The organism is Salmonella sp. SA15303 (assembly GCF_029962125.1).
Lineage (GTDB): Bacteria > Pseudomonadota > Gammaproteobacteria > Enterobacterales > Enterobacteriaceae > Salmonella > Salmonella enterica.
Genome location: NZ_CP123924.1, coordinates 1,441,787 through 1,903,159, shown reverse-complemented (window position 1 = coordinate 1,903,159; position 461,373 = coordinate 1,441,787). Strand labels below are relative to the sequence as shown.

Sequence of the window (461,373 nt, the reverse complement as noted above, 5' to 3'; positions counted from 1 at the left end):
AAGACGTTATGCGCATTGCGCTACCGGCCACGGAAGGGCTTTGTGTACCAGCCTGAGAGGGTTATACGACGCATTGCGGCAAGTCATGGTAATAACGCTTTTACCATGACACTATGCGCGCACACTATTCGTACCTGAAAGGTGATAATGTGGCTGTTGCGCAATGCCCCGCCTCATGCGGGGAACTTATCCAGGGATGGATTCTGGGCAGTGAGAAACTGGTCTCCTGCCCCGTTGACTGGTACAGCACCGTAGCAGTCACGGCTGCGCCGCCGTTGATAAACGAGCGCCCATTGTCGCGGGCGATGGTGGAGCGCGTTCTGGCGCACTGGCAGTATCCTGCGCACTGGAGTAACGAGATTCGCGTCGATGTGCGTTCGTCAATTCCCGTTGCCAAAGGCATGGCCAGCAGCACCGCAGATATTGCCGCTACGGCGGTGGCAACGGCGCATCATCTTGGCCATTCGCTGGATGAAACCACCCTTGCACAGCTTTGCGTCTCAATCGAACCCACTGATAGCACCGTTTTTCATCAGTTAACGCTGTTTGATCATAATAATGCGGCCACGCAAATCGCCTGCGAGCCACCGCCGCCAATCGATTTGCTGGTACTGGAAAGCCCGGTCACACTGCGCACGCAAGATTACCACCGTCTCCCTCGCCAGCAGAAATTAATAGCAAGTTCAGCAACCTTGCAACAGGCCTGGAATCTGGTGCAGGAAGCCTGTATAACGCAAAATCCGCTCCGGCTGGGTGAGGCGGCTACGCTTAGCGCTATCGCCAGCCAGACGCTGTTACCTAAGCCGGGCTTTACCGCCCTGCTGTCGCTGGTCGAAGAGTGTGATTTATACGGATTGAACGTGGCGCATAGCGGTAGCGTGGTGGGTCTGATGCTGGACCGGAAACGTCATGATATTGCGCGTCTGAAAGGTAAGCTGGCAGAGAAAAAACTTACCCGACACTGGCCAAAACAACATTTACTCAAGATGGTCACTGGCGGGGTCAAACTGCAGTGAGAGCCTGATATACGCTCCCACTGCCGTAGCGCATTATTCGGCTTTTACATCGGCGTGTTTCATTTCGCCCATCGCTTTCAGCTTTTTGGAAATGTCGCGACGCTCTTTGGAGATTTCGGCATTTTTAATGATGTAGTCATCAACGCGATCTTCATAGTCGCTTTTCATACTGGCGATGATACCCTGAATCGCCTCAACGCTCATACCTGGCTTGATGTAGTCGCTCAGGTTGTCCAGCAGCAGCACACGCTTCTGGTTGTCACGGATCTTCTTCTCAATGTCCTGAATTTCACGCTGCAGTTTATTTTTGCGACGGAACAGACGAACAAACTCCAGCACGTCCTGGAAAGAAGGCTTGGTTGTTTCCATTTTTACACCCCTGATAATGTGAGATTCGGATTCGTTAAGCAACTGCTAGTGGATAAACATTACGTTTATCCCCGTCATACTTCAAGCCGCCAGAGGAAACACCGTTACGTCGCCGTCTGGGGAAACCTGAAGGTTCGGGGATAAAATCGTTGCCAGTAGCACTCATTTTATCCTTATATTAGTATCATACTCTTAATCTTTGCTGAATCGAAGCAGCAACAAATTCATTCGCCCCATCTGCTTTTTATTTGCGCAAAGCCCGGCAGATCAAATGTGAAAGCAGTTCCAACTGTCGGGCAGTTTCCATACTTAGCCAAACATAGCCGTGGATGGGGGTTTCAGCCACCGCGTCGCCCTGCTGCTCGTTCATTAGCTGCCGCAACTCGGCAGCAATATCATTCAGTTTACCGGTGTTTGCCAGTACCGGCTGCGGGTTGCCTTCAAACAACGCGTGGGCGATCGTTAGCAAGGTTTGCTGCGTCATCTGCTGGGTTTCACGCAATGTGTGCGCGTTAAGCATCACAAAATGGCTGGCGCGCGTCGCCCAGTGGGCATTGATTTGTAATTCAAGCATACAAACCAGGTTGCGGTTGATGGTCTGAATGGCCTCGAAAATAGATTTTTGTATCCGGGTTTCTTTACTGGCAGGCGTTATCAGCCCGCGCATTTTGACGACATCGTTCAGCAACCGTTGCAAATGTTTATCCAACCGGGGGCGCTCCAGCAAATTCGGCGACAGCGCTGCCTGATACACCCGATTATACGCCGTGACGCAATGCGCCAGTTGGATGCGCCAGTGCAAAAAGGCGCGCTGGGGCCAGATGCCGGTAAACAACATTGCCAGTAGCGACCCCAAAATCACATCCCCGCCACGCCATAATGCCGTATCCATATCACCAGCGGGAGCGCCGACAACAACGGCAAGCGTTATGCCTATCAGTAGCGCCTGATACGGTTTTTTCCCTAAGGCCAGCCAGCCGCACAAAAACATCGCTATCGCACACCACACCAGCATCAGCGGTAAGGAAAAGAGCTCCAGGCGTAGCGCCACCAGCCCTAACGCCGCGCCCAGAATCGTACCGCCTATGCGCTCAAAAGCACGAGGCACTACATTTCCCCAGAATGAGATGGGCCCCATAATCACCACTAACGTGATTAGCGGCCATGTGCCCTCGGGAATAGAAAACAGACGAACCAGCAGAAAGGTAAGAATGAACGCCAGGGCGATACGTATGCCATGCACGATGCGATAATGACGGTACAACCGTATTTCAAAAGGGCTTAATGACTTATCGGCACGCACGCTTGCGCTCCTTACGGGAATGGCAAAAAATGCATTGTACCTGCTTTATAGCAAAAATAGCGCACTGGCGGACGGAACACATTATCCGTCCGCTCTTTTCAGCCAGGAAACCAGTCGTTCACTTCCGCTGTACCGGAATATACATTTCAATATCCCAGTATCCATCTTCCATGCCGTTATTCAGATAGGTTTCAAAACAGGGCGCAGAGGCTATCTGATAAGCGCTATCCTGCTCCAGGACATCAAAAAACCGTTCCCACGGCTTCGCAAAGTCACGGTCTTCCACTCGCGCGACAGCAGTGGCATATTCGCCGCCTTCAATGGCGGTCACGATTACGCCTTCGCTATTGTCCGGCAGGATGAAATTCTCTGCCACGGACACCACGGTATCGCAGCGGAGTTTTTCTGCAGGTACGACATCTGGATTGTCGTAATAGACGGCAATCCATTCAACTGGCACGATCCGCTGTCGATCCACCCACGTCATCAGTTGTTCAAAACCCTGCTTCACGGTGTGTTCCCATGGACCGACCATGTGGAAACCGGCTATCTTGCGTTTTTGTTCCTGCCTGATTTCGTAATCCATGCTGCCTCCGTCACTTTACTATACTGTATGAATGTACAGTATAATTACAGCCTTTTACGGTCACAAGGACAGCGTGATCATTTTGTGAGCAACCTCGCAATCCCGCCCTTTTGACACCTCAGATGACGGTGAACGGTGTGTGACAACGGCTTACGCTTTATGCTGAAAATAGTCGCTCAGACGAGAGAACATACCGCCTTTACCCACCGACTCCAGAGTGACCAGCGGCCACTGAGCGATCAGTTTATCCCGATCGTATAGCTCTATTTCACCTACCCGTTGATGAGCGGCGATTGGCGCCTCCAGCTCTTTTCTATCCAGCACATATTTTGCTTTGATATGCGGAATTTCCGCTTTAGGCAGCGCCATCCAGAAATCCTGTTCCGTACCCAGCGCAATCTTTTCTTTATCTCCATACCAGATTCGCTCGCTGCCCACTTTTTTACCGCTGTGCAAAATCTGCACCGTCGCAAAGTTTTGCTGGCCCCACTGCAACAGTTTTCGCGCCTGTTCCTCACGGCCTTTCGAACTTTTCGCCCCCATCACGACGGCGATAAGTCGACGCTGCCCGTCCACCGCCGATGCGATAAGATTAAATCCCGCCCCCGATGTGTGTCCGGTTTTAAGCCCATCGATATGCATGGTCTTATCCCACAACAAGCCGTTGCGGTTCTGCTGCGTGATGCCGTTCCAGGTCAGGCTTTTCTCGCTGTACATGTGATAAAATTCAGGTTCGCCGTGAATAATCGCCCGGGAGAGTACGGCCAGATCATACGCGGAGCTATGTTGTCCCGGCGCATCCAGACCGTGGACGGTTTCAAAATGGGTATCCTGCAAATTGAGTTTTTTCACATAGCTGTTCATCATCGCCACAAACTGCGGCTGCCCGCCCGCGATATAATCCGCCAGCGCCACACAGGCATCGTTACCGGAATCCACAATTAAGCCACGGCTTAAATCGCGTACCGACACGCGATCCCCTTCTTTTAAAAACATCAACGAGGAGCCGACAAACACCGGATTATCCTTCGCCCAGGCGTCGCGCCCAACTGTGACGATATCGTCAGGGCTGATACGATGACTATCGATGGCGCGATCGACGACGTAGCCCGTCATTAGCTTGGTAAGGCTGGCGGGATTACGTTGCTGGTGTTCATTACCGGCGGTAAGAACCTGTCCCGTAGTGTAATCCATCAACACCCAGGCGCCTGCATCAATGGCTGGCGGTTGGGGAGCAAAACTTACGGCATCGGCCGCAAGCGCAGGAGAAAGGTGCATCGCGAATAAAGAAGCGGCAATAAACAAACGGCGTTTCAACAGCATGTCCTCAGGATGGTCTCTATTTGCCGTTCTTTTTACGGAAGTTCAGTTAAACAAACATGGATAAATTGCAAGAAAATGTGACACAAGGCACATTTTCTTGCTGACATTATTTTATGGATACGCTCAGACGGCGGACTTATCCCCGCGCGGCGCGGTACGATGACGATGATAGCCGTCAACCATGCTACGGAAAATTTGTCCCGGCGTGTCGCCAAGAGTACACAGATAGAGATGCGCGCAAATAAACAGTAAGCCGATGATAGCAAGCGCCATATGCAGCACCAGCATCACAGGGCCCAGACCCGCAACCTGCGGATAGAGACACAGCAAACCGGTGATGATTAACAGCGGTACCAGCGCGTACATAATCGCCAGATATGCCAGTTGTTGCAGTGGATTGAACTTATTCTGCTCTGTTGCCGCGAACGGATGCGCTTCCCCTTTCATAATGCCAAAAAGGTAAAAACGCGTCTGGCGTATGCAGCGCGTTACCAGTCCGGAAAAATTTACCCGATAGTGACGCCCGTTACCTGTGGTGAGGTTGATCAGCACAAACCCGACCCAGAAAGCCAGTAAGGCAAAACCACACCAGGTATGCACTTGTACCATTAGCGCTACAGGGCCGAGAGAAAAATGACCAAATAAACCGCTTAACAGTAATAAAACAAACAGTAACGCATTTCCCCAATGCCAACGGCGAATCGCCAGCGAGTAGAGATAGTCACGATGCTCTTCGCCGCCCGCCGTTTTTGGCGCCAGCATCCGGCGCAATAACGCATGGATAACCAGCCCAACAAGCATGAGCAGCACCACGACGCCTGCGTAAATTAACCACAGCGGCCAATAATCTGGCGCATAGTGTAGTTCCGCTCCCCAGATAGTATTCATGCTTTACCCTCCTGATGGACTTCTTTACGACGGTACAGACTGACCGCGCCGCTACGCGCTTCCTGCTGGCGATAGACCTCTTTCTGACCGACCCAGCGCTGGATCTCGCTCTCATCCAGTCTGCCGAATTTCAGCGCGTCCGTTGGGCAAACGGATACGCACGCCGGAGACTGGCCAGCCGCCAACCGCGTGTCGGCACAGAAGTTACACTTGTCGGCGACGCCGGTTTGCGGATTCAAATAGCGCACATGGAAAGGACACGCGGCAACACAATAATCGCAGCCAATACAGCGCGATTTATCCACCTGCACGATCCCGTTTTCATCACGATATGACGCTCCGGTAGGACAAACGCTGACACATGGCGCATTTTCACAGTGCTGACAGGAGACGCGGACAAATTGAAAATGGGTTAGTGCGTTGGATGCCTGTTCAGGGGCGCGAATTTGTACCTGTACGCGGCTAAATCCCTCCGGTACGTCATTAAGCACTTTGCAGGCAACGGTACACGCCTGGCAGCCGATACAACGTTTTTCATCATGCAGCATGACGTACTGATTCGTTAAATGATTCATGGTTCCCTCCTCCCTCATGCCCGGCTCAGCGTCACGCCTGCGGTATGCACTACCGTACCGGATACCGGACTCGTCACGTGCGGCAGTAAATTTCCGCAGTGGATACCGTGTGTCGTCGCCGCCGTTTTGGCCCCAGCTTTAGCGCCAAATCCCATATAGACAAAAAGCGTGTCCGGGCGGATACCGGGCGTCACCAGCGCCTTACCTTTCTCTTTACCCGTGGCATTTTCCAGCCAGATCTCATCGCCGGTCTTAATGCCTTTTTCTTGCGCCGTTTGCGGATGAACCCAGACCGCGTTATCCCACATTAGCTCGCTGAGTAAAGGTACGTACTGCGTCGCGCCATTGGTATGCACGGCCACCTTGCCCTGAATGAAGTAAAGCTCATTCTCTTTTTTCAGCGCAAAGTCACGAACGCGCGGAACGCCGTAGCCAGGGAGCAATTCCTCCAGGGTTGCGGAATAAAGTTCGATTTTGCCGGAGGGCGATTTGAAGCGAAGCTGTTCGCCATAGGTGTTGTCACTGTCCGTCGCGATAGCGCCGGGGTAACGCGCCGTAAACTGACGAACGGATTCTGGTTCGCGTAATAGCAGCGGAACGCCCCATTCGAGATACCCTTTCTGTCGCAGTTCCTTCGCTAAGGCATGGTCGCCGTTCAACTGATAGAGTTGGCGCGTCTGCATATCCTGCCACGGATAGTACTGCCCTAATCCCAACTGCTCGCCAAGTTCTTTCCAGATTTGCCAACTCGGACGCGCCTCGCCAATCGGCTCTACGACCTGTTGGCGCAGAGCGTAAGCCGGGTGCAGTCCCGACATATCGGATACCTCTTCGTCCCGTTCGAGATAGGTGCATTCCGGCAGCAGATAGTCGGCATATGCCGCGCTCTCGCTCAAATAGACATCGCAGCTGACCACCAGATCCAGTTGCTCAACGGTTTTTACCAGGTCCGAACGACAGGTGACGGTCTGGAAAGGATTATGCCGCGACATAATCCACGCCTTTATCGGGTAAGGCTTCTGGGTTAACGCCGAGTCAATAATGCTTTGCACCACGCCGCCGCCAGCGGCGATATATTTAAACTGCGGTGCGACCAAATCGATGCGTTGCGCCGTCGGTTTCGGCATATTTTTAATGTTGAGTTTCGCCAGCGTTGGCGCGACCTTTTCTCCGGCCAGTTTATTGTAAACAGACGCGTTTTTTTTCTGATATAGCCCGCCTTCGCGCTCAATATTACCGAGCAGCACATTAAGCGTAAAAATCATACGCCGCATATCGATCTCTTCCTGCGAGAACGTCGCGCGATGACCAGGACTGACAATAGCGTGAGGCGCGCAGGCAGCCAGTTCGCGTGTCACCCGGACAATAACGTCGGCTGGGACATCGGCCTGCGCGGCGGCCCATTCCGGCGTCGTCTCTTTTACCGCCTGTGCTAACTGTTCAAATCCGCTGGTATAACGCTCAACAAAAGACGCATCGTAGAGCTGTTCATCAATCATGACATGGCACATCGCCAGCAGAACCGCTAAATCCCCCCCGGGACGAATAGCGTGCCACTCATCCGCCTTGCTGGAAAATATCGACAAACGCGGATCGAAGCTCACCATTTTGGCCCCCTTCTCCTGCGCGGTCATTAACTCATGGGTATCGGCAACTTCAATCCCTTCATACAAATTGTGGCCAAACGAAACCAGATAGCGCGTGTTAGCGATATCCATCGCCAGATCGCCGCCCATCATCACTTTTGCCGCAATGGCTTTCCCGGCAGGGCATGTTGAGGCGTGAGTAAAGGTATTAGGCGAACCAAAGGCCGTAGCCAGATGGAAAAGATGGCTGGAGAGCGAGCCCGATTTGGAAGAGAAAGCCACGCTCTCGGGGCCATGCTGCGCTTTGATGGCATTCATTTTCGCCGCGATTTCCTGGTAAGCCTGTTGCCAGCTAATCACCTGCCATTCACCGTCGCCGCGTGGCCCGGTGCGTTTCATAGGTTTTACAATCCGTTGCGGGTCATTGACCAGGCTGACGCCGCTCCCGCCCCTGGCGCATATGCGCGTCCCCTGCTGCGGCGCAGAAGGATTGCCCTGGATAAAAACGGTCTTGTTATTGACTACCTGCGCCTGAATAGGGCAACGAAAGGAACACATTTCGCACAAACTTGGCGTTAGCGTGGTTTTACCGTTAATGCCGGCAATCGGGTTGCGCGCCAGCGCCCCGGGCGGAAAAGCGCCCAGCGCGCAGGCAGAGCAGCCTATGCCTACCCCCTGCAAAAAAGAACGACGACTAATGCTCATATAACCTCCTGTTATTAGATATAGCTGAAGATTATATTTAATTTGTATTATGAAATGTCGGCTTCAATCACAATTTGAAATAGTTGTTAAAATGAGCATGCCAACACGATAAAACCTTTTATTTTATAAATATTTTACATTTCCTGAACACGCACATGGACTGTCATCGAATAATCAGCAGAATTACCAAACAACCCGCTGTTAATTATAAAAATGATACAATTCCAATAACACGTAATAATATTTAAAAGAAAACGATTATTTCCTGAAAAGCGATTTCACGCGCTTTACGCAGTTCTTTTTCATACGCGCCGGAACGTCCGCCGACGATATCCCAAATGCCGGCGAAAAACGCTGGTTGAGCATCGAAGCGGGTTTACTTTTGCGTGCATACGGGCTCCGTTACCCGACCCGCTCTCTTATGCCTGGATTTTTCCGCAGATACGCCAGCGTCCCACAATACGGTGACATGATGACAGGATGGACACTTTCTGAAAGAAACCTGCCAGATAGCATGGTGAATTGTGATCTCCATCGCCATACCGACATATGAAGCTTACTTTTAAGGCGTTAAAAATCCAGACCGTTTTTCCATAATGATGTTGATAAGGAATTCTAATGAAGATATCATCAGGCGCAATTAATTTTTCTACTATTCCTAACCAGGTTAAAAAATTAATTACCTCTATTCGTGAACATACGAAAAACGGGCTCACCTCAAAAATAACCAGTGTTAAAAACACGCATACATCTTTAAATGAAAAATTTAAAACAGGAAAGGACTCACCGATTGAGTTCGCGTTACCACAAAAAATAAAAGACTTCTTTCAGCCGAAAGATAAAAACACCTTAAACAAAACATTGATTACTGTTAAAAATATTAAAGATACAAATAATGCAGGCAAGAAAAATATTTCAGCAGAAGATGTCTCAAAAATGAATGCAGCATTCATGCGTAAGCATATTGCAAATCAAACATGTGATTATAATTACAGAATGACAGGTGCGGCCCCGCTCCCCGGTGGAGTCTCTGTATCAGCCAATAACAGGCCTACGGTTTCTGAAGGTAGAACACCACCAGTATCCCCCTCCCTCTCACTTCAGGCTACGTCTTCCCCGTCATCACCTGCCGACTGGGCTAAGAAACTCACGGATGCAGTTTTACGGCAGAAAGCCGGAGAAACCCTTACGGCCGCAGATCGCGATTTTTCAAACGCAGATTTCCGTAATATTACATTCAGCAAAATATTGCCCCCCAGCTTCATGGAGCGAGACGGCGATATTATTAAGGGGTTCAACTTTTCAAATTCAAAATTTACTTATTCTGATATATCTCATTTACATTTTGACGAATGCCGATTCACTTATTCGACACTGAGTGATGTAGTCTGCAGTAATACAAAATTTAGTAATTCAGACATGAATGAAGTGTTTCTACAGTATTCAATTACTACACAACAACAGCCCTCTTTTATTGATACAACATTAAAAAATACGCTTATACGTCACAAAGCCAACCTCTCTGGCGTTATTTTAAATGAACCGGATAATTCATCACCTCCGTCAGTATCAAGGGGCGGAAATTTTATTCGTCTAGGTGATATCTGGCTGCAAATGCCACTCCTTTGGACTGAGAACGCTGCGGATGGATTTTTAAATCATGAGCACAATAATGGTAAAAGTATTCTGATGACCATTGACAGTCTGCCCGATAAATACAGTCAGGAAAAAGTCCGGGCAATGGAAGACCTGGTTAAGTCATTGCGGGATGGCCGCTTAACAGAGGCAGGTATCCGGCCAGTTGAAAGTTCGCTGGTAAGCGTACTGGCCCACCCCCCCTATACGCAAAGTGCGCTTATCAGCGAGTGGCTCGGGCCTGTTCAGGAACGTTTTTTTGCCCACCAGTGCCAGACCTATAATGACGTTCCCCTGCCGGCTCCTGACACATATTATCAGCAGCGCATACTGCCTGTGTTGCTGGATTCGTTTGACAGGAACAGCGCCGCCATGACCACTCACAGCGGACTCTTTAATCAGGTGATTTTACACTGTATGACAGGCGTGGACTGCACTGATGGCATCCGCCAGAAAGCTGCAGCGCTTTATGAACAGTATCTTGCTCACCCGGCGGTGTCTCCCCACATCCATAATGGGCTCTTCGGCAATTATGACGGCAGCCCGGACTGGACAACCCGCGCTGCAGATAATTTCCTGCTGCTTTCCTCCCAGGATTCAGACACGGCGATGATGCTCTCCACTGACACGCTGTTAACAATGCTAAACCCTACTCCTGACACTGCATGGGACAACTTTTACCTGCTGCGAGCCGGAGAGAACGTTTCCACCGCGCAAATCTCTCCGGTAGAGTTATTCCGTCATGACTTTCCGGTGTTTCTCGCCGCATTTAATCAGCAGGCCACGCAGCGACGCTTTGGGGAGCTGATTGATATCATCCTCAGCACTGAAGAGCACGGGGAGCTGAACCAGCAGTTTATTGCCGCCACGAACCAGAAACATTCCACCGTGAAGTTGATTGATGATGCCTCAGTGTCGCGTCTGGCCACCATTTTTGACCCCTTGCTTCCTGAAGGCAAACTCAGCCCGGCACACTACCAGCACATCCTCAGTGCTTATCACCTGACGGACGCCACCCCACAGAAGCAGGCGGAAACCCTGTTCTGTCTCAGTACCGCATTCGCACGCTATTCCTCCAGCGCCATTTTCGGCACTGAGCATGACTCTCCGCCGGCCCTGAGAGGCTATGCGGAGGCGCTGATGCAGAAAGCCTGGGAGCTGTCTCCGGCGATCTTCCCGTCCAGCGAACAGTTTACCGACTGGTCCGACCGTTTTCACGGCCTCCATGGCGCCTTTACCTGTACCAGCGTTGTGGCGGATAGTATGCAACGTCATGCCAGAAAATATTTCCCGAGTGTTCTGTCATCCATCCTGCCACTGGCCTGGGCCTAGTCCAGCCTCAACCCGCATGAAATTAAGGGACACAGCGTTGTGTCCCTCTGTACATAGACCCGTTTTAGTCCATGCATTTTTTGAGATCCCGGCCAGATTGCCCCTGGCCTAAATTCCATACAGTACTAAATCAGAATCAGTAATTTCAGATGGACCGGAATATGGTTTACCATAGAGGGAGCGTAGCTTAGTGTCGCTGATGATCATTTTAGTATTTTGTACTCACCATCGCATGTACGAACATTAGCAACAATATCAATTGGTGTACAAATACAATCAATCAACGACAAAATAAAAGAATAAAATATTTCATATACATATAACATCAGGCGTGTACATCAAGTGACAGTTAAAAACGACAGCATACAGAGCACATTCCTCTTCCACGATTACGAAAACAAAATCACAACCCACTGAATTAAATAGAATTAAACAAAAGTAACATATAAAAATGTACTTAATTATGTACTCACACCCCTAAATTTGCCATTTGACTGATAGCCTAAATTTGAATAATACTGTACAAAAAACCAGTACGGGAGCACCACATGAAAAACACTGAATCTAACGTAAGCAGCTTACCCGAACTCACCAGTTTTGAAGTAGGCTATTCCCTTCGAACTAATGAAGTTTACCTGTCCGCTTCATTCACAGATAACATGGCCTGTATACCAAACTGGCCAATTAAAGAGTTTCCTGACCAGTTTATGTGTATCTCTCGTACTCGGGCGGTTGCACTCATAGAAGAGCTTCAAAAGGCTATCGACTACATGAACGCGGGGATAGAACGTCGCTCAGAAAATTTAATCCAGTAAATAGGAAGGTTTACGCTATTCCATTACATCTTTTGCAACAGCATAGATTCTGGACAGATACGCATCATCACTCTGATCCGAGTGCGCTTGCAGCATCAGGTTTATGCTGTTTTTGGTAACTGGCTGATTAGTTTCTTTTAGCATGACTACTGCGCGTCCAATAACCCTGCATATATCGTCAAAAACAGCTTGTTTTTCCTCATCCATAACTGTTTCTCGCTCTGTTATCGCTGAACCAACATCATTGTAATATAGGCCATAGTGCACCATTTATGTCTATATATTTCTATGGTTATAAACATATTGATATGTATTTTATTTAACCTTTTTACAATCAAATACATCAATACTACCCGCAAATTCGAGTGCCGAAGTGTGTGTTACCACCGCCCCGTTAAATTGGCTTACAGGCAAAGTATTAAATATTTGAATTTCGTAAGCATGACCATCATAACTAGCCGATACGGTTATGGAGCCATCAGCCGCCCGTCCATATCGCTCACCTGAGTCAGAATCAACAACTTCTAATTTTGGTGAGATAATCTGCTTATCGTCAGGAAAAAGGAAACCAACGGAATCAACGTTGTCCTTTACACGTACTCTCATGCGACTAGTATCAACTGGCCCACCAGATTGATTTAACGTCATTCGACAATAAAAAAGGTCTCCTTTTTTTACTGATGTTTGTTTATTTTTATTGGCTATTTTTTGCCGTTTCTTCTCTATTTTTTCGTTCTCAGAATAATACATACTAACAGTGCAATACCTATCCGAAGATTCAAAGCATTTATCAACCAATCGGTGGAGAAATTCACTTGTCTCCCCACCATTATCAACTAGTTTAGTTCGTAACACAGTAACGCTTAGAGGAGGCTGATGTACCAATGACTGAGGAACTAAAAAACTTGGCACGTACTGCGGACCATACTCCAATAGGTAATCCCGCTTTTGCTCGATTGTTTTTGCTTTACCTTTATCCCAAGCACTACAACCGATCATAAAAAATGACAACAAAACTACTATACCAATTTTATTCATTTTTCATCCCTAAACATATGTACCGATAAGCGCAGTGTACACCATCATCACTGCGCCTCAAATCAACCTATAAGGTACGCGGTTGTTCAGGTTTCTTAGGCCAGTCGATTTTTGTCGCGGTCGATGTATCCACCCGGTTTACCAGCACCCTGTATTTTTTCCATTCGTCGAGCTGCGCTTTCTCATCATCTGTTGCAACGTTCTTTCCCATACATCCCCCTGCCAAACCACCTGACCGCCAGATGCATCACTATCCGTTTCCACTTCGGCACGCCAAGTACGGTCATTCTGTCCAGGAGTATCAAATCGGCTTCTTTTTTCGTGCGCAGCGCGTTGTCGTAAATCCAGTTGTGAATTATTGCGGTTTTGGAATATTTGCCATCTGGCGGCATGAACGTCCAGAATATGCGTGGTATCGTGGCAAAGTCGGTAATGAATCCAGCTGGTACACTGATTATATCGCTGATGTCGTCACTGAGGTAAAATTCAAAAGGCTCGTATACGCGCCATAAGAAATGGTCCAGCATTTCAAGAATTGCGGGAGTTGTGAAACAGCCCATGGTAATTATTGTTCTACCTGTGCGATAATGAGTTCTTTTTGAGGGGATGTTATGCGCACAAAGTTACACTCTCTGCAAGCACTGCGTGGTATTGCTGCGTTACTGGTTGTGTTGTTCCATTATAGAGGCTTTCTGAATGATGGAGCTAAAGGAAACCCTACAATATGGGATAAAGTATTTAGCCCTGGAATTATCGGTGTTGATATTTTCTTCATTATTAGCGGTTTTATAATGGTTTATACTACCTGGAGTTATATGCGAGGGAAAGCATCTCTGGTTCGGTTCTTGCTTAACAGGGTAATACGTATCATTCCGTTATACTATCTTTGTCTTGTCATAGCCTTTCTTCTTGAAGGCGCTATGAGCACTTTTCATTATCCAGACAAAGTGCAAAACATTTTAAGTGCGTTGACATTCACATTATACAAAACCTCTACACCGCCACTCTACATTGACGATGGTGGTACGTATAATATTCGATGGACACTCAACTACGAAATTTATTTCTACCTTGTATTCGCTTTATGTCTGCTGGTTAAACACCGAGTTCTGGCGCTCGTCACTTGGGGCGTTCTGGTAACCAGCATCATACCTGTGATAGCAGGATACCAACCAACAATAAATGTACAAGGTTATCCTTTTTCATCTCCATACTTCGGTTTTCTGACAAACCCTCTTCTACTGGAGTTTATTATTGGAGTTATAGTTGGCTGGCTGTACATCAAAATAAAACAAAACTTTCCTTCAAGAAAAATAGAATTATTATCAGGTATTAGTGCTATCGTACTACTAATATATATTATTTGGGGAATATATACTGGAAACATCCATGCGTTGGACAGGAAAAGTTCCCTTGTTTTGGGGTTCTTTGTTCTTGCCCTCACGCTTGGGGAATCTTTATTGCTGGCATTTATCCCCCGTTTTTTGACTTATGTGGGAAACATCTCATTTTCGTTATATCTGCTCCATAGCGCAGTTGGTCTTGCTGTGGTAAAAAGAGTTGGAGCTGTCGGATATTCGGATTTTAAGATGATCCCATCCGTGTTGCTGGCTATCGGGATATCTATCCTGGCAGCTCACTTTACACATAAATACATAGAGATTAATCTGACTCAGAGGATAAAAAATAAGTTAAAACAGAAAAATCTATTAAAGAATCCTCTTCCATACGGCAGTCTGCAATAAAAATAATTTATATACGCCCGGTAGTCCGGGCGTTGCTTTATTTAATTACCGTTATTATCATTCCAGTATCCTTTTTCATTTGCAGTTGGCGCCCATGGATTTTAAATCCCTGAAGACCATTGCCTGCATCATACCTGCCCAGTTATCTGTCTGTTGCCCCAAACCGTGAATCCACGGATGCGCCGGAACGACGGAACAATCCAGCGCAGCCAGGGAATCCGTAAAAGCCAGACGCGCTTCACGCCACATCCGGCACCTCCGGCCAGTCAGGGGAAGCTGTATCCACACGGTTAACCATTACGCTGTAGAGTTCCCATGCTTCAAGCCGTTTAATCTCTTCATCTGTGGCAATTTTTAGTTTTACTGCCCGCGCCAGTGGTGCGATGGCTGATTCAGCTTCAGAAAGGCGACGAATTTTTTCAGCCTCAGCCTTTTTACGCAGCTCTTCCGGAGAATAACCCCGCTGAACGACTTTACCGTCCTGATATAACCACGTACCATCACCACGGCAATCATCAGGACAGTCAGCAGCGTCTATTTCCGCAACAGACATATTAACCGGCCACAACATTGATACAGCATATGTGTTTCCACGTTGCGGGACTGGCTTATTAACAACACCCCAGACCACCCCCTCAGGGTCGTACATTATTTTTGCAGTATCATCAGAAAATAATGACTGACACTCATACCAGTCCTGCCCGTCTTCTGACTCCAGAAAATATGCACCTATATTTATTTCGGCCTGAGTTTTACCCCTGTTTACAGGCGCGTCAATCAGTCTGAAATTTTTAATATCCTGATATTTTTTCATTATACCGTTCCCCCTTGTACGGTATACCACTGATTCCCGACTCGTTTTTGCAAAGGCGCATAATTAATACCATCAATATTTTCGCCTTGATTATCTTTCCAGACGGAGGTAACTACATACCCGGGAGTGTTAGGCCATGAACCTGCATTGTTCCAGGTAGTCACTGATGTGCCAGCCCCTAACTGAACATCTGTGACGAAATTATTATTAATCCAAAGACTCAGCCAGCTATTCCCCCAGACAGAACCAAAGATGTCGCCGTTATTCTGATAGATGGCCCCGCCTGCACGAAGCGTGTTAGCGGTGATATCGCCATTGACCGTAAAGACAATCGAACCATCAGGATTTCGCTGGCTGTACAGATGCCATCCCTGATCGTCGTCCAGTTCAATAACAGTAGGCCTGTTTGCGTCGCCCCATAAATTAAACGTGGCTGTCATTGTCGAATTATTATTACTCGTCAGTGACAGCCTTTTCCCGTCACCTGCTCGTATGCCACCATTAGTGAGAACATCTACTGACAGGTGTAACCCGGAATTGTCGATATAACCGACCCGGGCATTATTGGCGTAAATACCCAGAATGCCGTCGCCATCCTGTTTAAACCCTGTATCGTTATCACCGAGCACAATCGAATTACCGCCCAGTGCATTGTCAGTACCAATACCCAGCGGGCCGTTAAGCTGCCCCCCTGTAATCGGCAATGCACCCACATCTTCGTAAGTGGGTTTCATCAGACTATTAAACAGTGTATATGTCTGACCGCTGGTTGAGTTTCCCGGCTGTACTGATGAATATTCAGGCGTGCTGTACAGCGTGACATTTGCATTGCCGGTGTAATCATATTGCGCAATTAACCAGTGCGCATGCTGGCCGATATTAATATAAATATCGTAAGTGTCGCCTGATGTATTAACCCATGCGACCTCGTTAGCAGAAGTCGGCGAGCGTCTCCACAGCGTGGCGGTTATTCCAACAGGTGAACCATTACCGGCACGCAGCACTAATTCACTGATTGCCGCCTGCTCAAATAAGCCAACGTTAAACCCAGCCCCTCCATATAATTTAATCACCGCAGTTGATGTAGCCTGCGGCATTACAACCGTGGCGATTTTGTACCATCCAGAAGCATTATTAAATGTGATGTTGGTAGAGGTCACAGCACCGATAGTTCTCGCAAATTGTTTTTTGTCCGGAATATCGCCGCCGTTCTGCGATTTTTGCAGGGCGCCAGTGATGCGGCTGTCGTCACCTGCGGCTACCGTTCCCTGAGTGGTGCCAACGTTGCGGGTCGCGCTGTCGCCGAGTTGTAGGGACTGACGGGCCTGCGCTTTATCGTTGACATCGGCCAGATTCTGGTCTTTCTGCAAATACCGTGATCCCAAATAAATCTCCAGGGGATTAAGCACAGAAAAATAGGTTTTTGTATTATCCAGAACGCATAGGACAGGAGCATCTTTAATAATATCATTGGCCGATAACTCTGCTTTATTCCCCTTGTATAGTGGGAATTTGCCAAGCACACGCCCCCCCATCGTCAGTTGCAGAGTGCTGGCTCCGGTATTGTTTAGCGCCGGAATAACCACAAGTGGAGTGCGCAATGTCCAGTCAACTCCACCATTGACGAAATAAGTTGCTGGTAACTCCAGCGTCAGATTATTCTCTGTACCTCCGGCCACACCAGCGACATAATGCCCACTCTGGAGCTCTTCAATTTGTACAAACTGATTTTCAGATCCTCGCGTCGCAAAATTCGCTATAACGTCATTCAGTGACCATCCCTTCGCTGTTGTACCTTCCTGACCGCGAATAACCGTCAGCATGTCATTATTAACTGCTGTCAGATGGCATACCTCAAAAACTGTTTCTTTTGCGTCTGTCAGTGTAATTTTGGCGTAAGTTTTAAGAGGGTTTGAGCTGTTCGCATAATCGCTGGTAAGCAAATTAGCAAACATCGCTCCCGCACCAGGCATCACCTGAATGGTCGTCTGGCTGGCGGTAATATCAGCCGCCAGTGAGGAGACGACATTATTTCCGAATCCAATAATCATTGCTCAACCACCGTTACCGAATAGGTATAAATAAATGGGAGTTTCACCAGCGACTGGTCAATTGCATCTTTAAGAAAGTGCCCGACACCATCGCCATAGTCAGGAATGGAGACAAAAAAAATGCCCTTATCGGGCATTACACTAATATCAAAAGTGGACTGTACAGGTGGGTCTATTCCGTTAGCTCCATGTATAAAGCGTGCAAGCCGTCGTTTGAACCAGTTGATGCAGAAGTGCGAACCATCGCCTTTATAAAAATTCCATGTCAGTATCCGTTTAAAATAGTCGTCCGGAACATATGACGCTGAGCCGGGAACATAATTTCTCAGTTTTGCATACGCGACATTATTGTACTCAATAGTGTTATACGCTCCACGTGCAATGGCATCCTCGGAGATCTGAAGCAGGGGGCGTGATTCCCCATAAATACCCGCCGCAATCCAGTCCAGCAACTCACCGGTAATCGCCGGGGAGGTCCAGCAAGGTAAATTCAGGTTGTTAAAGTAATCAAGATACCCCTGTGCCAGTTTGTTATAAGCATCAAAAAAGGCAACTATATCCGGATCGTCATTATATTGCGTATAGGGGTAGGCCGGAATAATGCTTTCAAGAAGAGCTGCCATATTGCTTAACCTGAATTTGTGAAGATGAAGTGGAAAAATAGGCGTAAGTATCACCATAAACCAGGCTGGAGTCGGTTGCAGGTGGGACAATTTTTCCGTTTATTCCAACCTGAATATCAATCATTGATACAAGGTTTGAAGATACAAGCCCCTTAACCTGATTAAGAAAAATATCCCGAATCAGGAAAATGTTTATTGGTTCACCCGTTGCAATTCCGTTAATGTAATCAGCAATGCTTTGCTGCACTGCTTTTTCAATCCCGGTTGGATCGATATAGCTGGTTGAGGCTGTATTCCAGGTGATTAAAAGCGTAACGTTTTGTGATGATGGCACTACAAACGGCACGTGATACGTATCCGGATACACAATGATCGGTATCGTTTTTTTATCCACCGCAGCGCCTGATGGATTCACTACATCATTCGTCAGTACGGAGATATCTGGCACGGCTTTATAGATAGCGTAAGCCACTTCATAAGGATCGCCGCCACCAGCTATCGCTACCCATGCCCCGAGCGATGCCTGTCGGTATGAGATCAGATTCTCCTGTACACCATAAACATTTTTCAGTTCAATCCGGTAACAGTCAGGCGTTCCCTGTACACCGTACATACCCGCCTGGAATACCTGGGCACGGTATGAAGAAAAAGTCTGTTCCTGCGCGCCGGGTAATCCAGCGGTAAGGTTGGTGCAGGTCAGGTTATATGTATTCGGTACTGAGGTTTTTATCTGATTTACAGTCCCCGCAGGTACTGCCCAGGAGCCCCCGGTTGTTGCCAGGCAATAGACAGGCTCCGTTTGTCCACTTTCCGGGAGCATCGTGTCACGCTGAACGGTATAGGTGTAGGTTCCATCCCCGACCATAAAACCTTTCGGTATAGCAAACCCGGGCGGGCCACTGAACACCACATAAACCGATGTATTGGTACCCTGCCCTTTCTGAACGCCGTACATATCACCCAGTTGCGCCAGCAGGTGTACATTTGCCGCATACGGGCTGCATGAGTTAATCAGGTCAACCCGCGCCTGATCACATACCACAAGCGCACCGACGCTCGTACTGACCATATCTTCAATCAGCGATCCTGGCAGATTTGTGGTTATCCCCGGGGACAGCGCTGTTGCAGTATCAATAACCAGTTGCCGGAGTTCATCCGTCGTTTTAGGAACAGGGCCGGCAATATCATAACTAATGGGTAAATCACTCATACATACACCTGAGCCACTATTTTAGAGCCTGAGTTAGTAATCGACGAAATGTTGTAAACAGGGGGATCAACATCCGCCAGCGCAATCTGTAGAGAGGAAAAATATTTGCTGAACTGCTGCTGGAGCCGGTTAACATAAAAAGTCGGCAGTATCTGCTGAATAACTGAGCCGTTAGCCGGTATACCGTGATTAGCAAAAAACGGGGACTCCTGCGGGGACAGCTTCAGATTCTGCACCAGCGTTGTGAGATACACAGAATCGTTAAACCCGTTTTCGTCAGTCGTGACCGTTACCCACTTCCCGTCTTTATCTCGTCCGTATGTCCTCATTCGGTAATACTCCCGTTGAATTGTGACGTTGGCCCTCCGGTATCCTGTCCGTCATTACCATTGCTGTGCCTGTGGCTGTTAACCCACTGAACCAGCTTTTCCCAGCCCTCCAGCATGATTTTCGGGCTGGTGCTGGCCGCACTGTCAGTCAGTGTTCCACTCTGCCCTGTCAGCGACCAGGTACCAGCGGTGAGCGTCAGAACTGTACTGCCCACCGTCACTTCGAATTTTTCAGGTGTGGCAATCGTGATACTTTCCGGTGTGAGCAGAAACGTAGTGTTGCTTTTCGCATCACGAATGGTTACCCCCTCCGGCCCGTACAGCGTCAGTACCTGACCATCGACGTTCTCCCACTCCGTGTTACTGATGGGTAAAAACACCAGCGCACTGAGATTTGCGGGGGGTGTCAGATCAGCCGTTCCCCCTCCGAGGCCGCTGGCGCCGCCCAGGTAGGTATCCGCCGGGATGACTATCCCCTTATCTCCTTTTTGCATCGGGTATCTGATGTACTGAGGGCCGAATAGCGGAATGGTCAACTGAGGTAACGTGTAGGGAATGTCCCGCAGCAAAAAGGTAACAGTGACCATTTTCCCGGACTGACTGACGACCTCTGCGGGTAAAATCTTTCCGGCCATCTGCATAGCGGCGGCTATTTTCTGGTCGGCGAAATTATTCATATTGCCGCCAAAATTGAGTTTTTTATTTATACTCATGTTGCAGCAATCCCCCCTGTTGGATGCGCCTCGATAACAGTTACCCAACTGTTTGCGTCCGGTTGCCTGCTGTTACCCACCAGACGGACCGAAGACACCAGAAAATCCCCCGTAAAAGCCGAGTCATCACGAAACTGTGAGTATGACGATGCCTGGATCATCGGCCTTAATTTCTTCGGCATCCGGATATAATCGCCCACCTGAATATCGCTGCGCATAACGCAGGGAATGGATACCGTACCAAACTGGATCCATGTCGGTTGACCAACAAGATCGGTAAATTCAATTTGCACGGGATTTTTACTTCTGTAAGAGGCGCTTTTTTTTGAATCTTTATCCTGGTGGTTAGCAAAATCGTTATCGAATACGCGGATCTCCCTGCCGTTCACCATCGCTATTTCAACACCAGAATAATTACTGTCCTTAATGATGCTTTTACTCAGCGAGTTAAGTCTGGTCGCAAGCTCCTGGAGACTACCGCAAAACATATTGCTGTCATAATTATTCACCAGGCGATCGCTGATACTGACTGAGAACCGGTAGTCACCCCCCAGCGTCTGAAAGCATTGCGTCAGCGCGACAGAAAGCTTAACCCCTTTGTTCCACGGCACCGTTAAATTTACGGGTGCCAGCGGTAGTGGGTTAACGTCAGACACAGGGCCGGCGGTCACAATAAGATCCAGCCGTAACTCGGTCCCCTGCCAGTTTCCCAGCACCTGCCAGATGGTCCCTTCCAGCACCAGTCCACGCTGTTCCGGTTTCGCCAGCGGCAACCCTTTTGACATTCCCACCCACATTTTTATGGTCATGCCAAACATATCCTGTCTGGCCTGTTGCATTTCCTGCGGACTGATGCCCCAGACAGTGATGCAGCTCTGCCCTTTGGGAGTGGATTCACCAAAACGGAGAAGGTCGAATTCAACCATCAGGCACCCCGGGTTAAATACCCCGTTTTTCATGCTACTGTACTGTCTGTACAGCGTACCGGGGTTGCCCTTAGCATCCGAAGCATTAAAAATCTGAATGTCGTAGAAACGCATCAGTTAAATACCTCAATCTGACCGTCAGAAACACGCCATACCATTCTGGTTTTGCTGAATGCCCCCACCAGTAAATTAATATCGTAATTCTTTGGGGAACCAATAACCGGTATTGTCAGTTGCCGACGGCCTGAGTTATCCGTGATATTGAGGTACCAGCGCTGGGCGGCAATATTCCATTTCGTCTGGCAGTTATAAACTTCACCATCGAGAACGGGAGTAAAGACCATGCTTTTCTGTTCGTTACCGGAGAAGGGATAATACGCCATGCTCATAAATTAAATGCCCCGCTCAGTTTTCCGATTAAGCCAATAACCGCACCCGATACACTACTGCCGAGTGAGGTATTACCAATCGCCGAGATGGTACTGGTCCAGGCGCTTTCTGTTGCCTTGTCCCCGTTATCAATCTTGCCCAGATAACTGTTTATCGCCTGTTCAGCCCCGGTTTCAGAAAGCAGTGGTTGCTCAAAATCCCATAACCATTGCCGCTGCGGTAAGGCATCATTCGATCCGGTAACATCACGCACCGTTCTCAGTATGCAGTTGCTGTAAATAATACCTGGCGTTGCCACAATAAACGTTCCGCCAAGACTGGCGTGTGCCTGCAATACGGCCTGCAACGAACTCAGCGTGACCAGCTTTGTCATGGCGCCAGTGTTTTCATTTACCGGCGCATCCATCAGCATTGGAATGCGCAGCGGCTGCGAGAGAAGCGCATTGGCTGCCACCGCCTGATTTGCAAACGGATAACGACCAATGTCGTAATCAACCATTGTCCCACCGGGCGCCGCTCGCCAGTGGCAGAAATACTTATCCAGATCCGTCAGTTCAATAGCGCCCCCCATCAGACCTGAAACGTAGCTGGCGCTCTGGGTCAGGGCGACTATCGGCAACATGCCGCCGGGTATACTCTGCGCCACACCATCGCAGAGAATAACCGGGGAGATTTCAAAACCGAGCTTGTAGAGCTCGCGGGTAAATGACATTAACCGAACCCTCCAAGTTGCGTACTGGATACAACTGCATTACCGCCGGTATTGTTATAAACAACAAGTCCCTGAGCATGACCACGCTTCTGGTTATCCAGAATTTGTTGCAGTATCTGGTCAGTTTTCCCCGAACCCTGTTGTACTGGTTGTACGACAGGGTTATTTGTGCTGGTACCTGGCAATTCAGAACCATACTGGGCAAGATATTGTCTCCGCACGCTGTCGGATGGATTTATATCCTGCAAAGATTTTTTCTGCGATTCCTGAAAATGACCTCCGGCATTATTGATAATCTGTATAACCTTCCCTTCACTTAACCGGGAGCCGGCACCTTCTTTTACTGACATGGCAGTAATTAATTTCGCGAGCGTCCGGGTATCATTTAAATTCAGCTTTTCGAATTCGCTGCGGCCAGTCGCATTCACAACATGCCCGATATATGCTTTCGTATTGTTCTCGTTAGATGGAGCCCATTTACTGATAATATCGTGGATATTGTTGATGCCCTTTGTGCCGTATATTTGCAGTTGTTTTGCAGCAGCGAGAACGCCTTCATCCAGGCTGGGGAACACAGCAAATTTCCCGCTTCTGGTATTGGCGGTTTCATAACCTGCGGCATAACGTAAATTCGCAGGATTATTGAACCTGTCAGCAATGGTTCGCCCCTTAGCATGAACATCAGCCTGTTTCCCGTCGACCGGCTTAACATCTCCTGATGCAAAGAATTTTTTTACCCCTTTCAGCCACGACCACACTCGCGGATCATCATCCCCACCCGGGGTGTAAGTCTCACTGGTAACGGGATCGGTGCGCTTCTCGTCGCTGAGTATCGATGACCGGGATTTAATGTCATCCGTCGTGATGTCGGATTTACCACTTATCCAGTCAATGACTTTGCCGATAACCCGACCAAGCCGCTCCACACCGGATATGAAAGCTTCAACATCTTTCTGGAATTCGGGGGAAGCCAGATAATTACCAAACCGGCGTATACCATCTGAAAGGCCATCAATCCATTTCCCCAGTTCCGGCGATTTGAGGACCGTTTCAATCGCGCCGGAAAAGGCATCCGAAAGTTTTCCCAGCTCCGGCGCCAGCGGTGCCAGTCCCCGGATAAACGTATTCCCGATACTGACCTTACTGCGGTCGAGCTGAATGTTGAAATCCTGCCACTGGCGAAGCTGCTGGTCCGTCAACTGAAGGCGGCGAGTGTCCTGCTGCGCCTGTTTCGCCATCGCATCGATTTCTTCATCGCTCATTTTTTTGAAGCGGTTCAGATCGTCAAGGGTGAAATAGTTCGTCAGCCCGTAGGCTTCAGCCCCCTGCTGCGTACTGCCGTTACGCACAAAAATATCACGCGCCGCTTTTATCATTTCAGGTAAAAGCTCAGCAGGATCCCTGTCCGGGTTATCGACTCCCATTGCCCGGAACTGCCAGCGTTTACTCAAATCAAGCTGCGCATCACGTATGGCGCCCAGAGTTCCGACAGGATTACCCAGCGCTTTCTGAAAATCGACAGCAGTCGAATTAAGTCCACCTGCCGTCGTCCCCAGCCCCATCGCAGTAAACCGTTGTGCGGAGGCATTGCCGGCCAGGTGGTTAAGCCCCCACAGACCGCCCGCACCAGCCAGCCCGGAAAAAAGCCCCAGAACGGTTCCCCATGAAAGCAGGCTGGTTGTGGCATCTTTAATATGACCTGCCAGCGATTTCGCATCCTTGCTGGCTTTATTCAGGAAATTGCGCGCACCGCCGGACTTCTTGTTAAACTCCGTCTGGGTTTTTGTGGCCTTCTCCAGATTACCGTTGAGTCGATCGAGGCCGTCATTAACAGATGCTAACGCCGCAACGCCATCAGCGAACGCTTTTGTAATCCCCTCCGTACCATCCCGGACACGTTCTGTCTCCTTTGCGGCCTCGCCGAGTCCGTGAACCGCCCCCCGCCATTGTTCAGGTAATTCGCCGAGTGCTTTCTGGTATTCATTGAATTTTTCCAGGAACGACTGAAATTTCTCGTCCTGAACATCAATTTCGACAATGGATTTAGCCGCCATTGAAATACCCCTTGCGTCTTATTTCCTCCAGAATGAACCGCTGCCGGAAATGGAGCGGGCTTTTATATTCACCGCAGCCCAGTTCACGACAGAGGTGACTGAAGCCTTCGCATGAGGCCCATGTCAGGAGGGTATGTGTGAGGGTTCCGGCAGGGCTTCCGGGGTCGGGGTATCGGTAGCCGTTTTCGACGTCGGTAAAGAATCGCGATACGCCATAGCGCTCAATGACACAAGTTGCCCACTGTACATATCGAGCGCTTTCCCCACCGTCGGTGCGATCAGGTTCGCTTTCTGAATGGCAGAGCTCACCATAAAAAAAACGACCTCGCCCTCAACTTCCCGGTACTCATCATCGGTGATAATTTCCTGCCTGAATGCAGCCTCCAGCGAAGACGTTTTCCAGGTTCCGTTATCGTTCCAGATGACCGTTGTCAAACGCTGTATCTCATCGACAATATTCGGCGTTCCTGGCTGAAGATCTCCTGCCTCCTGCCGCGCTTTGATGATTTTTCGCAGCATCATCGCCGCCACGCGGGGCGCACCTACCGAACCCACCAGGGAGAAAAAATTATTGAACAGATTCCCCAGCAGTACGCAATTTTCCTCAACGACTTCATACGGAAACGGCACAATGTGCAGATACACCAGTGATCCGTCATCGCGGGTGATGGTGCTGACAAAATTCAGTTTTCGGTCAATTTTCACGGCCATTAGCCCCACATTTTATCGTTGGTGATCAGATAACCGGAAATCGTCACGACATATCCGGCATCCATACCGTTGATGGTCAGTTCATTAAAATTCACCAGATATGCATTCAGGACCGTGTAGTTTCCGAAGGTGCTGGCATCCGGCGTGATAACGACCTCTCCCAGCGACGTATCAGAAGCGAAACGGTTCTGATAGCTCGCCGCCAGCCCCTGCGTTCGCAGTAAATGCATCGTGATCGTTACCTGCTGATAAGGTACCTGGCTCCCCACGGTTCCGGTCAGTGTGGGGATAATGTCCGTTGCAGCCGAATCCGGCCGCATACTGATCGCATCCTTACCCAGAAATGACGCGGTGACATTCAGCGCCGGAATATCCGTGACAGTCACCGCACCCCTGACACGGTTAAGAAAGCCCTGTGGTACTAATGGATTTGGCATTTATTACGCCCCCACAAAATTGGTCACGTTGAGATTAAAAGTGATGGACTCAAAACCACGACGCGGGGTGACAACCGCACTCAGGCCGTTATATTTTCCATCGGCGTAATCGGACTGATTCAGGCTGGTATAGTCAGCGAACGGTACTGCGTTGATGACCGCGTTCCCGGCATAAGAGCCTTTTTCATATTCCGCGTTGAACGATTCCTGCGTGAGTTGCGTATCAATCACCTGACCGAGGATTAGCCCGTAACTGATACCGGAACGGAGAGTTTTCAAAGCGCGTCGTTGCAGGCGACCAATTCCCTGCTGATCGTAATAAAGCGGGTTAACAGTAGTGTTAGAACCGTTAATCACTTCATTCGCCAGATCCAGCTCAAGGTTGATTGCACACCATGCCACCGAGTACCAGTAGTTAAACGGCATACCGTCAAGCATGTGACCGGCCACCAGCATTTTATTGCTCAGGCCACCTTCTGCCGCCGTGCCGATATAGTTGATATGGTTATCCTGCAGGGTTTTCAGCAACGTACCATTACCTGCCGGCGGATACTCCGTTACGCCATACATAAAGCGGTACGCCATCGGCGGGACCATGTTTGATGATCCCGGATCGTTTGCCAGTGAGGACTGGAACGGTGCCGCCATCGAGAACTCAGTTGCGCCAATTGACGGCGCCTCAACCCCGGCAAAGACATTCGGATATTTGCCGGATACCCATTCCTGGTACGTCGCAATCGTGGTAGTGACGAAAAATTTCACCAGCGCGCCGGGCGAAGTGTAATTGTTCGCCAGCGTTTTAAAGGTCGGTTCGGCGTCCCATTCCCTCGGCACAAGGTAAGAGAAAAATTTCTGGTATGTGTTTCCCAGAGAAGTATCTTCATCAATGAACGTACCAAGGGCCGCAACCGCAGATTTTACATTCATCTCACCCAGCTCAAGGACATAAACCGCCCGGCTGGTCCCCTGTGCCCAGTACGTGGTGTTCATCTGCTGGAGTTCTCCGGCGGCAACAGACGTTACGGTACCTGTAACCGTTGCTGTACCGGGATCACTGTTCAGGGGATAAGTAAACGTTTTTTCGCCTGTCACAGACGCTGTATATGCCCCGTTATAAGCAGCAGGCGCAGCACCAGAAATCACAACAGGGATCGTTTCATCAATGGACCAGCCATGATTTTCTGAAAGAGTCACCGTGACGGTATTCCCGGCCCACGCAAGCGAAGAAATAGCTTTTGCTGGCGCAACGATATTTTTTAGATCGTCTTTGGACGTCAGCAACTGATAACTCCCCGCCGCCAGCGTGGTTCCCCCCGTTGATACCAGAGCGCCTGACTTTAACAACTGGGAGGGTTTCGGCGGACTGGTCACCGACACATTGATATTTACTATTGCCATTTGGATTATTTCTCCACATAAATGGACGGAATTGCAGACGTGATCAGCCTGCGGGCGACGTTCCTCATCCGCTGCTGGTAGTAATTAACTTTGAATTTGACCTTTTTCCGCATGGCGATAATGTTGAGCTCGTTCTGCGTGACGCGCTCATCCTGTATCACAGGAATATTCATTACGCCCATTTCTGCATCATCGCGCAGGGTGTACTGCTGAACATATCGCAGAAAGTCCTCAACCACGGCATTCCTGAGGCCTGTAATCGAAATCGTCACATCCTCGGAAACCAGCTGGTACTGGTTGTCGCGTTCATCGATATAAAACGCCCCGGCGATCGGAGAGACATTGCTGCACCGTATTGTCGCGAAGGGAGGCGACAGGTTCTGCGTGGAAAGCATCGCCGGAAACATTGGCATAAACTGACTCAGCCCAAGCCATACAGGCAACGAACTGGAAACCACAACGTCACTCAGGTCGATATCATCCGCAGAGTTGATAATCTGCGACCGCATATGCGGATAGATCGCCTCCCCTGTGTAGTGATAAAGATTGGCCGGTTCGTTCAGCCCGGTTCGACGGGAGAAAGAAAACTGAATGCCAAAGAACTCGCCGATGTACAGGACGTCCGACCCAATATCGTTGAATGGGTCTATATCGGCCTGCGCAGTAAACGTAACGACGTTGCGGTCGTAGAGTTGTTCATCGTCCTGGATGGTTTCTGTCGTCAGATGAAGGTAGCCTTTGACGTTTACCGTGTCGGGTTCGTTGCCCGGGTTATCAGACAGGACTGAGGCTTTAACCCAGAACACGAATCCATCAAGCGGAAGAACCTTCCGGATATACTTCGTAAACGTAACCACCTGAAAGCGACTGAGGTCGTCAAGCCCCTGCGTCAGAGCCGCGTTAAGCTCTGTTTTTGCATTCTGCTGTAGTTCACTCAGGGAAGGCATTTAATACCCCGCTTACCCAGGCGCGCATTGCCGCCTGATAGTTTCCTGTATCGATAAAGGATGCCCGCGGATCGCCCTTCTTATTTTTGAAGCGTTTAGATATACCCAGCAGCGCGCGTCGGGTTGGCACACCTGACATGCCGTTCATCTCTTCGTTATCCAGAAAGGCCACGAACAGGTCGTGAACGCGTGACATGGATTCCGCAAGCGGATCCCTTAACGGCGGCGCGCCAGCCAGCATATTTTCAAGATTTGCGGCGAGGTCTTTACTCATCAGGTCGGCGATGTCGTTTCCGTACCTGTCAAAAAAGGTCTGCATAATCTGGTATTTTTCTTCCAGGTACTCAGCAACATCCCCGGTCGTGGTGTTTTCATCCTCGTAGGGAATGTCGATAACGCCAAGATGAAAGGTGATCATGACAGCCCCCACAGGCTACCGAACTGCTGGGCAATCATCAGATAGCGGCGTCCCCAAGGGTCCTGCAACATCTGCAGATCGGCCAGAGACAAATCTTTGAAGAAGTCAGGCACAAGACGCTGCGCGCTGGTTGAGTTATCCCCGGCCCCCGTTATCACGCCAGCCTTGAAATCATTCAGCCCATACTCTTTCCTGAATTCAGCAAATACCGACTCAGTACCGTAGTTGACCAGAAACGATGCGCCAAGATTGTAAACGGCAACCTCATACAGGCTGGGCATAACCAGTTCAATATCCCGGTTCACCCATTCCACGGCCGCGTTATACGCAACAACAAAGGACGGAGAGTCATAAGGAACCTGGCTGGCGGTTACGCCCATATCTGTGCGAACGAATATGATGAATGCAGCCAGATTTACGCTCATTTTTTCTTATTCCCGGCTTTCGGAGTAACAATCGTCTCGTTAACGACCTGAGTTTCGTCGCTTTCATCACGGCCTCTGGCCTGCTCAACGCTGAATTCCATATCACCGTCGTAACCCGTACCACTGTTTCGCAGCGTACTGTCGTGAGCAATAATTGATGCCTGCCGGAGGTTGTGAGCGTTACGTGTCAAATGAACATCGTTGTCGCGAATAGTTTTCTCGATTACCGATGCCGAAACAGGCTTGTTAATGCTGTAGCAAAGACCGACAAAATCTTTACTCTGATCAATTTTTGTCGAATCAACCAGACCATAAACACGATGGTGCTGAATAACCGCGTCAACCTCTTCGGTGGAGCCATCAAGAACCATCATTTGTGCGCCGTGCTCAATAGGGATCTGAACAAGTCTCCCTGTCTCCAGCTTGCGATAGGTGAAGATATGACGCTGTTTAGTGGTGTTGGCGATATACAGTTTCATTAGTTACCCTCGTAAAAAAGCCCCCGCAGAGATATCCCTGTGGGGGCTAGTTCATTTCAAATAATGGATCAGGCGCTGTACGCCATAGACAGGATGGTGATGGCTTCCGGACGAACTGCCCAGCCTGCGGTTGAACGCATTTCGGACAGAACATCAATGGCGCCACCAGCGATCGGTGTCGGAATTTCACGCGGTGCAGCCATATCACAGAACATCAGCGCATTCGCGGCAAGAGACGGGGTCAGCTTGGCGAATTCGTTGGTGTTCACGGTGGAATTGACCATCGGCACTTCAACTTCAGGGATGGTAATGACCACCGCGTCTGTTCCGCCCGCGCCTTTTCCGATCAGCGTGTCGTCATAAACCCAGTCCACCTGAACATTTGCCCCTTTCAGAACCTCCTTCACGGTGTTGCCAACGGTATCGGTACCGCCACCAGGACGCTGATATGAGGTCAGCTGGACAATCTGCTGGATCTCCATTGCACCCAGAACGCGCTGAGGACCGAGAATAACGACGCGCAACTGGCGACCTAACTGCATGGTGCGGGTCATTGCCGCCTGGACGTGACCGAGCAGGTAAACGGCCATTTGACCATGATCGTAGGTCAGCACAGTGGTATTTCCGGCGCTGTCTGCTGGCAGTGTTTCGGTTGTTGCGCCAGCAGTATTCAACAATCCTTCACCACCAGCCGGATTCATGCCGTACAACAGTGCAGAACGAAGTTGCTGGAAAATACCCTGTCGCATGCCGAGACGTTGAGCTTCCGGCAGAGCAAAATTCCAGTTACCGGCTGCCGCCATGTCGTGGTGATCGTAGATACCACGGCAGCGGAACAGGTAAGTTGGGGTGGAAATCATCCGGGCATCAAGTGCCAAGCTCGGCAACTGGTTGGCGTTACCCGACTGGCTGGAGGTTACCTGGGTGCGAATATCCAGGCGGCGCATGTAGGCGTACTGGTCGCCAACGCCAATTCGGACCTGAGGATTACCGCTGGCGATAGTTTCAAACGCACCTGACGCCTGCTGGTAACCAAGGATCATTTCCGGCGCGATATACGACGGATTGACGATAGTGTAGCTGGGGGTAATTGCAGCCATTTAATTCAGCTCCTGATTAAAGTAAGACCAGCGCGCAGCTGTCGTTGTTATTCCAGGTCAGGAAACCAGTTGAGCTGTCATAGGTGACAGTTTTGGAGTTACCTGTTTCGACGGCGAGCACTTTCACTGGCAGTGTGATGTCGGAAAGCGTTACCGCACCGATGGTGCCCTGCGTGGTCGCTGCACCGCCTGGTGCTGTCGCCGGGGTGTAAGTAAAGGTGGTTGCACTCGGTACAGACAACACAACAACGGTGCCGTTGTACGCCGATGGAGCAACGCCGCTGATTTTTACGTACTGGCCAGCCGTCAGGCCATGCGCTGAAGCAGTGGTTGCTGTAGCCACGCCAGAGGCATAGGACACATCAGTTGTCGCGATATCGGAACCGGCGAAGCCAGCTGCCGCCGCAGTGGTGATCTGGTTGTTCACGAAATCCCAAGCCAGCGGTGTTTTCACTGAAGCACCAGCGGTACCCAGCGCAACAACCTGCGCAGATGCTTTCAGCGGAATGCGCATGCTAGAGCCCAGGCGATAGTAGGAAACGCTCATGCCGGATGCGTACAGCGGAACCGGAGACTGCGGAGTGGTCAGGCCGTTGTGCGCCTGATTGAAGACGGTAAAGCCTTCCAGTTCGGCAACAGACACCGCGCGGCGGATAAACGAACCGCGAGGGCTTGAGCTGGTACCTGGAAGAAGCTCGGCGACGGGCAGCCCACCCCACAGAGGTTTGGTTTCGGTTGGTGCCACTGTGCCAGCAGCCAGATTAAAGCGGTTCGCCGGGTCATCCAGCGCAACGCCCTGAATATAACCGTCGGACTGCACACCGAAAGAACCCAGCGCGTTCGTGGTTGCCATCGGGTTAAGAGATAAGTTAGCCATGCTTGAGAGCTCCCGTTAAGCCTGGTTGTTGAAACTGGTGACCTGACGCTTGCCAGACTGGAACGGAGCCCAGGTGACAGCAGGATCGCCTTCGAAGGTGCTGATCTGGCGACCAGTTGCATCAGCGCGTTTAATTTCACGCAGCATGCCAGGCCCAACAGACAGGATTGCCGATTTCTGCGCGTCGGCGTAGATCGTCTTCTCGGCCACACTCAGCAGGGCTGAGTCAGCGATGGAGGACAGGTCGACGGTTTTGAAGTCAGGCGAATGTTCCTGAAGCTGGATCATCAGGCGGCGGCGATATGCCAGCGGCTTTTCACCGGACAGCGGAACCGGCGCGCGCTTACCGAAGCAGGAGAACACGCTATCGGCCTTCACCTGTGCGTCGGCGACTTCGTTACGCTCTTCATCGCTTAACTCGGTTGGAATGCGCGACTTAAGCTCTGCGATTTCGCGACGGACATCGGCGTCAGCCTTTTCTTTCGCCATACGCTCAGCCTCTTCGGTATCGGCCTTCTCTTTGGCTTCAGCGTCTGCTTTTTCCTTCGCGGCTTTCTCTTCCGCGTCAGCTTTGGCTTTCGCCTCTTCGGCCTCTTTCTCCTCAGCATCAGCCTTTTCTTTCTTGGCTGCTTCTTCGGCATCGGCCTTGGCTTTCAGGTCTGCTGCTTCTGAGTCAGCCTTAGCCATGCGTGCGTCAATCGCCTTATTGATTAGCGCTACGATTTTTTCCTCGTCCATCTTTTCAGCCTCGTTTGGAATGGAATCAGATTTAACACCAGTAGGGGCAAGGAGTTTGTCCCATACGCCCTGTTCACAAATTGCAACGTGGTCGAGCAACTCAGGGGATGGCTCCACCAGTAGAGGCTGACCGTCGATCTCAATGATTGAATCGGGAACCTCAACAAACTTGACTGTTGGTGAGGTGCTTAACTGCCTGGTTGCCATGATTTCGGCAGCCTCGGCGTCATATACGCGTGCAATTGCCCACACCTCACCATTGTCAGCAACCCAACTATTTGTCAGGGTGCCGATAACGCGCTTGGCGAATTCATTGCTATCAAGCGTATTTTTCTCCGGGTGCAGCCATATGAGCGGTAGCCCGGCAACCCGCTGGAGAAACTCTGGGGTGAGATAGTCGTCCGGGTTACGGAAGGCCATCTGTTGATCTGCAGAGCGCCAGGTTACTCCCGTTCCGGTCACCCGGATGGCGAACATCCACATATTGATAAAGAATTGCGGGCTGCTTAAGGTCCCGTCAGCGATGAGTGCGGCCACTTCCGTTTCATTGAGCGCCTGCCGTGCCAGCATCTCAGCGAATGGCTGATGTAGCGGTTTAGGCAGATCGTCAATGTGGAACCATCCGGCGGCCAACGATTCGTCGTTAAGCTTCGCTTCGAATCTCTCCGGCACTTCGGCGCGAAACGTCAGATAATCACCGTGAACACTGTGCGGGATCAGCGGGCCATCGTACTGATAACCCACCTCTTCCAGCACCTCGCGGCGCGCGGCATCAATAGCCAGTTCTCCCTGCTCTACCGTGCCGCCGGGCTGACACCAAGTGCCATCATCCGAGCGCTGGATCAGGAAGACGAACTTACCCTGACGGAACATTATCCCGCTGCCAAAAATAGCCACGTTTTAATGCTCCTATGCTGCTTTCTTCATCGACTCCATGAACTTCTGCCCCTTCTGGGTCAGCATGTATTCTGGAATGCTTCGAATGTTGTAGATGTAGGTCACGTAGCACTGACAAAAAACCTCTTCGCCAGGCTGAGTGATTTCGTCGAGGTAACCGGCAGGCCCGGCTTTCACGTACCCGTTTTTTTGCGCCCAGTTCCCGCGAATCAGGTAATACAGCTGATCGCGTTCCTTGTGGTCCTCGCGGAAGTCATAGCCAGGACGCCGCCAGTGGCTGTGCCATATCGCTGCAATCGCGTTGTTGCTGGTTGCGATCACGTTGTCGATGTTGGCTATCAGCTTATGGTTCTGGTCGATCATCACCCGGCGCGCTTCATAGTCCACCTTCTCGGCGGCCTTCTGAATGTGCCCTGCCGTCTCCCGCATTGTTCCCTGAATGCCAGTCAGCGCAATACTGTCGGCAGAGGGAATGCTGCTGGCCCAGCCGCTAAACCGCGATAACGTGGTGTCGATGGCTTTTTTGCGGTTGAGCTTGATAAGGTCGGCGCTGGCGAGGATCCTCCTGTCGAGCTCTGTCCTCAGCTGTGGCTCAAGGTAGTTGAGTGTAAACCGGGATATGCCCTGGTGGCGCTTCAGCGCGCCAGCACGCCCCACCTGCAGGTCGTATGCTTTCGTCAGATTGCGGGTGACCATCGCCATGTAGTCATCGGCGGTTTCGCTTTCGGCGGCCTGGCGGATAATTGCCTGCCAGCGTTCCAGCTCTTCCCGGGACGAATAGCCGTTGCGGAGAAAGAACTTCACCGCATCTCTCACTGTTCGGGTGAAAGTGTTCATAGCATCATCCCGCCGCCCGGCTCTTCAGCTTTTGGCGGCTCCGGCGGTGGGTTGTCTTTCAGCGAGTCGTAATCGAGGTTAAGCCGCTGCGGGAAGAGGTTCTCGTTGGCGTTGGCGTTTTCGCACGCCCACTCGATAAGTGTCGCGCGGTTCTCCGGGTCCGCTGTGAGCTGCGGCAGCACCGCTTCCAGCATGCTTACTATCGCCTTGAATCGCGTCTCATCGACCTTCACCTTCTCGCTTTCCGGCTCTTTCAGAGAGGATGGCCAGCGGTACTCGAAGTTGTTTATCCAGCTCGCGAAATACACGCTGTAGGTGTTTTTCAGCTCCGGGAAGTCGGCGCGTAACGACTGGAAAAACTCTATGCTCCAGGCACGGTACTGGCACACGCGGATGAAGAACGCGTAAAGCGAGTCCAGCCACTCGCGGATGTTGTCGATGTACACTGCCACGGCGCGGGCATCTTCAGTGCCTTCACCGAAGCCCTGGGCGAACGTCTCAGAGTTGAGGATGATCGCCGGCATGTCGGCGGCGGCGGCCACGTTCTCCAGGATGTGCTTACGCGCAGAGTCGAGAGGTTTTTCCAGATTGCTCAGGTCGATTGACTCGATGTTGTCGCTCTCGCCGATCTGCAGGACCTCTCCCGTCTTCCCGCGCTTAAGCATCATGCGCTTAATGCCGCTGAGCTTCTGCATCATGTTGTTGACGACGGAGCTTGGCCCCTTAATTTTCGTCACCAGCAAGCCACCTTTCACCGCAACCATGTCGTCGGTGCGCATGGTCTGGATGAAGGATTTCAATGGATAGAGCGCTCGCTGGTATACGCTGCGGCCGGTGAAGCCGAACGCCGCAGGGTTGTATGCTAGGTAAATCGGATCCTCGTTCTGCACGACAACGCAGCGCGATTTGTGATACGGCTTGCCCGCCACCCGGATACCGTCGACTTTCTGGAAGTCCTGGGCATTTGGGTCCTGATTCAGCACGATGCTGCCCGCGGTGTTCAGCGGGTCGAGAATGTTAAAGCTGACGTTGTGCTTGTACAGCGTGCGGTAATCCAGCGATTCATTCGGCTCCTGGTTATCCACCAGCATTGCAATCGCAGATACGCCGTAAATTCGGGCGATCCGCGCGGCGTTGGCGATGTGCTGGTTAGCACCCATCGCTTTCCATTCTCGCTCGAACGCGTCACGCAGGCGCTGCTCAAGGCCATAGGACTGGGCAACATGGACGGTGCGCGGCTCATTCATCGCCATTTTAATCGGGCGATCCACCATCTTTCCGCCCAGCGGGTGGTAGAGGTAAACCGTTTTGCAGGTCTGATAGCCAGCCGTTGACCCTGGCTGGATGTCGTCGCTGTCCAGCAATGCCATCAACTCTGAGTGAGAGCAGCTGCCGATTTCGAAATCGTCTTCGTTCATTGGTCCTCTCGTCAGATTGCGTCGCTGCTGCCGAAGGCGATGATCAGCCCGTAGGTATAATCATCGAGCAAGTCATCGGCGCGTTTATGCGCGTTCTTGTCGGCAAGGTGGAATCGGGAAACCTGCTTGTGCAGATGGTTTGCTGTCTCGCCCTTGAAGACGGCTGTCTTCTCGAAGGCGTATCGGGATATTTTCGCCAGCCCGCGGTAGTGATAACCGGAGGCCATAATGGCGCGCTCGTCCTTTCCTTTGCTGGTCAGGGCGGACTCAATTTTGTTGACTGGCCATCCCAGGCTTTCGCCTTTCTGCAGGAGGATGCTGCCCATACTGGCGTCTTCGATAAAAACGCCGAGGCTGCCGTTGATGGCAACGCACTGGCCGGAAAGCTCGTTGAGCCGGTCGAATACCGACGGCATCCACGTTTCCAGCAGTGCGCCGTCAATCTGCACCACATCCCAGTCCAGAATGGTGAGGCGCTGAATGCCGGGCCGGGTGTCGACGGCGTAATACACCACCGCCGTGCCGTCATGCTCAGAACCACCTTTAACGGCAGTATCCATGACAGCAAAGACGGCCTGGCACATTTCAGGGTAATCGACAGGCTGATCCTGATTCTCACCCTCAAACCATTTCCGGATGTCGAACAGCGAAGCGGCTGACCAGTCGACGAACTCGGCCAGAAACTCCTGGCGGAACACTCGTGGGTCGTTGTTCGCCTCTTCCTTTTCCAGTTCTTCAGGTGGAACGAACGGATTGGAAGACGTCGGCGCGTGGTGCTCTATAAAGCCAAGGTTCTTGTCGTGGCAGATGGCATAAAAGAAGTTCTCTTCGTCCACACCGTCCGGTGTTGAAAATACGTAGGCCCGGCCTTTCGTCGTCAGCAGTGTTGGCTTAATCGACTTGGGCCATATCTCCCTCAGCATCTCAGGCGACTTGGTAAACGCCGCCTCGTCTATCAGGATGATTTCGTATTCACGACCACGGCCAGCCAGTTTGTTGTCGTTGGTGACCCAGAAGTCGATCTTCCCGCCGTTCTTCAGCAGCAGTCGCTTCTCCTGGCGGCTGAAGCTTTTTTTCAGAGGCAGCAGGATTTCTTCGAGCTTGTCGTAGATCTCCTGATACTGACGATATTCAGCAGTAAAAATCCCCACCCTGCCGCCGAGTTCAATATCCATACCCGGACGCTTAAACGGAGCAGTAGCGTAGGTCACCGCGGCGCTGGAAAGCATGAAGGTTTTGCCCCAGCGACGACCACACCGGACCGCATGCAACTGACCTTCCCAGGAATCAGACCAGACCTTTAATTGCCCGTCATGCAGCGTAGGAAGGTAAATATCGGCCATATCATCTTCCCGGTATTGGCAGCGAGTTATGAACGACAATCGCGTTGTCTTTATCACCGTCTTTCATCACATCGATTTCCAGTTCAACTTTTTCAGTGGCTGCTTCCCGGTACGCGGCATCAACTTGAAGTTTCGCTATTGATCCTTTGGTGTATTCCAGCGACTCAATACGCGCAGTATTGCGGTGCATAGCTTTCTCCGCGGAGGAAATAAGTTCATGAAGGTCTTTTGCTGTCTCGTCATTAGCGAGTTCTAACTCTGCCTGCCAGCGGCCGATGTTCTCCGCCGCAGTCAAGTTCGCAGCACGTAGCCAGAAAAGCTCATCATCCAGCGTGAGCGCTTGTGCATCCTCTGTAATGGCGTCAGATAGAAGCATGCGGCGCCCATATCCCCCATGTTTAAGGGCTTGCTGGTTTCCGGGTTTGAATGGGTTTGTTGGCGGTGACCGCCTGGATCCGCGTATCAGTTTCGTTTCTGGAGAATTTGTGGAATTTTCGCTTTTATTCGCAGTTTTATCTTTTCCCTTGCAAGCCTTCTCCTGAGTGGAGTTACGCATTTTTCCTTTCTGCGAATTCGCAGTTTGATTCGCAGTTTTTTTTTGCGAATTCGCAGCACTATTCGCAATCTTGATATAACGCTTTGCGCTGGCGTAATTCAGTCCCTGCGCTTCACACCAGTCTTTGGGGGAAATACCGGATTTAGCATGCTCGGCGAGGAACTGGTGTTGCAGTGCTCCCCAGTCCGGTTTTGCCATTTTAACCCTCAGTTTCTTGAAATATTTATGATCGCATGTATCTTTTCTAATGCTGTAACAATGGTCTATCAATTCAAGGAATTTAGAATGAAATACTCACAGCAAGAAAAACTGCAGATCCAAATGCTCTGTGATATTCACCGCGCACTGAAAATTAAAAACTCTTTTGATCCTGACTTCATCGATGAGGCAGTTAGCACTGATAGCTACTGGGCCTTGAGATGGAAGTACCCGAGTCTAGATGATGGTGAAGAGGATCCAGAGGAAGTACAACTGTTTGTTGATACGTTTGATATGTATGAAATACTTCAATATACCTACAACCACTTCAGCGATGAGGATAAGGCAGATGTTGCAGAATCAATTCCTCATTTCAATGGTGAGGCATCCTTAGCTTTCCCTGGCTTTGATGGTAATAACGAAACAAATTATTTGACTATCGGTGGCATGCTTAAGCGTATGGGGCGCTTCTCAGGCAAGGAAGAGTTAACGAAGAATTCCCACATGCCTTCAGTTGAAATTTATCGCCGTATGCTTGAGGTTTTCTTACCTGCTCGTGCAAAAAACTGGATACACGATGTAGGTATCACAAAACAAGATTTTATCGATACACTCAACGCGAGAGTGCATCCAGAAAATCGTTAAAAGTTAATGCCCGCAAAATGCGGGCATTATTCATCATGGAGCCTTATTACTTTGTCGTAGGTGCGCTCGCAGGTACTTCCGGCGACATAACGCTCATCAGCCTCTTTTGCGAACTTTCCCGCCAGATCGTCAGCTTCGCCAAGCAACTGGGCGAGCAGTATTCCGGTCTCGGATTTTGCCTGGCTTGCTGCGGCAATAGCGGAAAGCCTGCCGGTTTCACTTCCTGCGAGCTGCCGTTGTACTGCTGCGAGCTGCTGTTGCAGCCCACCGCGAGCACGCTCAGCAGCATCAGCATCGGCCTGTATTTTTGCCAGTTCTTCATCAGCTCTTTTCCGTTCTTCATCTGCGGCGTGCTGGCGACGCTGCTCTTTCGCTCTTTCGGTTACTTCACGCTGCAATGCAGCGGTCGCATCGGTAAGGTCTCGTTGCGCCCACTGGTATTTCCAGGATGTATCCGCTTTCTGATAACCTCGTGAATAACACCAGTACGCACCAGCACATAACAAAAAAGCCACCAGCAGTATTTCTGCTAATGGCTTCCAGAATTTTTTAAGCAATACAGGTAACAGATTCATACCAGCACCGATTTTGCTTTTTCAAAGCGCTCTCGCCGCTCTCCGATGCCGTTCTGCCCTCCGTTGATTATCTGTGTAACGCGTACCATGTCGCCGGAATATTTCAGACACCCTTTAGTCGCGAAGAACCACGCTGCACTACGGGCAGCATACGTATCCTGTGCCAGTAGATCCGGATGGGCAACGAGCTCAGTTTTGATCCCGTTACCGCAATCACGGTAGTTGTTCAGACCTGTGATCTGGATAAGTCCACGCCCGCGGTAGTTCCAGCCGTCGCCAGGCCCGTTGTTACCCATTCGCTTGCTGTATACCAGATTAGCTATTGCACGCTGTCGCTCGAGCGGAAGCGCCTTCTCACAGGATTTTCGTCCAAGAGTACTGGCCTGATCTGGAGTGATTCTCCCGGCGCGGATGAATCCGGTCAGCCCGGCGATACTGTAGTTGAAGCTCTCCACCAGCCTTGTAAAACCAGCGCTTTCATGTCCCGCCTGAGCAATGAACATGGCCTGATCCAGTGGCGCAGTAATACCGAATTCGCTCATTGCCGCCGTAATATGTGGATACCAGCGCGCGGCCAGTTCGGCGCTGATACCAGCCGCCTGCTGAAATTGAGACTCGTTCATGATTAAACCTTGTTATTATCCCCACCGATACGACCACTGATAAACTTCATTGCAAAGCCGCGGATCGCATCCACGCCGATAAGGCCGACGCCGCCACCTATCGCAACAGACAGGGACTTGGGCCAGCCGAAATATTCCAGCGCAGATGAGAAGGTCAACGTCAGGGCGCCGCAAAGTAGAATTTCGAGTGTTTTTTTCTTCCAGCCACCGTTACCGCCAAAATAGGCAATGCGCAGACCAGCCATAAATAACGACATCAGAACAGCGCCCAGCGGGGTATCTCCTCGCCACCAGCTCTGGAACAGCTCCAGCCAGCCCTGCCAGGAATGGGGATCGTTGTGCATTTTCATAAGCCTCACCTCCGATAGCTCGGATGGCGCAGTGTGAAGTAGGAAGGCCGCCCGGTGGATTAACGACAAAACTCAGAGGGATTATTCCGGACGGCACAAACAGAAAAGCCCCGCACGATGGCGAGGCTTGAATTTGTTTGGTCGACGATTGAAGCTATGGCGACGATATCAGATTTACTCAAAATGTATGCTATTTAATTGACTTTTGCAATACCCTGCTGCGAAAAGGTCGCTTTTTGTTGTGATCTTGTTTTCACCAGACAAAGCAGAGATTCGGTATCAAGCCTCTTAAAGATGTTACTCATCGCGCGCCAGTAGTCCGCATAGTTGTGGCTCCAGTTGTCAGGCTTAACCCCGCACAGGCTGGCAAGCTCCTGTTGCTGGTAGACGTATCGTCCGGCCAGCCCCTCTCTGACATCCTGCGCCGCCAGCCAGATAAGTTTCTTCAGCCGCTCCACTGTCTTGCCAGCCATCTTCCTCCCTGCAAGCTGCTGTCTGAACTCGCACCACGCCCAACTTGTTATTTCGACCTGGTGTTCCCAGCAGGTATTCTCACTATAATTCCACAACAACCACGCCTTGTAGTGTTCATCGAGTGAAAGAACCGCCCGGCGCCATGAGGCAGTGGAATATTCCACAGGCTTCACCAGCGGGATAGCGCTTCCTTTCGCCAGCGACTGCTTGCCGGGAATTGGTGGGTTATTTAACGTTATCCAGCTTTCTGTTTCCTCGTCCCAGATACGCTGTTTTTTTCGGGGATAGTTTTTCGTGTCGAATTGCGCGTTCTCCAGCCAGGCCAAAAGCTGCCCTTTAGTCTCCCCGCTTAAATCGGCTGTCGCTACCATTAGCTGCTCACGTACATACTGGAGGTATTGAGTGTTCATTGAGTAAATCCTGTGAACTGATAAATACGAACAAAATTGCGCAGGATGCGGTAGTCAACCAGCACCGAACCCGGACGGCGGTAAATACGGAGGCGCTGCCAGCGCATGCGGAGTATCTCGATCAGTTCTGGTTTCATGCGGCCTCCAGCTTTTTTAGCGCACGCAGATCCGACAGTGCCGCGAGCCTGATTTCCTTCAGCTCCTCGACCGTCCAGCGGTGCGGGGTGTTATTGTTCTCGAGTGCCAGCACCGCCGCCTCCCCGTAACGCTCAACCAGCGCGGCACGATATGCTTCGATGTTCCCTGATTTGTAGACGTTGCAGACATCACACTGAAGATGGATGTTGAAGCGAGTGAAGCGCAGATGCCCGGCGGCGGCCGTACTTCTGTAATGGCCTGCATGCCATGCGAACGCCGTCTTCGTTCCACAGGAGATGCAACCGAGTCCTTCTGCCAGTTCGGTTTCGCGGCAAATGTCATTTACGGCGCGCTGCGTCAAGTCAATCCAGTGTTTCAGCGGCTTAACCGCGGCTTTCCGCTGGCGCCAGGCGGCGCGTTCTTTTTTCTCAGCGGCGCGCTGAAGGGATTGCGCCTTACGTTGCGCGGCTTCGCGAGCTTTTCTGGTCTGTTCTTTGCCGACGGCGCTGGCGCACTGGTACGAGCAGACGATCTGCCCCTCGCGTATCGGGTGAAACCACTGGCGGCATTCTTTGTTTGCGCACTTACGGCGCGGTAATTTAGCCATGTTCACCCCCAGACCTTTTGGCATAAGGATTTTGGCGTCCGCACCCGGTGCGCATATTCAGGTAATTTCGCGCTGACAGTCCAGGTAATGAAGTCAGGGTTCAGGCTCTTTTCTGTCCTTACGCCCCGCTTCTGATAATCCGATATCAGCGTGTCGGCCTGCTCGGTTGTGCAGTCATGATGATGGAACCAGGAGTATTTCATCGCCATCACCCCGCAAAGCTCATGAGCTGGGCGGCGGCGTTCTCGGCCTCGCGCTGGGTACGGAATGTCCGTGATAAAATCCATCGCCAGAGAACATCAAGCGCAGATTTATACAACTGCTGAAATTCGACCTCATCCATACTGGAAAAAGCGATGCTGCGGGGATGTTTGCGAAGGGTGCCGTCCGGTAACTGGATGGCGTCATAGTGACCAGCCTCAACCGTCACCCATGCGCGGTAGGCATCGAATGATTTACACAGGCTAATCCCGTTTGTTACCCGGCGGTTTGCAATCTGTTCCAGATACTGTTCAGCCGCATCCAGTAATGCGCTTTCATTCCCGCCATATGCAGCGAGAAACTTTGCATAACCGTTTACCAGTTTGCGCTCATTGGCAGAAATGGCGCCGCCGGTGGGTTCCCAGTATTCAAACCCAAGATTAAGCAACGCGAAAAAGCGGCGATGGAATGCAGGATTCCTCACCTGACGGAACTCAGCCACCAGCACGGCGCCGAGTTTGATTTTTGATTGCAGAATATCACTGGTCTCCGGCGTTGCGGGGATCAGAATTCCAGATGACTGCTTGATGAGTTGTAATTCGTGCGCCATGGTGTTCTCCGTGGCGCAGCAGGTGCAGGTTGTTCAGGCCTACATTTGAAGTGTATCAAAGCAACGGGTAATTCGATAGCCTGCCTTTTCTAACATTTGCGTAAATAATGTTGGAGTTCCAACTATGTCATCAGGGTGAAGGGGAACAAAAGATATCTCGTCACCACGACGATACATCAGGGCGCGTCCGCTATCCGGAATACTGCCGAACCTTGCCACTACACAATGATCGTAACAACGTATAACCGCATACCCTGATTCTGGTAAGTCTTCTAACATGTAACCCCCCGTCACACTGACTTTATTTCTGGAAACGTCTGCGACTCCACGATGCTTAATATGCATAAAACCAGTCGTCAGCGCTTTCCCACGTTTCCTGCAGAATGCTCTGTATACGTTTTTTATCGCCATCAGCAGCACCGACGATACTCAGACCATCCTGACTGCCTCGACGGATGGTTAAGTTGCAGTTTTCATACTGATTCTGGAGACGGGTAATTAATTCTTTTTCAAGCGCAGGAACGGCACCTTCCGGAAGCTGTTTTGTCCGGCTGATAACAAGTTCAATTCTCATAATTCCCTCTACATTTAACTACTGTATATAAACACAGTATACCTGTTAGAAAGAATATTCAAGAGGTGAATAGCACTTTTTGCAAAAGCTAGCCTGTTGTTTCATATCAGATTTCAGGCGGAAAAACCCGCCGCAGCGGGTTATGACGCAACACTTCATGCCGGAGTTTTCCGATCCGTCTTGTTGTGAACCTCCCAGAGACTAATGCCGCAACTGAACACAAACTCAGCCAGATAATTTAAACCGGACCATTCCCGGATGCCGCCGCGCGCCGCTTCCACAAATACAGCGATATCCTGATCACGCCACACTCCAAACAGGCGCCAGCCACCACTGTCAGTCTTAACGGCTGCTATACGCGTCAGAACACCAGTCTGGTACAGGTCAGTGAACGCAGGTTTCTTCCTGGTTATTATTCGCATATCTACAAACCTAAGAAATGTTGATTACAAATCACTGATTCGTATTTTTTGATTTTTCACTAATGCCGATCACAGGACCGGCATGTAGATACGGGACATTAGCTCTGATCTGGTTCTGGTGCTGCTGGCAGCGGCATCCAGTGGCTTACACCGATAACTTCCATACCCTCCCAATAGTCAAAGAACCCATCATCGTCGTATGTAGCAACGAACATCCCCTGACCCAGACATTTTCCGGTAAAAATTGCGATGGGTTTAGATTCATCATTATCTGGCATTCGCTCACTACAGTTTATCCAACCACCCGGACTTACCGGAGAGTTGCCATTCACATCGAAATTTGGCTTTGCGTCCTGAACCAGAAGGATGTAACCGTTCTTAGCTGAATCAAGTTCTGATACCTCGTTGACAGTACCGAAATAGCGATTCCCGGCATCAGCATCACAAGTGCTGACATCAATGGACACCTCCATGCCTTCGATTAATTCTGGCAAGTTGTAAGTTTGGCTTACAGGTTGGTTTAGTTTTTCTAAGTCATGATGCAGGGCGGCGCGAACTGTACGCGCAATTCGTTCACGTAACTGTTGTGTGCCGTGATACTCAATAGCAATATCGCGCAGCTCGTTAACCAGTTCTCGGATTTGATTCTCTTTCACGATTTACCTCCGTTGAGCATGGCAGCTCGGCAGGCGCTCCACATGTCAGCAGCAATTGTGCACGCATATTCATCTGGGTTAGCCGTTGGTAAAATGCTCTTAATCACTTCGTAATCAGGTTCAATGGCAGGAGGAACTACCGGCGCTGGCTGTTCTTTGATATGTAGCCGCGGCTCGCCGTCTTTCGGCTCCGGCCACTGGCGGGACTTGTTTATCTCCAACTTTTCTATCATCGCCCTCGTAATGAATTCGTCGGAAATTCCCATGCGCCGCTGGGCATCCCACAATAAAAACTGCATATCAGCCCATTCAAGCGGGTCTGATGGGTCGGCAGCGGCTTCCAGCGCTTCTTTCGAAAGATGTTTAAGCGGGCCGACTGGACCAACATCGCCGAACGTCTTATCTGACCACTCGGCGTGCTTGCGGCGAATACGTTCGCGTTCTGGCGCTTGCTGCTCTTTACTAACCAAACGCGTTATTTCTGATTCCAGGAGTGAACCTAAAACTGTGTTCGTGCAGTGTTCAGCCCATTCGTTTTTTTCCAGCAGGCCGATGATATTGAGCATATCCTTGTAAACGCCTGTTTCCTGCACTGGCGGGGCGGTTCTGAATCCAGCATCAATCAGCGCCATCGTTACGGCGTGGATGTCATCCATAACCAATTTTTCTCCTGCCAGATTCCCTCCCATCTTCCTGACGATAATGTCCTTCATCATGTCACGCTGTACCTGGTTATACGCCACAGGTTCAGCGGTAAGCGCTGCCAACGCTATTTCAGCTAATTTTAAATTCGCCGCAGCTTCTACTGACTCCGGGGCATCCTTTAAATCTCGCCCCCTTTCAGCTACAGCTACTACAGCCCAATCAATCAGGCGCTCTTTAGTGAATTTACTGGTAATAGTGGTCATCTCAATACATCCTCCACACTTATTAATCCTTTATGGCTCAGATAGTCCATTGCTGCGCCGTATAACTTGCTGTTCGGCTTGGCGTTTCTGAGTGAATGGGCCAGGCGTTTAACCCACATCGTTAATTCTTCCACTTGCTTTTCTGCCCGCTCTGCTCGCTCACCCTCTGATTCTGATAATCCGTGGTAATGCCACTTTTCAGCCTCGTATGCACTGGCGTAGCCGTTTGCACTGTCCAATTCATCCAGCAGCGCCAGCGCGACTTTCGGGTTAAATGCAGCAATAAATTCAGCGTTGGCCTCAGCATTCGGCTGACAATCAAACCCACCCCACTTAATAACGTTTTCACAGCGCTTATCTCGCGGGGTGTGGATAGAAAAAGTTTTAGTATCGATATCAGAAAATAACATCCAGGGGCCTTTTGTCGCTTTCTCCGCCACTTCACGCAGCGCCTGTTTGTCGATGTTCATGCTGCACCGCCTTCAACACGTTTAAATTCAATCACCCACACCCACGGGTTAGCCTGCCAACTGTCGTCGCCGTAGATGGATTTCCACAGATATCGGAAACCATCAACGAGCAAAACACCAAACCCTGTATCAGTTACTCCCTCTGCTTCGGCGTCGGATTCAGTAATTGAGTTAAGGCGCTCAACGCGCACATCGGTGATTTCCAGCGTGATACGGCTGGACCAGCGCGGCATATGAATAGACGGCGTCCACTTCTCTGGTGTGGCCGGTTTATTGCAAACCGCAACTGGAACGCGATGAGTTTGCTCAGTCCAGGAGTTTCGGACACTGGCCCGGTAGACCAGCGTGGCGACATCCGTTGCCCGGCTATGCACACGGAACGTTTCGCGCACCCAGATGCGATCGCCGACCTCGCCAAATGGACACGTAAACCAGATATCACCGCCGCGTTCACAATCCTCCGCCCACGGCCACAGCGAACCATCATCACGTTCGGCAATTTCAGTGAACCGCGTCTGTTTCCATTTGATAGGACGCCGCGTCTGCGTCTTGCGACCGGATAAAATCGCGTTCACCATCTCGGCATTAAAAATCATTCCGCGCTCTTTCACTGGGCTGCCTCCTGGCGAAACATCATGATTGTCAGATCGCCTTTAGTCGCCAGGCGAACCGTCGTTCCGGGTTCTATGCTGGACAGGTCAAACGCATCGTAAAATTCGTTTACTGCTTTTTGCCGACGAGATTGCTTTCTGCGCCTATCCCATTGCTTTAGCGCAACGGAGATAAACCACTGACCCGCTCTGAACATGATGAACAGCCACCCCATTAAGGCGAGACCGACATCTAGAATGGTGAGAATGCTCATTTGGTTGCTCCTGTTAAATCAGACCGGCGTCTTTGCGTTGTTTGTATTTCGCCATTAACATCTCGGCTGGCGTTGGACCGCGATCCCGCGACGGCGCGGCTAAAGCGCGACGAACAGGCGGTATGGGTTTACCTGCAAGAACTCGCTTTTCCCACTCATGCAGAATGTCGCCAGCGGCCCGGTGCAGTTCTTTTTCGCTAAGCTGCCCTTCCGTTCCCCGGCGGCGCAGCTCCAGGCAGACGTGGTAATACAGCGGGTTTTTATCCCTCCAGGGGAATTGCTCACTGGTCGGATAACGGAAAACAAGCTTCCGCCAACGCCAGTATTCGCCCATGATGTCGTCAACACTGACCCCGAGTACTCCACTCCCCTCACGGCACCACGAAATAAACTGACCTGGCGACGGCCAGAACGGAGACTGGCTGGAACGGGCTTTCTGCATTCCGGCGGATAGCTGCTTGCGGGTGCGGATGCCATTTTCTGAAAATGCCGCTATCCATTGCTGCTTAGCTACTCGCTCGTCAGCATCGGAGCGGAGATTGGTTTGCGTCGCGGCCGGGAAAATCTGCTTCAGTTGCATGAACAGCGCGTCAACAAGGCGCTCAGCGTCTGAATTCACAACCCGGCCATGCTCAGGGTTGCCCCCGGCTATGCTTGCCATCGCTGCGCCATCCCGATTGTTTATTGCGCGGTAGAGTTCAGGTTTCATAGGAAATCCCTCCATGCATCCGGGCTGTTCCAGTGGATACTTTCCTGATCGATATCTCTGCTGCGCTTCGCCTGTCCGTCAGGTTCGAACAGACCCTGCCAGCCATTCGCAATACTGCGGTTAATAATTTCTTCAGGTGTGTATCCGTTCAGCCTGCAGCGGTCGAGCAGGTTGATAGCCTGCGTCACGGTCTGCTGAGACTTAATCGGCTTTTTCAGGTCACGGCGGTATTCAACCCATGAAGACCAGGTGATCGAAGACAGCCAGTCAGGCAACTGAACACTTGACGCATCGAACGAAACCGCCCGGGGGGATTTAGGGGGGTTATTACTATTGTCTTTACTGTCTTTTGTAATAGTGTCTTTTGTGTTTACCTGATTTGGGTAATAGCCGTTACCTGATTCGGGTAAACTTTTCTTACCTGATTCAGGTAAATTTACCTTTTTCAGGTAAGTTTTTTTTTCTGTACCTTTTTCAGGTAAAGATGACCATTCGCTGACCGTTTTATTAATCCCGATAACACGACCGGTTTGAGTTAATATCCCCCGCTTAACCAGGACGCTTTTTGCAGCTGAGCACTTATGAGGGAGAATGCCGGTCAGCTCCGAGATCTGCTCGTTACTGACCCAGTCAGATTTCTTATTGAAGCCGTATGTTTTGCGCATGACAGCCATGAACACCAAAAGCTGATGCTGCGACAAACCTGCATGCATTACAGCCTCAAGGATCTCATTGGCGATGCGCGTAAACCCATCATCGAGATCTGCCACGCGCGGCTCCTTATGTGCCACGTCAGGCACAGGAAAATTGATTACTTCGGCAGTATTTGCCATAATTACTCCTGTGAATTGATCCAGTTAATTCCACCAGAAAGCCGTTGGTGACCCCTCACCGCGGCTTTCGCCTTTTTGGTTGCTGCCATTTTCAGTCCCACCCCAGCGCATCCGGCCTGGCTCGTTCAGCCTTTAGCCCGGCATCAGCGAGAATCTCTACGGCTGTGAGATAGTTTCTGGATACCAGTACCGCCTCCGGTGGCGCGGCCTGAATCCCAAGAAAAGCCAGCTCTTTCGCCATGTTGCAGAAATATCCCTCAGCTTTACGCCTGCTGACTGTCGACTCGCTGATGCCCATATGCTCGGCGTATGATTTCTGCCCTACTGATGCAAGCCGGTTGAGCAGGACACTCTCTATCTCAACCGGGTTGATTTCTGGTGGGTCTAACTTTCGTGCAATTGCGTTCTCCATGGGTAAATATCCTCTATGGTTATTTGGCTGATGCCTCTTGGCTTGGTAATCCATCTGTTGGGTTTGGGTAGAGATCAGGACGCAGTTCGTGTGGGGTGACTTTCCAGTCAATAGCTCTTGCCACTCGAACTACAAGTTCGCCGGGAACTTTGTTTTTAAACCAGCCGTTAACGGTCTGAGCACGGCGACCAAGTCGGCGTCCCAACTCAGCCTGGCTACACACGGAAAGGATCTTGCGTTGAACAGTTACTTTCATTGGTCGGTCTCATTGAGTGAAGATACAACCAATTATTCAAATTTAATCGATACTGTCAAATTATTTCGATAGCCATACCTACAGAAAAAATCTGTATAATGAAACCATGTAATTGTGCGAGAACGAAAAATGAACTTTGGAGAGCGTTTACAAAGAGTGCTTAATGAGACTGGGATCACCCAATCTGAGTTAGGTCGTAGAGTCGGCGCTACCTCTCAATCAGTTAATGGTTGGTGTCAGTCCGGCATTCTTCCCCGAAAAGATATCTTAGAGTTGTTACCTAAGGCCACGGGTAAGCCGTTGTATTGGTTCTTCATGGAGGATGATGATGAATCGGATGTGCCTGAACGTCTAACACAAGGTGGTCCAACAGATCTCAATGACCGACAAAAGCGGCTCTTAGAAATATTTGATCAGCTACCGACTGTTGAACAAGACCGTTTTATTGAGCTGGCAGGCACCAGACTTCAAGAACTAGACGATTTCATGGCTGAATACCAAAGACGCAGAAAAATCGAGCCTCCTTCTCGCTAAACCAGCTTTAAAACTACTAACCGCCTTAACTGGCGGTTTTTTTATGTCATTAATTCACCCACATCTCGCTTTCTTAATCTTCCCTGTAAAATTAATCATCAAATTTAATTGACATGTATCGATTGAATCGATAATACTTAACCTATCAAACGCAGCAACGAGTCATCAAGGCAGGACGCCAACGAAGTAGCCGCCCGGGGCATACGAAGACCGGGATGAGATGGCAAGGTTAACGCGCAGCAGGTTTAAAACGTTCCGCTGGCCGGCGATAAGGCAAACGAGGGTGAGATGGAAAAAGCATACGAAGAATACTTTGAAGGTCTCGCCGATGGTGAGGAAGCACTCAGCTTCACAGAATTCGTGGAGGCACTGTCATGAAAATCGATTTAGATCTCAAGGCCCAGGGTGTTGACGTTTCAACCAGTGGTTATCGCAACTTTGTGAACGCCGAAGTTCGTGGCGTTGAACTTGAAGATGTACTGGAAGATATCAAAAGCGATGTGCTGTTCTCCGCTATCGACCTGTCTGATTACATCGACTGGGCTGACAACAACAGTAAGTTACCGGAGATTCTGGACCGTCTTTCGCCTGATGAAGTTATCAGTTGGCTCCACGAAAACGGGCATCTGGAGGATAACGATGATTGATCACTACAAACTTCAGGTCGCCCAGAGTGAACTGGCTATCGCAGCCTGTCTCGGTGATGGCGAACTCTGGGAACGGGCAATGAAAAAACTGAGCATTGCCATCGGCCTTCCCTGGTATCGCAGGAATACCGTCACACACTGACAAGCGTTTAAACATCACTGATTTTATGGGCAGACAACATGTTGCCGGGATTTCTACAAACCAAATTCAGGAGTTCAGCCATGAACGCATATCTCACTTACGACCGGATCGAGGCTCAGAACTGGACCCGGCATTACCAGCAAATCGCCAGAGAAGAGAAAGAGTCCGAGCTGGCTGACGACCTGGAGAAAGGACTGTCGCTTCACATGCTGGAGTCGCTGTGTATGGACGAGCTACCGCGTCACGGCGCCAACAAAAAAGCGATCAGTCGGGCATTTGATGACGATGTCGAATTCCAGGAGCGCGCGTCGGAGTTTGTGCGGTACATGGTTGAGGTGTTTTCCCTGCATCAAATTGATATTGAATCAGAGGAATAAGACAAATGAGCACAGCACTCGCAACACTGGCAGGAAAACTGGCTGAACGTGTAGGAATGGATTCTGTAGATCCGCAGGAACTGATCACCACATTGCGCCAGACAGCGTTTAAAGGTGATGCCAGTGATGCGCAGTTTATTGCGCTACTGATAGTCGCCAACCAGTACGGTCTTAATCCGTGGACGAAAGAAATTTACGCCTTTCCTGATAAGCAGAACGGGATCGTCCCTGTGGTGGGTGTTGATGGCTGGTCCCGTATTATCAACGAAAACCAGCAGTTTGACGGCATGGATTTTGAGCAGGATAACGAATCATGTACATGCAGGATTTACCGTAAGGACCGCAACCATCCGATCTGCGTTACCGAATGGATGGATGAATGTCGCCGGGAACCATTCAAAACCCGTGATGGTCGTGAGATTACTGGACCGTGGCAGTCACATCCCAAACGGATGTTGCGACACAAAGCAATGATCCAGTGCGCCCGTCTTGCCTTCGGTTTCGCAGGCATCTACGACAAGGATGAGGCCGAACGCATTGTCGAAAATACCACGTATACCACAGATCGCCAGACGGAACGCGACATCACTCCGGTTAGCGATGAAACCATGCGGGAAATTAATGATCTGCTGATCACCCTGAATAAAACATGGGATGACGATCTGCTGCCGCTCTGCTCCCAAATCTTCCGCCGCGATATTGGTGCATCGTCAGATCTTACGCAAATCGAAGCAGTGAAAGCCCTCGGATTCCTGAAGCAGAAAGCAGCAGAACAGAAGGTGGAAGCATGACACCAGAAATTATCCTGGCTCGTACAGGTATTGACGTTAGCAACATCGAGCAAGGTGATGAAGCATGGCACCGTCTACGCCTCGGTGTCATCACTGCTTCCGAAGTTCACAACGTCATTTCCAGGCCAAAGTCGGGCAAGAAGTGGACTGATATGAAGATGTCCTACTTTCTCACCCTTCTTGCTGAAGTTTGCACCGGCGTGGCGCCGGAAGTTAACGCCAGGGCGCTGGCCTGGGGGAAACAGTATGAGGACGATGCTCGCACCCTGTTTGAGTTCACCACTGACGTGAAGGTCACCGGATCGCCGATCCTTTTCCGTGACGAGGGCATGCGTACCGCCTGTTCTCCTGACGGCCTGTGCAGTGATGGCCGCGGTCTTGAGTTGAAGTGCCCTTTCACCTCTCGCGACTTTATGAAATTCAGGCTTGGCGGCTTCGAGGCTATCAAATCCGCCTATATGGCCCAGGTGCAATTCAGCATGTGGGTAACCGGGAGAGATGCCTGGTATTTCGCGAATTATGACCCGCGCATGAAGCGAGAAGGCATTCACCACGTGGTTGTTGAGCGCGACGACAAATACACGTCCCTCTTCAATGAAATGGTACCGGAATTTATCGAAAAGATGGACGAAGCGCTAAAGGAGATTGGCTTCACGTTCGGGGAGCAGTGGCGATGACGCACGCAACAACGGCAGTACTACCAGTTGAAAAAAGTGTTCCGCGCACCTGGCGCCGCCCGTTCCTGAAATGGGCAGGCGGTAAATATTCGCTGCTGCCGGAACTGGATCGTCTTATCCCGGCAGGTAAACGACTGATAGAACCATTTGTGGGCGGCGGTTCGGTGTTTCTCAACTCAGACAAGCACGAACGTTTCCTTCTGGCTGACGTCAACGCCGACCTGATTAACCTGTACCAGATGCTGGCCGTAGTGCCTGATTCGGTAATCGCAGAGGCAATAAAAGCTTTCAGACATCTGAATGATGCCGAAAACTACACAGTAATTCGTGAAGCATTCAACGCCAAGAAACTGAATGCGACAGAACGAGCAGCCGCATTCCTTTATCTCAACAGGCACTGCTTTAACGGTCTGATGCGTTACAACCTTGACGGTTTTTTCAATGTTGGATGGGGAAAGTATAAAGCCCCATATTTCCCGGAAGAAGAGATCAGGGCATTCAGGAAGAAGTCTCGCGCGTGCGTATTTATGACTGCGGGTTTCGAACGTACTCTCAGGCTGGCGGGTGATGGTGATGTCGTTTACTGCGATCCGCCATACGAGCCAATACCCGGCACCACTGGCTTCACTAGCTACGCCTCCGGTGGGTTCTCATGGGATAGCCAGGTAGCGCTTGCTGAAAGCTGCGTTGCAGCCCATCAGCGCGGCGCAAAGGTGTTTATCAGTAATTCTACCGCACCACGCGTTATTGAACTTTACGAGCGGCACGGCTTCACTTTGCACCGGGTCAATGCCCGCAGATCAATATCGAGTAAAGGCAGTACCCGAGAAACAGCGAACGATATCGTCGCCTCACTGGGGATTTAGTGATGATGAAACTTATTAACAGAAGCAAGCAATCACCAGTCGGTCGTCGCGCATGTGATATTGCACTGGCTGCGCATCATGAGAAGTTCGGCGATTACGGCAGACAAAAGCACGTTACCAATTACACCGTTGTAGTGGATGGCGTAAAGGTTCCTGTCGAAGTAGTTAACCGGGCCACCAGCTACGTAGCCACCGCAATGATCGGCGTCCGGAAACTTAGAAATCTGCCGGCACAGGCAAACTGAATATTAGCGATGGCCCGCTGCAGGGCCACTGGAGAAAACGATGAGCAACAAAATCGAGAACCCTGTCGTGATTGGCGGTATGCAGTGTGGGAACATTCGACGCCTAACTGCCAGCACTCTTTATTCTACTGCGATGGTCGCTGGTGCTGTCTATGTAGCCAGTCTGTGAGGTGGATATGAACGATATTGCACAGAACAATGTTGGTATGATTGACGAAAAAGAAGCTATGAGAATGATCAAAGTATCTTCACGGATGACCATTTCGAAATATACCAAGCTATATAATTTTCCAAAACCAATCCGAACTCACCCCAAACAATACCTTCAGTCTGAGGTGGTACAGTGGATCTTAAACGGGGGGATCAACCAGAAATCTTCCTGATATGCCAGAATATTTTTTCAGCGTACAGCTCATAGGCGGCTTTCTGTTCAGCAATCCAGTCATGTTTGTTATAAACAGAAAGTACGCCGCCCAGCTCATGCCCCAACATTTTCTCAATAACATGCGGAGCTATACCTTCTTCTGAAAGTCTGGTTGCCAGTGTACGCCGAAAATCATGAGCGGAAAATTCGCCAATACCCAGGGATGATTCTATCCTTCCAAGAAATCTGTTTGCACCAGCAATAGTCATGGACTTTTTCAGATCCGGACCAGGGAAAAGAATATTCCCGTATGTCATTTCTGCTTTTTTAAGCAACTGATCGGCCGCGTCAAAAATTGGTCGTCTGATAATTCTGTTCGTTTTACTTTTTTCGGCGGGTACGGTCCATATCCCCTCCTCACGATCGAATTCCTCCTTAACAGCCAGGCGAAGTTCGCTATTCCTTGCGCCATACAGCATCAGTAGTTGATGGAGCAATCGGTTAGACGTTGACCCTCTGCTACGCTCTATCGCCAGCCAGATTTTAGCAAGCTGATTATAACTGAGTGTCACCTCACCCACGGTTGGTTTTGTCCCCACATCTTTTGGCTGTAACAGCATTAAATCAGCCGTGCTGATAAATTGTCTGCGTGTACACCAGCCAATAGCTGCCCGAAGTTGTACCAGTAACTGACGAGCCCTGCGTGGGTTTAATCGCTCTTCGTCAGTAAATCGTTCAACCCACAGGCGAACAGGAATTTCTTCAATCGGAACACCGGCGAACGCATCACTCATGTGCTTTATGACCGTCGACCTGTAAAGTGCCTTAGTCTTTTCCCTCAAAGCCACGTTAACATAGTTTGCCTCCCAGTAATCCAGGCAGTCTTTTACCGTTGGTTTTTTCTTTGACTTGTTGTTTCCGGCAAGCTCACGAGGATCAATGCCTTTATCGACGGACTCTCTTAAATCTGCGACTATGTTACGGGCGTCACGCAGAGTGAGAGCAGGATAGCGACCAAGTCCCATGCGGTGCTGTTTCCCATCCCAGCGAAAACGGAACTGGAAGCTAATGATTCCCTTTGGAGTAATACGGATACCCAACCCATCAGAATCAGTAATTTCAGATGGGCCGGAATATGGTTTACCATAGACAGAGCGAAGCTTAGTGTCACTGATTGCCATTTTAGTTTTCTGTACTCAATGATTTTATGGTTTATGTACTTATTTTGTACTCAATATCGCATGTACCAACATAAACCACAATATCCAGACATGTACAAATAAAAGCAATCAATATCAAAAACGGCACTAAAAACATTTTATTTCATGGACATACAACATCAGGCGTGTACATCAGGTGACAGTTAAAAACGACAGCATACAGAGCACATTCCTCTTCCACGATTACGAAACCTTCGGTACGCATCCAGCCCTCGACAGACCTGCGCAATTCGCCGCGCTCCGTACGGATAACGACTTCAACGTTATTGGCGAGCCGGAGGTGTTTTATTGCAAACCCGCCGATGATTATCTACCGCAGCCCGGCGCGGTGCTGATTACCGGCATCACGCCGCAGGAAGCGCGTGAGAAAGGAGAAAACGAAGCCGCTTTCGCCAGACGCATTCATGCGCTGTTTACCGTTCCTAAAACCTGCGTTGTGGGCTACAACAATGTGCGCTTTGATGATGAAGTCACGCGCAATATTTTTTATCGCAACTTTTACGATCCCTACGCCTGGAGCTGGCAGCATGATAATTCACGTTGGGATCTATTGGATGTCATGCGCGCCTGTTATGCGCTGCGCCCGGAGGGAATTAACTGGCCGGAAAACGACGACGGCCTGCCCAGCTTTCGTCTGGAACATTTAACCCGGGCGAACGGGATCGAACACAGCAACGCGCATGATGCGATGGCGGATGTCTACGCCACTATTGCGATGGCGCAACTGGTGAAAACACGCCAGCCGCGGCTGTTTGATTATCTTTATAGCCACCGCAGTAAACATAAACTGGCGGCGCTGATTGACGTTCCGCAAATGAAGCCGCTGGTGCATGTCTCCGGCATGTTTGGCGCGTGGCGCGGTAATACAAGCTGGGTCGCGCCGCTGGCGTGGCATCCTGAAAACCGTAACGCGGTGATCATGGTCGATTTAGCAGGCGATATTTCTCCTCTTCTTGAGCTGGACAGCGATACCCTTCGCGAGCGGCTTTATACGGCCAAAGCCGATCTTGGCGATCACGCCGCAGTGCCGGTAAAGCTGGTGCATATCAATAAATGTCCGGTACTGGCGCAGGCGAATACCTTGCGCCCGGAGGATGCCGACCGGCTGGGAATTAACCGCCAGCACTGCCTGGATAACCTGAAAGTGCTGCGTGAAAACCCGCAGGTCCGCGACAAAGTGGTGGCGATTTTCGCCGAAGCCGAACCTTTTGCCGCCTCGGATAACGTTGATGCCCAGCTCTATGATGGTTTTTTCAGCGATGCCGATCGCGCAGCCATGAAAATCGTACTCGAAACCGAGCCGCGTAACCTGCCCGCGCTGGACATTACCTTTGTCGATAAGCGCATTGAGAAGCTGCTGTTTAATTACCGCGCACGCAATTTTCCCGGTACGCTGGATGACGCAGAGCAGCAGCGCTGGCTGGAGCATCGACGTCAGGTGCTGACGCCGGAGTTTTTACAACAATATGCCAATGAATTGCAGATGCTTTCTCAGCAGTATGCGGAAGATAAAACGAAGCTGGGGTTGCTGAAATCACTGTGGCAGTACGCAACCGAGATTGTGTAATTGACCAATGCCTGACGGGCATTGTTAATCCAGAGCGGATAAATAGTGACATCGCCATCCGGCAAACGTGCTGGATGACAGACAAAAAACCGGAGGCACTGCCTCCGGTTTTACTATTGCCGATAATACGCGCGATTACGCGACGTCTTCGTACTGTGGAACCGGGTTGCGGAAGCTTTTAGTTACGCACGCCAGATAAATCAGCCCGATACCCGCCCAGATCAGGCCCAGTACCATTGAGCTCTCTTCCAGGTTAACCCACAACGCGCCAACCGTGAGCGCGCCGCACATCGGCAGGAACAGATACTGGAAGTGATCTTTCAACGTTTTATTACGCTTCTCACGGATCCAGAACTGCGAAATCACCGACAGGTTAACAAAGGTAAACGCGACCAGCGCGCCAAAGTTAATCAGCGCCGTCGCCATCACCAGGTCAAAATTAATCGCCAGCAGCGCGATCGCCCCGACCAGGATGATGTTCATCGCTGGCGTACGCCATTTCGGATGAACGTAACCGAAGAAGCTTTTCGGGAATACGCCGTCGCGCCCCATTACGTACATCAGGCGCGCTACGCCTGCATGCGCAGCCATACCGGAAGCCAGCACGGTGATAGTAGAGAAGATCAGCGCGCCCACCTGGAAGGTTTTACCCGCCACGTACAGCATGATTTCCGGCTGAGACGCATCCGGATCTTTAAAGCGAGAGATATCCGGGAAGTACAATTGCAGGAAATAGGTTGCAAAGATGAAGATCAGGCCGCCAATCAGCGCGGTCAGGAAAATCGCACGCGGGATCACGCGCTCAGCATCTTTGGTCTCTTCCGACAGGTTACTGATGCCGTCAAAGCCGGTAAAGGAGAAGCACAGGATCGTCGCTCCCGTAATCATCGGGATAACGTGCGCATCGCCGGACCAGAACGGACGGGTGCTCGCCAGCGTACCGGCGCCTTCGCCTTCAAATACGCCATAAACCACCATGCCCAGAATGACCGCAATCAGCACCACCTGTAGCACTACAATCACGGTGTTGAAGTTAGCGACCGATTTGAGGCTGCGCAGGTTAAAGGCCGTCATAAAGGCCACCAGCGCCACGACAAACACCCATGACGGAATGGAGGGCACCAGCGCTTCAAAATAAATTTTCGCCAACAGAATGTTGATCATCGGCGCGAACAGATAATCGAGCAGAGAAGACCAACCCACCATAAAGCCAACGGTCGGGCTGATGGATTTCTGGGCATAGGTATACGCCGAACCCGCGGAAGGGTAGCGACGCACCAGTTTCCCGTAGCTCAACGCCGTAAACAGAATCGCGATTAACGCGAATGCATACGCCGTCGGTACGTGACCGTCAGTGAGGCCTGAAACGATACCAAATGTATCGAACAGCGTCATCGGCTGCATATAGGCAAGACCCATCATTACAACCGGAACTAACGTAAGCGTTTTACGTAATTCCACGCGAGAGGTGTTTGGAGTAACGTTATGCGACATGGTCATTCTCCTTTACGGCGAATGCCGTCGCGTAAGCAAAAAATTGCCCCATTTTCTGGATTCCTCAGCGACAACAACTGTCGATTTTTAAGTAAGTATCTATCCGGTACGAAGCCCGGCCTCTTGGTATTGAATGATGTGTTTGAAGCAAAAAAATAACCGACGCGTATTAAAACGTCGGTTAGTGTCATTTTTTGCAAGCGGCGTATTCTGCCCTAAATTGAAGTGAAATGACAAGAGAATGCGAGCGCGTTCAAAAAATTATTTTTCATAAGCGATTGATTTTTAAACCGGCGATTTTGCATACACCCCAGCAATAGCATTATTTGCTAAAATTTCATCCCGCCACCAGCCACTGGCCAGCCCGGCGGTCTGTTCATTCCAGCCAACCCACACCGGTTCATAGACGATTTGCGCCACAACTTTCTTCTCTATAAGCGCGCCGCTTTCCAAAAATCGCTGCGCCAGATAACGCGGTAAATAGCCGCATCCCAGGCCGCTAATTTGCAGCTCCAGCTTGGTTTTAAAATCAAACACGGTAATCGCTTCCTGAGCGTCGAGCAGTTCAGACCCTATTGATCGCGAGGAATGGACGCTATCGCCAACCACAATCGCGCGAAAACGTTTGATCGTCTGGCGGCTAAGCGGTTCCTCTTCATGAACCAGCGGATGATGAGGGGCGACGGCAAACACCAGTTCAAGGTCGCCCAGTCTTGCAAAGCCAAAGCCGGTGTCAGGCGGCGGCGCGCGCATGGCGCCAACAATAATATCCGCCCTTCCCTGCGTCAGCGTCTCCCATGAACCGCCGAGAACGCCATTAACAAATTTAAGGCGCGTTACGCTGTGGCGTTGATAAAAAGCGTCGATAAGCGGGGCCAGAAGAGAAAAGGGAAAGGTATCATCCACACCGATGACCAGTTCGTTCTCCCAGCCTTCATGCAGTTTAATCGCCTGCTTTTCCAGCTCGCGAACGGTGTGCAGCACTTCACGGCCTTTTTCCAGTAGCATCTTACCGGTTCGCGTAAATCGCGCGCGATGCCCGCTACGGTCGAGCAGTTGGATATTAAGATCGTTTTCCAGCTTATGAACGGTATAACTGAGGGCGGACGGCGTTTTAAATAATTTTGCCGACGCCGCCGCGAAGCTGCCTTCTTTTTCTAACGCATCAAGAATAATCAGAACGTCCAGCAGTGGTTTCATACTCGTCCCCTTGCGCTATATGGCGACCACCTGCTGGACAGCGACTCACTCCATCGGCATCACCAACGGATCGGGATATTGATATTCAAATCCCAGCTCATTACAAATCCGGCTACCGTCGATAATCTTCCCTTTGCCGTTGTCCGGTGCGTCACGAAAATGCGGCGGCGCCATTCCCAGCAAGCGCGTCATTTGCGGATAAAACACGTTGCGGGCTGGATGCGCCGGCGCACATATATTATAGATGTGCCCTCCTTTCGGCGCCTGTAGCAAGAGGGTAATTGCGCCAACCACGTCTTCAAGATGCACCAGATTGACCCCGTGTTGACCATCCGGCGCGGTTTTTCCGGCAAAGAAACGTCCGGGATGGCGCCCAGGCCCGACCAACCCCGCCAGCCGCAGAATATCCACTGACGTGCCCGGCAGATTATGCAGCCAATCTTCCAGTTCCTTCAGGGTACGCCCGCTGGCCGTGACCGGATTACGCGGCGTATTCTCTTTCACCACGCCTTGCGCATCGCCGTAAACAGACGTCGAACTGGTAAAAATAATACGCGGGATACGATAAGCCAGCGCGCTGTCGACCAGCTCCTGCATCGCCTGCAGATAAAAATCCTCTCCCGGACCGCTACGGCGCGCGGGCAGTGTTATCACCAGCGCATCGACATCCAGCAGAGCGTCAAGATCGTCCGCCTCACAGACCAACTCCGGCTCCAGACGCAGCGGATAGCTTTCAATTCCACTCATACGGGCCGCTTCCACCCCGTCAAGGGTGGTTTTGCTGCCGGTAACCTGCCAGCCTCTCGCTGCCAGCGACATTGCCAGCGGCATGCCTAACCAACCTAAACCGACAATTGCGACCTTTTTCATCCATTTTCTCCTGACTTTAACGCCTTATACATAAGGCTACGCCAGCCCGCCGTGACTGACAATTCATACTATAAATGCGAAATGAAAAAAGCGCTTGCTTTAAGGCGTAAAAGTGGTTTAGGTTAAAAGGTATCAAATGAATAAGCATTCATCGGAATTTTTATGACACGCGTTCAATTTAAACACCACCATCATCACCATCATCCTGACTAGTCTTTCAGGCGATGTGTGCTGGAAGACATTCAGATCTTCCAGTGGTGCATGAACGCATGAGAAAGCCCCCGGAAGATCATCTTCCGGGGGCTTTTTTTTTGGCGCGCGATACAGACCGGTTCAGACAGGATAAAGAGGAACGCAGAATGTTAGACAACACCCGCTTACGCATAGCTATTCAGAAATCAGGCCGTTTAAGCGATGATTCACGAGAATTGCTGGCCCGCTGCGGCATAAAAATTAATTTACACACTCAGCGCCTGATTGCGATGGCGGAAAACATGCCGATTGATATCCTGCGCGTGCGTGATGATGACATTCCGGGTCTGGTAATGGATGGCGTGGTCGATCTCGGTATTATCGGCGAAAACGTGCTGGAAGAAGAGCTACTCAACCGCCGCGCACAGGGCGAAGATCCACGCTATTTAACCCTGCGCCGTCTTGACTTCGGCGGCTGCCGTTTATCGCTGGCAACACCGGTTGACGAAGCCTGGGACGGCCCGGCCGCGCTGGACGGTAAACGTATCGCTACCTCATATCCGCACCTCCTCAAACGCTACCTCGACCAGAAAGGCGTCTCTTTTAAATCGTGTCTGTTAAATGGTTCTGTCGAAGTCGCGCCGCGCGCGGGGCTGGCCGACGCTATCTGCGATTTGGTCTCTACCGGCGCGACGCTTGAAGCTAACGGCCTGCGTGAAGTCGAAGTTATCTACCGCTCTAAAGCCTGTCTGATTCAGCGCGACGGTGAGATGGCACAGAGCAAGCAAGAGCTGATCGATAAATTGCTGACCCGTATTCAGGGCGTGATTCAGGCGCGCGAATCGAAATACATCATGATGCACGCGCCAAGTGAACGCCTGGAAGAGGTTATCGCCCTGCTGCCAGGCGCCGAAAGGCCGACAATTCTGCCGCTGGCAGGCGAGCAACAGCGCGTGGCGATGCACATGGTCAGCAGCGAAACGTTGTTCTGGGAAACCATGGAGAAACTGAAAGCGCTTGGCGCCAGCTCGATTCTGGTACTGCCGATCGAGAAGATGATGGAGTGATCTGACGCCTGATGGCGCTGCGCTTATCAGGCCTACGTAATGCGTTGATATTTTGGGTTCTGTAGGCCGGATAAGGCGGAACCCTGTGATGGAGTAAAGACCATGAGCTTCAATACCCTGATTGACTGGAACAGCTGTAGCCCTGAACAGCAGCGTGCGCTGCTGACGCGTCCGGCGATTTCCGCCTCTGACAGTATTACCCGGACGGTCAGCGATATTCTGGATAATGTAAAAACGCGCGGTGACGATGCCCTGCGTGAATACAGCGCTAAATTTGATAAAACAGAAGTGACAGCGCTACGCGTCACCCCTGAAGAGATCGCCGCCGCCGGCGCGCGTCTGAGCGACGAATTAAAACAGGCGATGACCGCTGCCGTCAAAAATATTGAAACGTTCCATTCCGCGCAGACGCTACCGCCTGTAGATGTGGAAACCCAGCCAGGCGTGCGTTGCCAGCAGGTTACGCGTCCCGTCTCGTCTGTCGGTCTGTATATTCCCGGCGGCTCGGCTCCGCTCTTCTCAACGGTGCTGATGCTGGCGACGCCGGCGCGCATTGCGGGATGCCAGAAGGTGGTTCTGTGCTCGCCGCCGCCCATCGCTGATGAAATCCTCTATGCGGCGCAACTGTGTGGCGTGCAGGAAATCTTTAACGTCGGCGGCGCGCAGGCGATTGCCGCTCTGGCCTTCGGCAGCGAGTCCGTACCGAAAGTGGATAAAATTTTTGGCCCCGGCAACGCCTTTGTAACCGAAGCCAAACGTCAGGTCAGCCAGCGTCTCGACGGCGCGGCTATCGATATGCCAGCCGGGCCGTCTGAAGTACTGGTGATCGCAGACAGCGGCGCAACACCGGATTTCGTCGCTTCTGACCTGCTCTCCCAGGCTGAGCACGGCCCGGATTCCCAGGTGATCCTGCTGACGCCTGATGCTGACATTGCCCGCAAGGTGGCGGAGGCGGTAGAACGTCAACTGGCGGAACTGCCGCGCGCGGACACCGCCCGGCAGGCCCTGAGCGCCAGTCGTCTGATTGTGACCAAAGATTTAGCGCAGTGCGTCGCCATCTCTAATCAGTATGGGCCGGAACACTTAATCATCCAGACGCGCAATGCGCGCGATTTGGTGGATGCGATTACCAGCGCAGGCTCGGTATTTCTCGGCGACTGGTCGCCGGAATCCGCCGGTGATTACGCTTCCGGAACCAACCATGTTTTACCGACCTATGGCTATACTGCTACCTGTTCCAGCCTTGGGTTAGCGGATTTCCAGAAACGGATGACCGTTCAGGAACTGTCGAAAGCGGGCTTTTCCGCTCTGGCATCAACCATTGAAACATTGGCGGCGGCAGAACGTCTGACCGCCCATAAAAATGCCGTGACCCTGCGCGTAAACGCCCTCAAGGAGCAAGCATGAGCACTGAAAACACTCTCAGCGTCGCTGACTTAGCCCGTGAAAATGTCCGCAACCTGGTACCGTATCAGTCTGCCCGCCGTCTGGGCGGTAACGGCGATGTCTGGCTGAACGCGAATGAATTCCCGACAGCGGTGGAGTTTCAGCTCACCCAACAAACGCTTAACCGCTACCCGGAATGCCAGCCAAAGGCCGTGATTGAAAACTACGCGCAATATGCTGGCGTAAAGCCGGAGCAGGTGCTGGTCAGCCGCGGCGCGGATGAAGGGATCGAGCTGGTGATCCGCGCCTTCTGTGAACCGGGGAAAGACGCCATTCTCTACTGTCCGCCCACTTACGGTATGTACAGCGTCAGCGCCGAAACCATTGGCGTAGAGCGCCGGACGGTTCCCGCGCTTGAAAACTGGCAGCTGGATCTACAGGGGATTTCCGACAACCTTGACGGCACAAAAGTGGTGTTCGTTTGTAGCCCCAATAATCCTACCGGACAACTTATCAACCCGCAGGATCTGCGCACGCTGCTGGAGTTGACACGCGGTAAAGCGATAGTCGTCGCCGACGAAGCTTATATTGAGTTTTGCCCGCAGGCCACGCTGACAGGCTGGCTGGTTGAATATCCTCATCTGGTTATCCTGCGCACATTGTCGAAAGCTTTTGCGCTGGCGGGTCTGCGCTGCGGCTTTACACTGGCTAATGAAGAGGTGATCAACCTGCTGTTAAAAGTGATCGCCCCTTATCCGCTTTCTACGCCAGTGGCGGATATCGCCGCCCAGGCGCTGTGCCCGCAGGGAATAAACGCAATGCGCGATCGCGTGGCGCAGACAGTGCAGGAACGTCAGTATCTGGTGAATGCCCTGCAACAGACCGCCTGCGTAGAACACGTCTTTGACTCTGAAACCAACTATATTCTGGCGCGGTTTACCGCCTCCAGCAGCGTGTTTAAATCCTTATGGGATCAGGGCATTATCTTACGCGATCAGAATAAACAACCTTCTTTAAGCGGCTGCCTGCGGATTACGGTCGGCACCCGCCAGGAAAACCAGCGCGTCATTGACGCCTTACGTGCGGAGCCAGTATGAGTCAGAAGTATCTTTTCATCGACCGGGACGGAACCTTAATTTCCGAACCGCCGAGCGATTTTCAGGTAGACCGCTTTGATAAACTGGCCTTTGAGCCAGAGGTGATTCCCGTATTGCTGAAGCTGCAAAAAGCCGGTTTTAAGCTGGTGATGATCACTAACCAGGATGGACTTGGCACGCAAAGCTTCCCGCAGGCGGACTTCGACGGACCGCACAACCTGATGATGCAGATTTTCACCTCTCAGGGCGTATGCTTTGATGAGGTGCTGATCTGCCCTCACCTGCCCGCAGACGACTGCGACTGCCGCAAGCCCAAAGTGAAGCTGGTGGAGCGTTATCTTGCGGAACAAGCGATGGATAGCGCCAACAGCTATGTGATTGGCGATCGTGCGACCGATATCCAGCTCGCTGATAACATGGGCATTACTGGTTTACGCTATCACCGTGAAACGCTGAACTGGACGATGATTGGCGAACAGCTAACGAAACGCGATCGTTATGCGCATGTGGTCCGCAACACCAAAGAAACACAGATTGATGTCAGCGTCTGGCTGGATCGCGAAGGCAACAGCAAGATTAATACCGGCGTCGGCTTCTTTGACCATATGCTCGATCAAATCGCCACCCACGGCGGCTTTCGCATGGAGATTACCGTTAAGGGCGATCTCTATATCGACGATCACCACACGGTAGAAGATACCGGACTGGCGCTCGGTGAGGCATTAAAACTGGCACTCGGCGACAAGCGCGGTATCTGCCGTTTTGGCTTTGTACTACCGATGGATGAATGTCTGGCGCGCTGCGCGCTGGATATTTCCGGTCGTCCGCATCTGGAATATAAAGCTGAATTTACCTACCAGCGTGTGGGCGATTTGAGCACAGAGATGATTGAACACTTTTTCCGCTCACTCTCTTACACGATGGGCGTCACTCTGCATCTCAAGACTAAAGGTAAGAACGATCACCACCGTGTCGAAAGTTTGTTTAAAGCCTTTGGTCGGACGCTACGCCAGGCTATTCGCGTGGAGGGCGATACATTACCGTCCTCGAAAGGAGTGCTGTGATGAACGTCGTCATCCTTGACACCGGCTGCGCCAATTTAAGCTCGGTAAAATCCGCCGTGGCGCGCCACGGTTACACCCCGGTGGTCAGCCGCGAAGCGGAAATCGTATTACGCGCTGACAAACTCTTTCTGCCCGGCGTCGGCACGGCGCAGGCCGCTATGGATCAACTGCGCGAACGTGAACTGATCGACTTAATTAAAGCGTGTACTCAGCCGGTACTGGGTATCTGCTTAGGGATGCAACTGCTGGGTCGTCGCAGCGAAGAGACGCGCGGCGTGGATCTGCTGAACATTATCGAACAAGACGTGCCGAAAATGACCGACTTTGGTCTGCCGCTGCCGCACATGGGCTGGAATCGCGTGTATCCGCAGGCGGGCAACCGGCTGTTTCAGGGCATTGAAGATGGCGCCTATTTTTACTTTGTTCACAGCTACGCGATGCCGGTCAACCCGTGGACTATCGCCCAGTGCAATTACGGCGAGCCGTTTACCGCGGCGGTACAGAAAGATAATTTCTTCGGCGTACAGTTCCACCCGGAACGTTCGGGCGCGGCGGGCGCACAGTTGCTGAAAAACTTCCTGGAGATGTAATGATTATTCCGGCATTAGATTTAATTGACGGCACCGTGGTGCGTCTCCACCAGGGTGACTACGCCCGGCAGCGGGATTACGGTAACGATCCCCTGCCCCGTTTGCAGGATTACGCCGCCCAGGGCGCCGGGGTGCTGCATCTGGTAGATCTGACCGGCGCTAAAGATCCGGCTAAGCGACAGATACCGCTGATTAAAACCCTGGTCGCGGGCGTGAACGTGCCTGTTCAGGTCGGCGGCGGCGTGCGTACCGAAGAAGACGTTGCGGCATTACTGAAAGCTGGCGTTGCCCGTGTGGTCATCGGTTCAACGGCGGTGAAATCCCCTGACGTGGTGAAAGGCTGGTTTGAACGTTTTGGCGCGCAGGCGCTGGTACTGGCGCTAGACGTTCGCATAGACGAACACGGCACCAAGCAGGTGGCGGTTAGCGGCTGGCAGGAAAATTCCGGTGTCTCGCTGGAACAACTGGTGGAGACCTATCTCCCCGTCGGCCTGAAACATGTACTGTGTACCGATATTTCTCGCGACGGCACGCTGGCGGGCTCTAACGTTTCGCTGTACGAAGAGGTATGCGCCAGATATCCGCAGATCGCCTTTCAATCCTCCGGCGGTATTGGCGATATCGATGATATTGCCGCCCTGCGCGGCACCGGCGTGCGCGGCGTGATTGTCGGACGCGCGCTGTTGGAAGGGAAATTTACCGTTAAGGAGGCCATCCAATGCTGGCAAAACGTATAATTCCGTGTCTGGATGTTCGTGATGGTCAGGTGGTGAAAGGCGTACAGTTTCGCAACCATGAGATCATTGGCGATATCGTTCCGCTGGCCAAACGCTATGCCGACGAAGGCGCGGACGAACTGGTGTTCTATGACATTACCGCCTCCAGCGATGGTCGCGTAGTCGATAAAAGCTGGGTGGCGCGCGTTGCCGAGGTGATCGACATTCCGTTTTGTGTAGCGGGCGGCATCCGGTCAATTGACGACGCCGCCAAAATTCTTTCTTTCGGGGCGGATAAGATCTCTATCAACTCCCCGGCGCTGGCTGACCCAACGCTGATTACCCGTCTGGCTGACCGTTTTGGCGTACAGTGTATTGTCGTCGGGATTGATACCTGGTTTGACGACGCCACGGGGAAATACCATGTTAACCAGTATACCGGCGATGAAAACCGTACCCGCGTGACGCAGTGGGAGACGCTGGACTGGGTGCAAGAGGTACAACAGCGCGGCGCGGGGGAAATCGTCCTGAATATGATGAACCAGGACGGCGTGCGTAACGGTTACGATCTGACGCAGTTGAAAAAAGTCCGTGACGTTTGCCGCGTGCCGCTGATCGCCTCCGGCGGCGCGGGCACGATGGAACACTTTCTTGAGGCATTCCGTGATGCCGATGTCGACGGCGCGCTTGCCGCCTCCGTTTTTCACAAGCAAATCATCAATATTGGCGAATTAAAAGCGTACCTGGCAGGCCAGGGCGTGGAGATCAGGATATGTTAACAGAGCAACAACGCCGCGAGCTGGACTGGGAAAAAACCGATGGCCTGATGCCAGCCATCGTGCAACATGCGGTATCCGGCGAAGTATTGATGCTGGGCTATATGAACCCACAAGCGCTGGACAAAACCATTGAATCCGGCCATGTCACGTTCTTCTCACGCACGAAACAGCGTTTATGGACCAAAGGCGAAACCTCAGGCCATGTGCTGAATGTCGTCAGCATTGCGCCAGATTGCGACAACGATACACTGCTGGTGCTGGCAAACCCTGTCGGGCCGACCTGCCACAAAGGTACCAGCAGCTGCTTTGGCGACGCCAGCCATCAGTGGTTATTCCTGTATCAACTGGAGCAGCTACTGGCAGAGCGCAAAACCGCCGATCCGACCAGCTCTTACACGGCGAAACTGTACGCCAGCGGTACCAAACGTATTGCGCAAAAAGTTGGCGAAGAAGGTGTGGAAACCGCGCTGGCGGCCACCGTCAATGATCGTTTTGAATTAACCAATGAAGCGTCTGATTTGATGTACCACCTGCTGGTGCTGTTGCAGGATCAGGATCTCAACCTCACCACCGTGATCGACAATCTTCGTAAGCGTCATCAATAAGCGTAAAAAAACCGGGCAATGCCCGGTTTTTTAATGAGAAATTTTACCTGTCGTAGCCGACCACCATCCGGCAAAGAAGCTTACAAGGCTTTTGGCTTATAGCTACGTAGCGCATTGCGTCCCAGCACAATCCCGGCACCGATCATCCCACCCAGCAATACAGCCAGCACGAGGGTAATGGCTGTTTTCGGGCTATCGCGACGGACCGGCAGCGTCGGCTTCATCACATAACGATAGACGTGCACCGTATCGGCAGTCACTTTCAGATTTTTAATGTCCAGCAGTGTCTGCTTCGTCTGGTAATAGGCCGGAGAAAAGACCAGTGGACGCGTCGCTTCGTTCTGTATCATCGATTTTAGCGCATCGCTCCCCAACAGGAACATCGTGTCCTGGGTAACATCCTGGGTTTGCTGAATCTGCGGCTGCGTGATTTTGGCCTCATCCGCATAGCGCAACGCTTCTTCGATTTGCTTAATACGCAGATCTTTTTGCTCCTGCGCCACAACTTCCTGCGTCTCAAGGGACTCCTGCAACGTTTTGGTTTGCAGCGTGATGTTATCTTTCAGGTCAACTTCCAGTTCCTTAGCGACCTCTTCATCCACCTGTTGGATATATTCCGCCAGCCGACGCTGCGCCCCTTCAGCGGTAGTACTCACATAAGAAACCGAGAGTGGCAGCGCCTGCCCTTTTACCGACTGTTCAATGGTAAGCTTTTCCCGCTCTTTCTGATTATCCAGCACTTCCGATAATGCGGAAAACGCAGAGCTAAAGCGGCTTATAAAATTCGCCTGCACTTCAGAGATTTTGGGGGCATTCCCACCATACAAGACGTTGAGCGCGTTGGTATAGGTGGCAACCTGCGCGGCATCAGGTTGGGTAATAATCGCCGTGGATGTCCATTTTTCTTTGGCTATCATCAGGTAGCCTACAGCCAGCAAAATGGCGATAATAACGGCTACAATAATGGTCATCTTCCCACGCCATAACTGTAGCAATAACTCAATCAAATCAATCTGTTCCGGATCGTTCCCACGCCCGGAAGACGTATTACTATCCACTGTCATAGATACCCTAACTAAAAAAAGGATGAAGCTGGAGACAGTGTAGCCATAAAGCAAATATATGCCATAGGATTAATGATAAAAATCAGACATTATTTCCATTTGGTCAATAAATCATCGGGACTCATCAGCCCCGATTGCCTTATTAATCACTACCGAAAAGATCGCGGGTATACACTTTTTCAGCGACATCCAAAAGCTCTGCCGCCATCCTGTTGGAAATAATGACATCCGCCTGCTGTTTAAAGCAGTGCAAATCACGTTCAAGACGTGAGTTAAAGAAAGTATCTTCTTCCATTACCGGCTCATAGATGATGACCTCTACGCCTTTCGCTTTAATGCGCTTCATAATCCCCTGAATCGATGAGGCGCGGAAGTTATCGGAGCCACTCTTCATAATCAGGCGATAAATGCCCACCACTTTAGGCTTTCTGGCGAGGATAGCGTCGGCAATAAAATCTTTACGCGTACGGTTTGCTTCAACGATAGCGGAGATAATATTATTAGGCACCGACTGATAATTGGCCAGCAACTGTTTGGTATCTTTTGGCAAACAATATCCGCCATAACCAAAAGAGGGATTATTATAATGATTGCCAATACGCGGGTCGAGGCACACCCCTTCAATAATTTGTCGGGTATTTAATCCTAACGTTTCAGCATAGCTGTCTAATTCATTAAAATAAGCGACTCGCATAGCGAGATAAGTATTGGCGAAAAGTTTAATGGCTTCCGCCTCAGTGGAGTCCGTAAACAGCGTTGGAATCTCCTGTTTAATAGCGCCTTCCTGGAGTAATGCGGCAAATTCTCTGGCGCGCTCAGACTGTTCCCCAATCACGATACGGGAGGGATAAAGGTTATCGTAAAGGGCTTTACCTTCACGTAAAAACTCCGGAGAGAAAATGATATTTTCTGTCGCAAACTTCTGACGCATTGCCGCCGTGAAGCCAACCGGCACCGTAGACTTAATAATCATCACTGCTGCGGGGTTGATGCTGATCACATCCTGCATGACCGATTCCACACTGGACGTATTAAAATAGTTAGTTTTGGGATCGTAATCCGTAGGCGTAGCAATGATGACGTAATCTGCATTCTGGTACGCATCAAACTTATCCAGCGTTGCCCTGAATCTGATGTTATCTTCCTTTAAAAATTGCTGAATTTCTTTATCAACAATCGGAGATATCCGATCATTTAACAGTTCAACACGGGAAGGAACAATGTCTAACGCCACCACATCATGATGTTGTGCAATAAGCAAACCATTAGACAAGCCAACATAACCCGTCCCGGATATCGTGATTTTCATTATTCGCTCTCAGAATTAACTTAATTATGAATCATGATGTATTTCGCATCCTGATAAGATATTAAAGTTTTAACGCCTGAGTATATAAAGTGCAACGCAGACGAAAACAATTCAGATTATCTTCATTACGATAAACACAGATTATTAAGTTAATATTAAGCAAAAGCGATAAATCAATAAGAATAGAGATAAAAAAAAGCCCGGTATTAAACCGGGCTTAAACATTTTTGCAGAAATTATTCCAACCATTCGGTATGGAAAATGCCTTCTTTATCAGTACGTTTATAGGTGTGCGCACCAAAGTAGTCACGCTGCGCCTGAATTAAGTTAGCTGGCAGTACTGCGGCGCGATAGCTGTCATAGTAGGCCACTGCCGCAGAGAATGTCGGCACCGGAATGCCGTTCTGCACCGCGTAAGCCACGACATCGCGCAGCGCCTGCTGGTACTCATCAGCAATTTTCTTGAAGTAAGGCGCTAACAGCAAGTTAGCGATATCGGCGTTTTCTGCGTAAGCATCGGTGATCTTCTGCAGGAACTGAGCGCGAATGATACAGCCCGCCCGGAAAATCTTAGCAATCTCGCCGTAGTTGAGATCCCAGTGATATTCATCAGACGCGGCGCGTAGCTGCGAGAAGCCCTGCGCATAGGAGACGATCTTGCCAAGATACAGCGCGCGACGCACTTTCTCGATAAATTCAGCTTTGTCGCCTGCCGGCTGCGCTTTCGGCCCGGAGAGCACTTTAGATGCGGCAACACGTTGCGCTTTCAACGAAGAGATGTAACGCGCAAAGACGGATTCGGTAATCAGCGACAGCGGTTCACCCAGATCCAGCGCGCTCTGGCTGGTCCATTTACCGGTCCCTTTGTTGGCGGCTTCATCAAGAATGACATCCACCAGGTAGTTTCCGTCTTCATCTTTTTTAGTGAAGATGTCTTTAGTGATGTCGATCAGATAGCTGCTCAGCTCGCCGTTATTCCACTCAGTAAAAGTGTTCGCCAACTCTTCATTGCTGAGATTCAGGCCGCCTTTCAGCAGGGAGTAAGCTTCAGCGATAAGCTGCATATCGCCATATTCAATACCATTGTGGACCATCTTGACGTAGTGACCAGCACCATCGGCGCCGATATAGGTCACGCACGGTTCGCCATCTTCTGCCACAGCAGCAATCTTCGTCAGGATCGGCGCCACCAGTTCATAGGCATCTTTCTGACCGCCAGGCATGATAGATGGCCCTTTCAGCGCGCCCTCTTCACCACCGGAAACACCGGTACCGATAAAGTTAAAACCTTCCGCAGACAGCTCGCGATTGCGACGGATTGTGTCCTGGAAGAAGGTGTTACCGCCATCAATAATGATATCGCCTTTTTCCAGATACGGTTTCAGCGAATCGATAGCTGCATCAGTACCTGCGCCCGCTTTCACCATTAACAGGATACGACGAGGCGTTTCGAGGGATTCAACAAACTCTTTCACCGTGTAATAAGGCACCAGCTTTTTGCCGGGATTCTCGGCAATCACTTCTTCGGTCTTTTCACGGGAGCGGTTGAAAACGGAGACGGTATAACCACGGCTTTCGATGTTGAGCGCGAGGTTGCGCCCCATCACTGCCATACCGACGACGCCGATCTGTTGCTTGGACATTACATACTCCTGTCAGGTGTGGAAACCCTGCCACAAACGGTCATGGCAGGTTAAAGGTGAATAGTATGTTAACTCAAAGGTATGATATTAAGGTAGCGATTGATGCGTTCAGATTTTACGCAGGCTAATTTATACAATTATTATTCAGTACTTCTCGGTAAGCTTAATACGCACCATCTCGCCGCAAAACAACTTTCGCTGTTTTAAACAGAATGGCAATATCATTCCAAAGCGTCCAGTTTTTAACATACCAGGAATCAAAATAAACACGAGTGTCATAATCAACATCATTACGCCCACTCACTTGCCATAGACCTGTCATGCCCGGCTTTGCCATCAAATAATAATCAACATCATCACAATAACGCTCCAGTTCATCCGAAACGATAGGTCGTGGTCCAACCAGGCTCATATCACCTTTTAGTACATTAAAAAGTTGTGGCAACTCATCAAGGCTAGTTTTACGTATAAATCGACCTACAGCTGTGATTCGAGGATCATTTTTCAGTTTAAAATCTTTCTCCCATTCAGCCCTGGCAATAGGATCGTTAGCCAAAAGTTCTTTTAGTACCTCTTGAGAATTCATAACCATAGAACGAAATTTGTAGCATGGAAAAAGTTTTCCATGCCGACCTACTCGCTGGTGACCATAAATAGCCGGACCACCATCTCGAGTAACTTTATACCACAGATAAATCATAAGTGGTGATGCAATTATAAGAATCATTATTGAACAAACAATATCAAATGTCCGTTTGAGAAAACGGGACGACCTTTTAGCCAAGTTATTTTGTATCCTTAATAACATAACTTCATGGCTAAAGATAAAAGACATATCAGTATTATATAATGGCAATCCTCTAAACGAGGGGACTACAGTAACAGAACGACAATGATGTTTTGAAAGTTCACGTAGCCAAAAATGTGTTTTCTCCAACTCGGTGTATTCATAAGCAAGGATATAATGGACATCACCTGTACGATTTAAATCCCAAATAATCTCAGTATCCTTTATCACCGGCAACATATTTATTTCAGCATCTGACGCATCCGTATCAAAAAAAGCGATAACATCAAACCCCATCATCTCCTCACTTTGCAGCGCAGAATATGCACCACGAGCATTCTGTCCGCTCCCCAGGATGATAGTTTTTTTCTTCCAGATACCTAGCTTGTTCAATAAATGCTTTGTAAGTGCGCGAAAAAAAGGCACCAGGATTAGGGCAAAAGTCCAACAAAACACCCAGACATAGCGTGAAAACTGCCATTTTGTAAACGCTATCAGAGCCAAATCAAATATAGCAAAAATAACGATCGTACGAAAAATTTCTTTTAACTCATACCAAAATGGCTTGCGGTATGTATAATGTCGCAAACGAATCCAAAACCAACCGACACATACTACTGACAAAATAAAATGCGTAATAACTCTTGTATCTAATTGGTCTTGAGGAATAAATCGCTGTACTTGATCAAAAATAAAATAGACACATCCTAATGAAAACCATAAGGCTAAATTAAAAAAAATCAAATCCGATATAGCCAAAAAAATTTTACATAGCTGTGGATTATACTTATTATCAATATTATCCATTTAATCCTCACCCTCTGACCGTGCATAATGTAAATAAAATAGGCATATTAAGTAAATAACATTCAATTTTTTTACAGCAAGCATCGTTTTTTAATATTAGCAAGCGTTGTATTTACAAGATCCTGAGCCCTATTTAATAAATTAGCTTCTGCATAGCAGCGTAACTCAGGTGCATTACCAGAAGCGCGCAAATGCACAATACATCCATCACGTAAAGTAATTCGCATACCATCTGTCATATCTGTAGAAATTGCACCTTCATTCTCCAAACCAATATAGCTTAAGAGGTTGCTCAGATTTTCTCTGCCCATACTAATTAAGGATTGACTTTTATCAGTTGTAATCCCCTGTAATCTGTCAGAATGGGTGTAACGAGTTGGGAGTTCATTGACTAAAGCGCTAATGCTGGTATTCCTACTTTTGTAAAGCAGCATTATTGCTGGTAATACAGCATCACGAGTTGGTAAGGCATGAAGATTCTGCTCGTTAATACAGATGTCGCTTCCTAATAAAAAACCGCCATTGGCTTCAAAACCGACAATACGACTATAACTCCGCGATAATTCATTAAAAGCTTCGATAACATAAGGCGAGCCAATTTTTGTAAGCTTAACATGTTTAAAAAAGCGGCCAGAAGAAATTATGCTGTTACAACTAACAGGAATAGCGACGGCTTCTGCATCCAATGCAAGTGAACATAATAGACCTAGTATATCGCCTCTTAGCCACTCACCGGCCTCATCAGCAATAAGAGGGCGATCACCATCCCCATCTGTCGAGAATATGGCATCTAAATCGAACTCTTTAGCCCATGAGCGAGCTTTTTCCCGATCCTCTTTGCTTACAGCCTCTGTATCTATAGGTACAAAATTATCGCTTCTACCCAAGCTAACGACTTCAGCCCCCAATGCAATAAATAAAGGCTTATAAAGATCACGCCCAGCGCTTGAATGTTCGTAAATACCAATACGCTTATTTTTCAGGAATGGAGTAGAAAATAAAGATGTATAACGAGATATATAATTAACAGCAGCCATTTCTGAAACTATGAGTTCTTTAAGCTCTAAATGGCTGCACGTATCTTCAACACTAAGGATCGCAGCCTCATCATGTTTCGTGATTTCACCATCAGGACGATAAAACTTGAGGCCGTTCCGCTCGAATGGAATATGACTTCCCGTAACCATTATCGCAGGCATATTGTCAGACATAGACTGAAAGGCCAAAGCTGGGGTTGGTACCACTCCATAAAAAATACAGTTAACGCCTTTATCCGCCAATGCAGCAGCACACGCCTGAGCCATCCCATAACTACTTGGACGATTATCTATTGCCAATGCTACGGTATCAAAGGAAAAATGTTCCTGCATAACGGCAACAAATGAAACCGTAAAAGCAGCACATACCTGAGGTGTAAAATCTTTTACAAGACCGCGAGCCCCACTCGTTCCAAACACAATACCTGATGAATAAATAACATCACGGCTATTATTAACTACGTTCATTAGTCCACTCCTTCGAAAATCCAGAACGTTGTTCTAAACGAATAATATCATCCTCACCAAGATAGGTACCTGATTGAATCTCAATTAACTTCAGGGGGGTCATTCCAGGATTTTCCAGCGCGTGAATAGTATTCGGAGGAATAAATGTTGATTCATTTTCAGAAACCATATAAGTCTGCTCTCCCTTTGTAACACGAGCAGTCCCGGATAATACTATCCAATGCTCAGCCCGGTGGTGATGCATCTGCGCCACAAATTTCTCACCCGGCTTAACAGTGATACATCGAACGAGGTAATTTTTGCCGCTATCAATCACATTATATTTTCCCCAGGGGCGGAAAACTTCTTGATGTTGTTTATATTCGTTCCTATCATTCCGTTTTAAATAATCGACAATTTTTTTAACATCTTGTACTGTATCTTTATTAGCCACCAGTAAAGCGTCTGTTGTTTGAACAATGACAAGATTGCTTACACCAATCGCACTTATAAACATATCTTCGGAATAAATGTAATTATCATTACAAGCATGTGCGAAAATATCTCCTTTTAAAACATTTCTCTGATGATCTTTATTCGATATATCCCAAAGTGAGGACCAGGAACCCACATCCGACCAGCCAGCGCTCATTGGTATCACCACCGCATGCTGTGTGTGCTCCATAACTGCATAATCGATAGAATCACTCGGGCATGACATAAACTCTTCTTTATCAATACGAATAAAATCAAGATCGGGATTTATATGTCCTACCGCCTTTTCACAAGCTTTATAAATTTCAGGTGATAAATACTTTAATTCGTTTAAATAAGAGCTTGCACGAAATAAAAACATACCGCTATTCCAGTAATATTTCCCTGATTTGAAATAGTCACCGGCGGTATCGATATCCGGTTTCTCCACAAATTCAGCCACTGCATAAGCGTCATTTCCTATCAACTCACCACGACGAATATATCCATAACCCGTTTCAGCATGCGTTGGAACAATACCAAAAGTTACAAGCTTACCATTTGCAGCGTATTCTTCAGCATGTCTGACAGCTTTCGTAAAAGCTATTTCATCCTGAATCACATGATCTGCAGCAAGAACCAACAAAAGAGGATCAGCATTATCAGCATTCTGGAGCGCACAAAACGCGGCAAGAGCGATCGCTGGTGCAGTATTACGGCCTACCGGTTCGAGAATAATATTATTTGCTAACTTGTCAATTTCACGGAGTTGTTCAGCGACTAAGAAACGGTGTCTGTCATTGCAAATGACAACGGGTTCTTCTGTAGAAAGTGAAGCTAATCGCTTTATAGTATTTTGCAGCATTGATAGTTTACCTTCAACGCTTAGAAACTGCTTCGGATGATATTCGCGTGAAAGCGGCCATAAACGGCTACCTGTGCCGCCAGCCATAATTACGGGAAGAAAAGACATTTATTTTATCTCTTTTGACGAAGAATATTGGATATTATTCCAATAACTCTTGTACATGCTAAAATAGCGACATGTAGACAACGGTAAAGATTGCCAATGCTTGCCTAATTTGTAACCCAAGAATTTAGCAAAGGTTGTTAATAAAGCTCTTGGAATCCAGAACGGTGCATTTTTAAGCAGGAATTGAATCTCTGATTTTACGAAGCGGAAACCCTCACCACCGGCTCCGCCAAAGTCACGCTGAATCCACGGAGAACAAGCATGAAATACACCAGTATCAAAATATCGTTGAAACTCTTCTCGCGGGGTATAATTATGGGAGTGTCTTACCACCGCTTCAGCGCAGTAGGCGACCTTATAACCCGCCTGAATCATCTTAGCCGCCATAAACATATCCTCGGCAAGAATTGTATGTTCAGGAAACCCACTTAACTCTTCAAAAACGGAACGGCGATAGGCAGCAAAAGAATTGGACATAAATACAGTTTTAATACCCAATTTTTCTATATCTGCCTTACTTTTAACAATAGATTTTGAACTATAATTAAAATTTCTGGCATGCACTGCAAGGGGATTAGCATCTTTATGAGGAAGTTGTCTACCACAAACCGCTGCTATCAATGGATCTGAAAAATAATAAACCAAATTTTTAATTGCATCCGAATCCGCGAGAATTGCATCTTGCGTTAGAAAAATTATAACATCAGCGTCCAGAGTTTTTGCAACTGCTAAATTTCTGGTTCCTCCATGATTAAAATCTTTAGAGTCAATATTAAATATTGATATATTTTTCAGGTCTGAGGCTAACGGAACCGTTTCATCTTTAGAACCTGAGTCTATAACAATCAATTTATCCGGATATATAGTTTGCTGCTTAATCGCATCCAGAACATTAGGCCAAAGCGACCCTGCATTATATGTGGGAATAATTAATGTTATTTTCATTTATTTTGATTCCGCCAACCAATTGCCAACCATCTGCTTCATATTATCAAAGTCATACCGTGCGACATAGTTGTTAAATCGGGAAATTGCATCAGGCAACTGCTCTATATTTTTAATTGCACTCTGCCAGCTTTTTTCATCATCCGGATTCACATATAATGCACCATTGGTTAACACTTCATGAAATACTGGTATATCGGACACTATAACTGGAGTATTTGATGCCATCGCTTCAATAGGAGGTATACCAAAACCCTCATCAATAGATGGATAAACAAGCGCGTAGGCTTTAGAATATAAAATTTTTAATTCATTAAATGAGACTTCATGTAAAAAAGTCACTTTATCTTTTAGTTCCAGATCAACGACCATTTGTTGGAGAGACATTGCATAGTCAGTACGACCACATACAATAATTAAATTATAAGAGTCAGACCAAACTTTTTTATTTTTTATGAATGAATGAATATTTTTATGTGGCCAACTTGCACCAACAGCTAAAAAGTAATTCTCTTTTTCTTTTTTTTGTATAAAATCAGATTTATTAACACTATTATAAATTACTGATATTTTCTCACTATCTACATTATAAGTTTTAGCAATGCTATCTTTAACGGTATAAGATACCGTTAAAACATGCTTACATCGCTTAACGGACATTTTTAATAAAAAGCGAAAATACACTTTCTGAATAAAACTATCTGGATAATAAAAAGGTCTTATATCATGTACGGTTATCGTTTGGTTTCTCAGTAAGGGGATAGTGTGATGTGTAGTACACACCAATTTTTTATTACCAAACTTAATTAAAACCCTCAGCGCAAGCCAGTAACTATATACATACCATACTAATGGTCTAAGTCGCGATGTTTTTGATGTGTTGCTAACAATATTCGGAACAGTAACTACTGCATAACCGAGCTTTTCAAAATAATCAGCGTGTACCTTGCTACAGATTATTGCGTCAACATCAGCTATTTCTCGCAGTGCCGTTAAAAATTTAATCGAGTATTGCCACATTCCCGTACCACTTTTACCTAAACGTGATAGGTTTACGATCATTGAATAGCTCTCCGTTTTTCCATACGCATCTTTAAAGCAATAATCATAAGGATAAATAATATTACGAAGCTTACACTAGGTGTAATTCTTAATAATAGAGTTAATGTAATACCGGCAGTAAAACACTACAAAAACAATCATAAAGAAATATATTATTATACTAACATTCCCAGAAAAAAACATCTAAGTAGTTAAGCTATCCAAATTTATTTATATATATCAAATATGATTTTTCATTAAAAAGAAAAGTCAGTAACGTAAATCTAGCTGAATCCAGAAAGGTTAAATCTACATTTAATCTCAATATAATAACTTACTACTACTTAATTATCCGTTTAGTAAAACTCTTAAGCACGGTAATATTTTTCACTGCATATGCTAGTTTCCCAAATCGAAGTACAGTGTTGATCATATTTTTATTACAACCTAGCTTTGCATAAAATTCAGATAAATCTCTTTTTTCATCACTATTGCCATAACATGCCATAGCCAAAGTTGTATATAACCATGGTCTCTCTTTTAGCAAAACATTTTCAAATGCTCGTTTTAAAGATATATTTTTACTGTAAAAATCATTAGCTAATTTTAAATATGCAATAAAATCAATTAAAATTCGTCTGGCCTTTCCTTTCTTCTCGAAACTATCATTATCTCCTCGGCATATTACGAGTGGTTTTGATATATAATGCAAAAGGCACCCTGGCGTATTAAATACGCTCATCATGATAAATACATGAGGATAGGAAGTGCCAATATAGGACGCATCAAAATCAATGGCATCCCATCGTTCTTTTTTTACTATTAAAGAACTTAGATAGCTAAATACACCACCAATAGATAAGCATCTACTGAGATAGATTTCCCTATCTAAATTATTATTAAACACATAAAGTTCATCATCTGTTCTGAGCCAAGAACGATGAGGGTTTCTAATCTCAACTAAATCACACCCGGTCTCTTTTCTGTCACATAAATATATATCTGCTTGAGAATCGAGATAAGTTTGTAATATCGCTAACGAGTCTTTCGCAAGAGCATCATCACTGCCAAATATCCAACAATAATCCCCATTCGCAAGGGATACTGAAGCAAGAAAATTCCTATCTGGCCCAAGGTTAACGCTATTACGCCGATATATTATTGGGAAATTATAATTGTTCCTCCAAACATCAATCATTTCCTCTGTACCATCAGTAGAGGCATTATCTGATATACATATCTCAATATCTAAATTAAATTTTTCCTGATTATTTATACTATTCAACAACTCTTCAAGATATTCTTTTCTATTATAAGTTGGAATACAAAATGATATAAGCATATGATTATCCCTTATTTGCCTTAATTAAGTAAGTTAGTGGAAGCCCCCAAAAAACAGTTAAAGCAAAAGATATAATCAAGCCAAGCAGCACTCCACTGATTCCAAGCGTACTAGAAAAATACCATTGTGCTATTCCACCAATTATTGCTTGTAGTGGTACTAATATCCAAAGTATTTTTAAATAATTCATACTTTGCAATAACATTGCATAAGTGTCACACCAAACGCGAATACAGAAATATATGCCAATTAACATAAAAGATAAAATAGAAACTTGATAATTAATATCTTTGGCTATTACTGAAAATATCTGTTCTTTAAATAAATAAATAAATATTGTACATCCAACAACATATAGTGAGCCAAGCAAAATATTGACACCTATCATTTTGTTAAGTTTTTTCCATTGCTGTTTGACTCTCAATTCAGCACATATAGGCCATAATGCTTGCAAAATAGCAGTATAAATAAAAAAGACTAAACCAAAAATTTTCATCGTTACTGTATATTGAACAATATCAGCAGGAGTTAGCCTTTGAGAAATGACCATATAATCTGTTTGAAGCACCACTATCGATAATAAAGTAAAAAGAAAAAACCCTGAAGATCTACGTAAAATTGCTATATAATGAGATTTTGTTGTTTTAACATGATAAAGCTTTATGTATCTATATACAATATAGCACAATGAAATCATACCCACTGGAAGATACAGGACTATTAGTGATAATTTTATGTCAACTGAGATCCCCCTATAGTATATATATAGCAAGCCGAGCATACCTATCATATAAGATAATGCGTTTAATAGATTAGCTTTCCACCCGACCAATTCGGCAAAAAGTATTTTATAAGCAATAGCTCCGATTCCAATAGAACTGAAAACCAGACATGAGGTAAAAAAGAGCATTCTGGTTTTGTCCTGTAATACCTCATGAAAAGAAGAAAGATATTTAGCGGAAATTACCCCAGAAAAAATATAAAATAAAGTAATAAAAAAAATAATAGCTATAAAGCTTAGATGTAATGCTGATTTAATATATGCATCATAACTTTTGTTTTTGGCTCTGCATTCTGATATATAATTTTGCAGTCCTGTACCTATGCCAAAATCAACAGCGCTACACCATACTAATAAACCAGTTAACAAACTAAAGATTGCATATTTCTCTTCACCTAGTATAGAAATAAGATATGAAATACTTGCTAACTGCACCCCGGCAATTATTATTTTGGATAACCATGATGAACCTGCAACAATTAAATGACTCGGAATTTTTAACAATTGAACTTTCACTATGCAATTAAACGACTTAGTTTTTACAACATAACGCGACTAATTTGTTAACGATTTATTTATTAAAAGATCATGAAAATCTCATAACCGTTTCAGTAGTTCTTCAATTCCTTTTTTATAATCGAAATTTGGTTTCCAGCCCATTGCTTTTAAATTTTTATTATTTGCTACAGAGAACATTATTTCATTATCTCTTTGCTCTATCGCACCAAATTCAAATATACTCGATGAACCTGGCATCATAGTATTTTGCAAATAAACCAGAAAATCTTTCAAACTTACCCCAGCACCAGTTCCAACTTGATACTCAGTATATGAAGGTACTTCTTTTCTATTTTCTAATATAGTTAAATAAGCATTTACCACATCATCTACAAAAATAAAGTCTCTTATCTGTTCGCCTGTTGTACATTTCACGCAACTCTGTTTTTTATTTAAGCAGTCGATAATGTATGGAATAAATTTATTTTCACCATCCCCAGGCCCATATACATGCTCTAATCGCATGTTTACAAATGAAATGTCATGCATATTAGCATAATAATGCCCAATTTCATCAAAGTGTCTTTTAGTAATTATATAAGGCCGCATATGTTGATAATTAAAATCTTTCTTGGCAAAAAAACTATCTGTATTTAAAAAGATATCCGCCCGATATTTTATTGCCAAATCAAGAAGCTTTAATGGTTTTATAACATTTGCATCTTCAATATTTATGAGAGATGATGTTTTATGCCCATATTCTGTTGCCAAATGAATGATACCAATTAATGCAGAATCAATTGATAACTCCTCGACTAATAATTCGATATTATCCCAACTGCACCATCTAACATTAGCTAATGCATTACTATTATTTTTTATTACATCTCGAGTGATTGCGACAACTGAAATCCCCGATTTTTTTAGCGCTTCGAGTAAATGCTTACCAATAAAGCCGGAAGCCCCACTGACAATTACATATTCTTTCAAAAAGGTCATCGCAATCACCAGATAGAATAAATTGAATTAGAAATTCAAACCAAAGAACTCTTCAAACTTGCTAACTACATAATCTAAATGCTCTGTAGTCAAGCCTGGATAAATACCAATCCAGAACGTTTGATTCATTATACGGTCGGTATTTGTCAACTCACCCACTACACGATATTTCACATTAGCAAAATACGGTTGGCGAATCAGATTTCCAGCAAACAGTAAACGTGTACCGATTTTTGCTTCATCAAGGAATTTCACCAGTTCGACACGGTTAACACCGCTAGTTTCTTTCAGGGTGATAGGGAAGCCAAACCAGGATGGATCTGATTTCTCTGTTGCTTCTGGTAATTCGAGGAATTCAGTGCAAGATTGCAAGCCCTGTTTCAGATAGGAAAAGTTAGCTTTACGCTGCTCTACAAACTCTTCTACGCGCTCCAACTGAGCCAGACCACATGCTGCCTGCATGTCCGTGATTTTGAGATTATATCCGAGGTGGGAATAAGTATATTTGTGATCATAGCCTTGAGGAAGTGATCCCAATTGCTGACCAAAACGTTTACCGCAGGTGTTATCGCATCCTGGCGCACAATAACAATCCCGGCCCCAGTCACGGAACGACTCAATAATTTTCTTCAGTTCACCTGACTTGGTGAATACAGCACCGCCTTCACCCATTGTGATATGGTGAGCCGGATAAAAACTAACGGTTCCGATGTCACCAAAGGTACCTACCATCTGGCCTTCATAAGTCGTCCCAAGGGCATCACAGCAGTCTTCAATCAACCATAAGTTATATTTATCGGCAATCCGACGAACTTCACTCAGGTTAAATGCATTACCGAGTGTATGAGCGATCATTATCGCTTTTGATTTCTCAGTAACTGCAGCTTCAATGAGAGAGGCATCGATATTATATGTCGGGATATCAACATCCACGAATACCGGTATTAAACCATTCTGGATCGCCGGGTTAACTGTAGTCGGGAAGCCAGCAGCGACAGTAATAACCTCATCACCAGGTTTGAGAGCTCGCTCGCCTAATTTTGGGGAAGTCAGCGCAGTCAGTGCCAGCAAGTTTGCCGAAGAGCCAGATGTTGTCGTTAAAACATGAGGAACCCCAATAAATTCCCCAAGTTTTTTTTCAAAGGCATCATTGAAACGACCAGTAGTTAGCCATCCATCAAGAGACGCCTCAACCATCAATTGTAACTCTTTGGCACCAATAACCTTCCCGGAAGGAGGCACAACGCTTGTACCTGCAACAAAAGGTTTCGGGCTCAATGCCTCATTCGCATACTGAGCGACAAGCTGAGAGATTTGCTCACGCAGGTTATTTGCTGTCATTACTTTGATTCCTTAAACTTATTTTCTTAACGAGTAGTTGCAGACATATAGTCGCTGATTTCACGCTTTGAACAAATCAACATATCTTCGCCGCGAATCCATGCTTTATGCCATTTTACGATGCGACCAAGTGTTTCAGTCAATCCCCAACGCGGATGCCATCCTAATTGCATATTTGCTTTAGAGCAATCCAGTTTCAGGTAATGTGCCTCATGAGGATGATTCTCACCATCCAGTAACCAGCTTGCATCATCACCCCAAAGCGTGACCATCTTGTCAACAATAAATTCGACCGTCTTCGCATCTTCATCACGCGGGCCGAAATTCCATCCTTCAGAAAACTTAGCACCTTCTGTATATAAGCGTTGCGCCACCACAATGTAACCAGAAAGAGGCTCCAGTACATGCTGCCAGGGACGGATAGAATATGGGTTTCGAATAATAACCTGCTGGTTATTTTCAAATGAGCGCAGAATATCGGGAATTAAACGGTCTTTAGCCCAATCGCCTCCGCCTATGACATTACCAGCCCTCACAGACGCCAAACCAACGCCATGTTGCTCATAATTTGCAGGATTGAAGAATGAGTTCCGGAATGCAGACGCGACTAATTCTGCACAACCTTTACTATTAGAGTATGGATCGTACCCTCCCATGGGTTCGTTCTCACGATAGCCCCACACCCACTCACGATTGTCGTAGCACTTATCACTGGTGATATTTACGACTGCCTTTATGTTACCTACTTGCTTAACTGTTTCAAGCAAATGGACAGTACCCATAACATTTGTTGAGTATGTTTCGATTGGCTGTTCATAAGATAGGCGCACTAAAGGCTGGGCTGCCATATGGAAAACAATTTCTGGCTTAAATTCTGCAATAGAATTGCGCAGCTTTTCAAAATCACGAATGTCGCCAATATGAGATTCCATAAGATCATTAAGACGCACTATCTCAAATAAACTTGGAACAGTTGGCGCATCAAGTGCATAGCCTTTTACAATTGCACCCATTTCAGTCAGCCATAGCGAAAGCCAGCTTCCTTTAAAGCCAGTATGGCCGGTAACGAATACACGTTTACCTTGCCAAAAATTTTTATCAATCATCTAGTTACTCCCAGGTTTTCCACGGAGCTTTACCTTTTTCCCACAGCCCTTCGAGGTAAACTTTATCACGTAGGGTATCCATCGGCTGCCAGAAACCTGGGTGTTCAAAAGCCATTAACTCCCCCTGTTGTGCCAATGTCATTAATGGCTCTTGTTCCCAGGTTGTTGCATCGTTATCGATGAGATCGATAACCGATGGATTCAACACAAAGAAACCACCATTGATCATTGCCCCATCGCCTTTCGGTTTTTCCTGGAATGACCGGACCTGACCAGCTCGGATATCTAATGCGCCAAAGCGTCCTGGTGGAAAAGTAGCTGTTAAAGTCGCTTTCTTACCGTGAGCCTTATGGAAATCGATAGTCGCTTTGATATCAAGGTCGGCAACGCCATCACCATAAGTAAACAGGAAAGCCTCGTCATCTTTTACGTATTCAGCAACACGTTTCAGACGACCACCAGTCATTGAAGAATCACCCGTATCAACCAATGTGACATTCCATGGTTCAACACGTTTATGGTGAACTTCCATACGGTTTTCAGCCATATGGAATGTTACATCTGACATGTGAAGGAAGTAGTTCGCAAAATATTCTTTAATCACATATCCTTTATAACCACAGCAGATAATAAAATCCTTGATACCATGCACAGAATACATTTTCATAATGTGCCAAAGAATAGGCTTGCCACCAATTTCTACCATCGGTTTTGGTTTTACAATTGTTTCTTCACTTAGTCTGGTACCAAGTCCACCAGCCAGGATGACCGCTTTCATAAATTATCCTCAATATTATTAGATGCGGTAAATGCATCAGAATAGAAATGTTCTACAGAGAGATTTTTCATCATAAAGTCCTTTTTACTGGCATCGATCATCACAGGTGAACCACATGCATATATATCGAAGAACTCTAGAGAATCAAAATCATCCATCACGGCATGATGGACAAATCCCTTTCTTCCCCCCCATTCGGCGTCATCACCAGAAACAACAGGGATATAATGAACGTTGTCGTGCTGTTCACTCCACTGCTGCGGTAATGCAGAGTAAAAATCTTTACTATATTGCATTCCCCAGTAAATGTAGATCTCACGACGACATTTTCCCTGAATGAGATGCTCAACCATTGATTTAACTGGAGCGAATCCAGTACCGCCTGCAAGGAAGATTATAGGTCTGTCACTTTCACGAATAAAAAATGTTCCGCAAGGCCCTTCAATGCGCATAAGAGTATTTTCTTGTAACTCCCCAAAAATGAGCGAACTCATCTGACCATTGGGAACATTCCTTACATGCAACTCAATACCATTCGACTCATCACTATTAGCGATAGAATAACTGCGAGTTACACCTTTATAATGTAAATTGATATACTGCCCTGGAAGGAAGCCAATTTTTGCTGTTGGTGGTGTGCGTAACTTCAAAGTCATAACATCGCCTGAAACCAGTACAGCACTATTTACCTTGCATGGGACAATTTTTTTTGTCTGTCCAGCTAGTTCAGGAAAAAAATGCGCATTTAGCTCAAGGGCGGTTTTAGGTTTACAGCAGCAGGTTAGTATTTTATCACCCTGTCCAAAAATATTACCTTTGGAGTCAACAACTTCTCCCGCCAACAAATCGGACTCACAGATACCACAATCACCCGCTTTGCAGCTATGTTCAAGATGGATACCAGCCGATAGCGCAGCATCGAGGATTGATTCATCCTCTCTACCGGAAAATTCAATATTTGATGGAAAAATCTTAATAATATGAGACACGATGCTTACTCTGTTAACAAGGCTTGATCCAGTAAAGGTGCTGCAGCATCTTTTGCTGAAAGCTCAGGCAGCTGAGAAAAAGGCCATTCAATACCTATTGCCTCATCATTCCATAGAATGCTACCTTCCGATGAAGGTGAGTAATAATTAGTTGCTTTGTACAGAAACTCTGCATACTCACTAAGAGTAACAAAACCATGAGCAAAACCTTCTGGAATCCAAAGCTGTCGCTTATTCTCAGCAGACAGATTTACACCAACCCATTGACCAAAAGTAGGCGATTCTTTTCGGATATCGACCGCAACATCAAAAACCTCACCGACAGCACAACGAACTAACTTCCCCTGTGCATTTTCTCCTCTCTGAAAATGTAGCCCTCTGAGTACGTTCTTTTTGGATTTTGAATGATTATCTTGAACAAATGTAACTTTACGTCCAATCAACTCTTCAAAGGTCTGCTGGTTATAACTTTCAAAAAAGAATCCCCTCTCATCGCCAAAAACTTTAGGCTCTAAGATCAAGACATCTGGTATTGCTGTTTTAATCACAATCATCACTTATAAACCTTTCACCATCTTCAGCAAATATTTGCCATAATCATTTTTTGATAATGGCCCGGCCAGTTCTATAACCTGTTGTGCATTTATAAAATTTTTACGAAATGCGATCTCTTCCGGGCAGGACACTTTTAGCCCCTGGCGTTCTTCGATGGTTGCAATAAAATTACTGGCCTCTATCAAACTCTGATGCGTCCCTGTATCCAGCCAGGCATAACCGCGCCCCATCATAGCGACAGACAATCTTCCCTGCTCCATATAGATACGGTTAATATCCGTGATTTCTAACTCACCGCGAGCGGAAGGCTTAAGATTTTTCGCCATCTCCACCACGCTATTATCATAAAAATACAGCCCCGTTACCGCGTAATTACTCTTCGGTTGTAATGGTTTTTCTTCCAGACTAACGGCTGTGCCCTTTTGGTCAAACTCAACCACACCGTAGCGCTCCGGATCGTTTACATGATAAGCGAAGACGGTAGCACCACTTTCTTTATTAACGGCAGCTTCCATTAACTTTGGTAAATCATGACCATAGAAGATATTGTCACCCAGCACTAATGCACAATCATCATGACCAATGAACTCTTCACCAATAATAAACGCCTGTGCTAAGCCATCCGGGCTTGGCTGTACTTTATATTGAAGATTCAGCCCCCACTGGCTGCCGTCTCCCAGCAGTTGTTGAAAACGCGGCGTGTCCTGTGGCGTACTGATGATCAGGATATCCCGAATGCCTGCCAGCATAAGCGTGGAAAGGGGATAGTAAATCATCGGTTTATCATAAATTGGTAGCAATTGCTTACTTACCGCCATGGTCACCGGATAAAGACGGGTGCCGGAGCCCCCCGCTAAAATAATGCCCTTACGCGTTTTCATTTCCATTTCTCATTCATAGAAAATGCCCTGATGGGCATTTAAATTTATTAGATGGTTGTCGTCGTAAACATTTCAGTCAGCATACGCTTAACTCCTAATTCCCATTGAGGCAGAATAAGGTCAAAATTACGCTGAAACTTTTCAGTATTGAGACGCGAATTGCCTGGTCTGCTCGCCGGCGTCGGGTAGGCGCTGGTCGGCACAGCATTAAGCTCAGTCAGCGCAAGCGTTATCCCTGCTTTGCGCGCCTCGTCAAAGACTAAGGCCGCGTAGTCATGCCAGGTTGTGGTTCCCCCGGCAACCAGATGGTAAAGACCTGCGACTTCTGGTTTATTTAACGCCACACGGATCGCATGCGCCGTACAGTCAGCCAGTAATTCCGCACCGGTTGGCGCACCGTACTGATCGTTAATGACTGAAAGTGTCTGACGCTCTTTCGCCAGACGAAGCATTGTCTTTGCGAAATTATTGCCCTTACCTGCATAAACCCAACTGGTGCGGAAGATAAGGTGTTTAGGGCAGTTATCCTGCAGGGCCTTTTCTCCCGCCAGTTTGGTTTTGCCATAGACATTCAGCGGCGACGTAGCGTCCGTTTCCTGCCATGGGATATCGCCGGTACCAGGAAATACATAATCGGTTGAATAATGCACTACCCATGCGCCAGTTTCGTTGGCTGCTTTAGCGATGGCTTCCACACTGGTGGCGTTAAGTAACTGCGCCAGTTCTGGTTCAGACTCTGCTTTATCTACTGCAGTATGGGCTGCTGCGTTAACAATCACATCGGGACGAAGCTTACGAACGGTTTCGGCAACGCCTTTCGGATTACTAAAATCACCGCAAAACTCTTTTGAATGGACATCCAGGGCAATCAGATTCCCTACCGGTGCCAGAGAACGTTGCAACTCCCAGCCTACTTGCCCTGTCTTACCAAAAAGTAAGATATTCATTACTGGCGTCCTTCATAGTTCTGTTCTATCCAACTCTGATACGCCCCACTTTTAACATTGTTTACCCATTGAGTATTTGCAAGGTACCATTCCACTGTTTTACGAATACCGCTTTCAAAGGTCTCCAGCGGTTTCCAGCCTAATTCGCGGCTAATTTTACCTGCATCAATGGCATAACGACGATCATGGCCCGGACGATCCGCGACATAAGTGATTTGTTCACGATAAGAAGTCGCTTTGGGTACAATCTCATCCAGCAGATCACAGATGGTAAATACCACATCGAGATTTTTCTTCTCATTGTGTCCACCAATGTTATAAGTCTCCCCTGCCTTGCCTTCAGTCACTACCATATGAAGCGCGCGAGCATGATCTTCTACATATAGCCAATCGCGAATCTGATCCCCTTTGCCATAAATTGGCAAAGGCTTTCCTTCCAGTGCGTTCAAAATGACCAACGGAATCAGTTTTTCAGGGAAGTGATAAGGGCCATAGTTATTAGAACAATTGGTAACGATCGTTGGTAGACCATAGGTACGCCGCCAGGCACGGACTAAATGATCGCTGGATGCTTTTGACGCAGAATAGGGGCTACTTGGCGCATATGCCGTCGTTTCAGTAAATAACGGCAGCGTAACGCTGTTTTCAACTTCATCAGGATGCGGTAAATCGCCGTAAACTTCATCAGTGGAAATATGATGAAAACGAAAATTATTTTTTTTATCTTCGCCAAGGGCAGACCAGTATTTACGCGCAACTTCAAGAAGTGCATAGGTGCCGACGATATTGGTTTCAATAAATGCTGCTGGCCCGGTAATCGAACGGTCCACATGACTTTCCGCAGCCAAATGCATCACCGCGTCCGGCTGGTACTGCTCAAAAATACGCGTTATTTCAGCGGAATCACAAATATCCGCGTGTTCAAAATTGTAGCGATTACTTTCAGAAATATCAGAAAGGGATTCAAGATTACCGGCGTAGGTTAATTTATCAATATTAACTACAGTGTCCTGTGTATTCTTAATAATATGGCGGACAACAGCTGATCCAATAAAACCTGCCCCGCCAGTAATAAGTATCTTCACTTTTCTATTCCATAAGGCGTATTTAATGTGGTATTTAATTTGCCAATAAAAATTAATTGCTCAAGTCGTTACACACGCTACCGCCCCTGGCTCATCAGCTACCAGTGCACTGCGTACATATCGACTTGTTACAAACCTCGCCCAGCAGGGCAAAGCTCACTAAAACTTAAACGCTAATTGTCTTATTAATTGCATCCGGAAACAAGGATTAATCTTATAAAATCAGCATTAAAATGCTCCAGATAACCCCTTGTTACTTAAGCCCTTTATACAAAACTAAAACGGCAGTCAACATTCGTTTCAGCCAACTTGCCGCTTCGAATGTTCACTGCCGTTATTATGTTTATCACCAACCATTTATCACGGTTGTTAATACTTATTCATGCAAAAGCTGCTCTATGCTCTTACGGAACTTGGCTCCTTCTTTCAGGTTGCGCAGCCCGTACTTCACAAATGCCTGCATGTAGCCCATTTTTTTACCGCAGTCATAGCTGTCACCCGTCATTAGCATCGCGTCAACCGACTGTTTTTTCGCCAGTTCTGCAATGGCATCGGTGAGCTGGATACGGCCCCAGGCGCCCGGTTCGGTTCTTTCCAGTTCCGCCCAGATGTCGACTGAAAGCACATAACGGCCTACCGCCATCAAATCGGAATCCAGCGTCTGCGGCTGATCCGGTTTTTCGATAAACTCCACAATCCGGCTGACTTTGCCTTCATTATCCAGAGGTTCTTTCGTCTGGATAACGGAATACTCCGATAAATCACCTTTCATGCGCTTCGCCAGCACCTGGCTGCGACCCGTTTCATTGAAACGCGCCACCATCGCCGCAAGGTTATAGCGCAGCGGATCGGCGGTAGCATCATCAATAATAATATCCGGGAGTACCACAATGAAAGGGTTATCGCCCACGACCGGACGCGCGCACAGAATAGAGTGCCCCAGCCCTAACGGCTGCGCCTGGCGAACGTTCATAATCGTCACGCCCGGTGGGCAGATAGATTGCACTTCCGCCAAAAGCTGGCGCTTAACGCGCTGCTCAAGAAGTGATTCAAGTTCATAAGAGGTGTCGAAGTGGTTCTCAACGGCGTTTTTAGACGCGTGAGTCACCAGCACGATTTCTTTGATCCCTGCAGCCACAATCTCATCGACAATGTACTGAATCATTGGCTTGTCGACGATCGGTAGCATCTCTTTTGGGATTGCCTTGGTGGCAGGCAACATATGCATACCCAAACCCGCTACCGGTATAACTGCTTTCAAATTCATCATTGTTTCTTCCACCTGTAAAATGGTTGCTGAATTATAGCTCTTTAGCTTGTTTTCGCCAGCATGAATTACTCTGCTGCCAGGGATAATGATGGCACGCTCTACATTACGTCTTAGTCGGCACCATGACATTAAGTATGAACAACTTTTTCCCAGGAATTTTCGTAAAAATAGCGGTACTTACCCTCCCCGCTTCGGCAGCGAAAAATTCACTGCTTCGACATTCACGGTTTGGTGATTAATCCTGTCGATATCCACGGAACTCTGCCCGTTTTCATTGATGGCATGAACATTAGCGAGGGAAAGCAGCGTGTCCTGGCGGGCCATAAATTGACCACGGACATCTTTACGCAAATCGAAATGCATTTTTAACGCCGGGCCAATCGCTGAAGTTTGCATCACGTTGATATTACGCAAAAAGAGGTGCTGCGGTTGATTATGCAGTTCCAGCGTAGCACGCGTCATCCGTACATTGGTGATGGCAACAAATGAGGGGGCGTTACCGGATGAAATTTGAATGCCGCGTAATTTATAAGCAACCTGGCGATTATCCAACCGAATAGCGTTTAATTTAAAGTTTTGCGGAATTGACAGGTATTTTCCTTTAACGACGCCATAGCCGATGAGCATCCCGGCACTATTCGTCATATCAATATTATCAATGACGAAATTATCACAGCCATAAATTGCGATCGTTGCGTTATCAATACCCGCATTTTTACTGAAATCGGGCGTGATGTTTTTGGCTTTGACATTGCGAATGACGAAATGTTTGCCATTTTCTACGTGCACAAGCTGTCGGCAATCAGATCCGGTAATATTGGCCACCACAAAGTTTTTTACTGCCTGGTCTTCAGGATAACTGTTGTCATAGGTGCTACCCGCCAGCCCGATGCCGATCCCCCAGTTGATTTTGCCATTGGTACAATTAATGCGTTCGATGACATGATCGGAAATCAGGATGTCGCGGTCGTGAATCGCGACATTCCACTCAATGGCGTCCCCCTGTAAATCGCTAAAGCGGCTATGCGTAATCCGCGCGCCATCCATTTGGTTATGAAATCCCTGGCGGAGAATGGCGTAGTTGGCGTGGGTAACGGTGATGTCATCGATAATGAGATTACGCATCACCTGCGGTTCCTTACCACCGATGAAAATTTGCGCGACGGGGCCAAAGCCGCTCATCGCCACGCCTTTAATCACACAGTCCGACCCGCGAACATCCAGCGTCACATTGTGCAGACTGCCGCCCTGCTCCCCCACCACCTGACACCCGTCCTGCAAAATAAACCGTCCCCGGCCATTCCCACGCACCGCGCCCTGTACCCGCAGCGTTTTTCCCGCCGGAATCGTTATCGCCGCATTGATATTTTCACACACCCATCCTGGCGGTACGACCACGGTCTGTCCGTCGGCGAAGGCCTGTTTGAACGAGGCGATACCGTCATCCGCCGGATAATCCTTAATATCGACGGTCTCGCGAGGTTCACGCGCCTGTACCGGCAAGGCGCGCAGAAAAGGAAGAACAGCAAGCGCAGAACCTGCCGTCAGGAGGGTACGTCGGGAGAATTTAGTCGCGGGCATACCACCTCGTTTATATCGTTTGTAGCAGGCTGGCTAACTGGCGATTAATCGCCTGCTGATTAAAATCTTGCGCCACTTTTTCACGGGCGCGCGTGATCACCGACTCCAGCGTGTCGTGGTCAATCCGGCTGAACTCAGCGAGTCGGGCCGCCAGCGCCTGCGCATCGTTTTCCGGCACCAGCCAGCCGGATTTGCCGGCCTCCACCAGTTCCGGAATACCGCTATGCACGGTAGATACCACGGGAATCCCTACCGCCATCGCCTCCATCAGCGCTACCGGAATACCTTCCATATCGCCATCCGTACCGGTAATCGACGGCAGCAAAAAAACATCGACGTCATCCAGCATCGCCTTCACTTCATGGCTCGGTTTAAACCCCGGCATCTCAATGACATCCTCTAGCTGATACTGCTCGATGAGCGTGCGCAGCCGACGTTCCCACGGGCCAATCCCCAGAATGCGGTAGCGAAACGCCACGCCCTGTGCTTTCAGTTGCCGACAGGCTTCAATCGCCACATGCAGGCCTTTTTTTTCTGTCAGGCGCGCGACGGAAATCATCTCCAGCGGCATCCCTGGCGCTTTCACCGAACGATGGGTAAAACGCGTCATGTCGACGCCCATGCGCGAAACGGCAATCTTTTCCGGCGGACAGCCCATACTTTTCAGGCGACCGGCCCACAGATCGCTGATGGGCAGCATCAGATCGCCACGACGAAACAACTGCTGATACTCCGGCGTGTAATGACTGAGCACCTCACGACTAGAGATATCAATCCCGTGGAAAATAGTCGCGATTTTGCCGCGAAGCACGCCCAGTTCGCGTAGTTTGGCCGCCGTCACGCCCGCCGGACCAAAGTGTGCGATGAACACATCCGCCACAAAAGGCTGGCTCACCTGCGCGCAAATCGCGGAAAGGATCAAATTGCGTGATTCATCGCCATAGCGGGTAAAATTGAGCGCTTTCCAGGTCGCCGCCCGATGCAGCCCCGGCAGCGTTTTACATGCCCGGTAGCGCAGTTTCGCCAGCCGTCCCTGGGGCTCATCCTGTAACCAGCGGGTTTTCGCCGCCAGGCCATACTTCTCCCAGGCGGCGTGAGTATGTTGGGTATCGCCTTTTTGTAACGCGACAATCTCCACCTCATGGCCCATATCAATAAACGCAGTAATCTGATTCAGCACAAAGGTTTCCGATGAGAGTGGAAATTTCAGCAGAAAAAAGCTGACTTTCATTGCGCCTCCCGAATTCTGTCGAGAACAGATTTGATCATCGTGAACCCTTTCGCCCGCTCCTCGGTGACGGCGTTAGCCACTTTTGCCTTTAGCGCAGGCAATTGATTGAGCGTATCGGCCACCACGCTTTGTAATGAACCGTTCAGCAAGTGACGGATATCGATGGCCAATTCCGCCAGGCCTAGCTGCTGCATAATCCCGGCGGATTTATGTTCATAATTAATGGCGATGGCGGGTGTGCCAAAATTCATGGAGATAATGGCGGAATGCAGGCGCGTCCCGATGGTCAGTACGCAGGAGGCGAGGATCTTTCCGATTTCCACGTCATTGAGTTCGTCCATCGCGATATGGAAATTCTCTGAGTCGTTTACATACTTCGCCATCCGTAACGCAACCATCCGGTCATCGCGGTTATAGCGATCGATACTGGTGCAGGTTGACAGCGCCAGTACCTGATAACCGTCCGCAATCAGGCGATTCACGACCTGGGCAAATGCCTGCTCATAGGCCTGCTGAGTGGTGCCCAGGCGTTTATCAAACGGCTCCAGATCGCGCAACGTAATCGCGACGGTTTTGCGGCGCGCGGTGACGTCCAGCCAGTGCTGCACAGCATAACTGGCAACAAACTCGTCGTGACGGCGTTCGACTAACCAGGCGGTATCCACCCCCTGCTCCACTTTCCGGGTATCGATCTGCGCGGCGGTCATTAGATCGCGGCTGACGGTTTCACGCAGGATCAGCGCACTGGTGCGGCCAAAAACATAATTGGCGAGCTGGTTAAAGTCAGGGTTCTGGAAAGGGCCGACGCTATGTCCCACCATATAAATTGGTTTGTTCGCCATAAACGCGCACAGCGGATATTCAAAGTGAGTCAAACCATATAAGTCGACATAGTTTGAACCACCCACCTGAATGACGGCGTCATACTGCGCAATAAATTGCGCGAATTCGGCAAATTCCGGCGCGATAGCAAAATTACGCAGCGATCCTTCCTGGGCGACTTTAGACAATAAAATTTTATGCTGAAAACGACGGCGTAATACTTTTTTCACCCGACCGTTAAGCCCTGCCGCCGCCTGCTGTTTCTGGCTTAACTGATACAGCGGGTCGGCAATAATCGGGCGCCCCTGCAACCAGGCTGAACTCACCGGGAAACGGCTCATCACATCCATCTCCGCCTCTGGCGCCTGTTGACGGATGGCATCAAGCAAACCGCGCATAATGGCGCTATCACCACGGTTGCCGCATGTGTGGTTGCCTAAAATTAATAATTTCATAAATAGCCTCTTATATCCCCGTCATCCGACACGTAATAACTTTTTCAGTTTTGCACTGCCAACAAGCTGATTTTTTATTTCCATCACCAGCGCATTGCGTGAAAAAATAATCATTAAAATAAAACTCAAAATACCGACCATAACCTGTAGTGCGAATACCCCCGACAACGGTAGATAACCGTCGACCAGCTTTCCTGCGCCGTAGCTGGTAATAAATGTTGGCAATGAGAGATAAAACGGTAGCCACAGGCTGAGAATATACTGACGATAGCTGGAGCCGAGTACCGGCTTAATCATCACGAAATAGCTCAGAATGGTGTTGATGATTTGCACCACCAGGAACCCCAGCGTCACGCCAATCGCCCCCGCCAGATGGCCGCCAATGAGAATTGCCGGGATAAACAGAAACGTTTTAAAGACGTTGAACTTAAAGCTGATATCCACGCGCGCTTTCGCCATCAGCAGCGAACCAATCGGGTTGCCGACCGAGCGCAACAGCCCCACCACGCACAGCAATTGCAGGATCGGGATAATGCTGTTCCACTTCTCGCCAAACACTAACGGCACAAAATTGTTCGCCACTACCATCAGGCCCAACAGCGCGGGAAAATTGATAATTCCCACCACGGAAAGCAACTTATAGAAGTTGACGCGCAGCTTCTCGGTATCGTCCTGGATTTTGGCGAATGCCGGAAATAGCACGCGAGTAATGATGGGATTAAGCTTCGCCGGCGGCACAACCGCCACGTTGTACGCGAGGTTATATCCCCCGGCGACGCTTGCGCCGAGAATTCTCGCCAGTACCAGCGTCGATAAATTCGTGTTGATGTAATTGACGATACTGTCCGCCGTCAACCACGCGCCAAAACGCAGGTTCGTGGACACCGATGCCAGCGAAAAATGCAGCCCCGGACGGTAAATCTTGCGGCCAAAGTAACCAAACAGCAGCGTTCGCACCGCACTGTTCACCAGATAGCCGAGAATCGCGGTTAACGCCAGCGGCCAGTAATGGGCGCTAATCACCGTAAAGGTGAACCCCGCCAGCACGGAGGTCGTTTCGATCATGCCGATCTTATTGAACTCCAGCTCTTTTTGCATCAGCGCACGGAACTGCTGCCCGTGAGGGATCACGATGAACGCCAGCGACAACGTTTTGATTAACGGCGCGAGATCCGGGTTATGCAAAACATGGGCAATCGCATCGCTCAGCCAAAAGACCACCGCAAATACCACAATCCCAAGCCCAACGTTTAGCCAGTAGAGCGTGGTCAGCTCCAGATGCCCAATCGTTTTACGCTGGATAATCGAGTTCGCGATGCCAAAGTCCGAGATCGTGTCGGCCAGCGCGATAATCACCAGCGAGACGGTCAACAGGCCAAACTGGTGGTTGTCGATGATCCGCGCCAGCACCGTCATCTGAATTAACCCCAGACCGATAATCACTATCGTGGCGATAGCCGACCATTTAGCGCCGCTGATCGTTTTTTGTCGTAAACTCATTCTTTTCTCCAGAACCTGTTCACAAGGCATCATTGGCGCAGCCAGATTGAACAGGGGCAGCGCGGAAAAACCGGAGCGTACACGCTGCCCTGGTGCAATATGGCAAGTAAAATAGCCTTGTGGGTCAGGTTCTTAATACGCCGCTTTATTAACAAACCCTTTAAAAATCGTCAGAAAAACGATTTTGATATCGAACCAAATACTCCATTCGCGGATGTATTCCAGGTCGAATTCCACGCGTTTTTCCATTTTCTCCAGCGTATCGGTCTCACCGCGCCAGCCATTAATTTGCGCCCAGCCGGTGATGCCCGGCTTCATCTTGTGGCGTAGCATGTAACCTTCAATCAACTGACGATACTGTTCGTTGTGCGCCACCGCGTGAGGACGAGGACCGACGATGGACATCCCGCCAGTTAATACGTTGATAAACTGCGGCAATTCATCCAGCGAGGTACGACGCAAAAAGTTACCTACCCGGGTGACGCGCGGATCGTTTTGCGTCGCCTGGGTAACGACCTTATCGTTCTCCATCACCTTCATTGAGCGGAACTTCCAGACCTTGATCGGCTTGCCGTCCATCCCGTAGCGCGTCTGACGGAAAATCACCGGCCCGGGCGAGCTCAATTTGACCGCCAGCGCAATGCAGCACAGTACCGGTGAGATGAGCAGCAGAATCAGCGACGCCAGCACGATATCTTCTGCCCGTTTAAGCAGACGGTTAATCCCTGATAGCGGCGTGTCATACAGCGGAACGACCGGAACGCCGCTCATCTCCTCCACGCGCGAGTGGAGAATATTAAAGGTGAACACATCGGGAATAAGGATCACCGAGCAGGTGGTGTCGGCCAGCTCGCGCACCAGTTTTTTCACCATGGCGCCGTCGCTCATTGACATGGCGATATAAACATTGTGAATTCGCGAGGCTTTCGCATCGTCAATTAACTGCTCGAAGTTCCCGGCCCAGTCAGCAGAGACGCCGCCCGGTTTAGGATCGTGATAGACGCCCACCACCTCAAAACCCAGCCACGGCTCATTACGGAAGCTATCCAGCAACGCCTGACCCGCAGGCAAATCTCCGGCGACGGCGACCCGGCGAGTGTTATAACCACGATTGCGTAGCCAGCCCGCGCCGAAACGAATAAATGAACGGCATAACACTAAGCCCAGGCTGGACAGCGCATACCAGGCCAGCCAGGTGGCGAGGCGGTTGTCAAAGTCATCATTAAACGCCACCAGACCGGCGCTGAAGATCAGGCTCAGCGTCCAGTTTTGCAGTAACAGCGTTAACTCTGTCGACATTTTGACGCCGCGCCAGGAGCGATAAAAATCGGTCATCCCGCCCAGCATTTGAAAAACAACCAGCGTAATCAGCGCCACCAACAGGTGCATGTACAGGAATGGCAGTCCACTGACTTCACAGATGAACCACAGCCCGCCAAACATGATGGTGATATCTGAAAAGCGTTGCACCATAGAGATTAACGATGCATTGGTTTTGGCTCGTTCGCGCTTTTTTAGATTTGTCATCGTTGTTCCTGTGATTGGCCCCTTACCCGCAGGCGGTAAGGGGAGATCTGACGTTACTGATTCAGCAGCGCCAGCAGAGTGCGTGTTCGCGCTTCCATCAGCGGAATATCGCCGCGTGATTCCACATTCAGGCGCACCACCGGTTCGGTGTTTGACGAGCGCAGGTTGAAACGCCAGTTGGCGAACGACATGCTGAGACCGTCCGTGCGGTCCACTGCCTGCGCCTCTTCCGCGAAGTGCGCTTCCACCCGCGCCATGGCCGCCGCCGGCTCCGCCAGCCTGCTGTTGATTTCCCCGCTCGCCGGGAACGCCGCCATCCGGTCGCGGACCAGTTCACCCAGCGACTGCCCCTTCAGGCACACCAGCTCCGCCACCAGCAGCCACGGGATCATCCCGCTGTCGCAGTAGGCAAAATCACGAAAATAGTGATGCGCGCTCATTTCCCCGCCATAAATGGCATCCTCTGTACGCATCCGCTCCTTGATAAAGGCGTGCCCGGTTTTTGACATCACCGGCGTCCCGCCCGCCGCCGTCACCACTGCCTCCGTGTTCCAGGTCAGGCGCGGGTCGTGGATAATCTTCGCCCCCGGGTGTTTTTCCAGAAACGCTTCCGCCAGCAGCCCGACGATGTAGTACCCCTCGATAAACTGCCCTTTCTCATCGAACAGGAAGCAGCGGTCGAAGTCGCCGTCAAAGGCGATGCCCATGTCCGCCCCGTGTTCAATAACGGCCTTGCGGGTGTCGTCGCGACACTCCGGCAGCAACGGGTTGGGAATGCCGTTCGGGAAGGTGCCGTCCGGGGTGTTGTGGATTTTGATGAACTCCACCGGCGCGCCCAGCGCCTCCAGACGCGCTTCGATGGCGTCAATGACCGGCCCCGCCGCGCCGTTGCCGGCGTTAAACACCAGCTTCAGCGGGGTGAGATTGTTAACACTGATATAGCCGAGCAGGTGGTCGATGTAGGCGTTGCGCAGGCTGATTTGTCTGTAGCTGCCGCGCGCGGCCTCGTTCACCGGCGGGAAGTCGCCCGCTTCTGCCAGACGCTGAACGTCGCGCAGACCGGTGTCGCCGCTTATCGGGCGGGCGCCCTCGCGCACCAGCTTCATACCGTTGTAGTCCATCGGATTATGGCTGGCGGTCACTTCAATACCGCCGTCCACGCCGAGGTGGAAGGTGGCGAAGTAAATCTCTTCGGTGCCGGACATACCGATATCCAGCACGTCGACGCCCGCGTCCTGTAACCCTTTCGCCAGCGCCAGCTTCAGCGCCTCGCTGGTCAGGCGCACGTCGCCGCCCAGCACGATGGTTTTCGGTTTTAAATATTCGCCGTAGGCGCGGCCAATCCGCCACGCGATATCTTCATTGAGCTCTTCGCCCAGCCTGCCGCGAATGTCGTAGGCCTTGAAACAGGTTAATTTTGTCATGTGCTTACCCTTCTTCAGGCAACAGTTAGCCCTGACCGTAAATGGCCAGCATCGTTATTGTTATTCATTGCCGGATGGCGCGTTGCGCTTACCGGGCATAATTGCAGGCGTCAGACCCGCCCGTAACGGTCCTCGAACCGCACCACGTCGTCCTCTTCGAGATACGAGCCGGAACGCACTTCAATTAAATCGAGCGGTATTTTTCCCGGATTTTCCAGGCAGTGAGTCGCCCCCAGCGGAATATAGATGGACTCGTTTTCACCGAGCAGCTTAACCTCGCCGTTGATGGTGACTCTGGCGGTCCCCGCCACCACCACCCAGTGCTCGGCGCGGTGATGGTGCATCTGCACCGACAGTCCTTCCCCCGGCTTGACGGTAATGCGCTTCACCTGATAGCGCTCGCCCGCGTCGATGGAGTCGTATTTGCCCCACGGACGGTAAACCTCGCGGTGCATGTGGTGCTCATGGCGTCCGTCGGCCTTGATCTTCTCCACCACCTTTTTCACGTCCTGCACCGCGTGGCGATCGGCAATCAGCACGGCGTCTTTGGTCTGCACCACCACCAGATCCTTCACACCGACGGTGGTCACCAGGCCGGATTCGGCGTAAACGTAGCTGTTTTCCGTTTTATGGCTGATGACGTCGCCGTGGTGGACGTTTCCCTCCGGGGTGTGGGCGCTGATTTCCCACAGCGAGGACCACGAGCCGACATCGCTCCAGCCCGCGTCCATTGGCATCACCACCGCGTCCGCCGTTCGCTCCATCACCGCGTAGTCAATGGACTCTTCCGGACAGGCGAGGAAGGCCTCTTCATCCACGCGAATGAAGTCAAGATCCGGATCGACGCCGCGCATCGCCTGTTCACAGGCGGCCAGAATATCGGGGCGGAACTTTTTCAGCTCTTCCAGATAGCGTCCGGCGCGGAACAGAAACATGCCGCTGTTCCAGTAGTAATCGCCGCTGGCGACGTAGGCCTGAGCGGTTTCCAGCCCCGGCTTCTCAACGAACTGCGCCACCTCAAAAGCCACCGCATCCGTCACGCCCGGCACGACATCACCGCGCCGGATATAGCCATAGCCGGTTTCCGGCAGATCCGGCACGATACCGAAGGTCACCAGTTTGCCCGCGTCGGCATAGGGCATGGCGCCGCGCACCGCGTCGCGGAAGGCCTCTTCATTGGCGATCGCATGATCCGCCGCCAGTACCAGCATCAGCGGATCGCAGTCCGTATGCTGGCGCGTCGCCGCCAGCGCCGCCAGCGCAATCGCCGGAGCGGTATTGCGCCCGGCGGGCTCAAGAATAATGTTCTCCGTCAGCTTATTGAGCTGGCGGAGCTGTTCGGCAACGATAAAACGGTGCTGTTCGTTGCAGATCACCACCGGGCTTTCGCACTCCACGCCGTTCAGACGGCAAATGGTGGTTTGCAGCATGGTGAGATCGCCTTTCAGGCACAGAAACTGTTTTGGATAAAGCACGCGAGAAAGCGGCCACAATCGGCTACCGGAGCCACCGGCCATCACAACCGGGTAAAGTTTTGTCTGACGCATTATCATCCCCGAATATCTGCAATAAATTGGCGTAGCACGTTCTCTTTATTGAGCGTGCGTTCGGCGTATTCACGTGCCGTCGTGTTGTTTTTCGGCATGGCGAGCGCCTGGCTAATCCCGTTGACCAGCGCGTCGGTCGACTCCGGTTCCACGCAAACGGCGATGCCCGGATAGCGCGCGCAAAGTTGTCCTAATTCGGTGTGCGGCTCAGCGGTAATCACCGCATTACCGCCGACCGCCAGAATGTTAGTCAGCTTGGAGGGCAGCACCGCATCCGCCGCGCCGCGCTTTTGCACCACCAGATGGCAGTCGCCCATTTTCAGCAGCGCGGGTAAAGCGTCGTAAGGCTGCAGCGGGAGGAATTTAATATTTGCCAGGCCGCGTTCGCGGGCCATGTTCTCCAGCCGCGCCTTGCCGCCCCCCTGGCCGACAATCGCGAAAATCAACGGTCGATCGCGTAATCGTTCCGCGGCGTCAATTACCTTTTCCAGCCCTTGTTTTTCGCCGATATTGCCGGAATAAAGCACAATTTTTTTGCCCTCTGGCAAGCCAAGCTGCTGACGCAAAGCCGTCACGTCAGCGTCATTAACGTCCTGAAAGCGCGCCACTTCCGACCAGTTCGGAAAAAAGAGGATTTTTTCCGCCGCGACGCCCTTTTCCCGCGCTTTATTCATCATGGAGCGAGAGATGGTCGAAACATTATCAACGTTACGCAGCGCGCTGCGTTCAAAGGCCGTCGCTAACCGCGCTACGCTGCCGCGCTTGCCTTTTCCCGCCATTCCTAAGCCGAGCATGGCGTCCACTTCGTAATCCTGAATATGCAGTACGGTACGCGCGCCAGAGAGTGTCGCCAGCAGGCGCATTCCCGGCGTACAAAAGAGCGTCGGTACAACGCCGATAATCCGATCCGGCTTCCAGCGACGCTGCGCCATCAGTGGGAAAAAACTGCTCAATGCAAAGCTCCCCAGATGAAGCAGTCGTTTTAAGGTGGAGGGCTGTTTCGGCACATACAGCGGGCAGCGCCAGACGGTAGCCTCGCCCTCTTCCCGGCGATAGCGCCAGGCGGAATAGCGCTCACCGACCTTCCACTGCGGGTAGTACGGCGGCGCAGTAATGACCCGCACCTCATGGCCTTCCTGCGCCATCCACGCCACCATTTCGCCGGTATATTTGCCGATACCGGTCAGTTCCGGCGAATAGTTAATGCCATAGACCAGGATCTTCATAGGCCCACCGCCGGCGCGTCAGGAAGGAAGTAGGCCCGACTGTTCTCATGAACATTGTCGCTTGCCAGAAGCTGTTCCGGCGTCAGCCAGCGGTAACTGCCATGCTGGGCATCAGGCAGGCGTAAATCGCTCTCCGTCACGCGCAGACGAAAGCCGAGCACGATGTAGTGAGTTGAAAAATCCTCACCGGAAAAGTTGTCGTCATAGAAGTGCTGCCAGACGCCATAAAACGTCCCTGCCGCCAGCGGCAGACGCACGCCCAGTTCCGCCTGCGTCAGGCGTGCAAAGGCGGCCTCCAGCGTTTCGTCTTTGCACACCCGCCCCCCCGGCACAAACCAGTAGCCCTGCGCCGGACGGTTGAGACGCTGGCCCAGTAAAATTTCCCCCTGGCCGTTTTCCACGATGAAATCGAGGGAGATGAGGGGCGTGGTCCGCACCACGGCGGCGAAATCTTCCTGACGTAAAAACATTGTCACCCCCGGAACCGGTGCTGATTCTCAAGGAACCACTGGTAAGTACCGGCAAGCCCTGCCTCCAGTGAAATTTCGTGATACCAGCCAAGCTGATGCAGGCGCGTGACGTCGAGCAATTTACGCGGCGTGCCGTCCGGCTTCGTGGCGTCGAACACCACCCGGCCCTGGTAACCCACCACCTTTGCGATAGTCTGCGCCAGCTCGCGGATGGTGCAGTCCACGCCAGTGCCGACGTTAATGTGCGACAGCATCGGAGCGGTGTTCTCCTGCCACACTTCGCGCGCCAGCTCCATCACGTGAATGCTGGCCGCCGCCATATCGTCAACGTGCAGAAATTCGCGCATCGGCGTGCCGCTGCCCCACACCACCACCTCCGGCGCGTGGCTCTGCGCGGCCTCATGAAAGCGGCGCAGCAGCGCCGGGATCACATGTGAATTGTCCGGATGGAAATTGTCATGCGGGCCGTACAGGTTGGTTGGCATCACCGAACGGTAGTCGCGACCGTACTGCCGGTTGTAGGACTCGCACAATTTAATCCCGGCGATCTTGGCGATGGCATACGGCTCGTTGGTCGGCTCCAGCGTCCCCTGCAGCAGCTCGCTTTCCGCCATCGGCTGCCTTGCCAGTTTCGGATAGATACAGGACGAACCGAGAAACAGCAGTTTGTTCACGTTGTGCAGGTGCGCGGCGTGAATAATGTTGCTCTCTATCATCATGTTTTCATAGATAAAATCCGCCGGATATGTGTTGTTGGCGACAATGCCGCCCACTTTCGCCGCCGCCAGATAAACCTGGTCGATACCCGCCCCGGCAAAGAACGCCTGTACCGCGCGCCCGTCGAGCAGATCCAGCTCATCGCGGGTGCGCAGCACCAGTTCCACGTCGCCGCGCGGCGCAAGCTGCCGTACAATGGCGGAGCCCACCATCCCGCGATGGCCCGCCACAAAAATTCGTTGCTTATTCATTCTCAGGACTCCAGCGCGATGGCCACCTCATAACCGTGAGATTTCAACAGTGAGTGTTTTTTCGCGGCCTCCAGATCGTTCGCCACCATCTCGGAGACCATCTCCGACAGGGTGATTTCCGGTTTCCAGCCCAGTTTCTCATGCGCTTTGGACGGGTCGCCCAGCAGGGTTTCCACTTCCGCCGGACGGAAATAACGCGGATCAACGGCCACAATCACATCCCCCGGTTTCACGCCCGGCGCATCGTGTCCGGTAACGGATACCACGATCCCTTTCTCATTAATGCCTTCGCCTTCAAAGCGCAGTTTTATCCCCAGTTGCGCCGCTGCCAGCTCCACAAACTGGCGTACGGAATACTGCACGCCGGTGGCAATCACGAAATCTTCCGGCTGCTCCTGCTGTAACATCATCCACTGCATCCGTACGTAATCTTTCGCATGGCCCCAGTCGCGCAGCGAGTCCATGTTGCCGAGATACAGGCAGGACTCCAGCCCCTGGGCGATATTGGCGATGGCGCGGGTGATCTTACGGGTGACGAAGGTTTCGCCGCGACGCGGGGACTCATGGTTAAACAGAATGCCGTTACAGGCGTAAATACCGTAGGATTCACGGTAGTTGACGGTGATCCAGTAGGCGTACAGTTTCGCCACCGCATAGGGGGAACGCGGGTAGAACGGCGTGGTCTCTTTCTGCGGAATTTCCTGCACCAGCCCGTACAGTTCAGAGGTGGAGGCCTGGTAGAACCGCGTTTTCTTTTCAAGACCGAGGAAGCGGATCGCCTCCAGCAGGCGCAGCGTGCCCATCGCATCCACATCGGCGGTATATTCCGGCGACTCAAACGACACCGCCACATGGCTCATTGCGCCCAGGTTGTAGACCTCGTCCGGCTGCACTTCCTGTAAAATGCGGGTCAGGTTGGAGGCGTCGGTCAGGTCACCATAATGCAGATGAAATTTCGGGTTGCAGCTGTGCGGGTCCTGATAAATATGGTCCACGCGCTCGGTATTAAACGATGACGCGCGGCGCTTGATACCATGCACCTCATACCCTTTTTCCAGCAGAAATTCTGCCAGGTAAGACCCATCCTGTCCGGTTACGCCAGTAATGAGAGCGACTTTTGACATTTTCATTTCCTCAAATAGTCCCGTTAGGGAGTAACTTTCTGAACGCGCTGGCGCGTTACCACTGCGGGATTGCCCCGACAAATCGCATTTGCCGGTAATGATTTAAATACGCTGCTGCGCGCGCCGACGACGGTGCCATGACCTATCATCACGCCGGGCGCGACAAAAACATCGGTTGCCAGCCAACATTTTTCGCCAATAACAATCGGCGCGGCGTTAATATCGAAATGGGCGCTGGTATAATCATGGCTACCGGTACACAAATACCCTTTTTGTGAAATGACCGCATGTGCGCCAATATTAATTTCACCCAACGTATATAACACAGCGTCGTCGCCTACCCAGGCATAATCGCCGACGGTTAATTTCCACGGATAGGTAATTTTTACTGACGGTCGAATAACCACATTCTTTCCAATTTTGGCGCCAAACAGACGCAGCAAAAAGGCTCGCCAGCGATACAATATTTGCGGCGACCCGGCGAATAATGTCGCCTGTACCGCCCACCATAATTGTACTTTTAGCGCATTAGCGCCGCGGAACCCTTTCGGCACCGTAAAGCCGCTAAGATCCTGCATAATAGCTCCCGGTGATTAGACTTTGTTATACCGCGCTTTTGTTTTACCCGTCGTTTTCAGACGTAATAAATAGGATAATTGCGCCCAAAACCCTGGCACACGTAATATTTTTCGCTGTACGTTTTTTGCATCCTGGCATAATTTCAGATTATTCGAGGTTGACACGCCGCCCATCGAAAATTCAGATACCAGTCCGTTAATTCGCCGAAAAGGATAGCCTGCTTTATAGAGACGGGCCGCCAGCGCATAATCTGAAGAGACATGATATTGCAGATCATAAGGATATTTTTTTAACGCTGCCGTCGGGAAAAATATCGCCTGATGGCTGGCTGGCAAACTATGGTAGATATAATACCCGGGTTTAGCCTTCCGGCGTATTTTATGCCCGCCGCCAAAATCCAGCAGCGCGTCGCCAATATACATCGCCTCGCCCTTTTGCCGCGCCAGTTGGCGGACAAACAGCGCGGCATCATCATGGAACGCATCACCGGAATTAAGAAACAGGGTATAGCGCCCCTGCGCCAGCGCAATGCCTTTGTTCATGGCATCATAAATACCGCGATCCTTTTCACTGATAAAACGTAGGTTAAACTCACCGTGACGTTTTTGCAGAAATTCGCGCGTGCCGTCCTCCGAACCGCCATCCACTACGATCCATTCAAATGACAGACCCGGATCGCGCGCCAGATTGCGCAGCGAGCGCCAGGTTTTTACCACCCCTTCGTAATTGCGAAAGGCGACGGTAACGACGCTTAAAAACATGCAACCACCCCGTTATGAAATTTTTAACGCCTTGCGCAAAATGAACGGACAGACGATTAAAAAAGCATATTCCGGGCTAAATATTGAACCGGTAAAAAACAGCGACACCGGCGTAAAAAGATAGAGCTGCACCCGAAAATTACGATTATCGCCAAACGCATTTAGCGCCATTTTTAAAACTTTCCCCATATACCACAGCGTCATTAGCACTGCGAACCAGGAAAAATAAATAATCAGCAGATACAATCCATTGTCTATGGTTTTCCCGACATCCGCACCGTTAAAGATTCCGAATGATGCAACATATTCATAAAGTGAGCCAAATCTGACTACACCATCAATATGGGTCAAGGAATATCCGACCATGACTAACGGGCCCACAATACGATAATAAGAAGATGAGCCTTCCGTCCCTAAATCGCCAAGTCGTGTCGCGATATAAGGAAATGCAATAATTACCCCAACCAAAAACAGGGTTAATGAGACCAGCGCCAGTGGAAGTTTTTTCTTTATCGCATCCTTATTCAAATATTGGAACGCCCACTCCAGAAGGTAAAACAGGATAAAGGTCATTACCCCTGAAAATGATCCTGATAATATTATCCCTGCCAGAATCATAGCATCGCTTTTCGGTGTTTTGATACCAAACTGTTTGATGCTCAGCCAAATTGAGATTAGTGCCAAAGCGAAAAATGCCGGTTCAAAATAAAGCGCAGTGGTACGCTTACCGCCAAATTTTATGAAGTTCAGTACATAGCTATTACTGTAAATGAGATATTTCGAAATTCCTTCCATAATACTGCTGCCGCCGGTAAGGATAATTTGCGCCATCTCAACCGCGGCGAGCGCGACCACCATACCCACCACCAGATAAAAAAAACGCAAAATCTTTCGGTGGTTATGCGCGGAAATGGTTTTGAATCGGATACTCCAGACCATCCCGATAATGACCACAATATAGACAAACAGCATCGTGGACGTGACATATTTACCGGCATTCAGCGACTGGCCGAACAGGAAGTTAAATGCCGTAAGCCCCGCGCCGATGCCTAAGGCGATCATCAATTTTTTTACGCTAATGCGTTCCACAAATAACAGCAGCAACAGCGGTAAAAAAGTGACGATGGTAATGGGAAAGCTTTCCCCCAGTTGGGCAATCTTGACATTGACCAGTAGGTAGATCAGCGGCAGCAGCAGATAGCTACAGATTCTGATAGAACGAGACATACTCCTCCAGCATCTGTTGACCGCTGTACGCGACGCGGCTACGCATACGAAAGGCGTCCAGCGTTGCGCCAAATACCGCCTGAGCAATCTCTGGCTTACGCCGCTGCGCCAGGCGCAGTACATCTGTAGCGGCAAAGGTCTGGCCGCCGGATTTCGCCAGCACCTCCTGCGCCGCCTCGCTGTGGGTAGCGAGCACCGGTACGCCGATCGAGAGCGCTTCACACAAGATCAGCGGATAGTTATCGACCCGCGAGCTAAAGACCAGCGCATCCATCTCATTGAGCGCGCTCATTAATTTGCGCTTATCGGTTTCAAAACCGTGATTAACAACGTTTTGGCCAGTAAAAGGCGAAAATTTACCGAAGGTATGCAGTTCAATTTTTTCGCCCAGCGCCATCATGTCGTGTACCAGACGCTGGTCAGTTTTGCCGTCATAACGCAAGTCATGCGCCACAATGGCGATCCGCGGTTTTCCCGGATTCAGCGGCACAGGTGATAGCTGCGCGAGAATCGCCTCGGTCGCCAGATCGATACCGTTGTTAATAATCTGGCAGCGCCCCGCGCCATAAACGCTGTTAAAGGCCTCGGCCACGTGCTGGCTCGGCGAAATAAACCGGCAGCCCAGCCGCAGCATGTCCCGAAAGCGCTGACGTTTGCCGCCAATAAGCTGGTGCGCCCGATCCACCCTGACCGGCGGATAATTGCTTAGGGTCGGGCATTTTTGGCAGCCGCTTTTCCAGCCCTCGCAACCGTCGGTGAAGGCGCAACGCCCGGTAACGCTCCAGTGATCGTGCAGCGTCCAGACCAGCGTGACGTCTGGTTTTTGCGCTTTGACTTTTTCGCAAAACGTCACGATGTCCGCCAGGTTTAGCCAGTAACTGTGGAGAACATGAAAATGCAGCACCAGCGGGCCGGATGTCTGGATAACCGTGCGGTAAAGATTGTCGAGATTGCCAAACAGATCGCGATTCAGGAAACGAAACAGCGCGATATTAGCGATTGCCGTGCCGCGCGGCGTCTGTTTTATCACCTGCGGATAACGGTGGTGGCTGACGCTTTTTTTTCCGCCTTTGCCATAACCATAAACAAAATGCGACGTCAGCCCTTTTTGCAGCGCCCGCAGATGGAGATCCAACGCCACTCCCGCCGCGCCGCCTTCCGCCAGCCGTACATTAAATTGCAGAATATTCATGTGCTGACCTTCACCCGTGCTTTTTCTCCCACCACCAGCGCATGATCCGGAATACTGTCAAGCACCACGCTACCCGCGCCAATCGTGACGTGATTACCGATAGTAATATCGCCAAGCAGGATGACATTCGCCCCCAGCTCAACGCCGTTACCAATCACCGGACAAGCCAGGCTGTCCGCGCCGCGATTGCCAATGGTGACGCCGTGGCGAATGGTAAAATCGTCGCCGGCGACGACATGTTTGTTGATCACTACCGCGTAACCATGATGGATAGTGAACCGCCGACCAATGGTCGCGGCGGCCTGGATTTCATACCCGAACAGGCATTCCGTGATTACGCGATACAGCACCAGCACCGGCGCAGCCCACAGATTATTCAGCACATTCTTTTTGCGCCAGACGGAACAAAAATGAGCGATACGGTAGGCCAGCACCATGCAACAGGGGCGTAAGCTCCAGCTATTCGCGCGTAAGTCTTCCAACATCGTTATCGCCCCCGCAGCCCGGCCGCCAGGCGTTTGCTGTTACGCACGGAGAGCAACGTCAGCAACGTGCGCCAGGTCATTCGCTTATTGCGAATTTGGTACAGGGTAAAAAGCTGGTATTTTTTGCTGGCGCGATCGAATTTATCTTTGTGCTTACGATAAAAATGGAAATAGCCGGAGAACTTTTTCGGCGAAGAGGTAATCTGCATCTCGCCGTGGTTGATATGTAAAATTTGCGTCGCCTCTTCGACTTTCCACGGTTCGCCATACTCCACCACCATGCGCAGAAAAATGTCGTAGTCCTGCGCCGCCTTGAGTTCGGTATCGAACAAACACGCTTTAAAACGCCAGGCCCAGGTAAAAACCTGATTGCCAATAATATTGCGCTTGTAGAATAAGCGGCGCGAATAAGGGGATTTCGGATACAGCGGCAGGCTGGCAGGCTGAGAGTAGACCTCGCCCTCGCACACATAGTCGTTGGCATACAAAAAGGCGTGTGTAGTTAACTGGTGTTTATGGGCCAGAAACACGCTCAGACGGTTGGGCGTCCATTCATCGTCATCATCAATACCGGTAATATAGTGTCCTTGCGCCTGCATAATGGCCTGATTGCGTACCGCGCAGGCGCCAGTATTCATGGCGTTATGAGTATAACGAACGCGCGGGTCGTTCAGCTCCTCAACAAATTGTTGTAGCTGCTGATAAGACGAGGAGCAATCATCCACGATGATCATCTCCCAGTGACGGTAGTCCTGACGTAGTACTGATTTAATCGCCCGGATAGCCAACTGCTGCCTGTTCCAGGTTGGCATATAAATTGAGATCAGCGGATTGTCTGTTGTCATGCTTATTCCCCAGATAGTTTTGCCGCATGGCGCTACGCTTGTCCGGCCTACAGTCACAGGCCGCGCCATCCGGCACGCCTTATTTTTTATTTGGAATCTGACTGGTATTCATACTCGTAATAACCATAATCCTGGTAGCCCGTCGCCCGGCGGAAAATGGAGTTGAGAATGACGCCTTTGACCTGAATGCCATTCTGGTCAAAACGGCTCAGACTGGTTTCCACCTCTTTTAAGGTGTTGACGGCATAACGCGCCACCATCAGCGTCGTCCCGGCGTGGCGACCCACAATCGCGGCGTCCGTCACGGCCAGAATCGGCGGCGTGTCGATTAATACCAGGTCGTAGCGGCTGCTTGCCCAGGCGATCAGCTCGCCGAAGCGCTCGCTCATCAGCAGTTCCGATGGATTAGGCGGCACCTGACCGCGCGGAATAAGATCAAAATTAGCAATCGCCGTGGGTTTCGCGCAGGAGGCTATCTCACCTTTGCCCGCCAGAATGTCAGATAAGCCGTCCACGTTATTGGTGCCGAGCAGTTCATGGGTGTAGCCCTTGCGCATATCGCAGTCGATCAGTAATACCCGTTTATGCGTCTGGCTGATGACGGCCGCCAGGTTGGCGCAAACAAAGGTTTTGCCGATAGAGGGGCTGACGCCTGTGAGCATGAGTACATTATTTTGCGCCTGCATCATGGCGAAATGCAGGCTGGTGCGCAGGCTGCGAATCGCCTCAATCGCCAGATCGGTCGGATTGCCCACCGCCAGCAGTTGGCTCTGCTTGTAACGCTTAATTCCTTTAATGGTTTTGACGCTATCGCGCGCTTTTTGCCATTCCGACAGCGGAATACTGGCATAGACGCTGATCCCGTGCTCCTCCAGCGCCTGCGGGCTTTCAATACCGCGATTAAACAGCGAGCGCAGCAGCACGCCGACAATCGATAACATTAATCCCAGAATAATGCTGCCGAGAATAATCAACGCCTTTTTCGGCTTCAGCACGCCCGGCTGGGTAATCGCCGGGTCAACGATGCGCACGTCGCCAACGGTGCTGGCTTCGGTGATTTTCAGCTCCTGCTGTTTATTAAGCAGTTGCATATAGACCTGCTGGCCGGACTCCACATCGCGGGTCAAACGCACAATCTCCTGCTGGGTTTTCGGCATTGCCGTCACCCGCCCGTTCAGTTTGGCTTTTTCATCTTCCAGCGCTTTACGTTTTTCCAGCAGGGTGCGGTAAGCCGGATGCGCTTTGGTAAAGAGCTTGGAAATTTCCGCCTCTTTAAACGTCAACTCATTCAACTGGGCGTCGATATTAACCATCGAATCGAGCACCGCCTTCGCCTCCAGCGGTAAATCCACCGAGTCTTTATCCTGGCGGAAAGCGTTTAGCTTGTTTTCCGCCACATCCAGACGGCTGCGGACTTCCGGCAGTTGTTTTGCCAGAAACGCCAGGCTCTTCCCCGCCTCTTCAGATTTCCGCGCAATATCCTGTTGCAGATAGTTACGGGTAATACTGTTGAGAATTTCGCGGATCTGGTCGCGATCCTCTCCCGTGAACGTCAGGCTCAGAACGCCGGTATCTTTGCCGGTTTCCGTTACGGTGAGGTTATTTTGCAGGTTATTAATCATGCCAAGCGTTGAGAATTTACTCACCGTAAATTCTGTATCAGGACGGGCGTCAATCGCCTCTACCCGCATCGTCACGCCGTCTTTATTGAGTGGCTGGCCCACAACGCCCTGCGCGCTAAATCCGCCGTCGCTAACCAACTGATAACGTTTGTCGCCCAGCACTTTGAGGGTGAAGATCTGTCCGCTCATCGTCTCTGGTCGGGTGAATGTCGTGACTTTCACCATTTCATTGTGACGTCCCATCAGCCGTTCCCACCCGGCGCCAAAGAGCGGAAAGGTGTTTTTGGTGACGGCAATATCCAGATCCAGATCGTCAACGGTCTTCCCCAGCACCAGGCGCGATCGAATGAGCTGAATTTCCGCATCGGAAGCCGGCGGCTTATTCGCTAATGCGCTATTGATATCCTGTACCAGCGAATTACCGGCGTTTTGTTCAATCTGTACCAGCGCATCGGCGCTATAGATGGGCGTGGCGAAGAACGTATAAATTACCGCGCACAGCGCAAATATGGCCGTCGTCCCCAACACCCACCAACGCGCTTCAATCACCGTTCCGACCAGGCGCCCGATATCGATTTCATCGCTACCCGTAACCGCCGCAGATTGTTTTACTTTTTCTGTCATGGTTTTCCCTGCTCTGCATTCAGTGCCTGCGCCCACTGGCGGGCAGACCTTTCCAGTAATGTGTACACCGCCTCAAACGCATCGCGGCTTTTGCGATACGGGTCCGGTATTTCACGCTCGCTGTCCCAGTGACCAAACAGCATTACCTTGCCGCGCATTTCCGGCGCAATGTCGCACAGGGCGGCGATGTGACGTTTCTCCATCGTCAGAATCAGGTCATATTCCCGGCACAGACGCGCGGAAATTTGCCTTGCGCAGTGATTTTCCAAAGACAGATTGTGGGCGCTCGCCACGCTCGCCGCCGCAGGATCGGCGCCTTTGCCGACCAGCGCGCCTAATCCTGCGGACGCAACCGTCAGCGAGGGATGAAAGCGTTTTAGCAAACGTTCCGCCGTCGGGGAACGGCAAACATTCCCCACACAGACCACTAAGATTTTGTTAAACATAACGATTACCAGGAATGAATGTCGCTGGCCGTATCCGTCATATAACGGACACCGCTAATGGTTGGCAGCAACTGATTGATCAGACGGTTCCAGCGAGCAACCGGCGCGGTCGTGACGTACACCACATCGTAAGGCTGAAGTCGGAATTCCGTCGCCATCACCAATGACGTGGCGTCAGACATATCAAGCTGGTAGATATTGGCGATCTTGCCGCCGCGTTCCCCCTCGCCTTTCAACGGACGAATCACAAAAATGCCGCTGGCGTTGGAGGTGGTCAGATCGATGCCTTCCGCATTGCCCAATGCTTCGGTGAGCGTCATGCCGCTGAAATCCATTTTGAGGGTGCTCTGTTTTTTCACTTCGCCCATGACAAAGACTTTCAGATCGTCATTGCGCGGCACATACAGAATGTCGCCAGGGTAGAGCAAGCGGTTCTGACTAAGATCGCCATTTTGCATCAGCGCCTGTAGCGAAATGCGCTGTTCTTTGCCGTTGTGCGTCAACACGACGTTGCGCCAGTCCGCCATATCGGTCAGGCCGCCCGCGGCGTTAATCGCATCCAGGACGGTTAGCGGTACGTTAGTAATGGCCTGCTGACCGGATTTATTCACCTGGCCGGAGATATACGCTTTTTGCGAGCGGAAAGCGGCGATATTGACATCCACCTGCGGGTCCGCGATGTACTTCGCTAAACGCCCGGTAATATCGCTGCGAATCTCTGACAAAGTTTTACCGACGACGCTAACCTTGCCAATGTAGGGATAAAACATGGTGCCGTCCGGCTGTACCCAGTTGCCGGTATCGCTTGAGCTACGGTACTGGCCCGCTGGCGTGGTCAATTCCGGGTGATCCCAGACGGTGACATTCAGCACATCGCCAGGCCCGACGCGATACTGATAGCTGGCGATCTCCTGGTCCAGCGACATATTCGGTTGCGCGACATTGGGCCGCGGGCGTAATTGCTCAACCAGCCGTGGCGTCAGCGGATACACATTGACCATCCGGTCGAGATCAAAGTCAGCGTCTTGCTGTTTGATCACATCTTTCCCCATCGTAGACATATTGCTGCCCGGAAGTACTGTGCAACCACTTATCAAGCTGAGCGACGCCAATAATGGCATCAATTTCATTTTGGATTTCATCATTGATTATTTATCACTTTGGCAGAGTCATTATCCTGTGCAATTTAAATAGCGGCTTCGTCCGTGCACATTTACCTTGCAGTTAATGGCAGAGAAAATTAACTGGCATCATTCTGAAAAAAAATCAATTCATCCGCAGGCTATTGACAGAATAATAAAGGCTTATATTCAGGCTTTCAGGCACGCTACCGCCCCTGGCTTCTTAGCTACCAATACACTGATTATTCTAAATTTTCGCATTCCCCTCCGATTTTATCCTCGTTCAGATAAAAATCTTCAGCGAAATAAAGGTTACGTATTAATAGTTTTCTCGATGTCGTGACAGGATATTTAAGAGCGCTATCTTAATCCTGCAAGAATTGTTGCAGCTAACCTAATGACAGGCAAGGTAACAAACCCGCCATTCTATATTTTTAAGATTAATATTAAATGAATTAACAGATGATTTTAGGATTTTATTGATGTTGACAATATTTATTTACTCCACTCCACCTGCGATATTTCCTAAATATATTCTTGACATTATTTAGTTTCTGACAGAAACATTACGGCTATTTTAAAGTTATTTTATAGCCGAGTAACAAAGATAAATTGCGCTGCGGCATTGCATTTTTCCGCCGTATTATCCATGATCGAATTGTGACAATTGTCATATTACAGAAGGTATTGCTCTTACTATGGAATGGATTGCCGATCCGTCAATCTGGGCCGGACTGGTAACGTTAATCGTTATCGAACTTGTTCTCGGCATTGATAACCTGGTCTTTATTGCCATCCTCGCTGAAAAACTACCGCCGGGGCAGCGCGACCGCGCGCGCATTACCGGCCTGATACTGGCGATGATCATGCGCCTGCTGCTGCTGGCGTCAATCTCGTGGCTGGTCACCTTGACTAAGCCGCTTTTTAGCGTACAGGCGTTAAGCTTTAGCGCCCGCGATCTGATTATGCTGTTCGGCGGCTTCTTCCTGCTCTTTAAAGCCACCATGGAGCTCAACGAACGGCTGGAAGGGAAAGATAGCGCCAACCCTACCCAGCGTAAGGGGGCGAAATTCTGGGCGGTGGTCGCGCAAATCGTGGTGCTGGACGCTATCTTTTCTCTCGACTCCGTGATTACCGCCGTGGGGATGGTCGATCACCTGGCGGTCATGATGGCGGCCGTGATAATCGCCATTAGCCTGATGCTGCTCGCCAGCAAGTCACTGACCCGATTTGTGAACAACCATCCCACCATTGTCATTTTGTGTCTTAGCTTCCTGCTAATGATCGGCTTTAGCCTGGTGGCGGAAGGGTTTGGTTTCCACATTCCGAAAGGGTATCTGTACGCGGCTATCGGCTTCTCGGTGATGATCGAGGCGCTCAACCAACTGGCTATTTTTAACCGCCGCCGTTTTCTTTCCGCTAACCATACGCTGCGCCAGCGCACAACGGAGGCCGTGATGCGGCTGATTAGCGGTAAAAAAGAGGATGCCGAACTGGATGCGGAAACCGCCGCGATGCTGGCAGACCATGACGACAGCCAGATTTTTAATCCGCAGGAGCGCAGGATGATTGAGCGGGTGCTGAATCTCAACCAGCGCACCGTAAGTAGCATCATGACGTCGCGTCACGATATCGAGCATATCGATCTCAACGCGCCGGAAGCGGAAATCCGCGCTCTGCTGGAAAAGAACCAGCATACGCGTCTGGTCGTGACGGGTGAGAATGAACAGGAAGATTTACTCGGCGTCGTCCACGTCATCGATCTGTTGCAACAATCGCTGCGCGGCGAACCGCTCAACCTGCGGGCGCTGATTCGCCAACCGCTGGTTTTCCCGGAAACATTGCCGCTGCTGCCTGCGCTGGAGCAGTTCCGTAACGCCAGAACCCATTTTGCCTTTGTCGTAGATGAGTTTGGCTCGGTTGAAGGCATTGTGACATTAAGCGATGTCATGGAGACTATTGCCGGTAATCTGCCGAATGAAGTCGAGGAAATTGACGCCCGCCACGATATTCAGAAGAACCCGGACGGTTCCTGGACAACAAACGGCCATATGCCGCTGGAGGATTTGGTGCAGTATGTGCCGCTACCGCTGGATGAAAAACGGGAATACCATACGATTGCCGGATTATTGATGGAATATTTGCAGCGCATACCGCAAACCGGTGAAGAGGTTCAGGTGGGCGATTATTTGCTGAAAACATTGCAGGTAGAAAGCCATCGAGTGCAGAAAGTGCAGTTAATTCCGCTGCATAACGGCGAGCCAGACCAGGAGATGTAACGCCTGTTCACCTGCCCCGGCCTGCTTACCAGGCAGGCCGGAGGCGCGTTAGCCTTGCCATCCGGCTCTGCCCTTTGGCCAAAAACTACAGCTTATCCAGCAGTTTCTTCACATCTTTACCATTGCGGGTATCTTTATTGCGCTCCGCCCAGTCGTTGAGCCGACGCTTCGCCTCATCCTGTAAATGCTTACGCAATAACTGATCCACTTGCAGGGTATAGTTCAGCTCCTGCCACTTGCCATAGACGCGCAGCGGCACCGGCGTCTCTTTCAGGAAGGTGATCAGGTTGCTATCGCCGTTCCAGCCGCCCAGCACACGCAGATTAAATTGCGTATCACAGCTCTGCTTAACCAGGTCCAGCGTTCCGCTGCCGGTTAACGCCAGCATAGAAGATTGCCCGACCATGTCGTCGAGCGTCAGCGTGCCCTTATTTAGCGTCAGATCGGTCGTGAAGCGATCCAGTCGGGTCGCGTTGTCCATATTTTCCTGCGACTGCTGCGCGTCGCCGCCGCTTCGCTCTACGGCCTGCTGCACCAGTTGCTGGAAATTCATTCCTTCGAGGCGCGTATTGCTCATGTCAACATGCGCTTTTCCTTTCCAGCTGTGGCGAAATGCCTCCGCGTCAATATCCGCCCCGGAGAAATCGCCAACCAGCGACATCTTACCGGTCAGGCTAATCGGATAATTGAAGGCTTTCAGGATAGTCCCAATCTCAACATGGTTGAGGCGAGGGTGGAACTCGATGCGTGGACTGGCGGTGCGGGCGTCAAGCGTGCCGGGCAGCGACATCTCTCCGTCGGCCAGTTTCCCCTGCAACTCGGTAATATCCAGCAATCCGGCCTGATTAGACATCTTCGTCGAAACCTGGGTAAAGTCCATTCCCCGCCAGCGAACTGAATCCGCCTGTAAAGCAATCTCCGCCGTAAAGCTTTGCAGCCCCTGATAAGGCGGCGCACCAACACGCGACGCGATAACTGGCCTGGTCAGGGGGAGCGTATTTTGCCCCTGCGACACCGCGCCGCCTGTCTGCGCCACGGCGCTATGATGCGGCAACAGGTTGTCCAGATTAAGCTTGCTGGACTGGAGGTCAATTTGCCATTCCGGCTGCTCCGCCAGCGTTACCTGAACGTGTCCGGTCAGAGAACTGTCATTCGCCGTTAAATTTAAGTGGTTAAATGAAAGACGTTTTTGCGCTTCCTGCCACTGAGCCTGCAGTTGTCCCTGCCCCTCAATCCCCTGCGCCGGTAAATCCGCGCCCTGCAATTGCCAGCGCAGTTGCTCAATACCCGCGGTTAAATTATGCGGATAATCGGAAGCATCCACCGTTCCGCTGAACGATAAAGCAAGATCCCGCTGATCGCGGTTCACGCGTCCCGAAAAATCAAACGTGCCGCGATGCTCGGCATCTTGTTCCATATTCAGACGAATATCGCGCACCGTGACCTGATCATCATTTTCATGTTGGAAAACCAGCACGCTGTCGGCAACGCGCAGGCTACGAATATCAAACGACCAGCCGCGATCTTCCGCTACGTCCGGCAAGGTATTATCTTTCGGCGCGACCGGCGCATCATCACTGCGTACCGCTTCCGTTTGCGGCGTCAGTTGAATCACCCCGCCTTTCAGCATCACCTGCTTAACATGAAGCTGATGACTCAACAGCGGCCATAAAGCGACATCCAGGCGCATATTGTCAGCCCGCACCAGCGGTTCGCTGGCGCCTCGCGCCGTTAGCGTCATTCGCCCGGAAAGGATGCTGAGTTGCGGCCATACGTGCCAGCGCAGCGGCCCGTCCAGTTGCAACTGGTATTCACTACGCGCGGCAACCTGCTGCACCATATAGGCGCGGAAATCATTCGGATTGACCAACAATACCAACGCAGAGAATCCGGCCACCAGCACGACCAGGAGAATCATCAGCGTCGTCAGAAATCGTCTCATGCTACCCTCAATGGACCGGCAGTATTGCGCCGAATGGCTCAGTCTTTATCAATCCGGCTGGCGACAGCGCCCTGCTGATCGCGATATTTGGCATCCTGACGGCGGTTATAAGGCCGCGCCGCCGGGCCGGACAGCGGCTCAAAGCTCAGCGCGCCGATGAGCATACCCGGACGCAACGCCAGCGGCAGCTTCCCGGAGTTGTAAAACTCAAGCACAATGCAGCCCGACCAGCCGGGATCAATACGGTGCGCCGTCACATGCACCATCAGCCCCAGACGCGCCAGCGAGGAACGACCATCCAGCCAGCCCACTAAATCCGGCGGCAGGGTAACGGATTCAAAGGTGACAGCCAGCGCCAACTCGCCCGGATGCAGATAAAATGCCTCGCCGTCCGGCAAAACGATTTCATCGCTCATCACGCGATCCAGCGCCGCGCTGACCTCATCTTTCGGCCCGCTCAGATCGATAAACGCCGCCGTATGGCCACGGAAGGTTCGAAATTTATTGCCAAGACGTACATCGACCGTCGCGCCATTAATGCGCTCTACGGGAGGTCGCGGGGTGATAGACAAACGGCCTTCATCCAGCCAGGCTTCAATATCTCGGTCGCATAAACGCATGGCACTTTCTCCTTTCGCGCATCAAGCCCTTAAATCAAGCACATCAAGGGCTAACCAGGTTATCACTGAACGGTACACAATTCGCCAGATTTATTCAAAGAACTGGCTGATTTTCGCTTTCAGAATATCAATAGCGATGCGGTTTTTACCGCCGCGCGGCACGATAATATCCGCATATTGTTTGGAAGGCTCAATAAATTGCAGGAACATCGGACGCACCGTTTTCTGATATTGCGCCATCACCGAATCCATTGAGCGACCACGCTCGTTCACATCGCGTTTGATACGGCGCATCAAACAGATATCCAGCGGCGTATCGACAAAAATAGAGAAGTTCATCTCTTCACGCAAACGCGCGTCGGTCAGTAACAGAATACCTTCAAGAATAATCACCTTCTTCGGTTCTACGCGAACCGTTTCCTGCATACGGGTATGCTCAACATAACTGTATACCGGTAATTCAATCGCCGAACCGCGCTTGAGCGCCTGAAGATGCTGAAATAGCAGGCTGTGATCCATCGCATTCGGATGGTCATAGTTGGTTTTTACGCGTTCTTCCATCGACAGATGGCTTTGATCTTTGTAATAACTGTCTTCGGGAATAACGCCAATATGTTCGTCACCCACTTGTTCACGCAATTCGCGGTAAAGGGTACTGGCAATAAGACTCTTGCCGGAAGCCGATGCGCCAGCGATACCGATAATGACGCACTGATGAGACTGATCAGTCATAAATTTAGCGACCTGATTAACCTGGATGTAAGGAAGGGGGGCGCCGAAACGCCAAACGCGGCAATTATAGGGATTTCAGCAGCGCGATACCAGTCCGGCGCTATGCCACGGTGAATTTGTTGGCGGCGCATTCGACGTCGCGACGTAAAAGCGTTCAGTTTTAACGCGGGCAGCGGTTTTATCGACCCGTCTGGAGGAGGAATACGCCGGGAGCCACAATTTATATTCAGCCAGCGTATAAATCATTACGCGTTTATACTAGCATAATCACAGAGTAAACTGACGCGTCCGGTATTCCGCGACGTTACCGGCGATTCGGATAGAGTGGTAATGAGTAAACCATCCCAACATGTTTTCGTTACCGTCCCCCACCCGCTATTGCGTCTGGTCAGTTTAGGCCTGGTCGCGTTTGTTTTTACGCTCTTTTCGCTCGTATTATCGCGTGTCGGCACCCAACTCGCGCCGCTGTGGTTCCCCACCTCCATTATGATGGTCGCGTTTTACCGCCATGCGGGCCGTCTGTGGCCAGGGATCGCGGTCGCCTGCTCACTCGGCAGCATCGGCGCCTCACTGACTTTATTTCCTGCCGCCTCGCTTAACTTTAGCTGGACGGCAATAAATATTATCGAGGCGGCCACTGGCGCGATACTGCTGCGAAAACTGCTCCCCAGCTACAACCCCTTACAAAATTTGAATGACTGGTTTCGTCTGGCTATCGGCAGCGCCGTGATTCCGCCGCTACTCGGCGGCCTGTTATTTTGGCTAATAGCGCCGGAAGCGGTCGCCTCGAAAGCGTTTCTGATTTGGGTATTATCGGAAGCCATCGGCGCGCTGACGCTGGTGCCGTTAGGTTTACTGTTTAAACCACACTATCTGTTGCGTCATCGCGACCCGCATCTGTTGCTGGAAACGCTATTGACGCTGGTCATTACGCTGGCGCTAAGCTGGCTCGCTATGCGCTATATTCCGTGGCCGTTTACGTGCGTTATCGTCCTGTTGATGTGGAGTGCGGTGCGCCTGCCGCGAATGGAGGCGTTTTTAATTTTTTTAGCTACCGTTATCGTGGTCTCGCTCATGCTGGCCAATGACCCCACGCTGCTCGCCACGCCGAAAACCGACGTGATGGTCAATATGCCGTGGCTGCCTTTTTTAATGATCCTGCTGCCTGCCAATATGATGACGATGGTGATGTACGCGTTTCGCACGGAACGCAAACATATCACCGAGAGCGAATCCCGCTTTCGCAACGCGATGGAGTATTCCGCCATTGGTATGGCGCTGGTCGGTACGGAGGGTCAGTGGCTACAGGTCAATAAATCTCTGAGCCATTTTCTTGGCTATAGCCAGGATGAATTACGCACGATGACATTTCAGCAATTGACCTGGCCGGAAGACCTGAATAATGACCTTGAACAGCTAAACATGCTGGTGCGCGGCGACATCAACAGCTATTCCATGGAAAAACGCTACTACACCCGCAACGGCGATGTCGTCTGGGCGCTGCTGGCCGTCTCACTGGTTCGTCATAAAGACAATAAACCTCTCTATTTTATTGCTCAGATTGAAGACATTAACGATCTCAAGCAAAGCGAGCAGGAAAACCAGCGGTTGATGGAGCGTATTACACAGGCGAACGACGCGCTGTTTCAGGAAAAAGAACGGTTGCACATCACGCTTGACTCTATCGGAGAAGCGGTGGTGTGTATTGATGTCGCGATGAATATCACCTTTATGAACCCGATCGCCGAGAAGATGAGCGGCTGGCGGCAAGAGGATGCTTTAGGCGCGCCATTATTAACGGTTCTGCGCATTACGTCAGGTAATAAGGGGCCGCTGCTGGAGGATATTTATCGCGCCGACAGGTCGCGATCGGACATGGAACAGGAGATAGTGCTCCATTGTCATAACGGCGGCAGCTACGATATTCATTACAGTATCACGCCGCTCAGTACGCTTGACGGCGATAAGATTGGTTCGGTTCTGGTTATCCAGGACGTTACCGAATCACGAAAAATGTTACGCCAGCTCAGCTACAGCGCAACGCATGACGCCCTCACCCAACTTGCCAACCGCGCCAGTTTTGAAAAACAGCTGCAACAGCGCCTGCAAACAATACAGGAATCGCCTCAACATCATGCGCTGGTGTTTATCGATCTGGACCGTTTTAAAGCGGTTAACGACAGCGCGGGGCATGCCGCCGGCGACGCCTTACTGCGCGAGCTCGCGTCACTGATGCTCAGTATGCTTCGATCCGGCGATCTCCTGGCCCGTCTGGGTGGCGATGAGTTTGGCCTGTTGCTACCGGATTGTAATAGTGACAGCGCGCGCTTTATCGCGACGCGGCTTATCAACGCCATTAATGAATATCACTTTATGTGGGAAGGACGCCTGCATCGGATCGGCGCCAGCGCCGGGATCACAATGATAAATGAACATAACTGCCAGCTCACAGAGGTCGTGTCTCAGGCCGATATTGCCTGCTACGCCGCGAAAAATAGCGGTCGAGGCCGTCTGACCGTGTACGAACCGCAGCACGCATTAACCTCCTCAAAGGGAATGATGCCGCTGGAAGAACAGTGGCATATGATTAAAAATAACCACCTGCTGATGCTTGCCAGAAACGTCGCGCCGCCGCGTACGCCGGAGGCCACCAGCTTTTGGCTGGTCTCACTCAGGCTGTGGACCAGCGAAGGGGAAGTGTTGGAAGAGCGCGCGTTCCGGGCAGGGTTAGCCGACCCCGCGCTGCATCACGCGCTTGACCGACGGGTATTCCATGAGTTTTTCCACCATGCGGCGACCGCCGTCGCCAGCAAGGGATTAAGCGTTGCGCTGCCGCTGTCCGCCGCAGGATTATACAGCGCGACCCTTATTGATGAGCTGCTGGAACAACTGGAGCATAGCCCACTACCGCCACGGTTATTACACCTGATTATCCCGGCTGACGTTATCGTTAAGCAGGCGCAGACCGCCGCTGCGACTCTGCGAAAACTGCGGCAACGCGGCTGCCAGGTTATTCTCAGCCATGTCGGGCGCGATTTACAGCTGTTTAATTTACTGCCCCCGCATATCGTCGATTATTTACTGCTGGATAGCGACCTTATCGCCAACGTTCATGAGAGTTTAATGGATGAAATGCTGACCTCGATCATCCAGGGACACGCCCAGCATCTGGGCATCAAAACGCTCGCCGGGCCGGTACAAAATCCACAGGTGCTGGATACGCTCTCCCGTATTGGCGTGGATCTGATTTATGGCGACACTATCGCCGAAGCGCAACCGCTGGATTTGTTACTGAATACCAGCTATTTCGCTATCCATTGACGGTTGCCAGCCGTGGGTATACCAGATATGCAGTAGCGCGTAGGAACGCCACGGTTTCCAGCGCTCCGCGTAGCGACGGATCTGCGCGGCCGTCATCCCGGCAAAGCGCTGCTTAATTAAGTAATCATCGGGCAAAAAGATATCTTTTGCCTGCCAACCGCGCAGGGCGAAATAGTTCGCCGTCCAGCGGCCAATTCCCGGAAACGTTTGTAAATTTTTAACGCTCTGCTCAATATCCGGCGGCGCGGCGAGCGCCAGTTTTCCCGCCAGCGTCACCTGCGCCAGATGAATCAGCGCTTCGGCGCGCCGCAGAGGCATCCCCAGAGCTTTAAGCGCCAGCGGATCGGCCAACGCCAGCGTTTCCGGACCGGGAAAACAGACATAATCGGGCGCATCCGGCAACGCCTCGCCATAGCGGCGCGCCACTTTCGCCGTCAACCTGGCCGCCATCGCGACACTCACCAGTTGCCCCAGTATCGCCCGCACGCCTTGTTCAAACGTATCAACCGATCCCGGTAAACGCAGCCCCGGTCTGTCCTCGCCCAGTGGCCCCAGCACGGCGGCAACCTGCGCGGGCTGGCAGTCAAGATCAAACAGACGCGAAACCTTCGCCAGACACGCCGGCGCGACGGGAAGTAATCCGGCGCTCACGCTAACCTGCACAGTGTGGGTGGGCAGATGGGGCCTCACGCTGACCAGTCCGCGATGCTCGCCCACCACCAGGCTGCGCGCATAAAAGCCCTCGCCTACTGTTTCCACGCCGTCCACCGCACGCGCGGCAAGAAAGCCCAACATCCACGACCAGTCGTAAGGCGGCTGCCAGCTCAGGGTAAACATACTTTTCTCCTTTATTTGACCTTTCAGCATAAACGCTAATCGCACGTAACGCCTTGCTTTCATATTCCAGTTGTCGCCGCGACGACATTTCGCTAAAGTCACGCCCCTTCTTCACTGGCATGGGGATTTTAAGGTGTTTATCGGATTTGATTACGGTACGGCAAACTGCTCGGTCGCCATTATGCGCGACGGGCATCCACAGTTGCTGACAATGGAGAATAACAGCGCATTACTGCCGTCTATGCTGTGCGCGCCGACGCGCGAAGCGGTGAGCGAGTGGCTGTATCGCCATCATGATGTGCCGGCAACGGACGAAGAAACCCAGGCGCTGCTACGCCGCGCGATACGCTACAACCGCGAGGAAGATATTGAGGTTGGCGCGCAAAGCGTACAGTTTGGTCTGGCGTCGCTGGCGCACTATATTGACGATCCCCAGGAGGTCTGGTTTGTCAAATCGCCGAAATCCTTTTTAGGCGCCAGCGGCCTGAAACCGCAGCAGGTCGCGCTGTTTGAAGATTTAGTCTGCGCCATGATGGTACATATTCGTCATACGGCGCACAGCCAATTGCCGGAGGCCATTACCCAGGCAGTGATCGGTCGCCCGATCAACTTTCAGGGACTGGGCGGCGATGACGCGAACCGCCAGGCGCAGGGTATTCTGGAGCGGGCGGCAAAACGCGCCGGTTTTCAGGAGGTGGTATTCCAGTACGAACCGGTTGCGGCGGGCCTGGACTACGAGGCTACGCTGCGGGAAGAGAAGCGTGTGCTGGTCGTGGATATTGGCGGCGGCACCACCGACTGCTCCATGCTGCTGATGGGGCCGCAGTGGCGTCAGCGCGCCGATCGTGAAAACAGCCTGTTGGGGCACAGCGGTTGCCGCGTGGGCGGAAACGATCTGGATATCGCGCTGGCCTTTAAAAATCTGATGCCTTTGCTGGGCATGGGCGGCGAAACCGAAAAAGGTATCGCCCTGCCGGTGCTGCCGTGGTGGAACGCCGTCGCGATTAACGACGTCCCGGCGCAAAGCGATTTTTACAGTAGCGCGAATGGTCGTCTGTTGAACGATTTGGTTCGCAACGCGCGTGAAGCAGACAAGGTCGCGTTGCTGCTCAAGGTCTGGCGTCAGCGGCTTAGCTACCGCCTGGTACGCTGCGCGGAAGAGAGCAAAATCGCCCTTTCCGGCCAGGCGGATGTTACGGCGAGGCTGCCATTTATCAGCGACGACCTGGCGGTCGCTATCAGCCAGCAAGGACTGGAAGCGGCGCTGGATCAACCGCTGACGCGCATTCTGGAACAGGTGCAACTGGCGCTGGACAGCGCGCAGGAAAAACCGGATGTCATCTATCTGACCGGCGGCAGCGCCCGTTCGCCATTGATTAAAAAAGCGCTTTCCGAACAGTTACCGGGCATACCCGTCGCTGGCGGCGATGATTTCGGCTCCGTCACCGCAGGACTGGCGCGCTGGGCGGAGGTCGTTTTCCGCTAAGCGCCTCGCAAGCCCAGCGCTGATGGATTGACATTATTCTTGATGTGGCTTAACGTCAGGAGTGAGGGTAAGGGAGGATTCCTCCTCCCCCTGGTGTCTTAGTAAGCTGGTAGGCTAATCACTAAGAGTATCACCAGTATGATGACTACCTTCATCATAACCCTTTCCTTATTTTGGCCCCTTCCTCGGGAGGGGCTTTCCCGTTTCAGCGTCCTGCTGAAATCGGTGGCTTACCTTCATTGCCGTGCCGCCACTTTACCGCACTCCGGCGCGTTAACGATTTTCACCGATGAGAGTTGCGTAGCGCCTCGCAAAGCGGGTCGCCATTCAGAATAATCCCGACCGTGTTCCATAATTCCTCCATTTTTCTCCCTTCCCTGCTGACTACAATAGAGGGAGCAACATTCCGCAAAACGTTTCAGGATGAGAAACTTATACCGATGAAAGGCAGTAATACTTTCCGCTGGGCAATAGCGATTGGGGTTGTAGTAGCCGCCGCCGCATTCTGGTTCTGGCATAGCCGTAGCGAAAGCCCGACCGCCGCGCCGGGCGTCGCCGCGCAAGCGCCGCATACCGCCGCCGCAGGTCGCCGCGGTATGCGCGACGGCCCTCTGGCGCCGGTACAGGCCGCGACCGCGACCACGCAGGCCGTACCGCGCTATCTGAGCGGGCTGGGTACCGTGACCGCCGCGAATACCGTTACGGTGCGTAGCCGCGTGGATGGTCAACTCATCGCCCTGCACTTTCAGGAAGGTCAGCAGGTCAACGCAGGCGATCTGCTGGCGCAAATCGATCCCAGCCAGTTTAAGGTCGCCCTGGCGCAGGCTCAGGGACAGTTGGCGAAAGATAACGCTACGCTGGCGAATGCGCGTCGTGATCTGGCGCGCTATCAGCAACTGGCAAAAACCAATCTGGTTTCCCGTCAGGAACTGGATGCGCAACAGGCGCTGGTCAACGAAACCCAGGGAACCATTAAAGCGGATGAAGCTAATGTCGCCAGCGCGCAGTTACAGCTCGACTGGAGTCGTATCACGGCCCCGGTCTCGGGACGCGTGGGTCTGAAACAGGTGGATGTCGGCAACCAGATTTCCAGCAGCGATACCGCAGGTATTGTCGTCATTACGCAAACGCACCCGATTGATCTCATTTTTACTCTGCCGGAAAGCGATATCGCGACCGTAGTTCAGGCACAGAAAGCGGGGAAAGCGCTGGTCGTAGAAGCCTGGGATCGGACTAACTCGCACAAATTGAGCGAAGGTGTGTTGCTCAGTCTGGACAACCAGATTGATCCCACGACGGGAACGATCAAAATTAAAGCGCGCTTTACCAATCAGGACGATACGCTGTTCCCCAATCAATTTGTGAACGCCCGGATGCTGGTCGATACCGAACAAAATGCCGTTGTGGTGCCTGCCGCGGCGGTGCAAATGGGCAATGAGGGCCACTTTGTGTGGGTGCTGAACGACGAAAATAACGTCAGCAAGAAGCGGGTAAAAATCGGTATTCAGGATAACCGAAACGTGGTGATCAGCGCAGGCTTATCGGCAGGCGATCGCGTCGTTACCGATGGTATTGATCGGCTGACGGAAGGCGCAAAAGTCGAGGTCGTTGAGCCGCAAACCACCGTGGCGGATGAAAAATCCCCTTCCCGCCATGAAGGTCAAAAAGGAGCGCGCGCCTGATGCAGGTATTACCTCCGGGCAGCACGGGCGGCCCTTCGCGTCTGTTTATTCTGCGCCCCGTGGCCACCACTCTGCTGATGGCGGCGATTTTACTCGCCGGGATTATCGGCTATCGCTTCCTGCCCGTCGCCGCTTTGCCGGAGGTCGACTACCCCACTATTCAGGTTGTTACGCTCTACCCTGGCGCCAGCCCGGATGTCATGACCTCCGCCGTCACCGCGCCGCTTGAGCGCCAGTTCGGCCAGATGTCAGGACTGAAGCAGATGTCGTCGCAAAGCTCCGGCGGCGCGTCAGTGGTAACGCTACAGTTTCAGTTGACGCTGCCGCTGGACGTTGCCGAGCAGGAAGTACAGGCGGCGATTAACGCAGCCACCAATTTATTGCCTTCCGACCTGCCGAATCCGCCGATTTACAGCAAAGTCAATCCGGCGGACCCGCCGATTATGACGCTTGCCGTCACCTCAAACGCGATGCCGATGACCCAGGTAGAGGACATGGTAGAAACCCGCGTGGCGCAGAAGATCTCACAGGTCTCCGGCGTCGGGCTGGTGACGCTTGCCGGCGGGCAGCGCCCTGCGGTACGCGTAAAACTGAATGCTCAGGCTGTCGCCGCGCTCGGTCTGACCAGCGAAACGGTCCGTACCGCAATTACCGGCGCCAACGTCAACTCGGCGAAAGGCAGTCTGGATGGCCCCGAACGGGCGGTGACGCTTTCTGCTAACGATCAGATGCAGTCTGCCGACGAATACCGCAGGCTTATCATCGCGTATCAAAACGGCGCGCCGGTACGGCTGGGCGATGTCGCCACCGTCGAACAGGGGGCGGAAAATAGCTGGCTCGGCGCATGGGCGAATCAAGCGCCGGCTATCGTGATGAACGTTCAACGCCAGCCTGGCGCCAATATCATTGCGACAGCGGACAGCATTCGCCAGATGCTGCCCCAGCTTACCGAAAGCCTGCCGAAATCGGTGAAGGTCACGGTCCTGTCCGATCGCACCACCAATATTCGCGCTTCCGTGCGCGATACCCAGTTTGAACTGATGCTGGCGATCGCGCTGGTCGTCATGATTATCTATCTGTTTTTACGTAATATTCCCGCCACAATTATTCCCGGCGTCGCCGTACCGCTGTCGCTTATCGGCACCTTTGCGGTGATGGTATTTTTGGATTTTTCCATTAATAACCTGACGCTGATGGCGCTCACTATCGCCACGGGTTTCGTGGTGGACGATGCGATTGTGGTGATTGAGAACATCTCGCGCTACATCGAAAAAGGAGAAAAACCGCTGGCGGCGGCGCTCAAAGGCGCGGGCGAAATCGGCTTTACCATTATTTCCCTCACCTTTTCACTGATTGCGGTGCTGATCCCGTTGCTCTTTATGGGCGATATTGTTGGTCGACTGTTCCGCGAATTTGCGGTGACGTTGGCGGTAGCGATTTTAATCTCCGCCGTCGTCTCTTTGACGCTCACGCCCATGATGTGCGCACGTATGCTCAGCCAGCAGTCTCTGCGTAAACAAAACCGCTTTTCCCGCGCCTGCGAGCGGATGTTTGACCGCGTGATCGCCAGCTACGGACGCGGATTAGCGAAAGTGCTCAACCATCCGTGGCTTACATTGAGCGTGGCATTCGCCACGCTCCTGCTCAGCGTTATGCTGTGGATAGTCATCCCGAAAGGGTTCTTTCCGGTACAGGATAACGGCATTATCCAGGGGACGCTGCAGGCGCCGCAATCGTCATCGTATGCCAGTATGGCGCAACGTCAGCGCCAGGTGGCGGAGCGGATATTACAGGACCCGGCGGTGCAAAGCCTGACGACTTTTGTTGGCGTAGACGGCGCTAACCCCACGCTCAATAGCGCGCGCCTGCAAATTAACCTCAAGCCGCTGGATGCGCGTGATGACCGCGTGCAGCAGGTGATCTCCCGGCTGCAAACCGCCGTGGCGACGATTCCCGGCGTGGCGCTGTATCTCCAGCCGACGCAGGATTTAACCATCGACACGCAGGTCAGCCGCACGCAGTATCAGTTTACCCTGCAGGCCACGACGCTCGATGCGCTCAGCCACTGGGTGCCAAAACTGCAGAACGCGCTACAGTCGTTGCCACAGCTCTCTGAGGTAAGCAGCGACTGGCAAGATCGGGGATTAGCGGCCTGGGTGAATGTCGACCGCGACAGCGCCAGCCGTCTGGGTATCAGCATGGCGGATGTGGATAACGCGCTCTACAATGCGTTCGGACAACGCCTGATTTCAACGATTTATACCCAGGCGAACCAGTACCGCGTCGTGCTGGAACATAATACCGCCAGCACGCCGGGCCTGGCGGCGCTGGAGACGATTCGCCTGACGAGCCGCGACGGCGGCACCGTACCGCTCAGCGCGATTGCCCGCATTGAGCAGCGCTTCGCCCCGCTCTCCATCAATCATTTAGATCAGTTCCCGGTTACGACATTTTCGTTTAACGTGCCGGAGGGCTATTCGCTCGGCGATGCGGTGCAGGCGATTCTCGATACGGAAAAAACGCTCGCCCTGCCAGCGGATATTACAACGCAGTTTCAGGGCAGTACGCTCGCCTTCCAGGCGGCGCTGGGCAGCACCGTCTGGCTTATTGTCGCCGCCGTGGTGGCGATGTATATCGTGCTTGGCGTGCTGTATGAGAGTTTTATCCATCCGATTACGATTCTCTCAACGCTGCCTACGGCGGGCGTCGGCGCGCTGCTGGCGCTGATCATCGCTGGTAGCGAGCTCGATATTATCGCCATTATCGGCATTATTTTGCTGATCGGCATCGTGAAGAAAAACGCCATCATGATGATTGACTTCGCCCTCGCCGCTGAACGCGAACAGGGGATGAGTCCGCGCGACGCTATCTTCCAGGCCTGTCTGCTGCGTTTTCGACCGATTCTGATGACCACGCTGGCGGCGTTGCTCGGGGCATTGCCATTAATGTTGAGTACCGGCGTTGGCGCGGAATTACGTCGCCCGTTGGGGATCGCGATGGTGGGCGGCCTACTGGTCAGCCAGGTATTAACTCTGTTTACCACTCCGGTGATTTATCTCCTGTTTGACCGCCTGTCGCTGTACGTGAAAAGTCGCTTTCCGCGCCATAAAGAGGAGGCGTAGATGCGCTTTTTCGCCCTTTTCATCTACCGCCCGGTCGCCACCATTTTGATTGCCGCCGCCATTACGCTGTGCGGCATTCTGGGCTTTCGTCTGCTGCCGGTCGCCCCGCTGCCGCAGGTCGATTTCCCGGTGATTATGGTTAGCGCCTCACTGCCGGGCGCCTCGCCGGAAACCATGGCTTCGTCGGTGGCGACGCCGTTGGAACGTTCTTTGGGACGCATTGCAGGCGTCAATGAAATGACCTCCAGCAGCTCGCTCGGTAGTACGCGCATTATTCTCGAATTTAATTTCGATCGTGATATTAACGGCGCGGCGCGCGACGTGCAGGCCGCCATTAATGCCGCGCAAAGCTTGTTGCCAGGCGGAATGCCCAGCCGCCCGACTTATCGCAAGGCCAACCCGTCCGACGCGCCGATTATGATTTTAACGCTCACCTCGGAGAGCTGGTCACAGGGCAAACTGTATGATTTCGCCTCTACCCAACTGGCGCAAACCATCGCGCAAATTGACGGCGTCGGCGATGTTGACGTCGGCGGCAGCTCCCTGCCCGCGGTACGTGTAGGCTTAAACCCGCAGGCGCTCTTTAACCAGGGCGTCTCGCTGGATGAGGTCCGCGAAGCGATCGACAGCGCCAACGTACGCCGACCACAAGGCGCAATTGAAGATAGCGTCCACCGCTGGCAAATCCAGACCAACGACGAACTGAAAACCGCCGCCGAATATCAGCCGCTGATTATTCACTATAACAACGGCGCGGCGGTACGCCTGGGTGACGTCGCCAGCGTCACTGACTCGGTGCAGGATGTCCGTAACGCCGGGATGACGAACGCTAAACCCGCTATTTTGTTGATGATCCGCAAGCTGCCGGAGGCCAACATTATTCAGACGGTCGACGGCATCCGGGCAAAACTGCCGGAACTGCGGGCAATGATCCCCGCCGCTATCGATTTACAAATCGCCCAGGATCGTTCGCCGACGATTCGCGCGTCGCTGCAAGAGGTCGAAGAGACGCTGGCTATCTCTGTTGCGCTGGTGATCCTGGTGGTGTTTTTATTCCTGCGTTCCGGGCGCGCCACGCTAATCCCCGCCGTCGCCGTTCCCGTTTCGCTCATCGGCACCTTCGCCGCCATGTATCTGTGCGGCTTCAGCCTCAACAATCTGTCGCTGATGGCGCTGACTATCGCGACCGGATTTGTCGTTGATGATGCCATTGTGGTGCTGGAAAATATCGCCCGCCATCTGGAGGCGGAAATGAAACCTTTGCAGGCGGCATTACAGGGTACGCGGGAAGTCGGGTTTACGGTCATCTCCATGAGTCTGTCGCTGGTGGCGGTATTTCTGCCGCTGCTGTTAATGGGCGGCCTGCCAGGACGATTATTACGGGAATTCGCCGTTACCCTCTCGGTGGCGATTGGCATTTCGCTGGTGGTCTCGCTCACACTGACGCCGATGATGTGCGGCTGGATGCTTAAATCAAGCAAACCGCGCACCCAACCGCGTAAACTTGGCGTTGGCCGTTTGCTGGTCGCCTTGCAACAGGGTTACGGCACGTCGTTAAAATGGGTGCTTAACCATACGCGTCTTGTCGGGGTGGTTTTTCTTGGCACCGTTGCGCTGAACATCTGGCTTTATATCGCCATCCCTAAAACATTCTTTCCGGAGCAGGACACCGGCGTGTTGATGGGCGGTATTCAGGCTGACCAGAGCATCTCTTTCCAGGCCATGCGCGGCAAGCTGCAGGATTTTATGAAAATTATTCGCGACGATCCGGCGGTGAATAATGTCACTGGTTTTACCGGCGGATCGAAGGTGAATAGCGGCATGATGTTTATTACGCTGAAGCCGCGCGGCGAACGCAAAGAGACGGCGCAGCAAATCATTGATCGACTGCGGGTCAAACTGGCAAAAGAACCTGGCGCCAGGCTGTTTCTGATGGCGGTACAGGATATTCGCGTCGGCGGGCGGCAGGCTAACGCCAGTTACCAATATACGTTGCTGTCTGACTCTCTGGCGGCGCTGCGCGAATGGGAGCCGAAAATACGCAAAGCGCTCTCGGCCCTGCCGCAGCTGGCGGACGTAAACTCCGACCAGCAGGATAACGGCGCGGAGATGAACCTTATCTACGACCGCGACACCATGTCACGGCTGGGTATTGATGTTCAGGCCGCAAACAGTCTGTTAAATAATGCTTTCGGCCAGCGGCAAATTTCCACCATTTATCAGCCGATGAACCAGTATAAAGTGGTGATGGAAGTCGATCCGCGCTATAGCCAGGATATCAGCGCGCTGGAGAAAATGTTCGTTATCAACCGTGACGGAAAAGCGATTCCCCTCTCTTATTTCGCCCAATGGCGGCCCGCCAATGCGCCGCTGTCGGTGAACCATCAGGGACTTTCCGCGGCGTCCACGATTGCCTTTAACCTGCCGACCGGCACATCGTTATCGCAGGCGACAGAGGCCATTAATCGCACCATGACGCAGCTTGGCGTCCCCTCGACGGTACGCGGCAGTTTTTCCGGAACGGCGCAAGTCTTCCAGCAGACCATGAATTCACAGCTTATTTTGATAGTGGCGGCGATCGCTACCGTCTACATTGTGCTGGGGATACTGTACGAAAGCTACGTCCATCCACTGACCATTCTCTCTACTCTACCATCGGCGGGCGTTGGGGCGCTTCTGGCGCTGGAACTCTTCAATGCCCCTTTCAGCCTAATCGCCCTGATAGGGATCATGCTATTAATTGGCATTGTGAAGAAAAACGCCATTATGATGGTCGATTTTGCGCTTGAAGCGCAACGAAGCGGTGGCCTGACGCCGGAACAAGCCATTTTCCAGGCCTGCTTGTTACGCTTCCGTCCAATAATGATGACCACGCTGGCGGCGCTGTTCGGCGCACTGCCATTGGTGTTATCTGGCGGAGACGGTTCGGAATTACGGCAGCCGCTGGGGATAACCATTGTCGGCGGTTTGGTCATGAGCCAGCTCCTGACGCTCTATACCACGCCGGTGGTGTACCTCTTTTTCGACCGTCTGCGGCTGCGTTTTTCGCGTAAAAATAGCAAACCGGTAGTAGAGATATGACAGAACTTCCTGACAACACCCGCTGGCAACTCTGGATTGTGGCATTCGGCTTTTTTATGCAGTCGCTGGATACCACCATCGTCAACACTGCGCTGCCCTCCATGGCGAAAAGCCTGGGGGAAAGCCCGCTGCATATGCACATGGTAGTGGTGTCATATGTTCTTACCGTCGCCGTGATGCTCCCCGCCAGCGGCTGGCTGGCAGACAAAATCGGCGTGCGTAATATTTTCTTTGCCGCCATCGTGCTGTTCACGCTGGGTTCGCTGTTTTGCGCCCTCTCCGGTACGCTTAATCAACTGGTATTAGCGCGAGTTTTACAAGGCGTAGGCGGCGCGATGATGGTGCCGGTCGGACGCCTGACGGTCATGAAAATCGTGCCGCGCGCGCAATATATGGCGGCGATGACCTTCGTCACCCTACCGGGACAGATCGGGCCGTTACTCGGCCCCGCGCTGGGCGGGGTGCTGGTGGAATATGCTTCATGGCACTGGATCTTTCTGATCAATATCCCGGTGGGAATCGTCGGCGCTATGGCAACCTTTATGCTGATGCCAAACTACACCATAGAGACCCGGCGCTTTGATCTGCCGGGGTTCCTGCTGTTAGCTATCGGCATGGCGGTACTCACCCTGGCGCTGGACGGTAGTAAAAGCATGGGGATCTCGCCCTGGACATTAGCCGGACTTGCTGCGAGCGGCGCGGCAGCCATTCTGCTCTATCTCCTCCATGCCAAAAAAAACTCAGGCGCGTTATTCAGCCTGCGATTGTTCCGCACGCCCACGTTTTCACTGGGGTTGCTGGGCAGTTTTGCCGGGCGTATCGGCAGCGGTATGCTGCCGTTTATGACGCCGGTCTTTTTGCAAATTGGTCTTGGTTTTTCACCGTTTCATGCCGGTTTGATGATGATCCCCATGGTGCTGGGCAGCATGGGAATGAAGCGGATTGTGGTGCAGATAGTTAACCGTTTTGGCTATCGTCGGGTTCTGGTGGCGACTACGCTCGGACTGGCATTGGTTAGCCTGTTGTTTATGTCGGTCGCGCTGCTCGGCTGGTATTATCTCCTGCCGCTGGTACTGCTTTTGCAGGGAATGGTGAACTCGGCGCGCTTTTCTTCCATGAATACCTTAACGCTAAAAGACCTTCCCGATACGCTGGCCAGCAGCGGCAATAGCTTATTATCGATGATTATGCAGCTCTCGATGAGTATCGGCGTCACTATTGCCGGAATGCTGCTGGGTATGTTTGGCCAACAGCATATCGGGATAGACAGTAGCGCCACACATCACGTCTTTATGTACACCTGGTTATGTATGGCGGTTATTATCGCGCTACCGGCGATAATTTTTGCCCGCGTGCCGAACGATACACAGCAAAACATGGTCATTTCACGGCGTAAAAGGAGCCTGTAATGAAAGTCTGGCGGCCCGGAATCACCGGCAAGCTGTTTCTGGCGATTTTCGCCACCTGCATCGTGCTGCTGATCAGTATGCATTGGGCCGTGCGCGTCAGTTTTGAACGCGGATTTATTGACTATATCAAACACGGCAACGAGCAGCGGCTACAAATGCTGGGCGATGCGCTGGGCGACCAGTACCAGCAACACGGCAACTGGCGTTTTTTACGCAACAACGATCGCTTCGTTTTCCAGATTTTGCGTTCATTTGAGCATGACAACGACCGGGATAAACCCGGCCCCGGTATGCCGCCGCACGGTTGGCGCACCCAATTCTGGGTCGTCGATCAAAATGGCCGGGTGCTGGTCGGCCCACGCGGTCCGGTGCCGCATGACGGTACTCGCCGCCCCATTCTGGTCAATGGCGCCGAAGTCGGCGCGATTATCGCCTCTCCTGTCGAGCGGCTGACGCGCAATACGGATATTAATTTTGATATGCAGCAGCGGCGCGCCAGTTGGATGATCGTGGCGTTATCAACGTTGCTGGCCGCGCTGGCGACGTTTTTGCTGGCGCGTGGCCTGCTCGCCCCGGTCAAACGGTTGGTCGAGGGTACGCACAGACTGGCGGCGGGGGATTTTACCACGCGCGTGACCCCAACCAGCGCCGATGAGCTGGGGAAACTGGCGCAGGACTTTAACCAGCTTGCCAGTACGCTGGAAAAAAACCAGCAGATGCGCCGCGACTTTATGGCGGATATTTCCCACGAACTGCGCACGCCGCTGGCGGTATTGCGCGGCGAACTGGAAGCCATTCAGGATGGCGTTCGCCAGTTCACGCCAGAATCGGTTACCTCGCTACAGGCGGAAGTCGGTACGCTTACCAAACTGGTTGACGACCTGCATCAGCTGTCGTTGTCTGACGAGGGCGCGCTGGCTTACCAAAAAACGACCGTCGATCTTGTTCCCCTGTTGGAAGTCGCTGGCGGCGCGTTCAGAGAGCGCTTTACCAGCCGGGGGCTAACGCTACATTACGCGTTGCCGGATAGTATGACCGTCTTCGGCGACCCGGATCGCCTGATGCAACTGTTTAATAATCTACTGGAAAACAGTCTGCGCTACACCGACAGCGGCGGCGGCCTGCATATTTCCGCCGAACAACGCGACAAATCATTATTCCTGACCTTTGCCGATTCTGCACCGGGCGTCAGCGATGAACAGTTACAAAAGCTTTTTGACCGTTTTTACCGCACGGAAGTGTCCCGTAACCGCGCCAGCGGCGGTTCTGGACTGGGGCTGGCAATATGCGTCAATATTGTACACGCGCATAACGGTCATCTTCACGCCGCTCATTCGCCTTTTGGCGGGGTTAGCATTACAGTAGAGTTACCGCTGGATCGCGATTTACAGAGAGAAGTATGACTGAATTACCCATTGATGAAAACACGCCGCGCATTTTGATTGTTGAAGATGAACCCAAGCTGGGTCAGCTGCTTATTGACTACTTACGCGCGGCGAGTTACGCCCCCACGCTCATCAATCACGGCGACAAGGTACTGCCGTATGTGCGTCAAACGCCGCCGGATCTGATTCTGCTGGATCTGATGCTGCCGGGTACCGATGGTCTGACGCTATGCCGGGAGATTCGCCGTTTTTCCGACATCCCCATTGTGATGGTCACAGCCAAAATTGAAGAGATCGACCGGCTGCTGGGGCTGGAAATCGGCGCCGATGATTATATCTGTAAGCCTTACAGCCCGCGCGAAGTCGTGGCCCGCGTGAAAACCATTTTGCGCCGCTGTAAACCGCAGCGCGAACTCCAGCAGCAGGATGCCGAAAGCCCGTTAATGATTGATGAAAGCCGCTTTCAGGCCTCCTGGTGTGGTAAAGCGCTGGATTTAACCCCCGCTGAATTCCGCCTGCTAAAAACCTTATCGCTTGAACCGGGTAAAGTTTTTTCCCGCGAGCAGTTGTTAAACCACCTCTACGACGACTACCGTGTGGTGACCGATCGTACTATCGACAGCCACATTAAAAACTTGCGCCGTAAACTGGAATCGCTGGATGCCGAACAGTCATTTATACGCGCGGTCTACGGGGTGGGATATCGCTGGGAAGCGGATGCGTGTCGCCTGGTATAATGATTATTGGCATAACAATAACAAGGTCGTAAGACGATATTTTCCGCCAACGCTATTCTGGCGGAATTAACACACAGTCCTCTTTCCTTTGGCCGAGCGGTATCCCGAAAACCACGACGAACGCGATCGGGGACAATAAATTATTTGGCCGCTCTTTTTAGTTTACCGATATACTATGAGTAGTTTTTTAAACTTATTGCGCATTAATTCATTAAGTGAATCTAAAAATACATAAACATAATACCAGCTTAATTATACATGGATTTTTATGACAGAAACGTCATCTCACCGCTATAAACCACGCAATATAATAAATGCGCCAAATGTAAAATCGTCTATTTTTTCCCGGAGCCAACAACGCGGCGACAGCGAAAATATCCAGCGCTGGTTAAGCAACCATTTTTATCGTTGGATCATCGGTGACTTTCCTCATGTTTATCCTGTGCGTTCCGTCGCCGATTATGCCGTTTATTTTAGCGCTGATGCAGAAATCCCCGCCTGGCTGGCGCCAAAGCTGGGTGGCGATGAGCGCTTTTACTACCTTAACGTTCAGCACCCGCAACTTGTGGCAATGGAAAGAGATTTAGTGGAATTTCTTTCGCGTCAGGAAGGAACGCGGCTGGAAACTAAACTGCAGCGCATCAACTGCTTTACCGTGCTGGCAATGCGCGAAGCGGAGCATCAAAAAATGCAGCGCCTGCGTGAACAAGGTTGGTATCCCTCCAACAGCGAGGCGCTAAAACCGGTGATGACGGTGAATAACGGTGTGCTGGTTGAACTTGATGCAACAAATCCCGGCCTGCGCAGTGAGATGGCGTATGAATCCTGGCATATGCAACACTGCGTCGGAGATTTTGATAATAAAGGCGCGCTTTCCGGCGGCTACGGCGATTACTACGCCCGGCAAATGGAACAACAAAAACTTCGCCTGTTCAGCCTGCGCGACGGCAATAATATTCCCCACGTCACAATAAGCCTGGTGGTTGGTAATAACGGCCTGAGCATTGATCAGATTAAAGGTAAGCAAAATCGCCATCCTATTAAGAAATATGCTAACGATGTTTTATCTCTGTTACGCCATCTGCAACCACTTCCTGAGCGCCACGCTGATTGCGAAGGGATGGGAATAGTTTATGAATCGACGCCGGAATATTCAGGTTGGAAATTTATTACTCATATTCATGACCTCAATTTTCTGCTCAATGTGCTGCATGACAATTTTCATTTAATGGAGCACTTCCCTACGCCTCCGGTGGCTTTACAGTGGCTGCTGCTGCACAGCGCCCCGGAGGCACTGCGCTACCTTCAGGTTGTTGATCCTAACGTGGCGACGGCTGCGGAAATGCTGTTTCCGCAGCATGAATGGCATCCTACGCTTGCCGGGAAAAACACCAGTAGCGAACCTTTCGAAATTGAAAGCCTGACGCTACAAACCACGCGTTACCTCCCTGTCATCAAGGAGGTGCAATAATGTTCTGGATTGTTCTTATTATTGCCGCCCTATTTTTTAGCTGGCGCAACTACAAAAAAAACAAACCGCTGATTGCGGCCCGTATCGCCGAGGAGAAAGAAAAAGATCGCCTGAAAGACCTGCGTCGCGATACCCGACGGCGGCAATGGGCGCTGGCGCTAGCTGATATCCTCGCCCGGCGCAACGGGCTACCGATCAAAGGCGTTGAGCTGGTATTTAAACTTGACGATGACAAACGCCGCTATCTGGCGCAGCAGGTAAAAAAAGAGCTGGGCTTGAGCGAAAACCTCGACGGCGCGGCGTTACGCCACAAGGTTGAGGATATCTTACGCCGCTGGCCTGCGGGCATCGGCAGCTCGCCGCGCACGTTTTATCATCATCTGGCGGCCCAGGGCCAGGTCCGCGACGCGCTGGCCTTCGACTGTATGCGCACCGCCTTTCTGACCCGCTGTATCGCCGGGCTCGGCTGGTGTAACGAAAACGAGGCCTGGCTGGTGCTATTGCTCAACGCCCAGCGCGCTCAGGACTGTTTTGATTCCTGGGAGGATTACGCCACCGCCTACGTTCGTGCCCGCCGGGTATGGCTCACGCTACGTGACACGCCAACAGCGCTTGCCGGACGGGATTTACAGGAAGCCACCCATTATCTGCAAGACCCTGTCAGCCGCTGGCGACAACTGCCGTGGAATGAATTCAAAATTTTCGAGCCGATTTAAAGGACGCTTTATGGAACAGGATGATCGTCTGCTCAACGCTATGTTTGAGATGTGCAACCACAAAAATCCCCTCAATGACGGGCAACGCGAATGGCATATCGCCGATATTCCCGGCCTGCTGCGCGAAGAACGCTATGACGAACTGGACGAACGCTACAACCAGGCGCTGACGGAGAGCTTTACCAGCCGCGAAGCGGAAAAGCGCTATTTCTTCGCCTGGAATCAAATGGACAACCCTTTTTACGATATGGACACGCTGGTTGAGGCTGGGCCGCAAGGATTAGCGCTGATCAAAAACTGGCAGCGCGCTCGTCCCCGCTCCACTCACGCCTGGCTTGCCGAGGCGCAATACTGGAATCACCGTGCGTGGCTGTATCGCAGCTATGGCTGGGCGAGAGAAACCACCCGAGCGATGTGGATCTGCGCCGCCGCCTGCAACGAACGGATGGTCATCGCCGTGCTCAATGCTATCGACTGTGAACCGCGCCAGTGGATGGCGGCGGCCCTGACCAGCACCAACTCCAAAGTCTTCGGCCAGCCCGACTGGCTGGTTGAGTTCCTCGAGGGCGCGGATGTTGCCGGGCAGCCATTAATGGAAGATCTGGCTGAATATCATCGCCATTCACCGCAGGAGGTGGACGCGCTGATGGCCCATTCCGGGCTGTCGTTTGCCGACGCGGTTTGCCCAAATTTGCCGCGCCCGTCCGTGCTGCCGGAGTGCAATGACTATGCCGGGCAAAAATACTGGCTCGCCGTCTGCCTGGCTATTTTCCCGACGGCATTTTACGTGCTGGATGAATATATCCCGTTTTGTATGCCACGCTGGAGAGGGTCTCACGAGGAAATCCGCGAATTTCTGGAATCAAGCGTATGCGATCACCTTTCTGCCGCAGAACGTGAACATCTGGAGCTATTGATCTGGTGGGACGATCACCGCGATCTGCGCATCAAAGAGGTTGACTCCCCGGCAGAACAGGAACGCATTATCGCCAAAGCCGAAGAGATTAGCCTGCGAGCGCATATCCAGGAATCTCGCCACAACGCGCTGAAGTGGCTGCGGGTCTGCTATAGCGATCTGGACGATAATGACGCGCTCTGGCGAACCCTTCAGCGTTCGATCGTGGAAAAAGTTAAGTTCAACAATTACTTCTTTGATGACACGATAAAGTTCGCCCTGCGCGATTTTCCTGACACCTGGTGGATGTATAATTTTCTCTGTCAGAATGCGCAGCAAACGGAATTCGCAGTGCCGAAAATCCGTCGTGGCTACTTTCAGTACGCCGGGTTATTGGGTTTCGAAAAGGATGAGGCGCAAGGCCTCGCCTGGCTCGATAGCGTCGCCGACATTCAATATAACCATAACTGGCGGGCGGCGATTAAAAATTTCAACTGGTTCGGGCTCCCGGAACATTTCGTGCCGCTGGCAGAGCTGGGCGCACAAAGAAATATACCCGCCGCGCTAAACCTGCTGGGCCTTGAACACAATAATAAAGAGAACAACGGCCTACTACCTTACGATCCTGCCATCGCGTTAGGGTATTTTCAGCGCGCGGCGGAGATTTTGCACCGGCAGTTAGCGCTGCGCGAGAGCACCCCGTACAAATTAATAGATAACGGAGGCTATACCGACTATGAAAATGACCTGCAAAATATTCATTTCAGCATCGGCGTCTGCAACCAGCGTCTGAGTAAACAAGAACCTGATACCGAAAAACGTTCCGCTTATGAAAAAGAACTGCTCGATAATCTCTGGCTGGCGCATCAGTTCGGGCATAAAGAGGCCTGGGGCTTGTTCCTGCTGAATATTTTTGAAGTGAAGGATATTACGCTGGCGCATAAGCATTTGGAACTGGTGCAACAAGAGGCCAACAAAGGCACGCTACATGCTATGGTGACCCTATCGCGCCTGCACGGTAATAAACACGATCGAACGCTGTTTAATATGAGGCTAAGCGCACGCTGGGCGCATTTTGCCTTCACGCTTTACCCGGATAATGAAATCGTTATGGACTGCCTGGACCACCTGCATTTCGATTCTTTCTGGAAACGCTTTCGTTTCGCCTGGTATACCATCCGTATCCCGAATTCAGAGCTGCCGGGACAGGTCAACTCAATGGTGTAAGGTGGTTTACTCCCCTCTCCCACGGCGCTACAATGCCCGCCCTTAAAGTGAGGACTCTCCTCAAGCCGCCTCATCAGGTGAGGCGGATCTGACCTGTCATCAGAACGAGAAAATGATGTTTAAACCAGAACTTCTTTCGCCGGCGGGAACGCTGAAAAATATGCGTTACGCTTTCGCTTACGGTGCCGATGCCGTCTATGCGGGCCAACCACGCTACTCTTTACGCGTGCGTAATAACGAATTCAATCACGAAAATTTGCAGCTTGGCATCAACGAAGCCCACGCGCTCGGAAAAAAATTCTACGTGGTGGTGAACATCGCCCCGCATAACGCCAAGCTCAAAACCTTTATCCGTGACCTGAAACCCGTCGTCGAGATGGGCCCGGATGCGCTGATCATGTCCGATCCAGGGTTGATTATGCTGGTACGCGAGCACTTCCCGGCAATGCCGATTCACCTGTCGGTACAGGCTAATGCCGTAAACTGGGCGACGGTAAAATTCTGGCAGCAGATGGGGCTGACCCGTGTGATTCTCTCCCGCGAGCTGTCACTGGAAGAGATTGAGGAAATTCGCCAGCAGGTGCCGGATATGGAAATAGAAATTTTCGTCCACGGCGCGCTATGCATGGCCTATTCCGGCCGCTGCCTGCTTTCCGGCTACATCAATAAACGCGATCCGAACCAGGGCACCTGCACCAATGCCTGCCGTTGGGAATATAACGTGCAGGAAGGAAAAGAAGACGTTGTCGGCAACATCGTGCATAAGCACGAACCGATTCCGGTACAGAACGTTGAGCCGACGCTCGGTATCGGCGCGCCGACGGATAAAGTGTTTATGATAGAAGAGGCCCAAAGACCGGGCGAATACATGACCGCGTTCGAAGACGAGCATGGCACCTATATCATGAACTCAAAAGATTTGCGCGCTATCGCCCACGTGGAGCGCCTGACGAAAATGGGCGTCCACTCGCTGAAAATCGAAGGCCGCACCAAATCCTTTTATTACTGCGCCCGTACCGCGCAGGTCTACCGTAAGGCCATCGACGACGCCGCCGCGGGTAAACCCTTCGACCCTACGCTGCTGGAAACGTTGGAAGGTCTGGCTCATCGCGGCTATACCGAAGGTTTCCTGCGTCGCCATACGCACGACGATTACCAGAATTACGAGTACGGGTACTCCGTTTCCGAACGCCAGCAATTTGTCGGCGAGTTCACCGGCGAGCGTAAAGGCCAACTGGCGGCCGTGGCGGTGAAAAATAAATTCTCCGTTGGCGATAGTCTGGAGCTGATGACACCGCAGGGAAATATCAATTTCACCCTGGAACAGATGGAGAACGCCAAAGGCGACGCTATGCCGGTGGCACCTGGCGATGGCTATACCGTCTGGATGCCCGTCCCGCAGGACGTTACGCTGGATTACGCACTATTGATGCGTAATTTCTCAGGCGAATCAACGCGTAACCCCCATGCTAAGTAGTTAATTGCGGTTATTTTTTCATGGCGGGAAGATTCTTAGAAATTGATCACATACCGCTTCGCTCCATGCGGGTATTATTCAACGCGCTGAAAAACATAACCCATAAATGCTAGCTGTACCAGGAACCACCTCCTTGGCCTGCGTAATCTCCCTTACGCAGGCTTATTTTTTGCGTATAATCCATAAAAAAGTGGTACTTCCCGCCATATCCAAAATTGACCACACTAACCAAAGCGCAAATGGGCGCTTAGGTTTAGAGACCTCCCCTATCCATTGCCAGCCAGCAAGTCACAATCCTCCCCGCATCCGGTCGGACTCAGGACTTAGCATTGTGACGTTAACGTTTAAAATCAGTGAATTAAATCAATAACTACTTTGTGAGCACTTACACAAAAAGTTTCCAGGTTATTAAATTAAGGTTAAAAACTGATAATTTAAGCGTGTAAAAATATGGCACGTTTTAATGCCGCTTTTACAAGGATTAAAATAATGTTTTCCCGGATTAGAGGTTTGATTTCATGTCAAAGTAATACTCAAACCATCGCACCTACGCTCAGTCCACCTTCATCAGGCCATGTAAGTTTTGCTGGGATTGATTATCCTCTATTGCCACTAGATCACCAAACGCCGCTCGTTTTTCAGTGGTTTGAACGCAATCCAGATAGATTTGGTCAAAACGAAATTCCCATTATCAATACGCAGAAAAACCCTTATCTTAATAATATTATCAATGCTGCTATAATAGAAAAAGAAAGAATTATCGGTATTTTCGTTGATGGCGATTTTAGCAAGGGACAAAGAAAAGCATTGGGAAAATTGGAACAAAATTATAGAAACATAAAGGTTATTTACAATTCTGACCTTAATTATAGCATGTATGATAAAAAGTTAACGACGATTTATTTAGAAAACATCACCAAACTGGAAGCTCAGTCAGCAAGTGAACGAGATGAGGTCTTGCTTAACGGGGTAAAAAAAAGCCTGGAAGATGTCTTGAAAAACAATCCGGAGGAAACGCTTATTTCATCTCATAATAAAGACAAAGGTCACTTATGGTTTGACTTCTACAGAAATCTTTTCCTGCTAAAAGGAAGCGATGTTTTTCTGGAAGCTGGTAAACCTGGTTGTCATCATCTGCAACCAGGCGGCGGTTGCATATATCTTGATGCAGATATGTTACTTACTGATAAACTCGGCACGTTGTATTTACCTGATGGTATCGCTATCCATGTAAGTCGTAAAGATAATCATGTTAGCCTTGAAAATGGAATTATTGCTGTTAACCGCAGCGAGCATCCAGCATTAATAAAAGGACTCGAAATTATGCACAGTAAACCTTATGGCGATCCCTATAATGACTGGCTCAGTAAAGGGTTGAGGCATTATTTTGACGGTTCTCATATACAAGATTATGACGCATTTTGCGATTTCATTGAATTTAAACACGAAAATATCATTATGAACACAAGCAGTTTAACTGCCAGTTCTTGGAGGTAATCATGATAGCCTTGTTTTACTCACCCTTCCCACCGTCACGTATAATCGGTATCCAGAGTTACTCCTTTATCCTGTAAAATGTGATACAGATTCTCCATTGATCTAATAACTACCTCAATTTCACATTCAAGTTTCTCTACAGAACTTTCATTGAGTGAGAAGTTGAGAGCCAGTAATAATGATTGTGAGTTATTATCATAACACAACTGTGGTCCATTATTCTCTGCAAACCATAAATTAGCATTGAGAAATTCAAAAGCAAGATTATTATTATCCGGAGGTTTTCCGCAAAAACCGTATATCATTATATACTCACTGTTAGTGCTTGTTAGTAAGATACGGTGACGGTTATCTATAATAAATGAGCATAATCTGTTTTCGTCAAAGGCAATTGAATCGGCATTTAATTTCAGTGAAAACTGTCTTAATAAGCGATCGGCTCTTGAATACATAACACCCCATACTCTATCTAAAGCGTTTCTATATAAGTCATAAGCCTCTGCTCTGGACGCTTAACACCCCGTGCCATCTCCGGAATTCATCTTTTCCCTATGACTTGCTGTGTTTGCTCATTTATGGCCAGGCTGGCCGGGTTCTGACGCCATTTGCGCTAAGGTATAGTCCGGCGCATATTCCCATCATACCAATTCCCCCCATGCCAAACGATGCGCCTAAAACCGTCAGAGCGGTAGTATATGCCGCACCACTACTGACACTGGCGACAGCCCCTGAGCATACCCCACTGAAAACACTTGTAAACAATGCCGTGGTTCCCACGCATATTAAACATCTGGGTTTATTGCCGTAAGCGTTAAACTCAACGATTTCAGCTACCGGTTTTTCGTCATTACCCCGTTCAGAAGGAGGGAGCAATGGCGTTTGCGCATTCACGCCTGAAGTGACATTCATATAAACCTCTTCATGCACATGCCTGTTTATGTTTATGAGAAAAGCGATACATCAGGCAACGGTACGACTATAGGACACCGCGCTAAGCCATCATCTAAATAGGTTTTATTTGATATATAGTAGCGTGCTTCTAATTGTGCGCCGTGTTTCTGCTAAAGAGTCTAAAGAACATTTCGATTTTATGCTATTAAAAAGTATGTTTGGTAATAAATATCAGGTTTTTATCTGATATTATGGTGTTTGAAATTAATACTGATAACTGACGTATGTTCGTCTTGTTAATTCTCCGTTTCGTTATCAAAGGCGCTATATCGGAAAGCGTCTGACTACCCCTTGTGATTTCCTTGCACTCTCACAAGCGCTACTCAATGCGCATACCGGCATCTCTCTTGTCGCCATTTGCCTTAAACCATGCTTCGCTTACCGCTGCGTACAGCAGGAAGAAAAACGGTAAAGCAATAAGTGCGCAACATTTCAATTTTCATCCTGTTCTGACCTCGCTTTTTCATTTCTGCTATACACTTTCTGGAGATTGTTGTTCAACCTATTAAGGCATAACGGATGGCTAACTTTCCCGCCAGCTTACTGATCCTCAATGGCAAAAGCGCTGATAACCAGCCGCTACGTGAGGCCATTACTCTACTTCGCGACGAAGGTATACAGATTCACGTTCGGGTAACCTGGGAAAAAGGCGACGCGCAGCGTTACGTTGATGAAGCCCGTAGACTGGGCGTTGAAACGGTGATTGCCGGCGGCGGAGACGGTACCATTAATGAAGTGTCGACCGCGCTCATCCAGATCCGCGACGGCGTAGCCCCTGCACTGGGCCTTTTGCCGCTCGGCACTGCCAACGATTTTGCCACCAGCGCCGGTATTCCTGAAGCGCTGGACAAAGCGCTGAAACTGGCGATTGCCGGAAACGCGATGGAAATTGATATGGCCATGGTCAATGATAAAACCTGTTTTATCAATATGGCGACGGGCGGTTTTGGCACCCGCATTACCACCGAAACGCCGGAAAAACTTAAAGCCGCATTGGGCGGCGTCTCCTATCTTATCCACGGTCTGATGAGAATGGATACGCTGACCCCTGACCGCTGCGAAATACGTGGCGAAAACTTTCACTGGCAGGGAGATGCGCTGGTGATCGGCATCGGCAACGGTCGTCAGGCCGGCGGCGGGCAGCAATTATGTCCCACCGCGCTGATTAACGACGGACTGTTACAGCTACGGATTTTTACCGGCGAAGAGCTGTTGCCGGCGCTGTTTTCCACGCTCACGCAGTCAGATGACAATCCGAATATTATTGACGGCGCCTCAGCGTGGTTTGATATTCATGCGCCGCATGAAATCACGTTCAATCTGGATGGCGAACCACTCAGCGGACAAGAATTTCATATTGAGGTGCTGCCTGGCGCATTACGCTGTCGGCTGCCGCCGGACTGCCCGTTGCTACGTTAATAACACCTGTCGCTGGCCGGATACGTTCACATCCGGCTTTTCTTCGTTGAACTCAGGCGATGGTGACTTTGCTATCCAGATAGACATCCTGTACGGCGTTAATCAACTTCACGCCATCAGCCATCGATTTCTTAAAGGCTTTACGTCCCAGAATTAGCCCCATTCCACCGGCTCGTTTGTTGATCACCGCGGTACGAACCGCGTCGCCGAGGTCAGTGTCGCCGCCGTCCGCGCCGCCGGAGTTGATAAGCCCGGCGCGTCCCATATAGCAGTTCGCCAACTGGTAACGTACCAAATCAATCGGGTTATCGCTGGTCAGTTTGCTGTACACGCGATCGTCGGTATAGCCGAAGTTGACCGCTTTATAACCGCCATTATTCTCGGCCATTTTCTGTTTCACAATATCCGCGCCAATCGTAGCGGCCAGATGGTTGGCTTGCCCCGTCAGGTCAGCGGATACATGGTAATCAACGCCGTCTTTTTTAAAGGAAGAATTACGCAGGTAAGCCCACAATACGGTCACCATACCCAGCTCATGCGCACGCTCAAAAGCGGCGGAGATCTCTTCAATCTGGCGACGAGACTGTTCCGAACCGAAATAGATCGTCGCGCCTATCGCCACAGCGCCCATGTTGAACGCCTGCTCAACGCTGGCGTACAGGGTCTGATCGTACTCTGTCGGATAGCTCAATGTTTCGTTGTGATTCAGTTTGACCAAAAACGGAATACGGTGCGCATAGCGCCGTGAAACCGAGGCCAGTACGCCGTAGGTAGAGGCCACGCAGTTACAGCCGGCCTCAATCGCCAATTCAACAATGTTTTTTGGGTCAAAGTAGCGCGGGTTGGCCGCAAAAGAGGCGCCGGCGGAGTGCTCCACTCCCTGATCGACGGGCAGTATCGAAAGGTATCCTGTTCCCGCCAGGCGTCCAGTATTATAGAGCGTCTGCATATTACGCAGAACGGCTGGTGGACGATTATTGTCAATCATCACCCGGTCAACGTAATCCTTGCCGGGTAGATAAAGCTGATCGGAAGGAATGGTCATACAACGATGCTGTAAAAGGCTGTCGGCGTCTTTGCCAAGCAACTGCGCAATATCAGTCATAGCTATGCTCCCGTAAGTTCCGATAGGGTATCGGAAGGTGAATAGTCCTGCCCCGCAGATTGCGGGTCGCAATAAGCCTGGTACTGACCGACCATTTTTGCCAACTTTAGCGCATTTTTTCGGCGCTATCTGCTGACTCGATTCACGTCCGAAAAAGTGTTAGTTCGGTCAAAATTAACGCTCAATGGTATTTAAAAGGTATTATTAAATGGTATTGTCATGGCGTACCTTACCTGTCATGAAGGATTCAAAAATGAAAACGACCTTTAAACTGTCGTTCATGATGTTCGTGGAGTGGTTTATCTGGGGCGCCTGGTTCGTCCCCCTGTGGCTATGGCTAAATAAAAGCGGGTTTTCCGCCGGTGAAATAGGCTGGTCTTATGCCTGTACCGCCATTGCGGCGATCCTGTCGCCGATTCTGGTCGGCTCCGTTACCGACCGTTTTTTCTCGGCGCAAAAAGTCCTGGCGGTACTGATGTTTGCGGGTGCCGTACTGATGTATTTCGCGGCACAGCAAACCACCTTTGCCGGATTCTTTCCGCTGCTCCTGGCCTATTCATTGACCTATATGCCGACCATCGCGCTGACAAACAGCATTGCCTTCGCTAACGTACCGGACGTTGAACGCGATTTTCCACGCATTCGCGTTATGGGAACCATTGGGTGGATTGCCTCCGGCCTCGCCTGTGGATTCTTGCCGCAAATGTTAGGCTATAACGATATTTCCCCCACCAACATTCCACTGCTCATAACCGCCGCAAGTTCAGCGTTGCTGGGCGTATTTGCGTTCTGTCTGCCAGACACGCCGCCAAAAAGCACCGGCAAGATGGATATTAAAGTGATGCTGGGGCTGGATGCGCTGGTTCTGCTGCGCGATAAAAACTTTCTCGTTTTCTTCTTCTGTTCCTTCCTGTTTGCGATGCCGCTGGCCTTCTACTACATCTTCGCTAACGGCTATCTGACAGAAGTGGGAATGAAAAACGCCACCGGCTGGATGACGCTCGGCCAGTTCTCTGAAATCTTCTTTATGCTGGCGCTACCCTTTTTCACTAAGCGCTTTGGTATTAAAAAGGTATTATTACTTGGTCTTATTACCGCCGCGATCCGCTACGGCTTTTTTGTCTATGGCGGCGCGGAGACGTACTTCACTTACGCCCTGCTGTTCCTCGGTATTTTGCTGCACGGCGTAAGTTACGATTTCTACTACGTCACCGCCTACATTTATGTCGATAAAAAAGCGCCGGTTCATATGCGTACCGCTGCGCAAGGGCTTATCACCCTCTGCTGTCAGGGATTCGGCAGCCTGCTGGGGTATCGCCTCGGCGGCGTGATGATGGAAAAAATGTTTGCTTATCCGCAACCGGTTAACGGTCTGACATTCAACTGGGCGGGCATGTGGACGTTTGGCGCAGTGATGATTGCCGTCATCGCGCTACTGTTTATGATTTTCTTTCGCGAATCGGACAAAGAGATCACTGCTATTGACGATCGCGATATTGCGTTGACACAAGGGGAAGTAAAATGAAAGCAGAACGTATTCTCGGTGCTCTTTACGGGCAAGCGTTAGGGGATGCGATGGGAATGCCCTCTGAGCTGTGGCCGAGAACGCGCGTCAAAGCGCATTTCGGCTGGATTGACCGCTTTCTGCCCGGGCCAAAAGAGAATAATGCCGCCTGCTATTTTAACCGCGCGGAGTTTACGGATGATACCGCAATGGCGCTCTGCCTGGCCGACGCGCTACTCGAATGCGAAGGCAACATTGATCCCGAGATTATTGGGCGTAACATCCTCGCCTGGGCGGAACGCTTTGATGCGTTCAATAAAAATGTACTCGGCCCGACGTCAAAAATTGCGCTGAATGCGATTCGCGACGGCAAACCCATCGCGGCGCTGGAAAATAACGGCGTGACTAACGGCGCGGCCATGCGCGTTTCGCCGTTGGGCTGCCTGTTGCCGCCAACTAACCTGACAGCCTTTATAGCAGAAGTAGCGTTAGCCTCCAGCCCGACGCATAAATCCGATCTGGCGGTGGCTGGCGCCGTGGTTGTCGCCTGGGCCGTCTCGCGAGCGGTTAACGGCGACACGTGGCAAAGTATTGCCGACTCGCTCCCCGCCGTCGCCCATCAGGCGCAGACAGCGCGTATTACCACGTTTAGCGCCTCGCTATCGGCACGTCTGGAACTGGCGCTAAACATTGTCCGCCACGCCGACGGCGTCGAATCTGCCAGCGAACAGCTCTATCAGATCATCGGCGCGGGAACCAGCACCATTGAATCGGTTCCCTGCGCTATCGCCATGGTGGAACTGGCGAATACCGATCCTAACCGCTGTGCCGTGCTGTGCGCTAACCTCGGCGGCGATACCGACACTATCGGCGCGATGGCTACCGCCATTTGCGGCGCGTTGCACGGGGTAAGCGCCATTAACCCCCAGTTAAAGCAAACGCTGGACGAGGTTAATCAGCTGGATTTTGCGCGCTATGCCGTTGCGCTGGCGAGTTATCGTCAACGGCGGGAGGCACTATGAACGGCGCACGGTTGCTGACATTATTACCGACCCTGCATACCCGGCGTCCGCTCACCGTTATCGGCGCGGCAGTGATCGATATCATTGCCGACGCCTGGACGTTGCCGCGTCGCGGAGGCGATATTGAACTGCAACAACAGAGCGTCAATGTCGGCGGCTGTGCGCTGAATATTGCCGTGGCGTTGAAACGACTGGGGATTGACGCCAGCAATGCGCTGCCGCTGGGCCAGGGCGTGTGGGCGGAGAGGATTCGCCGCCGTCTGGCAAAAGAGGGATTATCCAGCGTGATTGACGCGGTTGAAGGGGATAACGGCTGGTGTCTGGCGTTAGTCGAACCGGATGGCGAACGCACGTTTATGTCTTTTAGCGGCGTGGAAAACCAGTGGAATGCGGACTGGCTGTCGCAGCTCAGGACACCGCGGGGCAGTCTTGTCTACCTGTCCGGTTATCAACTGGCCTCGTCCTGTGGCGAACCACTGATCCAGTGGCTGGAAACCGTCGACGATGTAACGCCTTTTATCGATTTTGGCCCGCGAATCGGTGATATTACAGACGATGCAATGGCGCGCATTATGGCCTGCCGGCCCATCGTCTCCCTCAACCGCCAGGAAGCCATCATCGCTGCGGAACGCGCCGGGCTTGCGACCGATACGCGCACTTTCGGCGAAGCATGGGTAAAACGCTTTTCCGCGCCGCTGGTGGTGCGCCATGATAAAGACGGAGCGTGGTATTTTAGCGCGCAATCTTCCGGCGTTGTGCCAGCGTTTCCGGCAACCGTGGTGGATACCATCGGCGCGGGCGACAGCCATGCTGGCGGCGTGCTGGCAGGACTGGCGTCAGGCTGGCCGCTCGCGGATGCCGTACTGCTGGGAAATGCGGTGGCAAGCTGGGTGGTCGGGCATCGCGGCGGCGACTGCGCGCCCACGCGCGAGGCGCTACTCCTCGCACACAAAAACGTATAGGTCGCTACGACAATAACTGATGCTGTATTCAATAGGCCGCTGCTGCTGATCGAGCGCCACCTGCTTAATCACCAGCACCGGCACTTTACCATCCATTTGAATATGCGACTGAAACTCATCATCCGGCATCCGGGCGCTGACGCGGGATCGGGTACGCTGAGGGTAAATGTGCTGGCGACGAAAATAGTCATACAACGAAATGCCAATCGCGTCGACATCATGAATCAGATGCGCAGGCACCCAGGACTCTTCAATCGATACCGCGTCCTCATCAACATAACGAATGCGTTTGAGTAAAAAGACGTCGCTGCCTGCGGGGATCGCCAGATGCTGCGCGACCTCATCCGGACAACTTACCACGCGTTTGTTAACCCATAGCGTATCCGGTTTTTTGCCGCGCAAGACAACCTGCTGAGAAAATCCCCGCGCCTCTTTCAGGGAATATTCAAAGATATTATTGATTTGCGTACCGTAGCCGCGGGCGCGCGTGACAACACCCTCTTCTTCCAGCGCCTGCATCGCTTTTCGTACCGTGATGCGCGAGACGCCGGTAAGCTGGCTGAGATCGCGTTCGCCAGGCAAAATATTACCGTGCTCAAGAATACCGCTGCGCACGGCATCCTTTACCGTCTGGGCGAATTTCATGTATAGCGGCGTATTATCCGCCGCTGAAATTCGTTCATTCAGTTGCGCGATGAGCCGGGTATGCGCTTGTTCCATTTATCTTTCCTGACGACGGGTCTGTAGGCAGTATACTACCACCACGCGTGGAAATGATGTACCGGACCAATGCCCTTCCCCACTTCCAGCGTGTCCGCCTGCGCCAGCGCCGCCGAAAGCCATGCCTTCGCCTCGTTTACCGTCTCTCCCCAACTGCGATGCCGGGGCCGTAACGCCGCCAGCGCCGCCGACAGCGTACAGCCCGTCCCATGCGTATTTTTGGTGTTCACACGCGGCGCGCTAAAACGCTGCTCGCCCTCGCGGGTAAAGAGCCAGTCCGGGCTTTGCGCATCCTCTAAATGCCCGCCTTTCATCAATACCGCTTCACACCCCATCGCCAGTAACGCCCGCCCCTGCGCCAGCATCTCCTGTTCCGTACGCGCATGGGGCGCATCCAGCAACGCTGCGGCTTCCGGCAAATTAGGCGTAATCAGCGATACCTGCGGCAACAGCCGGACGCGTAATGTTTCTATCGCAGAGGGCGAGAGCAGCGGATCGCCGCTTTTCGCCAGCATCACCGTATCCAGCACCACATTACGTACATGATGACGCTGTAGTCGCTCCGCCACGGCCTCGACAATATCGGTTTCCGCCAGCATCCCGATTTTTGTGGTATCAATGCGCACATCGCTGAACACGGAATCAAGTTGAGCGGCGACAAAGTCCGGCTCTATCCGGTACACCGACTGTACGCCACAGGTATTTTGCGCCACCAGCGCGGTGATGACCGAACAGCCATATGCGCCCAGCGCGGAAAAGGTCTTGAGATCCGCCTGGATACCGGCCCCGCCGCTGGGATCGGTGCCGGCAATCGTCAGCGCGTTAATTCGTTGCATTGGCCGCCTCCATATCCAGATGATAGAGCGCATCAAGAAAAGCCGGGATGAAGCTGCCCGGTCCTTCGCTACGCTCTGCCGCGACCTGTCCAGCCAGTTTCATCCAGCAGCAGGCCGACGCGACATTGTCCAGCGCGGCGCCCGGTAACGCGCAACTGGCGGCGACAACCGCCGACAACGCGCAGCCGGTGCCTACAATGCGAGTCATTAACGGATCGCCGCCGGGAATGCTCAGCGTGCGCTGACCATTAGTGACGTAATCTACCTCTCCGGTAACCACAACGATGCAGTCTATCTGACGCGCCAGCGCCTGCGCCGCAGGCAGTGCGGCCAACGCCGCCTCGGTGGTATCTACGCCGCGTCCGCCCAGCGCCATGCCGGATAACGCCAGGATTTCCGAGGCGTTGCCGCGTATTGCCGCCGGGCGCAGGGACAAGAGATCCAGGCAAAATCGCCGACGAAATTCCAGCGCGCCCACCGCGACAGGATCAAGGGTCCACGGCGTTTTGGCATCATAAGCGCTTTCTACCGCCGCACGCATCGCGTCAGCGCGTGAGGCGGTTAAGGTTCCGACATTAACCAGCAAGGCGTTGGCGATGGCGGCAAACGGTCTGGCCTCGACAGGATCAATCACCATGGCGGGTGAAGCGCCCAGCGCCAGCAGCGTATTGGCGGTAAATGTTTGTACGACGTCATTCGTCATACAGTGCGTAAGCGGGGAGTGCGCGCGAAAGTGTTTTAACGTATGCGCCGCAAGCGTGCGGCAGTGCAGGTCAGGCTGCATGGTTCAGCTCCTGCCCGCGTGAAGAAGGGACACGAGCAGTGTCAGACTTCCCTACGCTGGCATTATCCAGATCAGGTGGTACGGGTATTTCTCAGCCTTCACAAAGAAGGGCACCCCGAGTCGTCAAGCCCCGCCGTGTTAAGCGGGGTTTCGCTATTAAGCATACTGTCTGCGCCAGACAATGTAAATTTACAGTCAGCGGCGGACGATAATTTCAGCGTTATCAGATAGTTCTCAAAACCTATTCGGTTCTGGCAAACTTGCTGGCGGATATGTTGCTGCACGACGCTTTCGTTTACACTTTTTACGAAAAGGGGCGTGAGATAACAAAATAGCGCTTGTCAGATACGCCACCAGCAGAAATGATACACACGATGTTAACTGACCCGCATATGTGGAGGGTAAAAGTATGAAAAGTAAGTTGCTGCCTTGCGCGCTGTTGCTTGCAACCAGTTTTGCATGGGCCGCCCCCGCGACAACGGGCATTGATCAATATGAGTTAAAAAGCTTTATCGCCGACTTCACCCACTTCAAGCCCGGCGATACCGTTCCGCAAATGTACCGCACCGATGAGTATAATATTAAACAGTGGAAATTACGTAATCTGCCCGCGCCAGATGCCGGTACTCACTGGACCTATATGGGCGGCGCGTATGTACTGATTAACGATACCGATGGAAAAATCATCAAAGCCTATGATGGCGAGATTTTTTATCATCGATAAAAAAAGCCCCCTCATCCAGAGGGGGAAATACAGCCCCATGTTACTTTTTTATTAGCCCTTAATCACTCTATCCCCTTCAAACTGCCTTTTTTGTTGACTGCCTTCACTACCCGATTCGCTCTGGATCTCGCCCTTTTGAAACTACCGCATACCACATTAAAATTTATTGCAGAAAGATTGTCATCCCGGTCACTTATTATTGTAAGTGACCGGAAGTTCATTCACCTATCGCGCCATATATCTTAAATGTTTTTCATATATATTAATCGTATTTCACATAGATCAGCGCAGTCGCTTTTAGATCGCCTGGCTTTATATTGTCTCGGTCATAAACATAATAACTGGCGATAATAGGGATTGTTATCATATCACTGTTGAGCGGCGTGCCTACTTGATCCACTTTCCATAACGTTGAAGCATTACCCTGCTCTGCTGTATTTGAAATATTCACCGTTTTTCCACCGCTCTCCAGTATAAATCCGACGCCATTATTCACAGCACCACGCAACACAGAATAGCTATCTGGTATTAAATCACTGCTGGAGAGATAAACCGTCATTTTACGCGATGTTTGTTTAGCATTACCAAAAAGATTATCACACTGGAGTCGAATATTATCCGCGGCATTTTTGTTGCTGACCTTGCCTGTGTTATATAATTCAGAAAGCGCAATATTCGGTAGCGTGATCGTCAGATCTTCAGGTTTGCAGGTTGTCTGCTTGCGATCGTAGGACACAAACAGATCAAATGAATATAACCCTGCACCTCTAAGATAACTATTATAATCTGCGGCACAGGCATTCCAACCTCTTCCTGCTAGCAGGCACCCTAAAAACCGCAAACCGGCCGTAAACTGAGTTGCAGAAGAAGCGCTTGTTATTGATACCACCCCGTTGATTAGGACACTGTTCCCACTACCGGCAGAAATATTTACATTCGCCCCAGAGGAAGCGGGTTCAACCGTTACCGTATAGCCCGTTGTAAACGGCATTGTGAGAGTATTATTATCTGCCCAGGCGATTTTTAACTTCAGTTTTACTGTATCATTGTATAATCCCACGATGATATCGGAAGGATCCATACGCGTTATCTTATAAGTCCCTGAACAAGTTGTATCGTTAAAATTATGGCTATAAGTTGCGGACTGATTAGGGTTAATCGTAAAATCCTCACGAATAATTAAATTATCCTGATAAGTAATTTCTCCCGTACAGGCTGCGTATGTTTCAGGTAAAATCAATAACATCACGATAAAAAGAAAGAGTTTCATTTCACCACCTCACCACTACCGACAAATATAAACTTTACTTTCATCAACCGTTTTACCAAAGGTGATTGAACATGAAAGCCCCTGCTCTTTATCTACTGGTACACTGACTTCGGGCGGAATATCATTCGTTCGAATAAATAGCTGACTACCTTGTCCAACAATGCCCACATTATGACCATGATGATCTACTACATCATAACCAAAAATAAGAGGCGAGCCATCAGGACGCTGCGCTTTAATAAACCATGGTTTACGCTGGTCGGTATCAAAATTCACTAGCACGACGGCCCCTCGGTACGGGGCGGCAACTTTACGGTTACCGCGTAATTCCGTTTCACTGCTACTTTGCGACACATCAAGCATAAGATGGTTTTCGCGATATGGCGTAAGGTTGTCATAAACCACCGTTCCTTTTTTATTGGTGGTCCGATATTTTTGGCCGTTAACGTAGGCTCCTTCAAGTCCCGGAGCCTGCATAATCGCAAAGGTATCTGAAAGCCGGCTGGATAAATTCAACCCGCCACTCCAGGCTACAACCCCACCGGAAATACTTCCGCCGGTCTGAGTATAATTGGACGACTGGCTGTAACTACCATTAAGCGTTGCAACGGGCGTATTCCAGGTTAAATTCGTCCCCGCTGTGGTCTCACTATCCTGTCGCTGATGACTAACATTCACGCCGTAATTAAATTGATCGCGACTGCCTGCCGTACCGGTTAAACCAATATTGTTTGAGGTAAATCCATCATCATCAAAGGTCGTCGAGTTCGACACATTCAGATGACGCCGCGGGGTAGTAATACCGTCCCCCCAGTCAAAGGGAATTGAAATAAACAGGTTAAAACGTTTATCTTCATTATGATCCTCGTCGTAAGTCTGACTGGCGGATAACGTATAATTAATTTTCTGGAACGTATTGGAATAGCTTATTTGATAATCTTTACTGGTGCCGCTACGTCCCCAGTAATCACGCCATAATGCACTCAGTGATACTGCGCCCCATCCTTCTGGCAAGGATTGGCTCACATTAGCTGAAAACGTATTTTTACGCCCAAAATCGTTTTGATAATAATCAGCAATATCGTATACATCATTCTTATCGCGACGATAGTTATTTTTATTATTGGCCCAGACATGATCGTTAAATGTGCGGTAATCCTGTGATGAATACCGATACGCAGCCAGACCAAACCGAGTTAATGTTTGGGTCAGGTATTTATTATAAGCAATCTGATAACTCTGACCATCAAATACATCGCCATTATCCTGTTTACTGTGCGCTCGCGTAGCGTCAAGCGAAATGGCGCCAATCCGGGTATTCCACCCCGTGCCGAGGGTAAACGCATTATAATGGTTCGATAGCATCGTACCGCCATAAAGCGTCAACAGGTTATTAAGGCCATACTGATAACTGATTTGTGTAAAATCGGCCTGATTATCGGCGCCTTCAATATGACTACGGCCGGCGGAAAAATCATACTTAGAGACGCCAGGCTGCAACATGTTCGGTACGGAAGCGTAAGGCACCAGCCAGGTATTTATCGAACCATCCGCCTCACGCACGGTGACATCAAGATCCGCGCCACCGCCCGCGAGTTGCAGATCCGCAATGGAAAAGGGGCCAGGAGGAACCTCTTTCTGATAAACAACGAATCCGTTCTGTTCGATGGTTACCAAAGCGTTAGTCTGTGCAATCCCCTGCACCAACGGCGTAAAATTCTGTTTCGAGTTTGGCAACATTTGCATATCGCGAAACAGGCGAACGCCGGTAAATCTCACAGAATCAAAAATCTCTGACGAGGTATACTGATCCCCGGCGCGTAATGTGCCGAGGAGCTCAGCGATACCGCGCTCCAGATACAATGTGTTGCTTTTCCACTCACCGCTGCTGCCATCGGTTTTATTAAATGTGGTATCCGCATGCGCTTGCCAGCCCAACAGATTGAAACCGCTATTGAACCGAACGTAAGTACTTTCACTACTGCCAGAATTCTTATAGTCACTGTAATACTGGCTGGCATAGTAAGAAGTATAAAATGCATTGATGCCGCGATCCCAGTTTTCAGGCAATACATAACCCGCCTCGACCTCATTTACATAGGCCTGGGGAACGCTCAAATCCAGCCGAAAAACGCCAATATTAAAAGTATAGCCACCGCTTCTCACGACATCTTTTAACGCAATACAATCCGTTGCTCCCTGCGGTTGCAGACCATCGCTTATCACACCAATATTTTTCAACAACTCAGTTGAAATACACGTGCTACCGGGATCATCGGCAACAATGATATCGTATTTACCTCGCCATTGATTGTTGACATAAATATCCAATTCGTACTGTCCCGGAATTGGCTTATTCTCATCCAGATGGAAATTTGTTATTTTTTGATCTCTCATTCCCCCCACCATAAAATGGGTATCAAACGTTTCCGTCGCGATAGCCTGCGTTTGCCAGGTAAACAGAGTCAATAAAACAAGCGAAGCGATGGGCGTCATCCTTAGCATGATGAACTCCTGTTTATTTTACATTCATTTTGCTACTAATATAGTTACCATTATCATCAATAATCGTTACTTCATACTGGCTTGTTGACGCATATTTCATGTTAATATTTTGCGTCGATAGCGGTGGCAGCATGATAGTTTGATCATTAATCTTAGTATTTCCTGCTTTTACATCCGTCACGGTAATCCAGTTTGCAGTATCATTTTTCATGATAACAGCTTTATTACTGCGAAATAAACCAATCCTCTGAAAACTGTCTTTGGTTACGGCGGCAATTCGACTGGGGCGCCATATTAATTTTATTCGATTCTGCATTGCGAATTTAAGCACATTTTTACCGGCGTTTTCCTGGCTGTTTGGTGGAATATCAAGCACATTCAGATAAAACAGACTTTCTTTGTTGTCCGGTAAGCTATTAGGCATTTTCTTGATTTTGATCTGCTGACCAGACTCAGCGGCAACGCGCGCCACTGGCGGCGTCAGCATAAATGGCACCTGAATTTTTTCTGGCGGTAATGAAGTGTTACCGTCATCAATCCAGGACTGTACCAGCGAAGCTTGCTCGCCCTGATTCACCAATTGTACAACGACTTCTTTCTTCTCTGCCGGGTAAATCACACGCGTACCATAAATAACAATACCAGCATGCGCAGGCAAAATTATGGCAGATAATAATACTGCAGATAATATTTTCATATTTACACGGCCTTGCTTATAAAAAACCGGCGACGAACGCCGCCGGTTGAATAAATTAGTCAGTAACAACCGTTAAAGTCAGTGTTGAGCTAACATCACCAGAAGCAACATCACCGTCTAAACGCGCATAGCGTGCTAAAAAAGTCAGGTCGTATTCACCGCTGCTATTTGGATCTAGTGTCACCCCCGTCTCTGGATCAATCTGATTATCCGTACTTCCGTAGTAAACCGCAAAACCGACACCTTTGGCAGACCCGTTATTAAATGTGATATCGTGGCTGTCAAATTGCGTTGAAGAGAAGGTAATACGCGGCGCTACACCCTGTTGACATTTTATTTTCAACGGCATCTGAGTTTGATTAGTTACTGCGTCATAAATCTGACCCGGGGTTAAATTAATTATTTTATCCGCACCAATTTCATTCAGTCTAATTTCAGCGGTGTTCGTACCCAAAAATTGACAGGTAGTACCAACCACCTTTCCGTTAATATTCAGAACGCCTGAATCATACTCATCAACAGCAAAAGCCCCAGCGCTCATAAATACAGCAGACAATACAGAAGCAGCAATAAGTGAACGTTTCATAATCTCTTCCTTAATGAAGTAATTTCTATTTGTTAAGAGTTATTAACCCTTGCAACGAAAATTCTCATAGACAGGAAGTTATCGCAATGTAAACACGATGTTTTGTTGATTTAAAACAATTTACAGATTGCAATATAATTGCAACAAATAATCATTGCTTATCATTATTTTGTAAACTTATTAATTTCCGAAATTTACTGCCCTTAAATATAAACACAACAAATAAAAAAGCCCATATCATTGATATCAATGATATGGGCCTGCGGAATTAATAAGAATTAGTCGTAATGATTAACAACAATCTGTCGGGTGCTATCACCAGGCACCGTGTATAGCTGCGTTGTCACACCTCTCATCGGCGTAGCGGCGGGTGTTTGCAGAGTTGAAACGTGGATAGTGTTGCCGCAACGCTGCTGCAACTGTGCGTTTACCACTTCTGTACTGCACGTTGGCGCGGTCACTTTTCCACTGATGGTTAATGTTGCGGTGTCGGAGGCAAAAACAGGTACGCTTATCCCATAAGCCGAAACTATAATTCCCATCAGCAAATATTTTTTCATAGTGAGTAATTGTTCCTCTGGTGAACGTCAAACAGTATGCAGGCCGTCCTGATGAGCAGTATGAACGTATCGATACCTTAAAACCAATTGAAAAAATAAATCAGTAGGATAGGTATGATCAATTCAAATAATGTTTTTGCCGATTATTTCAGATAAACACCTGTCTGTTTAAGCAGGAATTAACAATGCGGGGGCTATTATTTTATTAATACATTCACTGCATCAATATATATTAATGCAGTGAATGTCATATTCTCTTTGGAATACGTCAGGAGGATTACACCGCGCGGAAGGCGATTTCTCCCGGAATCACTTCACCCTGCCAGTAAAGCTGTGCCGCAACGCGATCGGCCAGTTCGCGATAGATCGCGGTAAATTCGCTCTCCGGACGGCTAACCACCGTCGGCGTACCGCGATCAAGATCTTCGCGCAGACTAATATGCAGCGGCATCTGACCCAGAAGCTGAGTATGGTATTTTTCCGCCAGCTTCTGCGCGCCGCCCGTGCCGAAGATCGGTTCGTGATGGCCGCAGTTGCTACAAATATGCATACTCATATTTTCCACAATGCCGAGCACCGGCACTTCCACCTTCTCGAACATCACGATACCTTTTTTGGCGTCGATTAGCGCGATATCCTGCGGCGTAGTCACCACCACCGCGCCGGTAACAGGAATGTTCTGCGCCAGCGTTAGCTGAATATCCCCGGTTCCCGGCGGCATATCCAGTACCAGATAATCCAGATCCGGCCACAGCGTCTCCTGCAACATCTGCATCAGCGCCTTACTGGCCATTGGGCCGCGCCATACCATCGCGTTATCGTCAGTCACCAGATAGCCGATCGAGTTGGTCGCCAGGCCGTGAGACATAATCGGCGCCATATGCGTACCGTCTGGCGATGTTGGGCGCTGATCTTCTGCGCCAAGCATGGTTGGGATCGACGGACCGTAAATATCGGCATCGAGAACCCCGACCTTTGCGCCTTCAGCCGCTAACGCCAGCGCCAGGTTTACCGCCGTGGACGATTTCCCCACCCCGCCTTTACCGGAGCTCACGGCAATGATGTTTTTCACGCCATTAATGCCAGGCTGATTTTTGACGCGTTTCAGCGTCGCAATGTTGTACGACAGTTTCCAGTCGATCGCTTTTGCGCCCGTAATACGTAACAGATCGGCGCTGCATTGCTCTTTTAATACCTCAAACGCGCTGTTCCAGACGAACGGCATGACCAGCTCAACGTGCAGCGTATCATCCATCCAGGCGACGTGGTGCAACGCCTTAAGCGTGGTGAGGTTATGCTTCAGGGTTGGGTGCTGAAAATTCGCCAGCGTCCCGGCGACCATCGCTCGCAGGGTATCTGGTGATTTGGCCTGGGATTGTTCGTTCATCCCGACTCCTTTTGTAGTTCTGAAAAGTACGATTGTAACTTTGTAGTTTACTCCAGCGGTAACAATTATTCATTTACGGATAAATGCCCTTATCGATTGGCGCAGTAATTACCATTTTGGTACTATCAAAGCCCTTTTTTACAACAGAAGAAGTAATACCCACTATGACTCAAGTCGCGAAGAAAATTCTGGTAACGTGCGCGCTGCCGTACGCCAACGGCTCTATCCACCTCGGCCATATGCTGGAGCACATCCAGGCTGATGTCTGGGTCCGTTACCAGCGAATGCGCGGCCATGAGGTTAACTTCATCTGTGCCGATGACGCTCATGGCACGCCGATCATGCTGAAAGCGCAGCAGCTTGGTATTACGCCGGAGCAAATGATCGGTGAAATGAGCCAGGAGCACCAGACCGATTTCGCCGGTTTTAATATTAGCTACGACAACTACCACTCAACGCACAGCGACGAGAATCGCGAGCTGTCCGAGCTGATTTATACGCGCCTGAAAGAGAACGGTTTTATTAAGAACCGCACCATCTCTCAACTCTACGATCCGGAAAAAGGCATGTTCCTGCCGGACCGATTTGTGAAAGGCACCTGCCCGAAATGTAAATCCGCAGACCAGTACGGCGATAACTGTGAAGTGTGCGGCGCGACCTACAGCCCGACCGAACTTATCGAACCGAAATCCGTGGTGTCCGGCGCGACGCCGGTAATGCGTGACTCCGAGCACTTTTTCTTTGACCTGCCGTCATTCAGCGAAATGTTGCAGGCGTGGACCCGCAGCGGCGCGCTGCAGGAGCAGGTGGCGAACAAAATGCAGGAGTGGTTTGAATCCGGCCTGCAACAGTGGGACATTTCCCGCGACGCGCCGTATTTTGGTTTCGAAATCCCGAACGCGCCGGGCAAATATTTCTACGTCTGGCTGGACGCGCCGATTGGCTATATGGGCTCCTTCAAAAATCTGTGCGATAAGCGCGGTGACACGACCAGTTTTGATGAGTACTGGAAAAAAGACTCCGATGCCGAGCTGTACCACTTTATCGGCAAAGACATCGTCTATTTCCACAGCCTGTTCTGGCCTGCCATGCTGGAAGGCAGCCACTTCCGTAAGCCGACCAACCTGTTCGTTCACGGTTACGTGACGGTGAACGGCGCGAAGATGTCTAAGTCTCGCGGCACCTTTATTAAGGCCAGCACCTGGCTGAAACACTTTGACGCCGACAGCCTGCGCTACTACTACACCGCGAAGCTTTCTTCACGCATTGATGACATCGACCTGAACCTGGAAGACTTTGTCCAGCGCGTCAATGCCGATATCGTCAATAAAGTAGTCAACCTGGCCTCGCGTAACGCCGGTTTTATCAATAAGCGTTTCGACGGCGTGCTGGCGGCTGAACTGGCCGATCCGCAATTGTATAAAACCTTTACTGACGCCGCTGCGGTGATTGGCGAAGCATGGGAAAGCCGTGAATTCGGTAAAGCTATCCGTGAGATTATGGCGCTGGCCGACATCGCTAACCGTTATGTTGACGAGCAAGCGCCGTGGGTGGTGGCTAAACAAGAAGGCCGCGACGCGGACCTGCAGGCCATTTGCTCAATGGGCATCAACCTGTTCCGCGTGCTGATGACGTATCTGAAACCGGTACTGCCGACGCTTTCTGAACGCGTTGAAGCCTTCCTGAACAGTGAGTTGAACTGGGATGCCATCGAACAGCCGCTGCTCGGTCACAAGGTCAACACCTTTAAGGCGCTCTACAATCGCATCGACATGAAGCAAGTTGAAGCGCTGGTTGAATCGTCTAAAGAAGAGGTGAAAGCCGCAGCCGCGCCGGTTACCGGCCCGTTAGCCGACTTCCCGATTCAGGAAACCATCACCTTTGACGATTTCGCCAAAATTGACCTGCGCGTAGCATTGATTGAAAATGCTGAGTTCGTAGATGGTTCTGACAAATTGCTGCGTCTGACGCTGGATCTGGGCGGCGAGAAGCGTAACGTCTTCTCCGGCATTCGTTCCGCCTACCCGGACCCGCAGGCGCTGATTGGCCGCCAGACGGTAATGGTCGCCAACCTCGCGCCGCGCAAAATGCGCTTTGGCGTCTCCGAGGGAATGGTGATGGCCGCAGGACCTGGCGGGAAAGATATCTTCCTGTTAAGCCCTGATGACGGCGCGAAGCCTGGCCAACAGGTGAAATAAGCAACAAGCCGGAGCATGCTCCGGCTTTTTTAACCGCTTAATCCTGACTGGCATATCACCCCATCCGCGTGTTTTAACTTTTTCCTTAATAAGCAATAGCGTTAAGACTCCATATCCGGACTGCTAAATAACGGCTAAAAGTCATATTCTATCTCTCCCTGATACATTGCTATTACTGGGTTAAATTAATTCATTGAAATTATTTTAAAAACCCAATCATTATATAAAATGGAGTTTTAGATGAAAATTTCTGGCAAGTTATTGTCCGCGGCTTTGGCTTCCGTACTGGTGTTCTCTCTTGCTGGCTGTGGCGATAAAGAAGAATCAAAGACCTTTAACGCAAACCTGGCGGGGACAGAAATTTCAATTACTTACACCTATAAAGGTGACAAAATCATTAAGCAGACGTCTGAAAGTAAAATCAGCTATGCCACTGTAGGCGCTAAAACGAAAGAAGATGCCGCCAAAATTCTCGATCCGCTGAGCGCGAAATATAAAAATATCGCCGGAGTGGAAGAAAAATTAACCTATGAAGATACCTATGCCCAGGAAAACGTCTCTGTGGATATGGAAAAAGTGGACTTTAAAGCGTTACAGCAAATCTCAGGGACGATGGTGTCCGGCGATACCAGCAAAGGTATCAGCATGAAACAAACCCAGACGCTGCTGGAAGCTGCTGGTTTTAAAGAAGCGAAATAACTGGCAGGCATAATGTATTGCATCGACTGGTAAAGTCGCTCAGGGCGCTGCTTCGGCAGCGTCTTTTCTTTATGAATTCCGAAAAAAGACAGCCTCGCTGTAAGTCCCCTCGCCAAAGCCTATAATCCCTGAATTCCTGGCCACACCAATACTTAACGACAAGGAATTGTTATGCAGGTTCTACGTCTTATGGCACTGCCACTATTCGCGCTCTCTCTATCGGTTAGCATAACTGGCTGCGATCAGAAAAACGATACTCTCCAGGGAAAGCAAAATAACATGACAGCGTTTATCAAGAAGATAGCCGCTAGCAAAGAGTCAGAGGAAACACAACGCTATGTAGGTAATCTCAACGGTATTGAAATCAAGTTAACCTATTACTACAAAGGGGATATCGTTTTACGTCAAATATCTGAACATAAACTACTTTATAAGACCCTGAAAGCCAATAATAAAGAAGAAGCACAAAAAATGCTGAGTCAAGTCGGCGAAGCTTATCAGGGTATGCCGGGTTTGACTGAACGAATCGACTATTATGATAGCTATGCTACGGAATATGTGGATATTAATTTTACCCAGGCAAAAATAAGCGACCTCTGTAAATTGCCAGGATCATCAATTGACAACTGTTCCGCGTACTATCTGTCAATGATTCGCTCGCAGAAACTGCTGGAAGAGAGCGGATATCATAGAATCAATTAGTATAATAATGCGTTTTCCCGGTCAGACAGGACGCTGCCGGGAACAATACCGCAGAATTACTTCGCCGCGTGTTCACGGGCTGCCAGACCGCGCAGAAAATAACGCATAAACTGATCGCCGCATTCGCGGAAGTTCTTATGGTCCGGCGCGCGCATCATCGCGGTGATCTCTGGCATTGAGACACGAAACAACTGACCGGTAAGTATCGCCAGGATATCATCTGTTTTTAGCGAAAAGGCGATACGCAGCTTTTTCAGCACAATATTGTTGTTGATACGACGTTCCGCCGTCAATGCAGGCGCCGCCTCATCTTTGCCGCGTTTTTCATAAATGAGGCCATTGAGAAATGAGGACAACACGATATCCGGGCAACGCTGAAACCCCTCTTCCTCTTCTTTGCGCAACCAGATTGCAATCTGCTCCGGCGTAGCATCAACGTTACCCAGCGCCAGGATACGCGCCAGATCGGTATTATTAGCTTTTAAAATGTAGCGCACGCTACGCAGAATATCGTTACTCAGCATGAGGCCTTCGGTCGTTTCTATGGCAAAACGATATTCTAACAGTCTTTTACAGGCCAATCGCCTCTTTTAAACTTTTCAGATAGCGACGGCTTACCGGCACCGTCAGGCCGTTGCGTAAAATCAGCTCTGCCTGCCCATTATCCTCCAGCCGTATTTCCTGCAAATGGGCCATATTCACCAGAAACTGACGATGACAACGCAGTAGCGGCGTCCGGCTTTCCAGCGTGCGCAGCGTCAGCTCGGTAAACCCCTCTTTCCCTTCACTGCTGGTCACATAAACGCCGCTCATACGGCTACTGACAAAGGCGACATCATCCATTTGCAACAAATAGATCCGGCTGTGTCCGGTACAGGGAATGAATTTAAGCGCCTGCTGGTTTTCCGGCAACAACGAAACATCCTGTTTACTGCGCTCCTGACGCAGACGATGTAACGTTTTTTCCAGCCGTTTCTCCTCTATCGGCTTGAGCAGATAATCAAAAGCGTGTTCTTCAAAGGCTTTGATGGCGTATTCGTCAAACGCGGTTAAAAAAACGATATACGGGCGGTGTTCCGGATCAAGCATTCCTACCATCTCCAGTCCACTGATACGCGGCATCTGAATATCCAGAAACAGCACATCAGGTCGCAACTTATGTACCGCGCCAATCGCTTCTACCGCGTTCGCGCACTCTCCCACAATCTCAATGTCATCCTGCCCCTGGAGCAAAATCCGCAGATTTTCCCGCGCTAACGGCTCATCATCCACAATCAGCACTTTAATCATGCGTCCTCCTCCAGTGGAAGTCGTAATGTAATTCGGGTAAAACAGTCCGGCTCGCAGGCCACGCTAATACCATAATCATCGCCAAAGTGTTCGCGCAGACGTTTATCAACCAGACTCATCCCCAGCCCGCTACTGCCGGCGGAAGGCTGATACAGTCCCGCATTATCCTCAATATCTAACATCAAATGCTGCCCTTCGCGCCGGGCGCGAATAGCGACGTTGCCGGTATCAAGCAGTTGCGACGTGCCATGTTTAATGGCGTTCTCAACAATCGGCTGTAATGTAAACGCAGGCAATTTCTGACGTGAAAGCGTCGATGGAACATCAAGCTGTACCTGCAGACGCGACTGAAAACGCGCTTTTTCAATTTGCAGATAAGCGTTTACGTGTTCAATTTCATCCGCCAGCGTGACGATTTCCGACGGGCGTTTTAAATTTTTGCGAAAAAAGGTCGACAAGTACTGCACCAGTTGGCTGGCCTGTTCGCTGTCGCGGCGAATCACCGCTTTAATGGTATTGAGCGCGTTAAACAGAAAATGCGGGTTCACCTGCGCGTGCAACAGCTTGATCTCTGACTGCGTCAGCAACGCCTTCTGCCGTTCATACTGCCCGGCCAGGATCTGCGCGGATAAAAGCTGCGCAATACCCTCTCCCAGGGTGCGGTTAATTGAGCTGAACAGTCGGTTTTTCGCTTCGTACAATTTAATGGTGCCCATGACTCGCTGATTTTCGCCACGCAGCGGGATCACCAGCGTCGAACCGAGTTTACACTGCGGGTGTAGCGAACAGCGATACGGCACTTCGTTGCCATCGGCATAAACCACCTCTCCGGTTTCAATTGCTTTCAGCGTATAACCTGATGAAATGGGTTTGCCCGGTAGATGGTGATCGTCGCCAATACCAGTAAAAGCCAGCAGTTTTTCGCGATCGGTGATGGCGACGGCGCCAATATCCAGCTCCTGATATAACACCTGCGCCACCTTCATACTGTTCACTTCGTTAAATCCCTGACGCAGAATCCCCTCCGTTGACGCGGCGACCTTCAGCGCGGTAGCAGAAAATGCCGAAGTATATTTTTCGAACATGGCGCGCTTATCGAGCAAAATACGCATGAACAGCGCGGCGCCAACGGTATTCGTCACCATCATCGGCGCGGCAATATTACTGACCAGATGCAAGGCATCGTCAAACGGCCTGGCTATCAGTAAAATGATCAGCATCTGCACCAGTTCGGCAATACACGTAATTGCTCCCGCCGTCAGCGGGCTAAACACTTTGTCCGGGCGTCCGCGACGTATGAGAACGCTGTGTACCAACCCGCCCAACAGCCCTTCGACGATGGTGGAAATCATACAGCTCAGCGCCGTCATGCCGCCCATAGAATACCGATGTAACCCACCGGTCAGACCGACCAGCCCGCCGACGACCGGCCCGCCGAGTAGGCCGCCCATCACCGCGCCAATTGCGCGGGTATTGGCAATCGAATCTTCGATATGCAGCCCAAAATAAGTGCCCATGATGCAGAAGATAGAAAACGTGACGTAACACAGAAGCTTGTGCGGCAGACGAACCGTGACCTGCATAAGCGGGATGAACAGACGCGTTTTACTCATTAGCCACGCAATGACCAGAAACACGCACATCTGCTGAAGCAGCAGCAACACCAGATTAAACTCGTACATACCCGCAAACCACACTTCAATTAAAAGCGCGTAACATACATTGAGTACGATTAACTTTCTTTGAACTGTTGCATAAAAATATGAATTCGTGAATACGATCACTTAAACACCCCGCCGCAACCCGCTACTTCGCGTTTTAATGCATAAAAAACAGGCAAAACTTCCTGGTTCGTAAAAGAGCGTCTAAAGTTAAACCGGGACCTCGCGAGCAAGGGTGAAACGATGGCGCTTTACACAATTGGTGAAGTGGCTTTGCTTTGTGATATCAATCCTGTCACGTTGCGCGCGTGGCAGAGACGTTATGGACTTTTAAAACCACAGCGAACGGATGGCGGTCATCGTCTGTTTAACGATGCCGATATCGACAGAATCCGCGAAATCAAGCGCTGGATAGATAACGGCGTTCAGGTCAGCAAAGTCAAAGTGCTGCTCAGTAGCGACAGTAGCGAACAACCTAACGGCTGGCGCGAACAGCAGGAGATCCTGCTGCACTACCTGCAAAGCAGTAATCTGCACAGTTTACGGCTATGGGTCAAAGAACGCGGTCAGGATTATCCAGCCCAAACATTGACCACTAACCTGTTCGTCCCACTGCGGCGACGATTACAGTGCCAACAACCCGCCCTTCAGGCGCTGCTCGGCATTCTTGACGGTATCCTGATCAACTATATTGCGCTCTGCCTGGCGTCTGCGCGTAAGAAACAGGGAAAAGATGCGTTGGTGATCGGCTGGAATATCCATGATACCACCCGCCTGTGGCTGGAAGGTTGGGTCGCCAGCCAACAGGGATGGCGAATCGACGTGCTGGCGCATTCGCTTAGCCAGTTCCGCCCGGAACTGTTTGACGGCAAGACGTTACTGGTATGGTGCGGAGAAAACCAGACGCTGGCGCAGCAGCAGCAACTCCTGGCATGGCGCGCCCAGGGACGCGACATTCATCCCCTTGGCGTTTAAACAGAAGCTAACAAATTCGCTTTAATGTATACTCCTTTTATTAACATAAGGAGTACATAATGCGCGTAGCGAAAATCGGGGTGATCGCCCTTTTCCTGCTGATGGCTATTGGCGGTATCGGCGGCGTGATGCTGGCAGGTTACAGTTTTATTTTGCGTGCCGGGTAAGCGCGCGCGTCAGCCTTTCAAACAGGCGGTCGATAATGATCGCCGCCAGCGCCACCAGCAGCGCCCCCTGGATAACATAGGCCGTATTAAAGCCGCTAAGCCCGATAATGATCGGCGTGCCTAACGTACTGGCCCCCACCGTTGAAGCGATGGTCGCCGTACCAATATTGATAATCACCGAGGTTCGGATGCCCGCCAGAATCACCGGCGCGGCCAGCGGCAGCTCAACCTGATACAACTGTTGGCGACGGCTCATTCCCATACCGCTGGCAACGCTCATCACGCTGGCAGGCACCGCGCCCAGCCCGGCCAGGGTCGCCTGCAGGATGGGCAACACTCCATACAGGATCAAGGCGATAATGGCTGGTTGCTGACCAAAACCCATGACGGGTACCGCGATCGCCAGTACCGCCACCGGGGGAAAGGTCTGCCCGACGGCGGCGATAGTCTCCACCAGGGGACGAAACTCTTTCCCACTTTCTCGCGTGACCGCAATCCCTGCGCCGACGCCCACCACGACGGCAAACAGACTTGAGATGCCCACCAACCAGAAATGGGCGAGCGCGAGGGCGGCAAAACTCTCCTGTTGGTAGACCGGGCGCGGCAAATCGGGAAACAGCGCCGCGAAGAACGGCTGGCTATAAGGCAATCCAAACAGCAGAAGCAAGAACAGAACAATAAGCCAGAGAAGCGGATCACACAGTCGTTTCACGGGGGGACGTCTCCGAAAGCAGATCGCGGAAATGGAGCGTACCGCAGGGCTCGCCCTGCTGATTCGCCACCGGCAGGACGTCGCACCGGCGGGCGACAAACATCGATAGCGCATCGCGTAGCGTCATCTCTTCCACCAGCGCGTCGCCGCTGAGCTGTTCATGCCGGCGTACATAATCGCCTACGCTACGTAACGAAAGCAGCCTTACGCCCAGCTCGCTGCGGCCAAAAAACGCCTGCACGAAATCATTTTCCGGCGAGGTCAGCATAGAAAGCGGCGATCCCTGTTGGATAACGTGGCCCCCGTCCATCAGCACCAGATGGTCGGCGAGGCGTAGCGCCTCGTCGATGTCGTGCGTCACCAGTACGATGGTGCGCCCCAGCAGCTGATGAATGCGGGTCATCTCCTGCTGCAATGCGCCGCGCGTTACCGGATCAAGCGCGCCGAAAGGCTCGTCCATCAGCAATACCTGCGGATCGGCAGCCAGCGCCCGCGCAACGCCGACCCGCTGCTGTTGCCCGCCGGAAAGCTGATGCGGATAACGATCGCGCAGCGCGCTTTCCAGACCCAATAATGCCATCAGTTCATCAATACGATCGTTAATCCGCGCACGCGACCACTTTTGTAGTTGCGGTACGGTGGCGATATTTTGCGCCACCGTCCAGTGGGGAAAAAGACCGATAGACTGAATGGCATAGCCCATGCGACGGCGCAGTTCAAGCACCGGCAGGCTGCGGATCTCTTCCCCGGCAAAACGGATCGTTCCGCTATCATGCTCTACCAGCCGGTTAATCATCTTCAGAGTGGTCGATTTTCCCGAGCCGGAGGTGCCAATTAACACCGAAAAGCTGCCTTCGCTAAAGTGCAAATTGAGGTCGCTAACAGCCTGTTGATCGCCGAAGGTTTTACTGACATGGTTAAATTCAATCATCGGTTGCTCCCTTCAAAAACGCGATCCATAAATCAAACAGCGCGTCGATCACTACCGCCAGCGCAATCACCGGAATGACGCCCAACAGGACTAAATCAATGGCGCTGCTCAATAGCCCCTGAAACACCAGCGCGCCGAAACCTCCCGCGCCAATCAGCGCGGCGACGACGGCCATTCCCACTGTCTGAACCATTACTACCCGCAGGCTACGTAAAAAGACCGGCAGCGCCAGCGGCAGTTGCACATGCCTGAAGCGCTGGCCGCTACTCATTCCCATTGCTCTTGCGCTCTCCAGCACATCGCGCGGCACCTGATTGAGCCCGGCGACCACGCCGCGCACCAGCGGCAATAACGCATAGAGCACCAGCGCTATCAGCGCAGGCGTCATGCCGGTTCCCGCGACGCCGAATTCGGCAAGCCACGGAAACTGTTTCACCAGCCCGGCCAACGGCGCAATCAGCAGGCCAAACAGCGCGACGGAAGGGATAGTCTGGATCACATTCAGCACGGTAAACACCGGCCCCTGGCGTGAGGCGGAAAAATAACACCAGACGCCCAACGGTAGTCCGATCGCCAGCGCCGGCAGCACCGTGCCCGCCAGTAACATCAAATGTTGCACCAGCGCGGCATCGAAAACATCCTGGCGGTTGGTATACTCTTTCAGAAGCGAGAGGTTGTCGAACGTGCCTGAAAACAGCAGCACCAGCGGGACAATGACAATTTGCGCGTGCAGCAACCAGCGCCACAGCGGCCCAGTGGTAATACGGCGGATCGCATCGCTACAGGCCAGCAACATCAGACCGAGGCCCAGCCACAATCCACTTCCCAGACTGGTACGCGCCAGCGGGCTGCCCTCCTGCGCCAACTGGGTCGCCGCCCTGCCGACTCCCCACAGCATGACAATAAAAAGCGTCTGCGCCATCATCAGCGTCAGTACGCTACCGCGTTTACCGGGTACAAAGCACAACGTAAACAGCGCGCATCCCGCGCCAGTCAGCATCCAGATGGTCGCCGGCCAGATCTCCCATAACTGGCGCCCCTCGCCGCTCACCAGACGATTCGGGGCGTAATTAATGAAAGGTAGCGCGACAGCAAGCAGGGTCAGAACAACCAACAGCAACAGCACACGATTAACCGTAATTTTTTTGGCAGCATCACTCACAGATTACTTCACCCACCCTTTTTGTCGGAGGTAATCTGCGGCGACTTTTTTCGCATCCAGCCCTTCTACGGCGATTCTGGCGTTCAACTGTTGCAGCGTTTTCTCATCAAGGCTGGCGAAAACGGGCTGCAGCCAGTCGGCTATCTGCGGATAGGCCTGTAACACCGATTCACGCACTACCGGCGCGGGGGCATAGATAGGCTGGACGCCTTTCGGGTCGCTCAGGGTTTGCAGACCCAGCGCGGCGACCGGGCCGTCGGTGCCATACGCCATCGCGGCGTTAACGCCGGATGTTTGTTGCGCGGCGGCTTTGATCGTGACCGCCGTATCGCCGCCCGCCAGCGACAAGAGCTGGTTCTGATTCAAGGTAAAATCATAGGCTTTTTCAAATGCCGGCAGCGCATCCGCCCGTTCGATAAATTCCGCAGACGCCGCCAGTTTAAAAGTGCCGCCCTCTTTCAGATAACGGCTGAGATCGGCAAGCGAGGAGAGTTTATTTTTTTCCGCGATGTCCTGACGTATCGCGATGGTCCAGGTGTTGTTGGCCGGCGCAGGCGTCAACCAGACCAGCTTATTCTGCTCCGCATCCAGTTTTTTGACTTTCTCAAAGCCTTGCTTTGCATTTTTCCATGCCGGATCGTTTTCATCTTTAAAAAAGAACGCCCCGTTACCGGTGTATTCCGGATAGATATCCAGCTCTCCGGCGGTAATCGCGCCACGAACGACTGGCGTCGTCCCGAGCTGAATTTTATTGACCGTTTTAACGCCGTGGCTTTCCAGTACCTGCAAAATCATGTTGCCGAGCAGTGCGCCTTCGGTATCAATCTTTGACCCGACCGTCACGGGCGATGCCGCCTGTAGAGGTAAACTCACCGTCGCCAGCAACGCCAGCGAACTTACCCATAGCTTTGAGATCGTCATGATGCTTTCCTCATCCTTTTACGGCCTTTTTCAGAGACTTGAGAAAAAAGCATAGTTGAAAAGTCTGCGTTTAACCTGGGATTTTCCGGCAGTTTAAGTGACGTGGCAGGCAATAAAAGGGGGGCCAGGAAAAGTCATTGCCAGACAGGGCGCTGCTATCGCGCCCTGTTGACGGCAGGCTTACAGTAGTTCGAACGATCCTTGTTTAACGCGAGCGGAATCCACGCCGATAAAGACGTTGAACTTGCCGGGTTCCGCGTCATATTTCATCTGCTGATTCCAGAACTTCAACGCCTCGATATCAATCGGGAAACTCACGGTTTTACGTTCGCCGGGCTTGAGGGTGATTTTTTCAAAGCCTTTTAATTGCTTCACCGGGCGGCTCATTGATGCCGTGACATCCTGTAAGTACATCTGGATGACCGTGGCCCCTTCGCGTTTACCGGTGTTCGTGACCTCTACGCTGGCCGTGACTTTGCCGTCGCGTTGCATTGTCGGTGAGGAGAGCGTGACGTCAGACACCGTAAATGTGGTGTAGCTCAGACCGTAACCAAACGGATAGAGCGGGCCATTCGCTTCGTCAAAATAACGTGAGGTGTATTTGTTTGGCTTTTCAGGATTATACGGGCGTCCCGTATTGAGATGGCTGTAATAGACCGGAATTTGTCCCACCGAACGCGGGAAGGAGATCGGCAGTTTGCCTGACGGGTTGTAATCGCCAAACAGCACATCGGCAATGGCGTTGCCGCCTTCCGTCCCGGCAAACCAGGTCTCCAGAATCGCATCGGCCTGTTGATCTTCTTTTACCAGCGCCAGCGGTCTGCCGTTCATTAATACCAGTACCAGCGGCTTACCGGTGGCTTTCAGAGCGGTGATTAAGTCGCGCTGACTCTGCGGAATGGTGATATTGGTACGGCTGGAGGCTTCATGCGCCATCCCCTGCGACTCGCCTACCACTGCGACCACCACATCGGCCTGTTTCGCCGCCTGTACGGCCTCATCAATCATCGCCTGCGGTGAGCGCGGATCGATTTTAACTGCCTCTTCATACAGGTTTAAGAAATCGACGATGTCTTTATCGTTAGTGATATTCGCCCCTTTGGCATAGAGGATCTTCGCCCCGTCGCCGACGGCATTTTGAATACCCGCCAGCACCGTCACCGACTGATTCGCGACCCCAGCAGCAGACCAGCTCCCCATGACATCACGTTGACTGTCGGCCAGCGGCCCAACAACGGCAATGGTGCCCGATTTTTTCAGCGGCAGCGTTTCCAGCCGGTTTTTCAGCAGTACCACACTTTCCCGCGCCACTTCCCGCGCCTCTTTACGATGCAGGCGGCTTTCGGCATTGGTGTCCGCCGGGTCGCTCTCTTTCGGCCCCAGATGGCTATAGGGGTCGTTAAACAATCCCATGTCATATTTTACGTTGAGCACATGGCGCGTCGCGTCGTCCAGTTCCGCCATCGTCACTTTGCCCGACTTAATCAGGCCCGGCAGATATTTGCTGTAATACTCATCCGCCATGCTCATATCCACCCCTGCCTTTAGCGCCACGCGCACCGCATCTTCCGGGTCGGCCGCGGTGCCGTGTTTAATCAGTTCTTTAATAGCGCCGTGGTCGGAAACGGTAATTCCCTTAAAGCCCCACTCATCGCGCAGGACATCTTTCAATAGCCAGGAATCTGACGTCGCAGGCGTGCCGTTCAGCGAGTTCAGCGCCACCATCACCGCGCCGCTCCCCGCATCCAGCCCCGCTTTGTAAGGCGGCATATAGTCATTAAACAGACGCTGGGAACTCATATCCACGGTGTTGTATTCTTTACCGCCTTCAACGGCGCCATAGGCGGCAAAATGTTTCACGCTGGTCATCACCGAATAGCGATCCGCCGGACTTTTGCCCTGCATCGCTTTCACCATGGTTTCGCCCATGATGGAGGTTAAATATGTATCTTCGCCAAAGCCTTCGGAGGCTCGTCCCCAACGCGGATCGCGGGAGACATCCACCATCGGCGCCCAGGTCATATTCAGACCGTCGTCCGCCGCTTCATACGCCGATACGCGTCCTACGGTTCTTACCGCATCCAGATTAAAAGAAGAAGCCAGACCGAGGCTTATTGGGAAGACGGTTCGCTGGCCGTGTACCACGTCATAGGCAAAAAAGAGAGGAATTTTCAGGCGGCTCAACGCCATCACCTGATCCTGCATTTGACGGATATCCTGGCGGGTGACGGTATTGAAAATCGCCCCTACCTGCCCGTCTTTGATCATCTCGCGAATCGCTTCTTTCGGGTTATCAGGGCCGACGCTAATCAGACGTAACTGACCAATTTTTTCATCGACAGTCATTTTCTTGAGTAAATCCGTGACGAACGCGTCGCGCGCTTCGGGCGTCAGCGGGTGATTGCCAAACAGGTTTTCCGCCAATGCTGGCTGCATCGCCAGACTCACAGCAACACCTACTGAACATAACCATTTCATGTTGAGTCTCTCTTTATCTTTATCCCGACGAGGCGGTAAAAACAGAATAAAAACCGCAGTTTGCCATAAGCCTAAACGCGAGAGGAGAAGAAAGCGAAGGTTATTCTCCTAATTTTCCGCACAGTCGAATACACAACCGCCAGCAAATGGTATCAAGGCGGCAAATGAATACCACCAACACAGAAACAATTTGAATGAGAAAGCGTATTGTCATACAAAGCGCTATGCTTAACGCTGATATTTTGTCCCACCACAAGGAGTGGAGAATGTCTTCCATAACAATGACTGATAATAAAACGTTCCTGAATGAGCTGGCCCGCCTGGTAGGCCATTCTCACCTGCTGACAGACCCCGCCAAAACCGCCCGCTATCGCAAGGGTTTCCGTTCCGGTCAGGGCGACGCGCTGGCCGTTGTTTTCCCGGGTTCATTACTGGAACTGTGGCGTGTGCTCAACGCCTGCGTTAACGCTGACAAAATTATTCTGATGCAGGCCGCCAACACCGGTCTGACGGAAGGCTCCACGCCGAACGGCAACGACTACGATCGCGATATTGTGATTATCAGCACCCAGCGGCTGGATAAGCTGCACTTACTGGATAACGGCCAACAGGTTCTGGCCTGGCCCGGTACGACGCTCTATGCGCTGGAAAAAGCGCTTAAACCGCTGGGCCGTGAACCGCACTCGGTGATTGGTTCGTCGTGCATCGGCGCGTCGGTCATCGGCGGTATCTGTAATAACTCCGGCGGCTCGCTGGTGCAGCGCGGCCCGGCCTATACCGAGATGTCGCTCTTTGCCCGTATTGACGACCAAGGCAAACTGCAACTGGTCAATCATCTGGGTATCGATCTTGGGCATACCCCGGAGCAGATCCTGAGCAAGCTGGATGATGAACGGATTAAAGATGAGGATGTGCGCCACGATGGTCGTCATGCGCACGATCACGACTACGTGACGCGGGTACGAGATATCAACGCCGATACGCCCGCCCGCTATAACGCCGACCCGGACCGTTTGTTTGAATCTTCCGGCTGCGCCGGAAAACTGGCGGTTTTTGCCGTTCGCCTTGATACCTTTGCAGCGGAAAAAAATCAGCAGGTTTTTTATATCGGCACCAATCAGCCCGCGGTACTGACTGAAATCCGTCGGCATATTCTGGCGAACTTCGACAATCTGCCAGTGGCGGGAGAATATATGCATCGCGATATCTACGATATTGCGGAGCAGTACGGTAAAGATACCTTTCTGATGATCGATAAACTCGGCACCGACAAGATGCCATTCTTTTTCACGCTAAAAGGCCGAACCGATGCGATGCTGGAAAAAGTAAAATTTTTCCGTCCGCATTTCACCGACCGCGCGATGCAGAAATTCGGCCATCTGTTTCCCAGCCATCTGCCGCCGCGAATGAAAAACTGGCGCGATAAATATGAGCATCATCTGCTGTTAAAAATGGCGGGAGACGGCGTCGCAGAAGCGCAACGCTGGCTGAATGAATTTTTTAAATCCGCTGAGGGCGGTTTCTTCACCTGTACGCCGGAAGAAGGCAGCAAAGCCTTCCTGCACCGCTTCGCCGCTGCTGGCGCAGCGATTCGTTATCAGGCCGTACACGCTGATGAAGTGGAAGATATCCTGGCGCTGGATATCGCTCTGCGCCGCAACGATACCGACTGGTTCGAGCATCTGCCGCCGGAAATCGACAGCCAACTGGTACATAAACTCTATTACGGTCACTTTATGTGCCACGTTTTTCATCAGGACTATATCGTGAAGAAAGGCGTCGACGTCCATGCGCTGAAAGCGCAAATGCTGGAGCTGTTGCAGGCGCGCGGGGCACAATACCCGGCGGAGCACAACGTTGGACATCTGTATAAAGCGCCGGAAACACTGACGCGTTTTTATCGGCAAAATGACCCGACCAACAGTATGAACCCCGGTATCGGCAAAACGAGTAAGCGGAAATTCTGGCAGGAAAATACGCCCGACGAAACGCATTAACACCGTGCGGTTTACCGTGAAGCCCGGCGGCGCGATGCCTGCCGGGCCTGCGGCGACTTAATCGTTCTGTGCGGTTTGCGCTCCGGCACTGGCGCTGGCTGCCGCCATTTGCGCGGCTTTTTGCTTTTTATAGCTCAGCGCGGCAGCCGGAACGGGCATGACTTTACCGGTTTCAATCCATGTACGCAGGCGACTGGCGTCCGCAAAGTGGGTATATTTGCCGAACGCGTCCATGACCACCAGCGCGACCGGTTTGTTATTGATCACGGTACGCATCACCAGGCAATGCCCCGCCGCATTGGTAAATCCGGTTTTCGTTAACTGGATATTCCAGTTATCACGGTAGACCAAATGGTTGGTATTGCGAAACGGCAGCGTATACGCCGGATGCGAGAATGTCGCCATGTCTTCGCGCGTGGTGCTTAGCTGGCCAATCAGCGGGTATTGCTTCGTGGCAATCAGCAATTTTGTTAAATCCCGCGCGGTCGAGACGTTATGAATCGACAGCCCCGTCGGCTCAACGAAGCGGGTATGCGTCATGCCCAGCGCTTTCGCCTTCGCATTCATCGCTTTAATAAATGCGTTATAACCGCCAGGATAATAGTGCGCCAGGCTTGCCGCCGCACGGTTTTCGGATGACATCAACGCCAGCAACAACATATTTTTGCGGCTAATTTCGCTGTTCAGGCGCACGCGGGAGTAAACCCCTTTCATTTCCGGCGTCTGGCTGATATCGACCTTCAGTATTTCATCCAGCGGCAATCGCGCGTCGAGCACGACCATCGCTGTCATTAATTTGGTTATCGAGGCAATCGGACGCACCAGATCCGGGTGGTTCGAATAGATCACTTTATTGGTGTTGAGATCAACAATCATTGCGCTACCGGAGGCAATCTCAGGTTGAGACGCCGCGGTTGTCGCTGCCGTTTTCGCCACGGCCTGCGGGGCAAAAGGAACGGCCAACATCAGAGCAAGGCTCAGGAATGAAGCTCGGAATTTCAGCATGATGAGATTTCTGATAATGATTCACGCGCGTCGTAACGCACACCGCCTGAGCTAAGATTATACTCAAGCTAGCAGTGGCATCATAGCGGCACGCCAGCGTTGCCGCTACAGAAGAATCGTCAGCAAATGCTGCATTGCTGGCTTTTGCGCCAGCCCTTTTTCGCATCAGAACAGGCGGTAGCCGTATCCCCACAGGATCACGGTGATCGCCAGTAGCACCTCCAGGACCAGTACGCCGATAGCGAGCGTCGAACTGGAGAAGCTTAATCCTTCCTCTCTATTAATGTTAAGGAAAGTCGGAATACCCAAATACAGCAAATAGCCGGTGTAAAAGAGCGCGACAGCGCCGACCAGTGCGCATAGCCATACCAGGGGATAGAGCGCCACCAGACCACTTAAAAACAGCGGCGTCGCGACATAGCCGGCAAAAACCATACAGCGCGCAAGCGATGGCCGTTGCGGATAGTTTCGCGCCATCCACCAGATGACGCGTCCCATCACCGCGACGCCCGCCAGCATCACGCCGTAGAACAAGACCGCCAGCGCAAAAGCGGTAAACAGCGAGAGTTGTAACACATTGCCGTCGCCAAAATTCCAGCCGATTTGCGTCGTGCCGATAAAGGCGCAGACGACGGGAATCGCCGCCATCAGCAAAACATGGTGCGTATAGTGATGCGAAACAGTTTCGTTTTCGCTTTTGATCACCTGCATTTCCCGATCGGGATGGGAAAAAAGCCCCCATACATGGTTCATACTGCCCCCTTCTGCTGCCTCAGATGCCAGTATGTTCAAGTATAATTCAGTTTCTGGTTATTTTATGAACAATGGCAAAATAGTCTCCGGCAAAACGTCGGCTTTGCCGCGCACGCCTCTTGCCAGGGTGTATGCTTAATGCCGGAGGTGGTTTACGCATGGATATCAACACGCTTATTACGCATTATGGCTATGCGGCGCTGGTTATCGGCAGTATGGCCGAAGGTGAAACCGTTACCCTGTTGGGGGGCGTCGCGGCGCATCAGGGATTGCTCAAGTTTCCGCTGGTGGCGGCGGCTGTCGCGCTGGGAGGGATGATGGGCGATCAGCTACTTTATCTGTTAGGACGATGCTATGGCGGGAAGATCCTGCGTCGTTTCCCCCGTTATCATACGAAGATTCGTCGCGCGCAGAAAATGATCCAACGCCATCCGTATCTGTTTGTGATCGGCACGCGTTTTATGTACGGCTTCCGGGTGGTTGGCCCGCTGCTGATTGGCGCCAGCCGCCTGCCGCCTAAAATTTTTCTGCCGCTGAATATTGTAGGCGCGCTGATCTGGGCGCTGCTGTTTACCACGCTGGGATATCTTGGCGGCGAGGTGATCGCGCCATGGCTGCACGACCTCGATCAGCATCTCAGGCACGGAGTCTGGCTGATTCTGGCCATCGTCCTGGTGGTGGGCGTGCGCTGGTGGCTGAAAAGACGCGGCAAAGCGGAGGCCCGTTAAACCCGATGGTATCCGGATGGCATAACGCCGCCACCCGGCCCCGGCGTTTATTTTGCGTTGAATTGCGGATTCGCCAGCATAAACCCGCCGTCGACAATCAGCGACTGACCGGTGGTATAGCTTGCGCCTTCCGAACACAGCCAGGCGACGAGGCTGGCTATTTCATGCGTAGAACCCGGTCGGGCGATAGGGATCGAGGGTTCCGATCCCGGCTCAATGTCGCTGTCATCCATATCATTCATCGGCGTGGCGATAGCGCCTGGCGCGACGGCGTTGACCAAAATATGATGCTCAATCAGTTCCAGCGCCATGGATTTAGTCAATCCCCCCAACGCATGTTTCGCCGCGGTATAGGCGCTGGCTTGCGGAAGCGGCGTATGCTCATGGACGGAGGTGATGTTGATAATGCGCCCTCCCTCTCCTTGTTTAATCATATGCCGGGCGGCGATCTGCGCGCAGAGAAACGCGCCATCGACGTCCACGGTAAAAATTTGCCGCCACTGCGTAAACGGCATATCAATAAACGCGGATTTGGTCATCGCCCCGGCATTATTGACCAGCACGTCAACGCGCCCCAGGCGCTGGATAAGATGTTCAATGGCCTGCGCGCCCTCGGGTAACTGGCTCAGGTCAAGATGAATGGTCTCTGCCCGCACACCAAACTGCGCCGCTTTTTTCGCCGTCTCCTGCGCGCCGCGTTCATCGGAATGCCAGGTGATACCAATATCAAAACCGTTTTGTGCTAATAACAATGCACACGCTTTGCCAATTCCCGAATCTGATGCCGTTACAATTGCGACTTTGGTCATATTCCTCTCCGGATGATTCATACACAGCCTAAGTATAGGAACCCTGTCTGAATCATCCGGAAAAATCAGGAATGATAACCGCCGCCCAGCGCGCTGGTAAGCTGAATAGAGGCATCCAGCCACTGGCCCTGCAACAGCAAGCCGTTACACTGCTCGCGCAGTGCCGGGATTTTGGCCTCGCTCACGCGGGAACCCGCAATAATGCCGGCATTAAAGCGCGCTTGCGCCAGACCGACCACACGCTGCGCGTCATGCTCAATCTGCTGCTGATGCTGATTTTTCTGCGCCAGCGTCTCTACCTGACTGGCGGCGCGCGCCACATCATTAACCGCATCTACCACCGCTTTGTTGTAGTTGGCGATAGAAAGGTTGCTTTGCGCTTTGGCGATATCGAGGTTGGCATTCAGCCTGCCGCTGTCGAAAATCGGCAGCGTCAGCCCGCCGGTAATGCCATATTGCTGTGCGGAATGGCGGAACAGATCGCTCAGATGTAACGCATCCTGCTGTAAAAAAGCCATCAGATTGATATCGGGATAAAACGCGGCCTTCGCGGCGTCAATGCTGCTCAACGAGGATTCAATGTACCAGTGCGCGGCCTGTAGATCCGCCCGGCGCGCCAGCAACGAATAGCCCAGTTGCGACGGTAACTGGCTTTCAACGGCGGGGAGACTCACCTGACGCAGCTTGAGCGCCGCCGATTGCGTATTGGTTAACGCGCTGAGCCGCGCTTCAATAACCTTCATTTTACCGTTAACGTCATTCAACTGCTGCTGGGTTTTGCTGGCGTCGATATCGGTCTCGACCCCTTCAACAGAAGAAGTAATGCCGTGTTGATACAGCTCCCGGTTTACCGTCACCACGTTTTGCTGCTCATGCTCGATTTGCATCAGCACATTTTTCAGCGCCGCCTGCGTCTGCCACTCCCAGTAGAGTCGCGCCACGCCGCTTGCCAGCAGTTGTCGGGTCTGCTCCTGCTCCGCTTCGCGCGCTTTGACCGCCCCGATCCGCGCGGTAACTTCAGCGCGGTTTTTCCCCCATAAATCCAGATCCCAGCCCGCCGTCAGGCCGAATGTACCGTTGGTATACCACGGCCCGGTCGTTCCCGCCGCGGGGTCGGTAATCGCGAATGGCCCCATCAGCCCTTCCGCGGACATTCGCTGGCGCTCAATGTCGGCAGAAAAGTCGAGCTGCGGGCCGTCCTGCGCCTCAACCGCTTTCGCCTGCGCTTCCGCCAGTTGAATACGCTGTTCAGCCACCTGCATATCCGGCGAATGCTGTATGGCATTATCGATCAGCGCGTCAAGCTGCGCATCGTGATACGCCTTCCACCACTGGCTATCCGGCCAACCGTTTTTCAATGCCGCCGGCAGGCTGGAATCAACATGAGAAGAGGGCGTCTGCTGGGTCAGCGACTGGCGGGTATCGTGCATAGGGGCGCAGCCCGCCAGCAAAATAAAAAGCGGTAAGCTCGCTGTCGCGGCAAGGAAAGAATTACGATTCATGGAGGTGTTCTGATAAAAAAAGGTGCGCAGAGAGTACGTCTTACGGCGATCTATTTTTTAGTTACGCGTGGCAATACATCATCAGACAACAAAAGACATATTTTGAAATTTATATGATTAGCAAATAATTTCATCTGATACATTTTTTGATGTAATACTTCAATGAAAAGTCCCACTAACCCGTTCATAAATGAACGATTTTGCTGCAATACGCGCCAGCAGCCTTCATGAGTTAAACGTCGCCGCGCCCAACAAGGCAGCAGATGGCTTAATACTTTCCTATACTTTGTTTGTATTTACCAATAAAGGGACAAACAATGAAAATTCTTCTATGGGCAATCTTAATTATTTTTCTGATTGGGCTGTTGGTGGTAACGGGCGTGTTTAAGATGATTTTCTGATTCCTGCGCCGGGCAGTGATAGTATCTGCCCGGCACACGTTCTGGACGCTGTAGAGATTAGATTTTAATAGCCTGAATCGCCCGCGCAATCTCGGACGAACGGTTTAACGCCCGAATCGACTGAAAGAGTTCCGTCGCCTCAATATATTCCTTACGTAAATATCCCAACCACTGTTTAATACGCGCGACATGGTATAAACCGGTATCGCCCTGCTTTTCCAGCCGGGTATATTTTTGTAATAACGTCACTACTTCCGGCCACGACATACGCGGCTCGTTATACTTCACCACCCGACTCAGGTTAGGAATATTTAACGCCCCACGGCCGATCATCACCGCATCGCAGCCGCTGGTCGCCATACATGCCTGCGCGCTCTGCCAGTCCCAGATTTCGCCATTAGCGATAACCGGAATAGTCAGACGCTGGCGTATTTCGCCGATCGCCTGCCAGTCGATATGCTCGGCGCGGTAGCCCTGCGCTTTGGTACGACCATGCACCACCAGTTCACTGGCGCCGGCCTGCTGCACCGCATCGGCGATTTCAAATTTTCTATCGCCGCTATCCCAGCCGAGACGCACTTTTACCGTCACCGGCAGATGCGACGGTACCGCGGCCCGCATCGCTTTCGCGCCCTGATAGATGAGTTCGGGATCTTTGAGCAATGTCGCGCCGCCGCCGCTGCCGTTCACCACTTTTGACGGACAGCCGCAGTTCAGGTCCACGCCATACGATCCCAACGCCGTCGCCCGCGCGGCGTTTTCCGCCAGCCACTGCGGATGCTGACCCAGAAGCTGAATACGCACCGGCGTGCCGGACGGCGTGCGGCTGGCGTGATGCAACTCCGGGCAGATGCGATGAAACACTTTTACCGGCAGCAGCTGATCCACCACGCGCACAAATTCGGTGATGCAGAGATCGTAATCATTCACTTCGGTCAGCAGCTCGCGCACTAACGCGTCGAGCACGCCTTCCATCGGCGCCAGTAAAACACGCATATCGGTATCCACAGCAAAAAAAGAGGCGCTATCATAACGCCTCTCTGCGATGAGCAAAACTTTTTGCCGGGTGGCGGCGCAAACGCCACCCTACGTCACGTAAAGTGCTCAACGCGGCTCAAGACAGTTATCTTCTTTCCAGCCGTACAGCCATTCGATACCGCGATAAAACGCCTCCTGCGATTTCCCTTTCCACAACAGATTACGCACCTGACGCTCCACCCCGGCGGCGTGATAGAGACGCCCCATCTCGCGGGTAGACCAGACGATACGCGCCGTGCGGGGAATACGCACCGACTCATACAGCGCAAATGCCTGCTGCGCGTCGCCGTCGCAGCGTTCCAGCGCTTTGCCTAGCGTGACGGCGTCTTCCAGCGCCATACAGGCGCCCTGGGCCATATATTGCGCCACCGGATGCGCGGCGTCGCCCACCAGAGTGATACGCTCGGTTCCCCATTTTGCGACCGGCTCGCGATCGGCGGTCGACCAGCGGCGCCAGGAGGTCGGCTTATCCAGCATCTGGCGCGGGCGGGGATGAATGCCGGCAAAATAAGAGAGCACCTCTTCTTTACTGCCGTCTTTCACGCCCCACTCTTCTTGCTGGCGGCTGTGGAATGTCACCACCAGATTGTACTGTTGGCCTCCGCGCAGCGGATAATGAACCAGGTGACAATGCGGGCCTGCCCACAGCACCGGTGCGTTAATACGTAAATCGTCCGGCATATCGTCGCAATCAATCACCGCCCGATAGACTACATGCCCCGTTACGCGCGGCGCGTCGCCGAGTAAACTTTGCCGCACGACCGATTTAACGCCGTCGCAGCCCACGAGAATATCCGCCGTCCAGCTATTTCCCTGCTCATCAAACACCGTAACGTCATCCGGCGTCTGGCGGATATCGACAATATGGGTCGAGGTACGATACTCCACGCCAGGGTGCGTCAGCACCGCTTCCCATACCGTTGCATGAATATCTACCCGGTGAATTACCGCATACGGCCCGCCAAAATGGTCGCGGAACGCCTGCCCGGTTTCAATGCGTACCACTTCTTCGGCATTCACGGCATCCATCATGGTAATGTGATCGGTAAACACCGCACGCTGGCGGGCAACATCGCCCACACCGAGACTATCCAGCGCCGAAAAAGCGTTCGGCCCAAGCTGAATACCCGCGCCAATCTCGCCAATTTCGTGCGCTTTTTCCAGCAGCATGACTTTTATTCCCTGGCGCGCCAGCGACAGCGCGGTCGCCGCGCCGCCGATTCCGCCACCTACAATAATTGCGCTTGTCACGTGAGTCATGGTCATTCTCCTTTTCAGGCCGGGATTTTATCTTGTTGATTTTCCGGCGCGGCGGCAATAAACGCCGGTAGCTGTACGCAGGCGTCATAAACGGCTTTACAGCGCGGATAGCCTGATAAATCGCAGCCCATCCTGAGCGCATTCGCCCACTGAGGAATCAGGCAGCAGTCCGCAAGGCCTGGCGCGTCGCCCACGCAGAATCGTCCGGACTGACTTTTACGCAATAGCTGCTCTACCGCGCTTAACCCTTGCTGTATCCAGTGGGCGTACCAGCGTTTTTTATCCTCTTCGCTAACCTTCAGCTCATCGGTCAGGTAGCGCAACACGCGCATGTTATTGATCGGGTGTATATCGCAGGCGATAGCGTAGACAATTTCCAGCGCCTGGCTGCGCGCCGGGTCGCTCGTCGGCAGCAGCGGCGTTTGCGGAAAATGTCGGTCCAGCCAGTCGACGATGGCCAGCGATTGCCCCAACGATTCGCCGTCATCAGTGACTAGCGTCGGCACCAGGCCTACCGGATTCATCCGTCGGTAGGCCAGCGCATTCTGCTGGCCGATACGAATATTGACGCCCACTGTCTGGTAATCAATCCCCTTTAACGCCAGCGCAATACGTACACGATAAGACGCCGAACTATTAAAGAAACTGTACAGCTTCATCGTTCACCTCAGACAATTTTCACAGCAATCGGCGTCAGACCTTCTACGTTCCCGGTGATGACATCCCCTTTCACCACTGCGCCCACCCCCTCTGGCGTACCGGTGAAAATCAAATCGCCTGGCTGCAATTCAAAAAAGCCGGACAAATAGCTGATGGTTTCATTCACCGACCAAATCAGGTGACGAATATCGCTGCGCTGATGGTCTTCGCCGTTAACCTGTAGCCAAATAGGGGCGTTATCCACATTATGCGTTTCAGCGGCTTTGTGTAATGGCGCAATGGGCGCGGAGAGATCGAACGCTTTGCCGATTTCCCACGGGCGTCCCATCTGACGCATTTCCATCTGACGATCGCGACGCGTCATGTCCAGACCGGTGGCGTATCCCCAGACATATTCATGGGCTTTTTCCAGCGGAATATCGCTCCCTTTTTTACCAATCGCCACCACCAGCTCAATTTCATAATGGTAGTTATCAGTCTGCGCCGGATACGGCAGTTCCAGGGTATCCCCCGCCGCTACCGGGACGACAGCGTCCGCTGGTTTACAAAAGAAGAACGGCGGTTCGCGGTCGGGATCAAAGCCCATTTCACGGGCATGGGCGGCATAGTTGCGACCCACGCAGTAAACGCGACGTACCGGAAACTGCTCATCACTGCCCGCCACGGGTACTGTTACCGGAGCCTGCGGCTGGAATACATATTTGGTCATGTTCTCTCTCCCTAATTAATAACGTGCTTCGCGGAACAGCCCCAGGGCTTCCTGAACCGGCTTGTCCGAAAAACTGAATAACACCGTGTCTTCGCTGCTGCGAAACGACACCTCATGCCAGGTCGGCGCCACAAAAATGTCTTTTGCGGAAAAATGAAAAGTTTCGTTGCCGATAGTGACCTGCCCTGCCCCTTCAACGACGTGGTAGATAGTGCTGTCGGTGCTCCGCGCCACACGCGAGGCAAAGCCTTTTGGCAGCAGTTGCAGGAACGCGCCCATCGACGGCATCGGATAACCGCCGGTGACGGGATTAACGTAACGCAGCTTGTAACCTTCCCACTCATCCGGATCGCCCATACGGGTCAGATCGTGCAGCGCCTCGCGACTGCGGTCGTAACGGTAGTTGAAAATCGGCGACGAGTTCCCGCGCTGGTGGCGCAGCGGCAGCATATTCGCTGCATAGCGCGGCAGATAATCGCCCTCTTTTCGCGTCACCGGCTGCTGATCTTCGGGATAGTCTTCCGCAAACCCACAGCCCAGGAGGTTGACTAACGGCAGATCCAGACCATCCAGCCATACCACTGGCTCTGACCCCGGATTACCATGATCGTGCCAGCGCCACTGCGGCGTCAGGATAAAATCGCCGGTATGCATTGGCGTGCGCTCGCCGTCCACCGCGGTAAATGCGCCTTTACCTTCGACGATAAAACGCAGCGCCGACTGGTTATGGCGATGACTCGGCGCGACTTCGCCGGGCAGGATCAGCTGTAAACCAGCGTATAAGGTCGCCGTGATCGACGACTGACCGCGCAATGCCGGATTTTCCAGCACCAGCACCCGGCGGATCGCCTCTTTCGCGCCAATGACATTGCCGCTTTCCATCAGTAGCGGACGAATTTCCTGATAATTCCAGTAGGCCGGCGCGCAGTTGGCGTTTGGCGTCTGCGGTACCAGGTGATGTAACGATTCCCACAGCGGCGTCAGATTCTGCCCGGAAATATGCTGGTAATACTGCTGACGGCTATCTTTTACGTTCTGATTTATTTCAGACATGGAGATTCTCCTTATTCGTTTACGACGCTGGCACGCGGCAGGTCGTCAGGTACAGAAATCGAAAGGCGGACAACCACCGTCAGCAGGGTAAGCATTACCGCGCTGATAGCCGCCGGAATAGCAATGACAAAAAACAACGTATCGAAAGAGAAATTGAGGGCCATCATCATGCCGCCGGAGAGCGAACCGACAATCGCCCCGCAGCGTCCAATGGCGTTCGACCAGCTCACGCCCGTCGCCCGGCTTTGGGTGGGGTACAGCGTCGCCGTCAGAGCATTAAGCCCTACCTGGGAACCGCTAATACCGATGCCGGTACCAAAAATCGCCAGCGCCATCAGCCAAAGGCCGTTTTCGCTCAGACCTATCATGACAATGCAAACCGCGCCCAGCGCATAGCTCACCGCCAGTACCCGGAACGGGTTAAGCCGGTCCATCAACACGCCGAGTAACAGCGCGCCAAGCGTACCGCCGACCTGGAATGCGGCAGTCACCCATGATGCCTGTTGCAGATCAATACCGCGATGGTTAAGTAACGTCGGCATCCAGCTGGAAAGCAGATAGATAATGAGCAGGCTCATAAAGAACACCACCCATAACATCAGGGTAATGACAAGCTGTCGCCCGGCAAAAAGCTGGCGAATACTGCCTTTGGCGATGGCTGCCGTCTCATGCAGAAAGAATTGCGTATCGTGATAGCGCTCGCCGGTAATGGCGCTGACCGTCCGGGCGACAACGGCTTGCGGTAGTTGGCGGCGTACCTGCCAGCGGGGAGATTCCGGCAGCGCGAACAGCAGGCCGAAAAACAGCATCAAAGGCAAGATGCCGCCTAGCGCCAGAATTCCGTGCCAGCCAATCAGCGGCACCAGTTGCGCGCTCACAATCCCGCCCATCGCCGACCCCAGGGTAAAACCGCAGAACATCAGCGTGACCAGCGCTCCGCGTCGACGAGCGGGAAGGTATTCCGACGTCATGGTGATGGTATTCGGCATCGCTCCGCCCAGTCCCAGACCGGTTAAGAAGCGCAGCAACACCAGGGTTTCTATATCCGGCGAGAAAGCGGAAAGCAGGCTCAATGCGCCGAATAGCGCCACGCAAAGCTCAATGACCCGCTTGCGGCCAAAGCGATCCGCCAGCGGCCCGCATAGCAGCGCGCCGGCCGTAAGCCCCAGCAGCCCTGCGCCAAACAGCGGCGCAAGTTCGCTGGCGCTTAGCTGCCAGTGAGTACGAATATCCGGGGCGATGAAGCCAATCGCGGCGGTGTCGAAACCGTCGAGCATAACCACCAGAAAACAGCAGATGATAACGCGCCACTGCATTTTGCCGACGGGCGCGGCATCAATAAGGGCTTGTAGATCACGTCGTTGAGTCATAGCTAATGCCTCAGTGCAGGGAGATAGATGTTGTTTTTATGTTTGCTATGTTACGAGTTTGTAGAGTGAGCGATAAAATGTACAATGGCTTTTCAGGCAGAGACATAACCTGGAGGTTATAGCGAATGGCGAACTGGGCGCAGAAATTGAAATTACATCACCTACAAACGCTGGTTGCGCTGGGCGAACAGGGCAACCTGACGCACGTCGCCCGGATGATGAATATCTCCCAGCCGGCGCTATCGAAGTGGTTATCTCAACTCGAAGATGAGATAGGCATCACGCTTTTTGAGCGCCACAGTAAAGGGCTACGGCCCTCGGAAGGCGGTAAATTACTGCTCCAGCACGCCCAGCGCCTAATTAACGATCTGGAGCGTTCACAGTATGAAATCGCCCGTTTCAAGCAGGGCGGCCTGGTTGGCAGCCTGAAGATCGGCTGTTCGCCCGTGGCGACTGACTGCGTATCACAGGCGATTCTGAGCCTGCTTAACGAAATGCCGACGCTGCATCTGAATATTGAAGAGAAGGTAATGACGCCGCTGCTGCACGATTTGCTTGCCGGTCAGGTGGATGTGGTGGTAGGGCGTGTCGGCGGACGCGCCCTGCAACTGCCGCTTAATTATCAGGTACTTTATACCGAGCCGGTCTGCTTTGTGGCGCGTCCGCACCATCCGCTGGCCGCGCGAGCGCAGATCGCCTGGAGCGATCTGGCGCACTGGCGGTGGATAGTCTGGCCAACCGGCACCCCTATTCGCATCAGTATTGATAACGCCCTCGTCGATAATGGCGTCATGCTCCCGGAAAACACCATTGAATCGGCGTCAATGAACGTCAGCACCAATTTGCTGCAAAGCAGCGATATGATCTCTATTCTTTCTTTACGGCTGGCGCAACGCTATGCCAGCCAGGGGCAACTGGCGATTTTAAACTTGCCAAAAATTGAGCAAAAAGGCAGCGTAGGGATGTTCTGGCGTAAGAATGAGACGCCGTCTTTGGCCCTGAGTCGCTTTTTGTATTTTTTAGCCCAAGTTTAACGCCGCCGACCAGGGGCATTGCCCGATGTTCCTGCTGTCTATACCCACTATGCTAAGAATTCATGATGTGATCGGTAGCACGTTTTAACGTTTAATTGTATGATGAATCCATCTCATCAAGGGCTTTAAACATGAGTAAGTCACTGAATATTATCTGGCAATATATACGCGCTTTTGTATTGATTTATGCCTGTTTGTACGCAGGCATTTTTCTTGCATCACTCCTTCCTATCACTATTCCCGGCAGCATTATCGGGATGTTAATTCTGTTTGTATTGCTGGCGCTGCAAATTCTGCCGGCAAAGTGGGTTAACCCCGGCTGTTATGTGCTGATTCGTTATATGGCGTTGCTGTTTGTGCCAATTGGCGTTGGGGTCATGCAATATTTTGACTTACTGCGCGCGCAATTCGGCCCGGTGGTGGTCTCTTGCGCTATCAGTACGCTGGTCGTTTTTGTGGTCGTAAGCTGGAGTTCACATCTGATACACGGTGAGCGTAAAGTGGTTGGGCAGAAGGGAACGAAAAAATGATGACATATATCTGGTGGTCGTTACCGCTGACGCTGGCGGTATTTTTCGCCGCCCGCAGACTGGCGGCGCATTTTAAAATGCCGTTGCTGAATCCGCTGCTGGTGGCAATGGTAGTCATTATTCCTTTTCTGTTGCTGACCGGTATTCCCTACGAGCACTACTTCAAAGGCAGCGAAGTACTTAACGATCTGCTGCAACCGGCGGTGGTGGCGCTGGCCTATCCCCTTTATGAACAGTTGCACCAGATTCGCGCGCGTTGGAAATCCATTATTAGCATCTGTTTTGTCGGCAGTCTGGTAGCGATGATTACCGGGACATCCGTTGCCTTGCTGATGGGCGCAACGCCTGAAATCGCGGCATCGGTACTGCCTAAATCCGTGACTACGCCTATCGCGATGGCGGTGGGCGGCAGCATCGGCGGCATCCCTGCGATCAGCGCGGTATGCGTAATTTTTGTCGGTATTCTGGGCGCGGTGTTTGGCCACACGCTGTTAAACGCGATGCACATCCGTACTAAGGCCGCACGCGGGCTGGCAATGGGGACCGCCTCACATGCGCTCGGTACTGCGCGCTGTGCCGAGCTGGATTACCAGGAAGGCGCGTTTAGCTCCCTGGCGCTGGTGATCTGCGGCATTATTACCTCGCTGGTAGCGCCCTTTTTGTTTCCGCTCATTCTGGCGGTAATGCGCTAACGACGGGACAAAAGACCGGGTTAAAATTTGCGATACGTCGCGCATTTTTTATTTAAGTTTCACAAGTTGCATAAGCAATGAGATTTAGATCACATATTAAGACATAGCAGGCCCGTAAACTACGGTTCCATTACATTGTTATGAGGCAACGCCATGCATCCACGTTTTCAAACTGCTTTTGCCCAGCTTGCGGATAATTTGCAATCAGCGCTGGCCCCTATCCTGGCGGACCACCATTTTCCCGCCATGCTGACCGCAGAGCAGGTCTCGACGCTTAAAAATACGGCGGGACTGGACGAAGACGCGCTGGCTTTCGCACTGTTACCTCTGGCGGCGGCCTGCGCCCGTACCGATTTGTCCCATTTTAACGTCGGCGCGATTGCGCGCGGCGTTAGCGGCAACTGGTATTTCGGCGCGAATATGGAGTTCCTGGGCGCCACCATGCAACAAACTGTGCATGCTGAACAAAGCGCGATTAGCCACGCCTGGCTACGCGGCGAAAAAGGGCTCGCCGCCGTCACCGTTAACTACACGCCTTGCGGCCACTGTCGCCAGTTTATGAACGAGCTGAACAGCGGTCTGGATCTGCGTATTCATCTGCCGGGCCGCGCGCCGCATACGTTACGCGATTATCTGCCTGACGCTTTCGGGCCAAAAGATCTGGAGATCAAAACGCTGCTGATGGACGAGCAGGATCATGGCTTTACGTTAACGGGCGATACGCTAACGCAAGCGGCGATTACGGCAGCCAATAAGAGCCATATGCCTTATAGCCACTCACCGAGCGGCGTGGCGCTGGAATGTAAAGATGGCCGTATTTTCACCGGCAGCTATGCGGAAAACGCCGCCTTTAACCCTACGCTTCCCCCGCTGCAAGGCGCGCTAAACCTGCTGAGTCTCAATGGCTATGACTATGCGGATATTCAGCGCGCGATTCTGGCGGAAAAAGGCGATGCAGCATTAATTCAATGGGATGCCACCGCCGCAACGCTGAAAGCGTTAGGTTGCCATAATATTGACCGCGTGCTTCTCGGCTAAGCAAATGTGCCGGATAGCGACGCACTGGCGTCTTATCCGGCCTGACTCTCCTCTCCCGCGACCCGATACAAGGGAAATCATGCTGAAAACCTCCGCAATCAGACGGCGGTTTCTTGCGCTACGTCTTCGGGTACAGTAGCCTGATCGTACTTTCATCCTGGTATCGAGTTTCCTGCATGTTAAAGCGCGTGTTTTACAGCCTGTTGGTCCTGGTAGGCTTGCTGCTGTTGACGGTGCTTGGCCTCGATCGGTGGATGAGCTGGAAAACAGCGCCCTATATCTATGACGAGCTACAGGATCTCCCCTACCGCCAGGTTGGCGTCGTGTTAGGGACAGCCAAATACTATCGCAAGGGTGTCATTAATCAGTACTATCGTTACCGTATTCAGGGCGCGTTAAACGCTTACAATAGCGGTAAAGTCAATTACCTGCTGCTCAGCGGCGACAATGCCCTGCAAAGCTATAACGAACCGATGACCATGCGCAAAGACCTCATCGCGGCGGGCGTCGATCCTGCGGACATTGTGCTTGATTACGCTGGCTTCCGTACGCTTGACTCCATTGTGCGTACCCGCAAAGTGTTTGATACCAACGACTTTATTATCATCACTCAGCGCTTCCACTGCGAACGCGCCTTGTTTATTGCGCTGCATATGGGCATTCAGGCGCAGTGTTACGCGGTACCTTCGCCCAAAAATATGCTGACAGTGCGCCTGCGCGAATTTGGCGCCCGCTTTAGCGCGCTGGCGGATCTCTATATTTTTAAACGCGAACCGCGTTTTTTAGGCCCGCTGGTACCTATTCCCACGCAGCATCAGGTGCCGAATGACGCCCAGGGGTATCCGGCCGTTACGCCGGAACAATTGCTTGAACTGGAAAAGAAAAAAGGGAAATGATCATGGATGTACAGACGATATTTGTCATATTAGCCTTTCTGCTACTCCCGCTTTTTTGCTTCCGTGAGGCCTGGAAAGGCTGGCGAACCGGCGCGGTAGATAAAGTTGTCAAAAATGCGCGAAAACCGGTTTATGTCTATCGCCATGCCGATCCCGTACAATATTGGTCTTATCTTTTTCTTTATACCGGTTGCGGTTTTTTATTTACTGGAATGATTATTTATCTTCTTTTTTATCGTTAATCTATTTATTATCCCTTTAAAATTGAGAATAGTTATTATTATGATATAAGGAACAAATGCTGTTTTGCATTCTGGTTTCATTTTTTTGTGAATTCTTTCACAGAATACCCTTCTTTCAATGCTTAGGCTGGCGGTAGATTTTGGATCATTAAAACGCGTTATTTGCGTTTCGCCTTAATTTATTCAAGCATTAAGGAAGATTATATGCCGCAACAAAATTATCTGGATGAACTCACGCCTGGTTTTACGCCATTACTGGCAATAAAAGAGGCTTCACGTTGTTTATTATGTCACGATGCGCCCTGTAGTCAGGCTTGCCCGGCGCAAACCGATCCGGGGAAATTTATTCGTTCTATTTACTTTCGCAATTTTAAAGGCGCAGCGGAAACTATCCGGGAAAATAATGCGCTTGGCGCCGTCTGCGCCAGAGTCTGTCCGACGGAAAAATTATGCCAGCGCGGATGTACACGTTCCGGAATAGATAAACCTATTGATATTGCACGCCTGCAACGTTTTATTACCGATTTTGAACAGCAGACCGCCATGCAGATTTATCAGCCCGGGAGTAAAACACACGGGAAAGTCGCGATTATTGGCGCGGGTCCGGCAGGTTTGCAGGCAAGCGTGACGCTCACGCATTTAGGCTATGACGTCACCATTTACGAAAAACAGCCGCAGCCCGGCGGATGGCTGCGTCACGGCATCCCGGCATTTCGTCTGCCGCAAAGCGTACTCGATCAGGAAATTGCCCGCATTGTAGAAATGGGCGTCAATATTAAATGTAATTGTGACGTGGGCGGGTCGCTATCGCTTGCGCAACTCAAAGCCGAATATCGCGCCGTGCTGATGACCGTCGGGATGTCCTGTGGCTCTGATTTACCGTTATTTGAGCAAGCCAGTCACGTAGAGATTGCCGTTGATTTTTTACAGCGCGCCCGTCAGGCCGACGGCGATATTAGCGTTCCGCGTAGCGCATTAATTATTGGCGGCGGCGACGTAGCGATGGATGTCGCCAGTACGTTAAAAATTCTCGGCTGTCCTTCCGTCACCTGCGTGGCGCGGGAAGAATTAGCCCAATTCCCCGCCAGCGAAAAAGAATTTACCAGCACGCAGGCATTAGGCGTATCGATTATTGATGGTTTTACGCCTGTCGCCGTCAGCGGAAATAAAGTGACCTTCCACCATGTACGCCACTCAGGAGAACTGACGCTGGAAGCGGAAAATATTATTTTGGCCGTGGGGCAGCACGCGCGACTGGATACCTTTGCGGAGATAAAAGCGCAGCATAATATTATCGACACGCATAATTATCAAACCGACGACCCGGCGATCTTTGCCGCTGGCGATATTGTTAAAGGTGATAAGACCGTCGTTTATGCGGTAAAAACCGGAAAAGAAGCCGCTCAGGCTATTCATCATTATTTAGAGGAGGCCTGCTCATGTTAACAAAAGATTTGTCTGTTACCTTTTGCGGCGTTAAGTTTCCCAATCCGTTTTGTCTTTCTTCTTCTCCGGTAGGCAATTGTTATGAGATGTGCGCCAAAGCCTATGATACCGGCTGGGGCGGGATCGTTTTTAAAACCATTGGTTTTTTTATTGCCAACGAAGTCTCTCCACGTTTTGACCACCTGACGAAAGAAGATACCGGTTTTATTGGTTTCAAAAACATGGAGCAAATTGCTGAGCATCCGCTGGAAGAGAATCTGGCCGCCATTCGACGGCTAAAACAGGATTATCCGGATAAGGTGCTGATTGCTTCCATCATGGGAGAAAATGAACAGCAGTGGCAGGAACTGGCGCGTCTGGTTGAAGAAGCCGGCGCGGATATGATTGAGTGTAACTTCTCTTGCCCGCAGATGACCTCGCACGCCATGGGAAGCGATGTAGGGCAAAGCCCGGAACTGGTTGAAAAATACTGCCGCGCCGTAAAACGCGGTTCATCTTTGCCAATGCTGGCGAAAATGACACCGAATATTGGCGATATGTGCGAAGTCGCGCTGGCCGCCAAACGCGGCGGAGCCGACGGTATCGCCACCATCAACACCGTGAAATCCATCACTAACATCGACCTGAACCGCAAAATCGGGATGCCGGTGGTTAACGGTAAATCCAGTATCTCCGGTTATTCAGGAAAAGCGGTGAAACCCATTGCGCTGCGTTTTATCCAGCAGTTGCGAATGCACCCTGAACTGCGCGATTTCCCGATTAGCGGTATCGGCGGCATTGAAACCTGGGAAGACGCTGCCGAATTTCTGCTGCTGGGCGCGGCGACCCTACAGGTGACGACAGGCATTATGCAATACGGTTACCGCATTGTAGAAGATATGGCGAGCGGCCTCAGCCACTATCTGGCCGATCAGGGATTTGCCTCATTACAGGAGATGATCGGGCTGGCGAATGGCAATATTATCCCGGCGGAAGAGCTGGATCGCAGCTATATCGTCTATCCGCGGATTAATCAGGAGAAATGCGTCGGCTGCGGACGTTGCTATATCTCCTGCTATGACGGCGGTCATCAGGCGATGGAGTGGGATGAACACAGCCGCACGCCGCATTGCAATACGGAAAAATGCGTCGGTTGTCTGCTGTGCGGTCATGTCTGCCCGGTCGCCTGTATTGATTTAGGCGAGGTCAAATTTAAAAAAGGCGAAAAAGAGCACGCGTTAACACTGTAGCTCGCGGTATGAAGCCCGGCGCGCAGTTTCGCTGCGCCGGGTTATCTGATAAGCAAAGTAATAGGTCTGGATAACTACTTCTTACGCGCGTATTTCAGCGAGTCCAGCGCCACGGCGAAAATGATAATGCCGCCTTTGATAATGTACTGCCAGTACGGGTTTACCCCGATATAGGTCAGGCCATAGTTGATGACGGTAAAGATAATGACGCCGGTCACCACGCCGAAGACCGTCCCCACTCCGCCGCTAAACGATACGCCCCCGACCACGCACGCGGCAATCGCATCCAGTTCATACATAAAGCCGAGGTTGTTGGTGGCAGAACCAATACGCCCTGCTTCCAGTAAGCCGCCGAAGGCATAAAACACGCCGGAGAGCGCATAAATCATCAGCAGGTTCAGCGCCACGTTTACGCCAGAAACTTTCGCCGCCTCCGGGTTGCCGCCAATAGCAAAAATGTTTTTACCAAAACGGGTCTTATTCCACAGCACCCAGACAAACGCTACCGCAATCAGAGCGTAAAAGGTGATGTATGAGAGCCGGAAACTGCCCATCGCCACAAAGCCCTGTGCAAAGGTGGAAAAGCCGCTGTCAAAGCCGGAAATGGGCGAAGCGCCGACAAAGTCATAGTAAAGGGAGTTGATCCCATAAACGATAATCATCGTGCCAAGCGTGGTAATAAACGGCGTCACGTTCAGGTAAGCAATGATGATGCCGTTCACCAGGCCAATCACCGCGCCAATCGCGCAGACAATCAGGATGACCAGCGCAATCGGCATGGTCGCCATTTCCGGAAACACTTTATTGGCGTTTTCCATTGATTGCAGTAATGTTGCCGCCACGACCGCCGCCAGCCCTACCTGACGCCCCGCCGACAGGTCTGTCCCCTGGGTGACGATGAGTCCCGCCACGCCCAGCGCGATAATAATACGTACCGAAGATTGCGTCAGAATATTACTTAAATTCAGCAAACTTAAAAAAGTCGGGTCCTGGAAAATAATAATCGCCAGCAGCACTAAAAGAACGACGTAAATTCCGCCCTCTTTCAGCCAGGTCAAAAAGCTTTTCTTGTTTAACGCACTCATAAGGAGCCCCTGATCTTAAAGGTGCAAAGAAGCAAGACGCAAAATTTCGTTTTGCGTTGTTGTTTTAGTATCGACAATGCCGGAAACGAGACCGTTACTCATCACCAGGATACGATCGGTAATCCCTAACAGCTCCGGCATTTCAGAAGAGATAATGATGATCCCCTTGCCTTTTTTCGCCAGTTCCGCAATAAGCTGATAAATTTCAAACTTTGCGCCGACATCAATACCGCGGGTCGGTTCGTCCAGCATTAATATTTCCGGCTGCGTTAATAGCCAGCGACCAATGATCACCTTTTGCTGATTGCCGCCGGAAAGTGAGCCAATTTGCGTGCGATGCCCCGGCGTTTTTACCCGCATGGAATCAATAACCCATTGGGTGTCGCTTTTCATCCGGGAATTATCCAGTAGCCCCACTTTATTTTTATAATTACGGATATTCGAAATTAATGAGTTAAATCCGATATCCAGATAGGCATAAATTCCGGTGGAACGACGCTCTTCCGTCACCAGCGCAAAACCGTGGTTAATCGCTTCGTTCGCAGTGTGATTATTAATTTTCTTGCCATGTAAAGTGATTGTCCCGGACGACTTCTCACGAATGCCAAACAGCGTTTCGACGATATCGGTACGCTTTGCCCCAACCAGACCGGCAATGCCCAGAATTTCGCCCTTGTGCAAATCAAAGGAGACATCGCGAATGGAAGGCTGGCGCAGTGAGGTCAGGTGACGAACCTCCAGAATCACGTCGCCCGGCTTATTTTCTTTATCCGGAAAGCGCTGGTTCAGGGAACGCCCGACCATCATCGCAATGATCTTATCCATATCCAGCCCTTCCAGCGGCTGGGTGGCAATCCACTGACCGTCGCGCAAGATAGTAATTTCATCGCACAATTGAAAAATTTCTTCCATTTTATGCGAGATATAAACAATTCCGCAGCCACGTTCTTTCAGCTTGCGAATAATGGTGAACAGATGATTAACCTCTTTCTCAGTTAACGATGAGGTCGGCTCATCCATAATAACGATCTTAGCGTTATAGGAAAACGCCTTCGCAATTTCGATCATCTGCATTTGCGAAACGGATAACGTTCCCACGCGCGCGCGCGGGTCAATATCGATATCCAGATCATCAAATATCGCTTTGGTATCCTGGTACATTTTATCCTGGTCGACAAACATACCTTTGGTGGGATAACGTCCCAACCACATGTTATCCATGACCGAACGTTGCAATACCAGATTTAACTCCTGGTGTACCATCGAAATCCCATTCTCCAGCGCTTCTTTCGCCGAATGGAAGTTCACTTCTTTTCCCTGAAATACAATGCTGCCGGAGTCTTTTTGATAAATACCGAAAAGACATTTTAATAATGTTGATTTGCCTGCGCCGTTTTCGCCCATTAATGCATGAATAGAGTGCGGACGAACGTTTAAGTTGACATTATCAAGCGCTTTCACGCCGGGAAATGATTTGTTAATGCCACGCATTTCCAACAAATATTCACCCGACGACGGAGAGATCGTGCTGCCCATAATGATACCCTGTCGGCCTTTTTAATTATGACTATCCGCGCCGGATGGCAAAAGAAATACGTTATCCGGTCTGCGGCGCGTCACCCTTCCACGGTTTCAGGGCGCAACAAAATTGCGCCCACAGACGGAAAAGTTATTTTTGGGTAAATTCGCTCAGATTGTCTTTGTCCACGCCGACATAAGGCACGCGCACGATTTTGTTCTCAATCTTCCAGTTGGTGCCGTCAGCCGCGCCCTTGCCTTCGGCGAGGTTTTTCGCCAGATCGAATGTCGCTTTCGCCTGATTGTTGGCGTCATTCAGTACCGTACCGGCCATCGCGCCCGATTTCACCAGCGCCAAAGCTTCCGGTAACGCATCGACGCCAAAGACCGGAATCGACGATTTATTATGCGCTTTCAGCGCCTCTACCGCGCCCATCGCCATCGCATCGTTATTCGCGATAACCACTTCAATCTTGTTAGCGTTCGGGCCAGATAGCCAGGCATCCATCTTATCTTTTGCCTGCGCGGTATCCCACATGGCGGTGTCTAACGCCAGTTGCTCGGTCTGAATACCTTTATCATTTAACTCTTTCACCACATACGTCGTACGAGCTTCAGCATCCGGGTGCCCCGGCTCGCCTTTCAGCAGAACATACTGAATTTTACCGTCTTTATTCAGATCCCAACCCTGATTCGCCTGCCAGTGTTTGGCAATCAAGTCGCCCTGAATCACACCGGATTCTTTAGAGTCAGTCCCGACATAATACGCCTTGTCATAGCTGTCCAGCGCTTTGCGGGAAGGCTCTTTGTTAAAGAACACCACCGGCACATTTTGCCCGCGCGCTTTCTCAATCACCGTACCGGCGGCTGCCGGGTCGACCAGGTTAATCGCCAGAGCTTTAACCCCTTTCGCCAATAAAACGTCAATTTGATCATTCTGTTTAGATTGATCGTTTTGCGAGTCATTCATCAGTAGCTGAACATCCGGCGCGGATTTGCCATCTTTTTCAATAGCCTTACGCACCACGGACATAAAGTTATCGTCATATTTATAAATCGTCACGCCAATACGAGTATCAGCCGCCTGCGCGTGCGCGCCGAATAACAGACTTGCCATCACGGCAGAAAGGGTCAGTACCTTCTTATTCATGGTAGCTCCGGTTTTATTATGTAGGGTATAGCGTAAAAAAATGCCCGGCTGTTCAGCACGTTAACGCGTGTTACTGAACGCCGAAGCGTATTTAGAGCCTATCCCACCAGGCGTTATTGGCGCAGCCAGTTTGGACACGGACAGCGCGCAAAAACCGGAGCGTACACGTAGTACGTGAGGTTTGACTCGCTACGCTCGCCCTTCGGGCCGCCGCTAGCGGCGTTCAAAACGCTAACGCGTTTTGGCGAGCACTGCCCAGGTCCAAAATGGCAAGTAAAATAGCCCTAATGGGATAAGCTCTTATTCAACTCTTTATTTTTGTCCGGTAGTCGCGGGATATTGTGATAACGGTTTTTATAAGCGAAATACCCCAGCAAAACTGACAACTAACTGTTACACGTTAGTTACAGTGCGACAAACGTTGTCATCATAGCTATCACAATGTTAATAAACTGTGAATTTACTCACAGATTGAAAACGGTTACATGCGGTGCGTAATCAGTTAGTGATCAGTACCGCATTCTGTCGCCATGCCACCGAATGGCGCCGTACCAGGGTCGGCATGAAGCAGTGCGTCGCCGTGATATCCAGCGTGCCTGCAGCCCCCTGTAACGCCAGCTCGGTCGCGATTTTCGCCATAGAAGCAATAGGATAGCGCACGGTAGTCAACTGAGGATCGGTATAACGAGCAATAGGGATATCATCGAAACCGATGACAGACAGATGCAAGGGAATGGCGATGCCGTTATCTTTTAACGCCGTCAGCGCGCCCGCCGCCATGTTATCGTTATAGGCAAATACCGCCGTCAGTTGCAGATTGCGTCCCAGCAACTCAACCATTGCCGACTCGCCGCCCTGCATGTCCGGCGTGCCGGTGCCTATCCAGCTCTCCGACGCAGCAATCCCCTGCTCTTGCAGCGCGTGTAACCACCCTTCTCTGCGCATCGCGTCATCTTCAATACGGTGGCTGGAGGCCAGGTAGCCGATGCGTTGATGTCCATTATTCAGCAACATTCGGGTCGCCATTCTGGCGCCGCTCACATTGTCGAGACAAACACAACGATGCGCATAACCCGGCACGATACGGTTAATCAGCACCATACCGGGGATCTGATCCATAAAGTCGCTCAGCTCGCGATCGGTTAAGGCTTTTGAGTGAACAATCAATGCGTTACAACGCTGACGGATCAAGACTTCAATCGCATGGCGCTCTTTTTCCGCCTCATGATAACTGTTGCCAATGAGAACATATTTCTGGTGCTGCTGCGCGACCAGATCTACGGCTTTCACCAGAGCGCCGAAAAAGGCATCGGAAACATCCATGACCACGACGCCGATGGTGTCGCTCACCTGGGTGGCCAGCGCTTGCGCATTCGCATTTGGCCGATATCCCAGCAGGGTGACGGCCTGCATAACGGCGTCACGGGTGTCGGGACTGACTAACGCGCTGTTATTCAGTACGCGGGAAACGGTCGCTACAGACACGCCAGCCTGGCGCGCTACATCACGAATGGTGATCATATTCACTGCCCTGTTTGAGTTCAAAAATGCTCACAAATGCCCCGTTAGCAGGCGGCTATTTTGTCAGCACCCTGCCCAGGGCTGCGTGAGAAACATCACAGGGATGGAAACGGTTACAGCCATTTTGTTAATGAATGTGATCCAGATCGTTATCTGAGCGATCCTGACGCGCGCAACGTGAGTTGACGCCATAACCACTCGACCGGTCCCTGTCGCCAGAAACGTAGCCAGATGACGGAAAAGAGAAGGTTTATTGCCCATACCGGAACGACAAAGAACAAGAGTTCCAGTCGATTGAATTTCATAAATAAGCCAAACTGATAAAACAGCGTGGTACAGATGATCGTCTGCAGCAGATAATTGGTCAGCGCCATTCGCCCTACGCAGGCAATGGCAAGTGTCAGTCTGCATCGGCTAAGCTGCGGCCAGAAGCCAAACATCAGCGCGGCATAGCCCAGCGTTTGCAACGGCGCGCTCAGTTCGCGCGGCGCCTGCAATAAGAAGGCGCACCAGCGGTACGCCCAGTCCAGCCGCCATTGTAAAATGACCGCAGGCAGGTTGATCATTAGCCCTAACGCCACCAGCAGAGCCCCGGTACGGCGATAGTGCCGCAGACTGTACTGACCTTTCAGCCAGCCGCTACGCATTAGCGCAGCGCCCAGCAGCATCATACCCGCCAGTTGCCAGCCATACTGCGCGCCGAGCGCCAGTAAACTATTCGACAGCATCTCTGCCCGGTTGCTGATAGCCTCCATGCCGCCATTCAGCTTCCAGTATTTTTCATACAATATTGCCGACGCATCCGGCGTCCAGGCGCGGCTGGTTTCGCTACTCGATACCACGCCCAGCAGCAGTAGCACGCCAATCCCGACCAGATAAAGGAGTATGCCAGTATTGAACAGGCTTTTTACCGAAGGCGCGTCGCGTACCAGTCGCCAGCAAATTAACCCGACCAGACCGTAGGCCAGCAGAATGTCGCCGTCCCAAAAGAATAACGCATGGATAAAACCTAACAGTACCAATAGCGTTAAGCGCGACTGAATCCACTGTTTACCACGCGGAAGCAGCATTTGTAGCCCCGCGCCAAACAACAACGCGAACAGAGTAAGAAACTTAGCCTGCGCCACAATATCGAGAATCGCCCAGGACCAGGCGTCTTCGGGAACGATCGCGCCGTACCAGGCGGGATTGAGATAAGCCGCCTTCGGCAATCCAAAGGCGCTAATGTTAAGAAGCAGGATACCGAGGATAGCGACGCCACGTACAAAATCCAGCGTGACATTACGCTCCATCGTCTCCGCCTTAATCATGGATGATGGCGAACGGCACGCAGAAACTCCTGGCGCGTATTCTGGCTGGACTTAAACAATCCGCCCAGCGACGTCGTCGTCGTGGCGCTGGTTGCGTCACGAATACCGCGCGCTTTCACGCAGTAATGCACCGCATCAATCGATACCGCTACATTATTGGTGCCGAGCAAGGTTTGCAGCGCCGTCAGAATTTGTTGGGTCAAACGTTCCTGAACCTGCGGACGCTGGGCGAAGAATTGCACGATGCGGTTAATTTTCGACAGGCCGATCACGGAATCTTTGGGGATATACGCGACGGTCGCTTTGCCATCAATGGTCACAAAGTGATGTTCACAGGTGCTGGTCAGCGTGATATCGCGGACGGTGACCATTTCATCCACCTTCATTTTATTTTCAATGAGGGTAATTTTCGGGAAATTGGCATAGTCGAGGCCGGCGAAAATCTCGTCAACGTACATCTTAGCGATACGATGCGGCGTTTCCATCAGACTGTCATCGCTCAAATCGAGATTCAGCAACTGCATAATCTCAGTCATATGCCCTGCGATAAGGCTTTTTCGCGTTTCATTATCCAGTTCATCCATAGGCGGGCGCAGCGGCGTTTCCAGCCCCCGGGCAACCAGCGCGTCATGAACCAGGGCCGATTCTTTACTGAGTGATGGCATTAATCGTGTTCTCCTGCAGGTGTGGCGCCTCTGCCCTGCATGGGGCAAAGTTTGTCAATATTGTGACAGTGTGATTATTGTGCGTGAGGTAGCGCACATAATCCAGTATTCACGCCCATAATTGTTGAAATTGTCGCTGCCTTTCATGACATCTTTTCCGGTGCGGGAATGATGGCAGGACAAAGGGCATATTTGTTAACGCAACGTTATTTAAATGATGAAGCATGTTTATGTATTACGGAAGTGAAAGTTACTCACAACGCGGTGAATAATCTGTATTATGAAGAATTTGCATACCTTATCAGGTTCACTATAAAAGGAGCCCCCGCATGGAAATGCTCGAAGAGCACCGATGTTTTGGCGGCTGGCAGCAGCGCTGGCGTCATCATGCCGCCACGCTAAACTGCGCCATGACATTCAGCATTTTTCTTCCGCCGACTCAGGATAATGAACCGCCTCCGGTACTGTACTGGTTGTCCGGGTTGACCTGCAATGATGAGAACTTTACCACCAAAGCAGGCGCGCAGCGTATCGCAGCAGAACTGGGCATTGTATTGGTGATGCCGGATACCAGTCCACGCGGTGAACAGGTCGCCGACGATAGCGGATACGATTTAGGCCACGGCGCCGGGTTTTATCTCAATGCTACACAGCCGCCCTGGGCCAGCCATTATCGCATGTACGATTACCTGCGCGATGAGCTTCCGGCGCTTATCCAGACACAGTTTAACGTCAGCGACCGTTGCGCCATCAGCGGGCACTCGATGGGCGGCCACGGCGCATTAATCATGGCGCTGAAAAATCCGGGCAAATACACCAGCGTCTCTGCTTTTGCGCCTATCGTCAACCCCAGCCGCGTGCCGTGGGGAATCAAAGCGCTTACCGCTTATCTCGGCGAAGATGAATCAGCCTGGACTGAGTGGGATAGCTGCGAATTAATGCTGGCCAGCCAGCCGCAGGACGCCATTCCTGTGCTCATCGATCAGGGCGACAGCGATCAATTCCTCGCCGATCAGCTTCAGCCCGCCGTACTGGCGGAAGCCGCGCGGCAAACCGCCTGGCCGATGACGCTACGAATCCAGCCTGGTTACGATCATAGCTATTATTTTATTGCGTCCTTCATCGAGGACCATCTGCGCTTTCATGCCAGGTATTTACGGGACGAGCGTGAGACGTCACCAACATAATGAATTTTCCAGCGCCGCGCTGTAATTCACCTCCTCCGACTGCGGCGCGGAAGATTTATTATTTAAATCCGCGGCCTGCTGGCGTACCTGAAGGCGGCCGCTGCCCTCTCCGCCTTCATAACTTTCGTGAAAATTACGCAGCTCGGATTCAAACAGCACCGCATCAAGATTATGCAACTTATCCAGCGCCCGCAGGAGAGAAATTAACGTATCAAGATTGAGCCCTCCTCCCTTCTCGATACGCTTGATGGTGGCAATGCCAACGTGCGCGCGATCGGCAAGCTGCTGCTGGGTCATCGAAAGAGACAGACGCGTCTCCTTTAAGCGGGCGCACAACGACAGGATAATCTCGTCGTTATTCATCGTATTGTATTTCACGCTGTTACCCTCTCTTGCGCGGCTGAATTTTCCCCAGCGAACCATGATACGTTTCACGGTATTTAGCGCTCATGTCTTTACCGGTCTCGTACATCGCAGCAATGATCTCATCGAGCGAAATACAGGGTTCGCTTACGCGACTCATCGCCATCGTCGCCGCGTTTATCGCTTTCACGGCAGAGATAGCATTTCTCTCTATGCAGGGAATTTGTACCTGCCCGCCCAGCGGATCGCAGGTCAATCCCAGATGATGTTCCATGGCAATTTCAGCGGCGCTCAGCGTTTGCTCCACGGATGCGCCCATCAGTTCAGCCAGGCCCGCCGCCGCCATTGAGCACGCCACGCCGATTTCCCCCTGACAGCCAACTTCAGATCCCAGAATAGAGGCGTTTTGTTTAAACAATATCGCGATAGCGGCGGCGGTCAGGAAGAAACGGGTCAGAGCACCGGGCTCCAGCGGCGTGACAAATTTATCATACCAGCAGAGCGCTGCCGGAATGATGCCGCACGCGCCATTGGTTGGCGCGGTAACAATCTGTCCGCCGCTGGCATTTTCTTCGCTTACCGCAATCGCGAAGGCATTGACCCAGTTCAGCGCGGTTAAAAAATCGCTGGCGGAGCGGTTAGCCTGTAACGTCTTATGTAACGCACAGGCGCGCCGCGGTACCTGATAGGGACCGGGTAATACCCCCTCAGTATGCAGGCCGCGATAAACCGCCTGCTGCATCACGTCCCATATTTGCGCCAGATAATTCTGCAACATCTGTGGCGAGTGGCGGCACAGCTCATTTTTCATCATCAGCGCCGCCACGGACAGGCCGTTACGCCGACACAGCGCCAGCAACTGCGCGGCATGACTAAATTCAAAGGGCGACACTGTACGCAAAGGAAGCGATGGCGTCAGCGGCTCGCCATGTTTGCGAACCTGTCCGGCGCCGGTCGAAAACCAGGTCTCTTCATACACCGTGAAATAATCATCTCTGGCGCGAAACGTCATGGCATAAGGATGGCCTGGATGCGCCTGGTGATTGGCGATAATCTTGACTTTTATCGTGATTCCGCCCGCGTCGGAGAGCGGGAGTTCGATTTTGTTTTCATTTTCCGCACGCTTAATCACCGCCATATGCGAACGGAGATCGACATTCTCCGGCTGGCAACCCAGCAGCCCAAGATAAAGGGCGGTATCCACATTGTGGCACTTGCGGCTTAACGATAACGCGCCATACAGCTCGATTTCAATTTCCCGAATTAGCGGTAACGTCTCTTGTTCTCTGAGCAATGAAATAAAGTGACAGGCGGCGCGCATCGGCCCTACGGTACGTGAGCTGGATGGACCTATTACTATTTTGAATATATCAAGGCAACTCTCCATCGTTATATCAATCCTTTCAGTGTCATTCGCGTTCAGTAATAAATAACATCCTCGCACAGTTGGCATATCAAAAGTGATACCTTTTGTGTCTGAACTTTACCTGGTATCAAAAACAACGCTTTTTTAGCCCTTTTCTGGCTGTGATATCTGTGATAGCACGAGATTCCACGCCGCAAAAGAGCCATTATAATACCCGTAAATTAAGGGAGTTATCATATGAGCATTATTTATTTTATTACTACACAGGATATCGATACGTTTCAGAAAAAATTACATGAAACGTTATTTAATGCCGTCACCATGCCGTTTCCGCTATTATTTGATAAACGTTATGCCGCGCTTATCAATACTGCTTATTTAAAGCTTACGCTGCCAGCGGAATGTCTGACGCCTGAATTTTATCGCTATTTACGCGAACTCTCATTGCAATGGCAGTTTGATTTTTTTATTAAGCCGCAGCCACTGCCTGCTAACGGTATTATCGCGTTTGATATGGACTCGACATTTATTGCGGAAGAAGGCGTGGATGAAATTGCCCGCGAGCTTGGCATGTCGACGCAAATCACCGCCATTACCCAACAGGCGATGGAGGGCAAGCTTGATTTTAACGCCAGTTTTACCCGACGTATCGGAATGTTGAAAGGCACACCGAAAGCAGTGCTGAACGCCGTATGCGATCGCATGACCCTTTCGCCAGGCCTGTTAACTATTCTGCCAGTCATCAAGGCCAAAGGATTTAAAACCGCGATTATCTCCGGGGGACTGGATATATTCACCCAGCGTCTAAAAGCGCGGTATCAACTGGATTATGCCTTTTCGAATACGGTTGAAATACGCGATAACGTTCTGACGGATAACATTACCTTGCCGATTATGAATGCCGCAAACAAAAAACAGACTCTGGTTGACCTGGCTGCCCGGTTAAATATTGCCACGGAGAATATTATTGCCTGCGGTGATGGCGCCAACGATCTGCCGATGTTAGAACATGCTGGCACCGGTATTGCCTGGAAAGCGAAGCCGGTTGTACGGGAAAAAATCCACCATCAGATTAATTATCACGGTTTCGAATTGCTTCTTTTTCTTATTGAAGATGAATTATAACGCGACTCACCTCGCCGGAAGGGAATTTTAAAATGAGTATAAAAACATTTATTTTCAGCCAGCCCGATAAGCCGATCGTAAAAGAGAAAAAAGAGATAGACCAGACCTATAAAAAATTTCGTTTTGAGATTATCGCCTCGGTCTTTATCTCTTATGCCGTCTTTTATCTTACCCGTAAAAACTTCTCCGCTGCGATGCCGGCCATGCTGACGGAAACGTCGCTGACCGCAGAAGACTTCGCCATTATGTCTTCCATTTTTTACATTCTTTATGGCGCAATGAAGTTTGTCGGCGGGATGCTGGTCGATAAAATTAACCCGAAAGCTATGACCGGCCCGGTGCTGATTGGCGTGGGGATTGTAAATATTCTGTTCGGCTTTTCCGATAGCGTGGCGGCATTCTACGTACTGTACAGCCTCAACGCGATCTTACAGGGCACCAGCTTTCCGCCGATGGCGAAAATTATGGCCTCGTGGTTTTCGAAAAACGAACGGGGACGCTGGTGGGCTATCGTTGAAGCGGCGCACAATATCGGCGGCAGCCTCGCGCCGCTGCTGACCAGTTTTGCTATCGCCTTTAGCGGTAGCTGGAAAATGGGGTTTTATGTTCCCGGCGCCATTTCGCTGCTGATGGGGATAGTGGCGCTATTTACCATTAAAGATCGTCCCGGTACGTTAGGTTTGCCCAACGTGGGGCAGTGGCGTAACGACCCGACGGAACTGGCCCAGGTCAAGGCCAGCCCGGTCAACCTGAGCTTCTGGCAGATTTTTGTGAAATATATCCTGACCAATCCACTGGTATGGATCATTATTATCGGCGATATGTCAGTTTATATTGCGCGCACTATTCTTAACGACTGGCCGCAGATTTACTATTCGCAGGTTCACGGCTGGAGTCTGATAAAAGCGAACTCGATTATTTCCTGGTTTGAGGCGGGCGGACTGGCAGGTGGGTTGCTGGCAGGCTACTTGTCTGACTTTATGTTCAAAAGTAACCGCTGGATGACCGGATTAATCTTCGCGTTAGCGCTGTGCATATGCATCGTGCTGGTGCCGCTGGTTCAGGATACCTCTTACACCCTCACCGCGATTCTGTTCACCATCATGGGCTTCGCCTTATACGGACCGCATATGCTTTTTGCCGTCGGCTGTCTGGATGTGACCCATAAGGATGCGGCGGGATCGATTACCGGCTTTCGGGGATTGTTCAGCTATGTCGGCGCGGCAATGGCCGGTGTGCCGGTAATTATGGTGAAAAATAGCTGGGCGTGGTCGGGCGTTTATATCTATGCGTTAATCGCCATTCTGCTAACGACTCTGTCGCTGGCGCTGCTCTCCAGGCTGCATCGGTTATAATATTCTGGCGACAGCGGCAAAACGCGGCTGTCGCCAGTCTCTGTCAGAAACGGTAATCCACCGCCATAAAGTAACGACGTCCGTCTTCGGTATAACCGTAGTCGTCGCGTTTGAGATCTTTATCGCCTACGTTCAGAACGCCCGCACGCAGTTTAACGTTTTTCGTCGCCTGCCATGCCGCGCCGGTATCCCAGACCACGTACCCGCCCGGCGTTTTCGCTGTTGCGCTGTCGGCCCGCTTACGCCCGGTATAATTCCCTGATACGTAGAATGACCAGTCTTCGAGCTGCACCGGTTTCCAGTCCAGCGTACCGTTCGCGGTGTGGAACGGCAGATCGGAAAGCGGCTTGTTCCCGCCATTACTGACGTCGCGTCCGTCGTTATAGGTGTAATTCAACGACAGTTTCCACGCCTCGTTAAACGGAACTTTCAACTCGGTTTCCACGCCCTGAATACGCGCTTTATTCACGTTGTAATAACGGAAGACCGGAACGCGCTGTCCCCGACTGTTGGTTTCGAAACCGACAAAGTTGGAATAGCCGGGCGCGGCGTTAACGTCAGGGGTACGGCTAATGCTGATGCGATTGTCCACATCGTTACGGAACGTGGTAACGCTCGCTTCCACGCCCTCCAGTATGCCTTCTTCGCCCCGGTAATAAAGGCCGAGCTCCCAGCTTTCACTGGTTTCAGGTTTCAGATCTGGGCTACCGATAATGCGGCATCCGCCACGGCAGGAGTTGGTCGCCCAGTCCGGACTTAATTGCAATAGCGACGGCGCTTTAAAGGCCGTGGCCCACCCACCTTTCACCGTCAGGGTATCCGTTGCGTTATAGACCAGATAAGCACGCGGGCTCCAGTGATCGCCATAGGTTTCATGGTCATCCATACGAATACCGGTGGTCAGCGCCAGCGGTTCGAAGATGCGCCACTCATCTTCAAGGAACAGAGCGTACTGGCTGGCGGAGGTTTTAGTACTGGAACCGCCGGTCAGGTTCACCGCATCGCTCAGTTTATCGTGACGCCATTCGCCGCCGAAGGTGAGGAACTGGTTGACAGACGCTAACGGCAGAACGTATTTCCCGTCAATCGAATTGCTTTCTGACGTGATAGGGCTACTGTTGCCGGGGTTTTTGTTTTCCACCTTTTCGCCGTAGAACTTGAGCTCGCTATTGCCGAGATCCCAACGTCCGTTATGGCTCAACGCGTAGTTTTGCCGTTCCAGACGATTTTTATCCAGCGAGTCGGAGTCCCGGTCCTGGCGATCAAAACCGTAGCCTGCGGTAACGTCATGATTTTCGTTTGGTGTCCAGGCAAACTCGACGTTTCCATCGCGGCTGGTAAATCCTTCAATGCGCGGCGTTTCACCCGTAGCGGTGGTGGCGGAGCTCTGCTGCTCGTCTTTTTCGCGTTTCGCCAGACTACCGTAGGCTTTCATTCCCAGCACGCCGTCGATCAGCGGACCGCTGGTAAAGAACTGACCGTTATAGGTATCGCCACGGTCGCGATGTTCCTGAATAGTGGAGTCAACCGTGACGCTGCCGTGCCATTTCTGACCAATTTTTTTGGTGATAATGTTGACCACGCCGCCCAGCGCATCGGAGCCATACAGCGAGGACATGGGGCCACGCACCACTTCAATGCGTTCGATAGCGTCAACCGGTATCCAGTTCAGATCAAAATCATTATGGCGGAAGACCGCGTTACGGGAGTTAACGCGCTTACCGTCGATCAGGATCAGCGTATAACTGCTGTCCAGACCACGAATACTCACGCCTTTACGGTTATCCCCTTCGTTAGTGAGCTGTACGCCCGGCACCTCTTTCAGGACATCTTTCAGGTTTTGCACGGGCCTGCGCTGTAAATCTTGCTGGGTAATGACGCTGATACTTGCTGGCGCATCTTTCAGATTTTGTTCGATGGCGGACGCGGTAACGACCATAGTTTCACCATCATCCGTTGCCGCGGCAACCGGCCAGGCCAACGTAACTGCGGACATACAAAGCCCTACCCGAACGAAAGGGTTAAACCTAAACATTCCATTTCTCCATGAGGTAAATACGACAAAAAAATTGGTTATCGCTCACAACGCATTACGTTTCGCCTGCGATAACGGTTATCACGGCGAACTCTTTTTATGCAGGCGAGTCGGGCTCATGAGTGACGGTCGCGCCCGAATCTTCATCCTTTCTGATTTCGAGCGTAACGATAAAGCAAACGATAATAATTATCAATTTAATTGTTAATAATTATGTCATTTGAACCAATCATGAAGAAAAAACAAAAAACCCTCTCGAATGAGAGGGTTAGAAGAGTCAGGTTCAGGCAGTCAGTGCCGGATAGCGGCATAAAGCCTATCCGGCCTATGACGAGAATACCGCGTTACTTTTTAACGCGTTCCGGGAAGTGCATTTCGCTATAGCGCACGAAATGCGTACCTTTTATCAGCTTGTAGCCGAACCAGATAAGCAGGAACAGCGGAATACCGATATAGGTCGCCGCGACGCCGCCCCAGTCGATGGTATCTTTCAGGAACGCTTCATAGTTCTGCCCCAACGTAATAATCAGGCACAGTACAAAGGCGAAAATCGGCCCCAGCGGGAAGAACCCGGAACGGTACGGCAAATCATTCACATCATACCCTTGTAACACGTAACCGCGACGGAAGCGATAATGGCTAATGGCAATCCCCAGCCAGGCGATGAAGCCCGTCATACCGGAGGTGTTCAACAGCCACAGATAGACCGTCTGGTTGCCAAACATTGAGGTCAAAAAGCAAAGACCGGCAATCACGGTGGTGGCATAAAGCGCATTGCGCGGTACGCCGCCGCGGGACAATTTCGCAAAAATACGCGGGGCCTTACCGTCACAGGCCAGGGTGTAGAGCATACGGGTCGAGGCATACATCCCGGAGTTACCCGCAGACAGTACCGCCGTCAGGATAACCGCATTCATTATCGCCGCCGCAGACAACAAGCCCGCATGCTGGAACACTAAGGTAAACGGACTGACGCTAATGTCTTTGACGTCGTTACGCAGCAGGTTTGGATCGGTATAAGGAATGATCAGGCTGATAATCAAAATCGCGAAAACATAAAACAGCAGAATACGCCAGAATACCTGACGCACCGCGCGCGGAATATTCTTCTCCGGGTTTTCAGATTCCCCGGCGGCAATACCAATCAGCTCGGTTCCCTGGAAAGAGAAGCCCACGATCATCGCGACGCCAATCATTGCCGCAAAACCGCCAGCAAAAGGCGCATCGCCCGTCGTCCAGTTGCTCCAGCCGACCGGCTCAACACCTTTAAAGATACCGATAATCATCGCTACGCCAACGATGATGAAGATAATAACGGTCGCGACTTTAATTAACGAGAACCAGTACTCCGCTTCGCCAAAACCGCGCACGGAAATGTAGTTCAGCAAGAAAATGACGCAGAGGAATAGCGCGCTCCAGATCCAGCCCGGCGTGTCCGGGAACCACCAGCCCATCACCAATTGCGCGGCAACCAGGTCAACAGCGATAGTCACCGCCCAGTTGTACCAGTAGTTCCAGCCCAGCGCGAAACCAAAGCCTTCTTCCACATAGTTCTGACCATATGTCGCAAACGAGCCAGATACTGGCATATAGGCCGCCAGCTCGCCAAGACTGGTCATCAGGAAGTAGACCATCAAACCAATCAGAATATAAGAAAACAGCGCGCCGCCTGGCCCCGCCTGAGAAATTGTCGCACCAGATGCAACGAAAAGACCTGTCCCGATGGAGCCGCCAATGGCAATCATCGTCAGGTGACGCGCCTTTAATTCGCGACGTAGCGCGGGCGCTTCTGTGGTTTTAGTTTTGGAACCCATGTGAAAATGCTATCCATCCAAAAAATGAGGCGCGATTGTAACAGACGAAATACTATCCTTCCGACACAAATGCGCGGTTATAAGAGACCTTCATGACCGGCCACGGATTATAAGTAAAGCAGAGAATAACGTATACGTAAGCGGATACTAAAAATGGCGATGCCGCCGGGGCAGCCCTCCTCTTCACCTTTATTCACAGTAACTCAAAAAACGCTGCAACGCGTTAGAAAGATGTTTCTGCCGATGATGAACACGCCACAACGTGCGCACCAGGCGCGGTAACGGCACCGCGACTTCGCCCAGGCTTCCCGCCTGGAGTTGTTCAGCAATCACCCGGCGCGATAAACAGCTTATCCCCAGTCCATGACGCACCGCATGTTTGATCGCTTCTGAATTCCCCAACTCCATCGCCATATGAAAGCGCGGCAAATGCGACAACAGCAAATAATCGACAATTTCCCGCGTACCGGAACCGCGCTCGCGTAAAATCCATGGGGATGCCGCAAGCTGTTCCAGCGTCACCGGCCCCTGCGTCAGCGGCGAGGACGGCGCGGCAAAGACCACCAGCTCATCTTCCAGCCACGGCTCAGAAATAATCTCTGTACTGTGACATGGTCCTTCAATCAGGCCGATATCAACCCGAAAATCCAGCACCGCGTTAATCACGTCCTGGCTGTTTCCCACGCTGAGTTCCAGCGGCAAGGCCGGATAATGCTGGCGATAGCGGGCAATCATGGCGGGTAAAATGTAATTGCCGATGGTGCTACTGGCATAAACCCGTATCGCGCCGTTATCTTCACGAAATAGCTGCTCAATTTCTACCGCTTGCTCCAGCAATGCCAGCGCGCGCGGATATAACAAGCGCCCATGTTCGTTGACCACCAGCCGTTTCCCCACCCGATCAAACAACTGTACGCCGAGCTGACCTTCCAGATCGGTGAGCGCGGCGCTAACGGCGGACTGCGATAATGACAGCATGACCGACGCCTGGGTTGTTGAACCGCTTTTCAGTACTTCAGCAAACACTTCAAGTTGTCGTAGCGTAATATGCATAGTCGTATCCCACCGATAGCGTTTCACTTACCACTTATAAAGATTAATTATAAATATATAATCAATTTTATTTTTAAACCAGATCACCGTAACCTTATTGTCCATATACAGGAGAAGGTTATGACAGAACTCACCTTGCAGAATCATCGTCGTACAATGTGGCATTTTATACCGGGGCTCGCTCTGAGCGCCGTCATTACAGGAGTCGCCCTGTGGGGCGGCGCTATCCCTGCCGTTGCAGGCGCGGGGTTCAGCGCCCTGACCCTGGCTATCCTGCTGGGTATGGTTATCGGGAATACCGTCTATCCACAAATATGGAAACAATGCGACGGCGGCGTGCTGTTTGCAAAACAACATCTGCTGCGTTTAGGGATTATCCTTTACGGCTTCCGCCTTACCTTTTCACAAATCGCCGACGTGGGCATTAGCGGCATTGTGATTGACGTATTAACGCTTTCCAGCACGTTCATGCTGGCCTGCTTCTTAGGCCAAAAAGTCTTTGGTCTGGACAGGCACACCAGCTGGCTGATTGGCGCCGGTAGCAGTATCTGCGGCGCGGCGGCGGTACTGGCGACAGAACCGGTGGTAAAAGCGGAAGCCAGTAAGGTTACTGTAGCCGTCGCGACTGTCGTTATTTTCGGCACCATCGCTATTTTCCTTTACCCGGCAATGTATCCGCTGCTGGCGCACTGGTTCAGCCCGGAAACTTACGGCATCTATATCGGCTCAACCATGCATGAAGTCGCGCAAGTGGTCGCAGCGGGTCATGCCGTTAGCCCGGATGCGGAAAATGCGGCAGTTATCGCTAAGATGCTGCGTGTCATGATGCTGGCGCCGTTCCTGATCATTCTGGCGGCACGCGTTAAACAGCTTTCACCGGCGACCGGCGCGGAAAAAAGCAAAATTACCATTCCGTGGTTTGCTATTTTCTTCATCGTAGTGGCGATCTTCAACTCTTTCCACCTGCTGCCGAAAGCCGTGGTGGATATGCTGGTGACGCTGGACACAGTGCTGCTGGCGATGGCGATGGCGGCGTTGGGTCTGACCACTCACGTTAGCGCATTGAAAAAAGCGGGGGCGAAACCGCTGCTGATGGCGCTGGCACTATTCGCCTGGCTGATTATTGGCGGTGGCGCCATTAACGTCCTAATCCATAGCCTTATCGCATAAATTATTACGTTTCACGCCTGTTAACCCGTTATCATAGCGTTCGTAATGAACCGTTAGCGGGTTTAACAGGAGTCTTTTATGAAATACATCGGAGCGCACGTCAGCGCTGCTGGCGGTCTGGCTAACGCCCCTGCCCGCGCGGCTGAAATTGGCGCAACGGCCTTTGCGCTTTTCACAAAAAACCAGCGTCAGTGGCGTGCCGCCCCCCTTACTCCCCAGGTCATTGATGACTTTAAAATCGCCTGTGAAAAGTATCATTTCTCGGCGGCGCAAATTCTTCCCCACGATAGTTACCTGATTAATCTGGGCCATCCGGTCAGTGAAGCGCTGGAAAAATCACGCGATGCCTTTCTCGATGAAATGCAGCGCTGTGAACAACTCGGCTTAACCTTGCTTAATTTTCATCCCGGTAGCCATCTGATGCAGATTGCACAGGAGGATTGCCTGGCGCGGATCGCGGAATCCATCAATATTGCCCTCGCGCAGACCGAGGGCGTTACGGCGGTTATCGAAAATACAGCCGGTCAGGGCAGTAATCTGGGGTTTGAGTTTGAACAGTTAGCCGCCATCATCGACGGCGTGGAAGATAAGTCGCGCGTTGGCGTCTGTATCGATACCTGCCATGCCTTTGCCGCCGGATACGATCTGCGTACGCCAGAGGCGTGCGAAAAAACATTCGCCGAATTCGGGAAAATTGTCGGATTTCAGTATTTGCGCGGAATGCACCTTAACGACGCCAAAAGCGCCTTCAGTAGCCGCGTTGACCGCCATCACAGTCTGGGTGAAGGCAATATCGGCCACGATGCGTTTCGTTGGATTATGCAGGATGCGCGTTTTGACGGTATTCCGCTGATACTGGAGACCATCAATCCTGATATCTGGGCGGAAGAGATTGCGTGGTTAAAAGCCCAGCAAATTGCCGAAGCGGTGGCCTGACGCTCAATGTTCTTCAGGCAATAAAAAAGGCAGAGCGCGCTCTGCCTTTTTTAGCGTGTTTCTCTTACGCCGCTTTTGCCGCGACTTCCGTCTCCGGACGTTTCAGGACGGCATAAGCCAGCCCTGCCACCAGCGTACCGGCCACAATTGCCAGCAGGTATCCCAATACCGGCGTAATTGCGCCTGGGATAAGCAGAACAAACAGACCGCCATGCGGCGCCATCAATTTTGCGCCTACCGCCATAGAAATAGCCCCGGTCAACGCGCCGCCAACGATACAGCACGGCAGTACACGCATCGGGTCGCGTGCCGCAAACGGAATAGCGCCTTCAGTGATAAAGCACAGCCCCAGCACCAACGCCGCTTTACCACCTTCCTGCTGCGCTTTGTCGAACTTACGACGCGCCACCATCGTCGCCAGACCCAGCGCTAACGGCGGTACCATACCTGCGGCCATGATCGCCGCCATCGGCGCGTAAGTTTGCGTACTCAGCAGACCAACGCCAAACGCATACGCCGCTTTGTTCACCGGGCCGCCCATGTCGGTACACATCATCCCGCCGAGAATCGCGCCCAACAGCACTGCGTTTGCGGTTCCCATGGTTTGCAGCCAGTGAGTGAGCCCTTCCAGAATCCCGGCAACCGGTTTACCGATCAGGTAAATCATTGCCAGCCCCACCACCAGACTGGAAATTAACGGGATGATCAGGATTGGCTTCAGCGCTTCCATACTTTGCGGAAGTTTCAGTTTGGTACTGATAAGCTTCGCCATATACCCGGCAAGGAAGCCGGCAATGATCCCGCCGATAAAACCGGAACCGGTGCTAACCGCCAGCATACCGCCAATCAGACCTGGCGTAAGGCCTGGGCGATCCGCGATGGAGAAAGCGATATAACCCGCCAGTACCGGCACCATCAGCGCAAACGCCGAACCGCCGCCAATCTGCATCAGCGCCGCCGCCAGCGTGTCCGGCACCTTAAAGGCTTCAATACCAAAGGCGAAGGAAAGTGCAATACACAGTCCCCCGGCAACCACCATAGGCAGCATGTAAGAAACGCCCGTCAACAGATGCCGGTATGCGCCAGCGCTCTCTTTCTTCCCTTCGGTCGCCGCTTGCGATGCCTTACCCGCCGGTTGATACGGCGTTGCTTCCGCTACGGCTTTATCCAGCTCCTGCGCCGTCTTTTTCAGCGCCAGGCCGGTCGACGTGCGGTACATCGGGAGACCGGCAAACTTCGCCAGATCCACTTCGATATCCGCCGCCACAATGACTAAATCCGCTTCCGCCACCTCTTCCGGGGTGATGGCATTGCCGGCCCCCACGGAGCCGCGCGTTTCGACTTTTACCCACCAGCCGCGTTTTTTCGCTTCTGTTTCAATGGCTTCAGCCGCCATAAAAGTATGGGCGACGCCGGTCGGGCAGGCCGTTACCGCGACCACGCGTTTCGGACCGCCGCTCGCCGCAGGAGCAACCGCAGCAGGAGCGCTGTAAGGGGTCGCATGGCTTTTGGCTTCACTCAGAAACAGTTCCGGATGCGCGACGGCGCGACCAATATCCCCCAGCCAAACCTTTTTGCCGTTCAGAGCATTGTCGTTCGGCAGAGATTCGCCCAGCACGATCGCGAGCTCAGCATCATTCGGATTGTCGATAATTTCCAGATTTGCTTTATGCGCCGCCGCTCCAAGCAGGGTTTTCGCCATGTAAGCGCGAGCCTGGCCGAGATTAGCGTCAATTATCAGCAGCGTTTTCATTATGCCTCTCCTGCTGTCAGTTAAACGGTTGTAAGTCGACACGCGCCATCATTGCGGCCAACTGAGGACGATCGGTAATACCCACATTGCTCTGGCTGACCGCCAGCGCGGCAACCGCCGTCGCCAGACGCAGCGTATGTTCGCTGGACTCGCGCATCAGCAGGCCGTAAATCAATCCGCCAACCATGGAATCGCCTGCGCCGACGGTACTTACCACGTCAACTGCCGGTGGTTTAGCGATCCATTCTCCTGAGGCGTTAACCCACAGCGCGCCTTCCGCCCCCAGCGAAATCACCACATGGGCGATACCCTGTTCGCGTAACGCGTGCGCCGCATCAATCACATCTTTCATTTCCGGGAGCTTACGACCCGCCCAAATTTCCAGTTCGCGGCGATTCGGTTTCACCAGCCACGGCGCAGCTTTAAGACCGGCGACTAACGCTTCACGGCTACTATCAAAGATAATGCATGGACACTGGCTGCGCAGACGCGTCATCCAGTCGGTGAACGCTTCCGGGCTCACGCCAGCCGGTAAGCTACCGCTGACGCAGACCATATCGAACTGACCCAGCCAGCTCAGGGAGTCGTTAACAAAGCGTTCCCAGTCTGCGGGGGTCACGTCAAAGCCGGAAAAGTTGAAGTCGGTCACTTCGCCATCTTTTTCCGTCAGCTTCACGTTGATGCGGGTCCGGCCCTGAACCACCTGAAAGCGGTTAGCGATACCCAGTTCGCTGAACAATTGCTGAAAACCGTCCTGGTTATCTTTACCGAGAAAACCGCCGACGGTGACGTCGATGCCTAAGTCTTTCAGCACTTTGGCAACGTTAATGCCTTTGCCCGCCGCGTGCAGACCCGTGGTTTTCACCAGGTTCACTTCGCCGCGTTCGATTTCAGGGCAAAACCCAACCAGATCGTAAGCCGGATTAAGGGTAATGGTGGCAACACGCCTGCTCATTATGCGCCCTCCCCGAGACCGGCGGCGATCGCATCGCCAATCGCTTTCAGCGCCTGTTCAGCATCTTCACCCTGCGCGGTAAAGCGCAGACGATGGCCTTTCTTCACGCCTAACGCCACCACTTTCATCAGACTACGTCCGTTTGCCGGTTTGCCGGTTCCATCAAGGTTTGTCACGGTAATTTCACTGTTAAATTGTTTAATCGTATTCACCAGCATGGTGCCCGGACGGGCATGGAGACCATGCTCATTACGCACTACAAATTCCGCGCTCAGTACGTCATCCGTCAGCGCATCATCACTGGTCAGCAACGCCAGCAGCGTCGCGGCGTCGGCGCTCAGCAGACGATCGGCTTTATTGTTCAGCAACAGGTCGCCGAGGCGTTTTAGCACGGCAATCGGCTGCTCGTCGTTCATCGCGACAGTGACTAATAAGGCTGCTTTTTCACCCTCTACGTCAAACGCCTGGGTCGCACGGCTTACCGCAACAGCGCTGCGCAAATTGCCTTCCGCGCTGTCGTTCAGCCAGATGCCTTGTCCCAGATTCATCGGACTATCGTTAATCGTTTTTGCGACGAACGCCGCATCAACCGCTCCCGCCTCTTTCAGACGCGCCGCATTTAGCGCCTGCAATGTGACCAGCGAGCTGGCGATGACATCCAGCGTCATCGTCTCGTTATCAAGTTTTAATTGTTCACTTTGCTTCTCGCCCATCAGCAATGCGCGCAGCTCTTCCGCCGTTGTCGCGGATTTCAGCTGTTCAGCCACGGAGTCATCGCTTAGCACATGCGTCAGCTGACGCAGCAGGCCGAGGTGTTCGTCCGAACTGGCGGCAATACCAATCGCCACGTAGGCGACCTGGCCTTCTCCCCAGGTAACGCCCTGCGGGAATTGAAAGACCTGGACGCCGGTTTTCAGCACCTGATCGCGCGTGTCTGTTGTGCCATGGGGAATCGCAATACCATTGCCAAGAAAGGTCGAGGTTTGCTGTTCGCGCGCCAGCATACCGTCAACATAGCCGCCCGCCACATTCCCCGCCTGCGCTAACGCGGCGGCGATTTGCCGAATGGCCTCTTCTTTATTTCCGGCCTGCTCGCCCGGATGAATGTCCTGAACCGATAACTGGAACATGTGTCTCCTCTCCTGCTGAATTGAAACGATTCAGCCACTATGAGAAAAAAAGCGCCAATCTGAGTTATCAAAAAAACCAGATCGCGCTGAAACGTTTCAAGAAGTCTGGATCTTTCTGCTTCAGCACGCAAGAAAAGTTACCGGTTTTGTAGCAATTTTTTGAGGTGAAGCACATTTTTTCTCCAACAGACCCTCAATAGCTGACGCATAAAAGGCTTCAGCTTTTTTCTTTCAGCTTGCGTCAGCACGCCCTGGTAACAAACTGGAATGCTATTTTGATTTTTCGTGTCGATTTTGATTCAGACGCCTGTTTATTTTCTGACGGGCAGCGTAAACTCCGCCTCTCTTCACACCACTGATATAGAAACATGCACAACAGTCCCGCCGCCGCTGCGCCTAAATCGTTTGACCTGACGTCTACCGCCTTTTTGATCGTCGCTTTTCTCACCGGTATTGCCGGTGCGTTACAGACGCCGACGCTCAGTATTTTTCTGACGGATGAGGTTCACGCCCGCCCCGGCATGGTGGGATTCTTTTTTACCGGCAGCGCGGTTATCGGCATTATCGTGAGCCAGTTTCTGGCGGGTCGCTCAGATAAAAAAGGCGATCGCAAAAAACTGATCGTTTTCTGTTGCGTGCTGGGCATGTTGGCCTGCGTGTTGTTTGCCTGGAACCGCAACTACTTTATTTTGCTGTTCATCGGCGTCTTTCTCAGTAGCTTCGGCTCTACCGCCAACCCGCAGATGTTTGCGCTGGCCCGAGAACATGCCGATCGTACAGGTCGTGAAGCGGTGATGTTCAGCTCAATCCTCCGCGCCCAGGTCTCGTTGGCCTGGGTCATTGGGCCGCCGCTGGCCTATGCGCTGGCGATGGGTTTTAGCTTTACGGTGATGTATTTGAGCGCGGCGGTAGCTTTTATCGTCTGCGGCGTCATGGTGTGGTTCTTTTTACCGTCAATGCGCAAAGATGCGCCGCTGGCGACCGGCACGCTGGAAGCACCGCGTCGTAATCGCCGCGATACGCTGTTGCTGTTTGTCATCTGTACGTTAATGTGGGGAACTAACAGCCTGTATATCATTAATATGCCGCTGTTTATCATCAATGAGCTGCATCTTCCGGAAAAACTTGCAGGCGTGATGATGGGCACCGCCGCCGGGCTGGAGATTCCCACAATGCTGATTGCAGGTTACTTCGCCAAACGGTTGGGAAAACGCCTGTTAATGTGCATCGCCGTTGTCGCCGGACTGTGCTTTTATGTGGGTATGTTGCTGGCGCACGCACCGGCGACGTTGCTCGGCTTGCAGTTGCTGAACGCGATTTACATCGGCATTCTTGGCGGGATTGGCATGCTCTATTTTCAGGATCTCATGCCAGGCCAGGCGGGTTCAGCCACCACGCTGTATACCAATACCATTCGCGTCGGCTGGATCATTGCCGGTTCGCTGGCGGGAATCGCCGCAGAAATCTGGAATTACCATGCGGTCTTCTGGTTTGCGTTAGTCATGATTGTCGCCACCATATTCTGCCTGGCGCGTATTAAAGATGTTTAACTTGCAAGCCTGATACTTTTACTCTTCGACACATTTCAGCGCAGAGTTTATCTCTGCGCGATGTTCATGCGCGGTCATTCATTGTCTTTTTCTCAATACGATATTCTGTTAGCGCCCTCTTACATAAGAGACCGGTTATTGAGAAAATTACGCCCATCAGTCCGCAAAGAACCAACACCAGCCGCATCTTATATTTTGGTGTGACAGCAACATCTATCACTTCAATGTTAGCATTATTTTTAACCGCCTCCGACAACAAGGATAGCTTTGTATATGTTTCCGTTTGTAACATGTTTTTATGCACGCTATAACGTTTAATGTCACCATCATCGATATACCATGCTGCCATTTTATCGACGCTATTTTTCAGGGTGGAAATAATATTATTGACGCTTTCTTCCCTCCCCTGCGCCTTAAAAAGGACAAGCTGATTTTTCGCGTCAAAACTTATTTTATTTTTATAGTTCGCAGGCAAGAAACGGCTAAACTGGTTAAGGATAACCGTTGTTTTACATTGAATATCATTAGCATAGCCACATAACGCATAGGTAGCAGGCGTATCCAGATTAGGTTTGATCGTAATACTTACAACCTTTGTATCATGCTGCACGCTCACAAAAACATAGCCAATGGCGACAAAAATAAAGGTAGCGATCACGATACTTAGCCATTTTCTTATAAGGAATAAGGAAACGTCGACTAAATCAATTTCACTATTTTCTCCCCGCATTTCACATCCCTTTTAAAACGCTAATAGTCAACCCGAATACTAAAATAACAAAAAGCAACACCAGCGTAAAAATAAACGCCCTGGCTGCGAACGTATATTTCTTCATAAGATAAAACCCACACATAAGAATTCGAGTATTTTAAAGGAAAATAACAACACATTCACACTGGTTATATCGATCGGTAAATACATCAATGATAGATATAAACTATCAAATTCATGATATCGATCGTTATAAATAATTAAAATCGATCAAAATTCCTCTTTTTAATAGATAAAAACTATCATATAAATAAAATTGATCGTTTTTGTTTTATGTGACGGTTTGTTCGGTACACGTTCAGGTACCAACGGGGTTGAGCGGCGACATCTACCGCTTCAGAAGCCACGAAATAAGGGAAGCATGTATTACGCTATTTAATGGTAAAAGGAGGTAATTTGATGCGCAGCTTTTGTAGACTATTTCGGGATATAACGTAAGCCCCTGCACGTTTATCAAAAACAGCTGACTTAGAGCCTATCCCATTAGGCTATTAGCTCATGGTAAGGTTTTCTGTTCGAGTTCCAGCAAATAAATAATGGCCTCTTCCCGGGTCGTTAAACACATGTCCCCTGTCGGTTGCAAACCAGAGCACACTTTTGGGCGTAAAGGCGAGCCAAAGATAAGGCACAAGTTATCTTCCGAAAGCTGCACGCATCTGGTATTCATCGGCTTGCCATTCGGCATTCCGGGTATCGGCGACGAAATTGAAGGCGCAATACAGCAAGCGCCACAACCGCTACGACAGTCCATGCTCAGCCCTCTATTTATAACCAAATGAAAGATAACAGAATTTGTCCAAAGAAAAATCCAGATTTAAAATGTGGACGTCATCATGATCAGACCTGCCCTCAGACATTCCGAAGACAAGGCTGGAAACAGAAGGGACAACACAGCACACTTCCCCCCTCCGGGCGACATGCCATCGCCTATTCTCGTTGAACGCGGAGCGGAAAGCGGGCGAACAGTATCACCTTTTTTGCACCAGCAAAAGTGACAATTCCACTTGCCTGGACGGCCCGGCGCGAGTAGTTTTACGCGATATTTTAGATAATCTCTACAACAGGATCTCCTCGATGCCAAGAGCGAACGAAATCAAAAAAGGTATGGTACTGAACTACAACGGCAAATTGCTGATTGTGAAAGATATCGACATTCAGTCACCTACCGCCCGTGGCGCCGCCACACTGTATAAAATGCGTTTTTCCGATGTCCGCACCGGTCTGAAAGTGGAAGAACGTTTCAAAGGCGACGATATCGTTGATACCGTCACCCTGAGCCGTCGCGGCGTTGACTTTTCTTATGTCGATGGCAACGAATATGTGTTCATGGATAAAGAAGACTATACGCCGTATACCTTCACCAAAGATCAGATTGAAGAAGAGTTGCTGTTTATGCCTGAAGGCGGAATGCCGGATATGCAGGTTCTGACCTGGGACGGCCAACTGCTGGCGCTAGAGCTTCCGCAGACCGTGGATCTGGAAATCGTCGAAACCGCGCCGGGTATTAAAGGAGCGTCCGCCAGCGCACGTAACAAACCCGCGACATTAAGCACCGGTCTGGTGATTCAGGTTCCCGAATACCTGAGCGCAGGTGAGAAAATCCGCATTCATATCGAAGAGCGCCGTTATATGGGGCGCGCGGATTAAGTTTCGCATTTTTCGGCTGCGCCCCAGGGCGCAGTCTGACCCTTTTCTTTATTGACTGTTCTGCACCAGGAAAGAGAAACGTTAAAAATTTAACATTTTCTGCTCTTAAGATGGCAGAAGCACGACTTCGTCAACTCAGCACTTCTCTTTTTCACGTTTATTCGCCAGGATTATTAAAAGTTGTTATGTTGTATCAATATTCTGGAGCTGACGTGACCAAAACCAATCTTATTACTGGATTTCTCGGTAGCGGAAAAACCACCTCTATCCTTCATTTATTAGCTCATAAAGATCCGGCTGAAAAGTGGGCCGTCCTGGTTAATGAATTTGGTGAAGTGGGTATTGACGGCGCGCTGCTTGCCGACAGCGGCGCACTGCTAAAAGAGATCCCCGGCGGCTGCATGTGCTGCGTCAATGGATTGCCTATGCAGGTGGGGCTCAACACGCTGCTGCGCCAGGGCAAACCTGACCGGTTGCTGATTGAACCAACCGGACTGGGGCACCCAAAACAGATTCTGGATTTATTAACTGCGCCGGTTTATGAGCCGTGGATTGATTTACGCGCTACGCTCTGCATCCTTGACCCTCGCCTGCTACTGGACCAACAGAGCGTCGCCAATGAAAATTTCCGCGATCAGCTCGCCTCAGCCGATATTATCATCGCCAATAAGACCGATCGCGCCACGGCGCAGAGCGATGCCGCCCTGCAACAGTGGTGGCGACAGTACGGCGGCGATCGTCAACTGATTCATGCCGAACATGGACAGATAGACGATAAGCTTCTGGATTTACCGCGACAAAATCTGGCGGAACTGCCGGCCAGCGCCGCGCATTCTCACACTCATGCCAGTAAAAAAGGACTCGCCGCGCTAAATCTGCCCGCACAGCAGCGCTGGCGACGCAGCCTCAATAGCGGACAGGGTCATCAGGCCTGCGGCTGGATTTTCGATGCCGATACCGTGTTTGACACCATTGGCCTCCTCGAATGGGCGCGTCTGGCGCCGGTGGGCCGGGTGAAAGGCGTTATGCGCATACAAGAGGGGCTGGTACGCATCAATCGCCAGGGCGATGACCTGCACATCGAAACACAGAGTGTCGCGCCGCCGGATAGCCGGGTTGAACTTATCTCAAACACAGAAACCGACTGGAATACGTTACAGACGGCCTTGTTGAAGCTTCGTTTAGCGACGCACGCGTAAGGTTGCCACCGTTTAAAAACTATGGCGAAATGACGATGAAAACCCGCTATTCCTTGATAATTCTGCTTAATGCCGCCGGTCTGGCGCTGTTTTTGTCATGGTATCTTCCCGTCAATCACGGTTTCTGGTTCACCATTGATTCCGGCATATTCCACTTCTTTAACCAGAAACTGGTGGAAAGCCACGCGTTCCTCTGGTGGGTCGCTATTACCAATAATCGGGCGTTTGACGGCTGTTCGCTGCTGGCGATGGGCGGACTGATGCTCAGTTTCTGGCTAAAAGAAAACGCATCGGGCCGGCGGCGCATTGTGATAATCGGATTGGTCATGCTGCTAACAGCGGTGGTGCTTAACCAACTCGGTCAGGCGCTGATCCCCGTCAAGCGCGCCAGCCCAACGCTCTCTTTTGAGCATATTTATCGCGTCAGCGAGTTGCTGCACATCCCGACAAAAGACGCGTCAAAAGACAGTTTCCCAGGCGATCACGGTATGATGCTGCTGATATTTTCCGCCTTTATGCTGCGTTATTTCGGCAAAACGGCGGGGATTATCGCCCTTATTATATTTGTGGTTTTCGCGTTTCCGCGCGTTATGATTGGCGCTCACTGGTTCACCGATATTGTGGTCGGGTCACTCACGGTTATTTTGATTGGCCTCCCCTGGTGGCTGATGACCCCGCTCAGCGACCGGGCGATAGCGCTTTTTGAGAATTATCTCCCGGGCGGAAATAAACAAATTTTAAACAAATAACCTATGTAATTAACATTACCTTCAGCGATAGTTTTACATCGTTGAAGGTAATTTATGATGATATTCCCCCAGCCCATCATTTTTCGGTCATATTATTCCTCTGCAAAATGAACAGTTTGCCCGATTTTTAAACGATTTGCGCTTAATTTGACCCGTGCTGATAGTTCACTTTTCGTATCATAAATTCTTATAAAAAATCACGCGAAATCGCTCGCAATGACAGCAACAATCGGGTAATCTCAAACTCGTTTTGCCTCGCCAGATAATTATTCTCATTGCGAATAAATTTGTGCGTTCCGCCACAGATTTGTGCACAAAGAATTGTCTCAAGCTGTGCAGGTAATTAGTCTCATCACGTTTGGCATTTTTATAACGATATTTATCGTTAAGGACTTCAAGGGAAAACAAACAACATGGTCAAATCTCAACCGATTTTGAGATATATTTTGCGCGGGATTCCTGCGATTGCAGTTGCGGTTCTGCTTTCTGCTTGTAGCACAACCACCAATACCGCAAAGAATATGCATTCTGAGACGCATGCTGTGGGCAATAGCGATAGCTCTTCACTGCAAGCCTCTCAGGATGAATTTGAAAATATGGTGCGTAACCTCGACGTTAAGTCGCGGATTATGGATCAGTATGCTGACTGGAAAGGCGTGCGTTACCGCCTGGGCGGCAGCACTAAGAAAGGCGTCGACTGTTCCAGCTTTGTACAGCGCACCTTCCGTGAACAGTTTGGTTTAGAGCTTCCGCGTTCAACCTATGAACAGCAGGAAATGGGCAAAGCGGTTTCACGCAATAACCTGCGTACGGGCGATCTGGTTCTGTTCCGCGCCGGCTCCACTGGTCGTCATGTCGGTATTTATATCGGCAATAACCAGTTTGTCCATGCGTCTACCAGTAGCGGCGTCATTATCTCCAGTATGAACGAACCGTACTGGAAAAAACGCTACAATGAAGCGCGTCGAGTTCTGAGCCGCAGTTAATCTTCATCAGGCAGCACCTCCCTTGGCTTACCTGATGAGACGACATAAAAAGCACTGCTTCGGCAGTGCTTTTGCTTATTATCCCTTCTGAACCCGTTTTGCCGAATGGCGACGTGTGGCGTCTTATCCAGCCTACAACACACGAACGTAGGCCTGATAAACATAGCGCCATCAGGCATTCAGGTCGTTTCCGCCAACGGCTACTGCGACAATACGCTTTCCTGCGCATCACAGAAAAGCATGACTATCCGGAGTAATCCAGGCTATAGTCTTATAAATCAACCAGTTTAACCGGCATCCGCCTTTTCAGGCCACACCAGGAATTATGCTAACACGCGACTCCTCTTCCGGTCGGAAAATCCTGCTTACCTGTATCATTACGGGGATAGCGGCAGCATTACTTATTGGTAGCCTGCAATTTTTCCTGTCGTGGCATAAACGGGATGTTAAATACAATACGCTCCTTTCTGATGTACAACATTACCTGGCCAGCTATTTCGCCGACCTGAAAGCCACCACCGATATTCTTCAACCGTTGACGATCAACACCTGTCAGCAGGTTGGCGCAGAACTCACCTCAAGAGCCGCTTTTAGCCTTAATGTCCGCGCCTTCTTATTGATTAAAGATAAAAAAGTGTTCTGCTCTTCCGCCACTGGCGCCATGAATATGCCGCTTCAGCAACTGGTACCGGATATAGATATCCGCAAAGACGTTGCTATGGCGATTCTGCCCGGCACGCCAATGATGCCCAACAAACCGACAATGGTGATTTGGTATCGAAACCCATTATTAAATGACAGCGGCGTATTCACATCGCTGAATATTAACCTGACGCCCTACTTACTCTATACCACGCGCCAGGATGATTTTAACGGCATCGCGCTGATTGTCGGCAATACCGCTCTGTCGACCTTTTCTTCGCGTCTACTGACCGTCGCGGAGCTGCCGGGCACGCCATCACGACAGGCAACTATCAACGGCCTGCCGCTTAAAATACGGCTTTATGCCGATAGCTGGACCTACAATGACTTGTGGTATGCGTTGATGCTGGGCTGCATTAGCGGCATCGTAGCAGGGTTTATCTGTTACTTTATCTATGCCCTCCGGACGCGACCGGGCAAAGAGATTTTAACGGCGATCAAACACGAGCAGTTTTATGTGGTTTATCAGCCCGTCGTCGATACTCGTACGCTGAGCGTCACCGGGCTTGAAGTCTTACTGCGCTGGCGTCACCCTACGGCAGGAGAGATTCCGCCGGATGCCTTTATCCACTATGCCGAAGCGCAGCAACTTATCGTACCGTTAACGCAGCATCTGTTCGAGCTGATCGCCCGCGACGCGCCCACGTTACAGAAGGTGATGCCCGTCGGTGCCAAATTTGGCATTAACATCGCGCCGGAACATCTGCACAGCGACAGTTTTAAAGAGGATATGCACCGGCTCAGGGACGCCCTGCCCGCGCACCATTTTCATATCGTGCTGGAAATCACTGAACGCGATATGCTCCAGCAGTATGAAGCGGCCAAACTGTTCGAATGGCTGCATTCCGCCGGGTTTGAAATCGCTATAGATGATTTCGGTACAGGCCATAGCGCCCTGATTTATCTGGAGCGATTTACTTTAGATTATCTGAAAATCGATCGCGGCTTTATCCAGGCGATCGGCACGGAAACCGTCACGTCGCCGGTTCTGGATACCGTGCTGACGCTCTCCAGACGCCTGAATATGCTGACGGTGGCCGAGGGCGTTGAAACGCCGGAGCAGGCCCGTTGGCTACGCGATCACGGTGTTAATTACTTGCAGGGGTACTGGATTAGCCGTCCTTTACCCCTTAAAGATTTCGTGCTGTGGATGTCGGCGCCTTCCGTGCCTGAATGGTAGTCCCCTTACGGTTTTAACGGATTCACATCAGACGCAACGTCACTTATTATTCAGCGAAACGCCTGCCGGTTTGCAGCGGGCAATACGATAAGGAAACCGCCTTCAGATGATTGCGCGCGTAATGCTTCTGCTTGTCGCACTGGTTAGCGCTGGCGCCCAGGCCCAGGAAATCAAAGAAAGCTACGCTTTCGCCGTACTCGGCGAACCTAAGTATGCTTTTAACTTTGATCACTTTGATTATGTAAATCCTGCTGCGCCGAAAGGCGGTCAGATGACGCTTTCCGCCATTGGTACGTTCGATAATTTCAATCGCTATTCGCTGCGCGGCAATCCCGGCGTACGTACCGAAGCCCTTTACGATACGCTTTTTACCACTTCGGATGATGAACCCGGAAGCTATTATCCGCTGATTGCCGACCATGCCCGCTATGCAGCCGACTATTCCTGGGTGGAAATCTCGATTAATCCCCGCGCTCGTTTTCACGATGGCACGCCCATTACCGCCCGCGATGTGGCCTTTACCTTTCATAAGTTTATGACCGAAGGCGTACCGCAGTTCCGTCTGGTCTATAAAGGTACTACCGTGAAGGCGATTGCGCCTTTAACCGTGCGAATTGAGCTGGCGAAGCCTGGTAAAGAAGACATGCTTAGTCTGTTTTCATTACCGATCATGCCCGAAAAATTCTGGAAAAATCACAAACTTAGCGATCCGCTTTCAACGCCGCCCTTAGCCAGCGGGCCATACCGGATTACTCAGTGGAAAATGGGCCAGTACATTGTCTATTCACGCGTCAAAAACTACTGGGCGGCTAATCTGCCGGTCAATCGTGGACGTTTTAACCTCGACACTATCCGCTACGATTACTACCTTGATGACAATGTCGCTTTCGAGGCGTTTAAAGCGGGCGCATTTGATCTACGGCTGGAAAACGACGCTAAAAACTGGGCAACGCGCTATATCGGTAAAAATTTCGATAATCATTACATCATTAAAGAAGAGCAGAAAAACGAGTCGGCGCAGGACACACGCTGGCTGGCCTTTAATATTCAGCGCCCGGTATTTAAAGACCGGCGGGTACGTGAAGCTGTCACCCTGGCCTTCGATTTTGAGTGGATGAATAAAGCGCTGTTCTATAATGCCTGGAGCCGAACCAACAGTTACTTCCAGAATACCGAGTACGCCGCCAGAAATTATCCTGACGCCGATGAGCTGGTATTACTCGCGCCGATGAAAAAAGATCTTCCTCCTGAAGTCTTCACTCAGATCTATCAGCCGCCGGTCTCTAACGGCGACGGCTACGATCGCGAAAATCTTCTTAAAGCTGACGCCTTGTTGACGCAGGCCGGATGGGTGATCAACGGACAGCAACGGGTCAATAGCGTCACCGGTAAGCCCCTGACGTTTGAACTTCTCCTTCCTGCCAGCAGTAATAGCCAGTGGGTTCTGCCCTTCCAGCATAATCTTCAGCGTCTGGGCATTACGATGACTATCCGTCAGGTTGATAATTCTCAACTCACCAACCGGATGCGTAGCCGCGACTATGACATGATGCCGAGGCTATGGCGGGCGATGCCCTGGCCCAGCTCCGATCTACAAATCTCATGGGCGTCGGAATACATTGACTCCAGTTATAACGCTCCCGGCGTACAAAGCCCGGTGGTGGATAAACTGATCGCGCAAATTATCGCAGCGCAGGGTGATAAAGCGAAACTGGTGCCGCTGGGACGGGCGCTGGATCGCGTGCTGACCTGGAACTATTACATGCTGCCGATGTGGTATATGGCGCAAGACAGGCTCGCCTGGTGGGATAAATTCTCCCATCCGGCGATTCGCCCGGTATATACCATCGGGTTAGATACCTGGTGGTATGATGTCAACAAAGCCGCCAAACTACCGGCAGCCAGGAGGTAGTAAGAATCAATGGGCGCCTATCTTATCCGCCGTCTGTTACTGGTGATCCCCACGCTATGGGCCATTATTACCATTAACTTTTTTATCGTGCAGATCGCTCCCGGCGGCCCTGTCGATCAGGCGATTGCCGCGATTGAATTTGGCCAGGGCGGCGCGTTGCCCGGCGCCAGCGGCGAAGGCGTTCGCGCCAGTCATGCGCAAACCGGCGTCGGCAATATCAGCGACAGCCATTATCGCGGCGGCCGGGGACTCGATCCGGAGGTGATCGCGGAGATCACCCATCGCTACGGCTTCGACAAACCGCTGCATGAGCGTTATTTCAAGATGCTACGGGACTATCTCTCTTTTGACTTCGGCGACAGTCTGTTTCGCAGCGCATCCGTACTAACGCTGATCAAAGATAGCCTTCCCGTCTCCATTACCCTGGGATTATGGAGCACGCTGATTATTTATCTGGTGTCTATCCCGCTGGGGATTCGCAAAGCCGTCCATAACGGCAGTCGCTTTGATGTGTGGAGCAGCGCGTTTATCATTATTGGTTATGCGATCCCCGCCTTTCTGTTTGCTATTTTATTAATCGTCTTTTTTGCCGGCGGCAGCTACTACGATATTTTTCCGCTACGTGGCCTGGTCTCCGCCAACTTTGACACATTACCGTGGTACCAGAAAATCACCGATTATTTGTGGCATATTACGCTGCCGGTGTTGGCGACCGTCATCGGCGGTTTTGCCGCCCTGACGATGCTGACGAAAAATTCGTTTCTCGACGAGGTGCGTAAACAGTATGTCGTTACCGCTCGCGCTAAAGGCGTGAGTGAAAAAAACATTCTCTGGAAACATGTTTTTCGTAACGCCATGCTGCTGGTGATCGCCGGGTTTCCCGCCACTTTTATCAGTATGTTTTTCACCGGCTCGCTGCTAATTGAAGTCATGTTTTCACTCAACGGCCTGGGGCTGCTGGGTTATGAAGCAACCGTTTCGCGCGACTATCCGGTGATGTTCGGCACGCTTTATATCTTTACCCTGATTGGCTTATTACTGAATATCCTGAGCGATATCAGCTATACGCTGGTCGATCCACGCATTGATTTTGAGGGACGATAATGCCGCGATTAAGCCCGGTCAATCAGGCCCGCTGGGCGCGTTTCCGCCATAATCGCCGGGGCTACTGGTCACTATGGATTTTCCTGATCATGTTCAGCCTGAGCTTATGCGCGGAACTGATTGCTAACGATAAGCCATTGCTGGTGCGCTATGAAGGCCAGTGGTATTTTCCGCTGGTAAAAAATTACAGCGAGCGCGATTTCGGCGGCCCGCTGGCGACAACGGCGGATTATCAGGACCCCTGGCTACAACGGCAGCTTGAGAATCGGGGCTGGGTGTTGTGGGCCCCCGTACGCTTTGGTGCCAATACCATTAATTTTGCCACCACGCAGCCTTTCCCCTCCCCGCCTTCGGCGAAAAACTGGCTGGGCACCGATGCGAATGGCGGCGACGTTTTCGCCCGCATCCTGTACGGCACCCGCATTTCTATTTTATTCGGCCTGATGTTAACGATTTGCTCCAGCGTCATGGGCGTACTGGCGGGCGCGCTACAGGGCTATTATGGCGGCAAAGTCGATTTATGGGGGCAACGTCTCATCGAAGTCTGGTCGGGGATGCCGACCCTGTTTCTGATTATTTTACTTTCCAGCGTAGTGCAGCCTAACTTCTGGTGGCTGCTGGCCATAACCGTACTGTTTGGCTGGATGAGTCTGGTGGGCGTGGTGCGCGCCGAGTTTTTACGGACCCGCAATTTTGACTATATCCGCGCCGCGCAGGCGCTTGGCGTCAGCGATCGGGACATTATCCTGCGCCATATGTTGCCTAATGCGATGGTCGCTACCCTGACATTTTTACCGTTCATTTTATGTAGCTCCATCACCACCCTGACGTCGCTGGATTTTCTGGGATTCGGTCTGCCGCTTGGCTCCCCTTCTCTCGGCGAACTTCTTTTACAGGGGAAAAACAACTTACAGGCTCCCTGGCTGGGGATCGCCGCCTTTCTGTCTGTCGCCATTCTGCTATCGCTGCTGATTTTTATCGGCGAAGCGGTACGCGACGCCTTTGATCCTGCTAAGGCGGTATAAGATGACATATCCATTGCTTGCGATTGAAAATTTATCGGTAGGTTTCCGTCAGCAACAGCACGTGCGTCCTGTCGTTAACGCCATTTCGTTACAGGTGAACGCCGGGGAAACGCTGGCGCTGGTCGGCGAGTCCGGGTCAGGAAAAAGCGTGACGGCGCTTTCCATTCTGCGTCTTTTGCCTACCCCTCCCGCCGTCTACCTCTCCGGCGATATTCGCTTTCACGGCGAATCATTGCTTCATGCCAGCGAGCAGACGCTACGCGGCGTACGCGGCAATAAAATCGCCATGATTTTTCAGGAACCGATGGTTTCACTTAACCCGCTGCATACGCTGGAAAAACAGCTCTATGAAGTGCTGTCGCTCCATCGGGGAATGCGTCGGGAGGCGGCAAGAGCGGAGATGATCGGTTGTCTGGATCGGGTCGGTATCCGCCAGGCGAGCCAGCGTCTGCGCGATTACCCTCATCAGCTTTCCGGCGGCGAACGCCAGCGCGTCATGATAGCCATGGCGCTGTTAACACGGCCGGAATTACTGATCGCCGATGAGCCGACCACCGCCCTCGACGTCTCCGTACAGGCGCAGATTTTATCTCTACTACGGGAACTCCAGCGCGAGCTTAATATGGGATTACTGTTTATCACCCATAACCTCAGCATTGTAAAAAAACTGGCGGATTCAGTAGCGGTAATGCAACACGGCAAGTGCGTAGAGAACCAACGCGCCGACACGCTGCTCTCCGCGCCGACCCATCCGTACACGCAAAAACTACTCAACAGCGAACCCACAGGCGATCCGGTTCCGCTCCCCGCCGGGCAGACGCCGTTGCTGGAGGTGGACAGGCTGCGCGTCGCCTTCCCGATCCGCAAAGGCATTCTGAAGCGCGTCGTGGATCATAATGTGGTGGTTAACAATATCAGTTTCACCCTGCATCCAGGCGAAACGCTGGGTCTGGTCGGCGAGTCAGGATCGGGAAAAAGCACCACCGGTCTGGCGCTGTTACGGCTTATCCGCTCCGAAGGCCGCATCGTGTTTGACGGTCAATCGCTGGATACGTTAAACCGCCACCAGCTTTTACCTGTTCGCCACCGTATCCAGGTCGTATTCCAGGACCCGAACTCATCGCTAAACCCGCGTTTAAACGTATTGCAAATTATCGAAGAAGGCCTGCGCGTCCACCAGCCTACGCTTTCAGGCGCGCAGCGCGAACAGCAGGTGAAAGCGGTCATGATGGAAGTCGGCCTGGACCCGGAAACGCGGCATCGTTACCCCGCTGAGTTTTCCGGCGGCCAGCGTCAACGTATCGCCGTCGCCAGGGCACTGATTTTAAAACCGTCGCTTATTATTCTGGATGAACCGACCTCATCGCTGGATAAAACCGTTCAGGCGCAGATTCTTGCCCTCCTGAAATCGCTCCAGCAAAAGCACCGTCTGGCCTATATCTTCATTAGCCACGATCTGCATGTAGTACGCGCGCTGTGCCATCAGGTTATTGTGCTGCGGCAGGGGGAGGTGGTTGAACAGGGGCAATGCGAGCGCGTGTTTACCGCACCGCAACAGGCCTATACGCGTCAGCTACTCGCGTTAAGCTGACGCCTAAAAAGGATTATTGTTAGAAAAAGGTTCCGCTATCGCCACACCGAAATTTTTCAGCCGACAGGTGGCGGCAAACTCATCCTGACGATTAACGAACAGGCACGGTTCCCCTTCGCACTCCAGCACGGAGCAAGGAACTTCAATATCGCTTAGCGCCTGGCTGAGCTTATGCATCACTGACCACGCGCTATCGCCTGCCGGACTCAACAGTTTAAGCGCCACCAGACTATTCTCGGTGCTCTGCCCGTTTTGCGGAATCGGTTCAACCTTTGACCCCGCAAAACCCGCCGACCAGCGATAGTTTTGCGGCAGACGGTGAACAATTGAGAGCTGTAATGTATTCACTTTCTTTCCCCGGAAGCACAATTACTTCACAATTTACTTACATTTATATTAACACATCATTGACAACCCGTCCTTAAACAGATTGCTAACGCCCTTCTCTCCGTCAGTGGCTCTACAGCAAGCGGGAGTTAAAATAGTTTTACCGACACGGAGATAGCGGCGGGCTATATGTACCCGTTTCTGCGATCTAACTCAACCTTTTTAACTACAATGATGTGACTTTTTACATAAATGGATTTTACATAAAATAAACATAAAGGAGGAAAATGATGAATTGGTAATTGATATACATCAACTATGAAAGCCGTTTGGCTTTGCCATCGTGTAGCGGATAGCATCCCCCAACGCCGCCTGCGCATTCTTCGGCGCCATTGAGGGACAGCGCGCCCGTCACCGTTTTTTGGGACGGCTGGCGTAGAGATAAAACAGAATGGAACAGGCGGCGCAAAGCGCAATCGACCAGATCATCGGCCACGCACTGTTAAAGGTAGCCAGCGACAGCAACGCGCCGACGATAGCGCCAATACCAAAGCGGAAAGTGCCCGCCAACGAAGACGCCGTTCCGGCCATATGCGGAAACTCATCCAAAATGACCGCCATCGCATTGGACGAAACCATCGACACACAGCCGACAAACGCCGCAACGCCAACCACCAGCGCCCAGAATCCAATGCCCATCAGCGCGCTGAAAACCATCCACACCGCCATCGCAAACTGAATCCATAGCCCGGCCCGAAACATGTTTAGCGCCCCTACCCGTCTGACAAAACGGCTGTTGATAATCGTCATCACAAACAGAAATACGATGTTCAACGCGAAGTAGTAGCCGAAATCCTGCGGCGGAACATGATTAATTTCGATATAAACAAACGGCCCCGCGCTCAAAAAAGAGAACATACCGGCAAAACTAAACCCGCTCGCCAGCATATAGCTCAGTACGCGTTTGTGGCGAAACAACGCGGCAAAGTTACCTATTGTGGTACGAATATGAAAAGGCTGACGCCGCTCAACGGGCAGCGTCTCTTTAATCAAAGCAAAGATCATGACTGACGCCAGAATCGCCGCAATGGCCAGTATCCAGAAGATATAGTGCCAGCTTAACCATACCAACACCCAGCCCCCGACAATGGGCGCCATTAACGGCGCTATCGTAGTGACCAGCATGACAAATGACATCATGCGCGAAAACTCTTCCTTTGGATAAATATCCCGCATCAGCGCATTGATGACGACGCTTGCCGCCGCGGCCGCCAAACCGTGAAAGAAACGCATCACGATCAGTTGATCGATAGTCTGCGCCAACGCACAGGCGACCGCCGCAGCGGCAAATACCAGCGTCCCGCCCAGGATGACCGGCTTACGCCCGAGGCTATCCGCCATCGGTCCATAGATAAGCTGACCCAGCGCAAACCCCAGAATATAGGTGCTGAGCGTCATCTGCGCGCTACCGGCAGGCACGCCGAATTGCGCAGAAATCACCGGCAGCGCTGGAAGATACATATCAATCGACAGCGGCATTAACATGGCCAACAGGCCAAGGATAAAGACAATGGCAAAGGAAGAGTGCTGCCGGGTGGTCACATCGAACTCCTGAATTTAACGAGATAGTTAGCCGACGCTGGCGATTTCTTCTTCAGTCAACGGGCGGTACTCGCCGGGAGCCAGATTCTCATCCAGCGTAATGGCGCCAATCCGTTCGCGGTGCAGTTCCACAACGCGATTGCCTACTGCGGCAAACATCCGCTTCACCTGATGATAACGGCCTTCGCTGATGGTCAGACGGACCTGCACAGGTGTTATCACCTCCAGCGTAGCGGGTTTAGTGAGATATTTTTCATTATGCAACTGCACGCCTTTCGCAAATTGCGCTGCCGTATCGTCGGCCACCGGCGACTCCAGGGTCACCAGATAGGTTTTTTCACAGTGATGGCGCGGCGACGTAATGCGGTGCGACCACTGACCGTCATCTGTCATTAACACCAGACCGGTAGTATCGATATCCAGACGTCCTGCGGCATGCAGCTTATACGCCACCGGCTCATCCAGGAAATACAGTACCGTTGGATGATCGGGATCATCGGTTGAACAAACGTATCCCTGCGGCTTGTTAAGCATAAAATAGCGTGGCCCGTGTTGCTGCGCTAAGGGATTGCCGTCATACGCAACCGCATGTTCCGGGAGCAGTTTGAAGGCCGCATTTTTAATGATGTCGCCATCGACGGTAACGCGGTTACCACGAATTTCACGCCCGGCAATAGCGCGGCTGACGCCAAGCTGCTGAGCGATAAATTTATCAAGTCGCATGTGTGTGATTTAGCCTGTAATAATACGGAAATCGGGCATTCTACCCGAAAAAAGGGAATTGCTATCCGCTCAGTATAGCGGGCTAACTATATCCCTCAAGGGAAATGATTCATGGCATACTATTCCCGGAACCGTTTAACGTAGTGAGACCATGATTTTTACACTCCGCCCCTACCAGCAAGAAGCCGTAGACGCCACGCTCAGCCACTTTCGCCGCCACCGTACGCCCGCCGTGATTGTTCTGCCGACCGGCGCAGGTAAAAGCCTGGTGATCGCCGAACTGGCGCGCGTCGCCCGCGGACGGGTACTGGTGCTGGCGCATGTGAAAGAGCTGGTCGCGCAGAACCACGCCAAATATTGCGCGCTGGGGCTGGAAGCAGATATTTTCGCCGCCGGACTCAAACGTAAAGAGAGTCAGGGCAAAGTCGTGTTCGGCAGCGTACAGTCGGTGGCGCGTAATCTTGACGCCTTCCAGGAGGAGTTTTCGCTGTTGATTGTCGATGAATGCCACCGCATCGGTGACGATGAAGACAGTCAGTATCAGCAAATCCTCACTCACCTGAGTAAAGTTAATCCTCACTTACGTCTGCTTGGACTCACCGCCACGCCTTTTCGCCTCGGAAAAGGCTGGATTTATCAATTTCATTATCACGGTATGGTGCGCGGCAACGACAACGCGCTGTTTCGCGACTGTATTTATGAACTGCCGCTGCGCTATATGATTAAACACGGCTATCTGACGCCGCCTGAGCGGCTTGATATGCCAGTGGTCCAATACGATTTCAGCCGCCTGCAGGCCCAAAGCAATGGGCTGTTCAGCGAAGCCGACCTGAACCGCGAGCTGAAAAAGCAGCAGCGGATTACGCCGCACATCATCAGCCAGATTGTGGAATTTGCGCAAACGCGCAAAGGCGTGATGATTTTCGCCGCCACGGTCGAACATGCGAAAGAGATTGTCGGTCTGCTTCCGGCGGACGACGCGGCGCTGATTACCGGCGATACGCCAGGGCCCGAGCGCGACGCGCTGATTGATAATTTCAAGGCGCAGCGTTTTCGCTATCTGGTTAACGTCTCGGTGCTGACCACCGGCTTTGACGCCCCACACGTTGATCTCATCGCGATTCTACGTCCCACGGAGTCAGTTAGTCTTTACCAACAAATTGTCGGGCGTGGTCTGCGCCTTGCGCCGGGAAAGACCGATTGCCTGATTCTTGATTACGCAGGCAACCCGCACGACCTGTATGCCCCGGAGGTCGGTAGCCCGAAGGGAAAAAGCGATAACGTCCCTGTCCAGGTATTTTGCCCGGCCTGCGGCTTTGCCAACACCTTCTGGGGGAAAACCACTGCCGACGGCACGCTGATTGAACACTTTGGCCGTCGCTGCCAGGGCTGGTTTGACGATGACGACGGCCATCGCGAGCAGTGCGATTTTCGCTTTCGCTTCAAAAACTGCCCGCAGTGTAATGCCGAAAACGATATTGCCGCCCGACGCTGCCGGGAATGTGACGCCATTCTGGTCGACCCGGACGATATGTTAAAAGCGGCGCTCAGGCTCAAGGATGCGTTAGTCCTGCGCTGTAGCGGAATGACGATGCAGCATGGGCAGGATGAGAAAGGCGAATGGCTGAAAATCACTTACTATGACGAGGACGGCGCGGATGTCAGTGAGCGCTTCCGCTTGCACACGCCCGCCCAGCGTACCGCTTTCGAACAGCTATTTATTCGCCCGCATACCCGCACGCCCGGCGTTCCTTTACGCTGGATCACGGCGGCGGATATTGTCGCGCAGCAGGCGCTGTTGCGGCATCCCGATTTTGTGGTCGCGCGGATGAAAGGCCAGTACTGGCAGGTGCGTGAAAAAGTGTTCGACTATGAAGGCCGCTTCCGCCGGGCGCACGAATTACGTGGTTAATTGTACTTTTCATTGATGTAACGGCGATTTGAGTATAGAATCCCGCCCGCCTTTGCATACGCAAAGCAGATCACTTACCTGTTGCTGGGTCGCCTGTAGCAGGAATTATTAAAGAGAGATTTAAATGTTTACTATCAACGCAGAAGTACGTAAAGAGCAGGGTAAGGGTGCGAGCCGCCGCCTGCGCGCCGCTAACAAGTTCCCGGCAATCATCTACGGCGGTTCTGAAGCCCCGATTGCTATCGAACTGGACCACGACCAGGTGATGAACATGCAAGCTAAAGCTGAATTCTACAGCGAAGTTCTGACCCTCGTTGTTGACGGTAAAGAAGTAAAAGTTAAAGCTCAGGCTGTACAGCGTCACGCTTACAAACCGAAGCTGACTCACATCGACTTCGTTCGCGCGTAATCGCCTGGAAGTTGAAGAAAAACCCCGCCCCGGCGGGGTTTTTTTATGCGTTTAATTGAATTTGACGACATGCAGAGCAACGAGAACCCACTTTGCTTTTCTGCTTTCTTACACCTCGCCACATTCAATTAGCGCCTCCCCTAATCGAGGATCTGTAGTTTCCGACGCGGTATTCATACCTTTAAGCCGATTGAATAATGCCCGTTGACGAACGCTGGCACTTTCCGGTTTCCATGGCAGAATTCGTATTGGTATCGTTTGCCCGTCATTCAACGCATCAAATACCTTTTCATTGGTCAGTAAGTCGCCGCAGCTCCATGTCTTGCTATCAAACTGAAAATCAAATAAGACATGGAGTTCCAGTTCATCTACACGTACTTGACGCTTTGCATTATCGATGCGTATTTCCACCTTCTCTTTATGCGTCAAAGTTGCATCAAGATTGAGTCCATACCGTTTCAACTGCCCCTTGTCGTAATAGTAACGTATGCTGGACCAGGTTGATTTAAAAGCAAATCCAGTAATGAATAAACCACTTAACAAGAACAGCGGGCATATGAACAAGCTCAGTAACCAGTTGGCACCATAAGTATAAAACAGTACCAACGATAGAACGGTGAACACCATGCCGAGCACCAACATCATCAAAAATGCGACAATGTGCGCATACAAAACCTGCCGAAATAAACTGAAATTAACAGGCGGTCTCTGACGTATTCCTTTACTCACTACGGCGTCCTTTTATGTCGTATGCCTTTATTTCCCGCCCGACGTGCGTCGCTGCAACTGATCGCGCAAATTCGGCGGCGTCCCTTTGATAGTCAGGGTATCGGTCGCCGGGTCCCAGAAAATCCGCTCGCCCAGTAGCATCGCATCAAAGTTAATCGTTAACCCGCCGCCGCTGCCGGCATATTTGGTTAACTGGCGTAGCGTACTGCGATCTGCCGGGAAGCTCTCTTCCAGCTCATAGCCTTTTTCGGCGGTAAATTCGCTGAAGCTGACTTCACTGACGCCGGAAAGCTCTTTAGACAGCGATTCCAGTTCAATCTCTTCCCCGGCTTGTAATTGCTCATTGCAGTAGCTGTACACCTGCTGGCGCACGTTCTGACGTTCTGCTTTATCCAACTGCGCTTCTGCGGTGAAATCATCCACTGCCTGCAACAGGCCGCGATTCTGCGCTTTGGCGTTCAACCCTTCGCTGGCGCCGAGGAAATCCATAAAGAAGTCAGCGACCTTGCGCCCTACCCGACCTTTCAGGAACGTCAGGTAGCGGGTCGATTGCGGATTAGTTTCCCACTCGGTAAGATCGATACGCGCCACGATATCCGCATGGTTAATATCAAGATAATGCGTCGGGTTAATGTCCAGATTTTCATTGACCCGCATACTGCTCAGGTTGTTCAGTACCGTAACCAGCAGATACTCCACCGCCAGGTAACGATAATGGCAGAACAATACAATGCCGCCGTCCGCAAAGGGATATTTCGCCAGTTCGTCACGCAGGCGTCCGGTCGCCGCCCGGCTAAAGGCAAGAAAATCTTCTTCCCCCTGACGTTGCAACCGCAGCGCTTGCGCCAGTTCACTCTCTTCATTAAACAGGCCATACGCCTTATTCTTGGCGCTATAGACCCGATGCAGTTCAGCCACCATCTCGACAACGGTGGTTGTCGGCTCCAGCAATGAATCGCGCAAGACCAGCTCAAGATTTTGCTCATCGCGCTTGATAAGCTGGTGCAGGGCAATCTGGTTGATATCCAGACTCATGATAAACTCTCCTTTAAGACCGGGCGGTATTCAACCACCGCCTGCCGGAAGACGCAAGCAATCGCCCTGTCATTTCAGGCGTTATCCGTAACGCGAATGATTTAGGGGATAAAAATGCAGAAAAAAAACTGTTGCTACGGTAATATGTTGCCCTTTCATGAACAAACAGATTTTGATTTATGCCACAACTCTCCCGCTATAGTGATGAACATGTTGAACAACTGCTGAGCGAACTGCTCAGTGTACTGGAAAAACATAAGGCGCCGACCGATCTTTCCCTGATGGTGCTGGGAAATATGGTCACCAACCTTATCAACACCAGCGTTGCGCCGGCTCAACGCCAGGCGATTGCGAACTCTTTTGCCCGCGCCTTGCAGTCTTCGATTAGCGAAGACAACGCGCACTAAAAAGCCGACTCCGGAGAAACAAGCGACAGGTATGGTAACTCATCGTCAGCGCTACCGTGAAAAAGTCTCCCAGATGGTTAGCTGGGGGCACTGGTTCGCTCTGTTCAATATACTGTTGGCTACGTTGCTCGGCAGCCGTTACCTGTTTGTCGCCGACTGGCCGACAACGCTTGCGGGTCGCATATACTCCTACCTGAGCATTGTCGGGCACTTTAGCTTTCTGGTGTTCGCCACCTATTTGCTTATTCTTTTTCCGCTCACGTTTATCGTGATGTCCCAGCGGCTGATGCGGTTTTTATCAGCCATTCTGGCGACCGCGGGTATGACGTTGTTGCTTATCGACAGCGAAGTCTTTACCCGTTTCCACCTGCATCTTAATCCCATTGTCTGGGAGCTGGTCATCAACCCTGACCAGAACGAAATGGCGCGCGACTGGCAGCTTATGTTTATTAGCGTGCCGGTTATCTTATTGATTGAGATGCTATTTGCGACATGGAGTTGGCAAAAGCTGCGCAGTCTCACGCGCCGCCGCCATTTCGCAAGGCCGCTTGCGGCATTCTTTTTCGTCTCCTTTATCGCATCGCATCTTATCTACATCTGGGCAGACGCTAATTTTTACCGGCCGATTACCATGCAGCGGGCAAACCTGCCGCTCTCTTATCCGATGACGGCGCGACGTTTTCTTGAAAAACACGGTCTGCTGGATGCGCAGGAATATCAGCGCCGTCTGGTAGAGCAAGGCAATCCGGAAGCGGTCTCCGTTCAGTACCCGCTCAGCAATTTGCACTATCGCGATATGGGCACCGGTCAGAATGTGCTGCTCATTACCGTAGACGGCCTGAACTATTCTCGCTTTGAGAAGCAGATGCCGGAGCTGGCTACATTTGCCGAGCAAAACATCGACTTCACCCGTCATATGAGTTCAGGGAATACCACTGATAACGGTATTTTCGGCCTGTTCTATGGCATATCGCCAGGCTATATGGATGGCGTGTTATCCACCAGAACGCCTGCGGCGCTCATTACCGCGTTGAATCAGCAAGGCTACCAACTGGGACTGTTTTCTTCGGATGGCTTCGCCAGCCCGCTTTATCGTCAGGCATTACTGTCCGATTTCTCGATGCCGGCAGCGCAAACGCAGTCTGATGCGCAAACGGCCAGCCAGTGGATAGACTGGCTTGGGCGCTACGCACAGGAAGATAACCGCTGGTTCTCATGGATATCGTTTAACGGTACTAATATTGATGACAGTAACCAGAAAAATTTTGTTAAGCGTTACGCCAGTGCCGCCAGCGACGTGGATGCGCAAATCAATCGGGTTCTGAACGCGCTGCGAGAGGCCGGTAAATTCGACAATACTGTCGTGATCATTACCGCAGGACGCGGCATACCGTTGACGCCGGAAGAAAATCGCTTCGACTGGTCGCAAGGTCATCTGCAAGTACCGCTGGTGATCCACTGGCCGGGGACGCCTGCGCAGCGTATTAATGTGCTTACCGATCATACCGATGTGATGACCACGTTGATGCAACGCCTGTTACATGTCAGCACGCCAGCGAACGAATATTCACAGGGCCAGGACATCTTTACCGTTCCACGTCGTCATAACTGGGTAACGGCGGCAGACGGCAGTACGCTGGCAATCACGACGCCGCAAATGACCCTGGTGCTCAATAATAACGGTCATTATCAGACCTATGACTTACACGGCGAGAAGATCAAAGATCAGAAGCCGCAGCTCAGTCTGCTGCTGCAAGTGCTAACAGAAGAGAAACGTTTTATCGCTAACTGATTAATTATAAATCAGTTAGCACCGTTTCCCCTTGCATTCGCGTTGGAAAGAGGTAGTATTAGCACCCACAAGTCGGCACGTAGCGCAGCCTGGTAGCGCACCGTCATGGGGTGTCGGGGGTCGGAGGTTCAAATCCTCTCGTGCCGACCAAAATTCCTCGAAGAACCAGCCTGTTACGGCTGGTTTTTTTATGCCTGTTTTCTGAACGGGGAAGCAACGGGGAATAATCGGGGAAAAACCCCGACACAAAACATCGACTTTACCGTAAAGTTTCAACTATTCACATCACCGGGCAGTCATCAAACTCCGCGTTCCTGGCATCATTAATGATGTACGTGATAACTCCAAATATTGCGTGTGAAGAATTGTAGCCATCACCATCTTCTGGCAGCGCTTCCTTTCTCCCGTTCTCCAGATTTATCAGGTGGGGCTGAGGGTGAGTTCGGTATCGCTTGATCCTGAATTCCCCATCTATCGCGCATATCAGCAGCGAGCCATCACAGGTTGAAAGCGACGCGTCCACAACAAGTAGCGCCCCCTGGATTATCCCTTCCCTGAAATGTGAACGCGATGCCCGCATGAAATAAGTCGCTGCGGGCTGGCTGATTAGCTGCTGATCGAGGGAGATCCTTGTTTCAACGTAATCACTGGCAGGTGAAGGGAAGCCCATGGCTATAGTCCTCCGTTTGGATTGAACAGCTGAAAGGTACGTCTCCCCTTCCTGCGTTGATACATCGCGGAATGTTGTCACATACCACTCGATCCATTCGTTAGCCTGCTTCATCGTCCAGTTCCAGTTAACCTTGCTCAGTTGCTGGACAAACCGCTGTGTGGTGACGGTCTTCCGGCCATTAGGTTCCTGCTGTATCGAAGCATACCAGGCTATTTCAATATTGATGGTTTGCCCGGAGCAAAAGATATCATTCTGGGAGAATTGACTAAGAGGGTTCACCGGATCTTCCCCGATGCTGATGTTCGGGTTAAACCGATGATGACACTACCGGCGATCAATACTGACGCCAGCAAGCATGAGAAGGAACAGATAAGCCGTACTGTTCAGGAAATGTTTGAAGAGGCTGAATTCTGGTTAGTGAGCGAGTAAAGTTTTTCAATATCCGCCATAGTTACGTTTTGATCGCGCTGTGGCGGATTTTCATTTTCGTAAACGTTCCCTTTTCCCATTCTCAAAATTTACAGGGTGCGATTGCGAATGTGTCCGGTACCGCTTAATCCTGAACTCCTCTCCATCTATGCAAACCAGCAATGAGTCGTCGCGTGGCGAAACGGACGTATCAATAACCAGCAAGATGCGCTGGTCAGTGACCTTCTTTGATGTAGTTGATGTAGTTGATGTAACAGGTCAATTTTAGGTGACGACTTTTATAAAAAAGTCTATCATCCATTATCTTAATTTCGTCTTGTGTGGCACCTTGGAATTATAGGTAAAAAATGATCTACAAGAAATTCAGACTCGATATAAATGGGCTAAGAGCTTTTGCATTGATAAGTGTTGTGCTGTATCACTTCGGTGTACCTTATGTGTCAGGTGGCTTTATAGGTGTAGATGTTTTCTTTGTAATTTCTGGTTTTCTTATGACTGGAATTGTCCTTGAACGCGTAGACCACAAAGGAGTACTTGATTTTTATATTGCAAGATTCCTAAGAATTGTACCAGCTCTGGTATTTGCAATTCTCTTGTTGATGATTTTCGGTTTATTTACACTAAGTACAAATGAATACGAAGCACTTAGCAAGAACGCAATATCGTCTTTACTTTTTTATTCAAATAATTATTACGCAATTCACTCTAGTTATTTCGACTCATCATCAGAGTTCAACTTTTTGCTTCACACCTGGTCACTATCAGTTGAGTGGCAATTTTATATTTTATATCCTTTATTAGTCATTATAGTTAAAAAATTACGGTTTCCTGTTGGACTCTCATTATCTGTAATTTTAGCCATGTCACTTGCAATTACACTTATGCGAGTGACTGGAACCAAAGAAGATATTTTCTATCTTATCCCTACCAGGGCATGGGAAATGCTGGCTGGCGGCCTTGTATACATAGCATCTGTACGTTACAAAATGCCAGAATGGATAAAGCATTGTGAGGTTTATGGGATAGTCCTCATTGTTGTTGCTGTTGTTATACTGCACAGTAATGGTTACTGGCCAAGCTATTCAGCACTCGCTCCCGTGCTGGGTGCTTCGATGGTTATTCTGGCTAACAAACAGAACTCTTTATTCACATCAAACAGAATTGCACAGTGGGTGGGTAAGATTTCTTACTCAGTTTATTTATGGCACTGGCCTGTAATTGTAGCGATGAAACATTATGATATTGAGTTCAGCGCTATAAATATTTTCTTTGGTGTAATTGTGTCTTTTGCGCTTGGGGATATTTCATACAGAACAATTGAAAACACGCTCAGGAAACGAGTTAAGCTACAATTTAATATTGTATTATTTTCCTCTACTCTGGCTCTATGCTTGTTTGTCATGTTCACAAAAGGTGTTAGTTTTAGATTTTCAGACACCCTAAAGCAAGTCGTTGAGTATCGTATGGACAACTCTCCCTGGAGGCCTGATATTTGCTTCCTCAATCCAGATCAAGATTATTCAGCATTCTCAAAATGTCAGGATAAAATGACTGAAAAGTCTTTTGTTGTATGGGGTGACTCGCATGCCGCACATCTTATGCCAGGGCTGAAATCGGTATTTGGAAATTCACTTAACATTACGCAGAGAACTGCAAGCTTGTGCCCACCAATCATTGGGCTTCAAAAAGATGACAGGCCGTATTGCAAAGACATCAATGATATGGTAGCCAAGGAAATTTCAGACAACAAGCCTACTACGGTATTAATGTCCGCGTTGTGGCCTGTCTATCCTATGCGTGATTATCTGCCTGAGACTATTAAATTCCTGAAGGATAACAAAGTAAAAAACATCATCATTGTTGGCCCGTTCCCGGTTTGGAAGAAAACGATGATTGATACTATTGAGGATATGGGGATTAATTCCGGAAGGACCGTTCCATGGAGCATGACGGATGAAACCCGTAATCTGAGAGATAATGACAAATATCTTAGAGAGCTGGCGAAAGAGCATTCCCTTACTTATATTTCACCACTTGAGACTATGTGTACAGAAAGTTATTGCAAAGCAATAATAGGGAATAGAATTGCTTACCCTATACAATATGACAATGCGCACCTAACACCAGAAGGCTCAGGGTGGTTTATTGAGGAAGTGAAAAAGCAGATTTCAAAATAAACAGAGGGGCTTGCCCCTCTTTTTATTTTATAAAACTACAACAATAATGCAAATTATTTTATGTGTATAGCTTTTCTGATGGGGCATGCTATATTTTGTGCAACCGATGTATCAACCGCTTTCAGCGCATCGAGATAATCCAGCCACAGATTGTACTGCGCCAGTTCGTCGCCCGTCAGGCGCCCGAGCGCCGCTTTGCCCGGCCACCGCCTGCTGTTCATGTGCTCGTTGGCCTGATCGATTCTCTTCTTCTTTTCCTGATTTGCGGCAGAAATTAAATCATCTTGCGTTGGAGGTGGAATACAAACCCAGGCAATACGTCCATTTGATGAACCGAGATACATTCCCTTTGGTGGAGTTTTCATATAATACTTATCAACTTCTTCATCGGTCAGAGCATAAAAATCATTCGACCACAACCCACTGGCCTTATAAGCTGGAATGTTCTCCTCTGAAAAATATGTGTTTGATGTCGAGGAAAAACATATTATGCTCATGTCAATACCCCATGTAAATTACAGATATGGAATTATCGCCACCGGATGGATTAAATATACGAATAGCACCGTTGTTCTCAATCAAATATGTTGGGGATATCGTAATATCACCTTGTGCATCCTGAGGGGTAAGCGTGGCAGCCTTGAATACATAAGGAAATGTTGTTGGTAATGGAAAAACATACCCTGAAGGGCTATTCCCGGGAACAAAGCAATTTAAAGCCTGAAAGATTGCGCCACCGGGCAGAGAGGTATAGATCCCGGCAGGGTTGTCCCTGAGAACAAATGAAGAAATGTCCGGGTTCTGATTCGCGCCGTTGCCCACGTCCCGTTGTGCGGCCGATTTCAATTGAACGTTTCGAGCACATGATTTTTATCTATTTATTCAGATATTCCGGCCAGTTAATATCAGGTGCAACATCTAGCGCCAGTCGGCGCAGCTTTGTTCGGTATTCACGTAGCGCAGTGAGTTCGGACAATTCAGCAGCCGTTATATCGCCATCGTCCTGAGCTTCTACAAGCTGATTGATTTTTGCTGTGACCGACGTCATACGCCTGTCGCGCTCTGCCGTAGCTAAAGCAACATAATCAATCTGAACAGGGGCAATAACGCCGTTGCTGTAGGTAAAATTCCCAGGCTGAAAACCATCGGGAATATCAGTATCAGCGAATTCCACAACAGAGCAATTCAGCGGAAATAGCTTAGTCGCATCTTTATCCGCAGCAATAATCAGCCCTGTTTTGTCATACTGGATTTTCAGCGTATCGGGCTGGAATAACTTCTGTAACACATACCAGTCAACACCTGATTCATCCTGGATAAACTGAATACTGCAATTCTCTGATAATTTCTGCTGAACAAGGGTTAATTCCGTTGTTTTAGTGAAATTTTTAAAATGCCTCATTTTTATGCTCCCACCGTATACCACTGGCCATTCACTTTAAGCTGTAACAGGCGTCGTTGGATCCTGTCTGGTGTATCGTTCGAGTCTCCATTCTCAACACCTGTAATGACGTAACCTAACTGGTCTGCAAATCCGGGCGAACGATATAAGTTTCCATGCTCAACGGCACCGAATCGAATTGACTGAACATACCCACTCAGCATGTCAGTTGTAGCAAGGAATACACCAGACCCATCATCATGAAGCATAAATGGCTTTGTTTTGTCGTTCTGGTACACACCAACCATGGTGATGTACTGACGCGCTGGCTTAGAAGCCACAAACGCGCTCAGCCAGCCCGGTCCGCTACCACCGCCCCATATATCACCGTATACATCGCCATTTTTGTTGAATATCGCACTTCCAGCCTGCAAGTTTTCAGCAGCTGCGATAACACCGAGTCGGGTGCTGATATATGCCCGGATAGCCAGGTCTTCTGAGTTCTGAAATCCGATACCATTCCATGACTTAATGTTCAGATTGTTACCATTAAAACCTGCACCATCAACGTCACCTTTAGCCATCCCACCAGTGCCATCCCCAACCGTAACCAGGGTATCGCCACGCATATTTGGTGCAGAAATACCCCCCGTAAAGGCGCCCCCCTCCAGCATCGCCACTTGACGCCATGAGGTAATACCCGTTCCTGTTCCGTGACCAAACAATACGTTATTGCCACTGACTGCAAGAACATCCACAACAGTGGTCGGACTTACCACCTCGCTAAGGGTAATAATTTGCCAGAAACTTACCTGGTCTGGCGCGTCGGGGGCCTGATGCGCACGCATAAACTGACAGCCTGTAGCCGCACGCGCGCCGATTGATGTTCGGTCAATTGCGTCACTGACAAACGTTCCCGCGAGGAATCGCCCGTCACCTTTAAAAAGAACGTCTACTAAACCAACGTTCTGGAGAAACAGCGGCTTATTCGGGATGTCCGCGCCATTCTGATTTTTTTCAAGACGGGTTTTAACCTGTTCATAGATCAACCTGCCAATGGCGGCGTGAAGCTGCGTATGTTCGCCTTTACTGAGTGGTATGCCGGCGGCTTCAATAACAGTACAGACCTCTTCCTGGACTGCATCCCACATATCACTGTTGAGATCCGTTGCGCGGCGGCCCGTGGCGGGATCACCATTCGTAAATCCGTTTTTCCCCTGACCAAATTTATCTTTTTGCGCAGTGGGCGTATCAATTCTGTGCATTCTCTTTTCCTTCCGGATAAGCAAAAACAACAACCGTATGTGACGGACAAAGCTTATCAATCACACATTCAGCAACAGTATCGCCCCACGTTCTGATCGCAGAATCGCAGGTGCTTGTACAGGTCTGCCATCCAGCAGACGGGAAAAACGGGTAATCTCACGAATCACCACACCATCCTCGTCCTGGTACCATTCCTCTCCGTCGCGGGCGACGCGAAATGCAAAAGAGGACTGGTTGATATCCCCGCGCTGCATTGGTGCCAACACCAGATCACGGATTGTCTGAGTTTCTGGCGCGGTGATGTCATAACGCAGCCCCCGCTCATCAACCGTCAGTGCCAGCGTGCCCGCACTTCTGCGACCCAGGATAAAATTGGGGTCATGGTTGAACAACGCCCGTACATCGTCATTCAGCACTTCATCAAACGCACCGGGCCGGATGATTTCGCGAAACGAACCGAAAATCAGTTCAGAACGACTGTCAAAGACCGAACCATACCCGATGATCCGGCTGGGCTCGCTGTCGTGCGTTTCTGCGCGCACCTCGCCGCTGTAACAGCGAATTTCACGTTCACTCATCTTGAGTGTTCTCCTAGATTGTGGTTTTGGCTGGCCGGGAGGCGTTGACGCTGACCAGCATTTCATCAAGGCCGTCTTTCGGATTCATGTCCTCAAACGCGCGTGCTTCGTTGCGGCTCATCCATCCGACATACTCAAGAGCAGATGCAAAGGTCAGTGTCAGAGCGCCACAGAGCAAAATCTCGAGCATTTTTCGCTTCCAGCCGCCACCACTGCCAAAATAGGCGATGCGCAAACCAGCCATAACAATCGACATAATGACTGCGCCCAGCGGTGTGTCTCCACGCCACCAGCTCTGTAACAATTCAAGTAAATCAGGCCAGGTATTTGGGTTATGAGGCATTTGTAGTTATCTCTCACCTCGCTGATACAGCAGGTGCAAATTGAGGGAATACCACGTACCGCAAATCAGAAGCGGAAACGTAAAAGAAGCCGAGCCAATCGATAACTGCGGGATAGGCCAGGCCCAACGAATCCCAGGCCCAGAAACGACAAAACCCGCTCGACGGCGGGTTTAAGCTGCGTGGCAAAGTAACCACTCTTAGCAGATTACAAGAATTTTTGCGGACCGCGTTAATGATTTTTAATCCCAAAGTCGTATTATGCGTTTTTTACTGTAGGAGTTAACAGGCTTATATTATGTTAGAAACACTATCATTCACTGAACGTGACGAGTTCCAACGAAGAAACATCGCTGAAAATATCATCAAATTGCTAAAACCAGAGGCAGACATTTCACCACTGGTAATAGACGGTGCATGGGGGACAGGGAAATCAGAATTTAGTATCAAACTGAAGAATCTCATTATCGAGCAAGAAACTGAGTCTAAAGTTGTCTATGTTGATGCCTTTAAAGGGGATCATGCAGAATCTCCATTACTTCTAATAACATCAGCTATTGCGAGCATTTTGCCGGAGGAGGAAAAACAAAACTTCATTAAGAGATCTCTTCCTGCAATTCGATTTGGTTTAAAAACTGTACTAAAAGCTGGTGCAGGTTGGTTTTTACGACAGGAGGCTAGTGAAGTTGCCGAAGAATTCCAAGATGCGATGAAGAAAGCAAGCAATGCAGCAATAGATGGGACTATTGAAAATATACTTGAAGACCACATGGAATCAGAGAAAAACATAAACTCTCTAAAATCTTGCATTGAAGATATATCAAACAAGCAAAAGATAGTGATAATTATTGATGAATTAGACCGATGTAAGCCAAGTTTTTCAACAAATATCATTGAAACAATAAAACACATCTTTGATATCAATAACGTATTTTTTATTTTAGTTACAAACACTGAACAACTAAAAGCATCTATAAATCATATTTATGGTTATAGCATTAACTCACAAAAGTATCTTGACAAGTTTATAAAATATACCATTACTCTTCCAGACACATGCTTAATAAATGGGCATAACGTATGTAAAACCTCGGTTATATATTGGGATCACCTTGTAGGTGAAACTACATTACTAAATAAAATCAACAGCTTAGTTGGTAGCTTTATTTGTGATTTAATTCAACGAACCAACTTATCCTTACGTGAAACACAAACCTTTTCACGCAATCTTAACATTTTCCGACTGTTAAACGACAATGAGTGCAAAAGCAATGATCCTTTTATAAATATGATCGTTGTCGTAGCTGTCTTCATACATTGTTTTGGTGACAAGGAAAAACTAAAACAAGAAATTACCGCTGAATCTATATCTTATTTAGCAGACCTGCTTAACATAAAAGAAATACCTTATTCTTATGAGAGAAGATCGCAAATCCCTGAAATATCAATTATATTCTTCGGAATAATTAAAGACAGCATTACTCTTAATGAGCGATTTGCCCCTAAAAGTGATGAGGAACTTAAAAAGTTCACAAATGTTTATACTGATTATGAACACCTAAAATTTTGGAGCACTACTCCCAGAGAGTTAATGATAAAATATATTAATCAAATGTCATTCATCCAGTAAATAATACGCCCCTGCATGGGGCGTATTATTAAACGTCCATATCTAATGTTAGATCCAGCATTGAAAGGCAGCCATCAATAAATCCTTCGGCTAACTGTATTTCTATACGTACCAATTTCTCATCCTTCCCACGCACCTTTGCAATCTTACGCTTGGATATTCTGTATAAATAATGTGCCACAAGAAGCGAATGCTCATCAGGCCTTTTTTGCTTTAAACGAGCAAGACACCCCTCAACAATTAATGCGTCATTATCAGAACAAGCCACACGTGTCTTGCAGGTATAGGGAAGAAGCCCTTTAAACCCAGCAGCTATAGGCGAATAGTCCACTCCTGAGCTATCACTCGCCGCCCATGCCCCCCAACGCTCAAGAACCATCTGAATATCACGCATCAACTTTCTCCACCAAATCAGGCCAGCACGCCAATTGCCAGCGCGCGATCGATAAAACGAAATATCAACTCCAGTTGAGAGCCGTATTTCTCTTCGAATGCCACGGTGTCCGCATGTAACTCATTGTGATGCGTTCTGCACAACGGCAGCACAAAGAGGTCATGCGCCTTTGTTCCCATCCCTCCCTGACCGTAGCCTATCAGGTGGTGCGGATCATCCGCCTGCTTCCCGCAGCAGGTGCACGGCTGGGATTTAACCCAGCGGGTATATCTCTCATTGACCCATCGACGGCGTTTCGGACGTAACATGAAGCTTTCCGGCGATTCCGGATCAACCCTGAGCGCCAGTACCTTTTTCGCCTTATCCTGTACAATGCTGGTGGCCAGCACCGAGGGAACAATTTCACTTTCACGGGTAGCTGACTGGACAATTGCCTTCGGCATCCTTAATGCTTTTCTCGCAGCGCTCTCCGGTAAGACTTCTGCCAGGTTATTGCGTACCATCCACCAGCACAGTTCCGGGAGAGTAACTGCGTGCATATCGTCAAAACCCAGATCACGACAAACAACCGATAAAACCCATTTTGTCGTGTTCTCCACAGCTATTGATTTCAGCCGTTCCGTAAACTGTTCGCGCAGCAGGTTATCGCAGTGCCAGCACAGTCGGATTGCCCCCGGAGCGTGGCGCATGGTTGTCATCTGTTCGCTGTGCCAGTCTGAATGCGGCCACTGACAGCCATTCCCCCGGAGTAGCCAGCTTTCCAGACTATCCAGACCACCAGCACGATAGATAACCGACTCATTACAGAACACATCACGAACAGCAGGATCATCCGCCAGCGGCTGTGATACCGCCGGGACCGCGCCGCTGGCGAAAGATGAAAATTGCTCCGGCTCTGGTTCAAGCAGAACACGCCCCTGCATAAACAGGGGCATCAGTTCCGATCCCGGCCTGAACAATACAACGCCCATACGAGGAGCAATTTCAGGGGTCAGTAACGCTCTCACGATCACCTCAATGAACGGTATCGAGCAGCTTCAGCAGCTCAGGGAATTTGGACTCGAAGAAATGCGGCTGCGTCTCGCGAGGGTTTGCCGGGCTGGTGATGTTTTTGCCGAACATGCAGCCTTTTGCCGTCAGCGACCAGAATTTTTTAATGCCGTTAATCGCGGAGCGACTGTAACGCTCACGATGTTCAACAACACCCAGCTTTGCTAACTGCTGATACGCCTGATTAGCCGTCATCCGGATATTTCACCTGTACATCATCCGTACTGTCTGATGTTGTTCGTCCGGGAATATCTTTGTCGCACCGCACCTCATTCACCTGGTGCATCAGTTACGACGCCACTGAGCGTTCAGATAGCTCCCCAGCATCTCCTCCACAAGAGGTCGCAGGCCATCCAAAAATGTCTTTTTCGCGCTCTCCATCGCTCTTGCTCCGATAGTGCGCTCTGCATCGGTATTACCGACCAGCCCAGACGGTCTCAGCTCTGTGTCAGACAGCATCCGGTACGTTTCCTCATAATCCGATATTTGCTTTTCACGAAGCGCGTTAACGCGTTCCGGCGCTTTGCGCTCCAGCACTCTGTGTAACGGCCCCCACTGCAGTATCCACTCCCTGAACTCGCTTTTTTCAGCGGCTTTCACCTGAAGCTCCGCGTCCTGAAGGTCTGTAACCGTCACGCCGGATACGTCAAAGAAACGCATTTCTGACGTCACGCTGGTCAGCCCGAGTGATTTCTTCAGCTTATTCTGATACGCCAGCCAGACCTCAATTTCATCAACGAGAGCCAGCGTTCTGACCTTTTCCCGGGCAATCTGTTCCAGTTTTCCCAGACGGAACATCTCACGCCCCGTGGCAACCAGCGCCGCGAGATCGTTATCGTATTGCCCTTTTTCTGCATTATGTACCAGCTGTACGTTCTTCATCTGGTGCAAAAAAAATGTGACCCGGTCCTCGCAGCTTGAGGTTGCCTCTGTTGCCATAGCAAAGGTGTTTGCTCTTAACGCCTCATCTTCAGCCAGTTGTGCCAGCCAGGACGATATCTGTGCCTTAAACCCCGCGTCCTTTATGAAGTTTTCCGTCTCACTCAGTCTGTCCAGGAAGAGGCTGAATGCGTCGGCGTTATCTTCCTGTCCGAACATATGCCATCTGTCTGCAGGAGCCGGTTCCCCCTCCCGGGCAGGCACCAGCCAGTCAGCGGCCGCCAGGTGCAGTGCCCGAGTTTCCCGGGGGGCGGAGGCTCCCGCCATATCGAATCGTATTATGGGGCCTGAATAGCCAGGCGCGCTGGTGATCTCCCGCAGCGCCTGCAAAGTACGTTCAGACAGTGGGTTCCCTTCCAGATTTACGGTTGTCTCTGAAGACAGATGAATGAGACTTTCCGGCAGGCGGGTCAGCTGGTTACGATAGACCGACAGCGACAGTAGTCCTGACGGCAGCATCGGCAGGCTGGTCAGCCGGTTACCAGATACCATCAGCTCCTTCAGTTCTGACGGCAGCACCGGCAGACTGGTCAGCCGGTTACCAGATACAATCAGCTCCTTCAGTCCTGACGGCAACGCCGGCAGGCTGGTCAGCCGATTATTATAGGCCCACAGCTTATATAATTCTGACGGCAGCGTCGGCAGGCTGGCCAGTTGGTTATCAGATACCGACAGCTCCTGTAGCCCTGACGGCAACATCGGCAGGCTGGTCAGCTGGTTATTATAGGCCCACAGCTTACATAATTCTGACGGCAGCGCCGGCAGGCTGGCCAGTTGGTTATCAGATACCGACAGCTCCTGTAGCCCTGGCGGCAACACCGGCAGGCTGGTCAGTTGATTACCAAAGATCCACAGCTTACATAGTCCTGACGGCAGCGCCGGCAGGTGGGTCAGCGGGTTACTAAAGATCGACAGTTCCAGTAGTCCTGGCGGCAGCACCGGCAGGCTAGTCAGCTGGTTACCAGAGACCTCCAGCGTCCGCAGTTCTGGCGGCAGCGCCGGCAGGCTGGTCAGATTATTATCAGGAATAACCAGTGTGGTAATATGCGCGGGTAAACAGTCTGGCAAGGTGGTAAGACCTGATTCTCCCACGTTAAGCACTGCATTGCCATTATTCAGGCAGGCACGCATTTTCTGTACCACTGCTGCACGGCCGCGTGACTCTTCTGCGGGTGCAGCCCTTCTCCACGCTGACCAGACAGCATCATACTCTGCTGGCGTCTGTGGAGCCGTTGTGGCAGGGAGGAAGGATGTCCTGAATGTCCCGGATGCCCCTTCCGCGTGTCCTGTGCCCTCCTCACCCTGTGCTGTGTCCAGGGTGAGGCGATGTGTTTCACTGTACCCCTGGCAATTTACGGTATAGTTCCCGGCATCATCAAGGGTGACTGACAATATCTCCTGACTGTCTTCATCCAGAATACAGAAGTAATTTTCCCCGTGCTGGCCGGAATGAATGCTTTCCTCCCATCCGGCATACGCGAGCGTCCTGAGCAGTTCAAATCTGTTGATCACATCCTCCCGCGTCGTTCCGGCCGGCGGGTGACAAATCGTCCAGATGCACTCCAGCGCTTCAGTCTGGTGCGTTGAGCAAAAAAATTCCTTCATTTTTTCCCAGGAACTCATTTCAGGGGGGGTATCAGACCAGGCAATACGATAAATGCGGCGATTACTGATGGTGGCGGGAAGACATCCGCTTCCAATATGAAAGGGCATAACAAAAAACCTTTATAAATTTACATATAGTATCTGTCCGGCAGACATCATCTCTTCCTGGTCTTAATTTCACAATAAGGTTATCGGCGGATTCATGGTCGTCCTGACATGGCGGGCTTCAGAAGGTGCAGAAGAAAAATCCGTTATGATGACCGGATGGCGGGACTGTCATTTTACAGCTAAAGTGTCGATTTTTTCAGGGTCGCTTTCCACGATGACCAGATCATCCGGTATCAACGCCCGGGCGTTCAATTTTCGATTCTGCCTGCCTGCGCAGCTCTTCCGGCGAATAAACCCTTTGAACGACTTTACCGTCTTTAAACTGCCAGCAGCATGAATATCAGCGCGACGGTTTTCATCCGTATCAGGCAACTCTGCAACGCTCTGGCCAGCAGGCCACAGCCCGGAAACATCACGCGTAATACACGTAATAACATCGTTATCGTCGTAGGTAATTTTCAGCGTGTCTGCTGAAAATAATTGCTGGCACCCATACCAGTCCTGACCATCCTCTGATTTAAGATACGCCGCATCGGCGAATAATGTGTCATCTGGTTCCGGTGCATACGGAATGAAATTTTTAATATTTAAAAACTGTTTGTTCTTTTTATTTTTTTTCCGCTGTCATAATTATTCCTTCTTATACACTTGGGGCTGTCACCCACGTATCACCAACCAGATACTGAATGGGACGTTGTCACCCGAATAGTCATCGCGCCACGCACTCCCATTACCTCAATCACTGCGCCAGCGAGACAGATATTACCGCAGCCAGTATCCGTGATGATTTTGTTATAAGCGTAAGACCAAGAGCCACGACACATCCAGTAAGGGTGATTGAATGCGCCCTGAGACTCCAGCCAGACGATAAACTCCGCCGTCGTCCACGGATTATCATCACAGCCGATAATAACTGCGCCATCAAACGCTCGCGCGGCACCGATACGACGCACAAACAAATCCTTGTCCGGAATATCGCCGCCATTCTGTGATTTTTGTAATGCATCGGCGGCACGACTTATGGTTTCTCGCAAACCAACGTATTCGATAAGACCGTCAACACTTTTTCCTGACAGCGCCGTCAGGGTTTCGTCCAGCGGCTGCTTGCCCGCCAGTTTATTCAGTACCGTGGTGGCAAAGTTCGGATCATTTCCCAACGCGTCAGCCAGTTCCTGCAGGGTGTCCAGTGGCTCCAGTACGGAACCAACCAGCGCGGCAATCAGTTTGCGGACAAACTCCGCGTTTGTTGTCTGAAGCCCTTTAGCATCGCCTGGCGGCGTCGGTGTGGTCGGCGTTCCAGTGAATGCCGGGCTGTCCAGCGGCGCTTTGGTCCGTACCTCACCCATAACGGTTTTTACCGCCTTTGGTGTGGCCGCCAGCGCTTCGCTGTCACTGTCCGTGGCACTGCTTAATTTAACGATACCTTTTTTCGTCAGGCTTGCATCTTCCAGGGAAATCACGTCTGCGATATCCTCGGCCCGTTTCGCGGCCTCTTCGGCTCAGGTTGCCAATTCTCCGGCTGCAGCTCTGCTTTGCGCTGCCAGTGATGCGCTGGTATCAGATGCGGCGGCGTGGGTGGATGCCTCCGATGCTGATGACTAGGCGGCTGCCGCCGTTCTGGCTGTGTCAGCCGACGCCGCGCTGGCTGATGCCTCCCCGGCTTTTGTGGTCGCCGTACCTGCGCTGCTCTCCGCAGATGCTGCGGATGAAGCTGCCGACCAAAATTCCCCTTGAAAACCAGCCTGTCAGGGCTGGTTTTTTTATGCCTACAATTAAAAAGTTAGCTGATGCCAGAGACGTTATTTTGCATGAACTGATTTTGCATGAACTGATTGGACATCTTTCCTGTGCAGTGGTCACAGTAAAGTCAATGCAGGCAACTAACGTAAACCATGTTTGTACTAAAACAGAAAAAGCGCATCTACACCCTATACTGGAAAAAATGTTTGCAGTGGCAGGTAAATGAGTAAGCAATCTGTCGCAGCAATAATAAAACGTTCTGGTAAGGTAAACGGCCTACCACGCCTTTGTCGCTAACAATTAGCCTCCCTGTCGCCATAGGGTCGATAACGATCGGCTATTCACAACACGTTTTGTAGACAACGTACGGTGATTAATTACTCCTTCAGCCAGCAACTCGCTAATTGTTATTCAACTTCAGAAATTATAACTAATTGAAGCACCTACAAAATTATGCCCTGAATTTTTATCCGTAAGTGATCCATTCGAGAAATGCCGGATATAAGCTTCTGTAGAAAAAGCCCCAAAGTTCCAGCCAAGAAACGCTTTTTCTCCAAAGGTAAATGCAGAATTGACACGCATATCATCTCGCGACTTAGATTTTATATAAGCCCCCAGACCAATACCGGTATAGATACCAGCGAAATGAACCAGCGCCACATCCTTCGAGATACCCAATACGCCCTGGTTATATTTATTACAGGGAACGCTGCCAGAATGTTTACTGCAATCATCGCTACCCTTAGCCTTAAATCCTCCTAACTCCAGATTATTTCTTGCCTGTAAAAAGAAAAAATCGCTGGGTTCACTGTATGTCAGAAAAGCCGTATATAAGTGCTCAACCCCTCCTCTTCTTATACTTTCTCCCGCAGCAAAAGAGATCTGATGCTTGTTGCCCTTGCCAAAAAAAACATTATCATTAGCAGAACATGCGAATGCACAAGGTAATAATAGATATATAAATATTCTCTTCATATACACTCCACCACCATTTCAATGTCAATAGTTATTTTTAACCGGCTAACATATTTAAAATTTTCTACGCCACGCTTACGCTCACAGAAACGGCTGATATAGCATCCACACTACGTTCTCCCCTTGAGTCGCCCCAACGGGTGCTCAAAACGCCGCGAGTGTTGTTCAGGCACATCCAGGATAAGTTATAAGTGAATGACACTCATTTCTGACCACATTTTCATTTATGATAAGAATATCGTCAGAATCTCTTTATCGCATAAAAATACCTCTGCTATTGACTTAATATTTAATTTAACAGATGTCGCGGTTTATTCGTTCTGCTCAGATGTATTTCATTGACATTAATAAAACCATAAATAAATTCAGTTAAAATAATTTGTTAATAATGACAAGCTTTAGACGCTATGACTTTTAATAAGAAATTTCCTGCCAGTAAAGATAGTCTGGACTTACGGGTGCAAGGGCGCAGCAACATATGCCACACTTCTGTTATGTCACATTGTCCGAAAAAAGCGTCCAGACCAGTATTCAACTTCAGGGAGTATTCTGTTTTCTCTCACAACGGGTTGTTTTATCCTTTCTATCGTTCAGCTAATTACTCGCCTGTCACAGGTTTTACTACTTACCCATGCACTAATTAGGGTAAAATTTACGCGCTTGACAATGTGGCAAATCTGGACGATTTCCGCGCTGAAAACAATAATCATTCTAATAAAACTCAGGAGATACAGCATGCCTGAAGTAACACCTTTTCAGGTGCTTATTGTGGACGACCATCCACTTATGCGGCGAGGTATTCGTCAATTACTGGAACTGGACCCGGCTTTTCATGTCGTTGCCGAAGCGGGTGACGGGGCGAGTGCGATCGATCTGGCGAATCGCATTGAGCCCGATCTGATCCTGCTGGATCTGAATATGAAAGGTCTGAGCGGGTTAGATACCCTGAACGCGCTACGCCGGGATGGTGTGACGGCGCAAATTATTATTCTTACCGTCTCGGATTCCGCCAGCGACATCTACGCGCTGATCGACGCCGGCGCCGACGGTTATCTGCTCAAAGATAGCGATCCGGAAGTGCTGCTGGAGGCCATTCGCAAAGGCGCTAACGGCGGTAAAGTCTTTAGCGATCGGGTCAATGAATATCTGCGTGAGCGCGAACGGTTTGGCGCGCAGGAAGATCCCTTTAGTATCCTGACCGAACGAGAGTTAGATGTCTTGCATGAGCTGGCGCAGGGGCTTTCTAACAAACAAATTGCGTCAGTACTGAATATTTCTGAGCAGACGGTTAAGGTGCACATTCGTAATCTACTTCGCAAGCTAAACGTGCGCTCGCGCGTCGCGGCGACCATTCTATTTTTACAAACACGCGGAATGCAGTAACAAGCCAGGCCCGGTGGCGCCGCGCCACCGGGCCGTCAGGGTCTTATTTCTCCTGCGCCAGCCGGATACTGCGCTCTATCACCGCCCGCCGGGCGTCACCCGCCGGCAGTAACTTCAGCATCATCTCCCAGGCCGCCACCGCCTCGCCAAAGCGCTGCTGCTCAAAGGCGCTGAACGCATACAGGCTTAACACCCGGATATCCGTGTGGTCGCGGCTCACCAGCTGACGCAGCAGCTCCCCGCCGCGGCGGTTATCCTCCGGGTCGGACGAGCGCGTCAGCGCCTCCGCGTAGCCCAGCGCCGCATCGCGGTTTTTCGGGTCCAGACGGTAAGCGTTTGCATAGGCCCCGGTGGCGGTACCGGCATTACCCAGTACCATACCGGTGCGCCCCAGCATGAGCCAGCCCTCAACATTGCCGGCATCATTCTGCAGGCGGGTGCGCAGCCCCAGCGCCAGCCGCGCCATCTCCTCCTCATTCAGCGGCTGCGCCTGCGGGTCCAGCGCCCGCGCCAGCAGTCCCGGCGTCTGCGCCGTTGCCTGCTGCCAGGCCCTCACCTGCGGATAGCTGCCGGTCTGTGAGTAACTGATGGCGGCCACGACCAGCGCCATAACCACGCCCGGCACGTAAGCACCCCACCCGGCGCGCGGTCCCGCCGCAGGAATGGCGTCGGCCAGGACGTCCTGTCTGATACGCACCCGCCGGCGCGTGCGGGCGACGATTATCCACCCGCCCGCCACGATGGTGGCCAGCGGCAGCACCCACAGCAGCACCGTCAGCGGGGTCAGCGGCGGGTCGTAGGTGACAAAGTTGCCGTAGCGCGCCACCATGTAATCGATGATTTCCTGGCGGCTCTTCCCCTCCTGCATCAGGTCATACACCCTGCGGCGCATGTCGGTGGCTATCATCGCGTTCGAGTCCGCAATGCTGTTGTTCTGGCATTTCGGGCAGCGCAGCTGCTCCGTGAGCTGGCGGAACTGCTGCTCCTGCGCTTCATCTTTAAACGGCATCACGTCGGTGGTCGCCCGCGCTGACCCGGCGATAACCAGCACCAGCATCAGCATCACCATGCCCGGTAACAGTCTCATTGCGCCGCCTCCCGGCTGTATCTGTCCCACAGCGGTTTCAGTTCACTTTCCCATACCCGGGCATTCAAATCGCCCGCATGGCGGTAGCGGATAATCCCCCTGCCGTCGATGAGGAAGGTTTCCGGCGCGCCGTACACGCCCAGGTCCAGCCCCAGCATCCCGTCGCTGTCCGATAAACTCAGCGCATACGGGTTGCCCAGTTCCTTTAACCAGGCCACCGCCTTCGCCCGGTCGTCCTTATAGTTCAGCCCCACCACCCGGATACCCTGCGCAGAAAGCTGGTTCAGGTACTGATGCTCGGCGCGGCAGGTCGGGCACCAGGTGGCCCAGACGTTAAGCAGCACCGGTTTCCCCTGCGTCAGCACCTCCGCCTGATAGTACTGACCCGGCGTCTCCAGTGATTCCAGGCGGAACGCCGGCACCGGCTTTCCGGTCAGCGCCGATTCGAGATTCGTCGGGTCATCGCCCTGCGCGTTGCGCGCCAGCTGCCACAGCAGCGCCGCGGCAATCAGCAGAAAAATCAGCAGCGGTAATAACAGTACGTTGCGTTTCATCCGGCCTCCGGCAATGGTTTACGGCGGCGGTAGCGCGGGTCCGCCAGGCACAGCAGCCCGCCCAGCGCCATCAGCAGTCCCCCGGCCCATATCCAGCGGACAAACGGTTTGTAGTACAGGCGCACGGCCCACGCGCCGTTGTCCAGCTCCTCCCCGAGCGCGGCGTACAGGTCGCGGGTCAGCCCGCCGTCAATCGCCGCCTCGGTCATCACCATCCGGCTGGTGTTGTAGAGCCGTTTCTCCGCGTGCAGCACCGCCTCCGGCTCGCCGTGGCGCGTCACCCCGATGAGGGCCACCCCGCCGCGGTAGTTGGGCCCGGTGATGTCCCGCACCTCCCGGAAGGTGAAGCGGTAGTCGTGAATGGTCACGCTGTCGCCCGCCCGCATCCGCACGTCACGCTCCACGCTGTAATTCTGGCTGAAGGCGATGCCGGTAATCGTCACCGCCAGCCCGAGGTGCGCCGCCACCATTCCCCAGTAGCTGAGAGAGGTTTTCGTGCCGCGGGACACGCGCTGTACGGCTTCGGCCACCGCCAGCACCGCAATCCAGCAGGCCATCGCCATCCCCACCGCCGTCATGGCGATGATTTTATCTTCCAGCAGCCATGGCAAAAGTACCGACAGCACCAGGGTGGAGACCAGGGCGGTGAGCAGCAGCGTCCTGATGTTACGCGGCCGGTCCCGGCCCCAGCGCACCAGCGGCCCCACCCCCAGCAGCAGGGCAAAGGGGACCATCAGCCAGGTGAACATGGTGTTAAAGAACGGCTCCCCCACCGAAATGCTGCCCAGCCCCAGCTGTTTGTGCACCAGCGGCAGCAGGGTGCCCAGCAGCACCACCAGCATGGCGGCCATCAGCAGGACGTTGTTGCCGAGCAGCAGCGACTCGCGCGACCACAGCGCGTTGTTCACCCGCGAACGCACCCTGTGCCCGCGCACGGCGAACAGCAGCAGCGAGCCGCCGGTGACCAGCACCATAAAGGCGAGGATAAACATTCCGCGCGCCGGGTCGGAGGCGAAGGCGTGCACCGACACCAGCACCCCGGAGCGCACCAGGAAGGTGCCCAGCAGGCACAGCGAGAAGGCGCAGATGGACAGCAGCAGCGTCCACGCCTTAAAGCCGGCGCGCTGTTCGGTGACCGCCAGCGAGTGCAGCAGGGCGGTGCCCGCCAGCCACGGCATAAAGGAGGCGTTCTCCACCGGGTCCCAGAACCACCAGCCGCCCCAGCCCAGCTCGTAGTAGGCCCACGCCGAGCCGAGCACGATGCCCAGCGTCAGGAACACCCACGCCGCCAGCGTCCACGGACGGGCAAAACGGGTGAACGCGCTGTCCAGACGCCCGCTCAGCAGCGCGGCGATGGCGAAGGCGAAGGCCACCGAGAAGCCGACATAGCCCATGTACAGCAGCGGCGGGTGGAAAATCAGCCCCGGGTCCTGCAGCAGCGGGTTCAGGTCGCGCCCCTCCACCGGAAAGGCCGGCAGCGTGCGGGCGAACGGGCCGGAGGTGAACAGGATGAACGCCAGAAAACCGGCGCAGACCATCCCCATCACCGCCAGCACCCGGGCGACGATATCCGCCGGCACCTGCCGGCTGAACACCGCCACCGCCAGGGTCCAGCCGCTCATCAGCAGCACCCACAGCAGCAGCGAGCCCTCGTGCGCCCCCCAGGTGGCGGCCACCCGGTACCACACCGGCAGCTGCGTGTTCGAGTTGCCGGCGACATAGGCCACGGTGAAGTCGTTAACCACAAAGGCGTGCACCAGCACGAAAAACGCGCCCGCCACGCAGATAAACAGCAGCCAGGCGAACACCCCGGCCGACGCCATCATCCGCGCGTCACCGCGCGCCACGCCCCACAGCGGGTAAACGGACAGCAGCAGCGCCACGCCGAGCGCCAGGCACAGCAGCGCGTGGCCGTATTCAGGCATCATGATGAGGTGTCCTTATCAGCGCGTTGCGGGCGGCGGTGGTTTTCCTGCATCGCCTTTTCCACTTCCGGCGGGGTGTAGTTCTCGTCATGTTTGGCCAGCACCTCGTGCGCCAGGACGTGGTTGCCCTTCTCCAGGGTGCCCTGCACCACCACCCCCTGCCCCTCGCGGAACAGGTCCGGCAGTATCCCCTCATAGCTCACCGTCACCGACCCTTCGGCGTCGTAGAGACTGAAGTTCACCTTCAGCGAGTCCGGGTCGCGCCTGACACTGCCGGGCATCACCATCCCGCCGACGCGCAGGCGCTGGCCCGCCGCCGGCAGCTGCTGCGTCTCGCGCTTGCCGTAGAGGATTTCGCCGGGGGTATAGAACAGGTCGATATTCGCGCGCAGCGCGTACAGGACCAGGGCGGTGGTCAGCGCCAGGCCCGCCAGCACCGCGCAGACCACCCATAGCCGGTTTTTACGTCGCAGGTTCACGCGGCCTCCTGTTGCGCCTGTGCGGCACGCATCCGCGCCTCGCGCGCCCGCTGCTGCGCCACGCCGCGCAGAATGGCCCGGCGCTGCAGCACCGTGTGCAGCGCCAGCAGCGCCAGCGGCGCCACGGTCATCGCCACCGCCAGCCAGACAAAAAAGGCGTACCCGCCCATGGCGAAAAAATCGCTCCACGATGAAAATGCCGGACTCACCGGTGCCCCCTTTTCAGTATCAGTTCGCTCACCCACGGGCGGCGTTTTTCCATCAGTAAAATCAGGTTGCGCATCCGCATCAGCGAAAGCGTCATAAAGAGCAGCAGGTAGCCGGCGATGGCCCAGCGCAGCGGCGAGCGCATCGCCGGGTCGATGCTCTGCTGCATCCGCGTCGAGCCCTGGTGCAGGGTGTTCCACCACTCGACGGAATAGTGGATAACCGGCAGGTTCACCACGCCGACCAGCACCAGAATGCCCGCCGCGCGCCCGGCCATTTTACGGTCGTCAAAGGCGTGCCACAGGGCGATGACCCCGGCGTAGAGAAACAGCAGCACCAGCTCCGAGGTCAGGCGCGCGTCCCACACCCACCAGGTGCCCCACATCGGTTTGCCCCACGCCGCGCCGGTGACCAGCGCGATGAAGGTGTACACCGCCCCCACCGGCGCCATCGCCGCGACGGCAAGGCTGGCCATTTTCATCTGCCAGACCAGCCCGGTGAACGCCGCCACCGCCATCGCCGCATAGATACCCATTGACCAGATGGCCGCCGGGACATGCAGGTACATAATGCGGTAGCCCTCCCCCTGCTGGTAGTCCGCCGGGGCGAAACCAAAGCCCCGGACCCAGCCGGTGGCCAGCGCGATGATGCCGGCCGCCGCCAGCCACGGCACGAGCCTGCCGCAAATCTGATACAGCCGGGGCGGCGCCGCCAGCTGATGAAGGGTTTTCCACATAGTCGTCACCTGACCTCCTGAAACCAGTAAAATGTCCGTCGTGCCGGGGCGCTACTGCGTACTGATGCGCAGCGCCGCCGCGGTGGCGAACGGGCTTAACGTCGCGCTGCCCGCCAGCAGCGCCCCCAGCACCGCCAGATAGCCGTCAACGGGTAAATGCATCGATGCCGCGTCCATCGCCGCGGTGGCGAAAATCAGCACCGGGACACTCAGCGGCAGCACCAGAATGCCCAGCAGGACGCCGCCGCGCCGCAGCCCGGCCGTCAGCGCAACGCCCGGCGCGGCGAGAAACCCCAGCGCCGGCGTGCCGAGCAGCAGCGTCAGCGCCATGATTTTCCAGCCGTACACGTCCATCCCCAGCAGCAGCGCCACCAGCGGGGAGAGCATCATCAGCGGCAGGCCGGTCACCGCCCAGTGGGCCAGCACCTTCGCCAGTACCACCGCCGGCAGCGGCACCGGCAGCAGCATCAGCTGCTCCAGGCTGCCGTCCTGCAGGTCGTCGCGAAACAGCCGCTCCAGCGCCAGCAGCGAGGCCAGCAGCGCCGCCACCTGGATGATGCCCGGCGCGATACGCGCCAGCAGCTGCGGCTGCGGCCCGACGCTTAACGGAAACAGGGTGATGACCATCAGGAAGAACCACAGCGGGCCGGCGATGTCCGCGCCGTGGCGGAACGCCACGCGCAGCTCGAGACAGAAGACACGCCACATCACAGCCCCGTCCCCCCGCCGGTCAGCGCCAGGCGGCGGACGGTGTCCGCAGCCCCCGGCAGCGGCTGGTGGGTGGTGAGAATGACCATCCCGCCCTGCGCCGTGTGCGCCGCCATCCGCCGGGTGAGGCGCGCCACGCCGTTAACGTCAATGGCGGTGAACGGTTCGTCGAGCACCCACAGCGCGGCGCGGGTCAGCCACAGGCGGGCCAGCGCCACCCGGCGCTGCTGCCCGGCCGAGAGCTGAGCGACCGGCACATCCTCAAATCCCGCCAGCCCGGCCTGCGCCAGCGCCTCCGGGAGGCGCGCGCCGTCGCCGGGGTGGAAGAAGTGCAGGTTCTCCCGCGCCGTCAGGCGGGTTTTTATCCCCGGCTGGTGCCCTATCCACAGCAGGCTGCGATGGAAACTGTCGCGCACGCGACGCAGGGGCTCGCCCTGCCAGTACACCTCCCCGCCGTCCGGGCGCGCCAGCCCGGTCAGCAGGCGCAGCAGGGTGGTTTTTCCCGCGCCGTTGCCGCCGGTGACCTGCACCCACTCCCCGGCCTCCACGGTGAACGACAGCCCGCGAAACAGCGTCCTCTCGTCCCGCTCGCAGTACAGATCTCTGGCTTCAAGCATTCCCACTCATCAACGTCCTGTCAGAAACCTGGTTTAACATCACGCATATCCGGCAGTTTATGCGCGATCCCTTTGTGGCAATCGATACAGGTCTGTCCATCTTTTACCGCCTGATCGTGCATTTTCGCCGCGACGCCTTTTTGCGCGGTCAGATCCATAAAGTCGAAATTGTGGCAGTTACGGCATTCCTGCGAGTTGTTGTCTTTCATGCGCCGCCACTCATTTTGTGCCATTGTCAGGCGATGAGCTTCAAATTTCTGCGGTGTATCTATCAGCCCAAATACCTTCGCATACAGCTCTTTACTGGCTTTGATCTTACGGATCATCTTCGGCCCCCACTCATGCGGCACATGGCAGTCAGGACAGGTGGCACGAACGCCGCTACGGTTGTTGTAGTGGACGGTTTCCATATACTCCTCATACACCGTGTTGCGCATTTCATGGCAGCTAATACAAAACTCTTCGGTGTTAGCCTTTTCCATTCCGGTATTGAAGCCGCCCCAGAAGATGATGCCGCCGATAAAACCGATTAACAGCAGCGTCCCCAACGCCAGGCGGCTGGGGCTGCGCCACCATCGCCAGACGCGCTTTATCCAGCCGGGTTTACGGTTAGAATTTTCCATAATGACCTCTTATTTCCCGTAACCTTGCGAGGGGGTAAAGGTATTGTCGATAATCGGCGCGGTATCAGACTGCGGTACGTGGCACTGCAGGCAGAAATAACGACGCGGCGCGACGTTGCCCGACACTTTACCGTCGCTGTCCATAAAGTGCGTCGGACTGATACGCGGCGCGCCCGTCGTACGATAACTTTCCACGCCGTGGCATTGCAGACAGCGGTTGGTATTGGTCGTCACCTGGTAGCCCTCGACGCTGTGCGGGATCATCGGCGGCTGGTTGACGTAATTTAGCGGCATACGTTCCTGCTCTTTCGGCATACGAATCGCCCCTTCCTGCGTCCCGGATACTTCCGGCGACTGGCTCAGATCCACTCCGTTTGCCGCCCAAACCGCACCACTTACCACCAGGGCAAGCGTGGCCATCCATTGACACAGCGCTTTCATCAGGTCATGGCTTTTCATTGTTTCGCTCCCGAACTCCATCGCATTTACACTTCATCCTTCGAGCTGCCTCTTTGTTGGCTGCGCTCGAAAATCCCAGTCACATCGTTATCTATGCTCCCGGGGATTTCCTCGCTTACCGCCGCGATGCATCCCGAATGATGTTGCGTATCGTTATTGTAAAAACATCCTCAGAACAGACATCCACGCAGCGACCGCAGGTCATGCAGTCGCGGTGAGTGACCTGCGCCGGGCTTTGCTCATCCAGCACCGGCGCACGTAGCACATGCGGTTCCGGGCAAACATGAAAACAATCCATACAGCGATTACATTTCTCACGTTTTTTGGCCGTCACGGTCACTACGCCTTTACTGCCTAGCACGCCATACAGCGCGCCCATCGGGCAAATATGACCGCACCAACCGTGCTCAACGACTAATAAATCAAATAAAAACAAAGCAATAATCAACAACGCGCCGCTACTAAATCCCATAATCAGACTACGACCTAACAGCGACACGGGATTAATCCATTCCCACAGCAGCGTGCCGGTCAACGCCGAACCGATTAACACCACCACCAGAAGGACGTACCGTATATGGCGTGGAATCGTCGCAGACTGGTTCAGGTCAAATTTCCTGCGCATCCAGTTAGCCAAATCGGTAACGGGGTTTAGCGGGCAAACCCAACTGCAAAATAATCGCTTTCCCGCCAGCGCATACAGCACAGCGATAATCACTGCTCCCGTCAGCGCCACGGTAGCGGGAAGATGTCCACTGGCGAGACTTTCCAGGGTAATCAGCGGATCGGTCAACGGGAGGGTATCGAACAGCAAACTACTGCTGTAGTTGCCATGCAAAACCCAAAAGCCCAGCCACGGGCCGCTGAGAAACATCCCCAGCACCATAAACTGGCTGATACGGCGTAACACCAGCCAACGGTGGCTACGCCACCAGCCTTTTTTCGCCCGCGCTTCTCGCCCGGCGTCGCGTTTACGATTTGCCATCTTTCCCCTCCAGCCAGCCGAAGCGGTAATGGTGTCCTAACTCCCCTTTCGCCAATGACAACGGCAACACTTTTATCGCTGGTTGCTCCAGTACGCAGACTTTTTCGCATTTGCCGCAGCCGGTACAGGCGTCGCTGTGTACGGTGGGCAGAAAGCGCGCATGTTTGCCGGTGCGCATGTTGCGATCCAGCTCCAGCGTGATGGCCTCATCGATTTTCGGGCATTCGCGGTAACAAACGTCGCAGCGCAGCCCCTGAAAGTTGAGGCAGTTTTCCTGATCCAGCAGCACCGCCAGCCCCATGCGCGAGTCATCAATGGAGGCGATATCTTTATTCAGCGCCCCGCTGGGGCAGACTTTGGCGCACGGAATGTCTTCACACATTTCGCAGGGGATGTCGCGAGCGACGAAATAGGGCGTGCCTGCCGATAGCCCGGAGGCCAGCGTCGCCAGTTTTAGCGTGTCGTATGGACACGCCTGAACGCACTGCCCGCAGCGCACACAGGCGCTGGCGAAGACATTTTCATTCAGCGCGCCAGGCGGACGCAGCCGCACGCCCGATGCGCGCGCGGTTTGCTGTTGCAAGCCCAGCGCCACGCCAACCGCCGCCAGCCCGCCCGCAGTGCGCACAACATCACGCAGGAAGCGGCGGCGGCCATTTTGGGGTTTCGCTGTACGGGACATAACGCGTTACACCTTCGCCAGCTTAACGGCGCACTTCTTGAAGTCCGTCTCTTTAGAGAGCGGGTCCGTCGCATCCAGCGTCAGGTTGTTCACTAGCTGAGCGGCATCGAAGAACGGCATATACACCAGTCCCTGCGGCGGACGGTTACGTCCACGCGTTTCGACAATCGAAATCACTTCGCCGCGGCGGGACGACACTTTAACCTTATCCCCACGACGCAGATCGCGCGCTTTCGCATCCAGCGGGTGAATAAAGACCACCGCTTCCGGGAAGGCGCGATGCAATTCAGGCACGCGGCGCGTCATACTGCCGGTATGCCAGTGTTCCAGCACGCGACCGGTGGAAAGCCACAGATCGTACTCGTTGTCCGGCGACTCCGCCGCGGGTTCAAATGGCAGCGCGAAGATCACCGCTTTGCCATCCGGTTTACCGTAGAATTTGTACCCTTCCCCCGCTTTTACATACGGGTCGTTGCCTTCGCTGTAACGCCATTGCGTCTCTTTGCCTTCGACGACCGGCCAGCGCAGACCGCGCGCGTTGTGGTAATCGTCGAACGGCGCCAGATCGTGCCCGTGGCCACGTCCAAACCAGGCGTATTCTTCAAACAGCCCTTTTTGCAGATAGAAGCCCAGCTCACGAGACTCATCGTTTAACTGATCCTCTTTCAGCTCGCTCAGCGGGAATTTGCTGACCGCCGGCGTGGCGAACAGAACGTCATACAGCGTTTTGCCGCGCAGCTCCGGCTTCTGAGCCAACAACGCCTCCGGCCAGACCTCCTCGGTTTTAAAACGACGGGAGAACTGCACCAGTTGCCAGAGGTCGGATTTAGCTTCGCCCGGCGCTTTAATTTGCTGACGCCAGAACTGCGTGCGGCGTTCGGCGTTGCCGTAAGCGCCTTCTTTCTCAACCCACATGGCGGTCGGCAGGATCAGATCCGCAGACAGCGCGCTCACCGTCGGGTAAGGATCGGAAACAATGATAAAGTTACGCGGATCGCGCCAGCCCGGCATCCGATCTTCATTGATGTTCGGCCCGGCCTGCATATTGTTATTACACATTACCCAGTAGACGTTCAGCTTGCCGTCTTTCAACGCGCGATCCTGCGCCACCGCGTGTAAACCCACTTTTGCCGGAATAGTGCCAGCGGGGATCTGCCAGTGTTTTTCGCAGATATCACGGTGTTTTTCGTTCGTCACGACCATGTCTGCGGGTAGACGGTGTGAGAAGGTTCCCACTTCACGCGCCGTACCGCAGGCGGAAGGCTGGCCTGTCAGCGAGAAAGGACCGCAGCCAGGCTGGGAGATTTTTCCGGTCAGCAGATGGAGGTTGTAAACCAGGTTATTCGCCCACACGCCGCGGGTATGCTGGTTAAAACCCATCGTCCAGTAAGAGATCACGCGCTTATTCGGATCGGCGTAGAGCTGTGCCAACTGTTCCAGTTGATCTTTCGGCACGCCGGTCATTTCAGCGGTCTTGTCCAGCGTATATTCTGCCACGAAGGCTTTATACTCGTCGAAGCTCATCGGCTCGGAAGCGTCGGAGCCCGGATTCTTCGCCGCTTTTTCCAGCGGGTGCGTCGGGCGTAAGCCGTAGCCGATATCCGTCGCCCCTTTACGCAGGTTCACATGCTTTGTGAAGAAATCCTGATTTACCGCGTTGTTCTGAATAATGTAATTCGCGATATAGTTAAGGATCACCAGATCGCTTTGCGGGGTAAAGACAATACCGTTGTCCGCCAGTTCAAAGCTGCGGTGCTGGAAGGTGGAGAGGACGGCAACCTTCACGTTCGGGTCGGACAAACGGCGGTTAGTGATGCGCGACCATAAAATCGGGTGCATCTCCGCCATGTTGGAACCCCACAGCACAAACGCATCGGCCTGCTCAATATCGTCGTAGCAGCCCATCGGTTCATCCATGCCAAAGGTGCGCATAAAGCCCACCACCGCCGAGGCCATGCAGTGACGCGCATTCGGGTCGATGTTGTTAGAGCGGAAACCAGCCTTGAACAGTTTCGCGGCGGCATAGCCTTCCCAGATGGTCCATTGACCCGATCCAAACATGCCGATCGCTTCTGGTCCTTTCTCTTTCAGGGAGGTTTTAAACTTCTCTTCCATCACATCGAAGGCCTGTTCCCAGCTCACCGGCGTAAACTCGCCGTCTTTGTGATAGCTGCCGTCTTTCATGCGCAGCATCGGCTGCGTCAGACGATCTTTACCGTACATGATTTTGGGCAGGAAGTAGCCTTTAATGCAGTTCAGACCACGGTTGACCGGCGCGTCGGGGTCGCCCTGGCAGGCGACCACACGGCCCTGCTGCGTTCCCACCAACACACCGCACCCCGTTCCGCAAAAACGGCACGGCGCTTTATCCCATTTGATGGCTTCCTGCTGCCCGACAACGGCGCGGGCGACGCCCGGCACGCTCAGACCGGCAGCCGCCGCAGCGGCCGCAACGGCGTTAGCTTTCATAAAGCTACGACGACTGAGTTTCATGGTGTTTCCTCACCTTGCTCATCCTGCTGGTGATAAACCAGCGACACCGCCAGTACGCCCTCGACATTGCGTACTGACTCAATTGTTTGCATCAGCGTTTCACTCTGATCTGCTTCCGCCACCACGATCAGCTGCCCGCTTTCAACGTCGCTTAACGCGACTTCGCAACCCGGCAACGTGTTCAACTGTGTGCCAATGGCGGCGATATTCTGACTTTTGGCCTGCACGACCAGGCTACAGACCTGCCAGTTAGTGCGCATGGTGGTTCTCCGCTTTGATGGCTGACACGGGACAGATAGCCACACACGCCCCGCATCCGTTACAAGCCTGCGAGTCAAGCTGCGGCTGGTAAATACCGGATAACGTGGGGCGAAAGGTAATGGCCATAGGTTCACAACTGTCCTGGCAACGATGGCATTCAACCGATTGCCTGGCGAGGCAGTTTTCCGTGAGTGTAAAAATTAAATCCCAGGCCCTGGTGTGGCGCGGAAGAAAGAGAGATTCGGGACAGGCCTGCGCACAGGCATAACAAAAGCTGCACTCGCCCCGTTTGAAATCTACGCTCGGATATCCCCCCGCCCCTCGCTGCAGGATGTCGGCCTCACACGCCTGGATACAGGCGTCGCAACGCAGACAATGTGCGAGAAAATAGGTCGTTTCTCTGGCCCACGGCGGAAGAATCCCATTGCTGGCGTTGCGCCAACTGCCGGTCAACATGCTTCGACGGGATAAATCAACCATGATATCGCCCTTCCATAACGACACGCTTCCATAGGGAGTGAATGCCAATAAAAACCGTACAATTTATGAGTAGTTATTTTTGTAAATAAGATATTTCAGGATGTGTAAGAGATGCATACCCCGATAGAGGTAAATGCTGTTGCCGGATCAAAAGAGTGCCGGGTAAAGACCCGTAAACGTGCTTTTTCTCACATTTCAATGAGTTGTATAGATATTTATATAGCGAAAACCACTAATAGCTGATAATTTCATTTACATTATCAATATCAGAATATTCCACTATATAAAAAGATGCTATTTTATTAATAATCTTGAAAATATGAGTAAATGCAGATTAATAGATAAAGTGAATATGTTAATCTGTCTCCCATGCATACCGAAAACAGCAGAAAGGAAATACTGTGAACAATCAAATGAAGATGTTTGTCCCTGCCGTCGTCTTCGCCGCCCTCGCCAGCGCCTCTGCCTGGGCTAACAATAGCGATACCGCCCAGCCGCTGGAGAAAATCGCCCCCTATCCGCAGGCGGAAAAAGGAATGAAGCGGCAAGTGATAACCCTTACCCCTCAGCAGGATGAATCTACCCTCAAAGTGGAACTGTTGATTGGTCAAACGCTGAATGTGGATTGTAACCAGCATCGCCTCGGCGGCACGCTGGAAACAAAAACGCTGGAAGGCTGGGGCTATGACTATTATGTCTTTGATAACGTCACCTCTCCGGTATCAACCATGATGGCCTGCCCTGAAGGTAAGAAAGAGCAAAAATTCGTCACCGCCTGGCTGGGTGAAGACGGGATGCTGCGCTACAACAGCAAGCTGCCGATCGTGGTGTATACCCCAGCGAATGTGGACGTGAAATACCGCATCTGGAAAGCGGACGCTAACGTACAGAACGCCGTCGCGCGATAATGTTACGCTGCCCGGTCACACTTACCGGGCATCTGAACACGCCGACTCACGCAGCGCTCCGGGGTTCTTTTTAAAACACGTCTGGAGCCCCGCTCGTCCACCGCAAAAAATACCCCGATGCCTGGTGGCGACGCGTGGCATCTTATCAGGCCTACCCGCGTGCGGACGTAGGGCTGCCATCAGGCGGTTCATCCGGCCATTACGCAGTACGCGCAACCGCATCACGCGAGGCGGCGTCACGTTCGTCGCCGGTGAGTTCGGTTAGCTGCCCGTTACGCATTTCAAGCAGACGATCGGCGTGAATAAAATAGTGATCATCATGGCTGATGGCGAAAATGGTTTTGCCCATTTCCTGCATTAACGGCAACAGTACCTGATAAAACTCCCGGCGGAAATGCGGGTCCTGATCGGCGGCCCACTCATCCAGCAAAATAATATCGCGCTCTTCCGCCAGCGCCAGCAGCAGTGCAATGCGCTTTTTTTGCCCTTTCGACAGTTTAAGATTCAAGATGCGCCCGTCGTTTAGCTCCAGCTTGTGCGTCATTTTCAGGTGCTCAAGCCACTTTTCGACCAGCGCGGGATTGGCGGGTTTCCCCTGCGGCCCCAGCAGGCGGTCGAATAACCACACATCGGTGAACACCGCAGAAAACAGTTTGCGATAATCTTCCGGCTGCCCGGCGGCAATAGGTTGACCGTCAAGTAAAATCGTTCCCGATTGCGGCTGGTATAAACCGGTCAATAACATGGCCAGCGTCGATTTCCCGCTACCGTTGCCGCCAATTAAAAACAGCAGTTCGCCGCGGTGAATCGTCAGGTTGATGGGCCCCACGGAAAACGCGTTATCCTGATAGTGGAAAACCACGTTGCGCAGCTCCAGCGTCTTCCAGTCGGGAAAGGCTTTCGGCTGCGGAAAATCAGGCTTATACGGGGCGAGCGCGAATTTATTCAGTTTATTAAACGCCACCTGGGCGGTCAGTAGCGTTGGCAACGCCCCCACCGCAGACAGCAGCGGCGTGCGCAGGAACAGCAACGTCAGTGAATAGGTCGCCGCGACGTTGGTATCCGCCCAGCCGAGACTATTCGCCATCCAGAAGACCAGGCCTATCGCCCCCAGCATCATGATATTCGACCAGTTGACGGCGCTCAGGTGAAAAGTATCGGCACGGATAATGTGATGACGGTACTCTTTGGCGTCCGGGGTATAGCATTGCTGAAAAATCTGCTCCGCACGCTCGCGGTTTAGCGTCAGCTCTTTGCGTCCTTCCAGCACCGTCTGATAGTCGTTGTACAGCTTATCTTCGGTCTCGCGCAGGGTCGCCATATGCTGGTAAACCCGCGCCACCAGCACAAATCCGCCCCAGATAGTGACCGCCATCCAGATAGCCGTAACCAGCAGCATTTTTGTCGATAGCATCGCCAGATACGCCGCCGAGCCGACGGTGAGGATAATGCCCTGCACCAGCTCAGGCAGACGCACAAAGGCGATAGTAATATTGCGAATATCGCTGGTCAGACCGGCCAGTAAAGAGGCGCTGCCCAGTTGCTCAATGCGTTCAACGTGCGTATCCAGAATGCGCTTGATAAATTCGCTGCGCAGGCGGTAAACGAAATGGTGTCCCAGAGTGGTGAGCGCCAGTTGGGAACCTAATGTGACAACCATTAGCAACAGGAGCAGACCGAGAAATTCCGGCAGCACCATGACGGTGGTGTCCACCGTTTCAATCAGGCGCTGATTGATAAACGCGATCAGGCCAATCCCCAGCGCCGCGCTGGCGAGGCTCAGCGCCATCACGCTAATAAATGGCCAGCGGTACTGCCGCCAGACAAGAATAAGAAGTTCCATGCATACAACCCGGACCGATAATAACAGCCCGCAGTTTAACTAACTCCACCTGCACAGCAATAATAATTCTTATTTTTATTCTTTTTCAGCCGCCTGACGGAAGGTGAGATTGTAACGAAATTCACCGGTCATGGGATGAAAGCCCGCTTTAAGCGGCTGGATACCATGATAAAACAGGCGGGACTCGCCGCCCCAGACCACGATATCGCCATGCTCCAGTAAGATCCGCTGGAGCGGATCGCTGCGACGCAGGCCGCCAAACTGAAAAACCGCCGGCACCCCCAACGAAACTGAGACAATAGGCGCGCGCAGATCCGGCTCGTCTTTATCCTGATGCAGCGACAGTTTTGCGCCAGGCGCGTAGCGATTGATCAGGCAGGCGTCCGGTTGGAAGCTCGCATACCCTGCCGCGATTGCCGCCTGACGACATACGCTGGCAAACGATAACGGCAGCGCAGGCCAGGGTTTATCGGTCAACGGATCGCGCACGGCATAACAATAACCGTGACGATCGGTAGTCCACCCTAACGCGCCGCAGTTGGTCATCGCCACCGACATGGTGTAGCCGCCCGGCGTCACCATCTGACGAAACGGAGACTGACTGGCGACAAACCCGATATCGTCTAATAGCGACTGCGCCGCGCGAAACGCAAAGCGGCGCAACACCACCGCGCCAGGCGCCAGGGGCTCTTGCCAGGGCGCTTCATCAGCAAATAGATCCAGCATTGCTACTCCTCTTTTTGTGCTTCTCGCTTTAATAGCTGCGCTTTTCGACGCACGCCCCAACGATAACCGGAGAGCGCGCCATCGCGACGCACGACCCGATGACACGGGATCACCATCGCCAGTTTATTCGCGCCGCACGCGCTGGCGACCGCGCGTACTGCCGTGGGTTTGCCGATAGTCGCGGCAAGCTGTTGATAGCTTACGGTTTCGCCGCAGGGAATCGCGCATAACGCCTGCCAGACCTGCTGTTGAAACGCGGTTCCCTGGATATCCAGCGGCAACGAGAGCAGCACATCGCGTGTGTTGATAGCCGCGACAACCTGCCGCACCCGTTGCTGAAAAAGCGCGTCAGCAGGTTCGTGGCGGGCCGCCGGGAACAGGGTGTGTAATTCAGCCAGTAGCGCGTCGTCGCTATCACCGGGGAGAATCGCGCAAATCCCCCGCTCGCTCTCCGCCACCAGGCACCGTCCGTAAACCCAGTCCGTCAGCGCATAGCGAACGGAGACATTATCGCCGCCTTTGCGAAACTGTTTTGCCGTCATGCCCAGCGTCTGGTCGGCATGACGGTAGTAGCTACTGCTATCCGGGAAGCCGGCGCGATAAATAGCCGCCGTGATCGGCTCTCCTTTCGCCAACGCCTCACGCAGCCGCCGGGCGCGCCACGCCTGCTGCCACCCTTTCGGCGTCATACCGGTGCTCGCTTTAAACAAACGGTGCAGATGAAACGGGCTCATCGCCACCGCCTGCGCCAGAGACGCCAGCGTTACCGGCGTCTCCTGCTCAAGTAAACGGCAGGCGCAGGCAATCTTATCCAACCGCCGTTGCTGCGCGCGCGCATTATCCGGCTGACAGCGCTTGCAGGGGCGAAAACCGGCGTCCAGCGCCTGCTGCGCGTTGGCAAAAAAGCGAACATTTTTACGTAACGCCCGCTTCGAGTGACAAGAAGGGCGGCAAAAAACGCCGGTGGTTCGCACCGCAAAAACGAAACGCCCATCCGCGCTGGCATCGCGCGCCTGCACCCGCAACCAGCATTCATCATCGGTAAGTAACGCTTTTTTCATCATAGACTCCTTCATTAAGCATAGTGCTTGCTTACATGCAGTGTGTCCGTAAATCCGCCCACAAAAACCCGTAATCTTGCGTTTTAATTCTTATCGCTCACCATGAACGTTTTGAACTGCGGCGACATCCAGGTTTTAAAGCCTTCACCTTCTTTCATGATCATAAAGACCGCCAGCCCTTCCCGCCGCACGACCTCTTGCGCCTTTTGCGTACCAAGCACCATCAGGCCGGTGTCCCAGCCGTCCGCTTCCAGCGCCGTTGGCGCGATGACCGTAACCGATACCAGATTGTGTTCAATGGGGCGCCCCGTTTGCGGATCGATAACGTGCGATACGCGCTTGCCATCCAGCTCGTAATAGTTACGGTAGCTGCCGGAGGTGCTGATGCCATGCCCGTTGATATCCACAATCGCCTGCACCGCGTTTTCCCGGTCGGTCGGCTTCTGAATCGCGACGCGCCACGGCAGCCCCTGCGCATTCATCCCGCGACTGCTTAATGCGCCGCCCACCGAGACCAGATAACGCGCAATGCCCTCCTGCTCCATCAGACGCGCCAGATGATCCGCCGCATAGCCCTCCCCGACCGTGGAGAGATCAACATAAAGATCCGGCAAATCTTTTTGCAAAAACTGATGTCCAGCCCTGTCGATAACCTGCAAATGTTGCAGGCCTGTTTTCGCTTTTGCCGCATCGATTTGTGCTGGCGTTGGGATATGCAGCGGCTGCCGATCCGGTCCAAACCCCCACAGATTGACCAGCGGGCCCACGGTGATATCCATCGCGCCATCCGTCTTCGCGCCAATACGCAGCGCCGAGGTCACGATATCCGCCATGGCTTCGCTGACCGGCCAGGGCGCAAGGCTGCGTGAATGGTTAAAACGCATTAGCGCGGAGTCATTTTTATAGGTAGAAAGCAACCAATCATCAGCATCAAGCTGAGTCTGGATTTTAGTCTGTAACTCTGCGGCGCGTTTCGCATCGATACCAACCACGCTCACCCGCCAGAGGGTCCCCATCGTTTTACCTTCCAGCACCTGAGCGGCAGGTGACGCTGTTGTCGTTTCGGGAGCCTCATCGCAGCCCATAAGTAAAAAAGCCGCCGCCAGACACACGGCCCGGCAAAAAGTCATTTTCATCGCTGTTTATCCTCATTCGAATGGACGCAAGCGTATATCAAAACGTCGTATTTGTACGCCGGAATAAGGCATGAAAAAAGGGCCCGCAGGCCCTTTAGCAACATCTTTTGCTGATTAGAACTGGTAAACCAGACCCAGCGCTACGATGTCGTCGGTGTTGATGCCCGCATCGCGGGTAAAGTCGTTTTTATCCAGCAGGTTGATTTTGTAATCAACATAGGTGGACATGTTTTTGTTGAAGTAGTAAGTCGCGCCGACATCAACATATTTTACGATGTCCTGGTCGCCATAGCTGGCGCCGTAGCCGTTGCTGATGTCCTTACCTTTAGACTGCAGGTAAGCCACAGACGGACGCAGACCAAAGTCGAACTGGTACTGAGCAACCACTTCAAAGTTCTGCGCTTTGTTGGCAAAACCGTAAGAGGTGGACGGGTTGCTACCGTTAGAGGTACCAAAACGGGTTGCGTTATAGGTCTGAGAATACTGCGCTGCCAGATAGATGTTGTTCGCATCGTATTTCAGGCCACCGGTGTAAACCGTGGCGCGATCGCCGTTACCATACAGGCGAGCGTTAGCGGTGTTGTTCTGATCGGCAGTACGTTTAGACGTGGTGATAGCGCCACCGACAGAGAAGCCTTCGCCGATTGCATAAGTCAGCGATCCGCCGTAACCGTCGCCGTTCTGGTTCAGCAGGCTGCGACCGTTGGTGTTTTCACCGCTCACGCTGCCGTTTTTGCCCTGATACTGCAACGCGAAGTCCAGACCATCCACCAGGCCGAAGAAGTCGGTGTTACGGTAGGTGGCATAGCCGTTACCACGCTGCTGCATAAAGTTGTCAGCGCCGTAGGTGTCGCCGCCGAATTCCGGCAGAACGTCGGTCCAGGAGGTCACGTCATAGGTTACGCCGTAGTTACGACCATAATCGAAGGAACCTGCGTCAGCGAATTTCAGACCCGCAAACGCCACACGCGTCCAGGAGTCGTTGCTGCCTTCAGTCTGGTTGCCCTGAATCTGATATTCCCACTGGCCATAACCGGTCAGCTGATCGTTAACCTGCGTTTCGCCTTTGAAGCCGATACGCATGTAGGTCTGGTCGCCGTCGCTGCCTTTGTCGTCAGAGAAGTAGTGCAGGCCATCAACTTTACCAAACAGGTCTAATTTGTTGCCGTCTTTATTATAAATTTCAGCCGCATTCGCTGCGCCCGCCACCAGCAGAGCTGGTACCAGGAGGGACAGTACTTTAACTTTCATGTTATTAACCCTCTGTTATATGCCTTTATTGCTTTTTTATGCCACTGCTTACTGGTTAACCCTCATTAACCAGTCGGCAAGTCCATTCTCCGCAAAAATACAGAATAATCCAACACGAATATGATACTAAAACTTTTAAGATGTTACAGTTATCTACATAGATGTTTCAAAATATGAATTTTACGGAACTTTTTTAAAGCAAAAATCAAGTAAAAATAAGCACAAATAGACAAAATATATTCACGAAACTTTTAAAATCAACGGGTTAAATTGATGAAATTCATAGCACTGAATGATAAAACAGAATCTTCATTCGCAACTAAAATAGTGACCGCTATCATCATTAACTTTATTTATTACCGTCATTCACTTCTGAATGTCTGTTTACCCCTATTTCAACCGGATGCTTCGCATTCGGTTTTTTTTACCCTTTTTCAGACACACCCGGCTGATTTATGCTACCTGCCTAAAACTATCACGGTTATTCACTACCCTCCCCTGCTCGACCGTTCGTAAGACATTAGCAAATAATTTCTTGATATTTAGTGCTAAACATTTATAAGTAGTCTTTATATTTGTACCGTTCTGCGAAGGTTGTACGCTTTTCCCGTCCCGCCGACGGAGCGCGTGTTAAGTTGCCCGGCATGACGTAAGAGTCTGGAAATTCATTCATTACCCTTTATACTGCCCTTCACCTTCAGCGTTGCTTTTACAGGTCGTAAACATAAATGAGTCAGTCTGACACAACGGTCTCTACCCGATTCTCCCTTCTACCGGGAAGCATTACCCGTTTCTTCTTATTGCTGATCATTGTGCTGCTGGTAACGATGGGCGTTATGGTACAGAGCGCCGTCAACGCCTGGTTGAAAGACAAAAGCTATCAAATTGTCGATATCACCCACGCTATTCATAAACGCGTGGATACCTGGCGGTATGTTACCTGGCAAATTTATGACAACATCGCCGCGACCACTACGCCATCGACAGGTGAAGGACTTCAGGAAACGCGTCTGAAGCAGGATGTGTATTATCTTGAAAAGCCGCGACGTAAAACTGAAGCGCTGATTTTCGGTTCCCATGACAGCGCCACGCTGGAAATGACGCAGCGTATGTCAACCTATCTGGATACGCTGTGGGGCGCGGAAAACGTGCCGTGGTCAATGTATTACCTCAACGGACAGGATAACAGCCTGATTCTTATCTCTACCCTACCGTTGAAAGATCTCTCATCCGGCTTTAAAGAGTCCACTATTGGCAATATCGTCGATTCCCGCCGGGCAGAGATGTTGCAGCAGGCGAATGCGCTGGATGAGCGCGAAAGTTTCTCCTCATTGCGAAAACTGGCCTGGCAAAACGGTCACTATTTTACGCTGCGCACGACCTTCAATCAGCCAGGACATCTGGCAACCGTGGTGGCGTTTGATCTGCCCATTAATGATTTAATCCCGCCGGGAATGCCGCTGGACAGTTTTCGGATAGAGCCTGACGCAACCCAGGCGACGGGGCGAAGCAGTGAAAAGGAAGCGCCAGATAGCGTCACGATTAGCTTTAACGGTTCAAAAATTGAGATCTCCTCAGCGCTTAACTCTACCGGAATGCGCCTGATCTGGCAGGTACCGTTCGGTACGCTTTTGCTTGATACGTTGCAAAATATTCTGCTGCCTTTACTGCTGAACATCGGGCTGCTGGCGTTGGCGTTATTTGGCTACGCCACGTTCCGTCATCAGCCGGGACGGACGACGGAATCGACATCCGGCAACGCGGCGAATAACGAGCTTCGCGTCTTACGCGCCATTAATGAAGAGATCGTTTCTCTGCTGCCGCTGGGTCTGCTGGTCTACGATCAGGAAGGCAACCGCACCGTGATCAGCAATAAAATCGCCGATCATCTGTTGCCGCATCTTAACCTGCAAAATATTACCAGCATGGCGGAACAGCATCAGGGCGTGATTCAGGCGACTATTAATAACGAACTGTATGAGATCCGTCTGTTTCGCAGCCAGATCGCTCCCCGCACGCAGATCTTTATTATCCGCGATCAGGACCGGGAAGTGCTGGTGAATAAGAAGCTTAAACAGGCGCAGCGTTTGTATGAGAAGAATCAGCAGGGCCGCGCCGCCTTTATGCAAAATATCAGCAACACGCTTAAAGAGCCCATACGCCAACTGGCGGTTAACGCCGCGGCAGTCACCACGCCGGAAAGCCTGAAACTGGCGGATCAGGCGGATGTATTAGTACGTATGATCGATGAAATCCAACTGGCGAATATGCTGGAAAATGACGCATGGAAGAGCGAAGCCACGCTGTTCTCCCTGCAGGATCTTATTGACGAAGTCGTGCCGGAAGTGCTGCCCGCCATTAAGCGTAAAGGGCTGCAACTGCTGATTAATAACCATCTTAGCGGCAACGATGAACGCTGGGGCGATCGCGACGCCCTGCGCCGGATTTTGCTGCTGTTGATTCAATATGCCGTCACGACGACCGCTATGGGTAAAATTACGCTTGAAGTCGAGCAGGATGAATCTATCGCGGAGCGTCTGACTTTCCGTATTCTGGATACGGGCGAAGGCGTGACGTTAAACGAGATTGATAATCTGCATTTCCCGTATATGAATGAAACGCAGGGCGATCGTTACGGCAAAGCGAATCCGCTCACCTTCTGGCTGTGCAATCAACTGGCGCGCAAACTGGGCGGTCATCTCAACATTAAAGCGCGAGAAACGCTGGGCACGCGCTATACCGTTCATGTCAAAATGCTTCCTCACGATCAGCATACTCAGGTCGAAGAGCGCCTGCTGGACGACGTGAGCGTGATGGTCGATGTGACGTCCAACGAGGTTCGCGCGATTGTGCTGCGTCAGTTAGAAAACTGGGGCGCCACCTGCATCACGCCGGATGAAAGGCAGATAAGTCAAGAATATGATCTCTTTTTAACGGATAATCCGTCTAATCTTACTGCCTCGGGCTTGCTTTTAAGCGATGATGAGTCAGGCGTGCGGAAAATTGGCCCGGGTCAGTTGCGCGTCAACTTTAATATGAGCAATGCTATGCAGGAAGCTGTACTACAACTTATCGAAGAGCAGCTGGCGCAGGAAGAGATTCCCGCCTCCCCGCTCGGCGGAGATGAAAATGCCGAGCTTCATGCCAGCGGCTATTATGCGCTATTTGTAGACACAGTACCGGATGATGTTAAGAGGTTGTATACTGAGGCGGCAACCAGCGATTTCGCTGCGCTGGCCCAAACGGCCCACCGCCTGAAAGGGGTGTTTGCCATGCTTAATCTGGTACCCGGCAAGCAGTTATGTGAAACGCTGGAACATCTGATTCGTGAGAAAGATGCTCCAGGTATAGAAAAATATATCAGCGACATTGACGCCTACGTCAAAAGCTTGCTGTAGCAAGGTAGCCCAATACATGAACAATATGAACGTAATTATTGCCGATGACCACCCGATTGTACTGTTCGGTATTCGCAAATCACTTGAACAAATCGAGTGGGTGAATGTTGTCGGCGAATTTGAAGATTCCACAGCATTGATCAACAACCTGCCGAAATTAGATGCGCATGTGTTGATCACTGACCTCTCCATGCCGGGAGATAAATACGGCGATGGGATCACCTTGATCAAGTACATCAAGCGTCATTTTCCGAGCCTGTCTATTATCGTTCTGACCATGAACAACAATCCGGCGATCCTGAGCGCCGTGTTGGATCTTGATATTGAAGGGATCGTACTCAAACAGGGTGCGCCAACCGATCTGCCTAAGGCGCTGGCCGCGCTGCAAAAAGGCAAAAAATTCACCCCAGAAAGCGTTTCTCGTCTGCTGGAGAAAATCAGCGCAGGCGGTTACGGCGATAAGCGCCTGTCGCCAAAAGAGAGCGAAGTATTACGCCTGTTCGCCGAGGGCTTCCTGGTCACCGAAATCGCCAAGAAGCTCAACCGCAGCATTAAGACCATCAGCAGCCAGAAGAAATCGGCGATGATGAAACTGGGCGTAGAGAATGATATCGCGCTGCTCAACTATCTCTCTTCCGTCACCCTGAGTCCGACAGACAAAGAATAAATCGCTTTTATGTTACCCAGCCTGATGGCGCTACGCTTATCAGGCCTACCAGTCGACTCATCTTTTGCAGGCCGGACAGGCGACGCTGCCATCCGGCATTTTTTATGCCCGCGTTTTACGTACCCGCTCGGCATACACCGCCAGCGTCTGTTTCAACACATCCAGCGTCACAGGCTTCGACAAACAGCTGTCCATACCGGACTCCAGGCAACGTTGTTTCTCTTCCGCCAGCGCGTTCGCCGTCACGCCGACGACCGGCAGCGTCAGCCCAAGCTGACGGATACGCTGCGTCAGGCGATAGCCGTCCATGTTCGGCATGTTCACATCGCTCAGAACAATATCGATAGCATTTTTACTCAGCACATTCAGAGCGTCCACGCCATCATTGGCTGTCTTACACTGATACCCCAGCGATCCCAGTTGATCGGCCAGCAAGCGGCGATTGATCGGATGATCGTCAACGACCAGAATCATCATGTCGTCATTTGAATCTGCGGTTTTATCCGTCGTCGGCAATGCGCTGGAAAGCGCTTCACTATCCAGCTCAATACTATAGATACGCGCCAACAGCGCGGGCAACTCATGCACCGACGCCACACTATGCACCCACTCGCCCGGCGCTCTTTCCAACGGAATCCCGATATGACGGCGGCAAAAGACGACCGCCGCCCTCCCCTGCCAGGTATGCTCCAGCGCGTCATCGACAATCAAAATATCGTCCGCGGCGGGTTCTTGCCCTTCATAACGCTGCGTATGAACGCCGCTACGCGCCAGACTGGTCTCAATAAACTGGCACAAAGAAGTATTGCGCACCGCCAGCCAACAGCAGGTTCCGGCGAGTCCTTCCACGCTCTTTTTCACAGGGTATTGCGCGCCATAAAGCGGGATGCGCAGCGTAAACTGGCTTCCCATGCCAGGCTCCGAATCGACGGAAATATCGCCGTCCATCATGCTGATCAATTTTTCGCAAATCGCCAGCCCCAGACCGGTCCCCTGAAAGTTACGCTGTACGCCGGTTCCCACCTGGAAGAAGGGATCGAACAGGCGAACCACCTCTTTTGCCGGAATACCGACGCCGGTATCCCGCACGCGAATGCTGAGATAATCCCCATCACAGCGCACATGCAGCACGATGCAGCCAATATCGGTAAACTTAATGGCGTTGCTCAACAGGTTTGAAATAACCTGCTGTAAACGCATCGGGTCGCCGTTCAGCGATACCGGCACGTCAGGCTCAATAAAACAATACAGACCGAGCTGCTTACGCACCACCAACGGCAGATAATTGGCGGTGATATGGTTCATCACCTCTCGCGGTGAAAATTCGCGCGGCTCAATCTTTAGCTGTTCCGACTCAATTTTCGAGAAGTCGAGAATGTCGCTGATAATTTTCAGCAACAGACTGGAGGAGTTATTCATCGCCGTGACCAGACGTTCCACGCCTTTTGGCAGCTCTTTGGTTTGCAGCAGATCGAGATTGCCAATGATACCGTACAGCGGTGTGCGCAATTCATGGCTGACCGTTGCAAGGAACATGGATTTAGACTGGCTTGCCTGCTCCGCCGCCTGCGCCATCTCTTGCAGCGACTCTTCCATTTTGACGCGCGTACTCACATCTACCAACACGCAAATCGCGACGTTTTCATTACGATAGCGGGAATGGACGAAGCTAATTTGCAAATTGGTATTATTGCTGGTCAATACATCAACAAAGTTGACCTGCTGGCCGCAAATGATTTGCGTCAGGCGCTGTCTGTCTTCATGCGTGAGCATGTTCAGGTAGGTGTGCGCCAGTTCGTTACTCAGAATATTGACACCATCAATAGTGCGCAGAATACAGATCCCCACCGGCGCGGAGGCAACGATTTTACGGTTGAACTGTTCATGCTCTTCCAGACGCTGGGCATCGCTCTCCGCCGGAATGAAAATTCGCCGCTCATACATCCGCGCAAGCGTAAACAGCCCTGCGCCCACCAGCACGTTCAGCAGGATAGCATTCAGGATAAGAATACGAATACGCTCCAGGACTAAATCTACAGGCACAGAATAGACAATACTGAGCGAGGATGGCGGCAGGCTTTTTTTGAGTACCAGTTCGCGAAAACCTGGCGTATAACCAAACCAGGAGCGCTCCTGCATCCAGCGCGGCTCCGCTTTAATATTGCCGTCAGGACCGGTCAACGAAATCAGCGAATGGCCGTTCTCATCAATAATAGTGACGCCCATCGGCAAACTGCCGGGCGTGAAAAAATTTTCCATACGGATGGACTGCTCAACGCCCAGCAGCGCCTGCAGACGATTGGCCAGATACACCGGCGTCAGCGCATAAAAGTAGCCCACGCCCTGACGCGCGCCCTGGCTTATCCAGAAAAGGTTATTCCCACTTTCTTCCTGCGGCGCGTTGCGGTATTTCATAATCCGCTCATGTAACGCTTTTAACGCATCATCGCGCTCCACGGGCATTTCACGCAGGCCGAAATTCGCCATACAGAGGTTATCGCTGCCAATCAGGAAAACGCGGTTAAGATCATACGCCGCTGAAAAGTTGTCGCGCCAGTAACGCATAAACCATGCCAGCGACTCCAGCGATCCGCGCCAGGCGGAGCCCATCGCCGCACAGTCTGAGTCGGCAAATAGCGGTTCAAAGTCCGGCACCACCATTTTGTCATCACGCGCACGCGACGACATGACGCCGTTTTCCGCCGTTAAACGGTTCTCGGCGATATATTTGAGCTCTTTCATCACGTCCGACGTGCGCTGGATAAAACGCTGCGCCTGATCGGAGCTAAGGTTGAACTCCTGACGAATTTCAGACTCCCGCTGGTGCAGGGCATTGACGATGTAAAACACCGAAACAAAGGCGATTAAGAGCCAAATGAGTAACGCTAACGCTCTGAATAAGTAGCGCGAGACTTTCAGCGTAGTTCGAAAGGAAGCAAGGTATTTCAAAGGGGCGAAGCTCCGCCTCAGGATGTAAATAGAGTGTGACTAAGGTAGCGGTAAATGACGTAGCCCGCAACGGCAAAGAAAAAGGGCCGGATATCCGGCCCTCGCACAGCAATAACATTACTCGTCAGCGTCATCCGCAACGTCGTCATCGCTTTCCGCTTCCGGGGCGATATCCTCATCCCCTTCCGCCACGCTGCCGTCGATAGCGTCGAGTTCTTCGTCATCTACCGGTTCAGCAACGCGTTGCAGACCCACCACGTTTTCATCTTCCGCCGTGCGGATAAGGATAACGCCCTGGGTATTACGTCCCACTACGCTGATCTCGGACACACGGGTACGCACCAGAGTACCGGCATCCGTGATCATCATGATCTGGTCGCAATCGTCTACCTGTACCGCACCGACAACGGAACCGTTGCGCTCGGTCACTTTGATAGAGATAACGCCCTGCGTCGCACGAGACTTGGTCGGGTACTCGTCCGCTGCGGTACGCTTCCCGTAGCCGTTTTGCGTTACGGTCAGAATAGCGCCTTCGCCGCGTGGGATGATCAGAGAGACTACTTTATCGTCTCCCGCCAGCTTAATACCGCGCACACCGGTCGCGGTACGCCCCATCGCACGGACGGCGTCTTCTTTGAAGCGCACCACTTTACCCGCGGCCGAGAACAGCATGACTTCGTCAGAACCAGAAGTCAGGTCAACGCCAATCAGCTCGTCGCCGTCGTTGAGGTTCACCGCGATAATACCGGCGGAACGCGGACGGCTGAATTCGGTCAGCGCCGTTTTCTTCACGGTACCGCTGGCGGTCGCCATAAAGACGTTCACGCCTTCTTCGTACTCACGAACCGGCAGAATCGCGGTGATACGTTCGTTGGCTTCCAGCGGCAGCAGGTTGACGATCGGACGACCGCGCGCGCCACGACTGGCTTCCGGCAACTGATAGACCTTCATCCAGTACAGACGGCCCCGGCTGGAGAAGCAGAGGATGGTGTCATGGGTGTTGGCCACCAGCAGGCGGTCGATAAAGTCTTCTTCTTTAATACGCGCGGCAGATTTACCTTTCCCACCACGACGTTGCGCTTCGTAATCCGTCAGCGGTTGATATTTGACGTAACCCTGGTGAGACAGCGTCACGACAACATCTTCCTGGCTAATCAGATCTTCGATATTAATATCGGCGCTGTTGGCGGTGATTTCGGTACGACGCTCATCGCCGAACTGATCGCGAATTAACTCCATCTCTTCGCGGATCACTTCCATCAGGCGATCGGCGCTGCCCAGAATGTGCAGCAGTTCAGCGATCTGCTCCAGCAACTCTTTGTATTCGTCGAGCAGTTTTTCATGCTCCAGGCCGGTCAGTTTCTGCAAACGCAGATCCAGAATCGCCTGCGCCTGCTGTTCAGTCAGGTAGTACTGACCGTCACGCACGCCAAATTCTGGCTCCAGCCATTCCGGACGCGCGGCGTCGTCACCGGCGCGCTCCAGCATCGCAGCAACGTTGCCCAGATCCCACGGACGCGAAATCAGCGCCGCTTTTGCTTCCGCCGGCGTTGGCGCGCGGCGAATCAGTTCGATAATCGGGTCGATGTTGGCCAGCGCAATCGCCAGAGCTTCAAGGATATGCGCGCGGTCACGGGCTTTACGCAGTTCAAAAATAGTCCGACGCGTCACCACTTCACGGCGGTGGCGCACGAACGCTGAAATGATATCTTTCAGGTTCATGATCTTCGGCTGGCCGTGATGCAGCGCCACCATGTTAATACCGAAGGAAACCTGTAGCTGGGTCTGGGAGTAGAGATTATTAAGCACCACCTCGCCCACCGCATCGCGTTTCACTTCAATCACGATGCGCATCCCGTCTTTATCGGATTCGTCACGCAGCGCGCTGATGCCTTCCACGCGTTTATCTTTCACCAGCTCGGCGATTTTCTCGATCAGGCGCGCTTTGTTCACCTGATAGGGAATTTCATGGACGATGATGGTTTCACGGCCCGTTTTCGCGTCAGCTTCAACTTCCGCGCGGGCGCGAATGTACACTTTGCCACGACCGGTACGGTAGGCTTCTTCGATACCACGACGACCGTTGATGATCGCGGCGGTCGGGAAATCTGGCCCCGGTATATGTTCCATCAGCCCTTCAATGCTGATGTCTTCGTTGTCGATATACGCCAGGCAGCCGTTAATCACTTCCGTCAGGTTGTGCGGCGGGATATTCGTCGCCATACCTACTGCGATACCGGAAGAACCGTTCACCAGCAGATTCGGAATTTTGGTCGGCATGACGTCCGGAATTTTTTCCGTACCGTCATAGTTATCCACGAAATCCACCGTCTCTTTTTCGAGATCGGCCATCAGTTCGTGGGCGATTTTCGCCAGACGGATCTCCGTATAACGCATTGCCGCCGCGGAGTCGCCGTCAATAGAACCGAAGTTACCCTGACCATCCACCAGCATGTAACGCAGCGAGAATGGCTGCGCCATACGAACGATGGTGTCATACACTGCGGAATCGCCGTGGGGATGGTATTTACCGATTACGTCACCAACGACACGGGCAGATTTTTTATAGGCTTTGTTCCAGTCATTGCCCAATACGTTCATGGCGTAAAGTACGCGACGGTGTACCGGCTTCAGGCCATCTCGGACATCCGGCAGCGCACGGCCAACAATGACCGACATCGCATAATCCAGATAGGAGCTCTTCAGCTCTTCCTCAATGTTGACCGGTGTAATTTCTCTCGCAAGGTCGCTCATCTAACCGCTATCCCTCTACTGTATCCCGGATTCAAAGGTCGCAAATTATAACACATTCGCCCACGTACTGGTAAACGGAATGCAGCCAGACAATGCTTTATTCGGGTGCCGCATGCTCTCTTCATTTATAAGCGTGGTCTCGGCGTTTATCGGCGATCGGTTTCAGAGGCGACACAGGGGAGATCGGGGTCTGGCCAGGAAGAGGCTGGAAAATCAATACCTCCCGTGTATACCCGTCATACTTCAAGTTTCATGTGCGTTGGCGGCAAGTTACTCGGCCCATCCCTGGGCCTCGCCCCGTCGCGGTTAGCGCAAGCGCTGTTCAAGACGGTTAACCATTTTATCCTGCAACTCGAATTATTTAGGGGATATGCCGGAAGGCATAAACCATAATCAGTATCACCAGATGCTATTTAATCACATAGGCCAGGTATTCTTTCACTACCTCATCGTTTAATTCCTGACCCAATCCGGGCTGTTCCGGCGCGACATAATAGCCATTTTCCGGTTGATAATCGTGGGTACAAAGTTCCCGAATAGATGCTTTCATCGCATTGGTATGATGCTCATGAATAATAAAGTTGGGAATTGCTGTTTCCATATGCAGCGCGGCTACCGTGGAAACAGGACCGCCGCAAACATGCACCTGTACAGTGGTGTCATAAATATTAGCATAGTCACAGATTTTCTTTCCTTCGGTAATTCCGCCGCAGAGACACAAATCAGGTTGCGCTACGGCAATAGACTGCTTCTCCAGTAATTCCCTGTATCCCCATCTTGTGTAGGAACGCTCGCCAGTGGCGATTGGAATCGTTGTTGAACGGGAAACTTTCTGCATATTATCAGAATTTAATGGATGAATCGGTTCTTCATAAAGAAAGATACGATACTTTTCTATCGCCTTCGCAAATTGAATAGCTGAGTTTGTACCGAGAAGAGAATGGATTTCCACGATAATATCAGCATCATCCCCCATTGCTTCACGCATAGCGGCAATTCGCGCTTCCCCCATTTTTAATTGATCGGCCAGTAACAATCCTGAATAGTTACGATTTTTATTCTGAAAAACACAGTCATCGCCATTACGATCGATTTCGAGTGGATCCACTTTAATCGCATCATATCCATCGTCAAGAGCCGCACGCGCCGCCTCAGCATATTCCTCAGGTGTCACTAATATCTGGCGTTTATCCCCCCAACCAAATTGTAACTGACTAGCATAGGTTCTTAATTTTTCATTAGTTTTCCCGCCAAGGAGCTGATAAACAGGTACACCTAAATATTTACCTTTGATATCCCAAAGAGCAATATCAATAGCGCTCATTCCGGCATAAAAAACGTTCCCGCCCCCCATCCCCCAAAAAGTCTTTCTGAAAAAGAACTCCCAAATTTTTTCGATATTTAGTGGATCTTCACCCACAATCAATGGCGCCAGATCTCTGATGATCCCTACGCCAGCTTTAGCGCCTGCGCCATAGGCCAGTCCTACTTCGCCAATACCACTTAATCCTGAGTCGGTATTCACCCGGATAAGTACTGGATTATAGGAGGACATCGTTTGATCTCTTTTTTTTAATTCACAGTCAAAAACTTCAATAGACGTAATTTTCATAATTTCTCCATTTATCAGGTTCGTGATACCACATTTGTTTGTTGGCTTTTTTCTTTTTTCACATCAATTTTCATTAACGCCAAAACGGCTACCGCAGCGAAGCAAAGTATTGCCTCTACAATAAATATTCCTGTCGCACCATAATGAGTAGAAACGAATCCCAGTGATTTATTAATCAGGAATCCGCCAAGACTTGAACATGAGTTAATAAACGCAATGCTGATAGCCAACCCTGACGGCGACAATAATGCAGAAGGCAGCGCCCAGTAAGGTCCGTAATAGCTGAGGATCCCAACACCATAGAACGTTAGCCCCAGCATTCTCAGCGACATTGAGGGGACAAGAGCAATCATCAGAAAACCACAGCCTGCCAGAAACATGGGTAATGCAGCATGCCATTTTCGTTCATTCTTTTTATCGGAATGCCAGCCCCACCAGGGCATGCTGAACATAGCGAAAATAAACGGAATACTCATGATTAAACCAACGTCAGTATCCGTAAAATCAGCTGAAAATCCCTTCACCAACCCCGGCAACCAGTAGTTTGCCGCCAGAGCAGCCGCCTGAATCAACATGTAGGCGAAAGAAAGCTGAAGCAAAACTGGATTTTTGATTACGGAAAGAAAGGATGAGTTGGTATTTTTATTTAATGCAGCTGCGGTTTCATTGTCAGTACGTAATTTATTAACTAAGGCCGATATCTGCTGTGGCGTAAGCCATTTAGCCTTTTCTGGACTGTCAGGCAGTAAATAAAATGTCAGGATGCCAAGGAATACGGTAGGGATACCTTCAATAGCAAAAAGCCAGCGCCAGCCTTCATAATCCGGGGTATTCAAATGCTCGATGATCCAACCAGACATCGGCGCAGCCAATACCGATGCAACAGCAATAGATAACATGAAGAAACTATTGACTTTTCCGCGTTCACGAGCCGGGAACCAGCATGCAAGATAATAAACCATGCCCGGGAAAAAGCCAGCTTCAAATACCCCCAAAAAAATGCGAGCCAGCAAAATATGTTGAGTATCTTTAGCAAAAAAAATCAGCCCTGTTACCGCTCCCCAGCCGATAATAATGGAACTAATCCATTTTCTTGCACCAAGCTTTTGCAAGCCAATGCTACTCGGAATTTGAAAGATTAAATATGATATGAAGAATATAGAAGAAATATTAGCGAAATCCTCAGGCGTAATACCGAGAGATTCATTCATGCGTAATGCAGCAAACCCAATATTGACACGATCCATATAGTTAAAAAAGTAAAGAATAAAGGCCAAAGGAATGATTTTCCTTTTTACAATACGAATTGCATCGTATAAATTTTCTTGTGGACTACTCATTTTGCATCACCTTTTATGATTCAATGAATAAGGGTATTGACCGGAATCGATGTTACGTAAAAAACAATACAATTCAAAAGCTAATGTGTCATATCTGATATATCAGCAAGCAAACTTAATGAAATATACAATAACAACAATAAAGTATGTAAATTTTCTTATATCTGATATATTAGATCCGTTAATTTTGAATAAATTAATTACAATGGAGCCGGGTTTAACCATGGAGGAGAAGAAAATGAAAAATAGATTAAAGCGTGACTTTAGTCACATATCAATTGAAATACCCAAATCCATCACCCAGGTGATTAAAGAGAAAATAAGGGAGATGATTATCCATGGCGATTTCGATCTTGGGCAAGCGATCAGTGAAAATGAACTATCAAATATTCTGATGGTAAGTAAAACACCAATTCGTGAAGCTTTTATTTGGCTGAGCTATAATGAAAACCTGGTCAACATCATTCCCCGCAGTGGGACATTTGTTTTTTCTGTCACCGACGAGGATATCAATGATCTCATCAAAATGAGGGTTATCCTTGAACAGGGCGCAATTCGTGAAGCGATGGAGAAAAATGCTAACAATGTCATAGTCGAATTAAGCAATATTTTATCGAAGTCAGCAAAAATTAATGCAGAGCGAGATACGCAAGCTTACCTCAAACTGGATCATGATTTTCATTATGTTTTTGTGAAATATGCCGATAATAAATACATTTCACAAGCACACCTGTTGATCTCAGCACGTTTATTGGCAATTCGCTACAGACTGGATTTTACCGCTGAATATATCACCAGCTCTAACCGTGGACATGCCACTATTTTGGATATGTTAAAAAACAACAACGTCGAGGGCGTCTGTAATTTTATCACGCACCACATCGGTAGCGGTTTTACAGAACGCGCAAGAAAACTTCTTGCGCTGAAAGCGTAATAAAGACGGCAGTAGATATAACGCAGCGACTTTGCACCTGCTATACTGCCCCGATAGATCAATAGCGGAATCTCATGTACTCATGAACACTGAAAAACCGTCGGTAGCTCACAACGTTGACCATAATGAAATCGCCAAATTCGAAGCCGTCGCGTCGCGCTGGTGGGATCTGGAGGGCGAATTCAAGCCATTGCATCGTATCAACCCCCTACGCCTTGGCTACATTACTGAGCGCTCAGGCGGCCTGTTTGGTAAAAAGGTGCTCGACGTCGGCTGCGGCGGCGGTATTCTGGCGGAGAGCATGGCGCGCGAAGGCGCAACCGTCACCGGGCTGGATATGGGCTTTGAGCCTTTGCAGGTCGCCAAACTGCATGCGCTGGAAAGCGGCATCGAGGTAGAGTACGTGCAGGAGACGGTTGAGGAACATGCGGCAAAACACGCCCAGCAATACGACGTCGTCACCTGTATGGAAATGCTGGAGCACGTTCCCGATCCGCAATCGGTCGTCCACGCCTGCGCCCAACTGGTTAAACCCGGCGGCGAGGTATTCTTCTCAACGTTGAACCGCAATGGAAAATCCTGGCTGATGGCGGTCGTCGGCGCTGAGTATATTCTGCGCATGGTGCCAAAAGGCACGCACGACGTGAAGAAATTCATTAAGCCTGCTGAACTGTTAAGCTGGGTAGATGAAACCGTCCTGAAAGAGCAACATATCACCGGGCTGCACTACAACCCGATAACCAATACTTTCAAACTCGGTCCCGGAGTAGACGTTAACTACATGTTGCATACCCGCGCTAAAAAAGCCTGACATCAAAGAATTTTCCTATAAGGGTTGCGTTAGATCATCGGGCGCAACCTTTCTCTTCGATGAAGAAATCAGCATTCGATCAAATTTTGATTTTTTTTTATGAATTGTTGACATCCTCTCCAGGCCTTATCAGACGCGCATTTAGCGATTCTTACTCTTTTACAACCGCAATTTAACGCCAAAATCAACTCTTGTACTCAAAAGAATCCCTACTAGAATACTCACCATATAGCGTTTCACTTATCGATTACCCCCTATATATAGTATTTATCCACAGAGTTAGTCACAACGTGGCGTTGTGGATAAGCGGGGGGATATTTTTCTTTCACGGACAGGTAAACAGGTAGAAAACCACATGAATCAGAGTCTGCTGGTGACAAAGCGTGACGGCCGTACTGAGCGCATCAATCTCGACAAAATTCATCGCGTGCTTGATTGGGCGGCAGAAGGACTGAATAACGTATCGGTTTCTCAGGTCGAGCTACGCTCGCATATTCAGTTTTATGATGGGATTAAGACCTCCGATATCCATGAAACTATCATTAAGGCTGCCGCAGACCTGATCTCTCGCGATGCGCCGGATTATCAATACCTAGCTGCGCGTCTGGCGATTTTCCACCTGCGTAAGAAAGCCTTCGGCCAGTTTGAGCCGCCCGCACTTTACCACCATGTGGTAAAAATGGTTGAGCTTGGCAAATACGACAATCATCTGCTGGAAGACTACACGGAAGAAGAGTTCAAGCAGATGGATTCGTTTATCGTTCACGATCGCGATATGACCTTCTCCTACGCTGCCGTTAAGCAGCTGGAAGGGAAATATCTGGTGCAAAACCGCGTGACCGGTGAAATCTATGAAAGCGCGCAGTTCCTCTACATTCTGGTAGCGGCCTGCCTGTTCTCGAACTACCCGCGTGAAACGCGTCTTGACTATGTAAAACGTTTTTACGATGCGGTCTCTACGTTCAAAATCTCGCTGCCGACGCCCATCATGTCCGGTGTGCGTACCCCAACCCGTCAGTTCAGCTCCTGCGTACTGATCGAGTGTGGCGACAGTCTGGATTCCATCAACGCCACCTCCAGCGCGATTGTGAAATACGTTTCTCAGCGCGCCGGTATCGGCATCAACGCGGGACGCATTCGTGCGCTGGGTAGCCCGATTCGTGGCGGCGAAGCGTTCCACACCGGCTGTATTCCGTTCTACAAGCACTTCCAGACGGCGGTGAAATCCTGCTCGCAGGGCGGCGTGCGCGGCGGCGCGGCGACACTGTTCTACCCGATGTGGCACCTGGAAGTGGAAAGCCTGCTGGTACTGAAAAACAACCGTGGCGTGGAAGGTAACCGCGTACGTCACATGGACTACGGCGTACAGATCAACAAACTGATGTACACCCGCCTGCTGAAGGGCGGCGACATTACGCTGTTCAGTCCGTCCGATGTACCCGGGCTATACGATGCGTTCTTCGCCGACCAGGACGAATTCGAACGCCTGTACGTGAAATATGAAAACGACGACAGCATCCGCAAACAGCGTGTGAAAGCGGTCGAACTGTTCTCGCTGATGATGCAGGAACGCGCCTCTACCGGTCGTATCTATATCCAGAACGTTGACCACTGCAATACTCACAGTCCGTTCGATCCGGTTGTCGCCCCGGTACGCCAGTCTAACCTGTGTCTGGAGATTGCCCTGCCGACCAAACCGCTGAACGATGTCAACGATGAAAACGGCGAAATTGCGTTGTGTACGTTGTCTGCATTCAACCTGGGCGCCATTAAAACTCTGGACGAGCTGGAAGAACTGGCTATTCTGGCAGTACGCGCTTTGGATGCTCTGCTCGATTATCAGGATTACCCGATTCCGGCTGCCAAACGCGGCGCAATGGGCCGTCGTACGCTGGGCATTGGCGTGATTAACTTCGCCTACTGGCTGGCGAAAAACGGTAAACGTTATTCCGACGGCAGCGCCAATAATCTGACGCATAAAACCTTTGAAGCCATTCAGTACTATCTGCTTAAAGCGTCCAACGAACTGGCGAAAGAGCAAGGCGCCTGCCCATGGTTCAACGAAACCACCTATGCAAAAGGCATTTTGCCGATCGACACCTACAAAAAAGATCTGGATGCGATCGTCAACGAACCGCTGCACTACGACTGGCAACAGCTGCGTGAGTCGATCAAAACCCACGGTCTGCGTAACTCCACGCTATCGGCGCTAATGCCGTCGGAAACGTCGTCCCAGATCTCCAACGCCACCAACGGCATTGAGCCGCCGCGCGGCTACGTCAGCATCAAGGCCTCGAAAGACGGTATTTTGCGTCAGGTCGTGCCGGATTATGAGCATCTGAAAGACGCTTACGAACTGTTGTGGGAGATGCCGAACAACGACGGTTATCTGCAACTGGTGGGTATCATGCAGAAGTTTATCGATCAGTCGATTTCCGCCAATACCAACTACGATCCGTCACGTTTCCCGTCAGGAAAAGTGCCGATGCAGCAACTGCTGAAAGATTTGCTCACCGCGTATAAGTTTGGCGTGAAAACTCTGTACTATCAAAATACCCGCGACGGCGCGGAAGATGCGCAGGACGATTTGGCGCCTTCTATTCAGGACGATGGCTGCGAAAGCGGCGCTTGTAAGATCTGATGAATAGTGCCGGGTAGCGCTATGCTTACCCGGCCTACGATTGTACGGTTTGTAGGCCGGATAAGGCGCTTGCGCCGCCATCCGGCGCTCATCCCATAAAGGATTCACTTCAATGGCATACACCACTTTTTCACAGACGAAAAACGATCAGCTCAAGGAACCCATGTTCTTTGGCCAGCCGGTCAACGTTGCACGCTATGACCAGCAGAAATATGACATCTTCGAAAAACTGATCGAAAAACAGCTCTCTTTCTTCTGGCGTCCGGAAGAGGTCGACGTCTCCCGCGATCGTATCGATTATCAGGCGTTGCCGGAGCACGAAAAACATATCTTCATCAGCAACCTCAAATACCAGACGCTGCTGGATTCCATTCAGGGACGTAGCCCGAACGTCGCCCTGCTGCCGCTCATTTCCATCCCGGAGCTGGAGACGTGGGTAGAGACCTGGGCGTTTTCTGAGACGATTCACTCACGATCCTACACCCACATTATTCGTAACATCGTCAACGATCCGGCTGTCGTTTTTGACGATATCGTGACCAATGAGCAAATTCAGAAGCGCGCCGAAGGGATCTCCGCCTACTACGACGAACTTATTGAGATGACCAGTTACTGGCACCTGCTCGGTGAAGGCACCCATACCGTTAATGGCAAAACGGTTGTCGTGAATCTGCGTGAGCTGAAGAAAAAACTGTATCTGTGCCTGATGAGCGTGAACGCGCTGGAAGCCATCCGCTTCTACGTCAGCTTCGCCTGCTCTTTCGCATTTGCCGAGCGTGAACTGATGGAAGGCAACGCCAAAATTATCCGTCTGATCGCCCGTGACGAAGCTCTGCATCTGACCGGCACGCAACATATGCTGAACCTGTTGCGTAGCGGCGTGGACGACCCGGAGATGGCGGAAATCGCCGAAGAGTGTAAACAGGAATGTTATGACCTGTTCGTGCAGGCGGCGCAGCAGGAAAAAGAGTGGGCGGACTATCTGTTCCGCGACGGTTCGATGATCGGCCTGAATAAAGATATCCTGTGTCAATACGTTGAATATATTACTAATATTCGTATGCAGGCGGTAGGGCTGGATCTGCCGTTCCAGACCCGCTCCAACCCAATCCCGTGGATCAATACCTGGCTGGTGTCCGATAACGTTCAGGTTGCGCCACAGGAAGTGGAAGTTAGTTCTTATCTGGTCGGACAAATCGATTCGGAAGTCGATACCGACGATCTGAGTAATTTCCAGCTCTGATGGGACGCGTCACGCTGCGTATCACTGGCACACAGCTGCTGTGCCAGGATGAACACCCTTCTCTGCTGGCCGCGCTGGAATCGCATAACGTTGAGGTGGAGTATCAGTGCCGCGAAGGATATTGCGGCTCCTGTCGTACCCGGCTGGTTGCCGGTCAGGTTGACTGGATTACGGAACCTTTAGCGTTTATCCAGCCGGGAGAGATTTTGCCCTGCTGCTGCAGGGCAAAAGGCGATATCGAAATCGAGATGTAACTCAGTGCAACTCGCTGGTGGAAACCAAAGGCATCACGCCACGTTTTTTCATCTGCACGGCATACAGTGCGCCAGCGAGTACCACCAGCACCGCGCCAGCGACATAAATCATACGATAGCCAACCGACTCAACCATCATTCCCATGATAAAGGCGCCAATCGCCATTCCGGCATCCATCGCGTTAAAGAACAGTGAATTCGCCACGCCGATTTTATGCGGTTCAACCGAGCTGATAATTTGCGTCTGGAAAACCGGCGTGACCGAACCGTAGCCGATACCGATTAGACCGCCGGAAATAATCATCATGATGCTGCCATTGGTGTAGCCCAGCGCCACCAGACCGATGGTAAAAGCCAACAGGCATGGGAAAACAACATATTTCGGCCCTTTTTTATCACAAATATTCCCGGTGAAGGTACGGCATATCATCAGGAAAATCGCGTAGCACAGCAGGAAATTACTGGCCGCCGCCATTAAATCCAGCTCACGCGCATACAGCGCCAGGAAAGCCGACACGCCGGCATAGGAGAAAGTCATAAAAAAGGTGACCAGCGCAAAAGGCAAGGCGGCGCGGTCAAACATCGCGGCAAAACCCAGATTTGGTTTCGAACCATCGGCATGACGAATTACCGGAGGGACCGTCACAATCAGGGAAAGCACAATCCCTAACGCCGCTACAGCGGAACAAAGCCAGAATGCGGCAGTGAACGCGTTCCAGCGGGCCATATTCAAACCGATCCACGGTCCGACGACCATCGCCAGGCCCATCGCTAAAGAGAAAAAGCTGATGCCCTCTCCACGTCGGGAGGCCGGAATTAACCGCGCTGAAATAGTTCCTTTTACCGTGGTAATAACACCAAACGTAATCCCATGAAGTACGCGGATAAAGAGCAGCGACTCGATAGAATGGCAAACCGGATACAGCGCGGTAATCACCAAAAAAGCCAGAGAAGAGAGCACCAGAATCTTTTTATTCGAATATTTTCCCACCCACTGTCCGGCAAATGGCCGAATAACAATTGCCGCGGCCAGGAAACATGTCACTAGCAATCCTGCCTTATCTGCAGAAGCATGCAGGCGGTCAGCGATATAAATGGGTAATAAGGTTAGCAGTACATAAAAAACAAAAAAGATAATAAAACTTACTATGGTGATAGCCCAAAAATCCTTCGTCCATAATTTTTCTTTCATTCTTAACGACCCGTTCAGATGGCGCACGCAGGCAACGCTCAGCTCAACTGAACACCTATCAGGTGCGTCAAAATGTGATGTATTCGATAGAATCACAGTATAAACAAGTGCACTCTATTAGAAAAATTAATCGTTTTAATTATATTGATTAGGTTTTACTAATGACGCTAACCCAAATCCACGCTCTGCTTGCCGTACTGGAGTACGGCGGATTTACCGAGGCCAGCAAACGGCTATACATGACGCAATCCGCCGTCAGCCAGGCCATCTCCGCGCTTGAGGAGGAGCTCGGCGTTGACATATTGATTCGTGAGCGTCGTAAAGAGATCGAGCTTACCGCCGCCGGTAGCCGCATCGTCAGGCACTTACGCGCGATCCAGCGCGACGTCAACGCGGTAAAAGAGATTGCCGAACAAGAAAAAAAGAACCCGGCCCGTACGCTACGGATTGGCTGTTTTCCCAGCGCCTGCGCCTGCATTTTACCCGGCGTCATTCGCTATTTTGAAAGCCATCATCCAAATGTAAAAATTATCCCTTATGAAGAGAACAGTACGGCTATTATTGATTCGCTGCAGGACGGAAGTATTGATGCCGGTTTCGTTCCTTTTCCGGTCAACGGTATGTATTGCGTCCCCATTTACCGGGATAAATTCACCGTAGTGGTGCCTGAAAATCATCCCCTGGCGGCCAATAGTACGGTAACGGTCGAAGAACTGATGGACGAACCACTTATTGTCAGTAAAGGTCGTTATGAATTAAGCATTATGGCGTTGTTTAAAGAAAAGGGTATTGAGCCGATATTTAAATATGAATTTAACCATCCCGATACTGCGCTGAATTTTATTCGCCAGGGATTAGGTATCGCCTTATTGCCAGAATTAACCTTAAAAGCCACGACAGGAAAATTATGCTCCGTGGCGCTGGAACCCACCTTTTATCGACAAATTTCCCTGTTAGCAAAAGAACCGCCGGTAGAAGGAAGTCCGCTATTTTTATTACAAAAATGTATGGAAACACTGACCGATGAGGGGTTGCTATAAAACAACCCCGCCTGATGGCATTGCGTTTACCAGACTTACGCTGGCAAACGTTGCGCCAGGCCGGATGAGGCGTTTATGCCCTCATCCGGCGCGTCACTTCGACTATGGCAAACCTTTAGTCATTTTTTTGCAGGAACATGACCGCCTTATCCGGGAAGTCAGTGAACAGCCCGTCGACGCCCGCCTTGTTATACAGGATGTCGTACAACTGATTGACGTCTGTGGCATAGTCCGGCAATTGATCGGCACGCACAGTGTAAGGATGCACTACCATCTTATTCTGATGCGCGTCTTGCACCATTCCAGTCAGCTTGATATTCCCTTTCGTTGAGCCTTCCGCAACCAGCATATGGTAATCCGGACCAATACCGTCCGCATATTCCGCCACCTGCTTCATAGCGCCCGGCTTAAACATCCAGTCGTAGTTGTAATTTACCCAACGACCGTCCGGCTGTTTCTGCTGTGTTTCATTCCAGTCGGTATACGCAATAAGTTGAACCAGATTGAGATCCATCCCCATTTTGGGTTCCAGTTCATTCTTAATACGTTTCAGCTCAGCGACATCAAAACACTGCAAATAGACATTGTCCTGCTTGCCGGTGTAACCATACTTCTTCAGCACTTCCAGCGTTTTCGCGGCAATATCTTTCCCTTCCTGATGATGGAACCACGGCGCTTTAATTTCCGGATAAATACCGATATTTTTACCGGTAGAGTGATTTAATCCCTGAACGAATTCAATTTCCTCTTCAAAGGTATGAATGCGGAAATCAGATTTTCCCATCGGGAAACGGCCCGGATAAGTTTGTACTTTTTTGCCGTTTTCAATATCAAACCCTTCGGTAAACTTCAGGGATTTAATTTCATCCAGCGTAAAATCGATAGCGTAATAGCGCCCATCTTTACGCGCCCGGTCCGGAAAACGGTCAGCGACGTCAGTCACCCGGTCAAGGTAGTGGTCATGGAGGACGACCAGATGGTCGTCCTTTGTCATCACTAAATCCTGTTCCAGATAATCTGCCCCTTGCGCATACGCCATCGCTTTCGCCGGTAGCGTATGCTCCGGCAGATAACCGCTGGCACCACGGTGGGCGATAACGACTTTTTCAGCCGCCACGGCGCCGCTTCCGATGGTCATTCCTGCCAACATTAACGCCACGCTAAGGTTTTTCAGTGTGGTTTTCATGTTATTAGCCTCCGTTGCGTTTTAACTGCAGCTCATCATGATGGCGTTTTTCACCAATCATCACGACCACCAGCAGGATTACCGCCAGAATGCTGCCGCCAATCATCACCATAAAGCCGCCATCCCAACCGAAGAAGTCAACGGTATAACCCACAATGGCGCTTGCAGCGACAGAACCGCCCAGGTAACCAAACAGACCGGTAAAGCCCGCCGCCGTACCCGCCGCTTTTTTCGGCGCCAGTTCCAGCGCGTGCAGACCGATCAACATTACCGGGCCGTAGATCAGGAAGCCGATGATAATCATACAAGCCATATCAACATTCGGGTTTCCTGCCGGGTTCATCCAGTAAACGATGGTCGCGATAGTCACCAGGGTCATAAAGAACACGCCGGTCGCACCGCGGTTGCCGCGGAAGACTTTATCCGACATCCAGCCACACAGCAGCGTGCCCGGAATACCCGCGTATTCATACAGGAAGTAGGCCCAGGAGGATTTATCCAGTGCGAAATGCTTCACTTCTTTCAGGTAGGTCGGCGACCAGTCGAGGATGCCGTAGCGCAGCAGATAAACAAACACGTTGGCGATAGCGATGTACCACAACAGTTTGTTTGGCAGTACGTACTGCATGAAGATCTGCTTCGCAGTCAGCTCTTCTTCCGCTTTTTCGTTGTAGTCGTCCGGATAGTCGTTTTTATACTCTTCGATAGGCGGCAGACCGCAGGATTGCGGCGTATCGCGCATCATTACGAAAGCGAACAGCGCCACCACAATCGCGCCAAAGGCTGGCATATAGAGCGCCGCTTTCCAGTCGTTAAACCACGCCATCCCCAGCAGGAACAGCAGTGGCGGGATCCCGCCGCCGACGTTATGCGCACAGTTCCAGACCGACACAATGCCGCCGCGTTCTTTCTGCGACCACCAGTGAACCATCGTACGTCCGCACGGCGGCCACCCCATCCCCTGGAACCAGCCGCAAAGGAACAACAGTACAAACATCACGGCGATGCTGGATGTCGCCCACGGTACAAAGCCCATAAACAACATGACTGCTGCGGCCAGAATCAACCCTGCCGGCAGGAAAACGCGCGGATTCGAGCGATCGGACACCGAACCCATTATAAATTTCGAAAAACCATAAGCGATGGAAATCCCGGACAGCGCAAAGCCCAGATCGCCGCGTGAAAAACCCTGTTCTACCAGGTAGGGCATCGCGAGGGCAAAGTTCTTGCGCACCAGATAATACGCGGCATAGCCAAAGAATATCCCCAGGAAAATCTGCCAGCGTAATCGGCGATAGGTCGGATCAATCTCCGCCGCTGGCAAGCGCGCTTTATGCGGCGCTGGTTTAAAAATACTCAACATATTGTAGCCTCCGTGGCCCGTATTTTATTTAGAGGTAAACACCGCAGTTTGTTCAAACAACCCCGCTGCTCCCAGTGTGGCCGCGATGTTAAGTAAAGATACGTCACGTTAATGTGAATTACAGCACATATTGTTACAGATTTATGACTAATGTTCAGAAAGGCGCACGAAATCACGTTTCATTTTCGAATAGTGAGCGATTATGCGCGAAATCAAACATTCCATATGATTTGTATGGCTAAATGATAAAAAACGAACTGTGAGGAAAAACAATGAAAACTCGCGACTCGCAAGCAAGTGCCGTGATTATCATTGGCGGTGGAGCAACAGGCGCAGGGATCGCCCGCGACTGCGCGCTGCGCGGTTTACGTGTCATTCTGGTGGAGCGGCATGATATAGCGACCGGCGCGACCGGGCGTAACCACGGGCTGCTGCACAGCGGCGCTCGTTATGCGGTTACCGACGCGGAATCCGCGCGCGAGTGCATTAGTGAAAACCAGATTTTAAAACGGATCGCCCGCCATTGCGTCGAACCGACGGATGGTCTGTTTATTACGTTGCCGGAAGATGATCTTGCGTTTCAGGCCACCTTTATTCGCGCCTGTGAAGCGGCAGGCATTCGCGCTGAAGCCATCGATCCGCAGCAGGCTCGCATCATCGAACCTTCCGTTAACCCTGCGCTCATCGGTGCGGTAAAAGTGCCGGATGGCACCGTGGACCCTTTCCGCCTTACCGCCGCCAATATGTTGGATGCCAGAGAACATGGCGCAATCGTGTTAACGGCGCATGAAGTGACCGGGCTCATTCGTGAAGGCGCAACGGTCTGCGGCGTCCATGTGCGCAACCATCTCACTGGCGAAACTCAGACGCTTCACGCGCCGGTGGTGGTCAATGCGGCAGGTATCTGGGGGCAACGGATCGCCGAATACGCCGACCTGAGTATTCGCATGTTCCCGGCGAAAGGCTCGCTGTTGATCATGGACCATCGGATCAACCAGCATGTCATTAACCGCTGCCGGAAACCATCGGATGCCGACATTCTGGTACCTGGCGATACGATTTCACTGATCGGCACCACCTCTACCCATATTGATTACAATGAGATAGACAGCAACCGCGTCACCGCAGATGAAGTCGATATCCTGCTGCGTGAAGGGGAAAAACTGGCCCCTGTCATGGCGAAGACGCGTATTCTGCGCGCGTATTCCGGCGTCCGCCCGCTGGTGGCCAGCGATGACGATCCCAGCGGTCGTAACGTCAGCCGCGGTATTGTGTTGTTCGACCACGCCGAACGCGACGGGCTTGATGGCTTCATTACCATTACCGGCGGGAAGCTAATGACTTACCGCCTGATGGCGGAATGGGCGACCGATGCCGTGTGCCGCAAGTTGGGCAATACTCGCCCCTGCATCACGGCGGATACGCCGTTGCCTGGCTCAAAAGAGTCTACGGAACATACGCTGAAACGCATTATCTCGCTTCCCGCGCCGCTACGCGGATCGGCGGTTTATCGGCATGGCGATCGCACGCCGGGGTGGCTGAGTGAAGGCCGCCAACACCGTAGCCTGGTCTGTGAATGCGAGGCCGTCACGGCGGGGGAAGTGCAGTATGCCGTCGAAAACTTAACCGTGAATAGCCTGCTGGATCTGCGCCGTCGCACCCGCGTAGGGATGGGCACTTGCCAGGGCGAACTGTGCGCCTGCCGCGCGGCCGGGCTATTGCAGCGTTTTAATGTGACGACCGCGGCGCAATCTATTACGCAACTCTCTGAATTTCTGAATGAGCGCTGGAAAGGCGTACAACCTGTCGCCTGGGGAGACGCGCTGCGCGAAAGCGAATTCACGCGCTGGGTTTATCAGGGATTATGCGGTCTGGAGAAGGAGCACCAGGATGAAATTTGATACGGTTATTATGGGCGGCGGTCTCGCCGGTTTGCTATGCGGACTGCAACTCCAGCAGCATGGATTACGCTGCGCCATCGTCACCCGCGGACAAAGCGCGCTGCATTTTTCCTCCGGCTCGCTGGATCTACTCAGCGCCCTGCCCGACGGCCAACCGGTGACTGACATTACCGCCGGGCTTGATGCGCTGTGCCGCCAGGCGCCTGAACATCCTTATTCGCGTTTAGGCGCGCAAAAAGTCCTTACGCTGGCGCAACAGGCGCAAACGCTACTTAACGCCAGCGGCGCGCAGTTATACGGTGACGTACAGCAGGCGCACCAGCGTGTCACGCCGCTTGGCACATTGCGTTCAACCTGGCTTAGCTCGCCGGAAGTACCGGTCTGGCCCTTATCCGCACAGCGAATTTGCGTCGTCGGCGTTAGCGGATTACTGGATTTCCAGGCGCACCTTGCGGCAGCGTCGCTGCGCCAACGCGACCTCAACGTGGAAACTGCAGAAATCGACCTTCCGGAACTGGACGTACTGCGTGATAACCCGACGGAATTTCGCGCGGTCAATATTGCGCGTCTGCTTGATAACGAAGAAAAATGGCCACTGCTGTACGACGCGCTGTCGCCAATAGCGACAAACTGCGACATGATCATCATGCCCGCCTGTTTCGGGCTGGCGAACGATACGCTGTGGCGCTGGCTTAACGAACGTCTGCCCTGCGCGCTCACGCTGCTGCCGACGCTGCCGCCATCGGTGCTCGGTATTCGTCTGCACAATCAGCTCCAGCGCCAGTTTGTCCGTCAGGGCGGCATCTGGATGCCGGGCGATGAAGTGAAGAAAGTCACCTGCCGTCGCGGTACCGTGAGCGAAATATGGACCCGCAACCATGCCGATATCCCACTGCGCCCGCGTTTTGCCGTACTTGCCAGCGGTAGCTTCTTTAGTAGCGGTCTGGTTGCCGAGCGCGAAGGGATCCGCGAACCTATTTTAGGGCTCGACGTACAGCAAACGGCCACCCGCGCCGAATGGTATCAACAACATTTCTTCGACCCACAGCCCTGGCAGCAGTTTGGCGTCGTGACGGATGACGCTTTCCGCCCCTCCCTTGCGGGCAACACGGTAGAAAATCTGTATGCAATAGGTTCTGTGCTGGCGGGATTCGATCCTATAGCTGAGGGATGCGGCGGCGGCGTCTGCGCAGTCAGCGCCCTCCAGGCCGCGCACCATATCGCTGAGCGTGCAGGAGAACAGCAATGAGCGACACACGTTTTGAAAGTTGTATAAAATGTACGGTGTGCACCACCGCGTGCCCGGTCAGCCGCGTTAATCCTGGCTACCCTGGCCCTAAACAGGCCGGACCGGATGGCGAACGCCTGCGTCTGAAAGACGGCGCGCTGTATGATGAGGCGCTGAAATATTGCATTAACTGCAAACGGTGTGAGGTCGCCTGTCCGTCGGACGTGAAGATTGGCGATATCATCCAGCGCGCCCGCGCGAAATACGATACGACGCGCCCGTCATTGCGTAACTTTATTCTCAGCCATACCGATCTGATGGGCAGCGTTTCAACGCCGTTCGCGCCGGTGGTCAATACCGCCACCGCATTAAAGCCAGTGCGCCAGTTGCTTGATTACGCGCTCAAAATCGATCATCGCCGCACCTTACCAAAATACTCTTTCGGCACCTTCCGCCGCTGGTATCGTAGCGTGGCGGCGCAGCAGGCTAAATACAAAGATCAGGTCGCCTTTTTCCATGGCTGTTTTGTGAATTACAACCATCCGCAGCTCGGAAAAGATCTGATTAAGGTGCTGAACGCAATGGGTACTGGCGTACAGTTACTGAGTAAAGAGAAGTGTTGCGGCGTACCGCTGATCGCTAACGGTTTTACGGATAAAGCTCGCAAACAGGCTATCAGCAATGTGGAGTCGCTACGCGAGGCGATTGCCGTCAAAGGTATTCCGGTCATCGCCACGTCATCCACCTGTACGTTTGCGTTGCGCGATGAATATCCTGAAGTGCTGGACGTGGACAACGCCGGGCTGCGCGAACATATCGAGCTGGCCACCCGCTGGCTATGGCGCAAACTGGATGCAGGGAAAACGCTGCCGCTTAATCCTTTGCCGCTGAAAGTGGTCTACCATACGCCGTGTCATATGGAAAAAATGGGCTGGACGCTTTACACGCTTGAACTGTTGCGGCAAATTCCGGGGCTTGAATTGACGGTACTTGATTCACAGTGCTGCGGCATTGCCGGTACGTATGGATTTAAAAAGGAAAACTATCCGACATCACAGTCCATCGGCGCGCCGCTGTTCCGCCAGATTGAAGAGAGCGGCGCCGACATTGTCGTCACCGATTGTGAAACCTGTAAGTGGCAAATTGAGATGTCTACAAGCAAACGCTGCGAACACCCCATTACGCTACTGGCCCAGGCGCTCGGCTAAGTAAAAAGCGCCGGAGCCCCTCCGGCGCCATTACCCTACTCACCAGGGACGATTTTCCATCAGACATATACCCTTCATACTTCAAGTTGCTTATGTGTTGGCTACGGATTATTTTGGGTATAAACGCGGATGTCTCTTTGCAATAACCTGCCCTATTTGGTTAACCATGACCGCTAACCCACGGTGGCATGACAGATAACGACGTTACTGTTTATAGAGCAATATCTCTTGTATCGACGCGTTACCAGCCACCTTTAAAGAGGGGGATAACTGAATATCCCCAATAATAATTGAGTGTTATGTGAATAATAAGAAAATCAGGTCTATGCCTGATTTAATATATCCCCCGCTAATAATAATATTTTTACAAATAATTATACATTACATCATATTCGCTACTTTCACTTACCAGGAAACAGAGCAAAATGAATATATGTGTAAATTCACTTTACCGATTGAGCATACCGCAATTTCACAGCTTATATACAGAAGAGGTGAGCGATGAGGCGCTTACATTGTTGTTTAGCGCCGTAGAGAACGGTGATCAGAATTGTATTGATCTGTTATGCAATCTTGCGTTACGCAACGATGACCTGGGGCATAGAGTTGAGAAATTTCTTTTTGATCTCTTTAGCGGGAAAAGATCGGGATCATCAGATATAGACAAAAAAATCAATCAGGCTTGCCTTGTATTACATCAAATCGCCAATAACGATATAACAAAAGATAATACTGAGTGGAAAAAGCTACATGCCCCTTCCAGATTACTTTATATGGCAGGTTCCGCGACAACCGACCTTTCTAAAAAAATAGGAATAGCACATAAAATTATGGGCGACCAGTTCGCTCAGACAGATCAAGAACAGGTAGGAGTTGAAAATCTTTGGTGTGGTGCGCGAATGTTGTCGTCAGATGAGCTAGCAGCTGCAACGCAAGGTCTGGTTCAAGAATCACCTCTTCTCTCGGTAAACTATCCTATTGGGCTGATTCATCCTACCACCAAAGAAAATATATTAAGCACTCAGCTACTTGAAAAGATTGCTCAATCAGGATTATCTCACAATGAAGTCTTCCTGGTAAATACAGGAGATCACTGGCTTCTCTGTTTATTTTATAAACTTGCAGAAAAAATAAAATGCCTTATATTTAATACTTATTATGATTTAAATGAAAATACTAAGCAAGAGATTATAGAAGCAGCAAAAATTGCAGGCATATCAGAAAGCGATGAGGTTAATTTTATTGAAATGAATTTACAGAACAATGTACCCAACGGCTGTGGTCTATTTTGTTACCATACAATTCAACTCTTATCGAATGCCGGACAAAACGATCCTGCTACCACACTACGAGAATTTGCGGAAAATTTCTTAACGCTTTCAGTAGAGGAACAAGCACTATTTAACACCCAAACCCGGCGGCAAATATATGAATACAGTCTCCAGTAATGGTGAGTACTTAGAGCCTATCCCATTAGGCTCTTATCCTGAAATGATGCTCTGCGAAGAATTTATAAGTATATAAGGGTGGGAAGGCCAGGCCTTCCCACTAAAAGTTCTATGCCGTCAATGATTCAACCACGTCTATCCAGCCATGCTCGCTGGTAATGTCCTCGCCATTAAGCCAACGGCGCAGCATATTTAGCGCCATCACCGCACAAACCTCCTGACGTATTGCCAGACTATACCGATAGGCGCTAAAACGCATGCGTAAGGCATACGTGCCATCCGGCATTTTTCTCAATAACTACGTTTTGCCGTGCTTACTGACTGAACAGATTTAAACATCGCCAACCTGCTGTCCAGCGCCTCGGTGTAGAGCATCGTATCTACCCCGACCGCGACAAAATTCGCGCCCCACGCCAGACATTTCTGCGCCATTGCCGGATCGACCGCCAAAAAACCCGCCGCTTTTCCGGCGGCGCGAATACGATAAATACACGCTTCAATGATTCGCTGCACTTCCGGGTGTCCGGCATTATCGGGGTAACCCAATGAAGCAGAGAGATCTGCCGGACCGATAAAGACGCCATCAATGCCTTCAACCTCCAGAATCGCGTCAAGGTTTTCCAGCGCCACTTTGCTTTCAACCTGCACCAACAGGCAGAGCGACTCATTGGCCTGTGCCATATAGTTGTCGATTCTCCCCCAGCGCGCCGCACGCGCCACGCTCGCGCCAACGCCTCGTTGCCCCAACGGCGGGTATCGGGTAGCGGAAACGACCTGGCGCGCCTGTTCTGCGGTGTCAACCATCGGGATCAGTAGCGTTTGCGCCCCGATGTCCAGTACCTGTTTAATGAGCGCTTTACTTCCCTCGATCGGGCGAATCACCGGCTGGCTGGCGTATGGGGCGATGGCCTGTAACTGATGATACAAGTCCTGCACCGTATTAGGCGCGTGCTCGCCATCTATTAACAACCAGTCATAACCCGACGTCGCCGCAATCTCCGCCATATAAGAGGTGGTTGAACTGAGCCACAAACCAATTTGCGTATCCCCTTTACGTAATCCTTCTTTAAAAGGATTTGATAACAATGCGTTCATAGCGATCCTTACAACGTAGATAAGATTAATGATGCGCAGCGCCGGATTGCGCCACCGGACGATTAACGCTCAGCGTGAAGATAATTAATGAGCCAATGATGGCGACTCCGGCCAGCGTCAGCAGGCCCGCCGCATCGCTGGCAAACAACGTTTCCGCTTTTACGCGCAGAATTGGGGCAATAAAACCGCCCACAGCGCCAAACAGATTAACGAAACCAATTCCTGCCGCCAGAGCCGTACCGGAAAGTAGCTGCGTTGGCATGGTCCAGAATACGGGCTGAACGGCAATAAATCCTACTGCTGCAACACAGAGCGCCAGAATAGCGAGCACCGGAGAAACCAGACCTGACAGGCCAATGCCAATGCCCGCAGCCAGTAGCGTCACTGCCGCAACGTTACGGCGATCGCCGGTACGGTCGGAGTAGCGAGGAATAAGCCATGTGCCAAGCAAAGCCGCCACCCAGGGAACCGCTGTTACCACCGAAGCGGTAAAGCCCACTTTAGTGCCCAATAGCGCGGCAACCTGGGTCGGCAGGAAAAAGATGAGTCCGTATACCGCCACCTGAATCGTCAGATAAATAATAGCCAGTTGCCAGACGCGTCCATTACGCAGCGCATCCGCAAGCCTTGACGTGACCTTTTTCTCTTCTTCGCTCGCCAGTTGCCTGATAAGCGCGTTCTTTTCTTCCAGGCTAAGAAAACGCGCCTGCTGCGGAGTGTCATCAAGCCAGAAAAAGGTGAATATCCCTGCGCCAATCGCCAGTAGGCCTTCGATAACGAACATCCAGAACCATCCCGGGTGCCCCATAAAACCATGCATCTCCAGCAGAGCGCCGGAGAGCGGCGAACCCAACGTTAACGCCAGCGGCGCCCCCATATAAAATAGCCCCATAATGCTGGCACGGTTACGCTGCGGGAACCATTGTGAAGTTAGATAGATCATGCCGGGGAAAAATCCAGCCTCCGCCGCGCCCAATAGCGTGCGGATTATCAGAAATTTTGCTTCACTATCCGCCCAGGCCATCGCAGCAGAGAGAAAGCCCCACAGCAGGGTAGTCGTGCCGATCCAGGTTCTTGCGCCAAATTTGCGCATCAGCAGGTTAGCCGGTACGCCAAGGAAAGCGTAAACCACAAAGAAAATACCGGCCCCTAGCGCGTAGGCTTCATTACTTAGCCCGGTATCTATCTGATAGGTCTCTTTGGCAAAACCAATATTTGAACGATCCAGAAACGCCAGTACATACAGCGCCAACATAAAAGGAATTAAACGTGCGCGGTTTTTCTTCACTACGCCGTCAAGTAAAGTGATGCTCATAGCAATATCCTCAACAGGATGAGGGCGTTGCCGTACAAAGGCAACGCACGAGTTATTAGTGGCTATAAGGGCGTTTCAAGTGACAGTCACGGTTAAGCTCGACGCCGAAGCCCGGCTTATCCAGCACTGATTTATGGATGCGTCCATTCACCGGCACCGGCTCATCCAGGAGAATCGGGTCAAATTGCGGACGCAGAGTGGAGCAGTCCGGGCTGGTCATCAGGAACTCGCTGAAAGGGGTATTAGTGAAAGTAATAACTGCATGGTGCGAATAGACAGACGAACCGTGCGGCACCACCAGTTGCCCGCGCGATTTGGCAAGCGCGGCGATCTCAACCAGCGTGGTTAATCCGCCGCACCAGCCAACATCCGGCTGCATAATATCAATGCCGGTTTCTGCCAGAGTGCGGAAGGATTGCAGCGTACCATGGTGTTCGCCGCTGGTAACCATCATCCCTGCAGGCGCGTTGCGTTTTAATTCGCGATAGCCTTCATACTGCTGCGGCGGCAGACACTCTTCAATCCATTTGAGATTAAATGGCGCACAGGCGTGAGCCAGTTTAGTCGCATAGTTCACATCCTGACTCATCCAGCAGTCGAGCATCAGCCAGAAATCCGGCCCGCACTTTTCACGCATATCCGCCACCATCGCGGCATCTTTACGGATCCCCGCATCACCATCGTGCGGTCCCCAGTGAGTCGGCATTTTACCGCCGATAAAGCCCATTTCTTTAGCCAGATCCGGGCGTGCGCCGGTGGCGTAAAACTGAATTTCATCGCGCACCGCTCCGCCCAGCAATTTATAAACCGGCAGCCCAACCACCTTGCCAAACAAATCCCACAACGCCAGATCCACACAGGAAATCGTGTTCATCACCAGACCGCCGGAACCGGAGTAGTACATGGTCGCGCCGAGCATCTGATCGTGAATAAGTTTGATATCGCTTACGCATTTGCCTTCAATAAACCGGTTAAGATGTTTTTCTACGATAAAACAGCCCATCTCCCCTGCTGTCGAAACGGCGAACCCCGTCTGCCTATTTTCCGCCTCTACTTCGACAATCAGCGTCCCTAACACGTTGATCCCAAAAGACTGACGAGACTGCTCATAGTCGCGATATTTGCTCATGGGAGTGGCGATATGGTCATCAATCCAGTGATTTCCTCCCTGGTCGTGATAATCCCCGCCGCCAGCCCCTTTCTCTGCGGTAGCGCCCCCAATAAACCAGGCTCGAACGTGTTTAATTTTAGGAAGAGTCATAATATTCTCCATTTTAAGATGCGAGTGAGTCGAAGGGACTTTTCCATCCCAACAGGCGTGAAATATCTTTGGCACAGGCAATAGCTTTACCGGCCAAATAATCTAGATTCTCTTCGTTGATTTGCAGGCGCGTGCCGACCACTGAAATTGCCGCGGTCAGTTCGTTTCTGGCATTAAATACCGGTGCGGCAACGCAGCGGACATCCGGATAATCCTCCCCGTTATCAAAGCTCCATCCTCGCTGGCGAATGCGCTCCAGCTCATCATTCAATTGTTGCGGCTCGGTGATGGTGGTCAGCGTGGCTCGCTCCCATACCAGTTGTTCAATAATGGCTTTGCGTACGGCGGCCGGCTGCCATGCCAGCAGGCATTTGCCGATGCCGGAACGATAAAGAGAGAGGCTTTTCCCCTCATGCGAGCGCACGCTGATAGTGGATGAGGATTCCACTTTCAGTATGTAATACGCATTTTCGTGGTCGATGATCCCCAAGTGACACAGCAGCCCGGTTTCATCCATCAGTTGTGTTAGACGAGGACGCGCCAGCTCCCGCAGATCCATCTTGCTGAGCGCATGACCCGACAATTCAACGAGCTTAGTCCACAGGCAGTAGTTATCCTGATGATCGAGGCTAATAAATCGCTGACGTTTTAATTCATTCAACAGCAGGTACGCGGTGCTTTTTGGAATACGCAGCGTTTCAATAATGATTGCCGCGCTGCATGGGCCAATACGCGCGATCAAATTGAGGATGTCGATTGCGCGAGTAAGAGCCGGGACTTTACTTGATTCCAACATATTGGACTCCAGTCTGAGACACTGGAATCAGTGTGAAAGGTCAGTAGGGAAAAAATTGTGAAGCGCGTCAAAGCTTATCCGCCTTCCAACGGAGTGGAAGGGTTAACCATATAAATGTGAATTAACGCACGTATTACTTTGTATTCAGTACAATTGGCTGGACAAAAAAGCAGATGATATTGCCGGATAATGGCATAGCGGCCTTATCCGGCTCACGATGTCGTTCCCATCGCAGATAAGAGAAAGGGATTATGATGTCAATGATTCAACCACGTCTATCCAGCCATGCTCGCTGGTAATGTCCTCGCCATTAAGCCAGCGGCGCAGCATATTTAGCGCCATCATCGCGCAGACCTCCTGACGTATTGCCAGGCTATACCGATTGGCGCTAAAACGCACGCGTAAGGCATACGTGCCATCCGGCGTCGCCAGCGCGAAATTAAGATGTTCGTTTTCCAGCCCCGACACGGCCAGCGCCAGACCGGCATAATGATTGCTGCGCCGTTCTGTCGTCCAGTGTGCCGTTTGCGCCAGCGTCTCTTCCTGAGAAGGAACGACTTCGCTGGCAAGAACAGGCGCCCCGGCGCGGGAAAGCTGTAGCGCCAGTAAGCCGCTGGTGTATTGCTCGCTCAACGTCAGACTCAACTGCCTTTCCTGCAGGCGGCGGGCTATTTGCGCCGGCAGGTTTTCCGTACCTTCAAAAATCAGGTTCTGCCCGGCAACCCGTTTGACCTCTGGCCATAACGCCAGCATCGCCTCCCGTTGCGTCGCCGGGCCGGTCAATTTCAGTTCAATGATCGGCATTGATGAGCGATACCCCATCGTCACGCCGGGCGGCAACGGCAGTGAATCGAGACGCTGCGCGAGGTCACTTTCTGAACGTCCAAAAGTCGTTAACCGCAGGCAAAGCGGCGGCTCCGGCAGCGAAAAACGCGCGCGTAACCGCGGTAAGATTTCCTTCTCCACCATAACCTTAAATTCAGACGGTACGCCGGGGGTGAAAAACATCAGGCAGCGGTTGAGCTGTAGCGCAAATCCACAGGCAGTGCCGAGCGGATTATTAATAAACTCCGCGCTGGCAGGCAGTTCCGCCTGTTTACGGTTGCTCGGCGCCATCACGCGGCCACGCTGCTGAAAGTAGCGTTCCATTTCGGTCAGCCACGCCTGGTGCAGTACTAATCCTTCGCCTTTTGCCGTTGCCGCGGCGAGCGCGCTTAAATCATCGCTGGTCGGCCCTAACCCGCCATTAACAATCAAAACATCAGCATGTTGACTGCGTTCACGCAAGATAGCGACCAGACTGTCCAGATTATCGCCTACCGTATTTCGCCGTGATAACGGAACGCCCTGATGAAAGAAAAAATCAGCCAGCCAGGCGGCATTGGTGTCAACGATTTGTCCGTGCAACACCTCATCCCCGGTGGATAGCATTTCCACATTTAGCATTGTGTTCTCCTGCTCTTATGATGAAAACACTATAACGCAAAGACGAATATGACGTGGAAAGAAGAATGACGGGAACAGGAGGAATATGGCGCGACGATTGCCGCGCCGTTAGCATCAAAAGCTGGCGTTTACGCCAACATAAGGGCCGTCAGCAATCGCATTATCGCGGTTGCCGTCTTTACCCGCCAGGTTCAGGTAACGATAACCGGCTTCAATGCTCAGCGGGCGCATAATGGTGAAACGCGCGCCTGCATTCGCTTCTTCATAACTGTCGATACCGCTGGACAGCGAATCTGGTGAATAATAATACTCGCCGAACAGACGGAAGCTGTTGCCGATTTTCCATTGTAGCCCACCGCCGACAGCCGCCGCATAGCCTTCATCGCTGTCTTTCGGATTGGTATAAATACCTTTACCGCCGACCGTCGCCAGCAGCGGTCCCACCGGAATGTTCAGCCCCAGACCCACGCCCGCAGCATCGCCATCATCATCGTTGTGCATCCAGTTGCCGCTTAGCGCCAGTCCCGTCGATTCCGTACCAAAACCCACGCCAATGTTGGTGTAATCTTCGCCCGCCTGGCCGCTAATACTGATGGCCTGCGCCGATGCAGAAACGAACAGCATTCCGGCAAAACCTAATAATATGCTTTTTTTCATTTTTACCCTTTCCAGCAAGCACATAAAGAAAAACTCCCCAAAACGGCAGAATTGTACTGCCAGACGCTGAGGAATCAATGCACTAAGAAACCATTCCAAAAACATATTGTAACGAAATACTACTTTCGCCATGACGCATCATTGCGCCATCACATGGCGACGCCTGCATCAACAAAATTAACAAAAAACGCAGTCTGCGTTATCGCTTCCATTTTTCACAAAGAATTTCGCAGAATGATTTGTTAAGCTGATGGCCTGGTGGTTTAAGGAAGCGACTTATGCGTCAACGAACTATAGTTTGCCCATTAATTCAAAATGATGGCTGTTATCTGCTGTGCAAAATGGCCGACAACCGCGGCGTCTTTCCCGGTCAGTGGGCGCTGTCGGGCGGCGGGGTCGAGCCAGGCGAACGCATTGAAGAGGCGCTGCGTCGGGAGATTCGGGAGGAACTCGGCGAACAACTGATTCTGAGCGATATTACGCCGTGGACCTTCCGCGACGATATCCGTATTAAAACCTACGCTGATGGCAGACAAGAAGAGATTTATATGATTTATCTCATCTTCGACTGTGTTTCCGCTAACCGCGATATATGTATTAACGACGAATTTCAGGACTACGCCTGGGTCAAGCCAGAAAAACTGGCGCTGTATGATTTGAATGTAGCGACACGCCACACATTAGCATTGAAAGGGTTATTATAATGACGACAGCCGCTTCAGGCTGTCTTTACGCTTTTAACATGCGGCTAGCCGGGAACAAATTCACCATCTAAAAAGAGTTTTCCGTTTTCCGCATGCATAACGAGCGCATTAAGATAGTCCGGATCAAACTTTACGCCGCGCTTATTTTTTGCAATATACGTCAAACAATGATTATGGGTAAAAATGACTATATTTTTATTCTGCGACTTTTTCAGTAACGTATTGATTGAAGCATAAATACCGCTGCCGCAATCCATCATTTTTTTATCCACCGTAAGCGACCTGCCCGCAGAAAACCAGGTTGCCGACTGGATGGTGCGCACCGTATTACTGGAATAGAGATTGTAATTTTGTATATCGGCACTGAAGGCTTTACCCAGCGCTCTGGCATCTTGCGCACCCTTGACCGTAATCCCCGTGCTGTCTGACAGGCAGGTATTATCGGAACGATCGCACCGCTCGGCATGGCGGAATAACACGACTACCGGATGCTGCTTCGCCAGCGCCGCCAGCGCTTTACCGTTAATCTGCGGTAGACCGTTACCACTCCAGGCATGTTGTGAGGTCAACCCGGCGATAATAACCAACGCCCCCGCCAGAATCGCGAAATAGCGTTTGTTTTTAATAAAGCGTAGGGTAAATGCCAGCACATTAACCTCTCAGGCAGACAGTGCAGCTAACTTAATAGCAATACAATTAAAATGAAATTCCGCAACGGAAGACCAGGCCAGAAACATAAAAACAGCTTTTGGGCATGCATAAAATGCCTTAAACTTTCGGCGAAAGCAAAGCATAATTCCGTTAAAAATTATCTTTTTACTTCACCTTAATTTCTTAATGTTAATTTAATCTTCATCCAGTAGGGTTCAGCTAAATGCGTTAAAAAATAAGCCCTTTTCTATTGCCGAAATATTTGAAAAGCGGCTTTCAATGGCTGAAGGAAAAATGATGTCGGACTTTTTGCCTTTCTCCCGTCCGGCGATGGGCGCGGAAGAGCTTGCTGCCGTTAAGACCGTACTGGACTCAGGTTGGATAACAACCGGCCCGAAAAATCAGGAACTGGAAGCGGCGTTTTGTCGGCTAACTGGCAATCAATATGCCGTTGCCGTCAGTTCAGCCACTGCCGGTATGCACATCGCGTTGATGGCGCTGGGCATTGGTGAAGGCGACGAGGTCATTACACCGTCAATGACGTGGGTTTCTACGCTAAATATGATCGTTTTACTCGGCGCGAACCCCGTCATGGTCGATGTCGATCGCGATACGCTGATGGTCACGCCTGAACATATCGAAGCCGCGATTACGCCACAAACCAAAGCAATTATCCCCGTCCACTACGCTGGCGCGCCCGCCGATCTGGACGCTATTTACGCTCTTGGCGAGCGTTATGGCATTCCAGTGATTGAAGACGCGGCGCACGCGACAGGAACCAGCTACAAAGGTCGCCACATTGGCGCCCGGGGCACCGCGATTTTCTCCTTCCACGCCATTAAGAACATTACCTGCGCTGAAGGCGGTATCGTCGTCACGGATAACCCGCAATTCGCCGATAAACTGCGCAGTCTCAAGTTTCACGGGCTTGGCGTTGATGCCTGGGATCGACAGAGCGGGGGACGCGCGCCACAAGCGGAAGTCCTGGCGCCGGGCTACAAATATAATTTGCCCGACCTCAACGCCGCTATCGCGCTTGCCCAGTTACAGAAACTGGATGCGCTTAACGCTCGACGCGCCGCCATCGCAGCGCAGTACCACCAGGCAATGGCAGACCTGCCTTTTCAGCCTCTGAGCCTTCCGTCGTGGGAGCATATTCACGCCTGGCATTTATTCATTATCCGGGTCGATGAAGCCCGCTGCGGTATTACCCGGGATGCTCTGATGGCATCGCTGAAAACGAAAGGCATCGGCACAGGGCTGCATTTCCGCGCCGCGCATACGCAAAAATATTATCGCGAACGTTTCCCAACGCTCACGCTGCCTGACACCGAGTGGAACAGCGAGCGGATCTGCTCACTGCCGCTCTTCCCGGACATGACCGAGAGTGACTTTGATCGAGTCATTACCGCCCTTCATCAGATAGCAGGACAATAAGCATGTTTGACGCCGCCCCCATAAAAAAAGTCTCGGTGGTTATTCCTGTCTATAACGAACAGGAAAGCCTGCCGGAATTGATAAGACGCACCACCACCGCCTGCGAGAGCCTGGGCAAAGCGTGGGAGATTTTATTGATAGATGATGGTAGCAGCGATAGCTCGGCGGAGCTGATGGTTAAGGCGTCCCAGGAGGCCGATAGCCATATCATCTCTATTTTACTCAACCGTAACTACGGTCAACATGCAGCGATTATGGCGGGGTTTAGCCATGTAAGCGGCGATCTTATCATTACGCTGGATGCCGATCTGCAAAACCCGCCGGAAGAGATCCCGCGCCTGGTGGCGAAAGCCGATGAAGGGTTCGATGTGGTAGGCACCGTGCGCCAGAACCGACAGGACAGCCTGTTTCGCAAATCGGCGTCAAAAATCATTAATCTGCTGATCCAGCGCACAACGGGCAAAGCGATGGGCGATTACGGCTGCATGTTACGCGCCTATCGCCGCCCTATTATCGATACTATGTTGCGCTGCCATGAACGCAGCACCTTTATCCCTATTCTGGCCAACATTTTCGCTCGTCGGGCTACCGAGATCCCGGTGCATCACGCTGAACGTGAATTTGGCGACTCTAAATACAGTTTTATGCGTCTCATTAACCTGATGTATGACCTGGTGACCTGCCTGACGACGACGCCGCTGCGCCTGTTGAGTCTGCTGGGCAGCGTTATCGCCATCGGCGGGTTTAGCCTGTCGGTATTGCTTATTGTACTTCGCCTGGCGCTGGGGCCGCAGTGGGCGGCGGAAGGCGTATTTATGCTCTTTGCCGTTCTGTTTACCTTCATCGGCGCGCAATTCATCGGTATGGGACTGCTGGGCGAATACATCGGTCGCATTTATAACGATGTCCGCGCCCGCCCCCGCTATTTTGTTCAACAAGTTATCTACCCGGAAAGCACGCCGTTTACTGAGGAAAGCCACCAATGAAAGCCGTTATTTTTGCCTATCACGATATGGGATGTCAGGGGGTGCAGGCCGTACTGGATGCCGGGTATGAGATTGCCGCGATTTTCACTCATGCCGACAATCCTGCGGAAAACACCTTTTTTGGCTCCGTCTCCCGGCAGGCGGCAGAATTAGGGATTCCGGTTTATGCACCGGATAACGTAAACCATCCTATCTGGGTCGACCGCATCGCTGAGCTTGCGCCGGATATTATTTTTTCGTTCTATTACCGCAACCTGTTAAGCGAAGAAATTCTGCACCTCGCCCCGGCTGGCGCGTTCAATCTGCACGGTTCTCTATTGCCTGCCTATCGTGGCCGTGCGCCGCTAAACTGGGTTCTGGTTAACGGCGAAAGCGAAACGGGCGTAACGCTGCATCGTATGGTCAAACGTGCCGACGCCGGAGAGATTGTCGCCAGTCAACGCGTCGCTATTGCGCAGGACGATGTTGCGCTTACCCTGCATCATAAGCTATGTCAGGCCGCGCGCCAGTTGCTTAATAGCATCCTGCCCACCATGAAATGCGGCGATATACCTTCTGTTCCCCAGCGTGAGTCTGACTCTACGTATTATGGTCGCCGCAGGCCGGAAGATGGCCTTATCGACTGGCACAAACCGGTTTCCACGGTGCATAACCTGGTGCGGGCGGTAGCCGCCCCCTGGCCCGGCGCGTTCAGCTATAACGGCTCGCAAAAATTCACTATCTGGTCTTCCCGAATGTGTCCGGATGCGCAAGGCGCGCTTCCCGGCTCGGTAATTTCGGTCTCTCCGCTGCGGGTCGCCTGCGCCGATGGCGCGCTGGAGATTATTACCGGCCAGGCCGGAGACGACATTACTGTACAGGGCTCGCAGCTTGCACAGACGCTTGGTCTGGTGGCGGGCGCGCGTTTGAACCGTCCACCAGCGACCAGCGGTAAACGTCGCATTCGCGTTCTCATCCTCGGCGTCAACGGTTTTATCGGCAATCATTTGACCGAACGGTTACTGAATGAAGAGAATTACGAGGTCTACGGTATGGATATCGGCAGCAACGCCATTAGCCGATTCCTGCTCCACCCTCGATTTCATTTCGTGGAGGGAGATATCAGCATCCACTCAGAATGGATCGAATATCATGTCAAAAAATGCGATGTCGTACTGCCGCTGGTAGCAATTGCAACCCCGATTGAATACACCCGCAACCCGCTGCGCGTCTTTGAACTTGATTTTGAAGAAAACCTGCGGATTATCCGTTATTGCGTGAAATACCGTAAACGCGTGGTTTTCCCGTCTACCTCTGAAGTGTACGGCATGTGTACGGACGCCTCTTTTGACGAAGACAAATCGAATCTGATCGTCGGGCCGGTGAATAAGCCGCGCTGGATTTACTCCGTTTCCAAACAGCTTCTCGACCGGGTGATTTGGGCTTATGGCGAAAAAGAGGGATTGCGCTTCACGCTTTTCCGTCCCTTTAACTGGATGGGGCCGCGGCTGGATAGCCTGAACGCGGCGCGTATCGGCAGTTCACGCGCGATAACGCAGTTGATTCTGAACCTGGTAGAAGGAACGCCGATCAAGCTTATCGACGGCGGTCAGCAGAAGCGCTGTTTTACCGATATTCGCGATGGGATCGAAGCATTATTCCGCATTATTGTGAATGATGGCGATCGGTGCGATGGCAAAATCATTAATATCGGCAATCCTGACAACGAAGCCAGTATTCAGGAACTGGCGACGCTGTTGCTCGACAGTTTTGATAAGCATCCGCTGCGCTGCCATTTCCCACCGTTTGCCGGTTTCCAGGTCGTCGAAAGCCGTAGTTATTACGGCAAGGGTTATCAGGATGTCGCACACCGGAAACCCAGTATCGACAATGCCAGGCGCTGTCTGGGCTGGGAGCCGTCTATTGCGATGCGTGATACGGTTGAAGAAACGCTGGACTTCTTTCTGCGTAGCGTCGATATCGCGGAACGCGCATCATGACGAAAGTCGGTTTACGCATTGACGTTGATACCTTGCGAGGAACGCGTGAAGGTGTTCCCCGGCTGCTGGCGACATTGCATCGCCACGGCGTTCAGGCCAGCTTTTTCTTCAGCGTCGGGCCGGACAATATGGGACGCCATCTTTGGCGTCTGATAAAACCGCGATTTTTATGGAAAATGCTACGTTCAAACGCCGCTTCGCTCTACGGCTGGGATATCCTGCTGGCCGGTACCGCCTGGCCGGGAAAAAATATCGGCAACGCTAATGCCGGGATTATTCGTGAAACGGCAACATACCATGAGACGGGACTACATGCCTGGGATCACCATGCGTGGCAGACTCACAGCGGCCACTGGAGTATCCGCCAGCTTGAAGAAGATATTGCGCGCGGCATAACGGCGCTTGAGGCCATTATCGGAAAACCCGTCACCTGCTCAGCCGCGGCCGGCTGGCGAGCGGATGGGCGCGTTGTTCGTGCGAAGGAGTCGTTCAACCTGAGGTATAACAGCGATTGCCGTGGAACCACCTTATTCCGTCCGCTACTGATGCCGGGCCAGACAGGGACGCCGCAAATCCCGGTCACCTTACCCACGTGGGATGAGGTTATCGGCCCCGCCGTTCAGGCGCAGTCGTTCAATACCTGGATTATTTCCCGTATGTTGCAGGACAAAGGCACGCCGGTATATACCATCCATGCGGAAGTAGAAGGTATTGTCCATCAGCCGCTGTTTGAAGATTTGCTCGTTCGTGCACGCGATGCGGGGATCACCTTTTGTCCTCTGGGCGAACTGCTGCCGGCATCGCCTGAGTCTCTGCCGTTGGGGCAAATTGTACGTGGACACATCCCTGGCCGTGAAGGTTGGCTGGGGTGTCAACAGGCAGCGAGCGCCTCATGATGAAATCGATACGCTATTATCTGGCTTTCGCCGCGTTTATCGCGCTCTACTATGTTATTCCTGTCAACAGCCGCCTGCTCTGGCAGCCGGATGAAACGCGCTATGCCGAAATAAGTCGGGAGATGCTGGCGTCTGGCGACTGGATCGTGCCGCATTTTCTGGGATTACGTTATTTTGAAAAACCGATAGCCGGTTACTGGATAAACAGTCTGGGTCAGTGGCTTTTTGGCGCTACCAATTTTGGCGTGCGGGCTGGCGCTATTTTAACGACATTGCTGGCCGCAGCGCTGGTGGCATGGCTGACGTTCCGCTTATGGCGGGATAAACGTACCGCGTTGCTCGCCTCCGTTATCTTTCTCTCCCTCTTTGCCGTTTACAGTATCGGGACGTATGCGGTACTCGACCCGATGATCGCCCTTTGGCTTACGGCCGGGATGTGTTGTTTCTGGCAGGGGATGCAGGCCACGACCCGAATGGGCAAGATTGGGATGTTTTTGCTACTGGGCGCAACCTGCGGTCTGGGTGTATTAACTAAAGGCTTCCTCGCCCTGGCCGTACCTGTGGTGAGCGTGCTGCCGTGGGTCATTGTCCAGAAACGCTGGAAGGACTTTTTGCTTTACGGCTGGCTGGCGGTCTTGAGCTGCTTTGTGGTTGTCCTTCCCTGGGCGATCGCCATTGCGCGGCGCGAAGCCGATTTCTGGCATTACTTTTTCTGGGTGGAGCATATCCAGCGATTCGCCATGAGCGATGCCCAGCATAAGGCCCCTTTCTGGTACTATCTGCCGGTACTGCTCGCGGGAAGTTTACCGTGGCTGGGGTTACTGCCTGGCGCGCTTAAACTGGGCTGGCGCGAGCGAAACGGCGCATTCTATTTGCTCGGATGGACGATCATGCCGCTTCTCTTTTTCAGCATTGCGAAAGGGAAACTGCCCACCTATGTTCTTTCCTGTTTCGCACCGATAGCGATACTCATGGCGCGCTTCGTCCTGCATAACGTAAAAGAAGGCGTCGCCGCGCTACGTGTCAACGGCGGGATCAACCTGGTGTTCGGGTTAGTCGGGATCGTCGCAGCGTTTGTCGTCTCCTCATGGGGCCCGCTGAAATCGCCGGTGTGGACGCATATCGAAACCTATAAAGTTTTTTGCGTCTGGGGCGTCTTTACTGTTTGGGCGTTTGTGGGCTGGTATAGCCTCTGTCATAGCCAAAAATACCTATTACCCGCGTTTTGTCCGCTGGGACTGGCGCTGCTGTTCGGCTTTTCCATCCCCGACAGGGTGATGGAGTCCAAACAGCCACAGTTTTTTGTCGAAATGACCCAGGCGCCTTTGGCATCAAGCCGCTATATTCTTGCCGACAACGTGGGCGTCGCCGCCGGGCTGGCCTGGAGTCTGAAACGAGACGATATTATGCTCTACGGACACGCGGGCGAACTCAGGTATGGTCTTAGCTATCCTGATGTGCAGGATAAATTCGTTAAAGCCGACGATTTTAACGCCTGGCTCAACCAGCATCGTCAGGAGGGCATTATTACGCTAGTACTTTCAATAGCCAAAGATGAAGACATCAGCGCTCTTTCCCTTCCCCCTGCGGACAATATTGATTATCAGGGGCGTCTGGTGTTAATTCAGTATCGGCCTAAATGATCGGCGTCGTTCTGGTGCTTGCCAGTCTGCTCAGCGTTGGCGGTCAGCTCTGCCAGAAGCAAGCGACACGGCCATTGACGGCGGGCGGACGCCGCCGTCACCTGATGCTGTGGCTGGGCCTGGCGCTGATATGCATGGGCGCAGCGATGGTGCTGTGGCTGCTGGTGCTACAAACCCTGCCGGTGGGAATTGCTTACCCGATGTTGAGTCTGAATTTTGTCTGGGTCACGCTGGCGGCCTGGAAAATCTGGCATGAACAGGTTCCGCCCCGCCACTGGTTGGGCGTCGCATTGATTATCAGCGGCATTATCATTCTGGGGAGTGCGGCATAATGGGCGTAATGTGGGGACTGATAAGCGTTGCGATTGCCTCCCTCGCCCAGTTGAGTTTAGGATTCGCCATGATGCGACTGCCATCGATAGCGCATCCACTGGCGTTTATTTCCGGGCTGGGCGCATTTAATGCCGCGACCCTGGCGCTATTCGCCGGTTTGGCGGGGTATCTGGTTTCCGTCTTCTGCTGGCAGAAAACATTACACACGCTCGCGCTCAGCAAAGCCTATGCGCTACTGAGTCTCAGCTATGTGCTTGTCTGGGTAGCCTCAATGCTGTTACCCGGTTTGCAAGGCGCTTTCAGCCTAAAAGCGATGCTCGGCGTATTGTGTATTATGGCGGGGGTAATGCTGATTTTTCTGCCCGCCAGATCATGATGGCTTGCGCGTCAACCGCTGCCATTCGTCGCAGGAATAACAGCGTGCATCAACGATTTTTAAGGTCTGGTGTTTTTCCCGATTAATACAATACTGCGCATCCTGTAAAGGCGACAGGATATCGCCGGGACTCAGTAATATCATGGAATTCGCCTCGGCGATCATTTTTAGCGAACCGCCGCTATCGCACAGCACCAGAACATGGCACGCCCTCTTTTTGACATAATGCGATTTCTTAACCAACCATTCCATAGCGCCCCCGTTTCACGCTGATTGTTCATAACACGTTACACATCAACGGATAAACAAAACGGCAATAGCGATGGAATGGTTGTATATTAACCTAACATTAATTTTTACAGTTCTCACACACCCACTGCTGGAGCGCACGGCGAGATATTTTAATCCCTCCGTTTTTCAGTTCTGACGGCATCGTCAACCAGCGAACCGGCTGTTGAAAACGCGCCAGCTTATCACGAACCCATTCAGCGAGGTTCACGTCTCCGGCCTGCGATGCATACTCCACAACCGCAACGGGACGATGACCAAACTCTTTATCTTCTACCGGCACGACGAAGGCTTGTTGCACCAGCGGATGCGCATTAATAACGCGTTCGACTTCCTCCGGCTGAATGCCTTCGCCGCCGCTAAAGAACAGGTTGTCCAGCCGCCCGGCGATGGTTAGCCTGCCGTGGTTCAGCTCGCCGCGATCGCGCGTGGCAAACCAGCCTTCGTCATTAACCAGCGGGATCAGTTTGCCATCACGCCAGTAACCTTCCGCCATACTGGCGGCGCGCAGCCAGACTTCATTATCGACGATTCTGATCTCTCTGCCGGGAAGCGGCGCGCCAACATCATCCGAACCATCGGCCTCTTTGGCGCATACCGTAGACGCGAACTCCGTGAGCCCATACCCGCACCAGCAGCGAATCCCTTGTTTGCTGGCCTGGTCGGTGAGTTCAACCGGAATCACCGCGCCGCCGAGCAAAACGGCTTTCAGCGTCACCGCCGCCCGATTCGCCAGCAGCCGCCACAGCTGCGTCGGCACCAGCGAAGCATGAGTACACCCTGCCAGCATCTGCTCCAGCGGTTGCTTATCGCGTACCGTCATGCGCGCCCCGGCGAAGAGCCAACGCCACATAATACCCTGCCCGGATACATGAAACAGCGGCAGCGATAGCAGCCAGTCATCCTGAGGGCCAAACGGCATTAGCGAAAGCACCCCCTGCGCGCTGGCAAGATGCGCCTGGCACGTATGTACAGCCGCTTTTGGCAATCCTGTGGAACCCGATGTCAGCGTCATGGAAACCAGACGCTGCGGTTGCCAGGCCACAGCATACGCCGCTGTACTCTTTTGTATCTGCAACGCGGTTAATCCAGAAAACGCATTTTCGCCTTCCAGTGTCAGCGCAAAACGCAGCGTTAACTTCGGCACCAGCGCCTCCAGCAATGTCTGGGGCAACTGCGGGTTGACGGGCAGAACCCGCGCGCCGCACTGCATCAGCGCAAGCCATGCCAACAGAGTGCGCGGCTGATTCCCGGCGCGCAGCAGGACACCATCGCCCTCGCGTACGCCCTGCGCGGCAAACCCGCCCGCCAGCACATCAATACGCTCACAGAGGGCGCGCCAGCTTAGCACTTCATCGTTCAGGCGCAGAGCGGGCGCCTGACTGCGAACCTGACGCCAGTGGCGCCACGGCCAATCCGTGAATGTCATAACAGTCGTTCCAGCTCCTCACGCTTCAGACAAGGCAACGCGCTACCGGGCCAGGGGCGAATCTGTTGCGCCTGCATCAGATGCAAGGTATCCAGTCCAGGCAGCGTTCCCGGCGTCAACCAGGCGGCAATCCGCGCCAGTTGCGTCAGGCCGAGGCTGGACTCGATCGAAGAGCTGATGACCGCCGTCAGTCCCAACGCATGGGCGGCAGCGACTTGCTCACGCACTTTATCAAGCGATCCGGTCAGCGTAGGTTTGATAACCACAGCCCTGACGCCCTCTTCGGCTTCAAAGGTGAAATCCGCTTCGCGCAGACTTTCGTCCCAGGCAATCGCGATGCCGGTTTCACGGGCAAAGGCGCGGGAATCATCCCGCGTCTTACACGGTTCTTCGAGAAAGGCGATACGAGCGCGGTAATCCGGATTAACATACTTTGCAAACTGTTGGGCTTTTAGCGGCGTCCAGGCGCGATTCGCATCCAGACGCAGATGCAGATCCGGGATCGCCTCCAGCAGCAAATTAACCACCATGCCGTCGCGTACCGCTTCATAAAGACCCACTTTGACCTTAGCGATTTTCTCGCCGGGCATATCGGCAAGCCGCAGCACCAAATCGTCAGGATCGCCAGTGCATAACGGCGCAGCGCGATAGTCCGCCGCCTCCGGCAAGACGCCAGTCAGTTCCGCCAGCGCGCAGCTTGCGCCAAACGCGACCGAAGGCATCTCGGGTAATCCCTCGCTCCCCTGAAGCCAGTCGTTCACCCATGTTAGTAGCGCCGTCTGCGCCTCTTCCCACGTTTCCTGACTGAACCCCGGCAGCGGAGAGATCTCTCCCCATCCCTCACGCTCGCCGTCACGCAGACAAACATACAGCCCGTCGCGAGTTTTTAACCGCCTGTCGCGCAGAACCACCCCCGCGTCCATGGGGATCTGCCAGCGGTATACCTGCGCGCTACGCATTATGGGTTCCGTTTGAATTTGCTGAAGTCAGGCTGACGCTTCTGGTTAAAGGCGTTACGGCCTTCCTGCCCTTCTTCCGTCATGTAGAACAGCATGGTAGCGTTGCCCGCCAGCTCCTGCAGCCCGGCCTGACCGTCACAATCGGCATTCAGCGCCGCTTTCAGGCAACGCAGCGCCATCGGACTGTTTTGCAACATTTCGCGGCACCAGCGCACGGTCTCTTTTTCCAGATCCGCCAGCGGAACGACGGTGTTAACCAGCCCCATGTCCAGCGCCTGTTGCGCATCGTACTGGCGGCACAGGAACCAGATTTCACGCGCTTTCTTCTGACCAACGATACGCGCCATATACGAAGCGCCCCAACCGCCGTCAAAGGAGCCGACTTTCGGACCGGTCTGGCCGAAGATGGCGTTTTCCGCCGCGATGGTCAGGTCGCACATCATGTGCAGCACATGACCACCGCCGATGGAGTAACCCGCGACCATCGCGACAACCGGTTTTGGACAGGTGCGAATCTGGCGCTGGAAGTCCAGCACGTTCAGGTGATGCACGCCGGAGTCATCCTGATAACCGCCGTAATCGCCGCGCACCTTCTGGTCGCCGCCCGCGCAAAACGCTTTATCGCCTTCGCCGGTCAGAATAATCACGCCCACGTTGTCGTCGTAACGGGCATCCGCCAGCGCCTGAATCATCTCTTTGACGGTCAACGGACGAAATGCATTGCGCACCTGCGGACGATTAATAGTGATTTTTGCAATACCGTCGGTGGATTTTTCATAACGAATGTCGGTGTAACCCTCCGAGCAGTCGTGCCATTCTACCGGTGCGTAAAGCATTGTTTCATCAGGATAGATCATAGTGTGTCCTTTAGTCAGAGACGCAGAATCTGAGCCAGACTGTCTACCACGCCAGCGGGGTTTTCCCGATGTGCGTTGTGTCCGGCGTTACGAATGACATGGCATGTCGCCGCCACTTCCTGCGCCAGGGCGCGGAATTTGCTGTCGCGTTCGCCACATAAATAATAAAACGGAAATGCCAGCGCGTTGAGCGCCTCGCGTAAATCCGGCTGGACGGCAAGCGATGTCGCCTCCAGCATCGCAGCCAGCGTTTCGCCGTTATTCTGGCTACGCAGCGCCGTTAGCGCCTGTCTTTGCTGCGCCGTCAGCGAGGCGAACACCGGCTGCTGATACCAGTCGTGAAAAACCTCAGTCAGGGGTTCACGACGAAAACGCTCTGCCCAGCGCCCGTCGGACAATCGTCTTTCAGCGCGCGCCTGTTCATTTTGCAGCCCCGGATGACCGCCTTCAACCACCAGGCCGCACAGGCCGGGTATTCCCTGGCAGGCTGCCATCATCGCCACACGGCCGCCAAGGGAGTATCCCACCAACCAAAACTTTAGTATGTTGTAACTAATTAACGTGGCGCGCAGTAATCTGATGACATCGGCAAAGCCGCCGACCGGAATAGCCGCAGATCCGCCATGTCCCGGTAAGTCAATATAGAGCCGCGAACAGCCGTGAAACTGTTCGCCAACCGGCTGCCATTCACGGCAATCGCCAGAAAAACCGTGCAGGAAAACCAGTGAGGGCGCCCCAGGCTGTCCGGGCATGTGCTGCGCGTGCAACATCATAGATGGCTTACCTGAGCCAAAAGTTGCTGCAACGTCTGCGCGCCGTCCGTATCGTTTACCACCAGCTCAATCACCGTTGTCGCCGGGGTTCGCCACGCGCCAGCCAGCGCAGACTCCAGCTCTTCCCAGTTTTCCGGGCGATGATAGCGCAGGTTAAACATGGCGGCCGCATGGTCAAAATGGACGTTTTGCGGCATCAAATAAAAGCGCTCGCGTTTGCTTTGCGGCGTCGGCAGCAGGGAAAAGATCTGCCCGCCGTTATTGTTGACCACAATCAACACAAACGGCGCAGATACCTGACGTAGTAACGCCAGCGCGTTAAGATCGTACAGCGCGGATAAATCGCCGACGATAGCCAGCGTCGATTTGGCGCTGGCGCGCTGCACGCCTGCCGCCGTGGAAAGCAGGCCGTCAATGCCGCTCGCCCCGCGATTGCTGTATACCGGATAGCCAGCCGGCAACTGCGACAGCGCGTCGATCAGACGCACCACCAGACTATTGCCCACGAACAATTGCCCCTGCTCCGGCAGATAGTCACGGATACGGTGCGCCAGCTGCGCTTCGCCAAAGGTGTCTCGCTGCGCGACCACCCGTTGCCACGCCAGTTCCGCCAGACGCGGGATCTCTACACACCACGGTTTACGTTTTTCCGCCGGATGCAGTTCCAGCCAGTCGGCGATTTTCGCTACCAGTCTGCGTCCACGATGGTGCGCAGGGTCCAGACGACCTTCAATATTGTCGATTACCCAGTACTCTTCCGGCTCGCAGGTTGCCTGCCATTGCAGTAAGCGTTTTCCGGTAAGGCTACTGCCAAGCTGGACGACAATTTGCGCCTGTTGCAGTTCGGTCACCGCTTTGGCGTTGCCGAGCCACAGGTCGGCGCACGGCAGCGGCTGCCCGGTTTGCGACAATACGTCGCCAATTAATGGCCATCCCAGAGTTTGCGCCCACTGCGCCACTTTTTTGCCTTCTTCCGCGCTCATACGCCCGGCGACGACAACGCCGCGTTTTTGTCGCCAGAAGAACCAGTCGCGCTGTTTGTCGCTTTCCAGTCGACGCGCTTCGCGCAGCCAGGGTTTTTCATCCTGCCACCAGTCGCCGAGACGCTGCTGCCAGACCAGACCGGTGTCATTCATATCGCCATACAGCGGTTCGGCAAAAGGACAGTTAATGTGCAGCGCGCCCGCATGAAGCATGGCGAGCGCATTGTCGATGGTCGACACCAGCCAGCGCGCCGGAATATCCTGCGTGGGACGCGGCAACGACAAAGTTTGGGAGGGGTGCGAGGCAAACATCCCCGCCTGACGGATCGCCTGGTTGGCGCCGCAGTCAATCAGCTCCGGCGGGCGATCGGCGGTAAGTAAAATGAGCTTCTCGCCCGTCAGCCCCGCCTCAATCAACGCCGGATAGAGGTTCGCCACGGCGGTACCTGAAGTGACAATAACGGCAACCGGCTGTTGGCTGACTTTCGCCAGCCCTAACGCCAGATGACCAAGCCCACGCTCATCAAAGTGCGTATGGTGAATAAAAGCAGGATTCTCTGCCGCCGCCAACGTGAGCGGCGTGGAACGGGAACCAGGGGCGATACAAACATGCCTGACGCCATGACGGGTTAAGGCTTCCAGGATGACCGCCGCCCAGCGCCGGTTAAATGCACTTACTGACATGAGTTTGTCCGGTATCAATCATTGGGACTAAGTATAAAGAGCTGCAAAAATGGATTATTGATATGGGTCGGGAATATGTGACTCATTACGCATCCATCTGCAATAAGGTACGTAACCCGGCCGCTTTATTATCTATTTCCTGCCATTCCTGTTCCGGATCGGAGCCGCGGACGATTCCCGCGCCGGCATACAACCGCACCACATTGGCCGTCACTTTGGCTGAACGTAACGTCACGCAAAACTCACTTTGCCGCGTGGAGAGATAGCCTGCCGACCCGGCATACCATTCACGTTCGAACGGCTCATGTTGTTCTATAAAACAACGCGCGGGTTCACGAGGGATCCCGGCGACCGCTGCGGTAGGCTGTAACTGGTGCAGGCAGAGCGTGTCGTCCGCCTGATTAAGCGCCGTCCAGATACAGCGGCGCAAATGCTGTACCTTGCGCAGTCTGAGCACCTGCGGCGGCAGCACATCCAGCGAGTGGGTGCAGTTTTGCAGTCGCTGGCAGATGTCTTCGACAACCAGCATATTTTCTCGCTGGTTTTTATCGTCTTTCATTAACCATTCGCCAAGCTGCCAGGCTTTATGGTTATCCGGATGGTTCGCCACCGTCCCGGCCAGCGCTTCGGTACGCAGCGCCGTTTCACGCCGCCGCCAGAGCCGCTCCGGCGATGATCCCAGAAAGGCGGTATCGGCGGAAAAGGCCATAAAAAAGTGGTAGCAGTTGAGATTTAAACGACGACTGGACGCCATCATCGCGGCGGCATTGACCGGACGGGAGAATTGTAAGTCGGTGGCCCGCGCCAGCACAACTTTATCAAACGCCTCTTGCGCAATGGTGTGGGTGGCCTGCTGAATCAGCTTCACCCAACCGTCTTTGTCCGGCCAGTGTTGTTCGCTCGTGAGCGAAAGGCGTAGCGCCGGAACAGGCTTAATGCCGACCAGAGAAGCGAGAAACGCTTTCGCCTGGCGCGCATCATCGCGTAGCGAAACGTCACTGTGCAGATGTAAGCGTAAGGTCGCCGTACCACCGCTACGTCGCCACTCCAGCCGCGGCAGCAATAAGTAGCCCTCTTTCGGCTCGAACGCATTCAGCCCCCAAATACGCAGGTCAGGCTGCGCGTGCTGACGTAAAAACCGTTGCGCCAGATCGAGCGATGAAAATACGGTGATGGCCCCGAGAACGGCAGCTTCTTCGTCGCCATTGCGCTGTTGCCAGTAGAATTGCGGAAAGGATGACTGGCTGGCCAGCCAGCTCAATGCATCGAAGGCATCGTTTAAAGGGAAAGGCGCATCGAAAACGCAAAGCCCTGGCGTCGCCGGTATCTCTTGCGATAGCTGACGCGTCAGATTTTCCAGCGCAGTAGTAATAGAATGCACGCGGCCCCTCCCTGTTAAAAACCCCACATTATACGGGGTACTGCCCTAAAAAAGCAGTACCTCATTTAGGGAGGGTTGCAATTCTGTTCAGTGGGGGGATTTAGCGCCGCGCCAGCAGCAGTCCAAGCACCAGTCCTACCGCCGCGCCTACGCCAATACCCTGCCAGGGTTTTTCATGAACGTAGTCATCCGCTTTATAAACGGCCTGCTTTGCCCGGTAATAATAGCTATCCGACGCATGGCTTACGCGGTTTTTCACCTCTTCCAGCGCTTGTTCCGCGCGGGCTTTCAGCTCAATGTATTTTTGATCGGCGGGATCGCCTGAGGAACGTAAAATCTCTTCCAGCGTTTCGCTGAGCAAAGTCAGATCATCATCAACACGTGATTCACCAAATTGATATGACATTCTCATTCTCCGTTGTGTTAACACCTGCTCCTAACTATAGTCAACGGTTTCGGTTTATGCCTGATGAACCTCCCGCGCCATTCCCCGGTGCGGAATGCCGTCTTCGTCATAAACATCGGTGACCGGAATAAAACCAAACCGCGCATAAAAAGGTTGCAGATGCGCCTGCGCCCCCAGATATAGCGGCTTATCCGCCCAGTGCCGCCCACAAGATTCCAGCGTTTTCGCCATTAATTGCTGGCCCAGTTTCGCCCCTCGCCAGGCATCGCTGACGATCACCCGGCCAATAACAACCGGGTCTGATTCGTTATCGCTTTTCAGAATCCTCGCATACGCCACCAGCTCATCCTGATGCCAGCCCAAAATATGACGATTGTCGCCAACTAAATCATCGCCATCCACATCCAGGTAAGGACAGCGCTGTTCTACCACAAAGACCGCGCAGCGCAATTTGAGTAACGCGTAAAGTTGAGGAACGGTAAGTTCGCTATGGTGGAGATCCTGCCAGTCAATCATGATGCGCTCCTGTGTTGTGGTAATCTTGGGTTAAACGATAACCAAACGTGTATGGACAAGATGGAATTAATTTTTTTAGGTACGTCCGCAGGCGTTCCCACGCGCTCACGCAATGTAACGGCAATTTTATTACATCTGCAACATCCAACGCAGCCGGGAGTATGGCTTTTTGATTGCGGCGAAGGGACACAGCATCAAATGCTTAATACCGCGTTTCATCCCGGTAAGCTTGAGCGCATTTTTATCAGCCATCTTCACGGCGATCATCTGTTTGGCCTGCCGGGTCTGCTATGTAGCCGGTCGATGGCGGGGAATCCCCATCCGCTAACCGTATACGGACCTCAAGGCGTGCGGGAGTTTATTGCAACCACATTGCGCCTTAGCGGTTCATGGACCGATTTTCCGTTGCAAATTGAAGAAATGATATTCTTGACGACGGTCTGCGTAAAGTGACCGCGTTCAGGCTGGAGCATCCACTGGAGTGCTACGGATATCGCGTTGTTGAACATGACAAGCCTGGCGCGCTGAATGCCAGGGCGTTAAAAGCCGCAGGCGTTACGCCCGGCCCGCTGTTTCAGGCGTTGAAGGCAGGAAAAACCGTCACGCTTGCCGATGGAAGGCAGATCAATGGCGCCGACTACCTTGCTCCCGCCGTGGCCGGGAAATCAGTGGCGATTTTCGGCGATACCGCGCCCTGCGAGGCCGCCCTCGCGCTGGCGCAGGGTGTGGATGTGATGGTTCATGAAACCACGCTGGATGCGTCAATGGAGGAGAAAGCCAACGCTCGCGGACACAGCTCCACCCGTCAAACCGCGACGCTGGCACGGGAAGCTGCCGTTGGTCGGCTGATCATGACCCATATTAGCTCACGCTATGACGATAAAGGCTGTCAGCGCTTACTGGCGGAATGCCGCGCTATTTTCCCGGCGACGGAGCTGGCTTACGATTTTTCTGTTTTCCCGGTTTAGCGCTCCATTTTTTGTCCTCATTGCCGATAACACTAAAAAAGGCAGGCTTTCATAATGAGGTTAGGATGGACAATTTTCAGAAAGATATTGATGACAGGGCCAATTTAACCCTGTCCAACCGTTTTGAGCTGCTGTTATTCCGTCTTGGTACATCGCTGCATGAACAGAAGTCAGAGCTGTTCGGCATCAATGTATTTAAGCTGCGCGAAATCGTACCGATGCCCGCCTTTACGCGCCCGGCAGGCATGAAAGCGCCGCTATTGGGCATGGTCAATATTCGGGATCAGGTCATTCCGGTGATTGATTTGCCAGCGGTAGCGGGCTGCAAGCCGGAAACCGGGCTGAATATTTTGCTAATCACCGAATATGCGCGCAGCGTACAGGCATTTGCCGTCGAGTCGGTGGAAAATATTATGCGTCTTGACTGGCAACAGGTGCATACCGCCGAGAAAGCCGTCAACGGTCGCTACATCACCAGTATTGCCTGCCTGGATGACAACAAAGAAACCAACAACCTGGCGCTGGTGCTCGACGTTGAGCAGATCCTTTATGATATTGTCCCCTCCAGCCACGATCTGCGCGCCACCAATCTGAAGACCAATAAATTTTATATTACCCCAGGCGCGGTAGCCATTGTGGCGGAAGACTCCAAAGTCGCCCGCGCGATGCTGGAAAAAGGGCTGAACGCGATGGGAATTCCGCATCAGATGCATGTGACCGGCAAGGATGCCTGGGAGAGAATCCAGCAACTGGCGCAGGAAGCGGAGGCCGAAGGTAAGCCAATTAGCGAGAAAATCGCGCTGGTCCTGACAGATCTTGAGATGCCGGAGATGGATGGCTTTACGTTAACGCGTAAAATTAAAACCGATGAACGGCTGAAAAAGATCCCGGTCGTTATCCACTCCTCGCTTTCCGGCAGCGCCAATGAAGATCATATACGTAAGGTGAAGGCCGACGGCTACGTGGCTAAGTTTGAGATTAACGAACTCTCTTCGGTCATTCAGGAAGTGCTGGAGCGCGCAGCAACAAACAGCCAGGGACCACTGATCAGCCGCAAAAGCGCCTGACGTAACAGGGGATGCCTACAGTACAGGCATCCCCTGACGCTTAGTGAGACAAGCCTTCCGCCAGTTTTACCAGTTTAATAAACTCCGCGCGATAGCCTTGTCTATCTTCCCCGCGCGCCTGTTCACCCCATTTAATAATTTGCGGCCAGGTCGTATCTGCCAGCGTTTCTGAGCCACGCAGTTTTTGCCCGAAAGCCGCTACCGCCGCGCGGAAACGAAAATCTTCAGAGGCGTCAGCAAAGATCGGCATCTTTCCCATAACGACCGGGAACTCGGCTAATGTACTTTCGCTGCCCTGCGGCGCTTTCCAGCGCAATTTGAGCCACGCCAGCTCGCTTGATTTTGTTGTCTTTGAGGCGGCTTTGTTCTGAGCGTAGCGCAGTTTATCCACCGAGGCTTTCTGCCCGTTAAGCGTCAGTTCAAAGAATAGCGTGACGTGTTTACCCGCGCCGATATCACCGGCATCAACCTTATCGTTATTGAAATCCTCGTCGCGCAGTTGGCGTTTTTCATAACCAATCTGCCGGTACTCAGTCACCCACTGCGGATTAAATTCGATTTGCGATTTTACATCTTTGGCAACGGTGACCAGCGTTTGATGCATCTCATCCTTGAGGACTTTTTGCGCCTCAGAGAGGGAGTCGATGTAGCTGTAATTGCCGTTACCCACATCAGCAATTCTCACCATCATGGCTTCGTTGAAATTGTCATCGCCGACGCCCAGCGTAGATAAGGTAATACCTTTCTCGCGCTCTTTTTTTACCAGCGCTTCGATGTCTTTGGGATCGGTAATACCGAGGTTAAAATCACCGTCGGTGGTCAACAAAATGCGGTTAACGCCGCCTTTGATAAACCCTTTTTCGGCCTGCTCGTAGGCTAGTCGTAATCCCGCTTCACCACCGGTACTCCCGTAAGCATCCAGATTATCAATTGCCGCTTTAATCGCGGTTGTGTTATTTCCCGCTGTAGACGCCAGCGCGACGTGAGTGCCGCCCGCGTAGGTCACAATCGTGATGTTATCCTGCGCACGCAGCTCGTTCACCAACAGTTTTAGCGCCGACCGGATCAACGGCAGGCGTTCCGCTGGCTGCATAGAGCCGGAAGTATCAATGAGAAAAACCAGGTTGGCAGGTGGTAGATCTCTGGTCTGCATGTCCCGGGCCTGAACATCAACTTTTAATAGCGTACGCTGCGCGTTCCACGGCGAGGGAGCCAGTTCGTATTTAACCGCAAATGGCATCGGTATACAGGCCGCAATGGGTTTAGTGTTATCCTGCTTATCCGCAACGGGCTGAGGGGCGGGAAAGTAGTTGAGCATCTCTTCTACCCGCACGGCTTCCGGCGGCGGCAGTTGTCCCTGATTCAGAAAGCGCCGCACGTTAGCGTAGCTGCCAGTGTCTACATCCAGACTAAACGTGGCGAGCGGCGCCTGACTTACCTGTTTAATCGGATTTTCATCGTAGTGTTCGTAACGCGCGGTCCCCATTACATTACCGCCTTGTGCAGCGAACGCTTTTGGTGCCGCGGCACGTGTCTGCATTACATATTGCGGTGCTTCGGCTGTTGCCAGAGATGCCGCTTTGGCATCTGCCAGGGCTTTGGCTTCAGCATATTCGGCTGCTTTTTTCGCAGCCTGTTGGGCGGCCTCGGCTTGTCTTTTCTGGACAGTGTCATCCCCGGCCTGAGCGCTATTTTCTTTCTGGATAGTCCGCTTCTGTTTTAACTCAGCCGGATTATTTCCCTGCGGGTCGGAGGGCTCCGGCCCACAGCCCGAGAGAATAACCCCACCCAACAACAGCATTAATGTTTTTCCGTTAAGCATACAAATTCCTTTTCAATTATATTCGGGTAATTCTCTGCAGATGTCCTGCATTATATTCCGCGTTACTTTTATTATCAGCATGACGAAAGTAGTAAATAATTTTACCTGCGTTAATAGCCACCAATAATAAAAAAGATAATTATATTTTTGAGGTAAATAATATTTACGTTTAAGATGAACGGCTTAATCAGTTGCTGGCGTTCGACCCACAGATTCTGCGTGAAGAACACTATTTACAGGTGACCGATTTACCAAAAGTGAATATATAAGATGGGGGACTATCTGCACTGTGCCCTCGCCGATACTTCCTTTTACAACCCACCAAACAGCAATCCATTAAGCCGTGCCGACACTCACGTTATTGATGGAAAGATATTATATGCTGCCGTCACATGAAATAATGAACTGAGCGCGATCGGACGCCTTGAAAAACGCTGACAGAAATACGCTTCAGATCAAATTTTTCCCATTGAAGTCGATGAGATAAACATTTATCCGGGAAACGGGTCACGAAAACAGTTGGGAGAGTTGTTCCACTGCCTGATGCAAGAAATGGACAAACTGCTGAGTTTTTATCAGCGATGCCTGAGAAATGACAGTCACGTTATAATTTTTATAGCGGAGTAATGGGCCATATGTTTAACACTTCGACAATTATTGTGAATTACCCATATGAAACCGCTGGCGCTTACGGAACCGCCCAACATCCGGCTCTTCGTTCGTCGGGACGTGTTGGGTTTCGGCTACGCCTCACCCAACGAGTCTATGGTCTCTATGCGTCACAGGTTTTCATAAGTTGGATGCAATCCAACATTTAGAGGCTCAGGTATTGCTCATCAGCCTCAACCGCCGATAAATCGGCGGTTATTGACATCATCAACGCGGCATTACATCAGCGGCATCGCCAGTTGCACAAGGCTAATCAGCGGCTGCGGCCAGACGCCCAGTACCAACACCAGCAACGCGGAGATCAGCACCACGATACCGCCTGCGCTGTACTGCCAGTTTGTCGGCGCGTCGCGTCCCGGTTGCTGCGGCGCGTGCAGGTAGAGACTCACCGCAACACGCAGGTAGTAGTACAAACCAATCGCGGAACCCACTACCACGGCGGCGACCAGCCACCACAGGCTGGCCTGAACGCCGACCGCCAGCACGTAGAATTTGCCGATAAAGCCCAGCGTCATCGGGATACCTGCCAGCGACAGCATCATCACCGTCATCACCGCGGCAAGAACCGGGCGGTGCCAGAATAGACCACGGTAAGAGTACAGAGAATCCGCATCCGGGCCGCGGAACGGGCTGGACATCAGGCTGACCACGCCAAACGCGCCGAGGCTGCTGAACAGATAACCGGCCAGATAAACGCCTACCGCTTCCATCGACATCTCGCCGCTCTGCAGGGCAATCAGCGCCACCAGCAGATAGCCGAGGTGAGAGATAGAAGAGTAACCGAGCAGACGTTTGATGTTGGTCTGGCTCAGCGCCATCAGGTTACCGAAGATGATAGAGGCAAAGGCGATAATGCCCAGCACCACGCGTACCGCTTCGCTGTCGCCTACCGGCGCATACAGGAACAGACGCATCACCACGCCGAAGATAGCGATTTTGCTCGCCGTCGCCAGGAAGGTAGAAACCGGCGCAGGCGCGCCCTGGTAAACGTCTGGCGTCCACAGGTGGAACGGCACCAGAGAGAGTTTAAAGCCCAGACCGACAATCATCAGGCCAAAGCCCGCCAGCAGCAACGGCTCGTGCAGCATACCATCGCCGAGGCTCTTACCGAGCGCTTCGAAAGACAGGTTGCCGGACTGCGCATAGACCAGCGCCATCCCGAACAGCAGGAAAGACGAGGCGGCGGCGGAGAGGATGGTGTATTTGATACTGGCTTCCAGCGAGCGTTTCTGGCGGAAAGCATAACCAATCAGGCCGAACAGCGGCAGTGAGATCAGTTCAATACCGAGGAACAGCGCCGCCAGATGGTTGGCGTTCGCCAGCAGAATTCCGCCCAGGCTGGCGATTAACACCAGCAGGTAGAACTCTTCCTGGTTATCGTTATAGCCTTCCAGCCACGGGTAGGCAAAGGTACAGGTGGCGAGGCTCGCCAGCAGCACCAGCCCGGTGTAGAGCATCGCAAAGCCGTCAACGCGCATCAGCGGCGTGACGTCCATTGCCCCGGCCTGGCCGACAAACCAAAGCGAAACCAGAGCAGCGTTAAGCCCAATGACCGACAGCGTGGCATTGAGGAAGTGATTGCGTCGCCACGCAATGGAGAGCATCACAACCACCACCGTCAAGCCGACGATCAGCAGCGGTAGCAGCGCAATCAGGTGTTGTGGAGTTATTGTCATGGCGATTTACGGCCTTGTAGTAGTAACGGAATTAACAAACCACTGCTGGATGTTGCTCATCGCAGAATGCGAGGTATCCAGAATCGGCTGCGGATAGAAGCCAAGCAGTACCAGAAGCACCACCAGCAACAGAATGATAAACAGCTCGCGCAGCGACATCCCTGGCAGTTCTACACTGGCAATCTGGCTCTTCGCCTTACCAAAGTAAGCGCGATGCAGCATCGCCAGCGAGTATACAGAGGCGAATACCAGCCCAAAGGTGGAGATCACGGTAATCACCGGCACCACCTGGTAGCTGCCGAACAGAATCATAAATTCGCCGACAAAGTTACCGGTGCCCGGCATCCCGAGCGTCGCCACCGCAAAGAACATGGACAGCGCAGGCAACCATTTCATTTTGCCCCACAGGCCGCCCATCATACGCATATCACGCGTATGCAGACGTTCGTACAACTGGCCACACAGAATGAACAGACCCGCCGCGGACAAACCGTGCGCAATCATCTGAATCACCGCGCCCTGGTACGCCAGCTGACTGCCGGTGTAGATAGCGATCAGCACGAAGCCCATGTGGGAAACGGAGGTATAGGCAATCAGGCGCTTGATGTCGTATTGGGTAAAGGCCATCCACGCGCCGTAGAAAATGCCGATAACGCCAAGCCACATAGCGATAGGCGCAAACTCCGCCGACGCGTTCGGGAACAATGGCAGGGAGAAACGCAGCAGACCGTAAGCGGCGGTTTTCAGCAAGATCCCCGCCAGGTCGACGGAACCGGCGGTCGGCGCCTGGGAGTGCGCATCCGGCAGCCAGCCATGCAGCGGAACCACCGGCATTTTCACCGCGAAGGCGATGAAGAAGCCCAGCATCAGCAGATATTCCACACCGTGGGACATCGGCGTATTCAGCAGCTCTTCATAATTGAAGGTCCACACGCCGGTCGCGTTGTAGTGCACAAAGACCAGCGCCAGGATGGCAATCAACATCACCAGACCACTCGCCTGGGTGTAGATGAAGAACTTGGTCGCCGCCGTGATACGCGTTTTCCCGTCAGAAGCTTTGTGGCCCCACAGCGCGATCAGGAAGTACATCGGCACCAGCATCATTTCCCAGAAGAAGAAAAACAGGAACATGTCGATGGCCAGGAACACGCCGATAACGCCGCCTAAGATCCACATCAGGTTCAGGTGGAAGAAGCCCTGATATTTTTCGATTTCTCGCCAGGAGCAAAGCACCGCCAGAACGCCGAGCAGGCCGGTCAGCACCACCATTAGCAGCGACAGTCCGTCGAGCGCCAGATGGATAGAGATGCCAAAACGCGGGATCCACGGCAGGACAAATTCAGATTGCCACTGCGGAATACCGGCGGATTGCGTCAGTGAATAGCCGCCCTGCAACCACAATTGCAGACCGAGCGCCAGCGTCAGCCCCATGGTAATCAGCGCTATCCAGCGCGGCACCTTCACGCCAAAGCGTTCGGTCTGCCAGCACAGAAAGCCGCCGATAAAGGGGATTAATATCAACCAGGGTAATAACATAGCTAAGTATGTCCCTTATATTTACTCCTGCTCAGGCTATCTCACTCGTCAGCCCAAATCCTGCCAGTGCTCACACAAAACGCAGCGCGTTTTGAACGTCCGTAAGGACGGCCCCGTAGGGGTGAGCTTCGCGAATCATCCTCACGTACTTCAGTACGCTCCGGTTGCTGTGCGCTGGCGGTATCCGGTCTGACTTCGCCGATGACGCCTGTACTTCAGGAACAGATTTTCAACGAATTCTAAAAATTATTTTTGGGTTTGTAGGCCGGATAAGCACTGCGCCATCCGGCAGTCGTTCATCCAGCCAACAAACTCAACGCAGTACCATCAACAGTGCCAGCACAACGACAGCGCCGATGCTCATGGATGCCACATACCAGCGCAAATAACCGTTCTCGCTCAGTACCAGGCCTTTGCCTGCAAAACGGGAAAGGATAGCCGGAATGTTCATCAACGCATTAAGCGGGTCGCGCTTCAGCAGCCAGGCGATACCGAGGAATGGCTTGACGAATACTTTGTCGTACAGCCAGTCAAAGCCCCAGGCGTTATACCACCAGGTGCCCAGCAGACGGCCCGGCGCGCTGTTGGCGATCGACGTCACCAGCGTACGTTTACCCAGCCACAGCCATGCGGCAATCAGAATGCCGGCAATCGCCACTACGCCAGAGGTAATTTCCAGCGTCATGACGCGACCATGCGCCAGTTCAGTTGTCTGCGGCAGCACCCCCTGCAGCGGCGGCACAATCAGCGCGCCAACAAAGGTAGACAGAATCATCAGGACAATCAGCGGCAGATGGTGGGTAATCCCCTTCCCTGCATGAGCATGAATTTGTTCTTTACCGTGGAATACGATGAAAATCATCCGGAAGGTGTACAGGGAGGTCATGAACGCGCCGACCAGACCCGCCACCATCAGATTGATATGACCGTTCGCCATCGCCCCGGCCAGAATCTCATCCTTACTGAAGAAGCCCGCAGTGACCAGCGGCAGCGCCGACAGCGCCGCGCCCCCCACCAGGAAGCAGGCATACACCAGCGGAATGGACTTACGCAGACCGCCCATCTTAAAGATGTTCTGTTCGTGATGGCAGGCCAGAATGACGGAACCGGACGCCAGGAACAGCAGCGCTTTGAAGAACGCATGGGTCATCAGATGGAAAATCGCCGCATCCCACGCCTGTACGCCAAGCGCCAGGAACATGTAGCCAATCTGGCTCATGGTGGAATAGGCCAGCACGCGTTTGATGTCGGTCTGCACCAGCGCGGCGAAACCTGCCATTACCAGCGTAATCGCCCCGATAATGCCCACCAGATGCAGAATTTCCGGGGTCATCAGGAACAGACCATGGGTACGAGCGATCAGGTAGACACCGGCGGTCACCATGGTGGCGGCGTGGATCAGCGCGGAGACCGGCGTCGGACCGGCCATCGCGTCGGCAAGCCAGGTCTGCAACGGTAGCTGCGCAGATTTACCGACCGCGCCGCCCAGCAGCATCAGCGTCGCCCACATCAGCATGTTGTTGCCGTCAGCAAAGTGCGCTGGCGCCAGCTCGACCATTTCGCGGAAGTTCAGCGTGCCCAGTTCGTTGTAGAGGATGAACAGCGCGAAGGCGAGGAATACGTCACCGACACGGGTCACCACGAAGGCTTTCATTGCCGCCGCGCCATTCTTCGGATCGCTGTAATAGAAGCCGATCAACAGATAAGAGCACAGGCCCACGCCTTCCCAGCCGAGGTACATCAACAGCAGGTTATCGGACAGCACCAGAACCACCATGCTGGCGATAAACAGGTTGGTATAAGCGAAGAAGCGGGAGTAGCCCTCTTCTCCACGCATGTACCAGGACGCGAACATGTGGATCAGGAAGCCGACGCCGGTGACCACAGAGAGCATGGTCAGCGACAGGCCGTCCAGCACCAGGTTAAAACCGATGTTAAAGTTACCGACCGACATCCACGTCCACAGCGGCTGGCTGAACGCCTGTTTGCCGTTGGCGAAGAAATCCATCCCGACAAACGCTGTCACCAACGCCGCCAGACCAACGGAGCCCACGCCAATGGTCGCGGAGAGATTTTCCGACCAGCGTCCGCGAGAGAACGCCAGCAGTACAAAGCCAATCAATGGCAGAATAATGGTTAAGGCAAGCATGTTCATCCACGCATCTCACTTACTGAATCGATGTTCAGGTTCTGGCGACGGCGATGGAGTTGCAGCAACAGCGCAAGTCCAATACTCGCTTCCGCAGCCGCAAGGCTGATGGCGAGAATGTACATCACCTGACCATCGGTCTGGCCCCAGTAGCTCCCGGCGACCACAAAGGCCAGCGCGGAGGCGTTAATCATGATTTCCAGCCCAATCAGCATAAACAGCAGATTGCGGCGGATAACCAGACCGGTTAAACCCAGGACGAATAAAATCGCAGCGAGGATCAGTCCGTGTGTTAAGGGGATCATGCGCGCTCCTCCGTTTTTCTTTTCGCGCGGTCATCGGCGCGGTTGCTTAGCACTTCGCCCGCACGCTCTTCACGACCGACGTGGAACGCCACCACCAGGCCTGCCAGCAGCAGCATAGACGCCAGTTCGACCGCCAGAACATAAGGCCCGAACAGCGTAATGCCCACCGCTTTCGCGCTAATCGGCGTGCCGTCGATGCCCTGGTCGTTAACGCCCAGAATGGCGTACACAATGACCGCCAGCATAATGGCCGACAAAACCGCCGGACCAATCCACACCTGCGGCTTCAGCCACTGGCGTTCCTGTTCGATTTCGCTGCCGCCGAGGTTGAGCATCATCACCACGAACACAAACAGCACCATGATGGCGCCTGCGTAGACGATAATTTCCAGCGCACCGGCAAAGTAAGCGCCCAGCGAAAAGAACACCCCGGAAATCGCCAGTAGCGATATCACCAGATACAACAGCGCGTGTACCGGATTGGTATGGGTGATCACTCGCAGGGTCGCGAGGATGGCTATCAGGCCACAGATATAAAAAGCGAATTCCATTGCCCTCTCCTTACGGTAACAGGCTCTTGACGTCGATAGGCTTGGCTTCGTTCTCTGCTTCGCCTTTATCTTTGCCGTCGATTGCCATACCCGCCATCCGGTAGAAGTTATATTCCGGGTATTTGCCCGGACCGGAAATCAGCAGATCCTCTTTTTCGTACACCAGATCCTGACGTTTGTATTCGCCCAGTTCGAAGTCCGGGGTCAACTGAATCGCCGTGGTCGGGCACGCTTCTTCGCACAGGCCGCAGAAGATGCAGCGTGAGAAGTTAATGCGGAAAAATTCCGGATACCAGCGGCCATCTTTGGTCTCCGCTTTTTGCAGAGAGATACAGCCTACCGGACAGGCTACCGCGCACAGGTTACAGGCAACGCAGCGCTCTTCACCGTCCGGGTCGCGCGTGAGCACGATACGACCACGGTAACGGGGCGGTAAATAGACCGGCTCTTCCGGATACATCCGCGTTTCGCGTTTGGCGAACGCATGCAGGCCGATCATCCAGATACTGCGTACCTGAGTGCCGAAACCTACTAATAATTCTTTTAAGGTCATGGTCTTTGTGTCCCTTATTGCGCCTGCCACAGAATGACAGCCGCCGTTACCAGCAAGTTGATGAGCGTCAGCGGCAGGCAAACTTTCCAGCCGAAGGACATTACCTGGTCATAACGCGGACGCGGTAACGACGCACGAATCAAAATGAACATCATCATGAAGAACGCGGTTTTCAGCGCGAACCAGACGAATGGCGGTAAGAACGGGCCATGCCAGCCACCGAAGAACAGCGTTACCATCAGCGCGGAAACGGTGACGATGCCGATGTACTCCCCCACGAAGAACAGACCGAATTTCATCCCGGAATATTCGATGTGGTAACCGTCCGCCAGTTCCTGCTCGGCTTCCGGCTGGTCAAACGGGTGACGGTGACAGACCGCTACGCCCGCGATGGCGAAAGTAACAAACCCAAAGAATTGCGGAATCACGTTCCACAGATGCGCCTGGTTATTGACGATATCGGTCATATTAAATGAACCGGCCTGCGCCACCACGCCCATCAGGGAAAGACCAAGAAACACTTCGTAGCTCACCGTCTGGGCAGACGCGCGCATCGCGCCCAGCAGCGAGTATTTGTTGTTGCTCGACCAACCGGCGAACAGCACCGCGTAAACCGCCAGACCGGCCATCATCAGGAAGAACAAAATCCCGATGTTTAAATCGGCCACCACCCAATTAGGGCTAACCGGCACAATGGCGAAGGAGAGCAGCAGCGAAGTAAACGCGATCATCGGCGCCAGGGTAAAGATGACGCGATCCGAGAATTTCGGGATCCAGTCTTCTTTAAAGAACATCTTGATCATATCCGCGACCAGCTGGAGCGAGCCGCCCCAGCCAACGCGGTTTGGTCCATAACGGTTCTGGAACAGACCCAGCAGACGACGTTCGCCAAAGCTCATGAAGGCCCCGCAGGTGACGACCACCAGCAGAATCACCACCGCTTTGAGAATGCTCAGCAGGATCTCAATCAGATCCGGTGTAATCCAACTCATTGTTGCGCCTCCCGCAGATCCTCAAGACGCGCGCCAGCCAGAACCGGCGCGATGCCAGGCATACCCATCGGCAGCCCTACCTGCCCTGCCGCTAACCCTTCAGAGATTTCAACCGGCAGCGTCACCGTATTGCCATCGTAGCTAAAGGAGACGCGCGTCCCGGCATTGACGCCCAACTTCGCGGCATCCGCCGGGTTAAGTTTGATATACGGCTGCGGCATACGGCTCTGGAAGACCGGAGAACGCTGAGACAATTCGTCGCTGCCAAACAGGTGGTAATACGGCGCAATACGCCACTGACCGTCCTGCGCCTGGAAGCTTGCCGGCACGGTAGTGAAATAATCCAGACCGCCCTCAGTCGCTTCAATCAAACGCACGCCCGGATCGCCGTGACGCAGTTTGCCGCCCACTTCATCCTGGAATTTGTTCCACGCCTGCGGGGAGTTCCAGCCCGGCGCCCAGGCGAACGGAATTTCAGATCGCGGGGCAGTCGGTTGGTTATTCCCTTCCATTGAGAAGGCGAACATGGTGTCTTTATCCTGCGGCTGACGTGGTTCATGCACGCTGATATTGGCGCGCATCGCCGTACGACCGCTGTAACGATGCGGTTCGCGCGCCAGCTTCTGCCCACGAATGCGGAAGGTCGCATCCGGCGCGGCGTCCTTAATGCCGGCAAATTGCGGCATGGCGGCAATGACCGCGTCGATCACGTGGTCAAGCTGAGTCCAGTCCACTTCGCGGTTTTCGACGGTGCTGTGCAGTGAATGCAGCCAGCGCCAGCTTTCCAGCATAATCGTCTTGTTATCGTAGTAGGCCGGATCATAAACCTGGAAGAAGCGCTGCGCGCGGCCTTCGTTGTTGATGACCGTACCATCGCTTTCGGCGAAGCTTGCCGCGGAAAGCACCAGATGCGCGTTTTCCATAATCGCCGTGCGCTGATGGTCAACCACCATCACCAGCGGCGCTTTGGCGAGCGCAGCGTTCACGCGCGTAGCGCTTGCATGACGGTGGAGATCGTTTTCCAGCACCACCACGGCGTCCGCGCTGCCGGTTTCCAGCTCGCCCAACGCATCATCAAGCGAACCGCCGCCCATCATACCCAGCCCCATGCTGTTCACGGAGCGGGCAATCATAGTAATACCGACGTCGGCGCCACGGCCTTTCAGCGCTTTCGCCACGTTGGCGGCCGCCTGAATCACCTCACTGCTACCGGCGTTAGTGCCGGAGATAATCAGCGGTTTTTTCGCGCCGGCCAACGCCTGCACAATGACATCAATTTTGTTTTGTAAGTCGCTGTCGATACCGTCAACCGCAGGCGCTGTATTGTCCAGCGCATGAGCAATCGCAAAGCCCAGGCGCGCCTGATCTTCCACCGGCGCGCGATAGGTCCAGGCGGCGATATCATCCAGACGGGTGTCATCCACGTTGGTCACGAACAGCGGATGTTTGGCACGCTGGCCGATGTTAAGGATGGCCGCAATCTGCCAGTCGGCCACTTTCTGCGCCGCCGCCATTTCACGCGCTTTACCTTTCACCGCCTGGCGTACCGCCAGCGCAACGCGCGCGCCGGTCTGAGTGACATCCTCACCCAAGACCAGTACCGCGTCATAAGATTCGATCTCCCGCAGCGCCGGGGTGTAAATTCCGCCTTCACGCAGCACTTTCAGCGCCAGTTGCAGACGTTCCTGCTCGCCGCGCGCGATACCGGTGTAGAAGTTTTCCGCACCAACCAGCTCACGCAGCGCAAAGTTGCTCTCAATGCTGGCGCGTGGCGAACCGATACCGATCACTTTCTTCGACTGGCGCAGAATATCCGCCGCGCCCTGCATCGCCTGCTCGGCGTTGAGGGTGATGAAGTCATCGCCACGGCGCTGAACCGGCTGACGCGGACGGTCTTTCAGGTTCACATAGCCATAGCCGAAACGACCGCGGTCGCAGAGGAAGTAGTGGTTAACGGTACCGTTGTAACGGTTTTCGATACGGCGTAATTCGCCATAGCGCTCGCCCGGGCTGATGTTACAGCCGATGGAACACTGCTGACAGATGCTCGGCGCAAACTGCATGTCCCATTTACGGTTGTAACGCTCGGAGTGCGTTTTATCGGTGAAGACGCCGGTCGGGCAAATCTCGACCAGGTTACCGGAGAATTCGCTTTCCAGCGTACCGTCTTCCGGACGCCCGAAGTAGACGTTGTCATGCGCGCCATAGACGCCCAGATCGGTGCCGTCGGCATAATCTTTGTAGTAACGCACACAACGGTAGCAGGCGATGCAGCGGTTCATTTCGTGCGAGATGAACGGCCCCAGATCCTGGTTGCGGTGGGTACGTTTGGTGAAACGGTAGCGACGGAAACTGTGCCCCGTCATCACGGTCATATCCTGAAGATGGCAGTTACCGCCCTCTTCACAGACCGGACAGTCGTGCGGGTGGTTAGTCATCAGCCACTCCACCACGCTTTCACGGAACTGTTTCGCTTCTTCGTCGTCAATAGAGATAAAGGTACCGTCGGTGGCTGGCGTCATACAGGACATCACCAGGCGACCACGCGTATCTTCCGCGTTTTGGTATTGCTTCACCGCACACTGGCGGCAAGCACCGACGCTTCCCAGCGCCGGGTGCCAGCAAAAATACGGAATATCAAGGCCGAGGGACAGACATGCCTGTAGCAGGTTGTCCGCGCCATTGACCTCGTATTCTTTGCCGTCTACATGAATCGTAGCCATTAGCATGCTTCCAAATTAAAAATCGTTAACTCACCAGCGCTCTTTGAGCAGGTTCGGCTGAATACCATTGATTAAATGGGTATTACTGAACGGCTGCTTGATGCCAGCTTCGAATTCTTCGCGGAAATACTTAATTGCGCTTTGCAGTGGCTCAACCGCGCCCGGCGCATGCGCGCAGAAGGTTTTACCCGGTCCGAGGAAACGACACAGTTGCTCAAGTGTCTCGATATCCCCCGGCTGGCCTTCGCCACGCTCCAGCGCGCGCAGAATTTTCACGCTCCACGGCAGCCCGTCGCGGCATGGCGTACACCAGCCGCAGGATTCGCGGGCAAAGAACTCTTCCAGGTTACGCACCAGCGACACCATGCCGATTTCGTGGTCTACCGCCATCGCCAGCGCGGTGCCCAGACGGCTGCCTGCTTTACCGATGCTTTCGAACTCCATCGGCAGGTCAAGATGCGCCTCGGTCAGGAAGTCGGTTCCCGCCCCGCCCGGCTGCCAGGCTTTGAATTTCAGGCCATCGCGCATACCGCCGGCGTAGTCTTCGAGGATCTCGCGCGCGGTGGTGCCGAACGGTAATTCCCACAGGCCCGGATTCTTCACGCGGCCCGAGAAGCCCATCAGCTTGGTACCCGCATCTTTGCTTTTCGAGATGTTCTGGTACCACTCCACGCCGTTGGCGAGGATTGCCGGGACGTTACACAACGTTTCGACGTTATTCACACAGGTCGGCTTGCCCCATACGCCGGAGGTCGCCGGGAAAGGCGGCTTGGAGCGCGGGTTCGCGCGGCGGCCTTCGAGGGAGTTAATCAGCGCCGTTTCTTCACCACAGATGTAACGCCCTGCCCCGGTGTGGACAAACAGTTCAAAGTCGAACCCGGTGCCCATGATATTTTTGCCAAGCAGCCCGGCCTCGGTTGCTTCGGCAATCGCACGGCGCAGATGTACAGCCGCTTCGATATATTCGCCGCGCAGGAAGATGTAACCACGATACGCTTTCAGCGCGAACGCGGAGATCAACATACCTTCCACCAGCAGGTGCGGCAGTTGTTCCATCAGCAGACGGTCTTTATAGGTGCCCGGTTCCATTTCATCGGCGTTACACAGCAGGTAACGGATGTTCATGGATTCATCTTTCGGCATCAGGCTCCACTTCAGACCGGTGGAAAAGCCCGCGCCGCCGCGCCCTTTCAGACCGGCGTCTTTTACCTGGCTGACGATTTCATCCGGAGACAGGCCGGTCAGCGCCTTACGCGCGCCTTCGTAGCCGTTTTTGCTACGATATTCATCCAGCCAGACCGGCTGTTTGTCATCGCGCAGACGCCAGGTCAGCGGATGGGTTTCGGGAGTACGGATAACGTTTTTCATTTATACCGCTCCAGTAGTTCAGGAATGGCTTCCGGGGTCAGATGGCTGTGAGTATCCTCATCAATCATCATGTTCGGCCCTTTATCGCAATTCCCCAGGCAGCAGGTCGGCAGCAGCGTAAAGCGACCATCAAAGGTCGTCTGCCCCGGTTTGATGTTGAGATTTTTTTCCAGCGCGGCCTGAATCCCCTGATAGCCGGTGATATGGCACACCACGCTGTCGCAGTAGCGAATCACGTGGCGACCGACCGGCTGACGGAAGATCTGGCTGTAGAATGTGGCGACGCCTTCGACGTCGCTCGCCGGAATACCCAGCACATCGGCAATAGCGTAGATCGCGCCGTCCGGCACCCAGCCACGCTGCTTCTGAACAATTTTCAGCGCTTCAATGGACGCCGCACGCGGGTCTTCGTAGTGGTGCTTCTCGTGCTCTATCGCTTCACGCTCTGCCGCACTCAGCTCAAAAGCCTCGGTTTGTGGTTGTTGATTCTCGTGCATAATTAGCGGTCCACATCTGACATAACAAAATCGATACTACCCAGATAGACAATCAGGTCGGAGACCAGGCTACCGCGGATCGCCGAGGGAATCTGCTGCAAGTGCGCAAAGCTCGGCGTGCGCACGCGGGTACGGTAGCTCATAGTGCTGCCGTCGCTGGTCAGGTAGTAACTGTTAATCCCCTTCGTCGCTTCCACCATCTGGAAGGACTCCTGCGCCGGCATCACCGGGCCCCAGGAGACCTGCAGGAAGTGGGTGATCAGGGTTTCGATATGTTGCAGCGTGCGCTCTTTCGGCGGCGGCGTGGTCAGCGGGTGATCCGCTTTGAACGGGCCTTCCGGCATGTTATCGAGGCACTGCTGAAGAATGCGCAGACTCTGGCGCAGCTCTTCCACTTTCAGCATCACGCGGGTATAGCAGTCGGAAACGCCGCCACCCACCGGCACTTCAAAGTCAAAGTTTTCGTAGCCAGAGTATGGACGCCATTTACGTACGTCGAAGTCGATCCCGGTCGCGCGCAGCCCTGCGCCGGTGGTGCCCCACTCCAGCGCCTCTTTCGCGCCGTAAGCGGCAACGCCCTGCGAACGCCCTTTCAGAATAGTGTTACGCAGCGCGGCTTTCTCGTAAGAATCCAGACGCTTCGGCATCCACTCAAGGAACTCTCGCAGCAGGCGATCCCAACCGCGCGGCAAGTCGTGCGCGACGCCGCCGATACGGAACCAGGCCGGGTGCATACGGAAACCGGTAATGGCTTCCACCAGGTCATAAATTTTCTGCCGGTCGGTAAAGGCAAAGAAGACCGGCGTCATCGCGCCGACGTCCTGAATAAAGGTCGAGATGTACAGCAGATGACTGTTAATGCGGAACAGTTCGGAGAGCATCACGCGGATGACGTTCACACGATCCGGGACGGTGATCCCTGCCAACTTTTCTACCGCCAGCACGTACGGCATTTCATTGACGCAACCACCGAGGTATTCGATACGGTCGGTATAGGGAATGTAGCTATGCCAGGACTGGCGCTCGCCCATTTTTTCGGCGCCGCGGTGGTGATAGCCGATATCCGGCACGCAGTCGACGATTTCTTCACCGTCAAGTTGCAGGATAATACGAAACGCACCGTGCGCAGACGGGTGGTTCGGGCCGAGGTTGAGGAACATAAAGTCCTCGTTGTCAGTCCCGCGCTTCATCCCCCAGTCTTCCGGCTTAAAGGTCAGCGCTTCCATTTCCAGATCCTGCTTGGCTTTGGTCAGCTCAAACGGGTCGAATTCGGTCGCGCGCGCCGGATAATCTTTACGCAGCGGATGGCCTTCCCAGGTTTGCGGCATCATGATGCGCGTCAGGTGCGGGTGGCCTTCGATATCAATACCAAACATCTCCCAGGTCTCACGCTCGTACCAGTTGGCGTTAGGGAAAAGTTTAGTGAAGGTCGGCACGCGCAGGTCGTTTTCAGACAACGCCACCTTGAGCATGATATCGCGATTACGCTCAATGGAAATCAGGTGGTAGAAAACGGAAAAATCCGCGGCGGGTAACCCGTCACGGTGCGTACGCAGGCGTTCATCCATGCCGTGTAAGTCAAACAGCATGACGTAAGGTTTCGGCAGTTTCTTTAAGAAATCGCCAACCTCCAGTAGTTGTTCACGCTTGACCCAAACAACGGGGATACCGGTGCGGGTCGCCTGAACGGTAAAGGCATCCGGCCCAAAACGGTTGCGCAGTTCGCCGATAACCGGATCATCAAGATGATCGCGGGTACTCCATGCAGCGTCTTGCGCGGTTAAGTCGGTCATATTGTTCACCATTGCAAATGGTCCGTGGTGGTCGGCAGTGCTTCGCGCTATTAAAATAGTGGTTAGCGAAGTGAAGTGCTGCTGCCGACAGGCGCAAATTAAATCTCGTCCGGGGTACGCAGGTTCGTGACGGCAATACGCTCGCCGCGTTTACGTTCGCGTTCTGGCTGCATATTGGCGCGATACACGCCCTGATCGCCCACCACCCATGAGAGCGGACGGCGCTCTTTGCCAATCGATTCTTGCAGCAGCATCAACGCCTGCATATACGCTTCCGGACGCGGCGGACAGCCAGGGATATACACATCCACCGGGATGAACTTATCAACGCCCTGCACTACCGAATAAATATCGTACATGCCGCCGGAGTTGGCGCAGGCGCCCATAGAAATGACCCATTTTGGCTCCAGCATTTGGTCATACAGACGCTGAATAACCGGGGCCATTTTGGTAAAGCAGGTACCGGCCACCACCATCAGGTCAGCCTGACGTGGCGACGCACGCAGCACTTCCGCGCCGAAACGGGCAACGTCATGCACTGCGGTAAAAGAGGTCACCATCTCTACATAGCAGCAAGAAAGGCCGAAGTTGTAGGGCCAAATTGAGTTTTTACGGCCCCAGTTAACCATGTCATGCAGTTTGCCCATGAACACGTTTTTGTTAACTTCCTGCTCCAGGGGGTCGGTTACGATCTCCTGTTTTTGCAGGGGGTAACGGTCATTCTCACCGTTAGGATCTATGCGGGTGAGCGTATAATCCATCTTAATGCCTCGCGGTTAGCGTTGACGATTAGCGATACTGTTCGTTTCCGGGTTCATACGCTCGCGGCGTGAACGCGCGGGCGTCCAGTCCAACGCGCCAATACGCGCCAGATAAACCAGACCAGCCAGTAACACAAAAATAAAAATTGCAGCTTCCACAAAGCCAACCCAGCCGCTTTCGCGGATAGAAGTCGACCATGCGAACAGATACAGCGCTTCAACGTCGAAGATAACGAAGAACATGGCTACCAGGTAAAACTTGGCAGACAGGCGTAAGCGGGCGGTGCCGACCGAATCGATACCTGATTCAAACGGAACGTTCTTGTGCCTCGCGCGTGCGCGACCGCCCAAAAACCAACCGCCTACCAGCATCAGGCAGCACAGGCCAATGGCAACGATAAGAAAGATAGCGAATGCCCAGTGATGAGCGATGACTTCAGTGGATGTTGACATACTCATTGCTTACTCATCAAAAGTAGCGCCAGTTTCTCTGCTCTTTACGGCAGATGGGCGCCACATCGATTCATGGGGAGGAATAAAAAAAACCCTACAATTACTGTAGAAAATGATAAAAACAGCTAATTGATGTGGTTTTTTACTCCTTTCTATAACCTTTTGTCAACTTTAACAAAAGTTCCTTCACATTAATTTACATCAATTCATCACCATTAACATTAAGTGCCATCCTGGAGAAAATGACTCTTCGACCAGGGGGGATTTTATGTTGTTGAATCGTGTCCGTTGTGAAGCAAAAGAAATAACACACACCTATTTTGACAGGAATTTGTGAAGATGCCTCCCCCTAAATGGGAGTATTTTCTTGATCTGTGACACGCTTTTGTTAATTCACCCCCTAAAACAGCAACAATTTCTCTAGTTTTTTAACATGCAAATTCATAAAATGGATGTTCTGGTTATTTTTTGCCCACATTGAACTGCGAATCGCTACTGGCTGATTTACCGCAACTTTTACAATTTGTGCGGTTAAGCGCGTACAGATGGGCACAAAAAAAGAGCCACTGAGCGTTTTTTCATCGCCAGCGGCTCTTTTTTACATTTACGACTTAGCGCCTTTTGCCTGCGAGCTACTCAAAACCCCCTTCCACCATCAGCGGATCATCTCCGCCCTCTGCAGAAAACTGGTTGTAATGCCATGGGTTTTGGTAGCTTTCCATCGCATGGAAAATCACCATCGCCAGCTCGTTCTGGCTATTGGGATCGCGGCACAACAGATATTCCGTATCCGGCAAAGGCGGTAATCCGTCTGCGGCGCCCAGCACGCGAAGGTCGGGACTCATCATTTCGACAGGTCGAGCCGTTACGCCAAGACCGGCTTTAACGGCCGCGCGTACCGCCGGTAATGTAGACGCCACATAGGCCAGCCGCCAGGGAATACCCGCTGCATTTAGCGTCTCCAGCACCATATCGCGGAATGGGCTGGGATCGTCCAGCAGGACTAGTGGTACGGGCTCTCCCCTTTGCAAAACATACTCAGCCGCACAATACCAATGGGTGGGCGAGGTCCGCAAATTCAGACAGTCCAGCGAATGAGGTTGGTTAGTCGTCACCACCAAATCTACTTCCTGCGATTTAACCATGTCCACCATATAGGCGTTGCGTTTTACCCGTACATCAAGCGCGAGTTTCGGATAAACCGAGCTGATTCGGCTAAGCAAAAAAGGCAGGATAGTATCAGCTGATTCATCAGAAGCGCCGATTGTTAACACTCCCTGAAGATTACTGAACATTAATGATGAACACGCCTCATCATTAAAACGCAGGATTTTTCTGGCGTACCCCAGAAGCTGGATACCGTGTTCGGTCAAAAGTTTGTTACGGCCATGGCGGGCGAACAATTCCTTTCCCACGAGTTGCTCAAGACGCTGCATTTGCTGACTGACCGCAGACTGAGTACGACATACCGCCGCCGCCGCCGCGGCGAAGGTGTTCAGATCGGCAACGGCCACGAACGTTCTCAGCAGATCGAGATCGAGGTTAATTATCGGACGATTTGCATTTATCATAATTTTTCACTTACTGGCGGGTCATATCGGGCTGACCTGGTTAATGCTGTGCATTCAGAAACAAGCAATTCCATTTGTAATGTGCATCCTTCGCAGTACCGCCTGGTTACCCAGGTAAATGTTAGAATGTAATTGAAAATACGACCAAAACACTTCTCTTACTTACTGATATAATACCAAATGCAACTGATCGGGATATATCAAAGAGAATGTGTCATACCTTTAGGCGTCTACAGATTTCTGCTAATGATGGACGTGTAAATCTTGTAACAGCGTCAAATAGTTTACCGAGACGCACAGATACAAAAACAATATATTGAACAATAGGTTATGTATAAAATCGCGTCATGATAATTAGCAGACAACGCAGACTACGCCCCCGTTTCGGATCATTATCTTAACCTAAAACCGCTATATTTATAAGTATTATTACGAATAATCTTAACCTGGGATATGTTATACTAATCGGACCAGAAAGATATTATTACGACTTTAGTAAATGCTTTTTAAATATTAAATAATAATTAATTAAGATTTCTACCATTCATTAATTATACTTAACAATAGTTTCACACCCCCCGCCGCCGGAAAGGTCTAACCTTCTCATTTTACCTTTAATACTCAGTATTTCCGAAATAGCCGACGCGACACTAATGATGAATGCTTATCTCTCATAAAACAGATAATTTATGACAACATAAAAAACCACATTACGCGCAATCATATAGAACAAAACACCATACATACAGAAAAAAATAGAAAATACATCTAACTAAATGATTTTATGAAGTTTTAAACAGTTCGAAAGCGCGTTAAAAATAAACAAAATCTTCTTCTGTTCACTCTTCAAAACTCACCGTCGTGGGAGTACATTGTTTCGTGCTGACTTCCACGGCAGGGAGTGGCAATAACAGCTAAAAGGTCAAGATTCATGTCCCCCATTGAAAAATCCAGCAAACTCGAAAATGTCTGTTATGACATTCGTGGCCCCGTTCTGAAAGAAGCGAAACGCCTTGAGGAAGAAGGTAATAAAGTTCTTAAACTGAATATCGGCAACCCCGCCCCCTTCGGATTCGAAGCGCCGGACGAAATTCTGGTCGATGTCATTCGTAATTTGCCGACGGCGCAAGGATATTGCGACTCGAAAGGGCTTTATTCCGCCCGTAAAGCGATTATGCAGCATTATCAGGCCCGTGGAATGCGCGATGTAACCGTGGAAGATATCTATATCGGTAACGGCGTTTCCGAGCTGATCGTTCAGGCGATGCAGGCGTTGCTTAACAGTGGCGATGAAATGCTGGTTCCCGCGCCCGATTATCCGTTATGGACAGCGGCGGTATCGCTCTCCAGCGGCAAGGCGGTACATTATCTTTGCGATGAATCTTCCGACTGGTTCCCGGACCTTGACGATATCCGCGCCAAAATCACCCCACGTACGCGTGGTATTGTCATTATTAATCCAAACAACCCTACTGGCGCCGTCTATTCTAAAGAATTGTTGATGGAAATTGTCAACATTGCGCGCGAGCATAATCTCATCATCTTCGCCGATGAAATTTATGACAAGATTCTCTATGACGATGCCGAGCATCACTCTATCGCCGCACTGGCGCCTGATCTGCTGACCATCACCTTTAATGGGTTGTCTAAAACCTATCGCGTCGCCGGCTTCCGCCAGGGCTGGATGGTGCTGAACGGGCCGAAAAAACATGCGAAAGGCTATATTGAAGGGCTGGAGATGTTAGCCTCAATGCGCCTGTGCGCCAACGTCCCGGCGCAACATGCTATTCAGACCGCGCTCGGCGGCTATCAAAGCATTAGTGAATTTATTCTGCCGGGCGGTCGACTGTATGAACAGCGTAACCGCGCCTGGGAGTTGATTAACGATATTCCCGGCGTTTCCTGCGTAAAACCGCGCGGCGCGTTGTACATGTTCCCCAGGATCGACGCTAAACGTTTTAATATTCACGACGACCAGAAGATGGTGCTGGACTTCCTGCTACAGGAAAAGGTGCTGCTGGTGCAAGGTACCGCCTTTAACTGGCCGTGGCCAGATCACTTCCGCATTGTGACGCTACCGCGTGAAGATGACCTGGAGATGGCCATCAACCGTTTTGGGCGTTTCCTCTCAGGTTACCATCAATAATCTTAAATTCAGGCTACTTCGGTAGCCTGAATTGCATCTTCATCTCCCTCCCCGCACAATGAAGTCTGCCGCAGTGAAAACAAAAGGTAATCTATGAAGCAGAGCCATTTTTTCGCCCATCTCTCCCGCATGAAGTTGATTAACCGCTGGCCGCTGATGCGTAACGTGCGTACAGAAAACGTCTCCGAACATAGTCTGCAGGTGGCGATGGTCGCCCATGCGTTGGCGGCGATAAAAAACCGTAAATTTGGCGGTCAGCTCAATGCTGAACGCATCGCGCTTCTGGCGATGTATCATGATGCCTCGGAAGTACTGACCGGCGATCTGCCGACGCCGGTAAAATATTTTAATTCCCAGATAGCCCAGGAATATAAAGCGATCGAAAAAATCGCCCAGCAAAAGCTGGTTGATATGGCGCCGGATGAATTACGCGATATTTTCGCACCGCTTATTGATGAGAATGCCTGGAGCGAAGAAGAACAGGCAATCGTAAAACAGGCCGATGCGCTTTGCGCCTACCTGAAATGCCTGGAGGAGCTCTCAGCGGGAAACAATGAGTTTGGACTGGCAAAAACGCGGCTGGAAAAAACGCTGGAATTACGTCGCAGCCAGGAGATGGACTATTTTATGGCGGTATTCGTACCAAGTTTCCATCTTTCTCTTGACGAGATAAGCCAGGATTCACCGCTTTAGTTGCCGGATGGCGGCTAACGCCTTATCCGGCCTACCGTTCTTCCCGTAGGCCTGATAAGCGTAGCGCCATCAGGCCTTTTCCTGTCTGGGGTTAAAACGGAAACAACATTGGAATCATCACAATACAAACCGCCATCACAATAAGCGTGAACGGCACGCCAAGCTTCACAAAATCGCTAAAGCTATAGTTTCCCGGCCCCAGAACCAGAGTATTGACCGGCGATGAAACCGGCGTCATAAAGGCGGCGGATGCCGCCATCGCCACCGCCATCGCAAACGGATAGGGCGACACCCCCATCGATTTCGCCGCCGCCAGCGCAATCGGCGCCATCAGCACCGCCGTTGCCGTGTTAGAAATGAACAGTCCTATGACGGCACACAGCACGAACAGGCATCCCAGCATCATATACGGCCCATAGCCGCCGCCGATATCCATTAATCCTTGCACGACCAGAGAGACGCCGCCGGTTTTTTGCAACGCCAGCGCAAACGGCATCATACCCACAATCAAGATAATACTCGGCCAGTGGATCGCTTTATACGCGCTTTCAGCATCAATACAGCGAAATTTCCCCATCAGCAGGCAGGCGATAATCGCCGCGATCGGGTTGGGAATTTCATCGGTCAACATCAGCGCCACCATCAGTACCAGGCAGAAAATGGCGTGCGGCGCCTGGCTGTGCGCAGGAGAGGCTTCGCTGACCTCGACCGGCATATTCAGCACCACAAAGTCGCGGCCTTTTTGCCCCAGCAGGCTGATTAACTTCCAGTTCCCCACAACCAGAATGATATCGCCCATCAATAACGGTTCATCGGCCAGCGATCCTTCCAGCGCGACGCCGTCGCGTTTCAGGCCGACCACATTCAGCCCGTAACGTGTACGGAAGGCGATTTCACGCACCGACTTGCCTATCAGTTCAGACTCCGGAATAAGCGAAATTTCCGCCATGCCAACATCCAACGCCTGATCGGAAAAATATTCTCCACGCAATACCATCGGTTCCAGCAGTTGCTCGGCGCAGAACTCTCTGAGGTCAACCTCCGCCGCCGACATATCAATCAGCAGAACGTCGCGAGCGCGAAACTCCGATACGCCGTTCACATTGACGATAACCCGCCGAAAGCGCCGCCAGCGTTCAACGCCGATGACATTGGCGCCGTAACGTTCGCGCAGTTTAAGGTCGTCCAGCCGCTGTCCCACCATCGGCGAACCGGGGCGAATCGCCAGACGACGAGCGCGCCCCGTCAGACGGTACTCGCGGATAAGATCGCGGAAAGTGCGACGCTTACCGGCCTGTTGTCCGGGCGCATCGCCTTTTAGCATGAAGCGCATCACCAGCATATAAACAATGCCGAGCGCCAACACCACTACCCCCAGCGGCGTCACGCTAAAAAAGTTGAACCCGTGCAGGCCTTCACGCAGCAGTTCACTGTTAACCACCAGGTTCGGCGGCGTCGCCACCAGCGTCATCATTCCGCTGATAAGCCCGGCAAAACTCAGCGGCATCATCAGGCGCGAAGGCGAGGTCTGCATATGCATAGAAACGCTAAGAACAACGGGGATAAAGATCGCCACCACGCCGGTTGAACTCATGAAAGCGCCAAGTCCGGCGACGGTGATCATCAGTAAAACCAGCATCTTGATTTCACTGCTGCCCGCCATTTTAACCAGCCAGGTACCGACCACCGTCGCAACGCCGGTGCGCACGAGGCCGTCGCCAATAATAAATAAGGCGGCGATAAGAATGACATTCGGATCGCTAAAGCCGGAGAAGGCTTCCGGAAGGGTCAAGGTACCGCTAAGGACAAAAGCAACAATGACGAATAAAGCCACCGCATCCATACGTACTTTGCCCGTCGCAAACAACACGACGGCAATCGCCAGTAAAGAGAGAACCCAAATCAATTCACCGTTCACAACATATCCTTGTCAGATGAGAAGATAACGCGATTCTGCCATAAATATGCCCCGCCAAAGCGGGGCGATATCATGATCAGGTCTTTCTTAACACCACCACATCGCCGTTTGGTTGTTTAGCGACCGATAATTGCGTCAGGCTATCCAACGCAAAATCAACATCCGCCAGACGCGGCGTGTCGGCCGGCGCATTGACCGCAATGACGTGGCAGCCCGCAGCCAGCCCGGACAGCACGCCAGCCGGGGCATCTTCTACTACGACGCACTCCTGAGGGGCCAGGCCAAGCAGTTGTGCGCCCAGCAAATACGCATCCGGCTCCGGTTTGCCGCGTTTGACTCGTTCGGCGGTGACAAACACCTCTGGCGCTGGAAGGCCCGCGACCTGATGGCGCGCACGCGCGACCGGCATTGAACCGGAGGTGACGATAGCCCACGGAATGCCCACTTTATTCAGGTGATTGAGTAAATCGACTGCCCCCGGCAGCGCGGTGATCCCTGCGGTTTCAGTGGCTTCTATTTGCTCCAGGCGCGTAAACTCAGCGGCAATTTCCGCCTCCGATTTACCCGCCATAAAATGCCGCAACGAGGTGATCGCCTGTTTGCCATGAATAAAGCCCAGCACCTCATCATGAGCAAGGTTAAAACGATCGGCCCAGCTACACCACGCGCGTTCAACGGCAGGTAATGAGTCAACCAACGTTCCATCCAGATCAAACAGAAAACCTTTACACTGCACGCGAGCCTCCTCAGGCATTAATGATTTGATTGATTTCATTCGCGCTCAGGTGGTACTGACGCGGGCAGGCATGCCAGACATTCAACATCCGCTGGTATTTTTCCCACATCGGCGTCTGGGCATTAAAGCCGTGTGTCCCGGCGTCAAAGTGAGTGTAGCGTCCTTCTATATTCACCATAAAACGGACATAGCCGAGGTAGCGCGCTTCTGTCGCGGCGTCAAACCCCAGGAAGGTGACGCGACGTTCGTCGATGGCTTGCGTATCTTTGAGGTTGGTCCAGGAGACGTGCAGCGCATGGTACATCTCCATAATATCGATGATGGTACGACAGGTCTCTTCCGTCAGCTCGCCAAACTCGCGATCCAGCTCGCGCATCTGCAGGCCGTAGCCGCGTTCAATAATTGTTTGTAAGCGACGGTAACGCTCGGCGTTGGTGGGATCGAGCATCGTCATCATTTTGTACTGGTTAGACAAAATCAGACGTTGCGCGTTGGTCATTTCCATTTTGAACTCCTGTATCACGCTATGGCGATGAAAAAAAGAAGGCATTGGTATGCCTTCTTTTATATGCGTAATCCGGGGTCAATTACAAATCATCCAGGAAAGTTTTATCCAGTTGTTTGAAGGCGCGCTTAAGCGTGTCAGCTAATGCCTGGTAATCCGGCTTTCCTTCTACCGGCGCCAGCGCTTGTCCAGCCTCCTGCAATTTACCGCGAACTTCGTAAAACCAGTTAAGGATTGAAGGCGGCAACGGCGTCACGGAACGTTTCCCTAACCACCATAATCCCTGCATGGGCAAGCTCAGGGCGAACAGGGCGGTCGCCACGGCCGGACCTAACTGACCGCCCAGCGCTATCTGCCAGCATAATGTAAAGACGGCGACAGGCGGCATAAATCGTATGGCATAGCGCGTCATACGAATGACGCGGTTTTCGACGAAAACGGGCGCCAGCCGTTTTTCCATCGGCCACGTCTTCGCGTAGTGCTGCCCCCGGCGAAATAAGCTAAAAAAATTTACGGAGCGATTATCCGGTGTCGACATGGCCTACCTCAACTTCACATATAAAATTTAAAAAATTTGTGCAAAACAACAACTGCGAGGGACAACGTTCAAAACATTTTGTCTTCGATACCCACTATCAGGTATCCTGTGTCGGCCTGTCAAAGGCCGGTAGTTTAAAATCATTGAGTCGTCAATATTACACATAGTATGCCATTGGCTGAAAAATACGCAAAATGGCATAGACTCAAAGGTATTTCTTCCATCATGCCCAAAAAAACTCCTGCGCATGATGTTAATCATAAATGTCAGGGCTATCATGCGCTACGCTCTATGGCTCACTGACGTTTTTTTAGCCACGTATCATAAATAGGTACTTCCATGTCGAGTAAGTTAGTACTGGTTCTGAACTGCGGTAGTTCTTCACTGAAATTTGCAATTATTGATGCAGTTAATGGTGATGAATACCTTTCTGGTTTAGCCGAATGTTTCCATCTGCCAGAAGCACGCATCAAATGGAAAATGGACGGCAGTAAACAAGAAGCGGCTTTAGGTGCAGGCGCCGCTCACAGTGAAGCGCTGAACTTTATCGTTAACACTATTCTGGCACAAAAACCAGAACTGTCTGCGCAGTTAACTGCAATTGGTCACCGTATCGTACACGGCGGCGAGAAGTATACCAGCTCCGTAGTCATTGATGAGTCCGTCATTCAGGGCATCAAAGATTCCGCCTCTTTCGCACCGCTGCATAACCCGGCTCACCTGATTGGTATCGCCGAAGCGCTGAAATCTTTCCCGCAGCTGAAAGATAAAAACGTTGCAGTATTCGACACCGCCTTCCATCAGACCATGCCGGAAGAATCTTACCTGTATGCCCTGCCGTACAGCCTGTATAAAGAACACGGCGTTCGTCGCTATGGCGCACACGGCACCAGCCACTTCTATGTAACTCAGGAAGCGGCAAAAATGCTGAACAAGCCGGTAGAAGAACTGAACATTATCACCTGCCACCTGGGCAACGGCGGTTCTGTTTCCGCTATCCGTAACGGTAAATGCGTGGATACCTCTATGGGTCTGACCCCGCTGGAAGGCCTGGTCATGGGTACCCGTTCCGGCGATATCGACCCTGCGATTATCTTCCACCTGCACGACACTCTGGGCATGAGCGTGGATCAGATCAACAAAATGCTGACCAAAGAGTCCGGTCTGCTGGGTCTGACTGAAGTGACCAGCGACTGCCGTTATGTTGAAGACAACTACGCCACCAAAGAAGACGCTAAACGTGCGATGGACGTTTACTGCCACCGCCTGGCGAAATACATCGGTTCTTACACCGCTCTGATGGACGGTCGTCTGGATGCAGTCGTGTTCACCGGCGGTATCGGTGAAAACGCCGCGATGGTTCGCGAGCTGTCTCTGGGTAAACTGGGCGTGCTGGGCTTTGAAATCGACCACGAACGTAACCTGGCGGCCCGCTTCGGCAAATCTGGTTTCATCAACAAAGAAGGTACCCGTCCGGCGGTGGTGATCCCAACCAACGAAGAACTGGTTATCGCGCAAGACGCGAGCCGTCTGACTGCCTGATTTCACACCGCCAGCCTCGCTGGCGGTGCTGTTTTGTAACCCGTCCCCAAAAGACGGTAACGAAAGAGGATAAACCGTGTCCCGTATTATTATGCTGATCCCTACCGGAACCAGCGTCGGCCTGACCAGCGTCAGCCTCGGCGTCATCCGTGCTATGGAACGCAAAGGCGTTCGTCTGAGCGTCTTTAAGCCTATCGCCCAGCCTCGCGCTGGCGGCGATGCGCCTGACCAGACCACCACTATCGTTCGCGCGAACTCTACCCTGCCGGCGGCTGAACCGCTGAAGATGAGCCACGTTGAATCTCTGCTCTCCAGCAACCAGAAAGACGTGCTGATGGAAGAGATCATCGCGAACTACCATGCGAATACCAAAGACGCGGAAGTGGTGCTGGTTGAAGGTCTGGTTCCGACCCGTAAACATCAGTTCGCTCAGTCTCTGAACTATGAAATCGCGAAAACGCTGAATGCGGAAATCGTTTTTGTCATGTCTCAGGGTACCGACACGCCAGAACAGCTGAACGAGCGTATCGAACTGACGCGCAGCAGCTTCGGCGGCGCGAAAAACACCAACATCACCGGTGTTATTATCAACAAACTGAATGCGCCGGTTGATGAACAAGGCCGTACTCGCCCGGATCTGTCGGAGATCTTTGACGACTCTTCCAAAGCGCAGGTGATCAAAATCGATCCTGCTAAACTGCAGGAATCCAGCCCGCTGCCGGTTCTGGGCGCGGTGCCGTGGAGCTTCGACCTGATTGCGACCCGCGCTATCGATATGGCGCGTCACCTGAACGCCACCATCATTAACGAAGGCGATATCAAAACCCGCCGCGTTAAATCCGTCACTTTCTGCGCGCGTAGTATTCCGCATATGCTGGAACATTTCCGCGCAGGCTCGTTGTTAGTGACCTCCGCTGACCGTCCGGACGTACTGGTCGCAGCTTGCCTGGCCGCGATGAACGGCGTAGAAATCGGCGCCCTGTTGCTGACCGGCGGCTATGAAATGGACGCGCGCATTTCTAAACTGTGCGAACGCGCATTCGCCACCGGTCTGCCGGTCTTTATGGTGAACACCAACACCTGGCAGACTTCGCTGAGCCTGCAAAGCTTCAATCTGGAAGTCCCGGTTGATGACCATGAGCGCATCGAGAAAGTTCAGGAATACGTCGCGAACTACGTTAACGCTGAGTGGATCGAGTCGCTGACCGCCACTTCCGAGCGTAGCCGTCGTCTCTCTCCGCCGGCGTTCCGCTACCAACTGACTGAGCTGGCGCGTAAAGCCGGTAAACGCGTAGTGCTGCCGGAAGGCGACGAACCGCGTACCGTCAAAGCGGCGGCAATCTGCGCTGAACGCGGCATCGCCACTTGCGTACTGCTGGGCAACCCGGATGAAATCAACCGCGTCGCGGCATCTCAGGGCGTTGAGCTGGGCGCAGGTATTGAAATCGTCGATCCGGAAGTGGTGCGTGAAAGCTATGTCGCTCGCCTGGTTGAGCTGCGTAAGAGCAAAGGCATGACCGAACCGGTTGCCCGCGAACAGCTGGAAGACAACGTGGTGCTCGGCACGCTGATGCTGGAGCAAGACGAAGTCGACGGCCTGGTTTCCGGCGCGGTTCATACCACCGCCAACACCATCCGTCCGCCGCTGCAGCTTATTAAAACGGCGCCGGGTAGCTCCCTGGTCTCTTCTGTGTTCTTTATGCTACTGCCGGAACAGGTTTACGTTTACGGCGACTGCGCAATCAACCCAGACCCGACCGCAGAGCAGCTGGCAGAAATCGCGATTCAGTCTGCGGATTCCGCCATTGCCTTCGGCATCGAACCGCGTGTGGCAATGCTCTCCTACTCCACCGGCACCTCTGGCGCGGGCAGCGACGTAGAGAAAGTACGTGAAGCGACGCGTCTGGCGCAGGAAAAACGTCCTGACCTGATGATCGACGGTCCGTTGCAGTACGACGCCGCGGTCATGGCTGACGTAGCGAAATCCAAAGCGCCGAACTCGCCGGTTGCGGGTCGCGCTACCGTGTTCATTTTCCCGGATCTGAACACCGGTAACACCACCTACAAAGCGGTACAGCGTTCTGCCGACCTGATCTCCATCGGGCCGATGTTGCAGGGTATGCGCAAGCCGGTGAACGACCTGTCCCGTGGCGCGCTGGTTGACGATATCGTCTACACCATCGCCCTGACGGCGATCCAGGCTTCTCAGCAGCAGCAGTAACAGTAAAAGCTAATGCCGGATGGCGGCGTGAACGCCTTGTCCGGCCTACAGGTGAGATACCGTTGTAGGCCGGATAAGACGCGTTAGCATCGCCATCCGGCATTCTGCTATTTACCCTGCAAAGCGGAATTTTTTGCTTAACTGCGCTGCATCAATGAATAACTATTCCCTTCTTCTCATACTTAGCCTCTTTGCTTTGCAACAGGGATAGTCTGTCATGTCTGTCGTTACAGAATCAAAAACAGCCAGAAAATGGGCAATGCCCGATACGCTGGTCATCATCTTTTTTGTCGCCATTTTAACCAGTATCGCCACCTGGGTCGTCCCCGTTGGGATGTTTGATAGCCAGGAAGTGCAGTATCAGGTCGATGGTCAGACAAAAACCCGCAAAGTCGTCGACCCGCACTCTTTTCGCATTGTGACCAACGAGGCCGGGGAAGCGCAGTATCATCGAGTACAATTTTTCACTACCGGCGATGAAAGACCAGGGCTGATGAATTTTCCGTTTGAAGGGTTAACATCCGGATCGAAATTCGGCACTGCCGTCGGCATCATTATGTTTATGTTGGTGATTGGCGGCGCATTCGGCATCGTGATGCGTACCGGCACCGTGGATAACGGCATTCTGGCGCTTATTCGCCACACGCGGGGCAACGAAGTCCTGTTTATTCCGGTGCTATTTGTCCTCTTTTCGTTAGGGGGCGCCGTATTTGGCATGGGCGAAGAGGCGGTCGCCTTTGCAATTATCATAGCCCCGCTGATGGTCAGGCTGGGCTATGACAGCATTACCACCGTCCTGGTGACCTATATCGCCACCCAAATTGGCTTTGCCAGTTCGTGGATGAACCCGTTTTGCGTAGTCGTCGCCCAGGGGATTGCCGGCGTGCCGGTACTTTCCGGCTCCGGGCTGCGTATTGTGGTCTGGATTGTCGCCACGCTGATTGGGCTGGTTTTTACGCTGGTCTACGCCTCACGCGTGAAAAAGAATCCGCTGCTGTCCCGCGTCCACGAATCCGATCGCTATTTCCGCGAACAGCAGGATGAAGTCGTCCAGCGCCCTTTCACCTTCGGTGACTGGCTGGTACTGCTGGTCCTGACCGGCGTAATGATTTGGGTCGTCTGGGGCGTGATTGTCCACGCCTGGTTTATTCCGGAGATCGCCAGCCAGTTTTTCACCATGGGCGTGGTGATCGGCCTCATTGGCGTTATCTTCCGCCTCAACGGTATGACGGTCAACGTGATGGCGTCCTCATTCACCGAAGGGGCGAGAATGATGATCGCGCCCGCCTTGCTGGTGGGTTTTGCCAAAGGCATTCTGCTGCTGGTCGGCAACGGCGAAGCCGGGGAACCCAGCGTGCTCAATACGTTGCTTAACAGTATCGCGCATGGCATCAGCGGGCTTAATAATGCTATCGCCGCCTGGTTTATGCTGCTCTTCCAGGCGGTATTTAATTTCTTTGTCACGTCCGGTTCGGGTCAGGCGGCGTTAACCATGCCATTACTGGCGCCGCTCGGCGATCTGGTCGGTGTTAACCGTCAGGTGACTGTTCTGGCCTTCCAGTTTGGCGATGGCTTCAGCCATATTATCTATCCGACATCAGCCTCGCTGATGGCCACACTGGGCGTGTGCCGGGTCGATTTTCGCAACTGGCTGAAAGTGGGGGCGTCGCTGCTGGGACTACTGTTTATTATGTCCAGCGTGGTCGTCATTGGCGCGCAGATGATGGGATATCATTGATCCAAAATGCCGGATGAGCATCAGCGCCATCCGGCAATATCTCCATGATTAAAGCAGTGATTTCGCGGCTTCTACAATCGCTTCGGCGGTGAGTCCGTACTCTTTTTGTAAGAAATCCTGCGTTCCTACCTGCCCATAACGCTCTTTGACGCCAACACGGCGCATCGGCACCGGACAGTTTTCCACCAGCACTTCCGCCACCGCTGACCCCAGTCCATTATGGATGCTGTGGTTTTCACACGTGACGATACGCCGCGTTTTTTCCGCGTAGTTTTTCACCAACATGCGATCGATAGGCTTTAAGGTGAACATATCAATGACCGCGGCGCTCACACCTTCCTGCTCCAGTTGGCGCGCCGCCTCCAGCGCCTCCGCCACCATAATGCCGTTGGCGATAAGCGTAATATCATCGCCCTCGCGCAGTACGTTGCCCTTGCCAATGGTAAAGGTAGAGCCTGGCGCATAGATACTCCGCGCCTGCTTACGGATGGTACGCAGCCAGTAAAAACCGTCCAGGTCCATTAGCTGGCGTAAAATATCCGCGAACATCACCGCATCCGTCACCTCCAGTACTACGGAGTGCGCCAGCCCGCGAACAATCCCCATATCTTCAAAAGACATATGGGTGCCGCCGTTATGGCACGCTGTCACTCCGGCATCGGAGGCGATCACTTTGACGTTGTTACGCTGATAATCCAGCGCCATAAAGAGCTGATCAAAACAGCGACGGCTGGCAAAAGCGGTAAAGGTATGCACAAACGGTTTACGACCGGTCAGCGCCAGCCCCGCCGCCGTGCCAATCACATTCGCCTCCATAATACCGCAGTTAATGACATGCTGCGGGTAGTCACGCGCCACGCTGTCCATCGCCATTGAGCTCATTAAATCAGCCTCAAGCGCAATAATTGGGCTTCCGGCCTCAATCTGCCCGGCGATAAAACCGGCGTAAACTTTGCGCATTTCGATATCGTCTTTAAGCCCTGCGGGCGCAAGCTTAATCATGCATGACCTCCAGTTGATGAATGGCCTCATTGAGCGTCTGCTTCATGCCATCCGTCAGGCGTAAGTGGTGAGAATTCGTTAACTGCTCCAGGCATGGCACCCCCTGCCCTTTAATGCTGTCAAGGATCACAACCCGTGGCTGGGCATCGGCGGGCGGCACAGGCTGAACCACCGCCAGTAGTCCGGCGATATCATCGCCTTTGACGGTGACGACATCGAAACCAAACGCACGGAATTTCCCTTCCAGATCGAATGGATTGATAATCTCCTCCAGCTCGCCGTCAAGCTGCTGTTTATTCCAGTCAATGAAAACGGTCAGATTATTCAGGCGGTGGTGGGCAATAAACTGAAACGCCTCCCAGCACTGCCCTTCATTCAGCTCCCCATCGCCGACAATGCAAAATACCCGGTTGGGTCGCCGCGCCAGTTTATGCGACAACGCCATTCCGCCCGCAATAGAGATGCCCTGTCCCAGTGAGCCGGTCGTGGCGTCCACGCCGCGCGTTTTTAGCCGATCCGGATGGCTGGGAAGACGGGTGCCGTTCTGGTTAAGCGTATTCAGCTCTTCGCGCGGGAAATAGCCTTTAATCGCCAGGGTACTGTACAACGCGGGGCCCGCATGGCCTTTCGACAGTACGAAGTAATCGCGTTCCGGCCAGTCCGGGTCGGCAGGGTCGATTTTCATCACCGCGCCGTACAGAACCGCCAGAGTCTCCACTACCGACATGCTGCCGCCATAGTGACCAAAGCCAAGATGGTTTAAGGATTTGAGCGTGGCGACGCGAATATCGCGCGCCAGTTGGGTGATTTCGGTTACGTTCATTCTTTCGCTCCGCTATTTTCCTGCACTTCGGCAGTCGCTTTTTTGTTTTTGGCCAACACGTTGTACGCCACCAGTAGCGCGAATAGCGCCACCACCAGCCCCGTGATAGCCATCGGCGACAGATAACGCGCCAGGTTGCCCAGCAAAATACCGATTACGCCAAAGTCAGCATCCGAGAACGTGGTATTGGCGAAGCCGATCGCGCCGAGAACCGGCAGTAACAGCACTGGCAGGAAAGTGATTAATAGACCATTAGCAAATGCGCCGATCATCGCCCCGCGGCGACCGCCGGTGGCATTGCCAAAGACGCCTGCGGTCGCGCCGGTAAAGAAGTGCGGCACAACGCCTGGCAGGATTAACACAAGCTTCATCTGTCCAAGCAGGAACAGCCCCACCAGCCCGCCGAGAAAACTGAACAGGAAGCCAATCAGTACCGCGTTAGGGGCATAGGGATACACCACCGGGCAGTCCAGCGCCGGACGCGCGTTTGGCACCAGTTTTTCTGAAAAGCCGGTAAAGGCCGGAACAATTTCCGCCAGAATCAGACGGACGCCTTGCAGAATGATGAATACGCCGGCGGCGAAGGTGATTGCCATGATGATGGCGTACACCAGATAGTTTTGCCCGCCGCTAAACGTCGCTTCGACATACTCACGCCCTGCGCTGACTGCCATGATCAGATAGATAATCATCATGGTCAGCGAAATCGAGATAGAACTGTCGCGTAAAAAACTGAGGTTTTTCGGCAGGTTCATCTCTTCCGTGGAGCGGGAGCCTTTACCACACAGGCTGCCAATCCAGCCGGAAAGCACATATCCCAGGGTACCGAAGTGACCAAACGCAATGTCATCGGTACCGGTAATCCGCCTCATATAACGTTGGGCCAACGCCGGGAAGAAGGCCATCACCAGCCCCAGGATCAGCGATCCGGTGAAGACCAGCCCTACGCCCTCAAACCCCGCCACGGTCAGGATTACGCCAATCATACAGGCCATGTAAAAGGTGTGATGCCCGGTCAAAAAGATATATTTAAGACGCGTAAAGCGCGCCACGACAATATTGGCCACCATACCAAATGCCATAATTAACGCCGTGGACGCGCCATATTTTTCCAGCGCGATTGAGACTATCGCTTCATTATTAGGAATAATGCCCTGAATATTAAAAGCGTGTTCAAACATACCCCCTAGCGGATTTAATGAACCCACCAGTACGGTTGCGCCACCGCCAAGCACAATAAAACCTAAAATGGTTTTAATCGTGCCTTTTACCACATCGGAAAACGCTTTTTTCTGCGCCACCAGACCAATCAGCGCAATTAACCCTACAAGCACCGAGGGCACTTTTAAAATATCAACAACAAAATTCAGCGTTTCAAGGATAAACATATCCACCTCGCCAGCAATAATTATTGTTTAGCGAACCATGCGCGCAGCTGCGTTTCCAGTTCGTTGATGTCGATGATGTTATTGATCACCACCAGTTGGCTTTCCGGTACGCTGGCGCTGGCCGCGATATCTTTGGCCATTACAAAAAGATCGGCAGCCCCGGGCGTGGCCGATGAAAGATCGGAGTGTTCCACTTCAGCGTCAATATTGAGTTTCTTTAATACTTTTTTAATGTTCATTTCTACCATAAAACTACTACCCAGGCCGGAACCGCAAATTGCCATGATTTTCATTATTGTCACCTTTTAAAAGTAGAGTTGGTCTGCATCACGCACGGGCGTAATGTTATTTACCGCAAGAAAATGGAATAAAATCAGAAACGGTCAATAATCGTTTTAATGTCCTCCAGGTTTTTTGCCTGATGTAATTTTTCCATATCTACATCACTGGAAAATAATTCCGCCAGCGCCGATATCATTTCGATATGACTGTGCTTATCAGGCGCCGCCAGCATAATAATGATGTCAACCGGATCAAATTCGTCTGCGCCAAATGAAACGCCGCGCTGTAGTTTCAGTAACGATAAACCTAACCCTTTCGCCCCCTCTTCCGGCCTCGCATGCGGCATCGCTAACCCTGGCGCTAATACATAATACGGCCCAAGCTTTTGGTGCTGCTGAACAATCGCCGTAAGGTATTCCGGTGCGATAACACCTGCGTCCAGCAGGGGTTTGCCGCAAATTTCCAGCGCCTGCGGCCACGTTTCCACGCTCTCCTGTAGCGTGATGGTTGCGTCAGATAACCAGGTTCCCAGCATGTTATTCGCCCCCACGGTGTATGAAATTATGAACAAACTTTATTCAAGCCATTCGATATTAGCTGCGATCGTTATCACAAAGATAGCGCTACCAGCGACTATTACTCAGAATTGTGATAGCGCTATCAAATTAAAATCATGGTGTGAAATCACAGCAAAAAAGCGGATTTAAGGCGTATACTGCCAGTCATGCGAAGCAAAGAACGACAATAAAAAAGCATCTCAACATGTTGTAATGACGCAGGAATTTGTATGTCGATACCCCGTAAACGGCGCAGTACCGGTAAAGTGACTATCGCCGATGTAGCCCAACTTGCCGGTGTAGGCACGATGACCGTATCACGAGCCTTACGCACGCCGGAACAGGTCTCTGATAAACTCCGGGAAAAAATCGAAGCGGCAGTGCATGAGCTGGGCTATATGCCTAATCTCGCCGCCAGCGCGCTGGCGTCTGCCTCCTCGCACACCATCGCGATGGTCGTACCGAACCTTGCGGAAGCGGGGTGTTCTGAAATGTTCGCCGGGCTGCAACAAATTTTACAGCCCGCTGGCTACCAGATTATGCTGGCGGAATCGCAGCATCGCGTGGAACAAGAGGAGAAGCTGCTCGAAACGCTGCTGGCCTCTAACATTGCCGCGGCGATTCTGCTTAGCGTCGAACATAGCACTACCGTGCGCCAGTGGCTGAAAAATTCCTCTATCCCGGTGATGGAGATGGGCGCGATTCGCAGCGATCCTATTGATATGAATATCGGTATTGATAACGTTGCGGCAATGTATGAGCTGACGGAAATGCTGATTCAGCGCGGTTATCAGAATATCGGGCTGCTATGCGCCAATCAGGAACAGTGGATTTTTCAGCAACATCTGCACGGCTGGTACAAAGCGATGCTTCGCCACCATATGTCGCCAAACCGGGTGATTAATGCCGCCTTGCCGCCCAATTTTTCTACCGGCGCGTCGCAACTGCCGGAGTTTTTACTGGCATGGCCGGAGCTGGACGCGCTGGTATGCGTATCGGATGAGCTGGCCTGCGGCGCGTTATACGAGTGCCAACGACGGCGGATCAAAGTTCCGGACGATTTAGCGGTGGTCGGGTTTGGCGATAGCGATGTCAGCCGGGTCTGCCAGCCGCCGTTAACCACCATGGCCGTACCGCACCGTAAGATTGGCAGTGAAGCCGGACGGGCGCTGTTGGAGAGGTTAAATCAGGGAAACTGGAGCGATCGAAAATCTATCGCCTCCAGTTTATGTATGCGGGAAAGCTGCTAAAACGCTTATTCCGTCTCTTCCGGTTTCTCCTGAAGCGCGGCTTCGTTTTTGGCGTTGCGGGTCATCCACAGCGCCAGCGCTTTGAGCGAGTCCGGCGTAAATTCATCACAGCGCGCGGTGATCTCCTCCGGAGTCAGCCAACACACTTCGCTGACTTCATCTTCCTGAAGCGCGAAAGGCCCGTGGGAAACGCAGCTAAACAGCGCGCCCCAAACCCGGCAATGTTGGTCTTCAAAGTAAAACAGACCGTGTTCGGCAAACGGCACGCCTGCAATACCCAACTCTTCTTCCGCTTCGCGGCGGGCAGATTCCAGTAGCTGCTCATCAGCCTGGACCACGCCACCTGCGGTAGCATCTAACATACCGGGCAAAAAATCTTTTGTTTCGGTACGACGCTGCACCAGAATTTTACCCATACCATCATGAACGACGATATACGTCGCACGATGCCGTAAGCGTTGCGCACGCATCTGTTCCCGGCTGGACTGTGCAATGACTTCATTGTCTTCATTCACAATATCCACCCATTCCGTACTTGCCAAACGACGCTGTTCCACCATCAGGAAACCTTCTTATTTCTGGCGCTCTTACGGCGCATTTACGTTTGTGAGGTAAATTACGAGTTAATTGCAACCTGCGCAATGATACTTTGATCATTGAGTGCGATTACGCTCAACACATTATCATCCAGAATACCGTAGCTTGCCGCATACCCGCCTTTCGGGATGCTCACTGACCCAGGATTAAAGTGATACAGTCCTTCCTGCTGTTGCGCCACCGGCAGATGCGTATGACCATAGACCAACACATCGCCAGTATGCAGAGCGGGCAGATTCGTCGGCCCGAAGAGGTGCCCATGCGTTAAAAATAGCCGCCTCTCTTGCGTCAATATTTGCTGCCACGGCGCAGTTATCGGGAAATGCAGCAGCATCTGATCCACTTCGCTATCGCAGTTGCCGCGCACGGCAATGATTTGCGTCGCCACCGCGTTCAGGCGTTCGGCAACCTGAGCGGGCGCATAGCCTTCAGGCAGCGCATTTCGCGGCCCGTGGTTAAGGACATCGCCTAATATCACCAGCCAACGCGCGCCGCTTTGCGCGAACCGCTCAAGCACGCGTTCCGTGGCGGGTAAAGAACCATGAATGTCCGATGCGAACATCAGTTTCATCGCTCACTCCTCGTTGTGAAAAACGGCGTTATGATACTGGAATATGAATAGATTTTCAGCCTGAACGCTTCGAGGAAAGCGCAATAAAACGCTGTACGGAAGCACGCTGCCACTGGAATGTCGCATATGCCGCCAGCGATGCCGGCACGTCATCGCCATGCAGCGCCAGACGATTGATCATCAATGCCAGATCGGTATCGGCAATGCACCATTCACCAAATAAATTTTGCGTCCCCTGCCCCAATAGCGCTTCAGCCGTCGCAAACAGTTTTGCCGCGCTGGCTTTTCCAGCCTCGCTTAACGGCGCTTTTTTCGCCCCGGCAAACACCACGTCGGTAGGCCGTTCTTCGCGAAGCGGCAGTAAATCGCTGCGTAGCCACGCCTGAATCTGTCGCGCGCGGGCGCGTTTTTGTAAATCGTGCGGGTAGATACGCTCCCACTGCGGCGGCGCGAAACGCTCCTCCAGGTATTCCGCAATAGCGGACGACTCGCTCAGCTCAAAATTGTCGGCCTCAAGCACCGGTACGCGCTGCGTCAGCGCATATCCTCGCCAGCCAGGTTGCAGATGTTCTCCCTGGTCCAAATCGCGAGTTTTCAGAGTAAAGGAAAGCCCTTTTTCTTGTAATGCCACCCAGGCGGACAAGACGTAGGGAGAGAAAAAGTTCGCATCCGACCACAGCACAATAACAGGCTTACTCATAATGTCCTCTTGAGGGCGTATTAGGTTTCTTCCCAAAATATAGCGTCTTTCGCCTGCTGTCACCTGATGAAAACTCACACACATCAGGAGGCTTTCTATACTTAATTCAGCCCAGACTCTTTACGCACATGCAGGAGCCAAAATGATTGACCTTTACTACGCCCCCACGCCCAACGGGCATAAAATAACGCTGTTTCTGGAAGAGGCGGAGCTGGCGTATCGTTTGCTAAAAGTAGATATCAGCAAGGGCAATCAGTTTCGCCCTGATTTTTTGGCTATCTCTCCCAATAATAAAATTCCTGCCATCGTCGATCACGCCCCGGCAGACGGCGGTCAACCGCTTAGTCTTTTTGAATCCGGCGAAATTCTTCTCTACCTGGCGGAAAAAAGCGGCAAACTGCTTAGCGGGGAGCTGCGTGAACGCCATACCACGCTGCAATGGCTGTTCTGGCAGGTCGGCGGGTTAGGGCCGATGCTGGGCCAGAATCATCACTTTAACCACTTTGCGCCGCAGGCCATCCCCTATGCGATTGAACGCTATCAGGTTGAAACGCAACGCTTATACAACGTCCTGAATAAACGTCTGGAAACCTCCCCGTGGCTGGGCGGCGACCACTACAGTATTGCGGATATCGCCAGTTGGCCGTGGGTTAACGCACATCAGCGTCAGCGAATCGATCTTGATACCTACCCGGCGGTGTATAACTGGTTTGAACGCATTCGCACGCGTCCTGCGACAGCGCGCGCACTGTTACAAGCGCAACTGCACTGTAACAGTACGAAAGCGTAACGCGGTAGCATACATCATGTATGATGTAGAGGTGTATACACGGAAAAAACCTGCGTCCGGCACCCTTATTCGTATTAAAAACCTGACATTAGGGAAGAGGAAATCCTCCCTACTCTGGAGGTCATATGCAGATTCTGATTACCGGCGGTACGGGCCTGATAGGGCGTCATCTCATTCCCCGGCTGTTAACACTGGGGCATCAGGTGACGGTCGTTACGCGCAATCCCGATAACGCGCGTCAGATTCTCGATTCCAGAGTGACATTATGGAAAGGGCTGGCGGAACGTGAGCACCTCAATGAGATTGATGCCATCATCAATCTGGCGGGCGAACCGATTGCCGACAAGCGCTGGACGTCACAACAAAAAGAACGGTTGTGCCAAAGCCGCTGGGCTATCACGCAAAAGTTGGTGGATTTAATTCATGCCAGCGCTACGCCGCCCTCGGTGTTGATATCCGGCTCCGCCACGGGCTATTACGGCGATCTGGGCGACGTTGTCGTCACTGAAGATGAGCCGCCGCACAACGAATTTACGCATAAACTTTGCGCCCGCTGGGAACAGATTGCCTGTCGTGCGCAGAGCGACCAGACCCGCGTCTGCCTGCTGCGTACCGGCGTTGTCCTGGCGCCGCAAGGCGGGATTCTGGGGAAAATGGTTCCGCCGTTTCGCCTCGGACTCGGCGGTCCGGTGGGTAATGGTCGGCAATATCTGGCCTGGATTCACATTGACGATATGGTCAACGGCATCCTGTGGCTGCTGGATAACGATCTTCGCGGTCCCTTCAATATGGTCTCGCCGTATCCCGTCCATAATGAGCATTTTGCTCATGCGCTGGGTCGCGCGCTGCGTCGTCCGGCGATTATTCGCATTCCGGCGACGGCAATTCGCTTATTGATGGGAGAGTCGTCAGTGCTGGTGCTGGGCGGACAGCGGGCGCTGCCAAAACGGCTTGAAGCCGCCGGATTCGCATTTCGCTGGTATGATTTAGAAGAGGCGCTGGCGGATGTGATTCGCTAGTTCCTAAAGCGCCGTATCCTGCCCGGTACGCAATGCGCCGCCGGGCTTCTTTTATTTCAGCGAGCCTTTCAGGAATTGCTGTAAACGCGGGCTTTGCGGATTGCCGAACACCTGCTCCGGATCGCCCTCTTCTTCAATTTTCCCCTGATGCAGAAAAATAACGTGCGAAGAGACATGGCGGGCGAAGCCCATTTCATGCGTGACCACCACCATCGTTTTGCCTTCTTCCGCCAGTTGTTGCATGATGCGCAACACTTCGCCGACCAGTTCAGGATCGAGCGCCGATGTGGGTTCATCGAACAGTAAAACGTCAGGTTCCATCGCCAGCGCGCGCGCAATAGAAACGCGCTGCTGTTGGCCGCCGGAGAGATGAACGGGATATTTGCCCTGAGCGCGCTCATCAATCCCCACCTTCGCCAGATATTTCAACGCCCGCTCGCGCGCGTCGTGCTTGCTTAATCCCAGTACCTGAATCGGCGCTTCCATCACATTTTCCAGCACCGTCATGTGGCTCCAGAGGTTAAAGTGCTGAAACACCATCGTCAGGCGGGTACGCAACAAGCGTAGCTGATTTTTATCCGCCACTTTGAGCTGCCCGTCTTTGTCGCGCACCAGATTAATGTTCTGACCGTTCACGATAATCGCGCCTTCGCTCGGTTTTTCGAGGAAGTTAATACAGCGCAAAAAAGTGCTTTTACCGGAGCCGGACGAGCCGATGATGCTAATCACATCTCCGGCGCGGGCCTGCAGCGATACCCCTTTCAGCACTTCATGACCGCCGTAGCGTTTGTGCAAATCGATAACGTGTAATTTATTTTCTGACATCATGTTACTCGAATTATTTAGAGGACACGTGCTGCAACCAGCGTCTTTCCGCCCGACGGAACAGGCTTATCAGGACATACGAAATGAGTAAATACAACACGGCGGCAATGCCAAACGCGGTAAACGGCTGGTAAGTCGCTGAGTTAATATCGCGGGCGATTTTCAACAAATCCGGCACCGTCGCGGTAAACGCCAGCGCCGTAGAGTGCAGCATTAAAATCACTTCGTTGCTGTAGGCAGGCAAGGCGATGCGTAATGCCGACGGCAAAATAATGCAGCGATACATTTTAAATGACGAGAAGCCATAGGCCCGTGCCGCTTCAATTTCACCGTGCGGCACCGAGCGAATCGCCCCGGCGAAAATTTCCGTGGTGTACGCGCAGGTATTCAGCGTCAGCGCCAGTACGGTACAGTTTAGTCCGCTGCGGAAAAACGCGTTAAGAAGATCGGTGCCTTTGACTATCTCCAGCGTATACATCCCCGAATAGAACACCAGTAGCTGTACGTACAGCGGCGTGCCGCGAAAAATATACGTAAACAGCCAGATGGGAAAACGGATGAATTTATTACTGGAAACGCGGCCTACCGCCAGAATCACCGCCAGAAGACCGCCCATCACCACCGATGAAATTAACAGCCACAGCGTAATCGCCACGCCGGTAAAACGATAGCCATCCGTCCAAAGCAGGGATTTCCAGTACTCCTGAATGATCTCAATCACAAATCGGCCCTCTTCACGCCCACGGAATAGCGACGCTCAAGTAAGAGCAGCACACCATTGGAAACGGTGGTAAATACCAGGTAGATAAGTCCACAGACCACGGCAAAATAGAAAGGCTCCCAGGTACTTTTACCGGCAAGCTGCGTGGCTTTGACGACATCTTCCAGGCCCAGCAGCGACACCAGCGCCGTCGCTTTGAGTATCACCTGCCAGTTATTGCCGATCCCCGGCAGGGCGTAACGCATCATCGCCGGGAACATAATCCGCCGGAAGGTTTGCCCGTGGGTAAAACCAAAGGCCGTCGCCGCCTCGATATGGCCTTTCGGCACCGCCATAAACGCGCCGCGAAAGGTTTCGGTAAAATAGGCGCCGTAGATGAAACCAAGGGTGATAATACCGGCCACCATCGGATCAATATCTATCTGGTCGATACCCAGCGAATCGGTCACCACGTTAAGCGCGATTTGCAATCCGTAAAATATCAGCAGCATTAAGACCAGATCCGGCACCCCGCGAATCAGGGTGGTGTACCCTTCAAAAATAAGCCCCGTTACCCGGTTTTGCGAAAGCTTCGCCCCCGCGCCGACGAGACCGATAAGCACGGCCAGCACCACGGAACTGAGCGCCAGTTCCAGCGTGACGATCGCGCCCTGTAAAATTACGCCTGAAAACCCGTACAACATGCAGCCTGTCCTGTTGTGTGTGGTGAAGTAATAAGCCTCTTTTGCATTTTTGCCTCACATCACGCCGGATGGCGGCTGTGCCTTGCCCGGCCTACGATGCTCCCCGTAGGCCTGACACGCACAGCGCCATCAGGCAATGCAGACAGTCAACATTCTTTGGGCTTTATCTGCACCGACGGTGATTAACCGCCATAAACATCAAAATCAAAGTACTTTTTCGCCAGCTTTTCGTAAGTACCGTCAGCACGCATTTCAGCAAAGGCTTTGTTCAGCGCTTCGCGCAGCTCGTTATCCTCTTTGCGCAGCCCCATACCGGTTCCTACGCCGAATAACTTCTCATCTTTCACCGCCGGGCCGCCGAATTTATAGTCTTTTCCGACGGGCTGTTTAAGGAAACCTTCGCTGGCCGCGACCTCGTCCTGGAACGCCGCATCAATACGGCCAGCCGTCAGGTCGGAATAAATGTTGTCCTGCCCCTGGTAAGAGACGATCTCAATCCCTTTCGGCGCCCAGTGCTCATTGCCGAAGGTCTCCTGCGTCGTCCCCTGTAGCACGCCGACGCGCTTGCCTTTCAGCGACGCGACGGTCGGCTGAATATCAGAGTTCTTCGCCACCACCAGACGGGAATCAGCGGCGTAAAGCTTGTCGGTAAACGCGATTTCCTGCTGGCGCTTTTCAGTGATGGACAGCGAGGACATGATGGCATCAATTTTCTTCGCTTTTAAAGACGGAATCAGCGCATCCAGCGGGTTTTCCACGAACGTACACTGTGTGTTGATACGTTTGCACAGCTCTTTGGCCAGATCGATATCAAAGCCGACCAATTCACCTTGTGCATTTTTGGATTCAAACGGTGCGTATGTAGGATCGGTACCGATGCGAATCTTTTGTGGAATAGCGGCAAATGCTGCGGTAGCGCTGGAAAATGCCAGCACCAGAGAAAGGGATAACGCCAGTTTTTTCATAACTATCCTCAACAGACTGTCTTTCCAGGAGATCTTTACAGATCCGATGCGACTATCGTGCCATTAATCAGGCCGACAAGGCAAAGCATTCTACCTTGTCAGCCGGTTTATTTTGCATAAAAATCGATTAAGTATGCATTTATGCGCCTGTTCCGCAACGGCTTATGCACCAAAAAGGTGCAAAACATCTATTTTGCACCGTGATAGTTCCCCAGCGCGGCGCGTTATCCCCTTCCCTCAATCGCCGTAAACATTAAAATCGAAGTACTTTTTGGCCATTTTGTCGTAAGTTCCGTCCTGGCGCAGTTCGGTCAGCGCTTTATCAAACGCGGCTTTTAGCTCGGTATCGTCTTTACGCAGCCCAACCCCCGTCCCGTCGCCAAAATATTTTTTATCCTTCACGGAAGGACCGGCAAACGCATACTCTTTGCCCGCTGGCTGCTTCAGGAAACCTTCGCTGGCGGCGACTTCATCCTGTAATGCGGCATCCAGACGACCGGCAGTTAAATCGGAATAGATAAGATCCTGGTTGGCATAAGCCACCACATCCACACCTTTTGTGCGCCAGTTATCATTGGCGTAAGCCTCTTGCGTGGACCCTTGCAGCACGCCGACATGCTTGCCTTTCAGCGATTCCAGCGTCGGCTGAATGGGAGACCCTTTTGCCGCAATCAGGCGTGAATCCGCCGCGTAAAGTTTGTCGGAAAACGCAATTTCTTGCTGGCGTTTATCGGTGATAGAGAGCGATGAAATAATGGCATCAATTTTTTTCGCTTTTAGTGAGGGAATAAGCGCATCAAAGTCGCTGGCGACCCAGGTACATTTCACCTGCATACGCTTACACATTTCATTACCGAGATCGATATCAAAGCCAATAAACTCGCCTTTGGCATCTTTTGATGAGAAAGGCGCGTAGGTGGTATCTGTTCCAATACGAACCGTTTGCGGGAGCGCGGCGTAACTGGCCGCCGTCGCACCCAAACCTATCAGCAAAGACAAAGCGAGAACGGTCTTCTTCATACATACCCCTCAAGTGGCGTCATTTTCTTATGTTTTACGTGGTGTTGTGTGTTTGCAGACTTTTTCATGCAGGTCTTATGCCATTTTCACGTCAGCAAAACGATTCGACATTAAATTTGTTAATAAAACGTTGCAATATTGTCCTGATGTTGAAGATAGCAGGTATGACGGTTGAACCGCAGCGTTTCGGCGGCTTTTAACGAATTAAATGTTGAGGATATGATCGCGGTTACAAAATTGCCCTGAAACAGGGCAACAGGGACAATAATGCACGCTAAACAGACAACGCTATGCGCCCTGCCAGCGAACAAAAAGATCGTGCGGAAGGGGGATATCAAACTGATCCAAAACTCGGTTAACCGTTTGATTTATAATATCATCTAACGTCTGAGGAAGATGATAAAAAGCCGGAACCGGCGGCATAATCACCGCGCCTATCTCAGCGGCCTGGGTCATTAAACGCAAATGCCCGATATGCAGCGGCGTTTCGCGCACACACAGCACCAGAGGTCGCCGCTCTTTTAATATCACATCCGCCGCGCGGGTAAGCAGTCCGTCAGTATAACTGTGGACAATCCCCGACAGCGTTTTAATCGAACAGGGCAAGATAACCATTCCCGCCGTCGGGTAAGAGCCCGAGGAAATGCTGGCGGCAATGTCGCGCGCATCGTGCGTCACATCGGCCAGCGCCTGCACCTCGCGCAGCGAAAAATGGGTCTCCAGCGCCAGCGTTTGCCGGGCCGCCTGGCTCATCACCAGATGCGTTTCCACGCTATCGACATCGCGCAAAATTTGTAATAAGCGCACGCCATAAATCGCTCCGCTGGCGCCGCTAATTCCTACAATGAGTCGTTTCATGTTCTCTTACCGTTTACGAGCGCCGTTCATCCCACTGTGTTACGTAATCGGCTCAAAGTGGGTCTGAAGAGATACCATGACAAAAGAATCCCTATCATAAAAGCCAGCTCAACCAACATTATCACTACCCCTTGCTCACTAAACCAGGTGCCGACCATAATGGCAAAATTGGTGATAATGACAAATCGGGCCGTCCAGGGGAAAAGCGGCGATCGATAGCGTAGCAAATCGCTGGCGTACGTTCCATTACGCACCGATTGTCGGAAACGATACTGGCACCATCCGATGGTTATCCATGCCAGGCAACCCACCTGCCCGGTACTGGCGATCAGATATAAATAAAATTGCTGTGCGGGAATATAGCGGGTCAGCAACGACACCAACGCCAGCAAGGCCGTGATTAAAATAGCATACACCGGCACGCCGCCGCCGTTCGTTTTACCAAAGCAGGCTGGCGCAAAGCGATCGCCCGCCATAGACCACAGCATACGCGAACTGGCGTAAATGGCCGAGTTAGCGGCAGAAACCGCGGCGGAAAAGATCACCAGCGTCATCAGCGTATCCGCCCCCGGAATGCCCGCGTGGGAGAATACCCATACAAAGGGACTTTGTCCATTTGGCGTCAGTTCATGCGGATAGACCAGCGCCAGCACCGCAATCGCCAGGCCGTAAAACAAAATGATTCTGAGACCGATCCCCAGGATCACTTTCGGTAAAATAATGTGCGGCGATTCGGTCTCCCCTGCCGCATTTCCGACCAGTTCCACCCCCTGGAAGGAGTAAATCACGATCGTCATACAGACCACAATTTGCTCCCAACCGTGGGGAAACCACATTCCGTCTGTTTTTAACGTCGGGTGCCAGTCACTATGGCCCATTAGCGAGTAGATCATAACCCCTCCCGCGCAAATAAACAGCACGATCGCGAAAACCTTAATGGCCGAAAGCCAGTATTCGCATTCGCCAAAACTTTTTGCGGAGGTGAGATTGATGGCCGTCAGGATGAGCAGAATCGCCAGGCAGAACATATATACCGGAACCGCGGGGAAAAACTGGTGAGCAATAAACCCTGCGGCAGTGAGGTCGGCCGCCAGGGAAAAGACCCAGCTAAACCAGTAAAGCCAGCCAATGGTATAGCTCCAGCAAGGTGACGGCATAAACATCAGCGCGTAATGTTGAAATGAACCGGAGTGAGGAAAGGCGCATGATAATTCGCCAAGACACATCATCGTCGCCAGCATAATGCTTCCGGCAAACAGATAGGCCAGTAAGGTTCCCGCCGGCCCGACGCTGCTTAACGGTTCGGCAATGCCGATAAATAAGCCGGTGCCAATCGTGCCGCCCAGCGACATCATCAGCAGATGCCGCTTCTTCAGGTTACGCCGCAGACCGCCTTCGGGCTCTGCTGGCGGTGGTTGTTGCAGGGTATCCATCGTTACTCCCTGTCTTTCGTGAGGTCAAAGATGCCGCCGCGACATAGCCGCGGCGGTTATGCGTTAACGCGTAAACCTCCAGGCGACGCCTTTGGTCTGGCAGGCCATTAACAGGCCCGTATAATCCAGCTCAAAGCGAACCACATCGCCTACTTTTAGCGACTGACGACAATCTTCAATATCCACCAGCGTATGATCGCTGGTTTGTCCTAAGATAGTGATAGCGTCGTCGCATGGTACACAGTTATCCGACGGCACATCCTGGCGACCAAACGCCAGCAATGCGCGTCGGCGTATGCCACGATCGACAAAGGTTTTACTTTGCAAAAAGGCATCGACGCCCAGCTCCCCGACCGGGACGGTCGGTTTACTGTTCAGTTCGATGATTTCCGCTTCCAGGATATACATATCGGAACAGGCTTTATCGACCGGTTTTGCGGAGTGGTGAAATTCATTCAGGTATTTCATGTCCACATATTCAATGCCGAATTCATGCAGTCCGCCGATGCGCAGATGATTCAGTCCCTGCGGCCAGATACCTTTATCCAGCAGGTGATAGCTGGTGCAGTTTCCCGCAGAAAGCCGCCGGACAGGAATACCGCTGTCAGCTTCCAGCCGGGCGGCCAGCGCCAGAAAATCCTCGCCATTTTTTACCGTTGGCAACACGGTGCCGTAACAATTAAAGTTGGTGCCCAGTCCATATAATTCCAGACCGGGCAGACCAGTAATCAGAGTCACGGTCTCAAGAATGCGTTGATATTCACCAAACCAGATACCCTCGCGTAAATCGCCCATATCCACCATCAGTAATACCTGATGCGTTTTCCCCTGGCGTTGGGCTTCTTGCGATAATGCCCGTAATACCACCGGCTCGCTATTTAAACTAATATCCGCGTAGCGCACCACATCTTCGATTTCACTCAGACACGGGCTGCGTAACAGGCAGGTCGTACATCCTGTCTCGCGTATTTTTTTCAAATTATAGGTTCGTGATTCAGCGATAACGGTAATTCCGCCGTTGAACACCGCCTGCGCGGTTTCCACGCAGCCGTCAAAAACTTTATTGACAGCCATCACGTCAATACCGCTGCTTGCCAGCAGAGCTTTTTCCGTGCGGGCGTTTTCTTCCAGCTTGCGTAGATTTATTTCCAGAACTGGCATATACATTTTATTTTCCTCCCGCCATGCTTAAACGGGCATTACGTTTCTGCGCCCGATGGTAAATGTACTCCGCGACGACAACCGCCAGCACGGCTCCGCCAATAATTTTCCCGGCGTACTGGAAATATCCGCCCATATCAATTTGAGAAGGCGGAATAAATAACAGCGCAACGGCAAAGGCGATAGAAAGAAAGCCCAGCGCGGGTAAAATAGCCGGTAAAACCTTGCCCGGAATTTTAAAACTTCTTGGCGTATCCGGCTGGGTCTTACGTAAACGCCAGAACGCCGGGAACATCACCAGATAAGGAATAAAATAGGTGATGGTCGTTAGCGCCGTTAACATCCAGTAAGCCGCCGCAACGCTTGGCGAAATAAAAGTCGAAAAACACAGGACCGTGACAATAATCGCCTGTACAGTCAAGGCAAAGGCGGGCGTTTTCCACACCGGATGTAATTTGCCGATTCGGTCCCCCAGCAGATTATCTTCACGCGAGGCTTCCTGGAGCATATAAATCGGCCCCACCAGCCAGGAGTTAATCTGCCCGAGAGCGCCAAAAAACATACAGATGGCCATAACAGGAATTAACCACGGCATATGCAGCGTGTCCGCAGCAGCATGCATAGCCTGCATGACGCCTGCCACAATGTCGGTTTTCCCGGCGGGTAAAAGCGTGTTTAGCGCCCAGGTACCGACCATATAGATCCCAACGATAACGGCAGCGGAGACGGCCATCGCTCGCGGAAAATCACGCTGTGGATTACGGGTACGCCCGGCAATCATCGGGGCGACCTCCAGTCCGGCAAACGCAAACATCATGCTGGATAAGAAAACGATCGTATCCCAGTGTCCGAGATCCGGAATCCAGTTTTTCGCTGTAGTGTAGTCCGTCTGCATCTGGTGTCCGGTACATAGCCATACCACCGCCAGTAAAATGAGGATGGCGGAGGGAATAAATACGCCGCACCAGGCGCTGATGCTATTAATAATTTTTGTCCATTCCATCCCGCGGATATTCATCAGCGTTAATAGCCAGAAAATTACCGCGGAACCAATACCGATAAATGCTTTATTTTCCGCCAAGCCGCCGCCGATCATATAGCCCAACGCGGTAAAGCCGAATTGCAGCATTAATGGGAAAAACAGTACGCAGGAAAAGAGAAAACAAACCACAACAATCCATGCAATACGTTTACCAAATGCCTCTTTAATCCAGACAAATATCCCGCCATCTTTCGGCCAGCCGGTTGACAGCTCGCCGCATACCATCGCTAAAGGAAAAAACAAACAGAATGCGGCGATCACCCATAACAACATGGCCGATGCCCCGTAAGGCGCCACGTTAGGGATTTGCCGCAAACTCAGAATAGCGATGACATTCATAAAGACAATGTCTTTGATGCCAAGTAAGCCAGAATTCGTGTTACTCATGGCCATCTCCTGTTATGCATTCAGGCATCACTGCCCTCTTCTTATCATCTGACGACGGGCTTCAGCATGAAACTGAAGCCCAAAACAGTATTAATAAATGTCGTACTTGACCATATCTTCGTAACTGTCTTCCCGACGAATCAGACGCGTGTCACCATTTTTATCGATCATCACCACGCCCGTGCGCGGACGGTTGTTATAAACGGTTTGACTTTCAATGGTGTATGCCCCGGCATCAAGAAATGCGACAATATCGCCAACATGAGTCTCCTTCGGCAGTAAAAACTCTTCGCCTTTCACTCCCATGTGGAAATAATCTCCGCCATCACACAGCGGCCCGGCTAATTTTATCCAGGCGTCGTGCGCTGCCGTCATGCGAGAGGCGTTATAGACATAAAAGAACCAGTCAAAATGCTGGCTGTCAGAGAGTACGCTGTAACCAGCGTCGACAAATTTCCATTCAACGTGGCATTCCACATTGCCGTTAAGATCGTAATTTGTTTTACGTTTTTCGCAGGAGACTTCCGTAAGTAAAACCGCCGCCGACCCGGTCACTTTACGTCCCGGTTCAATACATATTTCCACATCGGTACGCCATTTATGCACTTCGCGAATGACCGCATCGGCAAAATCCTGGGCGGTAATACCGGCATACATATTATCTTTTAACGGGTCGCCATTCTCGTCGTCATATTTATAGGGAACCGGAATTCCGCCGCCCACGTTGATCAAATCAAATTTAATACCAAGCACCTCTTCCAGGCGACGGGATTCATCCACCAGCACTTTAGTCGCTTTTGCGAAAGGCTCTGACTCCGGCACCTGATCGCCCACATGCATATGCAAGCCGCGCAAATGCACATAAGGCATCGCCAGAATGCGGCGGCAGGTTTCTTCCGCCTGTTCCAGGTCGAGACCCGACTTCGCATGGAAAGCGGTAACCAGTTCCGCATGCGTCGCCGAGGGAACATTCGGTTCTACGCGGACGCAAACATTGGCGACTTTCTTCAGCTTGCGAGAGATGGCATCAATATGTTCCAGCTCATACAGGCTATCAACATTAATAAGATACAGATCGTTGGCGATGGCATATTCCAGATCGGCAGGCTTTTTCACCACGCCGTTGAAGACGATCTGATCGCCGCGAAAGCCTATCTCCAGGCACTTGCGAACCTCATATTGTGAGTTTGCCTCCGCGCAAATTCCGGCGTCACGAATGGCTTTCAACACCCCCATGACCGAGCAGGTTTTTGACGCAAAGAAGGTTTTGGTATTTTTATGCGCCGCAAATGCCTGCTGGATTTCATGAATGTTACGAATAATCTCCGGCTCAGAAAACACATAGAACGGCGTGGGGTACTGGCGCGCCAGAGCGTCCAGATCGACCCCTTCAAAACACAAATGACCGTCTTTGTGCTGGAAACGGCGATCGCCGTTGATTACCTGCTCACGTAGCTGGTTGTAATTCTGCATAATCGAGTCAGTCATAACGCCCTCTGCTTAATGTTTATGGTAAAAATCCGCATTCTTTACAGGGATAAAGCAAAAGGCATGCCACTATTTTTTATCAAAATAATCAATTAGTTATAAAAATAAGCTTTTTCTCATTTTCGTCATTGAGTTTGCTATTCATCACAACGACGAAAATTCGTCACTTTTATAATGACAACATGAACAATAGATATGAGGAATGCATATATGGCATCCACCAATCAGGAGCTGGCCTCGGCGCTCAGGATGTTTTCCCGCTTTTTCGATTTGATTCATCAGCCGTTGGCCGTCATTAATGAGCGTGGTGAATACGTTTACTACAATCAGGAAAGCGCGGATCTGGACGGCTATAGTATTGAACGGGCAATGGGAAAACATATGCTGGATGTCTATCCGGGCATGAAAGAGACGCAAAGTACGATGCTTTCATCGTTAAAAAAAGGCGTGGAATACATTGGCCATTATCAAATTTATTACAATGCGCGAGGCCAGGCCGTTGACTATCAGCACACCACCGCGCCGCTCTATGCAAGCGATGGCGGCATGGTCGGCGTTATCGAAATCGGCAGGAATATGTCCGGCGTCAGGCGGCTCCAGGAGCAGGTGGTAGAACTGAACCAACTGCTGTATGCCGATCACCATGAGAAGCACCATGCCATTATTACCGAAAATCCGGAAATGCTCAGTAATATCGCCAAAGCCAAACGGCTGGCCGCCAGTAATATTCCGGTGACGATTGTCGGGGAGACGGGAACGGGTAAGGAGCTATTTTCCCGCCTGATACATCAATGCAGCAAGCGGGCGAATAAGCCATTTATCGCCCTGAACTGCGGCGCTCTACCGCCTACGCTTATCGAAAGTACGCTTTTCGGCACCGTGCGCGGCGCCTATACCGGCGCGGAAAATAGCCAGGGCTATCTGGAACTGGCAAACGGGGGAACGCTCTTTCTTGATGAGCTGAACGCCATGCCGATAGAGATGCAAAGTAAGCTGCTGCGATTCTTGCAGGATAAAACCTTCTGGCGGCTCGGCGGACAACAGCAACTCCACTCTGATGTCAGGATCGTTGCCGCCATGAACGAAGCGCCCGTCAAATTAATTCAACAAGAACGTCTGCGGGCAGATCTTTTTTATCGGTTGAGCGTCGGAATGTTGACGTTACCGCCGCTGCGCGCCCGCCCGGAAGATATTCCCTTACTGGCGAATTATTTTATTGATAAATACCGTAATGACGTGCCGCAGGACATTCACGGATTAAGCGAGACGGCGCGTGCTGATCTGCTCAATCACGCCTGGCCGGGTAATGTCAGGATGCTGGAAAACGCGATTGTACGCAGCATGATCATGCAGGAAAAAGATGGGCTGCTCAAACACATCATTTTTGAACAGGACGAGTTAAATTTAGGCGTACCGGAAACCGCGCCGGAAAATCCCCTTCCCTCGTCACCCGATCCGCAGTATGAAGGGTCGCTGGAGGTACGGGTTGCCAACTACGAAAGGCATTTAATAGAAACCGCGCTGGATACGCATCAGGGGAATATTGCCGCCGCGGCCCGCAGCCTTAACGTATCCCGCACCACGTTACAGTACAAAGTACAAAAATACGCTATTCGCTTCGGCGTGGTGCGTAATTGACATCGGCCAGCGGCATTGCGCCGCTGGCAAAGCCATTAGCCTTCGTTATGCATTTCCAGGTTTTCCATTTCGTTCTGGAACAGCACCGCTTTGGCGTCGTCATTACGTAATGAATCCAGGAAGTCGAGGTATTGCTGGTCTACGTCTTTGGTGACATATATCCCGTTAAATACCGAACACTCAAACTGCTGGATATCCGGATTTTCCGCGCGTACGGCTTCGATCAGATCGTTCAGATCCTGGAAGATAAGCCCGTCTGCGCCGATGATCTGACGAATCTCATCCACCTCGCGACCATGCGCGATCAGCTCATTGGCGGTCGGCATATCAATGCCATAGACGTTGGGGAAACGAATTTCCGGCGCGGCGGACGCCAGATAAACCTTCTTCGCGCCGGCTTCCCGGGCCATCTCGATGATCTGCTCTGATGTGGTGCCACGCACGATGGAATCATCCACCAGCAGGACGTTCTTATCGCGGAATTCCGCGCGATTAGCATTGAGCTTACGGCGCACGGATTTACGGCGTAGCTGTTGGCCCGGCATGATAAAGGTACGTCCCACGTAACGATTTTTGACAAATCCCTGGCGGTACGGCTTGCCGAGAATACGGGCAATTTCCAGTGCGATATCGCAGGAGGTTTCCGGGATAGGGATCACGACGTCGATGTCCAGATCTTCCCATTCACGAGCGATTTTTTCGCCAAGTTTGGTGCCCATATTCACACGAGCGCTGTAGACGGAGATCTTGTCGATAAAGGAGTCCGGGCGAGCAAAATAAACGTACTCAAACAGACAGGGGTTACTGACCGGGTTATCCGCGCACTGGCGCGTGAACAGTTGCCCCTTTTCGGTAATATAGATAGCTTCGCCCGGCGCGACATCGCGCAGAAACTCAAAGCCCAGCGTATCCAGCGCCACGCTTTCAGAAGCGACCATATACTCCGTACGACCATCGCCAACGTCACGCTTGCCCAGCACTAACGGGCGAATGCCGTGCGGATCGCGAAAAGCCACCATGCCGTGGCCGATAATCATCGCCACGCAGGCATAGGCGCCACGGATTTGACGGTTAGTCGCGGCAATCGCGGCAAAAATATTGTCGGCTTCCAGCGGATAGTGACGGAAGTTGTCGAGCTCGCTGGCGAAAATATTGAGCAGGATTTCGGAATCGGAGGTGGTGTTGATATGACGGCGCTTTTCTTCAAACAGCTTTTTACGTAGCTCGTGCGCATTAGTCAGGTTGCCATTATGGGCCAACGTGATGCCATACGGCGAGTTAACGTAAAAAGGTTGCGCTTCCGAAGCGCTGGAGCTGCCTGCGGTAGGGTAGCGCACATGGCCGATCCCCATGTTGCCCTGCAAACGCTGCATGTGGCGAGCTTCAAAAATATCGTTCACCAGCCCGTTTGCCTTACGCAAGCGGAAGCAGTTATTCGCATCAATGGTGATGATACCGGCAGCATCCTGACCACGATGCTGGAGCACTGTTAACGCGTCATAAATCGACTGGTTGACCGGCATAACACCGGCGATACCGACAATACCGCACATACGTCATTTTCCTCGTTAAGCCACATCTCAGAACCTGTTACGTCCTGGGCAAGAAACTCGACGAGCTTTGCAGATAGTCAAAGAACCATCTGATGATGAAGCTGAACTGCGGGATGAGCTGCGATTTGCTCCAGTCTTCGCTTTTCGACAAGCCGGTAAAGGTATCAAGGAAGAACAGAATGGCGGCGACAATCAGCGCGCCTCGCAGTGCGCCGAAACAGATCCCCAACACCCGGTCAGTTCCCGACAGGCCGGTCTTTTCTACTAGCTGACCTATCACAAAATTCACGATAGCGCCGACGATAAGCGTCGCGATAAACAGTACCGCGATAGCAATCCCATTACGAACCAGTTCGTCTTCAAAGCCCGTAAACCAGACAGACAGGTAAGTGTAGTAGTGACTGGCGACAAAGAAAGCACAACCCCACGTCACCAGCGATAACGCTTCACGAACAAAGCCGCGGATCAGGCTAACCAGACAGGAAAAAGCAATCACCGCGATAATGGCGTAATCAATCCAGACCATAGATGTCCCACGATTTTACGCCCTGTCGTCCTGTTCGGGGCGCATTCTAACAGAAAAAGAAAACGTTTGCGTAGGGATTTCCTTCCCACGCGTAAATAAAAATGGCGCTGAAAAAACATTCAACGCCATCACACTTTTTATCTCTTCGGGCACGACCAGAAGAGCTGCCATCGGCCTGATAAGCGCAGGATACCCGGTTCATTCCTTCTGCCGGATGGCGGCGTAAACGCCTTATCCAGCCTACAGAACTTCGGCTATTACCAGATGAACACCGTAGGCCTTAACGCTGCGCGCTCAGGCAAAACGCGCCTTAGTTCGGGCTATATCCCATCACCACGCCGCTTAACCCGGAAATCTGCTTGAGCTCGCCAAGCGATCCTTTCATCTTATCTTTCGACGCATCCGGCCCGACGAGAATACGGGTTATTTTACCCTGTACCGGCGTTGAGGGGGAAGTATAAACCCGGAACCCGGCGGAACGAAGCTTGCCGACTATCTCGTTGACTTTATCCGCGTTTTTCAGCGCGCCCAACTGTACGACATAGGCTTTGCCGGTCGGCGCAGGTTTATCGTCGGCGACTGGTTGCGGCGCGGGCGTCGGCGTGGAAGCGGCGACAACCGGCTGTTGCGGTTTAGGCTGCGGCTTCGGCTTTTCAACCGGCTTCGGTTTAGGCGTCTCCACCGGTATCGGATCAAGCTCGACATTGTTAGACGCCATGCGCGACGGGTCCAGCGACGGCGCTGCCGCATCTCCCGCCCGCACCTCTTCAGCCGCCCCTTCCGGCGGCTGTGTCGGCAGCGCCTGCGTTGCGGCAGGCATCATATCCGGCTCATCGCGGTCGCCAGGCTTCGGTACCAGTGGAATCGCAGCAAATTCATCCTGATAATGCTTTTTCTGTCCGTCCAGCAGACCGGGAAGCACAATAACCCCCAGCGCGACTAACACAATCGTGCCGACTAAACGATTCTGAAACTTACTCGCCACCGATTCTCCCCGCGTCTATCACTTCCATAACATGTGCGACGGTGTGGAACGATCCGCACACCAGCACGGTATCTTCTGGCTGCGCCGCGTCGATAGCGGCCTGCCATGCCTGCGCGACGCTATCATAGACATTCCCTTTCCCCAGATGTTCCAGAAGTTGTTCCGCCGTCGCGCCGCGCGGCCCCTCTAACGGAGCACAATACCAGTCGTCAACCACGCTTTTCAACCAGGCTAACGTGCCGGCGATATCTTTATCATGCAGCATACCAATCACCGCAAGCACGCGCCCGCGTTTCGGCAACATTTTCAGACGACCCGTCAGGTATTCCGCCGCGTGGGGATTATGGGCGACATCAAAGATAACGCGCGGCGACTCACTCACGATTTGAAAACGTCCCGGCAAGGTAGCCTGCGCAATACCGTCGCGAATCGCCTGCTCGTCAATATTCAACCTGCTGGCGCGCAGCGCGGCCAGAGCGGTGGCGGCATTCGGCTGAGGAACCTGCGGCAACGGCAGTCCGGCAAGCGTGCCGTCGCCATCGGTAAACGCCCAGTGGGTCGCTGTCACCTCATAACGCCAGTCAACGCCGCGACGCCGCAACAGCGCGCCGGTCTCCTGCGCGACATCCGCGATGGTTGCCGGCATTTCCGGTTCGCCGACGATAGCGGGTTTTTCCGCACGAAAAATCCCGGCTTTCTCGCGGCCGATACTTTCGCGATCCGGCCCCAGCCAGTCAGTATGGTCAAGCGCGATGCTGGTAATTACCGCTACATCGGCATCCACAATGTTCGTGGCGTCCAGGCGCCCGCCCAACCCGACCTCCAGAATCACCACGTCAAGGTTAGCCTGTTTAAACAGCCACAATGCCGACAACGTGCCATATTCAAAATAGGTCAATGAAATATCGCCGCGCGCCGCTTCTATTTCCGCAAAGGACGCGGTATGCGCGGATTCCGCTAATTCTTTCCCCTGCACGCGCACGCGCTCGGTGTAACGTACCAGATGAGGCGAACTATAGACGCCCACACGGTATCCCGCCGCGATTAACACCGACTCCAGCGTGCGACAGGTCGTACCTTTGCCGTTGGTTCCCGCAACGGTAAAAACGAACGGCGCAGGCTTGAGGATGTCCAGACGCGCTGCCACCTGGCTTACGCGCTCAAGGCCTAAATCGATACTCTTGCTGTGCAGGTTTTCCAGATAAGAAAGCCACGAGGCCAGGGGCGACGCAGCTTGAGGTATAGATTTGTTTTTCATTGTTTCCGCTGCTTCTTTACGGTGAAAAGCAAAAGGGCAGAGCCTGCGGCCCTGCCCTTTTCAGTTATCAGGCCTCAGACTCCTGATCCGGCGCCGGAGGCACCACCACGCCTTCACGCGGGGCGTCCGGGTTCGGCGCGGGCAGATTCATCAGCTTCGCCAGAATGCTCGCCAGCTTCAGGCGCATTTCCGGGCGGCGGACTATCATATCAATAGCGCCTTTTTCGATCAGGAACTCACTGCGCTGGAATCCTGGCGGCAGTTTTTCGCGAACGGTCTGTTCGATAACGCGCGGGCCGGCGAAGCCAATCAGAGCTTTTGGCTCGGCGATGTTGAGATCGCCCAGCATCGCAAAACTGGCGGAAACGCCGCCCATTGTCGGATCGGTCAATACCGAAATGTAGGGCAGACCACGTTCCTGCATTTTAGCCAGCGCCGCCGAGGTTTTCGCCATCTGCATCAGCGACATCAGCGCTTCTTGCATACGCGCGCCGCCGGAAGCAGAGAAACACACTAACGGACAGTTGTCTTCCAGCGCCTGTTCAACGGCGCGAACGAAGCGTGCGCCAACGACAGACCCCATTGAGCCGCCCATGAACGCGAATTCAAACGCGGCGGCGACAACCGGCATACCGTGAAGCGTCCCTTTCATGACCACCAGCGCGTCTTTCTCGCCGGTTTCTTTCTGCGCGGACGCCAGTCTGTCTTTATATTTTTTGGAGTCGCGGAACTTGAGCACGTCTTTTGGCTCCAGCTCGCTACCCAACTCCACAAGGGAACCTTCATCTAACAGGCTATGCAGGCGATTGCGCGCCGACATGCGCATATGATGGTCACACTTAGGACAGACCTCAAGATTACGTTCCAGCTCAGCGCGGTATAAAACCTGACCGCAGCTATCACACTTGGTCCACACCCCTTCAGGAATGCTAGCCTTGCGGGTGGGAGTAATGTTGCTTTTAATTCGTTCAATCCAGCTCATTGGTGACCTTTCTGCCTGAACCTTAGTCAGCTTTATTATAAGGGGCGCATAATGCCATTTTTGCCCCCAACAGACCATGAATGTTGCACATTAAAACATAACAGCCCGAAACTTTGGATAAAAAAGTGGTCGAACCGCTGAGTTACTTTCTATTTTGCGGCACGCGACGCAGCGCGCTTATGCCGGACAATCTCAATGACGCCAGGTAATATCGAAACCACGATAATCCCCACAATCAGCAGCTTAAGGTTATCCTGAATCAACGGTATCGTACCGAAGAAATAACCGGCGTAGGTAAAGAGCAGCACCCACAGCAGCGCGCCGATGACGTTATAGGCGGCAAAATGCCGATAGGACATGTGCCCCATCCCTGCCACAAACGGCGCAAAGGTTCTGACGATCGGCACGAAGCGAGCGAGAATGATAGTTTTACCGCCGTGTTTTTCATAAAACTGGTGGGTTTTATCCAGATAACTACGGCGGAAAATTTTCGAATTCGGATTACTGAACAGTTTTTCGCCGAACAGTCGACCAATCGTGTAATTTACCGCATCGCCGACAATTGCGGCGATCAGCATTAACGCCACCATGACATGCACATTGAGATCGTTGGTTTCCAGCGAAGCCAGCGCCCCGGCGACAAACAGCAGCGAGTCGCCCGGCAGGAACGGCGTGACGACCAGGCCGGTTTCACAAAACAGAATCAAAAACAAAATAGCGTACACCCAGACGCCGTACTCCGCGACCAGCTCCGCCAGATGCACATCGATGTGCAGAATAAAATCAATAATAAAGTAGATCAGGTCCATATTTGTCTTTGCCTTTCTACCCGACACGTTTCGGGTGTGCGATTCGGATTAGTCCGCCAGAAATAGCGGGCCCATTGGCGGTTTTGGAAGGTCAAACCGGTCAGGGTAATCCACCGCAACCAAATATAGCCCTTCCGCCTTCGCCGTTGCCGCCGCCAGCGTTCTGTCCCTGGCCGCTAACAGCTCTGCGATCCAGCTCTCCGGCTGGTTGTGAGCGCCTACTTCCAGCAGGCTGCCGACAATATTCCTGACCATATGATGAACAAAGGCATTCGCTTTGATATCGACCACCACATAAGGGCCGTGGCGGGTAACGTTGATGTGCATCACATTACGCCACGGCGTGCGCGACTGGCACTGCACTGCGCGAAACGAGGTAAAATCATTTTCGCCAAGCAGACACTGCGCCGCGCGATGCATCCGCTCTGCATCCAGCGGCTCATAGTAATGCGTCACGCCTTTTGCTAATACCGCAGGACGCAGTCGATGATTGTAGATGATATAGCGATAACGGCGAGCCGTAGCGCTAAATCGCGCGTGAAAATCATCCGGTACAGTTTTCACCCAGCGCACGGCAATGTCACCAGGCAAATTCGCATTTACCCCCAGCGTCCATGCCGCATCTTTGCGCAATGCGGTCGTTTCGAAATGGACAACCTGCCCGGTGCCGTGAACGCCGGCATCGGTACGCCCGGCGCAGAACACGTTAATAGGTTCATTTGCCACCTGCGAGAGCGCTTTTTCCAGCTTTTCCTGCACGCTGCGCACTTCATTCTGACGCTGCCAGCCATAATACTTGCTGCCGTCGTACTCAATACCCAGCGCAATTTTATAGACCGCCGATGATTGCTGTCCGGACATCAGTACAGATACTCCTGCACCAGCTTCTCCGCAATTTTAACGGCCATCAGCGCGCCGCCGAAACGCACGTTGTCCGCCACTGACCAGAACTGAATTTGTTCCGGCATACCGTAATCATTATGCACACAGCCAATAGAGAGCTGTGGATTGCCGGAAGCGTCGCCCACCTGCGTCGGGTAATCCGTCTCTTCTGACAGTACGATATCTTCACCGCGGGAAAATGCCTCGCGCGCCTCTTCCGCCGCCAGCGGACGGAGCGCTTCAAAGCTCACCATCTGCGCATGGCCATAGAACACCGGCGACTGCACGACACTGGCGGAGATCATCACGCCATCGTCCTGCAAAATTTTACGCACTTCATCGACGATACGACGTTCCTGGCGCACGCTGCCTTCCCGATCCGGCAGCAGCGGCAGCATATTGAACGCCAACTGGCGGCCAAAGAAATCATCTTCATCAATCGGTATGCCGTTAAGCAACTTCGCACTCTGTCCGGCCAGCGCATCGACCGCTTTTTTCCCCTGTGCGGACGCTGATAACATACTGGTGACGGCGATGCGCGACAGTCCCCCCTGATCGATTAACGGCTTGAGCGCCGCCAGCAGTTGACTGGTCAGACTATCGGCGACCGCAATCACGTTACGGTTACGGTAATCCGCCAGTACATACGGGTTAACTTCCGGCACGACCAGCGGCACATCAGGCTCCAGCGCGAACAGACCGCTGGAATCTATCACCAGGCAACCTGCATTAGTCGCGTCGTCTATCCAGGCAGCCGATGCCTCTGCGCCGGCAACGAAAAACGCCAACTGCGCCTGCGTCCAGTCAAAGTCCGCCGCATCCTGGACAATGACCGACTTGCCACCAAAACGGAGGTGCTCGCCCGCGCTTTCATGACGCGCCAACGCATAAATTTCACCGACCGGGAACTGGCGTTCAGCCAGTGTTTCAAGCAGGGCTTCGCCTACGGCGCCCGTTGCGCCCAGAATGGCAATGTTCCAGCCTTCAGACATGGTGATTTACTCCAGAAATACATAAGCGTCCCTGTCGCATTATTCGACAGGGAGCATTAAGAAGACATTAATGTGCCGGGTGATGAACAGCGTTAAAACCTAGCTTACACAGCAAGGCGGCTGCCGTTTCGTCGTCACACATCACGTATAAAGACGACCATTCACGGCGCTCAAGATAATTTTTACGCAATTTATCAAATTCACCCGGAATTCCAGCGACTTTACGCAGTGGCGCATCGTCGCGGCGCACATCATACACCAAATGCGCCAGTCTTTTCAGCGTCGGTTGATCCAGCGGGCCATGAAGCGTAATACGACCAAACTCAGGCGCAGGCAGTAATGTCTCCAGCGCGACACGCTGCTCGCGACCGATAAACGCGCTATACGCCTCAAAGACCTGGGTGGTGCCGCGCGCTTTGCCTTCCAGCGTATAGCCGGCAATATGCGACGTGCCGATATCCACGGCTTCCAGTAGCGCGACGTTAAGATCCGGTTCGCCCTCCCACACATCAAGCACCACGCTCAGCGGCTGCCCGGCATTAAGTCGCGCCAGCAACGCGGCGTTATCCACCACCGGACCGCGGCAGGCGTTAATGAGAATGGCGCCGGGTTTCAGTCGACGGATCAGCGTCTCATCGGCCAGATGCAGCGTTTTGTACGGTCCGTCTTTATAGAGCGGCGTATGGAAAGTCAGGACATCCGCTTCCTGCACCAGCTCATCCAGCGTACGAAAATCACCCTCGTCCCCGCGTGCGGCGCGTGGCGGATCGCACAGCAACGTGCGGATACCCAACGCTTCAAGCCTGGTCTGTAGCCGGCTTCCGACGTTACCCACGCCGACAATCCCTATAGTGCGATCGCGTAACGAAAAGCCGTCACGTTCGGCCAGCATCAACAGCGCGGAAAACACATACTCCACCACGGCGATAGCATTACAGCCGGGCGCGGCTGAAAAACCGATGCCCGCCTGCTTCAGCCATGCCTCATCCACATGATCGGTGCCTGCCGTAGCAGTACCAACGAAGTTAATCGGCGTGCCGCTCAGCAGCGATTCATTCACTTTCGTGACCGAACGCACCATTAACGCATCGGCATGGTTCAATTCTTCAACGGGGATCGGGCGACCCGGCACTGCCTTTACCTCACCCAGGCGGCTAAATAATTCGCGGGCGTAAGGCATATTTTCATCAACGAGAATTTTCACGACTGTCGTACCTGTTTGAGAACGAGAGTTAACCGGACAAGTGTGCCATAATCTGGCCGCCAGGCATATATTGCTCAGATTTATGGTTAAAGGATAATTAATTATGCATCCCATCTCCGGCGCCCCTGCACAGCCTCCAGGCGAAGGGCGTAATCCTCTTTCCGCTGCGAGCGAGCAGCCGCTTTCCATGCAACAGCGTACGGTACTGGAAAGGCTGATCACGCGCCTGATTTCACTGACCCAGCAGCAAAGCGCGGAAGTATGGGCCGGAATGAAACACGATCTGGGGATAAAAAATGACGCGCCGCTACTGTCGCGCCACTTCCCCGCCGCTGAACAGAATCTTACCCAGCGTCTGGGCGTAGCGCAGCAAAATCACGCCAATCGTCAGGTGCTTTCACAGCTAACAGAGCTGCTTGGCGTCGGAAATAATCGTCAGGCCGTCAGCGATTTTATCCGTCAGCAATACGGTCAAACCGCGCTTAGCCAGCTTACGCCCGATCAACTCAAAAACGTGCTGACGCTCCTGCAACAGGGGCAGCTTTCCATTCCGCAGCCGCAGCAACGTCCGGCAACGGATCGGCCATTATTGCCTGCTGAACATAATACGTTGAATCAGTTGGTGACGAAGCTGGCGGCCGCGACCGGCGAGTCAAACAAACTTATCTGGCAATCAATGCTGGAACTCTCCGGCGTGAAAAGCGGCGAGCTCATTCCGGCAAAACAGTTTACCCATCTGGCGACATGGCTACAGGCGCGGCAGACGCTGTCACTACAACACGCGCCTACGCTACATACGCTGCAGGCTGCGTTAAAACAACCGCTGGAACCGGACGAACTCACAGCGATCAAAGAGTATGCCCAACACACTTATCAAATTCAGCCGCAAACGGTGCTGACCACCGCCCAGGTGCAGGATTTACTTAACCATATTTTCCTGCGTCGCGTAGAGCGGGAGGCGGATGAGCTCGAACCGCTCTCTATTCAACCCATCTACCGCCCGTTTGCGCCGATGATTGAAACCGTGAAAAATCTGTCTGCGCGACCAGGCCTGTTGTTTATCGCGCTAATAATTGTACTGGCGCTTTTCTGGCTGGTTTCTTAACCGCGCCGGAACGATAATATCGTCACCAGGATGCCAACCACCGCGGAGATCGCTCCCGCGAGGAATACGGAAGGATAGCCGTATGACGTGGCCAGCATGCCCGCCAGCGGGCCGGTAACGCCGTAGGAGATATCCTGAAACGCGGCGTAGCCGCCGAGCGCCGTACCGCGTACCTGTGCAGGTACGCGTTTCACAACCTCCACGCCCAGCGCCGGGAAAATCAGTGAACACCCTGCCCCGGTGAGCGCCGCGCCTACCAGCGCTATCCAGGCCGTCGGCGCCAGCCACAAGAGCAGCAACCCTGCCGTCTCAACCAGCAATGAGACAACGGCGACCTTCACGCCGCCAAAGCGGTCCGGCATCCAACCGAACAATATGCGCATCAGTACAAACGCACCGCCAAACGCGGTCAGGGTGAATCCCGCCATCGTCCAGCCATTGCTGACAAAATAAAGTGAAATAAACGTACCGATGACGGCAAAGCCCACGCCCTGCAATGCCAGGCCCAGGCCCGGTTTCCAGATAAGCCCGACCACGCTCCACAGTGAAGGTCGCTCCCCCGTATACGCAGGCACTTTACGCACGGTGCCGTTGAATGCCCAGGCCAGCAGCGGTAAAACCATCGTCGTCCCCGCCAGCGCCGCGAAGCCAAAGTGGCTATGGATCAGCAAGCCCAACGGCGCACCGGCCGCCAGCGCGCCGTAAATCGCCATCCCGTTCCACGACATCACCTTACCGGAACGCGTTGGGCCAACCAGCCCCAGTCCCCAGGTCAGGGTTCCGGTCAGCAGCTGGCTTTCGCCAAATCCGAGGATCAAACGCCCGACAATAAGCAGCGCGAATTTTACTGGCGCGGAAACCGGCAACAGCGCGGCCAGGAGCCAGGCGGCGCCCGCCAGCCCGCAGGCAAGCATCCCCTGTAACGCCGATCGTTTAGCGCCATATTGATCCGCCAGCCGTCCGGCATAGCCGCGCGTCAGTACCGTCGCAAAAAACTGAATGCCCACGGCGATCCCAACCATCGTATTGCTATAGCCCAGTTCGTGATGAACAAAAAGCGGGATGACGGGTAACGGCAGGCCGACCGTCATATAGGTCAGGAAAACCGCAAAGGCGATGCGGAACAGCGAAAAATTCGCAGACGGGGTCGTTGTTTTTTGGCTAACTGCTGTCATGCATTACTCCAGAATGCAGAGTAAGGCGGGGAAAGGCCACGCCCCCCTCTACCTGAACGTCAGGATTAAGGTGCGTTGGATAACGTTAAACGCTTACGCATTATCGGAAGGATAATGTAGAAAGTGAAGTCTGCCTGTGAGACGCGAAACTTGTCAACCTTGAAATTGCAGCCAGGGTATCAACGTGGCGGCGTGTCATCAAACAGAAAGGGAAAGACCGCTTTCATCCCTCTCACCTTAAACCGTCCGGTCACCTGCTTGCGCTGTTCTGGCGTCAGTAACCTGAACATCATCTCCCAGATATCTTCAGGCTCCGCTTCCTGTAAGGAAATGGGTTCCGGCGTCGGTTCCTCTCCGCTGTCGTCCAGATAACGATGAACATAAAGAGGGAAAACAGATATATGAAACTCCTCGGCCTTTGATTTAACACGCTTACGCCTGACACCCTCTTTCCCTTCGCTGTACTTATACAAACGTTCGCGAACCGCAGGCTCGCTTCCCGGAAACCCCGGTAAGCCAAGACATTCCTTAACCGTGAACCATTCCTTTGCCATCGGTTTCTTTCCTTTCTCCTGATGAAATAAAAATATTTCTTCTTTTTCGCGAAATTTTGCTTTCTTTCTGGCACTATTCTCAGAGTGAAAAAGAAAGTAACTTTCTTTTTCTCGCGCTAATTTTTACCTTAAAAATATCGGTGCCGATAACACATCTTCTTAGGATTACAGAATGGAACCAAAAAGCCAGGACTGGCATCGTGCAGATATTAAAAGTGCACTTGAAAAAAGAGGTATTACGCTCAGAGATCTTTCTCGTCAGGCCGGTGTGCGGAATTTACCCGAAAGGCAATTCAGGCGGGCGGTATCACGCTGGGGCATACATATCATGCGAAAGATTATGGCCCAATGTTAAGAAGCGCCGGATTCACCGCTATTGGTACCTATGAAATGCCGCGCGAGGGTGACGTCATCATTATTCAACCTTACGCTGGCGGAAACCCGAGCGGTCACATGGCGATATACGATGGCACAGAGTGGTATTCAGATTTTAAACAACGCGATATGTGGGCCGGCCCGGGCTACCGGGCAGCCAGGCCCTCATATACCATCTACAGGAAGAATTAATGAAAACGTTCTCCCTTGTCGCGCTTATCCTGTTGCTTTGTAGTTGCTCTGCGCCTCATCACGACAGTACGCAGGCCGTGAAGCAGTTCTATACCTCATGGATGACGACGTTCACGAACGATGTGAATACCCCTGACGACACCACCGCCTTAATGCAACGTTACGTTGCTAAAGAGGTTATTCATCGCCTGGCGCTAATACAGTCCCTTTATGAACAGGAGATTGTGGGGGCAGATTATTTTATGTATGCGCAGGACTATGCGCCAGAGTGGATTCCACAGTTACGGGTTGGGAAGGCACACCCTTTCCTCGGCGGAGAAATAGTGGATGTTCTGTTGGCTACAGAGTCAACGCCCATCCACCTGGAAGTTTATACCCGTTGGGAAGAGGGACGCTGGAAAATTTACCGCGTTCGGGATGCTGACAGGGGTTATGAACAGCCGATTTATGACGCAGGCGCCATCACCCAGGCTGAGGCCTGGTCAGCGAAAGTCGCGCCGGAATATAAGAAGCATTAAAAAAGGGAACCGCCATCGGTCTCTTGTTCGTACCGGAGAGGTTAAAGCGCCTCTTGCATCAGGCTCTTATTCCGTCGCTGAAAACAGTAAGCCGAAAACAACCCAGGCATTATTTAAAATATGAAGTATTATCGGTATCATTAGCCCACGGCTTCTCATTCGAACAACGCATAATATCGATGAAAAAACAAACAGATAAACAAAAGTCACCGCAAAGAGATATTGTGTATGCATAAATGCAAAAGCGAGTGAAGTAATAATAATACCGGAAGCTCTTGAGTACCGACCCCAACCGATACTGCTGTTTAATAAAAACCCTCTGAATATAATTTCCTCCGCCACAGGAGCCAGAAAGCACATCGCCAGCGTGTTAAGAAATTTATGAAGAAAAAATTGCCTTGATAACTCGGCCATCCAGGGTTCCGGGCCACTAAAAGCATTGTAGAGAACGGTAAGGCACACCAGGGCCAGCGCCGGAACAAAACACTCCACGAATGATAAGCGACCCAATGATAAAAACGGGTAATACTTTGAATAAATACTCCAGGCGGCAATCGCATAGACAAAAACAATACTATATATAAAAGGCGCAGCCAGACCTCCCAAATAAAGCCAGGCATAGGAAGGCGAAAATGAGGCAAAAACAAAAATGCCGAACAAACCAAATAAAACAGCCACACAACTCAAACTATGCCTAATTTTATCTAATGTATTAGTTGGCATTTATATAATATCCATATAATTTGTTGTTCCCTGAATGAATAAATATCCTCCGGCATAGCCGGAGGTTTTTCAGATGCGCCTATAAGGCTCTCTTACCAGCCGCGCCCTAACAGGCGCATACGATCTGACATTTGCATCAAACTTCGTTACTTACGGCCCGTAAACGGGCTGCCCGGATACGGGATCGATAATTGCTCACCCATTTTATCCTCTTCAAGCTGGTGCTTTATGTAGTCCTGTATCTTCGCCGTGTTCTTACCCACCGTATCGACATAGTACCCTCTGCACCAGAACTCCCTGTTCCTGTATTTGAATTTTAGATCCCCAAACTGCTCGTAAAGCATCAGACTACTTTTACCCTTCAGATATCCCATGAAACTCGACACACTCATCTTCGGCGGGATCTCCAGAAGCATGTGAATATGATCTGCACAACATTCTGCTTCCAGAATTCGTACGTTTTTCCATTCACACAATTTTCTTAATATGCTGCCTACTGCCCTACGCTTCTCTCCATAGAACGCTTGTCTTCGGTATTTGGGCGCGAAAACTATGTGATATTTACAGTTCCATCGGGTGTGCGCTAAGCTCTTTTCGTCCCCCATTGGGACCCCCTTTTGATTTCTTGTTGAACTTTTGCAGTTGCCAGACCGCAAGATGTTTTAACAAATCAAAAGGGGTTTTAATAACTGGCTTAAAGCTGAAAGCTTTCCGGAACCCCCAGCCTAGCTGGGGGTTTTCCATAGACAAAAAACAGGTCGCATTAGCGACCTGTTTCATTGTTGATACTACAACGTAATAGTCAGGCTTACAACTTACGCATCACCAGCGTGGCGTTGGTGCCGCCAAAACCGAAGCTGTTAGACATTACGGTAGTCAGTTCACGCTCGGTCGTTTCGGTCACGATGTTCAGACCCGCAGCCTGCTCATCCAGCTCTTCGATGTTGATGCTCGGCGCGATAAAACCGTGCTCCAGCATCAGCAGAGAGTAGATGGCTTCCTGCACGCCAGCCGCACCCAGCGAGTGGCCGGTCATCGCTTTGGTCGCGGAGATAGCCGGGCTGTTATCGCCAAACACTTCACGGATTGCACCGAGTTCTTTCACGTCGCCTACCGGAGTAGAGGTACCGTGAGAGTTCAGGTAGTCGATCGGCGTGTCTACGCCGTGCATCGCCATCTGCATGCAACGTACTGCGCCTTCACCAGACGGAGCAACCATGTCTGCGCCGTCGGATGTTGCGCCGTAACCGACGATTTCCGCATAGATATGCGCGCCGCGCGCCAGAGCGTGTTCCAGCTCTTCGACAACAACCATACCGCCACCGCCCGCGATGACAAACCCATCACGGTGCGCATCATAGGTACGGGACGCTTTTTCAGGCGTATCGTTATATTTGGTGGACAGTGCCCCCATCGCGTCGAACTCACAGGCCATTTCCCAGCACAGCTCTTCGCCGCCGCCAGCAAAAACGATGTCCTGTTTGCCCAGTTGGATCTGTTCAACCGCATTGCCGATACAGTGTGCGGAGGTCGCGCAAGCGGAGCTAATGGAGTAGTTCACGCCATAAATTTTAAACGGCGTAGCGAGGCAGGCGGAAACGCCGGATGCCATTGCTTTCGTCACCACATACGGGCCCACGGCTTTCAGACCACGCGGGCTACGCATGGCGTCTGCGCCAAAGACCTGGAATTTCGGGGAGCCGCCGCCGGAACCTGCAATCAGGCCGACACGCGGGTTATTCTGATAGACTTCCGGCGCCAGACCGGCGTCGGCCACTGCCTGCTCCATAGACAGATAAGCATAGATGGAGGCGTCGCTCATAAAGCGCACGACTTTGCGGTCAATGAGGCCAGTGGTATCCAGTTTTACGTTGCCCCATACCTGGCTACGCATGCCGGCGTCCTTCAGCTCCTGAGAGAAAGTGATCCCTGAACGTCCTTCACGCAGAGATGCCAGGACTTCCTGCTGGTTATTACCGATGCTGGAAACGATGCCCAGGCCAGTAATCACTGCACGTTTCATTCAATACCTCTGTAATTCGCACTATTTTTAAGTTTCGATTGGCACAATAGCGTACACTTGTACGCCGAACAAGTCCGATCAGCCATTTAGTACGGAAATTTGCGCCATCAGGCACACATCGTTAAGATCGCGATACCGCCCGTCAGACGAGTAACTTACGTGAAACAATACGCCATACAACCCGCCACACTCGAATTTAACGCTGAGGGTACACCTGTTTCCCGAGATTTTGATGATGTCTATTTTTCTAATGACAATGGACTCGAAGAGACACGCTACGTTTTTCTTGGCGGCAATCGTCTTGTGGAGCGATTTCCCGTACATTCACATCCATTATTTATAGTCGCGGAAAGCGGTTTTGGCACCGGACTCAACTTCCTGACGCTGTGGCAGGCGTTTGACAGCTTTCGTTCTGCGCACCCACAGGCGACGCTGCAAAGGTTACATTTCATCAGTTTTGAGAAATTCCCGTTAACGCGCGGCGATCTGGCGCTGGCGCACCAACACTGGCCGGAGCTCGCGCCCTGGGCAGAGCAGCTGCAGGCGCAATGGCCGCTGCCGCTCCCGGGGTGCCACCGCCTATTGCTGGATCGGGGTCGGGTGACGCTGGATTTGTGGTTTGGCGATATTAATGAGCTGACCGACCAACTGGACGCCACGCTGAATCAAACAGTCGACGCCTGGTTCCTCGACGGTTTTGCCCCGGCGAAAAATCCGGATATGTGGACGCCAAACCTGTTTAACGCGATGGCGCGGCTGGCGCGGCCCGGCGCAACGCTGGCGACGTTTACCTCGGCGGGCTTCGTTCGTCGGGGATTACAGGAAGCCGGTTTTACCATGCAAAAACGCAAAGGCTTCGGACGTAAACGCGAGATGCTTTGCGGAGTGATGGAACAACACCTCATGCCGACCCTTTCCGCGCCCTGGTTTTACCGCAGCGGAAGCGAAAAACGTGAAACGGCGATCATTGGCGGCGGCATCGCCAGCGCGCTGTTATCACTGGCGTTACTGCGTCGCGGCTGGCAGGTGACGCTCTATTGCGCGGACGACCAGCCCGCCCAGGGCGCCTCCGGTAATCGACAGGGTGCGCTTTATCCACTCCTTAGCAAACATGACGCCGCCATTAATCGCTTTTTCCCGACCGCATTCACCTTTGCCCGTCGCCTGTATGATGCCCTGCCCGTCTCTTTTGATCATGACTGGTGCGGCGTGACGCAGCTCGGATGGGATGAGAAAAGCCAGCAGAAAATTGCCCAGATGCTGTCCCTGGCGCTGCCCGCCGGACTGGCCTCGGCGCTCAATGCCGAAGAGGCGGAACAGGCGGTTGGCGTGACGACACGCTGCGGAGGAATTACCTATCCGGCAGGCGGCTGGCTGTGCCCGGAACAATTAACTCGCGCAGTCATCGCTCTGGCGACCGAGCAGGGTTTACAAACGCGCTTTTGCCATACGCTCACGTCGCTCGTTGCGCAGGAGTCGTGCTGGCAACTGCGCTTTACGTCAGGTGAAACCGCCAGCCATGAGACCGTCGTCCTGGCGAACGGCCATCAGATTAACCGTTTTGATCAGACCCAGCCGCTGCCGGTGTATGCCGTCGGGGGGCAGGTCAGTCATATTCCCACCACCCCCGCCCTCTCGGCGTTGCGTCAGGTGTTATGCTACGACGGCTATCTGACGCCGCAAAATCCGCATAATCAGCAGCACTGTATTGGCGCCAGCTATCACCGGGGTGACGAAAGCACCGTCTGGCGCGAAGAAGATCAGCGTCAGAACCGACAGCGTCTGCTTGACTGTTTTCCGGATGCGAACTGGGCCACAGAGGTTGACGTTAGCGGCAACAGCGCCCGTTGCGGCGTGCGTTGCGCAACCCGCGACCATCTGCCGATGGTGGGCAATGTTCCGGATTACCATGCCACGCTGACGCATTACGCCGATTTAGCCGATAACAAAACGTCGGCGGCGCCTGCGCCTGTGTATCCGGGTTTATTTATGCTCGGCGCGCTGGGATCGCGCGGTTTGTGCTCAGCGCCATTATGCGCAGAAATTCTAGCGGCGCAGATGAGTAACGAGCCGATTCCACTGGATGCCGGTACGCTGGCGGCGTTAAATCCAAATCGGTTATGGGTGAGAAAGTTATTGAAGGGAAAAGTGGTGAAGTAATGGGTCAGTCAATAGCGGAAGGCGGCAAGCGTCGCCTTCCGGCCCACGGCGTTATTGTTTTGCCTTGTCGAACAAATTGTCCCACATCGCTTTGACTAACGCCTGATCGCGCGGCGACAGTTCGCCGGCGCCGATCGCTTTCTCCAGACTTTGGCTAACGTTGGCATAGACCGCCTCAACGGAGTGGTCATCACCGCTCTCCAGCTCGGCAATGGCTAACGTCAGGTGGCCACGCAGGTATCCACTGGCAAAAAGCTCATCGTCGCTGGCGTGCTCTACCATATCGTCAATTAATGCCAGAATGCGTGATTCAAACTCCGCGATCATCTTCTTTCCTCATTGTAAACGTGGCGCTGGCTTTAATTAAGCGCTTCCGGCCACGGGAACTGTTCCGCCTTAAGTTCGGGCGTGTGATAGTAATTCTGTAGCGCTTTGATGAAGCGGGCCGGACGTTCAGGAATGCCCTGCTCCAGATACGCCATTACCTGCGCATGAACCCGGCGCTGAAACGCCACGCGATCCGGCTCAATATCGCCTTCCAGATTGTCGCAACTGACGTTAAAGGGATACCCCGCCGCCACGCAAAACAACCAGTCGAAAGCCTGTGGCTTCACCTCGACGTCTTCAAATTGACTTTGGGTCTGCGCGTCGCGTCCATCCGGGCAGTACCAGTAACCAAAGTCAACCAGTTCGCGGCGCGCCTTACCGGCGATACACCAGTGAGAAATCTCATGCAGCGCGCTGGCGTAAAACCCATGCGCAAAGACGATGCGGTGGTACGGTACCTGCGCGTCAGCAGGAAGATAGATCGGTTCGTCGTCGCCTTTAATCAGACGGGTATTAAATTCTTCGGCAAAGCAGCCGTTAAAAATCTCAATTAACTGTTCGTAATGGTGCGTATTGTTCATTAATTCATCCCCAACCAGTGGAGGATCTCCTGTCCGTGGCTATCATAAAGTAACCTGGCGCTCATTACCGCCGAGACAATAACGATCATCGGTCTGATAAGCTTTTGGCCTTTGCTCAATACCAGACGCGACCCCATTCGCGCCCCTAAAAACTGACCAACCAGCATCACGAAGCCCGTCGCCCAGATCACTTTGCCGCCGATGATAAATAACAGCAGGCCGCCAACGTTGGAGGTAGCGTTAAGCACTTTGGCATGTGCCGTGGATTTCGCCAGGTTATAGCCACATAAGGTGACAAACGCCAGAGCGTAAAACGACCCGGCGGCAGGCCCGAAAAAGCCGTCGTAAAACCCGACGCATCCCCCGGCTATCAGCGCGAACGGTAATCCATACAGGCGGCGCTGGCGATCTTCCTCGCCCAGCTTCGGCATCAATAAAAAATAGAGGCCGATGAAAATCACCAGGATAGGCAAGATCTGGCGCAAAATATCCGCCTGCACGTGCTGCACCAGCAGCGCGCCGCTCATTGAGCCAATGAACGTCATCAGAATATTGAGCTTTTGCTCGGCCAGGTTTACCACTTTACGGCGAATAAAATAGAGCGAAGACGAGAGGGAGCCGCCGCACGCCTGTAATTTATTGGTCGCCAGCGCGTTTGCCGGCGACATCCCGGCGGCCATCAGCGCAGGGATAGTGAGCAGCCCTCCGCCCCCGGCGATAGAATCGATAAATCCTGCCAGTACGGCGACAAAAAACAGCACCACCAGCAGCAGCGGGGAGACCATAAACAGATCATAAAAATTGTCCATCAGAGTACATGCTCATCCAGTAGCGCCTGGCAGGAAGGCGGCAGCGGCGGCGGTGTCTTCTTCTCAGGCTTTGTGGTGCCAGGTTTTGGCGGTTCGAACCAGCTTTGCAGTTCAGCGCCGCATCCATCGCCCGGCGGGGGTAAAGGTTGATCTTCGCACTCCAGGCTGTCGGCAGGGCAGCGTAAACGCACGTGCATATGCGCGCGATGCTGGAACCAGGGGCGTACTTTACGTAGCCAGTCACGATCGTTTCCGGCATCGAGGCAAAGCTGTTGTTTAATAGCCGGATTGACGAAAATACGGGTGACGTCATTGTCTTGTGCCGCCAGTTTGATCAGACTGGCGATATCCGACGACCAGCGCGACGGCACGACGTGTTTACCGTCGCGGGACACCAGATCTAACGCCTGCGGGCGCAATAGCTGCGCCTGGCTCCAGCGCGTTTTCGGCAACTGCAAGAAAATATCCACATCAAGCCCGGTCTGATGACTGGCGTGTCCGCCATTAAAGCGGCCTCCGGCAGGCATCCCCATGTCGCCTATCAGGACGGTTCCGAGCCCCCGTTGCTGCGCCTGATGACTCAACCGCTGGATAAACATAACCAGATCCGGGTGGCCGAAATAACGGCGCTGATCGGTGCGCATCACCTGATAATTATCGGACTGTACCGGCAACGTGTCGGCGCCAATGATGCATCCGTTAGCAAAGCTACCAATAGACTGGGCGGCGCCGGGGACAGGATGAGTTATTTTCTGCCACGGCGTCGCCGCCAGGCTGGCGCTACTGACAAACCATGCCAGCAGCGCAATCGCGGTTTTTTTCATTTCTTACCAGCGTGGAATCTCTGTCTTTACATCCGCATTCTGTGCCCGATGGCGCAGCAGGTGATCCATCAGCACGATCGCCAGCATGGCTTCTGCGATCGGCACTGCGCGAATCCCCACACACGGATCGTGGCGCCCTTTGGTGATCATTTCGACTTCTTCACCTGCCCGGTTGATCGTACGTCCCGGCACGGTAATGCTGGAGGTAGGTTTCAGCGCCATATGCGCCACAATGTGTTGCCCGCTACTGATGCCACCGAGGATGCCGCCAGCGTGGTTGCTCTGAAAACCCTGCGCCGTGATTTCATCGCGATTCTGGCTGCCGCGCAGCGCCACCACGTTAAATCCTTCGCCGATCTCCACGCCTTTCACCGCATTGATGCTCATCAGCGCATGGGCGATGTCCGCATCCAGTCGGTCAAATACCGGTTCGCCAAGCCCTGCCGGCACGCCGCTCGCCATCACCGTCACTTTCGCGCCGATGGAGTCACCCTCTTTTTTCAGCGCGCGCATCAGTTCGTCCAGCGCGTCAAGTTTGTCTGCATCGGGGCAAAAGAACGGATTAAGCTCAACCTGACGCCAGTCTTTAATCTCCAGCGGAATGTCGCCCATCTGGGTCAGGCAGCCGCGGATTTCGATACCGAACTTTTCCGCCAGGTATTTCTTGGCGATCGCCCCTGCCGCTACGCGCATCGCGGTTTCACGCGCGGAAGAACGTCCACCGCCACGGTAATCACGCAGGCCGTATTTCTGCTCATAGGTGTAATCCGCGTGTCCCGGACGAAAAACATCTTTAATCGCGCTGTAGTCCTGCGAGCGCTGATCGGTGTTTTCAATCAGCAGGCCAATGCTGGTGCCGGTCGTCACGCCATCAAACACGCCGGAGAGAATTTTTACCTGATCCGGTTCGCGGCGCTGGGTAGTATAGCGCGAGGTGCCGGGGCGGCGTCTGTCGAGATCGTGCTGCAGATCGGCCTCCGTTAACGGGATGCCGGGCGGCACGCCATCGACGATACACCCAAGCGCCAGCCCGTGTGATTCGCCGAAAGTGGTTACGCGAAAGAGTTGTCCAATTGTGTTTCCTGCCATCACGGCTCCGTTATCGTTGTTGTCGTTTGCGTGTTTTAATCTTTATAAATGTTGAAATGTTCACGGGCCGCGAGCAACTGCGCTTTGGTCAACATAAAGACGCCATCGCCGCCGTTGTCAAACTCCAGCCAGGTGAACGGCACATCCGGATACTGCTCCATCAGATGTACCATGCTGTTTCCGACTTCACAAATCAGAACGCCGTCATCGGACAGATAATCCGGCGCATTCCCCAGGATACGACGGGTCAATTTGAGGCCGTCAGTGCCGGACGCCAGCCCCAGCTCAGGTTCGTGGCGATATTCGTTCGGCAGATCGGACATATCCTCCGCATCGACATAAGGCGGGTTAGTGACAATCAGATCGTACTGAACTTTCGGCAGATCGCGGAACAGATCGGAACGGATTGGCGTCACGTGATGGATAAGACCGTGTTCTTCAATGTTATGCTCGGCGACAGCCAGCGCATCCGGCGAAATATCGACCGCATCAACCTCTGCGTCCGGGAAAGCATAAGCACAGGCGATGGCGATGCAGCCGCTACCGGTACACATATCCAGAATATATTTCGGCTGTTGGCTAATAAGGCCGGCGAAGTGGTTATTAATCAGCTCGCCAATCGGCGAACGCGGCACCAGCACGCGCTCATCGACATAAAATTCGTGGCCGCAGAACCAGGCTTTATTGGTCAGGTAGGCGACCGGGATACGCTCGTTAATGCGACGAATCACTCGCTCGACAATGCGGTGTTTTTCGCTGGACGTCAGCCGCGCGGTCCGCATATCCTCCGGAATATCCAGCGGCAGATAAAGAGACGGCAACACCAGTTGTACCGCTTCATCCCACGGGTTATCGGTACCGTGTCCATACCAGATATTCGCCGCGCTAAAGCGGCTTACCGCCCAGCGCAACATGTCCTGAATGGTATGCAGTTCACTTACTGCTTCATCGACGAAAATTTTATCCACGTATTCCTCCAGGGCATGCTCGCATTAAATTCGGCGGCTAGTTTGCCACGAAGACAGGGATAAATCAGCATTGACGCGGCGGGAGAATACGAAAAATCCGTTTTGACCGTTCGGATATCCTCCGGGTCGGGTAAACTAAGGCAAAAGATCAGACGAGACCCACGAATGAAAAAGAAAACATCGCTCAGCGAGGAGGACCAGGCGCTGTTCCGTCAGCTGATGGTCGGCACCCGAAAGATTAAACAGGATACTATCGTCCATCGGCCGCTGCGCAAGAAAATCACGGAAGTCCCTACCCGAAGGTTAATTCAGGAACAGGCGGACGCCAGCCACTATTTTTCTGATGAGTTCCAGCCGCTGCTCAATACGGAAGGGCCGGTAAAGTATGTCCGTGAAGATGTCAGCCATTTCGAGCTAAAAAAAATGCGCCGCGGCGACTATTCGCCGGAACTGTTTCTGGATTTACACGGCTTAACGCAGCTTCAGGCCAAGCAGGAACTGGGAGTGCTGATTGCCGCCTGCCGTCGGGAACATATTTTTTGCGCCTGCGTCATGCATGGACACGGTAAACATATTCTGAAACAGCAAACGCCGTTATGGCTGGCGCAGCATCCGCATGTGATGGCCTTTCATCAGGCGCCGAAAGAGTACGGCGGCGACGCCGCGCTGCTGGTGTTGATTGAAGTGGAAGAGTGGCAACCGCCCGAATTACCCTGATGCGGAATTGCCGGATGGCGGCGCAAGCGCCTTATCCAGCCTACGAACAGCCAACGCTGTCGTAGGCCTGATAAGCGAAGCGCCATCAGGCAGCAAAGATTAAATCGCTTTCGCCATTTTCAGATTGCAGGGACTCATTTGCCAGTTGAATGTCCCCTTGCCGCTTTCATCAAGCGTAACGTTGGCAATTGCGGACGTCGTGAACATCGGCGGCGTTTCGCCCGGACAAAGCTCAGATACCAGGTATCCGACCAGAGGTAAGTGAGAGATCACCAGCACCGATCCGATCTCTTCATTGGCCAGCGCCTGGAGGTAGGCGCTGACCAGACCGACATCGCCACAGGGCGTTAGCTCCGGCAGGACATCCACCTGAGCCGGCAGATTCATACAATCGCCGACCACATCTAACGTCTGTTCGGCCCGAAGAAACGGACTCACCAGAACACGTTCGATATCCACTTTTTGACCTTTCAGCCAGTTCGCCATCAGGCGAGACTCGTCACACCCACAAGGGGTCAAGGGACGAACCGAATCACTGGCGGCATCGAGGGCTGCGTCGCCGTGACGCATGATAAAAACTTGCATATTGCACCGCTTTTGTTAACCAGTTTCACCAACACGCTTACCACATGCCCCTATTGGCTGCGGCAAAAATGCGGTGGCCGGCATTGTGCCTTATCCATTCACTGAATGAAACGCTGTTTTTTACCTCAATGGCGTAAGTATAGTCAATCCTTGATTATTATTTCGCCACTAAGGAGGCATTCAGTGCGGATTCATATTCTCTTTGACCTCAATTTCCCTGGTCAGTTTCCCCATTCGTCCAGAAATGCTCCCTGCGCTCCGCCATGCGCACTAATTGTTCACAAGGCGCGTAACGAGGACCGTAAAGTGCGGCCAGGCGCTGTAATGTCGCCACCATTTCACCCGGCCCGAGAGCATCCATATAGCGGAACGGGCCACCGAGAAACGGCGGAAAACCGATACCAAACACGGCGCCAATATCGCCATCGCGCGCGCTGCGAATCACTTTTTCGTCGAAACAGCGCGCCGCTTCGTTAAGCATTAACATGACACAGCGCTCTGCCACCTGCTGCGCAGACAGTCGACTCTGCCCTTGCACGCCAATAAGCTTATAAATAGCAGGGTCAACCTGTTTTTTGCTTTTACGCCCTTTTTCGCCATAAAGATAGAAACCGCGACCATTTTTTCTACCTTTGCGATCGTCATTCAAAATTGAAGCGACAACATTTGCAGGCGCGCTAAAACGTTCTCCATACGCCGCCTCAAGCACAGGAATAATTTTAGTGCCCGTGTCGATTCCTACCTCATCCAAAAGTTGGATTGGCCCCACCGGAAAACCAAATTTTACCAGGGCGGCGTCAATATGTTCGACGCGTTCGCCTTCAGTCAGCATCCGAATCGCCTCATTGATATACGGCGCAAGAATTCGGTTAACATAAAACCCGGCTTTATCACTGACGACTATCGGGGTTTTACCCTGTTTTTTCGCCAGCTTAACGGTCGTGGCGATGGTCTGCGCGGAAGTAGACGCATGAGGAATAACCTCAACCAGCGGCATTTTTTCGACCGGGCTAAAAAAGTGCAATCCAATCACCTGTTCCGGTCTGGCCGCATTCGCCGCAATATCGCCAATCGGCAGGGAAGAAGTATTGGAGGCAAAAATGGTGTGAGCAGCGCAATTTTGTTCCACTTCCGCCACCATCTGTTGTTTTAACGGCAGATCTTCAAACACCGCTTCAATGACCAGATCACGATGACTGAAACCACGGTAATCGGTCGAACCTGATATCAATGCCAACTGTTTATCGCGTTCGTTGGCTTTGATATGGCGGCGGCGTACTTTTGTTTCAAGCAGATCCCAGCTGTATTTCAGAGCATGATTGATCCCCTGAGTATTTATATCCTTAATTCGTACTGGCAAACCGCCTTTACAGGCCGTAACCCAGGCGATACCGCCGCCCATTAACCCGCCGCCTAAGATGCCCACGCTGTTCAGCGGGCCGGGCGGCGCATCGCTACCGGGATCTTTTTTCACCTCGGTACTGGCAAAGAAAACAGCGCGCAGCGCCTGCGATTGAGGCGTCATCGCCAGCTCGCCGAAAGCGCGCGCTTCCGCGTCATAGCCGCTACTGCTGCCCTGCGCCAGTCCGGTTTCAATCACATCAATGATCCGCTCCGTCGCCGGATAATTACCCTGCGTTTTTTGCGCTGTCTTTTTACGCACCAGGCGAAATAACAGCGCGCGCCCCAGCGGCCCCGCCAGGATACGTTCACGGACCGGTAATGTCCGCTGCGCCAGGCGTTCTTTTTTAGCCAGCTCGACAGCCGCTTCCAGTAAAATAGTTTGCGGCACCACATCATCAACCAGCCCGGCTTTAAGCGCCTGTCTGGCGCGAAGCTGTTTACCTGTCAGGATCATATCCAGCGCGGTACTGACCCCCACCAGCCGTGGAAGTCGCTGCGTTCCGCCCGATCCCGGTAAAAGCCCTAACTGTACCTCCGGCAGTCCGAGAACGGTTTTAACGTCGTCGGTACAGATACGCCGATGGCAGGCCAGCGCCATTTCAAGACCGCCCCCCAGGCAGGCGCCGTGAATGGCAGCGATAACCGGAACAGGCAACGCCTGGATCTCCGCCATCAGTTGTTGCCCCTGACGCGCCAGCGTTTCCGCTTCCTGCGCGTTTTGGCAGTGACCTATCATGTTGATATCAGCGCCAGCAATAAAGTTATCTGCTTTGGCTGAGATAAAAACAACGCCCTGCAACGCTTTATTTTCCCGGATCTGCTTCAGGATGGCGCGTACCTGCGCGGCAAACTCCGCTTTCAGGGTGTTCACCTTTTCTCCAGGGACATCAATAGCGACAACCGCGACATTATCCAGACGCACGTTAAGCATAAAAGCTGATGTGGTAGTCATTATTCCGCCTCCAGAACCATCGCCGCGCCAAGACCGCCAGCCGCGCAGGCCGTGACCAGGCCAAAACCTCCGCCCCGACGCCGTAATTCATGCAACGTTTGGGTTATCATCCGCGCGCCCGTTGCGGCAAAAGGATGCCCGTAGGCGATTGAGCCGCCGAGCACGTTGAATTTAGCGTCATCCACCTCCCCTGTCGCCTGCGCACAACCAAGCACCTCACGGGCAAATCGTTCGCTGCCCAGCAGTTGTAAGTTCGCCAGAGTCTGAGCGGCAAACGCTTCATGCATGTCAAAAAGCGTCAGATCGGCCATCGTCAACCCGGCCCGCTCCAGCGCCAGCGGCGTTGACCAGGCCGGCCCCAATAGCATGTCCTGCCAGACATCAATAGCGGTAAAGGCGTAGCTGCGCAGATAACCAAGCGGGCGCAGCCCCAGCTCTTTAGCGCGGGATTCGGTCATCAGAATAACGGCGGCAGCGCCGTCGGTCAGCGGTGTACTGTTGGCGGCGGTTACGGAGCCATGTTTTCGGTCAAAAGCGGGACGCAGTTTAGCGTAGTCCGCCAGCGTGGAGGCGCCGCGAATGTTGTTGTCTTCTGCAAAGGGGTTTTTATACGGCGGCACATAGGTCGTCATCACTTCTTCCGCCAGTTTGCCCTCCGCCCATGCCTGCGCGGCGCGCTGATGTGAACGATGCGCCAGCGCGTCCTGCTGTTCACGCGTAATACCATACGTTTTCGCCATCTGTTCGGCGGTATCGCCCATGCGCAGACCGGTGGAATACTCAGCAACGGCGGGAGGAACGGGCAGCAGGTCGCGTAAGCGCAGACGAGAAAAAAGCGTCAGCCGTTGGCGGGTCGTCCGGGCTTTATTGACATCAACCAGTACCCGCGCCAGGGCTTTACTCACGCCTATTGGCAGTACCGACGACGAATCTGCGCCGCCAGCGATACCGGCGCGTATCGTGCCGGCCATCAGGCTTTCCGCCACATTCGCTACCGCCTGAAAACTGGTGGCGCAGGCGCGGCTTACGCTATAGGCATCGGTATGAACATTCATCCCCGTACCCAGCACAATTTCGCGCGCAATATTGGGGGCTTCCGGCATTTGTACTACCTGACCAAAAACCAGTTGCTCAATGGCATCGGCTGGAATTTCACTGCGCGCCAGCAGCTCGCCTACCACCATCTTGCCGAGATCAACAGCGGGAATACCATGAAATGCAGTGGCCTGACGAGCGAAGGGGGTTCGTAACCCACTGACAATAGCAATGCGATCGCCCTGGCGGGTGACCAACGGTAAAGCCTGACGCATAGTACTCCCCTGTAAAAAAATAAATTAGTGGTCTGACCTGATCACAGTCTTAACCAATTTTTTACATTTAGCCAAGCAGAGAGAAAAGAAAGTGGGAGCTAAGGCACAGTGAAGGGAAGCGACAAAAAAAGAAAACGCCTCCGCCAGATGATGACGGAGGCGTCGTGAATGAACGGATTAACGCAGGCCGAGCTGGAAGATCAGCGTTTCTGCTTCGCAGGCGAAAACAAAATCAATATCCAGACGAACGCCTTCGGATTCCTCGGTAAAGGTTGGCGTAATTTGGCAAGGTTCAGACTCCACGCTACGCGCTTTTTCGGTTAACGCCGCCAGCGTCTCTTCAGCCTCTGCGCGGGTAGCGAATACGCGGCTGTATGACGCGGTGCAATCGGAGTTGTCCATGATGGTTCCAACGTCCATACAGCAGCAAACCGGGGTTTCATCAGCACTGCATTTACTCATTGTAGATTTCCTCTGTATTTGCACCCAGGGTGCCAGATAAACGATGGGGATATTTTACGCTCCCGGCATTCGCCTCTCCAGTCGTTAATGGTGGGAAACGCGTTAAGTGACCGAAATCACACTTAAAAATGATCTAAAACAAAAATCGCGCGATCGGGTGACCGTTAAGCCCGCCGATTTTGCCAGCCAGATCTCGTTTCTAAGATCACAATTGAAAAAACTTATAAACATACTTGCAACATTCTAGCTGGTCAGACCTATACTCTCGCCACTGGTCTGATTTCTAAGTCGTACCGCAGACCCTACACTTCGCGCTCCTGTTACAGCATGTAACATAGTTTGTATAAAAATAATCAATGAGGTTATGGTCATGAGCCAGAAAACCCTGTTTACAAAGTCTGCTCTCGCAGTCGCAGTGGCAATCATCTCCACCCAGGCCTGGTCTGCAGGCTTTCAGTTAAACGAATTTTCTTCCTCTGGCCTTGGCCGGGCCTATTCGGGTGAAGGCGCAATCGCAGATGATGCGGGTAACGTTAGCCGCAACCCGGCGTTAATTACCATGTTTGACCGCCCGACGTTTTCAGCGGGCGCGGTTTATATTGATCCTGATGTTAATATTAGCGGGACATCGCCATCTCGTCGGACGTTAGATGCGGATAACATCGCGCCGACGGCCTGGGTGCCGAACGTCCATTTTGTCGCCCCGATTAACGACCAGTTTGGCTGGGGGGCTTCTATTACCTCTAACTATGGTCTGGCGACAGAGTTTAACGACACATACGCCGGCGGCTCGGTTGGCGGTACGACCGATCTTGAAACCATGAACCTGAATTTAAGCGGCGCTTATCGCTTAAATGAGGCCTGGAGCTTCGGCCTCGGCTTTGATGCGGTATACGCGCGTGCAAAAATCGAACGTTTTGCGGGCGATTTAGGCCAGTTGGTCGCGGCACAGAATCCGGCGCTGGCGCCGGTCGCGGGTCAGATTCCCAGCGACACCAAGATTGCCCACCTGAACGGTAATCAGTGGGGCTTTGGCTGGAATGCCGGTATCCTTTATGAATTGGATAAAAATAACCGCTACGCGCTGACCTACCGCTCGGAAGTCAAAATTGACTTTAAAGGCAACTACAGTAGCGATCTTCCCATCGCTATAAACCGATTTAACCTGCCTATCCCAACGGCAACCGGCGGCGCGACGCAGTCAGGCTACCTGACGCTGAATCTGCCGGAAATGTGGGAAGTGTCCGGTTATAACCGTGTGGCGCCACAGTGGGCCATCCACTATAGCCTGGCCTATACCAGCTGGAGCCAGTTCCAGGAATTGAAGGCAAAATCGACCGCCGGCGATACGCTCTTTGAGAAGCATGAAGGCTTTAAAGACGCTTATCGCATTGCGTTGGGTACCACCTATTACTACGATGACAACTGGACGTTCCGTACCGGTATCGCCTTCGATGACAGCCCGGTACCAGCGCAAAACCGTTCTATCTCTATTCCGGACCAGGACCGTTTCTGGCTGAGCGCCGGTACGACTTACGCCTTTAACAAAGATGCGTCTGTCGACGTTGGCGTCTCTTATATGCATGGTCAGAGCGTGAAAATTAATGAAGGCCCTTATCAGTTTGAATCTGAAGGGAAAGCCTGGCTGTTCGGTACTAACTTTAACTACGCGTTCTAATCTCTTTCTGAAACGGATCAAAAAGGTGAGCATTGCGCTCACCTTTTTATTTACTGCCGTTTATTCCGAGTCGATCTCTTTGAGTTCGTCCTGAATCGCCTGCGCGTTCGGGTTTTCCTGCGGCTTGAGTTTTCCGCCATTGGCGATAAAGTCATGACGCTGGAAGTACGCCTCGCGCACCATAATATAAGGATCGGAAGACTGGCGCAGCAAACCATCGGAGTCCAGCAACTGCGCGCGGGTTTCTATCCCTTCGATAGTCCATTTTCCTATGGACATTGGCCAGGTCAACCACGAGAGCACCGGATACAAGGTATCCGCCATATCCCCGCCATCTTCACGCAGCGTGAAGCTGCCGTAGAACGGAAGTTGCATATAAGGCCCATACCCCACGCCATAATGGCCCAGCGTACTGCCAAAGCGATGCGGTTCAACGCGCTGCAGCTTAGGATTCGCCATTCCCGCGACGTCAATAAAGCCGCCCATCCCTAATAAGGTATTCAGGAAGAAACGGGTGAAATGCACCATACCCTGATAAGGATCGCCCTGCAGGAAATAGTTCACCATGATCGCCGGTTCTTCGAGGTTGCCGGTGAAATTACTTAAACCGTTACGCGCAGGCTGTGGAACATAATCACGCCAGGCGACCGCGACCGGCCGAACAACATACGGGTCCAGCACATTAAAGTTGAAGTTGTACATGGTGCGGTTAAACCCTTCAAATGGGTCTGAACGCCCCTGCTGTTCTGTACCGGAACTCGCACACCCGACCAGCAGTGTGGTTCCCAGCGCCAGCGCCGACAGGCGAAGCTTCATAGATGTCTCCCTGTGAATTATGGCTATCGCTGATTGCCATCCATGACGGAACGCTACCGTATCCGCCTGTTTAGGTGTGAGCGATTTTAACAGCACGTCAAACGATGTCTATATGCGCGATCTCATTGCTTTGAGCATAGCCTGGTAACGCAACAACGTGACGGCCCTATTCTAACGAAACAGATAAAAACGAGCGTGATCATTTTTATTTTTTCGGAGAATGCCCCGGCCTGGGTAAATGAAAAACCGCTACGCTTTATTAATATGTGTTAATCAGCAGAGATCATCATGGATAGCCTTAACGACGATAAAATTAACCGGCACAGCAGTGACCTGGAAGTTGAAAGCGAAGAAAAACAAAGCGGTAAAGAGATTGAAGTGGATGAAGATCGTCTTCCTTCCCGCGCCATGGCGATTCATGAACATATTCGCCAGGATGGTGAAAAAGAGATGGAACGCGATGCGATGGCTTTGCTCTGGTCAGCTATTGCCGCAGGACTTTCTATGGGGGCATCACTCCTGGCGAAAGGGATTTTTCACGTGCAGCTTGAAGGCGTTCCCGGCGGCTTTTTACTGGAAAATCTCGGCTATACCTTTGGTTTTATCATTGTCATCATGGCCCGCCAGCAATTATTTACTGAAAACACCGTTACCGCCGTATTGCCGGTAATGCAAAATCCCACTCTGAGTAACGTTGGCCTGCTGATGCGCTTATGGGGCGTAGTCTTATTGGGCAACCTTATTGGCACCGGGGTTGCGGCGTGGGCATTTGAATATATGCCTATATTTGATGAAGAGACCCGCGACGCCTTTGTCAAAATTGGTATGGAGGTCATGAAAAATAGCCCAACGGAGATGTTTGCCAACGCGATTATCTCTGGCTGGATCATCGCCACAATGGTATGGATGTTTCCTGCAGCAGGCGGGGCAAAAATTGTGGTCATTATTTTGATGACCTGGCTTATCGCGCTGGGCGATACCACCCATATTGTCGTCGGTTCCGTTGAAATTTTGTATTTGGTTTTCAACGGCACGCTGCCCTGGAGCGACTTTCTCTGGCCCTTCGCCCTTCCCACACTTGCCGGAAATATCTGCGGCGGCACCTTTATTTTCGCATTAATGAGCCACGCGCAGATCCGCAACGATATGAGCAATAAACGTAAGGAAGAAGCGAGGCTACGCGGCGAGCGCCTGGAACGGGAGCGGAAAAAAGCGGAAAAACAGCGCTGAGTGGCGACGGTTTAACCAGTCAGGCGGCGCTACACTTACTCCGGCGAATAAAAAACGCTATACTGGCGCCGCGTTGTCCCCTTAGTTAAATGGATATAACGAGCCCCTCCTAAGGGCTAGTTGCAGGTTCGATTCCTGCAGGGGACACCATTGATACCCAGGACATTCTCTTCTTGCTGCATAACCTTTCGAGCGGTTTCCCTTTCATGTTGCTTTTATTGCCCCTATGCAATATCACCGGACATGCCATACGTTCAGCAAAAAGTCGTCATCGGCCGGTTATGACCGATGACATCCCGATGTGGTCTAGAAGCGATACTGCAACCCCGCGGTAACCGTATAGTTATTATTAGCTATACCTGCGGCATCGCCACCAAAATACGCCGTATCACCGCTGGTTTTATCTATGATTTGCGTACCGCCCTTACCTTCTTCATATTTACTGTAAGCAAACTCAGCAAAGATTTTTGCATTACTGGTAATATAATATCCGGCGTCAACAGAAGCGCCATAATATCGTGAATTTTCCGTTTTTTCACGGAAGGTAAGTTTGCGCATGTAGTGTTCGTCATTATCATGCGCATTTACCCAGTCGCTGTATTTAAACAGTACATTACACTCAAAGTCATTAATACGATAATCACCCGCCAGCCCGATATAGGGCATTTCGAAACGCTGGCTATAACCTATGCCGCGCACGCCATGAGGAAAATTACCAATATATCGACCATTATCATAAATATAAGACCCGCCTCTTGCCGTCCAGCTAAAACGGGTTTCCTGATAGCCCGCTGTTACGCCCGCCTTGTAGTTATCGCCCTGCAATAACCAACCTTTCACGTTCAAATCGTATTCATTAGCATAGTTGACGCTGGTGTCCGGATGAATTGAACGATCGGTCCAGCCTGGCTGCTCACTGCTCATCCAGTCATGGTCAACCATATGACCCGATCCCGACGCCAAAGACGTCCAGCCGCGGGCGTCCAGCGTCATGAACGAATAGGGTTCCCATGATAAATCCCCCTGCAACGTGGCGACATTTTTTATTTTCCAATCCAGTTGACTCAGCTTCCGCCCGGTGTCGGTATCATAAACCAGCTCCCTGGATTTACCATTTAACACACCCACGGAAAGGGATGTCGTGACGCTATCAGGAGAGACGTCCGGAATAAATAAGGCAGACTCCGCATAAACCGACTCAGAAAATACGGCGATCATCATTACTGCAATAGCATGTTTTTTCATTTCTCTTGTCCTCATATTCAGATGTAATCTGGAGAGGTGATGAAGTTTTCATCTTGTCAAATCGTCGGACAAGAGTACATTTATTACGCCAGAGAACTTGACGCATTTTTACCTTATATTGAAGTTAAGAAATAGAATTTGATGCTCAGGTGAATAATAAGCAATCTATAATCATGATGGAATGATTTACCATTACGGTGATGCGACGTTATCTGGCTAACGACATCGTTGCTGATGTTGTCAGCCAGATTGAAAGTAACTGTAATATCAGAATTTATAATGCTCTTTACTTAGACCATATTTTTTCATGCGCAGATAAAGTTTTTTACGGGGAATTTGCAGGTACTCCGCCACTTCATTAATTCGTCCCTGATGAATATTTAATGCTTCGGTAATGATTTGTCGCTCATACTCTTCAACGCGCCGGTCAAGCGGGGTCGGCTCCTGAAGAAGCAACTGCGGGTTGACCGTTTCCGCCAGCGGCAGCACGCCAACAGCAAAAAGCTCTGCCGCATTAGCCAGTTCGCGCACATTGCTTGGCCAGGCGCGTCGCATTATTCCTTTCAGTAATTCCCCCGCTATTTCCGGCACTGGATGATTGAGTCGCAGGCAGGCTTTTCGAAGATAATGGCGAAATAACGGCTCGATATCATCCGGTCGCTGAGAAAGAGACTGGCAGGCGATTTGGGTCATGGCGAAACAGTAGTAAAGCTCGGCCGCAATCTGGTTAGCTGCCGCCTGCTCCACCAGCGAAGCGCTGCCAACGCCCACCAAACGAAAAGGCCGATGCTCCAGGCTTTGTAAACGCGCCAGATGGTGCTGCTGTTCGCGTGTCAGATATTCGGGATGACTCAACACCAGCGTGCCTCCTTGCGCCTGGTCGATGAATGTCTCCAACTGCCCGGCATTCTCCGGCGTAAGTTCATAGCGTACAAACGGCCCTTTCGCGTTACGCCCCAGTTGATGGAGATAACGGGCGCCAGTCATACGTCCAGTGCCATGCTCACCGTAAAACCATACGGCAATGTCCGTTTCCGCCAGTTGTTGTAACCGTTGTCGAAACTGATTCATCCACTCGCTGCGCCCAATCAGTTCAACCTGTAACGTCTGCTGGCAATATTGCCGCCGTGCAATGACCGACCGGCGCTGGCGTAGCGCGTCTTCAATTAATATCAACAGCTTGCCCGGATCGACGGGTTTTTGCAGAAAATCCCAGGCGCCCTTTTTCACCGCATCAACCGCCATCGGTACATCGCCATGTCCGGTAATCAATAAGATTGGCAGTTGATCGTCATCCTGATGAAACAGCGTCATCAGATCGATACCGGAACACCCCGGCATACACACATCGCTCAAAACGATCCCCTCCCAATCCGCTTTTACCCACTCTTTGGCCTCGAAAGGATGGGTAAAGCCACGCACGCGGTAGCCTGCCTGCTCAAGCATTTGGGTATAGGCGTCAAGTACATCAACGTCATCATCAATCAGCAAAATAGAACATTCATCATTCAACATCATCGACATCCGTTACCGAGAATTGCAGCACCACGCAAGCGTTACGCGTCAGCGTCGACGCCAGACGCAGGTCGCCCTTCATTTGCGCCATCAGCGACACGCTAATCGACAGCCCAATACCCAACCCGACAGCTTTACTGGTGGTAAACGGCTTGAGTAAAGAGGGCAACAGCGCCACAGGCCAGCCAGGGCCGTTATCTGCAATATAAACCTCCAGCGCCTCTCCCTGCGTCTGCCACGTCACCGCGATCACCGCATCATGCGAACAGGCGTCAAGCGCATTCGCCAGCACATTCACCAGAACCTGCTGAATACGCACTTCATCGCCGCTAACCCATACGGTGTCGGTTGGCAGTGAAAGCGCTCCCTGCCGGGATTGGTGGCGCATGGCTAATAACTCCCATGCCGCCACAAAGGTTTGGCGCAGATCAACGGGATACAATGGCGTTTCCAGCTCCGCCCGACGGGTAAACTGCCGCAGCGAACGGATAATGGCGTCAATCCGGTTAATGAGCCCTTCCGCTTTGGTGAGCGTATTTCTCGCCTGTCCGCTCTGACCTTGTTCAATCGCGCGTCCCGCCGTAAATAAATACATTGAAAGCGCATTCAGCGGCTGGTTAATTTCATGCGCCAGCGTGGTCATGGTCTGGCCGACTACCGCCAGTTTCGCCGTCTGAATCAACTCATCCTGCATGGCGCGCAGGTCGGCTTCTATCTCTTTGCGCTCGGCGACCTCTTGTTCAAGCTGCCTGCGTTGCATATTGAGCTGGCCCAGCGTATGACGTAGCAAACGGGCTATCCGTCCTAGCTCATCGCGCCCGTAAACCGGGATAGTCGAGTCGGTTCTCCCCAGCCCTATCTGTACCACAGCCTGATTAAGCGCGGTAAAACGCTTCACCAGTCGGGAACGGATAAAATAGTGGTTGAGTCCCCAGGCCAGTAGCAACGCCAGGAGCGTCGCCACTAAAATAAGCCCGCCGCTAACGCGAACAATCTGTTCCAGGCGTTGATTGAACGTCTGCATTTGCTGGTGACTACTACCTAACTGCGCCTCAAGCAGCGTGCGAAAGCGCCCTAGCGTAGCCTCTCTGGCGCGGCTGGCGTCCAGTAAGGCTTTTTGCGCCGCAACATAATCGCGCATGGTATCGGGCATCTTATTTTTTACCATCCCGATTTCCAATAGTTCGTCGATGGTTTGCCGCAGCGTGATCGTACTGGGCCAGTCATCCAGCGCACGAATATTCTCATCCGCCGTTTTTTTTAGGTTTTCCAGATAGCGAATATGGGTCTCCACCAGCATCCCGTCATTATTGCCGGACTTGAGTTCATTCAATCTGTCGCGCAGGTCGTCAACAATCTGATTTTCAATTCGCGCCAGGGTATATACCTGCTGTTGCTCGTTCTGCACCTCGCGCGAACGTTGCAAATACTGCGCTGCATCGCCCTGATTCGCCTCAATTTGATCGAGCAGCGTCCCCTGCTGCCAGGTAAAATCCTGTACCAGCGAATTTAGCTCCGTGGTGAAATCATCATGGAGCCAGTCAATGCGAGCGGAAAGCTCGCTAACTTTCTCCCGCACCAAAAACATGTTGTAGAGGGCATTGTCCAGCTCCGCCAGCAAGGTCCGGCTATCCTGTAAAATGACGGCCAGTTGCCGGCGCTCAGCAAGCTGAAGCCCCTGACTGAGACGCTCAATCTTATCCAGATGCTGAATAATCTGCGTACGTAACTGCAAACGTACCGTCGTGTTCGGCGCCAGCAAAAATTCATTGAGTTGATCCACGGCCAGATTCAGGTTCCCCTCAATTAAAAAAGCGGAGTGGATGCGAGGAAAATATTCATCAAGCGAATAGCGAACCTGCGAACTTTGCTCATGCCAGGAATAAAGGCTGACCATACTGACAATCAGCGTCAGTAATGCGCCCGTTAAAAATGCACCCCGTAAACTGTTGCTGATACTGAGCTGACGAAGCCGTTGCAATAATCTCCCCTTCATTTCAGCTCTTCCAGTTTGTGAATCGCCAGCCGCTGATTGTTCAGAAACCAGATCTGCCACTCCATCATTTTTTGTTCGGCAAAGCTTTTATTATCAAACTGCGCCAGCCAGGTTTCATCTTCGCTGCTTGCCGCATCCACCGGGACGCTGGTCAATAAGGCTCTGATTTCAGGTAAGGGGCGTTTAAGCCGCGTTTCTGCGCTGTGCAACGCTCGCCATGCATCTTTAAGCTGCGCGAGACGAAAACTGATCGCGGTATCAAACATGCGTTGTACCAGTTGCTGACGCTTCAGGATCAGACGATAGTTCAACGGCGGCTGGGCCATCAAACGCTGTTGTTGCGCGGCGCGAGGATTATCGGCGCTAAGCGGTGCGACGGGATACTTACCGGTATTCGCGTCAGCCAGTATCCTTTGCCCTTTCGGACTTAATAAGTAATGAATAAAAGCACGCGCTTCGTCTGCATGACGGCTGTTTTTCAACACCGCGACGTAAGTGGGCGACACCGCAGAATACGGGAAATAGGTAAAAGCAAGATTAGGATCGTTAAGTAGCAAATTAGCATAGTTATCAATGACCGGCCCGGCAACGCCAAGCCCGCTTTTGATTTTATCCGCTACGCCGAAACTGCGAGAGGAAATCGTGACCAGATTACCCGAGATTGCCAGCAGCGTTGCCCATCCTGCCGTCCAGCCTTTTTGCTGCAACAGCGACTCCACCATCAAATGATTCGTGTCTGAGCGTGACGGACTGCTCATTAATAGAGCGCCCTGGTAACTGGGCAGGCCCATATCCTGCCAGTCGGCAGGCGGCGGAAGATGGCGCGCAGCGAGCGCTGAACGGTTGATCAATAGCCCAAATCCGGATACCGCTACCGCCACTGAAGTTGAGCGGATAGAACGCGGCACCAGCTTCTGGCTGGCGGCAGGCGCGCTATCCAATAGCGCCAGCTTTTGGTGCTCCTGAAGGTGTTGCAACAGCATGGGGGATGACGTCAGGATCAGATCGACATTTTCCGCATTCGCCGTATCAAGTAATTGCTCTAAAGAACCGCTGGTACGGTTGAGCGTACGAATCATGACGGAACCCGGCTCCGTCTGCCAGCGCTGGATAATCCAGGCGGTCGCGCTGGGTGAAAAGGTCGTTGCCATCACCAGCTCGCGGCTGTACGCCTGGCAAGAACCGAACATTGCCGCCAGCCATAGCGTAAAAGCGCCCACTCTGGCGAAACGACTACAGCATGAGAAAAGTCGATTTGTGATCCCGTTCATAAATATCGATATCACATAAAGAAAATATTGAGACAAAACTTACCCTTTTATTTCTGTTGGCATCCAGAACAACGTTATTTGAATAATAACGGGTCCGTCGCCCGAAAACATCAATAAAGCGTATCAGATCACTGGCAGCAAATTTGTTAATATCCGCACATGCTAACGATAAAACGGCCATGCCAATAATTAAAGTTTCACCACACCCTTCAGGATGGGTCAAAAATAACCTTTAAATTCACCCAATTGAGTCAATTTTGACACATTTCTTCGACTTGAATTTTATTGTCACTCCTTTCACTCTACCGACAAAACCTCCTGATGTTCATCTCACTATAAAATACAGGTGACTCCATGTTAACAATATTAAAAACAGGGCAATCGGCGCATAAAGTCCCACCGGAAAAAGTCCAGGCCACATATGGTCGATATCGTATACAGGCATTGTTAAGTGTATTTCTGGGATATCTCGCTTACTATATAGTCAGAAACAACTTCACATTATCGACGCCTTATTTAAAAGAGCAATTGGATCTCAGCGCTACGCAAATCGGCCTGCTGAGTAGCTGTATGCTTATTGCTTACGGAATCAGTAAAGGCGTAATGAGCAGTCTGGCGGATAAAGCCAGCCCAAAAGTCTTCATGGCGTGCGGTCTGGTACTCTGCGCGATTGTTAACGTTGGGCTGGGATTCAGTAGCGCATTCTGGATATTTGCCGCTCTGGTGGTCTTCAATGGCCTTTTTCAGGGCATGGGCGTCGGCCCCTCGTTTATTACTATTGCAAACTGGTTCCCTCGTCGGGAGCGCGGACGCGTAGGCGCCTTCTGGAATATCTCGCATAACGTTGGCGGCGGGATCGTCGCGCCTATCGTCGGTGCGGCTTTTGCGATATTGGGCAGCGAACACTGGCAAAGCGCCAGTTATATCGTTCCGGCCTGCGTCGCCGTCATTTTTGCCTTAATTGTTCTGGTCTTGGGAAAAGGTTCGCCGCGCAAAGAAGGTCTTCCCTCCCTGGAACAGATGATGCCGGAAGAAAAAGTCGTACTGAAAACGAAGAATACGGCAAAAGCGCCGGAAAATATGAGCGCATGGCAAATCTTCTGTACTTATGTGCTGCGCAATAAAAATGCCTGGTATATTTCGCTGGTGGATGTCTTCGTCTATATGGTGCGGTTTGGCATGATTAGCTGGTTGCCTATCTATCTGTTGACAGTAAAACACTTTTCAAAAGAACAGATGAGCGTCGCGTTTCTCTTTTTCGAGTGGGCGGCGATTCCCTCCACGCTACTGGCAGGCTGGCTGTCAGATAAACTGTTTAAGGGCCGCAGAATGCCGTTAGCCATGATTTGCATGGCGCTGATTTTTGTCTGTCTGATCGGATACTGGAAAAGTGAATCTTTGCTGATGGTAACGATTTTCGCCGCCATTGTAGGTTGTCTGATTTACGTCCCGCAGTTCCTCGCGTCCGTACAGACAATGGAGATAGTCCCCAGCTTTGCCGTAGGTTCCGCCGTCGGTTTACGTGGGTTCATGAGCTATATTTTCGGCGCCTCGTTGGGCACCAGCCTGTTTGGTGTAATGGTGGATAAACTTGGCTGGTACGGCGGATTTTATCTTCTGATGGGCGGCATCGTGTGCTGCATTCTATTCTGTTACCTCTCCCATCGCGGCGCGCTGGAACTGGAACGCCAGCGCCAGAATGCGTTACATAATCAGGACTCACTGCAGCTTGCGGACGCGCAATAAACGATTAGCCTTCCTGGGGAACAGAAGCGCCGACATTGTCGGCGCTATCTATTCACTGGCATCGTATATACCCAAAATAATTCGAGTTGCTTAAAGGCGGCAAGGGAGTGAGTCCCCAGGAGCATAGATAACGATGTGACTGGGGTGAGCGACAAATCTGCCGGGAGCAGATTTGAACGTCACGTGCGACGGCCCGTCAGAGCGAGGCCCATCGATGGGCCGAGTAATCCGTAGCCAACACATCAGCAACTTGAAGTATGAAGGGTATGTACTGACTAACGCTTACCGTATCCCACCATAAAGCGAATAATTAACCCACATGCCGGTGCGAGAAAAAGCAATAATCCGCTAACGATGTCATCGCCATCCTGCAACCATACATTGAGTAAATAAATCAGCGCGGCAAGGATAACCATTCCCGTAAAAGAAGAAACCGCAGAAAAAGCCCCCATCACCTGACCGATATAGCCACTCACGGCAAGTATACTTATTGCAAGAAATGTCCATAAATAGATCATCTATAATACCTCCTGTCTATGGCAAGGCTTCCATATAGCCTTACGGTCCCTCTCACTTCTCCTTTAAGATAAACCTTATCAGCCCGTCATTTCCATAACATTTATCTCACATTTTATTTTTTTAATCATTTTTCAATGACCTTCGTCTGAAATAAAATTATCACTGTAAAAACAATGCATTAAAAATAATGATTAGCTTATTTTTGCTACGGGAGAAATATTTACGCTTCTTGATAAAGAATTTCTGGGCGCGAGTAAATAACTGGTGGTACATTAGCCTGCCTGGCGTTCATGCCCTCGTGGTTTAGTACTGACTTAGTTTTACACTCCTTACGGGAACCATTGTCGTACATGATGGCCTAACTATACGTAAATCATTCAAGTTACCCTGATGAGCTTACTCAAGTAAGTGCTTCGGATAAGCGAACGCAACTTGAAGGATGATGCGTATTTCAGAGTGTACCGCTGCGGATAATGACTCTTCTGCGATACATTATTTTCGTATCTACAGAAGGTATTTTATGTTTCCTCAAAGCAAATTTTCACGCGCGTTTTTGCACCCGCGCTACTGGCTGACGTGGTTTGGCGTTGGCATCCTCTGGTTACTGGTGCAGCTTCCCTACCCGGTTTTGCGTTTTCTGGGCACCCGCACCGGTAAACTGGCGCGCCCCTTCCTGAAGCGACGTGAGTCAATCGCCCAGAAAAATATTGAACTCTGTTTTCCGACCCTCTCCCGGGAAGAAAGGGAAAAACTGATCGCCGAGAATTTCCACTCTCTTGGCATGGCGCTGCTTGAAACGGGCATGGCCTGGTTCTGGCCTGATAGCCGGGTTCGCAAATGGTTTGATGTGGACGGGCTGGACAACCTTACCCGTGCGCAGGCGCAAAATCGCGGCGTAATGGTCGTTGGCGTGCATTTTATGTCGCTGGAATTGGGAGGCCGGGTAATGGGTCTCTGCCAGCCGATGATGGCGACCTATCGTCCGCATAACAATCCGCTCATGGAGTGGGTGCAGACGCGCGGTCGTATGCGCTCAAATAAAGCGATGATCGGCAGAAACAATCTGCGCGGCATTGTGGGCGCGCTAAAAAAAGGGGAAGCCGTTTGGTTTGCTCCCGACCAGGACTACGGCCCTAAAGGCAGCTCCTTTGCGCCATTTTTCGCGGTTGAAAACGTCGCCACCACCAACGGCACCTATGTACTGTCCAGGCTGTCTGGCGCCGCCATGTTGACCGTTACAATGGTAAGGAAATCCGATAACTCGGGTTATCGTCTGTATATTACCCCTGAAATGGAAGGTTACCCGGCAGATGAAAATCAAGCCGCTGCCTATATGAATAAAATTATTGAGAAAGAGATCATGCGCGCCCCGGAGCAATATCTCTGGATCCATCGCCGTTTCAAGACTCGCCCGTTGGGGGAAGCGTCACTCTACATCTGAAAAAGGCCGCAAGGCCTTTTATTTTGGCATTTCGCATTGTCATAATATTCATATCGTAAATTACTCATTCCTGCTTTTAGCGATAAGTCTCCTGTTTACAGGCGATTTTTTACTGTGTCGGCGGCGTCGCTCAATAGCGATTCATCACTGTCAGAAATTAAACTGTCGCCGATTCCCGACACTTGTAAGTTACTAAAAGTAAATAAGAAAATGCCTCTTGTTTCACCTCATTTTTAGGCGTACATTAGCGCCGTCTGGAGCGATGACGCGCAGAATTCTGAGGTGATGCAGGCGGTCGAAACACGAATAATTCTCAATTTCGTATTATCCGGCATCAACTCTCTATAATCAGGTAAGTGTAAGTTCATTTAGGCGTACGACAGGTACGCGGAGAGATGAAACGTGAAATATTTCTTTATGGGCATTTCATTTATGGTCATCGTTTGGGCCGGTACTTTCGCCCTGATGATTTAAAAGTACAATGCAAAGAAAAACAGGAGCCATGGGGCTCCTGTTTGCTTTTCTACTCCGTGCTCGCTTCAACGGGTTTTGGATGTGACGGCAGCACGCCATCGGCGCGGAACATCGCTTTAATCCCTCTGACGGCCTGGCGAATGCGGTCGCGATTCTCTATTAATGCAAAGCGTACATGGGTGTCGCCATAATCACCAAAGCCTATCCCTGGAGAAACGCAAACCTTCGCCTCATTCAGCAGCTTCTTGGCAAACTCAAGCGATCCCATCGCCGCATATTGCTCCGGGATTTTCGCCCAGACGTACATTGAGGCTTTCGGCATTTCAACCATCCAGCCCGCCTCATGCAGCCCCTTCACCAGCACATCGCGACGACGTTTATACTGCTCGGCGATATCGCGCACGCACTGCTGATCGCCTTCCAGAGCGGCGATAGCCGCCACCTGAAGCGGGGTAAAGGTGCCATAATCGTGATAACTTTTAATGCGCGCCAGCGCGCTGACCAGGGTTTTATTGCCCACCATAAACCCAATACGCCAGCCCGCCATATTATAGCTTTTCGACAATGTGAAAAATTCGACCGCCACGTCGCGTGCGCCGGGCACCTGCATAATGGATGGCGCTTTCCAGCCGTCGTACACGATATCGGCATACGCCTGATCGTGCACTACCAGCACATCATAACGTTTAGCCAGAGCGACCACTTTTTCAAAAAATTCCAGTTCGACGCACTGGGCCGTAGGGTTAGATGGAAAACCCAAAATCATCATTTTCGGTTTCGGATAACTTTCGCGAATAGCGCGCTCCAGCTCGTTGAAGAAATCCACCCCCTCGACCAATGGAACCGAACGCACCTGCGCCCCGGCGATAACGGCGCCATAGATATGAATCGGGTAACTGGGGTTCGGCACCAGAACCGTATCGCCATGATCCAGCGTCGCCAGCATTAAATGCGCCAGTCCCTCTTTGGAACCGATGGTCACAATCGCTTCGGTTTCCGGATCGATATCGACATCATAACGTTCCTGATACCAGTGAGAAATCGCGCGGCGTAAACGCGGTATGCCGCGAGACGTGGAATAACCGTGCGTATCCGGACGCTGCGCGACGGTGCAAAGTTTTTCAACAATGTGGGGAGGGGTTGCGCCATCAGGATTACCCATACTGAAATCAATAATATCTTCACCGCGCCGACGCGCAGCCATTTTGAGTTCAGCGGTGATGTTAAAAACATAGGGCGGAAGGCGATCGATACGCGTAAAGCGACGTTCAGGGCGGAAGTCAGCCATAATATCCTCAGATTAACGTTAGCGCCCGGACCGTCCGAGCGACGCTGCCACGATGGTGGCTCCTTTAGAAAATAGCCTGAAAATTTTCTTCCTGTCGAGAGGCTAATGAAAATATTTTTAGCGACAAAAAAGAGGAACAAGCGTAAAAACTTACTTTTTAAGCGTGTCAGTTATAGCATCAAACAAATCATATTATTAACAAATTGATATCATTGAATTTACGTAACGTGACGCAGCCGACGATAATTTCCTGTCAATAAACCTTATCTCAAATAATCCCCTTTTGATTTTGTGGTTTTTCCTCTTTAATCAAAAGCCTTACTAACGATAATGGTATTCGATCATGTCATATTGCGGTGTTTTTCAGGGATATTTCCCCGAAAATGAGGATCCTTTCCGGCAAGCTGCCGCGATGAAACCGTAAATAAGGCAGCGAACCGGATACGTATAGTAAAATAAATCCCTGTTTTCGCCTGACTAACCGCCATGACGTGATGACTCAACGCGCTGGTGTTTGACCTTTCGCTCAGCAAGAGTAAAGTGAAATAATTCAGACAGTTGAAGCATTCATGCACAGGAAAGGCAATGAAAAAAACCGCGTGAGGCACGCGGTTTGAGACTGACAAGAGAATGTTTAATTGCCTGATAACGCTGCGCTTATCAGGCCTACAGATGACACACTTTTGTAGGCCGGATAAGGCGTTTATGCCACCATCTGGCTTATAGAATATGGCCTAATGTCTGGCGCAGATGCGCGCCGGAACCTAACAAGCCAGGATTATCATGGACAATCAGATAGACCGGAATACCGTGTACATAATCTTTAAAGCGGCCTTTATCTTCAAAGCCACCACGGAAGCCGGACGCTTTAAAAAATTCCAGGAAGCGCGGGACAATACCGCCAGCGATATAAACGCCGCCAAATGTCCCCATGGTTAACGCCAGATCGCCGCCAAATCGCCCCATGATGACGCAAAAGAGCGACAACGCGCGGCGACAATCGATACAGCTATCCGCCAGGGCGCGTTCGGTAATATCTTTCGGGCGCAGATTTTCCGGCAGACGGTTGTCGGACTTAACAATCGCCCGGTAAAGATTCACCAGCCCCGGGCCAGACAGCACGCGCTCGGCGGAAACGTGGCCAATTTCGGCGCGCAATATTTCCAGAATCATAGCTTCTTCTTCGCTATTAGGCGCAAAATCGACATGCCCGCCTTCGCCCGGAAGGCTAATCCAACGCTTATCCACATGCACCAGATGCGCCACGCCCAAGCCGGTTCCCGCGCCATACACCGCAATAGGTTTGCCGTCTACCGGTTCGCCGCCGCCGAACTGAATTAAATGCTCTTTTTTCAGCATCGGGATCGCCATCGACACGGCGGTGAAATCGTTGATGATTTCCAGATGGCTAAAGCCGAGATTTTTTTTCATTTCCGCAATAGAAAAAGCCCAGGTATGGTTAGTCATCGCTACCCAGTCACCGGTAATCGGGCAGGCTATGGCGATACAACCATCTTCCACGCTGACGCTATGCTCATCGAGATAAACGCGCACCACGGCCTCAAGACTGGGATAATCCAGGCCGGAATACGTTTTGGCCTGCGAGATTTCTCCACTGGCGATATCACACAGGGCAAGACGCGCATTCGTGCCGCCTACATCTCCTACTAAAGCATACTTTGTCATTCTTCTACTGCTCCGCTAAAGTCAAAATAAGTCTTTGTCACACTGTAAATTCATGGGGGCATAACAACAACGGCCATCAGGCTGACTGCCTATAAATATAGATCTTCATCACAGAATTACTTTCTTGTTTCAGCACCAATTGCAGCAATGCCGTCGGGCAGGCTGTGCAAAATAGGTATACGACCCCGTGTAAGGAAGAGATTATGTTCCACCCGCGTGCCCGAACGATGCTGCTGCTGTCGCTCCCCGCGCTGATTATTGGCGTAGCGTCAAGCCTGGTTTTAATCGCTGCGATGAAAGTCGCGTCGGTTTTTCAGCAATTTCTTTGGCAACGACTGCCCACCAGCATCGGCATCGCTTATGATTCGCCGTTCTGGATAGTGGGTATGCTCACGCTAACCGGGATCGTGGTGGGTTTGATTATCCGTTACAGTCCCGGACACGCTGGCCCCGATCCGGCCATCGAACCGTTAATCAGTATGCCGGTCTCGCCATCTGCGCTACCCGGGCTGCTTCTCGCCTTAATCATCGGCCTTGCTGGTGGGGTAAGTTTGGGGCCAGAGCATCCGATAATGACAATAAATATCGCGCTGGCGGCGGCTTTCGGCTCCCGCCTGTTTCCGCGTATCACGGCGTTAGACTGGACGATTCTGGCCTCAGCGGGCACCATCGGCGCGCTGTTCGGCACGCCCGTCGCCGCAGCGCTGATTTTTTCGCAAACACTTAGCGGCTCTAACGATATTCCCATGTGGGATCGCCTGTTTGCGCCGTTAATGGCGGCAGCGGCGGGGTCACTCACCACCAGTCTGTTCTTTCATCCGCATTTTTCGTTACCCATCGCCCATTACACGCAGATGCGGCTGGTGGACATTGCCAGCGGAGCGATCGTCGCGGCGATCGCCATTGCCGCCGGGATGGTCGCCGTCTGGTGCCTTCCGCGTCTGCATGAGTTGCTGCACCGCCTGAAAAATCCGGTCCTGATTCTCGGCATTGGCGGTTTTATACTGGGTATTCTGGGCGTCATTGGCGGGCCGCTTACCCTGTTTAAAGGCCTGGACGAAATGCAACAAATGGCGTTTAGCCAGACGCTGGGCGCGGGAGATTATTTTACCTTAGCCGTCGTCAAACTCGCCGCGCTGGTCATCGCGGCGGCGAGCGGCTTTCGCGGCGGGCGCATTTTTCCGGCTGTGTTTATCGGCGCGGCGCTGGGGCTCATGCTCCATGCCCATGTTGAGGCCGTACCCGCGGCGATTACCGTCTCCTGCGCGATTCTTGGCTTAGTGCTGGTAGTGACGCGCGACGGCTGGCTCAGTCTGTTTATGGCGGCAGTCGTCGTACCGGATACCAATCTGCTGCCGCTGCTCTGCATTGTGATGCTCCCCGCCTGGCTATTGCTGGCGGGAAAACCGTTGCTGGCCGCCAACCGTCACGAACCCTAATCCGGCGCAGCGGGGGCCATTATCCCCCGTTGCGGGCTTCCAGCGCCCGGGTCACGGTACGCAGTAATTCCGGCAGATCGGCTTTTGGCAACATCACTTCAATAAATGACAGACGTTGTGGGCGCGCCAACCGTTCGAGGACCTCTGCCAGTTGGATAGCCTGCGTCACCCGCCAGCACTCCGCCTGTTGCGCCGCGTTTAGCGCCGGTGGTATCTGCGTCCAGTTCCAGCTCGCGATGTCGTTATACCGCTGGGCCGCGCCGTGAATGGCGCGCTCTACGGTATAGCCGTCATTGTTGAGCAGCAGGATGACCGGCGCCTGCCCGTCGCGTAACATCGAGCCCATCTCCTGAATCGTGAGCTGCGCCGCGCCATCGCCGATAATCAGAATCACCCGCCGATCGGGACAGGCGGTTTGCGCGCCAAACGCGGCGGGCAAGGAATAGCCGATAGACCCCCACAGCGGCTGTACCACAACTTCCGCGCCGTCAGGAAGCGACAGCGCGGCAGCGCCAAAAGCTGCTGTCCCCTGGTCGACAAGGATAATATCTCCGGGTTTGAGATACTGCTGTAAGGTTTGCCAGAAGCTTTCCTGGGTCAGTTCTCCTTTCTCAATCCGCACTGGCTGTCCGGCGGAACGCGTCGGCGGCGGCGCAAAAGCGCATTCCAGGCACAGTTCGCGCAGCGTAGACACCGCCTGCGCCATCGGGAGGTTGAACCAGGTTTCGCCGATGCGCGACGCGTAAGGCTGAATCTCCAGCGTGCGTTCCGCCGGTAATTGTTGGGTAAATCCGGCCGTAAGGGTATCGACAAAACGGGTGCCGACGCAGATAACCCTATCGGCGTCCTCTATGGCCTGACGCACTTCTTTGCTGCTGGCGCCAGCGCTATAGGTGCCAACGAAGTTCGGGTGCTGTTCATCAAAAAGCCCCTTCCCCATCAGTAGTGTCGCATGAGCGATGGGCGTTTCCGCCATCCAGCGCTGCAACAGTGGTCGTAAACCAAAACGCCCGGCAAGAAAGTCGGCCAATAGCGCAATGCGCCGACTGTTCATCAGGCACTGACGGGCGTGATAACGAAAGGCCGTCTCCACGCCGCTTTGCGCTTCATGCACGGGCAACGCCAGCGCCTGCGTAGGTGGGATGGCCGTTTTTTTCGCCACATCGGCGGGCAACATGATGTATCCTGGCCTGCGTGCGGCAAGCATTTCACCCAACACGCGGTCAATCTCGAAACAGGCGTTCTGTTCATCTAATATTGCGCTGGCAGCGGATATCGCCTGACTCATGCGATAAAAATGACGAAAATCGCCGTCACCGAGGGTATGGTGCATCAATTCGCCACGCTGCTGCGCAGCGCTACAGGGCGCGCCGACGATATGCAAGACCGGGACATATTCCGCGTAACTGCCCGCGATACCGTTAATAGCGCTAAGTTCTCCCACGCCAAAGGTGGTGAGTAGCGCTCCAGCGCCCGACATGCGCGCATAGCCGTCCGCGGCATAAGCGGCGTTCAGCTCATTGGCGCATCCCACCCAACGCAGGGTCGGGTGGTCAATCACATGGTCAAGAAACTGCAAGTTATAATCGCCCGGTACGCCAAAAAGATGGCCAATGCCGCATCCTGCCAGTCTGTCCAGCAAATAGTCGGCCACGGTATAGGGGTTTTGCATGACAGCTTTCCTTCTGACGTTGATATTATGTTGAGTATTAAGGAATGCCGATGGCTGTCCAGCACGGTGGGGATGAAAGCCTGGAAAACAATGTTTACAGCGGCAAACAGTAAAAGCCGGATACCGCCTGGCGAGTGTAACCGTATACACTATTTATTCACGCCACAGGGGGAAAGGTCATGATTTATCAGCCCGATGAGAATCGTTATCACACAATGGAGTATCGTCGCTGCGGACGCAGCGGCGTCAAACTTCCCGCTATTTCGCTGGGGTTATGGCACAACTTCGGCGATACGACACGGGTAGAAAATAGCCGGGCGCTGCTGCAACGCGCGTTCGATCTGGGCATTACCCACTTTGATCTCGCCAATAATTATGGGCCGCCGCCGGGCTCCGCAGAATGCAATTTTGGCCGCATTCTGCAGGAAGATTTTTTACCGTGGCGTGATGAATTGATCATCTCCACCAAAGCGGGCTACACCATGTGGGATGGCCCTTATGGCGACTGGGGGTCACGGAAATACCTTATCGCCAGCCTCGATCAAAGCCTGAAACGTATGGGGCTGGAGTATGTCGATATCTTTTATCACCATCGTCCCGATCCCGAAACGCCGCTTAAAGAGACGATGAAAGCGTTAGATCACCTTGTGCGCCATGGCAAAGCGTTGTACGTGGGGATCTCTAACTATCCTGCCGATCTGGCCAGACAAGCTATCGATATTCTGGAGGATCTCGGCACGCCTTGCCTGATTCATCAGCCTAAATATTCGCTTTTTGAGCGTTGGGTAGAGGACGGGCTGCTGGCGCTGTTGCAGGAAAAAGGCGTCGGTAGTATTGCCTTCTCGCCGCTGGCGGGCGGGCAGCTCACTGACCGTTATTTGAATGGTATTCCGGAAGATTCCCGCGCGGCGAGCGGAAGCCGTTTCCTTAAACCAGAACAGATTACCGCCGACAAACTGGAAAAAGTTCGCCGGTTGAATGAACTGGCTGCGCGACGGGGTCAAAAATTGTCTCAGATGGCGCTCGCCTGGGTGCTGCGTAACGATAACGTTACCTCGGTACTGATTGGCGCCAGCAAACCGTCGCAAATCGAAGACGCCGTGGGAATGCTGGCCAATCGCCGTTTTTCAGCGGCGGAATGTGCAGAAATTGACGCTATTCTGGAGGGCCGGTTTTAGCAAAAAATGCTCTCCTTCATGATTTAAGAGTTAAGGCGATGAAACAAATCTTTACTGCTTTGTAATATTACATTAACAGGCCGGCGACGGCTCGATCGTGAAGGAGAGAAAGTATGTTCAGGTCACTGATTCTGGCGGCAGCCTTGCTGGCTTTTACACCGCTTGCCGCGAATGCGGGCGAAATCACCCTGTTGCCCTCAATAAAATTACAGATTGGCGATCGCGATGATTACGGTAACTACTGGGACGGTGGTCGCTGGCGCGACCGGGATTACTGGCACAACCATTATGAATGGCGTAAAAATCGCTGGTGGCGCCATGACAACGGCTATCATCGCGGCTGGGATAAGCGTAAAGCGTATGAACGCGGTTATCGGGAAGGCTGGCGCGATCGCGACGATCATCGCGGGCGAGGCCGGGGTCACAAACATCATCACTAAGCCTCCTGCTGAATAACAGCCCGATGACGCCCACGCATCGGGCCTGCTATCTTTCTGTCTTTATGACAACCCCATCACCGTTCCAACCAGCAACCAGATATTCAGGGCGACGACCAGCACGACAATTATCCAGCCAACCTGTTTTACCCGCCGCGTGTTCACCAGCTCGCCCATTAGCGTAGCGTTACTGGTGAAAATCAGGAGCGGCACCAGCGCCAGCGCAATACCAAAACTCAGCAGCACCTGGCTCATCACCAGAATTCGGGTAGGGTCCAGCCCCATCAAAATCACAATAAATGAGGGCAGCATGGTAATGGTGCGCCGTACCCACAGCGGAATGTGAAAACGGACAAACCCTTGCATCACCACCTGCCCCGCCAGAGTCCCTACCACAGTGGAGGAAAGCCCTGCAGCTACCAGACTAAGACCAAACACCGTTGCCGCCGCATGGCTTAGTAACGGTTCCAGCGTCAGGTATGCCTGATCGAGGTCGGCGATGCCGGTGTGGCCGCTAAAATGAAACGCCGCCGCGGCGGTCGCCATCATTGCCAGATTGACAAAACCGGCAATCGTCATAGCAATAGCGACATCCCATTTCGTTGCTGAGTACCGTTGTTGCCGTGTTCCGCCGTGCAGATGCTGCGTTAATGACGAGTGCAGATAAATCACGTGCGGCATAATCGTCGCGCCAAGCACGCCGGCGGCTAAGAATACGGCTTCCGGGTTCGGTAGCGCCGGGATAACCATTCCTTTGCCGAGCTGCGCCATATCAGGCTGAGAGAAAAACAGCTCCACAATGTAAGCGGCGGCGACAAAAAGCAGTAAACCGCCGATGACTTTTTCAAGCGGTTTTTGACCGCGGCGCTGTAACATTAAAATCAGAAACGTCGCGATACCGGTCAATACCGCGCCCTGTAATAAAGAGACGCCCAGGATCAGCTTAAAACCTATTGCCGCGCCGATAAATTCAGCTAAATCGGTGGCCATCGCGATGATTTCCGCCTGTACCCAGTAAAACCAGACTACCGGACGCGGATAATGGTCGCGAATTTGCTCCGCCAGGTTCTTGCCGGTGGCGATCCCGAGTTTTGCCGAGAGGATTTGAATCAGCATCGCCATCAGGTTCGCCCAGACCACCACCCAGAGTAGCTGATAGCCAAAGCTGGCGCCGGCCTGAATATTGGTCGCGAAGTTACCAGGATCGATATAACCAATCGCGGCAATGAACGCAGGTCCCATTAATGCGAGCCTTAGCTTGCGCGCCGCCCGTCCGCTGCTATTCTCTACGCGATTGTCAGTCATCTTTTGCCTCAAAAACATAGCCTTTGCTATGTTTCATGCTATGTTTATTGATAATGATTATCAAGTGCATTTCAATGGGTACGGGTGATTACTTTGATAGTGTGAAACGATAGACCGATACGATGACGACCTGTATCAGAACAGTTTGGCTTAACATTACAAGATTAGCACACTGATATAACTTTTCATTTTCATATTCAGTACAGTAAAAGTGTATTACAGATCACTAATTTTGAATCTCGTCACAGGTCCTTATTATAGTGTGTGTTGGATCTCGTTTTCTTTACGGCTGTTGCATAGAATGTGCACGAAAATTAAACCTGCCTCATATTTGGAGCAAATATGGACCGCGTCCTTCATTTTGTCCTGGCGCTTGCCGTTGTTGCGGTACTCGCACTGCTGGTTAGCAGCGACCGTAAAAAAATTCGCATTCGTTACGTCATTCAGTTACTTGTTATCGAAGTATTACTGGCCTGGTTCTTCCTGAACTCGGATGTTGGCCTTGGCTTCGTAAAAGGTTTCTCCGAGATGTTTGAAAAACTGCTCGGATTTGCCAACGAAGGGACAAACTTCGTCTTTGGCAGTATGAACGATCAAGGTTTGGCGTTCTTCTTCCTGAAAGTATTGTGCCCGATCGTCTTTATTTCCGCGTTGATCGGTATTCTTCAGCATATCCGCGTTCTGCCAGTGGTCATCCGCGCTATTGGTTTTCTGTTGTCCAAAGTAAACGGTATGGGCAAACTGGAGTCTTTTAACGCCGTCAGCTCGCTGATCCTCGGCCAGTCTGAGAACTTTATCGCTTATAAAGATATCCTCGGCAAAATGTCCCGTAACCGCATGTACACCATGGCGGCGACCGCAATGTCTACCGTTTCCATGTCTATCGTGGGCGCGTATATGACCATGCTGGACCCTAAATATGTGGTCGCAGCGCTGGTTCTGAACATGTTCAGCACCTTTATCGTTCTGTCGCTGATCAACCCCTATGTCGTTGATGCCAGCGAAGAAAATATTCAGATGTCGAACCTGCATGAAGGCCAAAGTTTCTTCGAAATGCTGGGCGAGTACATTCTGGCAGGTTTTAAAGTGGCGATTATCGTCGCGGCGATGCTGATCGGCTTCATCGCGCTGATCGCGGCGCTGAACGCGCTGTTCGCAACGGTTACCGGTTGGTTCGGCTACAGCATCTCCTTCCAGGGCATTCTGGGTTACATCTTCTACCCGGTCGCATGGGTAATGGGCGTACCGTCCAGTGAAGCGCTGCAGGTAGGAAGTATCATGGCGACCAAACTGGTTTCCAACGAATTCGTGGCGATGATGGATCTGCAGAAAATCGCCTCTACCCTCTCTCCACGCGCTGAAGGCATTATCTCCGTCTTCCTGGTGTCCTTCGCGAACTTCTCTTCCATCGGTATTATTGCGGGCGCGATTAAAGGCCTGAACGAAGAGCAAGGCAACGTGGTTTCCCGTTTTGGTCTGAAACTGGTTTACGGTTCTACGCTGGTGAGCGTACTGTCCGCCTCTATCGCGGCGCTGGTACTGTAAGTCTGGGTTTAATGCAGAAACCGGGGAGCTATCCCCGGTTTTTTTATGCCGCTTATTTGCCTAACGGGCGCGGGCGGCCAATCAGATATCCCTGCAAACTGTGTACGCCAAGCTGCAATAGCAGATCGCGCTGCGCAGGCGTTTCAACAAACTCAGCCACGACGCTCAACGATTTCGCTTTCGCTAAATCAGTGATGGATTTCACAATCATCGCATCCAGGGAGTCCGTCAGAATATCTTTTACAAAACAACCGTCGATTTTAATGATGTCCGCCTTGAGGCGTTTTAGCCGTTCATAGTTTGCATAACCGGTGCCGAAATCATCAATGGCGATTTTTAGGCCGAACTTACGCAGTTGATTGATATTGTGCATACTGATTTCGGAATGAGAGAAGGCCTGTTCTTCAGTAATTTCGATGATGACCGAAGCAGGCGGGACGCCATAGCGTTTAAAAAGCTGCATAATGCGCGACGCCGTCTCTTTTTGCAGCAGCGTCAACGGCATCAAATTAACCGAAAAACGTGCCCCCTGTTCCGCTGAAGGATGCGCGGACAGCCATTGCAGGAGCGCTTCCATCACCTGCATATCAAACCGTATGCTCAGGTTAAACTGGGCGATAAGCGGAATGAACTGATTCGGCATCATGATACCGTCGTCGCACCGAAGCCGCGTCAGAATCTCGTCATACCCTTTTCCCTGCGCGTCGCGAATGGGTTGCGCATACAAAACCAGCGCGCCGCGCTCCAGCGCCTGACGGATTTTCTGCAACCGCAGCACCCGTTCCGTCGTCTGCCCGGAAGCGGCTTCAATACTCTGGGTCAGTGCAAGCACCCGACGGTGCGAACAGGATTGCTCCGCCAGCCAGCTTAATTGCCCCAACAGCGGTTGCAAGGTTTCCTGGCGACCATCGAATGTTCCCCACGATGCGCCGTATTCCATGTCCAGACCGGTATTGTTCCAGTAAATTTTGCGGTTATTAAGCACGTTGAGCATATATTGCAGGCGGGCTTCCGTCTCCGGTCCTGTCAGCACCAGCAATAATTCACTGCCCGGCAGATGGAAAATTTTCTCCTTTTCCAGCAGCAGCGGCTGCAACATGCGAAACACCTCGCGTTCGCAATGCACGCGCATCTGCATACCGTAATGACGGCTCAGAAATTCCAGGTTTTCCATGCGTAAATAACACACGCTTTGCCCGGCATCCTGTAAAAGAAACTGCTCCAGCGCACGCAGGTTAGGCAGTTGCGTCAACGGATCGGTCAATGCCTGCGAGTGCCATTGTCGATTCAACCATTCGCTACGCTGATTAATCCGCGCCATGTACAACAAACAAATACTAAAAGAAATGAGAACTGAAAGGATAAATGCCAGCGAATATTCTGAACCCACGCCCTGCAGAAAATTGCGGTTATAGCTAAGCAGGAATAGCGCAGTGAGAGCCCAACTAAAATTCAACAGCGGATAGCTGATTTTCCCCACGCCGATGGTAAATCCAATGAACAGAACTGGCACCAGATAGCCAGCAATATACTTTGTCTCGAAAGGCGTACACAGCACCGCTAATAGCGTCGCCAGAGTGGCAAACCAGAGAAGCGTAAACAGGCGTTTTTCTTTGGCGAGATAAGGAGCGACATCCCTCCGCCAGAAAATACGCATATAGTGCGGGCTGACTATCATCCGCAGCGGATAATAGAAAAAGAGGGTAAAAATAAGCGCGGCAGAAATCAGACTCAATAAATCGACAATCGAGAAAATAGCGGTGCCGGTGCCAAAGAAGGTAGAGATGGTCACCGGGAAAGCCAGGTAGTGCCCCGCCAGATGCATACTGATTTTTATACCAAACGGCGTCATTAACCCTAACCAGAAAACGCGTAGCCAGATGCCTTGGTTGGGTATTCCGTAGCGCCAGCGCGCGCCCAGCTGCCAGCGTACGATAGCGCAAACCAGCAGCACGGGAAACGTTTGGCAAAATAGCAGCACCATCGCCTGTGGCAGAGGTAAATGAAAATTCCATTCATTAGTCAACATCATTCCGCCTACCATCGGCGCGACGCCACGGCGGCCAAATAAAAACAGCACGGAAAACATGACGCAGAGCGGTAGCCAGGCCAGAAAGATATAGCTGGAATCAATTGTGGCGCGGGGAGAAATGAGACGAGATAGCAGAATAGCCGGAACGGTCAGGCAGAAGGCCAGTAAGAATATTTTTATATTTTTTAATACGTTACACTTATCCGGCATTGCTTTAATGCTCACATCATTATATAAGGCGCATGAATAATAAGTATATTCGCATTATGAAGCAATCTAACAAAAGCTCATATTGACCGCAAAAGCAGCGGCAAACAAACGCACCTGAAGAGCAGATCAGAGGCCATAAATTTTGTGACAAAAAGCAAAAACCCCCGCTTTTCAGCGAGGGTTTGAATGTTGGTGGAGCTAAGCGGGATCGAACCGCTGACCTCTTGCATGCCATGCAAGCGCTCTCCCAGCTGAGCTATAGCCCCATAGTGCTTTTACGTATACGCCAAATTTATCGGGAGTAAATTTGGTGGAGCTAAGCGGGATCGAACCGCTGACCTCTTGCATGCCATGCAAGCGCTCTCCCAGCTGAGCTATAGCCCCACTACGTAAAGCTTGTCGAGTTGACGGGCGGCATCATATGAATTCCCTCGGCATGTGTCAACGGCAAAATGAACTTGCCGAATTCAATCGCTGAAAAAGCATTCAAATAAAGGACATTGCGGCACAACTCGCATTCAGTAGTTAAACACGTCACGGTTTCGACTAAAATGGTGCTATAAAATGAACCACTAATTAACCCCACGACTATTCAGGGAATCGTTATGTTCAAGGAACGGATGACGCCAGAAGAACTCGCTAATCTCACCGGTTACAGCCGACAAACCATCAATAAATGGGTACGGAAAGAAGGCTGGGCAACATCGCCCAAACCTGGCGTCCAGGGCGGTAAAGCCCGTCTGGTTCATGTAAACGAACAGGTTCGTGAATATATCCGCAGCGCTGAACGTTCAGTTGACCATCACGCAGACACATTCACGCCTGCCAGCAACGCATCGCTTGAAGCGCTGCTCATGACGCTCGCCAAAGAGATGACCTCATCCGAGCAGAAACAGTTTACCTCTCTCCTCGTGCGTGAAGGGATTACCGGTTTGTTACAACGCTTAGGGATACGCGATAGCAAATAATATGAAAAGATTACGCAGTAAAATGACCACTGAAGAGCTGGCTGAATGCCTCGGCGTGGCCAGACAAACCGTCAATCGCTGGATCAGAGAACAACACTGGAAAACCGAAAAATTTCCCGGCGTCAAAGGCGGACGCGCAAGACTCATCCATATTGATGCCAGCGTGCGGGAGTTTATTCTCAATATTCCGGCTTTTCGCAAACTGCCTGCGTTTTATCAGGCGGAAGAGGCTTTCGCAGAATATGCGAACGCGGCGCACAGTCATGCTTATCGACAAATTATTGATGCCGTTGAAAATATGTCTGCTCAGGAACAGGAAAAACTGGCGCTGTTTTTATCGCGGGAAGGTATTCGCGGATTTCTGACGCGTTTAGGTATCAATGAGGCGGACTAACAAATAATAAACGGCAGGCGTCTGCCCTGCCGTTTATTCTGTTTCAGCTGGCGTTACTGCTGACTTTCACGCTCGGCGATAAAGCCCAGCGCTTTGTTGATGCGCTCAATGCTGCGGGTTTTACCAATCGCATGTACGGTGACATCCAGCGCAGGCGACTGCCCGGCACCGGTCACAGCCACACGCAGCGGCATCCCCACTTTACCCATCCCCACTTCCAGCTCATCCGCCGTGGCCTGAATCGCGTGGTGGACGTTTTCTGCTGACCAGTCCGTAATCGCCGACAGCTTGTCGCGCACCACTTCCAGCGGCTGACGCGCCACCGGGCGGAGGTGTTTTTTCGCCGCATCGGCGTCAAACTCGCTGAAGTCTTCATAGAAGTAGCGGCAGCTCTGCGCCATCTCTTTCAGAGTTTTGCAGCGCTCGCCCAGCAACTTCACCAGTTCAGCAAGCTGCGGGCCGTTACGGGTGTCGATATTTTCCTGCTCGATATGCCACTGCAAATGCGTCGCCACATATTCCGGCGCCAGCGTATTGATATAGTGGTGGTTCAGCCACAGCAGTTTATCGGTGTTGAACGCGCTCGCAGACTTGCTCACCGCACCGAGGGAGAACAGCTTGATCATCTCTTCGCGAGTGAAGATTTCCTGATCGCCGCTGGACCAGCCCAGACGCACCAGATAGTTCAGCAACGCTTCCGGCAGATAACCGTCATCGCGATACTGCATCACGCTCACCGCACCGTGACGTTTAGACAGCTTTTTACCGTCGTCGCCGTTAATCATCGACACATGCGCGTACATCGGCACCGGCGCGTTTAACGCTTTCAGAATGTTAATCTGGCGCGGAGTATTGTTGATATGGTCTTCGCCACGAATCACATGGGTAATTTCCATATCCCAGTCGTCCACCACCACACAGAAGTTGTAGGTTGGGGAACCGTCGGTACGACGAATGATCAGATCGTCCAGCTCCTGATTGCTGAATTCGATCGGGCCACGGATCTGATCATCAAAAATAACGGAACCGTCCTGCGGGTTGGCAAAGCGCACCACGCATGGCTCATCGTCGGCATGATGTTCGTGACTGTGACGGCAACGCCCGTCATAACGCGGCTTCTCGCCTTTCGCCATCTGATCTTCACGCAGTTGCTCCAGACGCTCTTTAGAGCAGTAGCATTTATAGGCTGTTCCCGCCTCCAGCATCTCGTCAATCACCGCGTTATAGCGATCAAAACGTTTGGTCTGGAAATATGGGCCTTCGTCCCATTCCAGGTTCAGCCAGTTCATACCATCCATGATGGCTTCAATGGCTTCCGGCGTGGAACGCTCAAGATCGGTGTCTTCAATACGCAGCACGAACTCACCGCCGTGGTGACGTGCGAAAAGCCAGGAATAAAGAGCAGTACGCGCGCCGCCGACGTGCAGATAACCTGTCGGGCTAGGCGCGAAGCGAGTTTTGATTTTCATGAAATGGCCTTACGTTTATAAAGATGCCGACAACCGGCAAATCCTGGAAAGATGAATAGCCTTGTATTCTATCACTGTGGCTTGATTCCTCAATGTTGATCCGGTCAGAACGCTGCGCTTTGCTATTTCCGTATAGAAATCATGCAGTGCGGGGTAATTCACGATCGTTTTGTTTAATTTTACGACGAACAAACAAAAACTTTAGAAAATGCGTTGACTCATTTTCAACTCTCCCTATAATGCGACTCCACACAGCGGGGGTGATTAGCTCAGCTGGGAGAGCACCTCCCTTACAAGGAGGGGGTCGGCGGTTCGATCCCGTCATCACCCACCAACTACTTTATGTAGTCTCCGCCGTGTAGATAAGAAATTGAGAAGTGGGTGATTAGCTCAGCTGGGAGAGCACCTCCCTTACAAGGAGGGGGTCGGCGGTTCGATCCCGTCATCACCCACCACTTTCTCGCCAGCTAAATTTCTTATTGTGAAGTACCGAAGTGGGTGATTAGCTCAGCTGGGAGAGCACCTCCCTTACAAGGAGGGGGTCGGCGGTTCGATCCCGTCATCACCCACCACTTCGGGTCGTTAGCTCAGTTGGTAGAGCAGTTGACTTTTAATCAATTGGTCGCAGGTTCGAATCCTGCACGACCCACCAATGTAAAAAAGCGCCCTAAAGGCGCTTTTTTGCTATCTGCGATATGGAAGATTCGAACCTGTCGCAGGTTCGGGTCTTGCCTGATGCGCTGCGCTTATCAGGCCTACAGACGACACCGCACACGTAGGCCGGATAAGACGTTAGTCGCCATCCGGCACAGACATTATACCGTCAACGCCGCCACCAGTTTCTCCAGTGCTGGCGTTGCCTGCTGCTGGTCATACACAATATACAAATCCGCCGGAATACGTTCCTCTAACGGACGGAACACCACACCCGGCCAGCTCATTTGCGCATAGCCATCAGCCATCAACGTAATCCCGATCCCCATACTGATCATCGCCAACACCGTTTGCGGCTCAACCACTTCCCGAATAATCATTGGCGAAAAGCCTGCCTGTTGGCATACACGTTGTAAAAATCCCCAATCAGAATGTACGGAAGGCAACGTAACAAAATATTCATTGCGCAACGCCGCCAACGGCACAGAATCTCTGGATGCCAGATCGTGATCTTCCGGAACTGCAACCATGAATGCAGATTCATGCAAACGTATGCTGGTAAAACCGACTGCTGGTTCGATAGCCATACGCCAGATCCCTGCATCAAGTTCCCGACGCTCTAACAACGCCATTTGCATACCGGGAGACTTTTCGCGAAAAAGTACTTCAACATTGGGATTTGCTTTCAAAAAGTGACGCATCGCAGGACGCATTCTTCCCCACAGCGCCGTACCAACCACACCCAGTTCAATGCGCCCCGCTTCACCGCGACCAATCTGCTCCACTCGCGCCAGCGCCTGATTTGCACTGGCTAACAAGCGACGTGACTCCTCCATTAAAACTTTCCCGGCATGGGTTAATGCAACGCTGCGGGAATGACGAATAAACAGCAATGTACCCAGTTGCTGTTCAAGTTCTTTGATATGGATACTCAAGGGAGGTTGTGACATATTTAACCGGGCAGCAGCCCGGCCAAAATGCAATTCTTCTGCAACAGCGAGGAAATAACGTAATAGCTTTAGATCAATACGATGGGCTCGTTCCATCACTATCGCACTCCAGGAATAAGGGATAACGTCTGGAATTTACCATATTACCTAGTAAAAAATAGATTTAACGACAAGATACCCAATATACATAAATACAATAGATAATACCCCGGGTAAAACATTTGGTGCGGGAATAGGTATACGGCATAAAGTAAAAAATGCGCCAATACCAAATCCAATACCGGAGGAGAGAATAATTTCTTTCATGCTGTGTCCTTGTTCATAAAAATGGACTGGCGAACATCCTCTCGCCAGTCAAATAAAATTAATGTGCTAATGATTTGGTCGACAGTTTTTCTGGATGGTGCTGATATTTAAAGAACAATGCAAAAATAACGGCCAATGCCAGAGCGTAGGCGGCAAAGACCAGCCAGATAGTTTGCCAATCTTTTACGCCATCAATAGAAAAATAATCCACGGCCATACCGCTTAAAAGAGACCCAATCCACGCCCCCACGCCGTTAACCATGGTCATAAATAGCCCCTGCGCGCTGGCGCGAATACTTGAGTCCACCTCCTGCTCTACAAATACTGACCCTGAGATGTTGAAGAAATCAAATGCGCAGCCATAAACAATCATCGACAGCAGCAGTAGCACAAAGCCAAACGGGGATGGATCGCCAAAGGCAAAGAAGCCGAAACGCAGCGTCCACGCCAGCATACTCATCAGCATTACCGTTTTAATACCAAAGCGTTTAAGGAAGAACGGAATGGTGAGGATAAAGCCCACTTCCGCCATCTGCGAAACTGAAAGCAAGATAGAGGGATACTTCACCACAAAGCTGTCGGCAAACTCAGGATTACGGGCAAAATCATGCAGGAACGGATTACCGAAGACATTGGTAATTTGCAGCACCGCCCCCAACATCATCGCAAACAAAAAGAAGATTGCCATGCGTGGATTTTTAAACAGAACAAAAGCATCCAGTCCGAGCTTACTGGCAAGCGTGGTGTTCGCCTTCTTCTCGGCTACCGGAATTTTCGGTAACGTCAGCGCATACAGGGCCAGCAATAACGATGCGCCAGAAGCGATGTATAATTGCGCACTGCTCAGTTCCAGCCCCATCAGGCTCACCGTCCACATCGCAACAATAAAACCTATTGTGCCGAAAACGCGCACAGGCGGAAATGACGTTACCGGATCCTGACCTGCTTTCGCCAGACAGGAGTACGAAACGCTATTGGATAATGCAATTGTTGGCATATACGCCATCGCATTCACCAACATCACCCAGAACATCGTCTGGGGATCGGTAACGGTGGTGGCGTACAATAACGCCCCCGCGCAAACCAGATGGCAAAGCATGTAGGCTCGCTCAGCGCGCAGCCATTTATCAGCAATGATCCCCATAATACCCGGCATGATAATCGCTGCCAGTCCTTTTGAGCTGTAGACCATACCGACATTCGCGCCGGTAAAATCCAGAGTGTTGATCATGTAAGAGCCCAGGGTAACCAGCCAGCTCCCCCAGATAAAATATTGCAAGAACGACATGACTTTTAAGCGGGACGTAATACCCATTTTTTATTCCTTGCCGTGAGATAAAGCCCCAATACGGGGCCGTAGTCATTGTGTTTAGGCCAGCTTACGTAAAAAGCCGCAAATCAGATTTATAAAGTTCTGCCGGGAAAGTTCAGCCGCCGCCAGCGTTTGCGCATGGGAGAGTTTTACATCGCCCAGCCCTTCCGCCAGATTGGTGATCGCTGAGACGGCAACAACTTTGAGGCCACAATGACGTGCGCTAATCACCTCAGGGACAACGGACATTCCGACCACATCGCCGCCAATAATCTGCATCATGCGGATTTCTGCCGCCGTTTCGAAGTTCGGACCCGGATAAGAAACAAATACGCCTTCAGTGAGGGTGAATCCCTCCTCTGCCGCAACGGACTGAAGCATGGCGCGATAATCTGCGTCATAAGCATTAGCCAGCGAGAAGAAGCGATCGCCATAACGATCATCGTTTGGCCCCACCATCGGCGTACCGGGCATCGTATTAATGTGATCGCTAAGCGCAACCAGGCTACCCGGCCCCACTTCCGGACGCAGAGATCCTGCCGCATTGGTGCAGAACAACACTTCACAGCCCAGTAATTTCAACGTGCGAATGGCATCGGTCATCACCGCCATTCCACGCCCTTCATAAAAATGTCCGCGGCCTTTCATACAGGCCACCGGAACCCCCGCCAGATGGCCGAGCACCAGTTCACCAGCATGGCCGTGTACGGTGCTGACGGGAAATCCCGGCAATTTCTCGTAAGAAATGGCTACCGCATCTTCGATTTGGTCCGCCAGAGCACCCAACCCGGAGCCTAAAATAAACGCAACTCGCGGGGTAAATGCCGGTTTATGTGCATGAACAATATCAACACAATACTCAGGATTATGAGAAAAAAGAGCGTGAGGCATAAGTTTCCTTGTTCTATCGGATTTAATTTGACTCCTTTTTATAACGACCATCGCCCCTTGCTGACCAATACACTTTTCACGTGTCATCAATAGCCATTTAATATCGATAAATTTAGATCGCTTCTGTATTAATACAGAGGGAAAACAGTATTGGTTTTTGCTTGCAATTCATATTAACAATATGCCGCTTTCATATTTATAAATTGCCTCTTTTTAATTAACCCATTAATAATTATCGGCATAGGGAAATATGCTATGAAAAAAATTCTTACTCTGACGCTTTCTTCTTTACTCATTATTCCCGCACTCACCCATGCGGAATTTAAAGGCGGGTTCGCCGATATCGGCCTCCATTACCTCGACTGGACATCAGACACCACGGAAAAAACCAGTAAAAAATCCCATAAAGATGATTTTGGGTACCTGGAACTGGAAGGCGGAGCGAATTTTAGCTGGGGAGAAATGTACGGGTTCTTCGACTGGGAAAATTTTTACAATGGCCGCCACGCTAAACCAGGCAGCGAACAGCGTTACACCTTTAAAAATACCAACCGTATTTATCTGGGCGATACAGGATTAAACCTCTATCTCCATGCCTACGGGACGTACGGTTCACCTCATCGCGCTAATTTCCATGATGACATGTTTCTCTATGGTTTAGGCTATAACTTCACAGGTAACGGTTACTGGTTTAAACCCTTCTTTGCCAAACGTTATACCGATCAGACCTACTACACAGGCGATAATGGTTATGTATTAGGTTGGGTGGCCGGCTATAGCTTCTCGTTGGGTAGTGAGAAATTCAGCGTAACGAACTGGAATGAGTATGAGTTTGACCGCGATGCGTCCTACGCTGCGGGCAATGGCGGGAAAGATGGCATTAATGGCGCAGTAGCGCTGTGGTGGAATGCGACTCCTCACCTGACCGCAGGAGTACAATATCGTTACGCTGATAATAAGTTAGGAGAATCCTTCCTGCAGGATGGCATTATTTACTCCATCAAATACCTGTTTTAACACACAGCCCTGTCAAAAATGGCAGGGCAAGACCGCACCTCACACACGGACAGATAGATATTTATAGCTGATACAGCGGATCTTTCGCCCTCGCGGCGGTTAATTCGCTGGCCTGGGTACGCACCACGTCCCACAACGCCTGCGCCGCCGTGGAGAGCGATCGGTTTTTTCGCCGCGCCAGCATGAGCTGCCTTTCAACTACGGGCGTCAGCCGTTTAACCTGTAAGTGGCTGCCCTGCGGGAGCGGTAACGCCAGCGCGGGCAGCACGCTGATGCCGATTCCCGCTTCCACCATTGGAAACAGCGTGGCCGGGTGACCAATCTCCTGCACGATATCCGCCTCAATAGCAAAATGGGCCAGCGCCGCATCAATCAGCGGTCGACTGCCGGAAGCATAATCCTGTAAGACCAGCGAGGCCTGTTTAAGATCCTGCCAGCTCACCCATTCCTGATGCGCCAGCGGATGATCCTGGCGACACAACAGTAAAAAAGGCTCTGATAAGATGGCTTCACACTGTAAATCCACCGCTGCGCCGGGATCGATAACGATGCCAAAATCCACTTCACCCTGGCGGATGCTCTCCAGCACCCACTGCTGCGGACGATCGTGCAATACAAAATCAATAGCGGGATAAAGTGAATTACTTTGGGCAATGCATTGCGGAATAAGATGCGCAGAAATGGTTTGGCTCGCGGCAACGCGCACGGTGCCGGTTAATTGTGTCCCTACTCTGCCTGCATCGCGCAGTATGCTGTTCAGTTCATCAAGCACCCGCTCCAGACGCGTCGCCAGTTGTTGCCCCGCCTCGGTCAGCACCACCTCACGCGTAGTGCGATCCAACAGTCTGACGCCGGTTTGCCGCTCCAGCTCTTTTACGCTATGACTGACCGCAGACTGGCTCAGTCCAATCCTGTCCCCTGCCCGACTGAAACTTTTGGCCTGGGCGACGGTAATAAAAATACGCAGTTGACGCAGTGAATAGTTCATCGACTAGATTCATATATAGATGCAATAAATCAATTTTATTTCTCAAAGCGAAAAACGCAAAATAGCTGCACCGACTTTCAGGAGTTTTTATGAAACTTTTTCGTATCCTTGACCCTTTCACGCTGACACTTATCACCGTGGTACTACTGGCCTCTTTTTTCCCGGCGGAAGGTGGCTTTGTGCCTGTCGTTGAAGGCATTACGACAGCGGCTATCGCTCTGCTGTTTTTTATGCATGGCGCGAAGCTTTCGCGTGAAGCGATCATCGCTGGCGGCAGCCACTGGCGGTTGCATCTGTGGGTCATGTGCAGCACTTTTGTGCTCTTTCCTGTCCTCGGCGTACTGTTTGCCTGGTGGGCGCCTGTCAATGTCGACCCTATGCTCTACAGCGGCTTTCTGTATCTGTGTATTTTGCCCGCCACCGTGCAGTCTGCGATTGCGTTTACTTCACTCGCGGGCGGTAACGTCGCGGCCGCGGTGTGCTCAGCGTCTGCGTCCAGCCTGCTGGGCATTTTCCTGTCGCCGCTGCTGGTCGGTCTGGTAATGAATATTCATGGCGCGCAGGGCAGTCTGGAAGAGGTGGGCAAAATTATGCTGCAACTGCTGCTGCCTTTTGTGCTGGGACACCTGTCTCGCCCGTGGATCGGCAATTGGGTCGCGCGCAACAAAAAGTGGATCGCGAAAACGGATCAGACCTCTATTCTGTTGGTGGTCTACTCGGCGTTCAGCGAAGCGGTGGTCAACGGCATCTGGCACAAAGTCGGCTGGGGATCGCTGCTGTTTATCGTCGTGGTCAGCCTCATACTGCTGGCGATCGTCATAGCCATTAACGTCTTTGTCGCCCGTAAATGCGGCTTCAATAAAGCCGACGAAATCACTATTGTCTTCTGCGGTTCGAAAAAAAGCCTGGCCAACGGGATCCCGATGGCCAATATTCTGTTTCCGACGTCAGTGCTGGGTATGATGGTATTACCGCTGATGATCTTCCACCAGATCCAACTGATGGTCTGCGCAGGGCTGGCGCGGCGCTACAAACGCCAGACCGAGAAGTTACAGACGCAGCAGGAAAGCCGCGCCGCGAAAGCTTAAAGCGGGCGTTTCAGGGGCTGTACCAGTTGCGTCAGCCCCTCGGTTTTAATCAGCAGCGTGATTTGCATCAACTCCCCCAGTTTACCCGCCGGAAATTGATCTTTACGGGCAAACCACAGCAAATACTCTTCCGGAAGGTCGATCAATCGACGTCCCTGATATTTGCCAAAGGGCATCACGGTGTTGGCGATTTCAACCAGCTGCTCTTTTTCCATCTCAGGCACCCAGTAAGCGGATCATTTCCGCTTCATCAATCACGGTAATACCCAGTTCCTGCGCTTTGGCCAGTTTGGAGCCCGCCGCTTCACCGGCAATCACCAGATCGGTTTTCTTCGATACGCTGCCTGCCACTTTCGCGCCCAGCGCCACTAAACGCGCTTTAGCGTCATCGCGAGACATCTGGCTCAGGCTACCGGTTAGTACCACGGTTTTACCGGCAAACGGGCTATCGATCTCTTGCACATTAATGACTACCGGCGCGGGCCAGTGAACCCCTTCCGCCAGTAGCTGCCCAATCACGTCACGATTACTCTCTTCGGCAAAAAAGTTAAAGACGTGCGTAGCGACCACAATCCCCACGTCAGGTACTTTCTGCAACTCGTCAATGGTGGCGGCCTGCAGCGCCTCCAGCGTACCGAAATAAGCCGCCAGCCCCGCCGCCGTCGCTTCACCCACTTCACGGATGCCCAGCGCATAGAGAAAACGCGCAAAGGTCGTCGTTTTGGATTTTTCCAGCGCGTTAACAACATTTTGCGCGGACTTTGGCCCCATTCGGTCCAGGCCGGTCAGTTTACCCGCCGTCAGACGGAACAGATCCGCTGGCGTATGGACATACTCCCTTTCCACCAGTTGGTCGATGATCTTATCGCCCATCCCGTCTACATCCATCGCCCGGCGCGACACAAAATGTTTCAGCGACTCTTTACGCTGCGCGCCGCAAATCAGCCCGCCGGTACAACGGGTAACGGCTTCGCCTTCAACGCGCTCTACGTCCGATCCGCACACCGGACAGTGCGTTGGAAACACAATCGGACGCGTCTCTTCAGGGCGTTCGGACAGAACCACGTTGACCACCTGAGGGATCACATCGCCTGCCCGACGGATAACCACCTTATCGCCAATGCGCAAGCCAAGTCGCTCAATTTCATCGGCATTATGCAACGTGGCATTGCTGACCAGCACACCAGCCACCTGAACCGGTTCCAGACGCGCCACCGGCGTAATCGCCCCGGTACGCCCGACCTGAAACTCAACGTCGCGCACAAAAGTCATCTGCTCCTGAGCAGGAAATTTAAACGCCACCGCCCAGCGCGGCGCGCGGGCCACAAAGCCCAGCAGTTCCTGCAAAGCCAGCGAGTTGACCTTAATCACCACGCCGTCGATATCAAAACCGAGCGTAGGGCGATCTTTTTCGACGTTGTGATAAAAATCCAGTACCGCCTGGGGAGAATCGCACAGCGTCACGCGATCGCTGACCGGTAACCCCCACGCTTTAAATTGCAGCAAACGTCCCAGATGCGTATCCGGCAACTCGCCGCCTTCCAGAATACCGACGCCGTAGCAGAAAAATGTTAGCGGTCGCTTCGCCGTAATACGCGGATCGAGCTGACGCAGCGAACCCGCCGCCGCGTTACGCGGGTTAGCAAACACTTTGCCGCCAGTGCGGCGCGCGTCTTCATTGATCTTTTCAAACCCGGCCTGCGGTAAAAATACCTCTCCGCGAACTTCAAGACGCGCCGGAATGTTATCGCCGTGCAGCTTTAACGGAATGGCGCGAATCGTGCGCACGTTTGAAGTGATATCTTCACCGGTGGTGCCGTCGCCACGCGTCGCAGCGCTCACCAGCACGCCGTTTTCATACAGAATGCTGACCGCCAGACCATCCAGCTTTAGCTCGCAGCACCAGATGACATTTTCCGTGCTTTTTAGACGATCCTGCACTCGCTTGTTAAACGCCAGGAAGCTTTCTTCATCAAATACGTTATCGAGCGACAGCATCGGTACTTCATGGCGAATCTGGTTGAATGCCGTCAGCGGCGCCGCGCCAACGCGCTGCGTGGGCGAATCCGGCGTGATAAGGTCCGGACGTTGCGCCTCCAGCTCTCGCAGTTCCCGCATCAGGCGGTCATATTCGGCGTCGGGAATCTCTGGCGCATCCATCACATGATACAGATATTCATGATGGCGAAGCGTGGTTCGCAGTTCTGTCAGTTGTTGTTCGATTGGTTCCATATCACACCATCAATGATAAAAAACCCCCGACAGGCGGGGGTTACGTTAAAAATGTCACACCTGCGTTAACCTCAGGCGTTAGCGTCCATCACCTCGCGGATGCGGTCCTGATATTCGCGCAGTTTCTGCGGCGTCATCATCCGACGCTGGTCATCCAGCACGACGCCACCGACCTCATCAGCGATATGCTGCGCGGATTGCAGCATCAGCTTGAAATTCTGCAGCGCATCGCCGTAAGACGGTACCTGCATAAAGATAGTGACGCCAGGCGTAGTGAAGTCCGTCATTTCAGGATCGAACGTTCCCGGATTGACCATATTCGCGAGACTGAACAAGGCCGGGCCGCTGCCGTCCGGGCTCAAATGACGATGGAAAATATTCATATCGCCAAATTTAAAGCCTGACTGCTGAATACTGTTCAGTAACACTTCACCATTAAGCTCGCTGCCATGATGGGCCGCGACGTTCATAATGATGACCGCCTCTTTACGCTGCGGTTTTTCCACAACCGGCGCTTCTTCCACTACCGGTTCCGCCTCAACCACAGGTTCCGCAGGCTGGAAGGTTTGCGCTGATGGCGGCGGCGCGGGCTGCGCAACAGGCTGCGGCGCTTGCGACGGCGGTGCAGGCTGCTGTTGCGGCGGCTGTACCGGCGGCGCAGATGGCTGAACCTGCTGAGGCTGCGGCGCAGGTTGAACCGGTTGCTGAACCGGCTGTTGCATCGGCGCTTGCGGCTGCGGCGGCGCCGCTGGACGCGGTTGCGCAGACGCATAAGGCGGCTGGTACTGGTGTTGCGGCGACTGACGAGGGGCATCATGCTCCTGCGACTGGCCGGGGGCATGATTTACGCGGTGAACACGAACTTCACCCACGCCTTCGTCTTCTTCGACATCGTCGTCATACGAGTCGTCGTCGCGTTTCGATTTCATGCGTTTTAGTGGACGATCGCGGAACATAGAAGATCGTTCTTTACGGCTGGTCCAGAAACCATGTACCAGTAAAGCGATTATGGCGATCGCGCCAACAATGATTAATATCAGACGCAAATCCTGCATCATTATATTCTCTGTTGTTCTAACACCTTGCCACCACGGCAAACATTTACTCACTAAGAGTATTTGCCGATTACGTCAAGTGCAAGTGTACTGTTGGCTTTCGCAGCATAAAGATGAAGGAAAATGTGCTTTTTGCTGTTTTTTCGAACATTTCCGAACTATCCACCGTCTGATAACCGGGTAAGATATCCCACGTTTACCCAGGGCTTTAAGAAAAAGGAGTATGTCCTGAATATGGTTTCATCATCCACAACCGTACCACGTAGCGGCGTCTATTATTTCTCGCAAGGATGGAAGTTAGTCACCCTACCGGGAATCCGCCGCTTTGTTATTTTACCTTTGCTGGTCAACATTGTGCTGATGGGCGGCGCATTTTGGTGGCTGTTTACCCAGCTTGACGCCTGGATACCTTCGTTGATGAGTCATGTGCCGGACTGGCTGCAATGGCTGAGCTATCTGCTGTGGCCGATTGCGGTTATCTCTGTTCTGCTGGTCTTTGGCTATTTTTTCTCTACCCTCGCCAACTGGATCGCCGCGCCGTTTAACGGCCTTTTAGCCGAACAGCTTGAGGCGCGGTTAACCGGCGCCACGCCGCCAGATACAGGCATACTCGGCATCATGAAAGATGTACCGCGCATTATGAAACGTGAATGGCAAAAGCTGGCGTGGTATCTGCCGCGCGCTATTGTGCTGCTGATTCTCTATTTTATTCCTGGCATTGGCCAAACCATCGCGCCGGTGCTGTGGTTTTTGTTCAGCGCCTGGATGCTGGCGATTCAGTATTGCGACTATCCGTTTGATAACCACAAAGTGCCGTTTAAAACGATGCGCGCCGCGTTGCGCACGCAGAAGGTGGCGAATATGCAATTTGGCGCGCTCACCAGCCTCTTTACGATGATTCCGGTGCTTAACCTGTTCATTATGCCTGTCGCCGTCTGTGGCGCGACGGCAATGTGGGTTGATTGCTGGCGTGCTAAGCACGCGTTATGGAAATAACGTAAAAATGTATAAATAAGAGATGGCTTATGCTGTCTCTTATTCCATACTGATAACCATTATTTCCCATCAGCATATAGATATGCGAAATCCTTACTTCCCCATATCTGGCTGGAAGGTATGCTGGGAAGGTATCCCAATTTCATACAGTTAAGGACAGGCCATGAGTAAGATTTATGAAGATAACTCGCTGACTATCGGTCATACGCCGCTGGTTCGACTGAACCGTATCGGTAATGGACGCATTCTGGCAAAGGTGGAGTCGCGCAACCCGAGCTTCAGCGTCAAGTGCCGTATCGGCGCCAACATGATTTGGGATGCCGAAAAGCGTGGCGTACTGAAACCTGGCGTGGAACTGGTGGAGCCGACCAGCGGCAACACCGGTATTGCGCTGGCGTATGTCGCCGCCGCGCGCGGTTACAAACTCACCCTGACCATGCCGGAAACCATGAGCATTGAACGCCGCAAGCTACTCAAAGCATTAGGCGCGAATCTGGTGCTGACCGAAGGGGCGAAAGGGATGAAAGGCGCTATTCAGAAAGCCGAAGAAATTGTCGCCAGCGATCCGCAAAAATATCTCCTGCTCCAGCAGTTCAGCAACCCTGCCAACCCGGAAATCCATGAAAAAACCACCGGCCCGGAAATCTGGGAAGACACCGATGGTCAGGTGGATGTGTTTATCTCCGGCGTCGGCACTGGCGGTACGTTAACCGGCGTCACGCGTTATATCAAAGGGACGAAGGGTAAAACCGATCTTATCACCGTTGCGGTAGAACCCACTGACTCCCCGGTTATTGCCCAGGCGCTGGCTGGTGAAGAGATCAAACCAGGCCCGCATAAAATTCAGGGTATCGGCGCAGGCTTCATCCCGGGCAACCTGGATCTGAAACTGATTGATAAAGTGGTTGGCATCACCAATGAAGAAGCTATTTCTACCGCGCGCCGTCTGATGGAAGAGGAAGGTATTCTGGCAGGAATTTCTTCCGGCGCCGCGGTTGCTGCAGCGCTTAAGCTGCAGGAAGATGAAAGCTTTACCAATAAGAATATTGTGGTTATCCTACCTTCATCAGGTGAGCGTTATCTGAGCACCGCGTTGTTCGCCGATCTCTTTACTGAGAAAGAACTGCAACAGTGATGCCAGCATGTTAAAAACGCGTAAAAAAGCACCTTTTTGGGTGCTTTTTTGTGGCCTGCTTCAAACTTTCACCTCACCTGGCATTGATTCACCCTGCCGGAACTGGTATTTAACCAGACTAATTATTTTGATGCGCGAAATTAATCGTTACAGGAAAAGCGTTAGCTGAATCGATTTTATGATTTGGTTCAAATCTTCCTTTCGCGGCATAATGTTTAATGACGAGCGAAACGTCAGCGGCCATAAGTTGCCAGCAACGGATTGCGTAGAACACCTTTTGTGTCGCGTCCCGTTTACGCCGGCGCTAACAATACAGGCTAAAGTTGAGCCGCCAGGCTAGACTTTAGTTCCACAACACTAAACCTATAAGTTGGGGAAATACAATGTTCCAGCAAGAAGTTACCATTACCGCTCCGAACGGTCTGCACACCCGCCCTGCTGCTCAGTTTGTTAAAGAAGCAAAAGGCTTCACTTCTGAGATTACTGTGACTTCCAACGGCAAAAGCGCCAGCGCGAAAAGCCTGTTTAAACTGCAGACTCTGGGCCTGACTCAAGGCACCGTCGTCACCATCTCCGCAGAAGGTGAAGATGAGCAGAAAGCGGTTGAACATCTGGTCAAACTGATGGCGGAACTCGAGTAAGTTTTTTTCCGGGTTCTTTTAAAAATCAGTCACAAGTAAGGTAGGGTTATGATTTCAGGCATTTTAGCATCCCCGGGTATCGCTTTCGGCAAAGCACTGCTGCTGAAAGAAGACGAAATCGTCATTGACCGGAAAAAAATTTCTGCCGACAAGGTTGATCAGGAAGTTGAACGTTTTCTGAGCGGTCGTGCCAAGGCATCTGCGCAACTGGAAGCGATCAAGACAAAAGCTGGTGAAACGTTCGGTGAAGAAAAAGAAGCCATCTTTGAAGGGCATATTATGCTGCTCGAAGATGAGGAGCTGGAGCAGGAAATCATAGCCCTGATTAAAGATAAGCACATGACGGCTGACGCAGCCGCACATGAAGTTATCGAAGGTCAGGCCACTGCCCTGGAAGAACTGGATGACGAATACCTGAAAGAGCGTGCGGCTGACGTACGTGATATTGGTAAGCGCCTGCTGCGCAACATCCTGGGTCTGGCCATTATCGATCTGAGCGCGATTCAGGAAGAAGTTATCCTGGTTGCCGCTGACCTGACGCCGTCAGAAACCGCGCAGCTGAACCTGCAGAAAGTGCTGGGCTTCATCACCGACGCGGGCGGACGCACGTCTCATACCTCCATCATGGCGCGTTCTCTGGAACTGCCGGCGATCGTAGGTACCGGTAGCGTCACCGCTCAGGTGAAAAACGGCGATTATCTGATTCTGGATGCCGTAAACAACCAGGTTTACGTCAACCCGACCAACGATGTTATTGAGCAACTGCGCGCCGTCCAGGAGCAGGTTGCGACCGAGAAAGCGGAACTGGCTAAACTGAAAGATCTGCCGGCAATCACGCTGGATGGACATCAGGTTGAAGTTTGCGCCAACATCGGTACCGTTCGTGACGTTGAAGGCGCTGAGCGCAACGGCGCGGAAGGCGTTGGTCTGTATCGTACTGAATTCCTGTTCATGGATCGCGACGCGCTGCCGACGGAAGAAGAGCAGTTTGCCGCCTATAAAGCGGTCGCTGAAGCGTGCGGCTCGCAGGCGGTTATCGTCCGTACCATGGACATTGGCGGCGACAAAGAGCTGCCGTACATGAACTTCCCGAAAGAAGAGAACCCGTTCCTGGGCTGGCGCGCCGTGCGTATCGCCATGGATCGCAAAGAGATCCTGCGTGACCAGGTTCGCGCGATTCTGCGTGCCTCCGCTTTCGGTAAATTGCGCATTATGTTCCCGATGATCATCTCTGTTGAAGAAGTTCGCGCGCTGCGCAAAGAGATTGAAATCTACAAACAGGAACTGCGTGACGAAGGTAAAGCATTTGACGAAAGCATTGAGATTGGCGTGATGGTGGAAACACCGGCTGCGGCGACAATTGCGCGTCATTTAGCCAAAGAAGTTGATTTCTTTAGTATCGGCACCAATGATTTAACGCAGTACACCCTGGCAGTTGACCGTGGTAATGATATGATTTCACACCTTTACCAGCCAATGTCACCGTCCGTACTGAACTTGATCAAGCAAGTTATTGATGCTTCTCATGCAGAAGGTAAATGGACTGGCATGTGTGGTGAGCTTGCAGGCGACGAACGTGCTACACTTCTGTTGCTGGGGATGGGTCTGGACGAATTCTCTATGAGCGCCATTTCTATCCCGCGCATTAAGAAGATTATCCGTAACACGAACTTCGAAGATGCGAAGGTGTTAGCAGAGCAGGCTCTTGCTCAACCGACAACGGACGAGTTAATGACGCTGGTTAACAAGTTCATTGAAGAAAAAACAATCTGCTAATCCACGAGATGCGGCCCAATTTACTGCTTAGGAGAAGATCATGGGTTTGTTCGATAAACTAAAATCTCTGGTTTCTGATGATAAGAAAGACACCGGAACTATTGAGATTGTTGCCCCGCTCTCTGGCGAGATCGTCAACATCGAAGACGTGCCGGATGTAGTTTTTGCTGAAAAAATCGTTGGTGATGGCATCGCTATCAAACCAACCGGTAACAAAATGGTCGCCCCTGTTGACGGTACCATCGGCAAAATCTTTGAAACCAACCATGCGTTCTCTATCGAATCCGATAGCGGCATTGAGCTGTTCGTTCACTTCGGTATCGACACCGTTGAGCTGAAAGGCGAAGGCTTCAAGCGTATTGCTGAAGAAGGTCAGCGCGTGAAAGTTGGCGATCCGGTCATCGAGTTCGATCTGCCGTTGCTGGAAGAAAAAGCCAAGTCTACCCTGACTCCGGTTGTTATCTCCAACATGGATGAAATCAAAGAACTGATCAAACTGTCCGGTAGCGTGACCGTGGGTGAAACTCCGGTTATCCGCATTAAGAAGTAATTCTTGCCGCAGTGAAGAATGGCGCCTTTGGGCGCCATTTTTTTGCCTGTACTTGCGCCGCCATCCGGCGATGGTGCAGTGCACTGCCTGATGGCGCTACGCTTATCAGGCCTACAAGGTTGCGAACATTTCAGCGCCAATCCACGGGTTACAACTGCGAGGTCACCGGGCGAAAGCACTTCTCGCGCATCAGGATCTTCATCCCATCCGGGCCACTCTCCAGCATCCTGCGTTCGGAATCGGACACTTGCAGCTCGCACTGATAGCCGCCAGTGATGCCAAACATCGCTCGCGCCACGCAGATATCTTCCAGCGCGTCCAGCCCGCTCGTTTCAAAATGCCCCACGATACGTCCCTGCTGGCGAACCACCAGCCGATAACTCTTCATCGCGCCTCCCCTGCCGGCGGCAGAATTAACTCATCACAGCCACACTGCTGTGTCCAGGTCATCACCTCCAGCACGCGCTGCGCCGCATCTTTTGCCGCGGTCGTCAGTTTTTTCCCCTGCACAATACCGCTGACCAGCTCGGCGCAGAAGAGATCTCCCGTCCCTTTTAACTCCGTCGCCACCCGCGGATGGGCAAAGACCTCCACGACCTGCGCAGTAACGACCGCAACCGTTATGGTCTCCAGAGACTCGCCCGGCGCGCTGGTGATAACCACCCATTTCAACGTATCGGAAAGCAGCGATTGCGCCGCCGCCACCGCCTCTTCCAGCGTGCGGCACGGTTTACCACTCAGCATCTCCAGCTCAAATACGTTCGGCGTTAGCCCCTGCGCCTGCGGCAACAAATGCGTGCGATAAGCCTGCGGAATTTCCGCCTGCACATACATTCCACTGTCGGTATCGCCAATGACCGGATCAACAAGAATACACACCTCCGGATGCGAAGCCCGGATCGCCATTAGCCACTTCGAAAGCAAGACAATTTGGTCTGCGCTGCCCATGTAACCGGTGGTAATCGCTTTTAATTCACGTAGCGCATCGCGCTCATTCAACGCCGTAAGGTAGCCTGCAAACCACTCGGCGGGAATAATGCCGCCATAAAAGGTTTTATAGTGCGGCGTATTGCTGAATAGCACCGTCGGGACCGCCGTCACGCGTAGTCCCTGCGCTTTAATGGCCGGAACAGCGATACTGTTGCCTACGCTGCCGTACACGACCTGTGACTGGACGGCGACGATATCGGTCTGTAATGCCCGATGGTTGTCGTCGAAGAGCACTGACTGAATATCACTCTCTTGTCCCATAAAATTTTCCTCTCGCTGGACAGCAGGCTACCGCCTCATTATCATTGTCATATGCTAAAATTCATTTTGTCATAGGTCAATAATGATCGACGGAAAAACCGCTAACGAAATTTTTGACAGTATCCGTCAACACATTATCGCCGGCACGTTACGGGCGGAGGATTCGCTCCCGCCGGTACGGGAGCTGGCAAGCGAATTAAAGGTGAACCGCAATACCGTCGCAGCGGCGTATAAACGGCTGATAACGGCGGGACTGGCGCAAAGTTTAGGCCGCAATGGGACGGTGATTAAAGGCAGTCCGTCTCCCGTAGCGCTGGAAGGCGGCGATCCACATACGCCTCTGCACGACCTTTCCGGCGGCAATCCCGATCCGCAGCGTCTGCCTGACCTTAGCCGTTATTTTGCCCGTCTCAGCCGCACGCCGCATCTCTACGGCGATGCGCCCGTTTCCCCTGAACTACACGCCTGGGCGGCGCGCTGGCTACGGGATGCCACCCCCGTCGCAGGCGAAATTGATATCACCAGCGGAGCTATCGACGCCATTGAAAGACTGCTTTGCGCGCATCTGCTGCCGGGCGACAGCGTCGCGGTGGAAGATCCCTGTTTTTTAAGCAGTATCAATATGCTGCGCTATGCCGGTTTTAGCGCCAGCCCGGTCAGTGTGGATAGCGAAGGAATGCAGCCTGAAAAGCTGGAACGGGCGCTAAATCAGGGCGCGCGGGCAGTGATCTTAACGCCGCGCGCGCACAACCCTACCGGCTGTAGCCTGAGCGCTCGCCGTGCCGCTGCGCTGCAAAATATGCTGGCGCGTTACCCTCAGGTAGTGGTCATTATCGACGATCACTTCGCCCTGCTTTCTTCGTCGCCCTGGCAGCCGGTTATTGCGCAGACAACGCAACACTGGGCGGTGATACGCTCCGTTTCCAAAACCCTCGGCCCCGATTTACGTCTTGCTATTGTCGCCAGCGACAGCGCGACCTCGGCAAAACTTCGGCTGCGGCTAAATGCCGGTAGTCAGTGGGTCAGCCATCTGTTACAGGATCTGGTCTACGCCTGCCTGACCGACCCTGAGTATCAGCACAGGCTGACGCAAACGCGGCTGTTTTACGCCGCCCGGCAACAAAAACTGGCCCGCGCCCTACAGCAATATGGCATCGCCATTTCTCCCGGCGACGGCGTGAATGCCTGGCTCCCACTGGACACCCATAGCCAGGCTACCGCGTTTACGTTGGCAAAATCCGGCTGGCTGGTACGTGAGGGAGAAGCCTTTGGCGTAAGCGCGCCGTCTCACGGTCTACGTATCACGCTGTCGACATTAAATGACAGCGAGATCAACACGCTGGCGGCTGATATCCATCAGGCGCTAAATCGCTAACAGGAGAAAATAACGTGCGAGTTCATTTTGTTGTCCATGAGTCGTTTGAATCCGCTGGCGCTTATCTGAAATGGGCTGAAGATCGCGGTTATACCATTTCATGGTCGCGCGTCTATGCCGGAGAAGCGCTACCGCCCAATGCCGATGAGTTCGATATGCTCGTGGTATTTGGCGGTCCGCAGTCGCCGCGCACCACCCGCGAAGAGTGCCCGTACTTTGACTCTCGCGCCGAACAGCACTTAATTAATCAGGCAGTTACGGCCCGGCGAATGGTTATCGGCATTTGTCTTGGTTCGCAGCTCATTGGCGAGGCGCTGGGCGCCGCTGTGTGCCAAAGTCCGGAAAAAGAGATTGGTCACTACCCTATTACGCTCACTGAAGCCGGTCTGCGGCATCCGCTTATCGCCCACTTTGGCTCCCCGTTAACCGTCGGCCACTGGCACAACGATATGCCAGGACTCACCGATCAGGCGACCGTGCTGGCCGAAAGCGAAGGCTGTCCACGTCAGATAGTGCAGTACGGTAATTTTGTCTACGGCTTCCAGTGTCATATGGAATTTACCGTCGAGGCGGTTGAAGGATTAATCCAACATTCGCAGCAGGAGCTGGCCGACGCGCAAGGGAAGCGTTTTATCCGCTCGGTCGCCGAGATGCGCGCATGGAATTACCAGCAAATGAATGAAAAGCTGTGGCGTTTTCTGAATGAACTCACGCTGGCGCACTCACAGAAATAACCACACCAGGAGTGCAACTTATTACCCGGCTAACGGTCTGAGGTGCAGTGATTATTGCATGAAAAAGGATTTTACCATGAAGAAAATTGTTTGCGCCGTCGTTGCGCTCCTGCTGACCCTACCCGCCTGGGCGAAGCTGAACGCCCATGAAGAAGCGCGCATTAACGCCATGCTTAATGCGCTGGCGCAGAAAAAGGATCTGACATTCGTTCGTAACGGTGATGCGCATAACTGCGAGGAAGCCGTATCGCACCTGCGCTTAAAACTGGGTAACACGCGCAATCGTATCGACACCGCCGAACAGTTTATCGATAAAGTCGCGTCGTCGTCGTCCATCACCGGAAAACCCTATATCGTTAAAATTCCCGGTAAAAGCGATGAAAACGCGCAGCCTTATTTACATGCGCTTATTGCGGAAACGGATAAGAATGTTGAGTAAGAAAAAATCATAATGCCAGGCGTGTTACTGTGGTTTTTTAAAGGCGTTATCGCGCTTCTGTTAGCGTTTGCTGTAGGGTTAAT

General features: G+C 52.1%; 437 protein-coding genes, 8 tRNA genes, 11 pseudogenes, 1 riboswitch and 1 other annotated feature (2 of these 458 only partly in view). Of the genes and pseudogenes, 151 read left to right on the top strand and 305 right to left on the bottom strand.

Annotated elements, in window-relative coordinates:
* A protein-coding gene (gene pduW / locus QEN31_RS09110) for a propanediol utilization propionate kinase PduW (protein WP_000120647.1) crosses the window boundary here: on the top strand, positions 1–56 show its 3' end. The gene continues 1,159 nt to the left of window position 1, outside the view; the window shows 56 of its 1,215 coding nt (coding positions 1,160–1,215); its start codon lies off the left edge, out of view; it ends in the stop codon at positions 54–56.
* A gap of 93 nt (positions 57–149) precedes the next feature.
* Positions 150–1,016: an L-threonine kinase PduX gene (gene pduX, locus QEN31_RS09105; RefSeq protein WP_001526166.1), complete on the top strand. Its 867-nt coding sequence runs from the start codon at positions 150–152 to the stop codon at positions 1,014–1,016.
* Positions 1,017–1,049: 33 nt separating this feature from the next.
* Here the strand turns inward: pduX and QEN31_RS09100 are convergent, their stop codons facing one another.
* The 8 genes and pseudogenes from QEN31_RS09100 to QEN31_RS09065 all read right to left on the bottom strand — a co-directional run.
* Positions 1,050–1,385, bottom strand: a complete 336-nt coding sequence (locus QEN31_RS09100; RefSeq protein ID WP_000450405.1) for a DUF496 family protein — start codon at positions 1,383–1,385, stop codon at positions 1,050–1,052.
* 244 nt (positions 1,386–1,629) lie between these two features.
* Positions 1,630–2,688, bottom strand: coding sequence for an FUSC family protein (locus QEN31_RS09095; RefSeq protein WP_001200854.1), 1,059 nt, complete (start codon positions 2,686–2,688; stop codon positions 1,630–1,632).
* Between the two features lie 118 nt (positions 2,689–2,806).
* Positions 2,807–3,274, bottom strand: a complete 468-nt coding sequence (gene sbmC / locus QEN31_RS09090; protein WP_000384326.1) for a DNA gyrase inhibitor SbmC — start codon at positions 3,272–3,274, stop codon at positions 2,807–2,809.
* 150 nt (positions 3,275–3,424) lie between these two features.
* On the bottom strand, positions 3,425–4,597 hold the full coding sequence (dacD, locus tag QEN31_RS09085) for a serine-type D-Ala-D-Ala carboxypeptidase DacD (RefSeq protein WP_000925044.1): 1,173 nt from the start codon (positions 4,595–4,597) through the stop codon (positions 3,425–3,427).
* Positions 4,598–4,720: 123 nt separating this feature from the next.
* The gene (gene phsC / locus QEN31_RS09080; RefSeq protein WP_001092553.1) at positions 4,721–5,485 is read right to left on the bottom strand and encodes a thiosulfate reductase cytochrome B subunit; all 765 of its coding nucleotides are present in this window, start codon (positions 5,483–5,485) and stop codon (positions 4,721–4,723) included.
* Positions 5,482–6,060, bottom strand: a complete 579-nt coding sequence (phsB, locus tag QEN31_RS09075) for a thiosulfate reductase electron transport protein PhsB (RefSeq protein ID WP_001016236.1) — start codon at positions 6,058–6,060, stop codon at positions 5,482–5,484. Before phsB ends, phsC begins: the two co-directional genes overlap by 4 nt.
* A 14-nt stretch (positions 6,061–6,074) precedes the next feature.
* Positions 6,075–8,351 (bottom strand): thiosulfate reductase PhsA, encoded by a 2,277-nt coding sequence (phsA, locus tag QEN31_RS09070; RefSeq protein WP_000028228.1) that lies wholly within the window; start codon positions 8,349–8,351, stop codon positions 6,075–6,077.
* 259 nt (positions 8,352–8,610) lie between these two features.
* Positions 8,611–8,703 (bottom strand): annotated as a pseudogene (locus QEN31_RS09065) (heavy metal-binding domain-containing protein); the annotation flags it as partial.
* Positions 8,704–8,969: 266 nt separating this feature from the next.
* Between QEN31_RS09065 and sopA the strand changes: the two are divergent.
* Positions 8,970–11,318, top strand: coding sequence for an SPI-1 type III secretion system effector HECT-type E3 ubiquitin transferase SopA (sopA, locus tag QEN31_RS09060; RefSeq protein WP_000703999.1), 2,349 nt, complete (start codon positions 8,970–8,972; stop codon positions 11,316–11,318).
* Between the two features lie 129 nt (positions 11,319–11,447).
* On the opposite strand, the pseudogene QEN31_RS25380 reads toward sopA, so the two are convergent.
* Positions 11,448–11,525: pseudogene (locus QEN31_RS25380) on the bottom strand (hypothetical protein); the annotation flags it as partial.
* Positions 11,526–11,866: 341 nt separating this feature from the next.
* Between QEN31_RS25380 and QEN31_RS09055 the strand changes: the two are divergent.
* Positions 11,867–12,133 (top strand): hypothetical protein, encoded by a 267-nt coding sequence (locus tag QEN31_RS09055; protein WP_000798891.1) that lies wholly within the window; start codon positions 11,867–11,869, stop codon positions 12,131–12,133.
* A gap of 15 nt (positions 12,134–12,148) precedes the next feature.
* Here the strand turns inward: QEN31_RS09055 and QEN31_RS09050 are convergent, their stop codons facing one another.
* The 4 genes and pseudogenes from QEN31_RS09050 to QEN31_RS09035 form a co-directional block, all read right to left on the bottom strand.
* Positions 12,149–12,340: a DUF2767 family protein gene (locus tag QEN31_RS09050; RefSeq protein ID WP_000343069.1), complete on the bottom strand. Its 192-nt coding sequence runs from the start codon at positions 12,338–12,340 to the stop codon at positions 12,149–12,151.
* Between the two features lie 108 nt (positions 12,341–12,448).
* Complete coding sequence (locus tag QEN31_RS09045; protein WP_001033375.1) at positions 12,449–13,171, bottom strand: hypothetical protein; 723 nt, start codon at positions 13,169–13,171, stop codon at positions 12,449–12,451.
* 67 nt (positions 13,172–13,238) lie between these two features.
* Positions 13,239–13,370 (bottom strand): annotated as a pseudogene (locus QEN31_RS09040) (tail fiber assembly protein); the annotation flags it as partial.
* Entirely contained in the window at positions 13,357–13,731 is a 375-nt protein-coding gene (locus tag QEN31_RS09035; RefSeq protein WP_095112543.1) for a DUF1353 domain-containing protein, read from the bottom strand. The gene QEN31_RS09035 and the pseudogene QEN31_RS09040, both read right to left, overlap by 14 nt.
* 51 nt (positions 13,732–13,782) lie before the next feature.
* Here QEN31_RS09035 and QEN31_RS09030 point away from each other — a divergent pair, with 51 nt between their 5' ends.
* Positions 13,783–14,916, top strand: a complete 1,134-nt coding sequence (locus QEN31_RS09030) for an acyltransferase family protein (RefSeq protein WP_001259328.1) — start codon at positions 13,783–13,785, stop codon at positions 14,914–14,916.
* 75 nt (positions 14,917–14,991) lie between these two features.
* Here QEN31_RS09030 and QEN31_RS09025 read toward each other — a convergent pair whose 3' ends face one another.
* The 25 genes from QEN31_RS09025 to QEN31_RS08905 form a co-directional block, all read right to left on the bottom strand.
* Positions 14,992–15,165, bottom strand: coding sequence for a hypothetical protein (locus tag QEN31_RS09025; protein WP_000267959.1), 174 nt, complete (start codon positions 15,163–15,165; stop codon positions 14,992–14,994).
* Complete coding sequence (locus QEN31_RS09020) at positions 15,155–15,730, bottom strand: tail fiber assembly protein (RefSeq protein ID WP_000760501.1); 576 nt, start codon at positions 15,728–15,730, stop codon at positions 15,155–15,157. The genes QEN31_RS09025 and QEN31_RS09020 overlap by 11 nt, the downstream gene beginning before the upstream one ends.
* The gene (locus QEN31_RS25375) at positions 15,730–17,781 is read right to left on the bottom strand and encodes a hypothetical protein (RefSeq protein ID WP_000583379.1); all 2,052 of its coding nucleotides are present in this window, start codon (positions 17,779–17,781) and stop codon (positions 15,730–15,732) included. Before QEN31_RS25375 ends, QEN31_RS09020 begins: the two co-directional genes overlap by 1 nt.
* Positions 17,778–18,404, bottom strand: a complete 627-nt coding sequence (locus tag QEN31_RS09010) for a hypothetical protein (protein ID WP_000729406.1) — start codon at positions 18,402–18,404, stop codon at positions 17,778–17,780. The genes QEN31_RS25375 and QEN31_RS09010 overlap by 4 nt, the downstream gene beginning before the upstream one ends.
* A complete protein-coding gene (locus QEN31_RS09005; protein WP_001281712.1) occupies positions 18,388–19,614 on the bottom strand; it encodes a baseplate J/gp47 family protein in 1,227 nt (408 codons plus the stop codon). Before QEN31_RS09005 ends, QEN31_RS09010 begins: the two co-directional genes overlap by 17 nt.
* Complete coding sequence (locus QEN31_RS09000) at positions 19,611–19,943, bottom strand: hypothetical protein (RefSeq protein WP_001261468.1); 333 nt, start codon at positions 19,941–19,943, stop codon at positions 19,611–19,613. Before QEN31_RS09000 ends, QEN31_RS09005 begins: the two co-directional genes overlap by 4 nt.
* On the bottom strand, positions 19,940–20,656 hold the full coding sequence (locus tag QEN31_RS08995) for a hypothetical protein (protein WP_000026342.1): 717 nt from the start codon (positions 20,654–20,656) through the stop codon (positions 19,940–19,942). Before QEN31_RS08995 ends, QEN31_RS09000 begins: the two co-directional genes overlap by 4 nt.
* Positions 20,653–21,696 carry a hypothetical protein gene (locus tag QEN31_RS08990; RefSeq protein ID WP_001213277.1) on the bottom strand — a complete coding sequence of 348 codons (1,044 nt, stop codon included), beginning with the start codon at positions 21,694–21,696 and terminating at the stop codon, positions 20,653–20,655. The genes QEN31_RS08995 and QEN31_RS08990 overlap by 4 nt, the downstream gene beginning before the upstream one ends.
* Positions 21,696–21,971: a hypothetical protein gene (locus QEN31_RS08985; RefSeq protein ID WP_000061271.1), complete on the bottom strand. Its 276-nt coding sequence runs from the start codon at positions 21,969–21,971 to the stop codon at positions 21,696–21,698. The genes QEN31_RS08990 and QEN31_RS08985 overlap by 1 nt, the downstream gene beginning before the upstream one ends.
* Positions 21,968–22,684 carry a hypothetical protein gene (locus QEN31_RS08980; RefSeq protein WP_000011138.1) on the bottom strand — a complete coding sequence of 239 codons (717 nt, stop codon included), beginning with the start codon at positions 22,682–22,684 and terminating at the stop codon, positions 21,968–21,970. Before QEN31_RS08980 ends, QEN31_RS08985 begins: the two co-directional genes overlap by 4 nt.
* On the bottom strand, positions 22,684–24,738 hold the full coding sequence (locus QEN31_RS08975; RefSeq protein WP_000729223.1) for a hypothetical protein: 2,055 nt from the start codon (positions 24,736–24,738) through the stop codon (positions 22,684–22,686). The genes QEN31_RS08980 and QEN31_RS08975 overlap by 1 nt, the downstream gene beginning before the upstream one ends.
* A 123-nt stretch (positions 24,739–24,861) precedes the next feature.
* A complete protein-coding gene (locus tag QEN31_RS08970) occupies positions 24,862–25,449 on the bottom strand; it encodes a hypothetical protein (protein ID WP_000268743.1) in 588 nt (195 codons plus the stop codon).
* Positions 25,449–25,886, bottom strand: a complete 438-nt coding sequence (locus QEN31_RS08965; RefSeq protein ID WP_001133547.1) for a hypothetical protein — start codon at positions 25,884–25,886, stop codon at positions 25,449–25,451. The genes QEN31_RS08970 and QEN31_RS08965 overlap by 1 nt, the downstream gene beginning before the upstream one ends.
* Before the next feature lie 3 nt (positions 25,887–25,889).
* Positions 25,890–27,284, bottom strand: a complete 1,395-nt coding sequence (locus QEN31_RS08960) for a hypothetical protein (RefSeq protein ID WP_001018953.1) — start codon at positions 27,282–27,284, stop codon at positions 25,890–25,892.
* A gap of 5 nt (positions 27,285–27,289) precedes the next feature.
* Positions 27,290–28,231, bottom strand: a complete 942-nt coding sequence (locus tag QEN31_RS08955; protein WP_001139601.1) for a hypothetical protein — start codon at positions 28,229–28,231, stop codon at positions 27,290–27,292.
* A complete protein-coding gene (locus QEN31_RS08950; RefSeq protein ID WP_000627557.1) occupies positions 28,215–28,649 on the bottom strand; it encodes a hypothetical protein in 435 nt (144 codons plus the stop codon). Before QEN31_RS08950 ends, QEN31_RS08955 begins: the two co-directional genes overlap by 17 nt.
* A complete protein-coding gene (locus QEN31_RS08945; RefSeq protein WP_000115737.1) occupies positions 28,646–29,074 on the bottom strand; it encodes a hypothetical protein in 429 nt (142 codons plus the stop codon). The genes QEN31_RS08950 and QEN31_RS08945 overlap by 4 nt, the downstream gene beginning before the upstream one ends.
* Positions 29,071–29,553: a hypothetical protein gene (locus QEN31_RS08940; protein ID WP_000780868.1), complete on the bottom strand. Its 483-nt coding sequence runs from the start codon at positions 29,551–29,553 to the stop codon at positions 29,071–29,073. The genes QEN31_RS08945 and QEN31_RS08940 overlap by 4 nt, the downstream gene beginning before the upstream one ends.
* A 68-nt stretch (positions 29,554–29,621) precedes the next feature.
* Positions 29,622–30,653 carry a DUF2184 domain-containing protein gene (locus tag QEN31_RS08935; protein ID WP_327258392.1) on the bottom strand — a complete coding sequence of 344 codons (1,032 nt, stop codon included), beginning with the start codon at positions 30,651–30,653 and terminating at the stop codon, positions 29,622–29,624.
* 16 nt (positions 30,654–30,669) lie between these two features.
* On the bottom strand, positions 30,670–31,530 hold the full coding sequence (locus QEN31_RS08930) for a hypothetical protein (RefSeq protein WP_000002317.1): 861 nt from the start codon (positions 31,528–31,530) through the stop codon (positions 30,670–30,672).
* 15 nt (positions 31,531–31,545) lie between these two features.
* Positions 31,546–33,165, bottom strand: coding sequence for an NUDIX hydrolase (locus tag QEN31_RS08925; protein WP_000964073.1), 1,620 nt, complete (start codon positions 33,163–33,165; stop codon positions 31,546–31,548).
* 12 nt (positions 33,166–33,177) lie between these two features.
* On the bottom strand, positions 33,178–34,002 hold the full coding sequence (locus QEN31_RS08920) for a hypothetical protein (protein WP_001091611.1): 825 nt from the start codon (positions 34,000–34,002) through the stop codon (positions 33,178–33,180).
* On the bottom strand, positions 33,999–35,420 hold the full coding sequence (locus tag QEN31_RS08915) for an anti-CBASS protein Acb1 family protein (RefSeq protein WP_001001270.1): 1,422 nt from the start codon (positions 35,418–35,420) through the stop codon (positions 33,999–34,001). Before QEN31_RS08915 ends, QEN31_RS08920 begins: the two co-directional genes overlap by 4 nt.
* Before the next feature lie 11 nt (positions 35,421–35,431).
* Positions 35,432–36,763 (bottom strand): terminase large subunit domain-containing protein, encoded by a 1,332-nt coding sequence (locus tag QEN31_RS08910; RefSeq protein WP_000763785.1) that lies wholly within the window; start codon positions 36,761–36,763, stop codon positions 35,432–35,434.
* A 1-nt stretch (position 36,764) separates the two neighbouring features.
* Positions 36,765–37,517, bottom strand: coding sequence for a hypothetical protein (locus tag QEN31_RS08905; RefSeq protein ID WP_268168657.1), 753 nt, complete (start codon positions 37,515–37,517; stop codon positions 36,765–36,767).
* 87 nt (positions 37,518–37,604) lie between these two features.
* Here QEN31_RS08905 and QEN31_RS08900 point away from each other — a divergent pair, with 87 nt between their 5' ends.
* A complete protein-coding gene (locus QEN31_RS08900) occupies positions 37,605–38,162 on the top strand; it encodes a YfbU family protein (protein ID WP_000877751.1) in 558 nt (185 codons plus the stop codon).
* Between the two features lie 26 nt (positions 38,163–38,188).
* Here the strand turns inward: QEN31_RS08900 and QEN31_RS08895 are convergent, their stop codons facing one another.
* The 19 genes from QEN31_RS08895 to QEN31_RS08805 form a co-directional block, all read right to left on the bottom strand.
* Positions 38,189–38,737 carry a DUF2514 family protein gene (locus QEN31_RS08895; protein ID WP_001050815.1) on the bottom strand — a complete coding sequence of 183 codons (549 nt, stop codon included), beginning with the start codon at positions 38,735–38,737 and terminating at the stop codon, positions 38,189–38,191.
* Positions 38,734–39,360: a glycoside hydrolase family 19 protein gene (locus QEN31_RS08890; protein WP_001005896.1), complete on the bottom strand. Its 627-nt coding sequence runs from the start codon at positions 39,358–39,360 to the stop codon at positions 38,734–38,736. Before QEN31_RS08890 ends, QEN31_RS08895 begins: the two co-directional genes overlap by 4 nt.
* Positions 39,361–39,362: 2 nt before the next feature.
* The gene (locus tag QEN31_RS08885; protein WP_162264800.1) at positions 39,363–39,704 is read right to left on the bottom strand and encodes a phage holin, lambda family; all 342 of its coding nucleotides are present in this window, start codon (positions 39,702–39,704) and stop codon (positions 39,363–39,365) included.
* Between the two features lie 200 nt (positions 39,705–39,904).
* Positions 39,905–40,594, bottom strand: a complete 690-nt coding sequence (locus tag QEN31_RS08880) for a bacteriophage antitermination protein Q (RefSeq protein ID WP_001097243.1) — start codon at positions 40,592–40,594, stop codon at positions 39,905–39,907.
* Complete coding sequence (locus QEN31_RS08875) at positions 40,591–40,731, bottom strand: YlcG family protein (protein ID WP_000801757.1); 141 nt, start codon at positions 40,729–40,731, stop codon at positions 40,591–40,593. The genes QEN31_RS08880 and QEN31_RS08875 overlap by 4 nt, the downstream gene beginning before the upstream one ends.
* Positions 40,728–41,339 (bottom strand): recombination protein NinG, encoded by a 612-nt coding sequence (locus tag QEN31_RS08870; protein WP_001096548.1) that lies wholly within the window; start codon positions 41,337–41,339, stop codon positions 40,728–40,730. The genes QEN31_RS08875 and QEN31_RS08870 overlap by 4 nt, the downstream gene beginning before the upstream one ends.
* A 2-nt stretch (positions 41,340–41,341) precedes the next feature.
* Positions 41,342–41,548, bottom strand: a complete 207-nt coding sequence (locus QEN31_RS08865; RefSeq protein WP_268168726.1) for a hypothetical protein — start codon at positions 41,546–41,548, stop codon at positions 41,342–41,344.
* On the bottom strand, positions 41,548–42,150 hold the full coding sequence (locus tag QEN31_RS08860) for a DUF1367 family protein (RefSeq protein ID WP_000929790.1): 603 nt from the start codon (positions 42,148–42,150) through the stop codon (positions 41,548–41,550). Before QEN31_RS08860 ends, QEN31_RS08865 begins: the two co-directional genes overlap by 1 nt.
* A gap of 39 nt (positions 42,151–42,189) precedes the next feature.
* The gene (locus QEN31_RS08855; RefSeq protein ID WP_001804676.1) at positions 42,190–42,429 is read right to left on the bottom strand and encodes a hypothetical protein; all 240 of its coding nucleotides are present in this window, start codon (positions 42,427–42,429) and stop codon (positions 42,190–42,192) included.
* A 55-nt stretch (positions 42,430–42,484) separates the two neighbouring features.
* Positions 42,485–42,724, bottom strand: a complete 240-nt coding sequence (locus QEN31_RS08850) for a DinI family protein (protein WP_001217670.1) — start codon at positions 42,722–42,724, stop codon at positions 42,485–42,487.
* 520 nt (positions 42,725–43,244) lie between these two features.
* The gene (locus tag QEN31_RS08845) at positions 43,245–43,802 is read right to left on the bottom strand and encodes a DUF551 domain-containing protein (RefSeq protein WP_000662461.1); all 558 of its coding nucleotides are present in this window, start codon (positions 43,800–43,802) and stop codon (positions 43,245–43,247) included.
* On the bottom strand, positions 43,799–44,368 hold the full coding sequence (locus QEN31_RS25370; RefSeq protein ID WP_371062357.1) for a DUF550 domain-containing protein: 570 nt from the start codon (positions 44,366–44,368) through the stop codon (positions 43,799–43,801). Before QEN31_RS25370 ends, QEN31_RS08845 begins: the two co-directional genes overlap by 4 nt.
* Before the next feature lie 338 nt (positions 44,369–44,706).
* Complete coding sequence (locus QEN31_RS08835) at positions 44,707–45,180, bottom strand: ead/Ea22-like family protein (protein WP_012218646.1); 474 nt, start codon at positions 45,178–45,180, stop codon at positions 44,707–44,709.
* A complete protein-coding gene (locus QEN31_RS08830; RefSeq protein WP_000664373.1) occupies positions 45,177–45,791 on the bottom strand; it encodes a hypothetical protein in 615 nt (204 codons plus the stop codon). The genes QEN31_RS08835 and QEN31_RS08830 overlap by 4 nt, the downstream gene beginning before the upstream one ends.
* Positions 45,788–46,045, bottom strand: a complete 258-nt coding sequence (locus tag QEN31_RS08825) for a DUF4752 family protein (RefSeq protein WP_000025838.1) — start codon at positions 46,043–46,045, stop codon at positions 45,788–45,790. Before QEN31_RS08825 ends, QEN31_RS08830 begins: the two co-directional genes overlap by 4 nt.
* A gap of 13 nt (positions 46,046–46,058) precedes the next feature.
* A complete protein-coding gene (locus QEN31_RS08820; protein WP_000801765.1) occupies positions 46,059–46,754 on the bottom strand; it encodes a replication protein P in 696 nt (231 codons plus the stop codon).
* Positions 46,751–47,587, bottom strand: coding sequence for a replication protein (locus tag QEN31_RS08815; protein ID WP_000024043.1), 837 nt, complete (start codon positions 47,585–47,587; stop codon positions 46,751–46,753). The genes QEN31_RS08820 and QEN31_RS08815 overlap by 4 nt, the downstream gene beginning before the upstream one ends.
* Before the next feature lie 91 nt (positions 47,588–47,678).
* Positions 47,679–48,053 (bottom strand): CII family transcriptional regulator, encoded by a 375-nt coding sequence (locus QEN31_RS08810; RefSeq protein ID WP_076735768.1) that lies wholly within the window; start codon positions 48,051–48,053, stop codon positions 47,679–47,681.
* Complete coding sequence (locus QEN31_RS08805; protein WP_000869364.1) at positions 48,019–48,255, bottom strand: transcriptional regulator; 237 nt, start codon at positions 48,253–48,255, stop codon at positions 48,019–48,021. The genes QEN31_RS08810 and QEN31_RS08805 overlap by 35 nt, the downstream gene beginning before the upstream one ends.
* A 129-nt stretch (positions 48,256–48,384) precedes the next feature.
* On the opposite strand from QEN31_RS08805, the gene QEN31_RS08800 reads away from it, so the two are divergent.
* The 9 genes from QEN31_RS08800 (at position 48,385) to QEN31_RS08760 (ending at position 52,917) form a co-directional block, all read left to right on the top strand.
* A complete protein-coding gene (locus tag QEN31_RS08800; protein WP_001009036.1) occupies positions 48,385–48,789 on the top strand; it encodes a transcriptional regulator in 405 nt (134 codons plus the stop codon).
* A 374-nt stretch (positions 48,790–49,163) separates the two neighbouring features.
* Complete coding sequence (locus tag QEN31_RS08795) at positions 49,164–49,436, top strand: hypothetical protein (RefSeq protein WP_000687096.1); 273 nt, start codon at positions 49,164–49,166, stop codon at positions 49,434–49,436.
* Positions 49,429–49,578 carry a host cell division inhibitory peptide Kil gene (locus tag QEN31_RS08790; protein ID WP_000565272.1) on the top strand — a complete coding sequence of 50 codons (150 nt, stop codon included), beginning with the start codon at positions 49,429–49,431 and terminating at the stop codon, positions 49,576–49,578. The genes QEN31_RS08795 and QEN31_RS08790 overlap by 8 nt, the downstream gene beginning before the upstream one ends.
* Positions 49,579–49,658: 80 nt before the next feature.
* The gene (locus QEN31_RS08785; RefSeq protein ID WP_000995351.1) at positions 49,659–49,955 is read left to right on the top strand and encodes a host-nuclease inhibitor Gam family protein; all 297 of its coding nucleotides are present in this window, start codon (positions 49,659–49,661) and stop codon (positions 49,953–49,955) included.
* A 5-nt stretch (positions 49,956–49,960) separates the two neighbouring features.
* Positions 49,961–50,746, top strand: a complete 786-nt coding sequence (bet, locus tag QEN31_RS08780) for a phage recombination protein Bet (protein ID WP_001648679.1) — start codon at positions 49,961–49,963, stop codon at positions 50,744–50,746.
* A complete protein-coding gene (locus QEN31_RS08775) occupies positions 50,743–51,423 on the top strand; it encodes a lambda exonuclease family protein (protein ID WP_000187056.1) in 681 nt (226 codons plus the stop codon). The genes bet and QEN31_RS08775 overlap by 4 nt, the downstream gene beginning before the upstream one ends.
* Positions 51,420–52,289, top strand: a complete 870-nt coding sequence (locus QEN31_RS08770; protein ID WP_000148481.1) for a DNA adenine methylase — start codon at positions 51,420–51,422, stop codon at positions 52,287–52,289. Before QEN31_RS08775 ends, QEN31_RS08770 begins: the two co-directional genes overlap by 4 nt.
* Positions 52,290–52,294: 5 nt before the next feature.
* The gene (locus QEN31_RS08765; RefSeq protein WP_001754984.1) at positions 52,295–52,534 is read left to right on the top strand and encodes a DUF4060 family protein; all 240 of its coding nucleotides are present in this window, start codon (positions 52,295–52,297) and stop codon (positions 52,532–52,534) included.
* A 176-nt stretch (positions 52,535–52,710) separates the two neighbouring features.
* Positions 52,711–52,917, top strand: coding sequence for a helix-turn-helix transcriptional regulator (locus QEN31_RS08760; protein ID WP_000997833.1), 207 nt, complete (start codon positions 52,711–52,713; stop codon positions 52,915–52,917).
* Here the strand turns inward: QEN31_RS08760 and QEN31_RS08755 are convergent.
* Entirely contained in the window at positions 52,898–54,079 is a 1,182-nt protein-coding gene (locus QEN31_RS08755) for a tyrosine-type recombinase/integrase (RefSeq protein ID WP_001007943.1), read from the bottom strand. The two genes, QEN31_RS08760 and QEN31_RS08755, sit on opposite strands and share 20 nt — an antisense overlap.
* A 175-nt stretch (positions 54,080–54,254) precedes the next feature.
* Here QEN31_RS08755 and sbcB point away from each other — a divergent pair, with 175 nt between their 5' ends.
* Positions 54,255–55,685 (top strand): exodeoxyribonuclease I, encoded by a 1,431-nt coding sequence (gene sbcB / locus QEN31_RS08750; protein ID WP_000216711.1) that lies wholly within the window; start codon positions 54,255–54,257, stop codon positions 55,683–55,685.
* A gap of 135 nt (positions 55,686–55,820) precedes the next feature.
* Here the strand turns inward: sbcB and plaP are convergent, their stop codons facing one another.
* The 4 genes from plaP to QEN31_RS08730 all read right to left on the bottom strand — a co-directional run bounded on the left by plaP (position 55,821) and on the right by QEN31_RS08730 (position 59,249).
* Positions 55,821–57,179, bottom strand: coding sequence for a putrescine/proton symporter PlaP (plaP, locus tag QEN31_RS08745; protein WP_001519005.1), 1,359 nt, complete (start codon positions 57,177–57,179; stop codon positions 55,821–55,823).
* Positions 57,169–57,231 (bottom strand): membrane protein YoeI, encoded by a 63-nt coding sequence (yoeI, locus tag QEN31_RS08740; protein WP_096335044.1) that lies wholly within the window; start codon positions 57,229–57,231, stop codon positions 57,169–57,171. The genes plaP and yoeI overlap by 11 nt, the downstream gene beginning before the upstream one ends.
* Before the next feature lie 233 nt (positions 57,232–57,464).
* On the bottom strand, positions 57,465–58,379 hold the full coding sequence (locus tag QEN31_RS08735; RefSeq protein WP_000803316.1) for a LysR family transcriptional regulator: 915 nt from the start codon (positions 58,377–58,379) through the stop codon (positions 57,465–57,467).
* Between the two features lie 45 nt (positions 58,380–58,424).
* Positions 58,425–59,249 carry an SDR family oxidoreductase gene (locus QEN31_RS08730; protein WP_000754712.1) on the bottom strand — a complete coding sequence of 275 codons (825 nt, stop codon included), beginning with the start codon at positions 59,247–59,249 and terminating at the stop codon, positions 58,425–58,427.
* A gap of 162 nt (positions 59,250–59,411) precedes the next feature.
* Between QEN31_RS08730 and hisL the strand changes: the two genes are divergently transcribed.
* From hisL to hisIE, 9 genes are all read left to right on the top strand, one after another.
* Complete coding sequence (gene hisL / locus QEN31_RS08725) at positions 59,412–59,462, top strand: his operon leader peptide (protein ID WP_001364200.1); 51 nt, start codon at positions 59,412–59,414, stop codon at positions 59,460–59,462.
* Positions 59,438–59,561, top strand: a sequence feature (His leader region). Its footprint overlaps the gene before it by 25 nt.
* 47 nt (positions 59,562–59,608) lie before the next feature.
* Positions 59,609–60,508, top strand: coding sequence for an ATP phosphoribosyltransferase (gene hisG, locus QEN31_RS08720; protein WP_000886603.1), 900 nt, complete (start codon positions 59,609–59,611; stop codon positions 60,506–60,508).
* Positions 60,509–60,610: 102 nt separating this feature from the next.
* Positions 60,611–61,915 (top strand): histidinol dehydrogenase, encoded by a 1,305-nt coding sequence (hisD, locus tag QEN31_RS08715; RefSeq protein WP_000009626.1) that lies wholly within the window; start codon positions 60,611–60,613, stop codon positions 61,913–61,915.
* Positions 61,912–62,991: a histidinol-phosphate transaminase gene (gene hisC / locus QEN31_RS08710; RefSeq protein WP_000102713.1), complete on the top strand. Its 1,080-nt coding sequence runs from the start codon at positions 61,912–61,914 to the stop codon at positions 62,989–62,991. Before hisD ends, hisC begins: the two co-directional genes overlap by 4 nt.
* A complete protein-coding gene (hisB, locus tag QEN31_RS08705) occupies positions 62,988–64,055 on the top strand; it encodes a bifunctional histidinol-phosphatase/imidazoleglycerol-phosphate dehydratase HisB (protein ID WP_000080044.1) in 1,068 nt (355 codons plus the stop codon). Before hisC ends, hisB begins: the two co-directional genes overlap by 4 nt.
* Positions 64,055–64,645 carry an imidazole glycerol phosphate synthase subunit HisH gene (gene hisH, locus QEN31_RS08700; protein WP_001103591.1) on the top strand — a complete coding sequence of 197 codons (591 nt, stop codon included), beginning with the start codon at positions 64,055–64,057 and terminating at the stop codon, positions 64,643–64,645. The genes hisB and hisH overlap by 1 nt, the downstream gene beginning before the upstream one ends.
* The gene (gene hisA, locus QEN31_RS08695) at positions 64,645–65,382 is read left to right on the top strand and encodes a 1-(5-phosphoribosyl)-5-[(5-phosphoribosylamino)methylideneamino]imidazole-4-carboxamide isomerase (RefSeq protein ID WP_000586409.1); all 738 of its coding nucleotides are present in this window, start codon (positions 64,645–64,647) and stop codon (positions 65,380–65,382) included. The genes hisH and hisA overlap by 1 nt, the downstream gene beginning before the upstream one ends.
* Positions 65,364–66,140: an imidazole glycerol phosphate synthase subunit HisF gene (gene hisF / locus QEN31_RS08690; protein WP_000880125.1), complete on the top strand. Its 777-nt coding sequence runs from the start codon at positions 65,364–65,366 to the stop codon at positions 66,138–66,140. Before hisA ends, hisF begins: the two co-directional genes overlap by 19 nt.
* Complete coding sequence (gene hisIE / locus QEN31_RS08685) at positions 66,134–66,745, top strand: bifunctional phosphoribosyl-AMP cyclohydrolase/phosphoribosyl-ATP diphosphatase HisIE (protein ID WP_000954848.1); 612 nt, start codon at positions 66,134–66,136, stop codon at positions 66,743–66,745. Before hisF ends, hisIE begins: the two co-directional genes overlap by 7 nt.
* 80 nt (positions 66,746–66,825) lie before the next feature.
* Here the strand turns inward: hisIE and wzzB are convergent, their stop codons facing one another.
* The 40 genes from wzzB to QEN31_RS08485 all read right to left on the bottom strand — a co-directional run bounded on the left by wzzB (position 66,826) and on the right by QEN31_RS08485 (position 112,645).
* On the bottom strand, positions 66,826–67,809 hold the full coding sequence (gene wzzB / locus QEN31_RS08680; RefSeq protein ID WP_000215261.1) for an LPS O-antigen chain length determinant protein WzzB: 984 nt from the start codon (positions 67,807–67,809) through the stop codon (positions 66,826–66,828).
* 142 nt (positions 67,810–67,951) lie between these two features.
* On the bottom strand, positions 67,952–69,118 hold the full coding sequence (gene ugd / locus QEN31_RS08675; protein ID WP_000704831.1) for a UDP-glucose 6-dehydrogenase: 1,167 nt from the start codon (positions 69,116–69,118) through the stop codon (positions 67,952–67,954).
* Positions 69,119–69,354: 236 nt separating this feature from the next.
* A complete protein-coding gene (gene gndA, locus QEN31_RS08670) occupies positions 69,355–70,761 on the bottom strand; it encodes an NADP-dependent phosphogluconate dehydrogenase (RefSeq protein ID WP_000043530.1) in 1,407 nt (468 codons plus the stop codon).
* A 163-nt stretch (positions 70,762–70,924) separates the two neighbouring features.
* Positions 70,925–72,355 (bottom strand): undecaprenyl-phosphate galactose phosphotransferase, encoded by a 1,431-nt coding sequence (locus QEN31_RS08665; RefSeq protein WP_000368707.1) that lies wholly within the window; start codon positions 72,353–72,355, stop codon positions 70,925–70,927.
* A gap of 71 nt (positions 72,356–72,426) precedes the next feature.
* Positions 72,427–73,860, bottom strand: a complete 1,434-nt coding sequence (gene rfbK, locus QEN31_RS08660; protein ID WP_001103643.1) for an O-antigen biosynthesis phosphomannomutase RfbK — start codon at positions 73,858–73,860, stop codon at positions 72,427–72,429.
* A complete protein-coding gene (locus QEN31_RS08655) occupies positions 73,847–75,286 on the bottom strand; it encodes a mannose-1-phosphate guanylyltransferase/mannose-6-phosphate isomerase (RefSeq protein ID WP_000009017.1) in 1,440 nt (479 codons plus the stop codon). Before QEN31_RS08655 ends, rfbK begins: the two co-directional genes overlap by 14 nt.
* Positions 75,287–76,231: an O antigen biosynthesis rhamnosyltransferase RfbN gene (gene rfbN / locus QEN31_RS08650; RefSeq protein ID WP_000705151.1), complete on the bottom strand. Its 945-nt coding sequence runs from the start codon at positions 76,229–76,231 to the stop codon at positions 75,287–75,289.
* Positions 76,232–77,293, bottom strand: a complete 1,062-nt coding sequence (locus tag QEN31_RS08645) for a glycosyltransferase family 4 protein (RefSeq protein ID WP_001521643.1) — start codon at positions 77,291–77,293, stop codon at positions 76,232–76,234.
* A 319-nt stretch (positions 77,294–77,612) separates the two neighbouring features.
* Entirely contained in the window at positions 77,613–78,614 is a 1,002-nt protein-coding gene (gene rfbV / locus QEN31_RS08640) for an abequosyltransferase RfbV (protein ID WP_099949647.1), read from the bottom strand.
* A 4-nt stretch (positions 78,615–78,618) separates the two neighbouring features.
* A complete protein-coding gene (locus QEN31_RS08635) occupies positions 78,619–79,911 on the bottom strand; it encodes an MATE family efflux transporter (protein ID WP_099949646.1) in 1,293 nt (430 codons plus the stop codon).
* An 81-nt stretch (positions 79,912–79,992) separates the two neighbouring features.
* The gene (rfbJ, locus tag QEN31_RS08630; RefSeq protein WP_000143399.1) at positions 79,993–80,892 is read right to left on the bottom strand and encodes a CDP-abequose synthase; all 900 of its coding nucleotides are present in this window, start codon (positions 80,890–80,892) and stop codon (positions 79,993–79,995) included.
* 27 nt (positions 80,893–80,919) lie between these two features.
* The gene (gene rfbH, locus QEN31_RS08625) at positions 80,920–82,233 is read right to left on the bottom strand and encodes a lipopolysaccharide biosynthesis protein RfbH (protein WP_000126349.1); all 1,314 of its coding nucleotides are present in this window, start codon (positions 82,231–82,233) and stop codon (positions 80,920–80,922) included.
* 26 nt (positions 82,234–82,259) lie between these two features.
* Positions 82,260–83,339 carry a CDP-glucose 4,6-dehydratase gene (gene rfbG, locus QEN31_RS08620; protein ID WP_000565905.1) on the bottom strand — a complete coding sequence of 360 codons (1,080 nt, stop codon included), beginning with the start codon at positions 83,337–83,339 and terminating at the stop codon, positions 82,260–82,262.
* A 4-nt stretch (positions 83,340–83,343) separates the two neighbouring features.
* Positions 83,344–84,117, bottom strand: coding sequence for a glucose-1-phosphate cytidylyltransferase (gene rfbF, locus QEN31_RS08615; RefSeq protein WP_000648784.1), 774 nt, complete (start codon positions 84,115–84,117; stop codon positions 83,344–83,346).
* Complete coding sequence (locus QEN31_RS08610) at positions 84,114–85,106, bottom strand: CDP-6-deoxy-delta-3,4-glucoseen reductase (protein ID WP_000018226.1); 993 nt, start codon at positions 85,104–85,106, stop codon at positions 84,114–84,116. Before QEN31_RS08610 ends, rfbF begins: the two co-directional genes overlap by 4 nt.
* Before the next feature lie 5 nt (positions 85,107–85,111).
* Positions 85,112–85,663 carry a dTDP-4-dehydrorhamnose 3,5-epimerase gene (gene rfbC / locus QEN31_RS08605; protein WP_000973708.1) on the bottom strand — a complete coding sequence of 184 codons (552 nt, stop codon included), beginning with the start codon at positions 85,661–85,663 and terminating at the stop codon, positions 85,112–85,114.
* Positions 85,664–86,542, bottom strand: coding sequence for a glucose-1-phosphate thymidylyltransferase RfbA (gene rfbA / locus QEN31_RS08600; protein ID WP_000857529.1), 879 nt, complete (start codon positions 86,540–86,542; stop codon positions 85,664–85,666).
* A gap of 47 nt (positions 86,543–86,589) precedes the next feature.
* On the bottom strand, positions 86,590–87,489 hold the full coding sequence (rfbD, locus tag QEN31_RS08595; protein ID WP_001023662.1) for a dTDP-4-dehydrorhamnose reductase: 900 nt from the start codon (positions 87,487–87,489) through the stop codon (positions 86,590–86,592).
* Positions 87,489–88,574: a dTDP-glucose 4,6-dehydratase gene (rfbB, locus tag QEN31_RS08590; protein WP_000697840.1), complete on the bottom strand. Its 1,086-nt coding sequence runs from the start codon at positions 88,572–88,574 to the stop codon at positions 87,489–87,491. Before rfbB ends, rfbD begins: the two co-directional genes overlap by 1 nt.
* 376 nt (positions 88,575–88,950) lie before the next feature.
* Complete coding sequence (gene galF / locus QEN31_RS08585; protein ID WP_000981471.1) at positions 88,951–89,844, bottom strand: GalU regulator GalF; 894 nt, start codon at positions 89,842–89,844, stop codon at positions 88,951–88,953.
* A gap of 177 nt (positions 89,845–90,021) precedes the next feature.
* Positions 90,022–91,425, bottom strand: coding sequence for a colanic acid biosynthesis protein WcaM (wcaM, locus tag QEN31_RS08580; protein WP_001111840.1), 1,404 nt, complete (start codon positions 91,423–91,425; stop codon positions 90,022–90,024).
* A 10-nt stretch (positions 91,426–91,435) separates the two neighbouring features.
* Positions 91,436–92,656 carry a colanic acid biosynthesis glycosyltransferase WcaL gene (gene wcaL / locus QEN31_RS08575; protein ID WP_099949645.1) on the bottom strand — a complete coding sequence of 407 codons (1,221 nt, stop codon included), beginning with the start codon at positions 92,654–92,656 and terminating at the stop codon, positions 91,436–91,438.
* Complete coding sequence (gene wcaK / locus QEN31_RS08570; RefSeq protein WP_000770904.1) at positions 92,653–93,933, bottom strand: colanic acid biosynthesis pyruvyl transferase WcaK; 1,281 nt, start codon at positions 93,931–93,933, stop codon at positions 92,653–92,655. Before wcaK ends, wcaL begins: the two co-directional genes overlap by 4 nt.
* A gap of 21 nt (positions 93,934–93,954) precedes the next feature.
* On the bottom strand, positions 93,955–95,433 hold the full coding sequence (gene wzxC, locus QEN31_RS08565) for a colanic acid undecaprenyl disphosphate flippase WzxC (RefSeq protein WP_000058681.1): 1,479 nt from the start codon (positions 95,431–95,433) through the stop codon (positions 93,955–93,957).
* A gap of 132 nt (positions 95,434–95,565) precedes the next feature.
* Positions 95,566–96,960 carry an undecaprenyl-phosphate glucose phosphotransferase gene (gene wcaJ, locus QEN31_RS08560; RefSeq protein ID WP_000183163.1) on the bottom strand — a complete coding sequence of 465 codons (1,395 nt, stop codon included), beginning with the start codon at positions 96,958–96,960 and terminating at the stop codon, positions 95,566–95,568.
* A gap of 53 nt (positions 96,961–97,013) precedes the next feature.
* Entirely contained in the window at positions 97,014–98,384 is a 1,371-nt protein-coding gene (gene cpsG, locus QEN31_RS08555) for a colanic acid biosynthesis phosphomannomutase CpsG (RefSeq protein WP_052944231.1), read from the bottom strand.
* 110 nt (positions 98,385–98,494) lie between these two features.
* Entirely contained in the window at positions 98,495–99,937 is a 1,443-nt protein-coding gene (gene cpsB, locus QEN31_RS08550; RefSeq protein ID WP_072208678.1) for a mannose-1-phosphate guanyltransferase, read from the bottom strand.
* On the bottom strand, positions 99,934–101,157 hold the full coding sequence (gene wcaI, locus QEN31_RS08545) for a colanic acid biosynthesis fucosyltransferase WcaI (protein WP_000699632.1): 1,224 nt from the start codon (positions 101,155–101,157) through the stop codon (positions 99,934–99,936). The genes cpsB and wcaI overlap by 4 nt, the downstream gene beginning before the upstream one ends.
* Positions 101,154–101,627: a GDP-mannose mannosyl hydrolase gene (locus QEN31_RS08540; protein WP_001574640.1), complete on the bottom strand. Its 474-nt coding sequence runs from the start codon at positions 101,625–101,627 to the stop codon at positions 101,154–101,156. The genes wcaI and QEN31_RS08540 overlap by 4 nt, the downstream gene beginning before the upstream one ends.
* Positions 101,628–101,629: 2 nt before the next feature.
* Positions 101,630–102,595 carry a GDP-L-fucose synthase gene (gene fcl, locus QEN31_RS08535; protein WP_001041686.1) on the bottom strand — a complete coding sequence of 322 codons (966 nt, stop codon included), beginning with the start codon at positions 102,593–102,595 and terminating at the stop codon, positions 101,630–101,632.
* Between the two features lie 2 nt (positions 102,596–102,597).
* Positions 102,598–103,719 carry a GDP-mannose 4,6-dehydratase gene (gene gmd, locus QEN31_RS08530; RefSeq protein WP_000048160.1) on the bottom strand — a complete coding sequence of 374 codons (1,122 nt, stop codon included), beginning with the start codon at positions 103,717–103,719 and terminating at the stop codon, positions 102,598–102,600.
* 23 nt (positions 103,720–103,742) lie between these two features.
* Positions 103,743–104,297, bottom strand: a complete 555-nt coding sequence (gene wcaF, locus QEN31_RS08525) for a colanic acid biosynthesis acetyltransferase WcaF (RefSeq protein WP_001153601.1) — start codon at positions 104,295–104,297, stop codon at positions 103,743–103,745.
* Positions 104,298–104,312: 15 nt separating this feature from the next.
* Complete coding sequence (gene wcaE / locus QEN31_RS08520; protein ID WP_052944234.1) at positions 104,313–105,059, bottom strand: colanic acid biosynthesis glycosyltransferase WcaE; 747 nt, start codon at positions 105,057–105,059, stop codon at positions 104,313–104,315.
* 12 nt (positions 105,060–105,071) lie between these two features.
* Complete coding sequence (wcaD, locus tag QEN31_RS08515; protein ID WP_000091397.1) at positions 105,072–106,286, bottom strand: colanic acid polymerase WcaD; 1,215 nt, start codon at positions 106,284–106,286, stop codon at positions 105,072–105,074.
* A complete protein-coding gene (wcaC, locus tag QEN31_RS08510; protein WP_052944235.1) occupies positions 106,261–107,478 on the bottom strand; it encodes a colanic acid biosynthesis glycosyltransferase WcaC in 1,218 nt (405 codons plus the stop codon). The genes wcaD and wcaC overlap by 26 nt, the downstream gene beginning before the upstream one ends.
* Positions 107,475–107,963 (bottom strand): colanic acid biosynthesis acetyltransferase WcaB, encoded by a 489-nt coding sequence (gene wcaB, locus QEN31_RS08505; RefSeq protein ID WP_000888725.1) that lies wholly within the window; start codon positions 107,961–107,963, stop codon positions 107,475–107,477. The genes wcaC and wcaB overlap by 4 nt, the downstream gene beginning before the upstream one ends.
* A 2-nt stretch (positions 107,964–107,965) precedes the next feature.
* On the bottom strand, positions 107,966–108,808 hold the full coding sequence (gene wcaA, locus QEN31_RS08500) for a colanic acid biosynthesis glycosyltransferase WcaA (protein WP_000205692.1): 843 nt from the start codon (positions 108,806–108,808) through the stop codon (positions 107,966–107,968).
* A gap of 86 nt (positions 108,809–108,894) precedes the next feature.
* Positions 108,895–111,054, bottom strand: coding sequence for a tyrosine-protein kinase Wzc (wzc, locus tag QEN31_RS08495; RefSeq protein ID WP_001581018.1), 2,160 nt, complete (start codon positions 111,052–111,054; stop codon positions 108,895–108,897).
* Complete coding sequence (wzb, locus tag QEN31_RS08490; protein WP_000482226.1) at positions 111,051–111,500, bottom strand: low molecular weight protein-tyrosine-phosphatase Wzb; 450 nt, start codon at positions 111,498–111,500, stop codon at positions 111,051–111,053. The genes wzc and wzb overlap by 4 nt, the downstream gene beginning before the upstream one ends.
* Before the next feature lie 5 nt (positions 111,501–111,505).
* On the bottom strand, positions 111,506–112,645 hold the full coding sequence (locus tag QEN31_RS08485; protein WP_000978076.1) for a polysaccharide export protein: 1,140 nt from the start codon (positions 112,643–112,645) through the stop codon (positions 111,506–111,508).
* A 674-nt stretch (positions 112,646–113,319) separates the two neighbouring features.
* Between QEN31_RS08485 and QEN31_RS08480 the strand changes: the two genes are divergently transcribed.
* Positions 113,320–114,900 carry a TerC family protein gene (locus QEN31_RS08480; protein WP_099949644.1) on the top strand — a complete coding sequence of 527 codons (1,581 nt, stop codon included), beginning with the start codon at positions 113,320–113,322 and terminating at the stop codon, positions 114,898–114,900.
* Positions 114,901–114,985: 85 nt separating this feature from the next.
* Here the strand turns inward: QEN31_RS08480 and asmA are convergent, their stop codons facing one another.
* The 3 genes from asmA to udk form a co-directional block, all read right to left on the bottom strand.
* Complete coding sequence (gene asmA, locus QEN31_RS08475) at positions 114,986–116,842, bottom strand: outer membrane assembly protein AsmA (protein WP_001252257.1); 1,857 nt, start codon at positions 116,840–116,842, stop codon at positions 114,986–114,988.
* A gap of 38 nt (positions 116,843–116,880) precedes the next feature.
* Positions 116,881–117,462, bottom strand: a complete 582-nt coding sequence (dcd, locus tag QEN31_RS08470) for a dCTP deaminase (RefSeq protein ID WP_001234783.1) — start codon at positions 117,460–117,462, stop codon at positions 116,881–116,883.
* Positions 117,463–117,552: 90 nt separating this feature from the next.
* Positions 117,553–118,194 carry a uridine kinase gene (udk, locus tag QEN31_RS08465; protein ID WP_000132082.1) on the bottom strand — a complete coding sequence of 214 codons (642 nt, stop codon included), beginning with the start codon at positions 118,192–118,194 and terminating at the stop codon, positions 117,553–117,555.
* Positions 118,195–118,524: 330 nt separating this feature from the next.
* On the opposite strand from udk, the gene QEN31_RS08460 reads away from it, so the two are divergent.
* Entirely contained in the window at positions 118,525–121,515 is a 2,991-nt protein-coding gene (locus QEN31_RS08460; RefSeq protein ID WP_064239827.1) for an MASE1 domain-containing protein, read from the top strand.
* Here QEN31_RS08460 and alkA read toward each other — a convergent pair.
* Positions 121,483–122,352: a DNA-3-methyladenine glycosylase 2 gene (gene alkA, locus QEN31_RS08455; protein WP_000494716.1), complete on the bottom strand. Its 870-nt coding sequence runs from the start codon at positions 122,350–122,352 to the stop codon at positions 121,483–121,485. The two genes, QEN31_RS08460 and alkA, sit on opposite strands and share 33 nt — an antisense overlap.
* Positions 122,353–122,485: 133 nt before the next feature.
* On the opposite strand from alkA, the gene yegD reads away from it, so the two are divergent.
* Positions 122,486–123,838, top strand: a complete 1,353-nt coding sequence (yegD, locus tag QEN31_RS08450) for a molecular chaperone (RefSeq protein WP_000469629.1) — start codon at positions 122,486–122,488, stop codon at positions 123,836–123,838.
* A gap of 98 nt (positions 123,839–123,936) precedes the next feature.
* Here yegD and QEN31_RS08445 read toward each other — a convergent pair whose 3' ends face one another.
* Positions 123,937–123,996, bottom strand: a complete 60-nt coding sequence (locus tag QEN31_RS08445) for a type I toxin-antitoxin system Ibs family toxin (protein ID WP_105887528.1) — start codon at positions 123,994–123,996, stop codon at positions 123,937–123,939.
* A gap of 282 nt (positions 123,997–124,278) precedes the next feature.
* Between QEN31_RS08445 and mdtA the strand changes: the two genes are divergently transcribed.
* From mdtA to sseK2, 11 genes are all read left to right on the top strand, one after another.
* Positions 124,279–125,520, top strand: coding sequence for a multidrug efflux RND transporter subunit MdtA (gene mdtA / locus QEN31_RS08440; protein WP_000678813.1), 1,242 nt, complete (start codon positions 124,279–124,281; stop codon positions 125,518–125,520).
* A complete protein-coding gene (gene mdtB, locus QEN31_RS08435) occupies positions 125,520–128,642 on the top strand; it encodes a multidrug efflux RND transporter permease subunit MdtB (RefSeq protein WP_001197797.1) in 3,123 nt (1,040 codons plus the stop codon). The genes mdtA and mdtB overlap by 1 nt, the downstream gene beginning before the upstream one ends.
* Complete coding sequence (mdtC, locus tag QEN31_RS08430; protein ID WP_001210071.1) at positions 128,643–131,723, top strand: multidrug efflux RND transporter permease subunit MdtC; 3,081 nt, start codon at positions 128,643–128,645, stop codon at positions 131,721–131,723. It begins immediately after the preceding gene.
* Positions 131,720–133,132, top strand: a complete 1,413-nt coding sequence (locus QEN31_RS08425) for an MFS transporter (RefSeq protein ID WP_000137823.1) — start codon at positions 131,720–131,722, stop codon at positions 133,130–133,132. Before mdtC ends, QEN31_RS08425 begins: the two co-directional genes overlap by 4 nt.
* Positions 133,132–134,535: a two-component system sensor histidine kinase BaeS gene (baeS, locus tag QEN31_RS08420; protein WP_000870073.1), complete on the top strand. Its 1,404-nt coding sequence runs from the start codon at positions 133,132–133,134 to the stop codon at positions 134,533–134,535. The genes QEN31_RS08425 and baeS overlap by 1 nt, the downstream gene beginning before the upstream one ends.
* Positions 134,532–135,254, top strand: a complete 723-nt coding sequence (baeR, locus tag QEN31_RS08415; RefSeq protein WP_000137854.1) for a two-component system response regulator BaeR — start codon at positions 134,532–134,534, stop codon at positions 135,252–135,254. Before baeS ends, baeR begins: the two co-directional genes overlap by 4 nt.
* Positions 135,255–135,522: 268 nt before the next feature.
* Positions 135,523–136,725, top strand: a complete 1,203-nt coding sequence (locus QEN31_RS08410; RefSeq protein ID WP_000141069.1) for a hypothetical protein — start codon at positions 135,523–135,525, stop codon at positions 136,723–136,725.
* Positions 136,725–137,441 (top strand): DUF1266 domain-containing protein, encoded by a 717-nt coding sequence (locus QEN31_RS08405; RefSeq protein ID WP_000498587.1) that lies wholly within the window; start codon positions 136,725–136,727, stop codon positions 137,439–137,441. Before QEN31_RS08410 ends, QEN31_RS08405 begins: the two co-directional genes overlap by 1 nt.
* Positions 137,442–137,451: 10 nt before the next feature.
* Positions 137,452–139,563 carry a DUF4034 domain-containing protein gene (locus QEN31_RS08400; protein ID WP_058653602.1) on the top strand — a complete coding sequence of 704 codons (2,112 nt, stop codon included), beginning with the start codon at positions 137,452–137,454 and terminating at the stop codon, positions 139,561–139,563.
* A 115-nt stretch (positions 139,564–139,678) separates the two neighbouring features.
* Positions 139,679–141,040: a prephenate-dependent tRNA uridine(34) hydroxylase TrhP gene (gene trhP / locus QEN31_RS08395; protein WP_001517981.1), complete on the top strand. Its 1,362-nt coding sequence runs from the start codon at positions 139,679–139,681 to the stop codon at positions 141,038–141,040.
* 450 nt (positions 141,041–141,490) lie between these two features.
* Positions 141,491–142,537: a type III secretion system effector arginine glycosyltransferase SseK2 gene (gene sseK2 / locus QEN31_RS08390; protein WP_077905361.1), complete on the top strand. Its 1,047-nt coding sequence runs from the start codon at positions 141,491–141,493 to the stop codon at positions 142,535–142,537.
* Between the two features lie 35 nt (positions 142,538–142,572).
* Here the strand turns inward: sseK2 and QEN31_RS08385 are convergent, their stop codons facing one another.
* Together QEN31_RS08385 and steD are read right to left on the bottom strand one after the other, a co-directional pair.
* Positions 142,573–142,989, bottom strand: coding sequence for a CesT family type III secretion system chaperone (locus QEN31_RS08385; RefSeq protein ID WP_099949643.1), 417 nt, complete (start codon positions 142,987–142,989; stop codon positions 142,573–142,575).
* A 121-nt stretch (positions 142,990–143,110) separates the two neighbouring features.
* Positions 143,111–143,446, bottom strand: coding sequence for a type III secretion system effector SteD (steD, locus tag QEN31_RS08380; RefSeq protein ID WP_012512945.1), 336 nt, complete (start codon positions 143,444–143,446; stop codon positions 143,111–143,113).
* Positions 143,447–144,007: 561 nt separating this feature from the next.
* Here steD and yegS point away from each other — a divergent pair.
* Complete coding sequence (gene yegS / locus QEN31_RS08375) at positions 144,008–144,907, top strand: lipid kinase YegS (RefSeq protein WP_001273389.1); 900 nt, start codon at positions 144,008–144,010, stop codon at positions 144,905–144,907.
* Positions 144,908–144,959: 52 nt separating this feature from the next.
* On the opposite strand, the gene fbaB is transcribed toward yegS, so the two are convergent.
* Positions 144,960–146,012 (bottom strand): class I fructose-bisphosphate aldolase, encoded by a 1,053-nt coding sequence (gene fbaB, locus QEN31_RS08370; protein WP_000129587.1) that lies wholly within the window; start codon positions 146,010–146,012, stop codon positions 144,960–144,962.
* A gap of 253 nt (positions 146,013–146,265) precedes the next feature.
* On the opposite strand from fbaB, the gene QEN31_RS08365 reads away from it, so the two are divergent.
* From QEN31_RS08365 to QEN31_RS08355, 3 genes are read left to right on the top strand one after another with little or no spacing between them, the layout of a single operon-like run.
* The gene (locus tag QEN31_RS08365; protein ID WP_000858692.1) at positions 146,266–147,537 is read left to right on the top strand and encodes a nucleoside permease; all 1,272 of its coding nucleotides are present in this window, start codon (positions 146,266–146,268) and stop codon (positions 147,535–147,537) included.
* Positions 147,534–148,538, top strand: coding sequence for an ADP-ribosylglycohydrolase family protein (locus QEN31_RS08360; RefSeq protein ID WP_000642793.1), 1,005 nt, complete (start codon positions 147,534–147,536; stop codon positions 148,536–148,538). Before QEN31_RS08365 ends, QEN31_RS08360 begins: the two co-directional genes overlap by 4 nt.
* Complete coding sequence (locus QEN31_RS08355) at positions 148,535–149,500, top strand: PfkB family carbohydrate kinase (RefSeq protein ID WP_001012652.1); 966 nt, start codon at positions 148,535–148,537, stop codon at positions 149,498–149,500. The genes QEN31_RS08360 and QEN31_RS08355 overlap by 4 nt, the downstream gene beginning before the upstream one ends.
* On the opposite strand, the gene QEN31_RS08350 is transcribed toward QEN31_RS08355, so the two are convergent.
* From QEN31_RS08350 to thiM, 3 genes are read right to left on the bottom strand one after another with little or no spacing between them, the layout of a single operon-like run.
* Positions 149,474–150,220 (bottom strand): GntR family transcriptional regulator, encoded by a 747-nt coding sequence (locus QEN31_RS08350; protein WP_000434062.1) that lies wholly within the window; start codon positions 150,218–150,220, stop codon positions 149,474–149,476. The genes QEN31_RS08355 and QEN31_RS08350 overlap by 27 nt on opposite strands.
* A gap of 35 nt (positions 150,221–150,255) precedes the next feature.
* A complete protein-coding gene (thiD, locus tag QEN31_RS08345; RefSeq protein ID WP_001188957.1) occupies positions 150,256–151,056 on the bottom strand; it encodes a bifunctional hydroxymethylpyrimidine kinase/phosphomethylpyrimidine kinase in 801 nt (266 codons plus the stop codon).
* On the bottom strand, positions 151,043–151,840 hold the full coding sequence (thiM, locus tag QEN31_RS08340; protein ID WP_001182150.1) for a hydroxyethylthiazole kinase: 798 nt from the start codon (positions 151,838–151,840) through the stop codon (positions 151,043–151,045). The genes thiD and thiM overlap by 14 nt, the downstream gene beginning before the upstream one ends.
* A 31-nt stretch (positions 151,841–151,871) precedes the next feature.
* Positions 151,872–151,968: riboswitch (TPP riboswitch) on the bottom strand.
* A 281-nt stretch (positions 151,969–152,249) separates the two neighbouring features.
* On the opposite strand from thiM, the gene rcnB reads away from it, so the two are divergent.
* Complete coding sequence (gene rcnB / locus QEN31_RS08335; RefSeq protein ID WP_000837534.1) at positions 152,250–152,564, top strand: Ni(II)/Co(II) efflux transporter accessory subunit RcnB; 315 nt, start codon at positions 152,250–152,252, stop codon at positions 152,562–152,564.
* A gap of 262 nt (positions 152,565–152,826) precedes the next feature.
* Here the strand turns inward: rcnB and QEN31_RS08330 are convergent, their stop codons facing one another.
* The 6 genes from QEN31_RS08330 to apbC all read right to left on the bottom strand — a co-directional run bounded on the left by QEN31_RS08330 (position 152,827) and on the right by apbC (position 159,569).
* Complete coding sequence (locus QEN31_RS08330; RefSeq protein WP_000765279.1) at positions 152,827–153,834, bottom strand: putative fimbrial-like adhesin protein; 1,008 nt, start codon at positions 153,832–153,834, stop codon at positions 152,827–152,829.
* A 15-nt stretch (positions 153,835–153,849) separates the two neighbouring features.
* Positions 153,850–156,339 (bottom strand): fimbrial biogenesis outer membrane usher protein, encoded by a 2,490-nt coding sequence (locus QEN31_RS08325; protein ID WP_000945363.1) that lies wholly within the window; start codon positions 156,337–156,339, stop codon positions 153,850–153,852.
* A gap of 13 nt (positions 156,340–156,352) precedes the next feature.
* Complete coding sequence (gene stcB, locus QEN31_RS08320) at positions 156,353–157,036, bottom strand: fimbrial biogenesis chaperone StcB (protein WP_000698773.1); 684 nt, start codon at positions 157,034–157,036, stop codon at positions 156,353–156,355.
* A 55-nt stretch (positions 157,037–157,091) separates the two neighbouring features.
* Positions 157,092–157,622, bottom strand: coding sequence for a Stc fimbria major subunit StcA (stcA, locus tag QEN31_RS08315; protein WP_000830686.1), 531 nt, complete (start codon positions 157,620–157,622; stop codon positions 157,092–157,094).
* A 278-nt stretch (positions 157,623–157,900) separates the two neighbouring features.
* On the bottom strand, positions 157,901–158,182 hold the full coding sequence (locus QEN31_RS08310; protein WP_000760404.1) for a YehE family protein: 282 nt from the start codon (positions 158,180–158,182) through the stop codon (positions 157,901–157,903).
* A gap of 277 nt (positions 158,183–158,459) precedes the next feature.
* Positions 158,460–159,569 (bottom strand): iron-sulfur cluster carrier protein ApbC, encoded by a 1,110-nt coding sequence (gene apbC, locus QEN31_RS08305; RefSeq protein ID WP_001005424.1) that lies wholly within the window; start codon positions 159,567–159,569, stop codon positions 158,460–158,462.
* 164 nt (positions 159,570–159,733) lie between these two features.
* Between apbC and metG the strand changes: the two genes are divergently transcribed.
* The 3 genes from metG to QEN31_RS08290 all read left to right on the top strand — a co-directional run bounded on the left by metG (position 159,734) and on the right by QEN31_RS08290 (position 163,168).
* Positions 159,734–161,767, top strand: a complete 2,034-nt coding sequence (gene metG, locus QEN31_RS08300) for a methionine--tRNA ligase (RefSeq protein ID WP_000195332.1) — start codon at positions 159,734–159,736, stop codon at positions 161,765–161,767.
* Between the two features lie 240 nt (positions 161,768–162,007).
* Positions 162,008–162,466: a YehR family lipoprotein gene (locus tag QEN31_RS08295; protein WP_000703137.1), complete on the top strand. Its 459-nt coding sequence runs from the start codon at positions 162,008–162,010 to the stop codon at positions 162,464–162,466.
* A 171-nt stretch (positions 162,467–162,637) separates the two neighbouring features.
* Complete coding sequence (locus tag QEN31_RS08290; protein ID WP_001197952.1) at positions 162,638–163,168, top strand: YehR family lipoprotein; 531 nt, start codon at positions 162,638–162,640, stop codon at positions 163,166–163,168.
* A gap of 56 nt (positions 163,169–163,224) precedes the next feature.
* Here the strand turns inward: QEN31_RS08290 and QEN31_RS08285 are convergent, their stop codons facing one another.
* The 3 genes from QEN31_RS08285 to QEN31_RS08275 are packed head-to-tail and all read right to left on the bottom strand — an operon-like array spanning position 163,225 to position 166,140.
* Entirely contained in the window at positions 163,225–163,692 is a 468-nt protein-coding gene (locus QEN31_RS08285) for a DUF1456 family protein (protein WP_000950413.1), read from the bottom strand.
* A 46-nt stretch (positions 163,693–163,738) separates the two neighbouring features.
* Positions 163,739–164,458, bottom strand: coding sequence for a two-component system response regulator BtsR (gene btsR, locus QEN31_RS08280; RefSeq protein ID WP_000598637.1), 720 nt, complete (start codon positions 164,456–164,458; stop codon positions 163,739–163,741).
* On the bottom strand, positions 164,455–166,140 hold the full coding sequence (locus tag QEN31_RS08275; RefSeq protein WP_000272845.1) for a sensor histidine kinase: 1,686 nt from the start codon (positions 166,138–166,140) through the stop codon (positions 164,455–164,457). The genes btsR and QEN31_RS08275 overlap by 4 nt, the downstream gene beginning before the upstream one ends.
* Positions 166,141–166,362: 222 nt before the next feature.
* Between QEN31_RS08275 and mlrA the strand changes: the two genes are divergently transcribed.
* Both mlrA and QEN31_RS08265 read left to right on the top strand, forming a co-directional pair.
* On the top strand, positions 166,363–167,094 hold the full coding sequence (mlrA, locus tag QEN31_RS08270) for an HTH-type transcriptional regulator MlrA (protein WP_001240418.1): 732 nt from the start codon (positions 166,363–166,365) through the stop codon (positions 167,092–167,094).
* Between the two features lie 59 nt (positions 167,095–167,153).
* A complete protein-coding gene (locus QEN31_RS08265; RefSeq protein WP_001261696.1) occupies positions 167,154–167,261 on the top strand; it encodes a protein YohO in 108 nt (35 codons plus the stop codon).
* Here the strand turns inward: QEN31_RS08265 and QEN31_RS08260 are convergent.
* From QEN31_RS08260 to bglX, 5 genes are all read right to left on the bottom strand, one after another.
* Entirely contained in the window at positions 167,242–167,973 is a 732-nt protein-coding gene (locus QEN31_RS08260; RefSeq protein WP_000824854.1) for an ABC transporter permease, read from the bottom strand. The genes QEN31_RS08265 and QEN31_RS08260 overlap by 20 nt on opposite strands.
* A complete protein-coding gene (locus QEN31_RS08255) occupies positions 167,957–168,904 on the bottom strand; it encodes an ABC transporter ATP-binding protein (RefSeq protein WP_000569166.1) in 948 nt (315 codons plus the stop codon). Before QEN31_RS08255 ends, QEN31_RS08260 begins: the two co-directional genes overlap by 17 nt.
* Positions 168,897–170,066, bottom strand: a complete 1,170-nt coding sequence (locus tag QEN31_RS08250; protein WP_001278117.1) for an ABC transporter permease — start codon at positions 170,064–170,066, stop codon at positions 168,897–168,899. The genes QEN31_RS08255 and QEN31_RS08250 overlap by 8 nt, the downstream gene beginning before the upstream one ends.
* Before the next feature lie 3 nt (positions 170,067–170,069).
* Entirely contained in the window at positions 170,070–170,987 is a 918-nt protein-coding gene (osmF, locus tag QEN31_RS08245) for a glycine betaine ABC transporter substrate-binding protein OsmF (protein ID WP_000155869.1), read from the bottom strand.
* A 180-nt stretch (positions 170,988–171,167) separates the two neighbouring features.
* Positions 171,168–173,465: a beta-glucosidase BglX gene (gene bglX / locus QEN31_RS08240; RefSeq protein ID WP_000871543.1), complete on the bottom strand. Its 2,298-nt coding sequence runs from the start codon at positions 173,463–173,465 to the stop codon at positions 171,168–171,170.
* Between the two features lie 266 nt (positions 173,466–173,731).
* Here bglX and dld point away from each other — a divergent pair, with 266 nt between their 5' ends.
* Complete coding sequence (gene dld, locus QEN31_RS08235) at positions 173,732–175,462, top strand: D-lactate dehydrogenase (protein WP_000095232.1); 1,731 nt, start codon at positions 173,732–173,734, stop codon at positions 175,460–175,462.
* Positions 175,463–175,519: 57 nt separating this feature from the next.
* Here the strand turns inward: dld and pbpG are convergent, their stop codons facing one another.
* Positions 175,520–176,467, bottom strand: a complete 948-nt coding sequence (gene pbpG / locus QEN31_RS08230; RefSeq protein WP_000911555.1) for a D-alanyl-D-alanine endopeptidase — start codon at positions 176,465–176,467, stop codon at positions 175,520–175,522.
* 165 nt (positions 176,468–176,632) lie between these two features.
* On the bottom strand, positions 176,633–177,220 hold the full coding sequence (locus QEN31_RS08225; protein ID WP_001017057.1) for a Yip1 family protein: 588 nt from the start codon (positions 177,218–177,220) through the stop codon (positions 176,633–176,635).
* A 158-nt stretch (positions 177,221–177,378) separates the two neighbouring features.
* On the opposite strand from QEN31_RS08225, the gene QEN31_RS08220 reads away from it, so the two are divergent.
* Complete coding sequence (locus QEN31_RS08220; protein WP_001523476.1) at positions 177,379–177,948, top strand: DedA family protein; 570 nt, start codon at positions 177,379–177,381, stop codon at positions 177,946–177,948.
* A gap of 47 nt (positions 177,949–177,995) precedes the next feature.
* Here QEN31_RS08220 and QEN31_RS08215 read toward each other — a convergent pair whose 3' ends face one another.
* Positions 177,996–178,757, bottom strand: a complete 762-nt coding sequence (locus tag QEN31_RS08215) for an SDR family oxidoreductase (protein ID WP_000169608.1) — start codon at positions 178,755–178,757, stop codon at positions 177,996–177,998.
* 65 nt (positions 178,758–178,822) lie between these two features.
* Complete coding sequence (mdtQ, locus tag QEN31_RS08210; RefSeq protein WP_001081457.1) at positions 178,823–180,259, bottom strand: multidrug resistance outer membrane protein MdtQ; 1,437 nt, start codon at positions 180,257–180,259, stop codon at positions 178,823–178,825.
* Positions 180,260–180,576: 317 nt separating this feature from the next.
* Here mdtQ and yohP point away from each other — a divergent pair, with 317 nt between their 5' ends.
* On the top strand, positions 180,577–180,660 hold the full coding sequence (gene yohP, locus QEN31_RS25365) for a small membrane protein YohP (RefSeq protein WP_000698460.1): 84 nt from the start codon (positions 180,577–180,579) through the stop codon (positions 180,658–180,660).
* 57 nt (positions 180,661–180,717) lie between these two features.
* On the opposite strand, the gene dusC is transcribed toward yohP, so the two are convergent.
* From dusC to mhbT, 6 genes are all read right to left on the bottom strand, one after another.
* On the bottom strand, positions 180,718–181,656 hold the full coding sequence (gene dusC, locus QEN31_RS08200) for a tRNA dihydrouridine(16) synthase DusC (RefSeq protein WP_023202765.1): 939 nt from the start codon (positions 181,654–181,656) through the stop codon (positions 180,718–180,720).
* A 108-nt stretch (positions 181,657–181,764) separates the two neighbouring features.
* Positions 181,765–182,958 (bottom strand): 3-hydroxybenzoate 6-monooxygenase, encoded by a 1,194-nt coding sequence (locus QEN31_RS08195; protein WP_000150113.1) that lies wholly within the window; start codon positions 182,956–182,958, stop codon positions 181,765–181,767.
* 14 nt (positions 182,959–182,972) lie between these two features.
* Positions 182,973–183,617 (bottom strand): maleylacetoacetate isomerase, encoded by a 645-nt coding sequence (maiA, locus tag QEN31_RS08190; RefSeq protein WP_000781183.1) that lies wholly within the window; start codon positions 183,615–183,617, stop codon positions 182,973–182,975.
* A gap of 8 nt (positions 183,618–183,625) precedes the next feature.
* Positions 183,626–184,327, bottom strand: coding sequence for a fumarylacetoacetate hydrolase family protein (locus QEN31_RS08185; RefSeq protein WP_000170621.1), 702 nt, complete (start codon positions 184,325–184,327; stop codon positions 183,626–183,628).
* Between the two features lie 15 nt (positions 184,328–184,342).
* The gene (gtdA, locus tag QEN31_RS08180) at positions 184,343–185,380 is read right to left on the bottom strand and encodes a gentisate 1,2-dioxygenase (protein WP_001289857.1); all 1,038 of its coding nucleotides are present in this window, start codon (positions 185,378–185,380) and stop codon (positions 184,343–184,345) included.
* A gap of 11 nt (positions 185,381–185,391) precedes the next feature.
* Positions 185,392–186,750 carry a 3-hydroxybenzoate transporter MhbT gene (gene mhbT, locus QEN31_RS08175; RefSeq protein ID WP_000194218.1) on the bottom strand — a complete coding sequence of 453 codons (1,359 nt, stop codon included), beginning with the start codon at positions 186,748–186,750 and terminating at the stop codon, positions 185,392–185,394.
* 125 nt (positions 186,751–186,875) lie between these two features.
* Here mhbT and QEN31_RS08170 point away from each other — a divergent pair, with 125 nt between their 5' ends.
* The 8 genes from QEN31_RS08170 (at position 186,876) to preA (ending at position 193,857) form a co-directional block, all read left to right on the top strand.
* A complete protein-coding gene (locus tag QEN31_RS08170; protein WP_000024658.1) occupies positions 186,876–187,784 on the top strand; it encodes a LysR substrate-binding domain-containing protein in 909 nt (302 codons plus the stop codon).
* Between the two features lie 131 nt (positions 187,785–187,915).
* The gene (locus QEN31_RS08165; RefSeq protein WP_000045719.1) at positions 187,916–188,314 is read left to right on the top strand and encodes a CidA/LrgA family protein; all 399 of its coding nucleotides are present in this window, start codon (positions 187,916–187,918) and stop codon (positions 188,312–188,314) included.
* Entirely contained in the window at positions 188,311–189,006 is a 696-nt protein-coding gene (locus QEN31_RS08160; RefSeq protein ID WP_000989296.1) for a CidB/LrgB family autolysis modulator, read from the top strand. The genes QEN31_RS08165 and QEN31_RS08160 overlap by 4 nt, the downstream gene beginning before the upstream one ends.
* Before the next feature lie 153 nt (positions 189,007–189,159).
* Complete coding sequence (gene cdd, locus QEN31_RS08155) at positions 189,160–190,044, top strand: cytidine deaminase (RefSeq protein ID WP_000553526.1); 885 nt, start codon at positions 189,160–189,162, stop codon at positions 190,042–190,044.
* 176 nt (positions 190,045–190,220) lie between these two features.
* Positions 190,221–190,940, top strand: coding sequence for an outer membrane permeability protein SanA (gene sanA, locus QEN31_RS08150; RefSeq protein WP_000920081.1), 720 nt, complete (start codon positions 190,221–190,223; stop codon positions 190,938–190,940).
* Entirely contained in the window at positions 190,937–191,182 is a 246-nt protein-coding gene (locus tag QEN31_RS08145; RefSeq protein WP_000605187.1) for a DUF2542 family protein, read from the top strand. Before sanA ends, QEN31_RS08145 begins: the two co-directional genes overlap by 4 nt.
* Before the next feature lie 204 nt (positions 191,183–191,386).
* The gene (locus QEN31_RS08140) at positions 191,387–192,628 is read left to right on the top strand and encodes an NAD(P)-dependent oxidoreductase (protein ID WP_001136395.1); all 1,242 of its coding nucleotides are present in this window, start codon (positions 191,387–191,389) and stop codon (positions 192,626–192,628) included.
* The gene (gene preA, locus QEN31_RS08135; protein ID WP_000956097.1) at positions 192,622–193,857 is read left to right on the top strand and encodes an NAD-dependent dihydropyrimidine dehydrogenase subunit PreA; all 1,236 of its coding nucleotides are present in this window, start codon (positions 192,622–192,624) and stop codon (positions 193,855–193,857) included. The genes QEN31_RS08140 and preA overlap by 7 nt, the downstream gene beginning before the upstream one ends.
* Positions 193,858–193,931: 74 nt before the next feature.
* Here preA and mglC read toward each other — a convergent pair whose 3' ends face one another.
* The 6 genes from mglC to folE form a co-directional block, all read right to left on the bottom strand.
* On the bottom strand, positions 193,932–194,942 hold the full coding sequence (gene mglC / locus QEN31_RS08130; RefSeq protein ID WP_001275101.1) for a galactose/methyl galactoside ABC transporter permease MglC: 1,011 nt from the start codon (positions 194,940–194,942) through the stop codon (positions 193,932–193,934).
* Positions 194,943–194,957: 15 nt separating this feature from the next.
* Positions 194,958–196,478, bottom strand: a complete 1,521-nt coding sequence (mglA, locus tag QEN31_RS08125) for a galactose/methyl galactoside ABC transporter ATP-binding protein MglA (RefSeq protein ID WP_000535917.1) — start codon at positions 196,476–196,478, stop codon at positions 194,958–194,960.
* Positions 196,479–196,611: 133 nt separating this feature from the next.
* On the bottom strand, positions 196,612–197,610 hold the full coding sequence (mglB, locus tag QEN31_RS08120; RefSeq protein WP_001036952.1) for a galactose/glucose ABC transporter substrate-binding protein MglB: 999 nt from the start codon (positions 197,608–197,610) through the stop codon (positions 196,612–196,614).
* A 498-nt stretch (positions 197,611–198,108) separates the two neighbouring features.
* On the bottom strand, positions 198,109–199,131 hold the full coding sequence (galS, locus tag QEN31_RS08115; RefSeq protein ID WP_000628631.1) for an HTH-type transcriptional regulator GalS: 1,023 nt from the start codon (positions 199,129–199,131) through the stop codon (positions 198,109–198,111).
* Between the two features lie 149 nt (positions 199,132–199,280).
* Complete coding sequence (gene yeiB, locus QEN31_RS08110) at positions 199,281–200,423, bottom strand: DUF418 domain-containing protein YeiB (protein WP_001520237.1); 1,143 nt, start codon at positions 200,421–200,423, stop codon at positions 199,281–199,283.
* A gap of 14 nt (positions 200,424–200,437) precedes the next feature.
* A complete protein-coding gene (gene folE / locus QEN31_RS08105) occupies positions 200,438–201,106 on the bottom strand; it encodes a GTP cyclohydrolase I FolE (protein ID WP_023993394.1) in 669 nt (222 codons plus the stop codon).
* 329 nt (positions 201,107–201,435) lie between these two features.
* Here folE and fghA point away from each other — a divergent pair, with 329 nt between their 5' ends.
* A complete protein-coding gene (gene fghA, locus QEN31_RS08100; RefSeq protein WP_000425488.1) occupies positions 201,436–202,293 on the top strand; it encodes an S-formylglutathione hydrolase in 858 nt (285 codons plus the stop codon).
* Here the strand turns inward: fghA and QEN31_RS08095 are convergent.
* Together QEN31_RS08095 and QEN31_RS08090 are read right to left on the bottom strand one after the other, a co-directional pair.
* Positions 202,282–202,671: a helix-turn-helix domain-containing protein gene (locus tag QEN31_RS08095; RefSeq protein ID WP_000876817.1), complete on the bottom strand. Its 390-nt coding sequence runs from the start codon at positions 202,669–202,671 to the stop codon at positions 202,282–202,284. The genes fghA and QEN31_RS08095 overlap by 12 nt on opposite strands.
* Positions 202,672–202,675: 4 nt before the next feature.
* Positions 202,676–204,043 carry an L-serine ammonia-lyase gene (locus QEN31_RS08090; RefSeq protein WP_001736633.1) on the bottom strand — a complete coding sequence of 456 codons (1,368 nt, stop codon included), beginning with the start codon at positions 204,041–204,043 and terminating at the stop codon, positions 202,676–202,678.
* A 216-nt stretch (positions 204,044–204,259) separates the two neighbouring features.
* Here QEN31_RS08090 and serB point away from each other — a divergent pair, with 216 nt between their 5' ends.
* Both serB and QEN31_RS08080 read left to right on the top strand, forming a co-directional pair.
* Entirely contained in the window at positions 204,260–205,147 is an 888-nt protein-coding gene (serB, locus tag QEN31_RS08085; protein ID WP_052944242.1) for a phosphoserine phosphatase SerB, read from the top strand.
* Between the two features lie 32 nt (positions 205,148–205,179).
* Positions 205,180–206,502, top strand: a complete 1,323-nt coding sequence (locus QEN31_RS08080; protein WP_000023806.1) for an MFS transporter — start codon at positions 205,180–205,182, stop codon at positions 206,500–206,502.
* Between the two features lie 43 nt (positions 206,503–206,545).
* On the opposite strand, the gene cirA is transcribed toward QEN31_RS08080, so the two are convergent.
* The 3 genes from cirA to yieE form a co-directional block, all read right to left on the bottom strand.
* Positions 206,546–208,537, bottom strand: a complete 1,992-nt coding sequence (gene cirA, locus QEN31_RS08075) for a catecholate siderophore receptor CirA (protein ID WP_000488252.1) — start codon at positions 208,535–208,537, stop codon at positions 206,546–206,548.
* A 344-nt stretch (positions 208,538–208,881) separates the two neighbouring features.
* Entirely contained in the window at positions 208,882–210,351 is a 1,470-nt protein-coding gene (lysP, locus tag QEN31_RS08070) for a lysine-specific permease (RefSeq protein WP_000535000.1), read from the bottom strand.
* A 189-nt stretch (positions 210,352–210,540) separates the two neighbouring features.
* Complete coding sequence (yieE, locus tag QEN31_RS08065; RefSeq protein WP_000548315.1) at positions 210,541–211,404, bottom strand: DNA-binding transcriptional regulator YeiE; 864 nt, start codon at positions 211,402–211,404, stop codon at positions 210,541–210,543.
* 120 nt (positions 211,405–211,524) lie between these two features.
* Between yieE and QEN31_RS08060 the strand changes: the two genes are divergently transcribed.
* Positions 211,525–212,574: a YeiH family protein gene (locus QEN31_RS08060; RefSeq protein WP_000137966.1), complete on the top strand. Its 1,050-nt coding sequence runs from the start codon at positions 211,525–211,527 to the stop codon at positions 212,572–212,574.
* Positions 212,575–212,652: 78 nt separating this feature from the next.
* Positions 212,653–213,510 (top strand): deoxyribonuclease IV, encoded by an 858-nt coding sequence (gene nfo, locus QEN31_RS08055; RefSeq protein ID WP_064239862.1) that lies wholly within the window; start codon positions 212,653–212,655, stop codon positions 213,508–213,510.
* A 64-nt stretch (positions 213,511–213,574) separates the two neighbouring features.
* On the opposite strand, the gene fruA is transcribed toward nfo, so the two are convergent.
* From fruA to fruB, 3 genes are read right to left on the bottom strand one after another with little or no spacing between them, the layout of a single operon-like run.
* A complete protein-coding gene (fruA, locus tag QEN31_RS08050; protein ID WP_000854417.1) occupies positions 213,575–215,263 on the bottom strand; it encodes a PTS fructose transporter subunit IIBC in 1,689 nt (562 codons plus the stop codon).
* 16 nt (positions 215,264–215,279) lie between these two features.
* On the bottom strand, positions 215,280–216,218 hold the full coding sequence (gene fruK, locus QEN31_RS08045) for a 1-phosphofructokinase (protein ID WP_000091249.1): 939 nt from the start codon (positions 216,216–216,218) through the stop codon (positions 215,280–215,282).
* Entirely contained in the window at positions 216,218–217,348 is a 1,131-nt protein-coding gene (gene fruB / locus QEN31_RS08040) for a fused PTS fructose transporter subunit IIA/HPr protein (protein WP_000487287.1), read from the bottom strand. Before fruB ends, fruK begins: the two co-directional genes overlap by 1 nt.
* A gap of 368 nt (positions 217,349–217,716) precedes the next feature.
* On the opposite strand from fruB, the gene setB reads away from it, so the two are divergent.
* Complete coding sequence (setB, locus tag QEN31_RS08035; protein ID WP_000551936.1) at positions 217,717–218,898, top strand: sugar efflux transporter SetB; 1,182 nt, start codon at positions 217,717–217,719, stop codon at positions 218,896–218,898.
* A 64-nt stretch (positions 218,899–218,962) separates the two neighbouring features.
* Here the strand turns inward: setB and QEN31_RS08030 are convergent, their stop codons facing one another.
* The 3 genes from QEN31_RS08030 to QEN31_RS08020 all read right to left on the bottom strand — a co-directional run bounded on the left by QEN31_RS08030 (position 218,963) and on the right by QEN31_RS08020 (position 220,421).
* The gene (locus QEN31_RS08030; protein WP_001213887.1) at positions 218,963–219,628 is read right to left on the bottom strand and encodes a GNVR domain-containing protein; all 666 of its coding nucleotides are present in this window, start codon (positions 219,626–219,628) and stop codon (positions 218,963–218,965) included.
* 1 nt (position 219,629) lies between these two features.
* Complete coding sequence (locus tag QEN31_RS08025) at positions 219,630–219,752, bottom strand: hypothetical protein (RefSeq protein WP_001521176.1); 123 nt, start codon at positions 219,750–219,752, stop codon at positions 219,630–219,632.
* 414 nt (positions 219,753–220,166) lie between these two features.
* Positions 220,167–220,421, bottom strand: coding sequence for a YkgJ family cysteine cluster protein (locus tag QEN31_RS08020; RefSeq protein WP_001523448.1), 255 nt, complete (start codon positions 220,419–220,421; stop codon positions 220,167–220,169).
* 323 nt (positions 220,422–220,744) lie between these two features.
* On the opposite strand from QEN31_RS08020, the gene yeiP reads away from it, so the two are divergent.
* The 9 genes from yeiP (at position 220,745) to yejF (ending at position 231,765) form a co-directional block, all read left to right on the top strand.
* Positions 220,745–221,317, top strand: coding sequence for an elongation factor P-like protein YeiP (gene yeiP, locus QEN31_RS08015; RefSeq protein WP_001136822.1), 573 nt, complete (start codon positions 220,745–220,747; stop codon positions 221,315–221,317).
* Between the two features lie 212 nt (positions 221,318–221,529).
* A complete protein-coding gene (locus QEN31_RS08010) occupies positions 221,530–222,516 on the top strand; it encodes a CobW family GTP-binding protein (protein ID WP_000169346.1) in 987 nt (328 codons plus the stop codon).
* Positions 222,517–222,545: 29 nt separating this feature from the next.
* Positions 222,546–223,265, top strand: coding sequence for a phosphatase PAP2 family protein (locus QEN31_RS08005; RefSeq protein ID WP_000178095.1), 720 nt, complete (start codon positions 222,546–222,548; stop codon positions 223,263–223,265).
* Positions 223,266–223,678: 413 nt separating this feature from the next.
* A complete protein-coding gene (gene mepS / locus QEN31_RS08000; RefSeq protein WP_000241015.1) occupies positions 223,679–224,251 on the top strand; it encodes a bifunctional murein DD-endopeptidase/murein LD-carboxypeptidase in 573 nt (190 codons plus the stop codon).
* A 325-nt stretch (positions 224,252–224,576) separates the two neighbouring features.
* Complete coding sequence (locus QEN31_RS07995; RefSeq protein ID WP_000957755.1) at positions 224,577–226,133, top strand: cyclic di-GMP phosphodiesterase; 1,557 nt, start codon at positions 224,577–224,579, stop codon at positions 226,131–226,133.
* A 106-nt stretch (positions 226,134–226,239) separates the two neighbouring features.
* On the top strand, positions 226,240–228,045 hold the full coding sequence (locus QEN31_RS07990; RefSeq protein WP_000561742.1) for an extracellular solute-binding protein: 1,806 nt from the start codon (positions 226,240–226,242) through the stop codon (positions 228,043–228,045).
* A gap of 9 nt (positions 228,046–228,054) precedes the next feature.
* Positions 228,055–229,149, top strand: coding sequence for a microcin C ABC transporter permease YejB (locus QEN31_RS07985; protein WP_000501623.1), 1,095 nt, complete (start codon positions 228,055–228,057; stop codon positions 229,147–229,149).
* Positions 229,149–230,174, top strand: coding sequence for an ABC transporter permease (locus tag QEN31_RS07980; RefSeq protein ID WP_001137747.1), 1,026 nt, complete (start codon positions 229,149–229,151; stop codon positions 230,172–230,174). Before QEN31_RS07985 ends, QEN31_RS07980 begins: the two co-directional genes overlap by 1 nt.
* A 1-nt stretch (position 230,175) precedes the next feature.
* Complete coding sequence (gene yejF, locus QEN31_RS07975; protein ID WP_000222013.1) at positions 230,176–231,765, top strand: microcin C ABC transporter ATP-binding protein YejF; 1,590 nt, start codon at positions 230,176–230,178, stop codon at positions 231,763–231,765.
* Between the two features lie 3 nt (positions 231,766–231,768).
* Here the strand turns inward: yejF and QEN31_RS07970 are convergent, their stop codons facing one another.
* The 3 genes from QEN31_RS07970 to rsuA form a co-directional block, all read right to left on the bottom strand.
* Entirely contained in the window at positions 231,769–232,113 is a 345-nt protein-coding gene (locus tag QEN31_RS07970; RefSeq protein WP_001094639.1) for a YejG family protein, read from the bottom strand.
* Between the two features lie 390 nt (positions 232,114–232,503).
* Positions 232,504–233,694: a Bcr/CflA family multidrug efflux MFS transporter gene (locus tag QEN31_RS07965; protein ID WP_000213347.1), complete on the bottom strand. Its 1,191-nt coding sequence runs from the start codon at positions 233,692–233,694 to the stop codon at positions 232,504–232,506.
* Positions 233,695–233,721: 27 nt separating this feature from the next.
* A complete protein-coding gene (gene rsuA, locus QEN31_RS07960) occupies positions 233,722–234,417 on the bottom strand; it encodes a 16S rRNA pseudouridine(516) synthase RsuA (protein WP_001234839.1) in 696 nt (231 codons plus the stop codon).
* Positions 234,418–234,568: 151 nt separating this feature from the next.
* Here rsuA and QEN31_RS07955 point away from each other — a divergent pair, with 151 nt between their 5' ends.
* Together QEN31_RS07955 and rplY are read left to right on the top strand one after the other, a co-directional pair.
* Entirely contained in the window at positions 234,569–236,329 is a 1,761-nt protein-coding gene (locus QEN31_RS07955; RefSeq protein ID WP_000578130.1) for a DEAD/DEAH box helicase, read from the top strand.
* A gap of 124 nt (positions 236,330–236,453) precedes the next feature.
* Positions 236,454–236,738 carry a 50S ribosomal protein L25 gene (gene rplY, locus QEN31_RS07950; RefSeq protein WP_000494192.1) on the top strand — a complete coding sequence of 95 codons (285 nt, stop codon included), beginning with the start codon at positions 236,454–236,456 and terminating at the stop codon, positions 236,736–236,738.
* A gap of 108 nt (positions 236,739–236,846) precedes the next feature.
* Here the strand turns inward: rplY and QEN31_RS07945 are convergent, their stop codons facing one another.
* Entirely contained in the window at positions 236,847–237,467 is a 621-nt protein-coding gene (locus QEN31_RS07945; protein WP_000033443.1) for a hypothetical protein, read from the bottom strand.
* Between the two features lie 27 nt (positions 237,468–237,494).
* Complete coding sequence (gene yejK, locus QEN31_RS07940; RefSeq protein ID WP_000050806.1) at positions 237,495–238,502, bottom strand: nucleoid-associated protein YejK; 1,008 nt, start codon at positions 238,500–238,502, stop codon at positions 237,495–237,497.
* Positions 238,503–238,681: 179 nt separating this feature from the next.
* Here yejK and QEN31_RS07935 point away from each other — a divergent pair, with 179 nt between their 5' ends.
* From QEN31_RS07935 to QEN31_RS07925, 3 genes are all read left to right on the top strand, one after another.
* A complete protein-coding gene (locus tag QEN31_RS07935; RefSeq protein ID WP_001135904.1) occupies positions 238,682–238,909 on the top strand; it encodes a YejL family protein in 228 nt (75 codons plus the stop codon).
* 31 nt (positions 238,910–238,940) lie between these two features.
* Complete coding sequence (yejM, locus tag QEN31_RS07930) at positions 238,941–240,701, top strand: LPS biosynthesis-modulating metalloenzyme YejM (protein ID WP_000256150.1); 1,761 nt, start codon at positions 238,941–238,943, stop codon at positions 240,699–240,701.
* Positions 240,702–240,774: 73 nt separating this feature from the next.
* Positions 240,775–240,851, top strand: a tRNA-Pro gene (locus QEN31_RS07925).
* A gap of 130 nt (positions 240,852–240,981) precedes the next feature.
* Here the strand turns inward: QEN31_RS07925 and QEN31_RS07920 are convergent.
* Both QEN31_RS07920 and QEN31_RS25360 read right to left on the bottom strand, forming a co-directional pair.
* A complete protein-coding gene (locus QEN31_RS07920) occupies positions 240,982–241,371 on the bottom strand; it encodes a HumD family translesion DNA polymerase (protein WP_438796083.1) in 390 nt (129 codons plus the stop codon).
* Positions 241,372–241,373: 2 nt separating this feature from the next.
* A pseudogene (locus QEN31_RS25360) lies at positions 241,374–241,599 on the bottom strand (DNA polymerase V).
* Here QEN31_RS25360 and QEN31_RS07915 point away from each other — a divergent pair.
* A complete protein-coding gene (locus QEN31_RS07915) occupies positions 241,513–241,803 on the top strand; it encodes a DinI family protein (protein WP_000884778.1) in 291 nt (96 codons plus the stop codon). The pseudogene QEN31_RS25360 and the gene QEN31_RS07915 overlap by 87 nt on opposite strands.
* 347 nt (positions 241,804–242,150) lie before the next feature.
* Entirely contained in the window at positions 242,151–243,980 is a 1,830-nt protein-coding gene (locus QEN31_RS07910) for an acyltransferase family protein (RefSeq protein WP_000639473.1), read from the top strand.
* Between the two features lie 53 nt (positions 243,981–244,033).
* Here the strand turns inward: QEN31_RS07910 and QEN31_RS07905 are convergent, their stop codons facing one another.
* The 7 genes and pseudogenes from QEN31_RS07905 to QEN31_RS07875 all read right to left on the bottom strand — a co-directional run bounded on the left by QEN31_RS07905 (position 244,034) and on the right by QEN31_RS07875 (position 247,548).
* Positions 244,034–244,477, bottom strand: coding sequence for a tail fiber assembly protein (locus tag QEN31_RS07905; protein ID WP_000022213.1), 444 nt, complete (start codon positions 244,475–244,477; stop codon positions 244,034–244,036).
* A 1-nt stretch (position 244,478) separates the two neighbouring features.
* Positions 244,479–244,802, bottom strand: coding sequence for a hypothetical protein (locus QEN31_RS07900; RefSeq protein WP_125572651.1), 324 nt, complete (start codon positions 244,800–244,802; stop codon positions 244,479–244,481).
* 52 nt (positions 244,803–244,854) lie between these two features.
* Complete coding sequence (locus QEN31_RS07895) at positions 244,855–245,382, bottom strand: tail fiber assembly protein (protein WP_001215679.1); 528 nt, start codon at positions 245,380–245,382, stop codon at positions 244,855–244,857.
* Positions 245,383–245,384: 2 nt separating this feature from the next.
* Positions 245,385–246,626: a hypothetical protein gene (locus tag QEN31_RS07890; protein ID WP_000554739.1), complete on the bottom strand. Its 1,242-nt coding sequence runs from the start codon at positions 246,624–246,626 to the stop codon at positions 245,385–245,387.
* A pseudogene (locus QEN31_RS07885) lies at positions 246,613–246,756 on the bottom strand (phage tail protein); the annotation flags it as partial. The pseudogene QEN31_RS07885 and the gene QEN31_RS07890, both read right to left, overlap by 14 nt.
* A pseudogene (locus QEN31_RS07880) lies at positions 246,732–247,205 on the bottom strand (HK97 family phage prohead protease); the annotation flags it as partial. The pseudogenes QEN31_RS07885 and QEN31_RS07880, both read right to left, overlap by 25 nt.
* A gap of 13 nt (positions 247,206–247,218) precedes the next feature.
* On the bottom strand, positions 247,219–247,548 hold the full coding sequence (locus QEN31_RS07875) for a phage holin, lambda family (RefSeq protein ID WP_001120499.1): 330 nt from the start codon (positions 247,546–247,548) through the stop codon (positions 247,219–247,221).
* Positions 247,549–247,844: 296 nt separating this feature from the next.
* Here QEN31_RS07875 and QEN31_RS07870 point away from each other — a divergent pair, with 296 nt between their 5' ends.
* Positions 247,845–249,176, top strand: a complete 1,332-nt coding sequence (locus QEN31_RS07870) for a KAP family NTPase (protein ID WP_000894640.1) — start codon at positions 247,845–247,847, stop codon at positions 249,174–249,176.
* 28 nt (positions 249,177–249,204) lie between these two features.
* Here QEN31_RS07870 and QEN31_RS07865 read toward each other — a convergent pair whose 3' ends face one another.
* From QEN31_RS07865 to QEN31_RS25355, 5 genes and pseudogenes are all read right to left on the bottom strand, one after another.
* Complete coding sequence (locus QEN31_RS07865; protein ID WP_010989045.1) at positions 249,205–249,573, bottom strand: antiterminator Q family protein; 369 nt, start codon at positions 249,571–249,573, stop codon at positions 249,205–249,207.
* Between the two features lie 14 nt (positions 249,574–249,587).
* Positions 249,588–250,577 carry a DUF968 domain-containing protein gene (locus tag QEN31_RS07860; RefSeq protein ID WP_001202279.1) on the bottom strand — a complete coding sequence of 330 codons (990 nt, stop codon included), beginning with the start codon at positions 250,575–250,577 and terminating at the stop codon, positions 249,588–249,590.
* 7 nt (positions 250,578–250,584) lie between these two features.
* Positions 250,585–250,821, bottom strand: a pseudogene (locus tag QEN31_RS07855) (KilA-N domain-containing protein); the annotation flags it as partial.
* Between the two features lie 84 nt (positions 250,822–250,905).
* A complete protein-coding gene (gene sspH2, locus QEN31_RS07850; protein WP_099949639.1) occupies positions 250,906–253,272 on the bottom strand; it encodes an SPI-2 type III secretion system effector E3 ubiquitin transferase SspH2 in 2,367 nt (788 codons plus the stop codon).
* Between the two features lie 956 nt (positions 253,273–254,228).
* Positions 254,229–254,888: pseudogene (locus QEN31_RS25355) on the bottom strand (phage tail protein); the annotation flags it as partial.
* Between the two features lie 146 nt (positions 254,889–255,034).
* On the opposite strand from QEN31_RS25355, the gene QEN31_RS07840 reads away from it, so the two are divergent.
* The gene (locus QEN31_RS07840) at positions 255,035–255,238 is read left to right on the top strand and encodes a virulence protein MsgA (protein ID WP_001653202.1); all 204 of its coding nucleotides are present in this window, start codon (positions 255,035–255,037) and stop codon (positions 255,236–255,238) included.
* A gap of 191 nt (positions 255,239–255,429) precedes the next feature.
* Here the strand turns inward: QEN31_RS07840 and pagL are convergent, their stop codons facing one another.
* Positions 255,430–255,993, bottom strand: a complete 564-nt coding sequence (gene pagL / locus QEN31_RS07835) for a lipid A 3-O-deacylase PagL (protein ID WP_000281877.1) — start codon at positions 255,991–255,993, stop codon at positions 255,430–255,432.
* Between the two features lie 729 nt (positions 255,994–256,722).
* Here pagL and narP point away from each other — a divergent pair.
* Positions 256,723–257,370 carry a nitrate/nitrite response regulator protein NarP gene (gene narP / locus QEN31_RS07830; RefSeq protein WP_001115498.1) on the top strand — a complete coding sequence of 216 codons (648 nt, stop codon included), beginning with the start codon at positions 256,723–256,725 and terminating at the stop codon, positions 257,368–257,370.
* A gap of 43 nt (positions 257,371–257,413) precedes the next feature.
* On the opposite strand, the gene QEN31_RS07825 is transcribed toward narP, so the two are convergent.
* From QEN31_RS07825 to napF, 15 genes are all read right to left on the bottom strand, one after another.
* Positions 257,414–258,457, bottom strand: coding sequence for a cytochrome c-type biogenesis protein CcmH (locus QEN31_RS07825; protein WP_001238333.1), 1,044 nt, complete (start codon positions 258,455–258,457; stop codon positions 257,414–257,416).
* Entirely contained in the window at positions 258,454–259,011 is a 558-nt protein-coding gene (gene dsbE / locus QEN31_RS07820) for a thiol:disulfide interchange protein DsbE (RefSeq protein WP_000828296.1), read from the bottom strand. The genes QEN31_RS07825 and dsbE overlap by 4 nt, the downstream gene beginning before the upstream one ends.
* Complete coding sequence (locus QEN31_RS07815; protein ID WP_000982518.1) at positions 259,008–260,939, bottom strand: heme lyase CcmF/NrfE family subunit; 1,932 nt, start codon at positions 260,937–260,939, stop codon at positions 259,008–259,010. Before QEN31_RS07815 ends, dsbE begins: the two co-directional genes overlap by 4 nt.
* Positions 260,936–261,415: a cytochrome c maturation protein CcmE gene (gene ccmE / locus QEN31_RS07810; RefSeq protein ID WP_001053600.1), complete on the bottom strand. Its 480-nt coding sequence runs from the start codon at positions 261,413–261,415 to the stop codon at positions 260,936–260,938. Before ccmE ends, QEN31_RS07815 begins: the two co-directional genes overlap by 4 nt.
* Positions 261,412–261,624, bottom strand: a complete 213-nt coding sequence (ccmD, locus tag QEN31_RS07805; RefSeq protein WP_000074110.1) for a heme exporter protein CcmD — start codon at positions 261,622–261,624, stop codon at positions 261,412–261,414. Before ccmD ends, ccmE begins: the two co-directional genes overlap by 4 nt.
* The gene (locus tag QEN31_RS07800; protein ID WP_000265997.1) at positions 261,621–262,358 is read right to left on the bottom strand and encodes a heme ABC transporter permease; all 738 of its coding nucleotides are present in this window, start codon (positions 262,356–262,358) and stop codon (positions 261,621–261,623) included. Before QEN31_RS07800 ends, ccmD begins: the two co-directional genes overlap by 4 nt.
* Positions 262,359–262,409: 51 nt before the next feature.
* The gene (gene ccmB, locus QEN31_RS07795; RefSeq protein WP_000990038.1) at positions 262,410–263,069 is read right to left on the bottom strand and encodes a heme exporter protein CcmB; all 660 of its coding nucleotides are present in this window, start codon (positions 263,067–263,069) and stop codon (positions 262,410–262,412) included.
* A complete protein-coding gene (gene ccmA, locus QEN31_RS07790) occupies positions 263,066–263,683 on the bottom strand; it encodes a cytochrome c biogenesis heme-transporting ATPase CcmA (protein WP_023259547.1) in 618 nt (205 codons plus the stop codon). Before ccmA ends, ccmB begins: the two co-directional genes overlap by 4 nt.
* Before the next feature lie 20 nt (positions 263,684–263,703).
* Positions 263,704–264,306 carry a cytochrome c-type protein NapC gene (gene napC / locus QEN31_RS07785; protein WP_000431778.1) on the bottom strand — a complete coding sequence of 201 codons (603 nt, stop codon included), beginning with the start codon at positions 264,304–264,306 and terminating at the stop codon, positions 263,704–263,706.
* Positions 264,307–264,315: 9 nt separating this feature from the next.
* Positions 264,316–264,765 (bottom strand): nitrate reductase cytochrome c-type subunit, encoded by a 450-nt coding sequence (napB, locus tag QEN31_RS07780; protein ID WP_000835182.1) that lies wholly within the window; start codon positions 264,763–264,765, stop codon positions 264,316–264,318.
* A 115-nt stretch (positions 264,766–264,880) separates the two neighbouring features.
* Positions 264,881–265,750 (bottom strand): quinol dehydrogenase ferredoxin subunit NapH, encoded by an 870-nt coding sequence (gene napH / locus QEN31_RS07775; protein ID WP_000013529.1) that lies wholly within the window; start codon positions 265,748–265,750, stop codon positions 264,881–264,883.
* Positions 265,737–266,432 (bottom strand): ferredoxin-type protein NapG, encoded by a 696-nt coding sequence (gene napG / locus QEN31_RS07770; protein ID WP_000091673.1) that lies wholly within the window; start codon positions 266,430–266,432, stop codon positions 265,737–265,739. Before napG ends, napH begins: the two co-directional genes overlap by 14 nt.
* A gap of 6 nt (positions 266,433–266,438) precedes the next feature.
* Positions 266,439–268,925: a nitrate reductase catalytic subunit NapA gene (gene napA, locus QEN31_RS07765; RefSeq protein WP_000778097.1), complete on the bottom strand. Its 2,487-nt coding sequence runs from the start codon at positions 268,923–268,925 to the stop codon at positions 266,439–266,441.
* Positions 268,922–269,185, bottom strand: a complete 264-nt coding sequence (gene napD / locus QEN31_RS07760) for a chaperone NapD (protein WP_001260058.1) — start codon at positions 269,183–269,185, stop codon at positions 268,922–268,924. The genes napA and napD overlap by 4 nt, the downstream gene beginning before the upstream one ends.
* Positions 269,175–269,666, bottom strand: coding sequence for a ferredoxin-type protein NapF (napF, locus tag QEN31_RS07755; protein ID WP_000228064.1), 492 nt, complete (start codon positions 269,664–269,666; stop codon positions 269,175–269,177). The genes napD and napF overlap by 11 nt, the downstream gene beginning before the upstream one ends.
* Positions 269,667–270,079: 413 nt before the next feature.
* Here napF and eco point away from each other — a divergent pair, with 413 nt between their 5' ends.
* Entirely contained in the window at positions 270,080–270,574 is a 495-nt protein-coding gene (gene eco, locus QEN31_RS07750; protein WP_001550295.1) for a serine protease inhibitor ecotin, read from the top strand.
* Positions 270,575–270,773: 199 nt separating this feature from the next.
* On the opposite strand, the gene QEN31_RS07745 is transcribed toward eco, so the two are convergent.
* The 5 genes from QEN31_RS07745 to QEN31_RS07725 all read right to left on the bottom strand — a co-directional run bounded on the left by QEN31_RS07745 (position 270,774) and on the right by QEN31_RS07725 (position 276,591).
* On the bottom strand, positions 270,774–272,417 hold the full coding sequence (locus QEN31_RS07745) for a multidrug ABC transporter permease/ATP-binding protein (protein ID WP_000421589.1): 1,644 nt from the start codon (positions 272,415–272,417) through the stop codon (positions 270,774–270,776).
* Positions 272,418–272,492: 75 nt separating this feature from the next.
* On the bottom strand, positions 272,493–273,143 hold the full coding sequence (gene alkB / locus QEN31_RS07740; RefSeq protein ID WP_000884991.1) for a DNA oxidative demethylase AlkB: 651 nt from the start codon (positions 273,141–273,143) through the stop codon (positions 272,493–272,495).
* A gap of 2 nt (positions 273,144–273,145) precedes the next feature.
* Positions 273,146–274,207, bottom strand: a complete 1,062-nt coding sequence (gene ada, locus QEN31_RS07735; protein ID WP_000975957.1) for a bifunctional DNA-binding transcriptional regulator/O6-methylguanine-DNA methyltransferase Ada — start codon at positions 274,205–274,207, stop codon at positions 273,146–273,148.
* A gap of 80 nt (positions 274,208–274,287) precedes the next feature.
* Positions 274,288–275,340, bottom strand: a complete 1,053-nt coding sequence (gene apbE, locus QEN31_RS07730) for an FAD:protein FMN transferase ApbE (RefSeq protein ID WP_000784305.1) — start codon at positions 275,338–275,340, stop codon at positions 274,288–274,290.
* A 114-nt stretch (positions 275,341–275,454) separates the two neighbouring features.
* Positions 275,455–276,591, bottom strand: a complete 1,137-nt coding sequence (locus QEN31_RS07725) for a porin OmpC (protein WP_000865526.1) — start codon at positions 276,589–276,591, stop codon at positions 275,455–275,457.
* A 728-nt stretch (positions 276,592–277,319) separates the two neighbouring features.
* Between QEN31_RS07725 and rcsD the strand changes: the two genes are divergently transcribed.
* Both rcsD and rcsB read left to right on the top strand, forming a co-directional pair.
* Positions 277,320–279,989: a phosphotransferase RcsD gene (gene rcsD, locus QEN31_RS07720; RefSeq protein WP_024150866.1), complete on the top strand. Its 2,670-nt coding sequence runs from the start codon at positions 277,320–277,322 to the stop codon at positions 279,987–279,989.
* Positions 279,990–280,005: 16 nt separating this feature from the next.
* Positions 280,006–280,656 carry a response regulator transcription factor RcsB gene (gene rcsB, locus QEN31_RS07715; RefSeq protein ID WP_001061919.1) on the top strand — a complete coding sequence of 217 codons (651 nt, stop codon included), beginning with the start codon at positions 280,006–280,008 and terminating at the stop codon, positions 280,654–280,656.
* A gap of 102 nt (positions 280,657–280,758) precedes the next feature.
* On the opposite strand, the gene rcsC is transcribed toward rcsB, so the two are convergent.
* The 4 genes from rcsC to QEN31_RS07695 all read right to left on the bottom strand — a co-directional run bounded on the left by rcsC (position 280,759) and on the right by QEN31_RS07695 (position 289,311).
* Positions 280,759–283,605 (bottom strand): two-component system sensor histidine kinase RcsC, encoded by a 2,847-nt coding sequence (rcsC, locus tag QEN31_RS07710; protein WP_000876086.1) that lies wholly within the window; start codon positions 283,603–283,605, stop codon positions 280,759–280,761.
* Positions 283,606–283,722: 117 nt separating this feature from the next.
* Positions 283,723–286,359 (bottom strand): DNA topoisomerase (ATP-hydrolyzing) subunit A, encoded by a 2,637-nt coding sequence (gene gyrA, locus QEN31_RS07705; RefSeq protein WP_001281271.1) that lies wholly within the window; start codon positions 286,357–286,359, stop codon positions 283,723–283,725.
* A 409-nt stretch (positions 286,360–286,768) separates the two neighbouring features.
* Entirely contained in the window at positions 286,769–287,971 is a 1,203-nt protein-coding gene (locus tag QEN31_RS07700) for a mandelate racemase/muconate lactonizing enzyme family protein (RefSeq protein ID WP_000705586.1), read from the bottom strand.
* Between the two features lie 14 nt (positions 287,972–287,985).
* On the bottom strand, positions 287,986–289,311 hold the full coding sequence (locus QEN31_RS07695; RefSeq protein WP_000098078.1) for an MFS transporter: 1,326 nt from the start codon (positions 289,309–289,311) through the stop codon (positions 287,986–287,988).
* 49 nt (positions 289,312–289,360) lie between these two features.
* On the opposite strand from QEN31_RS07695, the gene QEN31_RS07690 reads away from it, so the two are divergent.
* The 5 genes from QEN31_RS07690 to yfaE all read left to right on the top strand — a co-directional run bounded on the left by QEN31_RS07690 (position 289,361) and on the right by yfaE (position 295,194).
* Positions 289,361–290,245: a GntR family transcriptional regulator gene (locus QEN31_RS07690; RefSeq protein WP_000944714.1), complete on the top strand. Its 885-nt coding sequence runs from the start codon at positions 289,361–289,363 to the stop codon at positions 290,243–290,245.
* Between the two features lie 82 nt (positions 290,246–290,327).
* Positions 290,328–291,056, top strand: a complete 729-nt coding sequence (gene ubiG / locus QEN31_RS07685; protein ID WP_001091009.1) for a bifunctional 2-polyprenyl-6-hydroxyphenol methylase/3-demethylubiquinol 3-O-methyltransferase UbiG — start codon at positions 290,328–290,330, stop codon at positions 291,054–291,056.
* 355 nt (positions 291,057–291,411) lie between these two features.
* A complete protein-coding gene (gene nrdA, locus QEN31_RS07680) occupies positions 291,412–293,697 on the top strand; it encodes a class 1a ribonucleoside-diphosphate reductase subunit alpha (RefSeq protein ID WP_001076495.1) in 2,286 nt (761 codons plus the stop codon).
* Between the two features lie 112 nt (positions 293,698–293,809).
* A complete protein-coding gene (gene nrdB, locus QEN31_RS07675) occupies positions 293,810–294,940 on the top strand; it encodes a class Ia ribonucleoside-diphosphate reductase subunit beta (RefSeq protein WP_000332026.1) in 1,131 nt (376 codons plus the stop codon).
* The gene (yfaE, locus tag QEN31_RS07670) at positions 294,940–295,194 is read left to right on the top strand and encodes a ferredoxin-like diferric-tyrosyl radical cofactor maintenance protein YfaE (RefSeq protein ID WP_000533921.1); all 255 of its coding nucleotides are present in this window, start codon (positions 294,940–294,942) and stop codon (positions 295,192–295,194) included. Before nrdB ends, yfaE begins: the two co-directional genes overlap by 1 nt.
* Position 295,195: 1 nt before the next feature.
* On the opposite strand, the gene QEN31_RS07665 is transcribed toward yfaE, so the two are convergent.
* The gene (locus tag QEN31_RS07665) at positions 295,196–296,386 is read right to left on the bottom strand and encodes an MFS transporter (protein WP_000660247.1); all 1,191 of its coding nucleotides are present in this window, start codon (positions 296,384–296,386) and stop codon (positions 295,196–295,198) included.
* A gap of 161 nt (positions 296,387–296,547) precedes the next feature.
* Between QEN31_RS07665 and QEN31_RS07660 the strand changes: the two genes are divergently transcribed.
* Positions 296,548–297,426: a LysR family transcriptional regulator gene (locus QEN31_RS07660; RefSeq protein WP_000176719.1), complete on the top strand. Its 879-nt coding sequence runs from the start codon at positions 296,548–296,550 to the stop codon at positions 297,424–297,426.
* 115 nt (positions 297,427–297,541) lie between these two features.
* Here the strand turns inward: QEN31_RS07660 and glpQ are convergent, their stop codons facing one another.
* Together glpQ and glpT are read right to left on the bottom strand one after the other, a co-directional pair.
* Positions 297,542–298,612: a glycerophosphodiester phosphodiesterase gene (gene glpQ / locus QEN31_RS07655; protein ID WP_000858952.1), complete on the bottom strand. Its 1,071-nt coding sequence runs from the start codon at positions 298,610–298,612 to the stop codon at positions 297,542–297,544.
* Between the two features lie 4 nt (positions 298,613–298,616).
* Positions 298,617–299,975: a glycerol-3-phosphate transporter gene (glpT, locus tag QEN31_RS07650; RefSeq protein ID WP_064239795.1), complete on the bottom strand. Its 1,359-nt coding sequence runs from the start codon at positions 299,973–299,975 to the stop codon at positions 298,617–298,619.
* A 272-nt stretch (positions 299,976–300,247) separates the two neighbouring features.
* On the opposite strand from glpT, the gene glpA reads away from it, so the two are divergent.
* The 4 genes from glpA (at position 300,248) to sseL (ending at position 305,760) form a co-directional block, all read left to right on the top strand.
* A complete protein-coding gene (gene glpA / locus QEN31_RS07645) occupies positions 300,248–301,876 on the top strand; it encodes an anaerobic glycerol-3-phosphate dehydrogenase subunit A (protein WP_064239796.1) in 1,629 nt (542 codons plus the stop codon).
* Positions 301,866–303,125 (top strand): glycerol-3-phosphate dehydrogenase subunit GlpB, encoded by a 1,260-nt coding sequence (glpB, locus tag QEN31_RS07640; protein WP_000667146.1) that lies wholly within the window; start codon positions 301,866–301,868, stop codon positions 303,123–303,125. Before glpA ends, glpB begins: the two co-directional genes overlap by 11 nt.
* On the top strand, positions 303,122–304,312 hold the full coding sequence (gene glpC, locus QEN31_RS07635; RefSeq protein WP_001285726.1) for an anaerobic glycerol-3-phosphate dehydrogenase subunit GlpC: 1,191 nt from the start codon (positions 303,122–303,124) through the stop codon (positions 304,310–304,312). The genes glpB and glpC overlap by 4 nt, the downstream gene beginning before the upstream one ends.
* A gap of 425 nt (positions 304,313–304,737) precedes the next feature.
* Positions 304,738–305,760 (top strand): SPI-2 type III secretion system effector deubiquitinase SseL, encoded by a 1,023-nt coding sequence (gene sseL / locus QEN31_RS07630; protein ID WP_001017719.1) that lies wholly within the window; start codon positions 304,738–304,740, stop codon positions 305,758–305,760.
* 109 nt (positions 305,761–305,869) lie between these two features.
* On the opposite strand, the gene QEN31_RS07625 is transcribed toward sseL, so the two are convergent.
* From QEN31_RS07625 to QEN31_RS07595, 7 genes are all read right to left on the bottom strand, one after another.
* Positions 305,870–306,046 carry a hypothetical protein gene (locus QEN31_RS07625; protein WP_001112763.1) on the bottom strand — a complete coding sequence of 59 codons (177 nt, stop codon included), beginning with the start codon at positions 306,044–306,046 and terminating at the stop codon, positions 305,870–305,872.
* Positions 306,047–306,051: 5 nt separating this feature from the next.
* On the bottom strand, positions 306,052–306,855 hold the full coding sequence (yfaU, locus tag QEN31_RS07620; RefSeq protein ID WP_000992941.1) for a 2-keto-3-deoxy-L-rhamnonate aldolase: 804 nt from the start codon (positions 306,853–306,855) through the stop codon (positions 306,052–306,054).
* Between the two features lie 25 nt (positions 306,856–306,880).
* On the bottom strand, positions 306,881–308,170 hold the full coding sequence (locus QEN31_RS07615) for an MFS transporter (RefSeq protein WP_000028931.1): 1,290 nt from the start codon (positions 308,168–308,170) through the stop codon (positions 306,881–306,883).
* 55 nt (positions 308,171–308,225) lie between these two features.
* Complete coding sequence (gene rhmD, locus QEN31_RS07610; RefSeq protein ID WP_001521492.1) at positions 308,226–309,431, bottom strand: L-rhamnonate dehydratase; 1,206 nt, start codon at positions 309,429–309,431, stop codon at positions 308,226–308,228.
* A gap of 13 nt (positions 309,432–309,444) precedes the next feature.
* Positions 309,445–310,227 (bottom strand): IclR family transcriptional regulator, encoded by a 783-nt coding sequence (locus QEN31_RS07605; protein WP_000894170.1) that lies wholly within the window; start codon positions 310,225–310,227, stop codon positions 309,445–309,447.
* A 249-nt stretch (positions 310,228–310,476) separates the two neighbouring features.
* On the bottom strand, positions 310,477–311,673 hold the full coding sequence (locus tag QEN31_RS07600; RefSeq protein WP_000935674.1) for a nicotinamide mononucleotide deamidase-related protein YfaY: 1,197 nt from the start codon (positions 311,671–311,673) through the stop codon (positions 310,477–310,479).
* Positions 311,674–311,787: 114 nt separating this feature from the next.
* The gene (locus QEN31_RS07595; RefSeq protein WP_001670658.1) at positions 311,788–312,330 is read right to left on the bottom strand and encodes a YfaZ family protein; all 543 of its coding nucleotides are present in this window, start codon (positions 312,328–312,330) and stop codon (positions 311,788–311,790) included.
* A 278-nt stretch (positions 312,331–312,608) separates the two neighbouring features.
* On the opposite strand from QEN31_RS07595, the gene nudI reads away from it, so the two are divergent.
* The gene (gene nudI / locus QEN31_RS07590) at positions 312,609–313,034 is read left to right on the top strand and encodes a nucleoside triphosphatase NudI (RefSeq protein ID WP_099949638.1); all 426 of its coding nucleotides are present in this window, start codon (positions 312,609–312,611) and stop codon (positions 313,032–313,034) included.
* 44 nt (positions 313,035–313,078) lie between these two features.
* Here nudI and pmrG read toward each other — a convergent pair whose 3' ends face one another.
* Positions 313,079–313,684 carry a lipopolysaccharide core heptose(II)-phosphate phosphatase PmrG gene (gene pmrG, locus QEN31_RS07585; protein ID WP_000879248.1) on the bottom strand — a complete coding sequence of 202 codons (606 nt, stop codon included), beginning with the start codon at positions 313,682–313,684 and terminating at the stop codon, positions 313,079–313,081.
* 298 nt (positions 313,685–313,982) lie between these two features.
* Here pmrG and arnB point away from each other — a divergent pair, with 298 nt between their 5' ends.
* Genes arnB through arnF form a run of 7 tightly spaced genes read left to right on the top strand, consistent with a single transcriptional unit; the run spans position 313,983 to position 321,335 of the window.
* Positions 313,983–315,122 carry a UDP-4-amino-4-deoxy-L-arabinose aminotransferase gene (arnB, locus tag QEN31_RS07580; RefSeq protein ID WP_001279284.1) on the top strand — a complete coding sequence of 380 codons (1,140 nt, stop codon included), beginning with the start codon at positions 313,983–313,985 and terminating at the stop codon, positions 315,120–315,122.
* 2 nt (positions 315,123–315,124) lie between these two features.
* On the top strand, positions 315,125–316,108 hold the full coding sequence (arnC, locus tag QEN31_RS07575; protein WP_000458893.1) for an undecaprenyl-phosphate 4-deoxy-4-formamido-L-arabinose transferase: 984 nt from the start codon (positions 315,125–315,127) through the stop codon (positions 316,106–316,108).
* The gene (gene arnA, locus QEN31_RS07570) at positions 316,105–318,087 is read left to right on the top strand and encodes a bifunctional UDP-4-amino-4-deoxy-L-arabinose formyltransferase/UDP-glucuronic acid oxidase ArnA (protein WP_000648776.1); all 1,983 of its coding nucleotides are present in this window, start codon (positions 316,105–316,107) and stop codon (positions 318,085–318,087) included. The genes arnC and arnA overlap by 4 nt, the downstream gene beginning before the upstream one ends.
* A complete protein-coding gene (arnD, locus tag QEN31_RS07565) occupies positions 318,084–318,983 on the top strand; it encodes a 4-deoxy-4-formamido-L-arabinose-phosphoundecaprenol deformylase (RefSeq protein ID WP_000169761.1) in 900 nt (299 codons plus the stop codon). Before arnA ends, arnD begins: the two co-directional genes overlap by 4 nt.
* Positions 318,980–320,626: a lipid IV(A) 4-amino-4-deoxy-L-arabinosyltransferase gene (arnT, locus tag QEN31_RS07560; RefSeq protein WP_000978038.1), complete on the top strand. Its 1,647-nt coding sequence runs from the start codon at positions 318,980–318,982 to the stop codon at positions 320,624–320,626. The genes arnD and arnT overlap by 4 nt, the downstream gene beginning before the upstream one ends.
* Positions 320,623–320,958, top strand: a complete 336-nt coding sequence (gene arnE / locus QEN31_RS07555; RefSeq protein ID WP_000580685.1) for a 4-amino-4-deoxy-L-arabinose-phosphoundecaprenol flippase subunit ArnE — start codon at positions 320,623–320,625, stop codon at positions 320,956–320,958. The genes arnT and arnE overlap by 4 nt, the downstream gene beginning before the upstream one ends.
* The gene (gene arnF / locus QEN31_RS07550) at positions 320,958–321,335 is read left to right on the top strand and encodes a 4-amino-4-deoxy-L-arabinose-phosphoundecaprenol flippase subunit ArnF (RefSeq protein ID WP_000538694.1); all 378 of its coding nucleotides are present in this window, start codon (positions 320,958–320,960) and stop codon (positions 321,333–321,335) included. The genes arnE and arnF overlap by 1 nt, the downstream gene beginning before the upstream one ends.
* Here arnF and pmrD read toward each other — a convergent pair.
* From pmrD to QEN31_RS07505, 9 genes are all read right to left on the bottom strand, one after another.
* Entirely contained in the window at positions 321,330–321,587 is a 258-nt protein-coding gene (gene pmrD / locus QEN31_RS07545; protein ID WP_000455132.1) for a signal transduction protein PmrD, read from the bottom strand. The genes arnF and pmrD overlap by 6 nt on opposite strands.
* Positions 321,588–321,684: 97 nt before the next feature.
* A complete protein-coding gene (gene menE, locus QEN31_RS07540) occupies positions 321,685–323,052 on the bottom strand; it encodes an o-succinylbenzoate--CoA ligase (protein ID WP_000144677.1) in 1,368 nt (455 codons plus the stop codon).
* Positions 323,049–324,011, bottom strand: a complete 963-nt coding sequence (gene menC / locus QEN31_RS07535; protein WP_001255561.1) for an o-succinylbenzoate synthase — start codon at positions 324,009–324,011, stop codon at positions 323,049–323,051. Before menC ends, menE begins: the two co-directional genes overlap by 4 nt.
* Positions 324,011–324,868 (bottom strand): 1,4-dihydroxy-2-naphthoyl-CoA synthase, encoded by an 858-nt coding sequence (gene menB / locus QEN31_RS07530; RefSeq protein ID WP_000640013.1) that lies wholly within the window; start codon positions 324,866–324,868, stop codon positions 324,011–324,013. Before menB ends, menC begins: the two co-directional genes overlap by 1 nt.
* A 14-nt stretch (positions 324,869–324,882) precedes the next feature.
* Positions 324,883–325,641, bottom strand: a complete 759-nt coding sequence (gene menH, locus QEN31_RS07525; protein WP_000979136.1) for a 2-succinyl-6-hydroxy-2,4-cyclohexadiene-1-carboxylate synthase — start codon at positions 325,639–325,641, stop codon at positions 324,883–324,885.
* A complete protein-coding gene (menD, locus tag QEN31_RS07520; RefSeq protein ID WP_000116392.1) occupies positions 325,638–327,308 on the bottom strand; it encodes a 2-succinyl-5-enolpyruvyl-6-hydroxy-3-cyclohexene-1-carboxylic-acid synthase in 1,671 nt (556 codons plus the stop codon). Before menD ends, menH begins: the two co-directional genes overlap by 4 nt.
* An 85-nt stretch (positions 327,309–327,393) precedes the next feature.
* Positions 327,394–328,689, bottom strand: a complete 1,296-nt coding sequence (gene menF, locus QEN31_RS07515; protein ID WP_000555674.1) for an isochorismate synthase MenF — start codon at positions 328,687–328,689, stop codon at positions 327,394–327,396.
* 100 nt (positions 328,690–328,789) lie between these two features.
* Positions 328,790–329,095: a stress response protein ElaB gene (gene elaB, locus QEN31_RS07510; protein ID WP_001519663.1), complete on the bottom strand. Its 306-nt coding sequence runs from the start codon at positions 329,093–329,095 to the stop codon at positions 328,790–328,792.
* Between the two features lie 54 nt (positions 329,096–329,149).
* On the bottom strand, positions 329,150–329,611 hold the full coding sequence (locus QEN31_RS07505; protein ID WP_000568152.1) for a GNAT family N-acetyltransferase: 462 nt from the start codon (positions 329,609–329,611) through the stop codon (positions 329,150–329,152).
* A gap of 60 nt (positions 329,612–329,671) precedes the next feature.
* Here QEN31_RS07505 and rbn point away from each other — a divergent pair.
* Both rbn and QEN31_RS07495 read left to right on the top strand, forming a co-directional pair.
* Positions 329,672–330,579: pseudogene (rbn, locus tag QEN31_RS07500) on the top strand (ribonuclease BN).
* A 65-nt stretch (positions 330,580–330,644) separates the two neighbouring features.
* Positions 330,645–331,646: a chemotaxis protein gene (locus QEN31_RS07495; protein ID WP_000368558.1), complete on the top strand. Its 1,002-nt coding sequence runs from the start codon at positions 330,645–330,647 to the stop codon at positions 331,644–331,646.
* Between the two features lie 40 nt (positions 331,647–331,686).
* Here QEN31_RS07495 and QEN31_RS07490 read toward each other — a convergent pair whose 3' ends face one another.
* Positions 331,687–333,468 carry a vWA domain-containing protein gene (locus QEN31_RS07490; protein WP_099949637.1) on the bottom strand — a complete coding sequence of 594 codons (1,782 nt, stop codon included), beginning with the start codon at positions 333,466–333,468 and terminating at the stop codon, positions 331,687–331,689.
* Between the two features lie 519 nt (positions 333,469–333,987).
* Between QEN31_RS07490 and QEN31_RS07485 the strand changes: the two genes are divergently transcribed.
* Positions 333,988–334,095: a hypothetical protein gene (locus tag QEN31_RS07485; RefSeq protein WP_001674899.1), complete on the top strand. Its 108-nt coding sequence runs from the start codon at positions 333,988–333,990 to the stop codon at positions 334,093–334,095.
* Positions 334,096–334,355: 260 nt separating this feature from the next.
* Here QEN31_RS07485 and nuoN read toward each other — a convergent pair whose 3' ends face one another.
* From nuoN to lrhA, 15 genes are all read right to left on the bottom strand, one after another.
* Positions 334,356–335,813 (bottom strand): NADH-quinone oxidoreductase subunit NuoN, encoded by a 1,458-nt coding sequence (gene nuoN, locus QEN31_RS07480; RefSeq protein WP_000156667.1) that lies wholly within the window; start codon positions 335,811–335,813, stop codon positions 334,356–334,358.
* Positions 335,814–335,819: 6 nt separating this feature from the next.
* On the bottom strand, positions 335,820–337,349 hold the full coding sequence (nuoM, locus tag QEN31_RS07475) for an NADH-quinone oxidoreductase subunit M (protein ID WP_000926431.1): 1,530 nt from the start codon (positions 337,347–337,349) through the stop codon (positions 335,820–335,822).
* Between the two features lie 313 nt (positions 337,350–337,662).
* Positions 337,663–339,504: an NADH-quinone oxidoreductase subunit L gene (gene nuoL / locus QEN31_RS07470; protein WP_001056582.1), complete on the bottom strand. Its 1,842-nt coding sequence runs from the start codon at positions 339,502–339,504 to the stop codon at positions 337,663–337,665.
* On the bottom strand, positions 339,501–339,803 hold the full coding sequence (nuoK, locus tag QEN31_RS07465; protein WP_000612687.1) for an NADH-quinone oxidoreductase subunit NuoK: 303 nt from the start codon (positions 339,801–339,803) through the stop codon (positions 339,501–339,503). Before nuoK ends, nuoL begins: the two co-directional genes overlap by 4 nt.
* Complete coding sequence (gene nuoJ, locus QEN31_RS07460) at positions 339,800–340,354, bottom strand: NADH-quinone oxidoreductase subunit J (RefSeq protein ID WP_000393522.1); 555 nt, start codon at positions 340,352–340,354, stop codon at positions 339,800–339,802. The genes nuoK and nuoJ overlap by 4 nt, the downstream gene beginning before the upstream one ends.
* A 10-nt stretch (positions 340,355–340,364) precedes the next feature.
* Positions 340,365–340,907, bottom strand: coding sequence for an NADH-quinone oxidoreductase subunit NuoI (gene nuoI, locus QEN31_RS07455; protein WP_000172747.1), 543 nt, complete (start codon positions 340,905–340,907; stop codon positions 340,365–340,367).
* Between the two features lie 14 nt (positions 340,908–340,921).
* Complete coding sequence (gene nuoH, locus QEN31_RS07450; protein WP_000118515.1) at positions 340,922–341,899, bottom strand: NADH-quinone oxidoreductase subunit NuoH; 978 nt, start codon at positions 341,897–341,899, stop codon at positions 340,922–340,924.
* On the bottom strand, positions 341,896–344,622 hold the full coding sequence (gene nuoG, locus QEN31_RS07445) for an NADH-quinone oxidoreductase subunit NuoG (RefSeq protein ID WP_001518099.1): 2,727 nt from the start codon (positions 344,620–344,622) through the stop codon (positions 341,896–341,898). The genes nuoH and nuoG overlap by 4 nt, the downstream gene beginning before the upstream one ends.
* A 30-nt stretch (positions 344,623–344,652) precedes the next feature.
* Positions 344,653–345,990, bottom strand: a complete 1,338-nt coding sequence (gene nuoF / locus QEN31_RS07440; protein WP_000800048.1) for an NADH-quinone oxidoreductase subunit NuoF — start codon at positions 345,988–345,990, stop codon at positions 344,653–344,655.
* Positions 345,987–346,487 carry an NADH-quinone oxidoreductase subunit NuoE gene (nuoE, locus tag QEN31_RS07435; RefSeq protein WP_000545038.1) on the bottom strand — a complete coding sequence of 167 codons (501 nt, stop codon included), beginning with the start codon at positions 346,485–346,487 and terminating at the stop codon, positions 345,987–345,989. The genes nuoF and nuoE overlap by 4 nt, the downstream gene beginning before the upstream one ends.
* 2 nt (positions 346,488–346,489) lie before the next feature.
* A complete protein-coding gene (gene nuoC / locus QEN31_RS07430; RefSeq protein WP_000247855.1) occupies positions 346,490–348,292 on the bottom strand; it encodes an NADH-quinone oxidoreductase subunit C/D in 1,803 nt (600 codons plus the stop codon).
* Positions 348,293–348,378: 86 nt separating this feature from the next.
* On the bottom strand, positions 348,379–349,041 hold the full coding sequence (nuoB, locus tag QEN31_RS07425) for an NADH-quinone oxidoreductase subunit NuoB (protein WP_000386728.1): 663 nt from the start codon (positions 349,039–349,041) through the stop codon (positions 348,379–348,381).
* A gap of 15 nt (positions 349,042–349,056) precedes the next feature.
* A complete protein-coding gene (gene nuoA, locus QEN31_RS07420; RefSeq protein WP_000062993.1) occupies positions 349,057–349,500 on the bottom strand; it encodes an NADH-quinone oxidoreductase subunit NuoA in 444 nt (147 codons plus the stop codon).
* Between the two features lie 394 nt (positions 349,501–349,894).
* Complete coding sequence (locus QEN31_RS07415) at positions 349,895–350,047, bottom strand: STM2329 family putative cytoplasmic protein (RefSeq protein ID WP_001522276.1); 153 nt, start codon at positions 350,045–350,047, stop codon at positions 349,895–349,897.
* A 79-nt stretch (positions 350,048–350,126) separates the two neighbouring features.
* Positions 350,127–351,065, bottom strand: coding sequence for a transcriptional regulator LrhA (lrhA, locus tag QEN31_RS07410; protein WP_000606288.1), 939 nt, complete (start codon positions 351,063–351,065; stop codon positions 350,127–350,129).
* 931 nt (positions 351,066–351,996) lie between these two features.
* Here lrhA and alaA point away from each other — a divergent pair.
* Positions 351,997–353,211, top strand: coding sequence for an alanine transaminase AlaA (gene alaA, locus QEN31_RS07405; RefSeq protein ID WP_000074540.1), 1,215 nt, complete (start codon positions 351,997–351,999; stop codon positions 353,209–353,211).
* 93 nt (positions 353,212–353,304) lie between these two features.
* Positions 353,305–353,904, top strand: coding sequence for a 5'-deoxynucleotidase (gene yfbR / locus QEN31_RS07400; RefSeq protein WP_000813882.1), 600 nt, complete (start codon positions 353,305–353,307; stop codon positions 353,902–353,904).
* Between the two features lie 91 nt (positions 353,905–353,995).
* Here the strand turns inward: yfbR and QEN31_RS07395 are convergent, their stop codons facing one another.
* The 4 genes from QEN31_RS07395 to yfbV form a co-directional block, all read right to left on the bottom strand.
* Positions 353,996–355,822: an SLC13 family permease gene (locus QEN31_RS07395; RefSeq protein ID WP_001012861.1), complete on the bottom strand. Its 1,827-nt coding sequence runs from the start codon at positions 355,820–355,822 to the stop codon at positions 353,996–353,998.
* A gap of 76 nt (positions 355,823–355,898) precedes the next feature.
* Positions 355,899–356,576, bottom strand: coding sequence for a sugar phosphatase (locus QEN31_RS07390; RefSeq protein WP_014343872.1), 678 nt, complete (start codon positions 356,574–356,576; stop codon positions 355,899–355,901).
* Complete coding sequence (locus tag QEN31_RS07385) at positions 356,569–357,063, bottom strand: YfbU family protein (RefSeq protein ID WP_000426135.1); 495 nt, start codon at positions 357,061–357,063, stop codon at positions 356,569–356,571. Before QEN31_RS07385 ends, QEN31_RS07390 begins: the two co-directional genes overlap by 8 nt.
* 82 nt (positions 357,064–357,145) lie before the next feature.
* Positions 357,146–357,601, bottom strand: coding sequence for a terminus macrodomain insulation protein YfbV (gene yfbV / locus QEN31_RS07380; RefSeq protein ID WP_000106617.1), 456 nt, complete (start codon positions 357,599–357,601; stop codon positions 357,146–357,148).
* Between the two features lie 339 nt (positions 357,602–357,940).
* Between yfbV and ackA the strand changes: the two genes are divergently transcribed.
* The 3 genes from ackA (at position 357,941) to yfcC (ending at position 363,102) form a co-directional block, all read left to right on the top strand.
* Positions 357,941–359,143: an acetate kinase gene (gene ackA / locus QEN31_RS07375; protein ID WP_099949636.1), complete on the top strand. Its 1,203-nt coding sequence runs from the start codon at positions 357,941–357,943 to the stop codon at positions 359,141–359,143.
* Between the two features lie 76 nt (positions 359,144–359,219).
* Positions 359,220–361,364 carry a phosphate acetyltransferase gene (gene pta / locus QEN31_RS07370; RefSeq protein WP_000086692.1) on the top strand — a complete coding sequence of 715 codons (2,145 nt, stop codon included), beginning with the start codon at positions 359,220–359,222 and terminating at the stop codon, positions 361,362–361,364.
* A 217-nt stretch (positions 361,365–361,581) separates the two neighbouring features.
* Positions 361,582–363,102: a putative basic amino acid antiporter YfcC gene (gene yfcC / locus QEN31_RS07365; RefSeq protein WP_000117932.1), complete on the top strand. Its 1,521-nt coding sequence runs from the start codon at positions 361,582–361,584 to the stop codon at positions 363,100–363,102.
* Positions 363,103–363,150: 48 nt separating this feature from the next.
* On the opposite strand, the gene QEN31_RS07360 is transcribed toward yfcC, so the two are convergent.
* The 5 genes from QEN31_RS07360 to QEN31_RS07340 form a co-directional block, all read right to left on the bottom strand.
* Positions 363,151–364,104: a transketolase family protein gene (locus QEN31_RS07360; protein WP_000593016.1), complete on the bottom strand. Its 954-nt coding sequence runs from the start codon at positions 364,102–364,104 to the stop codon at positions 363,151–363,153.
* On the bottom strand, positions 364,097–364,927 hold the full coding sequence (locus tag QEN31_RS07355) for a transketolase (RefSeq protein ID WP_001103265.1): 831 nt from the start codon (positions 364,925–364,927) through the stop codon (positions 364,097–364,099). Before QEN31_RS07355 ends, QEN31_RS07360 begins: the two co-directional genes overlap by 8 nt.
* A complete protein-coding gene (locus tag QEN31_RS07350; protein ID WP_001522266.1) occupies positions 364,924–366,315 on the bottom strand; it encodes a PTS ascorbate transporter subunit IIC in 1,392 nt (463 codons plus the stop codon). The genes QEN31_RS07355 and QEN31_RS07350 overlap by 4 nt, the downstream gene beginning before the upstream one ends.
* A gap of 20 nt (positions 366,316–366,335) precedes the next feature.
* Complete coding sequence (locus QEN31_RS07345) at positions 366,336–366,608, bottom strand: PTS sugar transporter subunit IIB (RefSeq protein WP_000699818.1); 273 nt, start codon at positions 366,606–366,608, stop codon at positions 366,336–366,338.
* An 80-nt stretch (positions 366,609–366,688) separates the two neighbouring features.
* The gene (locus QEN31_RS07340; RefSeq protein WP_000901813.1) at positions 366,689–367,132 is read right to left on the bottom strand and encodes a PTS sugar transporter subunit IIA; all 444 of its coding nucleotides are present in this window, start codon (positions 367,130–367,132) and stop codon (positions 366,689–366,691) included.
* Positions 367,133–367,384: 252 nt separating this feature from the next.
* Between QEN31_RS07340 and QEN31_RS07335 the strand changes: the two genes are divergently transcribed.
* On the top strand, positions 367,385–368,404 hold the full coding sequence (locus QEN31_RS07335) for a LacI family DNA-binding transcriptional regulator (RefSeq protein ID WP_000026955.1): 1,020 nt from the start codon (positions 367,385–367,387) through the stop codon (positions 368,402–368,404).
* A 5-nt stretch (positions 368,405–368,409) separates the two neighbouring features.
* On the opposite strand, the gene yfcD is transcribed toward QEN31_RS07335, so the two are convergent.
* From yfcD to yfcF, 3 genes are read right to left on the bottom strand one after another with little or no spacing between them, the layout of a single operon-like run.
* A complete protein-coding gene (gene yfcD / locus QEN31_RS07330) occupies positions 368,410–368,964 on the bottom strand; it encodes an NUDIX hydrolase YfcD (protein WP_000230215.1) in 555 nt (184 codons plus the stop codon).
* Between the two features lie 56 nt (positions 368,965–369,020).
* Positions 369,021–369,572 (bottom strand): phosphodiesterase, encoded by a 552-nt coding sequence (gene yfcE / locus QEN31_RS07325; RefSeq protein WP_000772458.1) that lies wholly within the window; start codon positions 369,570–369,572, stop codon positions 369,021–369,023.
* Between the two features lie 55 nt (positions 369,573–369,627).
* Positions 369,628–370,272: a glutathione transferase gene (gene yfcF / locus QEN31_RS07320; RefSeq protein ID WP_000043010.1), complete on the bottom strand. Its 645-nt coding sequence runs from the start codon at positions 370,270–370,272 to the stop codon at positions 369,628–369,630.
* A gap of 142 nt (positions 370,273–370,414) precedes the next feature.
* Here yfcF and yfcG point away from each other — a divergent pair, with 142 nt between their 5' ends.
* On the top strand, positions 370,415–371,062 hold the full coding sequence (gene yfcG, locus QEN31_RS07315; protein WP_000566563.1) for a GSH-dependent disulfide bond oxidoreductase: 648 nt from the start codon (positions 370,415–370,417) through the stop codon (positions 371,060–371,062).
* Positions 371,063–371,187: 125 nt separating this feature from the next.
* Positions 371,188–372,081 carry a TIGR01777 family oxidoreductase gene (locus tag QEN31_RS07310; protein WP_001166274.1) on the top strand — a complete coding sequence of 298 codons (894 nt, stop codon included), beginning with the start codon at positions 371,188–371,190 and terminating at the stop codon, positions 372,079–372,081.
* A gap of 51 nt (positions 372,082–372,132) precedes the next feature.
* Here QEN31_RS07310 and hisP read toward each other — a convergent pair whose 3' ends face one another.
* From hisP to QEN31_RS07260, 10 genes are all read right to left on the bottom strand, one after another.
* A complete protein-coding gene (gene hisP / locus QEN31_RS07305) occupies positions 372,133–372,906 on the bottom strand; it encodes a histidine ABC transporter ATP-binding protein HisP (protein ID WP_001293591.1) in 774 nt (257 codons plus the stop codon).
* 13 nt (positions 372,907–372,919) lie between these two features.
* Complete coding sequence (gene hisM / locus QEN31_RS07300) at positions 372,920–373,627, bottom strand: histidine ABC transporter permease HisM (RefSeq protein WP_000569771.1); 708 nt, start codon at positions 373,625–373,627, stop codon at positions 372,920–372,922.
* On the bottom strand, positions 373,624–374,310 hold the full coding sequence (locus QEN31_RS07295) for a histidine ABC transporter permease HisQ (protein WP_000965498.1): 687 nt from the start codon (positions 374,308–374,310) through the stop codon (positions 373,624–373,626). Before QEN31_RS07295 ends, hisM begins: the two co-directional genes overlap by 4 nt.
* 182 nt (positions 374,311–374,492) lie before the next feature.
* Positions 374,493–375,275 carry a histidine ABC transporter substrate-binding protein HisJ gene (gene hisJ, locus QEN31_RS07290; protein WP_000731868.1) on the bottom strand — a complete coding sequence of 261 codons (783 nt, stop codon included), beginning with the start codon at positions 375,273–375,275 and terminating at the stop codon, positions 374,493–374,495.
* A gap of 237 nt (positions 375,276–375,512) precedes the next feature.
* Positions 375,513–376,295, bottom strand: coding sequence for a lysine/arginine/ornithine ABC transporter substrate-binding protein ArgT (gene argT / locus QEN31_RS07285; RefSeq protein WP_000754423.1), 783 nt, complete (start codon positions 376,293–376,295; stop codon positions 375,513–375,515).
* Between the two features lie 288 nt (positions 376,296–376,583).
* Positions 376,584–377,153, bottom strand: a complete 570-nt coding sequence (locus tag QEN31_RS07280) for a UbiX family flavin prenyltransferase (protein WP_000825680.1) — start codon at positions 377,151–377,153, stop codon at positions 376,584–376,586.
* A 26-nt stretch (positions 377,154–377,179) separates the two neighbouring features.
* Positions 377,180–378,586: an amino acid permease gene (locus QEN31_RS07275; RefSeq protein WP_000380346.1), complete on the bottom strand. Its 1,407-nt coding sequence runs from the start codon at positions 378,584–378,586 to the stop codon at positions 377,180–377,182.
* 63 nt (positions 378,587–378,649) lie between these two features.
* A complete protein-coding gene (locus QEN31_RS07270) occupies positions 378,650–379,753 on the bottom strand; it encodes an alanine/ornithine racemase family PLP-dependent enzyme (protein WP_000281907.1) in 1,104 nt (367 codons plus the stop codon).
* Position 379,754: 1 nt separating this feature from the next.
* The gene (locus QEN31_RS07265; RefSeq protein WP_000072512.1) at positions 379,755–381,176 is read right to left on the bottom strand and encodes an APC family permease; all 1,422 of its coding nucleotides are present in this window, start codon (positions 381,174–381,176) and stop codon (positions 379,755–379,757) included.
* A gap of 90 nt (positions 381,177–381,266) precedes the next feature.
* Positions 381,267–382,664: a diaminopimelate decarboxylase family protein gene (locus tag QEN31_RS07260; RefSeq protein ID WP_000132305.1), complete on the bottom strand. Its 1,398-nt coding sequence runs from the start codon at positions 382,662–382,664 to the stop codon at positions 381,267–381,269.
* A gap of 210 nt (positions 382,665–382,874) precedes the next feature.
* Between QEN31_RS07260 and QEN31_RS07255 the strand changes: the two genes are divergently transcribed.
* Positions 382,875–384,302 carry a sigma-54 interaction domain-containing protein gene (locus tag QEN31_RS07255; protein WP_000168925.1) on the top strand — a complete coding sequence of 476 codons (1,428 nt, stop codon included), beginning with the start codon at positions 382,875–382,877 and terminating at the stop codon, positions 384,300–384,302.
* A 35-nt stretch (positions 384,303–384,337) separates the two neighbouring features.
* Here the strand turns inward: QEN31_RS07255 and purF are convergent, their stop codons facing one another.
* The 9 genes from purF to pdxB all read right to left on the bottom strand — a co-directional run bounded on the left by purF (position 384,338) and on the right by pdxB (position 393,493).
* Positions 384,338–385,855: an amidophosphoribosyltransferase gene (gene purF, locus QEN31_RS07250; RefSeq protein WP_000334204.1), complete on the bottom strand. Its 1,518-nt coding sequence runs from the start codon at positions 385,853–385,855 to the stop codon at positions 384,338–384,340.
* Between the two features lie 37 nt (positions 385,856–385,892).
* Complete coding sequence (gene cvpA, locus QEN31_RS07245; RefSeq protein WP_000262102.1) at positions 385,893–386,381, bottom strand: colicin V production protein; 489 nt, start codon at positions 386,379–386,381, stop codon at positions 385,893–385,895.
* Between the two features lie 310 nt (positions 386,382–386,691).
* Positions 386,692–387,366, bottom strand: coding sequence for a cell division protein DedD (gene dedD, locus QEN31_RS07240; RefSeq protein WP_000157037.1), 675 nt, complete (start codon positions 387,364–387,366; stop codon positions 386,692–386,694).
* On the bottom strand, positions 387,356–388,624 hold the full coding sequence (gene folC, locus QEN31_RS07235) for a bifunctional tetrahydrofolate synthase/dihydrofolate synthase (protein ID WP_000792275.1): 1,269 nt from the start codon (positions 388,622–388,624) through the stop codon (positions 387,356–387,358). Before folC ends, dedD begins: the two co-directional genes overlap by 11 nt.
* A gap of 67 nt (positions 388,625–388,691) precedes the next feature.
* A complete protein-coding gene (gene accD, locus QEN31_RS07230; protein ID WP_000118383.1) occupies positions 388,692–389,606 on the bottom strand; it encodes an acetyl-CoA carboxylase, carboxyltransferase subunit beta in 915 nt (304 codons plus the stop codon).
* Positions 389,607–389,755: 149 nt separating this feature from the next.
* Positions 389,756–390,415 (bottom strand): DedA family protein, encoded by a 660-nt coding sequence (locus tag QEN31_RS07225; protein ID WP_000364318.1) that lies wholly within the window; start codon positions 390,413–390,415, stop codon positions 389,756–389,758.
* 48 nt (positions 390,416–390,463) lie between these two features.
* Positions 390,464–391,276: a tRNA pseudouridine(38-40) synthase TruA gene (gene truA / locus QEN31_RS07220; protein ID WP_000016626.1), complete on the bottom strand. Its 813-nt coding sequence runs from the start codon at positions 391,274–391,276 to the stop codon at positions 390,464–390,466.
* On the bottom strand, positions 391,276–392,289 hold the full coding sequence (locus QEN31_RS07215; protein ID WP_001289141.1) for an aspartate-semialdehyde dehydrogenase: 1,014 nt from the start codon (positions 392,287–392,289) through the stop codon (positions 391,276–391,278). The genes truA and QEN31_RS07215 overlap by 1 nt, the downstream gene beginning before the upstream one ends.
* Positions 392,290–392,356: 67 nt before the next feature.
* Positions 392,357–393,493, bottom strand: a complete 1,137-nt coding sequence (gene pdxB, locus QEN31_RS07210; protein WP_000699178.1) for a 4-phosphoerythronate dehydrogenase PdxB — start codon at positions 393,491–393,493, stop codon at positions 392,357–392,359.
* A 103-nt stretch (positions 393,494–393,596) separates the two neighbouring features.
* Between pdxB and flk the strand changes: the two genes are divergently transcribed.
* A complete protein-coding gene (gene flk, locus QEN31_RS07205) occupies positions 393,597–394,598 on the top strand; it encodes a flagella biosynthesis regulator Flk (protein WP_000553395.1) in 1,002 nt (333 codons plus the stop codon).
* On the opposite strand, the gene QEN31_RS07200 is transcribed toward flk, so the two are convergent.
* Positions 394,595–395,773, bottom strand: coding sequence for an MFS transporter (locus QEN31_RS07200; RefSeq protein WP_000127734.1), 1,179 nt, complete (start codon positions 395,771–395,773; stop codon positions 394,595–394,597). The genes flk and QEN31_RS07200 overlap by 4 nt on opposite strands.
* A 179-nt stretch (positions 395,774–395,952) precedes the next feature.
* Positions 395,953–396,327 (bottom strand): hypothetical protein, encoded by a 375-nt coding sequence (locus QEN31_RS07195; protein ID WP_001051266.1) that lies wholly within the window; start codon positions 396,325–396,327, stop codon positions 395,953–395,955.
* Positions 396,328–396,499: 172 nt separating this feature from the next.
* Here QEN31_RS07195 and QEN31_RS07190 point away from each other — a divergent pair.
* The 3 genes and pseudogenes from QEN31_RS07190 to QEN31_RS07185 form a co-directional block, all read left to right on the top strand.
* Positions 396,500–396,631, top strand: a pseudogene (locus QEN31_RS07190) (helix-turn-helix domain-containing protein); the annotation flags it as partial.
* Positions 396,577–396,894, top strand: a pseudogene (locus QEN31_RS25350) (hypothetical protein); the annotation flags it as partial. The pseudogenes QEN31_RS07190 and QEN31_RS25350, both read left to right, overlap by 55 nt.
* Positions 396,894–397,412, top strand: a complete 519-nt coding sequence (locus tag QEN31_RS07185) for a YbjP/YqhG family protein (RefSeq protein ID WP_099949635.1) — start codon at positions 396,894–396,896, stop codon at positions 397,410–397,412. The pseudogene QEN31_RS25350 and the gene QEN31_RS07185, both read left to right, overlap by 1 nt.
* Before the next feature lie 66 nt (positions 397,413–397,478).
* On the opposite strand, the gene QEN31_RS07180 is transcribed toward QEN31_RS07185, so the two are convergent.
* From QEN31_RS07180 to fabB, 3 genes are all read right to left on the bottom strand, one after another.
* Positions 397,479–398,135, bottom strand: coding sequence for a CPBP family intramembrane glutamic endopeptidase (locus QEN31_RS07180; protein ID WP_001142899.1), 657 nt, complete (start codon positions 398,133–398,135; stop codon positions 397,479–397,481).
* Positions 398,136–398,281: 146 nt separating this feature from the next.
* Positions 398,282–398,740, bottom strand: coding sequence for an IS200/IS605-like element IS200F family transposase (tnpA, locus tag QEN31_RS07175; RefSeq protein ID WP_000502119.1), 459 nt, complete (start codon positions 398,738–398,740; stop codon positions 398,282–398,284).
* A gap of 203 nt (positions 398,741–398,943) precedes the next feature.
* The gene (gene fabB / locus QEN31_RS07170; RefSeq protein WP_000817161.1) at positions 398,944–400,158 is read right to left on the bottom strand and encodes a beta-ketoacyl-ACP synthase I; all 1,215 of its coding nucleotides are present in this window, start codon (positions 400,156–400,158) and stop codon (positions 398,944–398,946) included.
* Positions 400,159–400,317: 159 nt separating this feature from the next.
* On the opposite strand from fabB, the gene mnmC reads away from it, so the two are divergent.
* Complete coding sequence (gene mnmC, locus QEN31_RS07165; protein ID WP_174221832.1) at positions 400,318–402,318, top strand: bifunctional tRNA (5-methylaminomethyl-2-thiouridine)(34)-methyltransferase MnmD/FAD-dependent 5-carboxymethylaminomethyl-2-thiouridine(34) oxidoreductase MnmC; 2,001 nt, start codon at positions 400,318–400,320, stop codon at positions 402,316–402,318.
* 51 nt (positions 402,319–402,369) lie between these two features.
* Here the strand turns inward: mnmC and QEN31_RS07160 are convergent, their stop codons facing one another.
* From QEN31_RS07160 to prmB, 6 genes are read right to left on the bottom strand one after another with little or no spacing between them, the layout of a single operon-like run.
* Positions 402,370–402,645 (bottom strand): YfcL family protein, encoded by a 276-nt coding sequence (locus QEN31_RS07160; RefSeq protein ID WP_000559749.1) that lies wholly within the window; start codon positions 402,643–402,645, stop codon positions 402,370–402,372.
* A gap of 32 nt (positions 402,646–402,677) precedes the next feature.
* Positions 402,678–403,226: an elongation factor P hydroxylase gene (locus QEN31_RS07155; protein ID WP_001066345.1), complete on the bottom strand. Its 549-nt coding sequence runs from the start codon at positions 403,224–403,226 to the stop codon at positions 402,678–402,680.
* A complete protein-coding gene (locus QEN31_RS07150; RefSeq protein WP_000368599.1) occupies positions 403,226–404,035 on the bottom strand; it encodes a sulfite exporter TauE/SafE family protein in 810 nt (269 codons plus the stop codon). Before QEN31_RS07150 ends, QEN31_RS07155 begins: the two co-directional genes overlap by 1 nt.
* Positions 404,035–404,859 carry a penicillin-insensitive murein endopeptidase gene (gene mepA / locus QEN31_RS07145; RefSeq protein WP_000750428.1) on the bottom strand — a complete coding sequence of 275 codons (825 nt, stop codon included), beginning with the start codon at positions 404,857–404,859 and terminating at the stop codon, positions 404,035–404,037. Before mepA ends, QEN31_RS07150 begins: the two co-directional genes overlap by 1 nt.
* Before the next feature lie 3 nt (positions 404,860–404,862).
* On the bottom strand, positions 404,863–405,948 hold the full coding sequence (aroC, locus tag QEN31_RS07140) for a chorismate synthase (RefSeq protein ID WP_000918456.1): 1,086 nt from the start codon (positions 405,946–405,948) through the stop codon (positions 404,863–404,865).
* A gap of 35 nt (positions 405,949–405,983) precedes the next feature.
* Positions 405,984–406,916: a 50S ribosomal protein L3 N(5)-glutamine methyltransferase gene (gene prmB / locus QEN31_RS07135; protein WP_001542329.1), complete on the bottom strand. Its 933-nt coding sequence runs from the start codon at positions 406,914–406,916 to the stop codon at positions 405,984–405,986.
* Between the two features lie 165 nt (positions 406,917–407,081).
* Here prmB and smrB point away from each other — a divergent pair, with 165 nt between their 5' ends.
* A complete protein-coding gene (gene smrB, locus QEN31_RS07130; RefSeq protein ID WP_099949633.1) occupies positions 407,082–407,633 on the top strand; it encodes an endonuclease SmrB in 552 nt (183 codons plus the stop codon).
* A gap of 99 nt (positions 407,634–407,732) precedes the next feature.
* On the opposite strand, the gene sixA is transcribed toward smrB, so the two are convergent.
* The 4 genes from sixA to QEN31_RS07110 form a co-directional block, all read right to left on the bottom strand.
* The gene (sixA, locus tag QEN31_RS07125) at positions 407,733–408,218 is read right to left on the bottom strand and encodes a phosphohistidine phosphatase SixA (protein ID WP_001195800.1); all 486 of its coding nucleotides are present in this window, start codon (positions 408,216–408,218) and stop codon (positions 407,733–407,735) included.
* Between the two features lie 208 nt (positions 408,219–408,426).
* Positions 408,427–410,574 (bottom strand): fatty acid oxidation complex subunit alpha FadJ, encoded by a 2,148-nt coding sequence (gene fadJ / locus QEN31_RS07120; RefSeq protein ID WP_000214140.1) that lies wholly within the window; start codon positions 410,572–410,574, stop codon positions 408,427–408,429.
* On the bottom strand, positions 410,574–411,884 hold the full coding sequence (fadI, locus tag QEN31_RS07115; protein ID WP_001248125.1) for an acetyl-CoA C-acyltransferase FadI: 1,311 nt from the start codon (positions 411,882–411,884) through the stop codon (positions 410,574–410,576). Before fadI ends, fadJ begins: the two co-directional genes overlap by 1 nt.
* Positions 411,885–412,061: 177 nt before the next feature.
* Positions 412,062–412,346, bottom strand: a complete 285-nt coding sequence (locus tag QEN31_RS07110) for a YfcZ/YiiS family protein (RefSeq protein ID WP_000030904.1) — start codon at positions 412,344–412,346, stop codon at positions 412,062–412,064.
* A 370-nt stretch (positions 412,347–412,716) separates the two neighbouring features.
* On the opposite strand from QEN31_RS07110, the gene fadL reads away from it, so the two are divergent.
* A complete protein-coding gene (fadL, locus tag QEN31_RS07105) occupies positions 412,717–414,024 on the top strand; it encodes a long-chain fatty acid transporter FadL (RefSeq protein WP_001518618.1) in 1,308 nt (435 codons plus the stop codon).
* A 60-nt stretch (positions 414,025–414,084) separates the two neighbouring features.
* Here the strand turns inward: fadL and mlaA are convergent, their stop codons facing one another.
* Positions 414,085–414,840, bottom strand: a complete 756-nt coding sequence (gene mlaA / locus QEN31_RS07100) for a phospholipid-binding lipoprotein MlaA (RefSeq protein ID WP_000776787.1) — start codon at positions 414,838–414,840, stop codon at positions 414,085–414,087.
* Between the two features lie 288 nt (positions 414,841–415,128).
* Between mlaA and QEN31_RS07095 the strand changes: the two genes are divergently transcribed.
* Both QEN31_RS07095 and QEN31_RS07090 read left to right on the top strand, forming a co-directional pair.
* Positions 415,129–416,070 (top strand): formate/nitrite transporter family protein, encoded by a 942-nt coding sequence (locus QEN31_RS07095; RefSeq protein ID WP_000377772.1) that lies wholly within the window; start codon positions 415,129–415,131, stop codon positions 416,068–416,070.
* Between the two features lie 75 nt (positions 416,071–416,145).
* A tRNA-Arg gene (locus QEN31_RS07090) sits at positions 416,146–416,220 on the top strand.
* Positions 416,221–416,376: 156 nt separating this feature from the next.
* Here the strand turns inward: QEN31_RS07090 and pgtE are convergent.
* From pgtE to pgtC, 4 genes are all read right to left on the bottom strand, one after another.
* A complete protein-coding gene (pgtE, locus tag QEN31_RS07085; protein WP_099949632.1) occupies positions 416,377–417,315 on the bottom strand; it encodes an omptin family outer membrane protease PgtE in 939 nt (312 codons plus the stop codon).
* A gap of 267 nt (positions 417,316–417,582) precedes the next feature.
* On the bottom strand, positions 417,583–418,830 hold the full coding sequence (gene pgtA / locus QEN31_RS07080) for a two-component system response regulator PgtA (RefSeq protein ID WP_000930843.1): 1,248 nt from the start codon (positions 418,828–418,830) through the stop codon (positions 417,583–417,585).
* Positions 418,820–420,826 carry a two-component system sensor histidine kinase PgtB gene (gene pgtB, locus QEN31_RS07075; RefSeq protein ID WP_000678496.1) on the bottom strand — a complete coding sequence of 669 codons (2,007 nt, stop codon included), beginning with the start codon at positions 420,824–420,826 and terminating at the stop codon, positions 418,820–418,822. Before pgtB ends, pgtA begins: the two co-directional genes overlap by 11 nt.
* Entirely contained in the window at positions 420,823–422,016 is a 1,194-nt protein-coding gene (gene pgtC, locus QEN31_RS07070) for a phosphoglycerate transport regulator PgtC (RefSeq protein ID WP_000467983.1), read from the bottom strand. Before pgtC ends, pgtB begins: the two co-directional genes overlap by 4 nt.
* A gap of 435 nt (positions 422,017–422,451) precedes the next feature.
* Here pgtC and pgtP point away from each other — a divergent pair, with 435 nt between their 5' ends.
* A complete protein-coding gene (pgtP, locus tag QEN31_RS07065; RefSeq protein WP_000955748.1) occupies positions 422,452–423,843 on the top strand; it encodes a phosphoglycerate transporter PgtP in 1,392 nt (463 codons plus the stop codon).
* Between the two features lie 275 nt (positions 423,844–424,118).
* Here pgtP and QEN31_RS07060 read toward each other — a convergent pair whose 3' ends face one another.
* Entirely contained in the window at positions 424,119–424,361 is a 243-nt protein-coding gene (locus QEN31_RS07060) for a YfdY family protein (protein ID WP_000639889.1), read from the bottom strand.
* A gap of 521 nt (positions 424,362–424,882) precedes the next feature.
* Between QEN31_RS07060 and lpxP the strand changes: the two genes are divergently transcribed.
* Both lpxP and ypdK read left to right on the top strand, forming a co-directional pair.
* On the top strand, positions 424,883–425,803 hold the full coding sequence (gene lpxP / locus QEN31_RS07055) for a kdo(2)-lipid IV(A) palmitoleoyltransferase (protein WP_000484423.1): 921 nt from the start codon (positions 424,883–424,885) through the stop codon (positions 425,801–425,803).
* Positions 425,804–426,205: 402 nt separating this feature from the next.
* Positions 426,206–426,277, top strand: a complete 72-nt coding sequence (gene ypdK / locus QEN31_RS07050; protein WP_010723117.1) for a membrane protein YpdK — start codon at positions 426,206–426,208, stop codon at positions 426,275–426,277.
* A gap of 49 nt (positions 426,278–426,326) precedes the next feature.
* On the opposite strand, the gene alaC is transcribed toward ypdK, so the two are convergent.
* Both alaC and glk read right to left on the bottom strand, forming a co-directional pair.
* Positions 426,327–427,565, bottom strand: a complete 1,239-nt coding sequence (alaC, locus tag QEN31_RS07045) for an alanine transaminase (RefSeq protein WP_327258387.1) — start codon at positions 427,563–427,565, stop codon at positions 426,327–426,329.
* A 720-nt stretch (positions 427,566–428,285) separates the two neighbouring features.
* Positions 428,286–429,251, bottom strand: coding sequence for a glucokinase (glk, locus tag QEN31_RS07040; protein WP_000170380.1), 966 nt, complete (start codon positions 429,249–429,251; stop codon positions 428,286–428,288).
* Between the two features lie 203 nt (positions 429,252–429,454).
* Here glk and QEN31_RS07035 point away from each other — a divergent pair, with 203 nt between their 5' ends.
* On the top strand, positions 429,455–430,690 hold the full coding sequence (locus QEN31_RS07035) for an ion channel protein (RefSeq protein WP_000468920.1): 1,236 nt from the start codon (positions 429,455–429,457) through the stop codon (positions 430,688–430,690).
* 19 nt (positions 430,691–430,709) lie between these two features.
* Here the strand turns inward: QEN31_RS07035 and QEN31_RS07030 are convergent, their stop codons facing one another.
* Positions 430,710–432,362, bottom strand: coding sequence for an alpha-keto acid decarboxylase family protein (locus QEN31_RS07030; protein WP_099949631.1), 1,653 nt, complete (start codon positions 432,360–432,362; stop codon positions 430,710–430,712).
* Between the two features lie 179 nt (positions 432,363–432,541).
* On the opposite strand from QEN31_RS07030, the gene mgrA reads away from it, so the two are divergent.
* Positions 432,542–433,540: an L-glyceraldehyde 3-phosphate reductase gene (mgrA, locus tag QEN31_RS07025; protein WP_000640293.1), complete on the top strand. Its 999-nt coding sequence runs from the start codon at positions 432,542–432,544 to the stop codon at positions 433,538–433,540.
* A gap of 113 nt (positions 433,541–433,653) precedes the next feature.
* A complete protein-coding gene (gene ypeC / locus QEN31_RS07020; RefSeq protein WP_000490091.1) occupies positions 433,654–433,980 on the top strand; it encodes a DUF2502 domain-containing protein YpeC in 327 nt (108 codons plus the stop codon).
* Positions 433,981–434,040: 60 nt separating this feature from the next.
* Here ypeC and QEN31_RS07015 read toward each other — a convergent pair whose 3' ends face one another.
* The gene (locus QEN31_RS07015; protein ID WP_000131735.1) at positions 434,041–435,282 is read right to left on the bottom strand and encodes an Nramp family divalent metal transporter; all 1,242 of its coding nucleotides are present in this window, start codon (positions 435,280–435,282) and stop codon (positions 434,041–434,043) included.
* A complete protein-coding gene (locus tag QEN31_RS25345; protein WP_418338175.1) occupies positions 435,275–435,319 on the bottom strand; it encodes a hypothetical protein in 45 nt (14 codons plus the stop codon). Before QEN31_RS25345 ends, QEN31_RS07015 begins: the two co-directional genes overlap by 8 nt.
* Before the next feature lie 305 nt (positions 435,320–435,624).
* Between QEN31_RS25345 and nupC the strand changes: the two genes are divergently transcribed.
* Complete coding sequence (nupC, locus tag QEN31_RS07010) at positions 435,625–436,827, top strand: nucleoside permease NupC (protein WP_000376347.1); 1,203 nt, start codon at positions 435,625–435,627, stop codon at positions 436,825–436,827.
* Between the two features lie 52 nt (positions 436,828–436,879).
* Here nupC and QEN31_RS07005 read toward each other — a convergent pair whose 3' ends face one another.
* From QEN31_RS07005 to QEN31_RS06995, 3 genes are all read right to left on the bottom strand, one after another.
* A complete protein-coding gene (locus QEN31_RS07005) occupies positions 436,880–439,069 on the bottom strand; it encodes an EAL domain-containing protein (protein ID WP_001112946.1) in 2,190 nt (729 codons plus the stop codon).
* Positions 439,070–439,259: 190 nt separating this feature from the next.
* Positions 439,260–439,335 (bottom strand) — tRNA-Ala (locus QEN31_RS07000).
* Between the two features lie 42 nt (positions 439,336–439,377).
* Positions 439,378–439,453 (bottom strand) — tRNA-Ala (locus tag QEN31_RS06995).
* Positions 439,454–439,674: 221 nt separating this feature from the next.
* Here QEN31_RS06995 and QEN31_RS06990 point away from each other — a divergent pair.
* Together QEN31_RS06990 and QEN31_RS06985 are read left to right on the top strand one after the other, a co-directional pair.
* Positions 439,675–440,037, top strand: a complete 363-nt coding sequence (locus QEN31_RS06990; protein WP_000472034.1) for a MerR family transcriptional regulator — start codon at positions 439,675–439,677, stop codon at positions 440,035–440,037.
* A gap of 1 nt (position 440,038) precedes the next feature.
* Positions 440,039–440,431 carry a MerR family transcriptional regulator gene (locus QEN31_RS06985; RefSeq protein WP_000826514.1) on the top strand — a complete coding sequence of 131 codons (393 nt, stop codon included), beginning with the start codon at positions 440,039–440,041 and terminating at the stop codon, positions 440,429–440,431.
* Between the two features lie 53 nt (positions 440,432–440,484).
* Here the strand turns inward: QEN31_RS06985 and gltX are convergent, their stop codons facing one another.
* Positions 440,485–441,900 (bottom strand): glutamate--tRNA ligase, encoded by a 1,416-nt coding sequence (gene gltX, locus QEN31_RS06980; protein ID WP_000695623.1) that lies wholly within the window; start codon positions 441,898–441,900, stop codon positions 440,485–440,487.
* A 258-nt stretch (positions 441,901–442,158) separates the two neighbouring features.
* Between gltX and QEN31_RS06975 the strand changes: the two genes are divergently transcribed.
* The 4 genes from QEN31_RS06975 to QEN31_RS06960 all read left to right on the top strand — a co-directional run bounded on the left by QEN31_RS06975 (position 442,159) and on the right by QEN31_RS06960 (position 442,552).
* A tRNA-Val gene (locus QEN31_RS06975) sits at positions 442,159–442,234 on the top strand.
* 45 nt (positions 442,235–442,279) lie between these two features.
* Positions 442,280–442,355: transfer RNA gene (locus QEN31_RS06970), tRNA-Val, on the top strand.
* Positions 442,356–442,396: 41 nt separating this feature from the next.
* Positions 442,397–442,472 (top strand) — tRNA-Val (locus tag QEN31_RS06965).
* Between the two features lie 4 nt (positions 442,473–442,476).
* Positions 442,477–442,552, top strand: a tRNA-Lys gene (locus tag QEN31_RS06960).
* A gap of 163 nt (positions 442,553–442,715) precedes the next feature.
* Here QEN31_RS06960 and QEN31_RS06955 read toward each other — a convergent pair.
* From QEN31_RS06955 to xapA, 4 genes are read right to left on the bottom strand one after another with little or no spacing between them, the layout of a single operon-like run.
* A complete protein-coding gene (locus QEN31_RS06955; protein WP_000438890.1) occupies positions 442,716–443,600 on the bottom strand; it encodes a LysR family transcriptional regulator in 885 nt (294 codons plus the stop codon).
* Positions 443,601–443,651: 51 nt separating this feature from the next.
* A complete protein-coding gene (locus QEN31_RS06950; protein WP_000658727.1) occupies positions 443,652–443,810 on the bottom strand; it encodes a XapX domain-containing protein in 159 nt (52 codons plus the stop codon).
* Between the two features lie 58 nt (positions 443,811–443,868).
* Entirely contained in the window at positions 443,869–445,125 is a 1,257-nt protein-coding gene (locus QEN31_RS06945; protein ID WP_000513241.1) for a nucleoside permease, read from the bottom strand.
* Between the two features lie 54 nt (positions 445,126–445,179).
* The gene (gene xapA / locus QEN31_RS06940) at positions 445,180–446,013 is read right to left on the bottom strand and encodes a xanthosine phosphorylase (RefSeq protein ID WP_001119761.1); all 834 of its coding nucleotides are present in this window, start codon (positions 446,011–446,013) and stop codon (positions 445,180–445,182) included.
* Positions 446,014–446,268: 255 nt separating this feature from the next.
* On the opposite strand from xapA, the gene QEN31_RS06935 reads away from it, so the two are divergent.
* A complete protein-coding gene (locus QEN31_RS06935) occupies positions 446,269–447,030 on the top strand; it encodes an outer membrane protein (RefSeq protein ID WP_000722926.1) in 762 nt (253 codons plus the stop codon).
* Positions 447,031–447,091: 61 nt separating this feature from the next.
* On the opposite strand, the gene QEN31_RS06930 is transcribed toward QEN31_RS06935, so the two are convergent.
* Complete coding sequence (locus tag QEN31_RS06930) at positions 447,092–448,018, bottom strand: LysR family transcriptional regulator (protein ID WP_001109831.1); 927 nt, start codon at positions 448,016–448,018, stop codon at positions 447,092–447,094.
* An 89-nt stretch (positions 448,019–448,107) separates the two neighbouring features.
* On the opposite strand from QEN31_RS06930, the gene QEN31_RS06925 reads away from it, so the two are divergent.
* On the top strand, positions 448,108–449,106 hold the full coding sequence (locus tag QEN31_RS06925) for a bile acid:sodium symporter family protein (RefSeq protein ID WP_099949630.1): 999 nt from the start codon (positions 448,108–448,110) through the stop codon (positions 449,104–449,106).
* Here the strand turns inward: QEN31_RS06925 and QEN31_RS06920 are convergent.
* The 3 genes from QEN31_RS06920 to zipA form a co-directional block, all read right to left on the bottom strand.
* Positions 449,103–449,321 carry a DUF3820 family protein gene (locus tag QEN31_RS06920; protein WP_001519708.1) on the bottom strand — a complete coding sequence of 73 codons (219 nt, stop codon included), beginning with the start codon at positions 449,319–449,321 and terminating at the stop codon, positions 449,103–449,105. The genes QEN31_RS06925 and QEN31_RS06920 overlap by 4 nt on opposite strands.
* 1 nt (position 449,322) lies before the next feature.
* A complete protein-coding gene (gene ligA / locus QEN31_RS06915) occupies positions 449,323–451,338 on the bottom strand; it encodes an NAD-dependent DNA ligase LigA (RefSeq protein ID WP_000433266.1) in 2,016 nt (671 codons plus the stop codon).
* Positions 451,339–451,409: 71 nt separating this feature from the next.
* Entirely contained in the window at positions 451,410–452,396 is a 987-nt protein-coding gene (gene zipA / locus QEN31_RS06910) for a cell division protein ZipA (protein ID WP_000983126.1), read from the bottom strand.
* Between the two features lie 231 nt (positions 452,397–452,627).
* On the opposite strand from zipA, the gene cysZ reads away from it, so the two are divergent.
* The 5 genes from cysZ (at position 452,628) to crr (ending at position 457,491) form a co-directional block, all read left to right on the top strand.
* Positions 452,628–453,389 carry a sulfate transporter CysZ gene (gene cysZ, locus QEN31_RS06905; protein ID WP_000255006.1) on the top strand — a complete coding sequence of 254 codons (762 nt, stop codon included), beginning with the start codon at positions 452,628–452,630 and terminating at the stop codon, positions 453,387–453,389.
* Positions 453,390–453,552: 163 nt separating this feature from the next.
* Positions 453,553–454,524, top strand: a complete 972-nt coding sequence (gene cysK, locus QEN31_RS06900; protein WP_000036904.1) for a cysteine synthase A — start codon at positions 453,553–453,555, stop codon at positions 454,522–454,524.
* 383 nt (positions 454,525–454,907) lie between these two features.
* Positions 454,908–455,165, top strand: coding sequence for a phosphocarrier protein Hpr (gene ptsH / locus QEN31_RS06895; protein WP_000487600.1), 258 nt, complete (start codon positions 454,908–454,910; stop codon positions 455,163–455,165).
* A 48-nt stretch (positions 455,166–455,213) separates the two neighbouring features.
* Positions 455,214–456,941: a phosphoenolpyruvate-protein phosphotransferase PtsI gene (gene ptsI, locus QEN31_RS06890; protein WP_000623114.1), complete on the top strand. Its 1,728-nt coding sequence runs from the start codon at positions 455,214–455,216 to the stop codon at positions 456,939–456,941.
* Positions 456,942–456,981: 40 nt separating this feature from the next.
* On the top strand, positions 456,982–457,491 hold the full coding sequence (gene crr, locus QEN31_RS06885; RefSeq protein ID WP_000522253.1) for a PTS glucose transporter subunit IIA: 510 nt from the start codon (positions 456,982–456,984) through the stop codon (positions 457,489–457,491).
* Between the two features lie 148 nt (positions 457,492–457,639).
* Here the strand turns inward: crr and QEN31_RS06880 are convergent, their stop codons facing one another.
* A complete protein-coding gene (locus QEN31_RS06880) occupies positions 457,640–457,879 on the bottom strand; it encodes a hypothetical protein (protein WP_000844541.1) in 240 nt (79 codons plus the stop codon).
* Positions 457,876–458,742: a pyridoxine/pyridoxal/pyridoxamine kinase gene (pdxK, locus tag QEN31_RS06875; protein ID WP_000529613.1), complete on the bottom strand. Its 867-nt coding sequence runs from the start codon at positions 458,740–458,742 to the stop codon at positions 457,876–457,878. The genes QEN31_RS06880 and pdxK overlap by 4 nt, the downstream gene beginning before the upstream one ends.
* An 82-nt stretch (positions 458,743–458,824) precedes the next feature.
* On the opposite strand from pdxK, the gene ptsJ reads away from it, so the two are divergent.
* The 4 genes in view from ptsJ to QEN31_RS06855 are tightly spaced (at most 58 nt apart) and all read left to right on the top strand, a layout consistent with a single transcriptional unit that may run on beyond the window.
* Entirely contained in the window at positions 458,825–460,117 is a 1,293-nt protein-coding gene (gene ptsJ / locus QEN31_RS06870; protein ID WP_000565119.1) for a MocR-like B6 salvage transcription factor PtsJ, read from the top strand.
* 14 nt (positions 460,118–460,131) lie between these two features.
* Positions 460,132–460,851, top strand: coding sequence for a type 1 glutamine amidotransferase (locus QEN31_RS06865; protein ID WP_058653386.1), 720 nt, complete (start codon positions 460,132–460,134; stop codon positions 460,849–460,851).
* A gap of 58 nt (positions 460,852–460,909) precedes the next feature.
* Positions 460,910–461,290, top strand: a complete 381-nt coding sequence (locus QEN31_RS06860; RefSeq protein WP_000710730.1) for a YfeK family protein — start codon at positions 460,910–460,912, stop codon at positions 461,288–461,290.
* Positions 461,291–461,302: 12 nt separating this feature from the next.
* Positions 461,303–461,373: the beginning of a transglycosylase domain-containing protein gene (locus QEN31_RS06855; protein WP_001119682.1), read on the top strand. It continues 469 nt past the right edge of the window; only the first 71 of its 540 coding nucleotides appear in the window; it begins with the start codon at positions 461,303–461,305; the stop codon falls past the right edge of the window.

Coding starts and splice junctions, on each gene's coding strand:
- QEN31_RS07155 (WP_001066345.1), bottom strand. CDS start 403,226: ATGAACAATACGCACCATTACGAACAGTTAATTGAGATTTTTAACGGC.
- rfbN (WP_000705151.1), bottom strand. CDS start 76,231: ATGAAAATAACATTAATTATTCCCACATATAATGCAGGGTCGCTTTGG.
- QEN31_RS08185 (WP_000170621.1), bottom strand. CDS start 184,327: ATGACCAAATATGTATTCCAGCCGCAGGCTCCGGTAACAGTACCCGTG.
- cirA (WP_000488252.1), bottom strand. CDS start 208,537: ATGTTTAGGTTTAACCCTTTCGTTCGGGTAGGGCTTTGTATGTCCGCA.
- mdtA (WP_000678813.1), top strand. CDS start 124,279: ATGAAAGGCAGTAATACTTTCCGCTGGGCAATAGCGATTGGGGTTGTA.
- baeS (WP_000870073.1), top strand. CDS start 133,132: ATGAAAGTCTGGCGGCCCGGAATCACCGGCAAGCTGTTTCTGGCGATT.
- aroC (WP_000918456.1), bottom strand. CDS start 405,948: ATGGCAGGAAACACAATTGGACAACTCTTTCGCGTAACCACTTTCGGC.
- QEN31_RS07595 (WP_001670658.1), bottom strand. CDS start 312,330: ATGAAAAAAAGCATATTATTAGGTTTTGCCGGAATGCTGTTCGTTTCT.
- menC (WP_001255561.1), bottom strand. CDS start 324,011: ATGCGTAGCGCGCAGGTATACCGCTGGCAGATCCCCATGGACGCGGGG.
- yfbR (WP_000813882.1), top strand. CDS start 353,305: ATGAAGCAGAGCCATTTTTTCGCCCATCTCTCCCGCATGAAGTTGATT.
- QEN31_RS08090 (WP_001736633.1), bottom strand. CDS start 204,043: ATGGAGAGTTGCCTTGATATATTCAAAATAGTAATAGGTCCATCCAGC.
- mhbT (WP_000194218.1), bottom strand. CDS start 186,750: ATGACTCAACGACGTGATCTACAAGCCCTTATTGATGCCGCGCCCGTC.
- yeiP (WP_001136822.1), top strand. CDS start 220,745: ATGCCAAGAGCGAACGAAATCAAAAAAGGTATGGTACTGAACTACAAC.
- yeiB (WP_001520237.1), bottom strand. CDS start 200,423: ATGGAGCGTAATGTCACGCTGGATTTTGTACGTGGCGTCGCTATCCTC.
- QEN31_RS08985 (WP_000061271.1), bottom strand. CDS start 21,971: ATGAGCATGGCGTATTATCCCTTCTCCGGTAACGAACAGAAAAGCATG.
- sopA (WP_000703999.1), top strand. CDS start 8,970: ATGAAGATATCATCAGGCGCAATTAATTTTTCTACTATTCCTAACCAG.
- rfbG (WP_000565905.1), bottom strand. CDS start 83,339: ATGATTGATAAAAATTTTTGGCAAGGTAAACGTGTATTCGTTACCGGC.
- menB (WP_000640013.1), bottom strand. CDS start 324,868: ATGATCTATCCTGATGAAACAATGCTTTACGCACCGGTAGAATGGCAC.
- glpB (WP_000667146.1), top strand. CDS start 301,866: ATGAAATTTGATACGGTTATTATGGGCGGCGGTCTCGCCGGTTTGCTA.
- mlaA (WP_000776787.1), bottom strand. CDS start 414,840: ATGAAGCTTCGCCTGTCGGCGCTGGCGCTGGGAACCACACTGCTGGTC.
- QEN31_RS07150 (WP_000368599.1), bottom strand. CDS start 404,035: ATGGACAATTTTTATGATCTGTTTATGGTCTCCCCGCTGCTGCTGGTG.
- QEN31_RS08005 (WP_000178095.1), top strand. CDS start 222,546: ATGACGATGAAAACCCGCTATTCCTTGATAATTCTGCTTAATGCCGCC.
- QEN31_RS08950 (WP_000627557.1), bottom strand. CDS start 28,649: ATGATCACCTTTCATCTTGGCGTTATCGACATTCCCTACGAGGATGAA.
- nuoM (WP_000926431.1), bottom strand. CDS start 337,349: ATGTTATTACCCTGGTTGATATTAATCCCCTTTATCGGCGGCTTTCTG.
- QEN31_RS07345 (WP_000699818.1), bottom strand. CDS start 366,608: ATGAAAATCATGGCAATTTGCGGTTCCGGCCTGGGTAGTAGTTTTATG.
- eco (WP_001550295.1), top strand. CDS start 270,080: ATGAAGATGTTTGTCCCTGCCGTCGTCTTCGCCGCCCTCGCCAGCGCC.
- QEN31_RS07990 (WP_000561742.1), top strand. CDS start 226,240: ATGATTGCGCGCGTAATGCTTCTGCTTGTCGCACTGGTTAGCGCTGGC.
- mglA (WP_000535917.1), bottom strand. CDS start 196,478: ATGGGCAGCACGATCTCTCCGTCGTCGGGTGAATATTTGTTGGAAATG.
- QEN31_RS08165 (WP_000045719.1), top strand. CDS start 187,916: ATGAGTAAGTCACTGAATATTATCTGGCAATATATACGCGCTTTTGTA.
- QEN31_RS08860 (WP_000929790.1), bottom strand. CDS start 42,150: ATGGCGCACGAATTACAACTCATCAAGCAGTCATCTGGAATTCTGATC.
- QEN31_RS08910 (WP_000763785.1), bottom strand. CDS start 36,763: ATGGCCGATATTTACCTTCCTACGCTGCATGACGGGCAATTAAAGGTC.
- QEN31_RS09055 (WP_000798891.1), top strand. CDS start 11,867: ATGAAAAACACTGAATCTAACGTAAGCAGCTTACCCGAACTCACCAGT.
- yfbV (WP_000106617.1), bottom strand. CDS start 357,601: ATGTCGACACCGGATAATCGCTCCGTAAATTTTTTTAGCTTATTTCGC.
- arnD (WP_000169761.1), top strand. CDS start 318,084: ATGACGAAAGTCGGTTTACGCATTGACGTTGATACCTTGCGAGGAACG.
- cvpA (WP_000262102.1), bottom strand. CDS start 386,381: ATGGTCTGGATTGATTACGCCATTATCGCGGTGATTGCTTTTTCCTGT.
- QEN31_RS08410 (WP_000141069.1), top strand. CDS start 135,523: ATGACAGAAACGTCATCTCACCGCTATAAACCACGCAATATAATAAAT.
- alaC (WP_327258387.1), bottom strand. CDS start 427,565: ATGGCTGACTTCCGCCCTGAACGTCGCTTTACGCGTATCGATCGCCTT.
- rcsB (WP_001061919.1), top strand. CDS start 280,006: ATGAACAATATGAACGTAATTATTGCCGATGACCACCCGATTGTACTG.
- dacD (WP_000925044.1), bottom strand. CDS start 4,597: ATGCTGTTGAAACGCCGTTTGTTTATTGCCGCTTCTTTATTCGCGATG.
- QEN31_RS07985 (WP_000501623.1), top strand. CDS start 228,055: ATGGGCGCCTATCTTATCCGCCGTCTGTTACTGGTGATCCCCACGCTA.
- QEN31_RS08730 (WP_000754712.1), bottom strand. CDS start 59,249: ATGAAAAAGGTCGCAATTGTCGGTTTAGGTTGGTTAGGCATGCCGCTG.
- wcaA (WP_000205692.1), bottom strand. CDS start 108,808: ATGACAACAGACAATCCGCTGATCTCAATTTATATGCCAACCTGGAAC.
- nfo (WP_064239862.1), top strand. CDS start 212,653: ATGAAATACATCGGAGCGCACGTCAGCGCTGCTGGCGGTCTGGCTAAC.
- QEN31_RS07015 (WP_000131735.1), bottom strand. CDS start 435,282: ATGACTGACAATCGCGTAGAGAATAGCAGCGGACGGGCGGCGCGCAAG.
- QEN31_RS08365 (WP_000858692.1), top strand. CDS start 146,266: ATGAAAACGACCTTTAAACTGTCGTTCATGATGTTCGTGGAGTGGTTT.
- nuoJ (WP_000393522.1), bottom strand. CDS start 340,354: ATGGAATTCGCTTTTTATATCTGTGGCCTGATAGCCATCCTCGCGACC.
- lysP (WP_000535000.1), bottom strand. CDS start 210,351: ATGGGTTCCAAAACTAAAACCACAGAAGCGCCCGCGCTACGTCGCGAA.
- QEN31_RS07110 (WP_000030904.1), bottom strand. CDS start 412,346: ATGAGTAAATGCAGTGCTGATGAAACCCCGGTTTGCTGCTGTATGGAC.
- tnpA (WP_000502119.1), bottom strand. CDS start 398,740: ATGGGGGACGAAAAGAGCTTAGCGCACACCCGATGGAACTGTAAATAT.
- fruB (WP_000487287.1), bottom strand. CDS start 217,348: ATGTTCCAGTTATCGGTTCAGGACATTCATCCGGGCGAGCAGGCCGGA.
- nuoE (WP_000545038.1), bottom strand. CDS start 346,487: ATGCACGAGAATCAACAACCACAAACCGAGGCTTTTGAGCTGAGTGCG.
- QEN31_RS08755 (WP_001007943.1), bottom strand. CDS start 54,079: ATGGCAATCAGTGACACTAAGCTTCGCTCTGTCTATGGTAAACCATAT.
- rfbD (WP_001023662.1), bottom strand. CDS start 87,489: ATGAATATCTTACTTTTTGGTAAGACAGGGCAAGTAGGCTGGGAGTTG.
- QEN31_RS07360 (WP_000593016.1), bottom strand. CDS start 364,104: ATGATTAAGCTTGCGCCCGCAGGGCTTAAAGACGATATCGAAATGCGC.
- pgtB (WP_000678496.1), bottom strand. CDS start 420,826: ATGAAGGGGAGATTATTGCAACGGCTTCGTCAGCTCAGTATCAGCAAC.
- QEN31_RS07800 (WP_000265997.1), bottom strand. CDS start 262,358: ATGTGGAAAACCCTTCATCAGCTGGCGGCGCCGCCCCGGCTGTATCAG.
- rfbK (WP_001103643.1), bottom strand. CDS start 73,860: ATGAACGTAGTTAATAATAGCCGTGATGTTATTTATTCATCAGGTATT.
- QEN31_RS07275 (WP_000380346.1), bottom strand. CDS start 378,586: ATGGATACCCTGCAACAACCACCGCCAGCAGAGCCCGAAGGCGGTCTG.
- yfcC (WP_000117932.1), top strand. CDS start 361,582: ATGTCTGTCGTTACAGAATCAAAAACAGCCAGAAAATGGGCAATGCCC.
- rfbF (WP_000648784.1), bottom strand. CDS start 84,117: ATGAAAGCGGTCATCCTGGCTGGTGGACTTGGTACCAGACTAAGTGAA.
- QEN31_RS08960 (WP_001018953.1), bottom strand. CDS start 27,284: ATGGCAATAGTAAATATCAATGTGTCGGTGACCAGTCCGCCGAAACCC.
- arnT (WP_000978038.1), top strand. CDS start 318,980: ATGATGAAATCGATACGCTATTATCTGGCTTTCGCCGCGTTTATCGCG.
- QEN31_RS07980 (WP_001137747.1), top strand. CDS start 229,149: ATGCCGCGATTAAGCCCGGTCAATCAGGCCCGCTGGGCGCGTTTCCGC.
- QEN31_RS07255 (WP_000168925.1), top strand. CDS start 382,875: ATGGCATCCACCAATCAGGAGCTGGCCTCGGCGCTCAGGATGTTTTCC.
- QEN31_RS08225 (WP_001017057.1), bottom strand. CDS start 177,220: ATGAACCATGTATGGGGGCTTTTTTCCCATCCCGATCGGGAAATGCAG.
- QEN31_RS07875 (WP_001120499.1), bottom strand. CDS start 247,548: ATGCCTCATAACCCAAATACCTGGCCTGATTTACTTGAATTGTTACAG.
- mdtB (WP_001197797.1), top strand. CDS start 125,520: ATGCAGGTATTACCTCCGGGCAGCACGGGCGGCCCTTCGCGTCTGTTT.
- QEN31_RS07665 (WP_000660247.1), bottom strand. CDS start 296,386: ATGAAAGAAAAATTATGGACGAAGGATTTTTGGGCTATCACCATAGTA.
- QEN31_RS08080 (WP_000023806.1), top strand. CDS start 205,180: ATGAGTATAAAAACATTTATTTTCAGCCAGCCCGATAAGCCGATCGTA.
- narP (WP_001115498.1), top strand. CDS start 256,723: ATGCCTGAAGTAACACCTTTTCAGGTGCTTATTGTGGACGACCATCCA.
- nuoL (WP_001056582.1), bottom strand. CDS start 339,504: ATGAACATGCTTGCCTTAACCATTATTCTGCCATTGATTGGCTTTGTA.
- QEN31_RS09045 (WP_001033375.1), bottom strand. CDS start 13,171: ATGAATAAAATTGGTATAGTAGTTTTGTTGTCATTTTTTATGATCGGT.
- QEN31_RS07005 (WP_001112946.1), bottom strand. CDS start 439,069: ATGCCGGATAAGTGTAACGTATTAAAAAATATAAAAATATTCTTACTG.
- nuoN (WP_000156667.1), bottom strand. CDS start 335,813: ATGACAATAACTCCACAACACCTGATTGCGCTGCTACCGCTGCTGATC.
- nrdB (WP_000332026.1), top strand. CDS start 293,810: ATGGCATACACCACTTTTTCACAGACGAAAAACGATCAGCTCAAGGAA.
- ligA (WP_000433266.1), bottom strand. CDS start 451,338: ATGGAACCAATCGAACAACAACTGACAGAACTGCGAACCACGCTTCGC.
- menD (WP_000116392.1), bottom strand. CDS start 327,308: ATGTCAGTAAGTGCATTTAACCGGCGCTGGGCGGCGGTCATCCTGGAA.
- QEN31_RS08975 (WP_000729223.1), bottom strand. CDS start 24,738: ATGGCGGCTAAATCCATTGTCGAAATTGATGTTCAGGACGAGAAATTT.
- QEN31_RS06860 (WP_000710730.1), top strand. CDS start 460,910: ATGAAAAAGGATTTTACCATGAAGAAAATTGTTTGCGCCGTCGTTGCG.
- xapA (WP_001119761.1), bottom strand. CDS start 446,013: ATGCCTCACGCTCTTTTTTCTCATAATCCTGAGTATTGTGTTGATATT.
- yieE (WP_000548315.1), bottom strand. CDS start 211,404: ATGCATATTACGCTACGACAACTTGAAGTGTTTGCTGAAGTACTGAAA.
- QEN31_RS08665 (WP_000368707.1), bottom strand. CDS start 72,355: ATGGATAATATTGATAATAAGTATAATCCACAGCTATGTAAAATTTTT.
- QEN31_RS08485 (WP_000978076.1), bottom strand. CDS start 112,645: ATGATGAAATCCAAAATGAAATTGATGCCATTATTGGCGTCGCTCAGC.
- napB (WP_000835182.1), bottom strand. CDS start 264,765: ATGAAAAGCCATGACCTGATGAAAGCGCTGTGTCAATGGATGGCCACG.
- QEN31_RS07095 (WP_000377772.1), top strand. CDS start 415,129: ATGGATAGCCTTAACGACGATAAAATTAACCGGCACAGCAGTGACCTG.
- hisIE (WP_000954848.1), top strand. CDS start 66,134: ATGTTAACAGAGCAACAACGCCGCGAGCTGGACTGGGAAAAAACCGAT.
- QEN31_RS08885 (WP_162264800.1), bottom strand. CDS start 39,704: ATGCACAACGATCCCCATTCCTGGCAGGGCTGGCTGGAGCTGTTCCAG.
- apbE (WP_000784305.1), bottom strand. CDS start 275,340: ATGAAAATGACTTTTTGCCGGGCCGTGTGTCTGGCGGCGGCTTTTTTA.
- nuoB (WP_000386728.1), bottom strand. CDS start 349,041: ATGGATTATACGCTCACCCGCATAGATCCTAACGGTGAGAATGACCGT.
- cysZ (WP_000255006.1), top strand. CDS start 452,628: ATGGTTTCATCATCCACAACCGTACCACGTAGCGGCGTCTATTATTTC.
- wcaL (WP_099949645.1), bottom strand. CDS start 92,656: ATGAAAGTCAGCTTTTTTCTGCTGAAATTTCCACTCTCATCGGAAACC.
- arnA (WP_000648776.1), top strand. CDS start 316,105: ATGAAAGCCGTTATTTTTGCCTATCACGATATGGGATGTCAGGGGGTG.
- QEN31_RS08970 (WP_000268743.1), bottom strand. CDS start 25,449: ATGGCCGTGAAAATTGACCGAAAACTGAATTTTGTCAGCACCATCACC.
- setB (WP_000551936.1), top strand. CDS start 217,717: ATGCACAACAGTCCCGCCGCCGCTGCGCCTAAATCGTTTGACCTGACG.
- QEN31_RS07605 (WP_000894170.1), bottom strand. CDS start 310,227: ATGTTGGAATCAAGTAAAGTCCCGGCTCTTACTCGCGCAATCGACATC.
- QEN31_RS08965 (WP_001133547.1), bottom strand. CDS start 25,886: ATGCCAAATCCATTAGTACCACAGGGCTTTCTTAACCGTGTCAGGGGT.
- QEN31_RS08955 (WP_001139601.1), bottom strand. CDS start 28,231: ATGCCTTCCCTGAGTGAACTACAGCAGAATGCAAAAACAGAGCTTAAC.
- QEN31_RS07390 (WP_014343872.1), bottom strand. CDS start 356,576: ATGCCTGAGGAGGCTCGCGTGCAGTGTAAAGGTTTTCTGTTTGATCTG.
- plaP (WP_001519005.1), bottom strand. CDS start 57,179: ATGTCGCATAACGTTACTCCAAACACCTCTCGCGTGGAATTACGTAAA.
- QEN31_RS08790 (WP_000565272.1), top strand. CDS start 49,429: ATGATTGATCACTACAAACTTCAGGTCGCCCAGAGTGAACTGGCTATC.
- QEN31_RS09030 (WP_001259328.1), top strand. CDS start 13,783: ATGCGCACAAAGTTACACTCTCTGCAAGCACTGCGTGGTATTGCTGCG.
- hisJ (WP_000731868.1), bottom strand. CDS start 375,275: ATGAAAAAACTGGCGTTATCCCTTTCTCTGGTGCTGGCATTTTCCAGC.
- pgtC (WP_000467983.1), bottom strand. CDS start 422,016: ATGTTCGGTTCTTGCCAGGCGTACAGCCGCGAGCTGGTGATGGCAACG.
- fruK (WP_000091249.1), bottom strand. CDS start 216,218: ATGAGCAGGCGTGTTGCCACCATTACCCTTAATCCGGCTTACGATCTG.
- arnB (WP_001279284.1), top strand. CDS start 313,983: ATGTCGGACTTTTTGCCTTTCTCCCGTCCGGCGATGGGCGCGGAAGAG.
- QEN31_RS07935 (WP_001135904.1), top strand. CDS start 238,682: ATGCCACAACTCTCCCGCTATAGTGATGAACATGTTGAACAACTGCTG.
- wcaJ (WP_000183163.1), bottom strand. CDS start 96,960: ATGACAAATCTAAAAAAGCGCGAACGAGCCAAAACCAATGCATCGTTA.
- glpQ (WP_000858952.1), bottom strand. CDS start 298,612: ATGAAAACCACACTGAAAAACCTTAGCGTGGCGTTAATGTTGGCAGGA.
- QEN31_RS07910 (WP_000639473.1), top strand. CDS start 242,151: ATGATCTACAAGAAATTCAGACTCGATATAAATGGGCTAAGAGCTTTT.
- QEN31_RS08220 (WP_001523476.1), top strand. CDS start 177,379: ATGGATATCAACACGCTTATTACGCATTATGGCTATGCGGCGCTGGTT.
- QEN31_RS07270 (WP_000281907.1), bottom strand. CDS start 379,753: ATGTATATGCCAGTTCTGGAAATAAATCTACGCAAGCTGGAAGAAAAC.
- QEN31_RS07505 (WP_000568152.1), bottom strand. CDS start 329,611: ATGATTGACTGGCAGGATCTCCACCATAGCGAACTTACCGTTCCTCAA.
- napA (WP_000778097.1), bottom strand. CDS start 268,925: ATGAAACTCAGTCGTCGTAGCTTTATGAAAGCTAACGCCGTTGCGGCC.
- QEN31_RS08385 (WP_099949643.1), bottom strand. CDS start 142,989: ATGTATTCAAGAGCCGATCGCTTATTAAGACAGTTTTCACTGAAATTA.
- QEN31_RS08930 (WP_000002317.1), bottom strand. CDS start 31,530: ATGGCTAACTTATCTCTTAACCCGATGGCAACCACGAACGCGCTGGGT.
- QEN31_RS07895 (WP_001215679.1), bottom strand. CDS start 245,382: ATGAGGCATTTTAAAAATTTCACTAAAACAACGGAATTAACCCTTGTT.
- QEN31_RS07495 (WP_000368558.1), top strand. CDS start 330,645: ATGGACAATTTTCAGAAAGATATTGATGACAGGGCCAATTTAACCCTG.
- QEN31_RS06880 (WP_000844541.1), bottom strand. CDS start 457,879: ATGAAGAGTTATCGGCTGGTGGTTCGCCAGCAGGGACGTATCGTGGGG.
- serB (WP_052944242.1), top strand. CDS start 204,260: ATGAGCATTATTTATTTTATTACTACACAGGATATCGATACGTTTCAG.
- gyrA (WP_001281271.1), bottom strand. CDS start 286,359: ATGAGCGACCTTGCGAGAGAAATTACACCGGTCAACATTGAGGAAGAG.
- ptsH (WP_000487600.1), top strand. CDS start 454,908: ATGTTCCAGCAAGAAGTTACCATTACCGCTCCGAACGGTCTGCACACC.
- wcaE (WP_052944234.1), bottom strand. CDS start 105,059: ATGTTTTTAAGCGTCGTTACCGTCGCCTTTCGCAATTACGAAGGGGTG.
- rfbA (WP_000857529.1), bottom strand. CDS start 86,542: ATGAAAACGCGTAAGGGCATTATTTTAGCGGGGGGCTCCGGCACCCGT.
- QEN31_RS07200 (WP_000127734.1), bottom strand. CDS start 395,773: ATGACAGCAGTTAGCCAAAAAACAACGACCCCGTCTGCGAATTTTTCG.
- napD (WP_001260058.1), bottom strand. CDS start 269,185: ATGCGCACTAACTGGCAGGTCTGTAGCCTGGTCGTGCAGGCCAAAAGT.
- QEN31_RS07840 (WP_001653202.1), top strand. CDS start 255,035: ATGCCTACAATTAAAAAGTTAGCTGATGCCAGAGACGTTATTTTGCAT.
- QEN31_RS07350 (WP_001522266.1), bottom strand. CDS start 366,315: ATGTTTATCCTTGAAACGCTGAATTTTGTTGTTGATATTTTAAAAGTG.
- QEN31_RS07690 (WP_000944714.1), top strand. CDS start 289,361: ATGTTACGTAAAAAACAATACAATTCAAAAGCTAATGTGTCATATCTG.
- QEN31_RS06945 (WP_000513241.1), bottom strand. CDS start 445,125: ATGGGTATTACGTCCCGCTTAAAAGTCATGTCGTTCTTGCAATATTTT.
- fadJ (WP_000214140.1), bottom strand. CDS start 410,574: ATGACTACCACATCAGCTTTTATGCTTAACGTGCGTCTGGATAATGTC.
- napG (WP_000091673.1), bottom strand. CDS start 266,432: ATGTCCCGTACAGCGAAACCCCAAAATGGCCGCCGCCGCTTCCTGCGT.
- alaA (WP_000074540.1), top strand. CDS start 351,997: ATGTCCCCCATTGAAAAATCCAGCAAACTCGAAAATGTCTGTTATGAC.
- QEN31_RS08460 (WP_064239827.1), top strand. CDS start 118,525: ATGAGTAAACCATCCCAACATGTTTTCGTTACCGTCCCCCACCCGCTA.
- bet (WP_001648679.1), top strand. CDS start 49,961: ATGAGCACAGCACTCGCAACACTGGCAGGAAAACTGGCTGAACGTGTA.
- pbpG (WP_000911555.1), bottom strand. CDS start 176,467: ATGCTGAAATTCCGAGCTTCATTCCTGAGCCTTGCTCTGATGTTGGCC.
- QEN31_RS06925 (WP_099949630.1), top strand. CDS start 448,108: ATGAAACTTTTTCGTATCCTTGACCCTTTCACGCTGACACTTATCACC.
- elaB (WP_001519663.1), bottom strand. CDS start 329,095: ATGTCATATCAATTTGGTGAATCACGTGTTGATGATGATCTGACTTTG.
- sanA (WP_000920081.1), top strand. CDS start 190,221: ATGTTAAAGCGCGTGTTTTACAGCCTGTTGGTCCTGGTAGGCTTGCTG.
- sseK2 (WP_077905361.1), top strand. CDS start 141,491: ATGGCACGTTTTAATGCCGCTTTTACAAGGATTAAAATAATGTTTTCC.
- QEN31_RS08735 (WP_000803316.1), bottom strand. CDS start 58,379: ATGAAACCACTGCTGGACGTTCTGATTATTCTTGATGCGTTAGAAAAA.
- wzzB (WP_000215261.1), bottom strand. CDS start 67,809: ATGACAGTGGATAGTAATACGTCTTCCGGGCGTGGGAACGATCCGGAA.
- QEN31_RS07625 (WP_001112763.1), bottom strand. CDS start 306,046: ATGCCGGATGGCACGTATGCCTTACGCATGCGTTTTAGCGCCTATCGG.
- QEN31_RS09100 (WP_000450405.1), bottom strand. CDS start 1,385: ATGGAAACAACCAAGCCTTCTTTCCAGGACGTGCTGGAGTTTGTTCGT.
- rhmD (WP_001521492.1), bottom strand. CDS start 309,431: ATGACTCTTCCTAAAATTAAACACGTTCGAGCCTGGTTTATTGGGGGC.
- QEN31_RS07600 (WP_000935674.1), bottom strand. CDS start 311,673: ATGCTAAATGTGGAAATGCTATCCACCGGGGATGAGGTGTTGCACGGA.
- nuoK (WP_000612687.1), bottom strand. CDS start 339,803: ATGATCCCCTTAACACACGGACTGATCCTCGCTGCGATTTTATTCGTC.
- glpT (WP_064239795.1), bottom strand. CDS start 299,975: ATGTTGAGTATTTTTAAACCAGCGCCGCATAAAGCGCGCTTGCCAGCG.
- wcaB (WP_000888725.1), bottom strand. CDS start 107,963: ATGTTGGAAGACTTACGCGCGAATAGCTGGAGCTTACGCCCCTGTTGC.
- QEN31_RS08855 (WP_001804676.1), bottom strand. CDS start 42,429: ATGTTAGAAGACTTACCAGAATCAGGGTATGCGGTTATACGTTGTTAC.
- trhP (WP_001517981.1), top strand. CDS start 139,679: ATGTTTAAACCAGAACTTCTTTCGCCGGCGGGAACGCTGAAAAATATG.
- arnC (WP_000458893.1), top strand. CDS start 315,125: ATGTTTGACGCCGCCCCCATAAAAAAAGTCTCGGTGGTTATTCCTGTC.
- QEN31_RS08290 (WP_001197952.1), top strand. CDS start 162,638: ATGCAGGTTCTACGTCTTATGGCACTGCCACTATTCGCGCTCTCTCTA.
- yfcF (WP_000043010.1), bottom strand. CDS start 370,272: ATGAGTAAGCCTGTTATTGTGCTGTGGTCGGATGCGAACTTTTTCTCT.
- QEN31_RS06930 (WP_001109831.1), bottom strand. CDS start 448,018: ATGAACTATTCACTGCGTCAACTGCGTATTTTTATTACCGTCGCCCAG.
- yfcG (WP_000566563.1), top strand. CDS start 370,415: ATGATTGACCTTTACTACGCCCCCACGCCCAACGGGCATAAAATAACG.
- purF (WP_000334204.1), bottom strand. CDS start 385,855: ATGTGCGGTATTGTCGGTATCGCCGGTGTTATGCCGGTCAACCAGTCG.
- mlrA (WP_001240418.1), top strand. CDS start 166,363: ATGGCGCTTTACACAATTGGTGAAGTGGCTTTGCTTTGTGATATCAAT.
- QEN31_RS07825 (WP_001238333.1), bottom strand. CDS start 258,457: ATGAGACTGTTACCGGGCATGGTGATGCTGATGCTGGTGCTGGTTATC.
- mglC (WP_001275101.1), bottom strand. CDS start 194,942: ATGAGTGCGTTAAACAAGAAAAGCTTTTTGACCTGGCTGAAAGAGGGC.
- QEN31_RS08330 (WP_000765279.1), bottom strand. CDS start 153,834: ATGAAACTCTTTCTTTTTATCGTGATGTTATTGATTTTACCTGAAACA.
- QEN31_RS07725 (WP_000865526.1), bottom strand. CDS start 276,591: ATGAAAGTTAAAGTACTGTCCCTCCTGGTACCAGCTCTGCTGGTGGCG.
- QEN31_RS08325 (WP_000945363.1), bottom strand. CDS start 156,339: ATGCTAAGGATGACGCCCATCGCTTCGCTTGTTTTATTGACTCTGTTT.
- QEN31_RS06920 (WP_001519708.1), bottom strand. CDS start 449,321: ATGGAAAAAGAGCAGCTGGTTGAAATCGCCAACACCGTGATGCCCTTT.
- QEN31_RS09050 (WP_000343069.1), bottom strand. CDS start 12,340: ATGGATGAGGAAAAACAAGCTGTTTTTGACGATATATGCAGGGTTATT.
- QEN31_RS09000 (WP_001261468.1), bottom strand. CDS start 19,943: ATGAGGACATACGGACGAGATAAAGACGGGAAGTGGGTAACGGTCACG.
- ubiG (WP_001091009.1), top strand. CDS start 290,328: ATGAACACTGAAAAACCGTCGGTAGCTCACAACGTTGACCATAATGAA.
- galS (WP_000628631.1), bottom strand. CDS start 199,131: ATGATCACCATTCGTGATGTAGCGCGCCAGGCTGGCGTGTCTGTAGCG.
- ugd (WP_000704831.1), bottom strand. CDS start 69,118: ATGAAAATCACGATATCCGGGACGGGTTATGTTGGCTTGTCTAATGGT.
- QEN31_RS07335 (WP_000026955.1), top strand. CDS start 367,385: ATGTCGATACCCCGTAAACGGCGCAGTACCGGTAAAGTGACTATCGCC.
- QEN31_RS07355 (WP_001103265.1), bottom strand. CDS start 364,927: ATGAACGTAACCGAAATCACCCAACTGGCGCGCGATATTCGCGTCGCC.
- QEN31_RS08265 (WP_001261696.1), top strand. CDS start 167,154: ATGCGCGTAGCGAAAATCGGGGTGATCGCCCTTTTCCTGCTGATGGCT.
- flk (WP_000553395.1), top strand. CDS start 393,597: ATGCATCCCATCTCCGGCGCCCCTGCACAGCCTCCAGGCGAAGGGCGT.
- fghA (WP_000425488.1), top strand. CDS start 201,436: ATGGAAATGCTCGAAGAGCACCGATGTTTTGGCGGCTGGCAGCAGCGC.
- QEN31_RS07920 (WP_438796083.1), bottom strand. CDS start 241,371: ATGGGCTTCCCTTCACCTGCCAGTGATTACGTTGAAACAAGGATCTCC.
- fbaB (WP_000129587.1), bottom strand. CDS start 146,012: ATGACTGATATTGCGCAGTTGCTTGGCAAAGACGCCGACAGCCTTTTA.
- QEN31_RS08825 (WP_000025838.1), bottom strand. CDS start 46,045: ATGAGCATTCTCACCATTCTAGATGTCGGTCTCGCCTTAATGGGGTGG.
- nuoI (WP_000172747.1), bottom strand. CDS start 340,907: ATGACCTTAAAAGAATTATTAGTAGGTTTCGGCACTCAGGTACGCAGT.
- QEN31_RS08980 (WP_000011138.1), bottom strand. CDS start 22,684: ATGTCATTTACCCGCGAGCTCTACAAGCTCGGTTTTGAAATCTCCCCG.
- sseL (WP_001017719.1), top strand. CDS start 304,738: ATGAATATATGTGTAAATTCACTTTACCGATTGAGCATACCGCAATTT.
- mepS (WP_000241015.1), top strand. CDS start 223,679: ATGGTCAAATCTCAACCGATTTTGAGATATATTTTGCGCGGGATTCCT.
- cysK (WP_000036904.1), top strand. CDS start 453,553: ATGAGTAAGATTTATGAAGATAACTCGCTGACTATCGGTCATACGCCG.
- folE (WP_023993394.1), bottom strand. CDS start 201,106: ATGCCATCACTCAGTAAAGAATCGGCCCTGGTTCATGACGCGCTGGTT.
- yejF (WP_000222013.1), top strand. CDS start 230,176: ATGACATATCCATTGCTTGCGATTGAAAATTTATCGGTAGGTTTCCGT.
- rfbH (WP_000126349.1), bottom strand. CDS start 82,233: ATGACAGCAAATAACCTGCGTGAGCAAATCTCTCAGCTTGTCGCTCAG.
- nuoH (WP_000118515.1), bottom strand. CDS start 341,899: ATGAGTTGGATTACACCGGATCTGATTGAGATCCTGCTGAGCATTCTC.
- yfaU (WP_000992941.1), bottom strand. CDS start 306,855: ATGAACGCATTGTTATCAAATCCTTTTAAAGAAGGATTACGTAAAGGG.
- maiA (WP_000781183.1), bottom strand. CDS start 183,617: ATGAAGCTGTACAGTTTCTTTAATAGTTCGGCGTCTTATCGTGTACGT.
- QEN31_RS07490 (WP_099949637.1), bottom strand. CDS start 333,468: ATGCTTAACGGAAAAACATTAATGCTGTTGTTGGGTGGGGTTATTCTC.
- QEN31_RS09035 (WP_095112543.1), bottom strand. CDS start 13,731: ATGGGCTGTTTCACAACTCCCGCAATTCTTGAAATGCTGGACCATTTC.
- QEN31_RS08945 (WP_000115737.1), bottom strand. CDS start 29,074: ATGAGCGTAAATCTGGCTGCATTCATCATATTCGTTCGCACAGATATG.
- alkB (WP_000884991.1), bottom strand. CDS start 273,143: ATGCTGGATCTATTTGCTGATGAAGCGCCCTGGCAAGAGCCCCTGGCG.
- hisB (WP_000080044.1), top strand. CDS start 62,988: ATGAGTCAGAAGTATCTTTTCATCGACCGGGACGGAACCTTAATTTCC.
- udk (WP_000132082.1), bottom strand. CDS start 118,194: ATGACTGATCAGTCTCATCAGTGCGTCATTATCGGTATCGCTGGCGCA.
- wcaI (WP_000699632.1), bottom strand. CDS start 101,157: ATGAAGATCCTGGTCTATGGCATTAACTATTCGCCGGAACTGACCGGT.
- yejM (WP_000256150.1), top strand. CDS start 238,941: ATGGTAACTCATCGTCAGCGCTACCGTGAAAAAGTCTCCCAGATGGTT.
- rcsD (WP_024150866.1), top strand. CDS start 277,320: ATGAGTCAGTCTGACACAACGGTCTCTACCCGATTCTCCCTTCTACCG.
- nuoG (WP_001518099.1), bottom strand. CDS start 344,622: ATGGCTACGATTCATGTAGACGGCAAAGAATACGAGGTCAATGGCGCG.
- yegS (WP_001273389.1), top strand. CDS start 144,008: ATGGCTAACTTTCCCGCCAGCTTACTGATCCTCAATGGCAAAAGCGCT.
- QEN31_RS08025 (WP_001521176.1), bottom strand. CDS start 219,752: ATGTGTGGGTTTTATCTTATGAAGAAATATACGTTCGCAGCCAGGGCG.
- steD (WP_012512945.1), bottom strand. CDS start 143,446: ATGAATGTCACTTCAGGCGTGAATGCGCAAACGCCATTGCTCCCTCCT.
- pdxK (WP_000529613.1), bottom strand. CDS start 458,742: ATGGGACAAGAGAGTGATATTCAGTCAGTGCTCTTCGACGACAACCAT.
- fruA (WP_000854417.1), bottom strand. CDS start 215,263: ATGAAAACGCTGCTGATAATTGACGCTAATCTCGGCCAGGCTCGCGCT.
- QEN31_RS08795 (WP_000687096.1), top strand. CDS start 49,164: ATGAAAATCGATTTAGATCTCAAGGCCCAGGGTGTTGACGTTTCAACC.
- pmrD (WP_000455132.1), bottom strand. CDS start 321,587: ATGGAATGGTTGGTTAAGAAATCGCATTATGTCAAAAAGAGGGCGTGC.
- QEN31_RS08890 (WP_001005896.1), bottom strand. CDS start 39,360: ATGAACGAGTCTCAATTTCAGCAGGCGGCTGGTATCAGCGCCGAACTG.
- QEN31_RS09010 (WP_000729406.1), bottom strand. CDS start 18,404: ATGGCAGCTCTTCTTGAAAGCATTATTCCGGCCTACCCCTATACGCAA.
- lrhA (WP_000606288.1), bottom strand. CDS start 351,065: ATGATAAATGCAAATCGTCCGATAATTAACCTCGATCTCGATCTGCTG.
- rsuA (WP_001234839.1), bottom strand. CDS start 234,417: ATGCGACTTGATAAATTTATCGCTCAGCAGCTTGGCGTCAGCCGCGCT.
- yejK (WP_000050806.1), bottom strand. CDS start 238,502: ATGAGTCTGGATATCAACCAGATTGCCCTGCACCAGCTTATCAAGCGC.
- QEN31_RS07265 (WP_000072512.1), bottom strand. CDS start 381,176: ATGAGTAACACGAATTCTGGCTTACTTGGCATCAAAGACATTGTCTTT.
- napF (WP_000228064.1), bottom strand. CDS start 269,666: ATGGTTGATTTATCCCGTCGAAGCATGTTGACCGGCAGTTGGCGCAAC.
- fadL (WP_001518618.1), top strand. CDS start 412,717: ATGAGCCAGAAAACCCTGTTTACAAAGTCTGCTCTCGCAGTCGCAGTG.
- yfaE (WP_000533921.1), top strand. CDS start 294,940: ATGGGACGCGTCACGCTGCGTATCACTGGCACACAGCTGCTGTGCCAG.
- QEN31_RS08355 (WP_001012652.1), top strand. CDS start 148,535: ATGAACGGCGCACGGTTGCTGACATTATTACCGACCCTGCATACCCGG.
- QEN31_RS08295 (WP_000703137.1), top strand. CDS start 162,008: ATGAAAATTTCTGGCAAGTTATTGTCCGCGGCTTTGGCTTCCGTACTG.
- rcnB (WP_000837534.1), top strand. CDS start 152,250: ATGAAAAGTAAGTTGCTGCCTTGCGCGCTGTTGCTTGCAACCAGTTTT.
- nuoA (WP_000062993.1), bottom strand. CDS start 349,500: ATGAGTATGTCAACATCCACTGAAGTCATCGCTCATCACTGGGCATTC.
- gtdA (WP_001289857.1), bottom strand. CDS start 185,380: ATGTCTGAAATAAATCAGAACGTAAAAGATAGCCGTCAGCAGTATTAC.
- QEN31_RS08775 (WP_000187056.1), top strand. CDS start 50,743: ATGACACCAGAAATTATCCTGGCTCGTACAGGTATTGACGTTAGCAAC.
- QEN31_RS08805 (WP_000869364.1), bottom strand. CDS start 48,255: ATGAAAGTAACTGTTCAACGCAAGATCCTTTCCGTGTGTAGCCAGGCT.
- QEN31_RS08835 (WP_012218646.1), bottom strand. CDS start 45,180: ATGAACATCGACAAACAGGCGCTGCGTGAAGTGGCGGAGAAAGCGACA.
- pgtE (WP_099949632.1), bottom strand. CDS start 417,315: ATGAAAAAACATGCTATTGCAGTAATGATGATCGCCGTATTTTCTGAG.
- zipA (WP_000983126.1), bottom strand. CDS start 452,396: ATGATGCAGGATTTGCGTCTGATATTAATCATTGTTGGCGCGATCGCC.
- QEN31_RS08310 (WP_000760404.1), bottom strand. CDS start 158,182: ATGAAAAAATATTTGCTGATGGGAATTATAGTTTCGGCTTATGGGATA.
- QEN31_RS07310 (WP_001166274.1), top strand. CDS start 371,188: ATGCAGATTCTGATTACCGGCGGTACGGGCCTGATAGGGCGTCATCTC.
- wcaD (WP_000091397.1), bottom strand. CDS start 106,286: ATGTCTCGTTCTATCAGAATCTGTAGCTATCTGCTGCTGCCGCTGATC.
- QEN31_RS08785 (WP_000995351.1), top strand. CDS start 49,659: ATGAACGCATATCTCACTTACGACCGGATCGAGGCTCAGAACTGGACC.
- fabB (WP_000817161.1), bottom strand. CDS start 400,158: ATGAAACGTGCAGTGATTACTGGCCTGGGCATCGTTTCCAGCATCGGT.
- menH (WP_000979136.1), bottom strand. CDS start 325,641: ATGATGTTGCACGCGCAGCACATGCCCGGACAGCCTGGGGCGCCCTCA.
- nupC (WP_000376347.1), top strand. CDS start 435,625: ATGGACCGCGTCCTTCATTTTGTCCTGGCGCTTGCCGTTGTTGCGGTA.
- rfbV (WP_099949647.1), bottom strand. CDS start 78,614: ATGCTTATATCATTTTGTATTCCAACTTATAATAGAAAAGAATATCTT.
- gmd (WP_000048160.1), bottom strand. CDS start 103,719: ATGTCAAAAGTCGCTCTCATTACTGGCGTAACCGGACAGGATGGGTCT.
- QEN31_RS08810 (WP_076735768.1), bottom strand. CDS start 48,053: ATGGATTACCAAGCCAAGAGGCATCAGCCAAATAACCATAGAGGATAT.
- hisF (WP_000880125.1), top strand. CDS start 65,364: ATGCTGGCAAAACGTATAATTCCGTGTCTGGATGTTCGTGATGGTCAG.
- sbmC (WP_000384326.1), bottom strand. CDS start 3,274: ATGGATTACGAAATCAGGCAGGAACAAAAACGCAAGATAGCCGGTTTC.
- QEN31_RS09025 (WP_000267959.1), bottom strand. CDS start 15,165: ATGTGGCGTGAAGCGCGTCTGGCTTTTACGGATTCCCTGGCTGCGCTG.
- cdd (WP_000553526.1), top strand. CDS start 189,160: ATGCATCCACGTTTTCAAACTGCTTTTGCCCAGCTTGCGGATAATTTG.
- hisH (WP_001103591.1), top strand. CDS start 64,055: ATGAACGTCGTCATCCTTGACACCGGCTGCGCCAATTTAAGCTCGGTA.
- QEN31_RS07225 (WP_000364318.1), bottom strand. CDS start 390,415: ATGGACCTGATCTACTTTATTATTGATTTTATTCTGCACATCGATGTG.
- glpA (WP_064239796.1), top strand. CDS start 300,248: ATGAAAACTCGCGACTCGCAAGCAAGTGCCGTGATTATCATTGGCGGT.
- wcaM (WP_001111840.1), bottom strand. CDS start 91,425: ATGCCCGCGACTAAATTCTCCCGACGTACCCTCCTGACGGCAGGTTCT.
- accD (WP_000118383.1), bottom strand. CDS start 389,606: ATGAGCTGGATTGAACGAATTAAAAGCAACATTACTCCCACCCGCAAG.
- phsB (WP_001016236.1), bottom strand. CDS start 6,060: ATGAATCATTTAACGAATCAGTACGTCATGCTGCATGATGAAAAACGT.
- wzc (WP_001581018.1), bottom strand. CDS start 111,054: ATGACAGAAAAAGTAAAACAATCTGCGGCGGTTACGGGTAGCGATGAA.
- nrdA (WP_001076495.1), top strand. CDS start 291,412: ATGAATCAGAGTCTGCTGGTGACAAAGCGTGACGGCCGTACTGAGCGC.
- ackA (WP_099949636.1), top strand. CDS start 357,941: ATGTCGAGTAAGTTAGTACTGGTTCTGAACTGCGGTAGTTCTTCACTG.
- QEN31_RS07260 (WP_000132305.1), bottom strand. CDS start 382,664: ATGACTGACTCGATTATGCAGAATTACAACCAGCTACGTGAGCAGGTA.
- QEN31_RS08815 (WP_000024043.1), bottom strand. CDS start 47,587: ATGGCAAATACTGCCGAAGTAATCAATTTTCCTGTGCCTGACGTGGCA.
- dcd (WP_001234783.1), bottom strand. CDS start 117,462: ATGCGTTTATGCGACCGAGATATTGAAGCCTGGCTGGATGAAGGCCGT.
- pgtA (WP_000930843.1), bottom strand. CDS start 418,830: ATGTTGAATGATGAATGTTCTATTTTGCTGATTGATGATGACGTTGAT.
- QEN31_RS08145 (WP_000605187.1), top strand. CDS start 190,937: ATGATCATGGATGTACAGACGATATTTGTCATATTAGCCTTTCTGCTA.
- hisP (WP_001293591.1), bottom strand. CDS start 372,906: ATGTCAGAAAATAAATTACACGTTATCGATTTGCACAAACGCTACGGC.
- yohP (WP_000698460.1), top strand. CDS start 180,577: ATGAAAATTCTTCTATGGGCAATCTTAATTATTTTTCTGATTGGGCTG.
- QEN31_RS07030 (WP_099949631.1), bottom strand. CDS start 432,362: ATGCAAAACCCCTATACCGTGGCCGACTATTTGCTGGACAGACTGGCA.
- fcl (WP_001041686.1), bottom strand. CDS start 102,595: ATGAATAAGCAACGAATTTTTGTGGCGGGCCATCGCGGGATGGTGGGC.
- galF (WP_000981471.1), bottom strand. CDS start 89,844: ATGATGAATTTGAAAGCAGTTATACCGGTAGCGGGTTTGGGTATGCAT.
- QEN31_RS08915 (WP_001001270.1), bottom strand. CDS start 35,420: ATGAACGAAGACGATTTCGAAATCGGCAGCTGCTCTCACTCAGAGTTG.
- napC (WP_000431778.1), bottom strand. CDS start 264,306: ATGGAAAATTCTAACCGTAAACCCGGCTGGATAAAGCGCGTCTGGCGA.
- ptsJ (WP_000565119.1), top strand. CDS start 458,825: ATGATCGACGGAAAAACCGCTAACGAAATTTTTGACAGTATCCGTCAA.
- QEN31_RS06955 (WP_000438890.1), bottom strand. CDS start 443,600: ATGGAACGAGCCCATCGTATTGATCTAAAGCTATTACGTTATTTCCTC.
- ada (WP_000975957.1), bottom strand. CDS start 274,207: ATGATGAAAAAAGCGTTACTTACCGATGATGAATGCTGGTTGCGGGTG.
- mdtQ (WP_001081457.1), bottom strand. CDS start 180,259: ATGAATCGTAATTCTTTCCTTGCCGCGACAGCGAGCTTACCGCTTTTT.
- folC (WP_000792275.1), bottom strand. CDS start 388,624: ATGAAAAACAAATCTATACCTCAAGCTGCGTCGCCCCTGGCCTCGTGG.
- QEN31_RS08170 (WP_000024658.1), top strand. CDS start 186,876: ATGGCGAACTGGGCGCAGAAATTGAAATTACATCACCTACAAACGCTG.
- stcB (WP_000698773.1), bottom strand. CDS start 157,036: ATGAAAATATTATCTGCAGTATTATTATCTGCCATAATTTTGCCTGCG.
- arnF (WP_000538694.1), top strand. CDS start 320,958: ATGGGCGTAATGTGGGGACTGATAAGCGTTGCGATTGCCTCCCTCGCC.
- QEN31_RS07340 (WP_000901813.1), bottom strand. CDS start 367,132: ATGCTGGGAACCTGGTTATCTGACGCAACCATCACGCTACAGGAGAGC.
- osmF (WP_000155869.1), bottom strand. CDS start 170,987: ATGACGATCTCAAAGCTATGGGTAAGTTCGCTGGCGTTGCTGGCGACG.
- QEN31_RS08195 (WP_000150113.1), bottom strand. CDS start 182,958: ATGACTCACGTGACAAGCGCAATTATTGTAGGTGGCGGAATCGGCGGC.
- QEN31_RS07615 (WP_000028931.1), bottom strand. CDS start 308,170: ATGAGCATCACTTTACTTGACGGCGTAGTGAAGAAAAACCGCGCACGT.
- QEN31_RS08350 (WP_000434062.1), bottom strand. CDS start 150,220: ATGGAACAAGCGCATACCCGGCTCATCGCGCAACTGAATGAACGAATT.
- cpsG (WP_052944231.1), bottom strand. CDS start 98,384: ATGACAAAATTAACCTGTTTCAAGGCCTACGACATTCGCGGCAGGCTG.
- QEN31_RS07215 (WP_001289141.1), bottom strand. CDS start 392,289: ATGTCTGAAGGCTGGAACATTGCCATTCTGGGCGCAACGGGCGCCGTA.
- QEN31_RS08480 (WP_099949644.1), top strand. CDS start 113,320: ATGGAATGGATTGCCGATCCGTCAATCTGGGCCGGACTGGTAACGTTA.
- gltX (WP_000695623.1), bottom strand. CDS start 441,900: ATGAAAATCAAAACTCGCTTCGCGCCTAGCCCGACAGGTTATCTGCAC.
- crr (WP_000522253.1), top strand. CDS start 456,982: ATGGGTTTGTTCGATAAACTAAAATCTCTGGTTTCTGATGATAAGAAA.
- ypeC (WP_000490091.1), top strand. CDS start 433,654: ATGTTCAGGTCACTGATTCTGGCGGCAGCCTTGCTGGCTTTTACACCG.
- argT (WP_000754423.1), bottom strand. CDS start 376,295: ATGAAGAAGACCGTTCTCGCTTTGTCTTTGCTGATAGGTTTGGGTGCG.
- QEN31_RS08875 (WP_000801757.1), bottom strand. CDS start 40,731: ATGAAACCAGAACTGATCGAGATACTCCGCATGCGCTGGCAGCGCCTC.
- QEN31_RS08935 (WP_327258392.1), bottom strand. CDS start 30,653: ATGGCTGCAATTACCCCCAGCTACACTATCGTCAATCCGTCGTATATC.
- mgrA (WP_000640293.1), top strand. CDS start 432,542: ATGATTTATCAGCCCGATGAGAATCGTTATCACACAATGGAGTATCGT.
- sspH2 (WP_099949639.1), bottom strand. CDS start 253,272: ATGCCCTTTCATATTGGAAGCGGATGTCTTCCCGCCACCATCAGTAAT.
- glpC (WP_001285726.1), top strand. CDS start 303,122: ATGAGCGACACACGTTTTGAAAGTTGTATAAAATGTACGGTGTGCACC.
- QEN31_RS07385 (WP_000426135.1), bottom strand. CDS start 357,063: ATGGAAATGACCAACGCGCAACGTCTGATTTTGTCTAACCAGTACAAA.
- smrB (WP_099949633.1), top strand. CDS start 407,082: ATGAAAAAGAAAACATCGCTCAGCGAGGAGGACCAGGCGCTGTTCCGT.
- QEN31_RS08645 (WP_001521643.1), bottom strand. CDS start 77,293: ATGATCGTAAACCTATCACGTTTAGGTAAAAGTGGTACGGGAATGTGG.
- QEN31_RS08995 (WP_000026342.1), bottom strand. CDS start 20,656: ATGAGTATAAATAAAAAACTCAATTTTGGCGGCAATATGAATAATTTC.
- QEN31_RS08940 (WP_000780868.1), bottom strand. CDS start 29,553: ATGAAACTGTATATCGCCAACACCACTAAACAGCGTCATATCTTCACC.
- QEN31_RS07185 (WP_099949635.1), top strand. CDS start 396,894: ATGAAAACGTTCTCCCTTGTCGCGCTTATCCTGTTGCTTTGTAGTTGC.
- QEN31_RS08990 (WP_001213277.1), bottom strand. CDS start 21,696: ATGCGTTTCTACGACATTCAGATTTTTAATGCTTCGGATGCTAAGGGC.
- QEN31_RS08020 (WP_001523448.1), bottom strand. CDS start 220,421: ATGGACTGTCGTAGCGGTTGTGGCGCTTGCTGTATTGCGCCTTCAATT.
- phsA (WP_000028228.1), bottom strand. CDS start 8,351: ATGAGCATTAGTCGTCGTTCTTTTTTGCAGGGGGTAGGCATAGGCTGC.
- QEN31_RS08765 (WP_001754984.1), top strand. CDS start 52,295: ATGAAACTTATTAACAGAAGCAAGCAATCACCAGTCGGTCGTCGCGCA.
- QEN31_RS08770 (WP_000148481.1), top strand. CDS start 51,420: ATGACGCACGCAACAACGGCAGTACTACCAGTTGAAAAAAGTGTTCCG.
- gndA (WP_000043530.1), bottom strand. CDS start 70,761: ATGTCCAAGCAACAGATCGGCGTCGTCGGTATGGCAGTGATGGGGCGC.
- nuoC (WP_000247855.1), bottom strand. CDS start 348,292: ATGGTGAACAATATGACCGACTTAACCGCGCAAGACGCTGCATGGAGT.
- QEN31_RS08275 (WP_000272845.1), bottom strand. CDS start 166,140: ATGTACGAGTTTAATCTGGTGTTGCTGCTGCTTCAGCAGATGTGCGTG.
- QEN31_RS08160 (WP_000989296.1), top strand. CDS start 188,311: ATGATGACATATATCTGGTGGTCGTTACCGCTGACGCTGGCGGTATTT.
- QEN31_RS08360 (WP_000642793.1), top strand. CDS start 147,534: ATGAAAGCAGAACGTATTCTCGGTGCTCTTTACGGGCAAGCGTTAGGG.
- QEN31_RS08865 (WP_268168726.1), bottom strand. CDS start 41,548: ATGGCGATGAAATACTCCTGGTTCCATCATCATGACTGCACAACCGAG.
- dld (WP_000095232.1), top strand. CDS start 173,732: ATGTCTTCCATAACAATGACTGATAATAAAACGTTCCTGAATGAGCTG.
- thiM (WP_001182150.1), bottom strand. CDS start 151,840: ATGCAGCCTGACCTGCACTGCCGCACGCTTGCGGCGCATACGTTAAAA.
- hisG (WP_000886603.1), top strand. CDS start 59,609: ATGTTAGACAACACCCGCTTACGCATAGCTATTCAGAAATCAGGCCGT.
- lpxP (WP_000484423.1), top strand. CDS start 424,883: ATGTTTCCTCAAAGCAAATTTTCACGCGCGTTTTTGCACCCGCGCTAC.
- hisA (WP_000586409.1), top strand. CDS start 64,645: ATGATTATTCCGGCATTAGATTTAATTGACGGCACCGTGGTGCGTCTC.
- QEN31_RS08800 (WP_001009036.1), top strand. CDS start 48,385: ATGAACTTTGGAGAGCGTTTACAAAGAGTGCTTAATGAGACTGGGATC.
- QEN31_RS08850 (WP_001217670.1), bottom strand. CDS start 42,724: ATGAGAATTGAACTTGTTATCAGCCGGACAAAACAGCTTCCGGAAGGT.
- QEN31_RS08905 (WP_268168657.1), bottom strand. CDS start 37,517: ATGGCAAAACCGGACTGGGGAGCACTGCAACACCAGTTCCTCGCCGAG.
- QEN31_RS08060 (WP_000137966.1), top strand. CDS start 211,525: ATGACAGAACTCACCTTGCAGAATCATCGTCGTACAATGTGGCATTTT.
- QEN31_RS07905 (WP_000022213.1), bottom strand. CDS start 244,477: ATGAGCATAATATGTTTTTCCTCGACATCAAACACATATTTTTCAGAG.
- QEN31_RS07195 (WP_001051266.1), bottom strand. CDS start 396,327: ATGGCAAAGGAATGGTTCACGGTTAAGGAATGTCTTGGCTTACCGGGG.
- ptsI (WP_000623114.1), top strand. CDS start 455,214: ATGATTTCAGGCATTTTAGCATCCCCGGGTATCGCTTTCGGCAAAGCA.
- mdtC (WP_001210071.1), top strand. CDS start 128,643: ATGCGCTTTTTCGCCCTTTTCATCTACCGCCCGGTCGCCACCATTTTG.
- QEN31_RS08140 (WP_001136395.1), top strand. CDS start 191,387: ATGCCGCAACAAAATTATCTGGATGAACTCACGCCTGGTTTTACGCCA.
- truA (WP_000016626.1), bottom strand. CDS start 391,276: ATGTCCGGACAGCAATCATCGGCGGTCTATAAAATTGCGCTGGGTATT.
- pgtP (WP_000955748.1), top strand. CDS start 422,452: ATGTTAACAATATTAAAAACAGGGCAATCGGCGCATAAAGTCCCACCG.
- bglX (WP_000871543.1), bottom strand. CDS start 173,465: ATGAAATGGTTATGTTCAGTAGGTGTTGCTGTGAGTCTGGCGATGCAG.
- yfcD (WP_000230215.1), bottom strand. CDS start 368,964: ATGGTGGAACAGCGTCGTTTGGCAAGTACGGAATGGGTGGATATTGTG.
- glk (WP_000170380.1), bottom strand. CDS start 429,251: ATGACAAAGTATGCTTTAGTAGGAGATGTAGGCGGCACGAATGCGCGT.
- metG (WP_000195332.1), top strand. CDS start 159,734: ATGACTCAAGTCGCGAAGAAAATTCTGGTAACGTGCGCGCTGCCGTAC.
- QEN31_RS06985 (WP_000826514.1), top strand. CDS start 440,039: ATGAAAAGATTACGCAGTAAAATGACCACTGAAGAGCTGGCTGAATGC.
- QEN31_RS07280 (WP_000825680.1), bottom strand. CDS start 377,153: ATGAAACGACTCATTGTAGGAATTAGCGGCGCCAGCGGAGCGATTTAT.
- preA (WP_000956097.1), top strand. CDS start 192,622: ATGTTAACAAAAGATTTGTCTGTTACCTTTTGCGGCGTTAAGTTTCCC.
- alkA (WP_000494716.1), bottom strand. CDS start 122,352: ATGTTTACCCTGAGCTGGCAGCCGCCTTACGACTGGTCGTGGATGTTG.
- rfbJ (WP_000143399.1), bottom strand. CDS start 80,892: ATGACCTTTTTGAAAGAATATGTAATTGTCAGTGGGGCTTCCGGCTTT.
- QEN31_RS07870 (WP_000894640.1), top strand. CDS start 247,845: ATGTTAGAAACACTATCATTCACTGAACGTGACGAGTTCCAACGAAGA.
- QEN31_RS06935 (WP_000722926.1), top strand. CDS start 446,269: ATGAAAAAAATTCTTACTCTGACGCTTTCTTCTTTACTCATTATTCCC.
- QEN31_RS07700 (WP_000705586.1), bottom strand. CDS start 287,971: ATGAAAATTACGTCTATTGAAGTTTTTGACTGTGAATTAAAAAAAAGA.
- QEN31_RS08405 (WP_000498587.1), top strand. CDS start 136,725: ATGTTCTGGATTGTTCTTATTATTGCCGCCCTATTTTTTAGCTGGCGC.
- asmA (WP_001252257.1), bottom strand. CDS start 116,842: ATGAGACGATTTCTGACGACGCTGATGATTCTCCTGGTCGTGCTGGTG.
- QEN31_RS08255 (WP_000569166.1), bottom strand. CDS start 168,904: ATGATTGAATTTAACCATGTCAGTAAAACCTTCGGCGATCAACAGGCT.
- QEN31_RS08030 (WP_001213887.1), bottom strand. CDS start 219,628: ATGCGGGGAGAAAATAGTGAAATTGATTTAGTCGACGTTTCCTTATTC.
- QEN31_RS06950 (WP_000658727.1), bottom strand. CDS start 443,810: ATGAAAGAAATTATTCTCTCCTCCGGTATTGGATTTGGTATTGGCGCA.
- QEN31_RS08760 (WP_000997833.1), top strand. CDS start 52,711: ATGAACGATATTGCACAGAACAATGTTGGTATGATTGACGAAAAAGAA.
- menE (WP_000144677.1), bottom strand. CDS start 323,052: ATGACATTCACGGATTGGCCGTGGCGCCACTGGCGTCAGGTTCGCAGT.
- apbC (WP_001005424.1), bottom strand. CDS start 159,569: ATGAACGAACAATCCCAGGCCAAATCACCAGATACCCTGCGAGCGATG.
- cpsB (WP_072208678.1), bottom strand. CDS start 99,937: ATGATAATGCGTCAGACAAAACTTTACCCGGTTGTGATGGCCGGTGGC.
- nudI (WP_099949638.1), top strand. CDS start 312,609: ATGCGTCAACGAACTATAGTTTGCCCATTAATTCAAAATGATGGCTGT.
- QEN31_RS07995 (WP_000957755.1), top strand. CDS start 224,577: ATGCTAACACGCGACTCCTCTTCCGGTCGGAAAATCCTGCTTACCTGT.
- dusC (WP_023202765.1), bottom strand. CDS start 181,656: ATGCGTGTTTTACTGGCGCCGATGGAAGGCGTGCTCGACGCGTTAGTG.
- QEN31_RS25370 (WP_371062357.1), bottom strand. CDS start 44,368: ATGCTCAATATCATCGGCCTGCTGGAAAAAAACGAATGGGCTGAACAC.
- stcA (WP_000830686.1), bottom strand. CDS start 157,622: ATGAAACGTTCACTTATTGCTGCTTCTGTATTGTCTGCTGTATTTATG.
- rplY (WP_000494192.1), top strand. CDS start 236,454: ATGTTTACTATCAACGCAGAAGTACGTAAAGAGCAGGGTAAGGGTGCG.
- QEN31_RS08215 (WP_000169608.1), bottom strand. CDS start 178,757: ATGACCAAAGTCGCAATTGTAACGGCATCAGATTCGGGAATTGGCAAA.
- QEN31_RS08655 (WP_000009017.1), bottom strand. CDS start 75,286: ATGTCTTTTCTTCCCGTAATTATGGCTGGCGGCACAGGTAGCCGTTTA.
- wzb (WP_000482226.1), bottom strand. CDS start 111,500: ATGTTTAACAAAATCTTAGTGGTCTGTGTGGGGAATGTTTGCCGTTCC.
- QEN31_RS08895 (WP_001050815.1), bottom strand. CDS start 38,737: ATGAATCTGTTACCTGTATTGCTTAAAAAATTCTGGAAGCCATTAGCA.
- sixA (WP_001195800.1), bottom strand. CDS start 408,218: ATGCAAGTTTTTATCATGCGTCACGGCGACGCAGCCCTCGATGCCGCC.
- QEN31_RS07745 (WP_000421589.1), bottom strand. CDS start 272,417: ATGGAACTTCTTATTCTTGTCTGGCGGCAGTACCGCTGGCCATTTATT.
- arnE (WP_000580685.1), top strand. CDS start 320,623: ATGATCGGCGTCGTTCTGGTGCTTGCCAGTCTGCTCAGCGTTGGCGGT.
- QEN31_RS08285 (WP_000950413.1), bottom strand. CDS start 163,692: ATGCTGAGTAACGATATTCTGCGTAGCGTGCGCTACATTTTAAAAGCT.
- QEN31_RS07955 (WP_000578130.1), top strand. CDS start 234,569: ATGATTTTTACACTCCGCCCCTACCAGCAAGAAGCCGTAGACGCCACG.
- wcaF (WP_001153601.1), bottom strand. CDS start 104,297: ATGCAGGATCTTAGCGGCTTTACGGTGCCGAAAGGGTTCCGCGGCGCT.
- phsC (WP_001092553.1), bottom strand. CDS start 5,485: ATGAATACTATCTGGGGAGCGGAACTACACTATGCGCCAGATTATTGG.
- QEN31_RS08400 (WP_058653602.1), top strand. CDS start 137,452: ATGGAACAGGATGATCGTCTGCTCAACGCTATGTTTGAGATGTGCAAC.
- QEN31_RS09005 (WP_001281712.1), bottom strand. CDS start 19,614: ATGAGTGATTTACCCATTAGTTATGATATTGCCGGCCCTGTTCCTAAA.
- wcaK (WP_000770904.1), bottom strand. CDS start 93,933: ATGAAATTATTAATTTTAGGCAACCACACATGCGGCAACCGTGGTGAT.
- baeR (WP_000137854.1), top strand. CDS start 134,532: ATGACTGAATTACCCATTGATGAAAACACGCCGCGCATTTTGATTGTT.
- QEN31_RS08900 (WP_000877751.1), top strand. CDS start 37,605: ATGAAATACTCACAGCAAGAAAAACTGCAGATCCAAATGCTCTGTGAT.
- QEN31_RS07815 (WP_000982518.1), bottom strand. CDS start 260,939: ATGATGCCTGAATACGGCCACGCGCTGCTGTGCCTGGCGCTCGGCGTG.
- QEN31_RS07060 (WP_000639889.1), bottom strand. CDS start 424,361: ATGATCTATTTATGGACATTTCTTGCAATAAGTATACTTGCCGTGAGT.
- QEN31_RS07035 (WP_000468920.1), top strand. CDS start 429,455: ATGTTCCACCCGCGTGCCCGAACGATGCTGCTGCTGTCGCTCCCCGCG.
- dsbE (WP_000828296.1), bottom strand. CDS start 259,011: ATGAAACGCAACGTACTGTTATTACCGCTGCTGATTTTTCTGCTGATT.
- QEN31_RS07160 (WP_000559749.1), bottom strand. CDS start 402,645: ATGATCGCGGAGTTTGAATCACGCATTCTGGCATTAATTGACGATATG.
- QEN31_RS07695 (WP_000098078.1), bottom strand. CDS start 289,311: ATGAGTAGTCCACAAGAAAATTTATACGATGCAATTCGTATTGTAAAA.
- nuoF (WP_000800048.1), bottom strand. CDS start 345,990: ATGAAAAACGTTATCCGTACTCCCGAAACCCATCCGCTGACCTGGCGT.
- fadI (WP_001248125.1), bottom strand. CDS start 411,884: ATGCGTCAGGCTTTACCGTTGGTCACCCGCCAGGGCGATCGCATTGCT.
- thiD (WP_001188957.1), bottom strand. CDS start 151,056: ATGCAACGAATTAACGCGCTGACGATTGCCGGCACCGATCCCAGCGGC.
- QEN31_RS06990 (WP_000472034.1), top strand. CDS start 439,675: ATGTTCAAGGAACGGATGACGCCAGAAGAACTCGCTAATCTCACCGGT.
- mglB (WP_001036952.1), bottom strand. CDS start 197,610: ATGAATAAGAAGGTACTGACCCTTTCTGCCGTGATGGCAAGTCTGTTA.
- QEN31_RS08540 (WP_001574640.1), bottom strand. CDS start 101,627: ATGTTTTTACGTCAGGAAGATTTCGCCGCCGTGGTGCGGACCACGCCC.
- yfcE (WP_000772458.1), bottom strand. CDS start 369,572: ATGAAACTGATGTTCGCATCGGACATTCATGGTTCTTTACCCGCCACG.
- wcaC (WP_052944235.1), bottom strand. CDS start 107,478: ATGAATATTCTGCAATTTAATGTACGGCTGGCGGAAGGCGGCGCGGCG.
- hisD (WP_000009626.1), top strand. CDS start 60,611: ATGAGCTTCAATACCCTGATTGACTGGAACAGCTGTAGCCCTGAACAG.
- ccmA (WP_023259547.1), bottom strand. CDS start 263,683: ATGCTTGAAGCCAGAGATCTGTACTGCGAGCGGGACGAGAGGACGCTG.
- QEN31_RS08880 (WP_001097243.1), bottom strand. CDS start 40,594: ATGAACACTCAATACCTCCAGTATGTACGTGAGCAGCTAATGGTAGCG.
- napH (WP_000013529.1), bottom strand. CDS start 265,750: ATGGCAAATCGTAAACGCGACGCCGGGCGAGAAGCGCGGGCGAAAAAA.
- QEN31_RS08820 (WP_000801765.1), bottom strand. CDS start 46,754: ATGAAACCTGAACTCTACCGCGCAATAAACAATCGGGATGGCGCAGCG.
- QEN31_RS07180 (WP_001142899.1), bottom strand. CDS start 398,135: ATGCCAACTAATACATTAGATAAAATTAGGCATAGTTTGAGTTGTGTG.
- QEN31_RS09020 (WP_000760501.1), bottom strand. CDS start 15,730: ATGAAAAAATATCAGGATATTAAAAATTTCAGACTGATTGACGCGCCT.
- hisC (WP_000102713.1), top strand. CDS start 61,912: ATGAGCACTGAAAACACTCTCAGCGTCGCTGACTTAGCCCGTGAAAAT.
- QEN31_RS07890 (WP_000554739.1), bottom strand. CDS start 246,626: ATGCACAGAATTGATACGCCCACTGCGCAAAAAGATAAATTTGGTCAG.
- QEN31_RS07295 (WP_000965498.1), bottom strand. CDS start 374,310: ATGTTGTACGGGTTTTCAGGCGTAATTTTACAGGGCGCGATCGTCACG.
- QEN31_RS08425 (WP_000137823.1), top strand. CDS start 131,720: ATGACAGAACTTCCTGACAACACCCGCTGGCAACTCTGGATTGTGGCA.
- wzxC (WP_000058681.1), bottom strand. CDS start 95,433: ATGAGTTTACGACAAAAAACGATCAGCGGCGCTAAATGGTCGGCTATC.
- QEN31_RS07660 (WP_000176719.1), top strand. CDS start 296,548: ATGACGCTAACCCAAATCCACGCTCTGCTTGCCGTACTGGAGTACGGC.
- mepA (WP_000750428.1), bottom strand. CDS start 404,859: ATGAAAAAAACCGCGATTGCGCTGCTGGCATGGTTTGTCAGTAGCGCC.
- QEN31_RS25375 (WP_000583379.1), bottom strand. CDS start 17,781: ATGATTATTGGATTCGGAAATAATGTCGTCTCCTCACTGGCGGCTGAT.
- QEN31_RS08870 (WP_001096548.1), bottom strand. CDS start 41,339: ATGGCTAAATTACCGCGCCGTAAGTGCGCAAACAAAGAATGCCGCCAG.
- btsR (WP_000598637.1), bottom strand. CDS start 164,458: ATGATTAAAGTGCTGATTGTGGATGATGAGCCGTTAGCGCGGGAAAAT.
- QEN31_RS08920 (WP_001091611.1), bottom strand. CDS start 34,002: ATGAACACTTTCACCCGAACAGTGAGAGATGCGGTGAAGTTCTTTCTC.